This window comes from Devosia sp. MC521 (assembly GCF_014127105.1).
Classification (GTDB): domain Bacteria; phylum Pseudomonadota; class Alphaproteobacteria; order Rhizobiales; family Devosiaceae; genus Devosia.
Window position 1 is genome coordinate 517,961 of sequence record NZ_CP059902.1, and the last position, 461,373, is coordinate 979,333.

Sequence of the window (461,373 nt, forward strand, 5' to 3'; positions counted from 1 at the left end):
GCTCAAGTTCACCAACCTCCCGCCGATTGCGCTGAAGATGGGTACCTCGTTGGAAATCCGAGACAACACCATCAATCAGTTCTTTATCGCTGATGAAGCGCTGTCTGCGACAGTTTTGGAGCACATGAAAGAGCGCAACGCGCTCATCCTCTCGGTGCCGGTCGTCGGCCAGATACGCCCGGTCGAAACGCGCCTTTCGACACAAGGCGTCCTAGCTTCGCTGGACTTTATGTCTACGCACGCGCGCAAGGTCGCCCAATACTAAGTCCAGAGATGACGCCTCTGTTGCCATGTGCTAACCGAGCCTCGCAATTGAAGGCTTGGATATGACCCTTAATCTCGGCGCTGGCTTACTGTTTGATATTGATGGCACTTTGATGGAGAGCGATCCGATCCATCTCGCGGCTTTTAATCAGGTGTTTGGCCCTTATGGGCATGTCATTGACCACGAGATCTACGCCAAACATATTCAAGGCTTCGCCAATGAAGCCATCGCTGCCCATTTCATTCCCGGCGAAAGCCTCGAGCGCCGTAAGCAAATTCTCGACGGCAAGGAAGCGCTGTTCCGCGAATTGGTCGCGACTTCGATTGAGCCGCTCGCGGGCTTGATGGATCTACTCGAATGGGCACGCAGTCACGCCATTCCCATGGCCGCTGTTACCAATGCCCCAATGGCCAATGCCGACCTCATCATCGATGGCATCAAGGCGCGGTCGTATTTTTCGCACATCATCTCAGCCGATGATCTGGCGCAGGGTAAGCCGCACCCACTGCCTTACCTGACAGGCCTTAGCCACCTCAACGCGGTGGCGGCCAACAGCGTCGCATTCGAGGACTCTCGCACCGGCATAGCCTCGGCCACAGGTGCAGGCATTACCACAATTGGCCTCGCCACCGGCATTTCCGAAAGCGAACTGCGCAAAGCAGGCGCGACCCTTGCCACGCCGGACTACACCAATCCCGCCGTACTCGATCTGATCAAATCAAAAGTGCTAGCCGCTTAGAAAAGGCTCAGCTGATTGGTTTCGAGCTTGGGCGCCACGAAAAGATCATTGCGCAGTGGTGGCAGCTTGGCGTCGAGCCCATAGCGCTCCCGGGCCTTTTCAAAGCGCTGGCTCAGCAGCGTGGCATATGGGCCTTCGCCGGTCATGCGCGTACCAAAGCGCGAGTCATAATCTTTCCCCGCGTGCGTATCGCGCACCAGCGAAAGCACATGCCGTACGCGGTCAGGGAAGTGGCGCAACAGCCATTCGCGGAACACATCGCGCACCTCGCCGGGCAGGCGCAGCAAGATCATCTGCGCGCTGATCGCTCCTTGCGCCTTGCCCGCATCGAGAATGCGCTCCAATTCCATATCATTGATCGCCGGGATCATGGGCGACGCAAAAATTGCGGTCGGTATCCCGGCCTCACTCAACCCCTTTATGGCCTCAAGCCGACGGGCAGGCGATGAGGCGCGCGGCTCCATCTTGCGGCTCAGCTTGTGATCCATCGACGTCACCGAAATCGCAACTTTGGCCAGTCCAAGCTTTGCCAATTTCTCCAGTAGATCGAGATCGCGCAGAATAAGGGCCGATTTTGTGGTGATCATCACCGGATGCTTGGTCTCCAGCATCACCTCCAAAATCCCACGGGTCAGCTGGTGCTTGCGCTCGGCTGGCTGGTAGGGGTCGGTATTGGTGCCCATGGCAATTGGCTTTGGACGATAATTCTTGGCGGCGAACTCGGCCTTGAGCGTCTCAACCGCATTGGTCTTCACATAAATATCGCGCTCAAAATCAATCCCGGCCGAATGCCCGAGATAGGCGTGGCTTGGCCGCGCAAAGCAATAAGAGCATCCATGCTCGCAACCGCGATAAGCATTGATGGACCGCTCAAAGGCGATATCGGGACTGTCGTTGCTGGTAATGATCGATTTGGCGCGTTCGGTGTGTTCCACCGTTTCGAACACCGGCATGGGCTCTACATTGTCCCAACCATCGTCAAAACTTTCGCGCTGGAACGCTTCAAATCGGCCACTGGCATTGGACTGCGCACCGCGCCCGCGAATACGATCCGGGTTGACCAGTTCGCGGCGCGTCAGGTCTGCATCCCTGCTGCGGCTAAGACGTTCCAATGCTTCGAAAGAGGGGGCCTGATAAAGCGCCATCTGGTGTCTCCAGCTCAAACCCGACGGAAGAATCGCGCTCTTCAGCCGACATCTTCTCATTAGGTTAATTAGGAGAACGTAACAAGAACAAATAAGTTCCGCGAGGTGTCTTTGTGCGTCATATGGTCAAGGCTGCCATGCACTTCAAGACTTTACGAAGGGAGGCAAGGGGCATAGAGAACTTGGCTCTGTCTTGCTCACTCGCAGTTCTCCAAGACGCCCAAGGCGCGTTGGATGCCCTAGTGTCATCCTACTGACATGACCTGACACCGAAATTAGACACTGCATCGCAACTGAACCAGAGCGGCCTCCCGTCGTCGGTTCTGTTTGCGCTTATTTTTTGAGGTAATACGATGTCGCAAGCGACGATGGACGGAGCCGTTAAGGCTGCGCCACACCAGCCGGAAGATGCGGCGCGCAATAATCTGGTCATAGCCCTTTTGCTGGTGTCGGCCTTTGTCATGTTCTTGAACGAGACCATCATGAGCGTTGCCATTCCGCAGCTCATGATTGATCTCAACATCACGGCTGGTTCTGCCCAGTGGCTGACGACAGCATTTTTGCTGACTATGGCCATCGTGATCCCGATCACCGGCTATTTGCTCCAGCGCTTCCACACGCGTCCGATTTTCACGGCGTCGATCTCGATTTTCTCGGTCGGCACTTTGATTTGTGCGATTGCGCCAGGCATTGAGTTGCTGATTGTCGGTCGTGTCGTGCAGGCCGTTGGCACCGCGATCATGATGCCGCTGCTGATGACCACCGTTATGTCGCTGGTTCCTGCAAATGGTCGTGGCAAGGTGATGGGCAATATCTCCATCGTTATGTCGGTGGCGCCTGCCATTGGCCCGACCATTGGTGGTTTCATCCTCGCCCACTTCGCGTGGCGCTATATGTTCTACTTCACCCTGCCGATTGCGATTGTTACGCTGGTCGTCGGCTACCTCAAGGTTCAGAACGTTTCCGAACCACGCAAGACCCCGCTCGACGTCATCTCGGTGATCCTGTCGGCTCTCGGTTTTGGTGGTCTGGTCTTCGGTCTCTCCAGTTTGGGCGGTGGCGGTCATGGCGGTAGTGTTGAACACGCCGCCGAGCAGGGCGCGTCGATGCCGGCTTGGGTTCCAGTGGTCGTCGGCGTTGTCGCTATGGCCATTTTCGTCTGGCGCCAGATCCAGCTCCAGAAGTCCGACAAGGCTCTGCTTGATCTGCGCGTTCTGACCCACGGCAATTACTCTGTCTCGCTGGTCACCGCCTCTTTGGCGATGGTGGCGCTGCTCGGTTCCTCGATCATGCTGCCGCTCTACACCCAGCAGGTTCTCGGTCTTGATACGCTGCAGACCGGCATGCTGATGCTGCCCGGTGGTCTGATCATGGGCGTTCTCGCGCCGCTCGTTGGTCGCCTCTATGACCAATACGGTCCGCGTCCGCTGATGGTGCCGGGTGTCTTCGCCGTTTCCGCTGTCATGTGGTTCTTCAGCTTCGTCGGTACCGATACCCCGGTCTGGCTGGTTGTCGCCGCCCACATCATCATGAGCATTGGTCTGGCGTTTGTCTTCACCCCAATGTTCACCGCCGCAATGGGTTCTGTTCCTAAGCCGCTCTACTCGCACGCCAGTGCGACCCTGAGCTCGGTGCAGCAGGTTGCTGGTGCCGCCGGTATCGCGCTCTTCGTGGCGCTGATGAGCCTGACCTCTGCCGCACAAATGGCTGAGGGCATTGCCCCGGTAGAAGCTATGGCCGCAGGCGTTCGAGCCAGCTTCATCTGCGGTGGCATTGCCACCGTGCTGATGCTGATTGCCGCTTGGTTTGTCAAAAAGCCGGAAGGCGAAGGTCCGGGCGAAGGTTTCGCTGGCCACTAATGAAAAAGAAACGGCGCCCTCAGGCGCCGTTTTTTTATGCTGTTATCGTTCCGAGAGCCGGGGCATCAGCTCGACGAAGTTGCACGGCTTGTGCCGGTAATCGAGCTGGTGAGTGAGAATACCCTCCCACGCATCGCGGCAGGCGCCGCGCGAACCCGGTAGGCAGAACACAAAGGTCTCGCCAATCAACCCCGCAGTCGCCCGCGATTGGATCGAGCTCGTGCCCACCGTGGTGGCCGAATATTGGTGAAAGAGCACGGAGAACCCCTCCATGCGCTTATCGAACAAAGGCTCGATTGCCTCTGGGGTCACATCGCGCCCCGAAAACCCGGTGCCGCCGGTGGTCAGGACCACGTCAACATCGGGGTTGGCGACAAAGCCCTGTACCACGGCGCGGATCTTTTGAATGTCGTCGCGCACTACCACGCGCTCAAAGCAGATGTGGCCATCCGCTTCGAGCAGTGACTTTAACAGCGCGCCGCCAGTGTCAGTTTCCAGAGTACGTGTATCGGAAACCGCCACGACTGCTATGGTAAGGGGACGAAACGCCCGATCGTCAAACCTTGCTGCCTTGAACATAGCCGTCTCCATTCGTGTTCCGCAGTTCCTCTGGCACAGCTTCTTCGCTCGCAACAGAAAAATCCTGCGACGCTTCGATGTCACTGCGCGGATCAAGGTTCACCGTTTCTGGCGTCTCAGTCCCCATTGGTTTGAACGGCGCGCGTTCCGACGCATCTTTCGATTTGCGGGCGCGCATACGCAGCAGTGCAAAAGTGGCGACCAGCGCGTGGAAGGTTGCCGTCACCATAAACAGCGCCATCGGCGCAATTTGCCCCATCAGGATCGACGCGGCCGTCGGGCCAATGGCAAGGCCGATCCCGTGGATCAGCAACATGCCACCTGCCACCTTGGCGAATTGCCCATCGACAGCAAAGTCGTTCGCATGGGCCACCGAGATCGGATAAAGCGGGTTCGCCGCCAGCCCATAAAGGCCAAATAGCGCGAACATCAGGAAGCCTGGCCCAGGGTTAAAGAGGACAACCAGCAGCCCCACGGCCGCTGCGCCAAAACCGAGGCCTGCCATAACCTTGCGGCGGTCGATCTTATCGGACAAGCGTCCAAAGGGGATCTGTCCGATAGCGCCAGCAATAGCGGCAATGGCAAACAGCAGCGCAATGCCGCTGGCGTCCATCCCCTGCTCAAAGCCGTACACCGGCGCGAGCGTGCCGAACGCACCATTGGCCATGCCACAGCAGAGCGCGGCAACAGCCGCCACCGGCGATGTCTTGATCAACAGGGGCAGGTCGAGCTTGGCCGAGGTCAGAGGACGCGGCTGTGGGCTCGACGTCATGGCGGTTGGCAAAACCGCGCAGATAAAGCTGATCGCGCCGATAATGAAGGGGATATAGCCCGCAGTGCCCGTCACCGACATGGCCAATTGGCCCATGGTCGAGGCGGTCATATTGATGGTGGTGTAAATCGAGAAGATGGTGCCGCGGCTGCGATTGTCAGCCACTTCATTGAGCCAGCTCTCGACGATCATTGCCGCGCCGGCAAAACAGAAGCCAGAGAGCGCGCGCAACACGATCCAGCTGACATCGTTGATCATCAAGAGATTGAGCAGTATCGTGATCGTGCCGATCGCCGCCATCACCGAAAAGGCGCGAATATGCCCGACCTTGCGCACCACAAAGGGCACAAAGATAGAGCCTGCCACAAAGCCGATCGACCAGCCCGTGCCGATCAGACCCAGCGAAAACAGTGAGAAGCCTTCTTCTGCGCCACGGACGGAAAGCAAAAGCCCCTGCAGGCCGCCGCCGAACATCAGGAGTGCCGAGCCGAGGAACAGGGCGTAAATTTTAATGACGGAAGCCATGCCGCAAAACGTACCCGCTAAATTATTCTGGTCTTCAACCAGTCCAATATGACCGTAACGCGACACACCGCGAACAGTCCGGGGATTATCTTTGAGCAAGTACGAACACAGACTTAAGGCAGAGACAATTCTGCCATTCTTGATCTGAAACTTAAGAGGTCGCGCCAAGCCTGCTGCTTGGCAGCCGGGTTGCGCAACAGATAACCGGGCGGCAACGTCGCAATCGCTGGCACCGTATGGTTGCCAATGCTCACATCCTGCCACTTGCCGCGCATCTTGATGATGCTGCTGGTGGACTGGAATACAGTCTGCGTCGCCATCTGGCCCATCGTCATCACGAGGCGCGGCCCGATCAGCTCAACATGGCGGTGCAGGAAGGGCAGGCACAAAGAAAGCTCTTCTGGCGTCGGCGCGCGATTACCGGGCGGACGCCACGGAATGGTGTTGAGCGCATAAACGCTGTCCCAATCGAGCCCGATGGAGGCGAGCATCCGCGTCAGCAAATCCGCAGTTCGCCCCGCGAAAGGACGCCCTTCACGGTCTTCATCTGCCCCAGGAGGATCGCCGATAATAACGATCTTGGCCTCAGGATTGCCTTCGCCGAACACCAATTGTGTGGCGCGAAATTTGAGGCCACACCCGTCATAGCTTTCGAGGGTTGCCTTAAGCGCCTCTAAGGTTGGGGCTTCTGCGGCCAATCTTTGGGCTTCACCCGGGTCGCCACCGATTGGTCCCGCGAGCGGCGGCGGGGCTGCAGGCTGGGACGCCTGTTGCATCGACTGTACGGCGGCGCGTGGCGCGGCAGCCTGTTGTGTCTTCTGCGCAAACCGATCAATTGCGTCCTCACCCACGGCGAGGTCGACCCCGGCTGCTCGATACCATTCGAGAACCGAGAGCAATTCGTCGTTGTTGAGTTGCTGATCTTGAGACATTGCCCCTGTTATGTCACACCCCAACGGGTGCGAACAGTCGCGCGCGGGCCCCAAAGGTAGAATCCACATGGCTGAAGCCGGCAATAGAGAGATACTGTCCACAGATGTGCTGATTGTCGGGGCCGGTCCTTCCGGGCTTGCCGCTGCAATTCGCCTCAAACAGCGTTTCCCTGACATTGCCGTGACCGTGGTGGAAAAAGCCGCCGAAATCGGTGGACACATTATTTCCGGAGCCGTCATGGATCCGGTCGGCCTCGACGCGCTGATCCCCGACTGGCGGCTCAAAGGCGCGCCCGTCGGCCCCGATGTGACCAGCGATTCCTACCATTTCCTGACAAAAACCGGTGATTTCCCGCTCCCGCACGCACTCGTGCCGCCGCAACTCAAAACCAAGGATGGCGTGATCATCAGCCTTGGCCGCTTGGTGCAGTGGCTGGGGGAACAAGCTACTGAATTGGGCGTCGATATCTTCCCGATGACTGCTGCGGTCGACGTGTTGCAATCAGAGAACGGCCCGGTGCGTGGCATCATCACCGGCGATCTTGGGCGCGACCGCGACGGCAATCCCAAGGATGGTTTTGCCGAAGGCATTGCGCTCGAGGCCAAATATACGCTGATCGCCGAAGGCGCGCGCGGCTCGCTCGCCAAACACGTGATCGCCGATTTTGACCTCGCGAAAATCCCACAGCACTATGGCCTCGGCATCAAGGAAGTTTGGCAGGTGTCGCCAGACAAACACCAGCCGGGCAGGGTGGATCATTACCTCGGCTTCCCGCTCGGCAATGACACCAATGGCGGTGGCTTCGTTTATCACGCCGAAGACAACAAGCTCTATGTCGGCCACGTCACCTATCTCGACTATGCCGAACCCAGCCTTTCGCCCTTTGACGAGTTCCAGGCTTTTAAAACCCACCCCTCCATCGCCAGCCTCCTAGAGGGCGGCGAGCGTCTATCCTACGGCGCGCGCACCATTGCGGCGGGTGGCTGGCAATCCATACCGAGCCTCGCTTTCCCCGGCGGTGGCCTCATCGGCTGCGCGGCCGGTTTTATGAATGCCCCGCGCTTGAAAGCCATTCACAACGCCATTCTGTCCGGTATTGGTGCCGCCGACGCGGTCGGCGCTGCGCTCGCCTCTGGGCGCGCCCATGATCGGATCGAGGATTTCGGCAAGTCGATCATGCGCACCGGTATCGCCAAAGAACTGCAAGGCGTCGCCAACGCCAAACCCCTTTGGAGCAAGCTCGGCACCATCTTTGGTTCGCTGGCGATCGGCACCGATCTTTGGTTTTCAACCATTTTCAAGGCCTCCCCGCTCAAGCTGGCGGGCGTGCCAACGCGCGACGCCGAAAAGCTCAAGCGCAAATCGGGCCCCGGCAAAACCTATCCGCGCCCCGATGGCAAAATCACCTTTGACCGCAGTTCATCGGTGTTTCTGGCCAATCTCGCCCACGACGAAGACCAGCCTGTCCACCTCAGGCTGGCCGACCCAACCATTCCCGTCCGCGAAAACCTGCCAAAATTTGGCGAGCCTGCGCCGCTCTATTGCCCTGCTGGCGTTTATGAGATGAGCGAAGACGGTGGCGCGCCGGTGTTCCGCATTCATGCCGCTAACTGCGTGCATTGCAAAACCTGCGATATCAAAGATCCGGCCCAGAACATCACATGGGTCCCACCTGAGGGTGGCAGCGGTCCAAACTATAGCGGTATGTAATTTTTCTTGGGGTACAGCTGCCCTTGCGGCGCAGTCCTAAAACGGACAATCTTTGCCGCCAAAGCTGCCATTGTGGCCAACGGAGAGTTCAGAACAGTGAATTTCCTATCGCATCGTTGGGCGAAACGCCTGATTGTCACTGCATCCGTCGCGCTCTTGGCATCGCCGATTGCAGCGCAAACAAGCTTTGATCTGTCAAACGTCGCGCGCAATATCATCAATCTCGTACGCCCTTCGGTGTCCGGCGCCTATCTGGCTGGCAATCAGTCGCTCGCCGAACTGAGCACCGAAGACGCCGCTCGCTTTTATCAGGACGCGGCTGAGGCTGATTGGGACAACAACATGCTCGTGGAGCGCGCCTTTATCGCGCTCGCTGCAGATGGTCAGATCGGCAAAGCTGCCTCAACGGCGCGCCGCTCGCTTGAGCTCGATCGCAACAATGATTTGGCCAAGCTGATTGTTGCCACCGAAGCCCTCAAAGAGCGTCGGTATAGCTCGGTTGAACGTCAGCTTGAGAACGTTACCCCCGGCAGTTTTTCGGGCATCACCGCTTATATCCTGCGCGCTTGGGCCCTGGTTGGCGACAACAAGGGCGCTGAAGCCGACACGCTGATGAAGGATCTCGGCGAAAGCGGGCTGGAAGACTTTCTCGTTTTCCATCGCGCATTGATGGCCGAAACCTCCGGCAATCAAAAGCTTGCTCTCCAGCTGGCTGAGCGCGCCTATGATGTTGAGCCCTATGTTGCGCGCATCGCCGAAGTTTACGCGCGCCTGCTGGCGAACAATGGTCGCTTTGACGAAGCCACAGACGTGCTCGATGAATATGAAGCGCAAGGCATTTCGCATCCGCTCATCACCAGCGTCCGCGAAGCCGTCGATCAACAGCGCAAGCCAGGGGCCTTTGCCACCAATGTGCAAATCGGCGCTGCTGAAATGTTTCACGGCATTGGCATAGCGCTGACCCGTGATCGCAGCTTTGATCTCGCCCTTCTGTTCATGCGCTTGGGCACATATCTCGACCCATCTGCTGATGTGATTTCACTGGCGGTGGGGCAGATTCTCGACGTCGCCGGTCAGCATGAAGATGCCAACGGTATTTACGACGCCATCCCTGCGACCTCAGCGATGAAGGCGACGGCCGTCGTGCGCATTGCTCAGAATCTCGACAATATGGGCGACCGCGAGGAAGCCATTCGTCGTCTCACCAATATCGTCGCAATCAATCCTGAGGACATCGAAGCGGTCGCGGCGCTGGGTGATCTCCTGCGAACCGACGAGCAATACCTCGAAGCGGCAGACGCTTACACTAAGGCGCTCGACATCACCGGTGGCGAGCAGGCCTCCGATTGGCGCTATTATTATGTTCGCGGCATTGCCTATGAACGCGCCAAGGAATGGCCAAAGGCCGAAGCTGATTTCCTCCGCGCCCTCGAGCTTAATCCCGACCAGCCTCAGGTCCTCAACTACCTCGGCTATTCCTGGATCGACATGGATATGCATCTTGATCGCGCTCTGGGCATGATCGAGAAGGCCGTCGAACAGCAACCGCAGGATGGCTACATCATCGATTCCTTGGGCTGGGCCTTCTACAAGCTCGGACGTCTCGATGAGGCGGTGGAAACACTCGAACGCTCGGTTATGCTCCTGCCCAACGATCCAGAAATCAATGATCACCTCGGTGACGCTTACTGGAAAATTGGCCGCAAGAACGAAGCGCGCTTCCAGTGGACGATTGCCAAATCGGTGGACGACATTGGCGTTGTCACAAAACGCGTGGACCCGAAACTGGCTGATGGCCTGACCCCAGCGAACGAAACCAAGTAAGCGCGCGTTGATGGTCGTTTATCAGCAGGATGCCCCAGCCAAGATCAATCTTGCGCTGCACATCACCCGTCGGCGCGAAGACGGCTATCATGAGCTGGAAAGCCTGATCGTCTTCGCGGGTGTGGGTGACGACCTCGATGGTGAAGCTGCGGAAGCGGATAGTCTGACCATCAGCGGCCCCTTCGCCGCGGGGCTTGATGCAGGGCCATCCAATCTCGTGCTCAAGGCGGTTGCGGCTTTCCGCAATCGCTGGCCCCGCCTCGCCCCGCAGGGGCTAAAGCTTCACCTCACCAAAAACCTGCCGGTCGCTTCTGGCATCGGCGGTGGCTCGGCCGACGCTGCCGCCGCGCTGCGCATTCTGCTTGATATCGCGCCTGAGCACCCGCCCATGGGCGAGTTAATGGACCTCGCGACAACATTGGGCGCTGATGTCCCGTGTTGCCTTGTGTCACGCCCACTCGTTGCGCGTGGCATTGGCGAAATCCTCTCGCCCTTGCCAGATTTCCCCAAGCTCTACATCGTGCTGGTCAATCCACTGATCGGCGTTGTTACCGCAGACGTATTCCGTCGCCTGCGCAGCCACGACAATTATCCTTTGCCTCAATTTCCCGAACTGCTCACGCGCCCGGCGCAATTGGGCCTTTGGCTGGCAGAAACGCGCAACGATCTTGAGCCGCCCGCGGTCAAGCTCGTGCCCGAAATTGGTATTTTGGTGGATGAGCTAGCGGAAACGCACGGCTGTATTCTCGCCCGCATGTCAGGCTCAGGCGCCACCTGCTTTGCGCTCTTTGGCGCCGAGGGGCAGGCGCATGAAGCCGCGGCCCAAATGGGCCGCCTGCACCCCGATTATTGGGTTGCTGCAGCGCCGCTTCTGCAGCCAAGCAGCTAATCGCCGCTTGGCTCAAATCTTTGCGGAAAACTTGATCTGCGCTTAGGCCGCGCGGCCAATCGAATGCACGACAACGTCGGCCAGAATGGTCTTCATCTCGCTGTCGGGCAGGGCGTCGAGAGCCGCGATAGCCGCCTGCGCATGCGCTTGAGCTTTTTCGAGAGTCTTGGTCAGCGTGTCATAGCGATTGAAGATCGCCACAACCTGCGCCACTTCCAAATCACTCGCATCCATATTGCCCAGCGCCGACGCAATGAGCGCGCGTTCGCTTTCGGTCGCCGATTGCAGCGCCAGAATAACCGGCAGCGTCATCTTGCCTTCGCGCAGATCGTCGCCGACATTCTTTCCGAGCGAAGCGGCCTGGCCACCATAGTCCAGCGCATCGTCAACGAGCTGGAAAGCGTTGCCCAACTCAAGCCCATAATGCTTGAGCGCATCACGCCCAGCCTGATCGGCACCACCAGACAATGCACCCACTTCACACGCTGCTTCAAACAGCACAGCTGTCTTGGCGCGGATCACGGCCGCATAGTCTTCCGGCGTGGTCGTCAGGTCGCCAGTCTTGGAGAGCTGGAACACTTCGCCTTCCGCCATAATCGCAGAAGCCGAGGACAGCACGCCAAGCGCTTCAATATTGTTGGTTTCCACCATCATCATGAAAGCCTGCCCAAGCAGGAAGTCACCGACAAGAATGGAAGCCTTATTGCCCCACACCATGCGGGCCGCAGGCTTGCCGCGACGCATGTCGCTCTCGTCCACCACGTCGTCATGCAACAGAGTTGCATTGTGCATGAACTCAACTGCCGCAGCGAAATTCACCGCATAAGGCGTTTTCCGCCCAAACAGAATTGAGGCTGCGACCGTCAGCATGGGGCGCAAGCGTTTGCCGCCACTGTCGATGAGGTAGCGGGCCAGCTCGGGCACCATGTCCACATGGGAGTGTGCGCGAGACAAAATCATCTCGTTAACGAGGGCCATATCGTCAGCGGTCGCGGCCATAAGCCGTTCAACCGGGTTCATCGCTGGCGCTTCTTTGGTCTGGGGCAGAACCGACACCGTCGTAAAGTCCTTGTCGCCTTGGTGGCAAATCGGGTTGAGACTGTCGCGCACTCCCATATAGGATAACGCGAAGTAAGCCATCCGGATGCGATGTCCCTAGACCAGCCCACCGACTTTGTAAAACATCAAACACTAACGCGCGACGCCTTTTTGGGTGGACGCCTCACTCTGTCTCAACCTCAAAAAGGCTTTAGGGCCGGGCTAGACAGCGTTTTGCTTGGCGCCTCCGTCCCTAAGCACACCGCGCATCTGCTCGATTTGGGGGCTGGTGTCGGCACTGCCGGGCTCGTTGCCATGAGCCTCGATCGCACCCATCAACTCACTCTAGGCGAACGCGATTCGGAAATTGCCCTGATTGCGGAGGCCAATATTCGCGAAAACGGCTTTGCCGAGCGCGCTCGGGTCATCACAGCCGATATCACCTCACCCACAGCGCGCCGCGAAGCAGGATTCCCCGAAAACGCCTTTGATTGTGTTATCGCGAACCCGCCCTATTTTGACGCAGGGCGTGGCACGGCCGCATCGGGTGCCTACCGGCAAGGCGCACGACACATGGCCCATTCAGAGCTTGAACTCTGGGGCAAGGCCGCAGCCGGTGCCGCGCGGGCCTCGGGCCTCGCGATCTTTGTGTATCCAGCAACCGGTCTTGCGGCTCTCATTGCCGCCTTCGATCAGCGCTTTGGTGCTATCGAAATTCTGCCCCTTGCGCCGCGGCCCGGCCAGCCTGCCTCACGTGTTCTTATTCGCGGGCGCAAAGGCTCGCGCGCGCCACTCACGCTCCACGCCACGCATTATCTTCACGGCGATCAAGGCAATGAGTTTAGCCAAGAATTTTCCGCAATCCTTATGGGGCAGGGGCCCTTCGACTGGTAATCGGGCCTTGCGCACCATAAATAAGGTCGAACAGTAGGGGCACACGCATGACAAAAGCAGATGATCGTAAGCGAAATTGGTTTGCGAAGTTTCTCAAGCGCAACCCAGTCGTGCCTGTCGTTCGTCTGCACGGCACCATTGCCGCCGAGTCCCGTCCCGGTCGTTTGAACATCGCCGGCGTCGAGCCGCTCCTGCAGCGCGCCTTTACGATGAAGTCCGCGCCTGCCGTGGCCATCATCATCAATTCCCCCGGCGGATCACCGGTCCAAAGTCGCCTGATTTCCAAGCGCATCCGCGAACTGGCCGATCAGCACAAAAAGCCGGTTTTGGTTTTCGTTGAAGATATTGCCGCCTCCGGTGGCTACTTTATCGCCGTCGCTGGCGACGAAATCTTCGTCGATCCGTCCTCCATTGTTGGCTCAATCGGGGTCATCATGTCGGGCTTTGGCTTCGTTGAAGCCATCAACAAGCTGGGCATTGAACGCCGCGTCCACACCGCTGGCCGCAACAAATCCACCCTCGATCCCTTCATGCCGCAAAAGGCAGAAGACGTTGAGCGCATCAAATGGGTGGAATTGGAAATTCATCAGGTCTTTATCGATCACGTAAAAGCCTATCGCGGCGCCAAGCTTAAGGCCGACGACGATACGCTCTTCACCGGTGAATGGTGGACCGGCTTGCGTGGTGTCGAACTGGGCCTTGTCGATGGTATTGGCGACATTTACGCAACCTTGCGCGAGCGCTTCGGCCCCAAGGTTGAGCTAAAAATCATCGCACCCAAAAAACCGATGTTCGCCATGCCGCGCCTCGGTCTCTCCGCCGGCACGCTTGTCGACGAACTCTCCACTTCCCTAGATGACCGCGCCCACTGGTCGCGCTTTGGACTTTAAGCCATGCTCCTACGCATTCTGCTGTTCACCTTTCTGGCCGTGGTCATTTATCTCGGTGTGCGCCGCATCTGGAAGGATTGGTCGGGCAAGATCAATGGCGACGCCGAACGCGCCAAGCAGCTTCGTCGCGAGCGCGACAAGGCCGAGCGCAGCCGTCCCGATGTGATCGAACTCGAACAAGACCGCGACGGCACCTACCGCCCCAAAGGCAAAGACGATCAGCGGTAATTATCACTAGTGGAGCACTGCACAGTGCGCAGGCCATTGTGAGCGCTTGACCGGCTCCCTTGCCATCAATAGTTTCCGCCGCACTAGCAGACGGACCCAGACATGACCTCTCGCCCCGCCCATTTGGACCCTAAGAACTCTTTCCAGGGACTTATCCTGACCCTCCAGAACTTCTGGGCGTCGCATGGCTGCGTGATTTTGCAGCCATATGACATGCAGATGGGCGCTGGTACTTTCCACACGGCGACCACCTTGCGCGCGCTCGGCCCTAAGCCGTGGAAGGCCGCTTACGTTCAGCCTTCGCGTCGTCCAACCGATGGTCGTTATGGCGAGAACCCGAACCGTCTGCAGCACTATTACCAGTTCCAGGTGATTTTGAAGCCGTCGCCGGAAAACATCCAGCAGCTCTACCTCGACTCGCTGGCTGCCATCGGCCTTGACGCTTCGGTCCACGACATTCGCTTCGTTGAAGACGATTGGGAAAGCCCAACGCTCGGCGCATGGGGCCTTGGTTGGGAATGCTGGTGCGACGGCATGGAAGTTTCCCAGTTCACCTATTTCCAGCAGGTCGCAGGCTTTGAGTGCTCCCCGGTTCCGGGCGAAATCACCTATGGTCTTGAGCGCCTCGCGATGTATGTGCAGGGCGTTGAGAACGTTTACGACCTCAACTTCAACGGCCGCGAAGGCGACGAAAAAGTCACCTATGGCGACGTTTTCCTGCAGAACGAGCAGGAGGCCTCGAAGTACAACTTTGAAGCTGCTGACACCGACATGCTCTTCCGTCACTTTGAAGACGCAGAGCGTGAGTGCAAGGAGATCCTTGCTAAGGGCGTTGAAGGCAATCGCCAGACCATGGCGATCCCAGCCTACGAACAGGTCGTCAAAGCCTCGCACAATTTCAACATGCTCGACGCCCGCGGCGTGATCTCGGTCACCGAGCGCCAGAGCTACATCCTGCGCATTCGCGAATTGGCCAAGGCCTGCGGCGAAGCCTGGCTCCAAACCGCCGGCGGCGGCGCAGAGTAAGCGGTCGACATCGCAAGAGTTTTGAGAAGCCGGTGCGTCTGCATCGGCTTTTTCTTTGCATTGCCTTTATGCATTTCAAGGTATATTCTGGCGCTCTGGAAGGTTAGGCCGCACACGCTGCAGGGGCTGACATGGATGGCTATAGTGTCGTCTTTCATCCTGACTATGTTCCTGAATTTCGCGTTCTGCCCCTCGCCGTCAAGGAAGCTATCGGGGAGGCTTTCGATCTTTTGCGCGACAAGGGACCGACCTTGGGGCGCCCGCAGGTCGACACTTTGAACGGATCAAAATTTCGGAACATGAAAGAGCTCCGCGTGTTTACGCCAAAGGGAGCATGGCGCGTTGCTTTTGCGTTCGACCCAGACCAAAACGCGATCGTTCTATGCGGCGGAGATAAAGCTGGAGTGGCTTCTGCGCGTTTTTACAAGCAGCTGATCGCCAAGGCTGATCAGCGTTACGAGTGGTGGTTATCGGCTTGAGGCCGTTGTGGAGAGGCGAGATGAGCATGAAGCCCGGCGCAGTTCACTGGAGCGATATGCGAGCCGAACTTCCTGCGGATGTGCAGGGACGTTTGAACGAGAAACGTGCGCGTCGGCTAGCCGGTGAAGCGATGGCCGAATTGCGCCGCGCGGCAGGCGTCACCCAGGCAGAAGTCGCAATCGGTGCCGCCATTCCCCAAAGCAATGTGTCGCGAACTGAAAAAGGCGACGACATGCTGCTCTCCACGATAGGCCGCTATATGCATGCAATTGGTGGCAGTGCAGAGCTTGTTTTGCGTAACGCAGAAGGCACTGAAATCCACATTGTTCTCGATGCAGTGAGTGCCGATCTGCCCAAGCAATCCGGGTAAAAAGAAAGCCGGTGCTCATCACACCGGCCTTTTCGTTTTACTCAGCCGCGACAGGCGCTTCGACAGAAACCACCGTCAACAACTGCCGCTTGCCGCTGCGGTCGTGCCAGGTGATCGCCTGGCCGGTTTTAAGCCCGATCAGAGCCGCGCCCACTGGCGTCATCACCGAAATCTTGCCCTGTTCAATGTCCGCATCAGCCGGGTAGGCCAGCGTCACAGTCTGCTCTTGCCCCGAATTGGTCTGATAGGTCACGCGGCTGCCCATCTGGGCCACCTCCGCCGAAATCTTCTTATCCTCGACTACGCGGGCGCGGTCGAGTTCGGTGAGCAAGCGCTCTGCCACGTCCGGCATGCGGTCAAGCCCAGCCAGCGCGAGTTCATAAAGCTTGGTGTGGTCAGCCTTGCTGATCACGATTGCAGGCGACAAGTCGCGACGGATTTCGGTCATTATGGCGACCTCCCCGAGAGCATAGTCCGGCCGCGCAAAATCCTGCGCAGCATCGGGCCGTTGAAAAAACTGAAAATGAGATGTGCCGGGAGACGAAGTGCCTAGAGCCCTAAGCAGGCTCCGGCGCGGGCATGCCTAGGGCATCTATCCTTCGACAAGGATGGTGCAGCGATGGATCGGGCTCATACTCATAGTGTTTAAGCTAGGTGTTGGGCAGAATAAGTCAAGTCCAACCGCGCCGTAGCATGTTGCAAACAGACCTGTGACCTGCCAGTCTCCGGCCAATTTTCTTGAGGAGTTCGCCCATGGAATGGGTCTTTTTAGGCATTGTCGCGATTGCTGCGGTCTATGCGATCACCATTTACAACAGCCTCGTTTCCAAGCGGCAAATGGTGCGCGAAGGCTGGTCGGGCATTGATGTCCAACTCAAGCGCCGCACCGACCTCATCCCCAATCTCATGGAAACCGTAAAGGGCTATATGGCCCATGAGAAGGAAACGCTCGACGCGGTGATCAACGCCCGCGCTAAGGCCACTTCTGCCGCCGCCTCAGGCCCAGAAGCCCGCGCTCAGGCGGAAGGCGAGCTGAGCTCTGCCCTTGGTCGCCTGCTGGCCATTGCCGAGGCCTATCCGGACCTGAAAGCCAATACGACCTTCCTCGAATTCCAGTCCGCGCTGCAAAAGACCGAGGACGAAATCCAGATGGCGCGTCGCTATTACAACGGCGCTGTGCGCGATTATAACATTCAGGTCGAAAGCTTCCCGTCCAACGTCGTGGCCAACACTTTTAAGTTTGAAATGGCGGAATATTTCGAACTCGAAAACGAAGCCGAGCGCGCTGTCCCTACTGTGAAGTTCTAAGATCGATGTCGGCCCTTCTGCGCTTTTTCTCCGCTGTCATTCTGACTGCTCTGCTGGTCATGTCCGCCTCGGCACGCGAAGAAATTCGCTCGCTTATTGCCGATGTTACCTTAGCCACCGACGGCTCCGTGCATGTCACGGAAACGCTTGTGGTCAATGCAGAAGGGCTCGACATTCGCCGCGGTATTTACCGCGATGTCCCCGTCACCATGCGCAGTGACGATGGCAGCAAAATCCGCATTGGGCTGGAGGTTGAGGCCGTCACCCGCAATGGCGCCGACGAACCATTCCGCGTTGAGCGCATGGGTGATTTCCGCCGCATCTGGATCGGCGATTCCGAGTCCTTCGTGCCGCGTGGCCTGCACACCTACACCATCACCTACACCATGCCGCGCATGGCCCGCCCCAGCGCCGATGGTGATGAGCTTTATTGGAACGCGACGGGCAATTACTGGATTTTCCCGATCCTCTCCGCTGAAGCGCGCGTCCGTCTGCCCGATGGCGCCATCATCCAGAATGCCGTTGGCTACACTGGCGACGCGGGCTCCAGCGAGCAAAACGTCACCATTTCCCGTCGGGGTGATAATGCCGCGACCATTAAGTCCAATCGCGTGCTTGGGCCGGGTGAGGGGCTAACCTTTGCCATCTCGTTCCAAAAGGGTATTGTCAGCTATCCGCAAGGCACTGATGCTCTGTGGCAAAACATCTCCGACAATCGCGACGTTCTCCTCAGCATCGGCGGCGTCGTCCTGCTGCTGCTCTACAATTTCACCGCATGGCTGCGGGTTGGGCGGGATCCGGCCAAGGGCACGATCATTCCGCTGTTCTACCCGCCCGAAGGCTTTTCGCCGGCCTTGACCCACTATGTGAACCACTGGGGTTTTGCCGGTCAGGGTTGGAAAGCCATGACCGCTGGCATTTTTAGCCTTGGGGTCAAGGGGCTCGTGAAAATCGACAACACCAGCAAAAAGCTGGTTGTCACCAATACGGGCCGCAAGCCCGACGAAGCCCTGCCTTCAGGCGAGCAGATCCTTTTTGATTATTTCACCAAAAAGGGCACAGTGACTTTTGATCAGGCAAACGGCTCTGAAATCGGCGAGACCAAGGGTGCTTTCGTCAACGCCATCACCCTCGAAAATCGCGATAAGTGGTTCAAGGCCAATTTCGGCTTTGCGCTCGTAAGCTATGCGCTCACCGCGCTCATGCTCGGCGCCATGGTCTTGTTCGACATTATCGAAATCGAATGGCTGGTGTTGGCTGGGGTAATCGGCATCTTCGCCACCTTCATCAGCGCCATGCTGTTCAATGTTCTGATCAAGGGCAATTGGATCGGCCGCATCATTCTGGTGGTCTGGGGCGGAATCTTCATTGCCAATGCTGGCACTGGCTTTGCCGACATGTTCACAGATTTCCCCTTGGACAGCGCTTTTATTGCCGCAGCATCCATGGTGCTGATTTCGATCATTTTCACCATTCTCATGCGCGCGCCCACAGTTCAGGGCCGCAAGGTCATGGATCAGATCGACGGCTTCAAACTCTATCTCGAAACCGCCGAAAAGAACCGACTCAATATTGATGCTGAGCCGCCAATGAGCGTCGAACGCTTTGAGCGCATTCTGCCCTTTGCCATTGCTTTAGGCGTAGAAAAGCCGTGGTCCGAGCATTTTGAAGCGGAAATGGCGCGGATTTCGCCCAATCCAGAGCGCGGCTCCACCTATGCTCCAGGCTGGTATTCTGGCGGCAAAAACTTCTCGTCCAGCTCCGTTTCTAACGCGATTTCCGCAGCTTCTGCGGGCATGGCTGCAGCCATGGTCGCCTCCCAACCGGTGCAGGCCAGCTCTTCCGGCTCCTCTGGCGGGGGCTTTTCTGGTGGGGGCGGTGGCGGTGGCGGTGGCGGAGGCTGGTAGACAGCCCCGCTTTGCCACGATAATCAGTCCCCCTGCCTGCCTTACCAATCCCGGTTTCCGACCATGCCCGAACTTCTGCTTGAAATCTTCTCCGAGGAAATTCCCGCCCGCTTCCAGCGTCGCGCGGCTGAGGACCTGAAGAAGTCTGTCACCAATGCCTTGGTTGATGCAGGACTGGTCTATGAGGGCGCGCAAGCCTTCGTAACCCCGCGTCGTCTGGCGCTCACCATTGCTGGCCTTCCGGCCCGCTCGCCCGATACGCGCGAAGAAAAGAAGGGCCCCAAGGTCGGCGCCCCACAGCCCGCTATTGATGGTTTCCTGCGCGCAGCAGGCCTGTCGTCCATCGACGAGGCCACTGTTCAGTCGGATCCGAAAAAGGGCGATTTCTACATCGCCACTATCGAAAAGCCCGGTGCCGATTCCGTCGAGCTGCTGTCGCAGGTCCTGCCAAAGGTGATTGCTGATTTCGGTTGGGCCAAGTCCATGCGCTGGGGCTCGGGCACCTTCCAGTGGGTGCGTCCACTGCGCGCCATCACTGCCACATTCGGCACCGAAAACGACGAACCCGTCGTTATTCCATTCTCCATCGCTGGCATTGAATCGGGCCAGACCACATTTGGTCACCGCTTCCTCGCGCCTGAAGCGATCCGCGTGCGCCGTTTTGAAGATTACGTCATGTCTCTGGAGCGCGCCAAGGTTGTGCTCGACATCGACCGCCGCAAGGACATCATCAAGACCGACGCCGATAACCTTGCATTTGCGCAGGGCCTGTCCGTCATTCACGACGAAGGCCTGCTTGAGGAAGTCGCCGGTCTTGTCGAATGGCCAAATGTCATGATGGGCTCGTTCGATCCTGCCTTCTTGAAGGTGCCGGAAGAGGTGATCATCGCCACCATCCGCGCCAATCAAAAATGCTTCTGCATTCGTGATGCATCGGGCAAGCTGGCTCCGAACTTCATCATCACCTCCAACCAGATCCCAACCGACGGTGGCGCCACTATCGTTGCGGGCAATGAGCGCGTGATCCGCGCCCGTCTCTCCGACGCTGCCTTCTTCTACGAAAACGATCTGGCCAATCCGCTCGAAAATGGCCTGCCGAAGCTGGAAGACATGGTCTTCCACGCCAAGCTCGGCACGCAGAAGGAAATGGTTGATCGCCTCGTTGCGCTCGCTGCCGAAATCGCGCCGCAAGTTGGTGCTGATGTCGAAGCGACCAAGCGTGCTGCGCTTCTCGCCAAGGCCGATCTCGTCACCGCCATGGTCGGCGAATTCCCTGAACTTCAGGGCCTGATGGGCCGCTACTATGCCGCCGCTCAGGGCGAAAAGGCAGAAATCGCAACCGCGGTCGAAATGCACTACAAGCCGGTTGGTCCATCCGACCGCGTGCCATCCGAACCGGTTTCGATTGCTGTCGCTCTGGCCGACAAGCTCAACGTGCTCTCTGGCTTCTGGTCGATTGATGAAAAGCCAACCGGCTCGCGCGACCCGTTCGCACTGCGCCGTGCCGCCCTCGGCGTCATCCGCATCATCACCGAAAACAACCTAAAATTCCCGCTCAAGGTCGACGCCGATCTCCTCGGCTTCTTCCATGATCGCCTCAAAGTCTCGCTCCGCGATGCTGGCGCGCGCCACGATCTCGTCGACGCCGTCATCTCTGCTGACAGCAACGACATTCTGCAGATCACCCAGCGCGCTGAAGCGCTCACCGAACTGCTCTCGTCCGACGACGGCAAGAACCTGCTGGCAGGCTACAAGCGTGCCGCCAACATTCTCGCCGCCGAAGAGAAGAAGGACGGCAAGTCCTATGCTGGTGCGGTCAACGCTTCAGCCTTGAAGGGCGCCGAAGAAACAGCTCTCGCCTCGGCGGTCGAAACCGTCAGCGCCGCTGTTTCTGCCAAGGTTGCTCAGGACGATTACAAGGGCGCAATGGCTGAACTCGCCACCCTGCGCGCTCCGGTTGATGCCTTCTTTGAAGCAGTGCTCGTCAACGACGCCGATGCCTCGGTCCGCGAAAACCGCCTCAACCTTCTGGCCCGTCTGCGCGACACCATGCGTCTCGTCGCCGACTTCGGCAAAGTTGCTGGCTAATTCTTAGTCGGGTTGACGGTTCCTGCCGTCAGCCCGCCATTCCCCCGGTCGTCACCCTCGGGCTTGACCCGAGGGCTCTGCACTTTCTCACGCTACCTTCCAACAAAAATCCTTTCCCCCGTGGCACGATGCCGTGCGGTGCGCGTTATCCCTGCGATAAAGTTCTCGGAGAATTTCAATGAGTGTTGGCCTACTTGCTCTGCTCGATGACGTGGCAGCACTAGCGAAAGTTGCGGCTGCATCTCTGGATGACGTTGCCAGTCAGGCCATGAAGGCCAGCGTTAAAGCTGCTGGCGCGGTCATCGACGACGCAGCCGTCACCCCTAGCTACGTGAAGGGCTTTGAAGCCAAGCGCGAACTGCCCATCGTTGGCCGCATCGCTTGGGGCTCGCTCAAGAACAAGATGCTGTTCTTGCTGCCAGCGGCGCTCATCTTGTCTTATTTCCTGCCGTGGATGATCACCCCGCTCCTTATGATCGGCGGCGCTTACCTGTGCTATGAAGGCGCTGAAAAGGTCTTCCACATGTTCGCGCCGCATGAGGCCGAAAAGCACGAAGCTGCCATCGAGCACACGGCGGTTGACCCGACCTCGCTCGAAGAACAGCGCGTTGCAGGTGCGATCAAGACCGATTTCATCCTCTCGGCTGAAATCATGACCATTGTTCTGTCGGCTATTGATGTTGACAATTTCTGGTACCGAGCAGGCATTCTCGCCATCGCCGGTGCGGGCATCACGGTCGCGATCTATGGCACCGTTGCTCTGATCGTGAAGGCCGATGATTTTGGCCTGTTCCTGTCGCAGAAGGCCAAAACCCACACCGGTCGCGCCTTTGGTCGCGGTATCGTTGTGGCCATGCCCCACTTCATGCACATCCTGAGCATCGTCGGCACTGCAGCCATGACCTGGGTTGGCGGTAGCATCATCGTCCACGGCCTTGCTGGCTTTGGCGTTTCTGGCATTGAACACATGGTCAAGGACGCTGCTGCCTGGGGCGCTGCGCTCCTGCCATCCATCGCCGGTGTCGCCAGCTGGTTCGTGACCGCCTTCATCGACTTCTTCATCGGCCTCGCCGTCGGCGCACTGATGATCCCAGTCGTCAGCTACGTCATTAGCCCGGCCCTCAAGGCTATCAAGGGCCTCCTCCCCAACCGCACCAAAACCGCCTAATCTTTACCTCTCCCTCATGGGGAGAGGTCGACGCCTCGCGTCGGCTGAAGGGCCAAAAATCCCCCGGGGCACTGCCCTTTCTTACCTCTCCCTGAGGGGGAGAGGTCGACCAAAGGTCGGGTGAGGGGGCCTTGCCCCTACCTGCAGCGCACCCAATTCCCCCCCAATACCGGCCCCACTCCCTCCCCTTGCGGGGAGGGTAGCAAAGCTAGGCCGCAGGCGTGGGGGAACAATCCCCCAAAAAACCTAACGCTTAAACGGCGCCATGCCTTCGCGGGCCAGCTCATCGGCGCGTTCGTTGAGCGCGTGCCCTGCGTGGCCCTTCACCCAAAACCATTCGATGTCGTGGCGCTTGGTCGCCTCATCGAGTGCCTGCCAGAGTTCGACGTTCTTGACCGGCTTTTTGTCGGCGGTCTTCCAGCCGTTGCGCTTCCAGCCATGCATCCAGCTCTGCACGCCATTTTTGACGTATTGGCTGTCTGTGTGCAGTTCCACGTTGCACGGACGCTTGAGCGCATTGAGCGCTTCAATGGCGGCCGTGAGCTCCATCTTGTTGTTGGTGGTCAGCTGCTCGCCGCCCTTGAGCTCCTTGCGGTGCTCCCCGAGCTGCAAAATAGCGCCCCAGCCGCCGGGGCCGGGATTTCCCGAGCACGCACCGTCGGTATGAATAATAACTGCGTCAGACATGGGCTATGGGCGCTTCAATATATGGAATTGGCAGGGCAGGCCGTAAACGTCGACGGCTTGATGGGTCTTCTGCATGCCAATCTTTTCCAAGACGGCACGGGAAGGGGCATTGTCGACATGGGCCATGCCGATGAAATGCTCACCCTTGTCGTTAGCAAAAAACCAGTCGCGCAGGCCAGCGGCAGCTTCCTTGGCAAACCCCTGTCCCCAGAACTCTTCGTAAAGCGTGTAGCCGATCTCGGCTTCCCCGGTGGTTGGGTAAATGCCAAAGCCTGCCCGACCCACCATCACGCCGTCTGATTTCCGCCGTACCCGCAGCTTGCCGAGCTGGCGCGTGTCAAAAAGCTCGATCCAGCTCGCGACTGCTTCTTCGCACTGGGCGCGCGTATAGGGCACGCCTCGCGTCGTCAGATAGCGTGTAGCGCGTTCCGAACCATGCAATCGAACAAGGTCATCGACCTGATCGAACCTCCAGCCTGAAAGGATCAGCCTATCGGTTTCGAACAGATCGAGGTCACTCATTTTCCAGCTGCCGTTTCCAAGTTACGAAGCACTTTGGGAATGTTGAAGGCGATGTTCTCTTCCGCCGTCGTGGTGGTCTTCACCTTGACGTCGTAGCGCGCGGCGAAAGCGTCGATCACTTCTTCCACAAGGCTCTCCGGTGCCGAAGCGCCCGCGCTCACACCCAGCGATTTAATATTGCCATAGATCGACCAGTCAATCTCGCTGGCGCGATCCACCAGAACGGCATGCTTGCAGCCTGCGCGCTTGGCGACTTCCACCAGACGCTGCGAGTTCGACGAATGGGGCGAGCCCACCACGATCATCGCTTCCACCGTTGGGGCCACAGCCTTGATCGACTCCTGCCGATTGGTGGTGGCGTAGCAAATGTCTTCCTTGTGCGGACCGTTGATCAGCGGGAAGCGGGCGCGCAGCGCCTCAACGATTTCGCGCGTATCATCGACCGACAGCGTTGTCTGCGTCACAAAGGCCAGCGTCGAAGGATCTTTCGGTTCAAAACCGCCGACATCACTGACTGTCTCGATCAGCGTCACGCTGCCCGGCGGAAGCTGGCCCATGGTGCCAACCACTTCGGGATGGCCAGCATGGCCGATGAGCACGATCTCGTGACCTTCTTCAAAGTGTCGCGTCGCTTCCACATGAACCTTCGAGACCAGCGGACAGGTCGCATCGAGGTAAAACATGTTGCGCGCTTTAGCGTCAGCCGGAACCGATTTCGGAACGCCATGCGCAGAGAATACGACCGGCGCGTCGGTTTCTGGAATCTCATCGAGTTCTTCGACGAAAATCGCGCCCTTTTCCTCAAGTCCTGCCACCACATACTTATTGTGTACGATGGCATGGCGAACATAGACCGGCGCGCCGTATTTCTGCAGCGCCAGCTCTACAATCTGAATTGCGCGATCCACGCCCGCGCAGAAACCACGCGGAGCACAGAGGGTGATATCGAGGTGCGGCCTTTTATCCATACCCGATGAGATGCTTTCAGCGCGTTGGCAAGTCAAGTGCTGTTGCAGCCGCGGCAGGCATGCGCCATATGTGTTAGACGCGTGGCGAGGAGCCTTCTCTTGAGTTTGGCGCAGGAAATGTTTGCGATTGCCCCGGCGCTGGGGAAGGCGAACCTTGGAGCTGCTCAGCTAAAATTGCTGACAGGCAAGGCGCGCTGGATTTTCCGCGTCGGTGAAGCAGGTTTTCCAACCGTCCCCACGATTGCCATCACCCGCGCCGCTTGGGATGAGCTGCAGGCCGAACGCTCCCGCCGGGATAGCCGCCTGCGGACCCATTGGGTCGCCTGCTTGTTCAAGCTGGTGGAAAAGGACGGCAAGCCCCCCGTCTTGGTCGTCCGCACCTCGGCTGTCCTCCACAATGGCGGTCTCATGCCCGCCAAAACCGGCATTGCCGCACCCTCCGCGCCCGAAGATTCGGTAGACCCAAACCGTCCATTGGCCCGAGCCATCAAGGAAGCGTTTGAAAGCTACGGCCCGACCGGACGCGGCTGGACTGGCGCACGCTCTGATGTCGACCGCAGCCGACAGATCGTTCTTGTGCAGGCCTATGCCGAAGGCGAGATCGAACAGTTCCTCACCCGCAATGCCGCAACCGGCGTCATCGGGCCTGCCCCGGTCAACGGCCATCCCCTGCCGCGCTTGCCCGAAAGTGTCGCCGCGCTGGTTTCCCTGCTCGACGCGAAGGCGGGTCGTCACATGACCTGCGCTGTCGCCGTGCATAAGGGCCAGGTGCGCTTCTTGTCCGCCCGCCCCATTGAGGCGTCGCCAGCGGCCGAACTCACCGCGGCCGTGGATCGCGTCGAGCGCAAAGTCTGGACGCCACAAAACGCCGTCTCGCGTGTCGATCCGAGCCGCCTCGGGCTCGTGCTCCATCCGCGCATCAAACTCACCCATGATGTTGCCCCCATCGCCACCGGCTTGGGCGTAGCGCCGGGCGCTGCTAGCGGCATCATCACCTTTAATGCCGAAGACGCTGCGCGCCTGCGCGCCCGCGGCAAACATTGCATTCTCGTCGTCAACGAAACCGGCCCCGCCGACATCGAAGGCATGAAGGCTGCAACCGGCATTCTCACCGCTCGTGGGGGCATGTCGAGCCATGCTGGCGTTATCGCCCGCATCACTGGCAAGCCATGCGTTGCGGGCCTCCGCACGCTGTCGGTCAATGTTGCCGAAATGGTCTGCCACATTGGCGACCGCGAATTCCGCGCAGGTGATCGCCTGACTATCGATGGCACCGATGGCAAGGTCTATGTCGGCACGCTCCCGCTGGCCCAGCCACAAATTGGCGGCGCGATTGGGCGTCTCCTCGGGTGGTCCGATGCCTCCCGCACCATCGCCGTCCGCACCAATGTTGAAACTGTCGAATCCGCGCAAACGGCGTTGAGCTTTGGCGCCGAAGGCATTGGTCTGGCCCGCTCCGAACACATGTTCTTCTCGCCCGAGCGTATGGTCGCGCTGCGTCGCGTCATTCTCTCTGAAGACGAAGACGCGCGCTCCAAGGCCATTGCCGGGCTGATCGATTACCAGACAGGCGATTATTCGGCGCTGTTTTCGGCTATGCATGGCCTGCCGGTCACGGTGCGTCTGTTTGATCCGCCGCTGCACGAATTCCTGCCGCGCACCGATGAAGAGATCGAAGAAACCGCCGCCTCACTTGGCTTCTCTGTTCGCGCCTTGCGCATGCGTCTCGAGCGCATCGCCGAGATCAACCCCATGCTGGGCCACCGTGGCGTCCGCTTGGCCATCACCTATCCTGATCTTTTGCAAATGCAGGTCCAGGCTGTTCTCGCGGGCGCACGCGCTGCCAGCGAAACTCAGGCCGAGCCAGTGCAGGTCGAGCTGATGGTGCCCTTCGTCTCGACGGCGACTGAAGTGGCCTGGGTTCGCGAACGCACCATGGCCATTCTCGAAAACTCCGGCCTCTCGCGTTCAGATCGCGTGCGCTTTTCTTTCGGGACAATGCTTGAGCTGCCACGCGCTTGCCTGCGCGCCGGGGACATCGCCTCAATGGTCGATTTCATTTCCTTTGGCACCAATGATCTGACCCAGACCACTTTCGGCATCTCCCGCGACGACGCGCCTGCCTTCTTGGCCGCTTACCAGCGCAAGGGCGTTTATGCGCGCGATCCCTTCGTCAATATCGACGAAAAGGGCGTTGGCGAAATGATCCAGATTGCCATCGAGCGGGGCAGGGCGGTCAATCCGCGCCTCAAGATCGGTATTTGCGGCGAACACGCGGGCGATCCCATCTCGCTGCAGTTCTTTGCCGGGCTCGGTGTCAATTATGTGTCCTGCTCGCCCTACCGCGTCCCAATCGCCCGTTTGGCTTTAGCGCAGACCAGCGCTTAACAAACACGGGTCGCCACCCCATATTGTTATCTGTTACCTCTTACTGCGTAACAGATGCTGACTATGGAAGTGGACGTGACCTCGTGCGACGACTGTTTGGATTTCTAGCACTTTCGTTTGGCCTTGCCTTCGCCGCACCTGCTTATGCCCAGTCTGGCGCCTCTTGCGCTGCCATCCCGGCCAATGACCAACGCCTCGCTTGCTATGATGGCCTGTTTCGCGCCGATACCGATGCAGCAGCCGTCTCCAGCTTCACTCTACAATCCGAGCAAATGATCCCCGCGCGCCCTTCTGGCCGCGCTCATGCCGAGATCATAGTCAGCTGCGAAGCTGGCAATTTGGGTGTGGCCTTCCGCTTTGCGGGCAACACCATGTCCTCCCTCGGCCGCGATGTCGGCATGACCTTCCAGCCCGATCTGGAACGCGCTCGCTCGCAAACTTTGCAGGTTGATCCGACCAATACACAGGTGCTGATTAGCAATAGTGCTGACGTGCGCGCCTTTATCGATGGTTTGCGCGGCGCCCAGAACTTAACTGTTCGTGTGACCCCGGCCAGCAGTCGTTCTCTCAATGTGCGATTCAAGGTTGCAAATTTTGCTCAAGATGTTGCGCCGGTAATCGCTGGTTGCACTCAGTAACTTACGTTACCTAAACTCATCTAATCGCATGTCGGCGTTTATTTTGTCGCAGCCTACAATCGCGTGAACCATAACTTGGTCACACAATGGCCACGTCATCGTCTCTCTGCGTATTTACTCCGCGCTAACCTTAATAAGACATCATCTGGACGTCGGCAGTTTGAGTTTGGCTGCCCGTTCCAGTTTGTTGCGTAGCGTTGAGTATCATTTATGGCCCTTTCCCACCGGCCTGAGGCGTCTGCACGCCCGGTCAGCGCGGTTAGCCGTGGACGTCCATTTGCCAAAGGCTTGGCCCTGAGCGCTTTTGCGTCACTGGCCTATGTCGGCTTGATTGGCGGCGCGCTTGCTCCAACCGCCGATGCGCCCAAACTGCCAAACACCGCCCCCACGATTGATGAAGAGCTCGCCAGCCTGACCTATAATGGCGTCGATCCGATCATCACCGGCTCCGTTGACCACCTCTTCCAGACCGATTTCTTCACCGGCCCCAATCGCGCGGAGAAAGTCACGCGCGTCCGTCAAGAAATCGACATGACCGCCATCAACGAAATGTTCGAAAAGGCGCGCACCGAGATTGCCTCTCTGCGCGGTACCTCCATCGATCACTCGCCCGTCAATGTCGTCGCTGAAGTCACCATGCCCGAGCCGCCCCGCGTTGCCGTCGCAGGGCTACACCCCAGCGCTGCCGCAGCACTCGATGCGATTGCTGGCATAGCGCCAAGTGTTGAAGGTGCGACCGTTCAGGGCAGCATTCCGATGCCCGAGGCCATGCCCACGCAGTTGGCCTATGCCCGCGCAACAGCGCCAGCCACGGTCACCCAGCTTCAGGGCACGCCAATGGCCGATGTGTCTGACAAGGAAATGTGGTGCCTAGCAACGGCTGTCTATTTCGAAGCCCGTGGCGAAGTCTATCGTGGTCAGGTCGCGGTCGCGCAGGTCGTGCTCAACCGCGTTAAAGACCATCGCTACCCCAATACGATTTGCGGCGTCGTCTTCCAGAACCAGCACAAGCGCAATGCCTGCCAGTTCTCTTTTGCCTGCGATGGTATCCCCGATACCGTCACCGAACGCCAACCTTGGGCAACGGCCGAAGAGGTCGCCCAGAAGGTTGTTTCCGGTGAACTCTATCTCACCGAAGTTGGCTCGGCGACCCACTATCACGCCAGCTATGTGCGTCCCGCTTGGGCACCGCGCATGGAAAAGCTAACGCAGATCGGCCTCCACCACTTCTATAAGTTCAAGAAGGGTTGGCTGTTCGGCTAACACAGTCTGAGGGTCGCGCTCGTGATACACGTGCGCGTCCCGTCCGTCCGCACCTTGAGATCGCCATTGCGCACGGTCAGGATTGATCTCGCATTGAGCGAGTTCAGCCCAATCCAATAGCCGCTCTTCCAGCCTGCTATCGCATTGCCATCCTCCGTCACCTCGCGCACGGCAATGCCCGGATACTGGATGTGCTTTGAGGTCAGGGCGTCGCTCGAATAGGTGCCTGTGCTCGTGGTGCCAATGCTCACATAGCTTACACGTCCGCCCTCGATCTTCCGGATCGTGGTCGATTTCAGCACATCGGTGCTGACGCTCGCGTCGTAATCGATCTCGTAGTGCCGGTCGTCAAATTTCACCAGCCGGCTGGTGTCGAAGCCGGTCGGCGCGCCTTCGGGCAAAACATCAAGCACAGGACCGGGACCGGCGACGGCAAAGCCGACCGATAGAGCAATCCCAACGGCCACCCCAATCGCCACATGGCGTACCTGACTATCCATCTCCGTTCCCTCGCCTGTCTCACTTCGAAACGCATTGTTAACGAAGTAGTAACCATATAGGCGCGGTCGAGCGAATACTCTCTTAAAACTTAGTTAATTTTTAGAGGTCGGAAAACTAGCCGGAAATCTGGGCGCTAATAGTTTCAAACACTTGCATGAGCTGCTTGTGCGCCTGCTGTGTCGGCCAGGGCCGGATGAGCCGTTCGAAATCATCGACTTCGAATGCCGCAAGTGTGGGTGAGCCAAAAAGTTTTTCGGCCTCGGCGGAATCAAAACCGGCGAGATAGGTCGCCTCAAAATAGGCCGCTTCCACGTCCGCCTTTTTGACCTGCTTCTTAAGCGTGGCATTCATGGTCGCCGGCAGAGAAAAGCGTAGAAAGATCGCTGACATCAGCCGATCTTCGACCGCCTTATAGTTGCCGCCCATCGCCGCTTTGAACGGCGAGATAATATCGCCCATCACATATTCGGGTGCATCATGCAGCAGGCATTGCAACTGCTGCTGCGGGCTCGCCTCCGGGTTGGCGGTCCGGAACAGCTCCAGGACCAACACCGAATGCTGGGCGACCGAAAACGGGTAATCACCGACAGTCTGTCCATTCCAGCGCGCTACCCGCGCGAGGCCATGGGCAATGTCGGAGAGTTCTACATCAAGCGGCGAAGGGTCCAAAAGATCGAGCCTGCGCCCCGACAACATCCGCTGCCAAGCGCGAACTTCCGTGCGTGCCATCTCTCGCCCCCGCCCTGTGATCCGAACCGTTTCCTAGCAGAACCACTCGATTCGATCACAATCTCTCTCACCGTGTCCCTGACGGGAGGAGATCGATGCGCAGCGTCGGATGAGGGGGCCTTCAACTTAAGGCCGTACAAAAAGCTATATTCCCACCGTCATTGCTCGGCTTGACCGGGCAATCCAGAGCAATGCCAGCTCCTACTGGATACTCCGGTCAAGCCGGAGGATGACGGTTAGGCATTTCCTGCGCAACAAGCCCGACGCACCAGCCCAATCCCTCCCTCGCTTGCGGGGCAGGCTAGGTGGGGGTTCTTTCCGATGCCAAAAGCCTCCTCACTCCTCCGACGCCACATCCCCAAAACCATAACTCGCCCAGCCGGGCAGGCTCACCGTGACCGGCGCACCATTGACCGTCACTGCACCGACATCACTCACCCGATCGAGCCGAACAATCGCCACAGCGCGTCCATAGACCACCTGCCCAAGCGTTCCTGCGTCACGCCCCGACGCCACCACAGCGTCGCCCGCAACTCCAGTCACACCAGACACAATCACCGGACGCCGCCGCGCCGTTCCGCGATGCTTCATGCGCGAGACAACTTCCTGCCCCACATAGCACCCTTTGACGAAGTCGATCCCGTCGAGCATGTCCATGCCGAGATCGTGAGCAAAAGCGTCATTGGCGGCAAAATCATTGCCATGCAGCAACACGCCATTGGCAATCCGCGCCGCGTGGTACGGCGTGTCGTTCTGATCCCACTCCGCAGCAGCCTCAGCTGTGTCGATCACCCGGAACCCAATCTGGATCGTTCCAAACCGGTCGCCGTGGCACACCGCACCATCCACAGCATCGGCCGAAAACCCAACGCTATGTGAGGCGCGCAAATCCGAAATCTCCAAATTCGCCCGCAGCTTATACATGCGCATGCGCTTGAAAAAATCGTCGCCGACGCTCTCATGCACGTCCACCCAGATGCCATCTTCGGCCCAGCCTGCCAGCCCCTCCGCCAAAATCTTGCCCTGCGGCGAGAGTAGGGCGAACCAAGCCGCCGAACCCGCCTCGCTTGGAATATGCCCCGTCAGCACATCATTGAGGAGGCGATGCGCGTCCGGGCCTGAAAAACGAAAAACGGCACGATCTGCGCGGTGATGAATTGTCATGATCCCTTGCCTCCGGGAGCGGGGGTCGCATATGTCAGCTAACGGCTGACCACATAAATATGGGACTTGAGACATGGCGCAGTACGACACGATTTTCAAGAACGCGACTGTGGTCAATCACGATGGTGAGGGACAGGCAGACATCGCCGTCAAAAACGGTCGCATTGTCGCCATCGGCACCATCTCGGGCGACGCGGCAGAAACCGTCGACTGCAAGGGCCTCCATATTCTCCCCGGCGTTATCGACACGCAGGTTCACTTCCGTGAGCCAGGCCTTACCCATAAGGAAGATCTGGAAACCGGCTCGCGCGCCGCGGTCATGGGTGGCGTCACCGGCGTGTTCGAAATGCCGAACACCAATCCGCTGACCATCTCCAAGGAAACCTTTGACGCCAAGATCGCGGCGGGCACCAATCGCATGCACTGCGATTTCGCCTTCTACATTGGTGGCACCCACGAGAACGTCGGCGAACTCGCCACTCTCGAAAAGCTCCCCGGCTGCGCCGGCATCAAGGTCTTCATGGGCTCCTCCACCGGCTCCCTACTCGTACAGGACGATGATGGCGTTGAAGCCATTTTGCGCGCGATTTCCCGCCGCGCCGCCTTCCACTCGGAAGACGAATATATGCTCGAAGAGCGCAAGCATCTTCGCGTGGAAGGCGATCCGTCCTCCCACCCCGTCTGGCGCTCGCCAGAAGTGGCGATGAGCTGCACCACGCGCCTCGTCAATATTGCCCGCAAGGTGGGCAAGCGCATCCACGTGCTGCACATCTCGACCAAGGAAGAAATGGTCTACCTAGCCGACCACAAGGATGTGGCCAGCGTCGAAGCAACCCCGCACCATCTCACCTTGGACGAAACCGCTTACACTAAGCTCGGCACCTATGTGCAGATGAACCCGCCAATCCGTGACGCGGAACACCGCGCGGGCATTTGGGCAGGCGTTGAAAACGGGGTTGTCGACGTGCTCGGCTCCGACCACGCCCCGCACACGCGCGAAGAAAAAGATCACGCTTACCCGGCCAGCCACTCCGGCATGACCGGCGTTCAGACCCTGGTCCCAACCATGCTCGACCACGTCAACAACGGTAAGCTGAGCCTCCAGCGTTTTGTCGACCTCACCAGCCACGGCCCGAACCGCCTGTTCGGCATTGCTAACAAGGGCCGCATTGCGGTGGGTTATGATGCTGACTTCACCATCGTCGACATGAAGCGCCGCGAGACCATCACTAACGAATGGATCGCCTCCCGCGTTGGCTGGACACCCTATGATGGCGTCTCCGTCACCGGCTGGCCGGTCGGCACCATCGTGCGCGGTCACAAGGTGATGTGGCAGGGTGAACTCACCACCCCCTCAATCGGCCAACCCATGCGCTTCCTCGAAGCGCTTCCACAGCGCTAAGCACCTCTCTTCTCCGTGCGCAGGCACCTCCTACCTCGGCCCTACGGGGAGAGGTCGACGCACAGCGTCGGGTGAGGGGGCCTTCTCCTCCCCCTTGCGGCGTAGACCTCACTACTCCTCCCCCGCTCGCGGGGGAGGCTGGGTGGGGGCTCGTCCCTACTCGCTCCCACTTGCAGAGTACCCCTTCTTCTCCCTCCCCCTCGAGGGGAGGGCCGGGGTGGGGGCTTTTCTTACCGCGCTCCGACCGAAAAAATCAGCCGCCCCCAACCATAAATTCCACGAGGTTGCCGTCCTCGTCGATCACCACGCGCCATCCCGTCCAGCCCCCAAAATCGACAGCGCTCTCGTATTCCTGCGGTGACAGCACGCGATAAGCGTCAACCGTCACGCGCGGCGTTGCCTGCGAAAAGTCGACATGCTGGAGATAGGGCCAGACATAGAGATTGGTCGTCACGCTGCTGGGGATAATGGCAAAGGGTAGGTCGAGCAGATCGCGCATCATACCCAAAATTTGCCGTCCGCCGTCGTCCTTAGAATTCTCGCGAAGGGCAACCTCCACATCCTTGGACAGCGAAGGAAACTGAGCAGGCGTTTTCTGCGCCGCCACGACTCCCGCAATCTGCTTTGGGTCGCCGCTGACGGCGGCGCGGATCAGCGAATCCCGCTTATGCTGCACCGCATCAGGGAGCCAGGAAACATCCTCACTCACATGCATCTCGGGAATAAACGCGACATATGTACTTTGCGCTGGCGAGGGCGTTACCATCGCTATCGAACTCGCTAGGGCAACAACGAGTATACGCATGATTTTCTCGTCCGTTCGAGGTTAGATGAGATGATCATTACATACTGATTTAAACAAACAGTCCGTGCAGTGTGTACAAGTTTCGATATTAATTTATCAGAAGTATTTCGGAATACTGATTCAGTATTCTTGCGCAATCGACTTTATGGATTGCTGCAATATTGACTAGCGTTACTTTCGCCGCTGCGGCGAATGAGCGACTTCTCCTCCCCCGCTCGCGGGGGAGGCCGGGTGGGGGCTCTTCCCTACTCGCTCTCCCCTGCAGGGAGCCTCTCTTCTCCCTCCCCTTGAGGGGAGGGCCGGGGTGGGGGTGCTCTCATACAGTCCCACCTCCGAGCTCTAGGCTGGGCAGCAGCCTCGCCTAGGCCACCCTATCCCCCAAGCCCCACATTCGTCTCGCCCCGCACATAAGTCCCCACACCAGCGTCACCACTCTGCACGAACCGCGCCAGCAGTAGCCCCGATGGCGTTTGCTTCTGCTCCACCAGCTCAAATCCGCGCGGCGCGCTGGTGTCGCCAAAGAGCTTACGCCCCTGCCCAACGATCACCGGCGCAATAGTCAGTCGCATCTCATCAACGAGGTTCGCCGCCACCAGCGAGCGCCCAAGGCGTCCACTGCCGTGGATCTGTAGTTCGCCCTCGCCACTTTGCTTCAGCTCCGCCACAGCCGCCTCAACATTGCCCGCCAAAACGGTCGCTGGCCCCCAGTTAGTCTCGATCCCCGGAGACGACGCCACATACTTCGGCAGCGTGTTGAGCCGCTTGGCGTTGAGATCATTGGTGTCGGTTATCGTTGGCCACACCGCGCCGAACTCCTGATAGGTCCGTCGCCCGAAGAGAAACCCTGTGGCCGATGCGGCCCAAGTCTCAATCGCCCGCTCAAATGCGGCGTCGACAAAGGGAACGAGCCAACCGCCGCGCTCGAACTCGTCCGTGCGATCTTCGTCTGGCGAGCCCGGCCCCTGATAGACACCATCGAGCGAAAGAAAGTTCAAAAGCACAATGCGCATGCTCGGCTCCCATAGTGACAACAAGAGCAACGCTAATGCGCAGTTTTCCTGAGGAATAGAGAGGATTGTCTCTGGCTCGGGAAGCTGCCCTCTAAACTGCCATCACACCGCGAAATATTGTTGCCCCTAAGCGGCCACGCACGCCCTTTACCTCGCCCCTAGGGGGAGAGGTCGACGCGCAGCGTCGGGTGAGGGGGCCTTCTCCGCCCCCTTGCGGCGTAGACCTCTCTACTCCTCCCCCGCTCGCGGGGGAGGTCGGGTGGGGGCTTTTCTGCCTTTTTATTGCGCGTGCGCCGGGGGAACCTCTCTTCTCCCGCCCCCCTTGCACACTGGCCCCTTATTCTCCCTCCCCCTTGAGGGGAGGGCCGGGGTGGGGGGTACCTACCTCCGCCATGGGGTATCGCCGCATCGGGCGAAGTCGCCCTCCGCTCTTCCCCCCACGCCCCAAAACACGCTATACTCCGCCCCATCCCCCAAACAGCAAAACGCCGCGCCGGTTCTCACCCGCGCGACGGTCCTACACGTCTGAAATCACTGAATCTTTGCGCCCAAAAGCGCCACAATATGCCTACGCCGCGCCCCTCAGGACGCCCATAAGTGCCAGCCAAAAGCCACAAATAGGCCTATTGCAGCACGCGCTCGAGATTGTATTCGCCATTGCGCAAGCGGTTCGGCAATTGCTCGACCAAAACCGCAGCAGCATCGTCGCCATGCAGTTTCACAAATGTCGCGAGAGCGGCGAAAAGCGAGGCATGTGCCAGAGCGATGGTTTCAACACCATCTTCTTCAGCGCTGTTCCAAGCCTCGGCCAGATACTCCAAAGCGATCTGACTTTCCGCTTGGTTGCGGTCGAAAGTGTTGGTGTCGGCCGATGGGGCGAAAATTGACTTCGGAGTGCTCATGCTCGCGCTATAACACGAGTTTTCGCCCATGGCGCGTAAGATGTGACCCAAGGGTTAACACGATATAAGGAATTGTAAATTTCCTCACTCAGCGTAACGGGTATGGATGTCCCGTGCAATTCGTTCAGCCTCAACGGTTAAGCGCGAATGCGCTTCGCGCGACGAGGCCGTGCACTGCTTGTGGGTGCGCGAATATGCCGTAACCCCGTTATTAAATGCACCTGCCAGGCGCTGCCGCCGATCATCATCGGGCTCATCCAGCTCGATCAGCTCCGACATTTGCAGTCGCCAGTCTTCGCTGCCAATTTTGCAAAGCGGGGCAAGGTAATAGAGTGATCCCATCACCTCGGACAGGCGCTCCATTTGCCGCTGATAGGGTGGATCAATGGCCAGAACCGGTGTGGCAAAGCCGAACACTGCCAAGGCGGCCAAGGCGAAAGTCCTTGGGCTTTTCGGAACAAAAACAGGTCTGGTACGGGGCAAACTGCGCATGCCCTACCTTACCAAACCTGGCCCAAATTTCTAAAACATTCTTGTATGATTCCATTGAGCCCAGCCGTTGTGCGCAGCGCCAGCATCATTCCGGGATCGGCCCATTTGTAGTCCGTCACCTCGTCCGAGGGCGTGATGGTTCCGGAGAAGTCGACCGTGGTGAAAATCGCCAGGCGATAGGCTTCATTCTGCCCCAAGTGCTGCGTCATCACATGGCGCGGAAATCGTATGGTCACGCCAAGTTCTTCTTGCAGCTCGCGAATTGCACATTGCTCAATAGTTTCATTGGGGTCGAGGCGCCCCCCGGGAAAAGTCCACAGGTGCTGAGAGGGCGCATGGGCGCGCTTGATCAGCAGGACTTTGCCGCCGCGCACGAGGGCTACGCTGGCTGCGTTTGGACGATCGTTCATGTGAGAAAAGACCAGATTTGCGATTTCTTGCGAGAGACACTAACTCAAGCAGGTAAAGGAGACCCTCATGTGCGGACGATACGCCTCTACCCTGCCGCCTGAAATGATGGCTGAACTGTTCAAACTACTGAACAGTATCGAGACTGTACCGCGCTACAACATCGCACCAACACAGCCCGTTGTTTCTATTTGGGAAGCGGGTGGTCGTCGTGAGGGACATTTTGCCCGCTGGGGGCTGGTACCCGGCTGGGTCAAAGACCCGCGTGAGTTTTCTTTGTTGGTGAATGCGCGGGCTGAAGGCATTGCCGATAAGCCCGCTTTTCGCGATCCGCTCAAGCATGGCCGCTGTATCGTTCCGGCCTCTGGCTATTACGAGTGGCACACCGGTCCGGATAAGAAAAAGCAGCCCTACTACATTACGCGCACAGATGGCCAACCGCTTGCTCTTGCGGGGCTTTTTGCCACTTGGTCAGGACCCAATGGCGAAGAGATTGATAGTGTCGCGACCATCACCGTCCCGGCAAATCCGCAGCTCGCAGAGATCCACCATCGCATGCCCGCGATCCTTTTGGATGAAGCCCAGCAGGACCTTTGGTTGAACACGCGCGAAGTGCGGGCGGGTGAAGCCACACAAATGTTATCCCCGCTCGCAGATGGTCTGCTAAAATTCCATCCGGTGTCGACCCGCGTAAATTCGGCGCGCGATGATGATCCGGGGCTAATTGAACCGATCACGCTGACCGAGCCTGAGCCTCCAGCGCCGCGCTCCCGCAAAAAAGCTGCGGGCGGCGGCGGTGGTTCGGGGCAGATGGACTTGTTCTAGTTACAAGATCCCATAATAGCCCAGTGCATCGATGATGCTGTCCTCTTCATATTTGAAGTGGCTCAGCAGCAGTTTTTCAAAGGCGCGGAACACTTCAACCGCGTCATCGAAATGAGCGCGTGTTGGCTCATCCGAGAGGCTCATGATCTTGGTGATCATCAGCTCAAGCAGATGGTGCACGGTCACATGCTCGGCTTCCAAGCGCTCCACCACAGCCTTCAAAGCTGGGCTGCGGGTCGCCAGCGCCGGAAAAAGCGCTTGATCTTCAATGGTGTGGTGCTTGTGAATGAGGTGGCAATACTGCCCACAAACATTCCCAAAGCGCCTATAGTTTGCCGTGATGGGCAAGCTATCGACTGCATCACGCACTTCAGAAGCCGCGACCTCGCCCGCGGAAGCACGCTCGATCAATTGCCCCAGCGTGCTCAGGTGCTGGCGCAAATAATCATGAATATCGCGCAAGTGGTTCCCCGCTTCCCGCTGGTCAGGCGTCACGCCTTCAATAACGGGAACAGGAGGACGCGTTGCGTCGTCGAGGAATTGGATATCTTTGAGTAACATTGCTCAGATGTGCAGTCCGCTAAGACCATATTCAAGAACAAACATTTCCCATACCAAGGCACATCAAAGTCACTGGTGCCTCACAAGCGACGGATGAGCTTGGCGGGAACGCCGCCAACCAGCGTATCTTCTGCCACTGCCTCTGTCACCACCGACCCGGCGGCCACCACAGCCCCGGCACCAATGCTAACCCCCGGTAAGATCGTTACATTTGCTCCGATCCACACGCCGTCGCCAACGCTTATGGGGAGCGGCGTAACCACGCCGCAGCGCTTTTCGGCCGAGCCTATGGCGTGCTGTGCTGTGATAAAACTCGTGCCATGCCCAACCGTCACCCGTTCGCCAATGCTCACCTGTCCGGTAAGATCAAAATAACACCGTCGCGTCACATAGCTATCGGCGCCGATGGACAGCTTAGTCCCCAAGATGGCGACCTGTGTCTCAAGCCGAACATTGCGCCCGAGCTTGACCCCGACGGCACGCCAAAGCCACCGGCGAAACGGATAACCCATGGCTCCATCAGGGAAAAAATTGGCAATGCAGTTCAGCGCCCAAATCCCGGCACGCCGCAAATGTCGCCCAACCACACCTGCCAATCGAGCCCCCTCAACCGCCTCATCAATTGCTCCCGCAATATCTGGCGCAGCGCAAGCGGATTGTGGGCAAGGTCTAACCCAGCATCTTGCCCGGGTTCAAAATTCCATTGGGGTCCAAGGCAGTCTTAATCGCCCGCATCATCTCCAGCGCCACCGGGTCTTTCACCTGCTTGAGCAGATCAACCTTGAGCTGACCAATCCCATGCTCTGCCGAAACAGAGCCCCCGTGGCGCAACACCACCTCATAGATGATCCCATGCATGGCCTCATCATATTGGGCCATAAAGGCTTTCGGATCTGCGCCGACAGGCATTGAGAAGTTGAAGTGAATATTGCCATCGCCAAGATGGCCAAACGGTACAGGGCGAATGCCGGGCGCAAATTTCTCAGCAGCAGCAATGCCTTCGCGGATCAGCGCTGGAACGGCAGCAATCGGCACCGAAACGTCATGCTTGATCGAAGCGCCTTCCTTGGATTGGCACTCGCTCATCTGCTCGCGGAAATCCCACATGCGATTGCGATCTGCCAGCGAGGTGGCGAGCGCCGCGTCGGAAATCATCTCGCGCTCAAACGCGGCCTCCAGCGCCGACTGCAGCGCCCCCGGTTCCGTTCCGGCCATGCGGGTGACTTCCACCAGCGCATACCAAGGCGAATGGCTCGCTGTTGGGTCTGCATCCAACATCCCGTGACGCATTTGGATCTCAAGCCCGATATGGGGGATCAGCTCAAAGGCATTGAGGCGACTACCCAGCCGCTCGCGCATCAGTTGGAACAGCACCAAGGCCGCTTCCGGATCGGCGACATTGACCAGCGCCGTTTCGTGGTCTTCCGGCTTTGGGAAAATCTTGAGGCTGGCGGCCGTGATAATGCCCAGCGTCCCTTCAGCACCAACCACCAAATCCTTTAAGTCATAGCCGGTATTGTCTTTTTTGAGCGCATTCAGGCCCTGATAGAGTCGCCCATCCGCCAGCACCGCTTCAACGCCCATCGTCAATTCGCGCGCATTGCCATAAGCCAAAACATTGACACCGCCCGCATTGGACGAGAGCACGCCACCGATCCGCGCCGAGCCTTGTGAGGCCAGCCAGAGCGGAAACATGGAGCTCACCGCGTCGGCGGCCTCATGGGCATTTTCGAGAATGACACCGCTTTCAGCCACCATCACGCCCGCAGCAGTATCCACCGACCGGATGCGATTGAGCTTGGCAGTAGAGAGGATAACCTCGTGCCCATAAAGCGGCACCTGCGCCCCCACGAGGCCGGTGTTTCCCCCCTGCGGGATAATCGCCACGCGGTTCTCATTGGCCCAGCGCAAAATGGCTTGCACAGCCGCCACGTCCGGCGGAATGACCACAGCTGCCGCGCTCTGGTGGAAACGCTTGCGCGGCTCCTTGAGATAGGCCCCCATGTCGTTCGTGTCAGTGATAACGGCATCACTCGAAACAAGGGCAGACAATTGGGCGGAAATTTCACGAGCGCTGAGGGTCAATTGGGCCTCTTTTGTGGACCGTTCTGGGGTTCGGTGAACTTGCCCCTTACAGCAAGCATGTGCCACAACCTTGCATACGACTCCAGATAAGGACACGCATCTAAAGCGTGATTTGCCATGACCGCCCCGAATTGGCCGGATTTCTACTTCGCCCGCCATGGTGAAACTTCGTGGAACCGCGAGCGCCGCTATCAGGGCAGCCGCGACATTCCACTCAACGAAACCGGCAAGTTGCAGGCTAATGCCAATGGCATTCTGCTGCGCGACATGTTGGAGCGCGATGGGGTCGATCCGACCCAGGTTCAGTGGTTCGCCTCCCCCTTAGGCCGTGCCTCGGAAACCATGGATCGCATGCGCGCCGCTTTTGATGTCGCCCTGCCGCCAGTCATCCATGATAAGCGTTTGATTGAAATATCCTTTGGCGCTTTCGAAGGCTTGCTGCATGACGACGTCGCGCAGAAGTTTGCCGCCTATGCGCCGGGTGAGCGCGACGCCAGCTATTGGGAGTTCCGCCCTGAAAACGGCGAGAACTACGACGATGTTGCAGCCCGCCTGCTCGACTTCGCCAATGACGTCACACCGCATGCTATCGTCGTCGCCCATGGTGGCGTGCTGCGGGTTCTGCGTCATCTCATCGCCGGAGCCGACCGCAAGGAAGTGCTCAATTGGCCCCCTCCGCAGGGCGTAATCGCCCACTTCGCGGGCGGCAAAATGGAGCTGTTCTCGGCTGAGGACACTTGGTCCGCCGTCGACATCTAAGCCTATTTGACTGTTCAAACGCGCGGCGGGCCGAACGCCTGGCGCGCGCTTTGCCCTTGCCCTCTGGCCTAGCCCTGCCTAGAACAGCCCTGACCACGGGGACTACGCATGTCGTTCAACACTTTCGGCCACCTTTTCCGTTTCACCACTTGGGGCGAAAGCCACGGACCCGCTTTGGGCGTGGTGGTCGATGGTTGTCCGCCCGGCATCACCCTGACACCGGAAATCATCCAGCGCGATCTGGACCGCCGTAAGCCCGGCCAATCCAAGTTCACCACCCAGCGCCGCGAGGCCGATGAGGTGAAAATCCTTTCGGGCGTTTTCGAAGACGAACGCACCGACGGGCCGCGCACCACTGGCACGTCGATCTCGCTGATGATCGAAAACACCGATCAGCGCTCGAAAGACTATGGCGACATCCGCGACAAATATCGTCCGGGCCATGCTGACTATACCTACGACCAGAAATACGGCATTCGCGATTACCGCGGTGGTGGCCGCACGTCCGCGCGCGAAACCGCAGCGCGTGTTGCCGCTGGCGCTGTCGCCCGTCAGGTCCTGCAGGGCATTACCATCCGCGCCAGCCTCGTCCAGATCGGCCCGCACAAGATCGACTACAACAATTTCGATTGGGCACAGGTCGACCAGAACCCCTTCTTCTGCGCCGACGCTAAGGCTGCCACCTTCTGGGCTGAATATCTTGATGGTCTGCGCAAGGACGGCAATTCCGTCGGCGCCGTCATTGAAGTTGTCGCCGAAGGCGTTCCCGCCGGCTGGGGGGCCCCAATCTACGGCAAGCTCTCCGCCGACCTCGCCTCGGCCATGATGAGCATCAATGCTGTAAAAGCCGTCGAAATCGGCGATGGTTTTGATGCTGCATCCCTCACCGGCGTTGAAAACGCTGATCAAATGCGCGCTGGAGAGGGTAAGCCTTACTTCCTCTCCAACCACGCTGGCGGCATTTTGGGCGGCATTTCCAACGGCGACCCGATCGTTTGCCGCTTTGCCGTGAAACCGACGTCCTCGATCCTGACCCCACGCCAGACGGTCAACACGCAGAACGAAAACACCGACATCATCACCAAGGGCCGGCATGACCCTTGCGTTGGCATTCGTGCTGTCCCAGTGGGCGAAGCGATGATGGCTCTAGTTCTCGCTGACCACATGCTCCGCCACCGTGGCCAGACCGGCCGCGAAGGCGCTGTCGGTTTTGACCGCAATTAAGCGGGCGACAGCCTCGTTCCAAAGAGAGTGTGGCGCGCTTTAATCGCGCCGCGCTCCGCCAAATATTCGACATGGGCAGCAATGGTCATACGTGCCGCCATCCGCACTTTCGGCGGCTGCGTGGGATAGATTTGGGCCACCACTTGCCTGATTGTCCGAGCCCCACCTCCAACGGCCGCAACCACTTGGCTATTGCGCATTTCACGATGCGCTTTGAGGGCACGAGCATAGTCCGGCCCGTTTTCAATCTCGCCGCCATGCGCTGGCAAATAGCGGCGATAGGGCAGGGCGATCATCTTATCGAGCGAGCTAAAATAATCCGTCATCGACCCGTCGGGCGTCGACACCAAGGTTGAATTCCAACCCATGACATGATCGCCCGTGAGAACAGTATCTGTGCCCGCAATGCCAAAGGCCAAATGATTGGCGCAGTGGCCCGGCGTGGTGTGCACCACGATCTCGACATCACCGGCCATGACCCGCTCACCATCATGCAGAACGCGGTCTGGGACGAGAGTGAAATGGCCAGACTGTGCAATTGGGTTCACTTCAAATCGCCGGAGCGGACGCGAAAGCCGATGGGGTCCATTCGACCATAGCGGTGCGCCCAAACGCTGACGCCAATAGGGAGCGGCAGCGCTGTGATCGCGGTGGGTGTGGGTCAGTATAATTGCGTCTACGGAACGTCCTGCGATCGCGCGCTCCAGCGCTTGATAATGCGCCGCGTCCTCTGGTCCTGGATCGACCAAAGCCAGTCTTTCTTTGCCAATCAAGAAACTATTAGTGCCGGTAAATGTGTATGCGGAAGCGTTCGGTGCAGTAACTCTGGTAACGCTTGGGTGTACAACTATCGAACGACCGGTATCGGCGCTAAATTGGGTGTTAAAAGCTAAGGCTTGCATCGGATCACACTAGGCCGTTTATATCGATTTCTCTGTTTTTGCAGATATTCTGTGCACGCGAATGCCACCGTGAAGTGGAAGTTACGGCATGACAGCTCTAATGCCTACCGTGAAAAATGGCGTGGTTTTCAATACCTTGCTCGGGGCTGTGCTGCCGCCTGGCCAAGGCGCGCGATGGGCCTTTTCGCTAGCCGCGATTTTGGTCGGCGCTGTTCTGATCGCGCTATCAGCCAGAATGAGTGTTTTCGCGTGGCCCGTTCCGGTGACGTTACAGAGTTTCGCCGTCGCTCTTCTGGCCGCTGTGGGGGGCGCCAGAATTGGCGTTGCGACCGTCGCGGTCTATCTGCTCGCAGGCGCATTGGGCGTGCCTGTTTTCGCCGGGGGAGGATCGCTCAACTATATGAACGGGCCAACGAGCGGCTTTCTCATCGGCTTTCTGGCGCAGGCTGCCATCGTCGGTTATGTCGCTGATCGTGGTGCCACCCAGCGTCCATTTCTGCTCTTCACCGGAATGATGCTGGGCAATTTGCTGATGTTTGTCTTTGGCTTTGCATGGCTCGTCATTATGTCTGGCGCGCAATGGGTCGATCAGACCAATGTATTCGCGTCCGCTTTCAGCAAAGCCGTGCAGCCGTTCATCATTTGGGACGTGCTCAAGATGGCGCTGGCGGCCCTCTGCGCAAGCGGCGTCTGGGCGCTGTTCATTGCACCAAGCGGCGAACCAAGCCTCTAAACGATGTCGAGACTGCGTGACTTGCGCAGCACCGAAGCCGAACGCAAGACCTCGCCCAGTTGCTTAAAGTGTATCGCACTCAAGAGGCTCAGCAAGGCTACCGCACTCATCAGTGTCAGGCCAATCTCTCCGCCAGCACTACTCGCCAGCGGCACGAGAGCCGCGAGTAAGGCGATCAAAGTGGCAGCGACTAGACGCCGGCGCACGAAATTGGTGAGCCGACCAGTGCTGAGCTGACCTTCGGTTTCAATGGCGTAGACGACCCAACCGTCGATCAATTTCTTGACGACATAGATGGCATTGGGATCGACTACAGAGCGCCGAAAGAGCGGGTCGATGGCGCTGTCCACTCTCACATTACGGAGCACTGCATTATCTTCGAGGGTGACACTTTCGTAGACCACAAAGCCTTCGTGCTGCACGGGTTCGTTATGCGCCTGAATGCCGGAATATATGAACTCGACGCCTGTGCGCTCATCAATATTCGGAAAATAGTACATGACAATACCTCATCCCAATGGCGCCACCTTAGCGAGCGAAGGTTGATCAAAGTATTTTTCGGCTGACCGCATTTGCGCGCGGCACGTAAGAGAAAATTCACCATCACTATGCGCGTGCGCAGCGTCATTCTCCGTTGGCAATTCTGCGTGCGGCGACGCTGAATAAACATGTACCGATCTCATCCGCTCATGCTGCCCGTAGGCCGCCAGGCATGCCCGTGACCTACTCCGCTCGCCCAAAGTTATTGGGTCTCGCAACAGGACCCGCAAATCGAAGCGATTGATTTCCCAAGGGTTCTAGGGGAGTGAAGCCCAAGAAGCAGCTCTAACAAGTCCGCTCTTGGCGCCGAACACCCGTGTAGCTGGTCGTGGCGATAGCGGGTGGCTAAGGCTTCCGCTGCAGGCGAAACGCTACGACCCGAACTTTGCGCGTTAGAGACTTAGTATCTGGGCGCGATCAAGTCGTTGAGAACTTTTCATCACCGATTTCATGATGTTGCGAAGCACAAATAACTCGTGTAGACACCACCTCACGTTGGGGTGTCGCCAAGTGGTAAGGCACCGGTTTTTGGTACCGGCATTCCTAGGTTCGAATCCTAGCACCCCAGCCACTCTCCATGCATCAGTAAATTCAATGACTTAGCTGCCCGTCGTGGCACGTCATCGTAGCACCCGGTCGTAGCAAGGCGATCTGTAGAAAACTTGCCGTCCATCCTCCTGGGAACCATTTCCTTGGCAAAGGAATCACCAAGGCAGCGATGTGCACCGGACATCGGAAGTTGGGCCATGTCTCCGCTTCGAGACATGCCCGGCAAAATAGCCAGCTGACTGGAAAGGTCGGGGTGGGGGTGAGTGCAGCAATCGTGACGGTCCAAAACTGGCTCGACCCAGCTAGGAATTCTCCGAGTCATGCCCCCGATCGCATCTTGGCAAGCCATTCTTTCAGTTTAGGGCGATCAGCTGCTTCAATCGGATATGCCCGTGCCGTGCGGATTCTATCCGCGCCGGGCGAAAACGTCGATGTTGTGACAATCAGACCGGACTCTGCTTTTTCCCATTCGACATCGGTGTAGACCGACTTCACCAGCACCATGTCGATTTTTGCTTTTTGCCGCTTGCATTGCACGATGATCAGCGGCGGATCACTGGCAGCAGCATCCTTCGGGAATACCCGAAGGTCCACACCCTCGTCCCCGCGGCCAGGACCCATTTCAACCTTGTAGCCTTCGCGCTCGAAGAATTCGCCCGCCAAGCCCTCGAATTTCCGCCAGTGCATCTGATCTATTTCGTCGAAATTGCGATCGAGAAAATCGATGAAACGCTGATCGAGAAATTTGCCGTGTTGTGTTTCGAGCTTTTCGCTCGCAAACAAGTCCTTGAGTGTGACTTCGTCTTTCCATTCCACGTTCCGCACGCGTCCCAACGCGGAGCGATGCATGTCGTTGTTGACGCCAGAGATGATCTCCATAGCCATATCGAGGCCGTCACTGCCGTAGTTGTGGGCAACCGCAGTCAGTAAAGGGCCGGGATCAAGGGAGGCGCCATAGGGCACTTCGAGCACTTTCGCCTCGGCGATCTGCTTGCTGACCACTTCTACATAGAGCCGTTCGACCCCATGCAGGATTTCCAACTGTGCAGGATCGCTCTTATAGCGATGGAACAGCTGGATCGTGGTCGGGATGATGCTCGGAGACTCGATGTTGCCCAGCCGATACAGAAGCTGCGCTGCGGCCTCTTCTATTTCCACTGAATCGGTACGCCCCCCGGCCTTGCCTGCCGCGAGAAAGTCATCGCCAATCTGGCTGCCTGCTAGGAATTCGATGACCTCTTCCTCGGTAAGCACGACACCGGCTTTGAACGCAGCGATTTCGAGAAACGTATCGATCATCGACTGCCGAGAAAGCCAGATGCCCATAGAAAATCATCTCCTCAAGATGTCGGTACGAGGTCGATGTCAACTACGCCCTTTGGTCAGCATATTAACTCGTCCGCAATTACCTTGTCACTCGAAGAGGAAGCGCTTGTTTCGCATTTTGTACAGCGAGAAACGGCTAGAACCCGACGTAAGCGCCCCAGCAACAAGGGAGTTCGCGCTAACACAGCGCTCAGCCGCCGCCGTCTTATTCACCTCCGCCATCCAACTGGGTGTACTAGTATCTTAAGTCCTCAGGACTTTAATGGCCGTGAAGCCCAAGAGTTATTATACGGCTTCGACCGGGTCGATCCGACGCTTGTGGGCTGGGATCCGAGGAGCTGCATCAGCAGCCTATAGGATCTGCCCCGCGAGCTCGCGCTCTATGCGGGGGCCTGGGAGTCGCGCTATGTTCGAAGTGCAAGCTACTGTGCTTCGGCGGCTATTCCTCGTAGGCGATCATGAACAACCACACTGCTTTCCCCCGCCCAGTCGATATGTGTGAAGTACAGCAGTGTTGAAAATGGGTGGCAGTCGTAGCGCGTATCGCCTCCCATGAAGCCAGATGGACAGAACCCGGGGTTTCTGTCGATGTATGGCAGTTGCCGGAAATGACTTCCGAGATGGGACAACGCAGGATCCAAAGAGAATTCGATAACGACGCCCGCATGAGGAAGCCATGGACGCGAAGGAGACGGACAGTAAGCCAAGAAGCTCAGCCGAAGAGGTCCGGCATACGGCCTTTGACCAAATCCGGATTACCCATCAAAATCAAACCATCTCGACCAATGCTGCGATCAGATCGCCGGTTGGGGTCTGAAACTTCATTGGCCTCAAACGGTGGATCACGGAGTGTCAGCAGAAACTCAATCGCCCCATTCTCGTCTTTGATACTCTGCAACTTTCGATAGATGGCCTTATGAATTCCGAACTTCCAACCCGGCATGAACTCGATGCCGAGGTAATCGACGTCAATTTCAGTGACAAATCGCTGGAATAGCGGATCTAACACCACTGCGTAGGACTGGTGAATGAGACGTAGTACACTGATCTGATAGTCATACGTTTCGCTGCTTGGCGGGTCTGTCACCTGTCCAAACGTGCCACTCTGGTCAAAAGCAAACACGCACGCCGTGCGTGTCTCCGGCGCAACTCCATTGACAGTGGCAATCTGGCAAACTTGGCGCAGCGCCTTGTTGCGCGCGCTATTGACCACATTTTGGGTGACGCCATTGGTACCAAAGTTCGCGCGCCCCTTGCTTTCAATAACGTGATACAGACCATCACTCGTTATGGCGATGAAGTCTGGCTCTGACTTTTTTCCCACCTTCACGGAATGTCGGAAATGCTTAGGCATCGCTTTAGGTGGATATGTGAATTTAGGATCAGGGGCACCCAGCGTTCCCGTCCAATTTTCGAGCGGCGCAAAAACCACTGAGTTAAGATGATTAAGAGCGAACCAACGGGTCAGGGTCTCACCTAGTTTGAAGGCGTCGGATGCACGGTGCGAGGCCGTCAACCGCATAAATCCCACCGTTGGCCTAAGGTCTGCGGTTAGAAGGCTGAAGATTGTAACAACACCGCGAAGCGACCACCAAAAGGCTCCCGTCAGCGGCGACATCCTGTGGTGGCTTGGTCCTAGAGCGATGAGGGAGCGGGCCAGTGATAGCCGCGTTGCGCCAATCGACTTTATCCCGTTCGTACTCGAGTAAATGCCAGTGAAGCCGGCGCAGGTGATCTTCTTGTGTGCGATGGAAACCTCCAAAGCCATACTAAAGTAAGGCCGCAGCTAGTTTAGCTTAACGTCAGATGCTTAGAATATGGTCCCATGCACTTTCCACAAGTCGTCGACAATAGATACGCCGGCGACTACGCTGCCCAATCCTGGAAATTGCACAAATTCGCCTTCACCAGTCTGTCCAACATTCTCTAAATAGTAGACCGATGAACTTCCTGGCATCTGTTTCCCGAGCCGTTTGAGATATGCGAAGTGTTCCGACGCGTGAACGTCTTGTCGCGTTACGACAGCCAGAATTCGTCCCTCCAACTGGGAGATTTCAGGCGGCCGTCCAAGCAGCACATGTCCGTTGTGCGGAGCTACCGGGAAGGCGCTATCGCCTGCGACGACCGCCGCAGCCGTGACCTGGGAGAGGATGGCAGACGTCGTCGCGGGGATCGCTTCGTCTTGGGATTTTACAGGTATGGTCTCGTCGAACAATACACCGACGATCTTGTTCAGCGTTGCGCTGCTTGCCTGAACAAAGTGTGTATGTGGCACTCGCGAATTGGTCGATGGCATGCTTTCCAAGGCAATCCGCGAAGGATCTGCCTTGTCCATGCCCACTCGTCGCGCATAGGTCTTTCCAGGAGTTTGAACAACCGCGAAGTCGCCGTTGCGGACCTCAGCGGTCAGCGAAACGATCAACGTCTGTCCGGGAAACGCCACCAGTCCCAACGTTGGGGCTCGAAGCGTGAAAAGCGAAACGTTACCCATGCCCGCAAGATCGAACTTATCCTTTGCGTCCTCGACGCTTGTGAGCGGTGCCCCGCCCTCGTGAGCGGCAAGACGTCCAATAACAGATAAAGGCGCTATGGAAAAAGTGACGACGTCCGGTGGGGCAGGACCTCTGGTAACTTCCGCCACGGCTTGATCTGGCGGCAAGCGGCCCATGAACCTGGCATAGGCAAGCCAGCAAGCGTCAATCGCGGCAAAGACAGCCTCGTAGCCTTGGCGTACGACCTCCGCATCGAACGGTGTGAGTTGATCTGCCTTACCGTGGTGAGCTTTATTGATCGCATCTCGAAAAGGTGCTCCGGCCTTCAGTTGAGGTAGATCAATCAGCTTCCGGAAAGGCTCTTCATTGAAAGGCCGTTCGCCTCGGTTACGCGCATTGGCGATCTTGCTAAGGAGATCATTCAACGTCGGATCTTTCAGGGTCGCAGGATCGGACGCAAGGAGATCCCAAAGCTTGATCTCAATGCGAACACGGACCGGGTGAACGAATGCCCGTGCAAGGGTAACATCGTTCACGTTGGTCGTCTGCCAGTGCTCGCAGCGCTGGCGGGCTTCATCCGCGACCGGCGCAAGACTTACGGTACATTTCGATGTCGAGATCGCAGAGAACTCCCACACCTCAGTACGTTGGGCTTGCCCGGCGATAGCATTCGCAGAGACAAACGCTTCAATGGCGGGGATGAAACCAAAATCATTGCTCAAGACGAGCGGGTTCATTTCCGCCGCAATAAGGTGCGGGACGGTCGCTGCAAGATTAGCGACGTTGCCCGGATCGAGCAAATCCTGCGGGTCATCCATCAAAATAGTAGAAATCCCCCCGGATCTCGCCCACACCTGCTGCCATAGCGCCATCACAAAGGCCGTTAGGTAAGCTCGCAGAGCCGAGGCATTCATCACATGATGCGCCTCTACCAAATGCTTGCCATGAGCCGCTAACAATGTGAGGCCATCGCTCTTAGCGGGATCCAAACCAGCGTAGGCTGGCGCCTGCAGAAACTGCGCCTTGTACATCCGCTGCGACCAAGCGGTCGCCTGTGAATCGAGACTGAGAATAAGTCCGGAGACTTGATCATGAACAAGGGCTGGAAAACGTTTGAACGGCTCAACCGCCTTCGCAGCTCGATTGAGCTTTTCGAGACGATCACAAGCCGACTTCCACTTCATGCACGTTAGCTTGATCTGGGCTAGTTGACGGCGTACGCTGGCGAAAACAGTCGCCGCGTCAAGATAAGCCTTGAGAACGCTCAGCTGACCCGCCACCGAACGCTGGTTGGCTTGGATACCTGTCTCTGGCACCTCTGAGCGTATAACGCCCGTGACGGCCGACTTTGCAAAATCAGCATAGGCGGCGCGATACTTCGACAGGTTGATAGCGCGGCGGACCTTCTTGATGGCGTTTCGTAGGCCTTCGTTGTCGGGAATCTCTGTCGGTATCGCTGCATCCGGCAGCGGCGCTCGCGTAGGTGCGTTCGCCCAGGCGAGGCGACACAGTTGGGCAATGCCCGGAGCCATGCTGCGAAGGGCATAAGGGAAATCTGGTTGATCGAATATCTCTTCTGATAGTGCAGTTATATAAATGGTCGAAAGATCATCCGGCACGTTGTCAGACACAAAAGGTTGCAAACCTGCAGGCAGTAGCCCACGGAGCGCACGCATGGCGTCTCGCTCCCATTCTGATGCAGTCTTGATGAGCGCGGCATCCGCTTTTCGTGCCTGTTCTAAGGCGTCCGCTACAGGCTGGTTGAGCAACGCGTCCGTGGCAATCGCCCCGGGTTGGGTGAGGTCTCGATCGCAGACCGGACACACGGAAAAGGCGTGTCCGGGATGCACCGTTTCATGCCATTTAGCCACGAGACCGTACAAACGCAGCCGATCCGAGCGATCGGCGTCAGACAGACGGACGACCAGTTTTTTAGCCTCACTCTCGACGCCTTCCAACACGGTTTCAGCGGCGCTAAGATCTGCTTCCTGAAGTTCACCAAGCTTCGCGACCAGCTGAATCGATGGTAATGCCCTCAAGGCGGCACCGCTGAAGCAATTTTGAGCCGCTGTCAGTGCGTCACTAAACCTCTTAATCTCCGCATCCGTTGTCAGCGGCGGCAATGTCCCTAGGATCAGCGCTGCCTCTTCGGTAGCTTTGTCCTCTACTGCTTTCAGACGCTTTTCAGCTTCTTGGAGACCGGTCTCCCAAGCCTTAGGGTTGCTTTCGTTAGGGAGGACGACGCAATCAAGATCCGGCAAATCTTCGTATTCCTTCAGAAGATCGTCGAGGGTCTGCTTTTGCGCCTCAGCCGCGGCCTCGGTGGCATTTTTTTCCTGCTTTGCCAACTTTGGATACTTGTCTGTTAGGCGGTCGTGCAGACGCTGGCTACGCTTTCCGAAGTGCGCTAGAGGACGCAAACCGGTCAGCGTCGAGACAGCCTGTGACAGTGTGGTCTTGTCGTCGAAACGGGTTGCAGCGGCAATCCCGGGCATTAGTGTACCGACCTGAAGCGCTAAGTCTGGCAAACCCAACTTCTCCAAACCTGTGGTAATCGTCTTGAACGCTTTTTTTCCGTCCCGCTCTAGGCGGCGCTCAACCGCGACTTCCCGCCCATCGATCAGGGATCGGAAAGAAAGCCGGACCCATGTATCGACTTTTGGCACGCCATCGACTGCCACCAGTTCTTGTTCTGTCGGAACCGGAACGATTGGCGGGATTTCGAAGCTGATCTTCTCTGCTTCGTCGTCGTCACTCGCGACTTGCACCGCGATGGATTCGTGCAACGGAGCCGGCAGCCCCTGCGAACGGTGTCCCAATCCCGTCAGGCACCAACAAACCGCACTCGCTAGAGAGGTCTTGCCTGCTCCATTAAACCCTCGAAACAGGGTCGTGGGCGCTGAAAGCTCGAGCTGGAAAGGCTTTGGATCTGCGCCTTCTTCGGCACAATGCCGGTGCAAGCCGCGAAAGCGGTGTGCCTCAATCTTCACGAGCTTCCATTTCTGCGGAATTTGCGCAGTGTCATCTGAAGCGACTACGACCTTGGGCACGATATCCAGTGATGAGAGTACTCGATCGACCTCGCCGTCTTGAATCGAAGTGTCCTTATCGGGATTCCAATAGGCTTTGCGGTCTTGGTTGTAGAAAGCGAGTATGGCGCGGCTGTCATTCAATGGTAGGGAGAATTCTTCTCCACCAGCAATTTGTAAGGCCGTTCCCCCGATTAGATCTCGAACTACTTCATCGAGAGTCAATTCTGCAATATTGCGCGGCAATGTCGCCCCCAGATTTGCTGCAGGGCAATCTGAACATTGTATGCTGACGATAACAAGTGTTCTTGGCAAGATCGTCTAGAACCGCGCCTGGCCTGAATATGACCTGATCTCACAATGTCGTGGCCTTTTGGTTCGTGTTGCGCAAAACCGCAAATGTCGCCTTTGCGAGGATAAGCTAGTTAGGCTCCAAATCCGCCGATCTCAAATTGACAGCCAAACTTTCGCTTGTGAGCGGGCACCGCCAAAAGCTGCAGGAGCCTTTCGGCCCCTCACTTGCCGGGCGTGGTTCGCTGCTGAATAGAACCCACGACGCCGTTGGTGATTTAGTTTGTCGTCGATATCCACGGTTGGTCATGGTCAGATTTTGGGAAAGGGCCCTCGCGCCGGCTCGTGGTATGGAGATTTGAAGCGCGAACTGGTGTTGAACCTTCAGTCAAGTCGATGTTCTATGCGCCGATGTGCAATCTCTACAGCCATACGAGCAATCGATCCGCTATCACCGCGATGGTGCCGGACTTGAAGCGTGCTTCTCCGAGCGTAGGTAACCTCGAACCACAGGCGGGCATATTCCCTGATTATTTGGCACCTATAGTGCGCTGCGGGGCTCAGGGGCGGGAGTTGGCTATGGCTCGCTGGGGTATGCCTACTAGCCAGTATGCGTTGCTGCAGGCCGCTAAGAAGCGCGCTGAGAAGTTGGCTGCCAAAGGCGCAGAAGTCGATTTCTCTGAACTGTTGAAGGCGGAGCCTGATGGAGGCACGACCAACGTCAGGAACATCTACGATCCCCTTAAGAATACGTGGAACCGCCATTGGGCGCGGTGGATGGGGGAGGCAAATCGGTGTGTCGTTCCGTTCACGAGTTTCTCGGAGTTCGATAGCCGAGTTGGGAGCGATGGCCGGAAAATTGGCGATACCTGGTTCGCGTTAAATCCGAGCCGTTCGCTGGCTTTCTTCGCTGGTATCTGGACCGGCGGTTGGTCTGGGGTTCGGAAATTGAAAACTGGTGTTGAAGTGGACTTGGATCTGTTCGCCTTTCTCACGTGCGAGCCCAATGACATCGTTGGTGCGGTTCACCCGAAAGCCATGCCGGTTATCCTCACCGAAGTAGAGGAGATCGAAATGTGGCTAACGGCTCCCAAAGAGGTTGCGATCCAGCTCCAGCGCCCATTGCCTAACGGTGTGTTGGAAGTTGTATCGGTCGGCCAGAAAGCTGATCCGTAGGCTAATCAGCCATGCCAGGTCCGAACATTTCCCATTTCCAGAGCTGACGTCTGCCCGCAGGCCTGCGAAGACGCAAAGTGCCGTAGTCAAACTTCGTCGGGATGTGGAAGCGGACGGTCATGCGACCAGACGCTTTACAAAACCCGCAACGGGTAGGGGGATCGTAAACTTTGAGATCGGGGTCCCAGACATTGAGCATATCAGCAGCGAGCAGTGCAGTTTCGCGTTTGCAGCAGCCGCACCGGTAGATAATTACCCGTCCTTCTTCAGCCGCATGCTTGAGGCGATAAGCTTCAAGCTGGCGGCGGCTTGGCGTCATCGTCATTGTTTTTTGGGACGCATTGCTTCTAGGGCCTCTTTGACCTTAATGGCGGGGTAGCCGGTAAGGTGGGCGATGTCGTCGGCGTCGAGGCCCGTCGCGAAAAGTCGCCGGATCTGCGCGGCTGGGGAAACTTTGATAGCGATGCCCATTTTGAACTCCATATTGAGAACAAAATAAGAACATTGCTATTCTAAAGTCAATCAGACTTGGGAGTTGAATGCCCAAGGAAGTTCATTCCGAAAAAATTCCGCGCGTTGGGGTGTGGAAGGAGGATAGGGGAGGGTTTCGGTGTGGGCCCATAATGCATGCCACTGGTCGGTCTCCATATTTTCTAGGACTTCGCCGGCTTTTGTCGCCGCTTAAGCAGGAGGCTACAGAAAAAATCTGACTGCAAACACGATGGCACGTGCGTTCGTCGACTATATGTGGCGAGGTTAGGTGGTTTGCTTTTTACGCCGTATCGAAACTTGTCTCTGCTCCAAGATCAACAAAGATGAAAATGTCGAGATTTCTCGGCTGGAATCCGTGGAGGGTCACCCATTCCTAGGTTTCGGCTTAGAGAGCCCGGCGCCGCCTTAGAACGAGCAACTGCCTCAAAACAATTAATATGAATATATCTGTCAACTTAATGTCAACTTAGCGTAAACTTTTCGCAACCAAGGGGTGATGCCAACGTACCGCTAAGTTGCGCAAAGTTGGCTTAGGATGGCGGTAGGTTGACGTAAAGTTGGTGGGATACCCGCACCAGCGTGACCGATGCCGTTCGCCTCTGCCGTGGCGTCGAAGATTACCGCCCGCTCTTCATTGAAGATCCCCTTCGCATTGAAAATCCGGAATCTTATCGACGCCTGCGCCAGCAGACGGCAGTGCCGATCGCTGCAGGCGAGCAGTTGGGGACCAAGTGGCAGTTCCGTTCTCTTATCGAGGAAGAACTCATCGATTACGCACGTATCGATATGTGCATTGCAGCGGGCTTCACTGAATCCCGTAAGATCGCTGGTTGGGCAGAAACCCACTACATCGACATTGCGGTTCACAACCCAATCGGCCCAATCTCGACCGCGGCGTGTCTACATCTAAACGTGGCGACGCCAAATATGCTGGTGCAGGAGCTTCCTCGCCGTCCTGGCGAGTGTCTGGGTGACGTCATTGTCAGCAAGCATCGCTGGGAAGACGGTTGGCTCTACGTTTCGGATGAGCCTGGGCTAGGGCTGGACGTGGATTGGGAAGGGCTCGCTCGATATCCATTCAAGCACGAGAGCCTGCCGATCTTTTACCGCGAAGATGGTGCTCTCACGAACTGGTAAGTTCAAAATGGGGCAGGAAACTGCCCCATTTTTTCAGCGAAATGGACGTTAGTGAGATAGGGCCACTACCTGAGTGGAGACCTAGAACGAGCGGCGCCACTGACACAATCGGACCTACAGCTCGTCCGATAGCTTGAATGCCGGTCGTTAGTTTCATCGATGCTCCTTACACCGTGTTGACCACCAGCCATTGTCACGGCGGAGGCTACCGGGGGCGCCACAGATCTCGCAGATATGTGCAGAAAGATGTTCTGCTGCGCAGATGATTTGGTCGCCAACTTCGGGAAGGTCTCCATGCCAGTAGATGCGCAAAGAACCATACTTTTCCTTGATTGTTCGGCATCAGCACCTGTGTCTCAGAAATGGGTTTGCGATTTAAGGAGAGTTCTGGTCTCGTCTGAGTGACGAAAGACCCAGAATGACGACGAAAACAACGAAGACGAAATCATCCGCAGAGCAGGTTGTGAAGGACATTCGCCGCGCGACACGACGACACTTTTCGGCCGAGGACAAGATCCGGATCGTGCTCGACGGATTGCGTGGCGAGGACAGCATTGCTGAGCTGTGCCGACGTGAAGGCATCGCCCAGAGCGTCTATTACTCTTGGTCAAAGGAGTTCATGGAAGCTGGCAAGCGACGTTTGGCTGGTGACACAACTCGTGCCGCCACCAATGATGAGGTTCGGGATTTACGCAGGGAAGCAAGCGCGCTCAAGGAATGCGTTGCGGATCTGACGCTCGAGAACCGCCTGCTTAAAAAAAGCATGATCGGGGATGGGGAGGATATCGAATGAGATATCCCGCATCTGAAAAGCTCGAGATTATCCGGCTGGTTGAGCAATCGCATCTCCCCACCAAACAGACGCTGGACCGGTTGGGTATTCCGCGGCGAACCTTTTATCGTTGGTACGATCGCTACTTGAACGGTGGCCCTGAGGCGCTGGAGGATCAATCCTCGGCACCAAGCCGGGTCTGGAACCGTATCCCGACCGGTATCCAAGACCAAGTCATCGAGATGGCTCTGGAGCACTCCGAGCTGAGCCCGCGCGAACTGGCGGTTCGCTTCACCGATGAGAGGGGCTATTTTATCTCAGAAGCCAGCGTTTACAGGCTTCTCAAGGCCCATGATCTCATCACCAGCCCCGCTTACGTAGTGATCAAGGCGGCCAATGAGTTCCACACCAAGACCAGCCGTCCCAACCAGATGTGGCAGACCGATTTTACCTATTTCAAGATCATCGGCTGGGGCTGGATGTATCTCTCCACGGTGCTGGACGACTATTCCCGCTACATCATTGCCTGGAAACTGTGCACGACCATGCGGGCTCAGGATGTCACCGACACTCTGGACTTGGCATTAGCAGCTTCAGGCTGCGATCAGGCGCGTGTGCAGCATCGGCCGCGCTTGCTGAGTGACAATGGACCCAGTTACATCGCCCAGGAGCTTGCCGACTATATCGCAGCCAATGACATGGATCATGTCCGAGGCGCTCCGCTTCATCCCCAGACACAGGGCAAGATCGAGCGCTGGCACCAGACGCTGAAAAACCGGATCCTTCTAGAGAACTACTTCCTGCCCGGTGACCTCGAAAGCCAGATCGAGGCCTTCATTGAGCACTACAATCATAAGCGCTATCACGAGAGCCTCGACAATGTGACACCCGCAGATGCCTACTTCGGCAGAGCACCTGCCATCATCAAAAGGCGTGAAAACATCAAGCGCAAAACAATCCAGCATCGACGCTTGATGCACCATAGGCTTGCAGCATAACATCAACCGAACGACGAGCAGTGCTCTCCGCTAATCAAGGCGCAGATCTGAGCCAAAGCATCTGACGACGGACAAACTCCAGACGCAGAGCAAGATTAAAGCCTTCCCCATCTTGTGCTGTGGCAGGCGTACGCCAATCTGCCTTTTCGCCCGTCCGGTTCGACAAATGCCGTTATCGGACATCCGCCCAGAATTCCGGGCAGGGGCATCTCGCCACTTATCCAGGCGCGCTATGCCCCTGTTAACCATAAAAAATTTGCCGCTGAAAAAATTGCGCCGCCACCCTTGCGGAACAAAAGACGAACCCCTAGCTTGACAATCGCAAGGCCCAATCCCGGGTCTTTCACGCTCGGTTGGTCGCCTCGGATAAGAGAGCGGCTACCGGTTCCGTTGGCGCGGTTCCGGCAGCCTGACCACCCGTAGCCTGTCTGAGAGGTTACAAATGGCTGAGACCAATGTCGGCGCTTCGGCGTCCGCGGGCAAGCATGCCCGCACATCCTTCCACACTCTTGATCACACCCAGAAAGGCCTCGATATCGAGGGCCTCGCCCGGCACTGGGCCGTCGACTATGACGTCCAGATCCGCATCATGGGCTCGGTCTTCGATACCGGTTCGGCCGCGATCGGCGATATCATCGCCGAATTGCCCGGTCACCCGGCCCCGGCCGCCGCTGTCATGGCGCTGGTCGATGCGGGCTTTTTGAAGCGCGAACCGGGCCCGATCACGCCTCATACCCGGATCAGCCTGCCGCTGGTCGACCGCCCGGAGCCGCTGGTGCTGGAGGCGCCCGCGGGCGGTGGTGCGCCACCGGCGGGCAAGAAGGGCAAAAAGGTTGCGCCCCTTCCCGAAACCGTCGCTGAGATCGAAAGCCGCCGCGTCGCGCCCATTGTGAGCGTGGTCAAACTCGAAGATCTGCTCGATCTGCCGCGTTTCGAGGGCCCGGCGGTCTATCTCGGTCTCAAGGGCAAAATCCTTTATCCGGGCCGGACGGACAAAGGCTGGCCGCGCATCGCCGCACCCCATCTCAAGGGCTATGACAAGGTTGCGGTCCTGCGCGATGCATCGGGGCAGCTGACCCCGCGCCTCGCGGCCGTCGCCGAGCGCATTCTGGGCCTCCACGCCCAGGCCCTGCGCGGCTATCGCCTGGCCGGGTCTTTGCCCATCGGCTCGCCGGTCGGGCGCGAGGAATATATCGCGGCCCGGCTCTTTGTGGCCGAAGGTTTGATCCTGGCCCAGCGTCTGGGCTTTGGCCTTGCCGGGGTCAGCGACCAGGATTTCATGACCGGCGCCCGGGGCCCGCTCGACCAGTGCCTGGATGTCGATGCCATCCCGGAGGGGGATGAATACCACCTCTATGCCTGTGGCGTTGAGGCGCGCGCTGTGGTCAGTGACGGCGACTGGATCGTGTTGCCCGGCAGCGAAGTGCGCAAGAAACTCACGCCCACGGTTGGCGCCGTGGTCAACAGTCTGCGTCAGGAATGGCTGTTCTCCGGGGTCCTCAAGGACGAGGGCGCACGCTATCGCCTGACCGAGCCGGTGGTGTTCAACACCGGTACGGCAGCGGCCAATTTCGTGCTCGGCAGCAAGGGCCCGAACCTGGCGGCCTGGAGCGGTGACGGCTCTTCGCCCCTCGAGCGCATGCCGCAGACGCCCTGAGGCGCCCGCTTCGCCCTTTCCTTTTCCCCTTTGCACGCGGACCTCCCCAGGCGGGAGGTCCGAAGGAGCACTCATGACCCTTTCCCGCATCTCCATGCCCAAGTCGGATGACGAGCCCACGCCCAACAGTACCGAAATCCTCTCCCGGCTGGCCCTCGACCAGTTGATCACCAAGACCCTCGACGCGCGCCTTAAGGAAGAGAACCCACTCCTCGTGCTGATCGCGGTCAAGAGCCCCAGCTGGGCGCGGGCGCTTCGCGAACAGTTGACCCGCCGCTATCCCCAGACCTGCGTCCGCAGTTACAAAGGCGACAAACGCTCGGCGTCCAGCCAGGAAGAGGACCATTTGCTCCTCGCGCTCAATGACGGTCAGTCCGGGATCGGGGTCAGCACCGATATCGTGGCCCAGGTCCCCGAGGCGCTGCGCAACAGCGCCGATTTTACCCTGTATTTTGCCGGCCTCAGCCCGGTGAGCCTGCGCAAGGCCATTGGTCTTGTGACCGGCCAGCCGGTCCGGCGCCTGCCCAAGCTCCGTCTCGATGGGCTGGACCTGGCCGATCTTGCCGCAGCCATTCGTCCTGGCTCGACGCCGGCGCAGTGCATCAAGCGCCTCCAGCTCACGCTTGAGCGCAAGGCCAGTGATCTGGGCGTGCCCGATGATGCGGTGCCGGTGAGCGCATTGCCCTTGAGCCCGGAGGTGCGCGCCTGGTCCGAAGAGGTGCTGACCAGCCTGCGCCTGCTGGAAGAGGGCAAGATCTCCATGCGCCGCTCGCCCTTTTCGGTGCTGGCCGGTCCCACCGGTAGTGGCAAATCAAAACTCGCCGAAGCCATTGCCAAGGCGGCCGGCTGGCAGTTGATTCAAACCAGTGCCCAGGACTGGTTTGATCGCAGCGACGGCTTTTTGGGCGGCGTGGCTCGCCAGACCAACAGCTTCTTTCAGAGCCTCGAAAACAACCCAAAAACGATCGGATTCGTGGACGAAATTGAAGCCATCCCAGATCGGGCGACCATGGATGAGCGCAATCGGGAATGGTGGACCACGATCGTGACCGGCATTTTGGTGCAGGTCGACCGGCTGCGTCGTTCGCCCACGCCGGCTTTACTGATTGGCGCGACCAATTACCCTGAGCGAGTGGACTCCGCTTTACTGCGTCATGGGCGTCTCGGCCGCCTCGTTCGCGTTGAACCGCCCCGGGATCTGGCGGCTATCACCGACATCTTCCGCTATTATCTCAAAGAGGACTTGCGCGACGACGAGCTCCTTCGTCTCGTCCATATGAGCATGGCTTTTGGCCACCCGACCCCGGCTTCGGTCGAGAACTGGGTGGGCGCTGCACGCGTCGCGGCCATGGCGGCGGGGCGGTCCCTGACCCTGCTCGATCTCGAAACCGCGATCGGCGGCACGGATGATCGTCCCCACGCGGAACGCTATCGTGTTGCCATCCATGAGGCAGGTCACGCGGTGATTGCGGCGCATCTTGATGTGCCGATTTCTTCGGTGTCGATCATTGGCCAGCCCGGCTCTGCCGGCAGCATGCTCGCAGAGATCCGCACCACCGATCTCGACCGTCACAGCCTCGAGCATCTGGTGACAGTTGCACTGGCCGGGCGCGCCGCCGACCAGATCCTGCTTGGCTTGAGCGACGCGGCGGCAACCAGTGATCTCAAACTGGCGACGCGCCTTCTCTTCAATGCGCATTTCGTGTGGGGTCTCTACGATCACCTCACGGCGATCGAGGGCGACACCAAGGGTCCGCTTGTGCTCGACCCTGAGGCGCGGGGCGTCATCGACGCTAAGCTGCAGGAACTGCTGGTCCGGGCGCAGTCGCTGGTGGGTGAGCATCGGGAGTCCATCGAGCGGCTGGCGGATGCGCTTTTGCGGGCCCGGGTTATTTCGGGGACCGCGGTGCGCGATCTGGTGCTGAAGTCGCGGGTCTGGGGCCCCGCGCCGCGCGAAAGGGCAAAGCCGTGATCGATCTCCAGCAGATCATGGAAAAGCTCGAAGGGGCGTATTCCGACTACACGCTGCGCGGCTATCGCACGGACATGCAGCAATTTTTACGATGGTGCGAAGCGGCTGGTCACGAACCTCTGCCGGCAGCACCGGCCACGATCGTGGCCTATGTCAAAGGGGAGGGGGAGCGCTTGCTCCCCTCTACCATCAGGCGGCGCCTGTGCGGCATTGGCCGGATCCATCGCCTCATGCGCTACGATGATCCGACGCGCGATGAGGAGGTACAACTTGCGCTGCGTCGGGTTCGCCGCCAGAAGCCCGGGCGCCCGAGACAGGCACTGGGCGTTACCGCGAAATTGCGGGATCAATTGATCGCGGTCTGTTCCGACGACCTGATCGGGTTCCGCGATGAGATCCTTGTGCGCGTGGGTTTTGATACTCTCTGTCGTCGGGGAGAGCTGGTCGCTCTTCGTGCGCAGGATCTGTTTGAGAATGAGCGCGGCAATCTCTCAATTCTGGTGCGGCGGGCCAAGAATGATCAGACCGGGCAGGGGCGCATTGCGCCGCTTTCGTCAGCAACCTCCGATCGCGTTCGCGCCTGGTTGGCTCAAACTGGAATTGAGACCGGTCCTCTCCTTCGACCTGTATATGGAGAGCATCTGAAACGGCTCTACCTGGAGCCGGTGACAATTTCGCGCGTGCTCAAAAAGCTGGCGGGACGAGCACATGCCGCGGCGTCAACAAGACAGGGCGTGTCGGGACATTCACTGCGGGTGGGGGCTGCCCAGCAGCTGACGCTGGATGGACACAGCCCCTTGCAGATCATGCGGGCGGGTGGGTGGCGCTCCATGGCCGTTGTCGCGCGCTACATTGAGAACGTCGATCTCGATTTGTGGAGTTAAAACAAAAGGTCTCGTGTAAAATGTGCGCCAATTGCCTTTTCCGCACCTGTTTGTAGATAGGCCGGGGGCCCGCTGGGGTATTGTGCGCAAGATTCCATGAGCACCGATGGACCGGCAGAGCTACCGTTACCTCTTGCGCCCGCCCAGATGAACGGTCAACCACCTGGAGTGATTGCAAGCTGCGCAGCCGGTCCACTGTCCGAAAAGGGCGCACTCGCGGTTCAGAAAGCACTCGAGTCAAGCAATAGGGAGGCGGCGACGCCCTCAACTGAGGCAGCGGTGGTCGAGTGGCTGCCTCAGAATAATCGGAATGGTATCGCAGTGGCGGTAAGCAAGTCTCAAGATAGTCTCCTGGCGTCACTGGCGGGTACCGCCCAGGCAGATGGTTATACAAACGTCGACAGCTCTGAAGTGTTTGAAGCCAGCCCAGGGCAGACGTGGAAGTTTGTCGCCAGGGTTCAGGCGGATCTAACAACTGGAGGCACCGCTACAGCAAACGTGGCGGTGCTCGGTCCTAATGATAGGTAACTAGGCGAACTTGGTAGTGGGGCGAAGATTCAGCAGGGGGAGAGCGCCTCCGACTACGTTGTCACAGGCAAAGTGCCCAGTGGAGCCGTTCGGCTTCGTCCGTACCTGCAAGTCCGTTATCCTGAAGGTGCCCGGGTAGACGATACTTTGTCCTTCAGCGGTACTTTCGGCCAAACTGAGTAGCGTCGCCCGGAGCTCTCGCAATCAAACGGAACACTGGTATCTCTGCTCCACGGGCGAAGAGTGCCTGATGCTCCGTGCGTGATCCGGGTCAGCCATGTTAGACCGGTGGCCTTCTGAAATGAGCTATGGATCTTGCCTCAGTGCCCCATCAGGCGCGGGTGCTCAGTTGCGGATACTATTGAGTTGAAAGCTCGTACAAAGTTTGGCAGATAGATGTAGACAGTTTGGGTAAAAACCGCGCCTTCGGTCTAAGTACTGCTGCCGAGCGTCCGCAGCAACGGAGCCGGTACATTGTAAGAACTAAGTTAACTAGCGCTGTGAAGTTAAGTTAAATTTGGAGTTCGTAATGGGTCAAAAATCGGCAATCGTCCTTGGCGGTGGTGGTTTCATCGGTAGTCACTTGGTCAAGCGCCTAAAGCGGGAAGGCTTTTGGGTTCGTGCCGTGGACCTTAAATATCCCGAGTTCAGCGACAGCGAAGCCGACGACATGGTAATCGGCGACCTAAGAGACGCAGAATTCTGTTCGTCAATTATCGACCGCAAATTCGATGAAGTATACCAGCTCGCTGCGGATATGGGTGGTGCGGGCTACATCTTCACTGGCGAGCACGACGCCGACATTATGCACAATTCCGCCACCATTAATCTAAACATCGCGGACAAAGCACACAAGCGAAACATAAAAAAAGTCTTCTATTCGTCTTCCGCTTGTATGTATCCCGCATACAACCAAGAGGATCCTGACAATCCGAACTGCGCTGAATCATCCGCTTATCCGGCGGCGCCTGACAGCGAGTACGGGTGGGAAAAGCTTTTCTCGGAGCGGTTATTTCTAGCATACAATCGCAATCACGGAATGAGCAATCGCGTAGCACGTTACCACAATATATTCGGCCCCGAAGGCACGTGGCGCGGCGGTAAAGAGAAAGCACCGGCCGCTGTGTGTCGCAAAGTCGCTATGGCAGCCAACAACGGCGAGATCGAGATCTGGGGAGATGGTAATCAAACACGCTCCTTCTTGTACATCGACGAGTGCCTGGAAGGCACGCTTCGCTTGACACGGTCCGAATTTGAAGGGCCGGTAAATGTCGGTTCTGACGAGATGGTGACGATTAACCAGCTCGTTGACTATGTCGCTGACATTGCTGGTAAGACCCTGCACAAAAACCACATTGCCGGTCCGACGGGCGTGCGTGGGCGCAATTCCGATAATCGCTTGATTCAGGAAAGGCTAGGCTGGCAGCCGTCGCAGTCGCTGCGCGATGGGCTTGAGCGTACCTACGAGTGGATCGAGCAACAGGTTCGCCGCAACACTGCCTGACGACGGCTCAACCGGAAACTGGCTCGCCAGGTTCCGCCTCACTGTAGAAGGAGCGATCAGGCATTATGAAGATTATCGTACACGACTTTTCTGGACACGCCTTTACGTCACAACTTGCGCGCGCTTTGGCCGGAAGGGGGCACGACGTACTATATGCTTCATTTGGTGGTTTTCAGACACCAAAAGGGAAGACTACTCGGCGCGATGGCGATCCAGAAACCTTCCGGGCTAGAGAACTGGTCCTGCCAGAGGCATTCGACAAAGATAATTTGCTCCGCCGCCGACGTCAGCAGATCGCGTACGCTAGAGCTATTTCGGGTTTGGTGCAGGAAGAAAAGCCGGACGTGGTACTTTCGGCCAACGCTCCGTTGGAAGTTGCTCAGGCGATCTACCGCGCTTCCCGCAGCGTCGGATCAGCTTACGTGTTTTGGGTTCAAGACATATATTCGGAGGCGATCGAGAGAATACTATCAAAGAGGAGCCGAATTGTTGGCTATGTAGCAGGAATATATTACCGCTTTATGGAAAGGGCTCTGTTGGCCAACAGTGACGCCGCGGTGGTTATTGCCGAGGAGTTCCGCTCCGTATTTCAGAATGCGCCATGGAGCCTCGATGTATCCCGCGTCAACGTTATTGAGAACTGGGGTATAATAGCCGATGTGCCTTTACTACCCAGGGACAACGACTGGGCTAAGATCAACATGCCCGGGGACCGGCCGCGCATCGTTTACTCTGGCACGCTGGCCCGGAAGCACAATCCGAATCTACTCCTAGAGTTGGCGCGAAAGCTTGATGCTGACATATACGTGTTTTCAGAGGGGTCTGCTCCTACTGCATTAGCCGCCCAAGCCGCCCAGGAAGGACTAGCTAACCTGCACGTGCGACCCTGGGTGCCGGTCGAAGAGCTGCCAAGCATGCTGGCGGGTGCCGATGTGCTCTTTGCGCTTATTGAGCCTGATGCCGGCATATTCTCAGTCCCGTCGAAGGTGCTTAGCTATCTATCAGCAGGCCGCGCGATTCTTGCCGCTATCCCCGGGCACAACTTGGCCGCTCGCAATGTATTGCGTGAGAAAGCCGGACTGGTCAGCGAGCCAGGTGACTTAGAAGCGCTTGTAACCAACGCGAGTCGACTACTTGAGGACGTTGCGCTTCGCAAACGCATGGGGGAAAATGGCCGCCGCTTCGCCGAGCGCGCCTTCGACATAGACAACATTGCGGATCGCTTCGAAGGCCTTCTAGGCAGCTCCTGCGGCGTACGACCAGTGCAGGAGCAACGATCAAGGGTGAAGGTAGTGGCGCCATGAAGGCGCTCCTCATTGGACACTACGGCGGACGGAATTTTGGAGACGAACTCATGCTTGCGGGGTTAGTGCGGCTTCTGAAGCGCCGAGGACCCCTAGAAATTCGTATTCAGACCCCGGACGGCGCCGTATCGGCCGGGTTGCGGCAGCTGGGCGTCGAAATGGGCTACAGCAAGTCACCTATGCAGGTGCTGAATGGTATAATGTGGGCAGATACGGTCGTGCTGGGTGGCGGTACGATTTTTCATGATGCGTATCCGGACCGGCGCTATCGCCGCTACTGGGTAAATTTGGTGCTGTTTTCAGGTATTTTCGTGCTCGCCCGACTGATGAGAAGGCGTGTGTCGCTGGTTGGCATTGGTGTCGGCCCTCTGCGCCGCCGCCGAACCAAAGTGCTGACGGCTCTGCTTAAGTGGTCGGCGCATGATATCAGTGTGCGGGATAGACAATCGTTTGACGACCTGGAGTCTCTTCCCGGTTCTAGTGACAAGATAGAAATAACTGATGATCTTTCAGCGTTCGCCGACTTCGAATTGCACCACTTTTCTGGTCAAGACTCGCGCACCGTTGGGGTGAGTTTGGTGCCGCCAGATGCTGTGACGGCGAATAACGCAGCTGACGTCGAGGTGCTGTATGAGGCGATCGCCGACAGTCTCGGGAAGTCTTTGGCATCGGGCACTTTTAGTCGTGTTGTATTCTTCAGTGCAAATGTCGGAAGTGAAAGTGACACGCAAGTGGCTGACCGACTGATATCCCGGATCGCAGGTTATGCGCGTCAGGTCCGGCATGTCTCCTTTGACGGAGATCCTGCTAATTTTCTACGTGAGTTGAGCTGCTGCAGTCTGGTGATCGCTGCTCGCTATCATGTCGCAATCGCCAGCACCACACTACGGATACCTACCTTGTGGCTGGCCTATCAGCGAAAGGTAATGGATGCGGCGCCAACTTACGGCGTTGCGACTCAGGATATCTTCGAACTAGGAAAACTCAGGCTAGGTAGCCCGCAGTGCACAGCGTTTCTAGCCAGAATAACAGGCGCGGCAGAAGAGCGGATCGGGTCGTACGATCAAGACCGCCCCCTCAGAGATCCCACCAGCGCAATGGTTGGTTTGAGCTGAGTCGGCAGAGCGCCTGCAGATCTGCTCGGACGTCCCGCATGATCGTGTCCCTCGGCGTGGTGTAACTGAGGCAGGGCCTCCACGCATATCCGGCTTGGCCGGGTTGGTCAGCGTGCGGGGACTGCCGGCAGGCTGACGAGGGGATCATCGCTCAAAGGGGCGACGGATTCCAGCGTCATGTAACGGGCGCGCTGTACCGCCCACTCATCGTTCTGGTCGAGCAGGATGGCGCCGACGAGCCGGACGATGGCATCCTCGTTGGGGAAGATGCCCACCACCTCTGTCCGCCGCTTCCCCGTAAGCATTCGGTGAGGGCCGCAGAAGTCAGGGTCGCCTATGCTCACGGATGAGGTCGCGCAAGCACTCGATGCCGTATGGGGTGAAGGCCATTACGCCGTCTTTGTCGTCCAGGCTGAAGACCCAGATGACGCCATCCTCGGGCTCCATCTCGATGGCGATTTCCAAAAGCCAGTCAACGTCCTCACCGAGTTCAACGGCAACACGGTCGATGGTTTTGACGGAGCTTTCTTTGTTGAGCTGCGTAGTCATGGGTGACCCGGGTCAGTTGATGCGGTTCCTGGACTTCTCGAATCCCGCCTTGCCCTGGGCCCGGCGCCTGGCCAGTTTGGCGAGGCGCGCGGTGATTGCATCCAGATCGATATCGGTCGGATCGAAGGGGTGGCCATACCAGGTCATGACACTGGCGTGCTCAGGGTGTTTTGGGTCGGCCGTTGCGCCGAGGAACTCTTCGAAGCCCGGAAGGCCGCCAACATCTTCTGGTGGGCCCCGCCGGGCGCCCTCGATGAAGCGTGGATAATCAACGACCGGGTCTGCAACGACAACGTCCTCGACGACGACGCTATGGCGCCAGTCGTCGCCAAAGTCATAGGTGTAGGTGAAGCGGGTCTCGCCGCGGGCGAGGATGGCACCGAGCCGGGCGTTACGAGCACTGCGCATCTCGTCACCCCATTCTGGGTCGGGATAGCCATAGCGGCGGTCGCCGATCTCGAACTGGAAGAGATGATAGTCTTCAAACAGCATGACGGCCTGGATGACGTCGTGAATGGTCTTGAGGCTGCTGGTGAGCGGCACCTCGACACGCCGCCAGATGGCGGGCTGCACATCGTCGAGCTGGATGTGGAGCCGGGCAATGCGGTCGCTGTTCACGCGATCTTCCTGATCTGATGCTGGGCCGCCCAGTTCCAGGGCAACAGGTCGTCCAGCTGATGACTGGGATGGTCGGCAATACGGGCCAGAACATCGGCCAGCCAAGCTTGCGGATCAATATCATTGAGCTTGGCGGTGACGATGAGGCTGTACATGAAGGCGGCACGCTGCCCGCCACGGTCGGAGCCGGCGAATAGCCAGGCTTTCCTTCCAAGTGCGATGCCTCTCAGAGCCCGCTCGGCGGCATTGTTGGTCAGACAGACCCTGCCATCCTGAAGGAACTGGGTGAATGCGGGCCAGCGCTTGAGCATGTAGTCCATGGCCTTAGCCAAATCGTCGTGCCGCGACAGTCCAGAGCGGTGCTGGAGCATCAGGGCTTCGAGTTCGTCCTCCAATGGCGCGCTCAGCTCGCGCCTGATCGTCAACCGCTCGGGTGATGACTGGCCATTAATGGACCGCTCGACCTCAAACAGGCGATCCATGCGCTGCACGATCTCAAGGGCAAGCGGCGAGATCGGCGCCGGCTTCTTGCCGTCAGCCCTGCGCCGGGCGCTTGCCTCAATATCGGCCAGCACGAAGAAGGCGCGGCGCGCATGGCTCCAGCATCCCGCCTCGGTGATCAGCCCGGGTTGTCGGCCAGCTTCATAGAGCCGAGCATAACCGCCATAGGCGTCGGCCTGCAGAATCCCGGACCAGTCAGCCAGGTGCTGTCGTGGATGTTCGCCGGCGCGGTTGGGCGAATAGTAGAACAGCGCCGCCGGCGGGGCTGGACCACCATAGGGTCGATCGTCACGGACATAGGTCCAGATCCTGCCTGTTGCCGTCTTGCCTTTAGCCAGGACCGGCACGGTCGTATCGTCCCCGTGCAGCCGTTCGGCACCCATGACATGGACGGAAAGCCGATGGTGCAAGGGCTCGAGCACGGCCGCGGCTGCACCCACCTGGTCGGCCAGGGTCGACAGGCTCAGCGGTACGCCTTCGCGGCCATAGCGCTCGACCTGCCGGTTGAGCGGCTGATGTTGCCCGTACTTCTCGAACACCATCATCGCCAGCAAGCTTGGACCGGCCCAGCCGCGGGCCACTACATGGAACGGCGCCGGTGGCTGGCTGATCTTCTCGCAGTCCCGGCAGGCGACCTTCTCACGTACCGTCTGAATGACCTTCCACTGGCGCGGGATCACCTCGAGCGTCTCGGTGACGTCTTCGCCGACCCGGCTCAACCGGGTTCCTCCGCAGGCTGGACAGGCGCAGGGCGCAGCAATGACACGACGCTCGCGCGGCAGATGCTCGGGGAAGGGCTGGCGTGATGGCCGGCGGCGTTCAAAGCCAGGGGCGTCAGCGACTTTGCGGGCTGCAACCTGGGCCACTGCCTCATCCTGGCTGGCCGTGGCTTCCAGTTCCTCGAGCTGCAGCTCGAGCTGGTCCAGCAAACGCTGGCTGCGCTCGGACTTGCTGCCGAAAAGCTGATGCTTGAGCTTCTCGATCTGCAGCTTGAGATGGGCGATCAGGGCTTGGTCATCGGACTGTCGCGCTTGAGCGCCCAGCAGCGCGACCTCGGCTTGGTCGGCTCGCAAGGTGGCAGCCGCAAGGGCTGCCTTGAGGGCTTCCACGTCATTGGGAATGGGCGAAACGCTGGCTTGCATGACCATGATGGAATCATAGCCATCGCCAGGCGTGAAGCCAAAAATGCTCCCATTGCCGAAGAAAATACGAACTATCCCGCCCGCGTCGGGCGCCAGCTCTGTTGCGGATTGCGCCAGTCGATCCCTTCGAGCAAATAGCCCATCTGGCCGCCCGTCAAATGGACGACGCCGCCAACCGTGGAGGGCCAGATGAAGCGGCCCCGCTCCAGGCGCTTTGCATAGAGCGACAGACCCACACCGTCGTGCCAGAGCGCCTTGATCAGCGACCCGTTGCGTCCTCGAAACACGAATACGTCCCCGGCAAACGGGTCCCGCCCCAGCCCTTCCTGGATCAGGCGCGCCAATCCGCCCATCCCCTTGCGCATATCGGTATGGCCGCTGGCCAGCCATACGCGGACATCGGAGCGAACCGGGATCATCGCAGTGCCCGCAGCACCGTCAGGACCAACCGCGCGGGCGCCGTGGCGGCAATGCTCGCGGGCACGAACTTGGCATCGGACTGCTGCACGTCGCGGCGCCACTTGTAGATCAGGCTCGTCGACACATCGAACTGCCGTGCAACTTCGGCAATCACCGCACCTGGCACGAACGACGCCAGCACGATCTCTTCACGCTCCGCCTGGCTCCAGCGGCGTCGACGCTCCGAGCCCGAAATAACCGTCATGTGCATTATGCTGCGCTCTTATGTGCGTACTTATGAGCGCAGCATCAGCGCCAAGAACCATCATCGCAAGGCGGCCCCCGCCGGAGGCTTACGCTAAAAAAGGGGATGCGGACCAAAGTCTTGGCCGCTCTCGTGGTGGTTTCTCGACCAAGATCCACCTCCGCAGCAACGCTCTCGGCCTCCCTGTCGCGGTCACGCTGAGCGGCGGACAGGTCTCCGACGTGAAAGGCTACGTGCCGATCATGGACCAGCCCGGTCCGAGACTCCGCGTGCTGCTCGCCGACAAGGGATACGACGCCGACTTCATCCTGGCTGACCTGGAGGCCCGCGGCGTGGCCGCTGTCATCCCGGCCAAACGAAACCGCAAGGTTCAGCCCGTTATCGACGGCCATATCTATGCCTTGAGAAACCTCGTCGAGCGATGCTTCTCAAAGCTCAAGCACAGCCGCCGCTTAGCCACGCGATACGACAAAACCGCCGATAGCTTCCTCGGCTTCGTTCTCGTCGCGTCGATCCGGTTGTGGGTCAGACACTTTGTCCACACGACCTAGTAAGCTCAATTATTCTTGAGCGTCTCGATTGCGGCCCAAACGATTATACCATTATAGATAAACACAGCGCTCGCTGCTGTGATGGCGACCGCAAACGGCCCAAAGAGAAGTCCTGCAAAGTAAGCCGCAATGGTGGCCGGCAGAACTGTAAGCCATATGATCTTCGCTAATTGCCAATTGCGCGGACCCAGGCTAACAACAAGTCCAAAATTGGAGCCCACGGCCGTACTGGTTTGCCCGAGAGTCAGTATTAGCAACAGCGGCGCCGCGGCAATATAATGTGAGCCATACAGCCCAAGTAGCAGCTGGTTTCCGAACGAGAATATTGAAAGTACCACAACTGCGAAAATAAGCCCAGTAACGACGCCGATTCGCAACTCGCCCAGAGCGGAATGCCAATCCCGCCGCGCCATGGCCAGTGAGATCTTTGCCGCTTGAACAGGAATGATAAAGCGTTGGCTGAGGGAAGCCAAAGGTGCCAGACGACTCGCCACTGAATACAGGCCAGCAATCTCGAGCGAGAAAAGCAGGCCGACGACGAAGATGTCGAAGCGATCCAGTAACTGACCGCCCGTGTTGTTAGCCATCATCGCGAAAGAGCGATTACGCCAGCGCCTGAACGGCCGCAACGGCGCCGGTCGCATGGGCCAGCACCGCAATCTGCGGACAAGCATGGTGATGGAGATGAACTCCACTACTGTTAACAGCAATGCACAGCTGACAATAAGCCGATCTACGAATGCCGGCATAATGATCACGGCAACCACGCAAGCTACTGTCCAGACAACGTCGCGCGGCAGCAGTGACAACCGAATCTGCCCCGACGAGCGAGCGATGAATTCGCGCAGCGTGCCTATTGCCATACCGGGAAGCAGCCACAAGGCTCCAATGGCCATCGCTCCCAAGTTAGCTGAGACGCCAAGTATTTCATTGAGCTTTGCGGCGCCAAAAAGAGTTAACCCCACGATCAGGGTGGCGAACGTAGTCGCGGTGACACTGTAACGGACAAAAATATCTCTCAGCCGAGAGCTAGTCCTATCCATTGCGCCAGGTAGGATGGCTTGTGCTGCCGGGGCCGTCCCCAATGTACATGGGATTGCTAGGATTTGGGCCAGCGCCAAACTTGTTGCAAATTCGCCAAATTCAGCCGCGCTGGAGAAGCGGGCCGCAACTAGGAAGAAGGTCAAAAAAGCAACGCGACCAAGTATGACAAGTAGGGCAGAGCTGCCAAACATTTTGACAACTTTAGTAGAAACACTGCCACCCTGCGCCAGTGCGGCCTTCATCAGCATAGTGCTGCCAAATAGGCGTCTATACGCACCTTGGTGGATTTAAAATACTCGCTGGCTAAGAACCTCAACCGACCGGGTGAAATGTCGGAATGCAACTGCCAGACAGGCCGCGACCGCGTGTGCCGCCCTGTAAGTAGGCCGCAAGAGTGGTGAGCGCTCACGGCCTGTATGACTGAGATACCTTCATCCCAGTACAGCTGTGCTATCTGAAAAACCTCGCGAAGTATGCGGGAGATCGTTCCAAAGGATGCAGGGATATACTTCCGGAGCCTACCCATTTTAGTCCTGACAACGCGCAAACTAGCGTGCTCCAGCCGCTCCGAAGTGGCTAACGCATCGTTAGGTAACACCAGCACTTGCGCCCGGCCGCAAGCTTTGTGGGGCGGCGCAATATTCAGACAGAAGGAGTGCGGCCCGCCCCAAGTCGTTGATGGGAGTGGGACAAGCACAAACCTCATTGCTCCAGAACCGTGCGGATATTTTTTCGGACGACCTTCGGCACGGCAAGTGATGAAAGAGCTTAGTGCCGTCGCCGCCGCACACAAAATTGCGGAGTAAACTACTCCCTTTATGGTGCTAGGAGACCTCGGAAGTCTCAACTCAATCACTTGGATGCTGTCACGAGGTGGAGGCAAGGGTGGTGATACTCGGTGATTAAGAGGCGCGGGCATTTGCCGATAGTTGGTTTAACATTCGATATCTGAAAGGAACAAGTCGGCGGCGCGAATCCCAATCCAGTCCGTGGGCGAGTCGAGCTTAGCCAAGCGTAGGGCCGACGGCGTTCAGCTTGCAGATTTCAATCAGCGAGGTGATGAGTGCCCCATTGTTAGTGGTCCTCTCCCACTCCGCTGTAGGGGGCGCCAATTGCGGATTAGTTAGGCTTCCATTATATGCTTCTACAGGTTAATGCAACTACGCGGGGCCGGACCTGCAGTCATGTTGCAACAAGTATCGCCTCGGGCGACGAGAAGATAATAGTCCAACCCCAGTCTGGGATACCGCTCCTCTTGAAACGGGGGAAGCCAGTAGTGAGACATCCACTCAGGACCAGAAGGATTTCCTTAGGGGTAAAGCGGCTATTTGACATTGTTGTTAGCACGACTCTGCTCGTCTTGCTTTTGCCTGTGTTGATTGCTGCGTCGGTCGCTGTGCGTGCAACATCCCCGGGACCGATATTCTTTAGTCAGACCCGCCATGGCCTGCTGAGTAAACCCATTACTGTTTTGAAATTCCGTACCCTTTATTATGACCGATCTGATGCCGCCGGTGTAGTTCAAGCCCTTCCTGGGGATAGCCGGATTACTCCCGTGGGGCGCTTCCTTCGAAGGACGTCTATCGATGAGCTGCCGCAGCTTATCAACGTTCTGCGAGGTGACATGAGCTTGGTCGGACCTCGTCCGCACCCGTTCGACATGATCGCCGCCGGCGTCCCCTATGAGCGACTTGTTCCGTACTACCGGCTTCGTCATCTTGCTAGGCCGGGGTTGACGGGTTGGGCACAGGCGAACGGGTTACGCGGGCCTACTGTGGACCCCGCATTAGCCAAGGCTCGGATAGACCATGACATCGCCTACGTGCAGAACTACTCGGTGTGGCTGGACATGAGGGCGCTGTGGCTAACTGCTACCCGTGAAATCTGGCGGATGGCCGGTGGCTAACCACAGATAGTCAACCACATAGGTGGCTCGGGAAATCTGTACAGGACGAAGTGCATTTTGCCAAGATGGCTGCGAACAGGAGCAACCATTACGAGGCACTCCGACGCAACCATTCTCTGCCGTTCTAAGCGGAAGGTGGCGCTTGCTGCGGTTAGGGTGAAGGTGGCCTTTAAGGAATTGGTGCAGCAGTTTGATGTGCGTACCAACCAGATCGCGTAGTGGCGCAAACAGCTTCTGGATGGCGCGCCGCGGATGTATTTGGTGGTGAGGCGCGGCCGCAAACTTCGCCCTTGGCGGTGGATGTCAAGACCGTGCGTGCCAGGTCAGCCATCTAAACGCTTTTGCGCGGGTTCGCGAACCTGGGATCAGCCGGGGCAGCGTCTATTTCCTGCCAAGCTCCATGCTGCCCCGATGACTCTGGCCCTAATGCGCCAGATCGATGAGCTGCATCTGGATTATCCGCATGCAGGCGACCGTATGTTACCTGAACTGCTGGCAGAGAAGGCTTTCATGTGGCAGGTTGCACTTCTCGACGCGGATTGGCGTCGGGGCAATTTACCGCATGCCCGGTACCTCCAGCCCCGCACAAGATCACAAGCATACCCCTACCTGCTTTGCAGGTAGGGGGGGGACGCGTCCCAACCATGGTCTGGCACAACAATAGACACCACAATATCCCATGCGGCTCAGGTTCGTTATCTGGCACGGCTGTTGACTGGTTCAGCCGTTGGGTTCTGTGATCTGCTGCCATGGACCCGACGTGATCGGAACGGCGCTGTCGTTTAATGGCACGTCTTACCCGATCAACATCAGCTTTTTCCGGCTTTGAAAATGCTTACGACGACAATGCAGTCCTCGTTGGCACTGTAGGGCACAACGGCTTGAAACTGGGTCCGTACTGTCGGCTTATCTGAGCGGGCGTCAGTGCGCGAGGAGAGAAGTAATGTTGGATCAGGCAGGGCACAAGACGCTACTGCTGGATGCGCGGTGGTGACCATTCTGCACCAAATCGGCCGCCGAGATGATTGACTGTGATCCTCGCGGCCGAGGGCTTGGTTGTTTCTTGTTGAGGACTGGGAGCGGCCAGAAACAATAGTACCGCTACAGATAACTGTGTGCCGATATTGATATAGACCGGCTCGATCGCAAAAAGGACGAACGATGCGCCAATAAAGGCCGGGCCGATTTTTGGTCGCCATGCGACGAAGTCATTGGTGCTTGCAGAACTTAGATTGGGTGTGCGCAAACCTTTGTAGACGCAAATAAGGAGTGCGGGGAGGAGCAAGGCGCTGCCAATGATCCCTACGTCAAGCAGCATGTTGATAAACCCTGAATGCGCATTCAATGCCACTTCGTTGGTCGTGAAGGTTGTTTCCCTGGTGCGCAGCCCATACCCTACCACTGGGTTGCGCCAGAATAGGTCGATGGCTCGTTCCCAGTACTCTGTTCTTCCGGTTAGCCCTGACTCGGTACCTCGCGTAAGGTCGTCAAGAAGGAGCACCCGCTGTTCGATCCATGCCCACAAAGGCCCTCGGAGCATGTGGTCAATCAAGAAAATGAACGATGCGGCGAACGCCATCGCGCTCAACAAGCCGACCTTGAGCACAAGATTTCGGGTTGAGAACAATAGGAGGGCGAAGAAAAGGGCGGACGCGACAAGTGTCCCTCGCGATTGGCAAAACAAAATTACACCGACCCCTAGCAGGGTAGTGGCAATTCGGGTCCGGCGCCTCCCAAACATGCCAAATGCCATAGCGACAAAGGCTAACTTGGCTAGGTCATTGGGAGGGATGAACCCCAAGCTTCGCAAGCGGACGCCAAGAACAACGTACAGAACGGCAATAAACGCGAAAATGCCTACAGAGAAAAGCGCGAGGTGGCGCTCCATATCCCTGCCGGACCTCCAAAGCCTAACCATTGCGCTGAATACGGCAAGGTGAATGCAGCTAAAAAGAGCGGAATCTACAGGTGAAACGGAGAGAGGTGCCGACAGAAGTGTGTAACCGCAGAACAGCAGAAACAATCGGTGATGCGCTTGAATGGATGAAAAGCGCAGGGAGTTCAGGTAGCTACCACGCCAGAACAAAAATGCTGTTCCACAGAAAGCAAGGACCCCCGCCGCCTGATAAACCACAGGCGAACTAGAGTTTAGCGATACAAGTTGCTCCCAACTTCTGATACCTGTGTACGGCATGAACATTAGGCAATTCCATGCAAGAAGGGCAAGCATCACAACCGGCGTGGCACTGACTTTCATGCGAACTTTCCACCTTCGAGGGCTACACTTTTTGCCCTTTTCAGGCTGCTAAAATCCAACTACCAGCTAATCCCCCGCCATGCATCAGCATGGCGCACCGTGCCCCCGCTATTTTTCCAAGTCTGCTCCATGTCTTCAACCTTGCGTCGTACCCCAACGTTGACTTGGAGGGCTCATTGTCGGGGTTGGAGAGACGCGATCTCAAGTGGCGCAGGAGATCTTCCAAGTCGTCGTAAACGTCGGCTGGCGCGGCTCGGCCGGTGACGGTAATAAAGGCGAGGGCGGATTGGCTCATCTTGATCGCGCTCGCGAGTCAAGGGCGTACCGGTAGGCATGCAGATGGGCATCTACAGGGTCCTCTTTCCGAGCTAGCACAAATTCGCGGGCGGCGCGGCCGAATGCGTGCCGGTTCACGAGCACTTGACGGATGGCTAAGGAAAGGGCGCCCGCGTTCGGATTTGCTAGGCAACCTGTGTGCCCAGGACGTACTAAGTCGGGTAAGCTGCCAACATCTACCGACACCACAGGAAGGCCCATAGCCATCGCTTCCGCCGTGACAAGCGAGGCGCCTTCGGCAACTGAAGTGAGAGCAAAAACATCAAAGACGCTCATTATTGCGGAGACTGGTGCATTCTGGGTACATAGCAAAACCCGACCGGGGAACCTGTCGTTGAGAGCTTTCGCGCGAGTGACAACCTCTCGGCGGTAATATGGAACGTTTGAAGGAACATCGTTGCCAACCACCAAGAATTTAAGGTGTGGGTTCTGCGGCAGCAGCAACGCAGCAGCGTCGAGTAGCAGTTCGTGACGTTTCTGCCATGCGCGGTTCCCTAACGTGCCGACAACAACTTCGTTTTCGTCCACACCGAACTGAGCCCGCATCGCCTCTCGGACCTTCAAATCCGGGTGGAATGCTTCTGTGTTTACGGAGGCTGAAAATGGAATTATCTCGTCGGCTATGTCGTCTAGGCCACCGTGCCGGGGGATCATGCTCTTACCGGAGGTCATAACGGCGTCAGCAGTCTTGGCTACGATCCGGCCCATCAGATTGCGAACTCGCTGCGGCCCCATGGTCGAGTGCAGTTGCCACACCAATGGCACCCGTGCTTTGGTGGCGGCGATAGCCGGCTGCAAAGCAAAAAGACCAGCTACTTCCACCACATCTGCACCATGCTCCTGAATAAGCTCGGTGACTCGTCTAACATCCCGGCGGAGACCGAGTAAGTATTTGGCTTGTGTAGCCGGATTCAGGGATCTTCTAAGCCGAACGAAGTCAACGGGAGCGACCAGCGCCCCGCTCGCTTCGAGGCGGCGCACTATTTCAGGATCACTTGCGGGCAGTGCTACTATTCTTTGAACTCCTGCCGCCTTCAGGCCTGGGGTCGTCTGTTCAATCATGCCATGTAGTCCGCCCCATTGGGGGGCGAGCAAAACGGAAAGGACACGGATGGGGAGTCTCATCAATCAAAGACCTTCGGAGTCGTCGTGTTGCAATCTTATGTTCCATCACGTCGCTCTAAGCTAGCTCCGTCTACGGACGATCGCCGCCAAGGGTCTCTAGGCCAAGGTCATTGCACTGAGTATAGCGCGGCAATCTGGATGAGACGCTGGCGACAATCAGGATGAGATTCTACGTCGCGGCGTTTGTGATGTTATCAGGTTGATTGTCGCGGGCAACCTCGCCGTCTTCCTGTGATTGACGCGGAGCGTCAGTCACAGGTGTGTTCTTGATTGTCGCAAAAGATGCCGGTCTTCCCCGTTGCCGTTTAGCCTCGAGGGCCGATCGCCGCCGGTAGCTTTCGACGTTCATTTCGAAGATGGTCGCGTGATGGACCAGCCTATCGACAGCGGCCAGCGTCATGGCTGGATCGGGGAAGACCCTGTTCCATTCTCCAAAGGGCTGGTTGGCGGTAATCATGACCGAGCGTCGCTCGTATCTCGCCGAGATGAGCTCGAACAGAACGCTGGTTTCGGCCTGGTCCTTGGTGACGTAGGCGAGATCATCCAGGATCAGCAGATCGAACTTGTCGAGCTTGGCAATGGCCGCCTCGAGCTGCAGTTCGCGCCGGGCGACCTGTAGCTTCTGGACGAGATCGGTGGTCCTGGTGAAGTGCACGCGCCAGCCATTTTCGATCAACGCCAGGCCGATGGCTGCGGCGAGATGGCTTTTGCCGCCGCCCGGCGGGCCGAACATCAACACATTGGCGCCCTTGGCGAGCCAGCTGTCACCGGCCACCATGGCGACGATCTGAGCCTTCGAGATCATGGGCACGGCTTCAAAGTCGAAGCTGTCCAGCGTTTTTCCCGGCGGCAAGTGGGCTTCGGCCAGATGCCGCTCGATCCGCCGGTGGGCTCGCTCGGCAAGCTCATGCTCTGCAATGGCCGCCAGGAATCGTGCCGCGGGCCAGCCTTCGCGATCGGATTGCTCGGCGAACCTGGGCCAGAGGGTCTTGATAGTGGGCAATCTCAGCTCGTTGAGCATGATGCCCAGGCGAGCTTCATCGACTGGATGGGTATTGGCTTTCATGCGCTTTCTCCCGCCATGCCCTGGGTTCCGACCAGGACCTGGTAGCTGTCCAGACAGACGGGCTGCACCCAGACCTGGGGCAAGTCGGCGGGATCTGGAGAGAACTTTGTCCGCAATGTCGCCAGATCCGGCAGGCTACCGGAACGGAGCACCTGACCCAACTCATTGGCCAGCTCTCCTTCACAGTTGCGCTCATGGGCAAGCGCCAGGAGTTCGACTGTGATCTTGCAGGCTGGCCGTTCCGGCATCGCGGCACACAGCGCCTCAAACGCACGACGATATTCCGGTCGGGGGAAGAGCTTGTCGCGATAAACCAGGTGCAGCAGCGCCATGGGCTTCTTGCGCAAGGAGTGGATGACGTGATGGTAGTTCACCACCTGGTCATGCTTGCCGTTGGCCTGAGCGCGCCCTCTGGGCAGGGTCAGCAAATGCGTTCCGCCCATGAACACTTCCAGCCTGTCATCGAACAGACGTACCCTCAACCGGTGGCCGATCAGACGGGAAGGCACGGTGTAGAACACCTTACGCAAGGTGAACCCGCCCGTGCTGGAAACGGTGACGATCACCTCCTCGAAGTCCGTGGTGCGGCGCTCAGGCAGGACCTGCAGATGCGCTCGCTCCGCCTCGATGCCTTTACCGCGGTTCGCATTGCGGCGGCCGATGATCTCGTCGACAAAGGCGCGGTAGGAGCCCAGATCCTCGAAGTCGGGGCTGCCACGCATCAGCAAACCATCCCGGATCGCGCCTTTGAGATGGCCATGAGCACTCTCGATCGAACCGTTCTCATGGGCCACACCCTTGTTATTCCGCGTCGGGGTCATCCCATAGTGCGAGCAAAGGGCCTCGTATCGCGTCGTGAGATCTGTTCGAGCCTCGGCGTCGACATTGCGGAAGGCGGCCGAGAGGCTGTCGCTGCGGTGATAATGAGGAGCACCACCGGCCGACCACAAGGCATTCTGCAACCCCTCGGCCAGGGCAACAAAGCTTTCCCCGCCCAGAATGACATGGGCGGGTTCGAAGCCAGACCAGGGTAGGCGGAAGTGGTACAGCAGGTGATCCAGCCGCTGCCCGGCAATGGTCACACCAAGCCCACCCATATCGGTAAAATCCGAAAGCCCCAGCCGTCCCGGTTCGTGAACCTGCCGGATAATAACATCTCGCTCGGCGCCATGGATGGCGCGCCAGGCGCGAATACGACGCTCCAGCGTGCGACGGATACCAGGCTGCAGGTCGGGATGGCGGCGCAACAGTTCCTCATAAATGGCCACAGCTCGCAGCCCCGGCGCTGCCTGCAGCAACGGCACAACTTCAGCCTCGAAGATGTGCTCCAGGGGATCGGGACGTCGGCGTCCTCGGGGTTCTCGCCTCTGGGAAGGCAATACCGGGTTATGGAGCAGCCGGTAGCCTGTCGCGCGGCTTAGCCCGGCCTTGGCTGACGCCGTCTCGGTGGTGTGGTTTTGTCTGAGCTTCATGAAAAGCCTCATCTGATGATCGGTTACATGGCGCCCCGGCACAAAGGTGGTTCCCCTCCTGAAAACCACCACTGTACTGGGACGACCGCGATCACAGACCCCGAAATCGGGCAAAGCTGTTGGTACGTGCCTCCGGTCGGGCTACGCCCTGCCTGCGACACGCACCAACAGCTCCGTCTCATCCTGATTGACGCTGAGTCTCACCCTGTTTGACGCGCAGCACACTGAGCTAGCGTTTCTCCGGGCAGGGGTGAAGCACCATCCCGAGCGACAGAATTGGGCGCTCATTGCTATTGGTACTTGGCAGAAGGTCAGCCCCAAGTGTCCCTGCCTCGGCCTGATATTCCCCACTTCTACGAGCCTCCTCCCATCAACGGGTCCACCATGAGCAAGAAAGCCACGGTCGCGAACATTATTCGCGGCGCCGTTCGGAGGTTTCAGGCAGTGCCGTGCCGCAAACTCGGCGGCCACTGCGGTCAAAGAGGCCGCCGCCGTCGTGACCAACCAGACAAACAAGGGGCCCTAGTTCAGGTCCTGTGTCTGAATAGCCACTGGAGTAGCAGACGCCTTCCAATAAAGAGTTCAAACGCGATGCGGCGTGTCAGATCACCGAGCAGGGCTTTAGGGTTTCCGAGGTTTCGCAGCTCCTAGACGTGAATGCGCATTCACTGTGCGAGTGGCGCAAGAAACATGCATCGAACGTTTCAAGATTGGGGTCAGGCAGAAGAGACCCCGCAGTTAAGGCGGGACCTGGCGCAGGTCACTGAGGAGGGCGACGTCCTAAAAAGCAGGCAGTTAGCGTTTTCGTTGCTGACACGTTGCCAGAGACTTTGAGGATCGCAGAAGTACACGGCAACGTCGGCTGGAATGGTGAGCCGCCTGTGGTGCTCGAACTCCATGCCACGATCCTATCAGGGAGGTCATCAAACCCTGAGGGCTGGCGCTACGCAATCAAAGGCATCAGTCAGAAGACGATGGCGAAGTGGTTCCGGCACCCTGATCCCACTCGATGATTGCCTCCATACCTTGCAGCCGAGGATCCCGCACCTTATGCCCGGTCATCACATCGCTACTGCAAGGTGACGGCGTTTTTAGGCTCCCCGATGTGCCAGCGATAAGGTGCGGAAAGGGAAGTTGGCGTACGTAGCAAATGTGCGGTGAATGTGCCGAGGTAAGTGCGAATCACCCCATGCCTCAGCATTACGGTCAGAATGGGTACGACCAAGGCGGACTAGGTGTTCGTGGCGAGCGGACTGGAACTTGGTCCTGCAGAGGCGGCGTCTGTCCGATAACGCCCCTTGCCCGACATGCAGCTGACGTGCCGAAGTCCGACGAGCACGGGATTGCCAGGCGGGACGCGCATCCAGGCCCGCGCCGGGTCAGAATGCAATTTGGCTGTCAGCTAGGCTGTGTAGAACGAGAAGCTGGCGCACATGGCTGGTCGGGATGAGGCGGAGCGCGTTGGTCGTGTCCCGGGACGTGGTGTAACTGAGGTGGTCAAGCCGCTCGCGAGCGCGCCATTAGGAGCGCCGTAGCGAGCGAGCGGCTGGGTGGTCATCGACGGATTTCCGGTAAGGTCTGGTTGCTTACCCCAACCCTGCACCTGAAGGACCACCGATGACCGACACGATGATGAACCTGCGCACGCTGGTAGAGAAGACCCCCGACGCCGATATTCTGCGTGAGATGATTGGCTTCGCTGCCGAACGGCTGATGGAGATGGAAGTGGGTGCCGCCACTGGGGCCGGCTATGGCGAAAAGAGCGCCGAGCGGCGGGTCCAGCGCAATGGCTACCGCGAGCGGGACTGGGAGACGCGGGCCGGCACGGTCGAGCTGCGCATCCCCAAGCTGCGCAAGGGCAGCTACTTCCCGGGCTTTCTGGAACCTCGGCGGCTGGCCGAGAAGGCTCTTACCGCGGTGATCCAGGAGGCGTACATCCAGGGCATCTCAACCCGTTCGGTGGACGACCTGGTCAAAGCCATGGGCATGAGTGGCATCTCCAAGAGCCAGGTCAGCCGGCTCTGCGAGGAGATCGATGGGCGGGTGAAGGCCTTCCTCGAGCGGCCGATCGAGGGCGATTGGCCCTACCTGTGGATCGACGCCACTTACCTCAAGGTACGCAGGGGCGGCCGCATCGTCTCGGTGGCAGCCATCATGGCGGTGGGCGTCAATGCGGATGGCCGGCGCGAGGTGCTGGGCATGGAGATCGGCACCTCGGAGGCCGAGGCGATCTGGACCGAGTTCCTGCGCAAGCTGACCCGCCGCGGCCTGCGAGGCGTGAAGCTGGTGATCTCCGATGCCCATGAGGGCATCAAGGCGGCCGTCACCAAGGTGCTTTGTGCCACATGGCAACGCTGCCGAGTCCACTTCATGCGCAACGTCCTTGCCCATGCCGGCAAGAGCGGTCGCCGCGTGGCCAGTGCCTTTATCGCCACGGCCTTCGCTCAGGAGACGCCGGAGGCCGCCAGCACCCAATGGCGCGCCGTTGCCGACCAGATCCGTCCGCGGGTGCCCAAGCTCGCCACCATCATGGACGAGGCCGAGCACGACGTCCTTGCCTACATGAGCTTCCCCAGGGAGCATCGGGCCAAGCTGCATAGCAACAACCCGATAGAACGGGTGAATGGCGAGGTGAAGCGGCGGACCGAGGTGGTGGGCATCTTCCCCAACGAGGATGCCATCGTCCGGCTCGTTGGCGCCATCCTGCTTGAGCAGAACGATGAGTGGGCTGTGCAGCGCGCCAGATACATGACGCTGGAATCCGTCGCCCCGTTGAGCGATGATCCCCTCGTCAGCCTGCCGGCAGTCCCCGCACGCTGACCAACCCGGCCAAGCCGGATATGCGTGGAGGCCCTGCCTCAGTTACACCACGCCGAGGGACACGATCAGCGCGTTTCCAAAATCATTGGGTTAACTGGAGCGTCACCGTGCCCCCGGACCATTCTGGGTCTGTGTACCCGCAAGCTGCCGGCAACTTTTCCGCAACTTGCCCGGAAAGACACAAGTGCTGATTGAACACAGGACCGGAATGAAATTTCTCCTACTCAGGCGCCCGCCGCCTCTGCTTCGGTAGTCTGTTCGACCCGCTCCAGGCGGGCAGAGCACGCAGCGATGGTGATGAAACGAGATGGCAGGAACCCGTTCACCGGTTCGATTTTTCCTGTGCCCGGACGGAAGCCCGGCTGAACTTGCTTACTGGAAGGGCACCGATCGGTCATGACCTGCTGGGCTCGAAGGGGCAGAGTTCACCTGGCCGCGGACAGTTCAAGGCCCGTCTCCTGAACTCGATCGCAGGCAAGTTCGGCGGTCGTGGAAGGGAGCTCCCGAAGCGTTGGCATGACTGCGGCAGGAGGCCCCGGGGGCTTGTCTTTTTGCGGGGATGGTGGCGCCGGACCTGGTGAATTCAGGTCATGCTCCATGCCGCCGAACTCCCCGACGACATTTCCATCTCAACAGGCCGAACCGTCAGTACGGCCGGCTTGTTCACGATAGCGCACCCCATTTGCACCAAATCGCTTTAAGATGGGAAGAGGAGGGGTAGGGGGAAAACGACTTGTAGGTTTGTGCGCGAGGCATCGCTACTAAAATCGATTATGAACTGATCGTTTTCGGCGAAAGATGGTACGAGATGGCCAGTGACATTCTGACCGCTACGCACCGCAAAGTCATATGCTCACTTATTGGTTCACAGTCCCATATAGGGCATTGCAAAGTGACGCTCGTCGACCGGTGTTCTCGCGCGCATATGCAAGGTTGCTCAGTCAAAATGGCCGCTAAGCTGTTTTGGATACCTCCGTGAATTGATGTCTCGAGAACGGGCAATTCGCATGCTTAAGCTCGAGCCCCTGCCCGGCAACATTGTTCGCCGATATTCTCGATCTGGCTAGAGTGCATTGTGCGCATCGTGGGATGTTCAGTTCCGAAGCGACTTTATCCGTTGCACCTCTGCAATGTTACTGTCACAGCCTGGCTCATCGGGGTATCGGCCAGAGCTGTCTGGCCAGCAAATCTGAAGGATAGGTGTCTGTGCCAGAGCGTTGCGCTTGTTATAGACATTCGTGAGAAACATCGCCCTGTCTAATAAGAGAAATCCCACCATTTGACTTTATAGCTCAGCTACAAAGTGATGGATGCACTCAGCCACCAGTTCTGGCGATTGCACGCACATGAAGTGGCCTGCTGAAATTTCGCGAACTTCCCGGTTTGGAATTTTGGCCGTGGCGTCGTCCAGGAATGCTCTTGGAGCATGAGGGTCATACTCGCCAGCGAGTACCAACACTGGCATAGTCAAACCGCCCAAGTGTTCCCTTAGGTCTAGCTCAAGTAGCATGCGATGCGTTGCAGCATAACCGCGATGGTCTGCTCCCAGCCACCGCGAAATCACGTGTTCTTTCTGTGCGTTACTGCTCCAAAGGTGTTCTGGGAAAGACCGACCAACGACGATTTCGGCAATCTCCCGCATGCCATTAGCTTCGAGGCGATTAGCCATTTCATGCCCTGCAGCCCGACGCTCTTCCGATATGAAAAGCGCAGGCGCGGCGAGCACTAATGCTTTGACGCGATCAGGGGCGCTGAGGGCAACTTGTGTAGCGATAGACGCGCCCACCGCTGCACCCAACAAGACAATTGGCTCGGCGATTTGGTGGTGATCGAGCAGGCCAATAAAGTCGTCTGCTAGTGTGCGAACGTTGAAAGGACCAGCGACCTTCTCGGACAGTCCCATACCCCGCTGGTCTGCGCGTAACACCGAATAATGCGGGGCCAAGAGAGGGACCAAATCGTCAAAACTGTTCAGGCTGCCCCCCAACTCATGGATGAGCCCCAAAGTCACCGATCCTCCTTCAGTGAAGGTAGAGCGGAGCGCTATTCCATTGATTTGACTGAACTGTGTCGTTTCGATCATCGCGCAGTTCACCCCTTGAATGCTTCGTAGCTGTAGCCGGAAGGGGTCTTGTGGACATAACCGCAGTGCGAGTTGCCGAAGTGCGCGGGTAGCAAGAGCGTATTGTAGTCAGCAGCTTCTGCGAGAACCTTGGCGCGGGTTGTACGGGCGGTTTCTTGGTCTTCGCAATAGCGCGAGTTCCAGCTCGGGTGATAGACCTGAATAGGCTGGTGTAGGACGTCAGCGATACACATCGCCGACTGGCCCTGGCTTTGAACACGCACGCCCATTTGACCGGGGCTATGACCGGGCAGGGGGATAAGGCTCAGGCCTTCACCTAAATCCTCTGTGCCTTCAACAGTTTCGAGTAAGCCGGCATCGACCAGTGGTCTAACGCTATCGTTGTAGACTTGCCATGTGGCTGGTGGGCGGGCCGCAGCGCCTCGCTCCGGGTCGCGATGCGCCAACTCGATCGCTGATACAATGTGCCGTGTGTTGGGGAAGGTTGGCACCCATTTGTCGTTATCCAGCAGTGTATTCCAACCCACATGGTCCAAATGAAGATGGGTTAGGATCACGAGATCAAGCCGGTCACGGGTGATGCCCTTTTGTGCAAGACCTTCGAGGAACGGCGTATGTAGGCCGCCAAATCGTGGTGAAGTCGGACGGACTTTGTCGTTGCCTGCACCAGTATCGACAAGGATCGTGCGCGTAGGTGTTCGAATGATCCAGCTTAAGACGCCGACATAAAACCCATTTTCTTCAGTAAAATAGTCCGGTGTAAGCCAAGAACTGTGTCCGGCGAGGTCATCGCTAGTCATCTCGCCAAACAGTTCAGGTGGGTCGTAAACCACCAGTTCCTCTACCCAATCTATGATGATGTCGCCGACTCTAATCATCGTTTTTCCCCTTTGTTTGGGCGCCAATCTACGCAAAGGCACTCAGCTGTAACTTTGCAAGAATTGGCAACAACGTTTGCAGATTGTGCCGCTTGTTGAAGTTTCTCTACCTGCCAAGATCGCTGGCTATGACAAAAGGCCGCACCCAAGCGCCTGTCAGGGGGAATTCTATTGCAGCAGTCGACCTTTTTACGCGTCGAAGGTGTCAGTGTTCGCTTTGGTGGCATCAATGCGCTCACTGATGTTTCGCTGAACGTGCCTAAGAACCGTGTCACCTCGGTGATCGGTCCGAATGGCGCCGGTAAGACGACACTTTTTAACGCGATCTCCGGCTTTTATCCGGTGGCAAGCGGCACCATTGAGTTCATGAACAATGATCTCGTGAGTAAGCCAGCCAGCGCTCGCGCCCATTTGGGTATTTCTCGGACATTTCAGAACCTTGCGCTGTTTCCCGGCATGAGCGTTTTGGAGAATATCAAGCTAGGCGTACACCCCCACCTCAAGGCGGGATTGTTCGCGGGCTTGGTCTATTTCGGGAAGGCGCGTCGCGAGGAAATTGAAGCGACCCGCCAGATCGATGAGAGCGTGTTGGACATGCTCGATATTCGCGAATACCGCGATAAAGCCGTGTCGGGGCTTCCCTATGGCGTGCTCAAGCGCATTGAGCTGGCACGCGCACTGGTGATGAAACCAAGCCTATTGCTGCTCGATGAGCCTTTTGCCGGGATGAACCATACCGACAAGAGCCAGATGGCAGTCCATATCCGCCGTATCATCGACAATACCGATGTCACCGCTTTGCTGATCGACCACCACATGGATTCGGTCATGGCCATGTCGGACCAGATCACCGTGCTCAATTTCGGCAAGGTGATTGCCGCTGGCACGCCAGACGAGGTTCGTCGCGACAAGGCTGTTATCGACGCCTATTTGGGACAGGACTAAGCCCTGCCATGCTAGAACTTCTCGAAATCTCTATTCTCGGCTTGGCGTCAGGTTCGGTTTACATACTGATCGCGCTGGCCTTTGTGCTGGTCTATAAGGCTACCAATGTCTTCAATTTCGCCACAGGCGAAATGATGATGGCGGGCACGTATTACTTCTATTTCTTCGACGTGCAGCTTGGCTTTGGCTGGCTTGCTGCCCTGCCGATGGCGCTGCTTGGCGCGGCGATTACGGCGGTGATTATTGAGCGTTTGGCGACGCGCCCCTTGCTCGGTCGCCCGCCCGTCGTTTTGATCATGGTGACTTTCGGCGTGTCGAGCATTATGCGCGGCCTCGCCCAGCTCACCTGGGGGCCAGACGCCCGCGAGATGACTGAACTGCTGCCGCGTCAGCCTCTGTTTCTGGGCGATCTGCTTATTCCCGGTCGCCTGGTTTGGACGGCAGGGATCGTCGCTGTCATCTCCATCGGCTTTATTCTCTACTACCGCTATTCGCGCGCCGGCACCGCTATCCGGGCCGCTTCGGCCGATCAGGTAACAGCGGAAAGCGTGGGTATCGATATTCGCGGTGTTTTCCGTCTGGCATGGATCTTTGCCGGTGTGTTCGCGGCAACTGCGGGCATTGTCACCGCCTCGGTGAACGGGGTGACCCCACAAATGGGTTCGATCGCCATGAACGTTCTGGCGGTGGTGATGCTGGCTGGCATGACCAGTGTTGGTGGCGTGGTTATCGCTGGCCTTATCGTGGGTTGGCTTGAGTTTGTCGTGGGTTGGTATCTCGGCTCGTCCTGGCAGAGCTTTGTGCCCTACCTGCTCGTGCTCGTTGTGATGATGGTCAAGCCCAATGGTCTTTTTGGTGAACAGCGGGTGGAAAGAATATGAGCTCGGTTACAAGTTCTGCGGGCGCTGGCGCTACCACGCAATCTGTTTGGCGCGCCAATGCCGGTGAAATCATAAGCTGGATTGCCTTTGCTGCTATTCTGCTGCTTCTTCCGACGCTGGGCTCGGTTTATCTGACCTATATGGCGTGTCTGGTGGCCATAAATGTGCTGGCAACCGTTGGCCTGAACATCACTGTTGGTTACGGCGGACTGATGTCCATCGGCCACTCGGCCTTCCTGGGCGTTGGCGCTTATGCCAGCGCGCTGGCAACCATTCACTTGGGCACGCCGCTGTGGCTCTCGGTGATCATTGGCGCTGTGTCCGGCTTTGCCGTGGGTGTGGTTTTTGCGATACCGGCGCTGCGCATCAAGGGCGTTTACCTCGCTGTGGCGACGCTGGCGGCACAGTTTACGCTGAGCTTTATCTTCCAGCAGTGGACGGCTGTGACCGGGGGCGACCGCGGGTTGAGCCTGCCCGCGACCGATATCTTCGGTATGGGCGATCTGGGCATGTATCTCTTCGTCGCTTTTGTGACCTTCTTTGGTTGCTTGGGCGCACGGAACCTATTCCGCACCCGCCTTGGGCGCACCATTATTGCCGTGCGTGAACGCGATTATGCTGCGCAGGTTTTGGGCATCAATGTCGTCTATACTAAGCTTTTGGCTTTTGGCCTGGGCGCGGCTTATGCCGGGGCGGCAGGGGCGCTGCTCGCTGCCTTCCTGCGTCTCGTGAACCCAGAGCAGTTCACCCTTTTGGTCTCGGTCTTCTTCCTTGCGGCTGTGATTGTGGGTGGTCGTGCCTCGATCATTGGTTCGATCTTGGGCGCGATCTTTATGACGCTGGCCCCAGAGCTACTGCAGCACGCCATTGAGGTCATCGGCCCTGAAGGGCTCGACATGGCGCGCTATTCCTCGCCACTGCGCGAAATTCTGTTCGGTCTGATGATCGTGCTCTTCCTCGTCTTCGAACCACGCGGGCTCGTGGGGATCGTGGAGCGGTTGATGGGCAAGACCCAGGCTGTTGAGGCCACGACAGGCCACTAAGCATCGGCTTCGGCAACAGCCGTGGCCTAGCCTACCCAGAGCGCACATCTGCATCAGAACTTTTGGCGCTCTGGCTCACGCAAGACGATCTCTGGAGGAGAAGTTTACAATGAAAACCATGTCCCGCCGTTTGATGATGGGTCTGTCGGTTTCGGCCATTGCACTGGGTTCGGTGCTACCAAGCATGGCGGCTGAGCCGTTGAAATTCTGGATCCCGCTGGCGCTGAGCGGCCCGATCGCTGTGACCGGTCAGGCCCAGCAAGTGGGTTGGCAGCACGCTGTTGATTGGATCAACAAGGAAGGCGGCATTGGTGGCCGTCCGGTGGAAGTGTCGTTCTATGACGACGAATATAAGGTCGAGCTGGGCGTTGCTGGCTTTAAGAAGGCCGTTGCCGATGGCGACGTTGTTTTCACTGGCGGCAATGGCACCTCGTTCATCCGTGCGATTTCCCCGGAGAACAACGAGACCTATAAGGTGCTCATGGCTGGCACCTCGGGCGTTTCCGAGCTCGTGAACACCGAAGACTTCAAATACCACTTCCTAGCAGGCACCAATTATTCTGACCAAGTCGGGCAGCTGCTGAACTACATCAAGGCCACCCATAAGGGTGACGCTCCAGCCCGCATCGCTTTCATCTATTCGGGCACTGAATTTGGTCGCGATCCGCTCGAATATATGCGCACCAAGGCCGCCGAGTTGGGCATTGAAGTTGCCATGGAGTTCGAGACCAAGCTGGTAGAGGTCGACGTGACCGGGGCAGCTGTGAAGCTGCGCAATGCCAAGCCGGAATACACCATTTTCCACGGCTATGCAGAAAACGTCTGGCCAGAAATCGTCCGCCTTTCCAAGGACTACGGCATCGACACCCAGTTCATGGGAACGCTCTTTGGTTCGCACCCAGAAGTAGTGGCAACTGTTGGTGATGCGGCCAATAACTATCTCGGCGCGATCTCGGTGAACCTCTTGGTTGAGGACACCGACACCCCGATGATGAACACCATCGCGGACTATCTCAAGACCTGGGATGCCAAGCCATACACCGGCTACGCCAACGTTGGTTACATGCAGAGCTGGGCAGCAGCACTCGTGCTGCGCGAAGCCATTGGCAATGCGATGGAGAAGGATCTCGAGCTGAACGGCGAGAATCTGATTGCTGAAATCAACGCCATTCAAGACCTCGACACCGGTGGTGTGTTCGGCACTCCGATCCACTTCGAGGGCCAGCGCGTCCCCTATGGCGTGATTTACCGCTACAATGTCGAAGACGGCAAGCTGGTGGTGCGCGAGGAAACCGCTTGGTCTGAAGTCGAATAAATCGACACCAAAGCCTCGGATCGACCCTTAATCAGGGTCGGTCCTCACATTACTCCAAAAGACGGAATTTGCGATGACGGCTGCTCTTGAAGTGAGCAATCTGACCGTAACCTACGGCGCGGCGATCATCGGGCTTGAAGATGTATCGATGAGCGTGCCTGAGGGCGGCATTGTGGCTCTGCTTGGCGCCAATGGCGCGGGCAAATCCACCATGCTCAAGGCGATCTCAGGCCTGCTGCAGTTCGAAAACGGGCGCGCGACGCCTGGTGCGATACGCTACCGTGGCAAGGATATGACGTCTGCGCCCTCTTATAAGCGCGCACGGGACGGCATTTTGCATGTTCGAGAAGGTCGTTATGTCTTCACCAATCTGACCGTGGAGGAAAATCTCGACGCGGCGGCATTTGCGCGCGACACAAATCAGCCGGGCGCAAAGCGCAATCACGACGAGATTTACCACTATTTTCCGCAATTGGCGGCGCGCAAATCTGGGTTTGCAGGCTTCCTCTCGGGTGGTGAGCAGCAGATGCTGGCCATTGGTCGTGCGCTTTATGCGCGTCCAAAGCTGTTGATGGTGGACGAGGCCTCGATGGGGCTAGCGCCAAAGATTGCAGCGGAAATCTTCCAGATTTTGGCCAAGATCAATCAAGAGCAGAAGCTCTCCATTTTGGTGGTGGAGCAGAATGTTGGCCTGGCGCTGCAATATGCCTCTTACGGCTATGTGCTTGAAAGCGGGCGCATTGTGCAGCATGGGTCATCAGACCAGCTGCTGGATCGTGATGAGCTGTCCAAGCGCTATCTTGGGGGATAGTTTGTTGCCACGCTATGTGGCGACAGTGACTTAGCGAGCATCGAATAGAGAACTCCCGGCCCATAGATTTATGGGCCGGGAATTTGTATGTGCGTCTTGTCGTTCGGGCTTCTCAGCGGCTCTTGAATTCGGGTGCGCGCTTTTCAACAAAGGCGCGTTGGGCTTCCTTGGCGTCTTCGGTTTTGGAGAGGGCGACGGTGAGTGTTTGCTCGTAGCGGTAGGCGTCGCGGACGGGCATTTCTTTGACGTTGATGAAGCCCTGCTTGGCCGCCTGAATGGCGAGGGGGCTCTTGGCGGCGATTTCGCGGGCGTAGACCATGGCTTCTTCAAGCAAGCGCTCGCTAGGCACAACGGCTTCAGCAACGCCGAGGCGATACAGCTCGGATGCTGGATAGGTGCGGCCGGTGAGGTACATGGCGCGGGCGCGGGAGCGGCCGAAGTGCTCGGAGATGAAGGCAGTGCCGCCCGCTAGGCCAACGTTGACCTCTGGCATCTGGAAGCTGGCGGTTTCGGCAGCGATCATAATATCGCAGCAGAGGGCGAGGACGAACCCCGCGCCGATCATCGGGCCGTTGACAGCGGCGATGACAGGCTTGGGGCAATCGGCAACGACGTCGAAGAAATTACGAACGATGCGGTTGTTGCGCGCGTAGTCGCCAGCTCCGGCGGCGATGCCAACGCGCTCCTTGATATCCGCACCGGCGGAGAAGACGCGGCCATTGGCGGTGAGGATGATGGCGCGGACTTCGTCAAGCTCGCCGAGGGTTTCAAAGATGGTGATCAGCTCTTCGCGCATAGGCCCGTTTTGAGCGTTCACAGGCGGACGGTTGATAGTGACAGTTGCGATAAATTCCGCAATCTCAACGGTGTAGAACTGGTAGCTCATGTTTTATATCTCGCTTTGCGATCAGGACTGTTTGCTGCGTTGGGAGCGGAATGCGGAGGCAATGCTCCAAAACAAAAGGATGGCGCAGAGGATGACCACGACCTTCGTGATGCCGCTGTCGAAGAAGGTGGTGAAGCTGCCCTTGGAGAAGAGCATGGCGCGACGGAAGTGTTCTTCCATCAAGGGACCAAGCACGAAACCGAGCAGCAGCGGCGCGGCGGGGAGGTGCAGCACGCGCAACAGCCAACCAAGCGCGCCGAAGAACAGCACGATGCCAATGTCGAAGATCGAGTTGCTGACGGTGTAGGTGCCGATGGCGACGAAGACGAGAATTGATGGGTAGAGCAGGTGGTAGGGGATCATCAGCATCCGTACCCAAACCCCAATGAGCGGGATGTTGAGGAAGACGAGGATGACGTTGCCGATCCAGAAGCTCATGATGAGGCCCCAGAAGACCTGCGGCTGATCATTGATCAGGCCGGGGCCGGGCTGGATGCCGTGGATCATCAATACGCCGAGCATGAGCGCCATGGAGGCGCTGCCGGGGACGCCGAGGGCGAGTGTCGGGATGAAGGAGGTCATCTCGGCGGAGTTGTCGGCGGATTCTGGCGCCATAATGCCTTCCACAGCACCCTTGCCGAAACGCACAGGCGTTTTGGAAACGCGCTTTTCGAGCGCGTAGGAGAGGAAGGAGGCAACCGACGGGCCGGTGCCGGGGAGGGTTCCGAAGAAGGCGCCGACTGAAGAGCCGCGCAGCATGGGGAACCAAGAGCGACGCAGGTCGTCTCGGGTCGGCTTCATGGCCTTAAAGCTGGCAGATTTGCGGTCGATGTCGCCCGCTTTGATTTTGCCAATGCTGGAGATGACCTCGGCGATGCCGAAAAGGCCCATGGCGAGGGGGACGAGCCCAATGCCCTCGTATAGCTCAAGCATGTCGAAGGTATAGAGCGGGGTGCCTGTATAGACGTCGGCGCCAACGGTGCCAAAGATCATGCCCACGATAACCATCGCCAGGCCTTTTAGGGCTGAGCCATCCGAAATAGCGGAGGCGGCGATCAGGCCCAGTGCCATGAGGGTGAAATACTCTGCGGGACCAAAAGCGAGAGCCCATTTGGCGATGATGGGAGTAAAGCCCATCAAGAGGACAATGCCGACTGTGCCGCCGACAAAGGATGCCAAGGTCGTGAGGAGAAGCGCGACGCCAGCGCGGCCTTGGCGGGCCATCGGATAGCCGTCGAGGCAGGTAACGGCGTTGGCCGGGGTGCCGGGAATGTTGAGCAGGATGGAGGCAGTTCGCCCGCCGTAGCCGGTGCCGTACCAAATGCCCGCGAGCATGATGAGGGCGGTTTCTGGCGCCATGTAGAACGAGAGCGGGAAAAGCATGGCCATGGATGCCATGGTGCCGACGCCGGGGATGACGCCGACGATCATGCCGATGACGACACCAAGAGTGCAATAAAGCAGGTTGGTGGTGGTGAGGGCTGTCGCCAGACCCAAGCTGATGTTGGAAATGAGGTCCATTAGAGGGGCCACTTCAGCATGATAAGGGGGAGGCTCAGCGCCTGTTTGAACAGCAGCCAGACAAAAGCGGAGAGGACTGCGGCGATGATCGCTGGCGTGAGTTTCCAGTCGCGGCCCGGTTCGGCCAACACCGCGGTGTAGGTCAGAGCAAAGAGCGCGGGGATGGTGCCGAAGAGCGGCAGGACGAGCGCAAAGGCCACAAGGCTCAGCAGCACAAAAAGACCAGCACGGAGCGAGCTGGGTTCGTCGGATGCGTCGTCCGAAGTGTACGCGGGTGCGGGTTGGGCGGTGCGCAATTGCTTAATGGCGGGCAGGAGCAGCACGGCGCCGATGACCGCGAGTATGGTTCCCAGACCAAGCGGGAAGGCACCAGGACCGATGCGGCGCATAGTGCCCATGTCGTAGTTGAAAAGGGCCCAGCCTCCAAAGGCGAGCCCCGTGCCTATGAACAGCATGGCTGTCACAAGCTCGCGGTTAACGTCGCGCAAAGTGTCCTCCTTCGGCGCGGAATAGACGGCGCCGTTTTTGGGAACACTTGTCCGACTTGCAGTCTTGGCAGAGCAATCACCAGCTCTGCGTAGATGCTTTGCAGATTATGAAAACTTGAGTGTCGAAAACATGGGTTAGTCCTAATCACGTCCGGGCGAAAAGACCCGAGAGGAGGACATCCCTTAATGTTGAAGACCCTTACAGCTCTCAGCTTGGCTGCCGTTTTTGCGCTTCCGACAGCGGCATTTGCCCAGTTTCCAGATCGTCCGATCAAGCTGATTGTACCGTTTGCAGCTGGCGGCGGTTCGGACACGGTTGCCCGTATTTATGCGCCAGAATTGGCCAAGGCTCTGGGGCAAAACGTTGTCGTTGAGAACATCGCGGGTGCTGGTGGTTCGGTTGGCGCAGCTGCTGGCGCCGCAGCGACGCCAGACGGATACACCCTTCTGATGGCAACGCCATCGACCCAGATTACTGGCCCGCTACTGCAGTCGAACCTGCCATATGATCCAGACACGGCCTTCGAGGTTCTGGGCACGATCTTTGACTCGCCGAACCTACTGGTAGTTCCGGCGGACTCGCCGTTCCAGAGCATTGAGGACTTGGTCGCAGCCGCTAAGGATGCTCCGGGCGATATGACCTACGCCAGCCCCGGCGTTGGTTCGAGCGCGCATATGGCGTCCGAGCTGTTTAAGCTGATGACCGACGTTGAAGTTGAGCACATCCCCTATAAAGGGACGGGTGAATCCCTGCCTGACGTAATTGCAGGCCGTGTGGATTGGTCGATCGACTCAATGACCTCGATGCTGGCTTATGTTCGCACCGGGGAACTGCGCGCATTGGGCGTTTCGAGCCTTGCGAGTGATCCGCTGGTTCCTGAAATCGCCCCCATTGCAGACGTGGTCGAAGGCTTCTCAGCCACTGCTGTGAACTACTTTGTTGCCCCAGCGGCTACCCCACAAGACGTCGTCGCGCGTCTGCGTGAAGCGCACAATGAGGCAGTCAATTCGCCTGAGCTAGAAAAACGCCTCAACGATCTCGGCATTACGCTGGTGCGGATGACCCCAGATGAGCTCGACGCTAAGATCACCAATGATCGCGCCAAGTGGGGCGAGGTGATCGAGAAGGCTGGTATCCCTGTGCAATAAGCGCAGCCTGGGCGTCCGGTGTGCACAAGCCGGAGGCTCAAATTTTCCATCGAACCGCCAATTTAGGTCCGACTTTGCAAATTCCATGAAGATGTTTGCCGGTTTTTGTGCGTTGAGGCTTTCCTGAATGCCAATAGGTTCAGGGAAATAATAAAAATCCTGAGGAGGAATTATGTCTTTCCGTCTTTCTGCGGCTGTGGTCGCCGCTGCAGCTCTGTTCTCCAGCAGTGCTCTTGCGCAGGATGCTGCCGCTTATCCTGAACGTCCGGTCACTTTGGTTGTCCCCTATAACCCAGGTGGTTCGTCAGACGCGGCTGCGCGTTTAGTCGGTCAGTCTCTGAGCGAGCAGTTTGGTCAGCCATTTGTGGTTGAGAACAAGCCTGGCGCATCAGGCGTAATCGGTACCGAATTTGTCGCGAAGTCTGACGCTGATGGCCAAACTGTGCTGTTCCACACATCGGCGATAGGCATCCATGCGGCCTTCAATAAGAACCTGCCGTACGACACGACCGAAGACCTGCGCGCAGTGTCGATCGTTGCCGGTGGTCCGTTTGTTCTGGTTGCTCACCCATCTCTGCCCGCCAACACTGTTGCTGAGCTGGTTGATTACGCAAAGGCCAATCCAGGTGCGCTGAACATGGGCTCTGCCGGCGTTGGTGGTTCTGGTCACCTCATCGGTGAACGTTTCCAAGAGGCGACCGGCATTGAGATGGTCCACATTCCATACGCAGGCGGCGGTCCATCGCAGGTTGGCCTGATGGCCAATGAAGTGCAGGTCGTGTTCGACACGCTCACCGCAACTTCGCTGATCAAGGAAGGTAAGCTGAAGGCGCTCGCCGTTACTTCGCCTGAGCGTTGGATGGAGTTGCCAGATGTTCCTACTATGGCCGAAGCTGGTTTTCCTGACTCCACCGTGACCATTTGGGTTGGTGCTTTCGTTCCGAAGGCAACGCCAGACGCGATCGTTGAAAAGCTCAGCGCGGGTATCGCCAAGGCAGTTGAGGACCAAACCATTACAGAACGTCTGGTCGCTGTCGGCATGACCCCGACCGGCTCGAACCCATATGAAGCTGACGTTACCCTTGGCTCCGACATCGCGGGTTGGCAGGCACTGGCTGCGACCGGCCTGACCATCGACTAATACAGTCTCCTCCCTGGCGAGGGCTTCGGCCCTCGCCGCTCCCCGGCAGAGTATCATGTCCCCGAAATTGCGAATTGCTATTAGTGCGGCCCAGTCGGGTCCGTGGTTGATGGTTGCTGGCCTGTTTGCGGCTGCTGGTGCGGATGTTTTTATCGCGGCAGAAGGCGTCGAGGCTTTGGCCTTGCCCGAAAACTGGGTGCCGGACGCAGTGGTGACACTGCCACAGGTCTATGAGCAAGCGCGTTTTGATGCGCTAAACTTAGATATTTGGAATTCTACTCAAGCTATCGAAATCACTACACGGTTCACCCTTTCGCAGCTCGCCTCTAAGGCTATGAGCGCAGGCAATGGTGGCCTGATCATTCACGTTGTCGATCGGCAGGCGCTGATCTACGGCGGCGTGGCTGGCGTAAGTGCCCTGGCGAGTGCCGGGCTTTCGCGTGGAACAGCTCTGGATATGCGCGGTTCGGTGCGCTCCAATGTGGTGGCGACAAGTCCAGAGCAGGCTGATGTTGAGGCGTTTGTGCAGCTTGTTCTGCATCTCCTGAGCGAGAACGGAAAAGCCGTCTCCGGGCAGATAGTTTCCATCACCGCTAACCGCGTGCAGCTATTTAATCAGCCCCGGCCGGTTCGCGTTGCACATAGCGATGGGCCATGGAGCGAAGAGAGCCTCACCCAACAAATTTCGGAATGGGCAGATGATCTGCCGCGGCTTGCTCAAGGAGCAAAGCTATGAGCGTTTCGCACTCGACACTCGAAGGTAAGGTTGTTGTTGTCACCGGCGGTGGCGGCGGCATTGGGCGCGCCGTGTGTGAGCATATGGCAGGACTGGGTGCGCGGGTCATCGTTAATGATCTCGGCGTCAGCCTTGCTGGCGATCAAGCAGGCACGAAGGCGGCTGACATTGTCGTCGACGCCATCCGCGCTAAGGGCGGCGTTGCGGTCGCCAACACAATGAGCGTCACGGCGCGCGAAACAGGGCCTGCAATCGTTGAACAGGCCATGGATGAATTCGGTCAGCTCGACATTATTATCAACAACGCTGGCATCATCCGTATGTCGCCGTTTAAAGAGATGACGCTGGCGGCTTGGGAAGCGGTTTACGCCACCAATCTTCTGGGCGCGGTCTATCTCAGCCACGCGGCGGCTAAGCAGTTTGTGGCGCAGGGCAGTGGTTCTTTCGTTCACATGACCTCGGCCAGTGGCCTGGTTGGCAGCACGCAGCAGGTCAACTACGCCGCGGCAAAGTTGGGCATTGTTGGTCTCTCCACTACGATCGCGCGCGATCTTGGGCATTTGGGCATTCGCTCCAATTGCATCGCGCCATCGAGCACCAGCCGCATGACCGAGCTGACCGACAATGCCCGCAAGCATTTATTGACCCCAGAAGCCGCCGAACAGCTGCGTCTGGCTCGTCTTGCCTCGATGCCGGAAAACATGGCGCCAGTGGTTGCGTTTGTTGCCAGTGACGCTGCGCGTCAACTCAATGGGCAGATCGTCGGCGCGCGCGGCAATGAGCTTTATCTCTATAGCCAGCCCCGACTGGTGCGCGATGTGCGCAGCACTGCGGGGTGGAGCCAAGAGTGGTTCGAGGAGAACCTCGCTCAGGCGTGGGCCGCGTACCAGACCAAACTTGAAGTCATCACTGATGTCTTCTCATGGGCGCCTGCACAGGGCGCCACTTCCCGTCATTAATAACCACAAGCGAGAGTCTCTTATGGCTACCGGTAGATATGTTACCGACTTGGACGTGGGCGATGTGCTCGGTCCCGTCGAGTATACGCTGAGCTCATTCGTAATTCGCGAATATTCGCACATCGTGGAAATGCACCATGAGTGCTTCCAGGGCGCTGATGGGCTGATCATGCCACCAACGCTCATCCACCTCGATAAGCTGCGCCTTTACAATGCGGCTTGCCCAGAAGGCACAGGTCCAACTGCACGCATTCATTACGAATATGACGCCGAAGTCTTCGCGCCTGCGCGCGTTGGCGACAAGCTTAGTGTGATCGGCCGTATCAAGGACCGCTATCTCAAGAAGGGCCGAGAATATGTGCTGCTCGAGATGGAACTGACCAATGTCGAAACAGGTGAACTGCTGGTTCGATATCGCGACCAGGTGATCCTGGCCTACGCCCAAAAACCCGAAGCGTCTGCGTAAGGAGAAACTACAGTGACCCTTTCTCTCGAAGCTGGCACCGAATTCCGTACGCGTCCACGCGCGATGACCCGTGAGCGTATGCGTTGGTATGTGGATGGTCAGCCGACTATTGGCGCTGACGATGGCCGCGTGCACACCCAGCCACCAACCATCCATGATGACGACGAATATGCGATCAAGCAGGGTCTGCCCGGCATTATCGCTGATGGCATGATCTCGACAAATTGGATCCAGGGCTTGCTGATCGACGTCTTCGGCCCGCAGTTCGCTTGCCGCAGCCGTCTCTCGACCAAGTACATCGCTCCCATCTACGAAAACATGACCGTCATCGCCTGCGCGAAGGTCTCGACCGTTGTCGTCAACGAAGAAGGCAAGACCGTCTACCATCTCGACGTCTGGTGCGAAGACGAGAAGGCCAAGAAGCTGACCGTTGGTGCGGCCATGGTCGTGACCGCGTAATGTTCACGCGCTTTCACGCGGGGCAGGGATGTCCCGAGTAAGCATTTCAGAAAAGCAACTGGGGCTGGTCGGCGGGATTATGGTCGCGCTCGGCCCGCTCTCAGTTGCTATCTATACCCCCGCATTGCCCACTATCGTTGCCGACTTCGGCACGAGTGATGCGGTCGGCAAACTCACGATTTCCGTTTTCTATATCGGCCTTGCCTTGGGGCAGTTGGTCTGTGGGCTGCTGGCCGATGGGCTTGGTCGGCGCAATGTCGCCTTGGGCTTTTTCACGCTCTATGTGATTGGCGCTGTCGGCTGCCTGTTTGCACCGAGCATTGAAGCGCTGATTGTGGCGCGCGCTGTGCAGGGCACAGGAGCGGCGGCGGGATTGGTGATCTCGCGGGCGCTGGTGCGAGATCTGTTTTCCGGGCAAGCCTCCTCACGCATTCTCAATATGATGGCGATTATTATCGCCTCGGGGCCTGCCTTTGCGCCCGCTTTTGGCAGCGTGATGCTGTTGTTCGGCGATCACCAATTGCCCTTTGCCACCATGGTTGCGCATGGGGTGCTCACTCTGGCGCTGGTGCTGATTTTCATTCCGGAAGCGGTGGCCGTTGATCTCTCCCGCATTCGCCCGCTGGCGATGACGCGCTCGATGCTGATCCTGCTGCGTAGCCGGGATTTTATGTGGCCGGCCTTATGCACCGCGGGGTGCGCTGGCGCGATCTATGGGCAGGCGAGCATCTTGCCGTTTTTGCTGATCACGCAGGTAGGTGTTTCTCCGCAGATATTCGGGGCAGGGATGTTCCTGCAGTCGGGCGTCTACATGTTGGCCTCGATGTGGACGCGGTTTTTGATGCGCTCGATACCAGCCGAAAAGCTCGTGCCCTGGGGCGCTGGCATGGTCCTTATGGCAGCGGTGGCCTTGCTTTATGGGACGCTGATCGCCGAGCCGAGCTTTTGGTCGGTGATGTTGCCGGTGGCGTTTTATGCCTTTGGTTATGCCCACGCTGCGCCGGCCGTAATGACCGCAGCATTCGCCTCCCATCCCGACCGCGCCGGGGCGGCGTCGGCCCTTCATGGCTTCATGCAGATCGGGATTGGGTTCTCGATTGGCCTTTTGGCGTCGGTATTTTCGACGCCGTCAACAGCAATGGGCGTGTTGATTGGTTTGAGTATTGTTGCCGGCGCAGGCTTCGCGCTGGCTTGGTCAAGGGTGAATAATCACAAGGCAGCATAAAAAGTCGTTTGTATTCAGAAGTCTAGCGGTTTGTCTTCGTGTCTGATGGCTTTGCAGTTTTTGTATAGATCATGTGAGTGAAACGGCTGTTCCAACTGCTTTCTGAACATGGTGCAACGCGAAAGCCTTTAAGGAGGACATGTGTCGCTCGCGGCACATCGAATATGGGAGGTGCTCTATGAGCGCACAAACAGTGTCACCTTGGTCTGAAAGGATCGGGGGGCTGGTTCTTCTCATCATCGGATTGCTGGCGGTTGCGCAAGCGCAGGCCTACCCGTTCGGCACTGTGAGTAAGATGGGGCCGGGTTTTTTCCCGGTTGTCACAGGCACGGTATTGGCCGGTTTCGGCGCGTTGATCGCGTGGAAAACGCCTGATGCTGGCCAGGAAAAGGAAGGGGCGCTGATGAATTTGCGTCCGGCCTTTTTCATCTTCGCAGGCTTGTTGGCGTGGGCGCTGCTGCTCAAGCCGGCGGGGCTGGTTATTGCCACTGTCGCCATGGCCTTGCTCGCGGCCTTCGCTTACCCCAAGCCAAACCTAGTGCGCATAGCCATCACCGTGGTGCTGCTGCCGATCGTCGGCGTTGCGCTGTTCATTTTCGGCCTTGGCATGCCGCTGCGCGCTTTCCCTTGGTAGCCTGAGAGACATCGGACAATGGATTATTTTTCAGCCATCCAAATGGGTTTTGCGACGGCGTTTGAGTGGAACAATTTGGTGTTCTGCTTTGTCGGCGTGGCGTTGGGTACAATCGTTGGCCTGTTGCCGGGCATTGGTGCGCTTTCGACAATTTCGATGCTGCTGCCACTGACCTTTTACATGGAACCAACCACGGCGATCATCATGCTCGCTGGTGTGTTCTATGGGGCGCAATACGGCGGTTCCATCGCCTCGATCTTGCTGAACATCCCGGGCACTGCCACCAATGCCATTACTTGTCTCGACGGTTATCCGCTGGCGCGTGATGGGCGTGCGGGTGTGGCGCTGGCAGTCACGACCCTGTCGTCTTTCGTAGGCGGCACTTTCGCAATTCTCGTCCTGATGTTCATGGGCCCAATGCTGGCAGATGTGGCGCTCGCATTTGGCGCGCCCGAATACACCTCCATCATGGTGTTCGGCCTGATCGCCGCTTCGACGTTATCGGGTGGTTCGATGCTTAAGGGCCTCGCGATGGTGATCGCAGGAGTGGTCCTTGGCACCGTGGGCATGGACATGAACACCGGCGTCCAGCGCTTCCAGTTTGGCCGCAATGAGCTGTCGGACGGTTTGAGCATCGTCGCAATCGCGATGGGCCTGTTTGGTGTGGCGGAAATTCTCGTCAATCTGATGCGTAGTGACGGTAGCCCGTTCAAGGTTCATTCCGTGACGCTACGCTCGCTGATCCCAACCAAGAAGGACGTCAAAGAAAGCACCATGCCGACTGTGCGTGGCACGCTGATTGGCACGGTCTTGGGCATTCTGCCGGGGACGGGCGCGACCATCGCTTCGTTCATCAGCTACGCCACCGAAAAGCGCGTTTCTAAGACGCCGCAGATCTTTGGTAAGGGCGCTATGGCTGGTATTTCCGCGCCGGAAGCGGCCAACAATGCTGCGGTGCAGTCGGCCTTCATTCCGACCCTGAGCCTTGGCATTCCTGGCGACGCTATTATGGCGGTTATGCTCGGCGCGCTGATGATCCACGGCATTTCGCCGGGTCCTGGCTTGGTCAATCAGCATCCAGAATTGTTCTGGGGCCTGATCGCCAGCTTCTGGATCGGTAACGTTATGCTGCTGATCCTCAACCTGCCGTTCATTGGCGTGTTCGTGCGTATCCTCAAGATCCCCTACGACGCGCTTTATGTGGCCATGCTGTTCTTCATCTGCGTGGGCGTGTTTTCGATCCGTAACAATGTCTTCGACATTTTCCTCGTGATCGGTTTCGGCATCGTCGGCGTGTTCATGATCTTGGGCCGCTATCCGGCTGCTCCCCTGCTCTTGGGCTTCATCCTTGGGCCGATGATCGAAGAAAACATGCGTCGAGCTCTGCTGCTCTCGCGCGGCTCGTTCGACATCTTCGTCTCGACGCCAGTGTCGGCCAGCTTTGTAGTGTTGAGCGTTGTGGTGCTGGTGGCGACCGCCGGTCTGCCCATGCTGCGCAAGGGCATTCGCACGGCTTCTAACGACGTGGCCGTCGACGCTAAGGACTGATCGGACACCACTCAATTCTGGGGTGGGCATGTTGGCGATTGTGCGACGTGCCCACCCTTTTTGTTTGCACCATGATGGGGAAGAGCATGGATACGACCGCTCGCCAACAACTCAAAGACGACGTCATTCGCCTGCGCGGCTATTGGCACAAATTCCACGATGGCCTCCTGGAAGGCGCGCCGAACTATCTTTCGGCTTATTTGCAGTTTCAGAATGCGCCAGCGGCGGCTGGGCGTATCGAGCCGAAGGTTTGTGAGTTTATCTACATCGCTGCCGACGGGGCTGTGAGCCATCTCTATGGCACTGGCGCGGCACGGCATATTGAGATGGCGCTGGATAAGGGGGCAACTGAAGCTGAGGTGTTGGAAGTCATACAGCTGACGACGCTCTCCTCGCATATGACTATGGAAGCGGGCATGGGCGCTCTGGTGCGCCAGCTAAGCCTCGCTGGATATGCGCAAACGCCAGCGCTGAGCGAAGAGCAGGAAAACCGCAAGACAAGTTTTATCGCGCTGACCGGCTATTGGCCCGAAGGAGGCGACGCGCTGTTTGTCTATGCGCCGGACTTTATGGACGCTTATCTGCGCTATGCGGAGATCCCCTATGCTGAGGGGCCGCTGTCGCGCAAGGTAAAGGAATTCGTGCGCATTGCCATTTGCGCTTCGCCAGTCTGTCCGGAACCGAAGGGGCTGGAACGTCACATCGGCTTGGCGCTTAAGCATGGCGCAACGCCGGAGGAGATTGCTGACGTGCTGCAGCTGACGGCGGCGATTGCCATCCACACCTGCACCACCACCATTCCCCCGCTGATGGATGCGCTGGCCGCCCGGCGCGCATAAAAAAGACGGGGCGTGCCCCGGCAATCGCATTGTGATGGAGGCCCCGGTTTTGCCGGGGCCTTTGCTTTTAGGCCTGACGCAGCGGGGCGAGGAGGGCGGCAGTATCGCCGCGCACAAAACCACAGCCTGCATTAGCCTGGGCCTTATCGACCAGCGATTCAACCTCGGCAGGGGACATGCGCGCCGCCTGGAAGAGCGGGCCGCCCTTGTTCTTGGCAAAGCCATAGCCATTGGTCAGAACGACGTCGATATCGGAGGCCGTGCGCGCGATGCCTTCGGCCACGATGAGCGCGGCCTCATTGACGATGGCGCCGAGGATGGCTTGGCCGATGGCCGTCCCATCGGGGGTTGCGGTGCCGCGCTGGGCCGCGTTCTGCATGACGAGATCGGTGACGACCGGCGATGGCTGTGCCTTGCCTTTTTCGTCATAGTCATACCAGCCCGCATTGGTCTTGCGACCGAGACGACCGAGTTCACACACGGCGTCCGGCAGAGAAACGTAGCGGGTGCGCGAATCGCGCGTTGCCGCTTTGCTCTGGCGCAGACGCCAAGCGATATCGAGGCCAGAGATGTCGGATACGGCAAAGAGGCCCATGGCAAACCCGAGCTTGGTTGCGGCTGCGTCGACGTCTTGGGGTAGAGCGCCGTCATCGAGCGCGTATTCGCACTGCGCGCGATACTTGGCGTAGATGCGATTGCCGATAAAGCCTTCGCAAGGCTTGGCCAGCACGGGGAGCTTAGAAATGGTTTTGGCTAGGGCAAAGCCCGTCGCCAGAGTGCTCGCAGAAGTGGTGGCGCACTGAACCACCTCAAGCAGCTTCATGCGCGGCACGGGCGCGAAGAAGTGGAGGCCGATGAACAGCTTTGGGCGGCCAGAGGCCGCCGCAAGAACGTCGATATCGAGATAGGAAGTGTTGGTCGCGAGAACCGCGTCAGCTCGCATGACGGCTCCGAGCTTACCCAGAACCTCGGTCTTAACGGCTATGTCTTCAAAGACAGCCTCGATGACCAAATCGACGTCGCTGAGCGCCGATACGTCGTCTGCGGTTTGAAGCAAGGCGAGGCGATCAGCAGCGGTTGCCTTACCGAGCTTGCCCAGCTTTTCGACGTCCGAAAGCGTCTTGGCAATGGTGTCCTTGGCGCGGGCGATAACGGCCTCATTGCTGTCAACGAGGATGACGTTGAGGCCAGCGGTTAGGAGCACACTGGCAATGCCTGCGCCCATGGTGCCTGCGCCGACAACGCCTGTGGTTTTGACCGAGATCGGAGTGGCATCTGGATCGGCTGGAGGTTTGGCTGCGGCGCGTTCGCCAAAGAAATTGTAACGAAGCGCTGACGCTTCTTCGCCGGTGCGCAGACGCTGGAAGATCTCGCGTTCGAGCTTCAGGGCCTCAGCGACTGGTGTGGTTTTAACGAGGCGGACAGCGCGAACGGCTTCACTGACGCATTCACGACCCTTGCCCTTGGCGAGAGCAGTTTGGGCGGCGGCTTCGATGTCCTCTGCGCTTGCCGTTGGCGGGGTGAGCTGAGCGCTGAGGCGCTTGGACTTGCCGGCCACGAAGGCAATCGCGTCCGCAAGGAGATCGGTTTCGGCGACGGCGTCGATCATGCCGAGACGTGCGGCTTCAGCGGCTGCAACGCGGCGCGAGGAGGTGACGATCTCAATGCCATGTGGAATGCCAACTAGACGCGGCAGGCGCTGGGTGCCTCCGGCGCCGGGGATCATGCCGAGGCTCACCTCGGGCAGGCCGACGACGCCACTTGGAACAGCAATACGCCAGTCACAAGCCAGTGCGAGCTCATAGCCGCCGCCCAGCGCCGAGCCATGGATGGCGGCGATGACGGGGGCGTGGCACTGCTCGATGGCTGTGAGAACTTCTGGCAGTTCTGGTGGGGGCAGAGCCTTGCCGAATTCCTTGATGTCCGAGCCTGCGATAAAGCTCTTGCCGCCGCCAATGATAATGACACTTGTGACCGATGGCGTGCTGGCGATGTCGTTCAGTGCTGCCATCAGGCCCTGACGCACAGCGACCGAGCTGGCGTTTACAGGCGGGTTGTCGATGTAGATGACAGCAACATCGTCTTGGCGGTTGAGTTTTACGGCGCTGGACATGGCCACAGCACTGGCGGGGATCTGGATTTCGGTCATCATGGTTCCGGCTGATGCACTTGCTTGCATCAGCTTTAGCGCGTTTAGATGCCGCGCAAATTTGCATAATCTGCGAAGTTCTTTTGCCTTAGGCCGAAGGTTCGTGCGTTTGCCGAGAGGATGGCTCTGGTATGCCAGCTAGGGGAAAACCACTCCGATTTTTGCAAAACTATTGATAATACAAACGAAAGTGGGCGATTATGTCGCATTAGCGCTCAGCCAGTTCGGTATTGTCCCTATACCCAGAGGAGCTGCAGAGCGCGGGGAGACTATATTGCTATGAGCATCCGGCCATCTGCGCCGACGGCAGCTGTTGAGCGCCGTCGAATTGAAGACCTGCCTAGCCTGCGTGACATGGAGCTATTCGTCACCGTGGTTCAGTGCGGAAATTTCTCGGCCGCAGGTCGGCGGTTTGGTCTCTCACCGGCATCGGTGTCGCGCTATATCAATGCGCTGGAAGACCGGCTCGGGGTTCGGCTGTTAAACCGCACCAGTCGCAAGCTATCGCTGAGCGATATGGGGACGTTGTTTTACCAGCGCGCGGAGCGCATTCTCAACGATGTGCGTGACACCCAGATTGAGGTGACGCAGGAGCATGTGCGTCCGCAAGGCGTGTTGCATGTGCATTCGCGTTTGCTGGTCGGGCTGCAATATATCGCGCCCGCGCTGCCCGCATTTCTGGAGCAGTATCCCGAGATCAGCGTCGACCTGACCCTCTCGAATGAGGACGTCGACATTATTGAGAACAATATCGACGTCGATATTCGCATTGGGACGCTGGCGGATTCATCGCTGATCGCCCGTAAGCTGGTGAATAGCGAGCGCATACTCTGTGCCAGCCCAGCGTATTTGGAGGGGCGTCCGCCGATCAACACGCCGCAAGACCTGCTCGAGCACAATTGCCTGACCTATAAGATCAACCTTGGTGGGGTGAATTGGCGGTTTCTGGCGGAAGACGGCACGTTGACGGAAATTCCGGTCAAAGGCAGCTTTAGAACCAATAACGGCCCGGCTTTGCATATCGCTATGTTGCAGGGGTTGGGCTTGTCGCTGATGCCGGATTGGGCGGTTGCCAATGAGCTGGCTTCGGGCGAATTGGTGCGCGTTCTGCCGGACTACCGCATCAGCTTCACCTCGTTTGAGAACGCTGTTTACGCGGTCTACTCGCCGACCAAGCATCTGCCGGTTAAGGCCCGCGTATTTATCGACTTTTTGGCCAAGCATTTCCAATCGGTGAGCGTCTAGGCTTTACAGTTTTTGCAACTAAACTAGTCAGCTTTCGCTCATTATCTGCTGGATTTATCAATGCTAGCTCTACCCCAAACTAAGGTGGGCGTAGTGTGTCGCGCCCGGATTTTTGGGAGTGCGTCGTGGCTGGCAATGTTCTTGACGGTATTCGGGTTCTAGATTTCTCGCGTGTATTTGCAGGGCCCGCAGCCACTCAGGTCCTAGGGGACATGGGTGCTGATATTCTCAAGATCGAGCCACCCGGCGGTGACGAAGCGCGCTATTATGGCGTGACCAGGGAACGTCTCGAAAAGTTCGGTGGCGTCAGCCCGTCGTTCCTGGCGCTTAACCGCAATAAGCGCAGCCTGGAAATCGATCTGCGCACAGAGGCAGGCAAGGAGATCGCGCTTAAGCTCGCTAAGGATTGCGATGTTGTCGTGCACAACTACCGTCCGGGCGTGATGGAGCGTTTGGGCCTCGGTTACGAAGACCTCAAGGCGATCAACCCGCGCCTGATCTTTGCTGAGTTCTCTGCCTTCGGCACGACCGGCCCGCTGGCGAAGGCTGGTGCCAACGATCTGGCGCTGCAGGCGCATAGTGGCTTGATTAGCATTACCGGTGAGGAAGATCGTTCGCCTGTACGCTGCGGTTCGGCGATTGTTGACCTCCACGGTTCGCTGGCGATCGTTTCGGGCATTCTCGGTGCGCTGTTCCATCGCGTGACCACCGGCCTCGGTCAGCGCGTTGAATCCTCGCTCCTGCTCAGCTCGGCTCACCTGATGAGCTATTTCTACACTGAGTATTGGATGGATGGCGCCATGCATAAGCCTATGGGTACGGCGAACCACCTCTCGGTGCCGAACCAGGCCTTCCCGGCAAGCGACGGGGAAGTGGTGATCATCGCCTCGACCAATGACATGTGGCAGCGCCTTGTGGCGGCGCTCGGTCCGGATGAACTGGGCGGGCCAGAATTTGCTGGCGTGTTTGATCGTCGCTCCAACCGCGTGCAACTGGTCGAGGCAGTGTCGGCCATTACGCGCACCAAGACCTGCGCGCAGCTGCTCGACATTCTCGCGGAAGCCAAGGTTGTTGCGACCAAGGTCAACACCATTGGTGAAGCGGCGGATCACCCGCAGTTGGCGGCAGTTGGTGGGCGCTTGGAACTGCCGGTCGGTCAGCATCTCATCGGCTCGGTTGCTTCCCCGTTCTCCTTCTCTGACGTTGATATGTCCGAAGTCACCCCGCCACCGGCATTGGGTGGGCACATCGATGAAGTGCTGCAGGAGTATGGCTACAGCCAAGAGCAGATTGATGCCTTCCGCGCGTCTGGCGCTTTCGGTAAAATCACAGCAGCTCAATAGGTGCTTACATGACTTCTGCTCGACTCGGGTGCGTTGTTCTCGATGACTATCAATCGGCTGCGAAAGGCGCGGCGGATTGGTCCCAGCTTGAGCATGCAGTTGATGTTGAATTCGAGCAGAGGTTTATTGGCGAGCCGGAGGCGCTGATTGAGCGCCTCCAGAACGCAGATATCGTCGTTGCCAATCGTGAGCGCACGCGGTTCGACGCGGCCACTCTCGCGGCTTTGCCAAAACTGAAATTGCTTGTCACCACGGGCATGGGTAATGCCGCCATCGACATGTTGGCCGCAAAAAGCCGCAACATTGTTGTTTCAGGTACAGGCAGCGATGGTGCGCCAACGGCTGAATTGACCTGGGCGCTAATACTGGCCATGGCGCGCTCCATCGTGCCTGAAGCCAATGGCATAAGGGCAGGGGCTTGGCAGAGTTCTCTCGGCTTTGCGCTATCGGGGCGTACGCTTGGGCTGGTTGGCTTAGGGCGTGTCGGCTCGGCGGTGGCAAAGGTCGGTACGGCTTTTGGCATGCGCGTTGCCGCATGGTCGCCACGGCTTGATGACGAGCGGGCTGCTGCTGCGGGCGTTGAGCGCGCAAGCTCGCTTGAAGCGCTGTTTCAATCCGCCGACGTGATCTCCCTCCACGCGACTTTGACGCCGGAGAGCCGGGGGCTGGTTGATGCCAAGCTGCTCGGACTGATGAAGCCAAGCGCTTATCTCGTCAACACATCACGCGCCGGTCTCATTGATGAGGCGGCGCTGATCGCCGTGCTGAAGCGCGATGGTATTGCCGGGGTTGCGCTGGACGTTTTTGCGACGGAGCCCACACAGGCCGACAATCCACTCTTTGCTTTCGAGCGCGTCTTGGCGACCCCGCATTTGGGCTATGTGACCGACGTCACCTATGCGGCATTCTTTAGCCAAGCGTTGGAAGACATTTTGGCCTTTTTGGCTGGCACGCCAATCCGCGTGCTCAATTAAGCGCGCTCAAACAGCATCACGCCATCATCGCTAAAGCGGCGCGTGAGCTTGCCGCGATGCCAAAGATAATTGGCAAGGCTTAGGGTCATGCCGGGCACGAGGTCTGAGAAGCGCGACGCGGCGCGTGGCGAAAAGATCGTCTCCGACATGGTCTGAATAGTCGCCGCTTGGCTGAGGTGTTCCAGCAATGCCTGCAACCGCCGCTCATGCGCCATGCGGAGTTTTTGAGCCTGTTGCGCCAGCCCGGTGAAGGCTGAGCCGTGTCCGGGCAGCACAAGGCAGCTCTCAGGAACGGGCATGAGACGGTCGAGATAATCGAAATAGGCGCCAAGAGGATCAGCGTCGGGTGTTTCGCTCCAGACGGTGATATGCGGGCCGGCACCAGCCAGCATTTGATCGCCGCTGAGAAAGATCAAATTGTCCTCTGCGAGCAGCGAGACCCCCGCGCTTGAATGCCCGCCACCTATGATCACCGACCAGCTTCGGCCCGCAAGCTCAAGCGTTTGGCGGTCCGTAAGCACGTTGAAATTCTGGGGGAAGGGGGAAAGCATCGCATAATCGATTGGTTTCGATTTTATCCGCGTTGGCTCGTCCATTCCCATCATATGGAGGAAGTTTTGTGCGGAAGCGTTGCGGCGCTCGAGCGAGGTGCTACTGGCCCAAGTGATGTGCTGATGCTCGAGAGCGCTCATATTCAGCGCAGCGCCATATTGCAACATAAGCGGGGATGCTTGGCCGGTGTGATCGCGGTGCATATGGGTGCAGACGATGTCGGTGACATTGCCGATGTGGCCAAGCTCTGCCGCTTGCACCCACACTTGCCGCGTTGGTTCGCCCGGCATGCCGGTATCGAGGATAATCTGATCACTCTTGTCGCCGATGAGCCAAGCGTTGACCGAGGCAAAGCGCGGCATGGGGCATTCAAGCCGGGTGACGCCGGGGCGCAGAGTTTCGATATTGGTCACGGCTGGTCCGGAATGCTCAGGGGATGGTGTCAGGATAGCGCGTTGGATCGTTGGCGCAATTGATGATCTAGCGCAGCACCTTTGCAGCCGCTGACAAAGGGAAGGGCGTGGTTTGGCAAAGGCTGCGCACGAAGTCCGCCAGAGCGCGGACGCGCGGCACGCGCAGGGCCTCTGGCGTCACATTCATCCAATAGGAACGGAGAATGTTGACCTCATCAGGCAGGACTGGCGCGAGTGCTGGATAACGCGAGGCTATGAAGTGGGGCAGGACGCAAATTCCGGCATTGCCCAGGGTGGCTTCCACCTGTCCGAGAAGGCTCGAGAATTGCAATTGCGCTCTTAAGCCGGGGGAGACCTCATCGAGATAATCCAGCTCGCGCGAGAACAGCAGGTCTTCGATATAGCCGATGAACCGGTGCTTGGAGAGCGCCGCGCGCGCCTCTGGCGTGCCGTGCTCATGGAGATAGGATTTGCTGGCGTATAGGCCCAAGCCATAATCGGCCAATCGCTCAGCGACAAACCGCGGGCCGCCGGGGGTCAGCGTAACGCCAATGTCGCCGTCTCTTTGGTTTTGTGACTGGATCTGCTGGATTGGCACAAGTTGCACCGAAAGGCGCGGATTGGTCTGCGCGAAGCTGGCGAGACGCTCGGCGAGATAGAAATTGCCAAAGCCATCAGCGGTGACGATGCGCACCACCCCGCCGATGGCGCTACCGACATCGCTGCCCGCGCTTGATCGCAGCGCGAGTACTTCCATCTGTTCGGCGTGTAGCAGTAGGTCTTCCCCTGCCGCGGTGAGCGCATAGCCGTTCGTTCCGCGCTGGAAGAGCGAGCGTCCCAGTGCCTGCTCGAGCGCGGTGATCCGACGGCTGACCGTGGCGTGGTCTGCTAACAGTATACGCGCGGCCCCGCTCAGCGTGCCGACACGGGCCACTTCTAGGAAGAATTTCAGGTCGTTCCAGTCAAATCCCGCCACTCTTCGCCTCGTGCATTTCCGCACAGCATATGTTCAAAACCTCCGCTTGTGAGCAAGCATTTTCGCACAGTAACTTGCGCCTCAGTGAGGGAGTGACTGATGAGCTCTATGGAATTCGATTACATTGTCTGCGGTGGCGGCTCGGCGGGCTGCGTTTTGGCGAACCGCTTGTCGGAGAACGGCAAATACAAGGTGGCGCTGCTCGAGGCTGGCAGCAAGGACAATTGGATCTGGTTCCATATCCCGGTCGGCTATCTGTTCGCGATTGGCAATCCGCGCGCGGATTGGATGTTCCGCACCCAGCCGTCCGAGGGCTTGAATGGTCGCGACCTTGCCTATCCGCGCGGCAAGGTGTTGGGCGGCTCGTCGGCCATCAATGCTATGATCTATATGCGCGGGCAGGCGGCGGATTATAACCGCTGGCGCGAAGCTGGCTTGGAAGGCTGGGGTTGGGACGATGTTCTGCCAGTTTTTAAAAAGCACGAAGACAATTGGCGCGGTGCTTCGGACCTTCACGGGGCAGGCGGCGAATGGCGTGTAGAGCAGCCGCGTTTGAAGTGGGAAGTGCTCGACACCTTCATTGATGCCGCCGAGAGCGCCGGCATTCCGCGCAGTACCGATTTCAATACCGGCACGAATGAAGGCTGTGGGTATTTCGACGTCAACCAGAAGACGGGCCGTCGCTGGAGCTCCGCGCGTGGTTTCCTCAAGCCCGCATTGAAGCGTCCGAACCTGGAAGTTCTCACCAATACGCTCGTTGACCAAGTCATCGTTGAGAACGGCAAGGCGACCGGCGTGAGCGTACTACGCAATGGTGTGCGCGAAACCATCCGTGCCCGTCGTGAGGTTGTGCTTTCTGCAGGCGCGGTGGCGAGCCCGGCGATCCTTGAACGCTCCGGCATTGGTCATGGCGAGCATCTTAAGGCAGCAGGTATTGATGTTGTGCATCACCTGCCGGGCGTTGGCTCGAACCTCCAGGACCATTTGCAATTGCGTCCGATCTATAAGGTCCAAGACGTGCCAACCATGAACATGCTCTACCAGTCGCTGGTGCGCCGTGGGTTCATGGGGCTGGATTATCTCTTCCGCCGTCGCGGTGCGCTGACCATGGCGCCATCGCAGCTGGGTGCGTTCACGCGTTCGTCGGATCGCTATGAAACGCCGAACATCCAGTTCCACGTCCAGCCGCTCTCGCTCGATAAGTTCGGCGACGAGATGCATAAATTCCCGGCGATTACCGTGAGCGTGTGCAATCTGCGTCCGGCAAGCCGTGGCGAGGTGCACGTCAGCAGCATGGATGTCACTGCTGCGCCAGTTATTACGCCGAACTATCTTTCGACAGAGGAAGACCGTCAGGTCGCAGCAGACAGCATTCGTTGGGCACGCAAGGTCATGTCGCAGCCAGCTATGGCAAAGTACCGCCCCGAGGAATTCCGTCCCGGCGCGCATCTCACCAGCGACGGGGACCTCGCCAAGGTTGCAGGCGATATCGGCACGACGATTTTCCACCCAGTCGGCACGGCGCGCATGGGCGTCAAGTCCGATGAAATGGCGGTGCTGGACAACAAGCTGCGTGTCTATGGGGTTGAGGGCCTGCGCGTCGCTGATGCGTCCGCTATGCCATTCATCACATCCGGTAACACAAATTCTCCGACCATTATGATTGCGGAGAAGGCGTCAGAGGCAATCTTGGAAGACGCCGTCGCTTAATCAAAAAAGCGTTTGTGCTCCTAAGGCGTGCGCGAAGCTTAGAGTGGCAGAATGCTACTGTGATTTGACCGGAATGTGCCTGTATCGTCGGAGATGGTCGGGCCATTCCGTGGCTTTCAGAAGCAGTTTTAAGCTTAGAAGCGGACTGCAGGCGTTGGTCAAGTGGCCCGGCGCGTAGTCGCTAGATGCACACCGACCAAAGTTTCTCACGCACAACATGGGTGTGTGAGGTGGTTAAATAGGCCCAAGTGCTGCTACCAGTCAGTGGTGATGATGCGGTGTTATGAGGCCGAACATGCAAGCGCAGGACAAATCGTCTGCGCCGTAGCCGCAGAACAACTGCATCGTTGGTTCAAGGATGTAGTTGACGAATTCCGGTGAGAAGCGACGGAATAATCGCAGGCGTCTTCGGTGTCGAACTTTGAAACCGAGGTCAGGCCGCGCACGTTAATGCGGGCAGTCTGGGAGCTCATTTCTCGCTGCATAGTTTCAACTATGCAGCCTAAAAGAGCACGTTATGACCGCGAATTTGTTGAAACAAGAATTGGTGTAACTCGAGACGTCCCGGCCTGCCCAACCGGCGTGGCTTTACCGAGATGGGCCACAGGCTCATTGCCTGCTGCACCGCCGAGGGTAAGCCGATCGGCGTGGCGGTTATCGATCTGGACAGCTTCAAATCCGTCAACGACCGCTTTTGTCATGCCATGGGCGACGCGGTCCTCAAACGATTTGCCCGCGTTGCACAGGCTAGCCTGCGCACCAATGACGTTATTGGACGCATTGGTGGAGAAGAGTTTGCCATACTGCTGCACGGGAGCGACCCGGTAGCATCGTTCGCCATCATCGAGCGGATCAGGCGCGCATTCCAGGCAGAAGCGGAGTTCATCGAGGGCGTGCCCGTGCGGGCGACGCTCTGCGCCGGAGTGGCTGGCGCCAGTACCATGGTTTCCATGGAGTCTCTGCTGAAAGATGCCGACATCGCGCTTTACCGCGCCAAGAACGGCGGACGAAATCGAGTGCAGACCTTCACGCCGCTTGCGGCAAGCGATGGCACTATCACGCAAATAGCCTGAAAACACTTCCTCCCGACTTAGAGGGAGCAGCCAACATGGCGCTGGAATGCAATGCTCGATGTTGAGCAGCGCTCAGCTTTCGTAGGCGATCCGCTGATGCCCGCAGTCGGAACAGGCTTCGACGTGGCTATCCGGGACTGCGGTGCGGCAGGTCTCGATCGCCGACATCGAGCGGCTAAGGCTCGGATGCCCGGCATGGGCCGCGCGATAGGCTGGACCGGCAGCCCGGAAGATATCGGCGACCTGGATGGTGTGGCGCACCGGGTCAGGCGGGTGGGGGCTTGTCCTCCACAGCGCCATCAACCGGTCGAGGGGCTGGCGACCGCTTGGATCGCGCGGGTCGAGACCTTGGTGTAGAGCGCGGTGGTCTCGAGCCTGGAGGGCCCGAGCAGCACATGGATGAGCCGGATATTGACATCCTGCTCCAAGAGGTGCGTGGCAAAGCTGTGCCGCAAGGTGTGCGGGCTGACCTTCTTGCGGATGCCGGCGACCTCGGCCGCCTCCTGCACCGCGCGATGCAATTGCCGTGACGAGATCGGTTCGGTGCGCCACCTCGGAGGCGCCCAGCCCGGCGCCAAAGGCGACCCCGAGCGCGAACTTGTATTTTACGCCCGGTGCCGCCTCGAGCAGCCGGGCCGCCTCCTCGATGCCTCGAACAGGAAGCGCTAGGCCGAGACTGCACCATTGATCGTCGAGGCGCTGACGCCGTTCTCATTCTGAAAAAGCTGGTAGCGACGGAGATCGTCTGCCGTGGCCACATCAGAGCTCTGGCCCAAGAAGGCGGCAAAGGGCCGGACGTGACGGACATAATCATGGTCGCCGAAAACCGATGACCATTTCGGAGCGCAGGATGGTGGTGACGATTGCGAGGTCGGCCCGCAGCGGGGGCTTAACATGTGGAATAGCAACTGGTCTCCCGGTTCCGCGAATGGCGAACAGGCAAGGCATCAAATCTCGAGATCTGAATCTGCGTCATCATCTGGAAGATGAGGTCGAACCTGGTCCTCCTGAGGATCTGGCGCGTCGGGATCTTGATGATCGGAGGCGATCGAAGGGGAGTACTCGTTTGCTACCGGTCTTTTCGAGCTGCCGCTGCGCTGGGCATCGAGGGCGTCCAGTGTCGCATTCAGTTTTGCCCGGTGCGTCGCCCAAAGTTCTTCGGCGGTTGCGTTTCCACTCCTGGACGGTGACTTCGTTTCCCTATCCGCCGCGATTCTTCGGGTCGACATGGTTTTGGTCGAAGCGGTCTTGGCAGGCGTCTCATCGCCCTTGATCGCGTCCGCATAGACATCTGCTTGGCCGACCGCGCGCGCCACGACCTTGACCTTCCAGCCATGTCGGGCCCGGGCATAGTGGATGCGAGCCGTTTCAAGGCCAAGATGACCGGCCATGGCCGCAATCTCTTCCTTGGTCAGCCCGGCCGCCTCCCAACTGGCAATGGCGACATGGCGAAACGAGTAAAGGCTGAGCCTGCGGGTGCTTGCCTTGGCACAAGCGCGCGCCAGCGTTTCAGCCATGGCGTTGCGCCAGCGCTCGAAGCCCATTTCAGCGACCTGTCGAGCCACGAGGGCAAGCAAGGTGACCACGGCTTCCACGAAAACGGGGCCGAATTCGGACATGTCCAGGGCCCTGGTGTCGGGGTGTCTGACGGTCGCCTTCGCGTTCGGGAAGATAAGCAGATTGCCTCGGACCTCGGCGTCCAGCAACTCTTTCGGGCGGGGGCCCATCCGCGGCGCCACAACACAATAAAGGGCTGCTGCCGCCGCCATCATACTTCCAGTCTTGAGTGCGGTGCGCTTGAGCTCGGCGAAAACCCGAGCCACTTCCTTCTGGGTCGCATCCTTCACCTTTTTGGAGGCAGTGCGCTCCGGCTCCGGGCGTCCCTTGAGGCGATCAAGTTCGGTTCTGCAGAGGTCCTGCGCTTCTTCGATCTCCCGTTCGAAAAGACCGGCCGCGGTCCCGGTAAGCTTCAGGGCCAGCCCCATTTCTGCGCGATAGAGACGCACCGTCCGTGGCCGCAGCAGGTCCATGCGCCCACTTACCTCCTCCTTGAGCGCGGCGAATGGCGGCAGCGTCGGATATATCCTCGTGGCTCTGCGGATGTGACGAAGCGCTTGCCGCTCGTAAGCGTGCAAGGTTTCCCGGCTGGGCGTTTCAGCAGTCTTGCCGAGCTGTTTTCTCATGGCCCACATTTGCGTTAGTCCACGGAAAAAATACATACATATCAATGCACTAGTCAATAAGAAAAACTAACGCGGCACGGTGTTAATCGGATCTGCAAATCCGGTTAAAAATCCTCTCAAATAGGAACATCGCAGAATATAATTCCCTGAAATGAGGGGAAATCACGATAGTATGTCTTAATGGGGTGTGTTGAGGCGGAAAACCGTCGGCAGGTAACGCTTTTCTCGAACCAGGTAACGGCATTATTCGATCTGGTGGCAGAATTCTTGATATTGGTAACACCTGGTCACGAGTTACGGGCAGGTTGCCGGTAACCTGCCTGTACCCGAACGGTCTGCAGTCGCTCGCAAAACCCCGGAATATAGGGGTTTCAGGACTTTGCGCATGGGCAAGCTCAACAAAAGGGGATCTCGCATGGAAGCGGCGTCGGTGCGGAAGTTCGCGAGCATGGCCCCGGCCCGCCCGCTGTGATGATGCTGGCCGATCACGGCCGCAAAGGCGCAGAACTGTCACACGGGTCAAGGCGGGGCATTGCTGATGCTCATGCTTGGGACGCGCCGTCACCACCAGCACGCAGCTCAGTTTGTGGGGCAGGGGCGACAAGCCGGGTCGGCAAATGTCGCACAAGAAGCGTTATCGGACGTTGCCTCGGCTAAAGGGCCGTTGAATAAAGTGCGGAATTGGAAGTTGGCCCACCTTGCAGCAACAGAAGATAAGAATTCTTCACCCACGTCTTGCTCATCTGAAGACCCGCAAGAACTGGCTCGCTGAGCCTGCGGCTGCGATTGTGGTCGTCTGATTTCCGTGTTTGAGCAGATTTGGCGCGGCGTTTGGCGATCGGCGGTGCCCATTGACGGCGTTTCCCGGTCATCCGGGCAGACTCATGGCGCGGTTGCGCGCTTTTCGTGGAAGACGAGGCGGTCGAAGTTGTAGGCCAGATTGGCCAAGGTGAGTTTGGCCTCGGCCCTTGCAATGCCGATGGTGCGGATGAACAGACCGAACCGGTTCTTCTGATGAGCGAAGACATGCTCGACCCTGGCACGTATCGCGGACTTGGCCGCATTGGCCCGTGCGGTCGCGATCGGCATCGGCTTGCCCTTGGGCTTGCGTCGATGAATGCGGCTGGTCAGCATACGATCAGCCAGCCAGGCCTCATTGCTCTGTGATCTGTAGGCGCTGTCGGCCCAGACCTCGCTGCCGGTGTTTTCCCGATCGATCACATGGCGCAGCATCCGGCCGTCAGGATGGGAGGCGGAGGTCACCGCTGCAGCCCGGATGAAGCCATAGCGCCGGTCGATGCTGATGTGACTTTTATAGCCGAACACCGGAGTGGCGATCATGGGCAGGGGCGAGCCGTCTGGCCGGTAGCGCACCTTGCCGCCGATCTTGAGCGTCCAGCGGGCGTCGGTATCCTTCTGTGCGGCTTTAGCCGGCTCGTTCGGCCAGATCTCGTCAGCCGACTGGCCTGCCTTGATGGCCTCCCGCTCGCCATCGGTATTGCGCTGTTTGGGTGCGGCACCAGCGAAGCATCCACGATCTGCCCCGACATCGGGATGTAACCCTTCTTGTGCAGTTGCCAGTCGAACGCCTTCATCACCCGCTTGAGCGTGCCGGTCTGGGTCATGCGGTTGCGGAAATGGCGGATCGTGTTCTCATCGGGCGTGCGATCGCCGAGCGAGAACCCCAGGAAGCGCATCCAACTCAGGCGGTCCCGGATCATGAACTCTGTGCGGGCATCGGACAGGTTGTGCTGTGCCTGCAGGATCAGGATCTTGAACATGGCCACCGGATCGAACGGCGGCCGACCGCCTTTGCTGCCGTCACTGTAGCCAAGCCCCTCCACCAGCCAGGACCGGAAATACTCGAAATCCACCGTCCGCTCCAAAACCTCGAGCGGATCGCCGTGTTGGCTCAAGGCTTCGAGGTGATCGTTCAGGCTGAAAAGCGAATGCGGGTCCATGATGACGCTCCATGATCGGGCGACATCAATGAATCATGACTGCATCAAAGCCGCCAAGGGTTTTTGCGGACGTCCAGCTCCAGTCAGGACCGAGTATAATGAATGGAGGGCGATACTTGGCGTGAGCGTAATCACTTTTCCTCAATGAAGGCGCTGTGTCAGGCGATGAGCGCAAAGTCGTTAAGCGGTTAGCGCCGTTGCTGACGCATGGCCTGGGCCTCTCATTATCTGCTCGGCCGTAGCTTTCGACTTTGCCGTTATCGTCACTCAGACGCGGACAGCAATATCTCTAAATCTCGAACCCATATTTGAGCCACCGGTGCTGATGCAGCACTTCGGCGCTGTTAAGTCAGTCCAGTGACTTCACTGATGATTTTACTGAACGATCGGTTGGCAGGCTTTGGGAGTGCCAACCTGTTCGGAAACGCCGTCGACATGAAGTGAGCCATGTCGAATACAAGCTGGTCTCGGCGGCGCAGCAGCCGGACATGCCGTGATGACATGAAGTCTCGGTACCCTTCGGCGGTCATTATGCAGCCCAGCTGGAAGTGATCGGGAATAGGGACATGCTCAGGAAGCTTCCTGAGCCCGACCACGCGCACCGATAGCGTAGGGTAGGTGCGGCTTTGTAGAATAGCGAGGCAAGCGGGCTGCCAAGGCGCTTGCTTTATTGGGCAAATGAGCTCGTAGCCAATTCCAGATAACGCTACAACGATGGCACGGAGAGCCGCGTGCTTTACGGCCAGCTCGATACTTTCCATGTGAGTATGGTCGGTGGCTGCCAACTTCAAACGGTGATGGGTTTCCCCGATAGGAACGAGTGAAAATCTCGAGATGCTCGGGTTCGACGTTAACCGTGTCAACTCAGCGTTAGCGACATGCGCACGGAGGTTGGCTTGCCGGGTAATATTGGCAATCACGCCACTATGCGCACTCCTGGCCGCCATATCGGGAAAACGTCGGGCGGCGAGTGCGAGGAGCTTGTGCTCGTTAAAGACGATCTTTTCGGCATCAAAGCGATCAAGCCAAAGATCGAAGCAGGCGCGTGCGGTCACATCGTCACGATGCAGTGCCGCTTTATAATACGTTTGATCAGCCAGAAGCACGTTAGGATGGAGGTATGCCCTCATTGCTTCAACAGCTTCTTGCGCATGAGCGCTCGAATTGCGGTCCGTAGATAGTCGCTGTCGCGACCGATGCCACCACAGAAAGACAGGCTATTTTCGTGAATGCGCCGCATAGCGATGCTTTCCGCAGGGAGATGGAAGCGAATTCCGTGTTCTCGCGCACGGCTAAACCAATCCACCATTTCTCCATAGCCGTTTGGCATTTGTTCGACAGCGCCGACGAGGCGGAACTTTTCCGTCCAAATGGTAAGCGTTGATCGGTGCCAACCGGAGCTCTCCTGGTCGCTGTCCTTGAGATGAGTTGCGCCAAAGGAAGTCATTTTTCCAACGACGGCGTCGGTGTTTAGCGACTGGTCCACCAAGCGCGCCAATTGGCGTTCCATTTTATCCAAGGCCCAGACATCATCAGCATCAAGAAAGGCCACGACGGGCGTTTCGACGTGCTCTACCCCCATGGTTGTGGCTGGTCCGGCTCCGCGATTTTCAGTCCGGATGAGCTGTATCTTTGGGCCAAGGTTTCGCGCAATTTCTGAGGTATTATCGGTCGAACCATCATCGACGATTATGACGTGTAATGGCGGCATTGTCTGGCCAAGCACAGACTGGACAGCTTCTGGTAGAAACGCGCCGGCATTAAATGCCGGGATCACCACAGAGTAATTAGTGTCCATCGTTGACAGCCATAACCAATTGCATCGTTTCTGGGTCCACGGTGGGCAAAATGCTCGTCACATCACATATGTTAGGATTGGTCGCCTTACGCTTTGCATGGAGCAACATAGCTCGCATTGCTCCTCGGCGTACCTTAACCATGTCGCTGGTTACATTGGTCTTGTGGCGCCTATAGTAGAAAACGATGTCGTTATGGATAGCCCGATGCGGAGTGGCTTCGGCCATTCTCAGAAGGAAATCGAAATCTTCGCCATAATCTAACGTCTTGTCGAAAAGACCTATTTGGGCGAGGAAATCGGCTCGGATCACGCTGGATGAGAGTGTGATCGCATAGAGGACTGGTGAGGCGGCACTGATCGAGCCACCTGGCTCCAACATAGAGCTGGCGACAACTTGGGTTCGACCTCGCGTGAAACGGGTCTCTGGCAAGATGTCGAATTGGCTCAATGAACTATCCAGGGCTCCATCGAGATAAACGTCGTCGGCATCGAAAAAAGCAACGAATTCTGTGGCCGCGTTCAAGTGCGCCATAAGGGTGTTGCGGGCAGCGCTAACACCTTTGTTCCCGCCATGCTCGAGGATCCTGAGGTTTGGTAACTCGGTTTGCAAAACCGTCAGTTTCTCAAGCGTCGTGTCGGTTGAGCCATCGTCGCACACTACGATCTCAACAGGCATCCTTTTCGTTTGTCGCGACGCCGACAACACTGCTGCGCGGATGAATGTTTCTGCGTTATACGCGGGGATTAGAATGCTCAACATTAAAGGCTCTCCAGCGTACGCTTGAGCGTTTCGGCTATTTCTACAGGATCTGCGGAGAGGTGGATTGCATAGCACGGGAGTGCGCGCACGAGTGGCCCGCAGGCCGCAAATAAGAGTTTGTAGCCGCTATCCAGCTGCTTCAGCGTCGAAAATGTCAGGATTTTGAAGGGTTCTGCCGCTGGTATGGGCGTAACCACTGTTCTGTCCGCTCCAATCTTAGGCATGAAAATAGCATTGATAGGTACCTGGCGCGTTATCGCGGTGGCACCAACCTCTTCTGGTCTGAATACGTATTTGTTTTGCCAGTTTGGAGCGCCGACAGGTTTAATGCCCAGGCGGTCAAGCCCACCGAGGCCCTGCTTTACCGTTCGATAGGTCGCCGCTGCACTGTTCGGGGCGACAAACGTATAGTCGTCCCCTGCGGAGTTTAGTCCGTTGAGCAGGCAAGCGAGGGTGGTTCCAGATTTTCCTGCGCCACCATTTCCGACCAGAAGCGCACCCTTGTCGCCATAAGCAACGGAAGCAGCATGGACCATGGTTAGGCCTTGAGCTTCACCGATCCAATTACAGAAGCTGGAAAGCGGTGCAGTGGGCTCCCACGCCGTTTGTGCGCTGCAGCTGGGAAGAAACCGGACACCGAAACGATTGCGGATGTCAAAAATATCACATCGGCCGTTCTCGAAATCAAATTTCGCGCGCCAACCTCTCAATTGCAGGTGGTCGATGAGCGCAGGCGGAGCTAGCCCGGCCAGGTCACGGGAGATATCTAGGAAACCCGAGCCGATATGCCAGTCGCTATATTCCGCAAAAACTTGGGCAAACGGGTGTTCTTCCGTTTCGGCTTCATCAAGGCAATAGCGGGCTGCATCAGCCAGTAGTGGCCTAGATTCGCTGAAGCGGGAGGTTTTGTGCGCAACACATAGATTATGCCCCCCCTTACTCGAGCGTTGCATCTGGTTAAAACCGAAGTCGAGTGCACGCTCGATGAAGAGCTCCAAGCGCGCATAGTCGTGAGACGATGTACTCGTCATCCTTATTTTGACTTTTTGCCGGTTTGGGCGTCGAGACCGTGAATAGGGTCCGCGGCGATGAACACGGCCAAGTCGCTGTGTGCTTCGAGATGAAATTGTTTGCCGCCATCTAAAATACGCTGGCAGACGTCATCGCTTATCTCGAACACTGTTGCTGGAACTGGGCGCAATATGCCGAAACCTACAAGCTGATCGATCGTGTCGTGCATTTCCTGGCCGACGCCGGGTTCGCGGAGGTCCAAAGCTTGGCTCAAAGACTTGCTACATGCGCCCGCCTCTAGAATGTCGAGCAGCGGCGCAGTTCGTCCACCGATGTCGTAGTAGTCGCCGCTTTCAAGGTTCAGGACGACCACACCCTCTTGGAACTTCTCAGCAACCACCCCGGGGGATGCAAGCTCGTAACTCGTCATTGATTAGTACTTTCAGGCATAATGCGGGCTTGATGGAAACGCTGGCTGCCGAAAATAAGCACGGGGCAAAGTCGGCGCTGGCCGCACGTAACGCACTGATGGGTCGCAAATCAATAGCCAAATGCTTGCTGTAATTGATCGATTGGTCAGAGATAAGCTGGACGTCGCCGTTCCCAGAAGAAGGTTCGGTGGTGGAACTTGGCGTTGCCAATCAGGTGGTGGAATTGAGGTATTCCTGCCTACTTCGAGTGCAGGAGCTTTTGGACAAAACGGCTCCAGAATGCGGAGTTCAAAACTTTTCTGGTGAAGTACTTTGTTCTACCGCTCTCTAGGAAATCACGCGAAGCAAAATTGCAGGCGAGGTGCGTGATAGACGCCAGAAGCGCACCTTTTCGGCTGCGCGAGCGCAATTTGTATTCATAGATGAGTAAGCGGGCCGCGATGCTCCGATGGACTGCCGCATCGTCGTTGCGGAAGCACCAATCGGCTAATCCACGCCACGCGGTCCACAGTCGTTCAGCGCCGCGAGCATGCATGAGATCTCGCGCTTCACTCTGTTCACTCGGAGACAGTGCCGCGTATAACAGCTCGCATTCGACCAGTGATCGCATGAATAGTCCGCCGTGCATCGAGTTGCGATCATGCCTCAACGCGTGAACGACCGCTAAGATAAGCTGGTCTACCGGGTGGGGCAGGTAGGTAGACTGGAGCCCTGGCGCAAGTTCTGCTCGTGCCCAAAGATCACCAACAAGACGGGCATTTTCAACGGTAGCAGGTAGGATGTGCGGCTCAATAGCGACAAGATCTTTTGGCCGCTTGATGGGAGGAAGATGGTGCTCTCCGGGCTCAAGCTCCAAACGCGTCGGCATTGCGATTGTGGGTGCGGCCGGCTGATATCCTAAGTCAGTGAAGCATGTCAGAGCCTCTGCATCCTTAATAAGAATGTCTAGATCTGACATTGTCCGCATGCCTGCGCGGGCATAAGCCGAGCGAAAAAGCTGTATGCCGCCCTTGAGCACCAACACCGTACATTGCCGAGTGCGCAATGCCTCGTTCAATTCTATCAGTTGATTGCGCAGTAGCAGATTTTGAGACACCCAAAACGAGGGTGGCGGCAGGTTAGCTGATCCGAGCGCGCCGGCTTGTTGGAGGGCCGCGACGGCCAGCGGTAGGACTTTATTGTTTTGCGAAGCAAGGATGAGGCCGCTGAATGCCGGATCAGTGGTGCGCCATGTGGCGAGTAGGGCAGAAACATCTTCGCCTTTCGCAACACCCAAACAGAGCTCGCCGAACCTACGTGCGTCAACATCGGGCATAATCGCGAGACGTTTCCTGTTTATGGTTGTTTGGCAAGAACTTGCTATGAAAGCTGCATAGCTAATGCGTCGGCCATCTCGCAACTCGTATCATTGATTTTCGCCCAGCAAGATGACTCTTTTTGATGCCTTTTAAGAGTTTGATGGGCGCTAGCGGCTTATGAACTGTAAGGCCAACAGCCGCGATCAATTTACCGCACAGTCTGGAAGCGTTTAGTGCACCTGTTGAGAGGGCGTCGTTGGTGTCTAATCTGACAGTGGATGCGGTCGTCCAATGCTGGTGTAATCGAGACCAGCCGCCTCGACCTCCTTGCGGCGATAGACGTTTCTTAAATCGACAAATACTCGATCGCTCATGGCATTTCTCAAGCGCTGCAAGTCGAGGCCGCGGAAGGCATTCCACTCGGTGACGAGAACCAAAGCGTCAACACCGTCGGCCGTGTCATATGCGTCTGCGGCGTAATCGATATCTGCGAGCAAGGTTTTAGCCATTGCGGTGCCTTCAGGATCATAGGCTCTGATCTTGGCACCGGCATCCTGTAGTGTTTGGATGATTGCAATGGATGGTGCATCCCGCATGTCATCAGTGTTGGGTTTGAAAGTCAGCCCCAAGATGCCGATGGTTTTGCCCCGGACACTCCCACCTGCTGCAGCGATGATCTTGCGCCCCATGGCGCGCTTGCGGCGGTCATTTACCTCCACAGTGGCTTCAACGAGGCGAAGAGGGGCATCGTAGTCCTGACCGGTTTTGACGAGGGCCAGCGTATCCTTGGGGAAGCATGAGCCGCCATAGCCAGGGCCAGCATTGAGGAATTTGCTGCCGATACGATTGTCGAGACCAATGCCGCGCGCCACGTCCTGGACATTTGCACCGGTCCGCTCACACAGGTCAGCAATTTCATTGATGAAGGTAATCTTCATCGCAAGAAATGCATTTCCTGCATACTTAATCAGCTCGGCCGTACGGCGACCTGTGAACATGAGGGGTGCCTGGTTGAGATAAAGCGGGCGATAGATTTCCATCATGACCTCGCGTGCGCGTTCATCATCAAGGCCAACTACAATACGGTCGGGCCGCTTGAAGTCCTCAATGGCGGCACCCTCACGTAAGAATTCTGGATTGGAGACGACCACAACGTCGGCGTCGGGGTTGGCCTCCTGGATGATGCGCTCGACTTCATCCCCGGTGCCCACGGGAACCGTCGACTTTGTCACCACGACGGTGAAGTCCTTTAGTGCACGCGCGATATCGGCAGCAGCTGCATATACATAAGAGAGATCGGCGTGACCATCGCCACGGCGGGACGGGGTTCCGACCGCGAGAAAAACGACGTCAGCTTTCGCGACGGCTGGAGCCAGATTGGTCGTGAAGGTTAGCCGTCCAGATTTGGCATTCTGGTCAACTAAGTCTTCGAGGCCAGGCTCGAAGATTGGTATTTGACCTTTTTTGAGGGCCTCGATTTTCTTCTCATCGAGGTCGACGCAACTCACGTCGTGACCGAAATCTGCGAAACAAGCGCCGCTGACCAAGCCTACATAGCCACTACCGATAATCGCTATTTGCATTCTCGTGTGTCCACGCGAGTTTGAGTTGTAACAGCACAGACAGGCAAAATGGGGCGGCCTGCTTATTGTTTACGCCAGGTTGCACCCTTGGCTCTTCAGATGACCAGAGAATGGATGAAACACTATGGAGAGCGATGAGACTTCCACTTGCGCGTTGTTTCATATGTCGGACGTCGGTTTGTAACGCTGCAAGTTGATCACTATTGCCCTCGTCGGGGATGGCATTCATGAAATCCATCTGAGAGCTTCGGATGTGTCCACCGCTGGGATTAGGCTTCATCGACCACTCACTACAAGCTGGACGTCCGCAAAAACCCTTGGCGGCTTTGATGCAGTCATGATTCATTGATGTCGCCCGATCATGGAGCGTCATCATGGACCCGCATTCGCTTTTCAGCCTGAACGATCACCTCGAAGCCTTGAGCCAACACGGCGATCCGCTCGAGGTTTTGGAGCGGACGGTGGATTTCGAGTATTTCCGGTCCTGGCTGGTGGAGGGGCTTGGCTACAGTGACGGCAGCAAAGGCGGTCGGCCGCCGTTCGATCCGGTGGCCATGTTCAAGATCCTGATCCTGCAGGCACAGCACAACCTGTCCGATGCCCGCACAGAGTTCATGATCCGGGACCGCCTGAGTTGGATGCGCTTCCTGGGGTTCTCGCTCGGCGATCGCACGCCCGATGAGAACACGATCCGCCATTTCCGCAACCGCATGACCCAGACCGGCACGCTCAAGCGGGTGATGAAGGCGTTCGACTGGCAACTGCACAAGAAGGGTTACATCCCGATGTCGGGGCAGATCGTGGATGCTTCGCTGGTGCCGGCACCCAAACAGCGCAATACCGATGGCGAGCGGGAGGCCATCAAGGCAGGCCAGTCGGCTGACGAGATCTGGCCGAACGAGCCGGCTAAAGCCGCACAGAAGGATACCGACGCCCGCTGGACGCTCAAGATCGGCGGCAAGGTGCGCTACCGGCCAGACGGCTCGCCCCTGCCCATGATCGCCACTCCGGTGTTCGGCTATAAAAGTCACATCAGCATCGACCGGCGCTATGGCTTCATCCGGGCTGCAGCGGTGACCTCCGCCTCCCATCCTGACGGCCGGATGCTGCGCCATGTGATCGATCGGGAAAACACCGGCAGCGAGGTCTGGGCCGACAGCGCCTACAGATCACAGAGCAATGAGGCCTGGCTGGCTGATCGTATGCTGACCAGCCGCATTCATCGACGCAAGCCCAAGGGCAAGCCGATGCCGATCGCGACCGCACGGGCCAATGCGGCCAAGTCCGCGATACGTGCCAGGGTCGAGCATGTCTTCGCTCATCAGAAGAACCGGTTCGGTCTGTTCATCCGCACCATCGGCATTGCACGGGCCGAGGCCAAACTCACCTTGGCCAATCTGGCCTACAACTTCGACCGCCTCGTCTTCCACGAAAAGCGCGCAACCGCGCCATGAGTCTGCCCGGATGACCGGGAAACGCCGTCAATGGGCACCGCCGATCGCCAAACGCCGCGCCAAATCTGCTCAAACACGGAAATCAGACGACCACAATCGCAGCCGCAGGCTCAGCGAGCCAGTTCTTGCGGGTCTTCAGCTGTCTCCCATGACGATGTAAGTCCCAATTGATGTGCCAGTCTTGTGGCGCAAAAATGTACTACATGTGTGTACTACATGTGTGTACTACATTCGAAGTATTTCGGAAATTGAACTTTAAAGATTTCAATGATATAAGTCACTTAAGTATTCTAAGTGCGAATCCTAGCGCCTGACTGGGAGATGTTTTTACGTTCCTCGACCTAGTTTGATTAACTCTTGCCAGAGCGTCCAGACTAGGATTTTGACGTCGAGGGTGAGCGAGAAGTTAGAGATGTAGGCGAGGTCGTGGTCTACACGTGCTGCGGCGGATTGAGGCGTTTCTACAGGCCCCCTTAATCCATTCGCTTGGGCCCAGCCGGTCAGGCCGGGCTTCATCTTGTGACGTAAGTGGTAGTAGGGGACGATCTCATCATATCGACGCTCGTTGACCAGCATGCCAGGTACTTGTGGACGTGGGCCGATAAGGCTCATGTCACCCCGGATGATGTTGAAAAGCTGCGGTAGCTCGTCAAAGGATGTCCGGCGCAAGAAGGCGCCAAATTTCGTCAGGCGCGGGTCGCCATTTTTTACAGCCTGGAGTCCGCTATGATCGGATGCAGCCCATTCCAGGCTCCGAAACTTGTACATACGGAAGACCCTCCCGTTCAGCCCTTCTCGGTTCTGCGTGAAAAGGAGAGGGCCGGCAGACGTCGCTTTGATCAGACAGGCAATGGCAACAAGCAGAGGGCTAAGTGCAATGAGCGCCACTAAACTGATTGCGATGTCGGCACTGCGCTTGATGGCGAGCACCAGGAAATTCTGAGGGCCGACGGTGCTAACGATTGGATATCCGTCCTGGAAATCAAGGGGGAGTCCAGACTGATTCAGGCGAGATTTAAGGTCTTTTTTGATGTGGCTAGCATCGACAGAGAATGACCCTGATGAAGACTCACCGCGGAACTCGTCCGCTAGCTCTATGCTCCCAATCTCATCCCCCATGCTCTATTCCGCCCCGTTCGATACTGCGCCTAAAAAACTAGTGTTTTTATTAACCTGTGATAACAGTAGTGCTCTAATTATAGAGAGTTCAAAAAGTATATGTTTCTGCGTATTGATTCAATCTTTTTTTGGTCGTGAATTTTGGGTTACGCAATATGTGTAGAGCACTAGCGAGCAGTTCTGTGTGTGTTCTTGAGCTGGTCTTGTTGGTCGTGTCCCGGGACGTGGTGTAACTGAGGTGGTCAAGCCGCTCGCGAGCGCGCCATTAGGAGCGCCGTAGCGAGCGAGCGGCTGGGTGGTCATCGACGGATTTCCGGTAAGGTCTGGTTGCTTACCCCAACCCTGCACCTGAAGGACCACCGATGACCGACACGATGATGAACCTGCGCACGCTGGTAGAGAAGACCCCCGACGCCGATATTCTGCGTGAGATGATTGGCTTCGCTGCCGAACGGCTGATGGAGATGGAAGTGGGTGCCGCCACTGGGGCCGGCTATGGCGAAAAGAGCGCCGAGCGGCGGGTCCAGCGCAATGGCTACCGCGAGCGGGACTGGGAGACGCGGGCCGGCACGGTCGAGCTGCGCATCCCCAAGCTGCGCAAGGGCAGCTACTTCCCGGGCTTTCTGGAACCTCGGCGGCTGGCCGAGAAGGCTCTTACCGCGGTGATCCAGGAGGCGTACATCCAGGGCATCTCAACCCGTTCGGTGGACGACCTGGTCAAAGCCATGGGCATGAGTGGCATCTCCAAGAGCCAGGTCAGCCGGCTCTGCGAGGAGATCGATGGGCGGGTGAAGGCCTTCCTCGAGCGGCCGATCGAGGGCGATTGGCCCTACCTGTGGATCGACGCCACTTACCTCAAGGTACGCAGGGGCGGCCGCATCGTCTCGGTGGCAGCCATCATGGCGGTGGCCGTCAATGCGGATGGCCGGCGCGAGGTGCTGGGCATGGAGATCGGCACCTCGGAGGCCGAGGCGATCTGGACCGAGTTCCTGCGCAAGCTGACCCGCCGCGGCCTGCGAGGCGTGAAGCTGGTGATCTCCGATGCCCATGAGGGCATCAAGGCGGCCGTCACCAAGGTGCTTTGTGCCACATGGCAACGCTGCCGAGTCCACTTCATGCGCAACGTCCTTGCCCATGCCGGCAAGAGCGGTCGCCGCGTGGCCAGTGCCTTTATCGCCACGGCCTTCGCTCAGGAGACGCCGGAGGCCGCCAGCACCCAATGGCGCGCTGTTGCCGACCAGATCCGTCCGCGGGTGCCCAAGCTCGCCACCATCATGGACGAGGCCGAGCACGACGTCCTTGCCTACATGAGCTTCCCCAGGGAGCATCGGGCCAAGCTGCATAGCAACAACCCGATAGAACGGGTGAATGGCGAGGTGAAGCGGCGGACCGAGGTGGTGGGCATCTTCCCCAACGAGGATGCCATCGTCCGGCTCGTTGGCGCCATCCTGCTTGAGCAGAACGATGAGTGGGCTGTGCAGCGCGCCAGATACATGACGCTGGAATCCGTCGCCCCGTTGAGCGATGATCCCCTCGTCAGCCTGCCGGCAGTCCCCGCACGCTGACCAACCCGGCCAAGCCGGATATGCGTGGAGGCCCTGCCTCAGTTACACCACGCCGAGGGACACGATCGTCTTGTTTGGCGTTTTCACACTTCGACAGCCCAGTCAACAGTGGAGGCTGGCGTCATAATCAGTGTGTCGGGGGGTAAGAGCGCGGCGAAGTCGCTAGCGAAGTGCGAACACTTGGCTTCATACTGCGCTCTGGCCTGCGATATCAGGATTGGGGGGCAAAATGCCGGAAGACTAGCGGTGTCTACCGGCGTTCATGCGGGATTTTTGCAACGTTATGCCGTGTAGTAACCGCCGTAGCGCTTGTTATAGTAGCGCGAGCTGAACCCTTCTTGCTGGTTCAAAATTGACAGAATGACCGGCGGATAATCGCAAGCTTCCACCAAGCGTGACACAGCGCGCTTTGCTTCAGATTGATTTGTTGCTGACCAGCGCGTGACGAACAGGATAGCGTCCGCATACGGCGCGACATGCGTTCCGTCCACAACCGGGCCGATAGGCGGCGTATCTATGATGGTCACGTCAAATGACGAACGGCAAGCATCAACCAAGCGACTAAAGTCATCTGACATAACCAACTGGTCAGTCGGTATATCTGAACTGCGCGATCCGAGGAGAAGCATGGCCGTCGTCTTTGGATCGCGTACCGCCATTTGCTTTTCCGGAGAGGTGCCGAGAAGCGTTTCCGCCAAGCCGGTCCCGGGCTGCAAACCAATGTGTCGATGCAGCGATGGTTTTCTCATGTCGGCGTCGATGAGGATTGTTCGCTTCCCGCTCAATGCGTATGCGCGCGTGAGGGAGAGGGAAATGGTCGACTTGCCTTCACCCGGCGAAGTCGAGGAGATCATGATGACGATGCCCTTGCCTTCTTGTGCGGTTCCACGACGACGCACGGCATTGTCTATGCCAGAGCGAATGCGGCGCACGGCTTCTGAATAGATCGACAACGGCGCATCGACGAGCATGTCAGCCACTGAATGGCCGTCCGTTTGGTCAAGGCCTTTTTGGCGCGGGATTTCTGCCAGGACAGGAACTTTGAGTACGGACCCGACTTGATCCTCGGAAGTAAAGCCCCCCAGGTAATGCTCATAAACGAACGCCAGACCAACACCCAGGCCCAGACCGGCAAGGCCCGCCAGAAGCAGAATAAGGCGAGGATTTGGGAAGCTGGGCGCCATAGGTGCGAGCGCTGGGGCGACGATGCGACTGTCTGCAACCTGCAAATCTGCCTGCACCTGCAGATCGGAATTGCGAGCCAACAATGTTTGATATTGGGCCCGAACCAGTTCGCTCGACTGTTGAAGGGCATAAAGTTGGGTGAGGATATCCACCGGCAGGTTAGAGTCCATCAGGCCAGACCGCAGCTCGCGCCGCAAGCTATCGGCCTGCGTTTGCAGCGTCGGCAATTCTGCACGCAAAGCAGCGAGTTCAGAGCCGGCTTGCAGGCTCATGCTGGCTTCGAGCTGTTCGAGCTGTTCGCGCAGATCGATTGCGGCGATTGACCCCGAATCCGTATCCGCCAATTGGCGTGCCAGCGCTGCGCGCTGCTCATTGAGGCTGTTGATGGCATCAGACTGTAAGGTTGCGACAAGGTCGCTCCAATTACGGGTCTGTAGCGAGGCTTCCACTGCGCCAGCGAGAGTGGTTACTTGCTGATTGCGAGCGATTGTCTGAGTGAGCTGATTGCGCAGCTCTCGAACGCTCTCAAAACCTTCTTGCCCGGCCATTCGGTCAATATTGGCATTGATGAAGTCGTCAAACGCGGTTTCGCTCGCCACCAGCAACTGCTGTGTCTGTTCAAGTCTTGCCGAGATAATTTCCTGCGATGAGCTAATCGTGGAAATCTTAGAACGCAACTGCTCTTCGATATAGGCGGCTGAAAGGGCATTCGCGAGATCAGCCGCGCGCTGAGGGTCTTCGGAGGTTACACTTGCCGAGATCAGGTATGTCAGTCCGCGCCGCTGAACACGAACTGCGTTCGAGAATTTGGTCAACACCTGTTGTAGGGGATCATCAACACGCTGGGTATTATTCCCAGGCAGAAGCGAGCGAAGGAAAGCGCCTATGCCCGCCCCACTGCCGACGGTCACGCCAAACTCAGGGTCATCGATCAGGTTCTCATTCACGATTACGCTGAGCAGCACCGCGTTGGATCGGAGAATTTCCACTTCACTGTCAACACGCGCGTTGTCTGCCGATGAACTCGTGGCAGCAAAGTCCGCTTCAAGAAGATTTTTGCGGGAGGTGTCCACCATGACGAGACCGGTCGCGGTGTAGACAGGGGTCATGGCAACCAGAGCCAAAATTGCCATGCCCAGAGTTGCAACCACTGTAAGGGCGATTAGGCGAATACGGCGCCGGAGCAGATTGGCGATACCCCGCAAATCGATTTCGGCTTCGTCCACAGATACCATCCCCCATTGGTGCGCCAGTTGCGCAATATTATACGTCGGTAGAAGTGTTTAGGACGCGCGGCGGCGCGTCACTTGCCAAGCGCACAGCGCTCAGAATGCCAGTCCGGTAAGCGCCCGTATCAACGTTGATGCGGCCGCTATAAATCTCGGGTTCTGGAACAATTTCATGGCCATGCACGACCAAGGCGCCATCGCTTCGCGTGTCGTCGCGCTCGCCGGTGTACCAGAGAATATCCTTCTCTTCCTGCGCGTCTGGCGACACGCCGGGACGTCCCCCTGCATGCATAAATACGGCATGGCCGACTGAAATCGAGAGCGGTAGAGCGAAGAGGAACTTTATGTGCTCTGGTGGGAAGGACGCCTGCACCAAATCCGCAATGCGACGGGGATTGCCAATAGCGCTCTGAATTTCTCTTTGGCCGATCCCATAGCTTCCTAATGTTTCCATGCCACCAAAGCCGAGCCAACGTTCGAAAATCGTGCTATTCGACATTGCGTCGCAAAGCGTTGTTTCATGGTTGCCTGCTAGTGCGAGGCGGCTCCATCCTTCTGGCGTTCGCGAAAGCATGTGATCGATCACCTGCGCGGAATGTGGACCGCGGTCGATCATGTCCCCGAGTTGTACTATCAGCTTGGGGCCGCCAGTATTGGCCTCGTGCGCAACGATTTTCGCTTCAAGCTGCCGGAGGAGGTCGAGGCGTCCGTGAACGTCGCCGATCGCATAGATAACGCTATATTTCTGCTTAAGGACATCGCGTGAGCGAGCTGAGATTTCGCGGTCGCTGTGCTCGTTGGCAAATAGCGTGCGGATGCGCTCGAAAATCATTTCGAGATCTCACCTTGAGCTTGGCTAGTCGTAGATTTTGTTCTGAAATCGAGACCCAAGCCGACAACAAATAGCAGCATGAATACTACGCCTTGTATCTCCATCGAGAAATCGACCAGCGAATGCACACCAACGACAATGATGGAGGCGAGCGACAACGTGGGAAGCCACCAGTCATCGCGGCGCTGTGTGATGAGAATGATCAGGCGTGTGCCAAGTGCTGCAAATATTAGAAGCGGCACGCTTCCGAATATTATGCCAAGCTCGCTCCACATCGTCAGATAGGAATTGTGTGCCTTGTCCCAGATAAGGTCCGGGCTAACCGGCCAACGATGATACAGCGGGTAGACGAGCTCAAATGTGCCAGCCCCAGTACCCCAAAGCCAATGATTTTCGATCATTTGGAGTACTTGGATATAGAGCAGTTGGCGCACGTCTGCATCGACCTCGGTGCTGCCGAGGCGGTCAAGAGTGCCCCCGCCATATACAAACAGTGCGACGCCAGCGATTGCGGCAAAGGCCAGCAGGCCCAGCAACCCATTTTGTCTTTGCGCGAGCTTGGTCTTTAAGGATGCAATCAACACCACCACGGTTGCGCCAGCGATAGCAGCGCCTAGCCCCATACGTGACTGGCTTGCCAAAAGTGCCGCGAAAATAAGGATCGTACCGACGACCTGCAGCCCAACCCAGACGAATTTCTCATCGGCTCGCGGTAGACGCTGGCCGCGCTCATTTCTCCGGCTCAGTGCAGCACGCAGCGTTAATCCCACACCCAGAACAAACCCGATGGCTAGAAACGTGCCGTATGTATTGCGGTTCACGAATGTGCCGACAGCTACCCCGTGGTAGGCCCACTTTTCAAAGAACAGCAGGCTGTCGTTCCACAACGTGAGTGCAATTAAGCCGAAGACGGCGTGTGCGATGATTGCTGCAAATGCCAACTCGGCCATGACTAGGGCGCGATTGCGGTTGGCTGAGATCTGCAGCACCAGGAAGAAGAATACTACGTATGCCGCGTAATTGAGTGCGGAAAGCACAGTCACTCCGGCGGCGGCACTTAACTGAGCAACGGGGTAGGAGTTGCCGTCCACGTCGGTTAGAGCTGCAGTTCCGCCCCACATGGTGGCGGGTACGGTCTGGAAGAGAATGAAGCCACCGAGAAGCACGGCGAGAATGGTCTCTGCACCAAGCGATGAGATACCAACGCGCAATGCCTGCTTGTTTAGCAGTAAAGTGAGCGCATAGGCGAAACCTATCACACTCACCAAACCAGCATTGAGACACCAAGCGACAGGCCCGTTAGCGCCCAGTGGAATAGGGGCGGCCGCTGTGAGTAACACCAAGCAAAATGCCAGAATTGAGTTTGGTCGCGATGAGCGGATCTGAGCTGCTGTGGAAGATCGGCTGGGTGCTAGTGGGGTCGGGATGTCGGTCATGGCGCCACCATCCCAAACTCCAGCGTAGCGCGGCGGACATTGTTGAGAAACCGCGTTTGATCTTCAGGTGGAAGCTTCTCGACGATTGATGTGATCCGTTCACGGAAATCCGGCTGGGTCACATAGCGATGCGCGACTGAGGCAACCCCTCTGCGAGATTGCGCTAAGAGTTCGAGATCTTGTTCGTGTCCGGCCTGCGCTTGGGGTGAGAGCGAAGAGAAATGATCCTCCGCCAATTGCACGCGCCCCTCGGCGATCCACTGCTCATGGCGGCCGATTTGCTGCGCGCTAATTAGCGCGGCATCACCATTTTCCGTTAGAGCAAGCTGGTATGAGAAAAGCGATTTTGCGTACCACCCCAAGGCGTAACTTGGCATGGCTTCCACAGTCTGGTTAGCAATGTCTAGGCAAATGGCGCGTGCGCGCGCTGTGCGCTCTTCCGGCTGGAGCGCGCCGTAAAGCCCGCCAACAATGTTGACACAGCGGCGCAGTAGGTCGTCGGATGCACGATATGACAGGCTAGGTGAAACTTCGTCAGCGAGCACTGCTTCAAAGAAGTCTGGGTCGGGGATGCCGGCTTGTACTAAGCTCGAAAGCTCACGTTGACCGACCACAACGCTCGTAGCCAACAGCGAGCCAGTGACGAAAACAAGCATGACTCGACTAAGCATACGGCGTTTCCGAGTAGGTACCAAGTACACCCGGTACGGCAAGAAGGTAGTAAGGCAATGCTTTAGGCGTGACCGAGGCAGGCTCGATCACGCAAAGCGGGTTAAGCGTCAGATCAGTTTGGGCTGGCTGCCGACGCAACTTGAAGGACGTTCTGAGGAACGGTACCGCCAGAGCTTACAACGGTAGCGATCTGGGTGAAAGCTGCAGCCTGAGCTGGGCTAGAAGCATACTGCACCGCATTGTTAGCCGCTGCCGCTATAATGGCCGGTGGTACGGATGGCGAGCTGACAAGGGCCGAAACTAGCGTACCAACAGCAGCACTAACCTGCGCTGGAGATAGACCTTGTGCGCGAAGTGCTGCAACATAGCCGTTCTGTGCTGCAATACATGCATTGGCGCTAACCGAGCAGGCTGCAACAACAGATGCTTGGGTAACGGCCTGAGCGTGTGCTGGTACAGAAAAGGCTACGGTCAGAGCAAGGGCGGCGAGCCCGTGCTTCAAAACAGTTTTCATAAGAAACTCCTGCCATAATTTATTTCAAGCATAGCAGGCTCGAATAGATTGTCGCAACTCAAAATTCTTCGGGATCGCGCTGAGAAGCGTTAGCTGTGCTGTCAAAACGGGAGTGGCGAGTCTTAGTGGTCGGTTTTTATTGGAGTTTTCGATATTGTAACACAGTGTGAGGTGAGTGTTCTTGCTTAGGACACCCTGCATTTTATTCTTATTGGCGCACTAGCGCGATGCTTGATTGGCTCTTCTCGCGCGCGTACCCAGCGCTGAATCATTCGAATTAAATCGTGAGCGTCCTCATTGTCGGGGCCCGCATTGAGGAACTTGCTGTCGATACGATCGTCGAGCCCTATGCCGCGCGCCATGTCCTGAACATTTGCGCCTGTCTGCGCAGATGTCGGCAATCTTCGAGATCGAAGTGATTTATTCGCTATATACGCGTTGGGCTAAGAAATAGTCGCGCGTGTTGCGATATTCGGCATGAGGGCAGGGTGCGAGGATGCCGATGGTGTTGTTTGGGGCGTTGCATCCCGTAGCAGCGATACCCTCTACGCTCATCGCACGATGTCGGCGGTCGGTGCCTTCGGCTCTGCCTCAACAGGCGACGCAGGGCTTCTCAGTCCTGCGCGGTGTTGAACGGACCAGCTCTTCCGAACGACGATCAGTAGCCGTGGGTAATAAGATAGGTCAGTCCACGGCGTTGCACCCGAACCGCATCGGTGAACTTTCTGAGGACCTGTTGAAGTGGGTCATCAATGCGTTGCGTGGAGTTGTTTGGCAGAAGGGCGCGGAAGAAATCCCCGATGCTGCGGCCCCCTTCTGAAACGCCGAATTCAGCGTCATCAATAAGGTTTTCATTGACGATCACAGACAGCAGGACGGCATTGGAACGCAGGATTTCGACTTCGCTATCCACGCGAGCATTATCCGCCGACGGAGCTGTCGCAGCGTATTCAGCCTCGAGCAGGTTTTTGCGGGACGTGTCGACCATCACTAGGCTTGAAGCGGTGTAAACAGGCTTCATAGCGACTAAAGCAAGAATTGCCACGCCGAGTACGACTGCAAGTGTAAGGGCAATCAGCCGAATACGGCGTCGCAGTAGATTGGCGATACCGCGCAAATCGATTTCGACTTCGTCCACAGATTATTCCCCCAGTCACACGCCAATGGCGTTTTTTATTCTCTATGTAGCAGTAGCTTGAATCGTGCGTGGCGGCACATTCTTTTCTAGTCGAACGGCGCTCAAGATCCCTGTCTTGTAGGCGCCCGTATCGACATTGATGCGGCCAGGAAAGATTTCGGGTAGTGCCACGATTTCATGCCCATGGACGATCGTTTTCCCATCGGTTCGGATGTCGTCGCGCGATCCGGTGTACCAGAGGTAGTCGCGTTCCTCCTGAGCGCCGAGGGCAATTCTTGGGCGGCCGCCTGCGTGCGCAAACACGAAGTTTTCGACAGTCGGTGTTAGCGGCAGGGCCAGAAGGAACTGAATGTGCTCAGGGGGCACGACAGTTTGGAGGAGTTCGCTGACGCGTCGCGAGTTTCCTAGCGCACTTTGAATTTCGCGCTGTCCAATGCCGTAGCTGCCAAGGGTCTCGACGCCGCCAAACCCAAGCCAGCGTTCAAACACACGGCTGTTGTGTAGGGCTTCACACAGCGTAATTTCATGGTTGCCGACAATGGCGCGGCGATGCCAGCCTCGGGCAGGGCGCGAGAGCATATGATCTATTGTTTGAGCTGAGTGAGGGCCGCGGTCTATCAGATCACCGAGCTGCACAATGAGCTTTTGGCCCCCGATATGGTCTCCATCCGCCAATATCTTGGCTTCAAGTTGCTTTAGAAGATCGAGGCGACCATGCACGTCGCCGATGGCGTAAATGACGCTATAGGTGTCGTTAAGTGTTTCCCGGGCTCTTGGGGCTTTCGTTCCCTCAGTTTTTGGGCGGCCGAACAAAGCTTTTATTCGGTCCAACATCAATTTTTTGCCTCGCGCAAGGGGGCGGGTTCCGAACTCTTGGCACGAAAGTCTAGCCCGATCCCAACGACGAAGAGTAACATCAAGACCACGCCCTGAATCTCCATCGAGAAGTCGACGAGTGAGTGCGTCGCAACCACCACAAGTGCAGACAACGACATGGCGGGAAGCCACCAGTCCTCGCGGCGCTGTTTGATGAGAACAATCAGGCGCGCGGCGATGGTTGCGAAGATCACCAGCGGTATTGTGCCAAAAACGAGGCCCAGCTCACTCCAAAGAGTAAGGTATGTATTGTGCGCCTTGTCCCAAATGAGATCGGGACTGACTGGCCAGCGGTGAAATAGGGGGTAGACGAGCTCGAACGTTCCGGCGCCGGTTCCCCACAGCCAGTGCGCCTCGATCAGTTGCACGACCTGCGCATAGAGTTGCTGGCGCACGTCAGCGTCAGCTTCTGTACTGCCAAGGCGGTCTAAAGTTCCGTCGCCAAAAACGAAAAACGCTAGGCCCGCAACAACGATGAAAGCGAGCATCACCAAAAGTCCTATGCGCTTTCGGGCTAGGCTGGTTTTCGTCAACGTAATTATGAGGAGGACGGCGCCGCCGGCCAGTGCGGCTGCTAGTCCCATTCGTGACTGACTTGCGAGCAGCGCTGCAAGAATAAGAACCGTGCCGACCAGTTGCAGCCCGACCCATACGAATTTCTCGTCGGCTCGCGGCAGGCGCTGGCCTAGAGTGCTCCGCTTGTTCAGCGCCGCTCGAAGCGTGAGGCCAACCCCAAGCACAAACCCGATCGCGAGGAAGGTGCCGTACGAATTGCGGTTGACGAACGTCCCGGTTGCAACGCCGTGATACGCCCACCTGTCGAAAAACAATAGGCTGTCATTCCAAAGCGTTAGCGCGATTAGGCCCAGAACCGCATGCGCAATTATGGCCGCAAAAGCGAGTTCTGCGAGGAACATGGCGCGCTGACGATTAGCGGACACCTGGATGACCAGGAAGAAAAACAGCACGTAGGTGAAGAAGCAGACAGCGGAGAATATTGTCATGCCGACCGACGCGCTGATTTGGTTCAGAGCGTAATTGTTGCCGTCGATATCGACCAGCCCCACACTCCCGCCCCACAGAGAGGAGGGCAGGATTTGGAAAATGATGAAACCGCCCAAAATGGTCGACAGCAGGGTTTCGGGTAGAAAGCGTGATAGCCCGACGCGCAAGCCGTCGCCTGTGAACATCAGGGCAAGGCAGTAGATAAGGCCGATCAGGGCGACAATGGTCCCGTTGATCGACCATGCCACAGCGTTGTTGGCACCAAGCGGGATAGGGGCAAAAGTGGCAAGTGTGATCAGGCCAAATGCCAGTGCACCATTGACCGCCGAAGCGCGCGGTTGGGTCGATGACCTTGAGCGATTTCTCAGGAGTATAGTGTCAGCAAGTGTCATGGCATGACCATGCCAAATGTTTGAGTTGCGCGACGAACGTTGGTGAGGAAACGCACCTGGTCTTCCGGCGGTAATTGTTCAACGATAAGGGTTATGCGCTCGCGGAAATCAGGCTGTGTCGCGTATCGACGCGCAACTGAAGCCACGCCCCGTGCGGATTTTGCGAGCAGTTCAAGGTCTTGCTGGTGCCCCGAAAGCGCTGCGGGAGAGAGCGTCGTAAAATGGTCTTCGGCGAGTTGGACCCGGCCTTCGGCGATCCATTGTTCATGACGACCGACATGCTGCGCTTGCACCAGTGCGGCCTCGGCTGCTTGTGGTTGCCCGAGCTGGTAGGAGAAGAGTGACTTGGCATACCAGCCCAAAGCGTAGCTCGGCATTTGGGCAACAGCGTTGTCCGCGGTTTCTAAGCAATTGAACCGTGCCAATTCCTGCCATTGCTCAGGCTGGAGAGCTCCATAGAGCCCGCCTGCGACGTTGATGCAGCGTCGCAAAATGTCATCTGTAGATCTGTAGGAAATGGCTTGAGATTTATCGTGACCAAGGAGTGTTTCGAAAAAGCTCTCGTCGGTCGTACCCACCTGCATTAGCCCTGACAGCTCTCGTTGTCCCACAATCATGCTTGTCGCAAAAAGCGAAAAGGAGAGAAAGGCAAGAGTAACGCGGCTAAACATTGGGCGTTTCCGAGTAGGTACCAAGTACACCCGGTACGGCAAGAAAATAGTGATTTAGCTTGCATTTGTGACCGAGTGATTCTCGGTCACAAATTTCATGGCGCAATCAAATCAGTTTGGGCTGGAAGACGATGCGACCTGAATAACGTCTTGGGTCACAGTGCCACCCGAGCTTACAACTTCCGCGATCTGTGTAAACGCGCTTGCCTGTGCAGTGCTTGCTGCATATTGAACCGAGTTCTGCGCTGCTGCGGCAATGATGGCAGGTGCGACAGTGCCCGAGTTAACCAGAGCAGCAACCACTGTGCCGACAGCTGCGCCAATTTGCGCCGGTGTCAGGCCCTGTGCACGCAAAGATGCAACAAACGCGTTCTGCGCAGCTATGCATGCGTTTGCGCTAACTGAGCACGCTGCCACAACGGAAGCTTGAGTGACAGCCTGAGCATGGGCGGGAATTGCAAAGGCTACGGTGAGAGCAAGTGCGCTTAAGCTGCGCTTGAATACTGTATTCATCGGATACTCCTGCCAGGATTTTGGGTGCATCATATCAGCAGTGAATACGTTCTAGAACTCAGATTTATCCATTTCATTGCCGGTTGGAGCGCACCCCATTTTGACCGGACAGGCGGCATAGCCGATAAGGCATAGGCATGCGCCTATGAGTACGACTATGTCCAAGAGTTCAGATGAGCCGTTTCGACGGGTCGAAGTCATCACCTCCGTGCAGCGCCGGCGTCGCTGGTCCGTTTCCGAGAAGGTGCGGCTGGTTGAAGAAGCCATGCAGCCCGGCATGAGCGTTTCCTACGTGGCACGCCGCGCTGGCATTTCCCCCTCTCAGCTCTTCGCCTGGAAGCGCCGCATGCTCGAGGGCGGCCATGCGGCTGTCCAGGCCGACGAAGATGTTGTGGGCGCCTCTCAGGTCCGCGAGTTGGAGAAGCGCGTGCGCGACCTCGAGCGCATGCTGGGCAAGAAGACCATGGAAGCCGAGATCCTGAAGGAGGCTCTGGATATCGCGCGCCCAAAAAAACGGACGTCGCCCTTGCTGTCGTGGAGCAATCCCGAGGACGATACCCCATGAGCGCCATTGCCAGAACGTTGGGCGTGTCTCGGTCTAACCTGATCGAGCGCGCCAGCAAGCCTTCAAAGCCTCGCGGACCCTATCGCAAGGCCGATGATGTGGCCCTTCTTGCCGAACTTCGCCCGATCATCGATCAACGCCCCACCTATGGCTATCGCCGCGTGTCGGCATTGCTCAACCGGCAGCGGCGTAAAGAGGCCAAACCCACCGTCAACACCAAGCGGGTTCTAAGGGTCATGCAACAGCACGGGCTCACCCTTCAAAAGCATACTGCCCTGCGGCCCACACGCACCCATGACGGGGTCGTCGTTGCCCTGCGCTCCAATATCCGCTGGTGTTCAGATCATCTAGAGATCCACTCCCGCAATGGCGAGGTGGTGCGTATCGTCTTCGTTATCGACGCCTGCGATCGGGAGATCATTGCCTGGTCGGCCGTCGCCAATGCCGGCATCTCCGGCGAGATGGTCTGCGATCTGATGATCGCGGCCGTCGAACGCCGCTTCAAGACCCTCAAGGTCCCGCAGCGACTGGAGTGGCTGTCGGACAATGGCAGCGCCTATATCGCCAGGCAGACCGCACAGGTGGCCGCAGCATTGGGCATCGACTTGCTCTTCACCCCGGTTCGAAGCCCGCAGAGCAACGGCATGTCTGAGGCGTTCGTCAAAACCCTGAAAAGGGACTATGCCTCAACCGTCATCCTCCCAGACGCCGGCACATTCCTGGCCTTGCTGCCAGGATGGATCGACGATTACTGTGAGGTTCACCCGCACTCCGGGCTCAAGTTCCGCTCACCACGCGAGTTCCTGCGCCTCAGTGCCTAAACCCAACCGCCGCCTGTCCGGTGAAACAGGGTCCACTCCACCGGTTGAATGAGTTGATCGGAATTTTCTCGTCTGATTGTATTTGTGAATATCACCTAATACGTTTCAGTTTTAGACTTGATCGTCCTTAAATTTATTTATGCAAGGATTTTTGCTGGTACATCTATATGTTTGTTTTTGCTTGATTTTTAATATTGGAGAGTGCGACTCTAGTGCCTTATGTGTCGCTATGTTTCGTGCGGGCACGCGCTATATCTTTGAGTAAGCACGTTCTTGGCTTCCGCGGGAACGCAGAGCTGCGTGGGTGGTGGAGGATGAGATGTTAAAATTGCGCCGGCCTGTGCAGTCCGTTGCGCATGCAGTTTTGGTGCGCAGATATCCATTTTGATTCCGCGATACTCTTCGCTGCGTAACCATCTGGATTGGTCGGTGGGGCGTTCCGCTCCTGCGCTTGGGCGTGTCGCGGCCATCGCTTCTTCACGGGATTGTCAGGGGTTGCGAGTGTGTTTGCGCTCTCGCAGCGCCGCCGCGGCTGTGTAAAATGCTGTCAAGCTTAGCTGATTGAGAGCGATATTTGCCTAACGAATAGTCGGAAAGCGTGGTGGGTGAATTTTTTCGCATCCCCCCCCATGGGAGCCTCTTGCTGTGCTCAGCAAATGTATGCAAGTATCCCAGCGTACACGTTGTATACAGGTATCCGTGTGTGCACAAATGGAGGGAACCCCTGAGTCTCGTCACGGAATTTGTTCGATCAACAGCAGTAGCAGCGACGGTTTGTCGTCAGCGTCTATTGCCAGTTGGTCAGGGCTGGATTTTTGACCGGTGATACTTGTGGAGGTGTGTTTGGGTCAGAGGTGGAGGGAAACACTGACGACCTGCTGGACGATGCTGGGTTGCATCGCCCGGTCATGGCTAGGCAACGGGCCACGCACTCTGCGAGTTGAACCACTCGTCTCGATCCGATTTTTACATCGTATCTGTTCTGCTGCTTCCGGGCAGGGTGCTGAGCGGTGTGTTTCAATATAGAGAATGTGAGACTATCGTGAATATCAAGACCCTTCTTCTCTCTTCTGCTTTCGTTTTGGCTGCTGCGCCTGCCTTCGCCCAAGACAAAGAAATCACCATCCAGATCTGGGGCTCGACCTGGGAAAATGGCCTCAAGGCCATTTCGCAGCAGTTCGAAGCGGAAACCGGCATTAAGGTCAATGCGGTCACCCAGTCCTCGTCGGGTGAGGGTCTCGTCAAGCTGCAGGCAGAGCGCGCTAACCCGTCGGTTGACGTGTGGTTTGCAACCAACACCATCGCCAGCGAAGCGGGCCAGGACCAGGAACTCTTCGTCAAGATCCCGAAGGACAAGCTGACCAACAGTGGTGAACTGATCCAGGGTGCGATCTCTGATGATTGGGTTGGTATTTATTACTACCCAATGGGCATCGTTTATGACGCTGACGTCGTGACCGTGCCGCCGACCTCTTGGGAAGATCTCTGGAAGCCAGAATATAAGAGCCAGATCATCGCGCCAGCGATGTCGATCTATTCGGGCTCGTTGCTGATGGTTGCAAACCAGATCAACGGCGGCACCATCGACAATTTCGATGCTGGCTTTGAAGCTCTCAAGAACCTGAACGAGAACGTTTCGCTCTATTATTCTTCGGACTCGCAGGCTCGTCAGTCGATCGTTCAGGGTGAAGGCTCGATCCTTATCGGCCAGAGCTCGCACATGAACGCGATCGCCAAGGAAGGCCTCAACATGAAGATGGTCGCGCCAAAGCCGGCGCCGATGTACTTCGACGTTATGATGATGACCAAGGGCGACAGCCAGGACGAAGCTGCGCAGTTCGTCAACTACATCATCTCTAAGGGTGCGCAGGAAGAAATGCTGGCTCGCGTCAACATGGCGCCTGTAAACAAGAATGTTGCCCTTCCTGAAGAGCTCGCAGCAGCCCTCCCAGCTGATGGCGACGGCTTTGTTATGGACGGCCGCCTCGTCAACGAAAACGTCAGCGACTGGACTGTGCGCTTTGACGAAATCGCCCGCTAACCCCTAAAGACATTTAGGTGTTGCGATAGATCAGGTGGTTCGCCACCTGATCTTTTTTATATCCCCCGTTTAGCTGCTGCCTCATGCAAAACGCTTCTCTGCTCGCCGACCTTCTTGCTCGCCCCCTTCCGGAAATCGCTGTGGCCCTCGCCAAGGGCAAGGTGTCATCTGTTGATCTCACGCGGGCCTATTTAGAGCGCATTGAGGTGCTCGATACCCAATATGCGGCCTATATCTGTGTAACGGGAGACGTGGCGCTCAAACAGGCAGCCGCATGCGATGCAGCCTATCGGGAAGGACGCATTCTCGGCGCGCTGCACGGCGTGCCAATCGCGGTCAAGGATCTGTGTGAGACGGACTTCGCTCCGACTTCAAATGGCATGGCCATTCACCGCAATCGGCAAACGCACCGCAATGCGGCAGTTGTCTCCCAGCTTTTGCAAGCAGGCGCAGTGCTTCTGGGTAAGCTCGCTATGGCCGAGGGTGCGTGCTCGACGCATCACCCGCTTATGCCTGTGCCGAAGAACCCTTGGGGTGAACAGTTTCGAGTCGGCTCATCCTCCTCTGGTTCCGGCGTGGCCGTTGCCGCAGCGCTTGCGGCGGGTGCAGTCGGCAGTGATACCGGTGGTTCCATCCGCTTCCCATCGGCCTATTGCGGCCTCACCGGTTTAAAGCCGAGCCGGGGTTTGGTTAGCGTTGAAGGCGTTTGCGCCATGGCGCCGAGCCTTGACCATGTCGGTCCCATGGCGACGACCGCCCAAGGCTGCGCTTTGATGCTCAAGGCAATGATTGGGGGCAGGGGCGAGGTTCCGGCGGTCAGCCTCGAAGGTTTGCGTTTGGGCTATAGCGAAGAGCTTCTTGAAGGCGGACTGGATGCTGAGGTTAGCTCTGCCTATCGCCGCATGCTGGATGCTGCGTCGACGGCCGGTATGGTGCTGGTTTCATGCAAATTACTGGACACGCCTGACATTTATGAAGTGTGGTCGCGCCTTTGCGCTAGGGAAGTGGCGCTAGGTCATGCCGACACTTACCCGTCCAAACGAAATGAGTATGGCTCCGCTCTCGCCGCTTTGGCCGGGCAGGGTGCCACTATCACCGTCGAACAACATAAGCGCGATAAGACGCGTCAGACGGAAATTGCGGCGACTTGGCAAGCATTCATGGGCGAGATGGATTGTCTGGCTTTGCCCATCCATGCGGCCGTCGCGCCTGTGCTGGACAATCCCCTAGGCGCGCCAAACGCGGGTGTTGATAATCCGCTTCGGTTCACGGCTCCAGCCAATGTGTCGGGCCTGCCTGCACTCGCTTTGCCGGTGCAGGTCGATCGACGTGGGTGCCCGATCGGCGTCCAGTTGATGGGGCCAATGCATAGCGATTTCGCGCTTTTGAACATCGGTGCCGAGCTTCAGCGCGGCGTGCTGCCGGCGCTTTTGAGCTGATCGCTTCAATGCTTGATTCTTGGGTCAAATTCCCGCCGATCACGATGTTCCGCCAGTCTGAGCATAATTTTCCACGCTGCATCCGGCTTGGCGGAACGCATGCGGGGCCAGCACAGCGCGCGTCTGTGCGCCAAAGTCCTTGGAATTTCGGTGAAATTTGAACGTCTGCTTGAACATATGGCGCGGGTATAGCGGCTTTAGGGGCAGTACCCGGGCGTGTCGAAGCCCTTCTGTCCACTCTTGCAACGCGCTGTTTTGTATGCTTGTATCCATGTATACAGGAAGGGAATGACGATGGGTGTCGCTACTGAATTCCGCGAAATTTTTGCGGCTAGACTCGATACGATGCTGGCGGACATCGCCGAGCTCGTTGGTGTTGAAGCTGGGTCCTACGACGTAGAAGGCGTAACGCGCACGTCGCAGTGGATCGGCGAACGCCTGAAGAGTCAGGGTTTTGAACTGAACTATGAGCAGGTCCCGGAACGCGGTGACCGCTTGTGGGCGGTTCGCAAGGGCACTGGTCAGGGTCGCTTGATGATCCTTGGTCACGCCGACACAGTTTGGCCGCGTGGCACGCTTGAATCTTGGCCATTTGCCATCAAGGGCGATCTGGCTGAGGGGCCAGGCGTTGGTGACATGCGTGGTGGCCTCGTGCTGGCGCTCAACGCTATCGATGTGGCGACCACTGCTGGTTTCGCGGATTTTGCTGAGATCAAGTTCCTCGTCGTCAGCGATGAAGAACTGGGTAGCCCGCTTTCGCGTGGCTGGATCGAAGAGCATGCACAGCAGGCTGATTGGGTTCTTACCCTTGAGCCAGGCCGTCCGGGTGGTGGTTACTTCACCTCGCGCGGTGCCGTTGGTGCGTTCTATGTTGAAGCCAAGGGGCAGACCGCTCACGCTGCAGCGAACTACCTCAAGGGTGCATCGGCAATCCGTCCGCTGGCTCAGCTGGTGCCGCAGATTGAAGCGCTGACCAATCTCGAAAATGGCACCATCGTCAACGTTGGTATCTTCCAGGGTGGAGATGCGCGTCAGGTTATTCCGGGCCACGCTAAGCTGCACGTTGATATGCGTGCGCGCACTCCAGAAGCTGCACAGGCGCTTCAGGCAGAAGTTGAGCGTCTCGTTGCCTCTGTGGCAACCGATCGTGTTTCGGTTGAACTCAAGGGTGGTTGGACACGTCCTGCATGGGCGCGTTCGGCAGAGTCCGCTGCGCTTTACCAAATCGTTGAAGCCGCGTCCCGCGAGATCGATGCGCCTTGCTTTGAGCTGACCAATATCTCGGGCGGTTCGGATGCGAGCTTCTGTGGTGCACTTGGCGTGCCAACCATCGATGGCATGGGTCCAATCTGCAACGATATCTGCTCGCGTGACGAAACAATCGTGGTGAGTGCAATTGCTGGCCGCGGTGCCGTCTTTGCTACGCTCATCTCTGAGTTGTGGAAGAACGGGCAGGGAGCAGTTAAAGGGTAAGTTCGAGCCACAAGCTCGAATGCCCCCTGTCGCGTGATGGTGGTGGCGGTTAGACAGCATCATAGCGAAGATACGGGGGTATATTGCATGACTGTGGATGCACTTGACGAGCTGGTGGGACGCCGGCTGTCGGCGGTGAGTTCAGCCGATGTGGTCTATGAACTCTTGCGGTCGCTGATCCTGGACGGGCGTTTGGAGCCCGGCCAGCGTCTCCGCGAGGTGGAAATGGCGCAGCGGCTCGGTGTGAGCCGTACCCCGCTGCGCGAAGCCTTCACGCGACTTCTCGGTAATCGTCTGCTGGAGCGGACATCATCCGGGGTGGTCGTGGCCAATGTCAAAACGGCACTTGAAGGTATTCGGGCAATCCGCATTGCCTTGGAGGGATACGCAACGCGACTTGCAGTCCCTCTGTTGGGTGAAAGCGATTTTGCGTTTCTTGAGGCGTCTATCGAACTGGCAGTGGCCTTGCCTGAAGAAGCGAGAACCGAACGCGTGCGTAACAACACTGCGTTCCATCGGAGGATTTACGATGCGTGCGGCGTTGCTGAATTGCAGAACGCCATTGAAAATTACGCCGGGTTTTTCATGAGCGAAACCAATATCGCGGCTTTGAGCCGTGAGAACACACTTGGGGCAATCGACGAGCACAGGCAATTGCTCGCGGCCATCCGAGTGCGGGACGCTGATGAAGCTGAGAAAGTGATGCGCGCGCATTTGATGCGCGGTTTCGTCATGCCTCTCGGACCTCAATAAACGACGACTGATTTATCCCGACAGCATATCTGGTGCTGTCGTCGGCGGTGAAAACTGCCGGATAAGATAAGGGTCGTGTCTGGGGCCTCGCCCGGCAAGTACTCACAGCAGGCGGCTTTGCCGCCGCCGCCGCATCGCTGAATAGGAATTGACCAAAGCGGTCTCACCCATAGTGAGACCGGTCAATTCTGGATCTTCCGACAAAATCGCATCCGCTCTGCCTCTCGTGAGGCGAAATGAACTCTGTGCTCGGGCGCCGCAATCGCCCGGACGCACCCCCCTACACTTCTGACGGAACCGGCGGCTATGGAAACTCTAAAAAGCAGTACCTTGCAACTGAGGCAGTTGACCAAGCGGTACAGCAACTTTGAAGCGGTGCGTAACCTCGATCTCAACGTGCCCAGTGGCTCGCTGCTTACCCTTCTGGGCCCTTCGGGCTGCGGCAAGAGCACCGTGCTGCGCATGGTTGCAGGCTTCTTAAATGTAACGTCGGGCGAAATTCTCGTCGACGGTCAGGACATCAGTCGCGTTGAGCCGAACTTCCGCGACATCGGCATGGTCTTCCAGAACTATGCCCTGTTCCCGCATATGACCGTCGAGTCCAATATCGCCTTTGGTCTCAAGATGCGTGGCGTATCCAAGGAAGAGCAGGCCGTTCGCGTCCGTGACGTGCTCGAAATGGTTCAGCTCACCCATCTCGCCGACCGCTATCCGAGCCAGCTTTCTGGTGGCCAGCAGCAGCGCGTCGCGCTGGCGCGCGCCGTCGTCATCAAGCCAAAGCTGCTGTTGCTCGATGAGCCGTTGGGTGCGCTCGACCGCCACCTGCGTGAAGGCCTGCAGGCCGAATTGCGCGATCTGCAGCGCAAGCTGGGCATCACCTCGATCCTCGTGACCCACGATCAGGACGAAGCGCTCTATCTGTCCGATTACATCGCTGTCATGAACGGCGGCTGCATCGAACAGCTCGATACCCCAATCGCGCTCTATGACCGTCCGCAGACCGAATTTGTTGCGCGCTTCCTCGGCGTGCCAAACATCTTCCCAAGCAAGGTCGTCTCGAAGTCAGAGGGTGAAGTGGTCATCGAGCTTGGCGGCCAGAAGGTTGTCGTTCCAACCACTGAAGCCAAGCCAGTCGGCTCTGATTGCAAGATCTCGATCCGTCCATCGCACATCGAGCTGGTGGCAGAGGACGATGCGCGTATGGGCCTCGTGTCCGTCATCAACTCGGCTCATGAGCTTGGCGAACGCATCGTTTATCACTGCGAAGTCGGTGGTCATAAGATCGAAGCCAACGCGCCTCGCACAAGCAATTCTGCACGCTTTGCTGTCGGCCAGGCCGTAAAGCTCCTGCTCGACCCAGCCCACACCATTTTGCTGAGGGACTGATGGAAAGCAAAAACGACCGCAGCAAATACCTGATTTCCCCTGCGCTGGTGATTGGTCTCTTCATCGTCGCAGCTTACGGCTATTTCGCTCTGAGCAGCCTTTTCCTCAAGGGGCCTCCAGGCACCCAGTTCGCTGGTGCCATTACGCTTGAAAATTACTGGCGCGTGCTGTCGTCTGGGTCGAACCAGGCTGTCTTGCTCACCACGCTCTGGGCGTCTTTCGTTATTTCGCTCATCACAGTCGCTGTGGCCGTTCCTATGGCTATGGTCATCGTGCGGGCGAAGCGAGAGTGGGTCGGTACTTTGATTATGCTGGCCATCGCCGTGACCTTCCTGTCCGGCGGTGTCACTCGCGCCTATTCATGGCTCATTCTCCTTGGCAACAAGGGGCTGATCAATCTTGGTCTGACGAGCCTCGGCATAATCGATGCACCGATCCGCTTCCTTTATAATTGGACCGGCGTTGGCATCTCGATTGCCCACTATCTGCTGCCGTTTGCGGTATTCACCCTGATCGGTGCCGTGCGCAATCTCAACACTTCGGTCGAAGAAGCAGCGCGTAGCCTCGGGGCCAACCGCATCGTTACCTTCTGGCGCATCACCATGCCAATGCTGTTGCCGGGCCTGATGGTGACACTGGTTCTGGCCTATTCGATCGCACTCGCTTCCTTCCTGTTCCCGATGGTTCTCGGTGGCGGCAAAGTTCGCATGATCGCTAACCAGATCTACGATCGCATGTTTGTCGAATACGACATTCCCTACGCAGCTGCGACCGCAGTGATCTTCCTTGTTGGTGCTTTTGCATCGATCTGGCTGATGACCTTTGTGTCCAAGAAAATTGAGAAGGCGGTATCCTAATGTTTAGGCGTGATCTCGAAGGCAAGTACGGCATCGTCGTCACCTTGCTGGCGATTGTTTCGACCGCTTTCCTGCTGCTGCCCGTAGTGTTTGTTGTGCTGCATTCGTTCAGCGCTACCCGCTATTTCCAGTGGCCGCCTCAGGGCTTCTCTCTGGAATGGCACTATAATTTCTACAACTCGCCCATGTTCATGGGCGCTGCGAAGAACTCGTTCTTGATGGCGCTCATCGTCACCCCGTTGAGCCTGGTCATCGGTATCCCGGCCAGCTATGCGCTGGTCCGCACCGAGTTTAAGGGCAAGGCTTTGATCCAGCAGATCATCCTCTCCCCGCTGATCATTCCGGGCGTGGTGACGGGTGTGTCCTTGCTGTCGCTGCTTTCGGCAGCTGGCTACAAAATCGGCCTGTTCGGTCTTTGCCTGGGCATGCTTGTGCTGGCTCTGCCATTCTCCATCCGCGCCCTGTCGGCAAACTTGCTCGGCCTTGATCCGCGTATCGAAGAAGCTGCGCGTAACCTGGGCGCCGGCCCGATCCGCACCTTCTTCTCGATCGTGCTGCCCCAGCTCAAGTCCGGCATTCTGGCAGCCTCGGTTTTCGTTTTCGTGGAAGCGCTCGATAACTTCTCGATCGCCGTGTTCCTCTCAAACGACAACACCAAGGTCCTCCCGGTCGCAGCCTACCAGTACATCAAGGACTTCGATGATCCGACAGTCGCGGCAATGGCAACTGCCTTGGTCGTCATGTCGGTTGTCATTGTGGCCATCCTCGAAAAAGCCATGGGCTTCCAGAAGAGCCTGCGCCTCTAACGGCGCAGCACTCTCCTCGAAATGAAATCTAATTTGCGGCCCTCAGGGCCAGTATACGGTGAATTGAAATGACTGAAATCGTCCGCATCGAGCGCCTAAAGCGCACCTCCATGGTCTCCATCCACAACGGCATCGCCTATGTCGCTGGCATGTGCGGCAACAAGGGTGACAGCATCGAAGACCAGACCCGCCTCTGCCTGCAGAAGGTCGACAAGTGGCTGGCCGAAGCTGGCACAGACAAGTCCAAGATCCTGCGCGCTGAAGTCTGGATCTCCGATCAGAAGCATTTCGATGCGATGAATGTCGCTTGGGAAGAATGGGTCGACCCAGAGAACCAGCCTTCGCGCGCTGCAGGTGTCTGCCCGCCAGCTGCTGAAGGCTACGATGTTGAAGTCATCGTAACCGCTGCGATCTAAGGGGTCTTTCCCAAATGCAAGTAAACGACAGCAGCAAGCTGACGGTTGCGGTTATTGGCGGCGGCGTGGTGGGTCTCTCCACCGCGCTGTGGCTCCTGCGCAAAGGCTGTGACGTCACTGTTATCGACCCAACGCCACCGCTTCCGGGTGTGTCTTTCCGCAACGCAGCCTCGTTCGGCAATGCGTCGACCGTGGCACCATCGGGCATTTTTCCATCGGCTTCGCCGGGCATTCTGCGTGATGTCCCAGGCATGCTGCTGCGTCATGATGGTCCGCTGACCCTATATTGGCGCGACCTTCTCGATCTTGCGCCTTGGCTGACAGCCTTCCTCTCGGCCTCGCTGCGGAGCCGTCAGGATGGCATCATCAGCGCTCTGAGCTCGCTGATGCGCGTGCTTGAAGATGGCAATGCCCCGCTCATGGACGAAGTGGGCAACGTCCGCTTCGTTAAGGGCAAGGGTTCAATCCACCTCTACCGCTCTGAAGCGGAAGCGGCGCGTGCCAAGAAGTCGAACGAACGCCGTCGTGCTGAAGGTGTTGAAGCGACCTATCTGACCCGCGACGACATCGCAGGCATGGAGCCAAACCTGGCGCCGGGCTATGTCGGTGGCACCATTTTCCCGGGCTGCTACATTATCGACAGCCCAGAAGAATATTGCCGCGGGCTAGCGCAGAACATCATCAAGCGTGGTGGTCGTTTCGTTCAGGCCAAGGCTGGCAACATCACCAGCACCGCTGATGGAGTCCGCGTCGAGGCCGGCTCTGAAACCGTCGTGGCGCAGCGCCTCGTGGTTTCCGCTGGCGCATGGTCCCGTGCCATCTCCAAGACTGTCGGCGATCGTCTCAATATGAATACCGAACGCGGTTATCATGTTGCCTTCAACAACACCGAAGGGCTGATCAACCATCCGCTGATGTATCTCTCGGATGCCTTCTTCCTCACGCCTCTGTCTCATCAGATCCGCGCAGCCGGTACTGTGGACCTGGGCGGTCTGGATAAGAAGCCAAACCCATCGCGCCTGAAGGTGCTGGAAGACAAAGCGCGTAAAATGGTGCCCGCCCTCGGCGAGCGTCAGGACACGTGGATGGGCTTCCGCCCGTCGACCCCAGACAGCATGCCCTTCATTGGTCCATCCAAGAAGGACCCGCGCATTGTCTACGCCTGCGGCCACGGCCACCTCGGTCTGACGCTCGGCGGCATCACCGGCAAGCTCGTTTCCGAAGTCCTGATGGGCGAAAAGACCAGCGTGGATATCACGCCCTTCTCCCCATCGCGTGCATTGTTCAGGCTCAGCTAATGACCTTCTCTATCGCACTTCGTTGCCCACAAACCGGTCACTTCGGCATTGCTGGCACCACTTCGTCGATGGCCATGGGCGCGCGCTGCCTGTTCGTCAATCACGACGCAGGCGCTGTGATCACCCAGCACCGCACCGATCCGCGTTTGGGCATCATGGCCCTCCGCTATCTGCGTGCAGGCCTCTCCGCTCAGGAAGCTCTCGACGCTGTCGCCACAGCACCAGGCATTGAGTGGCGTGAGCTGGCGATTGTTGATCGCAATGGCAATACCGCAGCGCGTCAAGGCAGCCATCAGGAACCAATCCATGCCAAGGCTTTCGGTCCGGGCATGGTCGCGGTTGGCAATATCCTGCGCAACGACACCGTTCCTGCAGCCATGATCGCGGCGGCGGAAGCTGCCAGCGATAAGCCTATTGCTGAGCGTCTGCTCGCCGCTCTCGACGCTGGCCTTGCCGCTGGCGGCGAAGTCTTCCCACTCGGTTCGGCGGCGCTCCGCGTCTCCGAACATGATGACTTCTGCGTGGTTGATCTGCGCGTTGATAAATCGGCCGAACCTTTGACCGATCTGCGCCGCCTCTGGGACGCTTATGCGCCCCAACAGGCTAATTTCGTCGAACGTGTGCTCAACCCCGATATCGGTGGTCGCGCCACAAACTCATTGGACATTCTGGCTAAGGAAGGGGCGCAGGCATGAAAGTAGCTGCAATCCAAACAGTCATGGGCCTGTCTCCTGAGGAGACAGTTCCGGCAGCAGAAGCAGCGATGGAAGCGGCAATGCAGGCAGCTGAAAAGCCTGATTTCCTCATCCTGCCTGAGTATTTTAGCTACTACGGCCTCGATCAAAAGAGTGCTGTGGCGCTTGCTCAGCCGCTCGCCGAAACGCCTGCTTATCGCATGGCTCAGGCCTTTGCGAAGCGTCACAAAGTGTCGGTTCAGGCTGGCACCATTCTGGCCAAGGTCGAAGGCGAAGCGCGCGTCGAAAACGTCACCGTGGTCTTTGGCCGCGAGGGTGAAGTGCTGGCGGAATACCGCAAGATTCACCTCTTTGACATCGACGATCTCGGCAATGGTCCTTTCCGCGAGTCCGACTACATCAAGCCCGGCAATGACATTGTCACTTGGGAATTTGATGGCGTCACCTTCGGTACGGCCATCTGCTTTGACGGCCGCTTCCCCGAGCTGTTCCGTGCTCTGCGCCTCAAGGGCGCTCAGATCATCACGCTTCCAGCCGCTTACACCATGATCACCGGCGAAGCGCATTGGGAACTCTTCGCCCGCGCCCGTGCGGTTGAGACCCAGTGCCATCTTATCGCATGCGGTCTCGGTGGTTCGGTTGTCGTCGATGGCGAAACCAAGAGCTCTTACGGCCACTCGGTCATCGTTGACGCTTGGGGCACTGTGCTCAAGCGTGCGGGTCACGGCCCGGAAACGCTGACTGCCACCCTCGACATGGCACAGGTGGAAAAGCTGCGAAAAGGCATCCCGGTGATCCGTCAGCGTCGTCTCGTCGGCGAAACGGTTACCCCCGCCAACTAAGCGGTCGACAGCCACTCACAATCATTGCGCCACCGAGCCCCACGGCTCGGTGCATGGGAGAGCTTTTGCATCTGCTTCTCCCGAAGCCTGAAACAATTGGGGCTAGTGCCCAGCAAAAAAGGTCTTGAGATACAATGGAAAAGGTAAACACGATCGTCGTCGGCGGCGGCCAGGCTGGCATTTCGATGAGCGAGCACCTGACCAATCTTGGCATTAGCCACGTGGTTCTGGAAAAGGGCCGCGTCGCTGAAAGCTGGCGCACCGCTCGTTGGGACTCGCTGCGCGCAAACGGCCCGGCTTGGCATGACCGTCTTCCGAGCAGCAAGATCGAGAGCGTTCCACAGGACGTCTTCACCCCCAAGGACAAGCTCGTTGAATACCTCGTCGAGCATGCGGAGCGGAACAACGCGCCGATCCGCACTGGCGTTTCGGTGATCTCGGTCACCAAGCTCCACAAGAAGCAGGGCTACCACGTCGTCACCTCCGATGGTGAATACGAAGCCATCAACGTTGTTGCCGCAACTGGCGCTTTCCAGACCCCAGTCTATCCAAAGATGGTGCCAGAAGACGCGCCAGTCATGCAGATCCACTCGGTCAACTACCGCAACCCAGACCAGCTGCCAGAAGGCGCAGTGCTGGTGGTTGGCGCGGGCGCGTCGGGTGGTCAGATCGCTGAAGAACTCGTTGCCGCGGGCCGCAAGGTTTACCACTCCATCGGTCGCCACATCCGTCCGCCACGCTTCTACCGTGATCGTGAAGGCGCATACTGGACTGGCGTTCTTGGCCGTTGGGACACCGTCAATCGCGATGTGAAGCGCAACATTGCGCTCGCCATCTCGGGCGTCCACACCAAGATGCCAATCGACTACCGCCTGCTCGCCTCCAAGGGCGCAGTGCTCGTCGGTCGTACCGCCAGCTACGAAAACGGTAAGCTGACCTTCTCCAACGATCTCGCTGACAATATCGAGTTCGGCAACAACAGCTACCTCGATACCCTGAACGTCATCGACGCCTACATCGAGAACAATGGTCTCGATCTTCCAGAATATCCGGAAGCCCGTAACCTGCTGCCGACCACGGAATATGAAACCAACCCAATCCTTGAGCTCGATCTGGCAGAAGCCGGCATCACCTCGATCATCTGGGCGTCGGGCTTCAAGCGTGACTACAGCTGGCTCCAGGTTGATACCTTTGAAGAAGACGGCACGCCAATCCACGACATGGGTGTTGGCAAGCAGCCAGGCATCTACTTCCTCGGCCTGCCGTTCCAGACCCGTCGCCGTTCGAGCTTCCTCTTCGGCGTTTGGTACGATGCCAAGTATGTCGGTGACTACATCGCCATGATGCAGAAGTACCACGACAAGTATAACGTCTAAGACTTCGGAACATTCTCATCCCGGCGCCACGTGGTGCCGGGATGTTTTTTTGTGGGGGGGCGCGTCGGCAGCGGGTCGCGCGTTTAGTTACCAATAACCTCAGCATAAGTGCCTTGGCGGACGATCTGCCCTTTCTCCAATCGCACGATGACGTCGCAGTTCTTCAGCGTTGTCAGGCGGTGCGCGATAATGAGAACGGTGATGTCGCCATCGATGGCAGCAATTGCATTCATCACCAGCGTTTCGGTCGCATCGTCAAGCGCGCTGGTCGCCTCATCCAAAACCAGTACGTCAGCATTTTTGTAGAACGCACGCGCCAGACCAATGCGTTGACGCTGGCCTCCAGAAAGCCGGACCCCGCGTTCGCCCACGTGCGTGTCATAGCCTTCGGGCAATTGCTGCACATAACTATCGATCTGCGCGCGTTGTGCTGCTGCGCTGACACGGGCCATGTCGATCTGATGGCGCTCACTGCCAAAGGCGATGTTTTCCGCAATGGAAGCGTCCGTGAGGTAAATGGACTGCGGCACATGCGCGATGCGTGACTGCCACGCGCGACGATTGCTGTCACTCAGCACCTGGCCTCCAACGCGGATTTCGCCGCTCGTCGGGTGCAAGAGGCCCATGATCACGTCGATCAGCGTACTCTTGCCACTGCCAGTTTTGCCGATAAAGCCAATGCGCGACCCCTGCGGAACGACAAGCTCAATATCACGCAGAATAGCCGCGCCATCTGACTTATAGGCGAACCCAACTTTGTCGAGGACAACCACCGGCTGTGAAGGCGAAGCAGAAATCGCGCGTTCCGCCGCGTTCGGATCGATCTCGGTTGGCATGGGCAAGTTGAGAAACGCAACGACGTCCGAGACAATGGCCTTGCTGGCGCTCAGCGACGACCAGGCGAGATAGGCCACTTGCAGCTGCGGAAGCATGCGCTGTGCGCCCAACGCCAGTGCTCCCAATGTAGGGAGAGCCACTTCGAGCCCCTGCGTGCTCTGGATCCACCACGCAAGCACGACCATAACCAACATGCCCGCACCTTCGATGAGGTAACGGGGGGTGCTGCGGATGAAAAGGTTCGTCGCCAGAGCGGTGCGTTGCCGGAACGTCGCGGTGCGGAAACGCTTGGTATACATCCCCTGTGTGCCATCGAGCAGAATGTCGCGAATGCCGCCCAGTCCTTCTTGCAGGATTTTGACGCGTTGCGTTTCCGCTTCCGCTTCTATCCGACTATTGGCCTCCAGCAGTTTTCGCGTGGTCTTCGTCACCACCACATAAAAAAGCCCAATCGACACCGCCGCGATAAGCGCCGTCGTGACGTCAACCGTGATCAGGGCAGCAATGATCCCAATGCAGATGATCAAGGCCACCATGCCTTGCATGATCGGGGATAGAACACTGGTGATCAGCAGATTGACGCGGCCGATCGCGGCAATGATTTCACTGGAATTGCGCTCGACGTGAAACCGATAAGGCTGATGCAGGGCGCGGTTATAGACCTCGTAGCCGAGGTCAGCACCGGCAGCATAAGCAAAGCGCGTGCTGACCCAAGCCAAGAGCAATCGCAACAGTGTGGCGGTTGCGATGATCGCAGCAAAACCGAAGGATATTTGGGTTGGGCTGAGACCACACACCACGCTGAGAGCGCTACACTGTTCGCTGCCGCCTGTCAGAATGGCGAGAAAGGGAATAATGGCCCCAAGCGTCGCCATTTCCGCAAAAGCGCCCACGAGCGAGAGAAGAAAGACCAGAACGAGCTGAACACGGCGGCGTGGGCTCAAAAAGCTCAGGACGCTGAACAACTCCTGGCTGATACTAGAGCGGCTAGTGGCTTTTGGGGGCATTGGCTTCCAAGTGCGACGGCACGACTGTGGCCCGCAAAGAGTATGTGGGGCCACTTGGAGTCGTGCGACAATCTTCAAGCACCAATAGCACTTGAGCGTCAAACGCCGCAACAAAGTGGAAAAGCCGCACTGCAAAGCAATGCGGCTTCATATTTTTAGCGGCGGGCGCCCGGTGCTGCGGCCTTGCTGCCTGCGACGGCGAAGGTGAAGGCAAGGTATGCCGCCAGCGTCGATGTCATGTCCTTGACGTCCATCATCGGGTTGACCTCGGTGATCGCCATTGCCGAGCAATAAGGCGCGAGGCGTTCAACAAACTCAAGGCCCCAAGCCGACATGATGCCGCCCGGTTCATGCGCCCCTGCGCCCGGCGCGAAGGCTGGGTCGATCGCATCAATGTCAAACGACAGATACAGGTGATCAGCGCCTTCAACCTGCTTGAACACCTGCTCAAGCGTGGCGTCGACGCCCTGCTTGAGGACTTGGCGGGCAGAGATGTGAGCCAGCCCGTGGTCAAACTTGAACTGCCCTGAGGATGGGAAGTTGAAGTGGCGCTCGCACACCTGAATGCAGTCAGCGGCCTGAATGCGGTCGAGCTCAAGCGAACGGCGCATGCCGCTCGACTGGCTCAAACGTCCCTGCGCATCACTTTCGTCCATAAGGTCGAGGTGCGCGTCAAAATGGATGATACCGATACGACCGGGTAGGGCGTCGTGGACGCCTCTGACGACCGGGAACAGCAAGCTGTCATCGCCGCCGATAACAATCGGCACACGCCTGTTGCGGATAGAGCCCGCGACAGCCTCGCTCACGCGGTTGAATGTTGTTTCCGTATCCGCATGAGCGATCTGAATGTCGCCACGGTCGACGAGCAGATTATCACCAACGGTTTCAATCTGATTGGTTTCGAGCCGGAAGATGCGACCATCCTGAATGCGCATATTGATCCAGCGCGCCGCCTCGCGAACCTTCGCTGGGGCATAGCGCGAACCCGGCCAACCGAGGGATGCCTCGCCATCAAACGGTGCGCCCCAGAGATCGAAGCCGCGCAAATTCTGATCACTCATTCTGATACTCTTGTGTATACACTCAGGCGCAGGACCAGATGGCCGTGCCTGCTTGGTTCGCGGTTCGCAGGGTGAACGAAGCTCGCACAGGATCACTCAGCGGCAATTTGCGGCTGAGAGGTTTCGTATTACGAAACTTTTTTGCGCTGAAAGCTTGACAAGATCAAGGCTTTTGCGGCCTTACTTGGCTGAATATGCGGCTGGTTTGTGCGTTTGCACGCTTTTCATGCACATTGTTCGAATTCAGGGTGAACCTATAAGGTTCGTCAGGGTAAACCTTTTTGGTGCGTGATGAGCGACGAAAACACAGAAAATGACGTCCCTCCATCGACGGATGCCGCTGATGTTCGCGTCGGCAGCCGCCTTCGTGCGTTCCGCAAGTCCAAGGGACTGACCATTGATGACGTCGCCCAGCGCGCTGGCGTCACCAAATCCTTCATTTCCCGGTTTGAGCGCGACGAAGTGCAAGCCTCGGTCGCCACACTGCTACGTGTTTGCGACGTGATCGGCGTCAAGCCCGGCGAAATCTTCGAGCCCCCCGCGACGAGCTATGTGCCCAAGGGCGCTGGCGTGCCGATCAGCCTTGGCGGCGAGAAAATGCGCGAATACCTCGTCAGCGGCGCGAGCAATGAGCATTTGATGGCGCTCTATTCGGTGATTGAGCCGGGCGGCGGCTCTGGCCACGAGCCTTATGCGCTCAAGGCCGCTGCGGATCTGGTGCATGTCCAAACCGGCCAATTGCGCATCGTCATCGGCAGCGAGGAATATCTCCTCCTCCCCGGCGATACGCTGACCTTCCCGCCCACCATCCCGCACACTTGGGAAAACCCGTCCAAGACTGAAACCTGCACGGCCCTTTGGGTTATTGTGCCGCCGCCAGCGTAATCTTCGGGACACCACGGATACTCTCTATGACCAAGCTGGCTGTCGCCAACATTCATAAACGCTACGGCGATGTTGACGTTCTCAATGGTGTGAGCTTTTCCGCTGCGGCCGGAGAAGTGGTCTCCATCATTGGCTCGAGCGGCTCGGGCAAGAGCACGCTGCTGCGCTGCGTCAATTTTCTCGAGCAACCCACGCGCGGCGAAATCGCGCTCGACGGCGAAGTGCTCAAGACTGTCGCGGACCGCAAGACCGGCAATTTGAAGGCCGCTGATAGCGCCCAGCTGCAACGCATTCGCGCGCGCCTTGCCATGGTGTTCCAGAATTTCTGCCTCTGGCAACATATGACGGTCATGCACAATTGCATCGCCGCGCCCATGCATGTCTTTGGCCTCAGCAAAGCGGAAGCGGTTGAGCGCGCCCGGCTCAACTTGGCCAAGGTCGGCCTTGGCGATCAGTTCCATGATCGTCACCCGGTCCAGCTTTCTGGCGGACAGCAGCAGCGCGTCGCGATCGCGCGGGCGCTCTGCATGAACCCCGAAGTGATGCTGTTTGATGAGCCGACATCGGCGCTTGATCCCGAATTGGTCGGGGAAGTGCTGCGGGTCATGCAGGACCTGGCCGAAGAGGGGCGCACCATGGTTGTGGTCACCCACGAAATGGCCTTCGCCCGCAAAGTCTCAAGCCAAGTGCTCTTCCTCCATCAGGGCGTGATCGAAGAACAGGGGCATCCAGAAAAGGTTTTTGGTGACCCTGAAAGCGAGCGGCTCAAGCAGTTTGTGGCCGGACGGTTTTAGGAACACGGCGCGTTACCGGTCAACGCGCCTCCGCTGTGCGGACAGATACGCCGGACAAATACAAGGACATCCAGAATGAAGAAGTCCCTCTTTACCGTTGTCGCTGCAAGCGCGTTCGCCTTTGCCAGCGGTGCTATGGCCCAGCAGATCACCATTGCCACCGATGCGACCTTCCCACCCTTTGAATCGATCGACTCGACCGGTGCGCTGGTCGGTTTCGACATCGATCTGATGGAAGCGATTTGTGAAGCTGCAGCGCTTGATTGCAACATCATCAATGCCGCTTGGGATGGCATGTTCCCAGGTCTTCTGGCTGGCAAGTATGACGCGCTGATCTCCTCGCTCACCGTCACCGACGAACGCCGCAAGACCTTCGCTTTCTCCGATATTTATTCCCGCCCAACCTTCCGCTTTGTCGCGAAAGAGGGTGCAGGCCTCGACATTTCCGATGCAGGCCTTGCAGGCAAGACCGTTGCGGTTCAGACCGGCACTCCAATGGATGCCTTCGTCTCCAAGACTTTCCCGTCGGCGAACATCGTTCGCTATGACGGCGGCTCGGCCCCTTACCTCGAACTCACCGCTGGTCGTGCAGACCTGCATATGAGCTACGAAGCCCAGATCATCGCCTCCTTCCTCAAGGACGAAAGCGGCGCAGGTTTTGAGCTGGTCGGCCCATCCTACACCGGTGCCGATGCCCCTGAGTTCGGCGAAGGCGTTGCTATTGCGCTGGCACCAGACAACACCGAGCTTCTCGCCAAGATCAATGAAGGTCTGGCCAAGGTCGTTGCCGATGGCACGCTCGCTGCCATCGAAACCAAGTACCTCACGGTAGAGTAAGCCTAAGTGATCCAGGACTACATTGTCACTGTACTGGCAGCAGGCCTCGTCACCATTCAGGTGGCGTTGGTTGCGCTTGTCATCTCTGTAGTCCTGGGCATGAGCTTTGCGCTGTGCAAGCTCTCCTCCAACGCGGCTCTGCGAGGCGCGGCGGAAGTTTACACCACCATCGTGCGCGGCATCCCAGACCTCGTTCTGATGCTGCTCATCTACTACAGCCTGCCCGCGCTCCTGATGATGATCGCCAAGAGCCTTGGCATTCGCACCTATATTGAGTTCGACTCTTTTGTGGCCGGTGCCGTCACGCTCGGCGTGGTCTCCGGTGCTTACATGACCGAAACCTTCCGCGGGGCCATTCTGAACATCCCAGAAGGCCAGATCGAGGCCGGGCGTGCCTTTGGCATGGGGCCGTTCAAAATCTGGCGTTCAATTGTTCTGCCGCAGATGGTGCGCCTCGCCATTCCGGGCTTCACCAATAATTGGCTCGTCCTTTTCAAGGCAACGGCTCTGATCTCGCTGATCGGCCTGCAGGACATCATGTTCCGCGTCAAAGGCGCGGCTGAAGCGACCCGCCAGCCCTTCACCTTCTATCTTGTCGCCTGCGTTTTCTATCTCACGGTCGCAGCGCTATCCCTTCTGGTGCTCCGCTACGTTGCCAAGCGTGCCGACATTGGTCAGAAGCGAGCATAAGCCATGAATTTTCAGCTCATCTGGGACAATCTCGGCTTCTTCGCGCAGGGTGCGCAGCTCACGATTTTCCTCACCATTGCGTCACTGGCTTTGGCATTCGTCGCCTCAGTGCCGCTCGCCTTAGCGCGCAATTCCGCCAATCGATATGTTTCGGGCGCCGTTGCGGGCTACACGCTGCTTTTCCGTGGCACCCCGCTCTTGGTGCAGCTGTTCCTGATTTATTATGGGCTGGCCCAGTTCGATCTGGTGCGCGAGAGCGTCCTCTGGCCGTGGCTGTCCAGCCCGCTGATCTGCGTGATCCTCGCCTTCGTGCTGAACACGACCGCGTATACCACCGAGATTTTCGCAGGCAGCCTGCGCCACATTCCGGTTGGTGAAATTGAAGCCGCAAAATCTTTCGGCATGCGCCCGCTCGCCATGACGCGACACATTTTGCTGCCGGCCATGCTGACACGTTCGCTGCAGCTCTATGGCAATGAAACCATTTTGATGATGCATGCGACCTCGCTCGCATCCACGGTTACTCTGCTCGAGTTGACCGGTGTAGCGCGCAATATCTCGCTCAACCGCTACGTTATGCTTGAGCCCTATGTCGCCATCGGCGTCATTTACCTCGTCCTGTCCCTCGTGCTCGTTGGCATCTTCCGCTTCGCCGAACGACGTTGGGCCAGCTATCTCCGTCGCGATCAACAGTCGGCGCGCTAAGAGCGCCTCAAAGGTTGCGCAACAGTCAGGTTCGAAGTGGGTGCTTTCCGGAGCAGTCTCGAACCCTTAGAGCAGGAGGCTGCCCCTTGCCTCCTGCTCCATTCTTTTTAGCCTGAGCGATTGCTCAAGCAGTGGTGGGGCGGGCCACGGTCAAATAGCGCATGGGGATCCGCTTGCTGGTCGCCTGCGGGCCTTCGAACTCAAACGGGTCGTAGAAAACAGCATTTTCGGCATCATAGAGCATGAAGTGATCGTCATGGACGTGGACGATTGCAATGCCCCGAACCTCATCCCAGCTCGTACATTCGACTGGCGTGCCGAACTGCCAACCGTCTTCGCCCAAGATGCGGATGAGATCGTCCCAGGTCGAGCGGCGCAGATCATTCTCGCCCCAGCCGATGCGAGCCATAATCTCGTCAAAGGGTCGTTCTGTCAGCATTTGCAACACCACCCCGCCGCAGCCATCTTCCCGCGGACGTTGGGTGATAAAACGCAAGGCGAAGGCGGCGGTTGGAGCGGTCATACTAGTCTCGTGTAAACGACGATATTTCCTTCGCTTTTCGACGCTCGCCGGGACGAGGTCAAGCGCCCCGCGCAGTGCTAGGCTGCTGAGGCCACGGCCTGTTTGTCGCTTTTATCCTCCAACGATCCGGCCGTGAGCCAGCCAAGGGCAAGCGGGATCAGCAAGGCCGCAAATGCCATGCGTACGCCCAGATATTCAGCCAATAGCCCTGTGAGCATTGGGGCCACCAACATGACCACTTGGATGATGACACTCAGCGTCGCCACGTTTTGCGACGCAGGGGCATTGCCCAATCGCGCTGCAGCCGAAATGGATAGCGGGTAGATGACACAAATCCCCGCGCCCAAAATCGCAAAGCCCGCAAGCACCAATCCCGGGTGCGGCGCAAGACTGACCACTGTGAGCCCAATAATGGCGACGGTGAGCAAGGTGCGAGCGACCGGAACTGGTCCAAACTTATCGATATATCGGTCAGCGATGAGCCGGCCCAAGGCCATCGTTCCAACCATGGCCGGGAGCGCGGCTGATTCAAAAATGGCAGCGATCTCGAAGGTGTCGCGCATCAAAATGGTCGACCATACCCGGGCAGACCCCTCGATCAGTTCTGCTCCAAGGCCGACAGCAACCAATGCCAACAGCACTAAGCTCGGCATGGCAAACCGCTTTTTCTGTGCGGTCGGCGCATAGGCGCGCGGCGGCGCGGGTTCAGACTTTGCTTCGAGAACAAATATTGCAATCAGCGCTAAGGGAATAATGCTGCCCAAATGCACAAGGGCACTGATGTCCGCGCCCCGGATCACGCCACCCACGGCTGAGGCCCCGACATAGGCGATGCTCCACGCACCGTGGCAGCTGTTCATGATGCGGCGGCCCATCTGCGCCTCAACACGGTCCGCTTCGACATTCATGGCCATTGCTGACATTGCCGAACCAAAGCCATGCACCGCCATCAGGATAAAGAGCGGGATCACACCGGGGATCACCGCCATAGGCGGAATCGCGGCTAGGCACAGGAAGAACCCAAGCAGGGTCACAGCTTTGGTGCCGAAGCGCTCAATGGAGCGGCTGAGTATTGGAAAGGCCAGCATCGAGCCCAACGGCGCGCCCATCAAAACCAGCCCGAGTGCCGCGTCGCCCATGCCATTGGCCAGCTGTATGTCGGGGATGCGCGTATGGAGCGTGGCATTGCCAAGGGCATGTAGGGCGAAAACCGCCGTAATCTGGGCTCGTAGGCTTATCATCGCGTCACTGTTCAAATAGCAGTCATTTGAAAACTTACAGTAACCGGTTACTGTAATTGCTTCAACTCGCTATCTCTGATGTTCTGGCGACCATGGAACTGCGCAAAAAAATCGGTATTCGAGACGTGGCAAAAGCCGCGGGTGTCTCTGTGGCAACGGTTTCCCGCGTCTTGGCCAAGGCCGATTACCCCGTCACGGAAGAAACCCGAAAACGGGTTACCGACGTCGCGACAGCCATGGGTTATGTTCCAAACCTTCTCGCCAAGACCTTTGCGACCTCGCGCACCGATACCATTGGCGTCGCCATGCCTGTGCTCAATGCCTATTACGCCAAAATGCTGGCGGGCATCGAAGGCGCGGCCACCGAGGCGGGCCTCTCCATTCTCCTGACCATTGTCGGAGCCAGCGATGAGCGGCGCGAGTCCGCGATCGATCAGTTCGTGGCGCGCCAGTTGGATGGCGTGATCATCTGCTCCGGTGCCAAGGACGGCCCCCTCCGTCGCGCCCCCGAACAAATGGGCGTGCCCGCCGTGATCATCGGCCAGCAACCCTCCGAGGGTTATGTCACCGTCACGGTCGACAATCGCCGCGCCAGCTATGAGGCGACCGATCACCTCGTCTCGCGGGGCAATCGCACCATTGTTTTCCTCACCAGCAATAGCGATTGGCCAGACTTCCGCGACCGCCTTTATGGGTTTCAACAGCGCCTAGCTGAGGAAGACCGTGTCACAGGGCAGGTTATTGAGGGCGTCTATGATGAGGCCCAAGCCTATCGCGCTGTGACCAAGCTTGTGGCCGAGAAAACCACAGCAACGGCCATTCTCGCCGCCACCGATCGCCAAGCGCTGGGGGCTATGGCCGCTTTGGCCGACGCGGGCTTGCGCGTGCCCAGCGACATGGCGGTGGTTGGCTTTGACAATTACCACACCTCCGAATTCGTCCGCCCTTCCTTGACCTCCGTCGACATGCCTGCCGATGCTATGGGCGCAAAGGCGGTAGAACTTGTATGCATGGCAAAAACGTCGGGCGCTGAAAAAATGGCGAGTGTAGTGCTGGAGCCCCGGCTTTTTATCCGTCAATCCTCGGGCAGCTTTGATAACGCAGCCCTGTTGGCGCAGTCTGTTAAAAGCCTCCCCTCGGCTTGATTACTGCACACCATCCCGCCTATTCCTATGGCCGCGCACTGAAGGCGCGGTTAGTCGAGGAACGAGATTGATCGAATTGCGCTCGGTCTCACACCGCTTTGGCGACGTCGCCGTGCTGTCGGATGTGAACCTTACTCTATCGGAAAAGCGCATCGCCATCGTTGGCAGCAACGGGTCGGGCAAAAGCACCTTCTCGCGTCTGCTCAATGGCCTCGTTATCCCCACTGGCGGCACTGTCTCACTCGATGGTCTATCGACGGCCAAAGACAGCAAAGCCATTCGCCGCCGCGTCGGCTTCGTCTTCCAAAATCCCGACAATCAGATTGTCTTCCCCATGGTGGAGGAAGATCTCGCCTTCGGCTTGAAAAACCTCAAGCTGCCCAAGAATGAGGTCACAGCGCGCGTCGATGCTGCGCTCGATCGATACGGCTTGGGCGAACTGCGCAATCGCTCAGCGCATTTGCTCAGTGGCGGACAAAAGCAAATGCTGGCCATTGCCTCCGTGCTGATCATGGAGCCCGAGATCATCGTCTTTGACGAGCCGACAACCGCGCTCGATCTGCGCAACAAACGCCTCATCTCGCGTTTCATCGCCGAGCTGCCCCAGCAAACCATCGTCGTCTCGCATGACCTCGATCTCCTCGCCGATTTTGATCGCATGATCGCCTTTGAAGCGGGCAGGGTGGTACTTGACGGTCCCCCGCGTGAGATCATCCCGCGCTATGAGGAGATGATGGCGTGAGCGTTGGCGTCTACGTCCATCAGCAATCCCCACTTCATGCGCTCCCGCCCGGCGTAAAGCTCCTCGCGCTGGCCCTTGTCAGCACCGCTTTGGTGCTCACGCCCAACATCTGGCTACAGCTCGCGGCTGTGGTCACAGCGCTGCTTCTGTTCCGCCTCGCCAAGCTTGATTTGAACCTGGCGTGGCAGCAAATCCGTCCTGTCCTGCCGATCATTCTTATACTGCTCGCCGTCCAATGGTTCACCGTCGAGCCGGTGTCGGCGCTCTCGGTCGCCTTGCGCTTGTCGGCGCTTGTTTTGCTCGCCGCTTTGGTGTCCATCACCACCAAGGTCAGCGCCATGATCGAGGCCATCAGCTGGGCCGTGCGCCCGCTCGCCTATCTGGGCATTAGCCCCACCAAAATTGGCCTCACCATTTCGCTGGCCCTGCGATTCATTCCCCTGATTGCCGAACAACTCGAAGAGGTGCGCGAAGCCCAACGCGCCCGTGGCCTAGAGCGCAATGTGCTTGCACTTGTGGTGCCGCTTCTGGTTCGGACCCTAAAAATGGCAACCGAGATCGGTGACGCCATTGAAGCCCGGTCATTTGATCCGGACGATGCCAAGAGCCCGAAAGATCTGTTTTCGCGCCTGCGGCCCCCTCCCAAGCCATAGGAAGACCATGAACACTCGAGATCTCGCCTATATTGCCCTCTTTGCCGCAATCGTTGCTGCCCTTGGCATCATTCCGCCCATTGCTTTGCCCATCGGCGTGCCGATCACGGCGCAGGCCATGGGTGCGATGCTGGCGGGCTCTATTCTGGGCGCCAAGCGGGGCGCGCTGTCGCTGGTGCTGTTCACAGTTCTGGTCTGTATCGGCCTGCCACTGCTTTCGGGCGGTCGCGGTGGCTTGGGCGTCTTGGCCAGCCCAACGGGTGGGTTCTTCCTCAGCTGGATCCCGGTCGCCTTCCTCATTGGCTTCCTCACCGAACGCGCTTGGGGCAAGCTCAATTTCCTCAACTTATTCGTGTTCTGCGTGCTCGGCGGCGTTGTCCTTAGCTATGCCATTGGCACCCCGTGGATGGCCGCAGTGGCTGGCATTGGCCTCGATAAGGCGCTGATGGCGATGGCAATTTACGTGCCCGGCGATTTGCTCAAAGCCGGTGTTGCCGCCGCCGTTGCGCTCACCGCCAAGCAGTCCTACCCGCTTATTACCGCTCGCTAATCTTGTCCTCGGTGACGACTACGGGCTAAACCCCGTTCAAAGACAAAGGCTTTGCCAGAGCGATCCGGCAAAGCCACCTGCGCTCTGGCGCATATTCTGAAAGACACTCCCTTGACCACCATGACCGATCCCCACGCCATTTTCGCCGCTGCCATGGCGGAGCCTGAAAACCAGCCGGAAGTGGCCTATGCTGCGCTCCATGCGCTTGCCAACACTTTGGTCGGCACCACCATCTTCACCATTCTGGCCTTGGACCACGAAGAAGGGCTGATGTACCGCGCCTATTCCGACACGCAGGACCTCTATCCAGCGCCAGGTGTCGATGAGATCGGCGATAGCATCTGGGAGCAGACTCTGATCGAAAAGCGCGAAGCGCTGGTGCTCAATTCTGCTGACGAAGTGGCGTCTTTGCTCCCTGAGCACGAGGCCCTGTTCGCGCGCGGCGCCAAGTCCATGCTGAACCTGCCGATCGTTGTCGCTGGCACCACTATCGGCACGCTCAACATGCTCAACGTCGAAGGCCACTTCACGCCAGACGTGGTGGCCAAGGCCTATGCGCTCAGCGCCGCAGCAGCCGTCGTCCTCGTGCTCTCCTAAGAGCGTTTCGAGATCAAATAAAAAGGGCGGGTGTCGCAACACCCGCCCTTTTTGTTTACTTGAGATAGATCCCAGGATCGTCGGTGATCACCCCGGTAAGGCCCGCGCGCCAGAAACTGGCAAGCTCCACCGTGTCATTGCTCGTCCAGGCACGAACCTTGATGCCCTTGGCCGAGGTCTGTTCCAAGAGCCCAATGCTGAGCCCCTTGAAATGGGCATGAATGGTGGTCGCCGGAATAGCGGCGAGCAGCGCTTCCCAATCATCCGGAATGCGGCCCCAGAGCATGGCCAGTTCCAGTTCTGGCATCAGCTTATGCATGCCCTTGAGGCAATCAGGATCAAAGCTCGAGATCATGATCTGCATGTGTGCCGGACGCTTAGCGAGCGCTGCGGCAACAGCGGAGGTGAGCTGCTGCACCGATTGGTGATGCGGGTGCTGCTTGATCTCGACATTGATGTTGAGACCAAACTCACCCAGCGCCACGATCACCTCATCCAGCGTCGGGATCTTTTCGCCCGCGAACTCGGCCCCAAACCAGCTGCCACCACCGAGGGTTTGGATGTCTGCAGTGCTCAGGGCACCGAGATTTCCGGTGCCATTGGTCGTGCGATCGACAGTATCGTCGTGGATGACGATCAGCGTGCCGTCGGCATTGAGGGCGACGTCGAGTTCAACCCACTTCGCCCCATCTTCTGCGGCACGGCGAAAGGCCGCGATGGTGTTTTCCGGCGCGAGCGCCGAGGAGCCGCGGTGGGCCTGAACTTCTTCGCGAATGGGGCCGGTTGGAAGCGTATTGGTCATTAGGCAATCTCAACTTGAGCAGAATGGGACGACTGCGTCTGCGTGGCTGGTGCGTCGTCCGTACGGCGACCTGTGGCAGAGCTATAGGGGTGAATATCGGCGGTGCGGGCGAACACGGTCATGCTCGTACCCTCGGCGATAGCCGGACGGCCTGCAATTGTGAGAATGATCGATTGCTCAGAGTGCTTGAGTTTGAGGTGCAAATGGCTTTCGCCGCCAATCGGCTCCATCAGCTCAGCGACCACGTCAAAACTCAAATGCGCCTCAGTCGGGCGTTCGAGCGTGAAGACATCGGGGCGAATGCCCAAAATGTCCGTCCCCTCAGGGAAGGCACGCAGCGCCGAGAACGAGTTCAGCGCGCTCGTCGAGATCAAATTCATCGGCGGAGAGCCGATAAAGCTGGCAACAAACAGCGAGGCAGGGCGGTCGTAGATCGCAGTCGGCGTGCCCACCTGTTCGATCCGGCCACCGTTCATCACTACGAGCTGGTCTGCGAGGGTCATCGCTTCGAGCTGATCGTGGGTGACATAGACGCTGGTGGTTTTGAGCGAACGCTGCAGACGACGGATTTCGATGCGCATTTGACCGCGCAGCTTGGCGTCAAGGTTCGACAGTGGTTCGTCAAACAGAAACGCCTTAGGCTGACGCACGATGGCGCGGCCCATTGCGACGCGCTGGCGCTGACCGCCCGAAAGCTGACGCGGCTTGCGATCGAGGAACGGCGTGATTTCCAGAATTCGCGCTGCCTCGGCCACGCGACGGTCGATTTCGTCACGCGGGGTTTTGCGGTTCTTGAGGCCGTATTCGAGGTTCTGACGCACACTCATATGAGGGTAGAGCGCGTAATTCTGGAACACCATAGCGATGTCGCGCTCGGCGGGCTCTTTCTGGTTCACCACCTGATTATCAATCGAGATGGAGCCTGAGGTGATGCCTTCAAGACCTGCGATCATGCGCAAGAGAGTGGACTTTCCGCACCCTGATGGGCCGACGAGAACAACCATCTCGCCGTCTTTGATCGAGAGATCGACGCCGTGGATTGCGGCGACATTGCCCGGATAGACCTTACGAACTTCTTTGAGCTCAATACCAGCCATTTCGATTATTTCTCCGTGTCCACGAGGCCCTTAACGAACAGGCGCTGCATGAAGATAACAATGAGGACGGGGGGAAGCATGGCCAGCACGGCCGCGGTGATGATGAGGTTCCACTGTGGGTCGACTTCCTGCGCCCCAGCCATTTGTTTAACGCCCATCATCAGGGTGAAATGCTCTTCGCGTGTGGTGACGAGCAGGGGCCAGAGATACTGCACCCAGCCGTAGATGAAGAGGATGATGCAGAGCGCCGCGATATTGGTGCGCGAGAGCGGCAGCAGAATATCGATGAAGAACTTGATCGGCCCTGCGCCATCGACGCGTGCAGCTTCCATCAATTCGTCCGGCACCGTCATGAAGAACTGACGGAACAGGAAGGTCGCGGTTGCCGACGCGATCAGGGGAATGGTCAGGCCAGCGTAGCTGTTGAGCAAGCCAAGGTTTGCCACCACTTCATAGGTCGGAATGATGCGCACTTCGACCGGCAACATCAGCGTGACGAAGATCAGCCAGAAGGCCAGAACGCGGAAGGGGAACTTGAAGTAGACGATGGCATAGGCGGAGATGATCGAGATCACCACCTTGCCCACCATGATGATGAAAGCCATCATCGTGGAGTTCCAGACCATGGTCCAGAATGGCGGCAGGCCCGGCGGATCATAGGTCCAGACAGTGACCAGATTATCCCACAAATGCCCGCCCGGCAGCAAAGGCGCTGCCATGTTCAGCGTGGCCTCGTCGTGGGTCGACGCGATGAGCGCGACATAGACAGGAAAGGCGATGATCAGCACCCCCAGCACCAAAACGAGGTGCGTGAGGATGGTGAGAAATGGACGGTTTTCGACCATGAGTGGGCCTTAGTACTGCACGCGGCGTTCCACGTAGCGGAACTGCACGAAGGTGAGGACAATAACGAAGAGCATCAGGACCACGGACTGCGCAGAAGAGGAGCCCAGGTTGAGACCGATGAAGCCGTCGGCGTATACTTTGTAGACCAGCGTGTTGGTGGCCTGGTTTGGCCCGCCTTCAGTGGTCGACGCGATGATCGCGAAAGTGTCGAACATCACGTAGTTGATGTTGACGATGAAGAGGAAGAACGTGGTCGGCGAGAGCAGCGGGAAGATAATGGTCCAGAACCGCTTCCATGGGCTCGCACCATCAATCGCCGCAGCTTCGGTAAGCGCGTGTGGAACCGACTGCATGCCAGCCACGAAGAACAGGAAATTGTAGGAAATCTGCTTCCAGCTGGCAGCGATGATCACCAAGGTCATGGCGTGATCGCCATTGAGTGCAGAATCCCAATCAATCCCCACATAGCGCATGAAATAGGGAAGAATGCCGGTGGCGTTGTTGAACAGGAACCACCACAGAATGCCCGCAACCACGGGGGCCACAGCATAGGGCCAGACCAGCAGCGTGGTGTAGGTCTGTGCCGAACGGATAACGCGGCTGACGGCAACGGCCAGGATCAGCGCAAAGCCCATCGAAATGGCTGTAACCGATGCTGCAAACAGCGCCGTGCGGCCGATAGAGGCCAGATAGAGCGGGTCGCTAAAGAGGCGCGCATAATGCGCTAAACCGACGAACTTGGTCGAAAGCCCAAATGGGTCAGCGCGTTCGAAAGAAGATTTGACGGCCTGTGCCGCCGGCCAGATGAAGAACACTAGCGTGATGATCAACTGTGGGGCGACCAGTAAGAATGGCAGGCCCTTATTCGGGAATGTCGTACGTTTTGTTTCCATCGTCCGCCGTATCCGCAAAACAAAGAAAGGGCCGGTTTTCGCCGGCCCTTCCGGATTAAGACTGCTTACTGATTGGCAGATTCAAATTCGCGAAGGATGTCGTTGCCGCGGGCAACGGCGCTATCAAGCGCTTCCTTGGCAGACTTCGAACCATTGAGAACGGCCTGGAACTCTTCGTCGATCACGGTACGGATCTGCGGCATGTTGCCGAAGCGAACGCCCTTCGAGTTTTCAGTCGGTGGGTTGAGGTTGATCTGCTGGATAGCGATGTCCGAACCTGGGTTTGCGTCGTAATAGCCCTGGCTCTTGGTCAGCTCATAAGCGGCCTGAGTGACAGGCAGGTAACCCGTTTCCTGGTGGAACTTGGCCTGAACTTCAGCCGAAGAGAGGTAGTTCAGGAACTGCGCTACGCCCTTGTATTCAGCGTCTTCGTGACCAGCTAGGGTCCACAGAGTTGCGCCACCAATGATGGAGTTCTGCGGTGCGCCGTCGACGTCGTCAAAGTATGGCAGCATGCCGAAGCCAACTTCAAAGTCCTTGGCATTGGCGAGAACGCCAGCGCGGGAGGCCGAGGAACCCATGAAGATCGCACATTCGCCAGCGTAGAAGCGTGGCGCATTGTCCGAACCGCCGCTGGTACCACCGTACTGGTAGATGCCGGTCTTCTGCCATTCAGCCAGCTTTTCCCAGAGGCGAACGGAGAGGTCGTGGTTAAAGGTCAGTTCGGTGCCGAGACCACCAAAGCCGTTTTCCAGCGAGCCGTATGGCACGTTGTGCAGCGACGAGAGGTTTTCGGTGCCGATCCAGGTGGCCGAATAGCTGATGGCCGTACCGCACGTGGCAGCGCCCGATTCAACGATCTTCTTGCCGAAGTTTTCGATATCGGCCCAGGTCTTTGGCGCGACGTTTGGATCAAGCCCTGCCTTCTCGAAAGCGGTCTTGTTGTAATAGAGAATTGGGGTGGAGGAGTTGAACGGCATCGAAAGCATATTGCCTTCGGTGTCGGTGTAATAGCCGGTCACGACTGGCAAGAATGCCGATGGATCGAAGTTCGAGCCATGTGCTGCCATCAGTTCGTAAACGGGCAGAACAGCGCCCTTGGCAGCCATCATGGTGCCAGTGCCAACTTCGTAAACCTGCACCAGATGCGGCTGCTCGCCAGCGCGGAAGGCGGCGATGGTGCTGATCATGGATTCTTCGTATTCGCCACGATAGGACGGAACGACCTTAAATTCGCTCTGGCTGGCGTTGAAGTCTGCAGCAAGCGCTTCCACGCGTTCGCCCAGTTCGCCACCCATGGAGTGCCACCAGTTGAGTTCGGTCTGCGCAAAGGCAACCGAGGTGCTCAGGGCAAGGGTGATAGCGGCAAGTGCCGCGCGGTTCATCGTCTTCATCTTCTGTCTCCCATAGGACAGGTCAGCATCGACCCAAGTCCCGCCAGACTGGATTTCGTGAACGACATTTGAGCTGCGGATTTTTCCGTTTCAGCTCACCGAATTTGGTGTCGTACCCGCCGACGTTTTCTGCGGGCATGGCTCCTCTAACGATGCTGCTTGACGCTTCCTTGAAGCTTTGGTGACGTTACCATGACAGTGCACAACCATCCGTCGCAGCTGTGTTTGTGATCGAATATGGGGTGCCGGACGCCGCGGTGGTCTGGATTACGCTGCGGACTCTTGCGGCGCAGGCAAACCCATGTCACACGCCGTAAGCATCGGCCGTGCCTTATAGGGAAGTCGCCAGCCTCTCATGATCACCTGTTTCGATATTGGCGGCACCACGATTAAGGCCGCAGTTGCCCACAGTGCGACAGACATTGTCTCGCTCGGTCGCGTCGCCACACCAGCGCACGACTTTGACGCCTTTGCCGATGCCATCGCGGCACTCATCGCCCAAGGCGGCGCACCTGCAGGGGCGGCCATCGCCATTTCCATTGCTGGCGTCGTTGACCCGGCAACCAATGTCGCCACGGTTGCCAATATCCCGTGCATCAACGGTCGTGCCCTCGGGCCAGATCTCAGTGCCAAGCTCTCTCGCCCCGTCATCGTCGGCAATGATGCAGATTGTTTCGCCTTGGCCGAAGCCCATGCGGGCGCGGGCAAGGGGTTTAACGTCGTCTTCGGCGTCATTCTCGGCACCGGCGTCGGTGGCGGCATTATTGCCGATGGACGTCTCATTCGCGGTGCTGGCGGGTTCTCTGGCGAATGGGGCCACGCCACCATTGTCCAAACTGAAACCCAGGCCTGGCCGCACAAAATTGCGCATATGGCGTGCGGTTGTGGCCAGCTTGGCTGCACCGACACTATCGGCGGCGCCCGCGGTTTGGAGCGCCTTCATGCCCAAATCCATGGCCAAACGCTCTCGAGCCTCGACATTGTCTTCGCATGGGGGCAGGGCGATACTCAATCAACCCGGACCATGACGCTTTACACCGAGCTCCTTGCGGCCCCGCTCGCCTTGCTGGTGAACGTGCTTGGCCCCGACATTATCCCCGTCGGCGGTGGCCTAGGGAATAGTCCCGAGCTAGTGGCAGCGCTTGACGCCGCCGTTCGCCCGCGCATTCTGCGCAAGCTTGACCGACCACTCATCGTTCCAGCCCAACTGACTGTCGATGCAGGCCTCATCGGCGCTGCAAGCTTGGCCTATTCGGAGGGCGTGGTATGACCTTGCTAGAAGTTTGCGTTGATAGCCTCTCGGGCATTCAAGCGGCAGTCGAAGGCGGCGCTGACCGCATCGAGCTCTGCTCGTCGCTCGAATATGGCGGGCTCACGCCTTTTGCTGGCTTGGCGAAACTGGCATCGAGCACGCCGATCCCCGTCCGCATGATGGTGCGTCCCCGCGCCGGAGACTTCGTCTTCGACGATTACGAGCTGGCCATTATGATCAGCGATATCGAAACCGCCCGGACCAATCATCTCGGCGTTGTCTTGGGCGCCAGCCTGCCCAGTGGCGCGCTCGATATGCGCCGCCTCGAAATCCTCTGCCAGATGGCGGGCGACACGCCTCGCACACTGCATCGCTGCGTCGATCTCGTGCCTGATGTTGAAGAAGCCGTCGAACAGGCCATTGCGCTCGGCTTCGATACGATTTTGACGTCAGGGCGTCAGCTTTCCGCTGAGGCTGGCATTGAAGACATCGCCAAGATGCACGAAGCCGCCAAGGGGCGGATCACCATTATGCCGGGTTCAGGCGTGTCCTCGGTCAATGCCCGTCGCATTCTCAATCGTGTGCCGGTGTCGGTTGTCCACGCCTCGTGCTCGGAGCGCGCTCCGGCAGAGGACACGGAAGGCGCGAAGCGCTTGGGCTTTGTCAGCCCCAACCGCCGCGTCACCTCCCGCGATAAAGTGCTCGAACTTCGAGCCGTCCTCTCAGCGCACTAAAGAGCGCGCTGAGACCACTTCATTTCTGGCGTATAGTCGAAATTCTTGTCGAACGGATAGGTCGGGCGCGGCGTATGATTGCGCTCGGTGCGTTCCACAAACTGGTCGACCACGCCGGGCGACAGCGCCATAATCCCCGGATTGGCGACGGGGCCCAGCTCCGGCGACAGATAGCCCGACTTCACCACCACAATCTTGGCCGACTTCGGATCAAGCCCAAGCTTGGTGAAGTCGATGATGTTGTGGAACGGGCGACGGCGAATGCTGAGTACCAGATCGATCCCACCGATGGTCACCACAGCTTCGCGCAGTTTGGCGTCGTCGGTTTCCAGCAAGAATTTCACAACCGCTTCCGCATCGACTGGCGTACTCGCCGGATCAAGGCTCGCGCCGATGTGCAGCTGGACCTTGGCCCCGACACCTGCCGCATAAGCTGCCTCGGTCGCGGCCTTGTCGGTAATCCCCGCAAACACCACGCCCTGAGCATTCTGCTTGATCAACTCAGCCAAAACCTCGGCACGATCCGATACGCCACCCCCGGTTGGGTTGTCGCCCGATTCTGCCAGAACAACTGGCGCGGTGGGGCTCGCAATGGCCTTGGCGACGCACTCTTCGATCGAGCCCACCTCCATGCCAAACACAAACTCCTCGCGCAGGTCCCAGTATTTCTGCGCCAGCGATTTCGCTGCGACTTCCAGCACCGCCTTATCCGTGCCCGTCACAATCGCACAAGCGGTCGAACGCGGCTCGTCCGCCCACACATAGCCCACTTGGAACGACGCATCCCAAATGCCCATCGGCTCTTCGGTCTCGTGGATAGTGGTGTAGAAGGTGCGCGCAGGCTCATCCTGCGTTGAGGTGCGTTCGCCTGGCAGGAGCACCGGAACCTTCACCCAACCCAGCACAGGCTTTACGCCCGTCCGCAGCGCCCGCACCAGCATGGTCACAGCCCGGCGCATCGTGTCCTGTACGTCGATATGTGGGGCGGTGCGATAGGTCGAAAACATGTCGAGATTGTCGATGATTTTCTGGCTGACATTGCCATGCAAATCATAGCTTGCGGAAATCAGCACATCCGGCCCGACCACCTCACGCACTGCGGCGATGAAATCGCCTTCGGCGTCGAACATGCCCTCAACGAACATCGCTCCATGCATTGGCAGGTAAACGCCGTCGACGGGCAGCGCAGCCTTAATCCCCTCAAGGATTTCGGTCTTCCATGTTTCATAGGTGTCGCGGGCGACAGGGCCGCCAGCAATGGCGCGGGCGTGGAAAATGGTGACGAACTCAGCCGGGAAATGCGTCAGGAAATCAAAATAGATGTCCTTGAGCATGGCCGGGCCCTGCAGCGTGCGGAAGTCGGCCTGCCGGTTCAGAACCGGATTATAAGTGCTGCATTCGATGTGCAGGCCCGCAACAGCAATACGCATGGCTTTTCCTCCCTTAGGTAGAATGCACTGTCGAGCGCTTCTCAAAGCGCCTCGTCAGAATGAGGCTGATGATGAAGAACGGCAGGGCAAAAGACGATGCCGAACAATTGTGTGTGGTTTACTTTCAGTGGCTCGGCGTCCCGCGCTCATGCCGTGAGCGCCGAGCGGAACGATTGGAGTGCGCTGATTAAACCGGCTTGCCCATTGGATAGGGCAGGTAGCCAACAAAACCTGTGAGCTTCCACTGGCCTTCGACTTTGCGGCAGAAATAGACGGTCTGCCAATTAAGGCGATCAACCTCACCATCGGCGCGCTTGATCTCGCCATCAAACTTCTTGTGTGCGATCGCCCGCTCGCCGCTGATTTCAATTTCAGTCAGGCTGGTGGCGCGGTGAATACCGGTTTCTTGGTCTTCGGCATAAACAACCGACTGACCTTCGCGCGCCTGCCGAAGCCATTCATCACGATAAAGCTCAAGGGTCGGATAGCTGATCGTCCAGCCGTCTGGATTGTCCTTGCCATTCCCGTTGACGCCGATGAAATCAGTGGTGACGAAGTCGTCTTCCACCATCGACCAATCGGCCTTAACATAGGCCTCGATATCGCGCGGAACCAGCATGGTCCAGATTGCACTGCGATCAGGATCGTTGGGAAATGGGTTCTGCGACAGGGACATTATACTCTTGCCATAGCGGTTGAGGGACGTGCGTCTTCTCTGTTAAAAATTTTCAGTCATCGACAGGATACCTATTCCCTCTGAAAGGGTTAGGATGATGCCAATCGCATGACTGTGCCTCCGCATTTGTTTCTTGTCTACAAGGATTGTGTGAGCAACGCGCCTAATTCTTAGGCTAAGTTGCAGTTATACAAGCACAACTGGCGGAATACCGGGCGGTTCAGATTGGTATTATTTTCAACCGTAAACCCAGTTGACAATCCTTACCCTCGCTGACTAGTCTTGAAAATCGTTTACACAAATCTGGTGGGCTGAGGGGCTGACCGGAGAACGATCAGGGTAGGGAATTCAAAGTATGCGCGTAGGTATCGTCGGCCTCGGTTATCGGCTGGGTTATCTCTCCAGAGTATTCACTCTGGCTTCGTCCGAATTTGAGATCGTCGGATATGTGGACCCTGCTCCTGCGGGCCTTCCCTATACACAAGAACATGGCGTCAACGTCGGCCAGGCCTACGACAGCATCGAAGACCTGATCGATCAGGGCAATCTGGACCTGCTGATGATTGGTTCGCCCAATCACACCCATCTCGACTACATCCGCATCGGTCTCGAGCGCGGAATGAAAATTTTCTCTGAAAAGCCAGTGGTGACCTCGGTCGAAGACACGATGGCGCTGGCCGAGCTGATTGCTCAGTACGGCTCAGACAATGTCATGGTTGGTCTGGTGCTGCGCTATGCGCCCCTTTATGTCGACCTCCGCCGTGCGCAGGCCGAAGGCCAGCTGGGCAATATTGCGTCCATCGAAGCGTCCGAACATATTCCGCCCTATCACGGTGGCTTCTTCATGCGCGATTGGCGTCGTCACGGCAAATATGCTGGCGGCTTCATGCTCGAAAAATGCTGCCATGACATTGATCTCTATAATGGCGTCATGGGGTGCCGTGCGCGCTACGTCTCCAGCTTTGGTGGCCGTCGCAGCTTCACCCCGGAAAACGCTCCGCAGAACGCTGGTATCAACGATCTTGAGGTCTACTACCGCAAGCCTTCCGGCTGGGAAGCTGGCGACAGTGTTTTCGATACTGATGGTGATCTCATCGACTATCAGACCGCCATGGTTCAGTATGAAAATGGCGCGGCCCTGAGCTTCCACACCAACCTCAACGTGCCCCATGACTTCCGTCATTTCGCCGTCATCGGCGCTAAGGGCATGGCTGAAGGTGATTTCGTCCGCAATTACTTCCAGGTCACCGATGCGCGCACCTCTGAGCGCCTCATCGACAAGGAATACATCGTCTCTGACCTCTCCTCGCACTACGGTGCCGATGAGCAGATGGCAGTAGACATTCTCAAGCATTGCTTGGAAGGCGCGCCGCTCCCGGTTTCGGTAACTGACGCTCTTGAAGCAGGCTTGGTCGCTTTGTGCATGGACGAAGCGATGAATACTAAAACCGTGGTCGATATGGCCCCGATCTGGCGTCGTTTCGACGCCGCTCTCGGCAACGACGCGTAAGGAGAACGCCATATGACCAGTACCCGTAGCGCAACCCTCTTCGCTCTGGCACTGCTGGCCCCGGCGTTGATCTACATTTTAACGATCGTGGCTTACCCGCTGGTAGACACGATCGTCCTTTCCTTCACGAACGCATCGTTGAAGGCGAGTTATGATTGGGTCGGCTGGGCCAACTACCAGCGCATCTTTGGTGCGGGCAATTTCACTGAAGTCATCATTCGTACCTTCATCTGGACCTTCTTCTCGGTGTCCATCAAGATGATCGTCGGCATGTTTGGCGCGGTACTTTTGAACGCCGCCATCCCGGGCCAGACCTTATTCCGTATCCTCACCATGCCGCCTTGGGTTGTGCCCATGTCGATCGGCATCTTTATGTGGGGTTGGATGTATAACGGCCAGTTCGGCATGATCTCCGGTCTGCTGCAGAACTTCGGCCTGACCAATGGTCCGATTGCCTTCCTCGCTTACGGCGACACAGCATTCTGGGCAACAATCGTCACCGACGTTTGGATCGGTGTGCCGATGGTCACCATCTATTTCCTCGCGGCAATGCAGTCGATCCCGAAGGACCTCTATGAGGCCGCGTGGTCCGACGGGGCAGGGCGCTTCTACCGCTTCCGCCGCATCACCGTTCCAATGATGATCCCTGCGATCATCACCATGAGCTTGCTGTCGCTGATCGCAACCTTCAATTCGTTCGACATCATCTGGATCTTGACGCAGGGCGGTCCGTCCAACTCGACGACCACAATGATCATCGACACCTACAAGACTGCAATTGGTAGCCGCAAATACGGCGAAGGCGCAGCGCGTGCTGTGGTGATCTCTATCTTCGTGATTGCCTTCTGCCTCGTCTACTTCCGTGCCGTTCGTAAGCTCCAGCAGGGAGAAGCCAAATGAGTGACGTCGCTCGCACCACCGAAGTCGCGGCTGTCGACAGCCCTGCAACCGTCAAGCCAAAGCGTGTAAAACTTCGCTCTTCAAAGCCGATGATCGACCGCTACAAATGGTACGAGATCGCGTCGCTCTACGCTGGTATTGCCGTGTTCTTGTTCTTCGTCCTGGCGCCCTTCATTGAAGGGTTCCTTGTCTCGCTCAAGCCGCTCTCGCAGCTGTTCTCGACGCCGTATAGCTTCATCCCGAAGAACGGCTCGTTCGACGCCTACTTCACCATGTGGAAGTCTGTGCCGGCCCTAGGCATGCACATCTTCAATTCGTTCTTCATCTCCACAGTCGTCACCATTGTGGTGATCGCGGTGGTGGTGCCTGCGGCCTATGCCTTCGCCCGCTTCCCGTTCACCGGGTCGGCAATGCTGCTGGGTGCGTTCTTGGCCGTGAACATGTTCTCGGGTGCAGTTCTGCTCATCCCGCTGTTCCGTCTGATGCGCGGCCTGGGCCTGCTGAACACTTACTGGGCGATGATTGTGCCGGGTGCGGCCTTCCTCATCCCGTCCTCCATCTGGCTGCTGCGTACCTATATGATGCGCATTCCCAAGGAGCTGGACGAAGCCGCATGGGTCGATGGCGCAAGCCGTCTCTACACCCTGCGCCGTGTCATCCTGCCATTGGCTATGCCGGGCATTGTTGTGGTCGCCATCATGACCTTCATCGGTGCTTATGCGCAGCAGTTCATCTTCGCGCTGACCTTCAACTCCAAGACCGAATTCATGCCGCTGCCAGTTGGCCTCTTCGCCTTCTTCGGCAAGCAGGAAGTCATCTGGAACGAGTTGATGGCTGCGTCCTTCATCGGAATTCTGCCGGTCATGATCGTCATCGTGTTCCTGCAGCGATATCTCGTCGCCGGCCTCACAGCTGGTGCCGTGAAACAGTAACTATGGGCGAAGGGGCCCATTTTTAAGGGAGACTAATATGCTGAAGACATCTGGTTTGCTTGCTGCATCCCTGCTGGCTGTGGCCGTTGCCACACCCGCTGCCTATGCGCAGGACAAAGAAATCACTTTCATCAACTGCGGTGACGAACTCACTGAAGGCTATGCTGAAAGCTTTGCTGAGTGGGAAGCTGCCAACCCAGGCTTCAAAATCGTTCCGGAAATCGTTGGCTGGGGCCAGTGCCAGGACAAGGTAACCACGCTTGCTGCTGCTGGTACCCCAGTTGCTATGGCTTACGTCGGTTCGCGCGCTCTCAAGCAGTTTGCTGACAACGACCTCATCGTCGAAGTCCCAATGACTGAAGAAGAAAAGGCGTCCTACTACAACTACGTACCGGACACCGTAACCTTCGACGGCACCCAGTGGGGCGTTCCAGTCGCGTTCTCGACCAAGGCTTTCTACTGGAACAAGGACCTGTTCACCGCAGCTGGCCTCGATCCAGAAACCCCACCGAAGACTTGGGAAGAAAAGATCGCTTTCGCTAAGCAGATCACCGAAAAGACCGACGCTGCTGGCTATGGTCTGGTCGCCAAGACCTTCGACAACACCATGCACCAGTTCTTGCACTGGGTTTACACCAACAATGGTTCGGTGATCGATGCTGAAGGCAACATCACCCTGAACTCGCCACAGGTTCTGGCCGCTCTCGAAGCGATCAAGGCAATCGTTCCTTACTCGGAAGAAGGCCCAACCGCTTACGAACAGAACGAAGTTCGCGCGATCTGGCTCGATGGTGGCGTTGCCATGATCGAAGCGTCCCCAGGTGCTGCAAACCTGGCGACCGAAGCTGGCATGAACTGGGGTGTTGCTGACCTTCCACGTGGTCCAGACGCACAGGGTCCAGGCACGCTCCTGATCACCGACGCTCTTGCAATCTTCAAGGGCACCGGTGTTGAAGAACAGGCTATCAGCCTTGCCAAGTTCCTCACCGACGGTGAACGCCAGTTCGCAGCTGAAATGGCTCAGGGTCTGACCCCACTGCGTCCACTCCAGCCACAGACCGAAGAAATGGTTGCTGCCAAGCCATACTGGAAGCCATTCCTCGACGGTATCGAGTTTGGTGGTCCAGAGCCTCTGTTTGCTGACTACATCGGCCTGCAGAACGTCATGATCGAATTGGTTCAGTCGGTTGTCACCGGCGCTGCTGAGCCAGCTGCGGCCCTCGAAAAGGCTGCCGGCGAACTCGAGCAGTACAAGTAAGGTCTGTCCGACCTAGTCGCCGCCCTGCCAACCGGGGCGGCGGCACCCAAGAGAGAATAATGCCGTCGGGAGCCGACAACCATGTCGCAGTTGAGCCTCAAAAACCTCGAAAAGTCCTTTAATGAAGCACGCATCATTAAAGGCATTGATCTGGACGTCGCCGAAGGCGAATTCGTGGTCTTCGTCGGCCCATCTGGTTGCGGCAAGTCCACGCTCCTCCGCATGATTGCGGGCCTAGAGGACGTCACCTCGGGCTCCATCGAAATTGGCGGTAAGCCCGTCAACGATCTTCCCCCGGTTCAGCGTGGCATTGCCATGGTGTTCCAGTCCTATGCGCTCTACCCGCATATGTCGGTGTATGAAAACATCGCCTTCCCGCTGCGCGTTGAAAAACTGCCGCAGGCCGAAGTCGACAAGCGCATCGCCGCCGCCGCCAAGGTGCTCCAGCTGGAAAGCCGTTTGCAGCACCGTCCGGGCCAGTTGTCTGGTGGTCAGCGCCAGCGCGTTGCGATCGGTCGCGCGATCGTCCGCCAGCCTAAGATTTTCCTCTTCGACGAACCGCTCTCCAACCTTGACGCAGCGCTTCGTTCGGAAATGCGTATCGAGCTTATGGAGCTGCACAAGCGCCTCGGCTCGACCATGATCTACGTGACCCACGATCAGGTTGAAGCCATGACCATGGCCGACAAGATCGTCGTCCTTGATCACGGCAATATTGCTCAGGTCGGCTCCCCTCTCGAGCTGTACCACAAGCCTGACAATCTCTTCGTGGCTGGCTTCATTGGCTCGCCCAAGATGAACTTCATCACCGGCAAGGTGACCTCGGCCGATGGCACGACCGCTCAGGTCGATCTGGGTGCTCTGGGCACCATCGGTCTGCCGCGCACCAGCACCGCGATTGTTGGCCAGCAGGTGACCCTGGGCATTCGTCCTGAACACCTCAAGCTCAATGGCGGCGATTTCAAAATCGAAGTCACCCCGAGCATTGTCGAACAGCTCGGTATCCACTCGATTACCTATTCGACCCTGCCAGCCGGTGAAAACTTCATCGGCCTCTTCGAAGGCAATCCGAACCTGGCCGATGGGCAGAAGGTTACACAGGGCTTCGATTTGGCACAGGCTCACCTGTTCGACGCCAACGGTCTGGCTGTGTACTAAGCCGCTACGACATTAGCGGGGTAAGTTCATGCTGGACCTAGTGGGAATGCTACAGACCGAGAAGGATAGTTTCACACGCTCAGAGCGCGTGTTGACAGATATCGTTCTTGCAGACGTCGATGGCGCTCTCAAAATGTCCATCGTGGACTTGGCCGCCCAAGCTGACGTGTCGCCGCCAACGGTGACACGTTTCTGCCGCCGCCTCGGCTGCGACAGCTACGCCGATTTTAAAGTCCGTCTGGCACAGTCCCGCTTCGTCGGTCAGCGCTATTTCGCGCCCTCATCTGGTCCGTCCAGCGTGCGCGAAATCGCCCAGGGCGTCATCAACGGCATTCAATCGACGGTTTATGACACCTTCGAGACCTGCGATTTCGACGCCATCGATAGCGCTGCCGAAGCCATTGTACGGGCCAGTTTCGTCATGACCTTTGGCTCCGGAGGCGCGTCCTCCATGCTGGCCACGGAAACCGAAGCCCGCTTCTTCCGGCTGGGTCTTAAGGTGGCATCCTCGGTTGACCATCAAATGCAGATGATGCGGGCTGCCTCCGCTCCAGCGGAAAGCGTGGTCGTCGCCTTTTCGCTCTCGGGCAATAACATGCCGCTGGTCAATGCGATCTCGGTGGCCAAGGAATACGGCGCGACCTGCGTAGTGCTCACCCGTGCCAATTCCCCCATGGCCGCGCAGGCCGACATTTTCGTGCCTGTAACCTGGCGTGAAAATCAGGACATTCTCCGCCCCACGCCGAGCCGCTACTCCTTCCTGGCCGTGCTCGACATTCTCTCCCAGACCGTCGCCGCCCGCCTCGGCCCGCAAGCCGTCGTCAGCATGCGCCGCATTAAGCACCAGTTGGTCATCCACCGCGACGGCGACGACGCCCAACCGCTAGGCGACTAACGCTCCTTACCCGTCTCTTTCTCACCTCTCCCTTTCTTACCTCTCCCTCTGGGGGAGAGGTCGGCCGCAGGCCGGGTGAGGGGGCCTTCAGCCCCTACACAACTCCTCGTACCCTCCACTCCGTCATCACCCGACTTGATCGGGTGATCCAGACCGTCATCGCAACGAACCAGATCGCCCTCCAAGTCACCCAGCGACGGCGCCACGCGAGCACACCTCTTACCTCTCCCTCTGGGGGAGAGGTCGGCCGCAGGCCGGGTGAGGGGGCCTTTAGCCCCTACACATACTCCCACGCCCCTCCACCCCGTCATCACCCGATTTGATCGGGTGATCCAGACCGTGCCCGCGACGAACCAGATCGTCCGCCAAGCCAGCCCATGCCGGCGCCACGCGAGCACACCTCTTCACCTCTCCCTCTGGGGGAGAGGTCGGCCCAGAGGGCCGGGTGAGGGGGCCTTCCCATCCCCGCGAACTCCCCCCAAAACAAAAAAAGCGGGGCCAAAACCCCGCTTCTCAATTCAATAAAACCGCTGCTTACGCCCAAGGATTGGCCACCATTGGCCAAATGTCCTTACGCGCCTTGCGGTAGTTGGTTTCAGCTGGCTTGTTCGGATAGGGTTTCCCCGCCGAGCAATAGATGATCTGCGACGCTATTCTCGAAAAACTGTCGTAGAAATGGTTGGTCGACTTGATCAGCAGATATTTCTGCTTGGTTGGGTCAATTCCCATCACCGAATAGAGGCTCGGGTCAAAGCTCTGCGCGCGGGTCGAGTTGAGGATCACATCGATCCCGTCGAAGTGGATCCAAACGCTATCGCCAAACGGCGCGAAACTATCGCCGAACTTCATCTCGGCATTGCGCACGAGCTTCTTCACCGTCACCGTGCGGTCAATAGGACTGCCTGTAAACGGCGCCGATTTTGCCCCAAAGCGCAGGGGGATTTCTGCCCCTTCGCCCGCTGCAAAACAAATCTGCACCGCAATCGGGTCCCAGATTGTGCCCACAGCAAGGCCGGTTGCGCCCTGCGCCATGAACTCTTCCAAGAGCAGGGTCGCATCGCCCGAAGTGCCGCCGCCCGGATTGTCCCATACGTCGGCGATCACCACTGGAAACTGCGTTGCAGCAAGCGCCTGCGCCACGGCAGTCTTTTCGTCCACCTGGCTGACCATGAAGGTGCCGCGCAGATCGAACAGTTCGCGGCCGATCTTTTCGGTCAGTTCCGCGCCGAGGGCGGGATTATTGTCAGTGATGGCGACAACCTTGGTGCCCATTTCCGGCACGTCGCCTGCCATGAAGCCATGCACGACCGAGAGCGAGAGCAGACCGGGAATGGTCTTTTCCATCTCCATCATGCGGTCAACAATGCCGCGCATCGGCTGCTTTGAGGTTGGGAACACATCGATCATGCGGCAATCGAAAATGCTCATATGGGGCGTGACTTCGCCCTTGAGCGCCTTCACCGCGATGTCCCAAAGGTCTCGCGCGCGATCAACGAAATCAGTGTGCGGGAATTCTTTGAAGTAGACGAAGAAATTGGCCTGCGCCGCACGCTTGGCGGTGAGGTGGCTATGCGGATCAAGCTCGGCGCAGATCAGCACGTCTGGCCCAACGATTTTGCGCACACGGAAGAGGAAATCGCCTTCCGGGTCGTCATAGCCCTGCGCCACCATCGCGCCGTGCAGGCCAAGCACCAGACCGTCGAGCGGCAGAGCGGCTTTAATCTGCTCCAGAATTTCGTCGCGCAATTCTTCATAGGTGGCGCGTGCCACCATGCCAGCCGGGTCTGCCCAACTGGCCGAGCCCTCAATCAGCGTCCAGCCTTCGCGCGCGCACACTTCACGGCCAACAGTGATCGGTGCGCTGCACAGTGTAGGCGTCGCCGGATGCTCACCCGGTTTTGCATAAAGTGATGCTTCGAAAGCGCGCTTATCGACGGCGATGGGAGAAAAAGTGTTTGTTTCGGTCGCTAGGGCCGCAGTGAAGAGGCGCAATTTTCTATCCAAACTTTGGTCGCGCTGAGGTCTTCAAACGCTACACCATGTTTTTGCGCTGATCACGTAAGAAATTTACATTCTGAGTTCGATTTTATCGCCGCAGATGCGCAATTGCCGTTATGCTGCCTTCAATAACGAAATTCCGTTACATAAAACCCGTGTTTTGGAGGTGCAGAATGCCGATCAAGCGTTATGGAGCCGAGAAAGCAGGCGCTGGTGGCCAGAACTTGCCATTTGCCCGCGCTGTTGAAGCCAATGGCTTCCTCTTTGTGTCTGGCCAAGTGTCGATGAAAGATGGCGAAATTGTTGGGCATGGGATTGTCGAACAGACCCATCTGACCATCAAGAACCTCATCGCGATCCTCGAAGAGGCTGGCTACGGCCTTGAGCATGTCGTCAAGTGTGGCGTCTGGCTCGATGACCCGCGCGACTTCTGGAGCTTTAACGCGGTTTACAAGAGCTATTTTGGCGAACATCCGCCAGCCCGCTCCGCCGTTCAGAGCCACATGATGGTCGACTGCAAAGTCGAAATCGACTGCATCGCCTATAAAGGCCCATAAGTTAAACCGAGACGTCTCCCATGCCCCAATCGCCGTTTCGCCTTGATGGCAAAACCGTTCTGATTTCTGGCGCTGGCGGCGGCATTGGCCGCACGCTGGTGCAGATTTTTGCCGATGCTGGTGCCAAGGTCATCGGTGCAGACCGCACCGCCGCAGATCTGGAGGGCCTGCCGATTGCAGGTTCGGTCCTGTTCGATCAGGCCGATGCCAAAGCCACGCGCGCCGCCATCTCCGCCTATCTGGAAGCCAACGGCCCACTCGATGGTGTGGTCGCCAATGCTGGCTTCACCCGCGCTGAACACTTTGGTCATCTCAATGATGATGTTTGGTCCAGCGAAATGGCGATCAATCTCAACGGCGCTTATGCGCTGGTTGACCCGATCACCGAAGCCATGGCCTCGGCCAACAAGGGCAGCATTGTCTTTGTCACCTCGGTCAACGCACTAGGCCATTACGGCAACCCGGCTTACTCGGCGGCCAAGGCTGGCCTTGTCGCCTATGCCAAGGGCATTGCTGTTGAATATGGCGAGAAGAATGTGCGCGCCAATACCGTAGCGCCCGGTTCGGTTCGCACCCCGGCCTGGGATCATCGCCTCGCGGCCGATGGTACGCTTTTGGACAATGTGCTGCCGCACTATCCGTTGGGCCGCATGGTCAGCCCAACAGAAGTGGCTAATGCTGCGCTGTTCTTGATTTCCGATGCTGCATCGGGCGTCACCGGCGTCACCATTCCTGTCGACGCCGGTCTAACCGCAGGCAATCTGCGCTTTGTGGATGAGGTCCTGCGCGGTCGCTGACGCTTAGCGCGTCAGCCCTCGTGCATCCACCTTCCACTCACCAATCACTTGGCCGCCTTGCACAATCGTGAGGCGGTCATGCAGGTTCACAACCGGACAGACGTGGTTCGGTACAATTTCCAGCACTTCCCCAACCACAGGTTTTGTCGCGCAAGCTGAAACGTCGAGCATGCCGTGCTCTTCGCTGATGCGCTCGATGATGGCATCTGGATATCCAAGCACTAGGCCGTGGCCCTTGGCACTGCCACCCGCCATGTCGCTGGTAAACGTCTTGCTGCCAGCATCGATAATGGCGCGGTCTTCCGTCGGGCGGCTGACGACTGTCGCGTAGAGATGCAAAGCGGTCTCTTCAAGCGTTGCCGCGCCTGCTTCCATAATCATGCGGTCGTTGAAAATATACGTACCGACGCGCAATTCGGTTACGCCCGCGCTCTTGTGGGTCCGGAAAGCGCTCGGCGTGCCGCCGCTCGAGACCGTGCGAATTTCAAGGCCCTTGTCCGCGAACTGCTTCTTAGCCTCTGCCACGAAGGGCGCGGTCTGCTCCGTAGTCGGGTAGGTCATGAGACCTTCGAGAACAAGGTTCTTCTCCGCCGCGACCGCGACCGCCAAAGCCGTGGCCTGTTCCACGGTCTGCACGCCCGTGCGCTTCATGCCGCTATCGAACTCAACGAGAATCTTGATCGGCTTTCCCGCGACCTCGGCAGCAGCAGCAGCGGTCTCAATGCCCTCGACACTATCAACGGCGACGGTCATGTCCGCGCGCTTTGCCAGTTCAGCCAGGCGCGCTGCTTTAAACGACCCGATCTGCGGATAGGAGATCAGAATATCGGTGATCCCCGCATCCGCCATCACTTCGGCTTCCTGCAATTTTTGGCAGGTGATGCCAACAGCGCCGAGCTCCAATTGGCGTTTCGCCAACTGCACGATCTTATGCGTCTTAATATGCGGGCGCAGTTTCAACCCATGCGCATCGGCATAAGCCTGCATCTTGGTCAGATTGGCATCAACGCGGTCGAGATCGACAACGGGGGTCGGCGTTTCAATAGTGAGCACGATACACTCTCAGCATGAACTTGGGTTGGCCAAAACTAACCTGCCTTGGGTGTGCCGTCAGCCTCAAACAACACAATAGTGCGGGTTGTGCCGATTTTCATTCCGACTTGGATTCTTGAAAATGGGCCGTTCATTTTCCACGCTCAGCGGCGATCAGTTACACCAAAACGGCGGAACGATGTGAATGCGACGCCACGGCCCCGAAAATGCACCAAAGTGCCCAGTGAAGGCCTACCCGCAGGCCCTTAAGTGCCAGCCAAATGCCACTCAAACGCCCAAGAGTTACAAGACTAGAGACACAAAACCTGAACCGTGGAATATGGCTATAAGTCAAAATGGGAGGGCGTCATGACCAAGGTTGCAATCGTCACTGGTGGCGGAACGGGGATCGGCAAGGCAATCGTTAAGTCCTTGCTTGCAGATGGTTTTTCCGTCGCCCTCTTCGGTCGTCGCTTAACCGTCCTAGACGAAGCCGCGCACGAACTCGACCCGAGTGGCCAGCAGACTCTCACCGTACCAGTCGACATCGGCGACCGTGACGCCGTCGAAGCAGCCTTCCAAACCGTCATCACCCATTGGGGCCGGCTCGATCTTCTGGTCAACAATGCCGGCATGGGCGCGCCACCTATCCCATTGGAAAATCTGACAAAAGAACAGTGGCGCAATGTCGTGTCTGCTAACCTAGACGGGGCATTTTTCTGCACGCAGTTCGCCTTTAAGCAGTTTAAAGCGCAGTCCCCACAGGGCGGCCGGATCATCAACAATGGCTCCATCTCAGCCACAACGCCCCGCCCGAACTCCTCGCCCTATACCGCTACAAAACATGCGATTTCCGGCCTGACCAAGGCTTCCTCGCTAGACGGTCGCGCCTTCAACATTGCGGTTGGACAAATCGACATTGGCAACGCCCAGACCGACATGACCAAAGCCATGACCACCGGCATTTTACAGCCGAATGGCCAGACCATGGTTGAGCCAACAATGGACGTCGAACACGTCGCTAAGGCCGTGAGCTACATGGCAAATTTGCCCCTAGACGCAAATGTACTCACCATGACCGTAATGGCCACTACAATGCCATTCGTAGGGCGTGGCTGAGGGCTGTAACTTTGACCGATCCGTATTTTGTTGACGGCGATCCTCGCCGACCAAGCAACGCGCGAGGCTTCCCCCGCGCGTTCCTAAATTTTATTCGGCCATTGGGCGGATGAAGTGGTTCTCGGCAATCTGGTGAATATTAGATTGGGGCAGGGCGGAGCGACGGCGAATGTCTTCGATCTGTTCTAGCTCACCCGGTTGCGCCGCATCGAAGCGTCGATCCGGGTCCGGCACCGCCGCCAACAAGAGGCGGGTATAGGGGTGCTGCGGATTGGTCAGAACGCTGTCGGTTGCGCCCCATTCGACGATCTGCCCCGCATACATCACCATGATGTCCTCGGCGACAAAACGGGCAGTGGCGATGTCGTGTGTGATATAGAGAAGAGCGAGATTATCGTTCTTTTTCATATCGTTAAGCAAGTTTAACACGCCAAGGCGCACCGATACGTCGAGCATTGACGTTGGCTCGTCGGCAACGATGACCTTGGGGTTCACCGCCAAAGCGCGGGCAATCGAAATACGCTGACGCTGACCGCCCGAAAGCTCGTGCGGATATTTCTTCATCACCAGCTCGGGGTCGAGGCGGACGCGACGCAGCAGCTCTTCGACCTTCTCGTGGCGCTGCGCCTTATTGAGCTGCTTCTGATGCAGTTTGAGCGGGCGCTCGAGATGGTAGAAAATTGTATGCGTTGGGTTCAGCGACGAGAATGGGTCCTGAAACACCATCTGCACCGAAGCTCTGTAGTCCTTGAGCGCCTTGGTATTGGCCTTGCCGAGCGGCTGACCATTGAACATCAACTGGCCCTCCTCTGGCGTATACTCTCGCATGATGAGGCGTGCAGCCGTGGTCTTGCCGGAGCCGCTTTCGCCCACCAGGGCGAGGGTGCGACCGGCATGAAGGCCAAAGCTGACCGAGCGTGCGGCATAGACCGGATTGGTGGCCCGACCGAAGACTTTTGAGACATTGTCGAGGGCGAGAACTGGTGACTGGCTCATGCCGATGCCTCCGGGCGGATTTGCTCGCCATGGAGCTTGGGCATCGAGGCCCAGAGTTTCTTGGTGTAGTCGTGCTGGGGCGAATTATAGATCGTCTGGCTGTCGTTGCATTCGACCATCTCGCCACTGAGCATAATGCCAATGCGATCGCTGACCTGCACCATCAGCCCCAGATCATGGGTGATGAACAGCACGGAAAAGCCCAAGCGCTTGCGTAGTACGTCGATGCGCTGAAGGATTTCGCGCTGCACCACCACGTCGAGCGCTGTCGTTGGCTCATCCATGATCAGCAGCTTTGGATTGAGCGACAAACAGATAGCAATAACAATACGTTGGCGCATGCCGCCCGAACATTGGTGCGGGTAAACGTCGAGGCGATCCGGCGAAATGTCGACCAGCTTGAGCAGTTCTGCTGCCCGCTCACGGGCTTCGGCGCGGGTGACCTTGGTGTGAGTTTTCAGCACATCGTAGAACTGGTCTGCGATGGTCAAAACCGGATTGAGCGAGTTCATCGCGCTCTGGAACACCATGGCCACTTCGCGCCAACGGAAGCTTTTCAGCTCCTTGTCGTTGAGCTGCAGCACATCGCGGCCGCCAACGATAATCTCACTGCCCTTACGGATCAGGGCCGGGGGGCGATGCAGGCGGCTAATCGCAAAAGCGATCGTGCTCTTGCCGCAGCCGGACTCTCCAGCGAGGCCAAAAAACTCGCCCGGTGCGATGTCGAAGCTGACGTCTTTAACGGCGCTGAAATTCTTGTCCGCGCCAATATAGTCGATGTTGAGGTTACGAACTGAGAGAACGGGATAGGTCATAGCTTGCCCTCTCCAAGACGGACCATTCTGGTCCAACGTGTCAGCATGCCCCCGGTGCGCAGACGCGGATTGGCGATCTCGTCGATGGCGAAGTTGATGAGCGCCAAGCTGAGGCCCAGCACGGCCAGAGCAAAGCAAGGCGAGAGCAGGTCCCACCACGCGCCAACTGACAGCGCCGAAGCGTTCTGCGCGTTGAACAACATGATGCCCCAAGAGACGGTATTCGGATCGCCAAGGCCGAGGAACTCAAGGGTAGCTTCGGTGATGACGGCGTAAATAACCGAGCCGATGAAGTTGATGCCAACAATGGAGATCAGGTTCGGGAAAATCTCGAGCGCCATGATGCGCCATGCCGGTTCACCGAGCATTTCGGCGGATTTGACATAGTCGCGCTGGCGAATGGAAAGGGTTTCCGAACGGGTGACCCGCACGCCCCAGGCCCATGAGGTAACCCCCAAAATAAGGGCGATTACCAAGGGGCTAGCCTGACCAATGAATGCGGCCAGAACCAGCAACAACGGCAGGTTGGGAACAACGAGGACCATGTTGGTGAAGAAGTTGATCACTTCATCGACCACACCGCCCTTATAGCCCGCAATAATGCCCAGCACGGTGCCAATCACGGTGATGAGCAGACCTGCGCCAAAGCCCACGGCGAGAGAAACGCGGGCGCCATAGATCAGGCGGGTGAACACGTCATGCCCAAGGCGGGTTGTGCCCAGCCAGTGGTCCGCAGAAGGCGGCTGGTGCGGACGGCCAACGCGCTGGGTTGGGCTGTATTCCGTTAGGAACGGCGCGAAGATCGCGACGAGGATGATAAGGAACAACAGCGAAAGCCCAATCACGGCTTTCTTGTTATGTTTGAGTTGGTTGAGCAGGTCCATGACTTACGCCTTCTTCAAGCGCGGATCGAGCAGGACATAGCTCAGATCGACGACAAAATTGGAGACCAGCATTGCGGCGGTCATGATCAGCAACTGCCCTTGGATGACGGGATAGTCGCGAGCCAGAATGGCTTGGTAGAGCGTGTTGCCGAGGCCGGGGTAGTTGAACACCACTTCCACCACCAGCGCGCCACCGAGGACTGTGCCCAATGCAATGGCAAGGCTCGATACGGTCGGCAGCAGCGCGTTACGCGCCGCGTACCAGATCATGACGCGATTGTCGGAGAGGCCCTTGGCGCGACCCATGACGATGTAATCTTCGCCCAACAGGTTGATCATATTGTTGCGCATGGTCACGGCGAAGCCGCCGGTCATGACGAATAGCATGGTCAGCAGCGGCAGAGTGCCGTGACGAATGACGCTCCAGATATACTCGCCGCTAAAGGCGGGATCGAGCATGGGGTCTGCAGCATAGCCATTGGGGAACCATTTCAGCGTGTAGCCAAAGATGAACAGCATCACCAGCGACACCACAACGGCCGGAACCGAGCTGGCAAAAATCGCCAGTAGGGACACGAAGGAGTCGAATATCGTGCCACGACGCCAAGCGGCCATAACACCGAGCAAGGTACCCAAGACGAACGACAGAACGGTGGCGAGGCCCATTAGCCCCAGCGTCCAGACCAGAGCGCGCATCAGCAGCTCTGTCACGGGCAGCGGGAAAAACTTGATCGAGCGGCCGAGATCGCCGGTAAATACGCTCTTGAGATAGGCCAGATATTGCTCGCCAATCGGCGCATCGATGAAGCCAAATGTCAGCTTCAGAGCGTTCAGATTTTCGAGGCTGAGTTCAGAACCCGCGCTCGCAAACATGATCTGGATAGGATCGCCGGGCATAAGGCGCGGCAGGAAGAAATTGATTGTCGCAGCAACGATAAAGGCGGCGAAATAGAATGCGAGCCGCCGAAGCAGGAAAGCCATCAGCTGTCATCCCTTCTGTGTCCCGCGCGTTCCGCCGCGGGGGTCGGGAGAGCGTCGTTCAACGCCCTCCCTTTTAGTGGTGATTACTGAGCGACCGGGTCGAGGTCGAGCAGCTGCAGAACACGCGCCGGGTTAGCGTTCGAGACAACAGGCGAGTACTTCGGATTTTCGGCATCAGCCCAACCCGTGAAGCGCTTGGTGTTGTACTCGTAGAACGATGGGCTGTTGTAGAGCGGCACGATTGGCAGCGCTTCAGCAATGATCAGCTGAATCTTGTCCATCGCGGTCTTACGAGTGGCCGGGTCCTTGCTCTGCTTGTATTCAGACAGGAGCTTGGAAACCTCTTCACTCGACCAGTGTGGTGCGGTGAAGCGCGACTTGCCGAAATCATCCGGGTTGTAGGAACGGATGTACGGGAAGTACGGGTCGGCAGCCGATGCCAGTGCGTTCAGCGTCATGGAGTATTCGCCCGAGATCAGCGCTGCGGTCCACACGGCGGCTTCTGGCGTGCTCATCTTCACGTTGAGGCCAGCCTGCTGCATGGTTTCCATGGAGATCTGAACCGCGTCGATCCAGTCGGTCCAACCGTTTGGCACCATGAAGTCGATTTCGAGCTTGGAGCCATCCGGATTGTCACGGAAGCCATCATTGTCGGCGTCAACATAACCAGCTTCGTCCAGAAGAGCGACGCCAGCGTCATAGTTGAATTCGCCGTATTGGCCGAACTGTGCCTTCACTTCCGGATTGCCGAAGGACGCATAGAGTTCGCCTAGGCCCGATGGATCGCCATTGACCAGCGGATAGCCATAGCCAGCGATGTCGACGATGGTCTGACGGTCAATGATCATGCTCAGCGCACGACGGAAGTTGACGTCGGTGTAAGCCTTACGAGCGTTCTCGTCTGGCGAAACCTGGCTCATCTGCAGCGAGACGAGGCTCGATGGGGTGAACCAATATTTGTGGTGTTCCGGGTCCTTGGCAACAAAGGTGTTGTCGATGTCCGGGATGAAGCTGGTTGCCCAGTCGAGCGAGCCTTCAGCGAGAGCCGCGAGAACCTGCGGGTTGTCGGCCAGCTGCGGCATGCGCAGGCAGTCAACGGCAAGGTTGTCATTGTCCCAATAGTGCGGGTTACGGCACTGTTCGTAGACGTTCGGGGTGAAACGGGTGATTTCGGTCATTGGACCGGAAGCCACAGGGGTTTCATTGGCGAAGGTCACCGGATCTTCAATCGACGCCCAGATGTGCTCGGGCACGATCGGCATGTCGACGATGGTGTTAGCGATCAGCGAGTTGGCTTCCTTGAGGTTGAAGCGAACGGTGCGATCATCGACCTTTTCAACCGAGTTCAGCTGCTGGGTGACCGAGATGAAATCGAGAGCCGGGAACTTGGCGATATAGTCATAGGTGAAGATGATGTCGTCAGCAGTGAGGGCTTCACCGTCCGACCACTTGAGGCCTTCACGCAAGGTGAAGGTTATCGACATCAGATCGTCAGCCAGCTCAAAGCTTTCGGCAAGACGGAAGTGCGGCTCGTTGCCGTTCAGGCGATTAAATACCACCAATGGCTCATAGATGAAGTGGAGCGTGGTGAAGCGGGCAGATGTCTGACCGAATGGATTGAAGTTGCGAACAAAGGTTGTCGTCTGTTCCGACGAGATGGTCAGCACGTTCTGCGCAAAAGCAGGCGCAGCCATGGTCAACACTGCTGCGGACGTTGCCGCGAGAAGCATGAGCTTCTTCATTTTCAGTCTCCTTGTTTGGCGGCTCGCTTTAGGCGATGCCACTCTCCCTGAAAATTTCTTCAACCTCGGCATGGAGCGCTTGTACGTCCACGCGAGTAGTCCCCAGTCTGGCTTCGGCGCGAGCAATGCGCTTCAGACTTACCTCGCTCAACGGACGAGCAGCTTTGCATGCAGCTTCGCTTTGAGAAAGGTCGCCCTGACTGTGAAGGGCGATATCGTAACCGGCATCGAGCGCGGCAGTGACGCGACTGTCCCATGTGCCTGAGAGGGCGTCCATGGTGAGGCAGTCGGTGGTCAGAACGCCGTCATAGCCGAGAGTATTGCGGATGAGATCACAGACTTTCGGCGAGATTGACGCCGGCAGGTCTGGGTCAATCCTGGTGAAAATCAGATGCGCGACCATGGCCCAAGGCGTGTCCTTGAGTCGCATAAAGGGCAGGAAGTCTGTACCCATGAGATCGGCCACATCGGCATGCACCACGGGCAGATCGTGGTGCGGGTCGACCTCAACGCGGCCATAGCCGGGGACATGTTTCATGATCGGCATAGAGCCAGTCTCGAGCAGCGCATCGATAGCGACGCGCCCGAGAACGGCGACGATTTCCGGATCAGAGCTGAACGTGCGCGAGGAAATGATGGCGTGCGTCCCGGCGCGAGCGAGGTCGACCACGGGGGCCGTTCCGGAGCCGATATGCATTTCGCTCATCATCGAGCCCATCGCTAGATGGGATTGACGCAGCGCATGCTTGGCTAGGTCCAAATCTATTTTTGCCAATTGGCCGAAGTGACCTAGCGGACGGAATAGGGGCCAGTTGCCATTGTCGAGGCGCTGCACGCGCCCGCCTTCCTGATCAATATAGACCGGAGCATTGTCGCGCCCAACAGCTTCTCGGAACTGGGCGACGAGACGGCGAACCTGGTCATTATTCTGCACATTGCGCTTGAACAGAAACAGGCCAAACGGATTGGCTTCTTTGAAAAACGCGACCTCATTTTCCGACAACTCAGGGCTGGGCATGCCAACGAAAAGTGCGAGTGGAGTTGAGGTCGACATAGATACTAGTCCTCGACGAGCGGCTTCTTAATCCGAAGCAGCCCTTGGTAAATGTCTTCGTTGTCAGAGGGGATGGGTAGGGCGCCTACCGCATTTTTATAGAAATCGATCGGTCCAGCCGAGCCAATCACCGCATAGGCGTAGCCTTGGGCTTTCATGGCGACGAGTGTGCGATGGAATAGCGCGAGGCCAATGCCTTTGCCGCGCTGGCTTTCGTCAACGCCCGTTGGCCCAAAAAAGCCCTTGGCGGTCGCATCGTAGCAAGCAAAGCCGACGAGCTTGCCGTCAACAATAGCTACGAGGCACCCCGGCGGCTGATGCGCCATGGCCACTGTCAGTTCACTGACCCAGTATTCAGAAAAATGCTCACGCACCCAATTCTGAATAATATGCATTTCCGGGGGCAGGGCGACCCGAATGGTCGCCTCCACACCCGTAGTGCGCTCGCCAAGCTCTTCTAGTTTGCGACTATAGAGGTTGACCAGAAGGTCCATTTCAGTCCGCCTTGTTCTCGCTGACAGCGCGACGGAGGAAGCCATCTGCACTTGTCAGAGCAGTTGTCGCTGCATCCTTATCGAGGCCAGTAAGGGCCATCAGAATAGCGAGCTTAACGTTATTGCCTGAACGGTCGAGATAAATTTCAGCTTCGGCAGTATCGAGGCCGGTCACTTCGCCGATGATACGCACCGCACGGGCAGCCAGCTTTTCATTGCTCACTGACACGTCGACCATGAGGTTTTCATAGGACTTGCCGATACGGATCATGCTGGCGGTTGTCAGCATGTTGAGCACGAGCTTCTGCGCGGTGCCCGACTTGAGACGGGTCGAACCGGTCAATGATTCTGGGCCAACCAGCGGCGAGATCGCGATGTCAGCCATGTTGGCGATTGGCGAATTCGGATTGCAGGTGAGCGAAACGGTAACGGCACCGAGCGACTTGGCATAATCCAGCGCGCCGATAACATAAGGGGTACGGCCGCTGACGGCGATGCCGACGACAACATCATTGGCAGTGGCGTTCACACGAACGAGATCGCGCTGACCTTCGCTGCGATCGTCTTCCGCGCCTTCGATGGGATAACGCAGGGCAGTGTCACCACCCGCGATAATGCCAACCACCATAGTGTCCGGCACGCCGAAGGTTGGTGGACATTCAGAGGCGTCGAGAACACCAAGACGGCCCGAAGTGCCTGCGCCCATATAGATCAGGCGCCCGCCCTTGCGGAACGCATCAACAATGCGATCAACGGCTTGGGCGATCTGTGGGAGTTCGTGTCGTACAGCTTCCGCAACCTTTGCGTCCTGCGCGTTCATCGCGGCAAGAATCTGCTCGGTCGACATCAAGTCGATCTGCATGGTTTCCGGATTGCGAGCTTCCGACACGAGGTGCTCAAGTTCTGCAATTAGGGTGCTTTTGGACATCGTGCCTTCACTCATGGATTGATTTGATGCTAGGAGCGAATATTCCGGCTGTCAATCAAACTTGGAATTATGTATTCCATATGTGGAAACGATGATCGTGGGGAGCGAGCATGTCAGTTCTCAGGTTGTTAAGTGCCCATTTGGACACGTTAACGCAGGCTGATCGGCAGATCGCACAATTCATTATAGACCAGCCTGAACAGATGTTGGCGCTATCCTCTTCAGGCCTAGCGGAGGCAACGGGGCGTAGCCAATCCGCGGTCGTTAAGTTCAGCCAGAAACTCGGCTATTCCGGTTATCAGCAGCTCAAGTTGGCGGTGAACAAAGCCAAGGCGATGGAATGGCAGGCGCCCGGTGGCGTCATCCACGGTTCGATCGATTCTGCCGATAACTACATGACTATTTTGCAGAAGCTGATCGGTTCTAAGCTTCTGTCCATGCGCGAAACCACGGCCGCAAACTCCGAGCAAACCATTGATCTGGCGCTTGAGGCTTTGCATGGCGCCAACCGCATCCAACTCAGCGGTGTTGGCGCATCTTCCCTTGTGGCGCGGGACTTTTCTTACAAGCTGATGAAGCTTGGACGTGTCGTTATGCTCGACAACGACACCCATATTCAGCTGGTGAACGCGGCAAATCTCACAAAGGACGATGTCTTTGTGGCGCTGTCCCATTCCGGCCGTAGCTTGGAAACCCTGCGCACGGCGGAAGTTGCCAAGAAACGCGGTGCAACGGTCATTTCGGTGACCGGCCTGCAGCCAAACCCACTGATCGATCTGGCCGATATTCACCTCTTTACGGTGGGTGATGAAGAACGCGTGCGCTCGTCAGCAATAACCTCGCGCGACGCCCAATTCATTCTCACAGATATGCTTTTCATCCTGCTGTTACGCCGCCAGCCAGGATCGACCGATTACATTCAGGGCAGCGAGTCAGCCGTGACGATCCTTAAAGTCTGAACTGTCGGAATTCGTCGTCTGGGTTGTAATTTTATATTCTTGACACATGTGGGTTTGTGGAATTTACTATTCCAAGATCACATGTCCTAAGTAGGACGTTGAAAGACCCGGGAAGTCTTTCTGAGGTGTAGGGGAGATTTAACGTGGCTCAACTTTCGCTACGTGGCATCAAGAAAAGCTTCCGAAGCGTTGACGTCTTGCATGGCGTTGATCTTGAGATTGGCGATAAGGAATTCGTCGTCTTTGTCGGTCCCTCGGGCTGCGGCAAGTCAACACTCCTCCGTTTGATCGCTGGTCTCGATCCGCTCACCGGCGGTGACTTCTATCTCAACGGCCAGTTGATGAATGACGTGCCTCCGTCCAAGCGCGGCATCGCCATGGTGTTCCAGTCCTATGCGCTCTACCCGCATATGGATGTTTACGAGAACATGGCCTTTGGCGCGCGCCTCATGGGGCTAAGCAAGGAAGAAGTCGAAAGCCGCATTGCAGAAGCAGCCCGCATGCTGCGCCTAGAGCCGCTGCTGAAGCGCAAGCCGCGCGAACTCTCTGGTGGTCAGCGCCAGCGCGTCGCTATTGGTCGCGCCTTGGTGCGTAAGCCAAGCGTCTTCCTGCTCGATGAGCCACTTTCTAACCTTGACGCGGCGCTGCGCTCGGAAGTTCGCCTCGAGATCGCTCGTCTACATCGCCAGATTGGCGGTACGATGATTTACGTGACCCACGATCAGGTTGAAGCGATGACGCTCGCCGATAAGATCGTGGTCATGAACGCGGGTCGTATTGAACAAGTCGGCTCCCCGCGCGAGCTGTATGAAACGCCGGCTAATACGTTCGTCGCGAGTTTTATTGGGTCGCCGCGCATGACGCTCGTTGACGTGGTGCGCGCCGGGGATAGGCTTGAGCTCGCCGGGAATGGCGGCTCCGTCTCTGTTGGTGAGCTGCCCGCGGGCGATGAGTTTAAGCTGGGCCTGCGTTCTGACGCTGTTGGTCTCAGCCGCGATATCACAGCTGCGGGCTTTGCCGCGCACGTGGTTTACACCGAATACCTAGGCGACAACGCCTATGTGTATGTCCGCCTAGTCGATGGCACCCTGCTGGCTGCTCGCACCGGGCCGGACGATCTCTATCAGCCCGACACCGCAGTAACCGTGACGGTGCTGCCTGGTAGCGCGCATCTGTTTTCCGCAACGGATGGTCGGCGCATTTAGCTCCGGCCAAGTACCATTTTAGTAGGTCGATTTCATTGGGAGGGAACTCATGAAGACCAATATGCTCCGCATCGGTTCGGCACTTGCCGCCATGCTGATTGCTGCCCCGTCTTTCGCTCAGGACCTGACATTCTGGTCCTGGCGCCAGGAAGACAAGGCCGCTTACGAAGGCTTTATCAAGACCTTCGAAGCCGCCAACCCGGGCATCACCGTCAAGTTCGAAACTTTCGAAGCGACGAACTACAACACCATTCTCGCCACCGCACTGGCTGGCGGCACCGGTCCTGATATTGCTCAGGTTCGTGCCTATGGTGGCCTCGAAAACCTCGCAGTGGGTGGCTATCTTGAGCCGCTGACCGTTGAGAACGTTCCTGCGATTGCCAACTTCAATCCAGCCGCTCTCAAGGCTGAATCGATGCGCGCTGACGGCACTCTGTATGCGATCCCATTCGCATCGCAGACCCAGCTCGTCATCTACAATAAGGCGATCTTCGACCAGCATGGCATTGCTGAACCGACCACTTGGGAAGAGCTGATTGCTGCTTCGCAGAAGCTCAAGGACGCTGGCGTTATTCCATTCGCCAACGGCACCGCAACGGCTTGGCAGAACGAAACCGTCACCTTCGGTCTTGGTTCGACCCTGTTCGGTCGCGCTTTCTATGATGAGCTGGTCGCTGGCACCACCGACTTCAACGATCCGCGCTTCACCGGCGCGCTCGGCGATATCGCAGCACTCGCCAAGGACTATTTCCCAGAAGGCTTCATCGGTCTCGACTATCCGTCGATGCAGCAGCTCTTCGCTTCGGGCATGGCGGCAATGTTCGTCGGTGGTTCGTATGAACTCTCGACCTTCAAGACCATGAACCCAGACATCCAGACCGGCATGTTCGCCGCTCCGGGCAAAGCCGCTGACGACGAAAAGCTCGTCGCCATTTACTTCGACGGTGGCTATGCCATCAACGAAGCTGGCAAGAACAAGGAAGCATCCTTCAAGTTCCTCAACTACCTCGCTTCGACCGAATTCGGTCAGGCTATGGCTGATGAGCTGAAGACCCTTTCGGCTGTTCCAGGCGTGAAGTTCGAAACCGAAGATCTGGCTGAAATCAACGAGCTTAACCAGAACTCGATTCCTTACCTGATGCTGGCACACTTCCGCTTTGGCGAACCTTCGGGTTCGGTCCTGATCCAGGCCGAAATGCAGAAGCTGTTCTCGGGCGAAACCACTCCGGAAGCTATTGGTGAAGCGCTCACCACCGGTCTGGCTGCTTGGTATGAACCGTTCAAGAAGTAACTCTTGATCCCTCGCACCGAGGCTGTGCCTCGGTGCATCGGCATGCACCTGCCCTTCCTCTCCCGCTGGTCGGGGGAGGCAGGGCCAGCGCATAGAGCCTGACTATTAAGCCCAAGCGAGCACCAAAATGCCTCAACTCCGTATGACCGGTCGCGGTCTCTGGATCACCATGCTGATTGTGCCGCCGCTGGCTTTCGTGGCGCTCTTTATCGTCTATCCAATTCTGTCCGCCTTCGCCTATTCCTTCTTTGATTGGCAGGGGCTGAAGCGCGGCGACTTCGTTGGTCTTGAAAACTTCCACACGGTGCTCTTCGTCGAGCCTTACCGCAGCTGGACAATGAATGCCTTCAAGAACAACGTCATAGTATTCTTCGCGCTGATGGTGCTGCAGAACGGCTTGGGCTTCATCCTCGCCTATGCGCTATGGCGTGAACTGCCCGGCGCCCGCTTCCACCGGATCGCCGTCTTCCTGCCCGTGGTGCTCTCGACCATTATCGTGGCTTACCTCTTCAAGCTCTTCTACCATCCAATGTTCGGCGTGGTGAATTTGACGCTGAAGTCGGTAGGATTGGGCTGGTTGGCACAACCCTGGCTCGGCCAGTCGGGCACGGCCCTGTGGTCGATCATTGTCGCGCAGGCATGGCATATGGTTGGTTTCCCAACGCTCGTCTTCCTTGCGGGCATGCAGCGCATTCCGGGCGAAATCCTTGACGCCGTCCGCATGGAAACCGAGAGCGAATGGGTGAAGATCACCAAGGTCGTGTGGCCGCTGGTCGCGCCATCCGCGACAATCGTTTTCACCTTGCTCTTCGTGGGCGCATTCAACTGGTTCGAGCTGCCCTACATCATGGCAGGCCTTGATGGGTCGCCGTTCGGTTCCTCGGACGTGCTCGGCCTCTACTTCTACCGAACCGCCTTCGGCAACGTCTCTGCCGGTCAACAGGACTTTGGCCTTGGCAGTGCGCTGGCTGTGCTCATCTTCGTCTTTATTGCGGTCGTGGCTGCTGTCATCACCACCCGCCTGCGCGCTCGTGAGATCCAGATATGACCTCTGCTTCCGCTGCTGCCGATAACAAATTCTATCAGCGTAAGGGCCTGCTCGGCACCTTGGGGCGTGATGGTCTGTTGCAGGTCATTCTGATCGCCAACACCATCATCATGCTCGGACCGATCGTCATCATGGTCTTCTCGGCGTTCAAGACGACGCCGGAAATCTTCAAGTCGCCTTATGCTCTGCCGGACTTTGGGCAGATCGCCAATTTCATGAAGATTTGGACGCAGACCAATTTCCTGCGCTATCTGATGAACTCGTTCATCGTCACCGGCTCGTCCATGGTGCTGATCCTGACGCTCGGGACTATGGCCGCCTATGCGCTGGGGCGCTATCAGTTCAAAGGCTCGACCTTTATTCTGATGTTCTTCCTCGCGGGCCTGACCCTGCCGCTGAAGCTAGCGATCATTCCGCTTTTCATGTTGTTGCGTGATCTGCAGATCCTCAACAATCAGCTCTCACTGATCTTCGTCTATACGGCGATGGGTCTGCCAACGACCATCTTCATTATGACCGGCTTCATCCGCACGCTGCCCAATGAGCTCGAAGATGCCGCCCGTATGGATGGCGCTTCGGAAGCGCGGATCATGTGGTCGATCATGCTGCCTCTGGTGCGTCCGGCAATGGTGATCGCTGCCATTCAGAACGTCGTGCCAATCTGGAATGACTTCTTCTTCCCGCTGGTCTTTATCCAGAATGACGATCTGAAAACCCTGCCGCAGGGTCTCACCACCTTTATGGGCGAATACACGACCGATTGGGGTGTGCTCTTCGCGGGGCTGACCCTCTCCGCTGCGCCGATCATTCTGATCTACATCATTCTTTCTAAGCAGTTCATCGCTGGCATGACTTCAGGCGCGGTTAAATAAGTGCACCTTCCAAAAGGCCTCGTCGTTTCTTGCCAGGCGCGTGCGGATAATCCTCTGCACGGGGCTGTCTTTATGGGCGCTATGGCGCTTGCGGCTCGCGACGGTGGTGCTGTCGCGGTGCGAGCCAATGGCCCGGCCGATATTGCGGCTGTCAAAGCTGCGGGTCTGCCGGTGATCGGCATTCACAAGGTGTTTGCAGACGACCGCCCGGTCTACATCACTCCTAACTTCGAGGCCGCTGCGGCTATCGTTGAGGCGGGGGCGGAGGTTGTGGCGCTCGATTGTACCGAGCGCCCGCGTCATGGCGAACATCCTAGTGTTCTCATCCGTCGAATTCGGGACGAGTTAGGTGCCGAGGTCTTTGCCGATATTTCGACGCTGGATGAGGGACTGAAGGCGGCAGATTGGGGGGCGACTTATCTCGCCACCACGCTTTCTGGGTACACCGAATACACCCAGCCTAAGCCAACTGAGCCAGACTATCGGCTGCTCGAAACATTGGCGGCCCAGCAAACGCTTCCGGTGATTGCCGAGGGGCGCTACAACACACCTGACCTCGTTCAGCGCGCCTTCAGCGCTGGCGCTCACGCAGTTGTTGTCGGCACCATGATTACCAATCCGCGCGAAATTACCCGAGCCTTTGTTTCCCAAGGCGTCCCCACATGAGCACTGCGGTGCACCTGGGGCTGGACATTGGCGGCACGGCCAGCCGCTGGGTCGCCGTGAATGAAACCGGTGTTGAAGTAGCGCAGGGCAAAACTTCCGGCGCGACGGCGCATCTGTTCAACCCAGCCGAAAAGCTACGGATCACTGCTGCCTTCGAAGCTATAACTGCCGAGGTGACAGCTGCTGGATATGCGGTTCAGTCGCTGACGGTCGGTATGACCGGTTTTGGCTCGGCAGTGCGCGACGATATGCTGGTGCTGGTCTCTGGCATTTTTGCGCTACCCAGCGACGCTATTGTGCTGATCGACGATATTGTGCTGGCCTATATGGGGGCGTTTGCGCCGGGTGAGGGGCACCTCATCTCTGCCGGTACCGGCTCGATTGGGGTGCATATTGCGGCAGGTGACGCACCCAATATTCGCGTTGGTGGTCGAGGCATCCTCATCGATGATGGCGGGTCGGGCAGCTGGATTGCACTGCGTGCGCTTGATGCGCTCTATCGCCAGATCGACCGGCTCGGTCCTGCGGCTGAAGCGAGCCCGCTCGGCAAACGCATGTTCGAGCTTGTCGGCGGGCAGGGCTGGGACTTTGTTCGCAGCTTTGTCTATGCCGGGGACCGTGGCCGGATTGGCCAATTGGCCGTCGGCGTGGCGCGGGCGGCCGATGACGGCGATGAGATTGCGCGGGGCATTCTCGTTCGTGCGGGGCAAGAGCTTGCCGCTTTGGGCGAGGCGCTCATTGCGCGGGTAGGTCGTAGGCCTGTGGGCTATGTTGGCGGCGTGCTCAATTTGCACCCGATAATTTTCGACACCATCCGCGCCTCGCTGCCCGGTTCCGATGTCACGCGTCTTGAGACCAATGCGGCTTTGACGGCGGCGCGGCTGCAGTCAAGTGGTGATGCTGCGTGGAAAGCGACGCTAACGCATAAGCCGACGCTCGGTTAGCCCCAAGGCCCCGGCGTGGTGTTGCTTGTTGGTGCGCCTTGCGGCACGGCGACAACGCTGACGGCGCAGATGGCATTTCGACCGACATCAGCGAGCATAAAGAACTCGGCCATTTGCGAGCGCAATTGCTCGTCGCCCTGGCCGAGGTTTTCAATAAGCGTGAGGATCGAACGACCAAAGCCATTGGCGGTGAGAAGTGATGCGAGCTTTTGGCTGTCGCTGCCCTCGCCAAGGGCGAGGATCAGGCGCGCGCCCGGTTCGACCGCGCTGAGGGCTGTTTCTACAGCTTGTGCGCGGAGATCGAAGGTTTTCACCTCATCCAGGTCCCACACGAGCTTTGCGGCAGCGAGTTCAAACAAGCCCCAACTCCCGGGCAGATGCAATAAGAGCATCACTGGCGTTGTCGATCATTAGCACAGAATGAGGCGCGAGACGGAGAGCAGGGATAGAGTCCGCGCTGGCCGCTTGGGCGAGATTTTGTAGGGCGGATACCGGCACACCGTCTTTGGGCAGGCGCAGCGCAAAGCTCATATCGCCACTGCGGAGTCCAATGCGACCGAGGCGTGGGGCCTCTGTGGATGTTGTTCTGGCGGAATAGGGCACGAAGAGATCGCTGGCGCGGGCCTCGGGGCCGAGAGCGGCGAGGGCGCTGAGCAGAGCCAGAGTTGTCGACACCGCAGTATCGAAATCCACGGTTTGCGGTTTGCCGCCGCCAATGGTGACGGCCCAGAGATCATCGTTCTGCGCTGTAACTCCTACATCGGCGTCGAGGCCATCAAGCGAGATAGCGCCCTTGCCGTCAACGATGAGGTGAACCGTATTGCCGAGGCGGGCGGCGAGAGGCGCAGTGCGCTCTTTTAAAACAGCGACAAGGCGTGCCGTAGCAGGCGCTTCGCTCGCGTCAAGGCCGAGCAGGGGGCTGTGATCGGCGAAAAAGGCGGGTTCGGCGTCGACGGTCGCAAGAATGGCGTTGCGAATGTCTGGGGTGAACATCTCGGGCGAGAGGCCGGAGATTTCCAATGTGCCGCGCGAACAAATGCCAATGCGGGCGTCGCCTAGGGGGAGCAAAATCTCGCTGAGCTTTGAGACCTGTACTGGCGTGAGTACGTGGCCAGAAATGGGCAGGCGAAACAGCAGCCCGTCGGCTGTGAGCAAGGGTTTGAAAATGCTCGGATAGTCGCCACGTTGGCGTGCATCTTCTGGGCTGGTGATAAGTTCGCTAATGGCCATGGGCGCGTCATAGCAAGCTTATTCGGCCAACACTACTGCGACAGTACACTCACTCCGCGTCGTCTTTGACCGCTTCCATCGAGACATGGGTGGAGGTTTGCGCGACATGCGGAAGCGCCGAGAGCTTTTCGCCCAGAACTTCGCGGTAGGCGGCTATGTCCTTGGTACGGACTTTGAGCAGATAATCAAAGCTTGAGGCGATCATATGGGCCTGTTCGACCTCGGGGAGGGCGCGGACCGCTTTGTTGAAGGCTTCGAGCGCCGCCTTGCGCGTATCGCTAAGTTTGACTTCGACAAAGGCAACGTGTGGCAGACCGAGGCGTTTAGGATCGATCACCGCGCGATAGCCTAGGATATAGCCTTGTTCTTCGAGCCGTTTAATTCGGGCCTGACACGGAGTCTTCGAAAGGTTCACCCGGCGGCTCAGCTCGGCCACGCTGATACGGCCGTCTTTGCTCAATTCGTCCAAGATCTTACGATCAGTCTGGTTGATTGGACTATTGATGGCATCTTTCATGGGTGATTGTCCTGCAGTGTGGCTCAACAATCGCACGTATGTCGCGAAAAATCCATATCATCAGTGAAATCGCCTAATCGCCTTCTGGCAATATCATCCGGATTTCTTATTAGGGTCTCGCCCCATGGTTTCCGCTTCTGACGCCCGTCGCGCTCTGCACGAACGCATTTACGCTGACGAGTCTAGCCTCGTCCGCTCGCTGATCACTGCCACCGAATTTACTACCGAAGATCGCAAGGCGATTTCGGCCCGCGCGGTAGAACTGGTGGAAGCGGTGCGCAGCGGCGCAAAGCTCGGCCTGATGGAGAGCTTCCTCTCCGAATACGGTCTCGACACCGAAGAAGGCCTAGCGCTCATGTCCATGGCCGAAGCGCTATTGCGCGTGCCGGACAATGAAACCGTTGACGCGCTGATCCAAGACAAGATCGGCGGCGCGAACTGGGCGAGCCACTTTGGGGCGTCGGAAAGCAACCTCGTCAATTTCTCCTCTTGGGCGCTAAATCTCACCTCGCAGGTTCTCGGTCAGCCAGAAGTTGGCCCAACCAATGTCATCCACCGTGTTGTAGCACGTCTGGGCGAACCGGTGATCCGTACCGCTGTTCAGCAGGCGATGCGTATTCTTGGAGGTCAGTTCGTCTTCGCCCGTTCGATTGACGAAGCGATTTCCAATGCTAAGAAGCCAGAAGCTCTGGGCTATCGCTATAGCTACGACATGCTGGGCGAGGCGGCCCGCACCGCGGAGGACGCCAAGCGCTATTTCGATGCTTATATGCATGCGATCACCTCGCTGGCCCCTCACTGTGTCCACGGTTCAGTTCGCGACAATCCGGGTATTTCGGTCAAGCTTTCAGCGCTGCATGCGCGTTACGAAGTGGCGCAGCGCGACCGCGTAATGACCGAACTCGTCGATGCGACCCGTAAGCTCGCCATTGTCGCTGCGAAGGCTAACATGAGCTTCAACATCGACGCGGAGGAAGCGGATCGTCTCGATCTGTCGCTCGACGTCATCGAAGCTGTTCTGGAAACTCCAGAACTGGCGGGCTGGGATGGTTTCGGCATTGTCGTGCAGGCCTATGGCAAGCGCGTACTGCCTGCCATTGACTGGCTCGATGCGCTCGCCGAACGCCTTGGTCGCCGTATCATGGTCCGCCTCGTTAAGGGCGCCTATTGGGACGCCGAAATCAAGCGCGCGCAGGTGATGGGCCTTGAAGGCTATCCCGTGTTCACGCGCAAGGCCGCTACGGACGTCAGCTATATGGCTGCAGCGCGGAAGCTGTTTGCCTCCAAGAACATCTATCCGCAGTTTGCGGGCCATAACGCACACACCGTTGCCGCTATTCTACACCTAGCGCAGGCAGCTGGTCGCAGCACCGACACTTGGGAATTGCAGCGTCTGCATGGCATGGGTGATCAGCTCCATGAAGTCGTGCGCCAGCAGCACCAGACGACCTCGCGTATTTACGCACCAGTCGGCCCACACAAAGACCTGCTCGCCTATCTCGTTCGCCGTCTGCTCGAGAACGGCGCGAATGGCTCGTTCGTCTATCAGATCGCCGACAAGGACATTCCAGCGACGACCGTTGCCGAAGACCCGATTGCTAAGCTCGAAGCGCTCGGCGACCAACTGCACAATGCAGCGATCCCAATGCCGGGAGATATCTTCCCCAACCGCGCTAATTCCCGTGGCTATGACCTGACCGACCCAATAGCTTTCGGTCAGCTCGATGCAGCACGCGAAGCATTCCGCACCCATCAGTGGGTGGCGGCCCCTTATGGCGCGATGAGCCGCGCGGACACCGCTGCAAAGCCAGTGATTAACCCTGCAGACCACAGCGATGTGGTTGGCACAGTGATTGACGCGACACCGGAGCAAGTGGCGGAAGCGGCGACCTATGCCGCTAAGTCCAACTGGGCACAGGTGCCGGTCGCAGATCGCGCTGCGGCGCTGACCCGTGCGGCAGAACTGTTTGAGGCCAATACGGCAGAATTCTTTGCCCTGCTCACCCGTGAAGCCGGCAAGAGCTGGAATGACGCGATCGCGGAAGTGCGTGAAGCAGTCGATTTCCTCCACTATTACGCAGCGGAAGCGAAAAACCTGAGCGGCGAAGCCCGTGGTCCGTTCGTGGCGATTTCGCCCTGGAACTTCCCGCTGGCCATTTTCACCGGCCAGATCGCGGCAGCTCTCGTCGCCGGTAATCCGGTTCTAGCAAAGCCTGCGCCGCAAACCCCGCTGGTGGCTTACCGTGCGGTTGAGCTGATGCGTCTCGCGGGTATTCCGGTTGATGCTCTGCAATTGCTGCCGGGTGGTCCGGACGTGGGTGCGGCTCTGACCTCGAACCCAGATGTGAAGGGTGTTGCGTTCACTGGCTCGCTGCCAACAGCCAAGCGCATCGAAAGCTCGATGGCGGAGTACCTCGACCCATCCGCGCCGCTTATCGCGGAAACCGGTGGTCTCAACGCTATGGTTGTGGACACCACGGCGCTGACCGAACAGGCGGTGCGCGACATCCTCGCTTCGGCCTTCCAGTCGGCTGGTCAGCGGTGCTCGGCCCTGCGCATTCTCTACGTTCAGGAAGACTGTGCGGACAAGACCATCACCATGATCAAGGGGGCGATGGATGAGCTGCGTCTGGGCAATACCTGGGACATTGCCAATGACGTTGGCCCGGTGATCGATGCTGCAGCAAAGGCCAAAATCGATGCTTATGTGACCGAGCGCACGGCCAATATCATCCACCAGATGAAGGCTCCTGGAGGCGGGACTTTCGTGGCTCCGACCATTTTGAAGGTCGGCGGTATTGAAGACATGCCTGAAGAAATCTTCGGTCCTGTGCTGCATGTCGCGACCTTCAAGGCCGAGGGTCTGCCCAAGGTGATCGAAGCGATCAATGCATCGGGCTATGGCCTGACCTTTGGTCTGCACACTCGTATTTCGACCCGTGTGAAGTCGATTGCGGAGCAGGTTCATTGCGGCAATATCTACGTCAATCGCAACCAGATTGGTGCGGTCGTAGGCAGCCAGCCGTTCGGCGGCGAAGGCTTCTCGGGCACAGGCCCCAAGGCTGGTGGCCCGAACTATCTGCCACGCTTCACCAAGGGTGCGGGTGCATTGCAGACGGCAGCGATCGAGTTGCCTGGTCCGACGGGTGAAACCAATACGCTGCATGCCTTCCCGCGTGGTGTCTTCCTCGGTCTTGGACCAACGGACGCCGATATTGCGGCGCAAAAGGCCATGGCAGAAGCAACTGGCTGCGTGTTCTTTGCCGACAAGACCGAAAAAGACTGGCGTGCTTGCGGCGAGCATTTCGACGCAATCGCTTGGTTCGGTGACGCCGACACGTTGCGTACGATCCGTCAGGATCTCGCCAAGCGCCAAGGCGTGATTACTCCGCTGCTCACAGGCCCGCAGGATATCGTGCGCTTGCAGCATGAGCGTCATGTCTGCATCGACACCACTGCTGCTGGTGGCAATGCGACCTTGATGGCTTCCGCGGCCGTCTAAACGAGCTTCAGGTTTCGACCTGCGAGGCCCTCCTGTGCTGACCCACGGGAGGGCCTTTTGGTGTGTGGAGCAGGCGTGACGACGCAATTATGGATGGCAGGCACAAAAAAAGCGCCCCCAAGGGAGCGCTTCAAATTTCGTGTGCGTAAGGCCTTAGAGCGTCGTGGCGACCAGTACAGCGAGCTTGGCTGGGGTGCCGAGTACGTTGCGGATGGTTTCAACCTTCTCGGGTGTGAAGTGCCCCTCAACGTCCAGCATGTTCATGGTGCCGATGAGCTTGTCCTTGACGATAACCGGATAGTTCACCACCGAATGGCAGCCCAGCGCGTTGATGGTTTCGTGGTCGAACAGAACCTTGGCGATGTCTTCAATGGTGTTGGCGACATAGCATTCACGCTTGCCATGGACGATGTCGAACCACGGACCATAGTTCAGCGGCTTGGTGCCAGAAGTTGGATAGGTTTCCGGGTGGCTGGTGTAGGCGCGGCGGGAGACCTCGAGGTCCCAGTCGACCAGCATGACGGTGAAGAGCTTTGCGCCAACAACGTCACGCACCAACGTCTGCAGAGCCGAGAAGGCGTCGTCGGCAGTGGTTGCCTTGGCAATAGCGGCGTCGAAGGCCACAAGAGCTTTAGTATGGTCAGTCATGTCTCAAAATAGTCCTGAGATGCGCCCTGGAGCAGGGCAGGGAAAGGCCAATGGTCGCGCCTAGTGGTTAGCGGCCATCAATTCGCGCGAGTAGGGTTCTTTCAGCTCGCCGCGCTTAAGATCTGCGACGTCAGCAATCTCGACAATCCGACCCTTCTGCATGACCGCAAGGCGGTCGCAGAGGAAGCTCACCACCGGCAGATTGTGCGTCACCATGAGATAGGTGAGGCCCTGTTCCTTACGGAGGCGCTTGAGCAAATTCAGAATTTCAGCCTGAACGGAAACGTCCAGCGCCGAGGTCGGCTCATCGAGCAGCATGACTTTGGGTTCGAGCATCAAAGCGCGCGCAATAGCAACACGCTGGCGCTGACCACCCGAAAGCTGGTGCGGGAAGCGGAAACGGAAACGCTTGTCGAGACCGACATTGCGCAAGGTTTCTTCAACGCGCTCATCGCGATTGCCAATACCGTGAATGGCCAGAGGCTCAGTGAGCACATCGTCAATGGTCTTGCGCGGATGCAGCGACCCATATGGGTCCTGAAACACCATCTGGACCTGACGCGACACGCTGCGGTCAATGCTGTGGCTGCGCGGCTTGCCGAGCACCGAAATCTCGCCGGTCCATTCTGGTGCAAGACCAGCAATGGCGCGCAAAATCGTCGATTTGCCCGAGCCACTTTCACCGACGAGGGCAAAGCTTTCGCCCTCAGGAATGGAGAGGTTCACCCCATGCACGACCTTGCTGTCGCCATAGGAAATGTCGAGGTTTTTGAGTTCAATCGCGGTCATGTGCCAGCCCATAGTGTGCGGTCGAGCACAGGAAGTTCGTCACGGGTTTCGTTGAGCACCGGCATGGCGGCCAGAAGGCCACGCGTATACGGATGCTTGGCATTGTGCAGCTCGCTGGCGACGCATTCTTCAACAACCTGGCCCGAGTTCATCACAAGGATGCGGTCGCAATAGCGGCTAACGAGGTTGAGGTCGTGGCTGATTAGGATCAAGCCCATGCCCTTGCTGGTGACAAGGTCATCGATGATATCGAGCACCTGAGCCTGCACTGAAACGTCGAGCGCCGAGGTTGGTTCGTCCGCAATCAGCAGTTCAGGTTTGGGGATCAGCATCATGGCGATCATGATGCGCTGGCCCATGCCGCCCGAGACTTCGTGCGGGTAAAGCTTAGCGACGTGTTCTGGATCGTTGATACGGACAGCATGCAGCATTTCGATAATGCGTGCGTGAACATCCTTACGCGGTAGCTTCTGGTGTGTGACCAAAGCTTCGGCGATCTGATCGCCCACGGTCATGACCGGGTTGAGCGAGAACTTTGGGTCCTGCATGACCATGGAAATGCGGGCGCCACGAATGGCGCGCATCTGCTTGTCGGACTGGGCCATGAGGTCGATGCCATCAAACTCAAGCTTGTCGGCAGTGACCTGACCGGGCTTGCGGATCAGCTTGAGGATGGAGCGGCCCGTCATCGACTTGCCCGAACCACTTTCGCCCACGATGCCCAGCCGTTCGCGGCCAAGGTTGAAGGACAGGCCCTTCACCACTTCGACGCGACCGGTATTGGTGGGGAAGCTGACGCGCAGGTTTTCAACTTTGAGAAGAGTATCCATTAGCTCTTACCCTCGCTCTTGGGGTCAAGCACGTCGCGCAGACCATCGCCGAGGAAGCAGAAGCCCAAGGAGACGATGATGATGGCGAAGCCTGGCATGGTGGCAACCCACCACTGATCGAGAATGAAGGTACGGCCACGCGAAATCATGGCGCCCCATTCTGGAAGCGGCGGCTGTGCACCAAGGCCGATAAAGCCAAGACCGGCAGCGGTAAGGATGACGCCTGCCATGTCGAGGGTGACGCGAACGATCATCGACGAGGTGCAAAGCGGCAGGATGTGCTTGACGATCACACGGACTGGACCACCACCGGATAGGCGCACTGCCGAAATGTATTCGGCATTGCGAATGGTGAGAGTTTCAGCGCGCGCGATACGGGCATAGGCCGGCCAAGCAGTGATGGCGATGGCAATAATGGCATTGTTGATGCCAGGGCCAAGCGCCGCCACGAAGGCCAAAGCCAAGATGAGCTTAGGGAGCGACAGGAAAATGTCGGTGAAGCCCATGAGGATTTTGTCGACCCAGCCGCCGAAGTAGCCAGCAATGGCGCCGACCAAGAGACCGAGTGGAGCCGAGATCAGCGCCACCAGCATGACGATGGTGAGGGTAATCTGCGAGCCATAGACGACGCGCGAGAAGATATCGCGCCCAAGCTCATCGGTGCCCATCCAGTGGTCACCCGAAGGCGGCAGAAGACGATTGCCAAGGTTTTGGCCGGTTGGCGAATAGGGGGCAATCCATGGCGCAAAAGCTGCGGTAAACAGCAGCACCAGAATGATCACACCACCCAGAACCGAGAGGGGATTGCGCAGCAGAGCGGTGAAGACGCGATAGGCGCGACCCACATTGGCCTGAAGCTTCGAAGTCGGGGAATCGGCAAGTAGCCAATCACGAGTGGTCATGAACGGGCCCTCGGATCGAGGACGCGATAAAGCACGTCCGAAACTTTGTTGATGACGATGAACACGGCGCCGATGACAAGGGTAGACCCCAGCACAGCATTCATGTCGGCGTTGAGCAGTGCAGAGGTCAGATAGTTACCAATGCCGGGCCAGGAGAACACGGTTTCGATCATCACCGAGCCTTCAAGCAGACCCGCATAGGACAGACCAATAACAGTAATCAGCGGCACGAGAATGGGCTTGAACGCATGGCGCCAGATGACGACGCGCTCCGGCACACCTTTGACGCGAGCCGTGGTGACAAACTCCTGGCTTAGCTGATCGAGCATGAAGGAACGCGTCATGCGGGCGATGTAGGCGAGCGAGAAGAAGCCAAGGACAGACGCCGGGAGAATGAGGTGAGAAACCGCATTCCAGAAGATGTCGAAATCGCCGGAGATGACGCTATCGATGAGGATCATGCCAGTGATCGGGGGCACTAGACCATCATAGAAAATGTCCAATCGGCCCGGACCGCCAACCCACTTCAGGTGAGCGTAGAACAAGGCAAGGCCGACGAGACCGAGCCAGAAGGCCGGAACGGAATAGCCCAGTAGGCCAATGACGCGGATGATCTGATCAATCCAGCTGCCCTGCTTGGCGGCAGCTGTGACGCCAAGCGGCACACCCATAGCAACGCCAATGAGAATGCCCAAGGTGGCCATTTCAAAGGTCGCGGGGAAGAAGCGGCTGATGTCGTCAGCAACGTCACGACCAGTGGACACCGATTTGCCCAGATCGCCTGAGAAGACATTACCGACATAGGTGATGAACTGCTGCCAGAGCGGCTGATCTAGCCCCATCGCAATCTTGGCGGCGTCGTATTGAGCCTGCGTTGCACGGTCACCGACGACTGCCAGAACCGGGTCAATCGGGATCACACGGCCGATAAAGAAGGTTATCGCCAAAAGGCCAAGAAAAGTGAGGAAAAGAGTTATGACAAAGCCGGCAACCGCCGAAATCTGACGCTTGAGGCGCCGATTCCGGTTTTTGTTCGGGCTTGCCGATGGTGTCGATGTTTGGTCGAGCGCCACGTAATTTCCTTTATTAGAAACAGCAATTTAGCACCGCAAAAAAGTTCATTTTGCGGTTTCAATGGCTGCAGATTTCGCTTTCACCATACTAGCAATTTTGCTTATATCAAAAAAATTTTGGTGGGATGGGTATGGCAGAAGCGGTCGCGAAAGTGAACCAAGCGGATCACCCGAAGGTTGGTGCACTCATTCGCGCACGCCGTCGTCAGCAGCATTTGACCCTTGTGGAACTAGGGCAGGCCGCTGAGGTTTCGGTGGGCTATTTGAGCCAAGTCGAACGCGACCATGCGACGCCATCTTTGGGAACCTTGGCGCAGATCGCGCGCGCCCTTGAGGTGCCAATCGACTACTTCATCTCCGCTCCCACGACCGCCAACGCTTTGACGCGGGCAGGGGAACGCAATCGTTTTTCGGTCGACGGATCCTCGGTCGTCTACGAACGGATCGGCGCAGACTTTCCGGGCAATCAATTGTCTAGCTTTTTGCTGACTGTGCCGCCGGGCTATCGCTCCGAAACCGTTGCCCATGAGGGCGAAGAACTTATTTTTGTACTGGAAGGGTCAATCACTCAACGCCTCGATGGCGAAGACATGGTGATGAGCGCGGGCGATAGCCTGCATTATCGCGGCAACCTTCCGCACTCGTGGTTCAATTTGTCCGATCAGCCGGCGCGTCTGCTGTGGACGGGAACCCTTACACTCTTTCGCTCAAACGCCGGCCCGCGCGCTGGACAGAGCACAACCAAAACCGGCGCAAACAAGCCGGCTCGTAAAATAAACCCTAAGGAGAAACGCTCATGAAGCTCTTCCGCGCTGCCTTGCTGGCGACTGCGCTCACCCTGCCTGCGGCAGTTGGTGCAAACGCAGCAACCCCTGCAAACGCACTGGTCATTGCCCAGAACATCGACGATATCGTCGCGCTGGACCCGGCACAGGCCTATGAATTCTCGGCTGGCGAAATCAACGCCAACCTCTATGACCACCTGGTGCAGTACGCAGCAGAAGACACCACGGTTCTCGCACCGGGTCTGGCGTCCTCTTGGGTTGCAGACGAAGCGGCAAAGTCGCTGACCTTCACCATGCGCGAAGGCGCAACCTTCGCATCGGGCAACCCTGTCCGTGCAGAAGACGTGCACTACACCTTCAAGCGTGTTGTGACCCTCAACAAGACCCCGGCGTTCATTCTGACCCAGCTCGGCTGGACCCCAGAAAACATCGACGAAATGGTCACTGTTGACGGCAACACCGTTACCGTTCGTTGGTCGGGCGACTTCGCTTCGGCATTCGTTCTCAACGTGCTTGCAGCACGTCCGGGCTCGATTGTTGACCAGGTTCTCGTCAGCGCCAACGAAGTTGACGGCGACTGGGGCAATGCTTGGCTGAACTCCAATTCGGCTGGTTCGGGTCCATTCGTTCTGACCGACTACCGTGCGGCAGAAATGGTCCGTATGCAGGCCAATGCCAATTACTGGGGCGGCGCTCCGGCCATGGAACAGGTCATCATCCGCCACGTGGCTGAAGCCGCAACTCAGCAGCTGCTGCTGACCTCGGGCGACGTTGACATGGCCAAGAACCTGACCCCTGATCAGATCGGTGGTCTGGGCGATGCGGTTAAGGTTGAGACCTATCCGCAGTCGGCTGTTCACTTCCTTTCGTTCAACCAGAAGACCGAAGAGCTGACCAACCCAGCTATTTGGGAAGCTGCGCGTTACCTCGTCGATTATGACGGCATGACCCAGACTTTCCTCAAGGGTCAGATGGAAAAGCACCAGGCCTTCTGGCCAAAGGGCTTCCCAGGCGCTCTGGAAGACACCCCGTTCACCTACGACGTTGAAAAGGCTAAGCAGATTCTGGCTGACGCTGGTGTTGCAACGCCGCTCAACGTGACGCTCGACGTCATCAACTCGGCGCCATTCACCGACATCGCGCAGTCGCTGCAGGCTGGTTTCTCTGAAGTTGGTATCAACTTCGAAATCCTGCCAGGCACCGGCGCTCAGGTCATCACCAAGTACCGTGAACGTACCCACCAGGCGATGCTGCTGTATTGGGGCCCAGACTTCATGGATCCGCACTCGAACGCTAAGGCGTTTGCGTACAATTCCAACAATGCCGACGACGCATACGCAGCGACCACCACTTGGCGCAATGCTTGGGCCGTTCCGCAGGAAATGAACGACAAGGTCACTGCAGCTCTTGCTGAAGCTGACATGGACAAGCGTAACGAGATCTACCTCGACCTGCAGAAGCAGGTTCAGGCAGATGGCCCGATTGTCATCATGTTCCAGGCAGCCCTGAACATCGGCATGGCGAACAATGTCAACGGTTACGTCAACGGTTCGAACTCGGACTTCGTTTACTACCGTCTCGTCACCAAGAACTAAGTTATTGTGATGTTTGTCTGATTGCTTCCGCCTCTCCCCAGCAATGGGAGGAAGGGGCGGGAGCAGCTAGGCCCAAAAGACAAAAAACCGAAGCCGGCCGCGTGCCGGCTTCGGACCTCTTAAACCTGCAGGATTTGCATCATGAACCCCATTCTCGCCGCCCGCCTCGAAAAGCTGCGCGAGCGCATGGCCGCCACTGCCACGGATCTCGTGGTAATTGGCCCATCCAGCCATATGGTCTATCTGGCCGATCTCTCGCCGCATGGCGATGAGCGCCCGGTGATGTTGATGGTGAGCCAGAGTTATGCCGGGTTCCTCATGCCTGCGCTGAACGCCGATGCGGCGCGTCAGCACACAGATTTACCGTTCTTCCCCTGGTCAGACGCTGAAGGCCCGAACGCGGCATTGGAGCAGCTGCTGGACGCCACCGGCATTGACCGCAGCGCACCATCGGTTGTGCTTGACGAAACCATGCGCGCGGACTTCGCGCTGCTGGTTCTCGACGCGCTGCCGGGTGCAAGCCGTCGCTTCACTGCGGATACTGTCGGCTATCTGCGTTCGCGCAAGGATGCAGCCGAAGAGGCCGCAATCAAGGCCTCGCATCTGCTCAATGACCGTGCCGTTGAAGCTGCCTTTGCTCAGCTCAAGGAAGGCATGACCGAGATCGAAGTCGCAGACTTCATCAAGGGCTACTATAAGGCCAGTGGTGCTGAAACCGTGTTCTGCTCGGTCTGCTTCGGCCCAAACGGCGCCTTCCCGCACCACCATACCGGCGACACCAAGCTCAAGGCTGGGGACGCGGTATTGATCGACACAGGCGGTCGTATTGGCGGCTATCCTTCCGACATGACCCGCATGGGCTTCTTTAAGTCCAAGCCTGAAGGTTATGACGAGATCCACAATCTGGTCGATACGGCTGTGCAGGCGGCGCTCGCGGCCGCCGTACCAGGCGTTCCAGCCAGCGCCGTTGATAAGGCAGCACGTGATGTTATCACTGCCGCCGGGTACGGGGATAAGTTCCTGCACCGCACTGGCCACGGCTTGGGCATCGACGTGCACGAAGCGCCTTACATCACCGGCGCGTCGGAGACTATTTTGGACAACGGCATGGTGTTCTCGATCGAGCCGGGCATCTATCTGCAGGGCCGCTTCGGCCTGCGTCTTGAGGAGATTGTCATCATCCGCGATGGCAAGGCCAAGATCTTCTCGGAAATGGCGCGCACCGCCGTTGCTGCGGGTTAAATCTGCCACACAAACCGGGTGTCTACGACTTTGGTCGGGGACACCCTTGCTTACATCAGAGCGAAGTTATTGACACCGCTGCGAGCGTGACCCATTCAATGGCGGTCTTCAGAGACATCTGATGACCCGTTTCTGCTCAAGCCACACGCCTTCTGCGACTTGGGCTCGTCCGTGTTGCAGCGCGTTCATTGCGCGCCCGAATAGAGATTTGTGTTTGCTATGACCAAGCCAGAATTCCGCGTTTTTAACTCGCGTGAAGAAGTTGCCGCTGCTGTCGCCCGCCACCTCGCAGAAACCCTGTCGGCAAAACCCGCAGCAACCTTGGGCCTAGCAACTGGCAAGACCTTTATCTCGATTTATGCCGAGGTTGTTGAGCGCTTTAAAAAGGGCGAGATGGCCTTTGCTCAGGCCGCGAGCTTCAATCTCGACGAATATGTTGGCCTGCCTGCAGGTCACCCAGCCTCGTTCCGCAGCTACATGGAAGAGCATCTCTTCCGTCACGTCGACCTGCCTGCTGCGGACGCGCATCTGCCGAGCGTTGAAGGGGAAGTCGAAGCCTCCTGCGCCGCCTACGAAGCCGCTATCACTGCCCGTGGCGGCATTGATTTGCAGCTCCTCGGGATTGGCCAGAACGGTCACATCGGTTTCAACGAACCCGGTTCCGCTTTCGATAGCCGCACCCGTCAGGTTGAGCTGACCCAATCGACCATTGAAGCCAATACTTCGGACTTCCCTGCTGGCGAACTGCCGCCGCCAAGCGCTGTGACTATGGGCGTGGGTACCATAGTCGATGCCAAGGAAATCGTGCTGGTGGCGCTGGGCGCCAATAAGACCGAGGCCCTCAAGGCCGCGTTTGCATCGGCACCGAGCACTGACTGCCCTGCCTCGGCTCTTCAGGCCCACGGCAAGGTCGTGGTCTATTGCGACGCCGCTGCCAAGGGCGACATCGAAGGCTAAGTTTGCCTGACGACTATGATTTTGAAGGGGCAGGGGGAAACCTCTGCCCTTTTCTTTGGGTGAAACTACCTCGCCTCGAAGCGGGTGGCGCGATGGGCGAGCGGAGCGGTGTTGCGAACGCGGCGGAAAACCTTGGAGAAGTAGTTTCCGTCGGCAAAACCAGTCATGGCAGCGATGTCGACGACGCTCATTTCGGTAGCGAGCAGCAGGCGTTCGGCGCGGGCGATGCGGCGTTTCAAAACGTAGTGAGAAGGCGGACTGCCGACTGTCTCGGTAAAGCGGCGTACGAAATGGGCACGGCTCATGCTGGCAATGGCGGCGAGGCGCTCGACGTGAAGCGGCGCTGAGATATTGTGCTCGATGTAGCTAAGCACCCGCTCGATGGCAGCGGGATGAGCAGCGGCGGCGGCGGGTAGGGCGCTAAACGCGGCGTCGTAGAGCGTGGTCAGGGCGGCGTAGCCGAGGCTAGAGGCTTTACCCGCGCTCATGGTGCTGTCGGTGAGACAGGTACGTGTAGCGGCGGCAAGCGTATCGACCTCAGCTTCACTCAGACTGAGCACGGGGCCGGCCGTAGCCAAAATATCGAGGCTGAGGCGCATGGCCTCGCGCCCACTGATCAGCATCCAAAAATACTCCCAATGCCCGCCTCGCTCCAAAAAATAGCGATGCTCATGGGGCATGGTCACCAGCATGGTTTTGCCCGGCGTCAGCTTGTGGCGCACGCCAGCATAATCGAGCTGACCTTCGCCTTGTGTGGTGTGTTGCAACACAAGGAATGGCGCGCTGCCACGCTTCATTCCATCCCACGAATAGTGCTCATTTCGGCGCTGCTCAAAGCCTGCGCTGACGGTCATGCAATGCAGATGCGCTGCCCCTCGCGGAGGCTGGATATGCTTGAGATCGAACCCATGAGCAACGAGACGGGAGAGCACAAAATTACCCCTATTCGCACAAGCTTTCTCTACACCAGATAGTGGGAACTCGCTAGCTCTAGTGGCAAGGCGCAGGTTTTGGCGCTTGGGAGGAAGTTATGTCGTTTAAGGTCACCGTCATTGGAGCGGGCTCGGTCGGGTTTACCAAAACCCTGATCTCCGACCTGCTGAAAGTTCCAGAGTTTGTCGATTGCGAGTTCGCTCTGACCGATGTTAATCCGCACAATCTCGATATGGTCCGGCAGATTATCGAGACGATTGTCTCGGTCAATAAGCTCCCGGCCAAGGTGACGGCGACGACCAACCGCCGTGAGGCAATTGCCGGTGCGCGCTATGTGATGAGCTGCGTCCGTGTCGGTGGGCTTGAGGCTTTTACGCACGATATCAACGTGCCGCTCAAGTATGGCGTCGACCAATGCGTGGGCGACACCATCTGCGCCGGTGGTATTCTCTACGGCCAGCGCAATATTCCGGTCATTCTCGATTTCTGTAAGGATATCCGCGAAGTAGCGGAGCCGGGCGCGCTGTTCCTGAACTATGCCAACCCTATGGTGATGAACACTTGGGCGGCAGACCTCTATGGCGGCGTCAATGTCGTGGGGCTGTGTCACGGCGTGCAGCATGGGGCGCATCAGATCGCCAATGTTCTGGGCGTGACGGACGACGAACTGGACTATGTCTGCGCCGGGATCAATCACCAGACTTGGTACATCGATGTTCGCGCCAAAGGGCGGAAAATCGAGGCGGATGAGCTGATTGCTGGCTTTGAAAAACACCCTGTGTATTCAAAGCAGGAAAAGGTCCGCATCGACGTCCTCAAGCGGTTTGGTGTCTACTCAACAGAGAGCAATGGCCACCTTTCGGAATACCTGCCCTGGTATCGCAAGCGCCCGGAAGAGATCAGCCGCTGGATCGATATGAGCGATTGGATCCACGGGGAAACCGGGGGCTATCTGCGCTATTCAACTGAGCGCCGGAATTGGTTTGAAACCGATTTTCCGATGTTCAAGGAGCAGGCCAACAAACCGCTCTCGGAGCACAAACGCACCTCCGAACACGCCAGTTATATCATTGAAGCAATGGAAACTGGCCGCACCTATCGCGGGCATTTTAACCGCCGCAACAATGGGATTATTACCAATCTCCCCGCTGACGCGATTATTGAAAGCCCGGGTTTCGTAGACCGCTTCGGCATCAATATGGTGGAGGGGATAACTTTGCCAACTGCTTGTGCGGCCACATGTTCTGTCTCCGTGTCGGTGCAGCGCATGTCGGTAGAAGCAGCGATGACGGGCGATCTCAACCTTCTGAAATTGGCAGTGTTGCACGACCCACTCGTTGGCGCGATTTGTACGCCGGACGAGGTCTGGGCCATGGTCGACGAAATGGTCGTCGCTCAGGCTCAGTGGTTGCCGCAATACGCCGATGCTATCCCAGCGGCGGCTGAACGCGTGGCGAAATCCACGGTCAAGACACGTGACTGGGAAGGGGCGGCGCGCAAGCGTGTCCGCTCCGTGGACGAACTGCGCGAAATGCGTGGTGCGCACCACTAAGACGACGACTTCCTCTGTTCCTCAAGACGCCCCGTCCTCCCGGCGGGGCGTCGCCTTTTTGACTAAGCCGCGATTTCAAACGCCGCACGCACAAGGCGCTTGGTGTAATCGGTCTGCGGGTTCAACAGCACTTCATTGACCGGGCCTTGCTCCACGATTTTTCCGTTTTGCATCACCATAACCCGGTGGCAGAGAGCGCGGACAACTTTTAGGTCGTGGGAGATGAAAAGGTAGGAAAGGCCGCGTTCGTTCTGCAATTTGCGAAGCAGTTCAATGATTTGCGCCTGCACCGAAAGATCGAGTGCGGAAGTGGGCTCGTCGAGGAGAATGAACTCCGGCTCGAGCGCGATGGCCCGAGCAATGGCAATACGTTGGCGCTGACCTCCAGAGAACTCATGCGGGAAACGCTGGAGGATGGTGTCGGGCATGCCAGCGTCGCGTAGGGCCTGCCGCACGCGGTCGAGCCGCTCCGTGCGATTGGCGCCTATGCCATTGACGATCAGGCCTTCTTCGATGATCTGGCCGATCGACATGCGCGGGTTGAGCGATGAGAACGGGTCTTGGAAGACGATCTGCATACGCGAGCGCAGCGGTCGCATGCCGTTTCGGTCTAGCCCGTCGATCCGCTGGCCGTCGAAGGTAATCTGGCCGCCTTGATTGCCGATGAGTCGCACAAGAGCCTGACCAAATGTGGTCTTTCCCGAACCGCTTTCGCCAACGATACCAAGGGTTTCATGGCGCATAAGTTTGATGTCGAGATTGTCCACGGCCTTGAGCTCGTAGAACTCGGCATTGAAGAGCCCGCCGCGCTTAAGCGTGAAGCTGACCTTCACATTTTGACCTTCGAGCACGGTGTCATGCGCGCCGTCTGGGAGCGGCTCAGCGGTGCCCTTGGGTTCGGAGGCCAGCAAGTGCTGGGTGTATGGGTGTTGCGGGTTTTGGAACAGCGCTTCAGTGGCGTTGTGCTCCTGCACACGACCGTTCTGCATCACATAGACATAGTCTGAGAATTGCCGGACGATGGTCAGGTCATGGGTGATGAGGATCACTGCCATGCCGTACTTGTCCTTGAGGTCCTTGAGAAGATTGAGGATTTGGGCCTGAACGGTGACGTCGAGCGCGGTGGTTGGCTCGTCGGCGATAAGAATGTCCGGGCGATTGGCGAGAGCCATGGCGATCATGACGCGCTGGCGCTGACCGCCCGACAGCTGGTGCGGATATTGTTGGAGGCGAGCCTTGGGATCAGGAATTTGGACCTCGGCCAGCAAGGCCTCAGCCCGGGTCATTGCCTCTTTGCGGGAGACGCGATTGTGCAAATGGATCACTTCGCACAGCTGCTGCCCGATGGTGTAAACGGGGTTCAGGGAGCTCATAGGCTCTTGAAAGATCATGGCAATATCATTGCCGCGAAGTTTTCGCATCGCCTTATCGCTCATGGCGACAATGTCTTTCCCCGCCAATGTGATGCGCGTTTGGGGGAGAATGCTGGCGCGCTTGGTGAGGAGCCGCATGATGGTGCGGGCGGTTACGGATTTGCCCGATCCGCTCTCGCCCACAATGGCGATGGTTTCACCCTTGTGGAGCTGGAAGGACACGTCGCGGACAGCGTTGACGATGCCATTTTCGACTTTGAAATCAACGCCAACGTTGCGAGCGTCGAGGATGAGCTCACGTCCATGTTGGCCGAGGTCGAGGCGTTCGGCGGGAGCGAGATTTTCTTGTGTCATGGCGCGCTCCTCAATAGGGGTCTATGGCGTCGCGCAGGCCGTCACCCAACGCGTTGAAGGCAAAAACGGTAACAAGAACAAAGCCTACCGGCGCAAGGATCCACGGGTAGGAGCCGATGACTGAGAAGGCACCGGTGTCTTGCAGCATCAGCCCCCATGAGATGAGGGGCGGCTTCACGGCAAAGCCGAGGAAACCCAAGAAGCTCTCCAAAAGCACCACGGTCGGAATAGCCAGCGTCACCGAAACAATGATGTGGCTCAAGACGTTAGGGAGGATATGGCGCAGAATGATGCGCCGATCCGTAGCCCCAATTGCGATTGCCGCGCGGACGTATTCGATGCGGGCCAGCGACAGGGTTTTGGAGCGGACTTCACGCGCCAACTGAGCCCATCCTAACACCGACATTACAAAAATAACGAATGATAAGAATAGGTTAGATGGCGCTGTGACCGGTATTAGCGAGGTCAGCGCCAGATAAAGTGGCAGCTGGGGGAAGGCAAGAACGAACTCAACAAAACGCTGCAACCACGCATCCAGCCGTCCACCGATATAGCCGGAGGTAATGCCCACCAGCGTGCCCACTGTTGTCGTGAGTGCGACCACTGCAAGGGCGATCATAAGCGATATTCGGGAGCCGAGGATACCGCGGGACAAAATATCTCGGCCCATGCGGTCTGTGCCCAAAAGGTGGAGCGGGCGACCGTCGGTTGAGCCAAAGAAATGGATGTTGGCAGGGATGAACCAGAGCATTTGGTATTCATACCCCCGGACGAAAAAGCCGGTGGGCGTTGGGTCGTCCTTCACCGCGCCGGTGAGTGGCTGATAGGTGACTGGATCAAATTCGCCAGTGTCGCCAATGGGATAGACCCAAGGGATTAGACTGAAATTGCCGTTTGGATCTTCAAAGGCGATGAGGTCTGGCGGCGCAAAGGGGAGGTTGGCAGCCTTGGGGTCCATGGGTGCGAAGAAGTCGGCAAAGACCGACATGATCAGCAGCATGCAGACCAAAATCAGCCCGATCATCCCCATGGTGGAGCGACGAAAACGCCGCCAAACTAGGCTTGCATAGGTCTCGTTGTCCGAGCCGTGACGGCTCGCGACGATGGGCGTTTCATTGGCATTTTCGGGGCCAGATTGGTGCATCTGGCTGGCATTTTTGGGCGCGTCGTGGGGCGTGCCGTTGGCATTGGTGGTGTCGGTCATTCTGCACGCCCTCCCAGACGAACACGCGGGTCGAGCGCAACCAGAAGAAGGTCTGAAATGATGTTGCCGATGATCAGGGTCGTGGCGAGGACGAGCATGAAGCTAGCGGTGACGAAAACGTCGCCAACGCCCATGGAGCCGACAATGGCCGGGCCGACCGTTGCGAGGCCAAAGACGATGGCGACCTCGATTTCACCGGTGAGCATGTAGGGCAGGGCGACGCCCTGATACGCGATGAGCGGGTGGAGCGCGTTAGGGACCGCGTGCTTCATGATCACTGCGCCCTCGGAGAGACCCTTGGCGCGAGCCGTCTCGACATATTGGGCGTTGAGAACGTCCAGCAAATTACCGCGCATGACACGCATGTTGTAGGCGAGGCCGCCGAAGGTGGCGACGAAGATCACCGGCCAGACATGCTGCACCAGGTTGACGAACTTGTCCCAGCTCCATGGCGCGCCGCCATAACGGGCAGAGAAGAACATGCCGACTTCTGAGACGTTGAGCTTAAAGACCAGCACATAAAGAATGATGATGGCCATGAGGAAGCGCGGCACGGTCATGCCGAGGAAGGAGATGATGCCGAGGAAGGTGTCGGTCCACGAATACTGGCGGGTCGCGGCGATGATGCCGAGGCCGATGCCGAGGAGCGAAGCGAGGATATGGCAGACCAGCGCTATGGCAATGGTCGGGGGGAGGCGCTCGGCGATCACATTGCCGACGGGCTTATTGTAGTAGAGCGAGTGGCCGAAATCGAACCGGGTGATAATGCCGGTGATCCAGCGGAAATACTGAACGATGATCGGATCGTTGAGGCCGTTGGCCTCTCGATAAATCTCTGCCTGCGCCTCGGCGAGGTCGGGCCGAACCCCGCCCTGATTGATGAGCATGGACTTGATGTAGTCGGCATAGTCGCCGGGTGGAGCTTGGATGATGGCGAATGTGACGATGCTCAAGAGGAGGAGGAGCGGGATGGCTCCCAAGATGCGCATCATAAGGAAACGGAGCATGCATGGCCTCGCTGGGCTGAGGGGCTAGGCCCCTGTCCTGACCCTTGGGTCAGACACCGGTCTCGTGGGGTAGAGCGGCGCGCGTTTAATGGGATAAAGGCGGTGAAGGGTGGCGGTGGGCCACCCTTCGATGTTGCAATCAGACGGGACCGGCAGAGCCTGGTTCGCCCGGTAGCGTTTCTGGATGCAGCTCGTGGTCAGCCTGCTTGTCCGCTGGGACATAGAGGCGTTCACGGATGACGCTATCTTCAGCCCAGTTGAACATGAAGATTGGCGCACCAGCGGGGATATTGGCGAAGCGCTTGTTGATGATCAGCGCACCCGGATATTGGGTGAGGCCGATAGAGTAGACGTTCTCTGTGTAGAGCCTCTGATACTGCTTCATCAGCTCGGCGCGTTCAGCATTGTCATTGGTGGCAATGAACTTGTTGACCACTGAGACGAGCTCTTCTTCGAATGGCAGCAGATCGAGCGTGCCATCGGTTCCGCCACGGTGGAATGGATGTACGCGTGGGCCTGTAGGAGCAAGTTCGGCCGTATTCTGGACGATCGAGACCATCGAAGCGCCCTGACGATTGACCGCCCAATCAAATTGACCTGCGGCGGCGGCATCGTCACGGGCATTGCCCTGCTGGAAATTGGCGATGACGCGCAGACCGAGCGGTTCCATCATCGCGATGACGCCTTCGGCAAGATTGGTGTCGGTGCCATAGTCGGAGTTGGCGAGGAGGGTGATTTCCACGTCTGCGCCGTTTGCAGTGTCGGCTGGGAAGTTACGGACGCCGTTGCCGTCGGTGTCGACGAGGCCGAGACCATCGAGCAGCGACTTAGCAACCTCGAGGTCATGCGGATAGTAGACGGTGGAGGCTGCGTCGTAGAAGGACGTGCCGGCATAAAGCCCACCGGGATAGATGGCGGTGAACGGACCGCGGACGAGCGATTCACCAAGACGTTGACGGTCGAGGCCGATCGAAATTGCCTTGCGGAAGTTGAGGTCGCGGTTGAGTTCGCGGACGGCCTGTGCGCGGGTATCAGGCTCACCCCATCCATTGCCGGAGAGGTTTGGCTGGAGCGCATAGCCGATTGTGCGCGCGCCGAACTGGAGACGCGCTGGTGCGGTGTCTTCAGCCGAACGACGCAGCGATTCAACGTAGTTTTCGGCCTGTTCAAGGTTGGAGAAGTCGCCCGAGCCAGCAACAGCCTGCACGTCACGATCCGACCAAGTCGAGAGGCGGTAGTGCATTTCGTTGAGGTAAGGGAGCTGGTTCCCTTGATCGTCGACCTTCCAATAATAGGGGTTACGACGCATGACGACGATATCGTCTGGGCGATATTCAACCACAGCCCATGCGCCCATCGAAGGCATGTTCATGAACTCTGGCGGGAAGGCGTTTTTATACTGCTCGTAGGTGTTCGAGGAGTATTTTGGATGCTGCGGCTTCTGGATATGCGCAGGGCCGGGGCAGAAGGTGCCATAGGCCATGGCCCAGAGGTACTGCTTGGGGAAGGCTTCCTTGAAGGTCCATTTGACGGTGTAAGCGTCAATGGCTTCTAGCGTCGTGCCGACACCAAAGGTTTCGGGCGTTGCACCATTGAGCGGGGAGACGTTTGCATCGAGAACGTGATCTTCCCAATAGAACATCAGGTCTTCGCTATCGAAGGGGTCGCCATCAGACCATTTCGCGCCTTCGATGAGGTGCATGGTGAGGGTGTGACCGTCCTCTGACCATTCCCAGCTCTTTGCCAGGTTCGGCATGGGTTCAAGCTCTTCGGCCTTAACCGTGAAGAGTGGGCCTGTGCGGGTCAGACATTCGGAAAGACCGATGTCGATGCCGCCCCAGCCCTGAGCTTGGCCACCGATGTAGTTCCAGCCTTCTGGGCGGCCGCCGATGACGTGGCGCATGACGTCGCCGTAAACGCCAACGCCATCCGGCATGTTGGCCGTTTTGTAAACCAGCGGTTCCTTGGGGAGACGCTCGGCGACAGGCGGCAGCGTGCCAGCTTCGACGAATTTCTTGGTGACCCAATCGGGCTCGTTATATTTATCGAGCGCACGGAACTCCTGAATGTCAGACAGGCTGACAAAGTTGGGTTCACTTTGCGCTGCAAAGTCTGGTGGTGCTGGCAGAGCGCCAGAATGTTCTTGAGCAGTTAATGCAGTTAGCGATACGGACAGCAGTAGTCCTGCCCCGCTAAGGGCATAGATATGCTTTCTCATGATTTCCTCCCGCGATGCGAAGACAGCGTGACGCTCTCGGGTCGGTTCTCCTCTTCGACCCTGAACTTCGCTCGGACAGAAAGCCTAACTCTTGCGTATGTTGACGCAATCCGGAATAGTAATGGATAGTTTCGGGTTTCTAAGAAGTCTGAATAATCTATGACGCCACAACAGATTACGCCATCACCGGGTCGAGCAGCAGGTCTTGCGCCGCGCCCAACGCCACGATCCGATCGCAGCTTTTATGCTTCGGGCAAAGCTTTCGGGCGCTTTGGTATTCGCTCTTTCAAGCCGCAGATTATGGCCGAACCCCACACTCATGGCCATATCGAGTTTAATTGGCTAACGGGCGGTTCAATGGACTATGTTTTCGACGGAGGGCCGCTGACCGTCGGGCAAAATAGGCTGGTAGCGTTCTGGGCGGGGATACCGCATCAGACGGTCGGGTTGACCGGAACGGACCTAGAAAAGCAACTCAATATCTACCTGCCGATGGATGCGTTTTTGGAGATGCCGCAATTGGGGCGGCTGACCGAAACGCTCATGGGCGGTGGAGTGATCCAGCTTTCGCCCGACTGTATCGGGCTTGAAACACTGGAGCGCTGGCATGGCGATTATCGCTCGGGCAACGCCTTGCGCTCCGATCTTGTGCGCTCTGAGATCGGTACCATGTTTCGTCGTGCCGCAATTGTGGGCTGGGACACGCTGCTGCCCGCTTGGGTGGAAAAGAGCTCGGCCCGCAGCCGGACGGCGAGCCCGGTGCGCTATGTGGTGCGCATGGTGCGGCACATTGTTGAGAATATTACCGATCCGCTCAGCGTCGACGACATTGCCAAGACCGTGGGCCTGCATCCGAACTACGCCACCAACCTCTTCACCAAGGTGATGCATATTTCGATCCAGAAATTCGTTATTCGAATGCGGCTGATCCGGGCGCGCAGCTTGTTGTTCGATACCGACATGGCGGTTGCCAATATTGCATTTCAGGCCGGGTTTTCGAGCCAGACGCAGTTTTATGAGCATTTCCGCAAGGCGTATGGGATGACCCCGAGCCACATGCGCGAGAACCGAATTTTTTAGTGTTTCGGCCGGGTGACGGAGTTGCGGACGATGAGCTCGGCGCGCAGGAGGATTTCCTTTTGCTTAGGCCGCGCCTCGCTCAGTGTTTCCAGAAGTAGACCCATGGCGGCTTCGCCAATGGTGGAGCGCGGCTGCTTCATCGTCGTGAGCGAGGGGGCCATGAAGCTGGCAAAGGAAATATCGTCGAACCCCATGACCGAATAATCCTGCGGCAGGCTATAGCGGCGGGTATTGAGGCAGATGGTGACACCCAAGGCAGTCGCGTCGTTGACGCAGAAAAAGGCGGTGGGGAGGATGTCGCGCACGAACATGAGTTCGGCCGCAGCGCGACCGCTCTCGGTGGTGCCGTCGCCATCCATGATGAGTTTGGGCTCGATCGGAAGGCCCGCAGCAGTGAGCGCGGCGCGATAGCCTTCTTCGCGAAGGCGACTGGTTTCACGGCCCGATTTCCCGACGAAAGCGATGCGCTTGTGGCCCTGGGCGATGAGGTATTCAACTGCGACACGCGCGCCCTGAAAATTATCGACCCCGACGAAGGGAACATGTGCGCCAACCACCGGCTCGCTGACGGCGACCATGGGCGGGAGGCGCGAGACTTCTTCGGTCTGGGCGTAGCCATAGGGCAGGTGCCCGGTGAAGAGGATCAGCCCGTCCGCCTGGTTTGAACTGATGAAGCGCAGATAGTTGGCTTCACGCGCCGGGTCGTTCTGGGTATTGCCGATGAGCAGGCCATAGCCGCGCTTGCTGGCCTCGGTTTCCAGACCAACAAGAATGTTGGAGAAATTCGGGTCGCCAACGTCGGGGGCGAGAATGAGGATCATATTGGAGCGGCGCATGCGAAGGGAGCGGGCCATCGCATTGGTCGTGTAGCCTGTCTTGGCGACAGCTTCAGTGACCTTCAGGCGAGTCTTTTCTGCGACCTTGGTGGGTTCATTGAGAGCGCGGCTGACAGTGGCAATAGACACGCCTGCCATGGCGGCGACGTCTTCAATAGTTGCCAGCTTGGTCTGCTGCACGTTCTCTAAACCCTTGCACAACGGACTGGATTCAAATCCAGCACAAAGCTCAACAGCGGTATAGGCGCCTTGCTAAGTTGCATAGTCATTTGTGCAGACTGTAAACCTTTACATACCTCATGAAAAGGTTTACATCACTATTCAGTCAATGAGTGCCAAAGATGCACCGTGGCGGGATGGAGGAGACAACGATGCAGGGTGAAGCCCAGTCATCGCGGCCGGTCTTGGCGGCTCATCGCGTTTCGAAATCATTCGGCGATGTGCCGGTGCTGTTCAGCATCGACTTTGATATTCGTCCCGGTGAAGTGCACGCTATTATTGGCGAGAACGGCGCGGGAAAATCCACGCTGATTAAGATCCTGTCGGGCATCGAGCAACCAACCTCCGGCACGATCGAATATCTCGGCGAAACTGTGGTGCTGCCTCCCAATGGAGAAGCCGCAGCTCTGGGCATTGTGGTCATCCACCAAGAGCTCTTGCTGGCTGAGCATCTGACGGTGGCCGATAGTGTCTTCCTCGGGCGCGAGCTGAAGAGTGGTCTGTTTCTCAACGCCAAGGCGATGCGCGAGCAGACCCAAGCCATTCTCAATACACTGCATGTGAACATTGATCCGGACACGCGGATCAGCGCGCTCTCGGTTGCCGACAAGCAAATGGTGGAGATCGCCAAAGCGATTAGTCGTGAAGCGCGCGTGCTGATTATGGACGAGCCGACGGCTGTCCTGTCCGTGGGCGAAACGGCAACGCTGTTCGAGCAGATCCGCCGTCTCACGGCCAAGGGCGTGGCAGTGATCTTTATCTCCCACAAGCTCGACGAAATCATGGAGCTGGCACAGCGGGTGACGGTGTTGCGGGATGGGCAATTGATCTCCACCGTTGGCACCGAAAACCTCACGCCAGATGCGATTGCGCAAATGATGGTGGGGCGTGAGCTCTCCAATCTTTATCCGCCCAAGCACGAGCCTGATGTCGATGCGGAAGTCGTGCTGTCCGTCCGTAATCTGGCGGGACCGGGCATTGGCAGTACTTCCTTTGACCTCAAACGCGGCGAAGTTCTTGGCTTTGCCGGGCTAATCGGGTCGGGACGCACAGCGATGGCCGAGGCCCTGGTGGGATTGACCAACAAGACCAGTGGCGTGGTGCGGTTCGACGGTGAGCTGCGGGACTTCGCCGATGTCTCAAAATCGGTCGATGCCGGACTGGCCTATATGACCAAGGATCGTAAGGGGAAGGGGTTGCTGCTCAACGCGGGATTGCAGCCCAACCTGACCTTGCTGACGCTGAAAAAGCACCTCAAAAACTGGTTCCTCAATAATAAGAGCGAAGAAGAGGCGCTGGCGCGCGCGACGCGCCGTTTCGACATTCGCGCCCGTGATCCCTCAGTACAGGTTGGCAAGCTTTCCGGCGGCAATCAGCAAAAGCTGATGCTGGGCAAAACCATGGAGAGTGACCCGCAGATCGTCATTATGGACGAGCCAACGCGTGGGATTGACGTCGGTACCAAGCAGCAAATCTATCACATCATCGCCGCGCTGGCGGCCGAGGGGAAATCCATCATCCTGATCTCATCGGAGTTGCAGGAGGTGATCGGCCTTAGCCATCGGGTGGTGGTGATGCGCCAGGGGCGGATCGCTGGGGTTTTGGAAGGCGCAGAAATCACCGAGGGCGAAATTATGCGTTACGCCGCGGGCATTAAACAGGGTGGAGAGCATGACCGTATCAGTGCCTGAAGTGGCGACCAAACCCGCAAAAGGGTTCAGGCTGGATCTCAAGACGCTCGGGCCGCTATTGGCGCTGATCTTGCTGGTCATCCTTGGTTACGTGCTCAACCCGCTGTTTCTGGCGGAAGGCAATATCACCAATATCCTGACCCGCTCGGCGTTCATCGGCATTATCGCGGTGGGAGCGACCTTCGTCATTACGGCAGGCGGCATCGACCTGTCGGTTGGCTCGATGGCGGCTTTTATCGCTGGTGTGATGATCATCATCATGAACTGGACCGTGGCCAGCATGGGCGCTTCGGTATGGACCGTGCTCATCGGCATTGGCTGCTCGATTATTCTCGGTGTTGGTGCGGGGTTCATCAACGGCTTCCTGACGACCAAGGCCAAAATTGAAGCCTTTATCGTGACGCTCGGGACGATGGGGATTTACCGCTCGCTGGTGACCTATTTCGCCGATGGTGGCACGCTCTCGCTCAACTCCGGGGCGCGCGAGATTTACCGCCCGGTCTATTACGATAGCTTCCTGCGCGTGCCCTATCCGGTCTGGGTGTTTATCGCCGTGGCCATTGTTGGCTGGGTGCTGATGAACCGCACCGCTTTTGGGCGCTATTGCATGGCGATCGGCTCGAACGAACACGTGGCGCGCTATTCGGCTATTAAGGTCGATCGGGTGCGGACCTGGACCTATATTTTGCAGGGCCTCTGCGTGTCGCTCGCCACCATCATCTATGTGCCGCGTCTGGGCTCGGCTTCGGCGGCGACGGGTGTGCTGTGGGAATTGGAAGCGATTGCCGCGGTGATCATTGGTGGGACCATGCTCAAGGGCGGGTTTGGCCGGGTCGGCGGCACGGTGATCGGCGCGCTGATCCTGACCTCAATCGGCAACATTCTCAATCTGACCGAGATCATCTCCAACTACCTCAACGGGGCCGTTCAAGGGGTGATCATCGTTGCCGCAGTTTATCTGCAGCGCGGGTCGTTGAACACGCGTCGCAAAAAGGCGGCGGAATGAATTCCGCGCTCAAAAAAGCGCGGTAGCAAGGCGTGAGGAGCGCCTTTAACAAGGGAGAGTAGAATATGACTATTAAGGCATTGGCACTGGGCCTGTTGGCCACCAGCATGCTGACTGGCGCGTCTATCGCTCAGGAGAAAATCAAAATCGGTGTCTCCATCCCAGCCGCCACCCACGGCTTTATGGGTGGTTTGAACTGGCATGCCGCTGAAGCGGAAAAGCGTCTGGAGGCAGCGCACTCCAACATCGACATTATCATCGTCACGGCTGACGGCCCGGAAGATCAGGCGAGCGATCTTGAAGATCTGGTTTCGGTGCAGCAAATCCAGGCGCTTGTGGTTCTGCCGTTTGAATCCGAACCCCTGACCGAGCCTGTTCGTGCGGTAAAGTCGACGGGTGCATTCATCACCGTGGTCGACCGTGGTTTGACCGATCCGTCCATTCAGGACGTCTATGTTTCGGGCAATAACACCGAAATGGGTGTGAACTCTGCTGAGTACATGAAGACCCGTCTCGGGGAAGGCGACAATATCGTCATCCTGCGCGGTATTCCGACCGTGCTAGACACAGAACGTTTTGACGCTTTCATGGGCGCCATTGAAGGTACGGGCATCAACGTGCTCGACAACAAGTTCGCCAACTGGAACCGCGACGATGGCTTTGAAGTGATGCAGGACTTCCTGAGCCGCTTCCCAGACATTGATGGGGTTTGGGCGCAGGACGACGACATTACCCTAGGCGTGGTCGAAGCCATCAAGCAGGCTGGCCGCGAAAAGGAAATGTTCGTTGTCGGCGGCGCTGGCATGAAGGAAATCATCAAGGGCGTGATGGACGGCGACGAACTCGTTCCTGTCGACGTGCTCTATCCGCCAGCACAGATCGCGACCGCTATGGACGTGACTGTGGCGCACTTCACCTCCAATGGTCCAGTAACGGGCAGCTATATTCTGGGCTCGCCTCTGATCACCAAGGAGAATGCTGCGCAGTTCTACTTCCCAGACAGCCCATTCTGATCGGTTATCCTCCCGGGATGAGAGAAGGGGCGCTTGCGGGCGCCCCTTTTTGTTTGCGAGTTAGGCCGCTTCGGGCGTGTAGCCGGCCTCGCGAATGGCCTCTTCGCCTTTGGCCTTGTCACCAGAGAAGCTGACTTTGTGGGTCGGAACGTCTATCTCAATGGCGCTGCCGGGAAGCGCCTCTTCGAGCGCTTTGCGGATGGTGCCAGCGCAGTGACCACAGGTCATGTCGTTGACTGTGAAGGTGGTGGTGTCGCTCATCTTCAGTTTCCTTTGTGGGCCGGAACGCCAGCCAAATCATCCAGAATGGGGCAGTCGGGGCGGTCGTCGCCGTGGCAGCAGTGGGTCAAATTGGTCAAGGTTTTGACCATGCTTTGCAGCTCGGTAATCTTGGTTTGCAGCGCATCAATATGGCTGGTGGCAATGGTTTTGACCTCAGCGCTGGCGCGGGATTTGTCGCGCCAGAGCGACAGCAGTGTTCCAGTTTCTTCGACCGAAAACCCGAGAGTGCGGCAGCGTTTGATGAAGCGCAGGACGTGGATCTCATCTGGGCTATAGACGCGATAGTTACTGCCGGTGCGCTTGGGCGCCTGCACCAGTCCGATTTGCTCATAATAGCGGATCATTTTGGCGGTAACGCCGGAATGCTCGGCGGCTTGTCCGATGTTCATAGGCTTACTCCGGAAAGTGTTCTCAGGCGCTGGGCATTGGCGATGACGAAGACCGAGGACAGCGCCATCGCGCCCGCGCCGATCATGGGTGAGAGCAAAATGCCAAAGCTGGGGTAGAGCGCGCCCATTGCGACGGGGATGAGCACGGCATTGTAGCCGAAGGCCCAGAAGAGGTTCTCCCAAATGTTCTTGAGCGTGGCTTTGCTGACTGTGATGGCGTCGACGACGCCTTTGAGGTCGCCGCCCAAGAGGACGACATCGGCGCTTTCAATAGCGGCGTCCGTGCCCGAGCCAACAGCCACGCCAATGTCGGCTTCAGCAAGGGCGGGGGCGTCGTTAATGCCATCGCCGACATAGGCGACGATTGTCCCGGAGGCCTTCATGGCCTTGATGGTGGCAACCTTGTCGGCGGGCAAAACCTCCGCGTGAACCTCATCAATGCCTAGCTGGGTGGCAATGGCTTGCGCGGTGACGCGATTGTCGCCCGAAATCATCGCGGTTTTGAGGCCCTGCTGGTGTAAGGCGGAGATGACCGCTTTGCTCGACGGCTTGATCGGGTCGGCCACGACAATGGCGGCGGCGAGCGTTCCGTCGACGGCGAGGAAGACCGGTGTTTTGCCCTGTTGGGCGAGATCGTCAACCAAGGCTTTGGCCGATGAGAGAGCTATGCCGGTGAGGAGTTTGGACGAGCCGACGCGCACCGCGCGCCCGTCGATGGTGGCCGTGATGCCGCGCCCCGGATCGCTGTCGAAAGCCTGGATCGTGGGCAGGGTCAGGCCCTCGGCATTGGCAGCCGAAACGATGGCGGTGGCGATAGGGTGTTCGGAGCGGGCTTCAGCGGCAGCGGCCAAGGAGAGGGCGGTGGCGCGATCGAAGCCATTGAAGGGGATGAGGTCAGTGAGGACCGGTTTGCCGAGGGTGAGCGTGCCGGTTTTGTCAAAAGCGACAATGCGCGCGTCGCGCAATTGCTGGAGGGCTTCGCTCTTGCGGAACAGCACGCCGAGTTGGGCGGCGCGGCCCGTGCCCACCATGATCGACATTGGGGTGGATAGCCCCATAGCGCAGGGGCAGGCGATGATGAGCACGGCGACGGCATTGACCAAAGCGAAGCTGAGGCGCTGCTCGCCGCCAACGATCATCCAGAGCGCAAAAGTGATGAGCGCGAGACCGATGACGACAGGCACGAACCAAGCGGTGATTTTATCGACCACGGCTTGAATGGGGAGTTTTCCGGCCTGAGCGTCTTCGACCATTCGAATGATATGGGCGAGCATGGTATCGGCGCCGATTTTGGTGGCGCGAAAGCGGAAACTGCCGGAGGTGTTGAGCGTGCCGCCGACGACAGCGGAGCCAATGCGTTTGGCGACGGGCAGGGGTTCACCCGAGAGCATGCTTTCATCGACATGGCTTTGCCCGTCCACAACCTCACCATCGACGGCGATTTTCTCGCCGGGACGGACTTCGATAATGTCGCCCACGCGCACATCGGCAATGTCGATTTCATGCAGCGCGCCGAAGCGTTCGACGCGAGCGGTTTTGGCCTGCTGCTGGACGAGGGAGCGAATGGCGGCACCCGTGCGCCCTTTGGCTTTGGCTTCGAGCCAGCGGCCCACAAGGATGAGCGTGACGATGACGGCGGCGGCTTCAAAATACACAAAGCGCGTTTCGGCGGGCACAAGTCCGGGCGCGAAGGTGACGACGCTGGAATAGAGCCAAGCTGCGCCTGCGCCGAGAGCGACCAGCGAGTTCATTTCCGGCGCGCCACGGAAGAGGGCGGGCAGTCCGTGGCGGAAGAACCTTAGGCCCGGCACGAAGAGCACGAAGGTTGCGAGGGCAAAGTAGACATACCAAAGCGTCTGCATGGGAACGATGCCCATCAGCCAGTGGTGAAAGGGCATGTGAAAATGCCCAAGCATTTCAAGAGCAAAGAGCGGTGCTGTGGCGATCGCTGCGATTGTGACATCGCGCTTGAGCACGGCTGCGTCTTCGTCGTGGTGGGAGTGGGCGCTGGTGGGGGCTTGCTCGGGGCGCAGGGCCGCCTCGTAGCCGATCTTTTTGACAGCCGCGATCAGCGCTTCGGTGTCGCCACCGGAAATGCGGGCGCGTTCGGTTGCGAGGTTGACAGTGGCGGCGTCAACACCGGGAACTTTAAGCAGAGCTTTTTCAACGCGAGACACACATGAAGCACAGCTCATGCCGGTGATGTCGAGCGTTACAGGCTTTTCGGGATGTAAATTCTGGACGTTTGTCTGCATGTCAATGAACCTCGCCCTGAAGCATATAAAGGTTCCAATGATGGTAAGGTCAAGTGGCCTGAATGTATTAGTTTGCCCAATGTTGGTCTGCGACCGGTTGGCACAGCGTCATTTATCGTTCTTATAGTTGTGTGGGGGCGGAGCTATAAAAGACTCTGTAGAGGGGGCGTGGACATGCAAACGGTTCGGAAAGATATCCATAACTCGGAGATGCCGGTGCTTTGCCAAAGCTGCGAAGCGCGTCACCAAGGCATTTGCGGGGCGCTCAACGCCGAACAACTCTCTACACTCTCCCGCAGCACACGTCGCGTTCGCAAGGACCCGGGCGACCCCCTGATGGCCGACGCCGAGCCGATTGAGGCGTTCGGCAATGTGCTGCGCGGGGTGATCAAGCTGACCAAGGTTTTGGAAGATGGACGCCAGCAAGTGGTGGGGCTGCAGTTTGCGCCTGATCTGTTGGGCCGCCCCTTTGCTACCGAAAGCCGGGTGAGCGCGGAAGCTGCCTCCGAAGTTGATCTGTGCATGATCCCGAAGTCGGCGCTGGAAAATCTCATCCAACAGAGTGCGCCACTTGAGCATCGCATCATGATGCAGGCGCTGCGTGAGCTGGATGAAGCACGCGACTGGATGGTGACGCTGGGCCGGAAAAGCGCGGCAGAAAAGGTCGCGAGCTTTTTGTACTTGATCGCGACCCATATTGACCCGACCGATGATCAGGATGGGGCGCAGTTTGATCTGCCACTCAGCCGCGCCGATATTGCCGACTTTTTGGGGCTGACGATCGAAACCGTCAGCCGCCAAATGACCAAGCTGAAAACCGAAGGCGTTATTGCCGTCGAGCACTATCGTACGATCCATGTGCCCGATCTGGCTTTGCTCCGTCTGCGCTGCGGCTAAACCAACTCACCATGATTGAGCGTGAGCACCCGATCCACCGTCCCCTCGGGAATGGTGGCGTGGGTGACGAGCACGACTGTGCGGTCGCGCGTTGCCTGCGCAAGCACGGCGAAGAAGGCTTCCTCGGTTTCACGGTCAAGCGCATTGGTTGGTTCGTCGAGAAGGAGCACCGGTGCGTTGGACAACAGAACACGCGCGAGGGTAAGGCGACGCGCCTGACCCATGGAGAGCGTGCGGCCCGCTTCCCCGATGATGGTATCCAAGCCCTTGGGTAAGCTGCGGACATGATCATCGAGCTGCGCCTTGGCGAGGGCCGCCCATAGATCGTCCTCGGACGCCGTATCGCGACCAATGAGAAGATTGTTGCGAATGGTGTCGATGAACACGGGGCTGTCTTGGCTCAAAAGCGCGAAATGGGCGTGAACGTCCCGCGTGGCGAATTGATCGAGCGCGATCCCGCCGACCGAAATACTGCCTGAGGTCGGTTCGACCAAGCGCAGGAGTAGGCGCAAAAGCGTGGACTTGCCGCCGCCACTGGGGCCAATGACAGCGATGCGTTCGCCGGGCGCGATGGTGAGATCGATGTCGTTGAGAACCGGCTGGTTTGCTCCATAGCTGAAGGAGAGGCCCGTCAGAGTAATCGGGGCGTCGTTCGGCCATGCTTTGGGCACTGCCGGTTCGGCAATGGGCATATCGATATTGGCGAGGGCCTGTAGGCGCTCGGCAGCAGCCATGGCGGCCGTGGCCTTGGAGGTGCTGCGAATGATGACATTGGTGGCCTCAAAGCTGCCGATGACGGCAAGCAGGAGGGCAGCCATCAGCGGGGCGTCGATCGTGCCGGCTTGTAGTGCGACGAGACCGAACCAAAGCGTGCCGACAAGCGCGAGACCTGCCGCGATCTGGACGGCGAAGCTGCCGGAGGTGGTGTAGAGGCTGAGGCGCCGCTTCAGCGCGCTGGCTGTGGCGGCCGCTTCGGCGAAGCGATCCTGTGTCGTGCCAAGCGCGCCGAGCACCACAATATCAGCATGGCCGGACACAGCGTCGAGCACATTCATGCGCATGGCGGCGCTGGCTTCAACACTGGCACGACCGGCGCGGCGCGAGAGAGTGATCATGGCAAGGGGCACGAGTAGGGCTGCTGCGGCAATGCAGAGCCCATAGATGAGCGCAGCACCGGGCAGGAACAGCGCCAATATGACGGTCATCACCGTGCCTACGAAGAGCGCTGCGACCAGCGGGCCGATGCCGACGAGAAAGGCGGTGTCCAGCGCATCCACATCGGTGGTGAGGCGGCTGACGAGATCGCCATGACGCAAGGAGCGGTCGGGCAGGGGCAGGCGGGGGAAGAGGCTGGAAAAGAGCCAGCCGCGTAAATCCGACAGCAGCTTGAGGGTGGCATTGTGACCAACGAGGCGCTCAAAATAGCGCGCTAGAATACGCACGAAGGACAGTGCGCGAATACCGGCCGATGGCACGAACAAATTGAATGCCAGACCAAGCGTGGTCAGTGATGTGGCGGTGATAAACCAGCCGGACACGCCGAGCAGAGACACGCCCGCGATAAGGGTGACGAGCGCCAAGAGTAAGGCTGCCGAAAACGACTTCCATCGCTTCAGGAAGAGCGGGGCGAAGGTGAGGATGGCTTTCATGCGACGCCTTTCGCGCGGGCGGAGAGCGGCGCTTCAACAAGACCCGTGGGCGTGACGCGCCACGCTCTATCGAGATTTTTAGCAACGGCAGGCGAGTGCGTCGCGACGATGAGGGTGCGGCCGCGCGCATAGCGGGTAATGGACTGAATGATCTCTTGCTCGAGCGCCGCATCAAGGTGAGCGGTGGGCTCGTCGAGGATGATCAAGCCAGCATCGCGCAGGAAGAGGCGCGCCAGCGCGACGCGCTGTGCCTGACCACCCGAAATGCCTGCGCCGTCTTCGCCGATGATGGTGTCGAGACCAAGGGGCAGACCCGCCGTGAAGCCGAGGACACCAGAGAGTTCGGCGGCCTTTTCAATGTCGGCGCGGCTGGCGGCAGGGCGGCCTAAGGCCATGTTGTCCGCAAGCGAGGCGTGGATGATGCGTGGCTTCTGCGTGAGGATAAATGTGCGGCCGCGCAGGGATGGCTCGGACCACTCGCTCAACGGGCGGCCATCGAGCAGAATGTCGCCTTCGGCGTCGCGCAGGCCAACAAGGGCTTCGAGCAGGGTCGACTTGCCCGAGCCACTGGGGCCGAGGAGGGCAATGTGCTGGCCCGGCTCGACGCGGAGCGTGACGTGTTCGATGACGGCGCGCATGTGATCGGGTGTGCGCAGGGTGACGTTGTTCGCCTCAAGGGCGATGGGCTTGCCGGGGAGGGGCGCGTTGTCCGTGTGGTCGACGCGCTCGTCTGACAAAGTACCGAGATTGGCTTCGATCTCATTGAGCGCAGCCTTGGCCGAGGCACGATCATGATATTGCGCCGCCATCACACGCAGCGGGTTGTAGACCTCTGGCGCCATCAGCAAGAGGAACATGCCCAGCTGCAAGGTGAGGGGGCTCGTGCGCAGGTGGAGATAATCAATGAAGGTGAGGCCGACATAAAGCGCAACGCCCGCGACGCCGAGAGCGGCGAAGAATTCGAGGACGGCCGACGACAGGAAGGCAATGCGCAGGACCTTGAGCGTGCGCTGGCGCAGCGCTTCGCTGGCGGAGACGATGCCTTCGGTTTCAGCCTCTTCGCGGCCCAAGAGCTTGAGGGTGAGAAGACCACGCAGGCGATCGCTGAAACGGCCTGAGAGGTGGCTGAGGGCTTTGGCCTGACGGTCGGTCGCGACCTGCGCGCCCCAGCCGACAAGGGCCATAAAGATAGGAATAAGCGGCGCGCTGACGAGGAAGAGCACGCCCGCCACCCAATCGATGGGTAGAATAATCGCGCCAAACACCAGTGGCAGCACGATGCCCTGTGCCGAGGCGGAGATGTAGCGCGCAAAATAGCTTTCTAGCGCTTCGACCTGATCGACAATGGAGGCGGCGGCAAGGCCAGAGGCGGCAGAATTGGCCGCGCGAGGCGGTTTTGCCAGAAGCTGGCTGAAGAGCGTCTGACGGAGGTGAAGCTTGATCCGTTCAGCCGCGATGATTCCGGTGTGATCGGCGATTGCCGAAAGCCCTGCACGGGCCAGAACTATCCCCAGAAGAATGAAAATTCCTGGTAACAATGTGCTGATCGGTGCGACATTTTCGATGGCCTGACCCAGGGTTGAGGCCAAAATCCATGCCTGCCAGACCAGTAACACCCCTGCCAATATGGGTGCGGCGATAGACAGCCAAAGCGCTGCTCCCCCCTGTGTTTGCAGGAGTTTTAACGTGTGCGAGACCGAGTTTTCTGGCCGGCGTGCGCTGGGAGGGGAGCTGCGGGTCATGCGTTTGAACATACACGGCACTTTTCGGGGAGCATTGATCTGAATCAAGGTGTCAGATTTTAGATGCGTTACAGGACAGGCATTGGCGACCTTGCTTCCGGCCGCCCTAACGAAAGGCAACAATGCCATGATCGACATGTTGGTCGTTGACTTATCGCGATGGCAGTTCGCTGCCACCGCCATGTATCACTTCATATTTGTTCCCCTGACGCTCGGGCTCTCTTTCATGATGGCGATCATGGAGAGCGTGTATGTCATGACTGGCCGACAGGTCTGGCGCAAGGCTACCCTGTTCTGGGGCACGCTTTTTGGCGTGAATTTCGCCATGGGCGTGGCCACCGGTGTGGTTATGGAGTTCCAGTTCGGCATGAACTGGAGCTATTACAGCCATTATGTCGGTGACGTGTTTGGGGCGCCACTCGCCATTGAAGGCCTGATGGCCTTCTTCTTGGAAGCGACCTTCATCGGCCTGTTCTTCTTCGGCTGGGATCGTCTGAGCAAGGTGGGTCACTTGGTTGTGACCTGGCTGACCGCAATTGGCGCCAATTTCTCGGCGCTCTGGATCCTGGTTGCCAACGGGTGGATGCAGAACCCGGTTGGGGCCAAGTTCAATCCTGACACCATGCGTATGGAAGTCACCGACTTTATGGCGGTGATTTTCAACCCAGTGGCGCAGGCAAAATTCGTGCACACGGTAAGCGCAGGCTATCTCTGCGGCGCCATGTTCATTCTCGCCATTTCGGCGCTGTTCCTTGTGCGGGGCAAGCATGTCGAATTGGCCAAGCGTTCCGCTGTTGTGGCGGCAAGCTTTGGTTTGGCCTCGGCGCTGTCGGTGGTCGTGCTCGGTGACGAAAGCGGCTATGTCGCGACGGAACACCAGCACATGAAGATCGCTGCACTCGAAGCCATGTATGAAACCGAGCCGGCTCCGGCTCCGTGGTCGATCATCGCCTTCCCCGGCTCGAACGGCGAAGACGTTGGCTTCCACATCTCGGTTCCGTGGGTTGGTGGTCTGATCACGACGCGTTCGTTCGATCAGCAACTGCCGGGCATTCACGAACTGGTTGAGCGCGCCGAAGATCGTATCCGCATGGGTCTGATCGCTTATAACGCGCTGGCTGAAATTCGCGCCGACGGCGCGAACACCGATGCCCGTGCGGTCTTTGAAGAGACCTGGCCGGACCTTGGCTATGCTCTGCTGCTCAAGAAGTATCGCGTTGATGTCGAGAACGCGACTGCGGAAGAAATCGCGCTGGCTGCTGCCGACACCGTGCCAAGCGTATGGCCGCTGTTCTGGACCTTCCGCATTATGATGGGTCTCGGGTTCTTCTACATCGCCTTCTTCGCGTTGTGGTTCTACCGCGCGTCGCGGGGTTGGATCGACACCAACAAGCCGCTGCTGTGGTTCACGGTGTTCATGCTGCCAACGCCTTGGATCGCGATTGAAGCAGGCTGGTTCATCGCCGAGTTCGGCCGACAGCCTTGGGTCGTGGAAGGGGTTCTGCCCACATTCTACGCCGCCTCGGGTCTGAACGTGCTCGACCTAGTCCTGTCGCTGAGCTTCTTCGTGCTGCTCTACAGCGTGCTCTTGGTCATCATGATCATTCTGATGGTCAAAATCATCAAGGCAGGTCCGAAGGATCAGCTCTTCACTCCGGAAGAAGATGAGGACTACGTCATGGCTGCCCTTCCGGCGACCAAGGAAAACAAGGAGATCGTCGCATGAGCTCGATCCCTCTCGACTACGAAACACTCCGCCTGATCTGGTGGGTACTGCTCGGTGTGCTGCTGATCGGCTTTGCCGTGATGGGTGGCCGCGACATGGGGGTGGGCACTCTGCTCCCCTTCGCTGCCAAGAGCGATGAAGAACGCCGTATTTTGCTCAACCTGATCGGCCCGACTTGGGAAGGTAATCAGGTGTGGTTGGTTCTCGGTGGTGGCGCGATCTTTGCCGCGTTTCCTCCACTCTATGCGGTGAGCTTTTCGGGCTTCTACCTTGCCATGCTCGTTATCCTTCTGGCGCTGATCCTGCGTCCAGTGGGGTTCAAGTTCCGTGGCAAGATCGATAACCCGACTTGGCGCGCTGTGTGGGATTGGTGCCTGTTCATCGGTGGCTTTGTGCCAGCGCTGATCATGGGCGTGGCGGTGGGCAATGTGCTCTTGGGCGCGCCATTCCACTTTGACGACACCATGCGCATCTTCTACACGGGCAACTTCTTCCAGCTGTTGATGCCGTTTGCACTGCTGTGCGGCCTAGTCAGCGTTGGCATGATCAGTGCGCAGGGCGCGGCTGTTATTGCCGGACGCACCCAAGGGGCAATGGCAGAACGGGCGCGCATGTTCGGGCTCTATGCTGCTGTTGGAACACTGGTGCTGTTCGCGCTGGGCGGCTTCTGGGTTGCGTTCATGAGCGGCCATGTGGTGACCAGCGTGATTGACCCGGCAGCGCCGATCAACCCGCTCGCCAAGTCGGTTGAGCTGGTGCAGGGCGGCTGGATGCTGAATTACAGCAAATATCCTTGGATGGTGACTGCGCCGATTCTGGCCTTCGTGGGTCTGGTCGTGGCGGTGCTCGGTTTTATCGGCCGCAAGCATTTGATCACGCTCTTGGCAACGAGCGCGGCGATCTTCGGGATCATCTCGACAGCTGGTGTCTCGCTGTTTCCGTTCCTGCTGCCGTCCTCGACGGTTCCAGGCTCGGGCCTGACGCTGTGGGATGCATCGTCGAGCCATCTGACGCTCTTCATTATGCTGGTTGCGACCGTTATCTTCCTGCCCATCATCGTTGCCTACACCGCTTGGGTGTTCCGCGTGATGCGTGGTCCGGTTACGGCCGACAATCTCACCAAAAACCCCAACGCCTACTAGGAGCAGTCGTATGTGGTATTTTGCATGGATCCTCGGCCTCGGCCTGGCCTGCGCCTTCGGCATCATCAATGCCATGTGGTTCGAGATGAAGGACGACATTCGCGTGGCCCGCGCTGCGCGCATGGCTGAGACGAAAAGCGAGTAGGCAGGTCTAACTATCTGCCTGTAAATTAAGCAGGGCCGCACATCATGCAGATGATGTGCGGCCCTTTGCTATGGCGATTAAGGCGGGCTGCCTCATTTTTGCCGAGTTTCGCTGGGTTTTTCGAATTTACCCTTGCTTAACCAAGATTGCCCCATCACTTGCATCTAGTGCATAACGGATGTGCAGATTGGCCATCTTCTAATCACTACGACTTAGGTCTACATAGGGGTCATCAACCGAAGGGGAACCGAAATGAACATCGCAAAGAAGCTTTCTGACTACGCCCGCTACCAGCGCACTCTGCGTGAACTGAACAGCCTTGACAGCCGTCAGCTGAACGACCTGGGCATCACCAAGGGTGACATCAAGTCGATCGCACGCGGCACCTACGTAGCCTAATAAGCGAACGTCTCGGTCGCCCAAGGCGGCAGAGAAAAGACTATCCGATGAAGGCGTCCTGCAGGGCGCCTTTTGTCGTTTCTGGGGGTGGTCTAACGTGTCAGATCGGCGGTGACACAGTTGAGCGCTGAGACGAGATCATCGGGCTTGATGCGGATCTGCAATCCGCGCTGACCGCCATTGAGATAGATCTCGTCGTAGAGCGTTGCCATTTCATCAAGCGCCGTCGGCACCAGCTTGCGCTGGCCCAAAGGGCTAATGCCGCCGACCGTGTAGCCGGTGAGGCGCTCGGCATCGACGGGTTTCATCATATGCGCCGACTTGCCACCCAAAGCCGCAGCCAGCTTTTTCATATTCACTTCTTCATCCGAGGGGACGATGGCGCAGATTGGCTTGCCATCGAGCTCGGCCATGAGCGTTTTGAACACTTCAGCCGGTGACACGCCCATGGCTTCGGCCGCCTGCAAGCCCACGCGTTCCGCATTTGGGTCGTAGTCGTAGGTCGCGAGTTCAAAGGAAATGCCGGCTTTGGTGAGAGCGGCAGTGGCGGGCGTGGTCTTTGACATGGCCGTCGGCTGAGATGAGAAAGCGAAACAGTGGCCTCACTTTATGCGATCGGGGGGAATTGGCGAGGGGTTTTCGGCACGCTCATCCCGGATGGCGTCGAGCCCGATATCGCGGCGCAAATGCGGTGATAGAGGTTCAGAGGACATGTAGAGCGGGCCGGTGCCGCGCTTGCCCCAAGTATTGATGAACAGCAGTGCGGGAAGTTCGAGCAGTGCAAATGGAAGCATCAGAACATATCCTTGCCTTATGTCTTTGATTTGGTCATGCTCTGCTTTAGCGCGAGTATATCGCGATTTTCCAATTGAATGCCGGTGGGAAGGTATAAGGTGAGATTATGTCTGATATTCCGCCTCTGACCTCCGTACGGGCTTTCGAGGCTGTCGCGAGACAGCTCAGTTTTACGCGCGCCGCTGCAGAACTGGGCATGTCACAGGCGGCGGTGAGCTATCAGATCAAGCTCTTGGAGGAGCGGATTGGCGCAGCACTATTTGTGCGAAAAGCGCGGCAGGTGGAGCTGAGCGAAGTAGGGCAGCGCCTCGCGCCGGATGTGCTGCAGGCCTTCGATATCCTGCGCAATAGTTTTGTGCAGACGCATCAGCATGTCAGCGGGACATTGGCCATATTGTCTCTGCCGACTTTTGCCACGCGCTGGTTCGCCGCCAATATCGGGCTGTTTCAGGTGGCTCACCCCGACATTGCTGTGCGGTTCAACAGTCGGGTGGAGAACGTCGATTTCCAAAAAGACATGTTCGACGTCGGCATAATTGCGTCTTGGGGTGAGTTACCGGAGGGCGTGGTTGGGCACGAGCTGTTGCGGGCGGAGTTCACGCCGATTATGAGCGGTGACTTCATCGAAAGGCATCGCATTCGGGAGCCGAGAGACCTGCTCCGCGCGCCAGCGATTTCTCCAAGTGACCAATGGATTGGTCAGTGGTTCGCGATGATGGGCATTGACGACTATCCCGCAATGGCCCGGGGCGTGGTGACACTCGACACGCAAGTGTTGGAGGCGGCAGCGGCGGGGGCAGGGAGAGGCTTTGCCATGATTACGCCGGCGCTATTTCGCGATGACTTGGCGAGCGGGCGACTGGTACAACCCTTCCCCGAACTGGGCTGGGACGGGTGCACCTATCAGCTGGTCTATCCGCAGTCGCGACGAAATTGGACCAAGGTGAAGGTGTTTCGAGAGTGGATATTGGAGGCAACGTCGGTTTTGAGAGCTTAGGATGCTGCTGGCAGGCGAGGGCGTCGTTGTGCAGCACCAAGCTCGTCAGCCTCGGCGCAGAAACGCCAAGTTCGGGCCCGCTCGATCTTAGGTGGAATGCTGACGTAGGCTGTCTCTGACGCGCATAATCTATGCGTGAGGGAGGGCAGGGGTATGGACAGCGAAGAGCTTAATAGCATCATCGTTCGGGCCAAGGCTGCAAGCTATGTCGGTGGCGGGGCAAAGGTGACGCCATCTCGGCAGGGCGCAAACGAGATCGCATGAGAGGAGGGCGATTGGCGCTATCTTGATAGCTATTTCGGCGAACAGATTTTCTGGGGCAAGAAGTGCTCTGGCACCGCAATGAGCCGGTCTGGGCCATGAACTACTAAGGCTATATAAAGCGGCCGGATTTGATCGACGCAGGGCAGGCAGGCGCCATCATCCAAGACTCCTTATCGGCGCTCTACCGCAAAGGGCGGTTCCTCGGTGGCTTTGTCTGGCTCAGTGGCGGCTGCACCTATCAAGATCGAAACGACGGTGGGCCGGAGCAGTTTCGCGGGCGCGAGGCTATTCTAGTCGGTGGGGTGGAAGCCTATGCGCTGGAGTATTTTGGCGGGCTGGTGAAGGCCTAGGAGTGCCCCCTCCCCTTGGGCAGGGGGAGGGGAAGACCAAGTCCGGTCAGACGATGCCGCTTGAGCCGGCGGCGATTTCCGGGCGGATTTCGGCGACACGCTGGCGATAGCCGGAGGCACGGTAGGTGGCGAGGAGATCAATCGCGCCGCCTTGTTCGTAGCGCGCCATGGCGAGGATCGGCTCGACATCGGTGCGATAGGCCAGGCGCAGGGCTTGGGTCGCGCCGAGGGCGTCATTGCCGTGCTGGGCTTCGGTCAGGGCCTTGCGATCCACAAGCAGTGCTTGCGCATAGGCGCGCTGCACATCCGCGGCGGAGAGCATCAGGCTTTCGATCGGATCAGTGACATTGTGCGACTGGTCGAGCATGTGGGCCGGACGGAAATCGGAATATTTCTCTTCGGCGTCCACAAGCTCGTTGAAGACGAGGAACAGGCGGTATGGGTCGATGGAGCCCGCATCGAGATCGTCGTCGCCATATTTGCTATCGTTAAAGTGGAAGCCGCCGAGCTTGCCGAACTGGGCAAGGCGCGAGACGATCATTTCAATATTCACGTTGGGCGCATGGTGGCCGAGGTCGACGAGGCAATAGGCCTTGTCGCCCAACTCCTTGGCGATGAGGTAATTGGTGCCCCAATCCTGCACGACGGTCGAATAGAACGCCGGTTCGTACATTTTGTGTTCGGTATAAACGCGCCAATCCTCGGGGAGGGCCGCGTAAATCGCCTTCATTGAATTGAGGTAATGCTCGAACTGATTGGCGAAATTGACTTGGCCAGGGAAGTTGGAGCCGTCGCCAATCCAGACGGTGAGGGCCTTTGAGCCAATGGTTTTGCCGATCTCAATGCATTCGAGATTGTGCTCAATGGCCTGATTGCGGGTGGCGGCATCGGCGGCAGAGAGAGAGCCGAACTTATAGCTCTGCAACTGCCCGGCGGCATCGGCAAAGGTGTTGGAGTTCATGGCGTCAAAGCCGAGGCCAAAGCGGGAAGCGGCTTGCTTGAGACGGTTTGGATCGGCCTTGTCCCATGGAATGTGGAGCGAGACGGTGCGAGTTGCCTGGGTGAGCTGGGCGATAACCGAGCAATCTTCGATCTTGTCAAAGATATCGCGTGGTTCGCCCTTGCCGGGGAAGCGGGCAAAGCGGGTGCCACCAGTGCCAACGCCCCATGAGGGGACGGCAACGGAAAAAGCGGCGACTTTGGATTTAATCGCGTCGATGGAAATGCCGCGACGGTCAAGGCGTTCGCCAAGGCTGTCGTAGTCATTGCGCAGATCAGTAGAGCGCTTGGCGTTTTCGGCTTCGACGGTCGAAGCGGCGATGAGTTGTTCGGTCATGTGTTTCCTCCCTTGCGGCCTCTCTCCAGCCGCGGGGGTTTACCCCCACCCAACCTCCCCCTGTGAGGGGGAGGGGTTGTATCGAGTTTTGTTGCTGACTCTTGGAGCCAAGCTTAGCGCGGGAACGATTGGGCGTTGCCCGCGTCGACGTTGAGAATATTGCCAGTGGATTTGGCTGAAGCGTCTGAGGCGAAGAAATAGATCGCTTCGGCAATGTCTTCGGGGAAGACGGAGCGTTTCAGCATTGAGCGCTGGCGGTACATTTCCTCAAGACCGTCCTTGTCGGTCTTATAGGTCGAGGCGCGCTGTTCGAGCCATTCGCCAGCCCAAATCTTCGAGCCACGCAGAACGGCGTCTGGATTGACGACGTTGACACGGATCTGCGCTTCAGCGCCTTCGAGCGCGAGGCAGCGGGCAAGGTGGATTTCGGCGGCCTTGGCGGTGCAATAGGCGGCTGCGTTTGGCGAAGCGGCGAGACCATTTTTGGAGGCCACGAAGATGACGTTGCCGCCGATTTTCTGCTGACGGAACAGCCGGAACGCTTCACGCGAGACGAGGAAATAGCCAGTGGACAGGATGTCCATGTTCTTATTCCAGAGCTCGAGGGACGTGTCCTCAATCGGGGCGGAAGAGGCAAGGCCGGCGTTCGAGACGAGAATGTCGAGGCCGCCAAATTCGACCACGGCATGGGCAAAGCCTGCAGTGACCTGTTCTTCGCGTGTGACGTTGATATTGACCGGGCGGACCACATCGGCGCCGAAGACGGACGAGAGTTCGGCAATGGCGCTGTCGAGTGCGGTCTGGTCAATGTCAGCGAGGACGACGCAAGCGCCTTCGCGCAAGAGGCGAATGGCGGTCGCCTTGCCAATGCCGCCTGCGCCACCGGTGACGAGAGCGATCTTGCCAGCCAGCGACTTTGGCTTTGGCATACGAGCGAGCTTGGCTTCTTCAAGCAGCCAATATTCGATGTCGAAGGCTTCCTGTTCCGGCAGGCCCTGATAGGTCGAGATGGTGGACGCGCCGCGCATCACATTGATGGCGTTAACGTAAAACTCGCCGGAGATGCGGGCTGTCGCCTTGTCCTTGGCGAAGGTGAACATGCCAACGCCCGGCATGAGATAGACGACCGCGTTCGGGTCACGGATGGCGGGCGAGTTGTCGTGCTTGCAGCGCTCGTAATAGGCCGCGTAATCGGCGCGATAGGCCGCGATCTGATCGGCAAGACCGGTGATGACCGCATCAACGTCCGGATTGGCCGGGTCGAAATCGATGACCAGCGGACGGATTTTGGTGCGCAGAAAATGGTCAGGGCATGAGGTGCCGAGCGCCGCCAGAGGCCGCAAATTCTTGGAATTGACGAATTCCAGCACGGCGTCGCTGTCGTCGAAATGGCCGAGCTTAAAACTGTCCTCAGAGATAAAGCCGCGAATTTTCGGCATCAGCTTGGCGGCGATGGCGCGGCGCTCTGCGGCGGGAAGGGAGCTAGTGACAGCGCCACCAAAGATCACCTTGCCGGCAGTCTGGTTTTCAAACCACTCGATTGCCTGATTGATAATGGCAATGGTGGTTTCGTAGCAGCTTTTTGGATCGTCGCCCCAAGTGAAGAGGCCGTGGCTTTCAAGGATGACGCCCTTAGCGAAGGGGTTTTCATGGCAGAACTTTTCAAGCCATAGGCCAAGCTCGAAGCCCGGCTTTTTCCAAGGGAGCCAGCCGATGGTGTCGCCAAAGATCTGCTGGGTGAGTTCTTTGGAATTGCTGGAAGCGGCAATGGCGATGATCGCATCGGGGTGCATGTGATCGACATAGGGGCGCGGCACATAAGCGTGGAGCGGCGTGTCGATGGACGCGGCGCGCGGGTTGAGATTGAAGGTGGCGTGGGGAAGATAGCCGACCATCTCGTCTTCATGCTCAAGGCCGCGATAGAGCCCCTTCAGAGCGCGCAGCTTTTCCATATAGAGGGTCGAAAAACCATCGAGCTTAATGGAAGCATTGTCGCCACCGGAGCCCTTGACCCAAAGCACTTCAACGGTCTCGCCTGTGAGCGGATCTTTCTGCCAGATTTTGGAGGACGTATTGCCACCACCGAAATTGGTGACGCGCTTGTCGGAGCCCAAGAGATTGGAGCGGTAGACCAGACGTTCTGGCTCGCTCAGCGATGCGGCTTTGGCATCGTCCCATAGGTTTTCGAGGCGCTTCGGCACAGTGGACATGGCAATTTCCTCCCCAGAAGCGGCCCTTTCCTATGAGCCGCAATTCTCTTCAACTCGCTTCCGTGGGCATAACCCGTAGATGGACGCATTGTTCGCCGCAGAGCGCGGTCAGTCAGGGGTGAAAATAGTTCACCAATCCTGCAAGGTGTCAATCAGCTTCGATCAGAATCTTTCACGTGTGAATGGAAATGATCGAAACCTTGCGAATGATGATTGACTCTGCTTGGAAGAGGTGGAAGCACTAAGGGCAGGGAGAAACAACTTGCACGAAACCGAACGCCATCGCGTTATTCTGGCTGCTGCGCAATCGCGCCCCGTCGTGACGGTGGCGGAGTTGTGTGACATTACCGGTTCGTCGGAAGCGACGATCCGCCGAGATATTGCGGCGCTGGACGAGCAAGGCAAGTTGCGCCGGGTGCGAGGGGGCGCGGAAGCGCTGACCCCGCCAGCACAGGGTGGGCTGATGGGCCGCCCATTCTCGGTCAATGAAACGATCAATATCGCGCAAAAGCGCGCTATTGCGCGAGCAGCGGCAGAGCTGTGCGCCGATGGCGAGCCGGTGATTATCAACGGTGGCACGACGACCTATCAGATGGTGCATTATCTGATGGAAAAGCGGCTGAGTGTGTTCACCAACAGCTTCGCCATTGCCGAGTTTCTCATCCACAATTCGCGCAACTCGGTCGTCATTCCGGGCGGCACGATCTATCGCGAGCAAAACGTCATCCTGTCGCCCTTTGGTGGCGTGGTGGCGAGCCATTTTTACGCCAAGCGCATGTTCATCGGCTGTCAGGGGATCGGGTCACATGGCCTGATGGAGGCTGACCCCATGGTGGTGCAGTCGGAACTGGCGCTGATCGGGCAGGCCGACGAAGTGATCGTTTTGGCCGATAGTTCGAAATTTTCGGGTCGCTCGAGCCTCATTCTTTGTGGGCTCGACCGAATTTCTACCGTCATTACCGACGGTGGGATCCGCGACGCAGATCGCCTGATGCTTGAGGAAGCAGGGGTGAAGCTGGTGATCGCGGATGCGATGGGACAGGCGGAACCGCAGGGGGACGCGGCCTAAGCCCAAACACAGACTAGGTTTTCGTTTCTGGGAGGAAATAATGAAGCTCTGGACTCTTCTTGCAGCAACAGCTGCAACCGCTGTGATGCTGGCCGCGCCAGCCATGGCACAGGATAAGACCCGCATCGCGCTGGTCGTGAAATCGCTCGGCAATGGCTTCTTCGATGCCGCTAATAAGGGCGCGCAGGAAGCTGCCGCTGAATTGGGCGATGTGGAAGTGATCTACACCGGCCCAACGGCTGCAACTGCTGAAGCACAGATCGAAGTGGTCAACTCGCTGATCGCTCAGCAGGTTGATGCCATTGCGATCTCGGCCAACGATCCGGACGCCCTCGTTCCAGCGCTCAAGCGCGCTATGGAACGCGGCATCAAGGTCATTTCGTGGGACTCTGGCGTTGCTGCAGAAGGCCGCCAGATCCACCTCAACCCATCCGACGTTGGTCTGATCGGGGAAACCATCATCAAGCTGGCGGCAGACTTCCTGCCTGAAGGCGGCGATGTTGCGATCCTTTCGGCGGCTTCGACCGCGACCAACCAGAACGCATGGATTGAAGCGGCGAAGGCAGCCATTCCAGCCAAGTTCTCCAACATCAACCTCGTGGCCACCGTTTACGGCGACGACGACAGCGTGAAGTCGACCGAAGAAGCGCGTGGTCTGATTGCAGCCCATCCGAACCTTAAGGCGATCATTGCACCAACTACCGTTGGCGTTGTCGCGGCGGCTCAGGTGGTGACCGACCAGAATTTGATCGGCAAGATCAACGTTACTGGGCTGGCGCTGCCAAGCGAGTTCAAGCAGTTCATCGACAATGGCGCGAGCCAGGCGGTGGCGCTGTGGAACCCAATTGATCTGGGCTATTCGGCAGTGATGCTGGCGGATGCCTTGGTTGATGGTGCTGAAGCCAAGCCGGGCGCGACCTTCTCCATCGGCAAGGTGGGTGAAGTCACGCTCGACGACACCAACTCCGCTGCAATGGCCGCGCCGTTCCAGTTCGATAAGAGCAATATCGAAGAGTTTTCGAAGATCTACTGACCCCTTCCTAGCCTCCCCCTGAAACAGGGGGAGGGACTGGACTGGTGTTGGGAACGCGATCTTTTCAAGACTACAGAACGTGCTCCTCCCCCGCTTGCGGGGGAGGCAGGGTGGGGGCGTCAGCTTTACTGGCAAGGCCCCCTCACCCCACCCTCTCCCCGTAGGGGTGGGGGAGTTGCATCGAGCATCTGGAAGCTATTGGGATACGCCGGTCGATCACCCCACCCTCATTCCCTCCCCCTCAAGGGGAGGGAGGCATATCGAGCTTGTGATGAGAGCGGCGCGGGACAGTGGCGCCAAGGATCAAGAATATGAAAACGCCCATTCTCACTCTTGAAAACATCTCGAAAAGCTTTCCCGGTGTGCGGGCGTTGCATGAGGTTTCGTTGGAGCTTTATGCCGGTGAAGTGACGGCGCTGATTGGCGAGAATGGCGCTGGAAAATCGACGCTGGTGAAAACCATGACCGGGATTTACCAGCCGGATGGCGGCACTATTTCAGTCAATGGCAAGGCGGTGACCTTGCCGACGGCAGTGTCGGCCTCGGCGGCGGGCATTACCGCAATCCACCAAGAAACCGTGCTGTTTGATGAGCTGACGGTGGCGGAAAACATCTATCTCGGCCATGCGCCCAAGACGCGCTTTGGGCTGATCGATTGGGCGACGATGAAGCGCGAGGCGCAGCTGACGCTGGACTCTATGGCGGCAGGGATTGATGCGACGACGCCGCTGAAGGAACTCGGCATTGCCAAGAAGCATCTGGTAGCGGTGGCGCGGGCGCTGAGCGTCGAGGCGCAAGTGGTCATTATGGACGAGCCGACCGCGGCGCTAAGCCAGAAGGAAATTGAAGATCTTTATGTGCTGATCGAGCTTCTCAAAGCCGACGGCAAAGCGATCCTCTTCATCTCGCATAAGTTCGACGAAATTTACCGCATTGCGGACCGCTACACCGTGTTCCGCGATGGGGAAATGGTGGGCAAGGGGTTTATCAAAGACACCCCGCAAACGGACATCGTGAAGATGATGGTGGGCCGCTCGGTTGACCACATTTTCCCGGCTCGGACCGCGCAGTTTGGCGAAGCGGTGCTGGCTGTGTCGGGGCTCTGCCACCCGACCGAATTTCATGACGTCAGCTTTGAGGTGAAAAAGGGCGAGATCCTCGGCTTTTACGGGCTCGTCGGGGCTGGGCGCTCTGAGGTGATGCAGGCGGTGTTCGGACTGACCAAAACCAGCGCCGGGAGCATCAGCCTAGAGGGCAAAACACTCACGCCAAAATCCCCCGCCGACGCGGTGGAGGCCGGGATTGTTTACGTGCCTGAGGAGCGCGGCAAGCAGGGCGTTATTACCGGCGAACCGATCTTTAAGAATGTCTCGCTGCCAAGTTTGGACAAGACCAGCCGCAGCGGATTTCTGCGCATGGCGGAAGAGTTTGCGCTGTCGCGCACTTATACAGAGCGGCTTGACCTGCGCGCCTCATCGCTGAGCCAGAATGTATCGACCCTATCGGGTGGAAATCAGCAAAAAGTGGTGATCGCCAAATGGCTGGCGACGCTGCCGAAGGTGATCATTTTGGACGAGCCGACCAAGGGCATCGACATTGGTTCAAAGGCGGCGGTGCATGAATTCATGGGCGAGCTGGTGGCGCAGGGATTGAGCGTCATCATGGTCTCGTCCGAGCTGCCCGAAGTGTTGGGCATGAGTGACCGGATCGTCGTCATGCGCGAGGGGCTGGTGGTCGACACGCTGGTCAATGTTGGGTTGCAACCGGAAACGCTGGTGCGCCTGGCCGCCGGTATTGCTGAGGAGCAGGCGGCATGAAGAGCCTTTTCAAACACCGCGAAATCTGGCTGGGGCTGGCAATTGTCGCCGTGATCTTAGCCGTGACACTGCGCTTTCCGCGCTTTGCTGAGCCGAGCTTCTTGCTGACCGTCTTCAACGATACGTCCATTTTGATGATGTTGGCGCTGGGGCAAATGGCGGTCATTCTGACCCGCTGTATCGACTTGTCGATGGCCTCCAATCTGGCGCTGAGCGGCATGATTGTGGCTATGGCTAATGCGGCTTTCCCTTTTATTCCAGTGCCACTGCTTATTCTAGGCTGCGTGGTTGTTGGCGCTGCGATGGGAGCGTTCAATGGGTTGCTCGTCTGGAAGCTGAACATTCCGGCCATTGTTGTGACGCTGGGAACGCTGACGATTTTCCGCGGGATGGTCTTCGTCATTTCGGGCGGTGCTTGGGTGAACGCAGCGCAGATGAGCCCAGACTTTATCCAGCTGCAGCGCAGCGTGTTTCTGGGCCTGCCGGTGTTGAGCTGGTTTGCGATTGTGGTGGCGGCGCTGGTCTATGTGTTGATGACAAGGACCCCGCTGGGCCGGGCGTTCTACGCCATTGGCGTAAATCCGACGGCGGCGGTTTACACCGGCATCGATGTCGGCAAGACGAAGTTTTATGCCTTTGTGCTGGCCGGGGCGATTTCGGGGCTGGCGGGCTATCTCTGGATTTCCCGCTATGTGATCGCTTCGGTGGAAGTGGCGAGCGGCTATGAACTCAACATCATCGCAGCTTGTGTGATCGGCGGGGTGTCGATTGCTGGGGGAATTGGCACGGTTGGTGGGGCGTTGTTGGGGGCGCTGTTCCTCGGCGTCGTCAACAATGCGCTGCCAGTGATCGGCGTGTCGCCCTTCTGGCAAATGGCGATTTCCGGTGCGGCGATCTTGCTGGCGGTGGTGCTCAATGCGCGTGGCGAGCGGAGCAAGGGCCGGGTGATTTTGCGGGGGGCGTAGTTACCCCCACCCCGGCCCTCCCCTCAAGGGGGAGGGAGGTTTGGCTGGTGGGTGCTGGGAGATTGAGTTTCGGGAGGAAGAGATGACAGACATAACAACAAGACGCCTCCCAGACCGCTTAGGGAGTTCTTGGAAGGCGGGGGTGTTGAGTTGGGAGAGCTTGCTGGTTCTCGTGGCAATTGGGATTTTCATCGCGAATAGCTTTGCCTCTCCCTATTTCCTCAACGCCTGGAGCCTCTCGGACCTCACGTTCAATTTCACCGAAAAGGCGCTGATTGCGCTGGCGATGGCGCTGCTGATTATCGCTGGCGAGATTGATCTCTCGGTCGCCTCCATCATTGCCTTGTGTTCGACGCTGATGGGGCTGGCACTGCAATTTGGGGCGGATACGCCCGTGTTGGTGGCGGTGGGTGTTGCCGTTGGGCTGGTCTGCGGCTCCTTCAATGGCGTGTTGGTCACTCGGCTGAAACTGCCTTCCATCGTTGTCACCATCGGCACGATGAGCCTGTTTCGCGGGATCGCTTTCATCGTTCTTGGGGACCAGAGCTATAAGGGTTATCCGGCCAGTTTTTCGTGGTTCGGGCAGGGATATGTCTGGTGGGTGATCTCGTTTGAGCTGGTGTTGTTCGGCGTTTGCGCGGTGATTTTCTATGTGCTGCTGCACAAAACCAATTTTGGTCGGCGCGTCTTTGCCATTGGCAATAATGCGACGGCGGCGCAGTTTTCCGGCGTGCGCGTCGATCGGGTGCGGTTCATCCTCTTTTGCCTCACAGGCCTGATGAGCGGCATTGCGGCAGTGTTGTTGACCGCGCGTCTGGGCTCAACGCGGCCTTCCATCGCGCAGGGCTGGGAGCTGGAAGCGATCACCATGGTGGTGCTGGGAGGGGTGTCGATCCTCGGCGGGGCCGGATCTATCCTTGGTGTGGTGATTGCAGCGCTGATTATCGGGCTGGTGACATTTGGGCTCGGGCTGCTCAATGTGCCCGGCATTGTCATGAGCATTTTTACTGGTGGGCTGCTGATCGTCGTGATCGCCCTGCCAATTCTCTATCGGATGATGAAGGAGCGACGGGCGTGATTACGGACGCGGGATATGAAAAACACGCTTTCAAGATGAAGCTCAATCCGGGCATGGAAGCGGAATATAAGAAACGTCACGACGAGATTTTTCCCGAGCTGGTGGACCTACTGCACGAGGCGGGGGTGAAGGATTATTCCATCCATCTCGACGAGGAGACCAATACGCTCTTTGGCGTGCTGTGGCGTCGCGTCGATCACACCATGGACGATCTGCCGAATACGGCCGTGATGCAGCGCTGGTGGGCGCATATGGCCGATATCATGGCCACCAATGAAAAGAATGAGCCGATCTCGGTGGATTTAAAGCCAATGTTTTGGCTGCGGTAAGAACAAGGCCCCGGAGATGATCCGCGGCCTTTGCATTTGGGTCAGTGGCCTTCGTGCTTCTTGCGGACGGAGCGAACGGAGAGCCAGACCAGCAGCACAACGAAAGGCGCGAAGATCGAGAGCGCCATCGTTTTGTCGATGTTCCAATGATAGAGCGGACCGCCCAAGAGATAACCGACAATGCCGAGCGCGTAGTAGCTGATGGCGATGGTCGAGAGACCTTCAACGGTGCGCTGGAGGAGGAACTGGCTGCGCGCGGTGCGGGCGATATTGTCGAGCAGCGAGGCATTTTGCACCTGCATATCAACGCCGATGCGCACGTTCAGCAGGCCAATGGCGCGTTCGATCTTTCGCGATAAGACGCGCAGGCGTTGCTCGATGGCGGCACAAGTGGCCAGACCTGGCTCGACGCGGTTGGCGATATAGCGCGACAGGGTAGAACCCTTGTCGGTGCCACTTTCGCGCAGACCTTTGAGGCGCGAATTGAGGACTTCGCCATAGGCGCGACCAGCGGCAAAGCGATAGCCAAGGCGTTCCGCCATTTGGCCCGAGCGCACCGACAATTCATGCAGACCGTGGAGCACGCCCTTGGCACTGGCGGGATCGACCACTTCAGACAGCGAATTGATGACGCTCGAGAGTTCGCTCTCCATGCCGCGCAGATCAGGCGATGCGGCGCGCGCGAGTGGCAGGCCGAGCAGCGCTATGGCGCGATAGGTTTCGACTTCGAGCAAGCGGCGGGTGAGAATGGAGCGGCGCAAGGGCGTCAGCGCTCCCGCCGCAAACTCGATGCGAGTGAACTTTTCGGCATCGGGAATAAAGTCGGTCACGACTTGCGCTTTACCGTCTTCAACGTTCGACAGGCAGAGGCTGGCAAGCGAGAAGCCCGGGATCAGGCGATCGGGAATGGTGTGATCGGCAATGACGTCGATACGAACCGCGCCAAGCAACTGGCCTTCGCCAATAGCCTCAAGGCCAATGTCGTTCGGGAAATTATCCGCGCCGGTCAGACTATCGCGCCATGTGATGGTGACGAACTCTGTATGAAACTCCCAGGTGACAGAGCGGGTGGGCGTTTCAAAGCTGTATTGACGGCTTCCTGCCAGTTCGAGTTCGACGCCCGACGCGAGGCGGAAATCGGCAAATCGCAGGAACGCGCGCTGCATAGCGCCCGGCTCGCCCGGCATGACCAGAACCAAGCGGCGCAAGCGGCATTCGGATGGCAGGATTTCGACTGGACGGGCGTGAACCTCGTCCATAATGGCGTGACGATCCGGGTGGTCGAGCGGAATAAAAGTCATAACTACAAACTCGTCTCGGCGAATTGCCAAGGCGCAAGAAGGCGCGAGTTATGCCTTTGGCACAATGAGGCGAATGCGCACAAGAGGTATGCAAGTTGGGGCTGCGTTCCCTCACCCTCAATCCCTTCCAACGAGGGGAGGGAGGTCGGCTGATGCTGGGGGAGAGGCCGAAAAAACATGAACCCAATCTGAATGAGGGGATCAGGCTGAGTTCAATTGGGAGAAGCTAGTGTCATCTCAACGCTAGAGATCACCGAGAGGAGACGGCGATGAACAAGGCACAGGAAAAGGTTTTGATGGCATCGCTCTGTGGCCTCGTATTGGTCGCAGCAGGAGCCTTCGCGGTCCAGCCAGCAATGGCTGCCGGCTATCATGTTCAATCGACCGCTCAGGTGAGTGGTGTGGCCAGCTGGGATAATCTCAATATCCGCAAGTGGCCGGCGTCCTACTCGCAAAAGATTAGCGCAGTTCCAAACGGTACGGATGTTTGGGTCGAGCGTTGCATCGACAATTCTGCCAAGAATTCCGCCGATTGGTGCCTTGTGGAAGTTTATCATATGCGCGGCTGGGTGAACGCCTCTTACCTCACCCCCACGGATCAGTGGTTCTGATCACAAGCTTTCTGCCTCCAACCCATGCATGTTGACTTTTCCGGTTCGGCGCTGTTCCTCCAAGACAGCACGAACCGGAGTTTTTTGTTATGGACGCAAACCCCATTCTCGCCGAAGTCCTACGCGGCAACTGGGTTGAGAACCGTCATCGCGGCGCGTTCATCATTGTGGATGCAACAGGCAATGTTATCGCCTCTGGTGGCGATGTTGAGCGTCCAATCTTCCCGCGTTCGGCTGTAAAATCCATGCAGGCGCTGGCGATATTTGACCAGCATGCCATCGAAAAATTCCATCACCGTACGGAAGAACTGGCGCTGGCCTGTGCTTCTCATCACGGTGAAGACGACCACACCTCCAATGTCAGCGCCTTCCTCGGGCGCATGGGCCTGAGCGTTGCTGACCTTGAATGTGGCGCGCACATGCCGACCAATGACGCGGCGCGTGACGCGCTACGTAAGGCGGGCGAAAACCCCAGTGCGCTACACAATAATTGCTCGGGCAAGCATTCGGGCATGCTCAGCGTGGCGCTGGCCATGGGCGTTGATCCGCACGGCTATGTCGAACGCGAACACGCTGTACAGAAGGCCGTGCGCAAAGCGGTTGAAACAGTGATCGGCGAGAGCCTCACCGAAGATCGCTGCGGCACGGATGGCTGCTCGATCCCGACCTGGGCGGCGCCGCTGCGGGCTTGGGCGACAGGCTTTGCTAAGATGGCGACGGGCGAGGGCCTGCCGAGCCATTACGCTGAAGGTGCGCAAGCGCTCTTCAATGCAGCGACCAAGCATCCGCACCTCGTGGCGGGCACAGGGCATCTCGATACGCTGATCATGAACGCCTATGCGGGTGAGCTGATGCAAAAAGGTGGCGCGGAAGGCGTGCAGTGTGGCGCGATCCGCTCCAAGGGCTGGGGCTATGCGCTCAAGTGTGACGACGGGAATATGGCTGCGAGCCACGCGATGATTTCGGGACTGCTGCTGAAGTATGCTGATCCGAACGACGCCCAGCGCGCGGTGCTGGAGCAGTTTGCACGCCAGCCGATCAGGAATGTACGCGGTACGGTCGTGGGCGAGATGAGGGCGGTCGACGCGTTCTAAGGCGTCGGCGCTGGTTCTGGCGTTATCGCAATATAGACTACGTCCAATGGCAGTGGGGTGCCGATTGCATCGGCACCGAGCCATATGGAGCCACTGATATCTTCGACCTCAAGATATTGGCCACTATATTGATTGATTGCGCCAGCATCCTCGATGATCACTGTGCGGGCGCGCGTGGTGAAACCGTCGCCTTCGATCACGTAAACGCCTGGAGGGCAGGGCGCGCGCACGCACATCACAGGCCGGTAATCGACCAGCATTGGGCCCGAGTAGTCGGGTGCGCGTTGGTCTTGCAGCGCATCTCCAAGGGCTGGCGAAACCAGCAAGGCGGCGATGAGTGGTGTCATGATGTGGCGCATTCGTCCCTCCATGTAAAAGCTCTATTGGTAGGTCGCTGAACTGGAGCTGAATGCGACGGCCGTCATGCGGTCTCGTGGCGATACAAAGCCTGAGACCTGACGGTTCGTGCTTGTGAGCGCGCTGCGAGCGCGGCTATATGGATGTATTGAAGATTAGGAGGTTGGCTCATGCTCGTTGACGGCAAAATCTTTCTTGGTGTGAGCGATAGGCCCGAATATCTCAATCTCAAATATGGCAATCGCCACGGGTTGGTGACCGGCGCGACGGGCACGGGCAAGACCGTCACCCTGCAGGTGCTTGCCGAAGGGTTTTCTGCCGCGGGCGTGCCGGTTTTTGCGGCCGACATTAAGGGCGACCTCTCGGGCATTGCCAAGCTTGGCGTGGCGCAGGGCTGGCAGACAGCGCGGGCGACCGACATCGGCTTTGATGACTATGTCGACGATGTCTACCCGACCATGTTCTGGGACCTCTATGGCAAGCAGGGCCACCCGGTCCGCGCGACGATTTCGGAAATTGGACCCGTGCTGCTGGCGCGGATGCTCGACCTCAACGACACCCAGGAAGGCGTGTTGAACGTCGCTTTCCGCGTGGCCGACGAAGAAGGTCTGCTGCTGCTTGATCTAAAGGATTTGCGGTCTCTGCTGGTCGAAATTCAGGGCCGCGCCAAAGAAATTTCGGCGCGTTACGGCAATGTGACGACGGCTTCGATTGGCGCTATTCAGCGTTCGCTGCTGGTGCTGGAGCAGCAGGGCGCGGACGATTTCTTCGGCGAGCGAGCGCTTGAAATCGCCGACCTGATGCGTCGTGATACCGATGGGAAGGGCTTTATTTCAGTGTTGGCGTCGGACCAGCTGATGAAGGCCCCCAAGCTTTACGCAACCTTCCTGCTGTGGCTGCTCTCGGAACTCTTTGAAGAGCTGCCGGAAGTGGGCGACATGGACAAGCCAAAGCTCGTGTTCTTCTTTGACGAAGCGCACTTGCTGTTTGACGGCGCTAACAAGGCACTGATCGACAAGGTCGAGCAGGTTGTCAAACTCATCCGCTCCAAGGGTGTGGGCGTGTATTTTGTAACGCAGAACCCGGCCGATATTCCGGAAAGTGTGCTTGCGCAGCTGGGCAATCGCATCCAGCACGCGCTGCGCGCCTATACCCCGCGTGAGCAGAAGGCCGTGCGCGTGGCCGCCGAGAGCTTCCGCCCCAACCCAGCGTTTTCGACCGAAGCGGTCATCACCGAAATGGGGATTGGTGAGGCTCTGGTTTCGGTGCTGGAAGACAAGGGTATTCCATCGATTGTTGGGCGCACGTTGATCCGTCCGCCGAGCGCGCAGGTGGGCCCGCTAACCCCGGCAGAACGCGACGCAACCATCGCCAATTCGCCCGTGGGCGGGATCTATGATTCCGTGATCGACCGCGAGAGCGCTTATGAAATCCTCAACAAGCGCGCGAGAGAGATTGAACTGCAGGAAGAGCGTGCGGCCTACGAGGCAGAGCGCGAACAGGAACTGGCCCGCCAGGCCAAGGAAGAACGCGACGCCGCGCCGCGCCGGTCGACCCGTCAAAGCCCCACCGAAGCTGCTGCGACGAGCTTTGCCCGCACCGTCGCCAATACACTTGGCCGCGAAATCGTGCGCGGTATTTTCGGTTCGTTGAAGCGCCGTCGATGAGCTCAAATATGACGCCTACACTTGCCGTTTTTGCTTCCGATCGTGGTCCGGGCGATCCGCAGCGCGCCTCCATCATGAGTGAGTTTGGTCTCGTCTTTGCGCGGAAGGGCGCCAAGCTGATTTGTCTGGCCGAAGATGGCATTGTGCCCGTTCCGCTGATCACCGCCGCACGCGCTGCGGGGGGCGTGGTGGAAGTGTTGGCCGATGCTAGCGTCACACTGCCACCAGCCTTGGCTGACGTGCCGATTAGCGTCATTCCCGATCAGCGTGAGCGCCATGCCGCTTTGGCGGAGCGGACGCAAGCGCTGGTCGCGTTGCCGGGCTCGCTCAGTTCAGGCCTTGCTCTGTTTGGGGCTTGGTCGAGCCAGCACAATCGCCCGGTTATTATGCTCAATCACCATCGGGCCTTTGAGGTGATCCGCGGCTTTGCCAACGACGTTCTGTCTCATTCGGTCAAGAATTTCGACCGCAATATTCAGTTTGCCGAAACGGTTGAAGACCTGTGGGGGAAGACCGTTTGGGCGCTGGAACAGCGCCGCTAACGCTCTTTCTCTAGTCGTTAAAAAGCCCCGCATAGGAAAGCTATGCGGGGCTTTTTGGTATGTTAGCGCGTAAGAGGCTTAGAAGCTGGCGCTGGCCTTGAGCGAGAGGCTCAGGGAACGGTCGGACGTGCCGATGCCCGAATAGCTGGCGCTAGCGCCGAGACCGAAGCCGTTGGCGAATTCGAACTTGGTCGCAGCTTCAATGGCGCCCGACAGCTGAGACTTGTCGCCAAGGGTCGACTTGAGGTCGGCATTCAAGCTTGCCGAGCTGGTGATGCCATCAGCCGTGTGGGCGAGGGTCACGCCGGGACCGGCGAAGACGACAGTCTTGGAATAGGTTTCGCCCGCGACGTAGCCACCGTCGGTGTAACCATTGGTCCATTCAGCGGCGTGGGTCAGGCCCGCGCGCGGCGTAAAGCGAATGCTGTCCTCGCCGAAAACGCCGTTGAGCGTGGCATTGAAGTAAGCACGTGTTGCATCGGTGGTCGCGTCGAGACCGCCAAAGGGCACTTGGCTGGTGTACTTGGCAGCGCCAACCGCCGCAGTCACATCGAGCGAGAGCTGCTCAGTCAGGCGGGCGGTCATGTATGGGCCGACCATCACGCCATAGCCGTCGACAGTGCCATACTCGGTCTTGAACTCGTTCAGCTTGTCGATCGACACGAATGCACCCACGAGAAGGGATGAATTCACGCGGTAATCGACACCGGCAGCGCCCAGAACGGCACGACCGGAGCCCTTGTTGCTTTCGAGATAGCTGAACGATCCATCGACCCAAGCAGCGAATGGGTTGTAGCTCGGTGCCGCGGCCTGCACGGCAGCAGCAGTTGCGGCAGCGCTTGGGGAGGTGGATGCGATGTAGCTGAGCATCTCACCCTGGGTGAGGCCGGTGTCGGTGGAGCCGCCGACGAGGCGCGCGAGGCGCTGCTGCGACGAGATCAGGCTTGCACCCAGAATGTCCGCGTGGCCCGCTGCAAAGGTCTCTACCGAAGAGCCGAAATCTTCGTGGCTATAGGCGGCTGCATAGGCAGAGGTTGTGACGGTTGCCGTGAGTGAGAAAGCGAGAAAGGCGAGGCGGGTAAAGGACATAGGGCGCTCAGAATAACACTGCGAGATGCAGCTTGGACGTGGTGTCAGCGCTAACAGAGCCGTGTTTGCCGAGCAATCTCATGGTTAAGAATCAGCAAAGATATCCCCGCCGAAGCGGGGATACTTGAGCTTAGAAACCGGCGCTGGCTTTGAGCGAGAGGCTCAGCGTTTTGGCGCTGGTACCAATGCCTGCCCAATTGGCGCGGGCGGACAGATCAACGCCATTGGCAAAGCCGAGTTGAACAGCAGCTTCCAGAGCTGCTGTGAGCTGTGCCCCATCCCCGAGCGTGGTGTTGGCATCGGCGCGTAAGGTTAGGGAGCGAGTGATATCGCTATCATGGGCGGTGAAGGTGACGCCGGGGCCAGCAAAGACGCTGCCTGAAGTGCTTGAGGTAGCATCGGTCCAAGCGCCGTTATGGTCGGTGTAGCCAGCAGCCCATTCACCGGCATAGTTGAGGCCTAGGCGTGGCGTGAAGCGAATGGCTTCCTCGCCGAACTGGCCTTCCAAGGTAGCGTTGAGATAGGCGCGGGTGGAATTGAAATTGTCCTCGCCGGAAGAATTGCTCTTCTTGTTGGCGGCCGTGCCAGCGCCTGCGGTGAGATCGAGATATAGCTGATCGGTCAAACGGGTGGTGAGGTAAGGACCTGCCATCCAACCGGTGCCTGAGAAGGTGTCGGTGGCGGTTTCAAAATTGTCCAAGCGGTCGATGCTGACAAAACCACCGACGAGAAGATCAGGGGTGAGGAGGTAATCCGCGCCAATGGCTGCGGAGGTCGCGCGACCGTTCTGGCCACCAGCTTCGAGTAGCGAGAACGTGCCCTCCAGCCAGACGTCATATGGGCTTGTGCGCATCTCGCCGGATTGATCGACATCGGCAATGGCAGAGAGCGAGGCAGAGACCGGCAGGCTGCCGGTGGCGGCGAAGGAAGAGACGTAATTGAGCACGTCGCCGCCGTTCATGTCCGAGCCAGTGCGCTGACCATTGAGGCGCGAAATGCGCTGACCTGTCGGACGGATGGAGTTGCCGAGCAGGTTGATGCGATCGGTGAGATAGCTTTGCTTGGCCTGTTGTCGCGCGCCAAAACCCGCCTCTTCAACAGCACAGGTGCTGTCGAGCGCACTGAGCGTGAACGTGTTGAGCGTTTCCATGGTGCTTAGCGAGGTGGGCAGGGTCTGGCCCATGGAATAGCGGGTTTTTTCAGTTGTTCGATCCTGCAAGTATAGGGTGAGGGGCGCGGTCGAGAATGGGGCCTGCAGATAGAAAGCGACCCATTTGGTGGACTGATATTGGGCGGTATCATCTATGGAGCGCAGGATCTTATTGCTGCTGTCGACCAAATAGATGCTGTAGTCGCTGTTAAGCGCTCCCAGCTCGGCCGAGACGGCTAGGCTGATTTGACCTGTGGCGCAGGAGCCTGAATTGAGCGTGACGGTTGCTGATGTCGGGATAACTGCATGCGCTGTGCCGATGATAGCGCTAGAGGCGAGCAGTGTGGCAAAGGCAAGGCGGGTAAAATGCATCTAATATCTCAGAACGTGACGGCAGCAATGCCGCCAGAAATAGTGTTCTAAGTATTGTTAATCAACGAAAAAACGAACGTTGGTGCAGTTAGGAATGAGCGCGGCCGAGTTGGTGACTGGAAGATGTGGGATGTCACCAATCTTCGCGGTAATAGCCCAGCTTTATACTGTCGGCTGCGGGGCTTCGAGGCTCACACGGGGCACGAAGGGCACAATATTGTCGCTGAAACGACGGGTCGGGTGCACGTCTGGCTCGGGTAGAATGCCGCGGCGGTCGGGGCCAAAATAGCCGAAGTCAACCGTGCCAACGACGTCGTGCTTGAGAAGGCGCTGCTGAACGCGTTGTAGCAGGTGCCGGGGCGACATGGGCTTAACGACGACCTCATCAATGCCAGCAGAGACCGACTGCTCGCGCGTGTCGGGGGTAATGCGGCGGGTGAGGGCGATGACCGGCAGATCGCGGTTGACGAAGCTTGGGTCTAGGCGAATGGCCTCTACCATTTCATAGGCAGGGCGACCATCACGGTCGAAATCCACCACCAGCAGATCAAGCGGGGCAATGCGCATATAGGCGAACAGCTCAATGTCGCTTTCGAATGTGCGGACGCGCAGGCGCGAGTCACCGGCCAACACCATCGCCAAAACAGCGGTAAGTGCGGGGGTGGCGGCCAATATAGCGACTGTCTTGCCTCGAGCGACCAAGAACGATTCCTTCTTGCGTTAATGCATTGTTAACACGCAAGGATGAGGCAAAGAAGCAGCGCGGGCATACGTTAAAGGATTGGCTGTAGATAAAGAAAAACCCGCCGATCCGAAGATCGACGGGTGCGCGCAAAAACTCTTTTCAGAGTAATGGCTTAGGCAGTGGCTTCTTCGAACATCTTTTCTACGTGTTCCCAGTTCACCAGGTTGTCGAACCAAGCTTCGAGGTACTTTGGACGCGCGTTGCGGTAGTCGATGTAATAGGAGTGTTCCCAAACGTCGACACCGAGCAGTGGCTTGCCGCCGTGTACGAGTGGCGATTCACCATTGGCAGTCTTGGTCACTTCCAGCTTGCCGTCCTTGAAGGACAGCCATGCCCAGCCCGAACCAAACTGGGTGGTGCCAGCAGCGATGAAGTCTGCGCGGAACTTGTCGAAGCCACCGAGGTCGCTGTCGATTGCTGCCTGCAGCTTGCCTGGGAGCTTGTTGCCGCCGCCGTTTGGCTTCATCCAGTTCCAGAAGTGAACGTGGTTGTAGTGCTGACCAGCGTTGTTGAACAGACCAGCGTTCTTGCCGAAGCTTTCACGAACGATGTCTTCAAGTGGCAGGATTTCCAGACCCGAACCTTCCAGCAGCTTTTCGCCGTTGGTGACATAAGCTTGGTGATGCTTGTCGTGGTGGAACTCAAGCGTCTCTGCCGACATGTACGGGCCCAAAGCGTCGTATGCGTAAGGCAGTGGCGGCAGGGTGAACTTGGTGGTCATAAAAGCCTCCGTTGAGTGTAATCGTAATCCGATGGCGACGCCGAATTTCGACTGACCTTATATCAGCCTGAAGCGGCACAACAATGTTGTGAAATAGACTATTCGTCCATTCCGACCGACTTAATCGCAAAGGCATAGCACTCGGCGGTCTCTTTGAAGCGTTCGAAACGCCCAGAGGCGCCACCATGTCCTGCCCCCATATTGGTCTTGAGATACAATGGTGCATCGCCCAGCTTGGTTGCGCGCAATTTGGCGACCCATTTGGCTGGTTCCCAATAGGTCACGCGTGGGTCGGTGAGACCGGCGAGCGCAAAGAGCGGAGGGTATTCCTGCGCGGCGACGTTCTCATAGGGCGCGTAGGACGCAATGCGCGTGTAGTCTTCTTCGGACTCGATTGGGTTACCCCACTCTGGCCATTCCGGCGGGGTGAGGGGCAGGGTGTAATCGAGCATGGTATTGAGGACGTCGACGAAGGGCACGTTGGCGATGACGCCTGCCCAAAGGTCCGGGCGCATGTTGGCGATGGCACCCATCAACATACCGCCAGCGGAGCCACCTTCGGTGACGATCTTGCCAGCTGAGGTATAGCCCTCAGCGATCAGCATTTCTGCGGAGGCGATGAAGTCGCCAAAGGTGTTGGTCTTGTGTGCGGTCTTGCCGAGGCGATACCAGCGATAGCCCTTTTCCATGCCGCCACGGATGTGGGCAATGGCATAGACAAAACCGCGATCGACCAGCGAAAGTTTTGAAACCGAGAAGGCCGCAGGCATGGACATGCCATAGGCGCCATAGCCGTAGAGCAGCACTGGGTTGGAGCCGTCGAGCTTGAGGCCCTTGCGGTAGAGCAGGGTAACAGGAACCTCTTCGCCGTCGGCAGCCTTGGCGAAAAGACGCTTGGTTTCATAGCCTTCTGGGTTATGGCCAGAGGGGACTTCCTGCGTCTTGAGGAGCGCGCGCTCGCCCGTTTCGAGGTTTACGTCGAAGAGCTGCTGCGGTGTCGTTGGGGAAGAATAGGAGAGGCGGAAGACGGCGGTGTCGAACTCGTAGCCCGTCGCCATGCCGAGCGAATATGCGTCTTCATCAAAGCCGACGATCTCTTCCTTGCCGGTACGTAAATCGCGGGAGACGATGCGCGGCAGACCATCTTCGCGCTCAAGTCGGAGCATGTAGTTTTTGAGAAGGGCGACGTCGAGGACGAGAACACCTTCCTTATGGGGGACGAGATCGGTCCAGTTTTCTGGCGCCGGGGCGTCTGCAGAAACGGTAACGATTTTATAGTCTTCGGCCCCGTCCGCATTGGTGCGGATGTAGAGCAGACCATCGCGTTCATCGACTTCATATTCACGACCAACCACGCGCGGCGCGACGAGGATTGGGTCCCCGCCGTTTTCCGCGTCGATCAGATAGACCTCGCTGGTCTGGTGATCATGGGCGTCGATAATGAGGAATTTTTCCGAGAGGGTCTTGTCGATGCCGACGAAAAAGCCCGGATCTTCTTCTTCATAGATAACGGCGTCGCTGTCCTGCGCCGTGCCGATGATGTGCTGGCGGACGCGGAAGGGGCGGTGGTTATCGTCGTATTCGACGTAGTAAATCGAGGAGCTGTCATTGCTCCAAACAAAGCCGCCAGCAGTGTCTTTGATGACCTCGTCGCGGTCCACGCCGGTGGCGATGTCGCGCAGGACGATGTCGTAATATTCCGAGCCCGCGCGGTCCGCCGCCCAAGCGAGAACGCTATGGGTATTGTCGTGAGATGCTCCGGCAAAACCGAAGTACCCTTCACCAGCTTCAGCATTGCAATCGAGCAGGATTGTTTCTTCGCCACCCTCACGTGGGGTGCGGACGATCAGCGGGTATTGCTTACCCTCAAGCATGCGGGTGTTGTAGGCGTAAGGACCATCTGGAGACGGCACGCCGCTGTCGTCTTCCTTGATGCGGCCTCTGATTTCCTTGAAGATTTTATCGCGCAGCGCCTCGGTGGGCTTGCCGAAATGGGCTTCGTAGTAAGCGTTTTCGGCGTCAAGATAGGTGCGGATTTCACCGTCGAGTGCCGATGGGTCCTGCATCACCGCCTGCCAGTTTTGAGCGCGAAGCCACGCGTAATGGTCTTCAACGGTGACACCGTGATGCGTGTGGCTATGGAAAACGCGCTTGGCGACGGGCGGTGTGAGCTCAGTCATGATCTCTCCAATGGGCCTGCGATGACATGCAGGTGAAGTGACATGGAGATAGGACGCCCCGTCGGGTTTTGCCAGCCCGGAATACGTTGAAAAGCGAAACTGGCGTACCGGCGGGGACGGATTTTGCTTGTGACAGTCCAGTCATTCTTTAAGGTCCGAATCTCGCGCGCAATAAGAATCGAACTGTTGATAAGAGGCGGTCCGCTTGGAGCTCGATACTCAAGACTATGTTGGTATGGCCGCGATCGCGCCTTTTGTTGCAGCGGTATTCGCGCCACTGCTCGGGCGGTTGTTCGGTCATATTAGTGGTTTGGCTCTGGCACTCGTCCCAGCTGCGATCTTTTACTATTTGACCGGCTTCGCGCCAGCGGTGGTTAATGGCGAAACAATTGCCACCTCGCTGGACTGGATTCCGGCCTATGGGATTGGTTTGAGCTTTTTTGTCGATGGTCTGGCGCTGGTCTTTGCACTGACCATTTCGGGCATTGGAACGCTCATCATTCTCTATGCCAGCGCTTACCTCAAGGGGCATGAACATCAGGGGCGTTTTATTGGCTTTATGCTGGCTTTTATGGGCGCCATGCTGGGCCTCGTCTTGGCCGATAGCCTGCTTGGGCTATTCGTGTTCTGGGAGCTGACCTCGATCACCTCCTTCTTGCTGATTGGGTTTGATCATAAGCGCCAGGCGGCGCGACGGGCGGCAATTCAGGCCCTGGTGATCACCAATATCGGCGGCATGTGCCTGCTCGCCGGGGCGATCCTCGTCTATGTGCTCACCGGCACTTGGGAGATGAGTGCTGTGCGCGGCATGGGCGATGTCCTGCGCGAGCATTCGCTCTATCTTGTCGTTCTGCTGTGCTTCCTCGGGGCGGCCTTTACCAAGAGTGCTCAGTTTCCGCTGCACTTCTGGTTGCCCAACGCTATGGAAGCGCCAACGCCGGTGTCGGCTTTCCTCCATTCTGCCACCATGGTGCAGGCGGGGGTATATCTTCTCGCCCGCATGACCCCAAGTCTTGGCGGAACAGCGGAGTGGATGAGCATTCTCACCATTTTTGGTGGTATCACCCTGTTGTGGGGTGCGCTGGGCGCGATCAAGCAGACCGATCTCAAACAAATCTTGGCACAAACCACCATCGCATCGCTGGGTGTGCTGGTCCTGCTGCTGGGCCTTGGCTCAAGCTATGCCGTGGCCGGTGTCGCCGTCTATTTCGTGGCGCATGCCTGCTATAAGGCGGGCCTGTTTATGGTCGCGGGCGCGGTGGATCATGAAACAGGTACGCGCGAGATCACCGCCCTCGGCGGCTTGCGCAACGCAATGCCTGTGACTTTTGCGGGCGCTGTGCTCGGCGCTCTCTCGATGATCGGCTTGCCGCTCACCCTTGGCTATTTCGCCAAGGAAGAAATGTATGCGGGGCTCCTCTCTGGCGAGTGGACAGTTTTGCTGACGCTGGCGGTGCTGCTGCTTGGCAATGGTCTCTTGGCGGGTGTGGCAATGATCGTGATGATCAAGCCGTTCATGGGGCCACAGATCGATACGCCCAAGCATGCGCACGAGGCTCCGATTGCTATGCTGGTCGGGCCGGTTTTGCTCGGCGTGATCGGTGTGCTGCTTGGTGCGATGCCGGGCTTTGTTGGTGCCAATATTCTGGAGCCCGCTGCGAGCGCCATTCGCGGAAGCGGTGTTGAAAGCCATTTGTCTTTGGCGATCGATGTCACCTCGCCGTTGGTCTGGCTCTCGATTGCCACTTGGGCCGTTGGTGTGGTCGCCTATCTGCAAGCCAATCGTTTGCGCAGCATGCTTCGCAAGTTTGACGCGGCAATTGGCTGGACGGCAGACACTGTGTTCGATCGTGTCATGTTCGGCCTCATTCGCTTTTCGGCGCGGGTGACGCAAACCCTGCATCACGGCAAGCTGGAGATCTATCTCGTCGTCGTCTTCTGCGCCTTGGGGCTGGCCTTGTTTGGGCCGATGCTGGCTTGGGGCGGGTTCGACTGGCTGGTGCCGACCCGTGACTTGGGTGACTGGAGCCAGCGGCTTGTGCTGCCGAGCCTCCATTTTTACGAGTGGGCGATTTTCATTACGGCGATCATCGGGCTGGTGGCAGTGCTGTGCGCTCCGACGCGCCTCGTCGCCATTCTGGCGCTGGGCGTGCAGGGCACGTCGGTTGCGCTGATCTTCCTGATCTTTGGTGCGCCGGATTTGGCCTTCACCCAGCTGATGGTGGAAGTGCTTTCGGTGGTAGTGCTGACCTTTGTCATGAGCCGTCTACGGCTTGATGTGAAGGATCATCGGCCGTTTGAAGACTGGGCGCGCGACGGCACGATTGCCATCATTTGCGGGGCCGGGGTGAGTCTTCTCTTGATGCTGGTGCTCAACGGCGAGTTGAACACCCGTCTTTCGGACTTCTTCATCCAGACCAGCGTGCCGATTGCCCATGGCCATAACATCGTTAACGTCATTCTCGTCGACTATCGCGGCTTTGATACCCTGGGTGAGATCGCTGTGGTGATGGGCGCAGGCATGGCCATTCTGGCGCTGCTGCGTCGCCCCAAGAAAGAGCCTGTGGCGAAGAAGACTCCAGTGCCGCGCAAGGCCAAGAAGGTGACGCCATGAACACCGTCATTTTCCGCACGCTTGCGCCGCTGATCGTGGCGACCATGTTGGTCTTCTCCTGGTACATTTGCCTGCGTGGTCACAATGAGCCGGGCGGGGGCTTTATCGGTGGGTTGATCGCTGCGTCCGCCATTGCCGTTTACGGCATGGCTGTGGGCGTGCCGACGGTACGCAAAGCGCTGCGGCTTGATCCGCTGGCCTTCGCCGGGATTGGCGTGCTGCTGGCGGGGGCCTCGGGCCTATTGAGCGTCTTTATCGATGCGCCGTTCATGACCTCGATCTGGTGGTTCATGAGCGTGGGCGGCAATGAGGTGGCGCTATCGACGCCAATGTTCTTCGATATTGGCGTTTATCTCGTCGTCTTCGGCACGATCTCGGCCATTTCGCTTTCCCTTGAAAGCGACCGTGAGGAGGACCTGTAAAATGGACTATATTCTTGCGGGCCTCGTCGGGCTTTTCATTGCGCTGGGGGTCTATCTGCTGTTGTCGCGTTCGGTGATCCGGATGCTGATCGGCATGACCATTTTCGGCAATGGCGTCAATTTGCTGATTTTCACCAGTGGTCGTGTGACCCGCGAAGTCGCGCCGATTGTGCCTTGGGGACAGAGCGTGCCGGAGGGCGTGATCGCCAATCCATTGCCGCAAGCGCTGATCCTGACGGCCATTGTTATCGGCTTTTCGATGTTCGCCTTTTTGCTGGTGCTGGCGTTCCGCGCCTATCAGAGCCTTGATGCCGACAATACTGACACCATGCGCCTCGCCGAGCCGAAAGACGCTCCGCAGCCGCCGCTGAGCTATTGATCCGATGGCAAGTCCTTCTACCTCTCCAGTCGATACCACGGGCGCAATGATCGAAATGGCGACGCCACTTGCCGATTGGGTGCTGGTGCTGCCCGTCGCTCTGGCACTGATGGGTGCTGCTGCGCTGTTGGCGCTGCGTCAGATCAATAAGGCGCCGCTGATTGGCGCGCTGATCATCGTCGGCGTGATCATCGCCTGCGAAGTGCAACTTCTGCTCGACGTTGTGGCCAACGGGCCGGCGAGCATGACCATGGGCAAGTGGTTCCCGCCTTTCGGGATTGCTCTGACGGCAGATCTGTTTGGCGCGACTTTCGCGCTGGTCGCTTCCATCGTCACCTTCGTGGTGTTGATTTATGCTGAGGCCGACCGAGCGGAAGCGGACAGTAAGGACGCATTCCATTCGCAGGTGCTGCTGTTGCTCGCGGGTGTGACGGGGGCGTTCCTGACCGGCGACCTCTTCAATCTCTATGTCTGGTTTGAAGTGATGCTGATCGCGTCCTTTGGCCTTTTGGTACAGGGATCGCGTCCGCTTCAGCTCGATGGGGCGATTAAATACGGCTTTCTGAACTTCCTCGCGACGACGCTGTTTCTGCTCTCGCTCGGCCTGACCTATGGTTCGGTCGGGACGCTCAATATGGCTGATATTTTGCTGCTGGCGCCCAGCGCGAATCCGGCCGCTATGGCGGGTATCGCTGCGCTGCTGCTCTTGGCCTTCGGCATGAAGGCGGCGGCGTTTCCGGTCAATGCGTGGCTTCCGGCGTCTTATCACACGCCAGCGCCAGCCGTGTCGGCGCTGTTTGCTGGGCTCCTCACCAAGATTGGCGTCTATGCGCTCATTCGCTCGTTGGTGGCCGTGTTGCCGGGGAGCCGCGAGCTGCTCGAGCCGGTCATTGCCGCGCTGGTCATTGGAACGCTGCTGGTGGCTCCGCTCGGGGCGATTGCCGAAACCAATTTGCGGCGGGCTATTGGATTTTTCGTTATCGGCGGGATTGGCGCGGCCATGGTCGGCCTGGCTATTCCAAGCGAGACGGGTCTGGCCGGATCAGGCCTCTATATCGTCCACGCCATTTTGACCATGACCGCACTCTACATGGTGGTTGGCGTGATCGAGAAAGTGACGGGGCAGACCAATACGCGCAAAATGGGCGGGCTTTATGCCAAGCATGCGCCGCTGTCGGTGTTGTTTCTTGTTCTGGTGCTGGCCGCAGCGGGCGTGCCGCCGTTTCTTGGGTTCTGGCCAAAACTTCTGCTTCTGGAAGCCAGCTTTGCAGATGGCGTCGCGGGCGAGGGGAGCTGGGTGGGCAATTGGTTGCTGTGGTCGCTGCTGATCAATGCTGTGCTGACTTTGATTGCGGGTACGCGCCTCTGGGCCCATGTGTTCTGGCGCAATGGACCGGAGGGGGAGACATCCGAGCATGTGAGCAGCACGGTGCTGCCGCTTGGGAAGCGCGGGCAGATTGGCCTTGGCGCGGTGGGCGGTCTTACCGTGGCGATCATCTTGCTGGGCCTGTGGCCGGGCCCCCTGATGGCCAATATTAAGCAGGGCGCGGCCGACATCGTTGACCCAAGCCGCTATATTGCAGCCACCAATCTGGCAGAGGACGGGAAATGAGTACTGTCGCCACAATTATTGTCATGGCCCTGCTCTGGGCCGGGATAAACGGCAATTTCACTCTCGCCAATCTGCTGTTCGGCGCGGTGATCGGGCTGGTGGCGGTGCTGTTGCTGCGACAGAACTTGTTTAGCCCCGGGGTGAGCAAGCGGGCGATGCGCATCGCTCGGCTGGCCGGGAGCTTTGCCTATGAGCTTATGGCGAGCGCTGTGAAGGTGGCTGTACTGGTGGCGCGGCCTGACATGCACAAAGTCATTCGTCCGGCCTTTGTAAAAGTGCCGCTGACTGTGACATCTGAGGCTGAGATTACAATCCTAGCCAATCTCGTGACGCTGACGCCCGGAACACTGAGTGTTGATGTTTCAGAGGACAAGAAGTTTCTCTATGTCCACACGATTAGCCTCGAGAGCCGGGACGCGCTCATCGCTGAAATTGCCAATGGCTTTGAGAAGCAGGTCAAGGAGGTGTTTCAGTGACACCCGAAATCGCACTTGATTGGGCAAGTCTGATCGCGCTGACGTTACTGTCTATGGCGTTGCTCTTGTCTGTTATCCGTATCATTATTGGGCCAACACTAGGCGATCGCGTGTTGGCGCTCGATTTACTAACAGTTATTGCGATGGGCTTGATTGCCGCAGTGGCTGTTCGGACGGGGCTGATGCTGTATTTGGATATAGCTATCGCGGTCGCGCTTTTAGGCTTTCTCGCCACTATTGCTCTGGCGCGATACATCCTGATTAAAGCGGGGCAGAAATCACGTATTGGACAGGAAGTTGAATGATGCTGTCTCAGCTTCTAATATATTTTGGATGTATTGTTCTTGTTTGTGGTGCGGCATTTTCCTTTTTAGCCGCTGTTGGCGTCTTGCGTCTTCCCGATCTTTATACAAGAATGCACGCGGCGTCTAAAGCAGGTGCGGTCGGTGGCGGTTTGGTGTTGCTGGCCGTTGCTTTTTTAAGTCAAGACGTCGCAGTCTCATTGCGGGCCTTTATTGGAATTAGTTTCTTACTGCTGACCACTCCGGTGTCAGCGCATTTATTGGCGCGTGCCAGCTACTTTGCCGGTCACAGTCCAAATAAAAACACGATACTCGATGAATTTGGCTCAGCGCGCGAAAAATCTCAGGATCGATAAAACGCGACAATACGTTCATCTTCCTGCTGCTTGCGGGGGTTGCGCTAGCTAGTAAACGGTTTTAACAGGTGAAGTATGACGGGTCTGCCCCTGACACCGTCCAAATAGAATAATAATCGAAAGGTTGAAAAATGAACGACGATACCGGCTCGTTCGTCAGTGCTGAATCTGACTTGGTTGAACTCAGCACCGAAATCGTCTCTGCATACGTGAGCCACAATGCTGTTAGCCCCGGTGATCTGCCGCGTCTAATTTCTGATGTTCACAATGCTCTGCGTACACTGCGCACCAACGAACCTGCTGTTCAGGTTGAAGAGCTCAAGCCAGCTGTTCCTGTTCGCAAGTCTGTTAACAACGACTACATCATCTGCCTCGAAGACGGTAAGAAGTTTAAGTCGCTGAAGCGCCACCTGCGCACCCACTACAACTTGTCGCCAGAAGAATACCGCGAAAAGTGGGGCCTGCCTGCAGACTACCCAATGGTCGCTCCAAGCTATTCGGCAACACGCTCGAAGCTGGCGAAGGACAACGGTCTGGGCCGCAAGGCTTAAGTTACTGTCCTGAAATAAGAATTCTGTAAGTGGCCGCTCCTTTGGAGTGGCCATTTCCTTTTGTAATTTACTCTCTTTTGCCGAACTTATCCCCGCTCGCTAGCTTTGCTAGATTATTAGGACTATCGTCCTAGTAGTTATCGGAAGCTAATCATGCACTCATTGAGCGTATCTGCTTCGGATTGGGCAAATAACTTAGTTCACATCGCGCCACGCGATCTTTCTGTAAGGCGCATCGTTGAACTGGTCGCTCGCGAGAAGCGCACACCTATTCGACTGCTAATAAACAAATCCCGTTGTCGAGCTGAAACTGCATTTGCGCGGCAACTGGCGATGTATCTGTGCCATGTGTGGCTCGGGCTGGCCTTGACCGCTGTGGGGGCGGCATTTGGGCGGGATAGGACCACTGTCTCGTATGCCTGCGCTTTGATCGAAGATATGCGCGATGATCCGGCTTTCGAAACGGAAGTCTTTCGGCTGGAAAGCTTGATTGAAGGGGCCGGGGCATGAGCGGGGCTCTGCCGGACCCGATCCTTCGGCTTGCCAAGGGCAGCGGCGCGCAATTGTTTTTACTCGACCATCATGTGGAGGCGGCGCGGCGGTTGACTGCGCTGTTTTGGAGAGCGCGTCTCAACCAGCGGGTGACCATGTCTTATGACCCGACGCGCATTGGCAATAAAGCAGGCGGTGCGCCGCAAGGAGATATGGCGCTGAGTGCGGCCGAAGCGCGGGCACAGTTAAACCGGCTGGCGCAAACACTCCCGCGGGACTGCTGGGCGGTGCTCAGTGACGTGTGTTTCTATCAGCTCGGACTGCAAGATATTGAAACGCAGAGGCAATGGCCACGTCGGGGCGCGAAGCTGGTGCTGCGGATCGCGCTTGAGCACCTAGCGGAGCGCTGGGGGATCAATGCGCGGGCTGTCGGTGAGGGGCAGGGGGTGAAGGGCTGGTTGCTTGAGCGGCCCGCGATGTTCCCGGACTGAGGTGTTGCGGGGCAATTCAACCTAGTACGCGACGCGCAGATGCGGCGATGGCGTGTGAGTTTGCCGAAAAGCCGCTGATGCAGCGGCTTCGGCGGTTTGGCGACTTAGGCAGCTTGCGCTTGAGCGCGGATGCGATTGACCATCGATATCAGGCCATTGCTGCGCTGGGTGGTGAGATGCTCACGCAGGCCCATCTCGTCAAAGATAGCCATCGCGTCAGTGGCCGCGATTTCCGAAGCCGGGCGATCCGAATAAAGAGCGAGCAGCACAGCGACGAGGCCCTGAACGATCATAGCGTCGCTTTCGCCCTTGATGTGGAACACCGGGCCAGCATCGGACGGGGTCTGCTCGACGGCGAGCCAGACTTGGGCCACGCAACCGCTGACCTTGTTCTCGGGCACACGCTGGGCGTCGGAGAGTTTGGGGAGGGCCTTGCCGAGCTCGATGATATATTCGAACTGGTCTTCCCAATCGTCTAGGAAAGACAGGTTCTCGGCGATTTCCTGGAATTTTTGAGGCTGGGTCATAAAGCACTATCTAAGAGATGGTGTGCGCGAGCGCCAGAGCCTCTTGTAGAGATTAGATGAGATCGGCAGGGCGCGGAACGGGCATGGTGACGGTGACGAGCTTGCCGGCCGCCGGCAGCTCTTCGGGCAGGGGCGGCACTACCGAGTTTAGAGCGACAGTGGCGACGGCTTTGCCCGTGACGCATTCCCAAGAATCGCAGGGAATTGATTCTACGCCCTTGGCGACTTGGGCGGTGCCGACAGCGACAGCCTGTGTTGCAGTCGCGGTGGCGCGATCCCTCAATTCAGCGCTTGGGGCGATGATGATGAAGGCCAATGTGAGCCAAAATGCGCAGCGCAAAAGGAACATGATCGCCAATCCCCCTAGGGAATCCGTAGGTTAGGCGCACCCTAGCGCGGATTAGCTACAATCTGTTGGACCTTTTGTAGAAAGGTTGAATCAATTGCGACCACGGGGGGTGCCTTGGCAATAACCTGTTTACGCTGTTTTTTGAAACACGGTCGAAACTCCCCATAAAGCGTTAGACGCCCCCCGAGTTTAAACCTGCATTAGAGGTTGGCGGACGAGGTTGCTCACATACGAGACCCGATCAGTCGGGCGAGGGCGGCAGAGCCCACATCTGAACCCAACAGTTCAGACAGGCGTCGGTAGTGTGAGTAGTGTGTTGATGCGTAACTTCAGTCTCTTCGGAGCCAAATGGGGCAATACCCTTGCCTCGCTGGACACGGGTAGTTTCCCAGAAGTCATGCGCTTGCAGGCCATCGGAAATACCGCACGCATTTTCATCGTCGTTGCCCTGGTCGGCATGTTCCCCGCTGTTTACGGCCTTGTGTCGGGCTCGGGCGTTGCCTTTATTCTGGCGGCAAGCGTGCTGGCAGGTGGTTTGATCGCGCTCTCTATGGTGCGCGCGGGCCGCTATGACGCCGCTGCTGCTGCCAATGTTACAGTTCTTATGGCCTCTGGCCTGGTGCTCTCCGTTGCCGATCGCGCCTTGGTCGACGCTGGCCTTGCGGTCGCGCTGCTCGGTCCGATTCTGGCCGTACTGACCACCAAGACGCGTCTGCGCGTTGTCAGCTGGATCATGCTGGCGCCAATTCTGATGATCAGCATCAGCGCTTCGCTGCTTGGCCTGCCGCGCGTTATGGACAGTGCACTGGCGTTGCAGATCGCGGGCATGTTGGCCTTCGTTGTGAGCTGCGGGATCGTCACCTATTCGGCGCACTGCGTCAGCCAGCGGGCTGACAGCCAGGAAAAGGCGCAGATGAACGCATACCGCCATTTGGTGGAGCATGTTCAGGACGCCGTGCTGCGCTTTGGCACTGACGGCATCGTGCTGCTTGCGTCGCGCGCTTCGGAAAGCCTGTTTGGTTGCCCACGCTATCAGATCAGCGGTCGTGGCCTCGGCGAGCGTCTGCATGTGCTGGATCGCCCTGTATTCCTGACCGCATTCGCCGATGCTTCTGAAGGCAGACGTAGCCGCACGATTGAAGCGCGTGTGCGCCAGGAAGACCCACGGTCGAACTCCAATGTGCCGCGCTTCGTGTGGTGCGAAATTCAGCTTTCGCCCATTCTGGAAGAAGAAGCTAAGGCTGGTCGTCACGATGTTATTGGCTTGCTGCGCGATATTACGGCGCGCAAGGATGCCGAAGTGACGATGAGCGAAGCCCGTCGCGCTGCTGAAGATGCCTCGCAAGCCAAGTCGCGTTTCCTCGCCACCATCGGGCATGAACTGCGCACGCCGCTCAATGCTGTGGTCGGTTTTTCGGAAATGATGACCTCGGGGATCGGTGGCGAGCTTTCGCCTTCGCATATGGAATATGCGACACTGATCAAGCAGAGCGGTCGTCACCTTCTCGACGTGGTGGGCATGTTGCTCGACATGTCGCGTATCGAAGCGGGCAAGTTTGAAATTCATGCCGAGCCGCTGGTTCCGGCAGAGATTGTTCCGGCTTGCGTGTCCATGGTCGACACAATGGCTCAGGAGCGCCGCGTCTCGCTGCGTACGGATGTGGAGCAGGGCCTGCCGACGCTGCACGCTGATGAGCGTGTCTGCCGCCAGATTCTGATCAACCTCCTCTCTAACGCCATAAAGTTCAGCCATGAAGGCGGCGATGTGGCGGTGTCCGTCAAGCGTCAGGGCCAGTCGATCAATATCTCGGTTCGAGACAATGGTATCGGCATGGCACCAGCGGCACTCGCCCGCATTGGCGAGCCTTTCTTCCAGGTGCAAGATGGCCTGAACCGCACATACGAAGGCACGGGGCTTGGCCTCTCCATCGTTAAGGGAATGGTCGAACTGCACGGGGGCACATTACGTGCCATGTCAGAGATCGGGGCGGGGACGACGATTACCGTTCTCCTGCCGATCGCAGGACCAAATGGTGGCCTTGAAACCGCCGAAGTCCTTCCTCTTCATCGTGAGCCACAGGCTGCATCCACACTCTCATGGCCAAGCGAAAAAAGAAAAGCACAATGACAACGAACACCCTTTCCCAGCTTCCGCTGATGGCGGGGAGCGTTGTGGTTACGACCTTGACCAAAGCTGGTTATTGGTCGTTTGACCGCTATATGCGCGCGCCATTGGCATCCACGGCTGTTCTTGCCATGGTGACCCTGTCGGCAATGGCGGGCAGCAATGCGCTGTTCATGCAAACGACCGAACATCCGTCGCCATTTTTCGTGCAGACCAGCCAGGTCAATGCCGTCATGCCGACGCCTGTTGTCGATCGACCTGCATTGGAAGAGGTCGCGCTCGCGCCAGCACAGCAGACTGTTCTGACCCAGCCGACGCAGACCCCAACCTATGCCAGTGCGCCTGTGCAGAACGCGGTGCCGGACGAGCCAGTGGGCAATGCGCAGATGTTCGCCGTGCAGAAGAAGCTGGTCGAACTGCAGCTGTTCGCTGGCAAGGTCGACGGCTATTACGGCCCACAGACCGCCGCCGCTATCCGCCAGTTCCAGAATCGCAATGGGATGAACCCAACGGGTTCTGCTGACAAATCTGTTGTCGATGCTATTCTGAATTCTGATGCAGCAGGCCGTGTGTCTGGTGCTCGCTCGCAGCCCGTGCAGGAACAGGCGATTACGACGCCAATCCGCACGCCAGAGCCAGTGCAGCAGGTCTATTATGCGCCAGCGCCAGCACCTGTGCCGGTGGTGCAGCCTGCGCCGCAGCCAGAAATGATCGCGCCGCCTGTTCAGCCGCAGGCTGTCGTTTTGCCACCAATTGCGCCGCCGACGCCGGAAGTCGCGCCTGTGGTTCAACCGCAGCCGCAAGTTGCGCATGCCGCAGCGACGACAATCGATGGCATTTTGGCCAATATGAGTTCGCCCGAAGCTGCGCCAACAACGCCGACTCCATCGGTTGCGCTGATGGCTCAGCCAGTGGTCGCATCAGCGCCGCAGCCCGCACCGACGCTTGTCGCGTCGCTAGAGCCTGCTCAGCCGCCAACTCCAGTTGCGGCTCCAGCACCTGCTGCGACCGCGACGCCGGTTGCTGAAACCGTGAAGGTTTTGCCTGCGAACGACGCAGAACTGGTGATGCAGATCCAGCGTGGCTTGGCCAGCCTCGGGTTCTTCCGAGCGCCAATCGACGGCAAGCCGGGGCCGGAAACGGCGCGCGCGATCCGCGAGTTCGAGAACTTCCATCGCTACAAGATGACCGGCCAGGTTCAGCCTGATCTGGTGGATCTGTTGGTGACTGCGGGCGCGACGATCTAAGTGGGACGCCTCAGAAGCGATCTGTGGTGCATGGCGTTTGTGCGCCGCCACAATGATCTGGGCAATATGTGTGTGCTTGCGCGGCGAGGGGACCCCATCGCCGGGCAGGTTTTCATCGAGATCGATCATCTCGATGGAACACGGAGCCTGTTTACGCCCGCGCCCATGCTGAGCGCTGGAGATGGGGCGGGGCTGGTGTTTCAGCGCCGCTTTTCCCATGTGGACCTGCTCAAAGTGCGTGATCGCATCAACCAAGAGACTGAGTTTGACCCCGATCTCTGGGTAATTAGCCTTGATATGCGCGGGGATGACCCGGGTATTGATATCGTCGAGCCGCGTTAAACGGCGCGACGAATACCAATCTTGGCCAAAGCGTCGATTGCCTGATCGACAATGGCATTGTGCGCAGTGGCCAGCTTGGCGGTCCGCTTGCTGTCCTGATTGAGTGGCACGTATTCTGGCTTGGTCAGCTCCAGCAGGTTCACTTCACCACGCCAAGCGCTCATCAGATAGGCCATGGAGGCCGGAGCGATGTCGTTGAACAGGATGGCAAACTCGGCCAGCGACTTGGAACGATCACCGTCCTGGCTGGTGGCGTGGATCAGCACTTTCAAGCCATCGTAAGACGTCGCACCAAAAGCGCGCAGGATGACGAAAAGCGATGCGCCGGTCACGTCGTGGGCGATCTGGCCGCACCGCACTTCATCCAGACCCGTGATCTGCGACAAGAGCTTGGTGACTTCGGGGCGACGGTTCTCGGTGAAGAGTTTCATCAGCGCCTTGGTTAGATCAGCCGTAGCGACGGAGAGCTGCTCAATGGTGCGGGCGATTGGAGCCACTGGGGTAGAGCGGTGGGCAAAAGAGCGAATGACCTTGATGCGGTTTTCATCGGAAAGGTCAAAGAAGGCCGGTGCGAGCAGGCCAGCGTCAAAATCTTCGCGATTGCCGAGAGCTTCTGCAACCAAGTGATCCATGGTCGCCGAACGGGCCAAGGCGCTGACAAAAGCGCCCTTTGGCACAATGTGCAAGTTCGCTGCGAGCGCGCGATAAACTTTGCGCGAATTCATCTGGAAGAGCTTGGACAAGACAGCGTCGGTCATGTCGCCACGCGTGGCGATGGCTGCGGCTGCCGGTGCACCGAAACGCTCGAGCAGGGTGAACATGGTCTGTTCGGACAGCTCTGGCGCGCTGCGCAGGAAATCAATCAGATCGTCGCCAATGTTCTCGATGACGAGGTTTTCGAGCATGGGAGACAGATGTTCGGCGCGCCCGAGAAGGGCTGCGGCCTTAGAACGAGCCTGATCTGTCGCGGCCGGGAAGAGGCGCGCTGCCAGAGTTTCAAACTGTTCCATTTCGGGAATGGTTGGCTTGCCGCGGCGGGCGTATGCATCACACGCGGCGATGAGCAGCGTGTTGGTGCGATCGACACCACCCGTTTCAATCAGAAGCTGAAATGTCTCGTACGGCTGAAAACCAAGCATTTGCGGCGGAACCACTGAATCACAATTTACATCAAAACCGATGCTGACCCACCATTGCTGGCAATTCGTTAATAGGCTGTTAACCTTGACGATCTCTTAATGGCATTTGCGCGAGGGGCGTCGCGCAGGACGATCAACTTCCAACTCGCTGCCCTCACTGGAAAGGGGGAGTGGCGCACAATGGAGGCCATTTTGGCTGATGTGTTGCATATAGACGGGCGCAGAAGGCGCCAGACTAAGCCACAACTGAAAAGCGTTGACGCCCAGATATTACTGTTTACTGGGGTGCGCTACGAACGCGGCTCTTTAACACCTGAAACGAACCTAGATGCCAAAAGGCGCAAGCGAAAGCGCGGATAGAATTTTTAGAATCGGCCAGCGGTTAGTCCTTGGCGCGATTGTGGCTGCGGCTCTCGCCGGTTGCGTTGCGCGACCAGTGAGCGACTTCGGCCGGGCGCGGCCAAGTTTTACACAGGATACGGCAATGCCTGCTGTTGGTGGTGTGATTGCTAAGATCCGCAAGGAGCCGGTGTCCAACTTCAACATGACCGACCAAGAGCGGGAAATGCATAACCGCACTTGGCGCTTCGTCACGGCTGCGCACAGCAAGGATTGGCTGTTCGATGGCGCGGTGGAGTTGCAACGGACACGGTTGAGTTCGGCCACCGACTTCCGGTTCACCGAAGAACGCTATTACAATTGGCTGCGCAACGAACAATACAACTCGTCGCGGACCCGCTATTCCACCGTTGGTCGGCATATTCTGGCCGATCTCGATACGGTGAGCAGCACTTTCGCATCGATTTGTGCCGTGGTGGAAGTCGATCGCCAGCGCCAGATTGCGGCGTCTAGCCTGCCAGCGGTTGGGACCGATGTGCGCACCAATATGCAGGCGCGCAAAACCGAAAACGATTGGCATATCGACTGGTTCGTGCGGGCACTGAATTATCGCTATCTCAGCTATTCCTATGCGCTTGATCATTTGCTGGTGGAAACGCCGCATGAGCAATCCATGGGCGTCGATGAGAACCTGCGCAAGCTCCGGCCTTGGGTTGACCGGGCCAACCGTCATGACTTCTGCGGTGATGGTGGCAATGGCGCCAATCGTGGGCCAAGCTTCACAATACCGTCGCGTTATCAGACTATGGCGATTGATCGAGAGAACATCGTTCCGAAATGATGTGAGCACGGGGTGGGCGTGACGACGGAGAATAAGCGCGGAACGCCTGCCGAAGTCTTTTTCACATTTCTCAAGCTCGGTGTGACCAGCTTTGGTGGGCCTATCGCCCACCTTGGCTATTTTCGCGATGAGCTGGTGACCAAGCGAAACTGGGTGAGCGAGAGCGCTTACGCCGATCTGGTCGCGCTGTGTCAGTTTCTGCCCGGACCAGCATCGAGCCAACTTGGCTTTGCCCTAGGCTTGCAACGCGCGGGGCCTCTCGGCGCATTGGCGGCCTGGGTCGCTTTCACCCTCCCATCCGCAATTCTTCTTGTGCTCTTTGCGCTCGGTGCTGCCGCGTTTGAGGGGCCGCTGGCGCAGGGGATTGTGCATGGGCTCAAACTCGTTGCTGTCGCTGTGGTGGTGCAGGCGATTTACGGCATGGCCAAAAGCCTGACGCCGGACCTGCCGCGCATCGCCATCGCAATGGGTTCGATTGTACTGGTAGTGCTGATTGGCGGCAGTTTTGGGCAGATGGCGGCCATCGGGATGGGCGGGCTGCTTGGGCTGGTGATCTGTCGTCATGTTGCGGGCAAGGGGGGCGACGCACTACCGCTGGTGTCAAAGGGCGTTGGTATTGGGGCGCTGATCGCCTTCGTCGTGCTGTTGGTTGGCTTGCCGCTTTTGGCTGGGGCAGGGGGCGGCGTAGCGCTGTTCGACGCGTTCTATCGCGCGGGGGCGCTGGTGTTCGGCGGCGGGCATGTGGTTTTGCCGTTGCTTGAGGCAGAGGTGGTGGGCTCTGGCTGGGTCAGCAAGGATGCGTTTCTCGCTGGTTATGGCGCGACGCAAGCCGTGCCCGGACCGCTCTTCACCTTCGCGGCTTATCTGGGCGCCCTAAGCCATGGCGTGTCGGGTGCGGCCATTGCGCTTGTGGCGATATTTTTGCCCGGCATGCTCTTGCTGATTGGAGTTTTGCCTTTTTGGGCGGCGCTGGCAACAAAGGCACAAGCGCGAGCGGCTATGGCAGGAGCAAATGCTGCCGTGGTCGGTTTGCTCGCCGCAGCCCTGTACGACCCGGTGTTTATCAGCGGCGTCGGGAGCTGGCTGGATTTCGCGCTGGCGCTGATCGGCTTTGCGCTATTGGTTTTTGCCAAAGTGCCGAGTTGGCTGGTCGTGCTTGGACTGGCTACGGTGTCGGGCGGGCTGGCGCTGCTTTAAAGCGCGAGAATGCGTTTGGCGGCGCGGGTGGAAATTGCGGCAAGGGCAGAAAAATCTTGCCATTGGGCCGCATGAACTTCGTCCAGCTGGGCCGTCAGAGGCTGGTCAGCACTGGCGACAAACACATATTGCAAATCATGGTGGACGTGGGGCGGTTCATTGCGCGCGGGCTTTCCGGGCACATCGTGACTGTCGATAACGAGCGGGAGATCGCCTTTGTGCCATGGGTGAAGCACTGCGCCGATAACGCCGGTCTCTTCAACAGCCTCACGCAGAGCCGAAGCCCAGAAACTGTCGCTGGGTTCATAATGCCCGCCGGGCTGCAGCCAACGGCCGATGGTGACGTGATCTATGAGTAAGATCTTGTCCTTGGCCGGCGAGATCACCAGCGCGCTGGTGGTGATATGGCCGGGGAAAGTATCACGCAGATCAAGGCGGTGGTTATTGTCCATCTGCCAGCGGAGCAGGGCGAGATGTTCACCGGGCTCGGCAACATCGGCACGATACCGCGTAACTACGGCCGACAAGTGTGCGTGGAAAGTCTCTGAGCTCATCATGGGCGAGGGCCACAGCTGACGGCGGCGAGGGCAGCCTCAAAGCGGGGGCGCATAACGTCATGCGGCGGCGCGGCGCGGACGACGACAACCGCTTCGTTATGCGCCATCTCTACAACCAAGAGATTGGGTGACACTTCAATCTGCTGCTGGGCGAGGAGTTGGGTTTGGGCTGAGTTGAACATTCCGAGCTCAATGGTCTGCCCGATGCCATCGCGATTGGTCGTCGAATAGGTGATGATGCCATCCGAATTATAGACGGCGACCGACCAGAATGCGTCGGGCAGCGTGCCTTGCACGAAGGCGGGCGCCTCATTGATGTCGATTTTGCAAATGCCGTAGACGAGCTCGGGATCGAGCTGCAATGGGTTGTCACCACCAGCCGTAATGGCAGGTAGGACGAGCATTGTGTGATCGGCATCGAGGGCTGAAATACGGGTCCAAGAGGTGTTTTCGGCCAGGCTTGGCAAGGACAGGATCACCACAATATGGATGATGCCGCCCAGAATTGCGCCGCCTAAGAGCCAGAGAAAACTGCGGATCACGGGCAATGCTCCTCGGTGATGGAGGGCATGACCGTGTCATTGGTGAAGCCGGAAAAGGCCGTGGTGTCATAGAGCGTGAGCACCAGCTCGTATTGGCCGCTGCCGGCGAGTTCAAGCCAGTTCATCGGCATGACATGTGGGCCGACATAAATCCGGAAGCTGCGATCGTTGTCGCGGACGAGCTCGCTGGAGCGCAAGGCAAGGTCTTCGCCTGGTGCGGCCAGATTGCGCCAGTCGCTGTCGACGGCAGACAAAGTCCAAAAGCTCGAAATCGGAACGCGGCCAGAGATGCGGTAGGTGCAGCTGAGATCAAGAGCCTTGCCAGCGCTGTCCGTTGCGGCGGTGAAACGCAGGCCCTCGCTGCGGCCGAGTTGCAACGCGCCTTCGCGCGCAATCTGGCTGCGCGTATAGGGATGGGGGTTCGGCACGCCGACATCTTGCCAGGTGATCCAAGGGCCGAGCATGTTTGCAGCGATGAACCGGCCATCGGTGAGGGCGTAGTAGCTCAGGCCAAAGCCAATGCTCAGCGCGACGGCGATAGCAACGAGGAGGCGGAGGACAAAGGCCACGGCGCTCAGCTCATTCGCAAATAGGGCATGGGCGACAGGAACCGAAGCTGTTGCAGACTAGGAAGTTGTAGCAACCGCGCGGCTGCTTCGGAAGGGGCGAGGGGATGGAACCGTTGAAAAGATTAGGGCAGCCGAAGCTGCCCTAATCACCCCATGCACGGGAGGAGGAACTCAGAAGTGGAAGTTCACACCAGCTTTGATCGCGTGGGTGTGGTGAGTGAACTCGACATTGCCGCCGTTGGAGTAGGTGCCGGCCCATTTGCCAAAGTCTGAATAAGCGTATTCTGCTTTCACAGTGACGTTGTCAGTGACAGCCATTTCGACGCCAGCGCCGACAGTCCAGCCCGTACGACTGGTACGATAGTCAACTTGCCAAACGCCACTTAAGTCGTGAATTGGGCTGTAGAAGTCCGTAAAGGCGAGGCCGCCGTGTGCATAGACAAGAACTTGGTTGAACGCCACACCAGCGCGGGCTTTTATGGCGCCCTGCCAATCAGATCTGATGGTGACGATGTCAGTGCCTAAAGGAACCGTTGCGGTCCCTGAGAGGCCAGGCCAGAGGATTTCTCCTTCCAGTCCCAATACAAACTGATCAAACTGGCCGTTCACGCCAGCGGTTATGCCGAGTAGGCCGCCCGATGGGTTAGTAGTTGTAGTGGTGACAAAGCCGGTCGGATCTATAATTTCACTACGCCCCCACACATAGCCTCCCACCGCGCCGGCATAGCTGCCGGTCCAGTCAAAGCCAGATGACGTGAAAGCTGGTGGGGTGGTGGCCGGGGTGTGTAAGTCTGAAGCAAAGGATGTGTGAGTCATTGCGGTAATAGCTATTGCTACAATAACAAGTCTATTTGACATTTTGGCCTCGCTTGTTTCTTGTAGTACTGAAGTAACCGGATTCTATATAGTTTTTCAATAGGTGTTATCTCTGATTAATTGGGTCTTGATGTTTGTGATTTATTGCGTCGATCTTGTTTTGAAATAAACCGCTCCTCTGTGAGGCGTGATGATTTGGGTTAGAGAAATGCTCTGCGCGACGGTGGGGCGGAAGGCTGTAGCGCTCAGGTCAGTGCAAATAGGGCTGGGTCACCGAAGCGCCGAAAAGGTTAGGGCAGCCGAAGCTGCCCCAACTACCCCATGCACGGGAGTGGAAACTCAGAAGTGGAAGTTCACACCTGCTTTGACTGCGTGGGTGTGATATTGGAAGTCGGTGCTACCGAGGCCGTTGGAGACCGTTCCGGTCCATTTTCCGAAGTCCGAATAAGCATATTCAGCTTTAACGCTGACGTTTTCATTGATCGCCATTTCGACACCCGCGCCGACTGTCCAGCCGGTGCGGCCTGTACGATTGTCTCCGCGGAAAACTCCCCCGCCAGTGTTCACAGAAGCGCTATAATCGGCGAAGGCAAAGCCGCCGTGCGCGTAGACGAGGACCTGATCGAATGTCACGCCGGCGCGGGCTTTGATAGCACCTTGCCACTCTGATTTGATGGTGGCGACGTCTGTGCGATTTGTAATTGTACCGGTGCCTTTTACGCCAGACCAAAGGACTTCGCCTTCGAGCCCGAGGACGAACTGGTCAAACTGAGCATTCACACCTGCGGTGACGCCGATCTGACTGCCAGACGGGTCAATAGTCGTGGTGACGGCGCTGCCGGTAGTGCCGGCGACGCTACGTCCCCACACATAGCCGCCGACGGCGCCGGCGTACATGCCGGTCCAGTCAAAGCCAGATGCGGTGTAAGCTGGACGTCCGCAAAAACCCTTGGCGGCTTTGATGCAGTCATGATTCATTGATGTCGCCCGATCATGGAGCGTCATCATGGACCCGCATTCGCTTTTCAGCCTGAACGATCACCTCGAAGCCTTGAGCCAACACGGCGATCCGCTCGAGGTTTTGGAGCGGACGGTGGATTTCGAGTATTTCCGGTCCTGGCTGGTGGAGGGGCTTGGCTACAGTGACGGCAGCAAAGGCGGTCGGCCGCCGTTCGATCCGGTGGCCATGTTCAAGATCCTGATCCTGCAGGCACAGCACAACCTGTCCGATGCCCGCACAGAGTTCATGATCCGGGACCGCCTGAGTTGGATGCGCTTCCTGGGGTTCTCGCTCGGCGATCGCACGCCCGATGAGAACACGATCCGCCATTTCCGCAACCGCATGACCCAGACCGGCACGCTCAAGCGGGTGATGAAGGCGTTCGACTGGCAACTGCACAAGAAGGGTTACATCCCGATGTCGGGGCAGATCGTGGATGCTTCGCTGGTGCCGGCACCCAAACAGCGCAATACCGATGGCGAGCGGGAGGCCATCAAGGCAGGCCAGTCGGCTGACGAGATCTGGCCGAACGAGCCGGCTAAAGCCGCACAGAAGGATACCGACGCCCGCTGGACGCTCAAGATCGGCGGCAAGGTGCGCTACCGGCCAGACGGCTCGCCCCTGCCCATGATCGCCACTCCGGTGTTCGGCTATAAAAGTCACATCAGCATCGACCGGCGCTATGGCTTCATCCGGGCTGCAGCGGTGACCTCCGCCTCCCATCCTGACGGCCGGATGCTGCGCCATGTGATCGATCGGGAAAACACCGGCAGCGAGGTCTGGGCCGACAGCGCCTACAGATCACAGAGCAATGAGGCCTGGCTGGCTGATCGTATGCTGACCAGCCGCATTCATCGACGCAAGCCCAAGGGCAAGCCGATGCCGATCGCGACCGCACGGGCCAATGCGGCCAAGTCCGCGATACGTGCCAGGGTCGAGCATGTCTTCGCTCATCAGAAGAACCGGTTCGGTCTGTTCATCCGCACCATCGGCATTGCACGGGCCGAGGCCAAACTCACCTTGGCCAATCTGGCCTACAACTTCGACCGCCTCGTCTTCCACGAAAAGCGCGCAACCGCGCCATGAGTCTGCCCGGATGACCGGGAAACGCCGTCAATGGGCACCGCCGATCGCCAAACGCCGCGCCAAATCTGCTCAAACACGGAAATCAGACGACCACAATCGCAGCCGCAGGCTCAGCGAGCCAGTTCTTGCGGGTCTTCAGCTGGTGGATTTGCAACTGGAGCATACAAATCTGCAGCAAACACTGCAGGAGGAAGTGCAGTAAGTACTGCTGTAACGATAACAAGTCTCTTGATCATTTGCTTCTCGCGCAGTTATTTATCTGTGTATACTCGCAGTTTTATTTGGTTTATTCAATAACTTGCCGAAGCATCTAGATTTGGTTCATTTTGAAATTAGGCGGTGTTTACTTGCTGGTGGCAAATAAAAAACTGGAACTATGTGTTTGTATTGTTACTTTCCCGTAGTGGCTGGGCTGCAACATTCGTTTGGCGATTGGGTATGCTGCGAAGAGGGGGCCAGGCGTGACTTGCAATATTGAAATAAAAACTCCGCAGAATCCGAATTCTGCGGAGTTTCGTGAGAGTGACTTTTGAGGATTAGAAGTGGAAGTTCACGCCAGCTTTGATCGCGTGGGTGTGGTATGTGAAGTCTGTATCAAAAGGAGTTCCGGCTGGGGTTGTGTACACCCCTGTCCACTTGCCGAAGTCCGTGTAGGCATACTCAGCCTTGATAGTCACGTTGTCAGTGACTGCCATTTCAACGCCTGCGCCAACAGTCCACCCTGTACGGCTAGTGCGGTAGTCAACGAGCAATGCACCACCGGCAGTGTGTACTGAGCTGTAGTAATCCGCAAATGCTAAGCCGCCGTGCGCATATATAAGGACCTTGTCAAGGGCGACGCCTGCTCGGGCTTTGATTGCGCCCTGCCAATTTGATTTGACGGTCGTAATATCAGTGAATGTAGGTATTGGCGCTGTTCCGGTGACACCTGACCAGAGAATTTCGCCTTCCAGGCCCAAAACAAACTGATCGAACTGCCCATTCACGCCGGCAGTGATGCCGACTTGCCCACCTGACGGGTTAACGATTGTCGTGGGAAGACCCCCTGTTGGGTCTATCACTTCGCTACGCCCCCACACATAGCCGCCGACGGCGCCGGCGTAGATGCCGGTCCAGTCAAAGCCAGATGCGGTGTAAACTGGTGGGTCTGCAACTGGAGTATACAAGTCTGCAGCAAAGACTGCAGGAGTAACTGCTGTGCTAGCAGCGGCTGCAATAACAAGTTTCTTGAACATTTAGCCCTCGCCCATTGGTTGAGGCCCATATGGTTCCATGATTGTGTTTAGACTTCAAGAATGTGAGGTGTATCTGGTATTCTGGTTTTGTGAATTTTTGTCCTGGTGCTTATCGTGATTTAGTTATTGTCAGTAAAGAATAAAACTAGACTCTGGGCCTTGTTCTGGTGATTTACCCGTAGTTGCGGTTATGCAACAAAGTCCGGTGTGATTTGTTTGTTTCTGGGGTGTTGATGAGTATGTGTTCGGCTGTCTGGAGATAGATTCGGCCAAATACTGAAGATATTGTTCGGTGTCTTCTGTATATTGAATGTTGCGAAAATTTAGCGCCGAAGGCCGGGAGGCGTGACCTGATTAGAGCGTCGGCTGGCTGTCGGCCGATGGCGCTGTAGCAAGCTGGTCCGATGACTGGCTGGACGAGAGGCGCGCGGCGAGGTCGAGGAGCTTGCTGGCGGCAGCGGGTTTGAGATTGGGCGGTCGTTGCGCGATCTCTTCTTCGGTTTCTTCCGGTGCGGCGGCGATCAGGGTTTCTGGCAGATCAAACTCAATGCCGAAGACAGGCTTTATCGCGATATTGGTATGGGCATAGGCCATGAACTTCTGCCAGGCGACTGTCGGCAGAAGGCCGCCGGTGAGATCATTGGTGGTGCGATAATCGTCGTTACCGAACCACACAGCAGCAACATAATTGCCGGTGAATCCTGCAAACCACGCGTCGCGATACGAAGTGGTGGTGCCGGTTTTGCCCAAGGTGGGCACGCCATCAATATGCGCGCGACGGCCCGTGCCGGAGGTGACAACGGCGCGCATCATTTCATTCATATAGGCAACCGTCTGCTCGGAGAGAACGCGCTCGCGCGGGACGGTTTCGTCATATTCCCAAACGGTTTCGCCACGGGAGTCGATAAGGCGCGTCAGGCCATATGCGGGCGTTTTGTAGCCATGATTGGCAAAGACCGCGTAGGAGCTGGTCATATCGAGCACGGATACCGACGCCACGCCGAGGGCGAGGGAGCGCGTGACTGGATATTCCTGCCTCAGGCCCATGCGATACGACAACTCGGCGATTTTATCGCGGCCGGTTTTGATCGAAAGCGTGACCGGGACGGTGTTGATCGACGAGGCAAAAGCCGAGATGAGCGTGGTTTGTCCGCGATAGCTACGGCCATAGTTCTGCGGACACCAATCGCCGATGCACACGGGCGCGTCTGAAATGCGATCGCTCGGCTTGAGACCAAGTTGCTCCATCGCTTCGGCATAGACGAAGGGCTTGTAGGCGGAGCCGGGTTGGCGATTAGAGACGATCGAGCGATTGAACTGGCTCTTGGCGTAATCGGTTCCGCCAACCATGGCGCGGATTGCGCCCTCAGTATCGGTGACCACCATCGCACCCTGCTCAACGCGATACTGTTCGCCAGAGTCGCGGATAACCGAGGTGATGGCTTCCTCGGCATAGGATTGCAGCGTTGTGTCGATTGTCGTGCGGACGACGAAATTATTGCCGTTGGCCGCGCGTTCTTCGATCTTCTTCTTTGTTTCCTCAAAAGCGTAGTCGAGGAAATAGTTCGGGGAGTCGATGTCTTTACGGCGATCTATGGCGGCTGCGGGATTGCGACGCGCGGCGGTCACCTGACCTTCAGTGAGGAAGCCGGCTGCCACCATATTGGTGAGCACCAGATTGGCGCGGCCACGCGCAGCGGCAAGGTCGATATGGGGCGCATAATTGCCCGGAGCCTTAAACATGCCCGCCAGCATGGCGGCTTCGGACAGGTTGATGTCCTGAACGCGCTTGCCAAAGTAAAACTCAGAGGCGGCGGTCACGCCATAATTGCCGCCGCCCATATAGGCGCGGTCGAAATAGAGTTTGAGAATCTGGTCTTTGGAGTAGTGCCACTCGAGCCAGACCGACAAAAACGCCTCAACAATCTTACGCTCGAGCGTGCGCTCTGAGGAGAGGAAAAGGTTTTTGGCCAGCTGTTGGGTGATGGACGAGCCGCCCTGCGTGCCACGATCACCTTGCGCATTGCTCATGAGGGCGCGCAGCGTGCCGACGACGTCAATGCCGAAGTGTTCGTAAAAGCGTCGGTCTTCGGTGGCCAGCGTTGCCTTGACCAGATAGTCGGGCATTTGGTCCAGCGCGACGCTATCGTCGGAGCGGATGCCGCGGCGGCCGATCTCGGCGCCATAACGATCCTGGAAGATCACCGAATAATCCTCGGCCTTATTGAAGGCTCCGCGATCGGTGATGTCGAAGGCGGGGAGGGCGAGGGCGGTCATGAGCACCGCGCCGATGGCCCCAAAAGAAAAGGCGTCGGACAGGATTTCGACGACGAAGCGCTTTACACCAGTGACATGAAAACGGGACATAAAGTCCTGAAATCGCGTATAGCCTCGACCAAGCGCGTTCCAAAACTCATAAAGGGAAGAATCGAGCCAAGCGTCGGCGGCCAGCATGCCGCTTTGGGGCTTTCGCTTCTTTTCCTTGATGTAGAATGGATCTTGCAAGATTTGGTCCCGCGCCGCGTCGTCCCAGTATTTGTCTGGGACACAGGCATTATGCAATGGTGTGACTGGAAAATGACCGTGGACGGTTTCGTCCCAAGTATTTCTCCCAGCCCCACGATAACACAGTTTGAGTAAACATGGCCTTTTGGGAAGAGAAGACACTCGAAGAAATGTCCACGGCCGAGTGGGAAGCGCTCTGCGATGGGTGTGGCCGGTGCTGTCTGATCAAGCTGGAAGACGAGGACACGGGAACCCTCATCACTTCCGACGTGCGTTGCCAATTGCTGGATGGGGACAGCTGCAAATGCACCGACTATCCGAACCGCAAAGCTATTGTTCCGGACTGCATTAAGCTCACTCCCGAAAACGTGAGAGAGATCGCGTGGATTCCCACTACCTGCGCTTATCGCCGTATTGCGGAAGGAAAAGGGCTGGCCTGGTGGCACCCACTTGTTTCGGGCGACCCGCAAACAGTTATTGATGTGGGAGTTTCGGTAACGGGGCGGACTTATCTCGAAAGTGAAGTCGACCCGGAAGAATGGGAAGAACATGCTGTGGATTGGCCAGAATGGGAGCCGCCTGAGCACATCTAACTAGGTATTGTTACCTTGTGTTAACTGAAACCTGTGTTGACTGTGGGCAACTGACTTCTGCCTAGGAACGGGCTATATGAATCGGGTGACATTGAGTGGTGATAACGGCTTTTGGGCGCGCGTTCGCGCAGCGCTGAGCCGTGCTCCTGGTGGTTCTGAACCTGCTTATGGCAAGGCCGAGATCGCCAAACGTCCCGGAAAGAAGCTTCGCCCAGCGCAACGGATCGACGCAAGCTTGCGTCGGGCCTGGGAAAGCGCAGCTGAGCGCAAGGTCTCGCTCTGCGTTCTCGCCCTCGAAATGGACGTCTACGCCAGTTATTTTTCGTCTTACGGACGCAACGGCGTGGAAGATTGCCTGGAGCAATTGGAGCATTTGATCCGCTCACACGTGCCCAATGAGCAGGCTTGCCTGCGCAATGGTCGCGCCGGTTTTGTCCTTGTCCTGCCAGACATGCCCAATTTGATGGCCCGCGATATCGCGGCAAAGATTGCAGCGGGCGTGCGCACACTGGCGATCGCCAACAAGGAAAGCCACGCCGGTCAGGTCACGCTGAGCATGGGTCTCGCCGTGGTCAATCCGCAAGGGGCGTTCGATCGGGAAGTGCTAGACGCAGCCAACATGGCCGTGCGCCGGGCGCAGCGCCGTGGCTTGGCGCGCCTTGAAGTGGTGGATTTCCGTCCATCGCAGGAGCGAAAAACCGCAGCGTGACAATTGGGCGATTGTCTGGCCTGCCATCCCTCGCTATGAGAGCCGTCCTCTAAACGCGCTGAAGCGCGCTTTCTCCGGACAGCTTGACTATGACACTTTCCTGCGGCCTCGACTTTGGCACGTCCAACTCTACGCTTGGACGGATTGGCGCTGACGACCAGCCCCATCTGGTGCCGCTGGAAAATGGAAGCGCGACCATTCCGAGCGTTCTGTTCTTTAGCTTTGAAGACAACCAAATCCACTTTGGCCGTGATGCCGTGGCGGAATATGTGACCGGCGCCGAAGGGCGTTTGATGCGCTCAATCAAGAGCGTTTTGGGCACGAGCCTTTTTAACGACACGACCCGCATTAAAGCCAAGCGCTATGGCTATGGCGATATCATCGGCACCTATGTCGCTGAGTTGAAAAAGCGCGCTGAGGCGCATCTGGGCGATGAGCTGACACAGGTTGTGCTCGGCCGTCCGGTGCAGTTTGTGGATGATGATCCGGCAGCGGATCGGCAGGCGCAAGACCAGTTGGAAGCCGCCGTACGCGCGCAGGGGTTTAAGGATATCGCTTTCCAGTTTGAGCCGATCGCGGCCGCTCTGGATTACGAGCGTCACGTCAATGGCGAGCGTCTGGCGCTGATCATCGACTTGGGTGGCGGTACCTCGGACTTTTCGCTGGTGAAGGTTGCGCCGGGCAATGCCGACAAGGCTGACCGTTCCGACGATATTCTGGGCACGGGCGGCGTTCATATCGGGGGGACGGATTTTGACCGCCTGTTGGCGATGAGCCGGGTAATGCCCGAGCTCGGCCTGGGGAGCATGACCAAGGACGGGAAGCGTCACCTTCCGGTTGCGCCCTATTATGACCTCTCGACCTGGCACCGCATCAACCGGCTCTATGATGCACAGGCTATTCGGGACCTGCGCTCGACTATGCGGGAAGCTGTGGAAGCGGAGCGGGTCGAGACGATGATAACGCTCGTTGAGGAGCGTCTCGGACATCGGCTGATTGGCGCGGTGGAAGGCTCCAAAATTGAGCTTTCGGATAAGCCCGTGTCGGCGTTCGACTTCGACGTAAACGGTAGCCGCATCCGCACCGATATTAGCGTCGAGCAGCTGGCCGAGGCGCTTGATGACTCGATTGGCAAGCTCGAAACCACCATTGGCGCAACACTGGCGCAGGCCGGGGTGAAGGCGTCTGACATTGACAGCTTGATCTTGACCGGCGGTTCGACGCTGGTTCCGGCGGTAGCGAACCGATTGCAGGCCCGTTTCCCCGAGGCTGAGGTGATCCGTACCGACGTGTTGGGGAGTGTTGGGCTTGGGCTGTCGCTGGAAGCCAAGCGCATATTTGGGGCCTGACATAAACGCGAGATCGCTTCGGCGGGACGAGTCGTCTACCAAGTCGGGCGAATAGAACTCGGGTCAGATAACCCGCACGGAATAATGGAGGCGGGAATGCTTGTGCTCAGGATCAGCAAGGTGATCACTGTTGCTGCGGTGGCGCTTTATGCGAGCCTCGTGGCCTTCGGCAATATCACCGACTATGGCTCAAACTTCGCGTTCGTGCAGCATGTGTTGGCGATGGATACGGTGTTTCCTGACGCAGGGACCACCTATCGCGCCATCGACAATGAGATTGCGCACCACATCGCCTATATCCTTATTATTGCTGCTGAACTGGCGACTGCCGTCGCTTGTTGGGTCGGCGCAGCAAGGCTCTATAGGGCACGCAACGCAAGCGCAGGAAGTTTTAACCGCCAAAAATCCTGGGCCATCGCTGGGCTAACATTCGGATTTCTCGTCTGGCAGGTGGGCTTCATGTCCATTGGCGGCGAGTGGTTTGGCATGTGGATGTCCGAAACGTGGAACGGGCTGGAATCGGCCTTTCGCGTATTCATCCTCATCATGAGCGTGCTGATCTATGTGGCGCTGCCGGACGGCGAGATCGACTAAAACTTATCCCTCTTATCCTCGCGTCACGCAGAGATGGTAGCTTTCAGGCATGATTAAGAAAGTGGGTCTGGGGCGAGGGGATGTTTCGGAACGCAACGCCGAACTGGGACATCGTTCGCGCGGAATATGAGAGCCATTCGTTCTCACCGCGCGTGATCTGCCAGCGCCACGGAATTTCGCTCAAACAGCTGCGCTACAAACGCGAGAACCAACTCTGGACCACCTCGCGAAAAGACACGCCAACGGCAGCGCTCTTGATCGCTCGAATTATGCGCCTTTTGGGAAACCAGATCAGTGCATTGGAGAAAGCGACGGATATGCCAATCGACCAGAAATCCAAACTGCTCGCCGCTGAGGTGAAGACGCTCGATGCCGTGCTGAAGATGGGCGCGAGCGAGCGCAATGTGGAGCCGCCCAGTCGTCGCGATATGACGGATATTCGCAATAAACTGATCAAGCGTCTTGACCAGTCCGAGCGAAAATAACGCGCGACGGGTCGACGGCCTCACCGATGAGCAGGCCTATAAAATGTATTTCTGCTGGCCCAAATGGGCCAGACGCGCGCAAAAGCCGCCGCCGGGAGACTGGACGACGTGGTTGCTGCTCGGCGGTCGTGGTTCGGGCAAAACCAGAGCCGGGTCGGAATGGGTGCGGCGGCTGGCTCGACGCGGCATCGGGCCCATTGCGCTGGTCGGCGAAACCATGACCGAGGCGGTGGACATCATGGTGCGCGGCGAGAGCGGCTTGCTGGCGGTGCATCCGGATGAGGAACGTCCTGTTTTACGCGGAAAGTCGCGGCTGATCTGGCCCAATGGGGGGGAGGCCGCGATTATGACGGGTTCGGACCCGGAGCGGTTTCGCGGGCCGCAATTTGCAGCCGCATGGTGCGATGAGATTGGCAAATGGCCCAATGCCGAGGAGGCTTGGGACATGTTGCAGTTTGGCCTGCGATTGGGGGATCGTCCACGGCAGTTGGCGACAACAACGCCCCGACCGACGTGGCTGATTAAAAGACTTTTGGCGGACGAGCACACAAAGACTGTGAGAATGCGGACCTCGGACAATGCGCGAAATCTGGCGCCGAGTTTTCTCGATGCGGTGGTGGCGCGCTACGAGGGGAGCGTGCTGGGGCGGCAGGAACTCGACGGGGAAATGATCGAGGACTTGCCTAATGCGCTATGGCAGAGGGCAATGTTTAAGCGCGGTGTGGCCGAGAGTTTAGGCCGCGTGGTGGTGGCAGTGGATCCGCCGGTGACGGGGACGGCCAAGTCAGACGCTTGCGGGATTATCGTTGTTGGGCGCGTCGGCGAGCACGCTGTGGTGCTGGAAGACGCAACGCTCAAACCCTCGCCGCCTTTGGCTTGGGCGCGGCGGGCGGTGGCGGCCTATCACGCGCATCAGGCGGATTGTCTCGTGGTGGAGGTGAACCAGGGCGGCGATCTGGTGCGGACGATGATCGAGCAGGTTGATCCGTCAGTGCCGATGAAGGCTGTGCGGGCGAGCCGAGGCAAGTGGCTACGAGCGGAGCCGGTGGCGGCGCTTTATGGGCGTGGATTGGTGTTTCATGTTGAGGGGCTGGTGGCGCTTGAAGATGAGCTCTGCGCCTTTGGGCCGGATGGCAAGGCCGATGGGCATTCGCCGGATCGGGTGGATGCGCTCGTCTGGGGGATTACGGAGCTGCTTCTTAATGATGCGCGGCCGCGGTTGCGGGGACTTTGAGCCCCAACCCGACCTCCCCCGAAGTCGGGTGAGGGGCGATGAACTGTGGTGTCGGCGCCTCTGACCTCTGATGACAGAAGTCGCCTTGAGCATTGTGCCAGACCCTGCGCCGGTTTTGCCTTTGGCACCCGGACATCTCGTGGCAGAGCGAAAGCCCAATGACGACATCATCTTCACTTGGAAACGACGCAGTCGTGCGGTTGGGGATGGATGGAGCGGGGCGAACCCGCCGCTGGAATACATCCCGGAAGCCTATGAGCTGAGCGTGGTGTCGAGTGGCATTGAGGTGCGTCGCTTTGCGGTGAGCACAGCCTCAGCTGTCTATTCAGAGGCACAGCAGATCGCTGATTTTGGGGTCCTCGCCAGCAGTTTTACTTGGCGTGTCGAACCGGTGAGCCCGCTGCTTGGCGCCGGGCACAAGGCGGAGGCAGTGTTCGATGAGTGAAGGCTTTGAGCGCTGCCTGGCGCATGTTCTGGCCCACGAGGGAGGCTATGTTGATCATCCGCTCGATCGGGGCGGCGCGACCAACATGGGCATAACGCGAAAAGCGCTCGCGCATTGGCGGGGCGTGGTGCCGTTCACGCAACTGCCAAAAGCGGCGGTGCGGGCGCTGACACGCGCTGAGGCCGCGGCGATTTATGAGGCGAACTATTGGCGCGTCTGTCGTGCTGGCGAAATGCCCGCCGGTGTTGATCTGGCCGTGTTTGACTATGCGGTCGATTCCGGTCCGAGCCGCGCAATCAAGGCGCTGCAGGTCTGCCTCGCTGTTCCGGCTGACGGCATGATTGGCCCGGTGACGCTGGGCGCTTTGGCGCGTGCCCGGCCAAGGCTGCTCATCAATGCCTTGTGTGATCAGCGCATGGGCTTTCTCGGAAAACTCGGAACGTTTGTCACTTTCGGAAAAGGGTGGACGCGCCGGGTGAGTTTGGTCCGCACGGCCGCTCTTGGCATGGCGGGCGAAAATCAGACGTCAACGCAACTGGAGGGACTTCCAATGTTGGACGGCTACAAAACCTATATTGTGTCTACGATCATGTTGCTGGTGGGACTGGCGCAGCTTTTGGGCATTGATCTGCCCGCCTTTGACCAAGCGTCAGTGGGGAATTTGATCATCGTGGCTTTGGCCTTTGTGTTCCTACGCAAAAGCGTGAAGGGGGTGTTGGCACAGAGCTAGCGCCTTGTCATTGCATCCGCGCTGAATGATACTTGTCGCGTCGCCCGTGAAGGGTGGCGCGCTTTTTCCTTATGCCCATACAGTTTGTTTCGTTTGATTGCCTCATTCAGGTCCCATTCAGCAAACTGCTTGTATTGATGGTTTCATGAAACCGAACCTGAACATTTTCGCTGTCGCCGCGGCCCTCGTTATGGCTCTGTTCGTCACATTTGGGACGACAGAGGATGCTGTGGCCCAGAGCTGCCTCGATAAGCGCCAGATCCAAGAGGCGGTCTCCTCGGGGCAGATCAAGTCTCTCGATGCCGTCTTGGCTTCGGGTGGCGTCGACGCGAGCGCGGACATTTTGAATGTGCAGGTGTGTGATGAAGGTGGGCGCATGGTCTATGTGATCGCTGTTCTCACCTCAGACGGTCAGGCCAAAAATTTGGTATTGAGCGCGCAGTAAGTCATTTCTATCGGGGTCAATGGATGCGCATTCTGGTTGTCGAAGACGACGTCAATCTCAACCGCCAACTCAAAGAATCCTTGCTGGAAGCTGGCTACGCGGTGGATGTCGCGTTTGACGGCGAAGAGGGGCACTTTCTCGGTGACACCGAACCTTATGATGCTGTGATCCTCGACATTGGTCTGCCGCAAATGGACGGGCTTTCGGTGCTCGAAGCATGGCGTCGCGCCGGCAGGGTAATGCCGGTGTTGTTGCTCACGGCGCGGGACCGCTGGAGCGACAAGGTTCAAGGCATTGATGCGGGCGCTGACGACTACGTCGCCAAACCCTTCCACATGGAAGAAGTGCTGGCGCGCGTGCGCGCCCTCGTGCGGCGCGCGGCGGGTCACGCGAGCAATGAAATTTCCTGCGGTCCGGTACGCCTGGATGTGAAATCGGGCAAGGTTACAGTTGATGGTAGCGCCATCAAACTCACCAGCCATGAGCTGCGTGTTCTGAGCTATTTGATGCACCATAAGGACAAGGTCATCTCGCGCACTGAACTGACCGAACACCTTTATGATCAAGACTTTGATCGCGACAGCAACACTATCGAAGTGTTCGTTGGCCGGTTGCGCAAGAAGCTGCCGGAAGATTGCATTCAGACCGTGCGCGGGTTGGGTTATAAGATCGTCGGCGATGGCGCCGCGTGAGGTCGGCTCGTGCTGCGTAAAGGCTCCATAGCGGCCTCGCTGTTCATTTTCTCGGCTATCTGGCTCGTGGTGGCGCTCGTCGCCACAGGCTTTCTGCTGGGCGAACTCTATTCGCGCTCACAAGACCGTACACTTGCAGAGCAGGTCGACTTCAACGTCGAAGGTCTTACAGCAGCTCTCCTCGAAGCCGGTGATCCAAGTGACCTTGGCATTGCGCTCGCCGATCCGCGTTTCGGCCGACCACGGTCTGGCTGGTATTGGATTATCCGGAATGATCTGGGGGAACTGGTCAACCTCTCGGACTCCGTTGTCGGTATCGACTTGCCGGAACTTTCAAACCCGCTCGACATCATGGGACGCCGCAGCGCCGTGGTGGAAGATGCCTTTGGCACCAAGCTGAGGGTGATTGAGCGCGCCGTCTACCTCAATCAAGAGCGGTACTTTATTGCGGTCTCAGGCAATCTGACTCAGATTCTCGAACAGGTGGGAATCTTCCGCTACCAAGCGTTTATCGTGCTAGGGGCGGTCGGGGCCATGCTGGCGATTATGAGTGCGGTGATCGCGCGTTTTGCCCTGCGACCAATCTCTCGACTGAGCGATGCGGTGGAGGCTGTGCGCGAGGGGGATAGTCCAGAAATTTCAGGGACCTATCCGGTTGAGATTGCGCCTTTGGCAGAAGAGGTCAACGCGCTGCTCCGGTCGAATACGCAGATTATTGAGCGGGCGCGCAGCCAAGTGGGCAATCTTGCCCATGGACTAAAAACGCCCATTGCCGTGCTGCGCAATGAGGCCGGGAGCGACAAAAGTCCCCTGGCGCAAGTTGTGACCGCTGAACTCGAGAAGATGGGCACGATGGTCTCGACCTATCTCGATCGCGCACGCCTGGCCGCGCGCACCTCCGTCGTTGGCAAAAAGTCCGATGCGAAGTTGGCTTTGGAGCGGCTGTGTCGCGTGATGGATAAGATTCATCGTGACACGACGGTGACGCTCGATCCCATTGACCCCAAACTCCCCTGGTTCCGCGGCGACGAGCAGGACTTTGAGGAGATGGCGGGCAACCTCATCGACAACGCTTGCAAGTGGTCGAACGGCGAAGTGCAGGTGAAATTTCTCACCGAGCGAAAAGACCGGACAATTCAGTTGCTCCTGACCATTGATGACAACGGTCCAGGATTGTCTGCCGAGGAGGCAGAGAAAGTTTTGCGTCGTGGCGTGCGTTTAGACGAAAAGACTCCCGGGAGTGGTCTCGGGCTGGATATCGTCAAAGAGCTTGTCGACGTGTATGGTGGCAGCTTGGACTTGAAGCGATCAACATTAGGCGGGCTCTTGGTGGAACTCCGGCTGCCCTCCGCGCGTCTAGGAAGTGTGACACGGCAAAATGCCGGGTGACGCACTTTCGCCGCAATAGGCCAACAAGTACCGACAGATTGACCGTGAGGGCTAGTTTGAATATGAATCGCACCGCTTTAATTGCCGCTCCGCTGTTGGCCTTGGCCCTTGCGGGCTGTTCGAGCACTGGCAATGCGCCCCAGCAGATTTATCAAGCGCCGGTCGCACAGGCGCCGGTCGTGATGCAGCCGATGGTGCCTGCTGCCGCACAGGTCGTGCAGACAGCACGCCTGACAACCTCCATCGCCAACGGCTTCGTTGACCCGGCAGCAGTCAGCCTGATGACCGCCAAGGATTCGAGTGAAGCCAATAGCGCACAATTCTATGCGCTGCAGTTTGGCCGTCCAGGCGCACCGCGTCAGTGGGCTGGTGATCGTGGCACAACTGGCTCGGTAGCCGTTGGCCCTTACGTACGTGTCAACAATCTCGATTGCCGCGATTTCACGCATACCGTGAAGATCAATGGCGCTGAATATGTGAAAAAAGGCACGGCCTGCCGCGAGGGTACTGGCAACTGGAACGTGGTCCAGAGCGCAGCTTGATCCATATTTGGGTCAAGAAAGAAAAAGTTTATTTACCATCGCCATTTAGGTTTGGGGTTAGGACTACCCCAAACCTGAAGTGTCAATGAGCCAGACCGCCCCAAAAACTGACGTACCAGCGTCTGTGCCGAGCCGTTCCTCTAGCCGCGCATCTGCCCGCTCGAAGCCTTTTTGCGGGCTTATTGATCCGATCCTTGTTGAAGAGCCGGTGCTCTACTCATTCTCAGGTTCGATTAGTCGCGATGCTGCCGACGCAGCTTGGACTTGGGTCCTGCGTGACCTGTCCAGTGACATTGTTTCAGCTGCCGCGGTCGAAAAGGGTACTTTACGGTCTGGTGACCTAGCCCCCGCAATTCCCGAAATTCTCCAACGTATGCGCGCAGCGCTTGACGAGGTTGATGGCGATATCGAGCGCCTCCATCGTTTCCGCGCGCAATACGGTCGCGACAAAGCACGCGAAGAAATCGAAGTCGTCATGTCGGCGCTGCGCGCGCGCTCGCTTTTGCCAAAGGCGCAGGCGTTCGGGAAGGCGATCAACGCGATCAACGACGACGCTGCAATGGCGACTGCCATTCAATCCATGCCTCTCAAGGATGCCCATCTGGCGGCCCTGATGTTCCAGGCAGCACTGGGACATGTGTCGAACCCCTCGCGCATGATTACGGCCATGCTCAAGATCTGTGGCAAGAACACGGATGACGCTGTAGCGCGCTATGGGTTTAATCCGGTTGTGGAAGCCTTCTTGGCGCATGCGCAGAACCAGCTTCAGTATCTGCGGATGAGCGGTCCCTTTGCGGACGTCGATATGGTTTGTCGTGGGCTGGATCGCTACCATCGCTTGGTACGTGCGCTGACCGGCAATATTGAGTTCACCCGCGGTAGCTCGGCCACGAAGGTTCTGGCGGCACTAACCAAATCTGTCTCTGATCGGGTTGAGCCTCGCCTCAAGGAAGTTGTGCCAGATCTCAATCAGGCGCTGCGCAAGCCCCGCGAGGGCGTTGACCGTTTGGACAACGACAAGATTTTGAGCGCAATTAGCGGCATGTATCTGCTGGCTGCCGTGCGCGATAGCCGCGAGTCACTGGCGCTCAATGCGGTCTATGACCAAGCGTGGACCCAATCTGCGCAGGCATTAGAAATTCACATTCAGCGTTGCCTCGACGCCGCTCGCCAGAATCCAAGTGATACTGTGAACGGCGCTCGACTGGATGCGGCAATCCAGATGGCGGAAATTCGTTTCAACGCTGAATATGCCGAAACCCTGCGCCGTGCTCGCGCTGCTGCCGAGCGTCGTGGCTAATCGGTAATGCTTTCGATCCGGGCAGCGATCGTGCTGCCCTGATCTCGAATAGAAACGGGGAGCGCCGCTTGGAACGCCTCCGCCGTTAAAAGCGCAATTGGTCCTTCAGGATTGTGCCGCAGCACCACGCCAATCGCTTTGTCCGCCTCCCGGCTGTCTGAGTTACGGAAGATCAACGATCCGCTCGAAACCATCCGCTGATCGGCGATGAAGAGTTTTACCACCTTCGTTTGCTCCCCGTAACGCCCCGACAGAAAGGTCGGTACATCCGTTTTTGGTGCCACGTGTACTGTCGGTTCGAGGTCCGTCTTCAGGCCTAAGGGCGGCGATGGAGTGCGTTCCGCCGCGACCGTGCTGGCCATGGTGACTGGTATCCAGCCAAGACAAGTCGCTGCCGTAATATCGTTGAGGGACAGCGCTACGGCCATTTCGGATATTGCGGGCAGCGGGTCGGCTGCATTCTGGACCGATTGTGGTCGAGCGAGATAGGACGTGCTGGCATCCAAATAGCTTGGCACGGACGCTTCCGTTCGTGCGATGGCCAGTGGCGCATCGGGTGTTTCATAGAGCGGGTCTATCAAGACCTCTTCAATTTGCTTTCTGGGGCTTCCGAAGAGAAGATCAATCGCATCAGCCCCGCTCTGGATACAGGCGGTCCGCGTTTGATATCCGGCGACGCTTCCGGCGAGGGCAATGCCCTCTAGCGCACCGATAACCTCAAGGCAGTGATTTTTGCTGTTCCAATGGCTCTTCCCTCCCGCCATATGCCAAAGGTCCAGATTGGCCTGCCACCCACCATTGACGATCAATCGTGACGTCGTGACGGGTTCTTGGTTCGCACTATCAAAGTGCACATGCAAAGTTGAGCCGGTGAAGCGCGCATGTTCGACGTAACTCGACGGCACCTGAACCAAGCCGTAAGCACGGCTGAACTCGATATAGCGTGAAGCCGGATTGGGGCGAGTATCTAAAACTCGATTGACGGCAATGCCCGCTTCTCTTGCCTTCACGGCAAGGCGGTAGGACGTGTTTGTGCTGGTCGCAAACAGCGCTGAGCGACCCGGCCATATGCCGAAGCGGGTCGCGAGCTCATAAGCTTCCAGTGAGCCAATGACGCCGGGTAAGCGGTTGCCTGAAAAGAGCGGGAGCCGCTCGACGGAGCCTGTGGCAATGACCAAGTGCGGGGCCGCGATGTCGAGTAGTGTGCTGGTGACACCATCCCCATGCGTCTCAATGCTATGCACCCGCACCATGCCTTGCCGGATAGCAATTGCCTGGCTGTTGAGCAGGACCCGAATATTGTGGTTGGTGGTGACAGTCTGGCTGAGACGCAGCATGGCGGCTTCAGCGCAGTCTTCGCCCTCTTGAGCGCCGAACAGCCCGGAATGTCCTCTTAGAGCTTGATCCGCCTCAATCAAAATAACGGACAAGTTCCGGCGCGACGCTGCTAGAGCTGCGGCCATCCCCGCAACACCGCCTCCGACAATCACCACATCAGCGCCTAGGTGCTCTGCCGCAGTCGCGTTGCGCCACGGCTGAATTTGGCGAACGCCATCGAGCGCGAGGCCGAGCGTATGTCCTCCTTGAAAAAGTTTCCTGAGGCCGCCAATAGGGGGCTTGGGAGCCGTGACATAATTGGCTCCAGGCGTGATCGGCGTGCGCGCCATGGGAAATGCTGCGGCCACATCGCTGAGCGCCTCGACAGGATAAATGTGAGGCAACGATCGCGCTGCAAGACCGATAGGAAAGCGAGAATGGAGACCCAAGCTGATAATGCCCGACGCGGCGAGCGCTGAGTAAACAGTGTCGCCAGCGTAGCCCGAGTACATGCGTCCGTTGAGCCGGAAACTTACGGGTCGTGACCGATCAATCCACTGACCTGAAAAGCCGCTTGCGCTGTCGGCGGGGAGCCGGGCGGGAGTTCGGTTCATGACGAGCTCGCTATGCGTGTCGGAACAGCTTCTGACAGCGATTTGTTTGAGCGTGTGACCAAGCGTTCCGCAAAATATGCAGCTTCAGTCTCCGTTGGGACGCCCCCGATCCAACGCGCCAGTGCGGGCACCAAAAAGCTCGCATATGGTTCCGCCGACAACACAACGTCTGCGCCCGAACCGATCCCCACGCGCCCAAATGCCGGCAGGCCGTCTGTCGTGAGGAGCCGCGTGAAGTGGCGTTGCCCGACGATTTCACCGCCGCCAATGGTCTCTAGCAGCCGCTCAGCATCAGCATAGGCGAGGGTAGTATCGCCGACAGCGATCAGGTTCACACCGCCCCCGGACAGGCTCACGAGGGACGACCCGCTGTCGATGTCAAAGACCATGGGCGCTACCAGTGGCCGATTGGGTGCAATGAGAAGGCTAGAATAGATTTGTCGACGGACAACGCGCGGCCACTGAGGCAGAGGTAGGTGATCGACTAACGCTTGGTCATCCAAGAAAATTGTCTGCCGAAACGCGAGTGTTTCGTCTCCGATGCTTAATGTCGAAGACCCGTCCTTGAGCAGTTTTAGGCCCTGGCTTGTCGCACGAAGAACGCCGAGGTCATCCAGCCAGCGGTTCAAATGAGGCTCAACCCCAATGAGATCGAGGTGGACTTGGTCAGCGAACGAAAAACCGATGCTATCGCTCGGCAATAGGTGAGGGCCGGTCACCTGCGCTGTGTGGCCGTGTATGGCCACCATTGTGCGGATGTGAGAGAGGGTCTCTCGGGACAATTGGTTTTGAGCTAAACACAAGGCGTTGCCGCGTCGAATAGCGGCTTTTGCGCCTATTCGACCCAAGAGTTTGAGTGTTTCTAGAATGGTCTGTTCGAGCAGGCTCCAATGCTCGGGCCGCGTCAGTGGGGCAAACGAGCTGCAGCTGAACTGTGGCAGCCTGAAGCGCACCTGATTATCACCGAGTAAAACACAACGTCGTTTGTGATCACGGGTCAGGAGCGCCGCGAGGAGCTTAGTCGCTGGACTATTTCCAATGATGGCAAAGTCATAAAGCTTACTGGTCATTTTGGATTGCTGCCATGGCCTGACCATCCTGTGGCAAAGCGTCCCCATTTTTGAGCAGGCAACGGGTGGCATTTCGCCATATTCGGACTATACATGCAAACCCATTGCCGACCGTGGCAGACGAGCGTTTAGGCCCCATGATTTTCTGGTTTATTGCCATCGCCATTACAGCCGCAGCCTGCGTTGCTTTAGTCTATGCGGGCGCTGGGAGAATGGTCAATTCATCAACAGCGCAAATGCCAGAGCAGACGGATCAATTCCGCGCATTGCTAGAGGGCATTGATGCTGACCTCGCGAGCGGCAAGCTCGACGAAGAGCAGGCGCGCGCAGCGAAGGGCGAACTGGCTCGGGAAATGCTCAGGGCACGCAAAGATGCTCGCCCTAAGTCGAGTGTCGAACTGGGTCGTGCACCAGTTATCGCCGGCTCTGTTGCGGTTGCTGCGATCGCATTTGGTATCTATGGCTTCCTGGGTAGTCCCGACTTGCCAGCAAACCCACTTGCTGAGCGGCAGGACGTTGCTGCGCAGTCGATCGATCTCGATGCTGCAATCGCGAGCATCGAAGAACGCCTGAAGCAAACACCGGACGATGTGCGCGGTTGGGCCGTCATTGGCCCTGCGTATATGCAGTTGGGTCGGTTTGATGATGCCGCCAATGCTTTCCGTACGCTGATGGATCTGAGCGGCGAAACGCCTGAGCTCCTGACCGCCTTCGCCGAAGCGCGCTTGTCTGAACCGACGGGAGCAGGCGCGGAAGACGCAATTGCTGCTCTGCAAAAGGCCGCTGAAGATCCAACACATGCGCGCTCGCGTCTTTATCTGGCGGCTGAAGCGATGCGTGTTGAAGATTACCGCGAAGCTGAGCGCTTGTGGAGCGCCGCGATTGCTTTGGCTGAAGGCACGGAGCCGTGGCTCGCCGCCGCTCGTCAGGGCCTAGTCGTCGCGCAGAATGACGGCGTCGATAATACGCTCGAGCAGCAAAATGAAATGATCGCCGCAATGGTCGGTGGCCTGTCTGAACGCCTCTATGCGTCCGGCGGCACGATCGAAGAATGGCAACAACTGGTTCAGTCCTACATTGTGCTAGACGATTTGGATAATGCGCAGCGCGCTTTTGATGCTGCCGTTGTTGCCTATCCGCTGACCTTTGATCGCGGTGAACTTGACTCTCTGGCGCTCGGCGCCGGTCTTAAATTGAATGGAGGCACGCGATGACCATGCAGGCTCCCGCCCGTCGCAAGGGCATGACCCGTAAGCAGAAGCGTATTGCTGTTATTGCTGGCCTGGCTGTTGTCTTGGCTTTGGCGACCACTTTGGTTTTGACCGCGCTGCGCGACCAGATCGTGTTCTTCTATACGCCTGCTGACATCTCAACCAAGGAAGTGGCTGTTGGCCAGCCAATCCGCCTTGGCGGAATGGTGCAGGACAAGAGCTGGGTTCGCTCCGGTCAGGACAATATTTTTATTATCGAAGATGGTGCCGATCAGATCACGGCTAAGTTCGTTGGCATTCTGCCCGACCTCTTCCGCGATGGTCAGGGTGTTGTCGCAGAAGGCAGCATCCAGCCGGACGGCAGCTTCCTTGCGACCAACGTCCTCGCCAAGCATGATGAGAATTATGTTCCGCGTGAAGTCGTTGAAGCCCTCAAAGAAAAGGGCGAGTGGTACCCAGAGGCGGCCGAATGAACATCGAATTAGGTCACTTCGCGCTTATTCTTGCCTTTGCTCTGGCCTGCGTTAGTGCCGTTGGTGGCCTGACCCTGTGGCGACGCGGCGATCGCCTCGCCGCCGTTCTGAGCCAAGCGGCGATTTTCCAGCTGGTGCTGGTCGCTGTAGCATTTGCCACAATCGTTCAGGCGTTCATGGAGTCGGACTTTAGTCTGGCGCTCGCGGCGAACAACTCGCATTCCCTCAAACCGCTGATTTACAAAATCTCTGGCGTTTGGGGCAATCACGAAGGCTCCATGGTTCTCTGGGTCCTGATCCTTGTGCTCTTTGGTGCGATGATCGCCGCGTTTGGCCGCAATTTACCGAGCGATTTGAAGAACTTGGTGCTCGGCTCCCAGAGCCTGATGACCGCTGCCTTCGCCGGTTTTACGATTTTCACCTCAAACCCATTTGAGCGCCTGAACCCGGCTCCTCTCGAAGGGGCAGGGCTCAACCCTGTGCTGCAAGACATCGGTTTGGCTATTCACCCGCCGCTGCTGTATCTGGGCTATGTGGGCTTTTCGATCTGCTTCAGCTTCGCCATCGCGGCCCTGATTTCGGGTCGTATTGACCAGGCTTGGGCGCGCTGGGTGCGTCCGTGGACCATGCTGAGCTGGACCTTCCTGACCCTCGGCATCGCCATGGGCTCATACTGGGCCTATTACGAGTTGGGTTGGGGTGGCTGGTGGTTCTGGGACCCGGTTGAAAACACAAGCTTTATGCCATGGCTCTCGGGTACAGCATTGCTGCACTCGGCGCTGGTTATGGAGAAGCGTAACGCGCTCAAGATATGGACAATTCTTCTGTCCATCATCACCTTCTCGCTGTCGCTCCTCGGTACATTCCTCGTCCGCTCCGGTATTCTAACCTCGGTTCATACCTTCGCGTCCGACCCGACCCGCGGCATGGTCATCCTTGCCATTCTGGCGGTGCTTATTGGCGCGGCATTTGTCTTGTTCGCAGTGCGCGCGCCAGCGTTGCGTCAGGGTGGCCTGTTCCACCCCATCAGCCGCGAAGGAGCGTTGATCCTCAACAATCTCTTCCTCGCGACCGCGACCGGCGCAATCCTGGTCGGTACACTCTACCCAATGCTGCTCGACGCTTTGGTCGGCACGACGATCTCCGTTGGTGCGCCGTTCTTTAACGTCAGCTTCGGCGCTCTGATGGTTCCGCTGCTTATCCTGCTGCCTTTCGGTCCTTTGTTGGCGTGGAAGCGTGCGGATATCGTGGCCGTGGCGCAGCGTTTGGCCGCTCTCGGTGGCTTGGCCCTATTCCTGACCATTCTCCTCTCAGCGCTGGGTGGTGTTTCGATTTCGCTGGTGCCGATTGGCTTGCTCTTGGGCTTCTGGGTCGTTTTCGGGTCCGTTGCTGAACTCATCGAGCGCAGCAAACTTGGCCGCATCCGTTTCTCGGATAGCCTACGCCGTCTGGCTGGGCTGCCGCGCAGCATTTGGTCGACCGCCATTGGCCACTTGGGCTTGGGCATCACCGTTCTCGGGATTGTCAGTGTTACCGCTTGGGAAAGCGAGTTGGTGACGACGCTTAATCCGGGCGAGCAGGCTCAGCTTGCTGGCTACACGATTACCTTCGATCAATTTGCCGAAGTGCCGGGGCCAAACTACATGGCCGATACTGGCTTCTTCACGGTGACCTCCACAAGCGGTGACGTTTCAAAGCTTGCTGCTGAGCGCCGGTATTACGTCGGTCAGGGCTCGCCAACCACCGAGGCTGCGATCAACTCCTATGGTTTCTCCCAGCTCTATGTGCAGCTCGGCGAGCCGCTGGATGATACCCATGTCATTCGCGTTTGGCACAAGCCTTACATCCTTCTGATCTGGATCGGATGTTTGGTCATGTCCTTCGCTGGCTTCCTCTCGTTGACTGATCGTCGTTTGCGCGTTGGCGCGCCTCAGACAGCGAAGAAGCCTGTCGCGGAGGCCGCAGCATGAAGCGGTTCATCTTACTCGTCACTATTCTCCTGTCGCTGACCAACACGGCCTATGCCGTGCGTCCGGACGAGATTTTGCCTGATCCTGTTCTCGAACAAAGGGCCCGCGATATTTCCGCGGGTCTGCGTTGCATGGTCTGTCAGAACCAATCTATCGACGACAGTGACGCGGATCTGGCGCGATCCTTGCGGGTTTTGGTGCGCGAGCGCCTTGTCGCAGGCGATAGCAACGAACAGGTCGAACAATTTTTGGTCGATCGCTACGGCGAATTTGTGCTGCTCAACCCGCGTTTGAACATCAATACGATCCTGTTGTGGATCGCTGCGCCAGCGCTCTTAATCGTCGGCTTGATCAGCTTAATGTTTGCCCGCCGTAAACATTCTGGCACCAGCATCACCGAGCTGACCGCAGAGGAGCAGGCTGCCCTCGACGAACTCCGTAACGGGAAGTAGGACGCTTCCCGCCACATTCGCGCCGCCAACATTGCTAAAGCTTAATGTGCACGCAACTTCAAAGAAAGGCGTGCCGTTCCATATGTATCCCCATAAGCGAGTTTGAGCTTAACCCTAGGAGATACATTCTCATGCGTTCGACTGTTCTTTCGCGCACCCGTCGCTGGCTCGGCGCATCCGCACTAGCGATCATTGCTGGTGTGAGTGGCGTTACTGGCGCTTACGTTTTGACTGGCTCTGCGGCTAACGCGCAGTATCAGAATGCCGCTCAGATCGTGGTCCCTCAGGCTAACGTTCAGCAAGGTTTTGCTGATCTGGTTGAAGCCGTCCAACCTGCGGTTGTTTCCATTCTCGTTGAAGCCGAAGCGCCTGGCCGCCAAGTTGAGCGCCGTGGCCGCGACTTCAACTTCGAGTTCAATTTCCCTGACTTGCCAGAAAATCACCCCTTCCGTGATTTCTTTGATCAATTCGGTGGCCCACGTGGCGGCCAAGCACCAGACCGGGCGCCGCGCCCACGCCAGTTCATGGCTGCCGGCTCTGGCTTCATCATCTCCGCTGACGGCTATGTCGTCACCAACAATCACGTTGTGAGCGACGCGACCAAGGTCACCGTTATCACCGAAGACGGCACCGAAAAGGTAGCAACCGTTGTCGGTACTGACGAACGCACTGACCTGGCTGTTCTCAAGATCGAAGGCGAAGACCTGCCGTTCGTGACCTTTGAAGACACGGCAAGCCGTGTTGGTGATTGGGTCGTTGCCGTCGGCAATCCTTTTGGCCTCGGTGGCACCGTGACTGTTGGTGTTATCTCGGGCAAGGGTCGTGACATCGGCGGTTCGAGCTATGGCGATTTCCTGCAGATTGACGCTGCCGTGAACACCGGTAACTCGGGTGGTCCTGCGTTCAACGTCAATGGTGAAGTGGTTGGCGTGAACACTGCCATCTATTCGCCAAACGGCGGCAACGTCGGTATCGCATTTGCCATCCCGGCAAGCACCGTTAAGCAGATCGTCAATCAGCTGATTGATACTGGCTCGGTCACGCGCGGCTATCTCGGCGTTGCGATCCAGGACGTCACCAAGGACATCGCTGAGGGCGTAGGTCTCTCGACCGCGACCGGTGCGATCATTTCCAAGCCAAGCGCTGACGGTCCTGCTGCGGCAGCCGGTATCAAAGCTGGTGACATTGTCCTCATGGTCGATGACGAAAAGATCGATGATGCCCTCGATCTGAGCCGTACCATTGCCAGCCACGCTCCAGACTCTACCGTGGAGCTGACACTGTGGCGCGATGGCGCTGAGACCAAGCTTTCAGTTAAGCTGGGCACTTTGACTGAAGAAGTCGCGAATGCGACGACCGACGAAGAAGCGCCAGCGCCGGAAGTGATTGAGCCAGAAGTCACCAAGACCCTCGGCATGGCTCTGGTGCCAAACGGCGACGGTTCGGGCGGTATGCTGGTGCAGAGCGTTGAAGACGGCTCGCAAGCTGCCGAACGCGGTCTGGCAACAGGCGACATCATTCTCCAGGTCGACAACCAAAGCGTTGCCAGCGCTGCGGACTTCGACAAGGCCATTGAAGGTGTTAAAGGCAAGGGCTTGAATACGGCTCTGATCATGGTCGACCGTAATGGCGCGACCCGTTTCATCGGCCTGCCGCTCGCCGAATAATTGATCCTGAGCCCCGGAGTACGCTCCGGGGCTTCTTCTGTCCGATGGGGTACTGGGCATGAAAATCCTGCTGATCGAAGATGACCGCGAGGCGGCCAGCTATCTCATCCAAGGCTTGGATGAAGCAGGGCATGTCACCCACCATGCTGCCGATGGCGAAACCGGCTATGCGATGGCCTCGGGCATGGACTACGACGTCCTGATTGTTGATCGTATGCTGCCGCGCCGCGATGGTCTGTCCATCATTGAAAGCCTGCGTGCCGAAGGCGATCAGACCCCCGTTCTTATTCTTTCCGCCCTTGGCGAAGTCGACGACCGCGTCACCGGCCTGAGGGCAGGGGGCGACGATTACCTGACCAAGCCTTATGCCTTCACCGAGTTGCTTGCGCGTGTCGAAGTGCTGGCGCGCCGCTCCAGCCCCTCCGAAGCTGCCACCAGCTATTCTGTGGGTGGGTTGTCGCTTGATCGTCTATCGCGAAAAGTCGAGCGCGATGGCGAAACCATCCTTCTTCAGCCCCGTGAGTTCCGCCTCCTCGAATATCTCATGAAGCATGCGGGCAAGGTTGTGACCCGCACGATGTTGCTCGAGAACGTCTGGGACTATCACTTTGATCCCCAGACCAATGTCATCGACGTCCATATGTCCCGGCTGCGCTCAAAGATCGACAAGGGCCATGCGTCCCCGCTGCTACATACCGTGCGCGGTGCTGGCTATATGATCCGGGACTAGAGCATTGCTGCGCAATTTCGCTCAGGTTTGGCGCACATCCACAGTTCGTCTGACGGCAACTTTCATTGCCATCTTCGGCGTTTTCGCCATTCTGCTCATTGGCTTCATCTCGTGGCAGTCGGCGCTCCAAATCCAGCGCGAACAAGCCAAACAGATTGACAGTGAAATCCGGCAGTTGCTCCAGATTGAAGCGTCTGACGGGTTGCGGACCTTGGCGCTGGCCGTCAACCAAATCTCCGCTCGACCGGGACCGGGGCTCTATTTCCTTGGTGATGTGAATGGCCAGTACATGCTGGGCAATGTCACCGAAATGCCGCCTGAGGTTTTGCAGGAGCCCGGAGTCTATAATTTTGATTATGAACGTGAAAACCCGCTCGATGAGATGAATGGTTCGCCGCAACGGCCCAAGTTCACGGGCGTAGCGATTGCGCGTTCTATTACGCTGCAGAGTGGCCTGCGCCTTGTGGTGGGCCGAGATGTTGGGCAGCAGCGCGGCTTTTCCGCCATCATCCTGCAGAGCTTCTTTGTTGGCGTGGTCGGCATTATTTTGTTCTCGATCATCGCTGGCGGTCTGACCGCGCGGCGCGTGCTGCGACGCATCGATACGATCCGCGACACCTCCACCAAAATCATGTCCGGCAATTTGTCGGAGCGCGTGCCGGTCACGAGCCGCAATGATGAGTTTGACGGTCTGGCGACAAACCTCAACGCCATGATGGATCGTATCGAGCAATTGCTGCAGGGCCTCAAAGAGGTCACAGACAATGTCGCCCATGATCTCAAAACGCCGCTGACCCGCCTTCGCAGTCAGGCCGAGGCGGCGCTGCGCGACAACGCCAGCGAAGAGACGCGCGAACAGGCACTGGAGACGGTCATCGCGGAAAGCGATCGCCTCATCCGCACCTTCAATGCGCTATTGATGATCGCCCGCGCCGAGGCCGGCGCGCCATCCGGCACTCTCGTCGAGACCGATATCTCTGCCATCGTCGAAGATATGACCGAACTTTATGCCCCCGTCGCCGAGGACAGCGGCATTGAGGTCGTGGCCAATATTGAGCCCGGCATTACCATCAATGCCAGCCGCGAATTGATCGGGCAGGTGATGGTCAATCTTCTCGAAAATGCCGTCAAATATGCCAAGCCGGAAGATGGCAGTAATGGGCGTATTGACGTGTCTCTGGCCCGCCAGAATGGTTTTGTCCGCATTGCCGTGGGCGACAATGGCTCTGGTATTCCCGAGCAGGACCGCGAGCGCGTTCTTGAGCGTTTCGTGCGGCTCGAAACTAGCCGGTCTGAACCCGGCTCTGGTCTTGGCCTTGCGCTCGTTAATGCGGTCGCCCGATTGCATAACGGCCGGTTTAGCATTGAAGACAATGTGCCCGGCGTAAGGGCCGTTCTGGAGCTGCCGACAAACAGCTAACCGTCTGCGGCAAAACAATTCGCCGCTTGGCGCTATCAGTGTGACTTGTCGGCCATTTTTCGGCGCGCTATGCCTTAAGCATGTCAAATATGCTCTCTCCTCTTCCTGCCGTCGCTCACCCACAGTTCGATGCATTTCTTGCGGAGCTGGAGCATGGTGACGCCTCTGTTTTTTCCGCCAATGCCGTGGCTATTGGCCCCTTGCTCGAGCAAGCGCCCTATCTTCTCGATCTAGCGCGGAAAAACGCGTCGTGGTTGGCGACCGCTTTGTCGGGAGACGCTGACGCCAGTTTCGCCGCCTTGCTGGCAGATGTGGCAACTGCCGGCCAAACCTCTGACGAGAACGAGCTGATGGTTTCGCTGCGGCGCGCCAAGGGGCAAACCGCTCTGCTCGCCGCTGTTGCCGAGGTGGGCAAACTCTGGACGACGGCACGCTCCACCGAGGCGCTGTCCGACCTTGCTGACGCGGCGCTTGAGGCCGGTCTCGATTTTCTCATGCGACAGGCAGCGGAAAAGGGGCGGCTGACCATCCCCCTCGACGAGGCCTGCGCCGCCAATTCCGGTCTCGCTCTCTTCGCTCTGGGCAAGCATGGCGGTCGCGAGCTCAATTACTCCTCTGACATTGATATCGTTGCGTTTTTTGATCCGCACAAAGCCGTTTTGGCCGATCCGAGCGAAGCGACGAAACTCTATTCCCGCATGGTCCAAAAACTGGTCAGCATCATGCAAGATCAGCAGTTGGGCGGCTATGTCTTCCGCACAGACCTGCGCCTACGACCCGACCCCGGCTCGACCCCGGTCGCGCTTTCGGTCGATTCCGCCATGGCCTATTACGAAGTGCGTGGTCAGAATTGGGAGCGCGCCGCGTGGATCAAAGCGCGGCCTTGCGCTGGCGACAAACAGGTCGGCGACGCCTTTATCAAAGACCTCGCACCCTATATTTGGCGCAAGCACCTCGACTTCGCCACCATTGCCGACATTCAGGCGATGAAGCGCCAGATCAACGTTTCCAAAAAGGTCGGCGACATTCGTGTCGAAGGCCATAACGTCAAGCTCGGCCGCGGCGGCATTCGCGAGATCGAGTTTTTCGCTCAAACTCAGCAGCTCATCGCTGGTGGTCGCGACAAGTCGCTACGCGTGCGTCCGACCTCCTATGCTCTGGCCGCTTTGGCTGAGGCGAACTGGATCAGTCCGCGCACCGCCAAAGAGCTGACCGACACCTATTGGTATCTCCGTGCGATCGAAAATCGTCTGCAAATGCTGCGCGACGAGCAGACCCATATTATGCCGGACACACCAGAGGACGTCGCTGTCATCGGCCGCTTGATGGGCGAGCCCGATCTCAAGACGTTTGAAGCCAGCTATCGCGCTGCCCTAGAGCGTGTTGCCCGGTATTATGCTGAGCTGTTCACCGAGGGTGAAACCTTGGGTTCGGGCGAGGGCAATCTCGTCTTCACCGGCTCTGACGATGATCCGGGCACCCTCGAAACGCTCACCAATATGGGCTTTGCTGACGCCCACAAGGCCATCGAGACCGTCCGGAAGTGGCATTACGGGTCCTACGCTGCAACGCGCTCGTCCGTCTCCCGCGCCCATCTCACAGAGCTCCTTCCTTCTCTCCTTGTCACGCTCGGGCGTGCGGGCAATGCCGACGAAGCGTTGGCGCGGATGGATAACTTCCTGTCGCGCCTACCCGGCGGTGTGCAGCTCTTCGCCCTGCTGCGTAACCACGAGCAATTGCGCACACTGCTGGTTCAGTTCATGGCCTCTGCGCCCCGCATGGCGGAAGCGGTTATCCATCGTGCCCATGTCGTGGACGGATTGATCGATCCCGCTTTCGCCAATGACGTGACCCATCGCGACGTTTTGGTCGGCAAGGTTGACGCGTTTCTGGCTGACGCGCGTTCCTATGAGGAGCTCATCGACCGCGCCCGCATTATCGGTCAGGAGCAGAAATTCCTCATTGCCGCTGGGCTCCTGTCCGGCACGGTCAGCGCCGCAGGGGCAGGGGAGCAGTTCACGGCCCTTGCTGAAACGCTCCTCCATCGCCTGTTTGAAAAGGTGCAGGACGAGTTCGCCGTGCGCCATGGCCGCATTCCGGGGGCAGATGTCGCCATCCTGGCCTTTGGCAAAATGGCCAGCCGCGAAATGACCTACGCATCAGATCTCGATTTCTTCCTGCTCTATGACGCGCCAGAAATCGAGAGTGATGGCGAGCGCCCCCTGTCGGCATCCCATTACTTTGCTCGCCTCACCCAGCGCTTGGTTTCGGCTGTGTCCGCGCCCACAAGCGAAGGCGTGCTTTACGAAGCCGATATGCGCCTGCGTCCTTCCGGCAATGCCGGGCCGCTTGCCTCGTCGCTGGCGGGCTTTAAGGCTTATCACAAGGACAATGCTTGGACTTGGGAACATCTGGCGCTAAGCCGGGCGCGCGTCGTTTCCGCGTCAGGCGAACTCAAGAAGCGTCTCCACGCTGAAATGGATGAGATCATGGCGCGGCCGCGCGATGTTCAAAAAACCATCGACGATGTGGTGACCATGCGCGAGCTGATGGCCCGCGAGCGCAAGCCGCGTCACGCCTTCGACCTGAAACTCGCCAATGGCGGCCTGGTGGACCTCGAATTCATCGCGCAGTCGGCCCAGCTTGTCGCGTTCAACCAGATCGCCTTGCCGGGCGCACAAACAGGTCGAGTTCTCGCTCGTCTCGGCGAGATTGGCCTTGTCCCGGAGGGGGCACGTCTGGCTGAAATTTTGTCGGTCTATGCAACGATCCTGCAGGTGATGAGCTCTGCGCTCATGTCGCCCTTTCAAGAGGAAGCGTGGTCGCCAGCGTTTAAAGACCTCTTGGCGCAGCTCGTGCATTACCCAAGCTTTGCCATGCTGGCGACAGATATTGCTGACATGCAAGGAGAAGTCGCTGCCGCTGCCGCCGCTTGGTACGAGCGCGCTAACGCGCTCTAGCTAAGCGGCGAGTTGTGCCGCTGCCGCGTCGAGCGGCAGCGAGATCGCGACGGTCGTACCCAGCGATGGGCTCGAGTCGATCGCGATATGGCCGCCAGAGAGTTCGGCAATGGCGCGGGCGATTGAAATGCCCAAGCCTGGCCCGCTGGTGCGGGTGAAGGTGGCGTCGCCCATTGCAAAAGGCTGGCTGAGCGTTGAAAGCCGCTCTTCGCTCATGCCAATGCCGGTGTCGCTGATCTCGATGACAACGCCATCGTCGGCAGCAAACGTCGCCAATGTGATCTGCCCACCGGTCTTGGTGAAGCGAACAGCATTGTCCATGATATTGCCGAGCATACGGGTAAGACCCAGACGGTCGCCGCGCAGAACAGCGCCCGTATGCGGGCCAACGATAAAATGGATGCCCGCGCGCTGCGTCTGCGGCTTGAACCGCGCCACAACGGACTGCACAACTTCGTCGAGCAGCACCGGATCATGTCGCAGCGCCTTTTGCCCGCCCTCAAGCTCGGCCAGATCAAGAATAGCGGCGAAGGAGTTCAGCAGGATCTCGCCGGAATTCTTGATGGTGCGGGAATATTCGACGTAACGCTCGTCCCCGAGCGGTCCGGAAATCTGCATCTGCATCAAATCGGCAAAACCGATGATGTGATTGAGCGGAGTGCGAATGTCGTGGCTAAGATGGGCGAGGAAATTGGTCTTCGCCCGGCTCGCCGCTTCCGCCTTGAGCTTTTCCTCGTGATACTTGCGCGCCAGCAGGCGTTGCTCATGTCGGATGGTTTCCAACATGGCTTCGGTGCGCTTGCGTTCGGTAATGTCGCTGACAAGCGTCATAAACCCACCATCGTCGAGCGGACGTTCGTCAATCAGCAAGCAGGTACCATCGCCTCGGTAGAGTTCCAGCAGGCGGCCGTTGTCATCGTCACTGACGGTGTTCATATGCCCGCCATCAATCAACGCGTTGACGGCCTCTTTGTAGCGCAGCTGGCCCGAAGTGTGGTCGAGGTGGGCGCGATATTCGGCGTTGCAAACGATCATCTCGCCAGTGCCAGTCCAGCAGGCAAGTCCCATTGGAATTGCCGAGCATAGGCTCTCGTAGCTGCCCACGGGCGCTTCGATCTCAGAAACATCTTCGTCGCGGCGTCGGCGCGTTGCGAAAAAGCTCGCAAGCCCGGCAAGGCCAAGCGCAATCGCGCCGTGTCCGACAATCTCGGTAAGCACCGCGGTGTCCGGAGTTGCGGTCAGCGCATCGGGCGGCGGCGATGCTGTCATCATGCTTGCATTGGCGACGCTGGCGATAACATCGGGCGCTGGAGCAGCAAGCTCAGCGGCAACCAATGCGCCGATGGCATCAATGCCGTCAGCACCGTTGGTGAGGAGCGTATTTGCGTCATAGACGATGAAAAGAGCTGCAGCAGCAAAAGCGGTCAATGCAACCGAGCGATTGCCAAAGCGGGCAGTACGCTTATCCTTCGCTTTGAGTTGGCCAGCGCGGAATCCAAGCGCGCCGGCGCCGGATACCTCCGACGACCGCATAAAATTCTCCATCTACTGAAACGGGTTAAGCCCCAACAAGGTCAGCCCTTAACAAGGTATGAATCATGTACCCTTTGATTGTCCAGCCTCGTTTGAATGCAATTTTTGCGGCAGCGGAAAAACGAGAGTCGATTGAATCACTTAGCGGTGAAGAAAAATTGTTCTCCACAGATCGCCCCGCGGAACGTCTCGCGAACGCACGCTGCCAGTGTTGTACTAATTCAGGAATAATGAAGCGGCGCACCCGTGGGTGCGCCGCCAAATTCGGTGTTTTGTAAATATATTAGCCTGCGAGAATACGGTCGAGGATCTCGCTAACGTTTCGGCTGAGGTTCGGCTGAGCGCGCAGGCTTTCCAACGCAGAACGACCAAGGGCCTGTCGGCGGGCTTCCAAGTTTGGCAAAATCCGGAACCCGGTGAGAATGCGGCTGGCCACCTGCGGGTTGATCTTGTCCATTTCCGCAACGGTGTCCGTCACAACGCGGAATCCGCTGCCGTCGAGGCGCGTAAACTGCACTAGATTGCTCATTGCAAAGCTGGCGACCAGAGACCGCACACGGTTCGGATTGGTTTTTGGGAACTCTGGATCGGTCATAATGGCCTTGATCCGTTCCACCACACCATCGTCGCTCGACATCGCCGTGGCCATCAACCACTTGTCGAGAACCAGCGGGTCTGCCGTAAAGCGGGTCCGGAAATCCCCAAGGATCGCCTGTGCATCGGCAGTGTTATAGGCCGAAGCATAGCTCAACGCCGCATAGCGATCGGTCATATTGGCGGCGCTATCATATTGCGCCTTGGCCAAAGCTGCGCCGCGATCCGAACCACCCACCAGCAACACCAGCAGCTGATTGCGCAGCGACCGTCGACCAGCAGGTTTTGCATCGGGCGAATAGGGGGCATCAGACGCCAGCGCGTGATAGTGCTTTTCGAGCGTATCAGCGATTGGCGCGATGAGTTCGCGGAGCAGCGAGTTGCGCACGTCACGGACAACTTCGGGGTTCACCCCCTTACCGATGGCGCGGAGAATGCCACCCGTGCCCGGAATTTCCAGCGCTTGCGCCTTAAACGCATCGTCAAGATTGCCGTTTTCCAGCGTATCAACCAGCGCTGCACCAAGCTTGCTGATGGCGCTTTCTGTCCAAGCCTTGCCCGCGACCGCGTCGACCATCAGTTTCGTGGTGGCCGTTTGCACCGCATCCCAGCGGTTAAATGGGTCACGGTCGTGCTGCGCCAAGAACAACAAATCGTTCTGGCTGAGATTGCTCTCAACCTTCACTGGCGCCGAGAAGCCACGGAACAGCGACGGCACTGGCTTATTGGCAACGCCCGTAAACGTCAGTGTCATCTCACCCTTGTCGAGAACGATGAGATCGTCCTCAACCACCCCGCCAGAAACCGCGGTCCAAGTCATCTCGCTGCCATTCGGACCCAAAAGCCCGAAACGCACCGGAATAACGCGGTCCTGTTTGGTCGGCTGACCGGGCGTTGGCTCGATAGTCTGGCTCAGCGTCAGCGTATAAGTCTGGCTCGCGGCATCATAGCTATCGGAGACAGAAACCTTCGGCGTCCCTGCTTCATGATACCAGATGGCAAATTGGCTAAGGTCGCGCCCCGAGGCATCCTCAAACACCTTGAGGAAAGCTTCGATGGTCGTGGCTTCCCCATCATGCCGGTCGAAGTAAAGGTCCGAGGCCTTGCGGAAACCCTCTTCACCGAGCAGCGTCGCTAGCATCCGCACCACTTCCGCGCCCTTTTCGTAGACGGTGGTGGTGTAGAAGTTGTTGATCTCGCGGAAGCTATCCGGAAGCGGCGGATGCGCCAAAGGACCAGCATCTTCCGGGAATTGCGAGGCGCGTAAATTCTGCACATCATGGATGCGCTGCACCGGTCGGCTCCGCTCGTCGCTGGTGAATTCCTGATCGCGATAGACGGTAAAACCTTCCTTCAGACACAGCTGGAACCAGTCGCGGCAGGTGATGCGATTGCCGGTCCAATTGTGGAAGTATTCATGCGCAATCACCCGTTCAATGCCGTGGTAATTGCCATCTGTCGCGGTTTCCGGCTTCGCGAAAACGAGGCGATCGTTGAAGATATTGAGACCCTTGTTCTCCATCGCGCCGAAGTTGAAATCGGAAACGGCAACGATATTGAAAATGTCGAGGTCATACTCGCGACCAAAGCGCTTCTCATCCCAAACCATGGAGCGCTTGAGGCTGTCCATCGCGTAGTCGCATTCGCTTTCCTTGCCGTGCGCGCAGTAAATGCCGAGCTCGACCTTGCGACCGCTCATGGTGGTAAAGCTGTCGTGGATCGAACCAAGATCACCCGCGACAAGCGCGAACAAATACGCCGGCTTCGGGAACGGGTCCTGCCAGACGGCAAAATGCATATTGTCGCCCGCAATCCCCTTATCGATGAGGTTGCCGTTCGACAGCAAGACCGGCGCGACCGAGAGCGGCGCCGTGATCCGTACCTTGAACGGCGCGAGAATATCGGGGCGGTCGTAGTAATAGGTGATGCGGCGGAAGCCTTCGGGCTCGCATTGGGTGCACCAAGTGCCGCTGGAGCGATACAGACCCATTAGCTTTGTGTTCTCAGCGGGCTTGAGGCTCGTCTCAACTTCCAGCACGAAGCGGCGGTTTGGCGGCTCGACGACCGTCAGCTTATTCGGTTCCGCCAGATAGGCTGAAAGCGCCAAAGGCGCGCCATCGATAGCGATGGATTTCAGCACCAGCTCGTCGCCATCCAACACCAGCGAAGTGCCCGGTTCGGTGCCGTCGCGCGGTTCAATGGTGAGCTGCGAGCGGACGCGCGTATTCTCCTCGGTGATATAGAAATCGAGGTCTACTGACACGATCCGGTACGGGGTCGCTGCATAGTCCTTGAGATAAATCGTGTGATCACTATCGGTGCGCATGCAATGTCCAAAGACTTGAAGTTTCGGGTGACGTAGGGCGCGCAATCTGCGCTGCCGACTCCGCCTTAGAGTGTATCTTAAGCGGCACTCTAGCGTGTCGCCCAGTCGTCGGCGTCAAATAAGTCGGGAATAGGGTAAAGCATCACATCTTATCCTGACGTGCTAATCTGGAAGACACACGTCTGTTCTTGCTGTAATCCGCAGCCAAGAATTCGGCTCCATGCGCTCCAGAAGTTTTGAAAACTCTACGGCGCGACATGCGCCAGCCATTATACGAGAGTGAAGATGTTCCGTTGGTTTGAAAGCCGCATCGACGCCTATCCGCACAACGATCCCGTCGAACCGCCAAAAACCCTGTTGGGCTTTTGCCTGCATTACAGTCACGGTGCCAAAAAGTGGCTTGCTGCCATGACAGTGATGGGAGCCGGGGTGGCGATCCTTGAGATTTCCCTCTTCGGCTTCATGGGCTCCATCGTTGATTGGCTCGGCACTGCCGACCGCGCAACCTTCCTTGCAAACGAGGGCTGGAAGCTGGCCGGCATGGCCGTGCTTCTGCTCATCGTCATTCCTGTTTTGCAGTTCGCCGATACGCTGGTGATCCACCAGACCCTGCTCGGCAACTTCCCTCAGCGTATCCGCTGGATGGCGCACCGCTATCTCATTCGCCAGTCGATGAGCTATTTCCAGGACGAGTTCGCGGGTCGCATCGGCGCAAAGCTGATGCAGACCTCGCTGGCCGTGCGCGAAGTGGTGATGAAGGTCCTCGACGTCACTGTTTATGTGGCCGTCTACTTCACCGGCGCAATCGTCTTGGCGTTTATGAGCGACCCTTGGCTCGCGGTGCCCTTCATCGTTTGGCTGGTGCTCTACATTCTGCTGTTGCGCCACTTCATTCCGCGCCTCGGTAAGGTGTCCGAGCTACAGGCAGACGCGCGCTCGGTCATGACCGGTCGTATCGTCGATAGCTACACCAACATCGCTACCGTAAAACTCTTCTCGCACTCCAAGCGCGAAGAGAGCTATGCCCGCGAAAGCATGGATGGTTTTCTCGATACCGTCCATTCTCAGATGCGCCTCGTCACTCTGCTCACCACCACCATTACGGTGATGAACTGCGTGTTGTTGTTCTCGGTCTTTGCCGTCGGCATTGGCCAGTGGCTCAACGGCAATATGACCCCCGGTGCCATTGCCGTTGCCGCTGCGTTGGTTCTGCGTTTCCAGGGCATGAGCCAGTGGATCATGTGGGAAATGTCAGCACTGTTCGAAAACATCGGCGTGGTGCGCGATGGCATTTCCTCCATTTCGCTACCACGTGTGGTTGCTGACAAGCCGAGCGCAAAGCCTATTGGCCGCGTCACCGGCGACATCAAATTTGAAAACGTTTCCTTCCACTACGGCAAGGATAAGGGCGTTATCGAAGGTCTCGATCTGCATATTCAGCCGGGTGAAAAAATCGGCCTCGTCGGCCGCTCCGGCGCGGGCAAATCGACCATCGTCAACCTGCTCTTGCGCTTCTATGACCGTCAATCGGGCCGCATCCTTATCGACGGGCAGGATATTGCTGAAATCACGCAGGATAGCCTACGCGCCAATATCGGCGTTGTGACCCAAGACACTTCGCTGCTGCATCGCTCCGTACGCGATAACATTCTCTATGGTCGCCCCGATGCGTCCGAAGAGATGATGCGCGCCGCAGCCGAAAAGGCGGAGGCCATCGGCTTCATTCCCGGCCTGACCGACGCGAAGGGGCGCACGGGTTTTGACGCTCATGTGGGCGAGCGTGGGGTAAAGCTCTCTGGTGGGCAACGTCAGCGCATCGCCATAGCCCGCGTGCTCCTCAAGAATGCGCCGATCCTCGTTCTCGATGAAGCCACCTCCGCTCTCGACAGCGAAGTGGAAGCAGCAATTCAGGAACAGTTGGTCTCGCTGATGGACGGCAAAACCGTCATCGCCATCGCTCATCGTCTCTCGACCATCGCCATGATGGATCGTTTGATCGTGCTCGATAAAGGCCAGATCGTCGAGCAGGGCCCTCACAGCCAGCTCCTCTCCTCCGGCGGCATTTACTCCCAACTCTGGTCCCGCCAATCCGGCGGATTTTTGGACCCAGACGTCTAAATCTCTCTACACCTCTCCCCCACGGGGAGAGGTCGATCGCAGGTCGGGTGAGCGGGCCTTGCCAGCGCAAAGCCCACGCGCCTTTTTGCCCGGTGTCGTCACCGACCTTTCTTCTCCCTCCCCCTTGCGGGGAGGGCCGGGGTGGGGGAATTCTTGCCTCCCATTCTCCCTTGCGTTGGTTTCCCAACACCCACCAGCCGTCATCCTCGGGCTTGACCCGAGGAGGTTGCACTCACCGCCTACGCCAACTCTTGACTGTATCTCGTTTGAGATACACACTCTGTGAATGGCCGCAAAAACCAGCATGCTCCACGTTCGTATCGATGACGATCTCAAAGCTAAGGCATCTGAGGCTTTGGCCAATGTTGGTCTCACCGTATCCGATGCAGTTCGCATACTGCTCACCCGTGTTGCGCACGAAGGCACACTGCCACCGGGTTTGATTGCGGATCCCGTCGCTTACGATGAGTGGTTTCGGGCGAAAGTCCAACAAGCGCTTGAAAGCGACGCCCCAACGCAGTCGCATGAAAAGGCGATGTCTACGCTGCGCTCTCACCTCAAGTCTTAGGCCATTGCTGCATTGCGTGGAGCACACGCAGCACCGTCACCCAATCACAGCGCCAACCATTCGGCATCTTCCATACAAATATTCCCCATCCCCCTAGACGCCACCATTCCCTCCGCTACAAATAAGGCGATCGAAATCGATTGCACTGGCCCTTTTGCCAGTTGAGGAGGACTTGTCATGGCCGTTCCGGCGTATAACGCCGCCCTGTCTTTGGGCGGTGACTTTTCGTTGCGCGCTATCTCGCGCGACATTGCGACCACCATCGCTCTGCCGGGCGACGTGCATACCGCGCTCTTGAATGCCGATTTGATCCCCGATCCCTATTGGGGCGAGAACGAAAAGCAGGTGCTTTGGGTCGGTGAAACCGCTTGGACCATGGATCGCGTCTTCTCCGCGAAAGAGGCCGATATTGATGGCTATCTGACCCTGACGCTTTCAGAGGTCGATTGTATCGCCACGATCTTCCTCAACGGCGAAGAGATTGCCCGCACGGACAACACCTTCATCCGCTACGACATCGACGTGACCGGCAAAGTACGCCTTGGCGACAACACTCTGCGCCTTGAGTTCGCCGTTGCCGAAGACATTGCCAACGCCCGCGCCGCAGCGCACCCATTCCCCATTCCCTTCACCAAAAACTACCAGACCAATGGGCTGAAGGGCATTCCGATGAACTTCATTCGCAAGCCCGCATGCCACGCGGGTTGGGATTGGGGCATCTGCACCATGCCGGTTGGCGTCTATGGCACCATGAGCCTGCGCAAATCGCGCCTCGCTCGTCAGGAAAGCGTGCAGGTCGATCAGGTGCACGGCAAAACCACCGTTGAGCTTTCGATCAAAACCATCGTTCACGCTTTCGCTCATGGCGAGGTTGAAGTCGCCCACACCATCGGTGGACATCAGATCCTTGATCGTGTTGCGGTCCAAAAGGGCGAGAACGTCCTCACCCACAATGTCACGATCCACGATCCAAAACTGTGGTGGCCAGCAGGGCAGGGCGAACAGCATCTTTATGACCTCGTCACCGACCTTGAAGGCGAAGTCACCACCCGCAAGATTGGCCTACGCGACCTCCAATGGGTGATCGAGAAGGACGAGATCGACCACACCTTCAAGTGCCGGATCAATGGTCGCGACATCACCATGATGGGCGCCAATTGGATCCCAGCTGATGCGATCCCTTCGCGCATCACGCCAGAAGTTGTTGGCGATCTCCTCGCCAGCGCCAAAGCGGCCAATATGAACATGCTGCGCATTTGGGGCGGTGGGCAGTTCGAGCCCGATTGGTTCTACGACAAATGCGATGAGCTCGGCATTCTCATCTGGCACGACTTCATGTTCGCCTGCATGAGCTATCCGTCCAACCGTGAGTTCCTGGCGTCCATCGAAACGGAAGTCACCCAGCAGGTCCGCCGTCTGTCGCACCACGCTTGCATCGCCCTCTGGTGCGGCGATAACGAGGTCATTGGCTCGCTCGATTGGTATCCCGAAACCAAGAAGGACAAAGAGCGCTACATAGCCAATTATGACCGCGTAAATTCGCTTCTCCATCGCATCGTCGAAGACGAAGACCCAATCCGTCGGTTCTGGCCGTCCTCGCCTTCGCTGGGCTATATGGACTTCTCCGATGGCTGGCATTCCGACACGCGCGGTGACCTCCACTATTGGGACGTCTGGCACTCCGCCAAAAGCTTTGAAGCCTACCGCACGGTCAATCCGCGCTTTGCCTCCGAATTCGGCTTCCAGAGCTTCACCTCAATGAATGTCATCGAGACCTTCTCTGAGGAAAAGGATCGCAATCCATCGTCGCCCGTCATGGAAAACCACCAGCGCAATGCGGGCGGCAATGCGCGCATTCTCGAAACCATGACGCGCTACTTCCGCTTCCCGCGCGATTTCACCCAGATGGTGTTCCTGTCGCAAATCCAGCAGGGTCTCGCGATCAAGACGGCCATTGAATATTGGCGTTCCACCAAGCCGCGCTGCATGGGCACACTCTATTGGCAGATCAACGATCTCTGGCCGGTCGCGTCTTGGTCTTCGCTCGATTACGGCGGTCAGTGGAAGCTGATGCACTATATGGCGCGCCGCTTCTTCTTGCCTATCAATGTTGTCGCCGTGCCTCAGCACACCGAATTGCGCACCAATACGCGTGGCATTCCCGTTGAAGGCCAGCTGCCGAGTGAAATCGTCCTCAAGGCAATCAATGACACAGGCCACGCCGCAACGATCGCGCTCGAAGTCCTCGCGGTTCGCGTTTCCGGCGGGCAACGGCAGCTGTGGTCGGGCAATGCCGCTGTCGGTCCCGATGCGGCCATTGCTGTAACCGAAATTGCCACGAGCACCCTTGCTGAGGACGAATTCCTCTACTTCATCTGGAAAGACGCCAACGGAACTATTCTGGGCGAGAACGACTTCTTCCTCAAACCCTACAAGGCTTTTGAACTGCCGCAAGCGAATGTCTCGTCCAAGTGGAGCGAGGCGAATGGTCAGCCGGTCCTTACCCTTGAGGCGGACGCCCCCGCATTCTTTGTCACGGCGACGACCAATGTTCCGGGCTATTTCTCCGACAATGCGGTCACACTTCTGCCGGGTCGTCCTGTGTCGCTCACCTTCACATCACGCCGCGGCGCGGAGGTTAGCGTTGCAACGCTGTCAGAGGGTTTGACGGTTCAGCACCTCGCTGAAACCTTCTAAACCGGGAAAGCTCCAAACTTCCATACAAGATTGTGAGCCGCACCTATTGACTTGGGTGCGGCTTTCTTCAACCCTACCGATGCGGCGCATAAGACTCCCGCCGCGGAGTACCACCCTTGTTCATAGAATTTTCGTCCACGCCCACACCGGGCGGGCCGTCGTTTGAGTTTCGCTAATGGCTTTTCCTGTTTTGCCGGTCGAGAACCGCGTCAACACCGCCATTGGCTTCCTGATGCTGTCCCAAGTCGTGCTGCTGGTGCTCGATATTTCGGCCAAATGGCTGGCGCTCTCGGGCATGCCGACCACCGAAATCGTCTTCGTGCGCTATGGCATGCACTTCATTTTGCTCATGCTGCTCTTCCTCCCGGTGCAGGGCAAAAACCTGTTCCGCTCGGGCAATATCAAGCTTGAGCTTGTGCGCGGCTTTTGCCTGTTTAGCACCACCTCGCTCAACTTCTGGGCGATGAGCTATCTGGCCCTCACCGTCACCAGCGCCATTGCCTTCACGGCGCCTCTCATGGTCTGCGCTCTGTCCGGTCCCATGCTGGGCGAAAAGGTGGGCTGGCGTCGCTGGATGGCCATCGGCATTGGCTTTATCGGCACGCTGATCATCGTCCGCCCCGGCTCTGAGGCCTTCCACCCCGCGGCATTCATCAGCCTTGGCTGCGCGGTCTTCCTCGCACTCTTCACCATTTTCACCCGCAAACTTGCGGGGGTAGATGCCGCGCTGACGCAACAATTTTACGCCAGCATTGTGCCGATCACGCTTTTGGCTCCCGTGGCCCTCACGGGCTGGGTCTGGCCACAAAGCTCGATCTCTTGGGCTGCGTTCTTTGTTATGGGTGCCGCCGGGCTCTTCGGGCACATCTTAAACTCCACAGCGCTCCGATACGCGGGCGCATCCATCCTTGCGCCCTTCACCTATGTCAGCCTCGTCTATCTCTCGATTGCCAGCTGGTTGATTTTCAACGAGCCGCCGGATGCTTGGTTTATCCTGGGCGCCTCGATCATCATCGGCTCGGGTATTTATATCTGGCTGCGCGAGCGCAAAGTGGCGCGACAAGCCGCTGCCGTTCCCCTCGTCGATTAAAACAAAAGGGCCAGCGAAAGCTGGCCCTAATTTTATTTCTCGGTGACTTCTTCGAGCGGCTTTTTGGTTTCTGCCGCGCCGTGAACAATAAGCCGGTTTGAGCGCTGCCCGGTGAAATGGGTCCACAGCCAGCTGATGGTCACGAAGATGCGCGTCTTGATTTCGACGAGGAAATAGACGTGCGCAATGCACCATAGCCACCACGCCACCCAGCCGGTGAAGACCACCTTGCCGAAGTCGGTCACTGCCGAGCGCTTGCCGATCGTCGCCAGATCGCCCGCGTGCTTATAATTGAACGGCACATGCCGCCTATCGCCCACGAGGCGACGGTTGATAACGCCTGCCACATAGGCGCCCATCTGCTTGGCAGCAGGGGCCACGCCCGGCACAGGCTTGCCGTTGAACGTCGTGCTCGCCACGTCGCCGATGACAAAAACATTGTCCATGCCCGGCACGCGCAGATCATCGCCAACCTGCACGCGGCCTGCGCGGTCGCCTTCAATGCCCAGCCACTTGGCAGCCGGCGACGCCGACACACCCGCGGCCCAGATAACAGTGCGTGTCGGCAGGTACTTTACGCCATAGCGCACGCCTTCATCGTCGATATGAACCACAGCAGAGCCAAGTTCCACTTCCACGCCCAGCTTATTGAGCGCGCTCAGCGTGTAATCCGACAATGCCGGACGGAAGTTGCCCAACACCTTGCCCGCGGCTTCGATCAACACCACGCGCAGCTCTTCGGGCTTGATGTGTGTGAACTGGTTCTTGAGCGAAATCCGGCCCAGCTCGATAATCGCGCCTGCCAGTTCCACACCCGTCGGACCCGCGCCGATCACGGCAAAGGTCAGCAGCGCCTTGCGCTTTTCCGGGTCGTTCTCGCGCTCTGCGGCTTCAAAAGCCAGCAGCAGCTTGCGGCGAATAGCGGTCGCGTCTTCGAGCGTCTTCAGGCCCGGCGCGTATTTTTCCCACTCGTCATGGCCGAAATAGGCGTGCTGCGCACCCGTCGCCAAAATCAGGCTGTCATAGGCTTCGCGCGTACCGTCCTCGAGCACAACTTCGCGCGCCCCGGTATCGACGCCGGTCACGGTTGCCATCAACACATGCGCATTCTCTTGGCTGCGCAAAATGTGGCGGATCGGCCAGGCGATTTCCGAAGGGCTCAGCGCGGCGGTCGCGACTTGATAGAGCAGGGGCTGAAACAAGTGGTGGTTGCGACGGTCGATCACCACCACTTCAGCGTCAGCGGACTTCAAGGCCTTCGCCGCAGCCATTCCGCCGAACCCGGCGCCCACAATTACGACGCGGTGTTTACGGCTCGTCATGGCTAGTCCTTGTATAGTGCGTCTTAGACGCTAGAGATTCTTGGTCTTTTTCTCCCAACCTTCGCTGTAATTTTTGAACCCTTGTACGACAAGCGGCGGAAATGCCGCAGGCAGGGGGGCTTGAGGGAGATCTTCACAACATAATACCGCGGCCCCGAAACTGGTTCCTGTACTGTCCTGCGAGGCGTGGACCGGCCTTTCGGTCAGCGCCGCCAAAGCCCGGCAATACAAGGCGTTCCGCGCCAGCGGCCCCTCCACAATAATCGCCTCGCCGACCCCGCAAAGTCCCAAGGCCGCGCGGGTCAAATGCGCGAGGTACAGTGTCGCAGCAGCCGTGCGCTGCCCCTCTGTCAGCACCGACTTGTCCACAGACCATTCGCCTCGCCTCTGCCCATAGGGGCCCACACCGGCGACAAAACTCGGATAGGCCTGCACCTGCTGCTCGATCACGAAAGCAATGTCCGCCGCGCTCGGCTCGGCATAGTTCGGCACCAAGAGATCGAACTCGCGCCCACCCATAAACCGCGCCGTCGGCACAGGACGCCCCAGCGCGTCGACATTGGCCAGACTGTCGCGTTCCTTGTCGAGCGCTGCAGTGCTGCCCCCAAGGGTCATGCAAATGGTCCAGGTGCCGCTGGATATGACAGTAACCGGATTCTGAAACCGGGTGAGATAGGGCACCAGCGACGCGTTTGAATCGTGAATGCCCGAGCAAACCGGCGTGTCTGCGGGCAGCCCGGTCTCAACCGCCACCCGCGCCGTAATATGCCCCAAGACCGCCGCAGCCGGTTTGACGGGCGGAAACAGCGCGCGCCACCCTTGCTGCGCCACCATCTGCGAAAAATCCCCCGTATTGGGGTTCCACAGATCGGTATGGCATCCCAATGAGGTCGCTTCGCTGGCGCGCTTTCCGGTCAGCCGCCACGCCCAATATTGCGGATAGGTCAGGATCGTCGTCACCCGCGCAAAATCGTCCGGGAAACTCTGCGCCTGCCAGAAAATCTGCGCGCCTAGATTGAGCCCATTGGGCAAGCGCGGCGACAGTGTTTCTTCAAACGTCCCCCGCGCCAGTCCATAGGCTTCGGCGCAAGTCTCGGGCAGGGGGCTTTCATAGTCGAGCACCGGCAGGGCCAATTCATCCCCCGCCACCAGCGCCGCCGTTGCGCCATGCGTGGTGATGGAAATCGCCCCCACCCCATACTCCGCCTCAAACGCCCGCAACCCGTCGAGAATAAACGCCCAGAGCCGCTCTGTGTCATGAGCCAGAATAGCGGTCCCGCCTACGTCCAATTCGATGGACCGATTGGGTGTTGAGCGCGTGTCGATATGGTGTCCATCGCCCCCCAGCAAAACCAGTTTCGCATTGGTTTTTCCAATATCGATGACAGCAATATTGCGATTAGACGAAGCGGTCATCGGCCCTCCCCAGCACAACGAACCACTCGAAACTAAATGATTTTTTGGGCGGGGGCTACGCTGGAATGGTAGGGGTTTTGGGCTGTTCTATTCGTGCCGAGGGATCGCCCCATGCGGCAACCACCACCAGTCCTCACCCTCGGGCCTGACCGGAGGGCTCTTCACTTTCCAATTCTCACACGGACGCAGGCCTGCGAAACCTACCCCGCCCCTGCAGAGGTATTTCTGAAACAGCCCATGCTCACGTGCAGTTTTGGTGCGACCAGCCTCAATACGGCCTAGTCCTCGTCATCGCCAGCTGGTGTTTTAACGTACCGAATAAACGCGAAGACAAATGTTGCAAGCAGGATCGACGCATCGCCGTGCGACGGGAAAATTATGATCCCTTTGAATTCCACAAAGCCGAACGCCACTCGAATGACTGCGGCGGTTAGTGCCCAAGTGATCATGAGATTTCTGAATCGCTTGGGTGGTGGGTCAAGCATATAAGACATGGAAAACTAAACTGGGCGATTCATTGCATTATTGGCAAGCTATGGAGTGGAAATCGTCTCGTCTATTGTGGTTCTGATTTCTGCTTAATGCAGTCAGTTTTAATAAAGTCTACAAAAGAGCCGTCATTAGTTTTAGGTTATAGTGTTCAGTATTGGTAATGAAATTTGCTATCGAGCTGTCGAGGAATCTTGGTTCCGATTTATTAGTGCAACTCTATTTCTATTGTGGAAGGTAGTGAATTGTCGCGACTTGGACATGGTCGATCATCGTACGGGCTTTATCAACTAATCGGCACTGTGTTCGTGTTAGCCGTCTTTTCCTTCGCTCGGCCGGGAACATATCCGAATAAAGGGCCGTCTCTATACGAGCGGTTTCGGAGTGGTGCCGCCAACGATGTGGATATCCTCATCAGTCTTGGGATGATCATCGCCATCGCCTATTCAGTCGCCGTTCTGATTAGCGATGTCAGGAGCACTGGGCATTGGTGGTAACCTGACCTCGCCTTCAAACCAGCCCTCGTCGTCCCCCTCGGGCCTGACCTGATGGCGCTACACTTCAATTCGGCACTCTCCACCCCGCCACCCCCGCGAACGCGGTGGCCTCCGTTACTGACGCTCCGAACTCTCCACCCCGTCATTGCCGGCCCTGTCCCGGCAATCCAGTCGGAACCACGATCGCACTGGATCCCCGGGACAAGCCCGAGGATGACGCCGAGTGGAGCCCACCACTCACCAAACTCTCGTATCAGCAAGCACAGCCCCCTCGGCTCAAGGCCGAGGGTGACGCAGAAAGTGTGTGGCCAGTGTCGCGGTCAACAAAGGCGTCCGCAGCCCTTGCCCATCAAACTTCACCCTTCCGAGCGCTTGGCTCCAGCCACCAGCTGTCACCCTCGGGCCTGACCTGATGGCGCTACACTTCAAGCCAACACTATCCACCTCGTACCCCCGCGAAAGCGGGGGCCTCCGTTACTGACGCTCCGAACTCTCCACCCCGTCATTGCCGGCCCTGTCCCGGCAATCCAGTCGGAACCACGATCGCACTGGATCCCCGGGACAAGCCCGAGGATGACGCCGAGAGTGTGTGGCCAATGTCGCGGTCAACAAAGGCGTCCGCAGCCCTTGCCCATCAAACTTCACCCTTCCGAGCGCTTCGCTCCAGCCACCAGCATCCCCCGCGACCAGCCGTCACCCTCGGGCTTGACCCGAGGGCTCTGCACTTGGCGCGACCGTCGCAAGACCATTGAAGGCACCAAACCTTCCCCTCCCACATTGCGTTCATTTGCGCCGCGTCATCACTCCTCCCAAAGCAGACACCTAAGCATGTGCTCACATCTTTAGCATCGCCTGCGATACATTTCGCTTCGGTCGGGTGGCGGCGGCTCATCAAGCAATATGTCCATGCACTCCTTTGCTTGTGACGCCGGTGCGTAGCCATCGCGCATAAAGGTGCCGACGTAGTCCCAATGGTCCGACGGTTTGGTCCGCTCCAGCCGGAGTGGTGCCTGTAAAACTTTCCATGCACCTGCGAAGTCGATGATTCCCAGCTTTCTATCTTCTGTTCGGTATAGATTGGTCCGCAAATCTGGTCCCCACTCAGTGAGTAGGCTTACTTCGACAAGCGCTCCTTGCCGATCGACCAGCTTAAGGGTTCGGGAGCCTCCACTTCGACCAACCGTGACGGTCAATCCATCGGGCTCATATTCTGCGCTGCTTTCCCAATAACCAAAATCAAGCGTGCAGAAGGAGACGACGCCGAGCACAACTAGGGCAAGCAAGATTAACCGAACGACATTGTGCCAATTCAATCTACCGCCCTTATGCATGCGTCAACTTAGCCATCATTGTGCATATAAGCTGCCTGTCCGCAGCCCACACCCGTTTCCGTCGATCCCACACGGCGCATACGGCGGCGATCGTTTCCGAAGCTTTGGGGAGCGGATGAGGACATTACGACCGATACCGAGCCCACTGCTGACGTTCAAAAGGTTGATGTGACCGCTTCAAAGCGGACACAACAAGCACGTGCGCTATTTTAGTGTAATGCCATTTTTCGGCGGATGAAGATGTCGGCAACTGCCGCCAGCACTGAAATAACTGCCATAACTGCGAGCACTGACACATTGAAAATGCCCTCGCCCATGGCACTCATTCCTGCGGCAAACAGAAGTATAAAACACGCTGTAGCCGTGATCAAAGCATGCCGAAACTCTGCCATCACCCACCCCTTGCTACTCGCCACGCTAACAGGTCAGAACCAACGAGCAAGCACGACGGCCCCTGCTGGTTAATGGCTTACACTTCCGTAGCCGCTTCGCGCTTATCTGGTTCCAAAGCTGCCAGTCCCCTTCCCACCCCGTTTCCGTCGATCCCAAACGGCGCATTCGGGGGCGATACCCGTCCGCTGTGAAGTTGCGGACAGCCCTATCGCCCCCACATCCCTTTGAGTGGCCCTATCGCCCTCTCCATGGTACAGACGGCAAAAGTTTAGTGCCGGGCCACGATCCCTCGACGTGGTGCAGATAGAATACGCATGGACATTCAGACCCTAAAACGCTCCCGACGGTTCTCCGTCGCCCCTATGCTCGATTGGACCGACCGGCACTGCCGCGTGCTCCATCGGCTGCTGACGCACCATTCCCTGCTGTTCACCGAAATGGTGACAACGGGTGCTGTGGTGCATGGCGATGCGGAGCGGCACCTGCGGTTTGATCCGGTTGAACAGCCCGTCGCCTTGCAATTGGGTGGGTCCGATCCCGTCGATCTCGCCACGGCGTGCAAAATCGCCGAAACTTTTGGCTATAACGAGATCAATCTCAATGTCGGTTGCCCGTCAGATCGCGTCCAGTCCGGCCGCTTTGGCGCCTGCCTCATGGCCGAGCCTGATCTCGTGGCTGACTGTGTGAAGGCCATGCGCGACGCAACTTCGCTCCCCGTTACCGTCAAATGCCGCATCGGCATTGATGATCAGGACATTGAAGAGAGCTTGGATCGCTTCGCCGACAAAATGGTCGAAGCCGAAGTGGACGCGCTTTATGTCCACGCCCGCAAGGCCTGGCTAAAAGGCCTGTCGCCGAAAGAAAACCGCACCATTCCGCCGCTCGAATATGCCCGCGTTTATCGCCTGAAGCAGCGCCTGCCGCATGTGCAGATGCTGATCAATGGCGGCATCGAAACGTTTGAGCAGATCGACGAGCATATGCAGCATATGGATGGGGTGATGGTGGGCCGCGCCGCCTATCACAATCCCATGCTGATGGCCGAGGTGGAGGCGCGTCTCTTCGACGACACCCGCGCCGTGCCCGATTTCACGCAAATCATGGCTTCTATGGCCGATTATGCCGAAGGCGAATTGGCCAAGGGCACGCGGCTGAACAATATCGCCCGCCACATGCTGGGCCTCGCCAATGGCCGTCCGGGCGCGCGTCAGTTCCGGCAAATCATGAGTGTCGATGCCTGCAAGGCAGGCGCGGGACCGGAAGTATTTGCGCGCGCAGTGGCCGTGGTCGAAGACCGCGCTGTTGAAGAAATCGCCTAATCGGCGATTTCGAGCGAATTCTGCGTCACCGAATAGCGGCTGAGCGTTTCAAGGAAGGTCATGCCCAAAAGGCTGGTTTCCAAAACGCCTTCGCGCGTCACCAGCGCCGTAATATTGCGCCGCTCAATGCCGCCAACGCTGATCGAGCTTAGCCGCACCCGTGCGGCGAGGCCTTGCCCATTGGCGGTGGAGACCGGCACGATATAGCGCAAATCCTCGGTTCTAATCCCCGCTGCTTCCGCATCCGGTACGGTCAGCACCACAGTCGATGCGCCCGTGTCGAACACCATTGGCGTTTCGTGGCCGTTCACGTTCGTGCGCACTTCAAAGTGCCCGTTCATGCCACGGCGGAACGTTGCCGTGCCGCCTTGCGCATCGACAAGCGCCACGCCGGGCTGGAGTTCGCCCGCGACTCGCTGGGCGACATTAAAAATCTCATCGCGATAGGTGTAGGTGACGATGACGATGGCGAAAATGCCGACCCACCCAATCACACCGCCGACCAGTTCAGCCGCACGGAACCGGCGGGCAGACATGCCACCCGCCACTATGATCAAAATAATCACCAGCGGCACCAGCTGGGCCGTCTGCATTTGGCTCAGGCCGATCAGCGTGCCCGCATCGGCGCTGATCAACAGCGCAATGCCAACCGCGATCACCAGGGCTAGGCCAATAAACAGCATTCTCGTTTCGCTCCGCACCGTCGCACGCAGTCCATTTAGGCGCGCACTGCCGACATTTTAAAGGCGTTAAATGAAGAGAAGTAAAAGAGTGATCCCGACGATCTCACCCAGCGCGCCAGCTGCGCCCAAAAGGTCGCCCGTTTGCCCCTTCACGAGCCGCATGCACCATTTGGTCCAGCCAAAGCTCAGGAGCCCGATGCCTGCCATTGCGACCAGAGTGCCAATCGGGCCCACGTAAAATCCGCAGCCGATGCAGAACAAAACTGTCGTCAGCGCGATGCCAATCCAGAAGTCGCGCGCCGAGAGAATACCGGCTGTGGCCGCGACGCCGTCAGAACGCGCTGGAGGCAGGGCATGTGCCATCCAAAGCCCCGCCACGCGCCCATAAGTGCTGGCACAAAGCCACAAAATGGCCCCCATAATCGCGCTCTGTTCAGCCATTGCGGTGAGGGCGGTGACACGCAAAACGAGAAACAGACACAGCGCCGCCACCCCATAAGTGCCGTGCCGACTGTCCTTGAAAATCTCCAAGCGCCGCTCGGGCGTATAGCCGCCAAACAGCCCATCAGCCGCATCGGCGATAGCGTCTTCCATCATCCCGCCGCCGACAATGATCATCGCCGCAACCGCCAATGTCGCCGCAAAAGCTGTCGGAAGACCCGCGCTAACTCCAAGCACTAAAACAGCAATTGGGAAAATGCCGATGATGATAGAGGCAAAGGGCAGGGCCCGTGCGATCCGCCCCAAGTCGGGAACTTCATGCGGCGAAGACCCGGTCGGTAGCCGCGAAAAGAATCGCAGCGTCATCACAATATCCGCCCAAAACCGGGTGAGGGCATTGCTCTTAGCGTGCGTTTCGCCCGGTTCTTTCGGCAAATCGGTCAATTGCATTCAGCTCCGATATGGGCAACAAGACCCGCGCTTCTCTAACATATTGCGCCGGACCTACCATGCCCGCTCTCAATCCCGCATTTGCCGACATCATTGAACTGTTGATTGCAGTACCCGATGGCGATGATGCCGCGGTCGCGGCAGTGCGCCAGCGCGACGCAGCGCTCACAAAGCCCGTCGGCTCGCTCGGGCGTCTGGAAGAATTGGTCGAGTTTCTCGCGCGTTGGCAGCACCGTTCCAAGCCGCGCCTCGACAACCCAATGGTCACGATCTTCGCGGGAAATCATGGGGTTACGGATCAGGGCGTGTCGCCTTATCCGCGTGAAGTGACCGCCCAAATGGTCCAGAATTTCACCAATGGTGGTGCTGCGATTTCGCAGATTTGCGGCCTGCACGAGATCAATCTGCGCGTCTTTGAACTCGCCCTTGAGCTGCCGACAGGCGATATCACCAAGGAGCCCGCCCTCGACGATCAGATGTGCGCCGCAACCATCGCCTATGGCATGGAAGCCGTCGCCGGTAAGCCGGATCTGATCTGCTTGGGTGAAATGGGCATCGGAAATACCACAATCGCCGCAGCCATTTACGCAGCGCTTTATGGTGGTAAAGGTGCAGACTGGGTTGGTCGGGGCACTGGCGTTGACGATGCGGGCCTCGCCCGCAAGGCCGATGCAGTCGATCGTGCTTTGGCCTTCCATGCCGGAAATCTGGAGCACCCGCTTGAGATTCTCGCACGCCTCGGGGGGCGTGAGATCGCAGCCATGCTCGGCGCCTTGCTCGCGGCCCGCCACCAGAAAGTTCCTGTTGTTATTGATGGGTATGTGGCCACGGCCGCCGCTGCTATCGCCCACGCGATCAACCCAGCCGCGATCAATCACTGCCTCTTTGCGCATGTTTCGGCCGAAACCGCCCACGCGCGCGTCTTGGAAAACCTGGGGCAGGTTGGCTTGCTCGATCTTGGTATGCGTCTTGGTGAAGGCACGGGTGCCGCACTCGCAGCCGTCATGGCCAAGACCGCGCTGCACCTTCACAACAATATGGCAACCTTTGAATCGGCCTCGGTCTCGAACAAGCAGGCCTAGTTCTCTGCCGAGGTTTCATCTGGCAGCGGCCTAAAATCAAAACCTTTTGGCCCCGGTTCAAGGGCCAAAAGGTCAACGCTCATATCATTGCGGAAGCGCATAACTGAAGCTGCAGCAAGCATTTCGAGCGCGGTGATGTCCTTTGCCTTCACGGCGGCATTGAGGGCCGCGTGTTCCACCAGAAAGTGCCGGATGTAAGTTTCGGCCATGATCTGCTTTTGCTGGTCGCTCAGCTGGGCGAAGGCAGGATCGATCGAAAACGCAGCGCGGAGCTGCGTCTGAACGGCGGAATTGTCGACCTTGGTCGAGTAAGCGCCGTTCGCCGTGATCCAGTTGAGAATCCAATACGACGTCAGCGCATCCGCGACATTTCCCAGCTCCAGCCCATCCTTGGCCACGAGCTCCTGCCAAGTGTCCAGAGCCGAGTTTTTCTCAAAAGCCTCTCGCAGATTGTCGCGCGCTTCCACGCCTGCCGACCAGCGGATTTCTTCAAGGAACTCGCGCTCAATGCGCGCCGAGGTTGTGGGAGAAAAATGGTACGAGGTGTCGAACGTCTCGTCTTCAACCTCTTCGGTTGGCGCCATCGGTGCAGTGGCAGGGGCTTCTTGCGCAATGCCAACAGTCAGGCTGAAACCGAAAAACAGTAGAGACGCTAAAATTCGCATAAAATCCTCCGACGCGGACATAGTCGCTATCCGCGTCGAAAATGTCGATCCTATGTCAGGCGATGTGAAAGCTTATCCCGCTGCGGAATAAATCTCGAGGCGGTCGTGGCGTTCAACAACTGGCGCAACGGCATCCATCACGCGCTGGCGCGGGAAAGTCGCAATGACCTCTGTGCCAAAGCGTAGCTTGGAGAAGAGATCAAAACGACCTTGGTGCAGGTCCATGATCTTCTGAACGATCGGCAGGCCCAGCCCAGCGCCTTGTTCGGCCGTCTTCTGTGCCAGAGAGCCCTGACCGAATGACGACAGAACGGTCTCGATTTCGTTTTCTGGGATGCCCGGACCATTGTCCTTAACCGAGATCATTTGTCCGCCGTCTGCGCTGCGCTGCACGACCAAAACCACCTTGCCATTTTGGGGAGTGAACTTGATGGCGTTGGACAAAAGGTTGAGCACAACTTGGCGGATGGCGCGTTCGTCACCCCAGAGTTTTGGCAAGTTGTCGCCAAAATTATAGGCCAATTCGATCCCGCGTGAGCGCGCGCGCAGTTCCATCATGCGGCGGCAATCTTCCGAAATGTCGATCAGCGATACGGCTTCTTCGTTGAGCTCGTATTTGCCCGCCTCAATGCGGCTGAGGTCAAGCAGCTCATTGATAAGGTTCAGCAAATGCTGGCCACTGGCGTGAATATCGGTCGCATACTCGCGATACTGCGCAACTTGGTGTGCGCCCAATAGCTCGGATTTGAGTACTTCGGAGAAGCCGATGATCGCGTTCAGTGGCGTGCGCAACTCATGGCTCATTGTTGCCAGAAACTGGCTCTTGGCAATGTTGGCCTGCTCAGCGTGGCGGCGCGCTTCGTCCGACATGTTGCGCGCTTCTTCCAACTCAGCGATCAGCGCATCCTTTTCGGCCTGGTGCGCGATCGTCTCAAGTTCGGAAGCGTGAAGCTGACGAGCGAGGTAGAGGAAAAACACTTCGCCACAGATGGCCACGGCCGACAGGGTGAAGTTCAATGTGCCGCCAGCCAGCATCATCACAGCTGATGCGGAGATTGTTACGGGCAGGGTGCTTGCGAGCGTTGCAATGGGCAGTGTGTGCGTGGCTATGGCATTGCTGGCGATGGTCACCAGCACCATGGCAAACAGAACCGGCGTCAAGCCTGCTTGTGCTTCCAGCATCGGGAAGACTGCAAGCAAGGCGAGGGCCATGCCGCCGATGGTTTCAGCGATAGCGAAGTTAGTGGTCCAGCGGGCAGCGTTGAAACGGTTTGGGGGCACCGACAAGAAGCGGCGCGCCATCAGCACGACCACGAGCAAGCTGGCAATAACGACCCCGGCCCATAGGCCCGTAATGGTCAACGGGACCCAGAAGCTGGCAACGACGGCGAGAATGATAATGATTGCTGCCATGGGCAGCGCTGCGCCGAGGCGGGCGTTGGCGTAGTCCCGCATCAATTCATAATCGAAATCAGCGCGCGTGCCAGAACTGGACGTCAATCGTTGACGTGCTTCCAACACCGTTTTTTGGGCGATGCGCTTGCCGTCGCGCGCCGAACGCAAACGGTCATCGGCAATATAAGCCGGCATGGACGCCATGGACTCTTACTCGTTACACAACAGCGAGCAATTACGCGCTCGCACCATCTTTGTGGGACATTAGGCGTCTCGTGGTTAACGAGGCGTTTATCTATCCCACCGCATTGGGCATATCCGACCGGCGGTGCGCGGCTAGAAACTGGTTAATATTCTCCTGAGACGTTCGAACACGTTGTCGTGCGCAATTTTATTGCGCAAAATTCGCCGATGTGGCACTCAGAGGGGCCAGTTGGCCGGTTGGTTCGGCCCTGTAGTGGAATCTGATTTCTGGGGGAGCAGAATGGCGCTCGACAAGATTGACCGTAAAATACTCACCATTCTACAAAAAGACGCGACGATGCCGGTCGCCGAGATTGGGCGTAAAGTCGGGTTGTCGACCACTCCATGCTGGCGCCGCATTCAAAAAATGGAAGAAGACGGCGTTATTCAGCGTCGTGTTGCTGTCCTCGATCCGGGCAAGGTCAATGTTGGCGTTACCGTATTTGTCTCGGTCAAAACAAACGAGCACAACGATGCTTGGATGCGCAAATTCGCTGGTGTGATTGATGAATTTCCAGAAGTCGTAGAATTCTATCGCATGAGCGGCGAGGTCGATTATTTGATGCGCGTGGTGGTGCCAGACATTGGTGCCTATGACACATTCTATAAGCGCCTCATTAGCAAAATTAACCTGACCGACGTCAGCTCGGCCTTCGCGATGGGGCAGATCAAATACACGACGGCTTTGCCGCTCGATTTCGCCATCGTTGTTGACGACGACAAATAGGCTTTGCGGGTAGCGATTGGGGGCGACTAGCCCCCGGTCACGCTCATATGACGCCCCAGCGCTGGCTTTGGTCGCGCACGATCAATCACGAAATCATGGCCCTTGGGCTTTATGAGCATCGCTTGGTCCATGGCGGTTTCAAGCCCTTCGAGGCCGCCATCACGCAACGCATCACGTAGATTGACTTGGTCCTCTTGACCAAGGCACAAGAACAGCTGGCCTGTAGCCGTTAGACGGACCCGATTGCAGCTCTCGCAAAAATTATGGCTCATCGGTGTGATGAAACCCATAATGCCGTCGGTCTCGGCCACATGCACATAGCGGGCAGGGCCGCCTGTGCGCTTATCCAGACGCGTGAGCGTATACCGCTGCTTTAGCTGATCGTGGAGCTCGCGCAGGGGCAGGTAGCTATCTACGCGATCAAGCCCCACCTCGCCGAGCGGCATGCCTTCGATCAGTGTGAGGCCCATGCCCTTACCATGGGCCCAAGCCATCATGGCGCCAATCTCATCGTCATTGACACCACGCATGGCAACCATGTTGATTTTGAGTTTGAGGCCAGAAGCTAATGCAGCGTCAATGCCTTGGAAGACGTCACCGATCCGTCCGCGCCGAGTGATCTCCCGGAATCGCTGTTCGTCCAGCGTGTCGAGAGACACATTGATCCGCTCAACACCGGCGGCCTTCAGGTCTTCGGCATATTTCGCCAGCTGGCTACCATTCGTCGTCAGTGTGAGTTCTTCGAGCCCCTCGCCGATATGGCTTCCGAGGCTGCGCACCAAATCCATGATATCACGCCGGACCAAAGGCTCCCCGCCGGTCAGGCGAATTTTGGTCGTACCGCGTGCGATAAACGCCCCTGCAATCGCTTCGATTTCTTCAAAGCTGAGCACTTCCTTTTTGGGCAGGAAGGTCATCTCTTCGGCCATGCAATAGACGCAGCGGAAATCACAGCGATCTGTCACCGAAATGCGCAGATAGCTGATCTGTCGACCATAGCGGTCAATGAGCGGTCGTGATGGTGCGATAGATGCATTCATGTCGCCCAATCTAATTGCCGAATGATGCGACGGAAAGCGTAGAAAACAAAAAGGGCCGCCGAAGCGACCCTTCAAAATCTATTTGGCGTCAATCAGTGATTGACGACGATGCGTGCGCCAACCTGAACACGATCATAAAGGTCGATAACGTCGTCATTGGTCAGACGAATACAACCGGATGAAACGGCTTGTCCAATCGACCAAGGCTCAGACGTGCCGTGGACGCGGTAGAGCGTCGAGCCGATGTAGAGCGCGCGTGCGCCCATCGGGTTATCAGGGCCGCCTGGCATGAATGCTGGCAGGTCTGGGACGCGCTTGCGCATTGCTGGCGGCGGCGTCCAAGTGGGCCATTCTGCCTTGCGGGTTACTCGGTGCGCGCCACTCCAAGTGAAACCGTCGCGGCCAACGCCGATACCATACTTCATCGCCTTACCGTCTTCTAAGACGAGATACAGGCGGCGTTCACCGGTTTCGATCACGATCGTGCCGGGCTTCTGGTTGGTTTCGTAATCAACCACTTGCTTCTTAATTGGGCTGCCGCCGCGGCCACCCGGTGTCGCGACACGTTCTTCAAACTGATTTGTATCTGGGTTGTACCAGCGTGCGGCGGAGCTCGGTAGGACCGTGCTGATCGCCAGCAGGATCGACAGACCGAACGCCAGTGCTATTTTTGTAATGCTCATGCGTCCACTTGGCCTTATTGACTGTGCGACTCAGTACCTATGTCGCGACAACTTGTGTACTTACTGCGACCAAGGGCACTAGAAAAGATAATGCAGGCCATTGGCGGCTTTCCGCGACGCATCATACGGTTATTGTGTTGCTAGTCGGTTACAATTGCTCCTGGTCGGCGCGCATACGCGACGAAGGTTTGGTTGACGCGAACACTGGGTCCTGCCACATCGCGGGCCATCGGATAGAAGGATTTTGGCATGAGCGAAGACCTCAAGCGTAAAGCGGCGGAAATGGCTGTTGCGGACGTAAAGTCCGGCATGCGGCTGGGATTGGGCACCGGCTCGACCGCCAAGCACTTCGTTGATCTGTTGGGCCAGCGTGTTGCAGACGGTCTGGACGTGATCTGTGTGCCGACTTCTGAAGTCACTGCCGCACAAGCCAAAAGCCTGAATATCCCTTTGTCAGATCTCGATACTTTGGATCGCCTTGATCTGACTGTTGACGGTGCCGATGAACTCGATGAACACCTCAATCTCATCAAGGGTGGTGGCGGCGCGCTGCTGCGTGAAAAGATTGTGGCCGCTGCCTCAGACGCGATGATTGTTATCGCCGATGGCACCAAGCGCGTCGAAATGCTCGGCCGTTTTCCTTTGCCTATTGAGGTCAACCGCTTTGGCTTGGGCGCGACGCGCCACTCTGTCGAAGAGGTTCTTAAAGCTCACGGAGCGGAGGGCGGCCTCAAGTTGCGTGGCGAAGATAAAGGACAAGTCTTTGTCACTGACGGTGGACACTTGATCCTTGACGCTTTTTTTGGCCGTATTTCGCAGCCAGAAGTGCTTTCGAACGACCTGCTGAACATTCCGGGTGTTGTCCAACACGGACTTTTCCTGAATATGTGCCGCAAGGCTTATGTCGCGACGCCAGATGGCGTAGTGGTGATTGAAACAGGTAATTGATTGAGGGTGGACCGGGCCTGATGACCTTTGTGAACCGTAATTGGATGCGTGGCGCACGAGTCGCCGCATTTGCGGCAGTGGCAGCAGGCGCGCTTGCGTTTAGCGCCCTGACCTTTGCGCAGGAAGTTGCTCCAGAGCAGCTGGCGCTGGCTCGTAAGTATGTTGATCTGACGGACCGTGCTGCGGTTTTCGAAACCACCGTTGTTACGGTTGGTATCGACAGCATGGCTCAGCTGTTGACGCAGAACCCTGAAATTGAAGCGCAGCTCGATGAAGTCATCGGCGACGTTATCAAGGAATACAACGGCCGTAAGGGTGATCTGCTCGATCAGTTCGCACGTGTTTACGCTCTGCGTTTCACCACCGATGAGTTGCAGCAAATCGTGAACTTCTACGATTCCGCGGTTGGCCAGAAGCTGGCAGCGGCGAATTCGGAAGTGAACATGGACCTCCAGCGCATTCTTCAGGTTTACGAAAACAACCTGCGCGTCGAATTCTTTGCCAAGGTTCGCGCGGGTCTGCGTGACAAGGGCATCACGCTCTAAGGCGTGATCAAAAATAATCTGATTGACCCCGCCCAGTGCGGGGTCTTTTTTTGCCTAAGCTTTTGCCCCATATACAGCGCGTATTGGCGATGAAACTTAGGTGCCGCGATGAGCTTTGATTACGACCTGATTGTTATTGGTGCAGGTTCTGGCGGAGTTCGCGCGGCGCGTATGGCGGCGACCTACGGTGCCAAAGTCGCGGTCGTTGAGGAATTCCGGGTCGGCGGCACATGCGTGATCCGTGGCTGCGTTCCCAAAAAGCTCTATGTTTATGCCTCGCGCTTCCGCGACGAGTTTGAGCTCGCCGAGAGTTTTGGCTGGCAAGTGGATGCAAGCTTTGATTGGCCGACCCTTGTCGCTGCCAAGGAAAAAGAGATCACCCGTCTTGAAATCGCCTACGCAACCAATTTGGCCAAGCCGGGTGCCGAAATCATTCGCGACCGCGCCGTTGTTACCGGTCCAAACAGCGTAAAGCTGCTCAAGGGCGACCGCGAGCTGACGACTAAGTACATTCTCGTCGCTACAGGCGCGACCCCGTTCATTCCCGACGTTCCCGGCAGGGAACTGGGCATTTCTTCCAACGAAGCCTTTGATCTGCCTGAACTGCCTAAGTCGATCCTCATCGAGGGCGGCGGTTACATCGCCGTTGAGTTCGCCACCATCTTCGCGGGCCTAGGTGTGGACACGACACTCGTCTATCGCCGCGATAGGCTGCTGCGCACTTTCGACAAGGACATGAGCGACGGGCTCGAGTTTGGCCTTAAGGCGCGTGGCATCGCGCTGCGCTATAATGACGGTGTTGCAGGTCTGGCCAAAAGTGCAGACGGCGTCACTGTCACCTTCAAGTCTGGCGACAGCGCCAGCTATAGCCAAGTTATGTTCGCCACAGGTCGAACACCCAATACTGATGGCCTTGGGCTTGAAACCGCAGGCGTCGTTCTTGACGGCCAGAAGAACATTGTCGTCGATGCGTTTTCGAAGACGAACGTCCCTTCCGTATATGCAGTTGGCGATGTCACCGGTCGCGCGCAATTGACCCCAGTGGCTATTCGCGAAGGGTGGTACTTCGCTGAAACACTGTTCAACAACAATCCGCTGACGGTCGATCATTCCCTGATCCCGACCGCTGTGTTCTCGGAGCCGGAGATCGGGACTGTTGGCCTGACTGAAGACGAAGCCGTCGCTCAATCAGGCGATGTCGACGTTTACCTCGCTCGCTTCCGCCCCATGGCGAATACGCTCTCTGATCGGCAGGAGCGCGTGGTGATCAAGCTGATCACCGAAAAAGACGAAGGCAAGGTCTTGGGTGTGCATCTGCTCGGCCCAAGTTCGGGCGAAATGATCCAGATGGTCGCCATTGCCGTTGGCATGGGCGCGACCAAGAAGGACCTAGATCGGACAATTGCTCTGCATCCAAGCGCAGCCGAAGAACTCGTGACGTTCAAGTCACCGAGCTATTCCTATCGAAATGGCACCAAGGTCTAACGCGTTTAAACTTGGCACCAGCCCTCGGTCTTGCTAGAGCCGAGCGCAACACTTCCGCCTGCCTGCCTCAAGCGAGACGAATAATGACCGACTGGACCCCGAGCTCTTGGCGCCAGAAGCCTGTTAAGCAGGTGCCTGCTTACCCTGATATGGCTGCCTTGGCAGATGCGGAGCGTCAGCTCGCCAGCTTCCCTCCATTAGTCTTTGCTGGTGAAGCCCGCGAGCTTAAGTCCCGTCTTGCGGCTGTTGCGCGCGGTGAGGCCTTCTTGCTTCAGGGCGGCGACTGCGCCGAAAGCTTTGCAGAACACGGTGCGGATCACATTCGTGACTTCTTCCGCGTCTTCCTGCAGATGGCGGTGGTGCTCACTCATGGTGGCTCTAAGCCGGTCGTCAAAATTGGCCGCGTGGCAGGGCAGTTTGCCAAGCCTCGTTCTGCCGATACCGAGGTGATCGATGGCGTCGAGCTGCCGAGCTATCGCGGCGACATCATCAATGACATCGCCTTCAACGAAGGCTCGCGCGTTCCAGATCCGGCTCGTATGCTGATGGCCTACCGCCAGTCTGCCGCAACGCTCAACCTGCTGCGCGCCTTCTCGAGCGGCGGTTATGCCGAACTGACCCGCATCCATGAGTGGACCATGGACTTCATGAAGGGCTCGAATTCGAACGCCCGCTTTGAAGAAGTTGCCAAGAAGATCGACGACGCGATCACTTTCATGGGTGCACTCGGGCTCAACCCAGAAAACACCCCTGCGCTGAAGCAGACGTCTTTCTACACCAGCCACGAAGCGCTGCTCTTGGGCTATGAAGAAGCGCTGACCCGTCGCGATAGTATCTCCAAAAACTTCTACGCCACTTCGGGCCATATGCTCTGGATCGGCGATCGCACGCGTAATCCAGACGATGCGCACGTTGAGTACTTTGCCGGTATTCACAACCCAATCGGCGTCAAGTGTGGCCCGAGCCTTTCGAACGACGATCTCCTGCGTCTTCTCGATCGTCTCAACCCAACTGACGAAGCGGGTCGTATCACCCTCATTTCGCGCTTCGGTGCAGACAAGGTTCGTGATCACCTGCCGCGCTTGATCGAGACCGTCCAGAAGGCCGGTCGCACCGTTGTCTGGTGCTGCGATCCGATGCATGGCAACACCATCAAGGCCTCCACTGGCTACAAGACCCGTCCATTCGATAGCGTCCTTACAGAAGTGAAGGAGTTCTTCTCCGTTCACCGCGAGATGGGCACTTACGCAGGCGGTGTGCACATCGAAATGACCGGCGACGATGTCACTGAATGCGTCGGCGGTATGTCGGCGGTCACTGAGCAGTCTCTGTCGGATCGTTATCACACCTATTGCGACCCACGCCTCAACGGTGCTCAGGCACTTGAGCTGGCATTCTTGGTGGCTGAAGAAATTCACGCTCAGAAGCCAGTGCGTGAAGTCGCTCCGGCGGCCGAATAAGGCCATACATTCGCAACCAGCGCGGAATGTTATCCGTTTCGCGCTGGCTTGCCCTTCAATCAGTGAGGGGCTAAGTCTCGCCACCTAGCCCGGCGGACTCCGGGTTTCTGCCCTTCGAACAGGCTCAACCACGTGACCGATCAGCTTCGCATCGCCCTCGCACAGCTCAATCCCAAGGTCGGTGACCTCGTCGGCAACCTCGCGCTCGGTCGTCAGGCTCTCGCCGATGCTGTCAGCGCTCAGGCGGACATTCTCATGTTCCCCGAGCTGTTCCTGACCGGCTATTTCCCCGACGACCTCCTGTTCAAACCCAAATTTATCGCTGACGCGGTAGCCACGGCAAAAGAGCTCGTCAAAGCGACGGATAGGACAGACGTAGTCATTATCTTGCCGACGATCTGGCAGGATAGCTTGGGTCTCCATAACGCTGTCATCGTTGCCGAGAATGGCGAGATCACCGCCATCCGCACCAAGCATGAACTGCCCAATTCAGATGTGTTCTTTGAGAAGCGCTACTTCACAGCGGGCGCTCTTCCAGAACCGGTGACGATCAAGGGTGTCACTGTTGGCATTCCGATCTGTGAGGACATCTGGCACGAAGCCGTCTGCGCGCAGCTCACTGAAATGGGCGCGGAAATCCTGCTCTGCCCGAATGGTTCGCCCTATTGGCGCAACAAGCAGCACGTGCGCAAAAACCTCGTTCGCGCCCGCACCGAGGAAGATCAAATCCCGTTGCTCTATCTCAATCAGATCGGCGGGCAGGATGAGCTGGTTTATGACGGTGCCTCCTTTGGCATGGAGCCGGGCAATAAGCTCGTCTTCCAGGGCAAGTCTTTTGAAACCGACTTTATCGTTTCGGACTGGGCTCGTAGTGAGGCAGGTTGGACCTGCACCAATGGCAAGATTGAAGAGCTGACATCGACTGATGAAGCCCCTTGGCGCGCCTGCGTCCTGGGCTTGCGCGACTACGTCAAAAAGAACGGCTTTAAAAATGTCGTTCTCGGCCTTTCCGGCGGCATAGACAGTGCTGTTGTTGCGGCCATGGCGGTTGATGCTCTGGGCCCTGAGAACGTTCACTGCATCATGCTGCCATACCGATATACCTCCGAAGCCAGCATCAAAGATGCGCGCGAATGCGCAGAGCTTTTGGGCGTACGCTACGACGTTGTTTCCATCGGCAATCCCGTTGATCAGGCCCTGGTCGAACTCCAGCCCGTCTTCGGGACGCGTCCTGCAGACCTCACCGAAGAAAACATCCAGTCGCGTATGCGCGGCGTGGTGCTCATGGCGGTCAGCAATAAGCTGGGCAGCATGCTGCTCACCACAGGCAATAAAAGCGAGATGGCTGTTGGCTACGCCACCATCTATGGCGACATGAACGGCGGCTATAATCCGCTCAAGGACATGTTCAAGATGGAAGTTTATCGCCTCGCGGCATGGCGCAATGCCAATGTGCCGGGCGATTGCCTTGGACCATCCGGCATGGTCATTCCGCAGAACATCATCGACAAGGCCCCGAGCGCCGAGCTGCGCCCGGACCAGAAGGACCAAGACTCTCTCCCGCCTTACCCAGTTCTCGACGCCGTGCTCACTGCACTTGTGGATGATGAGAAATCGGTTGCGGAGATCGTCTCTGACGGTTTCGATAGCGAAATGGTGCTGCGGATGCAGCGCCTCGTAAATATTGCAGAATACAAGCGGCGACAGGCCCCTCCGGGCCCTAAACTGAGCGCTAAGGCATTTGGCCTTGGCAGAAAGTACCCAATCACCAATGGCTATAAGGATTTGATCGTCGGATGAGCGTAACTGTTCGCTGGGCGCCGTCCCCCACAGGTCGTATCCACCTCGGCAATGCGCGTCCTGCACTGCTGAACTGGTTCTTTGCACGTCGTCATGGTGGCAAATATGTGCTGCGCATGGACGACACAGATTTGGCCCGCTCGACGCGTGAGTTCGCCGACGGCATCGAGGTTGACCTCGACTGGCTCGGCGTTAAGCCAGATTTGCTGGTCCGCCAATCAGAGCGCACTGCGCTTTACGATGCAGCGCGTGACAAGCTCATCGCTGCCGGGCGTCTCTACCCATGCTACGAAACGGAAGAAGAGCTTGATCGTAAGCGTGCACGCGCTCGCCTTCTGGGCAAGCCTCCGATCTATGATCGTGCCGCGCTCGACCTCTCGGACGAAGACAAGGCCCGTCTCGAAGCCGAAGGCCGTAAGCCACATTGGCGCTTCAAACTCGATGGCAAGCCCGTCATTTTCGAAGACCTGATCAAGGGCAAGCAGACGGTCAATACCGCCTCTATGTCCGATCCCGTCCTCATCCGCGCTGACGGCAGCTATCTTTATACTTTGCCATCTGTTGTCGACGATATCGACCTCGCCATTACCCATGTGATCCGTGGCGAAGACCACGTATCCAACACCGGAACGCAGATCGAAATCTTTGAAGCTCTGGGTGGTCCGACGCCGATTTTCGGTCACCACAATCTGCTCACCGATGCTCAGGGGCAGGGCTTCTCCAAGCGCCTTGGCTCGCAGTCGATTGCCGATTACCGCGAAGAAGGTTTTGAGCCTCTGGCTGTTGCGATCATGGCAACGCTCACCGGAACGAGCGTTTCGGTCGAAGCCTTCGATAGCCTCGACGCTATCGCCGAAAAGCTCGAACTCTCGATGATCTCACACGGTTCGGCTCGGTTTGATCCGGCAGAATTCGCCGCGGTCAACGCGCGCCTCTTGCACGCCATGCCCTACGACAAGGCCGCTGATCGCCTGTCAGCGCTTGGTGTTGAGGGTGAGGCAGGTTGGAACCTGCTGCGTGAAAACCTCAACAAATTCGGCGATATCGTCGAGTGGAATAAGCTCCTCACCGGCCCGATCACGCCCGTCGTTGCCGACGAAGATCGCGAATTCCTCGTGCTTGCAAAGGCGGCATTGCCACCAGAGCCTTGGGATCTGACCACTTGGGGGACTTGGACCGACGCGCTCAAGGCATCGACCGGTCGCAAGGGCAAAGGACTGTTCTTGCCCCTGCGCATGGCGCTAACTGGCCGTCATGACGGCCCAGAACTTAAGAGCCTGATCGTCCTGCTTGGGCGTACGGAGTGTCTGGCCCGACTACCCTAACGGCCTTCCCATCAAAATTGACGATCCGGAGTTCCTGCGGTGCAGGGGCTTCGGGTCGACGGGCAATCTCTCCCGGGCCAGATGGTCGTGGGCGGGGCAGGGGGACGTCGACCATAGCGACAGCCTGAACTGCAAGCATTTCGGGCTGAACTGCTGCCTGAACGGGCGCAACGCCACGCGGGTCCCGGCGTGGCATCGGGAAAGTCATCCCGTTGATTTCCATCATTTCAACCTGCTGACCAGCGTCTGTGCTGGCGACCTTAACCGCACCTGCAATGGACGGAGCGGCTTTGCAGCTCGAGGCATTATCGAACTTTTCGCGATAGGCGAAGGCATAGGGCATTGCGATGTATGCGACGCCGCCAGTGTTACGCATCTGCTCGGGTTCTTCGCCGGGGTTGTTGTAATAGAACAAATCAACCGGCGTATTGGGACACATCTGCTGACACGCCTGCGCGTCATTGGTCAGATAGTCCGGCAAGGTCGAATAGCTGATTGGCCAGAAGTAGCCATCCGTCAGACGCACGCAGAGCGTACGAACGGTGTTGTAGCCAGAATTGCCCCAGCCGCCTTCGACAAAATCGCCATTGGTAAAGTCCTGCTCTGAGGAGGACCCGAAAATACGATCAAAAATGCTTTGACGGTCGCCGGACATGCCGGTGTTCGCTGCACAGCCAAAGCGGGCCATTTCCTGCAAGATCGCTTCACGCTGTTGGGCTACTGCGGTGGCATTCTGCATGCCTTGGGAGGCATTGGCCAAGTCTTCGCGGGCCTTAAGCACATCGCGGGCGATGCCTTGGCATTCCTGGTTCAGCTGCCGACCCGCACGCGCGTCGTCATTGCAACCGCGACGGATATAGCGGCTTTCCGCATCCTGCACCTGACGCTGCAATTGGCGCAGAACATTGGGATTATTGCCAAATCTCTGGAAGTCGCCATTGCTGTTGAACTGCGCCAGCGCGTTCTGCAGCTGCGCACATTGGGCGGCTTGCGCGTAGGCGGTATTCACGTCCAGCACGAGCATGATCGCGGCCAGAGCGAAAAGAAAGACGGAACGAAGACCGGTCGAGATTTTGGTCACGTAATATCCCTTGACGAGTCGCAACCTAAGCGACCTTGGAGTCCTTAAGACATCGCTAGGGCTCCTCGCAACATTATACGCCCGGCGCGAGGGATTGTTACCTCTATGCTGTGACGCAAAGCTTTGGAGTTATACCTAGGATGAAACTGGCAACGCTGCGCACCGGCCGCCCTGATGGACAATTGGTCGTCGTATCGAATGACCTGTCGCGATATGTTTCGGCGGGACGCATCGCAGCAACGCTGCAATCTGCGCTAGATGACTGGGACAGTGCCAAGCCTTCTCTTGCGGCCCTTTCGGCCCAGCTCGAAGCCAACCAGATCGCGGGCCAGCCCTTGGCCTCCGCACAGGTTTTAGCGCCCCTGCCGCGCGCCTATCAGTGGATTGATGGGTCAGGCTATATGAGCCATCTCGAACGCGTCCGGTCGCTGAAGGGAAGCAAGGACGAAGAGCTGCAGTCGGTCCGTCCGCTGCTCTATCAGGGCGGTTCTGATTCGCTTTCTGCCCCGACGGATCCGATTTTGGTCCCCTCTGATGACCTCGCGACCGATTTCGAAGCGGAAGTTGCGGTAATCATCGGCGCAGTGCCGATGGGCGCTGACAAAGAAACGGCCACTGCCGCCATTCGGCTCATCACCGTTTGCAACGACGTTTCACTGCGCAAACTGGTCGTTGATGACCTCCAAAATGGCTTCGGTTTCTTCCATGCCAAACCGTCCACGAGCTTTGCTCCAGTGGTGGCGACACCCGATGCATTAGGGGCTCTCTGGCGTGAAAACCGCCTGCACTTGCCGGTAAAAATCGAGGTCAACGACACGCTCTACGGGCAGCCCAATGCAGGGGTTGGCGTCCACTTTGATTTTGCCGATCTTATTGTCGAGGCTGCAAGAACGCGCTCTCTCGCTGCTGGCACAATCATCGGGAGTGGCACCGTTTCCAATGCCCATGACGAGACTTTGCCGATCAAGCAAAACGGCATTGGCTTTGCCTGCATCGCCGAAGCTCGGACCGCCGAAAAGGCCAAATTCGGAGGCGCGCGCACGCCCTTCCTGAAGAGCGGTGATAGGGTTCGCATCGCTGCCATCAACGAAGCGGGGCAGTCCGTTTTTGGTGATATCAATCAAACGGTTCGTGTCGCCGGGGCGTGATCACATTCCCGTGTACGCCTTGGTGCAATGTGGCGTCGGTGTAGAGTGTCTGTAAAGGCAGCGGCGCTGCCAGATTATTCGCCTCCAAAGCGATAGGGCGGCCCCGTGGGGTCGCCCATTTTTTGTTTTCACTTGCTTTTCTGCAAGGGCGCGGCCAATGTCCCGCCATGAAGACTCTGTGCACGACTATCACCTGCATTATTAGCTGCTAACCAAGCGTTGGCGGAGCAGTCTTCTTCATCCTGATAGTGCGCAATGGATAGAGGCTCCCGCCAGGGCATCAAAACGTCTGGCCTACAGGACCCATCCATGAGCACGGCAAAGCCGAAGTTGAATTTCTACAATACGCTCACGCGCTCGAAAGCGCCGTTTGAGCCTATGGATGCCAACAACGTCCGCATGTATGCGTGCGGGCCGACGGTTTATGACTTTGCCCATATCGGTAATGGTCGTGCGGCTATCGTCTTCGATCTGCTGTTCCGCGTGCTGCGCTATACCTATGGCGCTGAACACGTGACCTACGTTCGTAACCTCACCGACGTTGACGACAAGATCAACGCTCGCGCGCTGCGTGATCACCCCGATCTGCCGCTCAACGAGGCGATCCGAAAAGTCACCGAAACGACGGCTGCACAGTACCAGAAGGACGTCGCCGCTCTCGGCTGCATGGAGCCGACCGTTCAGCCGCGCGCCACCGATAATATTGAAGAAATGCAGCGCTTGATTGCGACGCTGATCGAACGCGACCATGCCTACGAAACCAATGGCGAAGTGCTTTTTGCTGTCGATAGCATGGACGATTATGGCCAGCTTTCGGGCCGCAGCCTTGAGGATAATCTCGCCGGCGCGCGCATTGCCGTCGAAAGCCACAAGCGCAATCCGGCTGACTTCGTGCTCTGGAAGCAATCGTCGGCTGAAGAACCGGGCTGGGATAGCCCATGGGGCCGTGGTCGTCCGGGTTGGCATATTGAGTGCTCGGCCATGTCCGAGCGGTATCTCGGCAAGACCTTTGACATTCACGGCGGTGGGCTCGACTTGATCTTCCCTCACCACGAAAACGAAATCGCTCAGTCCCGTTGCGCTCATGGTTCGCACGCCATGGCCAACGTCTGGATGCACAATGGCTTCCTTCAAGTGGAAGGCCAGAAGATGTCCAAATCCTTGGGCAACTTCTTCACCATCCAGCAGCTTCTCGAAACCACGGATTTCGGCGGCCGCACATGGCCGGGCGAAGTCCTGCGCCTCGCGATGCTTATGACCCATTATCGTGAGCCAATCGACTTTACGCTAAAGCGCCTTGAAGAAGCAGAGGGCCTGCTCGTCAAGTGGGCCATAGCCGCCGAACAGGGAACGGACCATTCGCACCCAGATGAACAGGTGATGGAAGCGTTGCGAGACGACCTGAACTTCTCTAAAGCGCGAGTTGCACTCGAAAGTTTGGCTGGTAAAGCCAAAAAAAATGAACCCGGCGCCGCAGGTAGCCTGATCTCCACACTGTCCTATCTTGGTTTTCATGACCTGCGCCAGTTTATCGATACTGGCGTAACAGAGGACGTTTACGAAGTTTATGTGAACTCGAAAGGGTACAGTGTTGATGAGAAGGTCGCCGCCCGTCTCGCTGCTCTCAACGCCAAAAACTTCGCTGAGGCCGATGCAATCCGCAATGAACTCGCGGCACAGGGGATCGCGCTTCTTGATGGTAAGGATGAAAATGGTCAGCGCACCACCAAGTGGGAGCTTAAACGCTAATCCATTGGAGCTACTGACATAACTTGTCACGGTAAACGCCTAAAGCCTTGGTACATCATTCTAGGAGAGAAAAATGATCGACCACATCGGCATACTCGTTTCGGATTGGGCCCGTTCAAAGGCCTTCTACGATGCTGCCTTTGCGCCTTTAGGCATCACCATGCTGGCTGAGGTGCCGCTGGAATACACCGGCGGCGTCAAGGTCGGTGGTTATGGCAAGACTAAGCCTGATTTTTGGCTGACCGAACACCCAAATCCCGGAACCGGTCGTCATTATGCGATCACGGCGGAAAATCGCGCCGCTGTGGACGCGTTTTACGCTGCGGCAATGGCGGTTGGTGCACAGGACAATGGTGCGCCCGGCCCACGCCCCCAGTACCACCAGCACTACTACGGCGCTTTCGTCATCGATCCGGATGGAAACAACATAGAGGCGGTCATTCATGCCCCAGAGTGAGACGTTCAGTGGCGGCTGCCAGTGCGGCGCTGTCCGGTATCGCTTCAATGTGCGCCCTCGTGGCGCACATATCTGCCATTGTCGAATGTGCCAGAAGGCGTTCGGCGGCTTCTATGCGCCGCTTGTTGGCGAACATGTTCGCAACTTCGAAGTCACGCGCGGAACGATTACCCTGTTCCGGTCGTCCGATCTGGTCGAGCGCGGCTTCTGCAATGCCTGCGGTACGCCGCTCAGCTTCAAATACAGTGACGGCGAATGGATGAGTGTTTCCATCGGCTCGCTCGATACGCCGGAAGCCTTTCCACCCAAAGATCAACACGGCACGGAATCCCGACTGTCCTGGGCCAATCAGCTCGGCCATTTGCCTGATATAGGGCCATACTCTGCCGAGGAGTTGGAGACCGTCGAAGAGATCCGGCTCAGCAACCACCAACACCCTGACCACGACACGGCCGTCTGGCCGCAAGAACAATAAAACTCAGTTAGGCTCAATCATGTCTCGCGAACGCCTCTATCTCTTTGACACCACGCTGCGCGACGGCGCGCAAACGGCTGGCATTGAATTCTCGCTGGAAGACAAGATTGCTATTACCAAGCTGCTCGAACAGCTTGGCGTCGACTACATCGAGGGCGGCTATCCCGGTGCCAACCCCATCGACACCGAGTTCTTTGAGAAACGTCGCACGAAGAGCGCCAAATTCACCGCCTTCGGTATGACCAAGCGGGCAGGGCGCTCTGCCTCCAACGATCCCGGCGTCACCGCGATTGTGCAGTCCGCTGCCGACGCAACGTGTTTTGTCGCCAAGGCATGGGACTATCAGGTCGAACTCGCCCTCAGCTCGACCACTGACGAGCATTTGGAAGGCATCACCGATACGGTCCGCACCGCTGCAGCAGCGGGCAAGGAAGTGCTCGTCGATCTCGAACACTTCTTCGACGGCTTTAAAGCCAATCCAACCTATGCCCTCGACTGCGTCAAGACTGCCCTAGCCGCTGGCGCGCGTTGGGTCGTGCTGTGCGACACCAATGGTGGCACCATGCCTTCCGAAATCCGCCAGATCATTGGCAAGGTGCTGGAAATCGCTCCCGGCGACCGTCTCGGCATTCACCCGCACGATGACACGGGCCAAGCGGTGGCGAACGCTCTTGCCGCGATTGAAACCGGCGTGCGTCAGGTTCAGGGCACACTCAACGGTCTTGGTGAGCGCTGTGGCAACACCAATCTCATCACGCTCATTCCGACGCTGGTTCTGAAGCCATTCTATGCTGAGCGTTTTGAAACCGGCGTCACGGCCGACCAGCTTGAGCGTCTCACCCATATTTCCCGCGCCTTTGATGATCGCCTCAATCGCGCCCCTGCGCCTCAAGCGCCTTATGTAGGCAAGGCTGCATTCGCCACGAAGGCCGGTATCCACGCCTCGGCACTGCTCAAAGATTTTTCGACCTATGAGCACGTGCCGCCCGAAAGCATTGGCAATGAGCGCGCCATCATGGTGTCGCAACAGGCCGGTAAATCGAACCTGCTCACCGCCCTCGCGCGCCATAACATCGTCCTCGAAAAGGACGATCCACGCCTCGAAAAGCTCCTGGCTGAAGTTAAAGAGCGAGAAGCGCGCGGTTATTCTTACGACGGGGCCGATGCGTCCTTTGCTATTCTTGCGCGCCGCATCCTCGGCACGCTGCCCGAATACTTCCAAGTTGAGCATTACCGCGCCATGGTCGAACGCCGTCCCAATGCTCAGGGGGATGAAGTGGTCACCGAGGCGGTGGTGAAGATTGTCGTTGGTGGCGAGCGCTTGATGTCCGTGGCCGAGGGCAACGGCCCTGTTAATGCGCTGGACGTGGCTCTGCGTAAGGACCTCGGCATTTATTCTTCGCGGATCGAAGACCTCGAACTCGCTGATTTTAAGGTGCGTATCCTCGACGGCGGCACGAGCGCGGTCACTCGTGTACTGGTCGAAAGCCGCGACGGCACTGGCGAGCGCTGGTCTACAATCGGTGTCTCCGCCAATATCATTGATGCAAGCTTTGAAGCTCTGTATGAATCGATCACATTCAAGCTGCTGAAAACTGAAGCGCATCAGTCGCAAACAGTCTAAAGCCTCATAATGACTATCGGGCTTAACTATTCTCCGGGAGGGCAAACTGGCCGACACTGCTCCGAAAAGACCACTTGCTCTGACGATCGGAGCGGCGGCGGTCACACTTCTTGTCATCCTCGGCGTGCTCGTTGGCCCGTCGTTTGTTAGCTGCTTCAATAGCCCTGCAGGCTTGGGCCAGTGCCTGCACGGCAAAATGGCCGATGCCGGGCTTGTGCCCGCTCAGCCTGCGCCTGTTGTCGCTGAAGTTCCTGCTGAAGCGCCTGCTGAGCAGGTTGCGCCAGTTGTGGCTGAAGCAACACCGGAAGCGGTTTCGAGCGAGCCAGTGCTCGACGTTACCCCGCCTGCCGAAGCCGCACCGGCAATCGACGTTGACGGCGTTGTAGCTGCCACCTTCTCCCTGCTGCGTGCAGAGCCCGATGGTTCTGTTGTTATCGCGGGTAGCGGTCAGCCGGGCGCTGACATTCAGCTCTTTGCTAATGGCGACCTTCTGGGTGAAACCGAAGTTGAGCCGAGCGGCGACTGGGTCTTCGTTCCTGAGCAGCCGCTCGCGACAGGCGGCCTTGAAATCACGCTGGGCCAGAACGGCGAGCCAAGCTCGACAGATCAGGCCTTCATCGTTGTCATCAACGAAGACAAGACCACGCAGCCACTCGTCGTTGCCAGCGCGCCTGGAAAAATCAGCGAAGTGTTGCAGGGCTTGGTCGCGTCCAACGCCGCTGCCGGCGCAGCCGACGCTGACGCAACCGATGATACAGCCGTCGAGGTGGCTATGGCCCCCACAGCGGCCGTTGCTGCACCCGAAGCGCCTGCTGCGCCAAGCGAAGCAGCACCTTCAGCCACCGAAACGGCAGAACCGTCTGTTGACGTTGCAGACGCACCGGTAGCCGTTTCTGATGCCGAACCTGCGCCAACTGAACCTTCTGCAACAACTTCAGAGCCTGTCGTTGCGCAAGAGCCAGTTGCAACGCCGGAACCGGCTGCTGTGCCCGTAGAGCCCGCAACGCCATCGACCGAGAATGTTGTTGCAGAACCTGCCGCACCGGTCGCGCCAGAAACTGTTGAGGCTCCCGCGCCAACGGAGGCCGTTCCTGCTCCTGCCGTCGTCGCTGCTGTCATTCCGCCAACAATTGACGCAATCGAACTCGAAGGCACGCGCAGCTTCTTTGCTGGTGCGGGCACCAACGATGCCACCATCCGCCTCTATGTCGACGATGGCTTCATCGCTGACACCACCATCGCAGATGGGCGCTGGCTGATTGAAGGCGAGTCGGTGCTAAAACCTGGCAACCAGCGCGTCCGCATTGATATGCTCAAGGCTGGAACCTCCGAGGTCATCAGCCGCGCTGAAGTGGACTTCGTCCTCGACGTGCCAGTCGAACCGGAAACCGTCGTGGCGGAAGCGCCTGCTGCCGCAACAGCTCCAGAGCCAACACCTGCGCCTGCTCAAGCACCTGCGGCCACGGCCGAACCAGCAACGCCAGCGACACCAGCACAGCCAGTTGAATCCTCAGCTGTTGAACAGCCAGTTGCGGTCGCTGAGGCGCCTGCAGCGGCTCCAGAAGCTGCAGTACCAACCATGGTCGCAGTTTCTCTGGGTGATCCGAACGCGCAGCGTTTTGCCTCGGGCAAGGCGATCATTCGCCGTGGTGATAATCTCTGGACCATCGCACGTCGCGTTTATGGTGAAGGCTTGAAGTACACCACGATCTACGAGGCTAATACTGGCCAGATCCGCGATCCGGACCGCATTTATCCCGGTCAGGTCTTCAGCCTGCCTGAAGCGGCCAACTAATCTTATAGGAAAACGAAACGGCGCCTGCGGGCGCCGTTTTTACGCCTATTGCAATTACGGACACAAAGGGCCATGTTCCATCGCAATTCACCGATCAAGCAAAGCCCCATGCGCGACGACGATATTGCCAACATGATGCGAGCCCTAGGCCACCCTGTGCGCCTAGAGATTTTGCGTATTATGGCCTCCCAACAACAAGGCGAGTGTTGCTGCGGCGACGTAACCGACAGCCTCACTCTGGCCCAGTCCACGGTGTCCCAGCACATTAAAGTGCTGCTGGATGTTGGACTGATCGAGCGTCGACCACACGGCACGCGCAATCGCTATTGCATCCGCCATGACACTTTGGCTGAGCTAAACTCAGCTTTTGGCGGACTTCTGCAGGGGCTCTTGCCTCTAACCGCAACCAAGGAAGCGGAACCAGCCTAATGGTGCCTCCCACTGCCGAAAAGAAGCCGTCCGTTAACGCGGACGAAGGTTCCGTATTTTCTACGGTCAAGAACCTGTGGCCCTACATGTGGCCTGCAGATCGCCCTGATCTGAAAACACGGGTTATGCTCGCTATTGGCGCACTTTTGCTCAGCAAGGTCGCCACCACACTCATCCCATTCGCCTACAAGGGTGTCATCGACAGTCTCGATGGCGCGCAGCCCGACAAGCAGCTGATCTTGGGTCTGGCCGTGCCGATCGCCCTGGTGATCGCCTATGTGCTCGGCAACGTCATTGATGCTGGTTTCCAGCAGTTGCGTGACGTTCTGTTTGCCAGCGTCGGCCAGAATGCTGTGCGCAAGCTGGCGCTACAGACCTTCCACCACATGCACAAGCTGTCGCTGCGGTTCCATCTGCAGCGCCGTACCGGTGGTCTTTCCCGTGTTATCGAGCGTGGCACCAAGGGAATCGAAGCCGTTGTGCGTTTCGCCATGCTCAACATCGCCCCGACGATTGTTGAGTTCATCATTGTTGGCGTGATTTTCGTCTGGCTCTTCGGCATCAGCTACCTTGGCGTGCTGGTGGTGATGATCTGGGCCTATCTCTATTTCACCATCAAGGCGTCGAACTGGCGTATCGCGATCCGTCGCGACATGAACGACAGCGACACCGATGCCAATGGCAAGGCGATCGACAGCCTTCTCAATTTTGAAACGGTGAAGTACTTCGCCAATGAGAAGATGGAAGCGGCGCGCTTCGATAAAGCCATGGCGCGCTATGAGCGCTCTGCGGTTCGCATCTGGACCTCGCTGGGCTTCCTGAACTTCGGTCAGGCGCTGATCTTCTATAGCGGCTTCCTGATCATCTCGATCATGTCGATCCGTGGCGTCATGGACGGCACGCTCACCCTCGGCGATTTCGTTTTGCTCAACACCTTCCTGATGCAGATCTACCGTCCGTTGAACTTCATTGGCTTTGTTTATCGCGAGCTCCGTCAGGGCCTCACCGATATCGAAGAAATGTTCAAGCTCTTGGATCAGGACCCTGAAATTCAGGACAAGCCGACGGCCAAGCCGCTGACCGTCACAGGGCCGGTTATTCGCTTTGAAGACGTTACCTTCCACTACGATCCTGACCGCGCCATCCTAAAGGGCGTAAGCTTCGAAGTACCGGCAGGTAAAACGGTCGCTATCGTTGGGCCAACTGGCGCGGGCAAGTCGACCATCTCGCGTCTTCTGTTCCGCTTCTATGATGTCACCGGCGGCCGCATCACCATTGACGGTCAAGACCTCCGTGATGTCACGCAGGAGAGCCTGCGCTCGGCCATCGGCATGGTTCCGCAGGATACCGTGCTGTTCAACGACACCATCGGCTACAACATTCAATATGGTCGTCCGGGAGCCTCCACTGAGGAGGTCAAGGAAGCGGCGCGCATGGCGCAAGTCGGCGATTTCATCACCCGTCTTCCCAAGGGGTATGAAACCCCCGTTGGCGAGCGTGGCCTAAAGCTGTCGGGTGGTGAAAAGCAACGTGTTGCGATCGCGCGCACGATCCTCAAATCGCCCTCGATCCTGATCCTTGACGAGGCCACATCTGCCCTCGACACCAAAACCGAACGCGACATTCAGCAGGCGCTGGACGAAGTTTCGCGCAACCGGACCACTGTCGTCATCGCCCACCGTCTTTCGACGGTCGTCAACGCTGACGAGATTCTGGTGTTGCGTGATGGTCTCGTGGCTGAACGCGGCAACCACACGTCGCTTCTGGCTCAGGATGGCCTCTACGCACAGATGTGGAGCCGCCAGCGCGAAGCGACCGAAGCTGAAGAAAAGCTGGCGCAGACCAAGGACGATCCCGACGGTTTCGTCACCCGCGGTACACCTGCCTGGCAGTAGTCATCGTCTAACGCCAATGTACCCAACGGGGCCGTAAGCTTGCTTATGGCCCCGTTTCTTTTGTGCTGAGCCGACTAACTCGGCTCGAGCTCCTTCAACGTAGTGACCATTTTCAGTGCCGCGCGCTGTGCCAGCTCTTCGCTATTGGCCGCGACAAAGAACGGATTGAGGTAATTGCTCTCTGCCTTTTTATAGGCGAGGGGGAGTCCGTCGAGGGTCAGAACGACGCCGCCAGCGGCTTCCAGAACCGCTTGGCCTGCCGCTGTATCCCACTCATTGGTCGGCGTGAAACGCGGATAAAGTTGCGCATCGCCGCGAGCCAAAAGACAGAACTTGAGCGACGAGCCCACCGACACATCTTCTTCGATAGCGAAGTGTTCGCAAAGCTTTTCCAAGGCCACATGCCCATGCGAGCGACTGGCCACCACACGCATGATGTCGGAGGACTGCACTTGCAACGGCACGATATTGGTGACTTCGTCATCGACAACCACAGCGCTCCAAGCGCCATTTCTGTCGCCAACGAACAGCTCTCCGCTGACGGGCGCGAGGACGACGCCCATGACGGGTCTCACGCCCTCTACCAGCGCAATATTGACCGTGAACTCGCCATTGCGCTTGATGAATTCCTTCGTCCCGTCGAGCGGGTCCACGACGAAGAACTTCTCACCCAGCTCGGGAATGTAGCCTGCCGCTGCGCTTTCCTCAGCGAGAACGGGAATGCCCGTTGTGTTGAGGTGCTCCAAAATGACCGCTTCAGCTGCACCATCCGCCTCTGTCACGGGCGATCCATCGCTCTTGCTGACCACAGCGATAGGCCGATGGTAAACTTCGCAGATCACCTTAGCGGCGTCGATGGACGCGCGGATAGCAAGCGCGGTGATGGGATCAGTCGAGAGGGGAAGCATGGCAGACCAGCATATTGCGATCTGTCACGCTTACTCCGTGCCTTGCGCGCTGACAATTCGCGCCAAGGGTATGGTTTTGTTTCGTTCGCTGCTAACGCAGCAAACTCTGCCCCCCGTCGATCCAGATCGGCGACCCGGTAATGTGCTTTGACGCATCCGAGGCGAGGAAAACCACAAGCTCAGCGACCTCTCCAGCCTTGCCTGGCTTGCCGTCGGTCATAGGGATGTCTCCATCTGGAAACATGGCGCGCACGCCAGCGATATCGGCCTCGCGCTGATCGGTATTGTCGTCAATCTCGCTTTCAATTGCCCCCGGACATATCGCGTTGACGCGGATTTTGTCTTTGCCCAGTTCCAAAGCCAATTGCTGGGCAAGAGCAAGTTGCCCAGCCTTTGTCACCGAATAGGCAGACGCGCCTGCGGAGGTAAATGTCCGCGTGCCATTGATCGACGATATGATGACGATCGAGCCGCCCGTTTTGCGCATGTGAGGCACAGCGTAGTGGAGGGTGAGATAAGTGCCCTTGAGGTTCACCGAAATGGTCTCGTCCCACTCGTCAGGCTTGAGATCATCAATGGGTGCCCACACGCCATTGATCCCGGCATTGGCCACAACGATGTCGATCCCACCGAAGGCTTTCACGGTTTGTGCAACAGCAGCCTTCATAGCTCCATCATCAGTGGTATCGGCCGCGATGCTCAGCGCTTTGCCGCCCTGTGCTTCTATTTCGGCGGCCGTCGCGTCGATTTCCTTTGCAGTACGACTGAGCACCACAACGCGCGCGCCCGCTGCGGCAAGCGCCAACGCAGCGGCTTTCCCGATCCCCGAACCAGCGCCTGTCACAAGCGCTGTTTTCCCCGTTAGCTGACCCATAAAAAAATCTCCTGCATTAGTCGCCCAACGCAGGAGAAAGCTATTTGGTTGTCAGACTTAGCCCGTTTTGCCCTTAGTGGCCGTGATCGGCCTCGATAATGGCCTGGCTTAGGCTGCCAGTTGCCGGATAAAGCGGGATCAGGCAGGCTTGCAGCGCGTGATAAATATCGGGCTTGCCCACGAACAGGCGCGAGGTTGGCGTCAGGTCTTCCTTAAGCTCGCTCAACCAGCCGCCGCGCGCATGATCGATCAGATGGGCGTCGGCAAAGTCCCAGAGCTGGCGATACCAGTGCTGGAAATAGTCGTCGCTGTCATGAGCGCCAATGAACGCCGCTGCCCCAATGGCCTCCGCCACCGGCCACCACAGCTTTTCGCGCATGATGGGCTGGTTGTCCCAGTCCAGCGTATAGAAGAACCCGCCGTGGGCCTTGTCCCAGCCCAGTGTGACGGCCTGCTGGAACAGTCCGCGTGCCGCATCCGTCATCCACGCGTGTTTCTTCTCGCCGAGAGTGTAGAGCTGATAGAGCAAGCGCGACCACTCAAGCGCATGGCCCGGCGTCGTGCCCGAAGGGCGGAACATCTCCGAGCCTTTGAATTCCTTGTCGAGCGACCAATCGGCGTGGAAATGTTCGGCAACGCGATGATCAAGCGCGGTTGCGTTCTTGCGGATAATCAACTCGGCAATGCGCTGCGCCTTATTGAGATACTCCGCATCACCTGTCGCCTCAAACGCTGCCATGAGCGCTTCTGTCAGGTGCATGTTTGAGTTCTGCCCGCGATAGGCGGTGATTTCAGACCAATCATTGCCGAACTCTTCGCGCACGGCACCAATGCTCTCGTCCCAGAACTTGGTGTTGATCACCTCGGTGACATCCGCGATCACCTGATCGGCGAGTGGGTGTCCAACGAGCTTCGCGCTTGCCCCGGCCAACAGCACAAACGCATGGCCATAGGCCTGCTTGGTGTCGTCTTGATAGCCGTCGTCATTGAGCGACCAGACATAGCCCCCATTCTTGGTGTCGCGATGCTTGTTCCAGAGATAGTTCATGCCGTGGTCAACGATCGCGGCGGACCCAGGGCGGCCCAGCAGGCTTCCAATCACCGCGCAGTGGATCATGCGGCAGGTGACATGGATTTGACGGGTAGCATTGTCGGGCTGAACGGGCGTGCCGTCATCGTTGAGCTCAAAGAACCCACCCTTGGGATTGACCGATGTCGCCTCAAAGAAATCAAAAAGCTGATTGGCCTGAGCCGTCAGATACTGACGATGAAACGGGCGGTCCTGCCAAGCGCCAGCATTGGTTTTGGGCAGGTGAATAGGTGCGTCTGTCAATGCAATCTCCTCCGGGGCTTGCATGGTTCTATCCAAGCCCCAGAGTCGATGCAATTTGCTTGATGTATGGAAGCGCGATTAGCTTTTAGCGTACCAAGCCTCAACGCGGCGCACTTCCTCGGCGGAGCCCAGAATAACCGGAATACGCTGGTGAATGCTTGTCGGCTGGACGCTCAAAAGCGATTGGGTGCCGGTCGAGGCGCGTCCGCCAGCGCCTTCCGCCAGCCATGCCATGGGGTTTGCTTCATAGAGCAGCCGCAAACGGCCGCCCTTGCTCACTGTTTCACTGTCGAGTGGGTAAAGGAAAATGCCGCCACGCATGAGAATGCGATGCATGTCCGCCACCATCGAACCGACCCAACGCATATTGTAGCGCTTGCCGGCGGGGCCAGTTTCCCCAGCAATGCTCTCGCGCACATAGCCGGCGGTTGCCGCATCCCAAAAGCGCTCTCGCGCCGTATTGATGGCAAATTCACCTGTGGCGTCGGGGATCTTTGCCTCGGCAATAATCTCGATCCATTCGCCCGAAGTGTCGAGCGCAAAGCCAGAGGTTCTGCCCTTGATGCGCAATACCATCGTGGTAGCGTGGCCATAGGCAATATAGCCTGCAGCGACCTGCGCTGTGCCCTTCTGGAGTGGACCGCCGAGCGTCGGAAGGACGGAAAAGATCGTCCCAACGGTAACGTTCACGTCGAGGTTAGATGAACCATCAAGGGGGTCTGTCGCGACGATAAACGGTGCATCAACAGACAGCTCCACGGCATCATCCATTTCCTCAGAAACGAGCAGCGACACCTTGGGATTGTCCCGAAGATGCGCCAGCACGATGTCATTGGAGATAATGTCGAGCGCCTTCTGCGCTTCGCCCTGCACATTGGTCGCCCCTGCCAGTCCGGTATCTCCGGTAATCGGCGCCATCCGCAAAGTCGCGGCGATGTCCGCTCCGGCTGAAGCCATGGAGGCGATTACGCTCGCCAATGCTGTGTCAGGTGTTTCTAGGGCGAGCCATTGCGCGAGAGTCGTCATAGGGTGTCCTCGATTTGCTGAAACCGACATTGGGGAATGCGGCCTGGCATACAAGCGCGACTTTGGGATGAGGCCCTAGTCGACCCCATCCCGTTTGTCAGCTTGCCGTTACGCTTCTTGAGCGAGGTCAGCGAGTAGCCCCGCAGCGACGCTGAGCTTTGAAACACTCAGCGCGCTCTCGCGGAGGCGAGAAATTGCTTGGCTCGCCTTCGATATACTGTCACCGCGCAGCGCGAGCAGCGTTTCAAACGAACCAGCAGCGAGTGCATCTGTGGTCAGATCGCGCAGCGCCCGCATCAGATTTGCCTGCGCCCGATCCAGAGCTATGCGCTCAAACGGATCGCTCAACTCAATCGCCTTGCCCTCGGCCATAAGGCCAAAAAGCTCAAACTGCCCAGCGACACTGAAATAGGCCTTCGCCGCCTTCGTGATGCTTGTGTTTGAGCGGTTCGCCACCAGCGCAATATCGGTTGCGTGGGCCATAATCGGCAGCTCCGCTATCCGCTGGGCCAGCTCTGAGGGCACCCCATTCTGCGTCAATGCCGATACTCGCGCGTTGAGGTCGTCGCGCTGGCTGCTGGTCAAAAGGTGCCCCTCAGCAAGAAGCGTTTCGACGCCTTGGCGATAGGTTTCGACGATTGACGCAAAATCACCCGACAGCTCCGTGTTACGGATGAACCAGAGTGTTTCGCGCCGCAACAAATCGCGGATCTGATCATAAAGGGTGAGCTGCACCGCGCTCGACACACGACCATCAAGCCCGTCGATTGCCGCGATCAAAGCCTCCAAGCCAAAACTGTCGCGGACGGCAATATAGGCCAATGCGGCGTCAGCTGCAGTGGCACTGGTCGCAGCACTCAAGTCTGAAACAAAACTTGGGCCGCCGAAGTTGATCATCTCATTGGCGAGAACCGTCGCCACAACTTCACGCTTCAGCTGATGATTTTCCACCGCTTCGCCAAACCGCTCATTGAGCGCGGTCGGGAAATAACGGTTTAGTTCTTTGGCGAGGTAAGCATGGTCTGGGGCAGGGCCGTCAATCAAATGATCGAACAGCGACAGCTTGGCATAGGCCAAAAGCACCGCCAGTTCTGGCCGCGTCAGCCCTTTGCCGTCGCGCGCCCGCGCATCGAGCGCTTCGTCGCTGGGCAAGAACTCAACAGGGCGGTTGAGCCGCCCCTCCGCTTCAAGAAACGCAATGAGACCGCGGTGGGCCGCAAGTTCGCCAATCCCTGCTTGCTCCGATTGGGTCAGCGCCAGCGTCTGCCGATAATTATTGTCGAGACACAGCTGCGCGACCTCATCGGTCATGCTGGCGAGAAATTGCACCCGACTTTCCGCGTCCAACGCGCCTTGTGCAACAACGGGCGACAACGCGATCTTGATATTCACCTCAAGGTCAGACGAGTTCACGCCAGCGGAATTGTCGATAGCGTCGGTGTTGATCCGCCCGCCACCCATCGCAAAAGCAATGCGGCCCAATTGCGTCACGCCTAGGTTCGCCCCTTCGCCAACCACCTTGGCTCGGACCGTTTCGGCCGCAACGCGAATACCATCATTGGCGCGGTCCCCGACCTGCGCGTCATCTTCACTGGCCGCCTTGATGTAGGTGCCAATGCCGCCGAACCAAAGCAGGTCCACCGGCGCCCGCAGGATCGCGCGCATAACTTCGGCAGGCGTCGCTTCGGTCTTGAGCAGTCCAAGCCGCTCCTGCATCGCCGGGCTCAGAGGGATCGTTTTAGCCGCGCGTGAATAAACGCCACCGCCATCCGAAATGAGGCCCTTGTCGTAGTCCTGCCAACTGGAGCGGGGCAGGGCAAAGAGCCGCTTGCGCTCGGCAAAGCTCGTGACTTCGTTTGGGTTTGGGTCGAGGAAAATGTCACGGTGGTCAAAAGCGGCGACCAAGCGAATGTGCTCGCTCAGCAGCATGCCATTGCCAAAAACGTCCCCACTCATGTCGCCAACACCAGCCACGATGAAGGGCTCAGACTGCGTGTCATGCCCCATTTCGCGGAAGTGACGTTTCACCGCTTCCCAACCGCCGCGCGCTGTAATCGCCATCTTCTTGTGGTCGTAGCCGGCCGAGCCGCCAGAGGCGAAAGCATCGCCGAGCCAGAAGCCACGCGATATCGCGATAGAGTTGGCCAAGTCCGAAAAGCTGGCTGTCCCCTTATCCGCTGCAACCACGAGATAGGGATCATCACCATCGCGCCGCACTAGGCTTTGCGGTGGCACCACTTCGCCCTCGATTAGATTGTCGGTCACATCCAGCAGCGAGCCGATGAAGATCTTGTAGCTCTCGGTTCCCTCTTTCAGGAAATCTTCGCGCGCCATCCCCGCCGTCAGATGTTTAGGCACAAAGCCGCCCTTGGCCCCGACGGGTACAATCACCGCATTCTTGACCTGCTGGGCTTTGACTAGACCTAGCACTTCAGTCCGATAGTCCTCAGGACGATCCGACCAGCGGAGGCCGCCGCGCGCAATCGCGCCAAACCGCATGTGAATGCCCTCAACGCGCGGCGAATACACTGAGATTTCGCGATAGGGTTTCGGTTCAGCCAGTCCCTCAATCTTGGCGCTCTCAAACTTGATCGCCAGCGCCGGGCGGTCCACCTGATAGGCATTGGTGCGCAGCGACGCTTCCATAAGGTTTTGGAACCGCGCGAGGATCGTGTCTTCGTCGAGCGAACTTGTCTGGCCGCGCAGGATCGACAAACGGCTTCGTGCATCCTCAGCAGCGCGCGTCGGATCGTTCTGCGATGGATCGTGAAGCGCCGCAAACAGGTCGATCAAGGCACAGGCGGCTTCTTTCTGGGTCACCAGTACCTGCGCGATGTAGCGCTGTGAGAACGGCGTTCCGACTTGTCGCAAATAGCGCGAAAAGGCGCGCAGCAGCGCCACTTGCGACCAGGTGAGGGGAGTGGTGGTGATCAGCGTATTGAGTTGGTCGCTTTCAGCATCCTTGTGCCAGACAGCTAAAATCCCCGCTTCGATGTCCCGCGCCACCTGCGCAATGTCCGAGCGCGCATCGTCTCCCACTTCCAGCAGCATATCGTGCAAGTATCGCACTTCGCCGTCGCGGGGGGTGATGGTGTAGCTGCGCTCATCAATCACGCGGAAGCCAAAGTGCTCCAGCATCGGCACACGGTCGCTCAGCGGGATAGGCTGACCCTTTTTGTAGAACTTCAACCCCAGCGAACCATCGCTCTCGGCCCGTGTCCGCAGCCGGACCGCTATGTCCTCGCCAAGCTGGTTAAACACGCCGATATCCTCAAGCGCATCCTCCACGCTCGTGCGGCTCTGATAGGCGGTAGTGAACGCATTACGCCAATCGCTGATATGCGCCGGGTCACTCGCAGCGTCGGCCAGACGATCGCCGAAATTATGCGTCAGCGCCTCGATAGCGTGTTCCAAACGCTGTCTCTCGGGGCGCGGCGTCGGGCCACCATTGCGCCCGATAATCACATGCAGCCTGACGAGCTCGTTTTCGAGGAAATGCGGATAAAATGCAGAGACGCGTCCGTCGTATTCCTGCGCTAGGAATTGCGTGATCTGTGATCGCAAATCGCCGTCATAGAGATCGCGGGGCACATAGACCAAGATCGACACGAAATTATCAAACCGATCCACCCGTGGTAACACGCGCACCCTTGGCCGATCGTAGAGCGCGGCAATAGCTTCCGCGAACTCGGTGAGTTGCTCGGTTGAAACCTGAAACAATTCATCGCGTGGATAGCTATTGAGCGCGCTGAGCAGCATGCGCCCCGCGTGAGCCAGCGGATCAATCGCTGAGCGCTGCATAACCTCGGCGATTTTTTGCCGGATAATAGGGACGTCCGTATGCGCCGCCGATTGCGCTTGCGCAGTATAGAGCCCGACGACGCGCAGCTCCCCGATTGGCTCGCCGCTCGGCCCATAGCGCTTGATGCCGATGTAATCGAGATGCGCACGCCGATGGATGCGGCTGCGCAAATTGGCTTTCGTCACAAGGATAGGCTCGTCGCTTTTTGCAAAGCCAACCAGCTCCGGCGTCGAGTGGACATAGTCTGCCCCGCTGCGCACCACCTTAAAATTAGGCTCGTGGAAAAGGCCAAGACCAGGGCCATCGGCCTCGATCAACTCATCGCCCACAAGGCGGAAGTCCTTCACGCCCACAAAAATGAAATTGTAATGCGTCAGCCACTCGACAAACGCCTTTGCCTCAGCGGCCCCTGCCATTGTCTCAGGTATGGCCTGCGTTGCAGCACGCACCGCAGACAACATCGGCGATAGGTCGGTCACTGCGCTATGCACATCGCGCAGGGTTTGCGCGATCTCTTCGATCAATGCAGATTGATCGGCCACCGGATCAGCCTGGATATGTAAAACGCTCACTTGCCGCTCGGCCGCGCTTTGCGGGCGGACAATAGGATGGGCAAACAGGCGGACATTCCCGCCGCCGCTGCGCACTGCCGCCAACACGCTGTCGACGATATAGGGCATGTCTGGGGAGATAATATCGAGCACCAGGGGCGCACCCGCGCCTGCTGGTGGGGTGACCCACAATTTCAGCTTGGTGGTGTCGATCTCTTGGAGACGCTGGTAAGTGTTCCGCAGGTCTGCCAGCAATACAGCGCTGTCGGCGCGCTCAAGATCGCTAGCGTCTATCGTCTTAAGTGCTGATTTGAGGAAGTCATTTTCACCGCTGTCGTCTGAATTAAACTGCTGAGATGTTTCTAAAATCCGTGAAATGACTTCGTCATTCATGCCGCTTGCTCCCTGACTCGCGTGCCAAGAGTAGGCCGGAAACGGGCGATATGTCTCCATCGTCTGTTTCAAACGCCCATTATGCTACGGCACTTGTTTCATCAGAATGTCACATTGGGGCAAACTGTTTCTCAATTCGGCCTGAGAACGAATTGTTAAACGCTTGTTAATGCCGACCAGAGTGGTAGTGTTAGGGGGTAAAGTGCGGAGGCCCTCATGCGCCAACTCCAACGCTATGTCTCTTACGCAGCCCTCGCGGGCGCGCTGATCCTAGGCATCGTCGTCACCACCCACGCTGGCCCATTCTTTTAGGCTAATGCAGGGTCTGCTGCGGTAGCGCCGCAAAATCTCGCGTATCGATTTCCGGCCCTTGCCAGAAGACGATGTAGAGCAGATCGCGCCCATCCTCGTCGGTGATTTCGATACAGCGCGGCACGCCGAGCTGTTCATGATCGCCTGCAATTCTCTCGATGATAGCTCGCCCCATCTCAGCAGCATTCTGCTCTGCGGCGTCGAGATTACTGTGTTCGCTGCCCACGTCATCGCGGAACAACTCGTCGTCTATGCGAAGGTTGAAATAAAAACGCGGCACGCTCGATCTCCAATCACCCAAAGATAACGCGACAGAGGGCAAAACCGTTGCCACTCCTGTGTTACCCGCTGTTTTTGGGCAGGGCATAGTTACGATTATGCCAAAGCAATGGTGTCGCTTTTGTGTTGGTTTCTGCCTCGATCAACGCTCCGGCAAACAGCACATGCGTTCCCGTTTCCATTGAACCGATCACTTCGCAGTCCACCGTCATAGCTGCGCCAAGTAGTTTGGGGTGGCCCGAGTGCCAGCGTGTCCAACGCCCCACATCGAAGCGCCGCTCTGGTGCAAGCTTGCCGGCGAAAGCGTCTGCAATATCCCTTTGATCATCTCTGAGCAGGGCCAGAGAAAAACCGCCTGTTTTGGCAATCACATCCGCCAACCGGCTGACAATATCTATGGAAATCAGGATGGCCGGGGGCTGCGCCGAAAGCGACATAACCGAGGTGACCGTACGCCCAACCATTTCATCGCCCCGTCTCGCCGTCACAACATGCACACTGGAGGCGAGAGTCGCCATAGCCTGCCGAAACTCTGCTTCGCCAACCGTAGAATTGCGTAACGGACGCATCCGCATGGTGTCGGGCAAATCAAATTCAGCAATCATCGGCAGGGTCGGTCGTTTCGTGGTCAAGATGTCTACGCGGCTCGCGTTCGGTAAAGCGTTTGGCAGGTGATGCTCTGGTGCCCATCGGAGTTCCGTTAGGCAGCAGATCAACGCTGCTCCGAGGTTTTCAGATGTTACTCGCTTGCATGCGAAGCTCAGAAACGGTATTTCCAAGTCATGCCTTTGAAAACCGTGCAGCAAGATAAGTCAAGCTCTGATCGTCAAGACGCTCAGTGGTCGCCCCGCAGCCCGTCGGAGCGTCTGTTGATGGTCCTGAAAATGCACGGCGAGCTGTCGTCTGCCGATGTTGGCGATAAGCTCGGAATCACCGGAGAGGCTGCTCGCCAGCAGCTTTTGCGCCTGGCGGCGGACGGTCTGGTTGAAGCCTGCCCGGTCCCCTCCAAAGCGGGCCGCCCGACCCAGATTTGGTCACTCACACCGGCAGCACAGTCCCATTTCCCGGATACGCACGCCGCACTGACCGTTCAAATCCTCGACATCGTGCGTTCCACTCTCGGTGAAGCCGCCTTGGACCAGATCGTCGCGCAACGCGAGGCCGATACGCTCAAGCTCTATTCTGCCGCCACCGCAGACCTCACAGCGCTCACCGATCGTGTCGACGCCTTGGCGCAGGCCCGCAGCACCGAAGGCTATATGAGTTCTTGGTCGCAGGCCGAAGACGGATCGATCCTGCTCATCGAAAACCATTGCCCAATTTGCGCCGCCGCGACGTCCTGCCAAGGCTTTTGCCGATCAGAACTTTCGGTGTTCCAATCTGTATTGGGCGACGATGTTGCCGTTGAGCGGCTCGAGCACGTCGTCTCGGGCGGGCGTCGTTGCTCTTACTCCATTAGGCCCATTTCATCATGACCCAATCAGATCGCCCCGTTGGCACGCGCCTGCACCGCATAGGCTGGGATACGCCTGAGGGCCTCAGCGAAGAACTGATCCGCGCTGTCGTGGATGAGTTCTATGCCCGGGCGCGCAGGGATGATGTCGTTGGCCCGGTGTTCAATTCCAAAATTGCCGCTGACGAATGGCCTCACCATCTCAGCAAGATCGCCGATTTCTGGAGCTCCATGCTGCTCGGCTCCGGGCGCTACGATGGTCGCCCCATGCCCAAACATATGGGCATCCCCGAACTGTCAGACGCCCATTTCATGCGTTGGCTCCGTCTGTTCCGCGAAACCGTAACCGAGCTGTGTCCGCCCGATATTGCCGCCGTGTTCATTGAGCGCTCTGAGCGTATTGGCAATTCCTTCCGCATGAATATCTTCATGCGTCGCGGCGATGACATCACGCGTCTCGCCCCACTGCCACGAGAAGCCTCGCCTGTCTGGCGGCCAGAAGACTAAGGCACAAAACCCTCTTTCGGATCGCCCCCATATGCGCCACACATAGCTGGGTGGACGCAAGGGAGAGCGAGCATGAGTTTTCGAGCACTGCTGACGAGCAAGACTGAAGAGGCTGGCCTCGTCTCCCAACTTGTCACCCTCGACGACGCGCAACTGCCGCCCGGTGATGTCGTCGTTGACATTGATTTTGCCGGTTTCAATTACAAAGATGGCCTTTGCCTGCTCGGTAAAGGCGGTCTGGTTCGCAGCTTCCCGCACATCGCTGGCATAGATTTCTCAGGCATTGTTCGCGACAGCAAGGACGAGCGCTATGCTCCCGGAGACGCCGTTGTGCTCACCGGCTGGAGGGTGGGCGAGCTCCATTGGGGCGGCTTCTCCCAACGAGCGCGCGTCAACGCCGATTGGCTCGTGCCCCTTCATACCAAGCTCGATACCCGTGCCGCCATGGTGCTCGGTACTGCCGGGCTTACGGCCATGCTGGCCATCAATCGTCTTGAGGGACATGGCCTAACCCGAACTTCTGGCGATGTTTTGGTGACAGGCGCTGCCGGGGGCGTCGGCTCTATCGCGGTCGGCCTTCTGTCCAATTTGGGTTATGCCGTCACCGCACTCTCAGGTCGCGCTGAACATACGCCAATGCTGAAAGCGCTTGGCGCGAAGCACATCATCAGCCGAGACGATTTTCTGGCAGAGCCCGACAAACCACTCGAAACCGCCCGCTGGGCAGGCGTTGTCGACTGTGTGGGTGGCAATATCTTGGGCAAGGTTTTGCGTCAGCTTGCTTATGATGGCTCTGTCGCAAGCCTGGGCAATGCTGCGGGCCTTGAGCTGAACACCAATGTGCTGCCCTTCCTGCTGCGCGGCGCAAACATCCTCGGCATCGATAGTGTCATGCAGCCCCATGAGGCGCGGATGGGCGCTTGGGGGCGCTTGGGGGATATCTTTGATCAAGCCCAATACGCCAGCAATGTCGAAGAGATAGGCCTCGCGGTCTTGCCGGAAAAGGCGCGGCAAATCCTTGCCGGAAAAACGCACGGCAAGCTGGTCGTTAACCCAGCGCTCTAGGAGCCATTCTCGCGCGCAAAAGTGCCGGGTCTTGCAATTGCATCCGATTTGTCGCCACAACTATCTGGATCGAAGAGATCGCCCCGTTTGCGGATTACGGCCGGGGAGGGAGGATGACAGGACGCTGACAGACTCTGCGCCGTAAGCTGAGGGACGGACGAAAAACGTTCGCTATTGTTCTAGGGAGGAACCATGAACAAGCTATTTTTAGCAGCGCTGGTCACCAGCGCTATGGCCGTACCTGCATTCGCAGCTGACTATTCTATCATCGCTCCGGCCGCGCCGGGCGGTGGTTGGGACCAGACGGCCCGTACCATGCAAGAAGCACTCGTTGCTGATGGTATCTCGGCTAACGTGCAGGTTACCAACGTACCGGGCGCAGGCGGCACCATTGGTCTTGCCCAGTTCGCCACGCAGGAATCTGGCAATGCCAATGCCCTGATCGTCGGTGGCTATGTGATGGTTGGCGCCATCCTCACCAACGCATCGCCCGTTACGCTTGCTGATGTGACCCCAATTGCGCGCCTCACTGGTGAAGCCGTTGGTATCGTCGTTCCCGGCGCGTCCGACATTCAGGACATGGCTGGCCTCGTCGCTAAGCTCAAGGAAAACCCAGGCGGCGTGTCTTGGGCTGGTGGTTCTGCTGGTGGCGCTGACCACATCACAGCAGGTCTCATCGCCAAGGCCGTTGGCGTTGATCCGACCCAGGTAAACTACATTGCCTATTCCGGCGGTGGCGAAGCGCTCGCTGCTATCCTCGGCAATCAGGTGACTGTTGGCGTTTCCGGTATCAGCGAATTTGCGTCGCAAATCGCAACTGGCGATCTCCGCCTCCTGGCTGTTTCGACCGACACCCGCGTTCCAGGCTTTGATGCGCCAACCCTTCAGGAAGCTGGCGTTGATACCGCTGTTCAGAACTGGCGCATGGTTGCAGCTGCACCCGGCATCACCGATGAGCAGAAGGCTACTATCACTGCCGACATCAAGAAGATGGCCGAATCCGCAACATGGAAGGCCGCTCTTGAAAGCCGCGGTTGGGTCGACACCTATCTCGATGGCGATGCTTTCACCGCTCAGCTCGAAGCAGATATTTCTGCCACCGAAGCCATTCTGAAAGACATTGGCCTCGTCCAATGATCAACGGCTCACCACAGCCGACGCGTCGCCCCGATGGGGCGGCGCTTATTATCGGCGTCATCCTCGCCATCATTTCTGCTGTGATCTTCTGGCAAACCAGCCAGATGCGCATACCGCCCATTCAGCAAAAAATGGGTCCGCACGTCTTCCCCTATGTCATCGCGACCGGGTTGGCGCTGCTCTCCGTGGGGACATTTATCTCCGCTGCACGAAATGGTTTCCCAGAACGCAGTAAAGACGACATCGGTCCGATCCTTTGGGTGGTTGGCGGTCTCGTCGCACAGATACTCCTGCTCTCAACGGCTGGTTTCTCGATCGCTACAGGTCTTCTTTTTGCCTTCACGGCAAAAGCCTTTGGCCGCGGTCCGCTTTGGCAAACCATCCCTATCGGCATCGTTTTTGCCTTTGTCGTCTGGTTCATCTTCGCCAAGGGGCTGCAACTCTCGCTCCCCATGGGCGTGCTTGAGCGGTTTCTAACCACGGGGAGTTTCGTCTGATGAATACATTCGAACTTCTCGCCCAAGGCCTTATGGCCGCGATGCAGGTGCAAAACTTGATCTACGCGCTCATCGGCGTAACCCTCGGCACTGCCGTTGGTGTTCTGCCCGGCATCGGCCCCGCGCTCACTGTCGCGCTGCTTTTGCCGGTCACCTACAAGCTGGATCCAGCAGGTTCGCTGATCATGTTTGCGGGCATTTACTATGGCGGCATGTATGGCGGCTCCACCACCTCCATCCTGCTCAATACCCCGGGCGAGAGTGCGTCCATCGTCACCGCGCTGGAGGGGAATAAAATGGCCCGCAAGGGCAGGGGTGGTCCTGCTCTCGCCACGGCCGCGATTGGCTCGTTCGTCGCCGGTCTCTTGGCAACCCTTGGCTTAGCCTTCATCGCCCCATTCGTCGTAAAATTCGCGCTCGCCTTTGGCCCTGCCGACTATTTCGCACTGATGGTTCTGGCCTTCGTCACCGTCTCGGCCGCCTTTGGCGATAGTGCGCTGCGTGGGCTAACCGCGCTGTTCATTGGTCTCGGCTTAGGCTTGATCGGTATCGATCTTCAATCGGGTCAGACCCGTCTCGCCTTCGGTGTCATGGACTTGCTCGACGGCATTGAGGTCACCACCCTTGCAGTTGCGCTTTTCGCTATCGGGGAAACACTCAAAACCGCATCGGATCGCGATCAGGTCAACGCTCAGGTGATGGCCGTCAAAGGCTCTGTGTGGATGACCATTGAGGATTGGAAACGCTCGTGGATGCCGTGGTTGCGCGGTACGGCCATCGGTTTTCCAATCGGGGCCATGCCTGCGGGTGGCGCGGACGTCGCGAGCTTCCTCTCCTACAGCACCGAAAAGTCTTTTGCTAAAAAGCCGGAAGAGTTCGGCCATGGCGCAATTGAGGGTGTTGCCGGCCCGGAAGCTGCCAATAATGCGTCCGCCGCGGGCACGCTTGTACCGCTGCTGACGCTCGGCCTGCCGACAACAGCAACCGCTGCGATTATGTTGGCGGGCTTCCAGCAGTTCGGTCTGCAGCCGGGCCCATTGCTCTTCACCAACAACTCCAGCCTCGTCTGGGCGCTGATTGCTTCGCTTCTGGTCGCCAACTTCATGCTTCTGGTTCTCAACCTGCCGCTGATTGGCCTCTGGGTGAAACTCCTCACCGTGCCAAAGCCGTGGCTCTATGGCGGCATTCTGGTGTTCGCGACACTGGGTACACTCGGCGCCAATGGGGCGATGTCTATGGGTATTGGCCCAGTTCGCATCTCGTTCGAGCTGGTGCTGCTGCTGGTCTTTGGCGTCTTGGGTTACATCCTGCGCCGCTTTGGCTATCCAATCGCGCCGGTGGTGGTCGGGCTTATTCTCGGCCCTATGGCCGAGCAGCAATTGCGCCGGGCGCTGGCGATCAGCCAGGGCGACATTGGCTATCTCTTCGCCTCGCCGATCGCCATCGTGCTCTATGTGGCAGCCTTTATCGCGGTGGCTGTGCCCATGTACTTCCGCCTCAAAGGCAAGGGGCAAGTGCTCGGCAGCCTCGCCAGCGACGAAGACTAAAAACAAAAGCCCGGCCGAGTGATCAGCCGGGCTTAATTTTTCTGCGAGGAAAGGCTCTCTAGCCTTAGCGGCGGATGCTCTCGAACTGCGCTGGGTCAATGCCCAGTGCGTTGAGGTGCTTAGCCTTCGGTGCGCGTCCGCCTTCAACAGCTGCCGAAACTGCAGCAGCGCTGCCGAATACGGTCACAAAGGTGTCGAGGGTCGCAAAGAACTTGTTCTTGCGGGCGGTGCTCATCGGTCTATCCTTTCTGGGCCCGTGACATTCACGGGACGTTGCATGCCCTTAAGATAGGTTGCTTTCCGCCCAAGAGTACCGGGCCTTTGCTCAAAACAGCCATGCACTGAGCGCTTGGCCTTGCTTAGTTCTTTGGCGACACGATCTCCTGCCAGGTTTCCAAAAACCTTTGGCGCCGCAGCGTATCAAGCGAAACGAGCAGTCCCGGTCCCAGCGGAATAGGCTGGATCACGCCGCGCCCGAGCGCGGCAATCGTCTCGCTCGACCATTCGCCGTCAGTATTGGGAATAACCGAGCCAAGCGCGGTGGGCCCCGCTGCCACAGCTTGCCCGTCGGGCGACAGCGCGAAGTCGACAAACGCCTTGGCGAGATCGGTGTGGTCCGCCGTCTGCGGGATGAACATCGAGCGTGTCAGGACCAACACGTAATCGTCCGGCACCACGATTTCGATATTGGCTCCCTCCGCTTTGCGAGCAAAGGCATAGGACCCCAGGACATTGAACCCCAGCGCCAGGCGTCCCTCAGCAACGCCGTTCAAGATGGCCGGGCTCGATCCCGAAAACTCCGCGTCAACCCGTCCAAAAGCGGTAGCTAATCGCCAGAAGGTCGATGATATCATCTGGTCCTGCGCAGCCAACAAATAACCCACACCTGATAGGGCGATGTCATAGGTCGAGATGCGCCCGGAAAATCTCTCCGCCTGCGCTTCGAGCAGTTCTGCCAGAGTGAGATGGGTGCGTGGCACTTCCTCTGCAGCGACCAAATCGGGATTATAGATCGTCACCGCGGGCTCAAACGTGAACCCGAAAACCTCGTTGCGCCAATGCGCCCAATCCGGCAGCGCGCCGAGATAGGGGCTGTCATAGGCCAGCGCATAGCCATCATTAGCCAGCTTGACCTGCAAGTCCGATGCCGAGCTGATGATGAGGTCGGTGCCTTCTATGATCGTACCATCGAGGAAGGCCTCATAAAGGGGCAGGGATGCCATTTCCTCATAGTGCACCTCGACCTGCGGATGCAGCTGCTGGAACCGTTCTATAAAATGCGCAAAGAGCGGGGTATCGGTTACCCCTACAATGGTCAGAACCGTAGGGCTGGTTTCATCGAGTGCAGGATACCGGGTCGACGCCGCCAATGGCGACACCATGGGGATGAGGCTGACTGCTAAAGCGACGCCGACAACCCAAGACCATTGCGTCAAATGGTTCTTTGGCATGGGAAACTTCATCTCGACGTTCAATCCACCTTCCGAGCGGTCTTTCAGTGTCAGCTGCCCCTTATGCGCTTCGACCACGCGCGCGACGATGGACAATCCGAGTCCCGATCCGACCTTGCCCGCACTGGCCTTACCCCGCTTAAAGCGGCCCATGACTTCGTTTTTCTCATGCGCTTCCAGCCCCGGTCCGCGATCAAGCACGCGCAGCACGACATCGCTCTCTGAGTTGGTTACGGCGATGTCGATGGGACCGTCGGAATAGGTCAGTGCATTGTCGACCACATTGCGCAGCATCTCGCGCAATGCCACGCGGTCGCCCGGTATCGTCGCCAGCGCAGCGGCAGGGGAAATGCTCACGCCCACACGCGCGCTCTGCTTTTCATCCAATCGGGTCACCACTTCGTCGACCAGAGCAGCAATCGACGTTGTGCTGCCCTCATGATTATCCAGCCGATGGGAAACGGTCGCTTCCATCAGCAGCTGATTGACCAATTGGCTGGCCTGCACCGCACTACCGTGAATACGTGCGACGCGCTGTCGAAGCTTTTTCGGGTCTTGTTCTTCCAGCGCCACCTCTGCTTGGGCGCGGATGGAGGCGAGAGGCGTGCGCACTTCATGTGCCGCTTCCGCAACAAGGCCCGACACACGTTCCATGGCATTGCGCAGACGGGCCATAAACCCGTTCAGCGCCACCACCAGATGATCGACTTCCACCGGCACAGGCACATCCACCGGATCCAAATCCTCCGGACGACGCGCGCGCAAATTGTGTTCCAGCTGGGTCAGTGGCGCAAACATGCGCGAAATGCCGAACCAAACGAGACCGATTGCGAGGAGCGTTAGCGCCACCACCGGCAGCACGGCATTGGAGAGAATTTCCGCCGCCAAGGCCTCTCGCTGTCGCTGGGTCTCTGCCACATGGATTGTCACCCAACCCGTGTCCGTTGGGGTGGAAATCAACCGCCCCACACTGGCGACACGCACCAACTCGCCGCGATAGGAAACGTCATGGAATAGCGGCACTGCCTCTGTCGTCTCGCGCATGGACTGGGCGAGATCGTCATAGCCCGTCACGGTGCGCCCATCGGGGTCCTCTACAGCGTAGAATACCCGGTCTTGACCGGAGAACATGGCAAAAGCCGCGAACGGCAGTTCGACGATAACATCGTCATTTTCCACCTGAACAGCGCCCGCGATTGTCAGGGCAGAGGCCGCCAGAAGCCGATCAAAGGCGCGGTCCGCTGCGCGTTCGGAATAGTCCCGAATGAAGACGATCAGGCTCAGCGACGAAACCAATAAGAGGCATATCGCCAGAATGAAGATGCGCTTGCGGATGGAAAACCGTCGTGCAGGCAAGTCTGTGCTCAAGATACAACTCGCGCGATATAGCCAACGCCGCGGACAGTGCCGATTTCGATACACGCTTCCGCCAGCTTCTTGCGCAGGCGCGAAATGTGCAATTCCAGCGCATTGATGGACACGCCCTCATCGAAGCTAAACAGCTGGTTCATCAGCCGTTCTTTCGCCACCACCTTACCGATGTTGATGATCAGAATTTCCAGCAAGCGAAATTCGCGGCGCCCGAGTTCAACTGGCGTGCCGCCGATCAGGGCATGCATGCCCGCGACATCTAGAGTGAGATTGCCCACTTCCACCAGGCTTGAGGTTTGCCCGCCGGAGCGACGCAGCAAGGCCCTCAGGCGCGCTTCCAGCTCTCGCAAATCGAAGGGTTTGACGATGTAATCATCCGCGCCAAGGTCAAGGATCGAGACCTTGTCGTCGATCTCAGACCGCGCGGTCATGACCAAAACTGGCGCGCTAAACCGCCGTTTCCGCAACTCAGCGATCACGGTAATGCCGTCCTTATTGGGCAGCATCAAATCGAGCGCGACCACATCAAAGGCATCGCTTTCGGCCGTGGCCACCACGTCCGCTCCGTCCTTGACCCATTCCACCGAATGGCCCGCATTGCGGAGGCGCTGTTCGATAGCTTCCCCAAGATCCTCATTATCTTCGACCAGCAGTATGCGCATTCGCCAGAGTCTCCCTGCATGTATACTAGCGCATTTCGTGTGATTTGGATCGGGTTAGCGGGTTGTTTTTGATAGCCATATGCCGTCCTTATGGCCTTGTGAGAACTTTGCCTTAACGGCGAAAAGAATGCCGATCCGTCTGGATAAAAATCGCTCGCAAAGCCTGAAAGTGCCATCTTTGCTTCGTCATCTGCGGCTCCAGTGGATAGTTGCGTAGCTGCAGGCGAACGGTAATCCGGCGCGAATTCGACTGTAGTTTCTTCTCTCTGTGTTTGTTGCAACTATTTCTGCAAGTGGACTTTTCGTCGCTGGTAGGTATTCATCCTGATATACTCTGAGATATATTGAATAGGGTTCTGGTGTGGCGGGAAAAATAGATGTAAATCGTTAGTGTGACCACGCTCGTCGCAATGCGTCGCCACCGATGTCTACTCACCGAAGTGTTGAGATATTGCGGCCCGAATATAGTTTTAAGAGTTTTGAGGCGCATAGTCTGCGCCTCCTCAGTGGAGGACGAGTTGTCGATGAAAAACGGCAATGGAGCCGTTTCGGATTGTCATCACAACACAGTCATTCCGGCGACGGTCTCAGAAGCGGAGGTAATGGAATCGGAAGAGGCCGAGCGTCTGCTGGCCGATCTGTCGGCTGGCCGTTTGACGCTTGTGCAGCAGGGCATCCATCAGCGTGATAACCCGCAACACACGCTGTACCATGAATGCCTTTTGCGCCGATGTTCCGGTGAATTAAACGGCCCATCTCTGTTCATAGGCATCGCTGCCGCGGAGCGACTTGGTCGTATCCGCCCGATAGACCATTTCGTGGCACTCACAGTGGCGCAGTGGCTGATTGACCAGCCGGAGGCGCGCCTTGGCGTCAATATCTCGGCAAACAGCGCTGTGCTCGACGATCAATGGGGCGAGTTTTTTACGCTCGTTGACGCGCATGCCGGAGTTGCCCCGCGCCTTGTGGTCGAAGTTACAGAGACGGCGGCTCTACCGGTAGGCTATGGAAGTTTCATAGAAGCTCTGCGCTCGCGCGGCATCAAGATCGCGCTGGATGACTATGGCGTCGGCCACAGCACGCAAGAGCGCTTGACGCAAATCCGGCCTGACATTGTTAAGATCAACGGGCACTACACGCGGAATGCGCGACAGGGAGAACCCGCGGCCATCGAATTGCGCGGCGTCGCGCAAGATCTGCGCGCCTTTGGCGGTGTACTCGTCCTCGAGGGCATAGAAACCGAGTTCGATCGAAACACAGCATACATGGCAGGAATTTCGTGGATTCAAGGGTTTGGCGTGAGCCAGTAGCCGGACTAAGCTCCTGTCCGCATCTCGCGTGAATTTCGGGCTGTCGTCGGTGTAACCAAAACGGGCCCTAGGTACGATCACCGCGCCGCGCGATATGGTGAGTGTGGGGGGCTCCAATGGGCAAAGCTCTGGCAACAACCGCGCCAAATTTGGCTAATCTGGCTGCCAATTCGACAAACACTTTCCACTCTTTAAGGGGTGCAACATCCCCCGCTTGTCGCTACAATGCGCGCGCAAACGCGTTGCAAGTGGACGAGGCGGCGAATGACTGACTTGCACAGTGAAGCGGTTGAGATATTGCTCTCCTCGGAGCTTGGCCATATGGCCAGAGCAGTGAACGCAAAGAGTCCCGGAGTTGATGGTGACAAGTAAGCTTGAACAGTTGAAGTCAATGTCGGTGGTTGTCGCCGATACAGGCGATCTGGAAGCGGTGCGCAAATTTGTACCTCAGGATTGCACCACCAATCCCTCTATCGTGCTGAAGGCGCTGCAGAGCCCAGCTTTTGCTTCGCATTTCGACGAAGCAGTTGGCGCACTCGCTGGCGAAGCCAATGCCGTCACCAAGATTGCTGACCGCCTGACCATCGACGTCGGCGCAGCTCTTGCCGAACTCGTTCCCGGTCGCGTTTCCACCGAAGTTGACGCGGACCTGTCCTTTGATGCTGTCGCATCTGAAGCCAAGGCCAAGGCGATCATCGACGCCTATGCTGCCCGTGGCATTTCCAAGGACCGCATTCTCATCAAGCTCGCTGCGACCTGGGAAGGCATCACTGCCGCCCGCGCTCTGCAGAAGGCTGGCATTGATTGTAACCTGACCCTCGTCTTCTCGCAGGCTCAGGCTATTGCTTGCGCGGACGCTGGCTCGTTCCTGATCTCGCCATTCGTTGGCCGTATCACCGACTGGTTCTCCAAGTCGACGGGCCAGACCTACACCCCAGATCAGGATCCGGGCGTCATTTCGGTTCGCGGCATCTACGAATATTTCAAGGCGCACAACATCCCGACCATCGTGATGGGTGCTTCCTTCCGCCATACCGGCCAGATCGAAGCCCTCGCTGGTTGCGATCGTCTCACCATCGCGCCAGCGCTGCTCGAACAGCTTGCTGCCGACACCGGTGAACTGCCACGTGCGCTCGACGGCGCTAAGGGTTCGCCTGCCAAGATCGACCTGACGGAAGCCAAGTTCCGCTGGGCGCTCAATGAAGATGCAATGGCCACGGAAAAGCTTTCGGAAGGCATCCGCAACTTCAACGCCGACACCAAGAAGCTCTACGCGCTGATCAGCGAAAAGATCGCAGCGCGCTAAGTCGCTTCTGCTGTAAATATTAAACGGCGGCTCGGGAAACCCGGCCGCCGTTTTCTTTTGTCTCGCTAAGCCTTAGCGCGTTGCAGCGTAAAGACTGCCCGCACGGCCACCAGAGCGGCAATAGCCGAGCACTGGGCCATCAATGGCCTCAAGGGCCTGGGTGAACTTGATCAACTGACCTTCGCCGAGTGGGCCCGACACGGGAACATGAAAGGCCTGTAGGCCCGCTGCGCTCGCTGCCGCCGCGATGTCGTCAAAGCTTGGCTGGTTTGGGTCTTCATCGTCCGGACGCGCGCACACAATACCCTTATAGCCTGCAGCGACGATTTCGGGGATCTCGGAAGTCTGGATCTGCCCGGTCTGGCCAAAGCGTTCGTCAACAATCTTGATTTTCATCAAACTTAATCCTTCTTCTTATTGAGCCCGTTGAGGGGCACTTTCAAATAGCTCGTGCCATTGTCTTCAGCTTTGGGCAGATGACCGGCGCGCATATTGATTTGCAGCGAGGGGATAATCAGGCGCGGCATCGAGAGTGTGGCATCGCGCGCTTCACGCATCGCCACAAACTCATCTTCCGTTGTTCCCTTACCGACGTGGATATTGAATTCCCGCTGTTCGCCAATAGTGGTTTCCCAACGGATGTCGCGCCCATTCGGTCCATAGTCGTGGCACATAAACAGACGTAACTCGTCCGGAAGCTGCAATAGCCGCTGGATTGAGCGATAGAGTGTGCGCGCGTCTCCGCCCGGAAAATCCGCACGCGCCGAGCCACCATCCGGCATGAACAGCGTGTCGCCGACAAAGGCAGAATTGCCAATTACATGCACCATATCCGCAGGCGTATGGCCGGGTGTGAATAGGGTGTAAGCCGTCAGAGTCCCGATCTGATAGCTGTCGCCGTCCGTGAACAGGCGGTCAAACTGCGAGCCATCACGTTGGAACTCCGTCCCTTCGTTGAAGATCTTCCCAAACGTGTCCTGCACCACCGAAATTCGGTCGCCAATACCAAGCTGGCCGCCGAGCTTGCCCTGAATATAGGGTGCGGCGGACAAATGGTCGGCGTGGACATGGGTTTCGATCAGCCACTCAACGGTCCAGCCCTTTTCCGTGATGAATGCAATGATCTCATCTGCGCTTTCATAGGAAATGGCACCCGACGCGTAGTCAAAGTCCATCACACTGTCGATCACAGCGCAGGCGTTCGAATTGGGGTCTTTGACCACGTAACTGATGGTGTTGGAGTCATCATCGAAGAAGGCGACGACGTCTGGTTTCACCCTGAGGTCCGGCGTGAACGGGATCGGGGCAGCAGTCATTTTAGTCTCTCAATCTAACTTTACGCCGCCTTGGTGGCGCGTGTGCGTAAGACGGTGGTCGCGGCGATACCTGCGATCATGGCCATAACGAACATAAACGGTTGGATGTTGCCTGAGCCGAGCGCCGGAATGACTCCGCCCGGACAAAATCCCGCGATCCCCCAACCAATGCCGAACATCGCCGAGCCAATCACCAGCGGCTTATCGATGGTGGTTTTCGTCGGCAGGTGAAACACTTTGTCAAACACGGGCATCGGGCGCTTGAGCACAAAGCGATAGCCAATGAATGTGACGGCGAGGGCAGATCCCATCACCAGCATCAAACTCGGGTCCCATGTGCCAAAGATGTCGAAGAAATTGAGCACCTTTGCTGGATTGCCCATGCCCGAAATCACAATTCCAGCACCGAAAACGAGGCCGATAAGACCAGCAGACAGAATGCGGATCATATTAGAAGCCTCCGAGCACGTGCCGAATAACAAAAACGGTGATCAGCGTTGTCGCCATAAACGTCACCGTTGCAACGATCGAACGGGTCGACAACCGCGCTATGCCGCAAACGCCATGTCCCGAGGTGCAGCCGCCGCCAAAGGTCACGCCTACGCCAACGAGCAAACCGCTCAGGACAATCGCCCAGGCCGGGAAGTCGGCCGCGAACGGCAAGGGGCTGCCTTTAACGAGCGTCAACAGCACAGGGGCAGCGATGGCGCCGAGTAGGAAGGCAACACGCCAACCGGCGTCTCCTTTTGGCATGATCGCTCCTGCCAAAATGCCGGTCATGCCAGCGATACGGCCATGAAATGCCATGAGAAGCACAGCGCTAAGGCCAATCAGGCTGCCGCCCAATAGAGCCTCAATAGGGGTGAACTGGGTGATCATCGGCCATCCAAAGTTGCAAAAGCGCGGCGTCTATGCGAAACCGCTAATGTTCAGTGGATCAATATATTCGAATGTCCTAATATGTCAACTCAGGAAAGCGCTATCCCTAACGCATCCGAAAAGCCAATGGACATGGCGGCTCTTGAGCCACGCGCTGAAGAAGCCGCGCAACTGCTCACCGCCATGGCAAATCCAAAGCGCCTACTGGTCCTGTGTAACCTCTTGCATCAAGAGCGCAGCGTCAGCGATCTGGCCAAGCTCGTGGGCCTGGAGCAGTCGCCGCTGTCCCAACATCTCTCAAAGCTGCGCGCCTTAGGCCTCGTGAAAACCCGGCGCGATGGCCAGACGATCTACTATCGGCTCTCTTCCGAGAACGTCACGCGTCTTCTCACCACCCTCTATGAGATTTACTGCGCTTAATTGGGTGTGGATCATCTGCGCAAATGCCTTCACGGACCCGAAAGCATTCTCAGTTAGACTTTTGACGCTGCGCCAACTGTGCTAGCGGCTTGCGCATTGAGCAAGCGATTGGTCCGTTTGTGGTCTTTAGGGCATGGAGGTCGCATGTCGTCGCCTACACAGCGTTGGCAGGATGTCAGCGATGACAATAGTCGCCTCGCGGCGTTACAGGCCCTGGATATTTTAGACAGTCCGCGCGAACCGGCCTTCGACCGAATTTCAGACCTGATCCGCTTGGTGTTTGACGTCGACATCGGGCTTGTGACCCTGATCGACGCGCATCGTCAGTGGTACAAAGCCTCTGTCGGCATGACCAATACCGAGCAGGACTTGGATAGCGCCTTTTGCCGCTTCACGCTCGAAGCGGGCGATACTGTCATCGTCAATGACGCGACCGAAGACGCTCGTTTCGCTGACCACGAGAAAGTCGTCGGTGCGCCCTATATCCGCTTTTACGCCGGCACCCCCATCTTCACCTCAAAAGGGCTGATGGTCGGAACGATCTGCGCTGTCGACACTAAGAAACGGACCTTCGGCCCGCGTGAGATGGAAATCCTCCGTCACCTCGCAGCCTTGGTCATGCAGGGCCTGGAACTGCGGCAGGAAGCGATCACCGACGTTCTGACTGGCGCCAGCAGCCGCCGTTCCTTCAAGGAAGAAGCGAAAAAGCACATTTCGCTATCGAACCGTAACAACGCGCCGCTGAGCTGCATCTCGCTCGACATCGACCACTTTAAGCAGATCAACGACACCTACGGTCATGCCGCTGGCGATCAGGTTCTCACCGGCGTCGTGAAGGCGTTCAAAGAGACGCTGCGTCAGAGCGATATTGTGGGCCGCCTCGGTGGCGAAGAGTTTGCCGTGCTTCTGCCGCAGACTGAAGAAGCGACAGCTATGGATGTGGCGGAAAAGCTGCGCCAAGTTGTCAAACAGCTGCGGTTCCCGCATAGCCGTCCGCCCATCTCAGTAACCTCGTCTTTTGGTGTCGCATCGCTGGTTCCTGGCGACGACATTGAGGCGCTCATCGCGCGCAGCGATGCGGCGCTCTACAATGCCAAGCGCTCAGGACGAGATCGTGTCCACCTTGCGCCAAAGCCCGATGAAGAACCCAAGGTTAATCGGCGTCGCGTGCTCAAGGCCGGCCAGATCATCTTTAATGATGGTCGCTCGACCTATGATTGCACGATCCGCAGCCTATGGGATGACGGCGCTGAAGCGACACTGGCCCTGACCACAGTGCTACCCGATCACTTTGATCTGCGCATTAAAGGCTCGACAGAGCAGTATCATTGCAAACTGCTCAAGCGCAGTGTCGGTGCCGTAGAAATGGTCTACCTGGACACGCCAGAAAACTAAACAATTGGCTTCCAGCGGTCCTCGCTCGTCTTCTCAAACAGAGGAGACTTGAGCGGGGCGACGATGCGGTCTTGATACCGCGCCAGACCGTCTTTCCATCGGTTTGATTGCAGCATCGCTGCTGCAATCACCACGGGCTCAATACCCGCTTTTTCCAAGAGGCGCAGAACCGCCACCATCGAAGAGCCGGAGCTGATCACATCGTCGATCAGACACACGCGCTTGCCTTCAACCAGCGGCAACATGCGCGGATCTATAAAGATGGTCTTGGCATGGGTCGGGCTGGTGATCGAGCTCAGCGGCTCCGACAGCTCATCGACATACCAAAATTTTCGCGACGTCCCCAGTGGCACCATTCTGGCGTGCCCCAGCCGCCGCGCCACGTTATTGGCCAACGGCAAGCCCAGCGTCGGCACACCAATCACCGCATCGACATTATACGGCCCGATCAGGTCCTCCATGCCTTGTGCGAGCGCATCCTCCACCACAAAACTCGCCTGATTGACGATCAGCGACGACACCGCCCGCGTCCCGTCGCCGGGCAGCACGCGCAAGGGCAGGGCGAGCTGACGCCCATCGGCAAACTCCGCCGGATAAAAGCCCGTATAGCTCTCACCCGTAGCGTGCGTGCCTGCTGGGAAAACCTCCTGCCAGAAGTGATGCGGTTCTAGGGGCAAAGCGCGTCTCTTTTCTTGTCGCTGCGTTCCGAATAACGCAATGTGCCAGCACCTTTACCCAGACTCTTGAGCCAATGGAACACCTCGATAACGCCCCGTTCGAACTTGATGACATGATCGCCCTGCGGCGCGATCTGCACACCCACCCCGAACTTGGCTTTGAGGAAGTGCGCACCAGCGGCATCGTCGCCGAAAAACTCGCGGAGGTCGGCATAACCGTTCATCGCGGCCTAGGCAAAACAGGTGTCGTTGGCACCCTTAAAGTCGGCAGTGGTACCCGCTCCATCGGCCTACGTGCCGATATGGATGCGCTCGCTATGCCCGAGCTTGCCGACCGCGAATACAAATCCACCACGCCCAACACCATGCACGCCTGCGGCCATGACGGGCATACCGTCATGCTGCTCGCTGCCGCGCGCTACCTTGCCCGCACCAAGAATTTCGACGGCACTGTTCACTTCATCTTCCAGCCTGCTGAAGAAGGCCGCGGTGGCGCTAAGGCGATGATTGAAGAGGGGTTCTTCGATCTCTTCCCCTGTGACGCCGTCTATGGCCTCCACAACATGCCCGGTCTTGCCACCGATGAAATGGCTGTCGTGACCGGCCCGCAACTGGCCTCATCCGACAGCTGGGAAGTCGCCTTCACTGGTGTTGGTACCCACGGCGCCAAGCCGCATCTGGGCAAGGATGCCGTTACCGCTGCTGCCCATTTCCTCACCATGCTCCACACCATTGTGGCGCGCGTTGTCGATCCGCTTCAGCCCGCCGTGGTCAGCGCCTGCGCCCTATCGGCGGGTGATTTCAAAGCGCTCAACGTCATTCCTGATGTCGTCCGCATCGGCGGCACTGCGCGTGCTTACACCCCTGCGGTGCGCGATCAGCTCGAAGCAGAAATCGGCCGTCTCGCCCATGGCGTCGCCGCGAGCTTCGACATTGAGGTGAGCTACACCTTCAATCGCCGCATTCCGCCTGTCGTCAACAGTGCCGAGGTCACCGCCCGCGCACACAAGGCGGCAACAGCCGCGACAGGCCGCGCCGTGGTGACGGATTTCCCGCCATCAACGGCTGGCGATGATTTTGCTGAATTCGGCAATCGCGTGCCTGGGTGCTATGTCTGGCTGGGCAATGGCCCTGCGCAAGACGGCGCGCTGCACCACAATTCCCGCTACGATTTTAACGACGACGCGATCCTGACCGGCGCGCGCTATTGGGCAACGCTCGTCGAGCAGGATCTGTCGGCTTAAGAAACGAAACCGGAGTGCAGGAGATCGAGCGTCTTCTGCACATCCACCGTCATCGCGACTTTTAACGGCACGCCTGCGTTCGAGACCACCAGCGCACCCGGATCGTCGGTCAGATCAAGAGCAATGGTCAGCTCTTCAATCCCGAAAATCTCCGGCTCAAGCGCGTAGAGCATGACGCAAGGGTCGTGCAGCGGGCGGCTCTGGCGGCCATCAAGGAAATAGGCTTCCAACAATTTCGCGGCGACGTCGCCATGCAGCGTGCCATTAAAGGATGCGACGTATCCCTCATCTGCCCGCACTTTTCGCGTCACATCGAGCGGGATCAGCGTCAGGTCAAACCCAAAGCCGAACACCATCTCCGCCGCTTCCGGATCAACGGCAAAGTTGAATTCCGAACGCGGGCCGACATTGCCCTTCTCAACGATAGCCCCGCCCATAGCGATCACACGGCCAATCCGACGCGCCGCTTCCGGATCGTGCTGAATGAGCAAAGCCAGATTGGTCAGGGGCCCAAGAGCCAGAATATCGATGGAGCCAGCGGGTGCTGCCCGCAGCTGTTCAGCCATCCACAGATGCGCCGGGGCAGTAACCGGATTCTGACCGGGCGCTAAAGTGACCCCGCCGAGCCCGTCATTGCCGTGGATCGCCACTTCATCAATAGCGTTTCGCACCAGCGGCGCGTTTGCGCCCCGGGCAATCGCCACATCCCCGCGACCCATCAGGGTCGCAAGGCTTGCAGCATTCGCTGTGGTCCGCTCAATCCCAATATTCCCGGCCACAGTAGCGAGGCCGAGAACATTGAAACGCTCACTGCCAAAGACAAAGAGCACAGCGATTGCGTCGTCGAGACCGGGATCGGTGTCGATAATAACCGAGCGATTAGTCATAGAGCGGCTGAATCACCATTTCAGGAACTTTTACCAGACCCTTGTCCGTGATGCGGATTTCCGGGATCACCGAGAGCGGGATGAGGTTGAAGCCCATATACGGAATGGCGCAGCCCATCTCGTCCCAGACCTTCTTGAGAACCTTGGTTTTTTCCGCCACCTCATGAACGCGCTTGTCGGAGATGAGACCAGCGACAGGCAGCGCTACAAAGGACAGCACCGCGCCGTCCTTGACCACAACGATACCGCCATTGGCGTCTTCAATGGTCTTGAGCGCCAGCTGCATGTCGGCTTCATTGGTGCCGGCGATGATGATGTTGTGGCTGTCGTGCCCAACCGAAGAGGCAACCGCGCCGCCCGTGAGGTTGAACTCATGCAAGAAGCCATGGGCGATACCGCCATTGGTCTTGCCGTGACGCTCAACTACGGTAACGAAGCAGAGGTCGTGGTTCTTGAGCGTCGTTGCCCAGTCGCCCGTTGGGGTGATTTCAACCTTGCGATGGGGCAGGGTAATACCTGGCATTTCAATGCCAATAGCATTGGCCGTCACCGGACCTGCGGGCAGCTCTGGGGTGAGCTTTAGGCCCTTTGGCAAATGGACCGTATTATAAGCCGCGCGCGGATAGACGTAGCGTTGCTCCAGCGTTTCATCGAGCAGCGATGTGATCTTGCCACCCTCGACCATCAGCTCACCACCGTACCAGGTGTTGACTGGCTTAAGATCGTCATTGAGCAGCACGAGGTCAGCGCGACGACCGCCGCCCAGACCACCGATTTCATCGCCCATGCCAAAGCGCGTTGCTCCATGCAGCGAACCCATCGCCCAAGCCTGTTCTGGCTTTACGCCGCAACGAATGGCTTCTCGCACCACCCAATCGAGCCCGAAGGTGAGAAGGTCGTCCGCATCACGGTCGTCGGTGCACACCGCGTAGCGCTTGTGGCTCGCACCCATTTCGGTGATCGGCCTGATCGCCTCAACAATCGAGTTCCAAGGCGTCGCTGGGTTGCCGCCGCGCAGGAACACCCAGATACCGGCTTCAAGGAAATCTTCCGAAATGTCCTTGTCGACCGCTTCATGCGTGTCGGTCACGCCTGCTGCCGCATAGGGCGCAACAAACTCACGGCCATAGACGTGGCCCGAAACCGGCCGGCCGCGCTTGAGGCTTTCCGCGATAATGGCGTGCGAGCGCGGGTCGCCCATAGCAACCGGCACAAAGTCCATCTTCTCGCCGAGCGCCACGGCTTCTGGCCATTTGTCAAAGATCGCACCGATCTTCTCAGGCGTCAGATCGCCACCAGCGGTTTCGAGTTCTGGCGAGGTCGCCGGAACCGTGGACGGCACTGTGAGGAAGATCGAGAGCGGCGCCAAACGCGCATCTTCCAGCATGGCCTCAACGCCTGCAACGTCCATGACGTTACCGATTTCGTGGCTGTCGCAGAAAATGGTGGTCGTGCCGTTGAGCAGCGCGCCTTCCGCATATGCGCAGGCCGTGACCATCGAGCTTTCAATGTGAATATGCGGGTCCACCAGACCCGGCGCGATAATGCCGCCCTTGGCGTCGTAAACGTGCTTGGGTGCCGGTGCCGACTTATAAGCGCCCGCTGGCTTGATCGCAGCGATACGACCGCCTGAGAGCCAGATTTCCTTATTGTCGAGAATGCGCTCGGAATAGGTCGAGAGCACGCGTGCACCCGTAATGACCACATCGGCTGCAGCACGGCCCCCGGCAACAGCCGCGAGCTGGGTAATTTGCGTATAGAGCGGGCTTACAGAGAAGCGCGTGATCATCGCCATAGGTTATTGCTCCGAGAAAGCGTGGAGGATGCGCACCCAAGAGCGGATGCCCTTGTGGAAGCTGGAGAGGTCGTATTTTTCGTTCGGGCTATGGATGCGGTTATCAAAGCGCGCAAACCCGATGAGCAGGGATTCCATGCCGAGGCGGTTCTTGAATTCGCCCAAAATAGGGATGGAGCCGCCCGTGCCCGCCAGCGCGGTCTCGCGGTTCCACTCCGTCGTCAGCGCTGCCTGCGCCTTGCGGAGCAGCGCGCCATCCAGCGACATAGATTGCGCTTCAGCCGCCGCATAGCTCTTGAACTTCACCGAGCAATCGGCTGGGATCATGCTGCGCACGAAGTCGCGGAATAGCTCACGAATGCGATGCGGGTCTTGCCCTGCAACAAGCCGGAACGAAATCTTTGCGCCAGCCTTTGCCGGAATGACGGTTTTGAAACCCTCACCCGAATATCCGCCCCAAACGCCGTGGATTTCTGCGGTTGGTCGCGCCCAGACCTGCTCCAACACCGAGCGGCCTTGCTCGCCCGCCGGGATGGAAAGACCGATATCACCAAGGAACTTTTCCGGGTCGAACGGCAGTCGTTCCCATTCGCGTCTATTGGCTTCTGGAAGCTCTTCGACGCCGTCGTAAAATCCGGGAATGCCAACCACGCCATCATCCGTACGCAGCTTGCCGATGATCGTGCCCAAAAGCTGGGTCGCGTTCCGCGCCGCCGAGCCGAACATGCCAGAATGCAGATCGCGATCTGCCGTCGTGATCTCGAACTCTTCCGAAACAAAGCCTCGGAACATGGTGGTGATCGCCGGGGTTTCGTGATCCCACATATCGGTGTCACAGACGAGGATCGTATCCGCCCTGAGATCGTCCGCATTGGCTTCAAGGAATGGCCCAAGCGATGGCGAGCCTGCTTCTTCCTCGCCCTCAAACAGCATCGACACCTGAATGGGGAGGCTCCCCGTCACGGCCTTCCAGGCGCGGCAGGCTTCAACGAAGGTGAGCAACTGCCCCTTATCATCCGATGCGCCACGACCCAGAATATGGGTTTCGCCATCGGGCTGCGGGGAGAGCGAAGGCCCAAACGGATCAGTGTTCCAAAGCTCAATCGGGTCGACCGGCTGCACGTCATAGTGCCCGTAGAACAGCACATGCGGGCCGGGCGTTTTCGGCCCATGACCAACTACCATTGGGTGGCCAGTTGTGTCCCGCACGCTGGCGTCAAAATCGAGTTCTGCGAGTTGGTCCCGCAGCCACTCCGCCGCACGGCGCACGTCGTCCTTATATTCCGGCTCAGTCGAAACCGAGGGAATACGGATCAGCTCAAACAGCCGCTCGAGGCTGTTCTCAAGGTTTGCATCTGCATGGGCAAGAACAGCGTCGAGTTGGGTCATTGTGCGAGACTATCCAGCCGCGCCATTTCCGTTTTGAACTGGCGGGCGATTTGGTTGGCATCGGCCACGGTTTTCGCCGTGTCGAGGGTTAGAACTTTTCGATCCCGCATCAGCCAGCGGCCCGCGACCATGGTGTGGGTCACGTCGCTCGGCATAGCCGCAAAGACCAGCGCGGAGTAGGGGTCGTACATTGGGTGCATACGCGGCGCGGCCAGCGAAATGCGAATAAGATCCGCCTGCTTGCCCACTTCAAGCGAGCCTGTCTCGAGGTTGAGGCTCAACGCCCGCGCCCCCTCAATGGTCGCCATTCTGATGATTTCGAGCGCAGGGAGCGGTTTTCGCGAACCAGCGAGCAGCTTGGCAAACATCGAAACCGGCGCAAACTGTGAGAAGAGATCAAGCGTATTCCCGCTCATCGCTCCATCCGAGCCAATGCCGACCGGAATGCCCGCATTGCGCATCTTTTCGACCGGCGCGATTCCGCGCCCCGCCTTGCCGTTTGAGCGCGGATTGGTCACCGCACAAACCTGATGCTCCGCCATCATCGCGATGTCCGCATCATCAAGCTGCAAGCAATGCGCGGCGATCAAGCTCGGCTTCAAAAGCCCAGCGTCTGCCGTTACCGCGACGGTCGATTTGCCGTGGGTGTCACGCGCCCAATTCACTTCCAAAGTGCTTTCCGCCAAATGCATCTGCACCGGCACATCCGGATGCGCTGCCGACCACTCCGCAATGCGCTCCATGGTCTTCACACCCGTGGAATAGGGAGCGTGCGGCGCAATAGATGGGGTGACGAGCTTGTGGCCTGCAAAGCGCTCGACCAGCTCTTCAACCCGCGCAAAACCTTCATCAAAGGTCTTGTGGTCCGGCGGATCAAAGTCCGCCAGTGTCTGCCCGACAATGGCGCGCAAACCAGCTTGGTCGCAAACATCGCCCACTTCGGTCTCAAAATAATACATGTCGGCGACGGTGGTAACGCCGCCTGCAATCATCTCCAACGCCGACATGGCCGAACCAATCCGGACCATTTCGGGCGAAACGAATGTGCGCTCCAGCGGCAGAATATAGCGATAAAGCCGATCATCGACATCTTCGCCCAGACCACGAAACACGCTCATCCCCATGTGGCAATGCGTGTTGACCATGCCCGGCATGACGATATCGCCATTGCAATCGATCACCTCGGCGCCATCCACTTTTGGCGCTGGCCCCGAGCCAATCGCGGTAATGGTGTCGCCATCCACACGCACCCAGCCGCTCTCATGAACCGTAAGAGCATCGTCCATCGTGACGATCAAAGCATTGGTGAGCAGCGTGGTCATTCTTTTGGTCCTTTTTCACCGCCCCTCGTGAGGGGAAGGTATACTTCGGTGCCTTTCTTCACCTCTCCCTTTGGGGGAGAGGTCGATGCGCAGCATCGGGTGAGGGGGCCTATCCCAAGGTCGACGACAAAATCGGGTGCCCCTTCGTCCCTCCCTCGCTCGCGGGGGAGGTCAGGTGGGGGCCTTAACCGACTACTCGTGCGCCAAAATCGTGCACTGCTCTGGCACTGGAACCAGCTTAGCCTGCGAACCCGGCTCCAAGATATTGGTCAGCGAACCATTGGCCAGCAGCGAACCCGCAGTGGTTTCTGCCTGATACTGATACGCGCGGCCAAGATAGGTGCGCAGGCCCAAGTCAGCCGGGAAGCCAGTGGCTGCCGGATCATTGGTCACGTTCAGACCATCGGCGCGGCAAGCGAGAATGAACTCGTCTTGGATCGGGCCGAACAGGTTCTGGTTGAGATCAAGCCGCACGCCACCGAGCGCTTCTGCCGTCACCGTCTCGCCATTGCGCGCCACAACCTTCATCGAGATGAGGTTTTCAAAGCCCACAAAGCGCGCGACGAACGCATTGGCCGGACGCTGGTAGAGGTTTTCCGGCGTATCGAGCTGCATGATGCGACCGGCGTGCATAATTGCTACGCGGTCCGAGATCGAGAAGGCTTCTTCCTGATCGTGCGTCACGTAAACCGAAGTCGTGCCATTGGCGCGCTGCAGCTTGCGGATTTCGACACGCATGTCGATACGCAGCTTCGCATCAAGGTTGGAAAGCGGCTCATCGAACATCAGGAGCGGCGGCTCGATAACCAGCGCACGGGCCAGAGCCACACGCTGCTTCTGCCCGCCCGAAAGCGCTGCTGGCAGGCGTTCAGCGAGGTGCGCAAGGCCCACGCGCTCAAGCATATCCGCCACGCGCTTGTTCTTGGCCGCAGTGGCAACGCCACGCTGCTTCAGGCCAAAGCCCACGTTGTCGGCAACGCTCAAGTGCGGGAACAGCGCATAGTTCTGGAACACCAGACCAATGTCGCGCTCATGCGCTGGCAGTGTGGTCAGATCGCGACCGCCCAGAGAGATCGAACCCGATGTCGGCTGCAAGAAGCCAGCGACAAGGCGCAGCGTGGTGGTCTTGCCGCAGCCCGAAGCGCCGAGGAGCGAAACGAGTTCACCTTCCCCGATCTCGAGATTGAGGTCTTCCAAAACCTTGGTCTTGCCGTAGTGGGCGGTGATGTTGCGAATAGAAAGAGGTTTGGTCACAGCTGATCTCTATTTGGCAAGGAAGGTGAGGCCCAGGGTCCGTTCCACCACGGCCATAACGCCGACGGTGAGCAGCATGAGCAGCACCGAGACCGAGGCCACGGTGGGGTCAAAGAACTGCTCCATGTGAGCGAGCAGCTGGATGGGGAGGGTCGAGAGACCAGGACCCGTCATGAAAATCGAAATCGATACGTCATTGATCGAGGTGATGAAGGCCAGAATAAAGGCCGCGATCACGCCCGACTGCACGTTCGGAAGCAGCACGGTGAAGAAGGTCTTCAGCGGTGGCGAGCCAAGGCTGACCGCTGCTTCTTCGATCGAGAAGTCAAACGAGGCCAGCGATGCCGAAATCACGCGGATCACATAGGGCAGGATCAGGATCGTGTGCCCCACAATCAGCGACACCATCAGCGGCGCGTTGAACGTATAGGCGACATTCTTGAGCAGCGAGAAACCGAGCACCAGTTCTGGCACCAGCACCGGCAGCACGAAGAAGCTCGATAGCCAACCGGGCAGGTGAATGCGATGGCGGTTGAGCGCATACGCCGCCGGAATGCCAATGAGCAGCGCCACAAAGGTTGAAATCACCGCCACTTGCAGCGAGGTCATCATCGTCCGACGGAAAGCTTCCATCGCAAAGATGTTTTCAAACCAGCGCAGCGACAGTCCCTGTGGTGGGAAGGTGAGATAGGTGGTGTCGGAAATCGACGACCCCAGAATGATCACCAGCGGACCGACAAGGAAGATAAAGACGAGAACGGTAAAGCCGATAAGGGCCGGATGGAGCTTGGTGGGCATCAGACGGCCATTGGGTTCAGTTTGCGAGCAATTTTGGTCATTGCCAGCACGATTGCGATAGTGATCACCACCATAATGGCAGCGATGGTGGAGGCGCTTACCCAGTCAAATGTGACCATGGCCTGCTGGTGCATCAGCGTGCCCATCACCATCACCTGCTCGCCACCCAAAAGCTGGGGAGTTGCATAGGAGGTGAACGAGCCGGTGAACACGAGCACCGCGCCAACGATCAGGCCGGGTACGGCCAGCGGGAAAATAACCTGCATGAAGGTCGCGAATGGCTTTGCGCCGAGCGAAGACGAGGCTTGGATCAGATCGTCCGGAATGCCTTCCAGCACGCCAACAAGCGTCAGGATCATCAGCGGCACAAACAGATAGACCATCGCCACGATCACAGAGCCCTGCGTGTAGAGCATCTGGAAGGGCTCAGAGATAATGCCAAGGTTCATCAGCGTCGAATTGACGATGCCGTTCTTGCCCAAAATGATCAGCCAGGCGAACGAGCGGACCACCACACCGGTGAGCAGAGGGAACACAGCGGCGATAATCAGCACGGACTTCAACCAGCCGGGCGCGCGCGACACCACAAAGGCGGTGATGAAGCCTACCGCCAAAGCGATGACAGTCACAGCCAGCGAGATGGTGATGGTGCGCATCAGAACGGTGCGGCGGAAACCGCTGCTGAAAAAGGCCTGATAGGTGGCGAAGGGGCCACCGGGCGTTCCGAAGGTAGCGTAGATGGTCGCGGCCACAGGAGCGACGAGGCCGAGGAGGATCAGCAGTGTCGCAGGTGAGGCTAGGGTCCAGCCGGCAAAGCGTTTCATGAGCCTGGCATTTCGAGAGAAGAGTAAAAGGGTGCTGCGCGGGTAAAGGGAACCCGCGCAGCGCTATGCATTACATGCCGAAGTTTTCGTTCCAACGGTCAACCCAGCCACCCTTGGCTGCGTTCATCTTGCCGTAGTGGATGCGTTCGAGCGAACCGATAACGTCCGCGCCATAGGTCCAGATCGAAGCCTGTTCCGGGGTCAGCTTGACGTTGGTGTTGACTGGAGCGTCGACGCCTTCTTCAGCCAGCTTCTGCTGGATTTCATCGGAGAGGATGAAGTTGATGAATTCGTATGCGAGTTCTGGTTCAGCAGCGCCAACTGGGATGTTGACGGTGTTGAGGGTCGCAATGGAGCCTTCTTCAAGATCAGCCCAGACGACCGATGGCTTAGCAGCCTGGATCTGTGCGAGGGTGAAGTCCTGTGCGATCGACGCGGTGATTTCGCCGGTCGAGAACAGGTTAATCATTTCCGAGCCAGTGTTGTAGTTCTTGACTACGTTTGGCTTGAGTTCGCTCAGAGCTTCGAAAGCTGCGGTATCGTCGTCAAACGCGTCGGTGCCCTTGTAGAGACCGGCCTTGAGAACAACCATTGGGCCTGCAGTGGTGGTGATGCCTGGCAGCGAGAGCGAGGACTTGAAGTCTTCGCGCCACAGATCGTTCCACGAGGTCACCGGAGTGGTCACAGCTTCGCTGTCGTAAACGATGCCAACGCGACCGATGGTGTAAGCTGGGCCGAAGCCGTCCTGAGGGTCCTTAGCCATTTCATAGATATTGGCCAGGTTCGGGAGCTTGCTCTGGTCGATCTGCTGGAACAGGCCCAGCTCGATACCCTGCTGCGAGAAGCTATCTGAGAAATACGCAACGTCGACGCCGCCGCCGTTACGGATCTGGATCTTGTTCAGACGCTCACCGTTGTTGCCGGTTTCAAAAACGATTTCACAGCCGCACTGTTCGCGGAACGGCGCGAGCACGAGGCTTTCGAGCTTTTCACCGTTGAAGCCCCACCAGGAAATGGTGAGTGTCTTGGTCTGTGCCATAGCGGGCGCTGCGCTCGCGAGGGTGCCGACCGAAATTGCCAATGCCAGCGTGCGCGCTAGGTTCTTGTGCATACCGAAAATCCTTGTTCCCTTTAGATACTTGTCTCGCAGACGTGGGTATCTTGGGAATAAGCCTATTTTTTCGGCTATGCCGGTGCAAGTTACATAATTAGGCGCGTGGTACGGACCTCACAAGATTTACCACTTGTTTACAATTTGCCGCACCACACAATCGGGTGAATCTGGCCGTTCTGCACGTTTACAAAGCCTTCCGGTGCCAAGGGAGAGGGGGCAACGAGCACCCAGCGCCATGGCGCGCAGGTCAGAGTCGCAAAAGCCAGACGCTCTGGGAATCCGGCCCACCAGCGCGGCGAATAGGTTGGCTCATACATCCACTCGATGGTTTCGCCCTGCGCGTAGAGCTCAAGCATTTCCTTGTCGAGCTCTGGGGCAGGGCGGCAGGTCATCAGCCCGCCGATTTCATAGTTTACCCGGGCCAGCACTTTACCGTCGCGCACCAGCGCCCACCCGCCTTGCTGCTCTTGCAGCGCATTGACCGCCAGCGCCATAGCCTCGTCCGACGAGCCGACCGCCCAGATATTGTGCTTGTCGTGGCCCATCGAACAGGCCAGCGCCGTGTTCGGCGTCTTGGGGCCTGTCCCCAGCCAGAACATTTTTGAAACGCTCGCTGTACCCGAGAACCGGTCGACAATAGCGAACTTCGTGATGTTGCGGCTGTCGTCGCGCTGCACCAAGCCGTCGACAATCGACAGATCGGTGGTGATGAACTCGTCATGCCAATGGAAGGGACGTAGCAGCGCCGCCTTGCAGCTGTCTGTCGCTCCCTCTGGCGCAGCGATGGCAAAATCGGCGGCAGTCAGGTCGCGGCCGATATTGACCGTTTGGCGCGCCCATTGCGGCCAGTCGATCGTTGGGACATCAGCGATATATTCACGGCCCTTCGAAACCTGCATCCCGTCGGCCCAAACTTCCGAAATCGACAGTGTCGCTTCGTCGTCAAGGAACACGAGATCGGCATACCGTCCCGGGGAGATCGAACCGACCCAAGGGGTGAGGCGCATATGGCGCGCTGGGTTGATCGTCACCATCTGCACGGCCACTTCCATCGGTAGCCCGGCTTGAATGGCGAGGCGCACGTTATGATCCGTTGCCCCAAGCTTCATCGTGTCGGAGCACGAGCGGTCATCAGTGCAGAGGGCAAAATTCGACCAATCCTGCTGCCCGCGCTCGAGCAAGCCTTTGATCATGTCGGTCAGCGAATGCGGGCGCAGCTCCATAAAGAGCCCACGACGCAGCTTGTCGGCCACTTCCTCGGCGGTCCACGCTTCGTGGTCCGAAGCCATGCCCGCACCGGCAAAGGCGTTGATATCGTCAATCGCCCGCATCCCCGCTGCATGGCCTTCGACCACACCGCGCGCTTCAAACGTCGCTTCGATCATGCCCCAAAGGCGCTCGTGCGACGGGTTGTCTGGGTTCCACACCGCTGGCCAATCCATCACCTCATCAAGACCCGAAACAGCCAGATTGGTGGTCATGAACTTGAGCTGCTCGCCATAGCCGAAATGCCCGCCACCATGCTCATAGGCAGTCGGCGGCACAGCGGAACCGGGCAGGGGGAAGATTTTTGCTGGCGAACCTGCGGCGCGCGCGGTCATCCAGAATTCGAGATTGTGCGGCCCATCGACATTGGAAAATTCGTGGCTGGCTTCGCAAGTCCAGGTGCAGCCAAAGGGCAAAACCAGCGCCGCTTCCCATTCCGGGGTGAGGTGGCTCGATTCAATATGCTTATGCACTTCGCCAAAGCCCGGCACGACCGAGAGGTGACTGCGGTCGATCCGCTCGCCCACTTCGCCCGGATATGCGCCGGCTGGTCCAACCCAGGCGATGCGACGCCCCGAGATGACGATCTCTTGGTCCTCATACCAATTGCGTCCATAGACGTCCAAAAGTCGACCGACGCGAATAGCTGTGTCGGCAGGCTTCTTGCCCAGCGCCACCAGTGCCAAATGCTTGCGGATCGCCACTTCGTCGCGCGCATTGATGAGGAGGTCATTTGGGAAATCGGTCATCGTAGAATCCATCTGCCGGGCTGCCAGCGTTCAATTTTGACCTAACACGATGATCGCTCTACCGAAAGCGCGCGGCCCGAGCCTTCCCCACACCCAGCCCCAAAAACTCCCCTACTTCAATCCAAACCCCAAGCCCTTCAACAAACCACTCAGCGCCTCGCGCCCGCGCAAAGCCTTAACCGTGCCCACGCGCTTAGCGATCATTTTGGTCCAGTCGATCACAGTCATGCCCTGCTTCTCCTGAAAGCCGCGCATGGTTTGATCGTAACGCGCCAGCGTCTCAGCATCGGCAGCGTCGCCATAGGTCTCCTCATGCAACACGATGCTTTGTGGCAGTCGCGGCTTCACCTCCGAGGCGCGTTCCTCATCCGGATAGCCCAGCGTCAGCCCAAAAACGGCCACGCATTCTTTTGGCAGCCCGAGTTCTGCGGCCACTTCTGCTGGCTTGTTGCGCATGCCCCCAATGTAGCAACTGCCGAGCCCCAGCGAGCTCGCCGCCACAACTGTATTCTGTGCCGCTAGAGTGGAGTCGATAACGCCAATGAGAAAGCTCTCCATATAGTCGAGACCGTCTCCGGGCAGCTCTTCGCGTTGCGCCAGTGTCCGCAACCGCGCCAAATCCGCGATCCAGACGAGAAACACGGGTGCGGCGACAATATGGGGATTGCCCCCGCTCAATTCCGCCAGCCGCGCTTTGCGCGCCGCGTCGCGCACCACCACCACGCTCCAGGCCTGTACATTGGATGACGTCGGTGCCGATTGCGCTGCCGCAACCAAAGCCTCAATGACACCATGCTCAACAGGCTTCGGCAAATAGGCGCGCGCCGATCTATGGTCGAGCATCAGACCAATGGTGTCAGACCACACCGCTCCGGTCTGTGGGGCGTCGACGCCATAGCGCCGTGCCAGACGGGTTGCGGCGGTGGTGTTTTGCGACTTGGCGTCCGTGTTCACTTGCGCAGGTGACATAGGAATATCGAAACTCTCTTACGTGTCCGTACCAGGATTTGAGCGTTATCCGCTTCCTTCGGTAAGGGCGATTGGCCAGTGTCAAAACGTCCAGCATGCGTAATCTGTTCAGCGTGCTAGCTGGCGAACCGCACACCGCGCCTTAATTACGCCAAACGGTCGATGGTATTGGCGGTGGAACGCGGGCACAATTTCCTGCGTTACCCACTGTAATCCGCTGGTGTTTGGGATTAATTTGGCTGCGGCGATTTGCCATCCCAGTCACAATGGTTTCATCCTCTGGCGGACTGGGGGCGATGCGACTACATACACCCGCAGGGTGAAACCAGCGCGGGGAATACTCCGCGTTCAACTGCGTACTGGCGCCCCCTGCCGGATTACGCGCTTTTTTGGTGAGACAAATGAACCTTCTCCGCACGATCGCTTTCGCTGGTTTGGCAACTGCTATGACCATCGCAGCAGCTTCTGCCGCTAACTACGAAGTTAAGATGCTCAACAAGGGCACTGACGGCACTCCAATGGTTTTCGAGCCTGCTTTCCTGCAGATCGAAGTTGGTGACTCGGTAACCTTCATCCCAACCGACAAGTCGCACAACGCTGAATCGATCAAGGATCTGATTCCTGAAGGCGCTACCCCATTCAAGGGCAAGCTGAACGAAGAAATCACCGTAACCTTCGACGTAGAAGGCGCATATGCTTACAAGTGCCTTCCGCACCTGGGCATGGGCATGGTTGGTCTGATCGTCGTTGGCGACGCACCAGCAAACCTTGCTGACATCACTGCTGCAAAGATGCCGAAGAAGTCGGCAGACGCCTTCGCAGCAATGGCAGCAATGGTTAAGTAAACTGCTGTTGGGTTCGGGCGGCGTTTCGTCGCCCGCGCCCTCTTCGCTTGCTCGCAAGCGTTTTGATCGTTGAGCATGGCTCCGATCCTCTAACTCCCCATAAATCGGCTATTTCACGCGCGCTTCGCTTGTCGCTCGGCACTGACTTATGCGAACACCTATGGGTGGATATGGGCAGCGCTGATCTTATGGTTCGGCGGTAACATGGGAGTGCGGTCAATGGCCTTGTTACGCGAACTCAGTCTTGAAACTCTGCTCTCCCGAGTTACGGGCGTGTTGATTTTCGTCGCCCTACAAGGGTTCTTCCTCGCCCTCTTTGCGCGCCTTATGGGCGATCGCCGTCCGCAGAATGAAGGCCGTCTAACGCCCAATCCCTTTGCGCAGCTCTCTGTCTGGGGTGCCGTTATTGGCGCGCTCTTTGCGCTGACATGGCCGCGCCCTATGCGCATGCGCGCCTCCGCCAACCGCTTCGGCCTTGCTGGAGTGATCGCGGCGGTCGTGCTGAGCCTTGTGGCTGTTGCGCTCTTTATTCCGGTTGCCGATTGGCTGCGCAGCGTGGCGCTGATGCTGCCGCGCACGGGTGGCTACGCTGTAATTCTCATCCTGCAGCAATTCCAGCTGCTTGCCGCCGGTTCAATTCTCTTGAACCTGCTGCCCATCCCGGGTCTCGCGATGGGCTCTATCTGGACGGCACTCTGGCCGGAGCGCGAAAAGCGCCTCCTGCGTCATGAGCCGCTGGGCGTGGGCTTGGTGATCATCGCCTTGGTAGTTGGGATTGTGCCCAATCTTGCCAGCTACACCTTGCCCTTCCTGTCGCGGCTCTAGGAACTATTCCCCGGCGTGGCCGGTATATCCGAACTCGTCCATAATCGCGGCGATCGTGCCATCGGCAACTAGAGCGTCAATTGCCTGATCGACCTGATCCCGTAGGAACGTATTGCGGCTGCTGACCAGCGCGCCAATATGCACCACGCTTTCTGGCAAAGGCGTTGAGCCGATGATCCGCAGGGCCTTGGTGTCTTCGCGCTCACGCTGCATTTTGGCCAAAACGGGTTGCCACAGGATCATGCCACCAATGGTGTCATCGAGTACGCGTGTGGCCATCAAATTCGGGTCGGCATAGGGCAGGCGGCGCCAACGCTGATCTTCTGCCTGCTGCAAGTTCCAGTTGATCAGATTGAGCTCACCAAGGCTGGCCATAGCAGTGCCAAGGCGCACGTCCTTGGGAATGTCCGCAAGGCTCTGATAGTCGGTGTCTTTGACGGCGAGTACGAAGGGTACTGACGCGTAGGGACGGGTGATCGCAAAAGCTTCCGATATCGGCGAGTTCACCGAAACCGAAATGCCCATGAAGATATCGCAGTCATTGTTCATCGCCAGCGACAGCTCGTCGATGAAGCCTTCACCATTGAGTGGGAAGCCGCCAAAGCCTTCGAGAGCTTTGACCTCAAGGAACAGGGCGTCGCCAATGGCACGGGCAATGGCATCATCGAACTGACGGGCCTGGCTGGTCATGTCGAAACAAGCGGTCAGGCTATCGCCCGCAACGCGGCGGGTGTTGTCGAACAGCTCCTGCGGAATGCCTGTCTGAGCAAATGCTGTGCCTGCCAGCAAAGCGGTGGCGAGGGCTGCGGCGGTCATGCGGATCATTTGGCTCTCCTATAAACGAGAAAAGGGGCCGAAGCCCCTTTTCCAAATCGCACAGTCAGCAAATTAGTTCTTTGCCAGCTTGTAAACGAAGATCGAGTTGCCGGTACCGGTTGGAAGCGAAACTTCCGGGTGAGCCGACGAGATCGACGAAGCCGAGTTCGAGTAACCGGTTGGGATAACCAGGTACTGTTCGCCGTCGATTTCATAGGTTGCTGGGTAGCCGCCGATCGGAGCGTTCAGACGCTGCGACCAAACTTCTTCACCGGTTTCCTGATCCCATGCCTTGAGGTAACGACCAGCGTCACCACCGAACACGAGGCCACCTGCGGTCGAGAGAACCGACGAGGTGATGGATGGACGCGAACGGACCTTCCACTTGTCTTCACCAGCAGTTGGCGAAACGGTCAGAGCCTGAACCAGACCAGCTTCGGTGATGCCTTCTGGCAGAACGCGTGGGCCGAACTTAACTGCACCAACAGCGTTACCTGCGGTGAATTCAGTCTGGGTTGGAGCAACGGTGTTGCAAGCTTCGTTCAGCGGAATGAAGAACGATGCGTTGTCTGGGTTGTACGAAGCAGCCTGCCACAGCTTACCACCGGAAACCGAGGTACAGATCATGTGGGTTTCGCCAACGGACGAGAACACGAGGTCTTCGTTGATGTTGACCTTGCCGTCTGCGTCGATCGAGGAAACAACGTTCTGAACAACGGTTTCCTTGGACCAGAGGTACTTACCGGTGTCGCGGTCGAGACCCCATGCGATACCGATCTTGCCTGGTACGGAGACAACCATCTTGTGCGTTACGCCGTCGACTTCCTGGTCAACCAGGATACGTTCGAACGGAGCGTCAAGGTCCCAGTTATCGCGTGGCAGGTGCGAGTAGTACCACTTCAGTTCGCCGGTCGAAGCATCGATAGCGAGGGTCGAGTTGGTGTAGAGCACGTCGCCATCGCCCGAACCACGGATGAGTTCTGCGTATGGGCCAGGCATACCGACACCCCAGTAGGTGGTGTTGGTTTCAGCGTCGTATGCGCCAGTTGCCCAAGGCGTACCGCCCCAACGGTTTTCTGGTGGAACGTCGCCCCAAGAAGCCTGCTGCTCTGGGTTGTTTGGATCGTTGATGGTGTTGAAGCGCCACAGCTCATCACCGGTCTCAACGTCGTGAGCCATGATGTAGCAGCCGCCAGCGGTGCCGGCGATCGAGCAACCCGAGATAGCCGAGATGATCTTGCCGTCAGCGATGACTGGACCGATGGTGTAGGAATAGCCGAGGTTGTAATCGAGAACCTGCTTTTCCCATGCGACCTTACCGTCTGCTGCGTTCAGCACAACGATCTTCGCGTCTGGAGTGGTCAGGATAACCTTGTCGCCGTAGAGGGCGATCGAGTTCTTCTGACGACGTGCCTGGTTCGCCTGGTACGACCAAGTTGCTGGGATTTCCGCAGCAGCGTGGGTGTACTTCCAGATCAGTTCGCCGGTCTTCGCGTCGAGCGCTTCAACGATAGCGTTGTTGGTCTGGAGGAACATGATGCCGTCGTGGATCAACGGTGCAGTTTCCTGGATGCCAGCAACAGCCATTGGCCATGCCCAAGCGAGTTCCAGGTCACCAACGGTGTCCTTGTTGATCTTGTCGAGCTTGGAGTGACCGTGGTTTTCGTAGTTACCGCGCCACATCAGCCATTCTTCAGCTGGTGGGTTGAGCAGCATTTCAGCAGTGACCGGCTCGTAGCCTTCGATCACGTTCTGAGCAAAGCTCGGGCTAGCAACAGCAACGAAAGCCGTCGAGGCGATCAGCATGCTCTTGAGGACGTTCGATTTCATAAGATGCTCCTTCACGTGGCACATAGTCTGTGTGCCCGGAATTCTTAGATCAGTTAGCAACCGGCAGGGTTTTGCCGAAAGTGAATGCCTGCGGCACGGACGGCGCTGCTGGAGCGGCCGGTGCAGCTGGTTCAGCACCACCCGGGAGCTGCTTGCCCCAAGTGTAAGCCTGCGGAACGGCTGGACCCGTTGCCGGCGCGGCAACTTCGCTAGCTGCTGCTGCAGGGCGGTTAGCCAAGCCAGCTTCAACTTCTGCCTGAAGCGAGATCGCGTAGAGCAGATCTTCGTCGGCAACCATCGGTTCATCGCCCGGCTCAGCGCCGTTGAATTCCATGATGTATGCAACGATGTTCAGATACGCTTCGTCGCCGAGGGTGCCAGCGCCAGATGGCGGCATAGCAACAGCGATGAAGTCATAAAGACCGCCTGCAGAATCCCAGTTCTGCATAACGTCCATGCCGAAAAGGCCTGGAGCGTCCGGGCCTTCAAGCTGACGGCCATGACATGCAGCGCACTGCTGGTCATAAACGATCTTACCAGCGGCTGCTTGTTCTGCGGTGAAGCCAGCAGCATTCGCTACGCCTGCAAAGGCGGTGAATGCCACCATAGCGGCAGTGAGCCGCTTAGAGGTTCGAGTCACGATTACCCTCCCAACAAGGTGAGGTGGAGCAACCAAAGTTGCTTTGGTTATTTGATACGGTCGTGCGGCAGAGCGTCGTACAGCCGTGGGAGCGTGAAGCCAGCAAACATCCGGTCGTTTGAACGTTTAAAGGCCTAAGGAGGTATAGGTTTCTCCTATCGGTAAGATCAATAGAAACTTATGATCCAAGTCGACCGATTTCCCCATCAATCTGATATCTTTCCCTTAGGAGTTCGTAGGCTTTTGAGGCCTTAACTTCCGATAATGAGTGAATAATTTCGGACTTTAGGGTTTGGTCGCCTTTCCACATGCCAATGGCTGTCACGGTGAGTTGAACGGACTGTTCGGGAAGCCAGAACAGTGAGAAGTCAGCATCTTCGAGGTTTGCGGATGCGGCTATAAACCGCTCCGTGACACCAAAACTGACAGCACCTGAAAGGAGTTCCGCCTTAAACTGTTCACTATTTCGCGCGGGTTTTGCCTTAAATCCACTCTCACGCAGCCAACCCGAGACGGCGAGGCGATTTAGCCCAGATGTGCCCGGCAAAACCGCAACCGAGTCGCCTGCGACAGGTGTGGTTCCATCGCGCGCGACCAGCACCCAGCCCGTCACAGCGTCGGTTGGAATCGTCTGCAAATAGCCGCGGGTCTGTTCGCTATCGGCAACGCCTCCTGCGATCACGTCGCATTGCGCGCGGGTCAGCAGCCAATTGCGTGGGTTAAAATCCGCGCCGATCGAGGCGAGCGTATTCACCACCAGCCGCAATCCCATGCGGTCGGCGATCATCTGCATCAGCTCGATGTCATAGCCCGGCGCTTCCGGATTGCCCGTCACCAGCGGCGGGAAGGCTGGTGGCACGCACAGCTTGATAAAGCCCGCGTCGCGCCGCTCCTTGAGCGAGGTGTCCGCTGGCAGAAAGCTCACCGCCGTCAGCCCGACAACGATAATGCCAATATTGATGGCCGTGCTCAGCCAGCGGTTTCGGCCCTTGCGCCTCATTTGCGGCCAAAGTCCCAAAGCGCGAGCAGGAAGAAGCCCACGGCCATACATGCCGTCATCGTCGGCCCGATATAGGCGGGGAACTGATTGAAGTTGATCAACACGCCGCGCAACATATCAACCGCATAGGTCACGGGGTTGATCTGCACCAGAAACACCAGCCATTCCGGATACATCACCGCCGTCTGCGTGCGCGTCAGCGCCGGATCAAGCGGGAACACCGAGGATGAGGTGAAGTAGAGCGGCAGGATGATGGTGTTGGAGAACACCCCAAAGCCTTCAAAGCTGCGCACCTTGCCCGCAAGCACCACGCCAAAGCACGTCAGCCCGAACGATAGCGAGAACATCAAAAACAGCGCCAGCAGCACCTGATCGACGCCCAGCGTCACATCGGCAAATCGCGCCAGAATAAGCACGATCGCGCCATGCAGGGTGGCAATAGTCGCCCCACCCAAAACCTTGCCGAGAAGGATCAGCGGCCGGGGCAGGGGCGAGACCAGCACCTCGCGCAGAAACCCAAACTCTCGATCCCAGATCACCGACACCGCGAACTGGATCGAGGTGTACATGATGTTCAGCACGATCACGGCCGGGAACAGGAACTGCAGATAGGTATAGGGGATGACATAGCGCACCTCCCCATAGACCTCGCCGCGGAAATAGGGGTTCAGCCCCACGCCAAGAATAAGCAGCCAAATGAGGGGTCGGCTCACGCCCCCGATCATCTGCCCCCGGTCACGCGTTGCCCGCAAAATTTCGCGTAGCCACACGCCATGCACGCCGCGCAGCCAGATCATTGCCGTTGAACTCATCGTCTGCCCCCTCGGCGGCCAGCGGCCTTTTCTGCGTCACGCTTGCCCTCGGCTGTGTCGCGCAGCGCGCGCCCGGTCAGCGACAGGAACACGCTTTCCAGCGATGGGTCCTGGAAGTGGATGCTGGCGAGATCGCCCTGATACTGCGCCAGGAACGCGTCAACTGCGCCCTTGTCGTCGGCCGGCAGCATGATCCGCCCATCGGCCATGGTCTGCCCACCGGCATAGCTGCCCAAAATTGCTTGCCCAAGGGCCTCACTCTTGGGCATCACCTGCAACCAGCGCCGGCCATATTGGGCCTTCAATTCGCCCGGTGTGCCCTTGGCGATAATCTCGCCGTGGTCGATCACACACACGAGGTCTGCGCTTTCCACTTCCTCAATATAGTGGGTCGTGGTCAGCACGGTCAGCCCGCGCTCGGCACGCAGCTTGTCCAAATAGAGCCAAATTCGATTGCGCGTCTGCGCGTCGAGCCCAACCGTTGGCTCATCCAAAAACAGAATTTCCGGATTGTGCATCAGCGCCCGTGCGATCTCGAGCCGCCTGCGCATCCCGCCCGAGAAATTGCGCACAATGTCGTCTTCCCATTCGGTCAGTTCGACCAGTGCCAGCACTTCGGCGCTGCGTTGCTTGCGCTCCGTGGGCGAGAGCCCATAAACGCGTCCGTGGAAATCAAGGTTCTCCCAGGCGCTCAACCGGTCGTCGAGGCTCGAATCCTGAAACACCACGCCCAGCGAGCGTCTCGCCTTGGCCGATTGCTTGACCACATCGACCCCGGCAATGCTCGCCGAGCCCGCCTCGGGGCGGCGCAGCGTGCACAAAATGCTCACCAGCGTGGTCTTGCCCGCGCCATTGGGCCCGAGCAACGCATAGCTGGCGCCGCGCGGAATGGTCAGGCTGACGTCTTTGAGCACTGTGTGGTCGCCATAGCGGGCAACGACATGGTCCACAGTCACAGCATTGGCCGTCATGGAAATGGGCCTTATCTCTTTGTTACTTGTCCGGGCGTTGCCACGTTTCCGCAGCGAGGTCAAAGCCAAGCTGTAACGCGGCTGCGCAGTTTTTGGTGACAACTGCGCCTGCAACACCCAAGCTCAATGCTAAATCTGAGCATTGTGAATGGCTTGCGCAATCCGCGCTCAAACAAAAACGCCCCAAGCATAACTCGGGGCGTCCCTATTGCTTTTGCCGTTAAAACTCAGGCAGCAATCACATTGATTGTCAGCGCATCGCCCGAAGAGACTACGTCGATCAGGCGGTCGATATTGGGGTGCGCGCCCGGATTGTTGCAGGCGTCTTCGGTGTGTTCACCAAAAACCAGCAAGCCATGCTCGGCGGCAGCCACGTTCAGCGCGCCAAATTCCTGCTGCAGATACTGATAAACCTTGAGCGAACCTTGCTTGCCCGGCGCATTTTCTATTGTGGCCACAACTGCGCCCGCACCATCCACCAACTCAATCCGCGCCACCCCGTCGATAGCCGGGAGCAGGCCCAAATTCTCTTTAAAATCCGCGCCAGGTTCAATCATCAGTGCCTCGTAGGGGTAGGGGAGTTTTGCTTCGAGGCCGTTTAGCAGGGAACGGCGGACATGGGGAGAGGGGGCATTACCCCCCATCTCACCCCAGCGCCCGAGCCACCAGCCATTCCGGCGCGCCCACTGTCTCAGGTGCCTGATACCCCTTAGCCGCTTTCTCCAGCGCCCCGATTAGGCTCGCATAGGGTTCGGCGCGCAAATATTGCGTCGGCACCAGCGCTACGATGCGGCGGATCTGGTTGGGGAACCGATAGAACGTCACCCCGCTCCGATCCAATCCATGCGCCACCATCAGCGGTGTCAGACACACGCCATTGCCCGCGCTCACCAGCGCCATGGCGGTCTCAAAACTGCGGCAGCGCGCGGTGATGTAGTGGTCGGGCAAAACCCGATCATACCAATCAATGCTTTGGTTGGTGTGTTGGGTGCCGAAGGAAAACTGAATGGCCCGATTGAGCTGTGCCTGCTGCTCAGCGCTGAGGTCATCGATGGACCGCGTTGCCTCCAGCTTGAGGCTGCTCGGCACCGCCAGCACATAGGGGTCTTCCAGAAGCGGCACCTGCACAAAGCCCACCCCGGCTTCCGCCACCGAGTTCGCCGCCAACAGCCCGATTTTCACCCGACGCGCATAAAGATATTCGAGCACTTCATTGGGCGCGGCTTCCAAAATATCAAAATCCAGCGCATGGCCGCTGTCCAGCATGTCGGCCAAGGCTTGCGGCAGCAACACGCGCAACAGCGAGTTCACCCCGGCAATGCCGATGGTCATGCGCTTCCCGTCTTGAAACTGCTGCAGCCCGTCTTCCACCTCGCCAAGCGTGCGCAACAGATGCTCCACCTTAGGCAACAGATAGCCACCAGCCTCCGTCAGCGCCATTTCGCTAGCGCGCCGTTCAAACAGCAAAGTGCCTGTATTTGTTTCGAGCTTTGCCAGCTGCTGGGAGAGCGAGGGCTGGGTCAGGCCAAGCTGTTTTGCCGCCTTCGTCAGCGTCTTCGATTGCGCGACAGCCCAGAATATTTTTAGCTGGTGTAGCGTTAGATCGCGCGTGCTCAGGGTCACTCTCCTCGAATTGACTTCGGACAGCGCCGAAGCAGCGTGTAGCATCTTTGCTGGCTTTCCGTTAAAGCGCAAAGGGTCCCCGCGTCGATAGCTCTCATGCGACAGATGCGCAAACTTTCAGTCTGATCGGCACTAGTCGGATGAGCCTTAGGCCTACTACACCCTCCAAAACCACCCCGCGAAAGCCGGGCCAGCTCTCCGGTTCGGCCGTCTTCGGCCTCCAGATTCTGGTGGGTTTGGCGATTATTCTGGGCATGTTCGCCCTCAATGCTGTCGCTGGCAAATTGGTCATGCCCAAGCCCACCGATGTGCTCAATCAGAGCATTCGCCTGTGGTCCGATGGCACCATGATCAAGGCTCTGGGCGAGTCGGTCACGGTGATTGGTTTGGGCTTTCTGCTCTCTGCGGTCAGCGGCATTCTGCTCGGCGTGCTGCTGGGTGGTAACCGGATTCTGGCCCGCGTTTTCGATCCTTTCGTCAACGCGCTGAACTCCACGCCCGGCGCAGCTTTCATCCCGCTGATCATCGTCTGGTTCGGCCTCTACACCGAAGCCAAGATTGTGGTGGTGTGGAACGCTGCGCTCTTCCCCATTCTCATCAACACTGCCGCTGGCATTTCCAATGCCAATAAAGATTTGGTGGAAATGGGCCGCGCCTTCGGTGCCAAAAAGGCGACCCTGTTCTGGCGCGTCATGATCCCCGATGCGCTGCCCTCCATTCTGAGCGGCCTGCGCATTGGCGCGGCGATTTCCACTGTTGGCACGGTCATCGCCGAGCTGACCATGGCCCAGTCCGGCCTAGGCGGTCTTTTGGCGCAGGCCGGCAATCGCTTCCAGATGGATCGTTATTTCGCTGTCGTGCTGGTGCTCATGGTACTGGGCACAGCGCTGACTGCGCTCTTGCGCTATATCGAGCGCCGCCTTGGCCGCTGGCGCGTAGCGCAGGGAGAAGCCTCATGAGCCGTGCCCCCATTATTTCCGTCAAAAAAATCACCAAGACATTCAAAAACGGCGAAGTGACCGCGCTGCAGGACGTCTCCTTCGACGTTGCCGAGGGCGAGTTTCTGTCCCTTGTCGGCCCCTCCGGTTGCGGCAAGACCACGCTTCTGCGCGTCATCAATGGCCTGATTGATGTCGACCATGGCGAGGTCATCTCGCTTGGCCAGGCGCCAGAACCCGGTCCCGATCTGGCCATGGTCTTCCAGTCCGCGCGCCTCCTGCCGTGGCTCACTGTCAGCGGCAATATCGAGTTCGTGCTCGAGCTGCGGGGCATGGGCAAAACCGAACGTCGCCAGCGCGCCGATGCCTTGCTCGGGGCCGTCGGCCTCCGCGATTTCGCCCAGGCCTTTGCTCACGAACTCTCCGGCGGCATGCAGCAGCGCGTTGGTCTCGCCCGCGCTTTGGCGGTTGAGCCAAAAGTTCTTCTTATGGACGAACCCTTCGCCGCGCTCGATGCCATCACCCGTGAGGTGCTCCGCCGCGAGCTTTACGAAATGTGGGCCCGTCGCAAGACGACCATCGTCTTTGTCACCCACGACATCGAAGAAGCCATTCTGCTCTCCCAGCGCATTGTGCTGCTGAAGCCGCGCCCCGGTCGCGTCGATAGCGTGATCAATGTCGATCTGCCCGAGCCGCGCTTTGCGCAAGACCCGCGTACTTATCCCCAGTTCGCCACCTACCGCTCCAGTATTTGGCAGCGCATTCAGGACATGGCCAAAGAGGGCACAAAGCTTGAGGAATTGTCCGGCGCGTTTCCCAAGGAACTGCCATAGCTTAGCGGCATAAGCTTTTCCAATAGCACGCATAGAGTGAAGCGGGCGGCGATTGATGGTGAGTAATTTCCACGTCGGAGATTTCTTTGCGCGAAAGCGTGTTCCGGCGGCTTAGGAACTGCCATGACTACGCCTTGTACGGAACGCCTTGCCCCCATTAGTCCAGCGCATTGGACGCGGGAAACTGCAGCCCATCTGCTTGAACGCGCGGGTTTCGGTGGCACTCCGGCAGAAATCGATCGCCTCGCCGCCTTAGACCCTGTCTGTGCCGTCCGTAGTCTGGTGGGTTACCACTCCTATTCGGTGAATGTGGCTCTGCCCACTTTCGAAGCCTCCGACATCTGGGACGATAGTCTCGTCCAGTTCCCGGTCAGCCGTCCTGCCGCCACCGAAGGGGCTGAGCGCACCGGCGAGGCTATGGGCGTTAAGGTCAAGCCCGCAGGGTCCCGTCCGCTTCAACCCGTCACCAACCGGTTCTTCTATTGGCTCCGCGCCACGACGCTCGAAACGCGCCGTCTCTCCATGTGGTGGCTTGATCGCATGGTGCGCACTTCCGCGCCGCTCGAAGAAAAGCTCACCCTGTTCTGGCACGGCCATTTCGCCGTCTCCGAGGAAAAGCTCCGCGACGTCCGCAAAATCGCGCTCTATCTCGAAACCCTGCGCACCCATGCCGCTGGCAATTTCGGCGATCTGCTCAACGCCATCTCCAAAGATCCAGCCATGCTGGTGTTTCTCGATGCTGCGCAAAACGTCAAAGGCGCCCCCAATGAGAACTTTGGCCGTGAGGTCATGGAGCTCTTCACCATGGGCGTCGGCCATTACTCGGAAGACGATATCCGCGAAGCCGCCCGTGCCTTCACTGGCTGGGGCAATGACGATCTGAAATTCGTCTTCGATCGCGCCAAGCATGACGGTGGCGAAAAGAACTTCCTTGGCTACACCGGCGCTTTCAACGGCGACGATATCCTGCGCATCATTCTCACCCAGCGCCAAACCGGCATCTATATCGCCTCCAAGCTCTACCGCTTCTTCGTGCGCGAAGACCTCAGCCCCGCCTTTGCCGAAGAGCTTGGCGCACTGATGCAAGCGCTCAATTACGACATCTCGGCCTTCCTCGAAGAGCTGTTCCTCTCCGAAGATTTTTATAGCCAGCCTTCCGTTGGCACCCACATCAAATCGCCCGTCGAGCTTCTTGTCTCGACTTATCGCAAGCTCGGTCTGGCTGAACTGCCCACCATTCCCGATCCTGTGTCCGTCACCAAGTCCTTGGGCCAGGTGCCGCTCTATCCGCCCACCGTTGCGGGTTGGGGTTCCGGTCGCTCTTGGATGACCCCGGGCCTGCTCTTCGAGCGCGGTAATTTTGCCAAGGAAGTGATGTTCCCCAACATCATCGAATTCCGTGATCCGCTCTACAATCCCGGCGCTGAAGTGCGCCGCGTCAACGCCAATATCAATGCTGGCATGGAAATCACCAAAGCCACTTTGGAAGAGGGGGCATCCCCCAGCGCGACCGCTGGCATTCAGGAAGCCTTCAACACGCGTTACGCCAGCCTTCAGGGCTATAACGAAGCGCTCCGCCGCTTAAAACCAACGCCCCGCTTTGCCGCAAACTTCTCGCTGTCGCAGCTGGTTCTCGCAGCCGGCGCTGAAACCACCGAAGCGGCAGTCGATCATCTGCTTGTGCGCCTCCTGCGTATGCCGATCGCCCCGCCGGCCCGCCAAGCCCTTATCGACACGCTCGACGCCGAGCTTGGCACCACCTCTCTTCTCGAAGCCCAGACCTATATGGAATACGGCCTCCGCCTTGTCGCGCACATGATTATGAGCGCGCCCCAATATCAGCTGGCGTGAGGAATTTTTGACCATGGCCAAAACTCCAAAACTCTCCAATACCGAAAAGCTCAACCTGATCGAGCAGGGCTATTCCTCTATGGTCATGAACGGGGCAGGGGGCATCACCACCTCGCCCGTGTTCTCCAAAGTCGCCGACGCTCAGGCCAATGATCGTATTCTGGTGATCGTCGAACTCTCCGGCGGAAATGACGGTCTCAACACCGTCGTGCCCTATGCCGACGACGCCTATTATCGCGCGCGCCCCAATCTCGGCATTCGCAAAGAAAAGTTGCTCAAGATCGACGATCACATCGGCTTCCAGCGCACCATGACCGGCTTTGAGCGTCTCTACAAAGACGGCAATATGAGCATTGTGAACGGCGTTGGTTATGACCAGCCCTCGTTCTCGCACTTCTCGTCCATGGCCTTCTGGCAGACCGGCGCACCGAACTCTGGCGAAGCTTATGGCTGGCTTGGCCGCATGGCAGATGCCATCGACCCGCAGGGTCACTCGACCAATTTCCTCGTCAACATCGACGACAGCCAGTCGCTCGCCGTGCGCTCCATGCATCACGTGCCGCTGGTCTTCAACAATCCGGACAATTTCACTCGTCGCCTGCTCGACGAAGAACACGCTGCCATTGCCGCGCTCGACCGCAACTATGGCAATGGCTCGACCAATGCCTCCGAGCAATTCCTGCTCGACATTGCTGCCAGCGCCAACTCATCCGAGCAATTGGTCCGCGACGCTTGCTCGTCTTATGAGACCCCGGTGGATTACGGCCTCATCCCCTTCGGCCTAGAGCGCGTTGCCGCTCTCATCGCTGCCGATTTCCCGACCAAGGTCTACTACGTTCCCTATCGGAACAACGCCTTTGATACCCACGTCTATCAGTCCGATCTGCATGCGCGTCTGTGGTCCTACACCTCAGATCACATTGCCGGTTTCGTTGAAGACATGGAGCGCATTGGCCGCGGCGACGATGTTGTCGTCATGGTCTTTTCTGAATTCGGCCGTCGCGTCGGTGAAAACACCAGCCTCGGCACCGATCATGGCACCGCCGGTCCTGCCTTCGTCATCGGCAAGGGTGTTAAGGGCGGTCAATACGGCGCCATGCCGAGCCTGACCGATCTCGACGACGGCAACCTCAAATACACCACCGACTTCCGGCGCATCTACTCGACCCTGATCAATGGGTGGATGGGCTACGAAAACACCTCAGAAATCCTGAAATCCGACTTCGCCCCAATCGACTTGTTTGCCCGAAATCATTGAACCAACGAGAAGCAGAGAAAATCCGATGTCTCTTACCCGCCGTTCTATTCTAGCCGCTGCTGCCTTCACCCTCGCAAGTGCAACTGCCATGACTGGCGCCTTCGCCCAGCCAGCCGACATGCTTGAGCTCAAGCTGGCGCTCGGCACTGCCGACGTCAACTTCAACCCAACCACGGCATCGGTCTATCGTCTTGCCGACACTCTGGGCTTTTACGAAAAGCACGGCGTAAAGGTCGAGATCGTCGCGCTCGATGGCACGCCACAGGCTGTTGCAGCTTTGAACTCGGGCGCCGTGGACATCGCCGACATCTCCATCGACGCAGCGGTTCGCCTCCGCGCCGAAAACGATGTCGCCATTAAGGGCTTCACCTCGGTTGCCCTCGGCAACCCATTCCTCATCGCCACCAAGACCGACATCACCTCGGTTGAACAGCTCGTTGGCCGCAGCTACGCCGTCGCCGATAACGGCAGCTTGGACTACAACCTCTCGCGCGCTGTGATCGACAGCTTCGGCGTCGACATTGACGGTCCAGATTTCGTCGCCATTGGCGCGCCAGACATCCGCGTTCAGGCTCTGGCCGTCGGCCGTGTCGATGCGACCACCGTCTCCTTCGGCACCTATCAGTCCATCGCTGGCACTGAAGGCGTCCACATTCTGGTCGATGCCGACGAATTCGCCAAGCGCTCGCCCGGCCAGTCCAAATTCGTCGCCGCTTTGGAGCCAACTCTCGAAGGCAAGCGTGAAGCCCTTCAGCGCTTCACCAATGCTCTCGCCGATGCATCGCGCACCATGCAGCAGGATCCACAAATCTGGATCGATGCGATCACCGCAGCGCGTGAAGACCTCACGCCAGAAGCCATCAAGTCGACCGCCGAGATCAACGTCCGCCGTTGGTGCGTTAATGGCTGTATGAACCCAGAGAGCCTCGACAAGACCGTCGCCTATGCCTACTCGACCGCTGATTTTGCCGAAGTGAAGGAAATCCCGGCCAGCGACGTTTACGACGCCAGCTTTGCCGAAAAGATGATGGAAACCCTCGGCAAGGCCGAAGGCAATATTCTCGACGCGCGCTAAGAGGCACATTTCTGCCAAAAGCCCCTCGGCGCGGTGACCATGCCGCGCCGGGAGCCCATAAAGGCTGGCCAAAGGCCAAGACTTGGCCCATTGAGGCCACTCAAACGCCCCAGCAATTTCACGCCTGTAGTCTCCCGCATTTCCCCTCGAAATGCGCCAGCACAAACGCGCTAAGCCCTTACGTCACAGTCCCTTTTCCGTTGTTCATGCCCGCCCCAGGCGTCCATGGCAAAATCCCCATATCCATCACAGGCGACTAGCCGAACCAATTTCTTGGTCGCATAGTGCCCAAACCGTTGGAGGACGGTTTTGGAGGACTTATGAAGCTCGGCATTAACCTGCTCTGTCTAACCGATTTCGTGACAGAGGATCACCTGCCCATTCTGCGCCGCCTGAAGGCTCTGGGTTATGACGGCGTCGAAATCCCCATCCTCTCCGGCGAGCCCGACCATTACGCGTGGCTCGGTCGCCAGCTTGACGCCATTGGCTTAGAGCGTTGCGCCACAGCTATCGTGCCAACGCCCGATGTCAGCCCCATTGCGGCAGACCCAGAAACCCGCGCCAAAGGCCGCGCTCACCTCAATTGGGCGCTCGATTGCGCCATTGCTCTGGGCGCGCAAAGCCTAGGTGGGCCCATGCACGCGCCCATCGGTCACTTCACCGGCTCCGGTCCCACCGAAAGCGAACTCAACTACGGCGTTGAAGCGCATCGCGATCTCGCGCAACGCGCTGAAAATAATGGTCTTTTCATAAGTCTTGAGCCGCTTAATCGCTTCGAGACCTATTTCCTCAACACCACCACCCAGTGCCGCGATTACGCGCTTCGTGTGGACCATCCCGCCTTCAGGATCATGTACGACACCTTCCACGCCAATATCGAAGACGGCAACCAAGTTGCTGCCTTTCAAACCGTCGCGCCCCATGTCGGCATCGTCCATGTTTCAGAAAATGATCGTGGCATTCCCGGTCGCGGTCACATCGACTTTGCTCATATTTTCAACACGATACGCGCATCGGGCTATGACGGCTGGCTCACCCTTGAAGCCTTTGGTGCCGGTCTGCCTGGCATAGCCGCCGCCACCCGCGTCTGGCGCCCGCTCTTCCCTGATCACGAAACACTCTTTGCCGAAAGCGCCAGCTTCATTCGGCAGACTTGGGCTGACGCAAAATAGGGCAGGGGCGAGGACTTATCCCCGCCCCCAAAGAACGTGCCACACTGACGACTTTGGCCAGAGAGAATTTTCCCTCAAGGCCCTGATATAGGATTAGTCCTAGCTCGCGCGCTCATCCAAAATGTCGAGGATGGCTGCTGTCGCCACGGCGTAGCCCCGTGCTCCAAGTCCGGCGATCACCGCGTCGGCCCGCATGGAAACATAGGAGCGGTGGTAGATCGGTTCGCGCTTGTGAATGTTGGAGATATGGAGTTCGATCACCGGGCCTTCAAACATCTTGAGCGCATCAAGCAGCGCCAGTGAGGTGAAGGTGAAGGCGGCGGGATTGATAAGAATCCCGGCCCCTTCGTCGATGGCCTCATGCACCCAGTTGATCAGCTGTTCTTCACTATTGGTCTGGTGAAAGACAACATGGCGCTGACCTGCCGCCTGCCGACACATCTCCTCGACTTCGGCGAGCGTCGTCGTGCCATAAATATGCGGCTCGCGCTTCCCGAGGCGATTAAGGTTGGGACCGTTCAGAATATAGAGCGGCTTCATAGCGAGACCCCTTGGTATCCGAACATCTTCGGCAACCACAGCACCGTATCCGGCACGAATGTGAAGAGGATCAGCGCGCCAATCAAAACCCAAAGGAAGGGCATGACATCGCTGATCAAAGCCCGCATCGGGGTTTTGGCTATTCGCGTCATGATGAACAGTAAAAGGCCGTAGGGCGGGGTGATTAGTCCGAGCATGATATTGACCACGGCAACGACGCCAAAGTGGACCATGTCGATGCCCAGTGCCTGCGCTGCGGGGATCAGAACTGGAACGATCACCAGAAGAATGGTCGTGCCTTCAAGAACACAGCCCAACAGCAGCAGGAGGATGTTGACGACGATCAGGAAGGTGATCGGGTCCATATCCCAAGACAGCAAAATGGCGCTGATGGTGCGGGGGATATTCTCGATGGTGACAACATAATTGAATACCAGTGCGCCAGCGATCAGCATGCCGATGGAGGCTGTGGTTTTGGCGCTCGTCAGCAGCGATTGGTAAAGCTCCGGCATTTTGACAGCGCGATAAAAGACCACGGAGACAAGCAGCGCATAGGCCGCGGCCACTGCTGCAGCCTCGGTTGGCGTCGTTACGCCACCATAGATGCCGTACATCAGAACGACGGGCATCATCAGCACCGGCAGTGCTTCCCATGTCATCTTCGGCAGTTGGCGCAAGGGCACTGGCGGCTCAACAGGGAAGTTCTTCATCCGCGCGGTGATGGCGATAAGCACCATCATAAAGCCAGCCATGATCAGGCCCGGCACCACGCCGCCCAGGAACAGATAGCCAATGGAGGTATCTGCCACCAAGGCATAGAGAACCATAGGAATGGACGGGGGAATGATCGGCCCAATAACCGCGGTGACAGCGGTCAGCGCTGCAGCATAGGACGGGGTGTATTTATTGTCCTTGGTCATCATGTGCTGCATCATCTTGCCAGAGCCTGCAGCATCGGCCACGGCCGAGCCTGACATGCCCGCAAAGACAATCGATTGCAGCACGTTCACCTGCGCCAGACCGCCTCGGAAGCGACCGACGAGCGCGTCACACCACTTGAGCAAGCGGTCAGACAGCGTGCCTGAATTCATAATCTCGGCGGCAAGAATGAACAGCGGCACCGCCAACATGATGTAGTTGGAATACATGCCGTTGAGGAATTGCTCAGCGACAATGCCGGGATCCTGGCCGCGCATGAAAAGATAGACCAGTGAGCCGCAGATCATTGACACACCCATCGGCAGGCCGAGGAAGGCGAGGAGCGTTATCAGGCCCAGCGCAATGCCAAAGGCCAGAGAAATCGTGGTCATATGCCCGAGCTCACCTTGGTTGGATCAGCGTCACCCGCGAGGCGCCCAAAGGCAGCCTGCCACGCTACATAGAGCTGGCGTACGATCATCGCGACGGCAAAAATCCCGTAGATGGAATAGAGATAGTCAAAGCGGATCTTGAGATAGGCGGTCTTTTCCACCTTCATAAACAAGATGTAGTCGATCACAGCTGGCAGCGAGAAGGTAAAGAGCACCACCAACGTGAGCGAGGTGATCAACACCATCACACGCTTCACCCCGGGCCTAGCCGCGCCATAAAACAGATCAAAACGAATTTCTTCGTTGTCGCGCACGACAAAGGCCGTGCCGAACAGCACCATCCAGAGCCACATGATGACGCTAATTTCATGTGTCCAGCCAATCGGCAGGTTCAGCACATAGCGGAACACGATCTGCAGGATGAAAACGATGAACATGATTGCCAGCATAGCGGCAAGCAGGTTCTCTGCCCGGGCATGCAGCCAGCGGCCAATTGCGGAAATCTTGGGAGACATCCGTCCACTCTCCTCGGGAGCTAGCACGAGGCCAGCGGCAAGACGGAAGAGGCGACGCGATTGCGCCGCCTCAAATTTGGAGCAAATTAGAGGGCGTTGATGCGCTCAACCACGCCTTCTGGCCAATCCTTGGCAAGATCAGACTCAAGGTACTTCTGCTGCGCAAAGCTGCGGAAGGCAGCAAGATCAGGCTCATAGACATCAAGACCTGCGCTGCGGAAGCGCTCGGCCAGTTCGGCCTCGCGGGCAACGTGCTCATTCTGGCTGAAGTCGATGGCTGCCTTGGCTGCTTGTTCAAACTTGGCCTGCTGCTCGGGGCTCATCGCATCCCAAGACGACTTGGAGATGACGAGAAGGTCAAAGCCGACCAGATGCGAAGTGAGGGCGATCTGCTTCATCACTTCGTAGAACTTCATGTTCTCGACGTTCGGAAGCGGGTTGTCCTGCCCGTCAATCGCGCCGGTCTGAAGTCCGGTGTACACCTCGGCATAAGCCATTGGCGTTGGATTGGCACCGATGGACGAACCGAGGAACTGCCAAGCGTCACCACCCGGCATGCGCAGCTTGACGCCAGCGAGGTCGGCAGGAGTGTTGATCTTCTTTTCGCTGATCAGACCCACGTGACGTGCGCCGAAATAGGTTGGGCCGATGATGTGAATGCCCAGCTGGTCTTCAGCCATCTTCTTGAACTCAGCGCCTACGTCGCTGTCAAAGAAGGTGCGCAGATGATCGGCATCGCGGAAGAGATAGGCCGAGGTCAGAACCGACCATGCCGGGATCTGATTGGAGATATCTTGCGGAGCGATATTGCCCATTTCGAGGTTGCCGCGCTGCAGCGCGACGAGCTCAGTGCCCTGCTTAAAGAGGTTGCCGCCGAGATAGGTTTCGATGGTGTAGTCGTCTGCCACTTGCGCAGACAGCATGCTCATCATCTCAGCGCGAATATCGGCTTCAGAAAATACAGCCGAGAAACGCAGGACAGGCTTGTCCTGAGCCATTGTGGGCAACAGTGAAGCGAGCATAAGCCCGCCAACCATCAGCGCGCGGCGCGATAGCGTTAGCATCATGATTTTCCTCCCTCAGAAAACATTTGTCGGTTGTTCCGACGTCGCCGAAGGCCCTCTCCACCGGCTTTTGTCACTTTGTACGAACTAGTACGTTCATGTCAACATTGTTTCCGCCGCATCAATATGCGATCTTTCATTTCATCGGATATTCTTATAATCATCGGTTGAATGCAAGCGGCGAGGCGATGCGGTGATCAATCCGGAAGAGACGATAGGCGAGGCAATCTATCGTCGTCTGCGCGCCGATATTATTTCGTGCGACCTTGCCCCCGGTCAGAAGTTGAAGCTTGAGCCGCTAAAAGCGCGCTATGACACGGGCTTAGGCACCCTCCGTGAAGTCCTGAACCGCTTGGCGAGTGAAGACTTGGTGGTCGCTGAAGGGCAAAAGGGGTTTGCTGTGGCACCAGCCACAGTGGCCGATTTGCGCGAAACCGCAGACCTGCGCCTCCTGCTTGAAAGCCACGCGTTAAAGCTCTCCATCGCGCGTGGTGACCTTGATTGGGAAGGCGAAATCGTCTCGGCCCATCACAAGCTTGCGGCCATCGAAAAGCAACTTTTGGGCGGGCAGAACAAGCAGACGGTGGAGTGGGTGCGCTATGACTTCGCCTTCCACAATGCGCTGATTTCCGCCTGCGGATCGCGGTCTTTGCTCACGATGCACGCCACCATATTCGACCGCTTTTTGCGCTATCACATGCTGGCAGCAAGCTTTCGCGGATCAGGCGTCGTTTCCGATCACAGGGCGCTGCTCGAGCTGGCCTTGGCGCGCGATACGCAAGGCGCACTCGCCATGCTCAGCACCCATATTGAGAGCGGCCTCAACCATGTGCTGCAGACCAAGCTCCTCGCGGCTTAAGCAAAGCGTGCGAAGGTTTTGGCCATTTCCTGCGGGTCCGCTGCTTGCCCGGCAAACAGCGTGAATGCTCCAACGGCCTGATAGATCGCCATGCCGCCGCCGGACAGTACCCGGCATCCCTTTTCCCGAGCCGCTTTGATCAGCTCTGTCTCGCGCGGAAAATAGATAATATCGACAATGAATTGCTCGGCGCAAAGCAGGTCTGGCGCCAGAGGCATGCCGGGCAGCTTTTCCATGCCCACTGGCGTTGTATTGACCGCGCCGCAGGCCCCAACAATCGCTGACTGCAGCTGATCTGGTGCGATAGCCCTAACCCGCGCGCCATTCGCCTTTGCCATTTGCTCCGCCAAGGCACGGGCTTTCTCAACATCGACATCGACAATATCGAGCGCGCTAACGCCGAGCCCAATCAGCGCCTGCGCCACGGCAGAGCCAGCACCACCTGCGCCCAGTTGGATCACCCGACCCAAGTCTTGGGTGCCAAATGCGGCCGTAAAACTTTGCGCGAAGCCAGAGCAATCAGTGTTGTAACCGTGGGACCCACCCGCCTGGAACACGACGGTATTTACAGCGCCAATAGCGCGGGCCTCTGGGGTTAAACCATCAAGCAGCGGAACAATCGCTTGCTTGAATGGGAAGGTCACATTGCATCCGCGATACCCCTTTGCCTTCATCTCGCTGAGCACTTCGGCAAGCGCGCTGTCGGGCAGGCCCAGCGCATCAAAGTCAATCAGATCATAGCGATAGGCGAGGCCTAAACGTTCGCCCTCTTTCTCGTGCATGATCGGGGTCAACGACGCACCAATACCGCGTCCCAGCAGTCCGATTCGAAGTGTTGGCCCAGATTGATTGAGGTCGGATCGCATGGCGTCGACACGCGAAAGTGCCGCTTTTGCACGCTCAAACTGCATAGACACGACCAATGCTCCCCGTCGCTGGGCGTTGGTTCACCCGCGCACTTGTTTTATGCGCTGCTGCCCCGTTACAACGATAGCAGACGATTTGCGTCACAATGTACGAACTGGTTAGTTTAGTCAATTCTGGCGCGCGCGAGAGAGGTGCCTATAATGAGTGATGTTCAGGCTCCCAAGCCGTCCGGTCGCCGTACGCCAACACGGCAGCAGGACCCGGAAGGGACCAAGCAGAATATCATCGAAATTGCCTCGCAAGAGTTCGCGCTCAATGGCCTATCGGGCGCCCGCATAGATGAAATTGCCGCCAAGACCCGTGCCTCCAAGCGCATGATCTACTATTACTTCGGCGACAAGGAAGGGCTCTATCGCAGCGCCCTTGAGCATGCCTATGCGCAGGTTCGACAGGGTGAAGCAAAGCTCGACATCGCAGGGCTTTCGCCGATCGACGGTCTCAAAAAACTGGTCGAGTTCACTTTCGAACACCACCATCAGCATGAAGATTTCATTCGCATGGTGATGATCGAAAACATCCATCACGGCCAGTATCTTGAAACCTCACCGGGCGTGCGCGAACTCAATGTGACGGCCATCACCAATATTCGCGATCTCTATGAGCGGGGCGTTGCCGAAGGCAATTTCCGCCCCGGCATTGATCCGCTGGACATCCATTGGCAGATCAGTGCGCTCTGCTTCTTCAACGTCTCCAATCGCGCGACTTTCTCCAAACTGTTCGACCGCGATTTTGGTGCGCCGGATAGCCAGATCCGCTTGAAAGAGCACGCCGTGAACGCTGTTCTGCGTTTTGTCGCAAAACCAGAGGCGCTAGTTTAGCTCAAAGCCACCCGTGCGGCGACCATGCCCGTGCGTGCTCAATGAGAGCGGACCCACAAAGCGTGGCTCGACGGCCTTAGGTCCACGTCCAGATGGCCAGCTTGCCCCGCGAACATCGGCTATCCAGTTCCAAGCATAGGGGGCAGTTTGTCGTTCCGCCCCCTACGGCGCTCTGCCCACTCTGCTCCCCAGATATGGGTCCTCGGGCCTGCTACCCCGCGATTGGCCCTGCGAGATCGTGCCCACGGCCCCCAAAATACTGCCCCCGTTGACCTCCCAAGTCCCTCATGTCACTTTGTACGAACTAGTTAGTTAGTGGAGGGGTTATGAAAACGTCGATCGCTACTGTCTCGATCAGCGGCAATCTGCGCGAGAAGCTGGAGGCCATTGCTGCTGCTGGCTTTGACGGGGTCGAAATCTTCGAGAACGATTTCCTCGCTTACGACCAATCCCCCGCTGAAGTGCGCAAGATGTGCGCCGATCTAGGGCTTGAGATTACTCTCTTCCAACCATTTCGCGACTTTGAAGGCCTCCCAGAACCGCATCGCAGTGCCGCCTTCGAACGAGCCGAACGCAAGTTCGATCTGATGGGGCAATTGGGTGCGCCCTTGGTTTTGGTCTGTTCAAGCGTTGCCCCGGCAGCACTGGGCGGAATTGATCGCGCTGCCGCTGATTTTCGGGAATTGGGCGAGCGCGCCGCGAAGCGCGGTCTGAAGGTGGGTTTTGAAGCCCTGGCCTGGGGTCGTCATGTGTTCGATCACCGTGACGCCTGGGAAATTGTGCGGCGCGCCGATCATCCAAATGTCGGGCTTATTCTCGATAGCTTTCACACGCTGTCGCGCGGCATCAACCCAGACACCATTCGCTCTATTCCGGGTGATAAGATCTTCTTTGTCCAACTCGCAGACGCCCCCGCGCTCTCGATGGACCTTCTCTATTGGAGCCGCCACTATCGCAATATGCCGGGCGAGGGCGATCTCCCCGTGGTGGATTTCACCCGCGCCGTTCTTGCCACGGGCTACTCCGGTCCTCTGTCATTGGAGATTTTTAACGATCAGTTCCGTGCCGGATCGCCACGCACTATCGCCGCAGATGGGAAACGCTCGTTGATCTTTCTTGCCGACCAAGCCCGATTGGCCGAACCGGACGCCCCCATCATTACACCTGCATTACCGGCCCGCGCTAAGGTTGAAGGCGTGTCTTTCGTCGAGTTCACGGCCAATGAAGCCGAAGCGGAACAACTGGCTGGCCTCTTGGGCAAACTCGGTTTCAGCCAAACCGGTCATCACCGTTCAAAAGCGGTCAATCGCTATTCGCAGGGCGATATCAATATCGTCATCAATACGGAGCGAGAGGGGCTCGCGCACGCGGCATACATCACACACGGCACCAGTGCTTATGCCATGGGCCTACTGGTGGAGGATGCGGGCAGGGCGCTGGACCGTGCTCGCGCCCTTGATGCTCAGGTCTTCAATCAGCACGTCGCGCCCAACGAACTCAAAATACCCGCCGTCCGTGGCATAGGAGGCGGCGTCATCTATTTCCTCGATCGGCAGTCGGAACTGGCCGATGTGTGGGACAAAGAGTTCGTGTCCTTTCCTGCACAGTCCGCAGGCGCCCGTCTCACTCGCGTCGATCACCTCGCTCAGACGATGAACTACGAGGAAATGCTCACCTGGATTCTCTTTTATCGCTCCATTTTCGAGCTGGATAAAAGCCCTATGGTCGATGTGGTCGATCCTGCGGGCCTCATCCGCAGTCAGGTGATCGAAAGCCCCAAGGGTGAACTGCGGCTAACCCTCAACGGCGCAGAAAATCGCAAAACCCTAGCAGGGCGCTTTATCAGCGAAACCTTCGGCTCGAGCCTCCAACACATAGCGTTTGCATCAAGCGACATCTTCGAAACCGCCCGTATTCTGCGGGAGAACGGGTTGGCGGCTTTGCAGATTTCCCAGAACTATTACGACGATCTCGCCGCTCGGTTCATTTTGTCACCTGAGCTGCTGTCCAAGCTTCAGGCGGCCAATTTGCTGTATGACCGCGACGCGAATGGCGAGTATTTCCAGCTCTATACGCCGCGCTTCGGTGAAGGTTTTTTCTTTGAAGTCGTTCAGCGCACTGGAGGCTATTCTGGTTACGGCGCTTTCAATGCCCCGTTCCGCATCGCGGCCCAGAGGCGAGAAATCAACGTGTTGGACGGAATGTAGGTACTCTCTGCGCTACGAGGGGCTCAGAGGCTTCTCGTCGGCCAATTGGTCGCGTGCCAAATGTCCGGCAGGCCCTAAGCAGCTGTGAGTAGGCGCACGACCTGTTCGTTGTCGAGATTGATAATGACAGATGCTGCGTCCTGCGCGGCCTCTGGGTCGCTTTTCTCGACGGCAGCAATAAGCGCGTGATGAGATAACAGGCCATGGGTAAAATAGCCGTTCGTGTCTCCAGACGAGTTGGCCTTGATGGCGAGGGCAATTGTGAGTTCCACGACGCCGGTGACGGACCGTAACAAGCTGTTTCCGGATGCTTCGGCGATAGCGCGGTGAATTTCAAGGCAAGCCAGGCCGTGGCCCTCAGGATTGGTTTGATTGAGCTCGATTTGATGAAGCCAGTACTTCATCACACGAACGTTGTCGGCGGTGCGCCGTTGCGCTGCCAAGCTCGCGGAGCGCGTTCCAAGCGACCGCCGCACATCGAATAGGCTCTCATAAAACCGCGCATTCGGCTTTGCGTAATAGTGCCAACTCAACACTTGCGGGTCGAAGAAATTCCAGCGGCTTATCGGCGAGACACGAGTGCCCACTTTAGGCCGTGCTTCCACTAGGCCTTTGGCCTCCAGCGTCTTGAGCGCTTCGCGCAACACTGTGCGCGACACACCGTAAGTCTCCATCATCACCTGATCACTTGAGAGCGTCGATCCGACGGGAAACGCCCCAGTGACAATAGACAGGCCAATCTCATTGATAACGAAATTATGGAAATTCCGTGCAGCAGGTCGCCCCGAGAGAGAGCGAATAAGGCTGCCAGTTTCGATCATACTAAGCTTTCTCGAGCGAATCTTTTCCAGAGGCTGACGCCGCGAATATGATGCGCTGTAAAACGATGAATAAGAACAATAAAATGCCGATGACGATCTTGGTCCACCAGCTCGAAAGCGTCCCGTCGAAGATTATATAGGTTTGGACCAAACCGAGCAGCATTACGCCCACAAACGTGCCGAGCACGAAGCCGTACCCTCCGGTGAGAAGTGTACCGCCGATCACCACAGCGCTGATTGCATCCAACTCTACGCCGACCGCCGCCAGCGGATAACCCGCTGAGGTGTAGATGGAAAAGATGATGCCAGCCAAAGCCGCCAACATGCTGGAGAGCATGTAAATTTGCACTGTTGTTTGGGCAACCGGAACGCCCATCAGGGAGGCAGACACAGGGTTTCCGCCTAGCGCATATACATAGGAGCCAAACCTAGTCCTATGTGCCACGAGGGCGCCGATGAGAAATATCGCGACCATCAAAAGGCCGATAAAACTCAATCGCCCGCCACCGGGCAGCCTGATGATGAGGCTGGTAATCAGGGAATAGAATTCGTGGTTGATGGGAACGCTATCCTGCGTGATCACCGAAGCGCCGCCTCGTGCCAAGAACATCCCCGCCAATGTCACGATAAAACTTGGCACTTGGAGATAGTGGATCGTAGCGCCCATCGCCGCGCCAAACAGCCCCGCAATCCCGAGTGCAACGATGAACGCGACCAGCGGATGGAACCCCATCCAGCTGATCAGAACGGCAACCAAAACGCCGGTAAACCCAATCACCGCCCCAACCGACAGGTCGATGCCTCCGGAAATGATGACAAAGGTCATCCCCACCGCTGCGATGCCGAGGAAGGCATTGTCAGTGAGAAAATTGCCAAGGACGCGCGTTGAAAGCATGCCGGGAAACTGCATGACCGAAAGAGCATAGGCGATTATGAAAATTACGGCAGTGGCTGCCAGAGGTCGCAAGCTGCGCTTCATTTGAAAGTCACCCGATTGCGGTCACGCTTGAAAAGGCCCAATACCGAGCCGAGGAGGGGCGACTGCACCATCAAAATGAGAATGATCATCCCGGCTTTGACAATCAGGTTGAACTCGGGACGGAAGCCCGACACCAAAATCCCCGTATTCATCGCCTGAATAATGATTGCACCGACCACCGCGAGCGGGATGGAGAACCTACCGCCGAGCAGCGACGTGCCGCCGATCACCACAGCCAAGATGGCATCGAGCTCGAGCCACAGCCCTGAATTATTAGCATCCGCCCCGCGGATATCTGCCGCTACGATAACGCCCGCAATCGCCGCGCAAAAGCCGCTCAGGCTATAGACCAGCATCAGCAACACGCGCGAATGAATACCAGCCAGCGATGCTGCTGCGCGGTTAACGCCAATCGCTTGCACGAAAAGCCCGATCGCTGTCCGCCTTGCAATGAGCGTCACCACAACCATCAACACAACGGCGATTACGGCAGCCATCGGCAGCCCCAGGAATGAGCCGGTGCCAAGGAAAATCAACGCAGGGTCATTGAACGTGACAATCGATCCCGAGGTGATCAACTGTGCTATCCCTCGTCCTGCGACCATTAAAACCAGCGTTGCCACAATGGGCTGGATGTCGAGCACGGCAACGAGAAAGCCATTCCACAGGCCGCACGCGAGCCCAACAGCCAACGCTGCGAGAACGGCCATAGGTGTCGGATAACCTGCAACAACCATCGTCGCCGCGACTGCGCCACACACCGCCATAATCGCACCGACTGAAAGGTCTACCCCTTTCGTTGCGATGACACCGGTCATACCAATGGCCAAAATTGCGACGGGCGCGCCGCGATTGAGCACGTCGATCAAGCTTCCAAAGAAGCGTCCATCCTGCCAAGAGATGCGGAAGAAGTTCGGAAACAAGATCCAGTTGATCAGCAGAACGGCTGCCAGTGCCAGCATCTGCGTGTTGGCTAAATGATGGAGATGGAGCCGCTTCATGCTTCCGCCCCGGCGTTGTTATTTGCAATTGCGTGCACGATCACACCTGCATTGATGTTCTTGCCCGTGAGCTCGGCAACCATCTCGCGCTCACGCATCACCACAATGCGCGAGCTGTAAGCAACCACCTCGTCCAACTCTGATGAGATCACCAGCATGGCCATGCCTTCGTCGCGGAGGCGGTTGATGGTGCGCACTATTTCAGCATGCGCGCCCACATCAATGCCGCGGGTCGGTTCGTCGAGGATGAGAAAGGCAGGGTCAGTTGCTAACCAACGCGAGAGGATAACTTTTTGCTGATTGCCGCCGGAGAGGAGCTTGACCGGCATGTCGAGCGATGCGGCTCGAATATCCATCGCCTCGCCAAATTTTCCGGCGATTTCGAGCTGCTCGTCTCGGTCCAGCGCCTTGAACCAGCCCAACTTTCCCTGCAGCGCGATGACAATGTTCTCGCGCACCGACAGATCGCCCAAAATGCCCTCGGCCTTTCGGTCCTCGGGGCAGAAGCCGAAGCCTTTTTTTATGGCGTCAGTGGTGCGGTGGATGGTGGTTTCTACGCCGTTGACGCGCACTTTGCCCTGATCGGCAGCGTCGGCGCCAAACATGATGCGCGCCATTTCGGTCCGGCCTGATCCCAAAAGCCCTGCAACACCAATAACTTCGCCCTTGTGCACAACGAGGTTAAACGGCGCGACGCTGCGTTTGCGGCCAAAGCCTTCAAATTCCAGCAGCACCTCATCATGCGTACCAATCGGCTCGATGTCGGTCGCCCCGGAAAATGCAATGTCCTTGCCCAACATCAACCGCACCACATCTGTCCGATTGAGAGAGGTTAAGTCTCGCGTTTCGATGAGCTTGCCATTGCGCAACACCGTTACGCGGTCCGAAATGGCGAACACTTGATCAAGAAAATGGGTGATGAACAAAATGGCGAGGCCCTTGGCCTTCAGGCCCTTTATCACCTCAAACAGCCGGGCGACTTCATTGCGGTCGAGGCTGGCAGTAGGTTCATCAAGAATAAGCACTTTGCCTGAAAGCTGCACTGCGCGGGCAATCGCCACGATCTGCTGCACAGCCACGGAATGGCTTCCCAGCTCACTGCCAGGATTGATGTGCAAATCATAATTGGCAAGCAGGACCCGCGCGTCTGCTTCCATTTTGCGGACATCAACAAAGCCGAATTTGCGCGGCTGGTGTCCGAGAAAAAGGTTCTCCGCTACCGAGCGGTTGGGCAGCAGATTGACCTCTTGATAGACAGTGCCAATGCCATAAGCCTGCGCGTGAAGCGGGTTATCGAGTGTTATCTCGCTCCCCTCGAGATAGACGCCGCCGCTTGTTGGCCGATAGGCTCCGGTCAGGATTTTGATGAGGGTCGATTTGCCCGCACCATTTTCGCCAAGCAGCGCATGGACTTCGCCCGCGCGCAGGCCGAAATCGATATGGTCGAGCGCTGTGTGATTGCCGAAAATCTTGGACACACCGCGCGCTTCAAGCACGTAGCTATTCTCAGTCATACCTATTCCCCCCGCAATCACTCTACTCCTCGCCAACAAACTGTCATCCCGGCTGGTGCCGGGATGACGCTTCAGGAAGGAGTGAGGCTTGCGTCCTAGTAGCCGAGGCCCTTACGGCGATCGTATTCGCCCTGCGGATCATCGGCTGGGGTGTAGAGCTTGGATTCAGTAATGATGAACTTTTCAGGCTCTGTGCCATCGGCGAGATAGGCCGAAAGAGCTTCAAAGGCGGGACCTGCCATGTTCGGGGTCAGCTCAACCGTGGCATTGGCTTCGCCTGCCACCATGGCCGCAAAAATGTCAGGAACAGCATCAATGGAGACGACCTTGATGTCAGTCCCTGGCTTGAGACCTGCGTCCTTGATCGCCTGAATAGCGCCAACGGCCATGTCGTCATTATGCGCGTAAACCGCACAAATATCGGCGCCACCGTTTTCGGCCTTGATGAAGCCTTCCATCACTTCTTTACCCTTAGCGCGGGTAAAGTCGCCGGTCTGGCTGCGCGCCAGCGTGATATTGGCATTGCCAGCAATGGCTTCTTCAAAGCCCTGCTTGCGGTTAATGGCCGGGGTGGAACCCACCGTGCCCTGCAGTTCCACTACCTTGCAGTCTGCGCCATTGACGTCGGCCACTAGCCATTCCCCGGCGACACGACCTTCCTTCACCTGGTCAGAGGCGACGGAGGTTAAATAGAGATCTTCTGGCGCGTCTACACCGCGGTCGAGAAGCACCACCGGAATTTCGGCTTCCTTGGCTTCACTCAACACGTCTTCCCAACCTGTCGCCACCACGGGGGCGACAAGAATGGCGTCCACGCCTTGGGCGATAAAGCCGCGAATGGCCTTGATCTGATTTTCTTGCTTCTGCTGCGCATCCGCGAATTTCAGGTCAATTCCAAGTTCTTCGGCTAATTGTTTCGTCACTGAGGTTTCGGCAGCACGCCATCCGGACTCCGAGCCGATCTGGCTGAAGCCAACAACGATGCCTTTCAGATTATCCTGAGCGATGCTGACAGAAGTCAAAGCAGTAGCGAGGCTTGCCGCGAGGGCAAGCTTGGAAAAAATGGTCACGATGTCCTCCCAATGTGCCGTCGCGGTGTGTTCACCTTCGACGATGACCAAACGCTACATAAAGTACTATTATATGTAAAGAGGGTAAGGAGACGGTAACAGGTCAGGCCGGACGGACCGAAACTTTGTCCAAGTCGGAAAGGAGACAGGCAGCCTGAATATCCAATGGGAGTGGGCAATATACGGGTGCGCTGGCATTAGGGGGCAGCGATGCTCGGACCTGACAAGCCTAGCTAGACTTCAACGGAAGGAAGCCGTGCACCAAGCCTGCAAAGCCGCATAACCGTTATGTCGATGGAATTTTGAAGAGATTGGCTGGGGAACCTGGACTCGAACCAAGATTGACGGAGTCAGAGTCCGCTGTTCTACCATTGAACTATTCCCCAGCATTGCCCTGATGATCGGGCTGGTCAAAGGTTGTAGCTAACCTTTGCTGACACCAACGTTCTGAAGCACTTGTGCGTTCGTCGTTGATGGGTGCTACATAAAATTCTCTTTGCAGCGGGTCAAGGGCTGAACTGAGCTTTTCTAGTTGTCCACATCAAAACCTGTCTGCAGCACCTTTGGCACCAAGCGAGCGCTGAGTTGAAATCCTGTGTCGAAATAGTCATCGACCCGCTCACTGGAGCGGGCCGAAGCTTACTTTATTTATTGGCTGTCACTGTCGTCGTACTCAGACGCCGCTTCATTGACGCTGTCCTCAGCCAGAGATGTCAGCAGCGTGTCCGACGCCGTTTCTTGGTCATAGACGGACTGCAACTTAGCGTGCACCTCATCAAGCCCCAGAGCATCAGCAAAACCGATCATCGCATGATAGCGGCAGATTTCGTAATGCTCTACCGCGCGAGCCGAGAAAATAATCGCCGCATCGCCAGCCAGCGTGCCGCCGAAATCTTCAAGAATCCCGTCAGCTTCCTCTAGAATGCCATCAATGGCGTCGCATTTTTCGCCTTTCACGCGCAAATGCATCAATTCAAAGACCTCTTCGAGTATCTCGATGTGGCCCTGCGTTTCGTCGCGATGGTTGCTTAAGGCTTCCGTCAGTGCAGCGTCATCGGCCGCCTTGATCATCTTTGGCAGCGAGCGATAAATTTTCCGCTCGGCGTAATACATGTCGCGCAGCGCATGCTCGAAAAGATCCAGGAGGCCTTTCTCTTCTGTAGCTGCTGCTTTGCGGGCAGGGGCTTTTTGCGCTTTTGATTTTACCGTTTGGGCGCGCTGCTGCCTCTGCTCCGCAGCGGGCTTAGCGCGAGACACAGTGCGTGTCTTACCAGATTTGGTCGTTTTCGTACGAGAGGCTGGCTTCTTCTCTTCGTTCGCCGTCGAAGATTTCGTGGGAGTCTTTTCGCTAGTAGCCATTGTGTCGCTCCTAAGTTGAGGACGATCAATGGCCGGGCTCCGGTCTTGTTCCGGACGGCGGCGATCACATCTCCCGCGGAGCCAGTTTTGAATGGCGATAAATTTGGATTAAGAGCGGAATCACCCGCGCTGGGCAGTTATGACTGGTCATTGTCCCTGCCTAGATTTCGAATAACGGTGTCCAACGCAAACGCGAGACGTTCGACGTCATTTTCAGATAAGTCTTTGTAAACGCGGTCCAAAAAACGGTTTGAAGCTTCGGGGATAATCGTCAAAAGCTCAGGTGTATCCTTTTTAAGCCAAACGCGTCGCGCGCGACGGTCGTCCTCGTCCGTTTCTCGACGGATCCAGCCTTTTTCCTCGAGTTTATCTAAAAGTTTACCGGCGCCCGCGCGCCCCATTTGCATTTTGTCAGCAAGTTCAGTCTGCCGGCATCCGGGGTTCAGCGAAATATGCATGAAAGCCGCCCACTGCGCGCGGGTGATGCCATGCTCGGCGACGAGCTTGTCAAACTCGGTGCTCATCACGCGCGCCACCTCGTGGATGCGATACATGGTTGTGGCGCGACGTTCGGCTGCGCCTTGTTCATCAAGGGGTTCGTTCACGTTGCGCTCCAGTCAGGTGTGCGCCCCCTCTCTACGCCTGTTAACGTCCGGCGAAAAGAGTAGCGCGATGACAGATCGAAAACATAACTGTATCCTTGTGTACTATCTGTGCTTGAGCTAATTTGACGCGCGTCAAAAGAACTATGTGGGTCACGTATATGACTTCCGAAGAAAATAGCCGCGTCTCTCGTCGTGGTTTCATGAAAGCAGCGGGATTGGGTGCTGCTACTGCCGCTCTTGGCTCGGTAACTGTAACTGCCGCTAATGCGCAGGAGTTGCAGTGGGACGAAGAATTTGACGTCGTTGTTGCTGGTTCGGGCGGTGCAGGCCTGGCCGGTGCTATCGGCGCACTCCATGGCGGCGCAAGCGTCGTTATCTTGGAAAAGGCAGCCTTTATCGGCGGTACGACCGGCAAGTCCGGCGGTGGTTCGTGGGTCCCGAACAACAAGTGGATGAGCGAGTTCGAGCAGAAGGACGACAAGGACGCTTTCCTGCGTTATGTCGCTAAGGTTTCCTTCCCAGAACTCTACAATGACAAGAGCCCAACTCTTGGCATGACCGAACACCACTGGTCGCAGCTGAACGCCTTCTGGGAAAACGCAGCGCCTGTGTTCGAAAAGCTCGACGAAGTCGGCGCTCTTCCATCCAAGGTCTTCACCTCGTGGGACGGCAAGCCAGCTCCCGACTATCATGGTCAGATTGCTGAAAACGGCCAGATTCTCGGTCGCCAGCTCGCAGTCAACGTCGACGGCAAGAACGGCAGCGGCGCAGACATGGTTGACTTCATGTCCATCTATGCCGAAGACAATGGCGCAGAAATCCGCACCGAAAATCGCGTTGTGCAGATCGTGCGCAATGAAGAAGGTCGCGTCATCGGCGTGCATGTCGAGACCCCAGAAGGTCTCAACCGCATTGCTGCCAAGAAGGGCGTCATCTTCGGCACCGGTGGTTTCACCCACAACCCGCACATGCGCACGCAGTTCCTGCGTACCCCTGTTCTGGGCGGTTGCGCTGTTCCAACCAACGAAGGCGACTTGATCAACATGTCGGCCGAGTTGGGCGTAAAGCTTGGCAACCTCAACGAAGCGTGGAACCAGCAGGTTATCCTAGAACAGGTTCTGGATTTCTCCAGCGTTCCAAGCGGCGTGTTCTTCCTTGGTGGCGACAGCTCGATTGCGGTCAACAAGTTCGGCCAGCGCATGTATGACGAAAAATACGTCTACCCAGAGCGCACCCGTTCGCACCAAGTTTACGACCAGTGGACTGGCGAATACCCGAACCTGTATCAGATCTTCATCTTCGATGATGGCGCTCGTGAGTTCGGCGGCTACGAAATCCCTAAGGTTGGTGCAGACCTGCCAAAGCATGTGATCACCGGCAATACGCTGGAAGAGCTTGCGGCCAACATTCAGGCACGCTTCGACGGCCTGGCCGAACGCATCGGCACCTACAAGCTGGATACTGCTTTCCTCGACAACCTCAAGGAAACCATCACCCGTTACAACGGCTTCGCAGAAACCGGTGTCGACACCGACTTCCGCCGTGGTGAAGCGCCGATCGATGGCTACTTCCACTACATCACCGTCGATAAGGGTAATAAGAACCCTTACATCTCTGCAATCTCTGAGACAGGTCCTTACTACGCGATCCTGCTTGGCGCTGGCACACTCGACACCAAGGGCGGACCGATGTTTGACGTCAATGGTCAGGTTCTGAACGTCAAGGATGCACCAATTCCGGGCTTCTATGTCGCCGGTAACGCTTCGGCTTCCCCTTCGGGCAAGAGCTATCTCGGCGGTGGCGGCACCCTCGGCCTCGGGATCACCTTCGGCTACCTCGCTGGTCAGCACGCAGCGGCTCAGACCGTTTAATCATTGGGTGCGCAGCTTCGGCTGCGCACCTTCTCTACTAGAAAGACATGCTATGAATTTTCTCCGCACGGCCCTTACCGCAGGTCTCTTCATCGTTGGCAGCTCGGCGGCCTTCGCCAACACCTGCCTTGCCACTTACACTGAGACGGCAGAGCCGGTCCTCGCGCGCAAATGCGCTGCATGCCACAACGACGCATCGCCTGGTTCGGGCGTGTCGTTCCAGAAGGGCAGTGGCTATGATTTCTTGGTCAATGTTGCCAGCGAGCAGCTGCCGACCATGAACCGCGTTACCCCTGGCGATACCAGCCAGAGCTACCTCGCACACAAGATCAGCGGCACGCATGAAAGCGTTGGTGGCTCGGGCGGCAAGATGCCTCCAAGCGGCCGTCTGCGCGAAGCCGAAGTCGAAGCCATTATCGCGTGGATCGAAGGCTGCACGGTCGAGCAATGACGTCTGAAAGCTTTCTGCAGACACAGCGACACGGTCCGGAAACGGCGCCGCTCTGGTTTGTCTTCCACGACCGCTGGCAGATGCTCGAAGATGCTGTGACAGTGGCCGAACGGCTCGGGCCTGACGCCTTGGCCGTCAGCGTCCGTGCGCCTCGTGCGCAAAGCCGCGGCGGCACCGGGCAGGTCATGGGTTATTTCTGGGCCGTTGGGCCACAGGATTACCCAGAGCTGTCCACGCTCGGCGACGGGCTTTACCAGCTTGAGCTGCTGCTCGACGAAAATCTGCAGCGCTATGGTCGTACCAAGCTCAACCTACTGGGCTACGGCGAGGGCGGCATGGTCGCACTCACCTTGGCAGCAATTTTTCCAGACAAGGTGGAAGCGGTGATCGTCAAGGACGCCTATTTGCCGCTGAACATTGATGCGATGCCGATCACGGCGTCGCTGGCCGGCGTACAGGTGACACTAGAGTTGAGCGAAGCTGTCTCGCACGAGCGCTTTCAAACGCTGGTCGACCTCGGTGCAAATGTAACGACCCAGGTTGTGCAGAAAAGCTGATCCAATGCGGAAGCTGTGAATGCTTTTGAGCTCCCAGCTTCCGCCACCTCGGTCACCCTTTTGGCCGCGCAGGCTGGTCTAATGGGCGCCGTGCACGCGTGTTATGACAGTGTCATGAAACCGCCAACTCTTTGTCACTTGCCAAATCTATCTGCTTGTTCCAGCATTTGAAAAACAAGCAGCGGGCACGCTATGAGCACCATCCTTGGCATGGGTTTTGAAGTCACCTCCGTCAACGGCGAATTCGCCAGCATTGAGGAGGAATTGGGTATCCTTGCCGACATCGGCGCTGACTATGCGGAGATCAGCCTTACCAGTATCGACCTGATTGCTGGCGGCCGGATCATTCCGGACCGGCGTGCGCGGCTCAAAGCCTGTACCAAAGCCTTTGACCTGAAATACACAGTGCACGGGCTGGTTTCGTCCAATTTCATGGACCCAGATACCTGCGGTTATCAACTGGATGCTGCCAAGGCCCTCGTGCAGCTGTGCGACGATATCGGTTCTCGTATTCTGGTCCAACACGGCGGGTCGCTGCGCGCCAACCAATTGGCCGAGAGAGGCGATGCCGATCGTCGTGAACGCGAAGCGCTCGCTGAACTCGCGGACTTTGCCAAAGGCTATGGTGTGCGCATTGCTTTGGAGAACATTTTTACGGGCGAGGCGGGCCAGTATCGTCAGACCCCATCACAATTGGCCGACACTGTCCGGGCGGTTGATCATCCCAATCTGATGGCCCTCATTGATTTCAGCCACGCCTATATCGAAGCGACGTATCGTGGCCTCGACTTCTATGCCGAAATCGCGGCGATGGCGCCGGTGACAGGGCATCTTCACGTACATGACAGTTTCGGTCGCCCGCAGCGCTTTTTTAAGCCCTATTTCCCCGCTGAGAATACAGCACTCGGGATTGGCGATCTGCATATGCCCCTAGGCTGGGGCGACATCGATTGGCAGCGAATTTTTACCGAGTTCACCTTCCTGCCAGACACGGTTCTCTTGATGGAGATTGACCGACGCTATCGGGCGGAGCAGCCGCAATCTCTTGCCATCGCCCGCGATCTTAAAACTCTCTATGAAAGCAAAAACACCTCAGCTTAATTGATGTGTCTGAAGTGGGCTGGGAGCCTAGAGCTGCCAGCCCCTGCTGTTACGGTGACGAGATCGGGTCGTGTGACAGTGTATGTAGCGTCTGATCAAACCGAACGACGCTCTGAGATTTAGTTCGACTGGGATCACCGCAAAGGACCGCAGTGCCATGCCCGCTATGGTTTGGCTTACCGAGCGGCGAGGATGGCTTTGGCGAGGTCTACAAAGCCTAGCCCCGCGTCGCGACTTGTTATCCAGCGTGGTTTTTTCGGTAAATCGTCGAGAACGGGCAGTATGTTGGCGACGCCGAAGGTCTTGTCGAAGAATGTGAACATCGGGCCGTCATTGCGGGAGTCGCCAGAAAAGGCGACCTCTTGCTGCAAAGCTCCATCTGTAAGGCCCAGTCTGCGCAAGACACGTTCGCTCATAGTCTGCTTATTATAGTCGCCGACCCACGAGTTGATATGCACAGAGCTGATTGCCACACTGGCTCCCGTCGCACGAATTTGCTCCGCCAGTGCATCCACCTGATCGCGCGGGTAGCCGATAATATCGACCGCCACGTCGGCAAGGCGAAATTGTTGGTCATGGGCAAAGCAGAAACGCTCTCCCAACAGGGCCTCAACGTTTTCCAAATGGGCCTTACGCCGCGCTATCTGAAGAGCTTCGTCTTCCCAATATTCGACGCTGACCGTGTTGTGGTTCGCTGTCATAACGAAAGCGCCACTTTCGCCAATGGCAGCGGTCACGGGCCATGCACGCGCAATATGCTCACACCACCCCGCGGAACCACCGGTTACAGTGATGACCTCAATGCCCGCGTAATGGAGATCCCAGAGGGCCGCATAAGTCTCAGGTAGGAGGCGGCCTTTTGTTGTGAGTGTGTCATCGATATCGGTGAGAACGTAGCGAATATCCCGGAGGTCATCGACACTCGGGGCAGGGCCTAAGAATGTCACTCGATGTCACCGTCACAAATTACAACATGCGTGCCTGCGTCGGCAAAGATCTGGGCTGCCACACCGTCGTCCGGAAGTTTATCCGTAAAAAAATGCGTTACGCTGCCAAGTCTAGCGACGCGAACAGAGGCTTCGCGGCTCCATTTGCTGGAGTCGGCGGTCAGGAATGTCAGTCGGGCGTTGCTCATGAGCTTTTGAGTTAGTTGTGCTTCGCTGTAGCTGAAATCTAAAATTCCCTTTTCGGGGTCGAGTGCGCCAGCACCAACGATTGCGAATGAGGCGTAGAACTTTTCGAAATAGTCCAATGTATCTGGGCCCACCACGTCGCGGTCATTGTGGCGCAACAACCCGCCGGTAAGATGCACTTCGATTTGGGGAGCGTCGGATAAGGTCAAAGCAACGTCGATATTATTGGTCACGACTCGTAGCTTATCGTGGTCGCGTAACGCTTTTGCGACAAACTGAACCGTGCTACCGATGCCCATAAATACGGTTGAACCGGACGGAATGGCAGCGGCAACCTTGGCGGCAATGTTCTGCTTGGCAGGACTGTTAAGCGCCGCGCGCGCATTGACCGAGAGATTGCGTGGTTCAACCGGAAGATCCACTCCGCCGTGAAAACGACGTGCATCGCCTCGATCACACAAGTCGTTGATGTCGCGCCTAATAGTTTGGGTAGTCACGTCAAACCGCGTCGCTAACTGGTCGATAAACTGCGGTCCCTCAGTCTGGAGAAGACTAAGGATTTGCTGCTGTCGTATCGATAGGGCGACGCGGTCAGGCACAGTGATTATCCCAGATAAACGCGAGGGTCGTCTGTTATCACGCCGGTCAGACCTGCGTGCCAGAAGCTGGCCAGTTCAACAGGGTCATTGCTTGTCCATGCGCGCACTTTGATGTCTTTGGCGGAGGTCTGCTCCAGCAAGGCAATACAAAGGCCCTTATAATGGGCGTGAATAGAGGTCGCCGGAATTGCTGCGAGTTTCGCTTCCCAGTCGTCTGGTACGCGTCCCCACAGCATGGCAAGTTCGAGGTTCGGCTCACGCTTATGCATTGCTTTGAGGCATTCAGGGTCAAAGCTGGAAATCATGATTTCCATATGCGAAGGGCGCTTAGCGATCGCGTCTGCCACAGCATTGACCAATTGATCGAGCGACTTGTGGTGCGGGTGCTGTTTGATTTCGACGTTGATGTTGAGGCCAAATCCGCCGAGTGCCGTAATAACCTCATCAAGCGTAGGTATCTTCTCGCCGGTGAAATTGGTACCAAACCACGACCCGCCGTCCAGCGCTTTGATCTGCGCCGTTGTGAGCGCACCGAGGTTACCCGAGCCATCGGTTGTCCGGTCAACGCTATCGTCATGAATGACGATGAGGTCGCCATCAGCATTCAATGCGACGTCAAGCTCCACCCATTTGGCGCCATGTTCGGCGGCCTGCCGAAAGGCAGCAATGGTGTTCTCCGGAGCAATAGCGGATGAGCCTCGGTGGCCCTGCACTTCGTCGCGGATCGGCCCGGTTTTTTGTTCTGTTGTCATGGCTGTTTTCAATTCGAAAGGGTTAGTCTGTGCGCTTGCCGGTTGCAGCATTGAATGGATGCAAGTTGCTCACTGGTGCGTAGGCTGTGGTTGAGCTGCCTTCTTCAATGTCCGGGCGCCCAGGGATGCTCAGGACAATCGACTGCCCCGTTGAATTGAGGCGCACGTGCAGATGGCTTTCTCCGCCGATGGGCTCGAGCAGTTCCACGGTGGCAGCAAAGGCGACAGACGGCTCGACCGGCTGCTCCAACACCATGGTGTCTGGACGAATGCCCAAAATATCGGTGTTTTGAGGCAGCGCGCTAAGGTTATCGGTATTGCTGACCGAGGAAACCGGGATGAGGTTCATCGGCGGGGATCCAATGAAGCCTGCCACGAACAGCGTTGCAGGACGATCATATACCTCTGTGGGCGTCCCAATTTGCTCAACCAGCCCGCCATTCATCACCACGAGGCGATCCGCCAGCGTCATCGCTTCAAGCTGATCGTGAGTCACATAGAGGCTGGTGGTCTTGAGGCGACGTTGCAGCTTACGGATTTCAACGCGCATCTGTACGCGCAACTTGGCGTCGAGGTTCGACAGGGGCTCGTCGAAGAGAAATGCTGCCGGTTCCCGCACAATTGCACGGCCCATGGCAACGCGCTGGCGTTGGCCCCCCGAGAGTTGGCGCGGCTTGCGATCCAGCATTGGTCCGATCTCTAGGATAGCGGCAGCTTCCGCGACACGGCGGTCAATTTCGGCGCGCGGCGTGTTGCGGTTTTTCAAACCATACTCAAGGTTTCCACGCACAGTCATGTGCGGGTAGAGCGCGTAGTTCTGGAACACCATTGCGATGTCGCGTTCGGCCGGTTCGGCTTTCACCACGTCGCGGCCGCCAATCTCAATACGGCCTGATGTTACGCTTTCGAGGCCCGCGACCATGCGCAGTAGGGTGGACTTTCCGCAACCGGATGGGCCAACCAGCACAATCATCTCGCCATCAGCAACGGAGAGGTTGACGCCTTTGACGGCCGGTACATTGCCGTAGTCTTTTTTGAGGTCGACCAGATTGATCGTTGCCATGACTTATTTCTCCGTTTCCACGAGGCCTTTAACGAACAGGCGCTGCATGAAGATAACGACGAGGACGGGTGGCAGCATGGCGAGCATAACGCCGGCCATAACTAGGTTCCATTGGGGTTCAGAGTCTGCGGTAGCCGCGAGGCGCTTAATGCCCATAACGACAGTGTAATATTTGCTGTCGGTGGTCATGAGCATGGGCCACAGGTACTGCACCCATCCGAAGATGAAGAGGATGACGAAGAGCGCAGCGATATTGGTGCGGCTCAAGGGCAGCAGAATATCGCGGAAGAACTTCAGTGGTCCCGCGCCATCGACACGTGCCGCTTCCGCCAGCTCGTCGGGAACCGTCAGGAAGAACTGACGGAAGAGGAATGTGGCCGTCGCGGAGGCGATCAGCGGAATAATCAAACCATGATACGAGTTCAGCATTCCCAAGTCAGCGACGACTTTGAAAGTTGGAATAATGCGGACTTCGACCGGGAGCATCAGCGTAATGAAGATGATCCAGAAGGCGACCATGCGGAACGGGAACTTAAAATACACGATCGCATAGGCTGACAGGATTGAGATCGCGATCTTACCGACAGCAATGGACACCGCCATGATCAGCGAGTTCATCAACATGATGCCGAGCGGAGGTGCACCTGCTGAAGAAACCCCTTCATTGATCATGAAACTATAGTTTTCGATCAGATGTGGGCCAGGCAGCAGCGGCACCACGCCTCGCATGAAGTCGCCCGAGCCGTGGGTAGAGGCGATAAAGGCCAAGTACACGGGGAAGGCCACAACGACCACACCGACGATCAACGACAGATGGGTGATGAAGTTGAGGAACGGTCTATTTTCAACCATTTTGCATGCCCCTTAATACTGGATCCGCCGCTCAACAAAGCGGAACTGAATTGCGGTGAGGGCGATAACAATCAGCATCAACACGACCGACTGTGCCGAGGATGAGCCAATGTTCAATCCGAGGAAGCCGTCCGAATAGACCTTGTAGACGAGAATATTCGTCGCCTGAGCGGGTCCACCCTGAGTGGTGGCGTCGATCAGGCCAAAGGTGTCAAACATTGCGTAGTTGATGTTGACGATGAGAAGGAAGAACGTCGTCGGCGCCAGTAGCGGGAAGACAATTGTCCAGAAGCGTTTGAATGGACCTGCGCCGTCAATTGCTGCCGCCTCCACCAGCGAGTGCGGTACGGACTGCAGTCCTGCGACGAAGAAAAGAAAATTATAAGAAATCTGCTTCCAGCTGGCAGCGATAATCACAAGGATCATGGCTTGTGTGCCATCAACGCGATGGTTCCACGAGATGCCGAGGCCACGCAGTATATAGGGTGCTATGCCGATTGTGGGGTTGAACATGAACCACCACAGAATGCCGACCACCACTGGGGCCACCGCATAGGGCCACACCAGCATGGTGGTATAAACGCGGCTGGTTTTGATCGCTCGATTGACCGCGATCGCGAGTAGAAGCGAGATGCCCATCGAAAGCGCGGTGACGCAGACCGCGAACAAGCCCGTCTTCCATAGGGAATTGAGGTAGAGGGGATCACCAAATAGGCGCGTGTAGTTTTCGAACCAAATGAATGTAGTCCGGAAGCCGAAGGGGTCTTCCCGTTCAAACGATGACTTTACCGCTTGGGCCGCAGGCCAAATGAAAAATATGATGGTGATGACCAACTGCGGCAGAAGCAGCCAGTAGGGTAAAATTTTATTCGGGAATATTGTGCGTTTCGCCTGCATGCTCCGCCTCATGTTTTTTCGCGCAAGTGGCGCGAAACTTAAGGTGCCCCATCTCCTCCAAGACGGAGCACCCTTGCGCTGTCAGATTACTGATTGGCAGCTTCGAAGTCGCGCAGGATGACATTGCCGCGTGTGACGGCCGAGTCGAGCGCTTCTTGTGCGGTCTTATTGCCGGCAAGCATTGCCTCAAACTCTTCGTCGACAACGTTACGGACCTGGGTCAGGTTACCGAAACGAATGCCCTTCGAGTTGGCGGACGGAGTGCCTCGCGTAATCTGCTTGATGGCAATGTCCGAGCCGGGGTTGGCTTCGTAATATCCCGCCGCAACGCCCGCTTCATAGGTTGCCATCGTGATTGGCAGATAGCCTGTGTACTGGTGCCATGCGGCCTGAACGTCAGAGCTGTTCAGATAGGAGAAGAATTCCGCAACGCCCTTGTAGGTGTCGTCCGACTTCCCGGTCAGTGCCCAAAGAGTTGCGCCGCCGATGATCGAGTTTTTCGGTTCAGCGATCACATCGTCGTAGTAAGGCAGAGGAGCGAAACCGACCTCGAAGTCCTTGGAGTTATTGATAACGCCGACGCGACCAGCGGAGGAGTTCATGAAGATGGCGCATTCACCGGAATAGAACTTCGGACCGGAGTCTGGGCCACCAGCTGGGCCGCCATATTGGAAGAGGCCTTCATCAGACCACTTTTTCAAATTGCCCCAGTGACGCGCCTGAAGTTCACCATTGAACGTGAACTCGGTGTCAAAACCGCCGAAGCCGTTTTCCTTCGTGCCGAATGGAAGGTCGTGGAGAGCGGAGAGGTTTTCAGTCTGGATCCAGGTGATCCAAGCTGAGCTCAAACCACAGTTAGCAGCGCCTGATTCCTTGATCTGGCGCGCCATGGTTTCGAGTTCTGCCCAGGTTTTGGGTGGAGTGTTTGGGTCAAGGCCAGCTTTTTCAAAGGCGGTCTTGTTGTAGTACATGATTGGGGTTGATGAGTTGAATGGCAGCGAAAGAATGTTGCCATCGGTGTCCGAGTAATAGCCCGTTACTGGCGCGAGGAAGCCCGACGGGTCCCAAGCCTGACCATTCTCGGTCATCACTTCGTATACTGGCTTAACGGCGCCCTTGGCTGCCATCATAGTGCCGGTACCAACTTCAAAAACCTGCACAATTGCGGGCTGTTCATTGGCGCGGAATGCAGCAATCGCGGCAGTCAGCGTTTCGGCATACGTGCCTTTGTAGGTCGGTACGACTTTGTAGTTGCTCTGGCTAGCATTGAAGTTCGTCGCGATTTCTTCGAGCTTCTTGCCAAGCTCTGCGTCCATGGCGTGCCACCACGCGATTTCTGTCTGAGCAAAGGCAGGGCTCGCGGTCAGCATCGCTGCAACGCCAGCAGACAGCAAGGTTACGTTCTTAAACATACTCTCTCCCTTGATATTAGCCGGGGCCTCCTCGCCCCTAGCTTTGGATCAATATGATATTAGGAATTCATATTTTGCAAATCGAAATGTTCATGTGAACATCAGGGTGCCGATGGAGTTAACCAGGAACGGCGAGGTACTGCCGCGTCTGTGGGCCTTGTCAGCAGTTAGAGTGCCGGATTTTACCTGCTTTGGCCCGATGTGGTCTGTGCAACTTGCAAGGTTATGGTTCATGTGAACATGATGGTGAGCGAGCCCATCGCGTTACTAGGGAGAGGGTTTTGTATTTTGTAATCTTGCAGTTGTTGGCTTCTATCGTCCTGCTGCTTTGGGCAGTACGTATGGTCCGCACTGCGGTGGAGCGGGCCTATGCGGCAGAACTCAAACGCGCTCTCTCATTGGCAGAACGTAGCCGCTTCATCGCGGCCGGCATTGGGGCCGGTCTGGCGGTGGCGTTGCAGAGTTCGACGGCGGTAGCAGCACTCGCTTCCAATTTTGCCTCAACGGGACTTATGTCGACCGCGACAGGGCTTGTGTTGATGCTTGGTGCCTATCTAGGTTCCGCGCTCGTCGCGAGCATCCTGTCCTTTGATCTCTCATTCTTCCTTGCTCCTCTAATCATCCTCGGCGGGACATTGTTTCTTCGAGGCACGCAGCGCCGCTCCAAACAATTGGGACGTCTCGTACTTGGCATAGCCTTTGTGCTTCTGTCGCTGCAGATGGTGTCTGAGGCGACAGCGCCATGGCGCGAAAGTGAAGTGTTGGGCTGGGTGATCACCTATTTGAGTGGTGATCTTTGGACCTCATTCATTGTCGCTGCGTTGATTACTTGGGTGTCATATTCCTCTGTCGCCAGCGTTCTCGTCATCATTACGTTTGGGACTGCGGGCCTCATACCGTTCGAGGTCTCGGCTGCGTTTATTCTTGGTGCAAATCTCGGCGGCACCTTCATTGCCTACTCCATTACAAAAGGCGGTGACGTTCGTTCCCGACGCGTGGCTGCTGCTGCTTTGGCCATGCGGGGCGGGATGGCATTGCTCGTGCTCGTCCTGTTCCAGGTTTTCGGTGTGCACAGCCTCGGTTTGCCGGGAGATGTCGGGCAACAGAGCAGCCTTTTGCATATTGCCTTCAACTTTGGGGTTCTGCTGTTTGGATTGCTGCTATCGGGCCCTGTGTCCCGGCTCGCGGAACACTTCATCGGCGAGGTCACTGATGCGACGCACACAGACGTCGCCCGCTTGCGCGCTACGGCTCTTGTCGCTGACCCTGCCGGTAACGTTGATGCGGCACTCGCCAGCGCCACACGAGAACTGCTTCGCATGAGCGAGATGGTTGAAGTGATGTTGCAGCCGATAATGGACATCATCAAAACTGGCGACAGAGCAGCTGTTCGGCGCGTGAAGGAAATTGAGGCTGGCGTGGATCGGGCCAATCGCGCGATCAAACTCTACCTCAGTCGTTTGGACTGGAGCTCCATGGATTCTAGTCAAACGCACCGCGCATCGGATCTATCGTCCTTTGCCATATCTCTAGAGCAGGCCGGCGATATCGTCTCACGCGAGCTGTTGCGCATCGCGGATCAAAAAGTCGATCGTCGACTATCGTTTTCGACCCAAGGTTGGGACGAACTGGTTCAATTGCACGACCGCGTACTTTCCAACATGCAGCTCGCTCTCAATGTTCTTGTCTCTGAGGACACAGAGTCCGCGCGCCGTTTGGTCGTCGAGAAGGATGAAGTTGGCGCCCTTGAGCGCGCCAGCATGGAGAGCCATTTCGCGAGGCTCCGCTCAGGTAACACATCGAGTTTTGATACGAGCGAACTGCACTTGGAGCTGATCCATGCACTGCGCCGGATCAACTCGCTATTCAGCGGGATCGCCTACTCGATTCTCAGTGAGCAAGGTGAGTTGCTCGACACGCGACTGACCCACAAATCGGGTTGAGGGCCGGCGACTGGCTTAGCCCTCAAATCGAACTCGTTCGAAAGCTGGATTGCCGTCGTTCGATACGATGTGCTTGCCCGTGAGCCTTATGCCGTGGACGCTTAAGTGCGTTTCCGTGTCAGCCCGCTGTAAAGCGGAGGAGCGGAATGCGCCGTTATTCCCCAGATCAGCCCAACGACGAGGAAATAGTGACGCCAATGATCTGTGTCGATGATCGCAGACTGCAGGGCCAGTGGGATAAAGACAGCAAAAACAGGAATGAGCAGGCCGCGCCGCTCTCGGTCTCTTAGCCCAATAAGCCCCCGCCAGAATGTGAGGGCAACAAGGAAGTAATAGATGAGGCCGCCGCCCCATCCATAGCCGTGTAGAACCGTCACATAGGTATTATGCGGCTGCTCTGAGATTTCCAGGTAAGTAAACTCGGTAGGGCCGAGGCCCAGCGGGTGGTCGAGGGCAAGATCAAACGCGTATCCTTGTCGTCCAAAGCGGCCACTCTCACCTGTGTCATAATCTTGACTCATCGTTCGCAGTTCAAAGAACTCGCGGACCTCAGGCACTGACAGCAATCCTGCCAACATGACGACGACGAGTATGCTCCCGATGATGGCGATGGTCAGCATTCGGACCTGTATCCGCGCTTTCGCTTCGAGCAGGAAACACAGGACAAAGACGAGGAATGCGGACGCCGCAAAATGCCCCCAAGCCGCACGCGAAAAGCTGACAAACACACCAAGCATGATCAGCAAGACAATCGCGCCGCTCACCAGTTGGCCCTTGCGTTGGAAGAACAACTCGCGCAGTACCATCATGGCCGGTAGGACGAGGAAAGGCCCATAAACATTGGGGTCTTTGAACATCGCCTTAGCGCGATCGTATCGCAGGAACATGTCTGCGTTTGGCATCAATCGTAGGTAGGCGAGGATGCCAATTGCAGCGGAGACAATGGCGATAGCCACATAGGCATTGCGAATGACAGCTAATCGTTTCTCGGGCGCATCGGCGATAAAATTGGCGACAAAAAAGCTCGTCAAGAACAGGTAAATCGTGACGGCATTAAAAATAAGCGCGTCCGTTAATGGAGCGTGACGCACTTGGAACGCGGCAATTGTCGCGAACATCGAAAACGGGATGATCAGTCCCAGCAATGGCAAGGTGGAAGGAAATAGGGGCATGCGGACTGCCACCATCATGCCAAGCGTCAGTAAGAACAAAACTTCGTACAGGGATGGTTCAAAAAAGACCAAGCCACCGGAGAATACCCAGATCCAAACGACCGCAACAAAGACTTTTGATGCCACTGCGCTCATATAGGCGCGGCCACGAATTTGCGCCGAGGTTAGGTTTTCCGCCGAACTTGCGGATAGTACATCGGTCATAGCGTTCTTTACTTAAACAGTGCGCGTTATAGTATTGGCGCTTGCTGAAGAAAATGCTAACCGCGCACGTCGTAATTTGGCGTTCGACATGAAATCGTCTGCGCGAAACCGCGCTGAGAGGAGGCCAAGTTGACAGTCTCACGCCGGAACCTTCTCCGTGGCAGTATTGGCGTCGGGGCCAGTCTAGCACTCGCAAACAATGCCGCCGCTCAACGCTTTGTTGATGCAAATGATTTTGGACTGTCGCCATCAGACGGTGACCAGACCAACTCACTTCAGGCCGCGGTTGACGCCGCCATAACCCTGCAACAACCACTTTTGATCGGCTCAGGGGAATTTGCGACCAATGTAGTCTCCATCGGTGGACCACTCACCGTCCGGGGCTCAGGGCAGACCGTTCTTCGCCTCGACGTCGCAGACACTATCTTGGCGGTACAAGACTGCAGCCATGTCGTGCTTGAAGGGCTGGTCCTCGCAGGCAATCCGCTGTCTCGCGGGGGGCGAGCTTTGCTGGAATTTGTGAGTGCCAGCAATTTCACAGTGCGAGATTGTCGCTTCGTGTCCTCGTCAGGGATGGGGGTCTGGTTACAAGATGCCGAAGGTCGCATCGAGGATTGCGACTTCTCTGACATCGCTGACACCGCTGTGTTTTCGACCGATAGCCGGGGCCTGGACTTGAGCGGCAATGTCATAACGCGGTGCGGGAATGGCGGTATCCGCATCTGGCGTTCGGAGAGTGGCGCTGACCGCTCGCGCATCTTTGGAAACCGTATAAGCACGATCGATTGGAAAGATGGCGGCAACGGGCAGAACGGCAATGGCATCAACGTATTTCGCGCTGATGGCGTGAGCATAACCGACAATCACATCGTCGATTGCACATTTTCTGCCATACGGCTCAACGCCACCAACGACACCCGCGTCATCGGAAATCACTGCGAGAAGAGCGGCGAAGTCGCCATCTACTCCGAGTTTGGTTTCTCTGGCTCCATCATCAGCGACAATGTGATCGACGGCGCAGCGGCCGGGATTTCAATGACGAATTTCGACCACAATGGACGCTTGTCCGTCTGCAAGGGCAATATTGTCCGCAATATTGCGAGCGCCTCACTGACAAATCCCGATGTAGTTCCCTATGGGATCGCAGCAGAGGCCGACGCAGCTATCGTGGGGAATATAGTCGAAGCGGTGCCGGGGACGGGGATCGTTGTTGGTTGGGGCACTTATCTTAGGGATGTGCTGGTCAGCGATAATGTCGTTAGACACTGCGATATTGGCATTTCGGTCAGTGTTGTCGACGGGGCCGGGCCGTCCCGAATTAGCGACAACCTGCTGTCTGGCATTCGCTTACACGCGATTGTCGGCACGCATTGGAGGGATATCACTGTCACCGACCTCATCGGTGACGCTGGGAGCCATCCCAAGATCGCGATTGATGGAAACAGCGTGCACTAAGCGGTATGATTGATCTCGTACGCTGGATGCCCCGCGCATATCTCGGGTCCGCAATCGGTAGGGCACTAGGCTGTCGCCAAAAACCTATATTTCCTAGGGCTTATTGCGAAATCAGCAACTTATGGAGAGATTGGCTGGGGAACCTGGATTCGCAGCAAAACTAAATGTTGCCCGAAAGACGCCGAAAACCGGGGTTTTGGGGCGGCCAACAGGGGCAGTGGACCACGCTGGTGGCCAATGGTCAAGCTGACCACCAAGGGGGGAACGGCTGAGCTCATCTGAGAATAGTGCCGCATCCAGTTCGTTATGCATCCAAGCGCCCAGGACACGCAACACCAACTCGGCAGCAATCTAAGACATGGGGCGTTGATCAACCGTCCTGACCTTTCCTGTTTTGCAGAGGGCCTGACGAACAACACGTTTAAGGCAGCTGCATGGGTGGGTCGAGGCATGAGGCGCGAATGGAGCACCCGTACTCGCTATTCCTAAGTCGGGTCAAAATTCATGGCTGTCGTTGCATCCCTACATTGTTCAGGACAGCGAAAGTGCTCCTTTGAATGAATACAATTGGGGCAAATAATTTAAGCTTCGGGCGATCTTGGCGCCATAGGGTGAAATGGGGCTACGGAGATCAAGATGAAATACAGACAAATCCGCTCCCACCTCCAGGACGCCAAGTGCCTTTTGGATGACAGTGACGAGGTCGATCGACACCTTGCCCTTGTCTTGGATCATATCGCCGAAACGGTGCTGCGCATTGAGCACCTGTCCAACGAGTCCGGCAACGTATTCAGTTTCTCGGCGCGCGTTCGGAATCACCCGTCAAAAGTGAGGCTCAATATGAGATCTCAAAATACGGGTGACTCCAAAAAGTGACCGTGCCGCGGCGAGTAATTAAGGAATTTCGAGGTTACATTTCGTCGAACTCAAGTTCCCTTGGCAGCGATTACTCATGAGTGTCAGTCAGCTTTTTGAAACGCTCACCCTAGCAGTGCCGGGTCTAGTTTGGGTTTCCGATGCTCAGGGCCACGTGGAGTTCAACAACGCGCAGTGGTCTGAGTTCACCGGCTTACCGCAAGAGAAAGGCCTGGGCTTGGGTTGGCTCGACAGCATTCACCCGGCTGACGCTGCCGCCTTTCGGGCGCAGCTGCCCATGCATCCGGATGCCTTCGAGAATGTTCAAGCGGAAATGCGCGTTCGACGGTACGACGGCGTGTATCACCGTCACCTCTTGAACGTTCGTCATGTCGGCGATGGAAAGTGGGTGGGCTGCGCAATCGATGCGCATGAATGGCTGACCGCGGAATTAAGGGATGCGACCCAAGGCAGTATCCTCGAAATGGTCATTGGGGGTGTCGCGCTTCCGCACCTGCTTGCAGAGCTATGCAAAGCTGCTGAACGTCAGGTACCGGGTGCCACCTGCAGTATCCTGCTGGTTGACGCAGTCGGTGGACGCTTTACCGCAGGTTTTGCACCCAACTTGCCAGACGGATTGATGGCTGCGGTCCCGAATATCAAAATTGCGACAGGTGTGGGTTCCTGTGGCACCGCGGCCTTTGAAAAACGCGACGTGATTAGCACAGATATTGGCAGCGATCCGCTCTGGGACAGCTGGCGGCAGTTGGTCTTGCCTTTGGGTTTTCAAGCTTGTTGGTCTAAGCCGGTTTTCGCTGCCAATGGCGATGTCATTGCTTCTTTTGGGTTCTATTTTCGCGATAAGCGAGGCCCCAGCCCTGCAGAGCTTCAAGAGTTAACACGTCTTCGCGGACTGGCCTCTCTGGCAATCGAGCGCGCACGCATGTTTGAAGCTTTGCGAGAAAGCGAAGAACACTATCGCTATACCGTCGAGCAGAACCCGCAGATACCGTGGACCGCTGACCCGCGGGGACAAATCCTTAGCGTGTCATCACGTTGGGCAGAGATGACGGGCATTTCTCAGACTGATGCTTTAGGAAACGGATGGCTTCAGGCGCTCCACCCCGACGATGTCGCGCCAACTGTAGAGAGGTGGGCGGAAGTACAAGCGAGTGGCGAACCCGTGGACTTCACCTATCGAATCCGCCTCAGCACAGGCCAATATCGTTGGGCACGGGCTAGAGCAACCGCACGCCGAGATGGTCCTGGCGCGATCTTTAAGTGGTACGGCACCGTCGAGGATATCCATGAACACCATCTGGCCGCGGAGAAGCTCAGACGTCAGGTCTATGAGGATGAACTGTCGGGTCTGCCCAACCGGCGTCATTTTGTGGAGGAACTGATACGCCGCCTTGCCTCGACATACGATCCCATTGGCTTGATGGTCCTGGACATGGACGACTTCAAACTCGTCAATGATCGGTATGGGCACCTCACTGGCGATGCTGTACTGCGCTTGTTCGCGCGGTATCTTCAGCGCATCGTGGAGCCTAATGAGTTTGGGGCAAGGTTGAGTGGCGATGAGTTTGCCATCATCTGCCGTAATATCTCTGATGATGTCTGTCTGGTCGAGCGCGCGCAGTCCATCGAAGCCAAGCTCGAGGCATCCCTCAAGCGCAACAAGAAGACTCGGTCATTGCGGCCGAGCATAGGCTGCGCGCTAGGCCAGCATGGGGAGCACCCCGATGAAGTCTTCAAGCGCGCCGATCTCGCTCTTTACGCAGCCAAATCCGCGGGAAAAGGCAGTGTTCAGGTGTTCACCCCTGGTATCCGAAACGCGGCATCGAAACGCAGTAGAGCTTTGGAGCTCGCCAGAACCGCTTTGCGGGAAAACTGGATTGAATCCTACTATCAGCCGATACTTAGCCTCAACTATCATGGCCTGCGGGGCTTTGAGGCGCTGCTGCGCATCAATCACCCTGAAGAAGGCCTTCTATCCCCAAGCGTTATTGACGATGCCTTCGATGACCCCCGTTTGGCAGACAGCATAGGTCTCCGAATGGCTCAAATGGTCATTGAAAACTTAGGGCTCTGTGCTGCCGAAGGCCTTGCCTTCGGGCAAGTTTCTATAAATTTGGCGACAGAGAACATCGTCAATGCAGCGTTCGTGACCAGTGTTCTCGGCATGCTTGATCAAAAAGGCTTGCCCCACAGCGCTATCAAGCTTGAAATCACCGAGCGCGTTCTGATGGCTGAGGTTGGTGAATCAGTTGTCGAAAATCTCGCACGACTGCGGGAAAGCGGCGTGGGCATCTCCTTGGACGACTTCGGCACCGGGTATGCCTCTCTGATTCACCTCCAGTCTCTACCAGTGGATGAAATAAAGATCGACCGGTCGTTTGTGTACGGGCTTGGAACAAACAATAACAAAGGCGAAATTGTCAGGGCAATGCTTGGGCTGGCTAAGGCGCTCAATCTCACCACAGTTGCCGAAGGCATCGAGGCGGATGCGGAAGCACGCGTGCTGAGGGAGTGGGGCTGCGACTACGGGCAGGGCTATTTGTTCGGGAAGCCGATGAGCTTTGAAGCGGCCAGTGAGTACGCGCTAAAAAGAGCAACTAATATAGTTGTCGATAACTCCTATCGTAGATCGGGGCGCTGAAAGCTGCACGGAAAGTTGAGGGACGCTATGGTCGTTTTGGGGGAGTATAAGTGGTGGAGGCAATGACAAAAGTAGGAGCCACTGCGGAGGATGCTGGAACTTTTTTGTTCGGCCGAAGCTATAAAATGTTACGCAAGATCGTCGATCGCGCTGCCATAGGTATGGCCGTGACGGGTATGGACGGGGTCGTGGTCTATACTAACAGCGCATTCGAGCGCGAGTTCGCGCCCGACCGATCAACTTCAGCCTCCATACTTCATGGGTTCTTCGATCCTCGGGATCTAGACGTAATTTCGGCGCTCTCGAACGTCTTCGAGGGTCGGAATGAAGGTTACGACGGCGAACACCTGTGCCGGGGGCACGGTGGTAAGATGATTTGGGCACTGATAGCGGTGTCAGTGCTAAAATCTGACACCACGGGCGAGCCTATCTATGTAATAGTCCAGGTCGGCAGCATTGACCGTCGCAAGCAAGTGGAAAGTGCGCTTGCCGAAAGCGAGAGTCGCTGGCATTTCGCTCTTGAAGCTGCCAGGCAGGGGGTCTGGGATCACAACGCCCGAACCGGACGCATGTTCTACTCACCGATGTGGCGCACCATGCGCGGTATCCCACACGATGAGGCAGTCGATGATGATCAGGAAGCTTGGCTGGAGCGCGTTCATCCCGACGATCGTGACCGCATTAGGCCGAACGTTTCCCGTCAAAACAAGGGGGAGCAGGGGTACGACATTCTGGAATATCGTGAGCGTCATCGTGACGGGCACTACATTTGGATTCTCAGTCGCGGCAAACCGGTCGAGTGGGACGAAGACGGCAAAGTCTTGCGCACGGTCGGAACCGATACTGACATTACCCATCTCAAGAAGATCGAAGCTCGCCTGGCGCACGCTGCGTCTCATGACAGTTTGACCCAGCTCGTCAACAGACCAGCGTTCCAGACTTCCGTCGAGACGGCCCTCGCCGGTCTCGCGAGTAGCTATTTGGTCTTTCTTGATCTCGACCACTTCAAGCCGATCAACGATGCACTAGGTCACGCGGCAGGGGATAACGTGTTGGTCGAAGTTGGTCGTGTTCTGCGTCATTACATCCTGCCGACCGACGCGGCTGCCCGTATTGGTGGCGATGAATTCGCGGTTCTTCTCAACCACACTGATAAGACTAAGGTCTATGAGATCGCTAAGACCGTTTCCGACGCGATCCGCTCCATCACAGTCGGTCAGGTACCGGCCGGTGATTTGCCAACATTTGGTGTCAGCGTCGGTATCGTCGGCCTTTCGTCCGAAATGGATTTCGGCACCGCCCTAGCCCGCGCTGATGCCGCGTGTTATGCGGCCAAGAGAGCCGGACGCGGTCGCATTGTCATGCTAGATTGAATAGTAATAAATCTACCATATGCTGCGGTGGCTTTCAGTGACCTAACCTTGTCTGTGACCGGCCACTGCCAGCGCGCCGTCAAGAGGAATCAACCGCTTGCCGCAAACACTGCACGACCGGCTCGACGCAGCCCTGCTGATCATCGCCCTTACTGGGTTGGCCAGCGGATTGGCACTGATGCTGGCGGGGCAGGCTCAACTGGCCGCTCTGGCGTGGTCTGCCGGCGTACTCCCTATCCTCGCCGCACTACTGGCGGAAATTGTGCGGAGCCTTGCGAAGGGCGAGGTCGGTCTGGACATCGTGGCCGCTCTATCGATGTCCGCTGCCTTGCTCTTCGGCGAAACACTGGCAGCCGCCGTTGTTGCCTTGATGTATTCCGGCGGGACTTTCCTTGAGAGTTTCGCCGAAGGCCGCGCCCGCAGGGAGATGACCGATCTGCTCTCGCGGGTCCCGCGCACAGCGACCCGGCATCGTGCTGGCGCGCTCGAAGAGGTAGTGCTGGACGACATAACGACCAACGATCTGCTGCTGATCCGGCAGGGAGACGTGGCGCCGGTCGATGGAATAGTCGAGAGCCAGAGGGCCTTACTGGACCAGTCGGCACTGACGGGTGAATCCATGCCAGTGCGCCTGGGCGACGGTGGGGAGGTCATGAGCGGCTCAACGAACATTGGCGAAGCCTTTGACCTGCGCGTCACGCGGCGCGCTTCGGAAAGCACTTATGCAGGTATTATCCGGCTGGTCGAGGCAGCACAAACCTCAAAAGCGCCGATGGCGCGACTGGCGGACCGTTACTCGTTGCTTTTCCTCGCTGTCACGGTCGTCATTGCCACGGCTGCATGGTGGTCGAGCGGCGATCCGATCCGCGCTGTGGCCGTTCTGGTGGTGGCAACCCCCTGTCCGCTTATCCTGGCCGTCCCGGTGGCCTTGGCCGCGGGCATGTCTCGCGCCGCACATTATGGCGTGCTGATCAAGGGGGCAAAACCGCTCGAAGCCCTGGCTCTCATAAAGGTCCTGGTACTGGACAAGACGGGCACGCTGACCGACGGGCGTCCCCAGATCGTCTCCATTGAGCCGCTACAGGCGATGTCGGACGATGAGGTGCTCTGTCTGGCCGCCTCGCTCGAACAGGCTTCCAAGCATCCGATGGCGCGGGCGATTGTCAGCGCCGCCCGCGCACGCGGCGCTGCCCTGCAAGTTCCCCAGCAGGTCATGGAGGTCCCTGGTGAAGGTTGGGTCGGGATGGTTGGCTCCCGCCAGGTGATCGCGGGCAGCGCAGTATTTGTCGCATCGCATATCGGAACCCTCCCACCCAAGAGCCAGATCATTCAGACGGGTTCGGCGCTCGTGGCGGTGGCCATCGACGGCCAGCTAGCCGGGCATATCGTCATGGCCGATGCTTTGCGGGCTGGAACACCGGACCTGTTGGCGGGCTTGCGGAACGTGGGGATTGCTCGCCTTGTGCTGGCAACCGGCGATCGGCAGGCAGTGGCGGAAGCTGTTACCCAGGACCTGGCGCTCGATGCCATTCATTCCGATCTGACGCCTCAGCAGAAGGTGGCGCTTGTGTTGCTTGAGCGAGAGCGGGGCCCGGTCATGATGGTGGGCGACGGGGTCAATGACGCGCCGGCGCTCGCTGCCGCCGATGTGGGAGTGGCCATGGGTGCGCGTGGGGCCGCTGCATCAGCTGAAGCGGCCGATGTCGTGCTGTTGGTCGATCATCTTGATCGCCTATTGCCAGGCGTTGAAATCGCCCAAGGCGCGCGCCGGATTGCGCTGGAGAGCGTCGTGGCCGGCATTGGCCTGTCGGTGCTGGGGATGATTGCCGCCGCCTTTGGCTATCTGACGCCGGTGCAGGGGGCGCTGCTGCAGGAAGCGATCGACGTGGCGGTCATTTTGAATGCGTTGCGGGCGCTGCGTATCACGCCCCGGCCATCCGCCTTGTCAATAGGAGAACCCAGAACATGAGATTGTTGTTGCGCGCCATGCTGCCCATGCTGGTGGCCATGGACAGTTTCGCCGTCGCGGGCCCGGGCGCCGCCCAGCCATATGATCCCGTGGGAATGGGACAGGAGCTGGTGGGCATGTACTGCGCGGACTGCCATGCCATCGCGGCCACCGGCCAGAGCCCGTTCCCGCCCGCGCCGCCGTTTCGGGAGCTGCAGCTGCGCTATGATGTGGAATTGCTGAGCGAGGCGCTGGTCGAAGGCCTGACGGCCCATCCGGACATGCCTGAATTCGAATTCGAACCCGAGCAGGCCGCCGCAATCATCGCTTATATCAAGTCGTTCGAACCCTAAGGGGCAGTCTCCCCTTGTTTTCAGACCAGTAGCATGCAGCATGCCGTACCAGTTTTTTGCCAAGGAGAAGCGGATGTACACCCATATACTGATCGCCACCGATGGTTCTGAACTGGCCGCGAAGGGCCTTGAACAGGGCCTGGCCTTGGCCAAGCCGCTCAATGCCAAAGTCACGGTGCTGTCCGTTTCAGAACCGCTGCGCCAGGAAATGGCGAGTGCAGCGCGAATGGGCGGCATCGATGATCCCGTCACCCGCTATGACCAGCAGATTGAAGCGATCATGAAGGATCGGTTTGCCTCCATCGCGCAGCGCGGCTCCGACTATGGCATTGTAGCCGGGCTCGTCCATGAGATCGACATCTCTCCTGCCGAGGCCATTGTCAGATATGCCAAGCTCAATGGGTGTGACCTGATCGTGATGTCCTCGCATGGCCGTCGTGGCGTGCAAAAGGTGCTGCTCGACAGCCAGACATCGGAAGTGCTGGCCCATACCACCATCCCGGTTCTGGTCGTTCGCTAGGCCAGCACCACCCCTAACACTTCGCCGCTGCAGCGATGGCCAGCCTCGCTCCCAAGGAGCAACAGGAGACCCTTTTCGATGAGCAAACCGTCTGTGCCCCGGCAGATCACGCTGGCGACCGACCTGAGTGCGCGCAGCGATCGCGCCTATGATCGTGCAATGGCGCTTGCCCGGGACTGGCAGGCGCAGATCCAGATTGTTCATGCTGTCGAGGCATTTCAGTATGCCTATTGGAGCCAAGGACCCTCCTGGCGCCGCTATGATCCGGTGGCGGTAGCCCAGCGTAAACTGGCACGTGAATACCCCGATTGGCCTGCGGCCGGCGCGTCGCTGATCGTCAAGAATGGCGATGCTTATGACCTGGTGACTTCGGCGGCGCTGGACAGTGGGTCCGAACTGCTGGTCACCGGCATAGCCCATGATGAGACCTACGGCGCCGACAAGTTGGGTCGGATGGTGGTGGAACTGGTGAAAAATGGTCCGGCGCCAGTTCTCGTTGTGAAGGGGAGAGCGCACCGGCCGTATCAGCGAATCGTTCTGGCGAGCGATCTATCCGAAGTGTCGCGGCGGGCGATCGGTCTGGCCGTCGCTGCTTTTCCTGAAGCTCAGTTCACCTTGTTCCATGCGTTTGACTTTCCTTACAAAAATCAGATCGACGACATGGCCAGCGTTGAGAGGGAGTTGCGGGCGCGCGAAATGGATCGGGCTCGAGAATGGCTGCGGGAGAGTATCGGTTCCAAGGCCGACTCCGTTGGTATCGTTGCTGAGTTGGGCAAGATCGCTTCCAACCTAGCGAAATATGTAGCAGACAAGGAAGCTGACCTTGTTGTTGTGGGATCATCGGGGCGTTCTGGCCTCGCCGCAGTCTTGGTTGGCAGCGTCGCTATCGAGATTCTGGAGCAGCTCGATTGCGACGTGCTGGCTGTGCGACAACAGTGAGCCAACGGGGGACCATCAGCGCACTCGCACACCGTGCCTCGCGACGAGGAAGAGCTGACTTCGAGACTGCTGCCCCAATTCCTTAGCGAACCATTCCCGTGAGCTCTCGCTGCAGCGCGGCGGACAGATCCTCTGCGGAATCATAGAGCAGCTCGAGCGCATAATGGGGGTTGTGGACGTGGATCGCTGCATCCGCCCCCACGAATTTCCAGTTATAGGCTGCCTTGAGCAGACGGGGCGTCCAGCTGGCATAGGCGACGGGCGCTTCATCGCGCTGGTCCGCCAGGCCGTCGCCATTGTGGTCGGCGAAGAAATACGGATGACGCGCAGCGTCAAAGACGATGGGCGTGCCGACAACCTCGCGGGCATAGTCGGCTATCAGTGCAAACAGGCGCTTGCGATTGGCGGCAATGTCCACGGCGATACCCTGTTCGAGGTTGCCGCTGCCATCATGGCTTTGCCGCGAGATACGAATATCCTGAGAGGCGCCGGTCTCGTGGCAGGTCTGGCAGGTTTCCTGGCTGACCGTCAGGTTGTGCGGCTCGTGGCAGGATATGCAGGTCGAGACCGGCCTCGCATGCACGAAGCGCGGCTCGTAGGCCTTTCCCGGATAGTGATAGCCCAGCGCCCCCGTACCGCCCAGCAGGCTGGCTGCGGCCGTGGCATAGTGGGGATTGATGAAGCGCAACTCGGCATCCACGACGTCTTCGGGACGCTCGGCCACGGCCTTTTCAACGGTGACGCTGGCGGCGCGCCCCGAGTGGCAGGTCATGCAGGCCGCCTCGAACCCGGTAACCGGGTGCTGCTGGCCGGAGGGCAAGGTGACGTGGGTGACGGTTTGCAGTCCGGGGCTGTGGCAGGTATCGCAGTCGACGACGCCTCCGACCGGAATTGGCGATTGTGGCAGGCCCGGCTCGCTGCCGTCCAAGCCATGGAGCGAGCGGAATCCCGCGCCGGAATGGCAGGTGGAGCAGACAGGCGGAATCTCGCCCTCGTCATTCCAGTGCGCAAAAGATTCCGAGTGGGCATCGGCATGGCCCGAGCGCGCCCATTGCATGATTTCCTCGATATCGGGCGTGCGCGTCGGGCTCTGCGCGGAGGTGGCGACAACCGCGAAGATCAGTGGAATGGTGCCTGCCAGCAGGAAGTGTCGCATGCGCATCTGCCTTGCCCCCTCGCTTAACCCGTGAAAGACTGCGTTGGCAGACTGCAGATTGTCAAGCGCGCCCTTCGGGAAGATTCGTCCGGCTGGCGCCGCATGCGGGGAGATAGGGACATATTTGGACTAGGACGGGGGCTCTCAATCCCCCTTAGCACGCCAAATCCCCTGCCGAAGGAGCCCGAGACGCTCATAACGGACGAGGCCGGGCTAAGCGTCAATGCCCTTGCCGATTTGCGCGCCGAACCGCTGGTGTCGCAGGGGGATATCGTCAAGCAGGGCGCGCCGGTGCTGCGCGACCGCCGCCATCCTGAATATGTCATCACCGCGCCCATGGCCGGCCGCGTCACCGCGCTCGAGATCGGCGCCGGGCGGCGGCTGAGCAGCATGGTGTTTGCGGCCGAGACGCGCCAGCAACAGCATCGCTATGATGCGCGCGCCGCCGGTGAAGAGATTGCCGGCAAGACTGGCCGTGCTGCATTGCGTGCGCTCTTGCAGGAGACAGGCCTGTGGCGGCGGTTCAACGTCCGCCCCTTCGGTCGCATTCCCAAGGGTGACGCCAAGCCGGCGGCCATCTTCGTCATGGCGGTGGATACCCGGCCCCTCGCAGCCAGCCCCCGTATTGCGCTTGACGAGGGCAGCGCAGTAGCGCTTCAACGTGGGATTGCGGCCTTGGGCACACTTTGCGCGGGACCTGTCTTTTTCTGCCAGGATCGCGGGCCGGACATCGTCCAGGAGATGGACCGTCTGCACATCATTCGCGTCGGCGACCTGCACCCGGCGGGCCTGGCTGGCCACCGAGTTCTCGACCGGTTTCCCGCCCGGCTTGACCGCCAGGTATGGGACATCGGCGTCGACGATGTCGTCGCCATCGGGGAGTTGCTGGAAGAGGGCACTCTGCCGACTACCCGACTGGTGGCGGTTGTGGGGCCCGGGCTGCGCGCCAGCCGGCTGGTCCGCTGCCAGCCTGGCGCTGACCTGAGCGAGATCTGCTACCGATCGCTGAAGCCCGGACCAACGGTCATCTTTTCCGGTTCGGTGCTGGACGGTGCCCAGGCTCGCTGGCTGGGGGAGAAGGACCGTCAGGTGACGGTATTGCCGCGCTCGGACACGAAGCCGCAGAGGCACTGGCTGGATGCCGCGCTACGCCGCGCTTCTCGTCCCGAACCGATCATTGCTACCGCGGCGGTCGAAGAGGCCTTGGGTGGTTTCATGCCCGGCATGGCATTGCTGCGGGCCCTGTCGGTCGGGGATGATGAGGCTGCCGCTGAACTCGGCGCCCTATCGCTGGTCGAGGCGGATTTAGCCATGGTGGACTATGTCACCGCCGCCTCCCCGCGGTTTTCCGACCTGCTGCGTGCTGCACTTGACCGCATGGAGGCAAATACATGATGCGAGGCATCTGGAATCGCGAGACCGTGGCGGTGATCATTCTGGCAGCGGCGATCCCCGTGGCGGTCGCCTGGATCTGGCAGGAAGGCTCGGCCGGTGCCACACGACTGCTGTTCGCCATTGTCGTCGGCGGGGTATGGCAGGCCATATTCACAATGCTGCGGGCACAGCCGCCCAGCGCTTCGGGTATCGTCTCGGCGCTGCTCATCGCCATGCTGGCGCCCGAGGTCGGACCGTTCCAGTTCGTTCTGGGGGTCAGTTTCGGCTTCGTTTTCGGCGAACTGGTTTTCGGCGGCTGGGGTCGCAGCGTACTGAGCCCTGCCGTGGTCGCCGTCGTGTTTCTCGGCTTCGGCTTCCCGCTGGCCGCCTGGCCGCCACTTGCGGTTCCGCTGGGTTGGGCGACCATACCGGCGGCGCTGCTGCTGCTCGCATTGGGTATCCTGCCGTGGCGGGTGCTGGCCGGCGCCCTGGTCGTGCTGGTTGTCGGCGGCGGATTCAGCCTTGATCTGCTAACGAGCGCGGTGGCCGTTGTCCTAGTCCTACTGGTCTGCGATCCCGCGACCTGCGCGTCTACCGCATCGGGCCGCTGGCTCAATGGCGCCCTGTTCGGCGCGCTCATCGTGCTTTTTTCCGCGATCTGGGCGACCGCCCCAGTCCAGACCGCCGTCTCGGCGGCGCTGCTGACGGCGCTCACCACACCCCTACTGGACGAGATCACCATCGCCATATGGCGGGCGCTTCGGAGACATCGGCATGGCTGACCTGAACCCTTTTCGGCTTTGGCGCAGGCTTCTGGCACTGCCCAATGAGAGCCGCCCCAAGACCATTGCAATAGCCTTCCTAGTTTCGGCGATCTGTGCGGTGCTGGTCACGGGCGCAACCGTGATGCTGCGGCCGATACAGGCGCAGAACCGCGCCGTGGAACAGCAGGCCCGCCTCGAAGCCCTGCTGGCCGAAATACCCGGACTGACCCAGATTCTGGCCCAGTCCGATGACATGACGCTTTCGACCGTGGTGGTGGATCTGCTCCGGGCCGAAGCGGCGCAGGACATAACGCCCGAAACTCTGCCGGCCGCCCTGGCGGACACGGCGAGCTGGACACAACTTTCCCCCCAGCAAGACATCGCCAATCTGGGAAGCAGAGCCAATCTAAAGCAGATCTACCTGCTGCGCGGGCCCGACGAGCAGGTCAAAGTCGTCATCCTGCCGGTGAGCGGCACCGGTTATGGCGGCCCGATCGAAGCCATGGTTGCCGTGGCCGATAACATGAACACGGTGGCGGGTCTTACCGTCCTCTCGCATGGGGAGACGCCGGGCCTGGGCGCGCGGATCACCGAGCCGGCCTGGCGGCAGCAGTTTTCCGGCAAGCGCATAGCCGATGACACCGGGGCGGTGCGCCTGACCGTCGCGCGCGGTGGCGGCAGCAGCGAGTTCGAGGTCGATGCCATTACCGGGGCGACGCGTACCAGCACTGCCATGGCCAAGATGCTGCAATTCTGGCTGGGGCCGCAGGGCTACGGCCCCCTGCTCCAGGCGATCCGGCGGGGAGAGTTCTGATGGCCGGCTGGACGACAGTCACCGACCCCATCCTCCGCCAGAACCCCGTGACCTTGCAGATCCTGGGCATCTGCTCGGCTTTGGCGGTGACCACGACCCTGGCCGCCGCCCTGACCATGGGCGCGGCATTGACCCTGGTCGTCGTCACTGCGGGCGCGATCATCAGCATGATACGCGCGCACCTGCCTTCCTCGATCCGGCTGATCGTGCAAATCATCATCGTGGCTTCGCTGGTGATCGTGATCGATCAGTTCCTGCAGGCGTTCTTCTATGAGATGAGCCAGCGCCTGTCGGTCTTTGTCAGCCTGATCGCGACCAACTGCGTCGTGCTGGGCCGCACCGAATCCTTTGCCCTGCACAATCGGCCGCTTCCGGCGATGGCCGATGGCCTTGGCAATGGGCTGGGCTATTCGTTGGTGCTGGCGATTGTCGGCAGCGTGCGGGAACTGTTCGGCCAGGGCACGCTGCTGGGCTATGCGATCCTGCCGACTGTGGAACAGGGCGGCTGGTACGAACCGCTCAGCCTGATGCTGCTGGCGCCCAGCGCCTTTTTCCTCCTCGGCGGACTGGTCTGGGCCATCAGAAGCTGGCGCCGGGAGCAGATCGAGACGCCTGAATATAGCCTGGCACCGACACGGGATGCCGGCACATGACCGATCTCGCCGGCCTCTTCATCCGCTCAGCCTTCGTCGAGAACATGCCGCTGACGCTGTTCCTGGGGCTGTGCACCTTCCTCGCCCTGTCGCGGCGGCCGGGCACGGCGGCAGGCCTGGGCGTTGCGGTTATCGTTGTGATGGGCGTCACGGTGCCGGTCAATCACCTGCTCTACCAGTTCGTGCTGGCGCCGGGCGCCTGGACTTGGGCCGGCCTGCCCGATCTCGACCTGAGCTATCTGCGGCTGCTGACCTTTATCGGGGTGATCGCTGCGGCGGTGCAACTGGTGGAAATGGTGATGGATCGTTGTCTGCCCGCGCTCTTCAACACGTTCGGCGTGTTTCTCTCGCTGCTGGCGGTGCACTGCGCCATTCTCGGGGGGAGCCTGTTCATGGCGGATCGGCGTTATGACCTGGCCGAGAGCACGGTGTTCGGACTGGGTTCGGGCACCGGCTTTGCCTTGGCAGTCATCATGCTCTCGGCAATCCGGCGCCGGCTCGCCTATGCCGACCTGCCCGGCGGACTGCAGGGGCTGGGGATCGCCTTCATCATTACCGGCATGATGTCGCTGGGCTTTTCCACTTTCGCCCAGGTGGCATTGCCATGATCGAGATCGCCCTGGGCAGCGCCCTCATCATTGGCCTGATCCTGGCGCTGGCGCTCGGCCTGCTTGCCGCCCGCTCTCGACTGGTGCCCGACGTGGCGCTGTCGGTGACCGTCAATGGCGGACAGGTGATTGCTGCCAAGCGTGGCGCCAAACTGCTCGAAGTCCTGCAGGGCGCCGATATTCCCGTTCCCGCAGCCTGCGGCGGGAGTGGCACATGCGGCCAATGCCGGGTTACCGCCACCGGGCCTGGGGCGGGGGAATTGCGGGCGACCGAGCGCGGGTTGCTTTCGGCCAGCGAACGGCGCGCCGATGTGCGCCTCGCCTGCCAGCTCAACCTGCGTGGCTCGGTCGAGGTTACCGTGGCGCCGGAGATCCTTTCCGCGGGGGCCTTTACCTGCACCGTCGCGAGCAACCGCATGCTGGCGCCGCTGATCCGCGAACTGGTGCTCGACCTGCCGGCCGGGCAGAATATCAATTTCCGCGCCGGCGGCTTCATGATGCTGACGGCACCGCCTTACGAGCGAGACTTCGCCCATCTCGAAATCGACGCCGAGCATGAACTTACCTGGTCGGTCGCTGGCTGGGAGGCGCTGCGCTCGCAAGTGTCGGAACGCACCAGCCGGGCCTATTCGCTGGCCAGCCGACCCCAGGACCGCGGGCAGCTTGTCTTTAATATCCGGTTGGCCGTGCCTCCAGCGGGGCAGGAAACCGAGATCCCGCCGGGAATTGTTTCGTCCTATCTGTTCGGGCTGACGCGGGGCGACACGATTGAAGTCTCCGGGCCGTTCGGCGACTTCCATGTCCAGCCGAGCGAACGCCACATGATCTTTGTCGGGGGCGGCGTCGGCATGGCCCCATTGCGGGCCATGATCCACGAGCAACTCGGGCTGGGCACCAGCCGAGCCATGTCCTACTTCTACGGTGCCCGCGCCCGCAACGATCTATTCTATCTCGACGAATTCGAGCATCTGGCGACGCGGCACCCGAGCTTCGACTGGACCGTAGCGCTGTCCGATCCGGCCCCGGGGGACCGCTGGCACGGACCAACCGGCTTCATCCACCAGGTGTTGCGCGATGCGCTGCTCAAGCATCCGGCTCCCGAGGATTGCGAATACTACCTCTGCGGCCCGCCGGTCATGATTTCTGCGGTTCTGGCCACGCTCGACGAGCTCGGCGTTGAAGCGCATTCAATATTCAACGACGATTTCGGGAGCTAGGACATGCGGACGCGCAATCCCAACCGCCGCCTGGTTGTAACCATGGGACTTTCCGCGCTGGCCATGCCGGCACTTGCCCGCACACCGGCATCGACGCAGACTGTGACAGGGCCGGCATTCGGCACCCAGTGGCGGGTCGTGCTGCGCGCGGGGGCTGACCCGATCCGATTGCGAGAGATGATCGAAAGGCTGCTGGCCAGGATCGACATGCAGTTGTCGCCTTGGCAGGCCGAAAGCACTATCGGCCGCTTCAACCGGCTGCAGAGCACGGACTGGTACCGCGCCGACGAGGCGGTGGTGACAGTCGCTAAGGCGGCGCTTGCCGTGCGCAGCGCCAGCGGCGGCTGCTTTGATCCTGCGGTTGGCCCACTGGTCAATCAATGGGGCTTTGGGCCGATCACGGGCGAACTGAGCGCGGATCGGGGTTTCGAGTTGGGCGAGGCGGCCTTGCGCAAGCATGATGGCGAACTGACGCTTGACCTGTGCGGGATCGCCAAGGGCTATGCGCTCGATCGGCTGGTCAGCCTGCTGATGGACGAGGGAGAAGAGGATTTCGTGGCCGACCTGGGCGGCGAGATAGCCCTGCGCGGCAGTCATCCCAGCGGGCGAGGCTGGCAGGTGGCCATTGAAGACCCGCGCCCGGACGAGAGCGGCGCAGCCGAAATTGTCGCTCTCGGCAACCGGGCTATCGCCACTTCAGGCGACAAGATCAACGCCTTCAATCTCGGTGCACGTCGCTTCAGCCACATTATTGATCCCGCCACGGGCGAGCCGGTCGCGACAACCATTGCCTCGGTCTCCGTCATTGCCGACGAGGCGATGATCGCTGATGGTTGGGCCACCGCGCTGATGGCTGCCGGCGAGCGGGGCCCGGCCTTGGCTGAGCAAAACAGCCTCGATGCGCTGTTCGTATTCCGCGATGGGCTGGGTGGCCTTGAGCGCATTTCCACCCATTGCTTTGCCGCGCACATCGCCTGAGGGAGTAACGAATGGAGATGCTTTTCGCGCTCGTCATCGTGCTCCTGGTGGCGCTCTGCCTTGGTCTCGGCCTTTTGCTGCGCGGGCGTCCACTGCAATCATCCTGTGGCGGCATGAGTTGCCTGCCTGACTCGGCGCGCTGTGTGGGTTGCCCGAGCAAGGGCCGAGGAGCACCAACGGAATGAGTGAAGCCATTGCCGGGATCATGCGCACCCAATACCTCACCTTGGAGGCCGATACGCCGATACGACAGGCCGCGGGACTGCTGCATGCCAATGGCGAGGAGGCGGCGCCTGTTGTGGATGCCGCAGGCGCGTTACTGGGAATTCTGACCCAGAAGGACTGCTTTCGCCCGGCCATGATGGCCAGCTATTACCAACAGTGGCGCGGAACCGTGGGGGAGCAGATGAGCCACCCCGTTCGCACCATCGATGCAACGAGTGACATCGTTGCCGCAGCGGAAATGTTCGCTTCCGAGCCGTACCGGTCCTTCCCGGTGCTCCGGTTAGGACAGCTCGTTGGCATGCTCCGCCGCGACGATGTCTTGGGGCGGCTGCTGGAACTCGGTTAGGAACTTCGGCACGAACGCGTCGGAGACACAGTGGAATATCCAGCTACGCTGATGTCTTGCGTCGAAGTTGGCAGATGAGTTTTACGCCAGCAGGTCTGACGAACGACCGGCCGCGGCAAACATAGGTCTCGGCCATACCATCAAAGGCGTCCCAGTCTATGGCGGCGGCATTGCCATCGCTGGCGCGCCCCTTTGGTCGAGCTTTCCGTAAGGGAAGCATGTGCGCGCTAGGGGCCGATGAGAGGGAGGGGATCGTGGATATTCTCGGTGTCCTGGCTAGGGGAGATCGGCGATCAATTGGTCGCGTCCCCGAAATCGTCAGCTTCGTGCTTCGGAATCCGGAGCATCTCCCTGTATTAATTGAGGGTGTAGATATGTCGGTACTCGCGGGACATCTCCAATAAGCTGACATTTGTTGAGCTAAGGAGGTATTCATGAACCAGGAACAACGTGAGATTGCGCGCAAGCTTCGTGTTCTGAGGCACGCAGAAGATACGGGTCAGGTCGCCAAGACCTGTCGATACTTCGGCGTCAGCCGCAGCAGTTTTTACCGGTGGCGTGTTGCCTATCTGAAGCTCGGTGAGGCCGGTCTGGTGAACCGGCCGCCAATCCCCAAATGGCATGCTAATCGCATACCAATCGAGATCGAGGAGAAAGTTCTCCACCTTCGCAGCAAGTATCACCTCGGCCCAATGCGGATCGTCTGGTATATGGCCCGATACCATGGGATTAAAATCTCAGACGCCACGGTCTCGCGGATGCTTAAACGCAATGGCGTCAATCGGCTGCCGCGCGGTACCCGTCTGCGCAAGGTGCACACCAAGCGATACAACAAGCAGGTTCCCGGCCACCATATTCAGATGGACGTCAAGTTCCTGACATTTAAGGGGGAAAGTGGCGAGAAGGTCCGGCGCTTTCAGTTCACTGCCATCGATGATGCGACCCGGGTGCGAGCGCTCAAAATCTACCAGAAGCACACCCAGGCAAGCGCGATCGATTTTGTTGACCACATCATCAATACTTTCCCGTTTCGAATTCGCGAGATCCGAACCGACAATGGCCATGAGTTCCAGGCCAAGTTCCATTGGCATGTCGAAGACCAAGGCATCCGCCATGCCTATATCAAGCGCAGTACGCCGCAATTGAACGGCAAGGTCGAACGATCGCACCGGTCAGATCAACAGGAGTTCTACCAGCTGCTCAGC

General features: G+C 58.0%; 421 protein-coding genes, 2 tRNA genes and 6 pseudogenes (2 of these 429 only partly in view). 229 read left to right on the top strand and 200 right to left on the bottom strand.

Features of this window, described 5'->3' with window-relative positions; genetic code table 11:
* Window positions 1-265 carry the 3' portion of a hypothetical protein gene (locus tag H4N61_RS02500; RefSeq protein ID WP_182394837.1) on the top strand. It extends 317 nt beyond the left edge of the window, so the window shows 265 of its 582 coding nt (coding positions 318-582); its start codon lies off the left edge, out of view; its stop codon occupies window positions 263-265.
* A gap of 61 nt (window positions 266-326) precedes the next feature.
* Window positions 327-1,004 carry an HAD-IA family hydrolase gene (locus H4N61_RS02505; RefSeq protein WP_182394838.1) on the top strand — a complete coding sequence of 226 codons (678 nt, stop codon included), beginning with the start codon at window positions 327-329 and terminating at the stop codon, window positions 1,002-1,004.
* Here the strand turns inward: H4N61_RS02505 and H4N61_RS02510 are convergent.
* Entirely contained in the window at window positions 1,001-2,149 is a 1,149-nt protein-coding gene (locus H4N61_RS02510; protein ID WP_182394839.1) for a PA0069 family radical SAM protein, read from the bottom strand. The genes H4N61_RS02505 and H4N61_RS02510 overlap by 4 nt on opposite strands.
* 353 nt (window positions 2,150-2,502) lie before the next feature.
* On the opposite strand from H4N61_RS02510, the gene H4N61_RS02515 reads away from it, so the two are divergent.
* The gene (locus tag H4N61_RS02515) at window positions 2,503-4,008 is read left to right on the top strand and encodes an MDR family MFS transporter (protein WP_169195893.1); all 1,506 of its coding nucleotides are present in this window, start codon (window positions 2,503-2,505) and stop codon (window positions 4,006-4,008) included.
* Window positions 4,009-4,050: 42 nt separating this feature from the next.
* On the opposite strand, the gene moaB is transcribed toward H4N61_RS02515, so the two are convergent.
* From moaB to H4N61_RS02530, 3 genes are all read right to left on the bottom strand, one after another.
* Entirely contained in the window at window positions 4,051-4,587 is a 537-nt protein-coding gene (gene moaB / locus H4N61_RS02520; RefSeq protein ID WP_182394840.1) for a molybdenum cofactor biosynthesis protein B, read from the bottom strand.
* Window positions 4,565-5,884, bottom strand: a complete 1,320-nt coding sequence (locus H4N61_RS02525; protein WP_182394841.1) for an MFS transporter — start codon at window positions 5,882-5,884, stop codon at window positions 4,565-4,567. Before H4N61_RS02525 ends, moaB begins: the two co-directional genes overlap by 23 nt.
* A 113-nt stretch (window positions 5,885-5,997) precedes the next feature.
* A complete protein-coding gene (locus H4N61_RS02530; protein ID WP_182394842.1) occupies window positions 5,998-6,816 on the bottom strand; it encodes a uracil-DNA glycosylase in 819 nt (272 codons plus the stop codon).
* Between the two features lie 67 nt (window positions 6,817-6,883).
* Between H4N61_RS02530 and H4N61_RS02535 the strand changes: the two genes are divergently transcribed.
* From H4N61_RS02535 to H4N61_RS02545, 3 genes are all read left to right on the top strand, one after another.
* A complete protein-coding gene (locus tag H4N61_RS02535; protein ID WP_182394843.1) occupies window positions 6,884-8,527 on the top strand; it encodes an electron transfer flavoprotein-ubiquinone oxidoreductase in 1,644 nt (547 codons plus the stop codon).
* Between the two features lie 96 nt (window positions 8,528-8,623).
* Entirely contained in the window at window positions 8,624-10,351 is a 1,728-nt protein-coding gene (locus tag H4N61_RS02540; protein WP_182394844.1) for a tetratricopeptide repeat protein, read from the top strand.
* Window positions 10,352-10,361: 10 nt separating this feature from the next.
* Window positions 10,362-11,240 carry a 4-(cytidine 5'-diphospho)-2-C-methyl-D-erythritol kinase gene (locus tag H4N61_RS02545; RefSeq protein ID WP_182394845.1) on the top strand — a complete coding sequence of 293 codons (879 nt, stop codon included), beginning with the start codon at window positions 10,362-10,364 and terminating at the stop codon, window positions 11,238-11,240.
* A 42-nt stretch (window positions 11,241-11,282) separates the two neighbouring features.
* Here the strand turns inward: H4N61_RS02545 and H4N61_RS02550 are convergent, their stop codons facing one another.
* Window positions 11,283-12,260 (bottom strand): polyprenyl synthetase family protein, encoded by a 978-nt coding sequence (locus H4N61_RS02550; protein ID WP_182395902.1) that lies wholly within the window; start codon window positions 12,258-12,260, stop codon window positions 11,283-11,285.
* A gap of 252 nt (window positions 12,261-12,512) precedes the next feature.
* Here H4N61_RS02550 and H4N61_RS02555 point away from each other — a divergent pair, with 252 nt between their 5' ends.
* The 6 genes from H4N61_RS02555 (at window position 12,513) to H4N61_RS02580 (ending at window position 16,166) form a co-directional block, all read left to right on the top strand.
* The gene (locus H4N61_RS02555) at window positions 12,513-13,172 is read left to right on the top strand and encodes a methyltransferase (RefSeq protein ID WP_182394846.1); all 660 of its coding nucleotides are present in this window, start codon (window positions 12,513-12,515) and stop codon (window positions 13,170-13,172) included.
* A 47-nt stretch (window positions 13,173-13,219) separates the two neighbouring features.
* Entirely contained in the window at window positions 13,220-14,062 is an 843-nt protein-coding gene (locus H4N61_RS02560) for a S49 family peptidase (protein ID WP_182394847.1), read from the top strand.
* A gap of 3 nt (window positions 14,063-14,065) precedes the next feature.
* On the top strand, window positions 14,066-14,290 hold the full coding sequence (locus H4N61_RS02565; protein WP_169195901.1) for a hypothetical protein: 225 nt from the start codon (window positions 14,066-14,068) through the stop codon (window positions 14,288-14,290).
* Window positions 14,291-14,392: 102 nt separating this feature from the next.
* Window positions 14,393-15,316 carry a glycine--tRNA ligase subunit alpha gene (locus H4N61_RS02570; protein ID WP_182394848.1) on the top strand — a complete coding sequence of 308 codons (924 nt, stop codon included), beginning with the start codon at window positions 14,393-14,395 and terminating at the stop codon, window positions 15,314-15,316.
* A gap of 131 nt (window positions 15,317-15,447) precedes the next feature.
* Window positions 15,448-15,795 carry a type II toxin-antitoxin system RelE/ParE family toxin gene (locus H4N61_RS02575; RefSeq protein ID WP_182394849.1) on the top strand — a complete coding sequence of 116 codons (348 nt, stop codon included), beginning with the start codon at window positions 15,448-15,450 and terminating at the stop codon, window positions 15,793-15,795.
* A 20-nt stretch (window positions 15,796-15,815) separates the two neighbouring features.
* Window positions 15,816-16,166 carry a helix-turn-helix transcriptional regulator gene (locus tag H4N61_RS02580; RefSeq protein ID WP_248306554.1) on the top strand — a complete coding sequence of 117 codons (351 nt, stop codon included), beginning with the start codon at window positions 15,816-15,818 and terminating at the stop codon, window positions 16,164-16,166.
* A 37-nt stretch (window positions 16,167-16,203) separates the two neighbouring features.
* Here H4N61_RS02580 and rnk read toward each other — a convergent pair whose 3' ends face one another.
* Window positions 16,204-16,614, bottom strand: a complete 411-nt coding sequence (gene rnk / locus H4N61_RS02585; RefSeq protein WP_182394850.1) for a nucleoside diphosphate kinase regulator — start codon at window positions 16,612-16,614, stop codon at window positions 16,204-16,206.
* Between the two features lie 305 nt (window positions 16,615-16,919).
* Between rnk and H4N61_RS02590 the strand changes: the two genes are divergently transcribed.
* The 4 genes from H4N61_RS02590 (at window position 16,920) to H4N61_RS02605 (ending at window position 22,637) form a co-directional block, all read left to right on the top strand.
* Entirely contained in the window at window positions 16,920-17,474 is a 555-nt protein-coding gene (locus H4N61_RS02590; protein WP_169195906.1) for a LemA family protein, read from the top strand.
* A 5-nt stretch (window positions 17,475-17,479) separates the two neighbouring features.
* Entirely contained in the window at window positions 17,480-19,381 is a 1,902-nt protein-coding gene (locus H4N61_RS02595; protein WP_182394851.1) for a DUF2207 domain-containing protein, read from the top strand.
* 63 nt (window positions 19,382-19,444) lie between these two features.
* Window positions 19,445-21,469 (top strand): glycine--tRNA ligase subunit beta, encoded by a 2,025-nt coding sequence (gene glyS, locus H4N61_RS02600; protein WP_182394852.1) that lies wholly within the window; start codon window positions 19,445-19,447, stop codon window positions 21,467-21,469.
* Window positions 21,470-21,647: 178 nt separating this feature from the next.
* A complete protein-coding gene (locus H4N61_RS02605) occupies window positions 21,648-22,637 on the top strand; it encodes a DUF808 domain-containing protein (protein WP_182394853.1) in 990 nt (329 codons plus the stop codon).
* 246 nt (window positions 22,638-22,883) lie between these two features.
* On the opposite strand, the gene rnhA is transcribed toward H4N61_RS02605, so the two are convergent.
* Genes rnhA through ispH form a run of 3 tightly spaced genes read right to left on the bottom strand, consistent with a single transcriptional unit; the run spans window position 22,884 to window position 24,814 of the window.
* Window positions 22,884-23,324, bottom strand: coding sequence for a ribonuclease HI (gene rnhA, locus H4N61_RS02610; protein WP_182394854.1), 441 nt, complete (start codon window positions 23,322-23,324; stop codon window positions 22,884-22,886).
* 3 nt (window positions 23,325-23,327) lie between these two features.
* Complete coding sequence (locus H4N61_RS02615) at window positions 23,328-23,846, bottom strand: GNAT family N-acetyltransferase (protein ID WP_182394855.1); 519 nt, start codon at window positions 23,844-23,846, stop codon at window positions 23,328-23,330.
* The gene (gene ispH / locus H4N61_RS02620) at window positions 23,843-24,814 is read right to left on the bottom strand and encodes a 4-hydroxy-3-methylbut-2-enyl diphosphate reductase (RefSeq protein WP_182394856.1); all 972 of its coding nucleotides are present in this window, start codon (window positions 24,812-24,814) and stop codon (window positions 23,843-23,845) included. Before ispH ends, H4N61_RS02615 begins: the two co-directional genes overlap by 4 nt.
* A 99-nt stretch (window positions 24,815-24,913) precedes the next feature.
* On the opposite strand from ispH, the gene H4N61_RS02625 reads away from it, so the two are divergent.
* The 3 genes and pseudogenes from H4N61_RS02625 to H4N61_RS18315 all read left to right on the top strand — a co-directional run.
* A complete protein-coding gene (locus H4N61_RS02625) occupies window positions 24,914-27,202 on the top strand; it encodes a putative PEP-binding protein (RefSeq protein WP_182394857.1) in 2,289 nt (762 codons plus the stop codon).
* An 83-nt stretch (window positions 27,203-27,285) separates the two neighbouring features.
* Window positions 27,286-27,840 (top strand): hypothetical protein, encoded by a 555-nt coding sequence (locus H4N61_RS02630; protein WP_182394858.1) that lies wholly within the window; start codon window positions 27,286-27,288, stop codon window positions 27,838-27,840.
* A gap of 849 nt (window positions 27,841-28,689) precedes the next feature.
* A pseudogene (locus H4N61_RS18315) lies at window positions 28,690-29,103 on the top strand (cell wall hydrolase); the annotation flags it as partial.
* Here the strand turns inward: H4N61_RS18315 and H4N61_RS02640 are convergent.
* The 3 genes from H4N61_RS02640 to H4N61_RS02650 form a co-directional block, all read right to left on the bottom strand.
* Window positions 29,100-29,603 (bottom strand): hypothetical protein, encoded by a 504-nt coding sequence (locus H4N61_RS02640; protein ID WP_182394860.1) that lies wholly within the window; start codon window positions 29,601-29,603, stop codon window positions 29,100-29,102. The pseudogene H4N61_RS18315 and the gene H4N61_RS02640 overlap by 4 nt on opposite strands.
* Before the next feature lie 115 nt (window positions 29,604-29,718).
* The gene (locus tag H4N61_RS02645) at window positions 29,719-30,333 is read right to left on the bottom strand and encodes an HD family hydrolase (protein ID WP_169195917.1); all 615 of its coding nucleotides are present in this window, start codon (window positions 30,331-30,333) and stop codon (window positions 29,719-29,721) included.
* A gap of 336 nt (window positions 30,334-30,669) precedes the next feature.
* On the bottom strand, window positions 30,670-31,497 hold the full coding sequence (locus tag H4N61_RS02650) for a folate-binding protein YgfZ (RefSeq protein ID WP_182394861.1): 828 nt from the start codon (window positions 31,495-31,497) through the stop codon (window positions 30,670-30,672).
* Window positions 31,498-31,570: 73 nt separating this feature from the next.
* Here H4N61_RS02650 and H4N61_RS02655 point away from each other — a divergent pair, with 73 nt between their 5' ends.
* Entirely contained in the window at window positions 31,571-32,899 is a 1,329-nt protein-coding gene (locus tag H4N61_RS02655) for a dihydroorotase (RefSeq protein WP_182394862.1), read from the top strand.
* 253 nt (window positions 32,900-33,152) lie between these two features.
* Here H4N61_RS02655 and H4N61_RS02660 read toward each other — a convergent pair whose 3' ends face one another.
* From H4N61_RS02660 to H4N61_RS02680, 5 genes are all read right to left on the bottom strand, one after another.
* Window positions 33,153-33,704, bottom strand: coding sequence for a hypothetical protein (locus H4N61_RS02660; RefSeq protein ID WP_182394863.1), 552 nt, complete (start codon window positions 33,702-33,704; stop codon window positions 33,153-33,155).
* A 371-nt stretch (window positions 33,705-34,075) separates the two neighbouring features.
* Complete coding sequence (locus tag H4N61_RS02665; RefSeq protein ID WP_182394864.1) at window positions 34,076-34,714, bottom strand: dihydrofolate reductase family protein; 639 nt, start codon at window positions 34,712-34,714, stop codon at window positions 34,076-34,078.
* 623 nt (window positions 34,715-35,337) lie between these two features.
* Window positions 35,338-35,616, bottom strand: coding sequence for a hypothetical protein (locus H4N61_RS02670; RefSeq protein ID WP_169196917.1), 279 nt, complete (start codon window positions 35,614-35,616; stop codon window positions 35,338-35,340).
* An 84-nt stretch (window positions 35,617-35,700) separates the two neighbouring features.
* Window positions 35,701-36,048 carry a TIGR02301 family protein gene (locus H4N61_RS02675; protein ID WP_182394865.1) on the bottom strand — a complete coding sequence of 116 codons (348 nt, stop codon included), beginning with the start codon at window positions 36,046-36,048 and terminating at the stop codon, window positions 35,701-35,703.
* Window positions 36,049-36,116: 68 nt separating this feature from the next.
* Entirely contained in the window at window positions 36,117-36,518 is a 402-nt protein-coding gene (locus tag H4N61_RS02680; protein WP_182394866.1) for an NUDIX domain-containing protein, read from the bottom strand.
* Between the two features lie 67 nt (window positions 36,519-36,585).
* Here H4N61_RS02680 and H4N61_RS02685 point away from each other — a divergent pair, with 67 nt between their 5' ends.
* Window positions 36,586-37,341, top strand: coding sequence for an SOS response-associated peptidase (locus H4N61_RS02685; RefSeq protein WP_182394867.1), 756 nt, complete (start codon window positions 36,586-36,588; stop codon window positions 37,339-37,341).
* Here the strand turns inward: H4N61_RS02685 and H4N61_RS02690 are convergent, their stop codons facing one another.
* The 3 genes from H4N61_RS02690 to H4N61_RS02700 all read right to left on the bottom strand — a co-directional run bounded on the left by H4N61_RS02690 (window position 37,342) and on the right by H4N61_RS02700 (window position 39,987).
* A complete protein-coding gene (locus H4N61_RS02690) occupies window positions 37,342-37,902 on the bottom strand; it encodes a hemerythrin domain-containing protein (protein ID WP_182394868.1) in 561 nt (186 codons plus the stop codon).
* An 80-nt stretch (window positions 37,903-37,982) separates the two neighbouring features.
* Complete coding sequence (locus H4N61_RS02695) at window positions 37,983-38,414, bottom strand: DapH/DapD/GlmU-related protein (protein WP_182394869.1); 432 nt, start codon at window positions 38,412-38,414, stop codon at window positions 37,983-37,985.
* A 157-nt stretch (window positions 38,415-38,571) separates the two neighbouring features.
* Window positions 38,572-39,987 carry an FAD-binding oxidoreductase gene (locus H4N61_RS02700; RefSeq protein ID WP_248306555.1) on the bottom strand — a complete coding sequence of 472 codons (1,416 nt, stop codon included), beginning with the start codon at window positions 39,985-39,987 and terminating at the stop codon, window positions 38,572-38,574.
* Window positions 39,988-40,104: 117 nt separating this feature from the next.
* On the opposite strand from H4N61_RS02700, the gene H4N61_RS02705 reads away from it, so the two are divergent.
* Complete coding sequence (locus tag H4N61_RS02705) at window positions 40,105-40,746, top strand: histidine phosphatase family protein (RefSeq protein WP_182394870.1); 642 nt, start codon at window positions 40,105-40,107, stop codon at window positions 40,744-40,746.
* 108 nt (window positions 40,747-40,854) lie between these two features.
* The gene (aroC, locus tag H4N61_RS02710; protein WP_169196923.1) at window positions 40,855-41,970 is read left to right on the top strand and encodes a chorismate synthase; all 1,116 of its coding nucleotides are present in this window, start codon (window positions 40,855-40,857) and stop codon (window positions 41,968-41,970) included.
* Here the strand turns inward: aroC and H4N61_RS02715 are convergent.
* Window positions 41,967-42,872, bottom strand: coding sequence for an MBL fold metallo-hydrolase (locus H4N61_RS02715; protein WP_282567615.1), 906 nt, complete (start codon window positions 42,870-42,872; stop codon window positions 41,967-41,969). The two genes, aroC and H4N61_RS02715, sit on opposite strands and share 4 nt — an antisense overlap.
* Window positions 42,873-42,972: 100 nt before the next feature.
* Between H4N61_RS02715 and H4N61_RS02720 the strand changes: the two genes are divergently transcribed.
* The gene (locus H4N61_RS02720; protein ID WP_169196925.1) at window positions 42,973-43,605 is read left to right on the top strand and encodes a biotin transporter BioY; all 633 of its coding nucleotides are present in this window, start codon (window positions 42,973-42,975) and stop codon (window positions 43,603-43,605) included.
* Here the strand turns inward: H4N61_RS02720 and H4N61_RS02725 are convergent.
* On the bottom strand, window positions 43,602-44,105 hold the full coding sequence (locus tag H4N61_RS02725; RefSeq protein WP_169196926.1) for a hypothetical protein: 504 nt from the start codon (window positions 44,103-44,105) through the stop codon (window positions 43,602-43,604). The two genes, H4N61_RS02720 and H4N61_RS02725, sit on opposite strands and share 4 nt — an antisense overlap.
* A gap of 536 nt (window positions 44,106-44,641) precedes the next feature.
* Here H4N61_RS02725 and H4N61_RS02730 point away from each other — a divergent pair.
* A tRNA-Gln gene (locus H4N61_RS02730) sits at window positions 44,642-44,716 on the top strand.
* Between the two features lie 296 nt (window positions 44,717-45,012).
* Here the strand turns inward: H4N61_RS02730 and H4N61_RS02735 are convergent.
* The 3 genes from H4N61_RS02735 to H4N61_RS02745 all read right to left on the bottom strand — a co-directional run bounded on the left by H4N61_RS02735 (window position 45,013) and on the right by H4N61_RS02745 (window position 51,787).
* The gene (locus H4N61_RS02735; RefSeq protein WP_182394872.1) at window positions 45,013-46,020 is read right to left on the bottom strand and encodes a restriction endonuclease; all 1,008 of its coding nucleotides are present in this window, start codon (window positions 46,018-46,020) and stop codon (window positions 45,013-45,015) included.
* 712 nt (window positions 46,021-46,732) lie between these two features.
* On the bottom strand, window positions 46,733-47,788 hold the full coding sequence (locus H4N61_RS02740; RefSeq protein WP_182394873.1) for a hypothetical protein: 1,056 nt from the start codon (window positions 47,786-47,788) through the stop codon (window positions 46,733-46,735).
* 42 nt (window positions 47,789-47,830) lie between these two features.
* Window positions 47,831-51,787 (bottom strand): AAA family ATPase, encoded by a 3,957-nt coding sequence (locus H4N61_RS02745; RefSeq protein ID WP_182394874.1) that lies wholly within the window; start codon window positions 51,785-51,787, stop codon window positions 47,831-47,833.
* A 624-nt stretch (window positions 51,788-52,411) separates the two neighbouring features.
* Between H4N61_RS02745 and H4N61_RS02750 the strand changes: the two genes are divergently transcribed.
* Window positions 52,412-53,008, top strand: coding sequence for an SOS response-associated peptidase family protein (locus tag H4N61_RS02750; protein ID WP_349236473.1), 597 nt, complete (start codon window positions 52,412-52,414; stop codon window positions 53,006-53,008).
* Between the two features lies 1 nt (window position 53,009).
* Here the strand turns inward: H4N61_RS02750 and H4N61_RS02755 are convergent, their stop codons facing one another.
* Window positions 53,010-53,333: a hypothetical protein gene (locus H4N61_RS02755; protein WP_182394879.1), complete on the bottom strand. Its 324-nt coding sequence runs from the start codon at window positions 53,331-53,333 to the stop codon at window positions 53,010-53,012.
* The gene (locus H4N61_RS02760) at window positions 53,330-53,479 is read right to left on the bottom strand and encodes a hypothetical protein (protein ID WP_182394881.1); all 150 of its coding nucleotides are present in this window, start codon (window positions 53,477-53,479) and stop codon (window positions 53,330-53,332) included. Before H4N61_RS02760 ends, H4N61_RS02755 begins: the two co-directional genes overlap by 4 nt.
* Before the next feature lie 600 nt (window positions 53,480-54,079).
* Between H4N61_RS02760 and H4N61_RS02765 the strand changes: the two genes are divergently transcribed.
* The 8 genes from H4N61_RS02765 (at window position 54,080) to H4N61_RS02800 (ending at window position 65,371) form a co-directional block, all read left to right on the top strand.
* Entirely contained in the window at window positions 54,080-54,637 is a 558-nt protein-coding gene (locus H4N61_RS02765; RefSeq protein ID WP_182394882.1) for an enolase C-terminal domain-like protein, read from the top strand.
* A 418-nt stretch (window positions 54,638-55,055) separates the two neighbouring features.
* Window positions 55,056-56,407 (top strand): IS3 family transposase gene (locus H4N61_RS02770; RefSeq protein WP_182394884.1). Its coding sequence is split into 2 segments (ribosomal slippage): window positions 55,056-55,392 and window positions 55,392-56,407, totalling 1,353 coding nucleotides; the frame shifts between segments, so codons are not numbered across the junction.
* Between the two features lie 442 nt (window positions 56,408-56,849).
* On the top strand, window positions 56,850-58,064 hold the full coding sequence (locus H4N61_RS02775) for a DUF4357 domain-containing protein (protein ID WP_182394885.1): 1,215 nt from the start codon (window positions 56,850-56,852) through the stop codon (window positions 58,062-58,064).
* Window positions 58,065-58,137: 73 nt separating this feature from the next.
* A complete protein-coding gene (locus H4N61_RS02780) occupies window positions 58,138-60,036 on the top strand; it encodes an AAA family ATPase (RefSeq protein WP_182394887.1) in 1,899 nt (632 codons plus the stop codon).
* Window positions 60,033-60,920: a tyrosine-type recombinase/integrase gene (locus H4N61_RS02785; protein ID WP_182394889.1), complete on the top strand. Its 888-nt coding sequence runs from the start codon at window positions 60,033-60,035 to the stop codon at window positions 60,918-60,920. Before H4N61_RS02780 ends, H4N61_RS02785 begins: the two co-directional genes overlap by 4 nt.
* Window positions 60,921-61,977: 1,057 nt before the next feature.
* Window positions 61,978-62,952, top strand: a complete 975-nt coding sequence (locus tag H4N61_RS02790) for an NAD-dependent epimerase/dehydratase family protein (protein ID WP_182394891.1) — start codon at window positions 61,978-61,980, stop codon at window positions 62,950-62,952.
* A 65-nt stretch (window positions 62,953-63,017) separates the two neighbouring features.
* Entirely contained in the window at window positions 63,018-64,256 is a 1,239-nt protein-coding gene (locus tag H4N61_RS02795; RefSeq protein WP_182394892.1) for a glycosyltransferase family 4 protein, read from the top strand.
* Entirely contained in the window at window positions 64,253-65,371 is a 1,119-nt protein-coding gene (locus H4N61_RS02800; RefSeq protein ID WP_182394894.1) for a polysaccharide pyruvyl transferase family protein, read from the top strand. The genes H4N61_RS02795 and H4N61_RS02800 overlap by 4 nt, the downstream gene beginning before the upstream one ends.
* 107 nt (window positions 65,372-65,478) lie before the next feature.
* Here H4N61_RS02800 and H4N61_RS02805 read toward each other — a convergent pair.
* From H4N61_RS02805 to H4N61_RS02830, 6 genes and pseudogenes are all read right to left on the bottom strand, one after another.
* Window positions 65,479-65,664, bottom strand: a pseudogene (locus H4N61_RS02805) (transposase); the annotation flags it as partial.
* Window positions 65,665-65,695: 31 nt separating this feature from the next.
* The gene (locus tag H4N61_RS02810; protein WP_182394896.1) at window positions 65,696-65,920 is read right to left on the bottom strand and encodes a hypothetical protein; all 225 of its coding nucleotides are present in this window, start codon (window positions 65,918-65,920) and stop codon (window positions 65,696-65,698) included.
* A 12-nt stretch (window positions 65,921-65,932) separates the two neighbouring features.
* Complete coding sequence (locus tag H4N61_RS02815) at window positions 65,933-66,538, bottom strand: plasmid pRiA4b ORF-3 family protein (protein WP_182394898.1); 606 nt, start codon at window positions 66,536-66,538, stop codon at window positions 65,933-65,935.
* A complete protein-coding gene (locus H4N61_RS02820) occupies window positions 66,535-68,181 on the bottom strand; it encodes an IS66 family transposase (protein ID WP_182395909.1) in 1,647 nt (548 codons plus the stop codon). Before H4N61_RS02820 ends, H4N61_RS02815 begins: the two co-directional genes overlap by 4 nt.
* Window positions 68,182-68,252: 71 nt before the next feature.
* Window positions 68,253-68,600 carry an IS66 family insertion sequence element accessory protein TnpB gene (tnpB, locus tag H4N61_RS02825; protein WP_182394900.1) on the bottom strand — a complete coding sequence of 116 codons (348 nt, stop codon included), beginning with the start codon at window positions 68,598-68,600 and terminating at the stop codon, window positions 68,253-68,255.
* Window positions 68,597-68,845, bottom strand: a complete 249-nt coding sequence (locus H4N61_RS02830) for a transposase (protein ID WP_210271237.1) — start codon at window positions 68,843-68,845, stop codon at window positions 68,597-68,599. The genes tnpB and H4N61_RS02830 overlap by 4 nt, the downstream gene beginning before the upstream one ends.
* Window positions 68,846-68,877: 32 nt before the next feature.
* On the opposite strand from H4N61_RS02830, the gene H4N61_RS02835 reads away from it, so the two are divergent.
* The gene (locus tag H4N61_RS02835; protein WP_182394901.1) at window positions 68,878-69,396 is read left to right on the top strand and encodes an IS5 family transposase; all 519 of its coding nucleotides are present in this window, start codon (window positions 68,878-68,880) and stop codon (window positions 69,394-69,396) included.
* A gap of 5 nt (window positions 69,397-69,401) precedes the next feature.
* Here H4N61_RS02835 and H4N61_RS02840 read toward each other — a convergent pair whose 3' ends face one another.
* Complete coding sequence (locus H4N61_RS02840; RefSeq protein ID WP_182394903.1) at window positions 69,402-70,682, bottom strand: oligosaccharide flippase family protein; 1,281 nt, start codon at window positions 70,680-70,682, stop codon at window positions 69,402-69,404.
* An 896-nt stretch (window positions 70,683-71,578) separates the two neighbouring features.
* Between H4N61_RS02840 and H4N61_RS02845 the strand changes: the two genes are divergently transcribed.
* Window positions 71,579-72,346: a sugar transferase gene (locus H4N61_RS02845; protein WP_210337056.1), complete on the top strand. Its 768-nt coding sequence runs from the start codon at window positions 71,579-71,581 to the stop codon at window positions 72,344-72,346.
* 970 nt (window positions 72,347-73,316) lie between these two features.
* Here H4N61_RS02845 and H4N61_RS02850 read toward each other — a convergent pair.
* The 5 genes and pseudogenes from H4N61_RS02850 to H4N61_RS18320 all read right to left on the bottom strand — a co-directional run.
* Window positions 73,317-74,603, bottom strand: a complete 1,287-nt coding sequence (locus H4N61_RS02850; RefSeq protein WP_182394905.1) for an O-antigen ligase family protein — start codon at window positions 74,601-74,603, stop codon at window positions 73,317-73,319.
* Window positions 74,604-74,894: 291 nt separating this feature from the next.
* Window positions 74,895-76,064, bottom strand: coding sequence for a glycosyltransferase family 4 protein (locus H4N61_RS02855; RefSeq protein ID WP_282567616.1), 1,170 nt, complete (start codon window positions 76,062-76,064; stop codon window positions 74,895-74,897).
* A gap of 169 nt (window positions 76,065-76,233) precedes the next feature.
* Window positions 76,234-77,130: an IS21-like element helper ATPase IstB gene (gene istB / locus H4N61_RS02860; RefSeq protein WP_182394907.1), complete on the bottom strand. Its 897-nt coding sequence runs from the start codon at window positions 77,128-77,130 to the stop codon at window positions 76,234-76,236.
* On the bottom strand, window positions 77,127-78,614 hold the full coding sequence (istA, locus tag H4N61_RS02865; RefSeq protein WP_182394908.1) for an IS21 family transposase: 1,488 nt from the start codon (window positions 78,612-78,614) through the stop codon (window positions 77,127-77,129). Before istA ends, istB begins: the two co-directional genes overlap by 4 nt.
* A 773-nt stretch (window positions 78,615-79,387) precedes the next feature.
* Window positions 79,388-79,510: pseudogene (locus H4N61_RS18320) on the bottom strand (IS30 family transposase); the annotation flags it as partial.
* Window positions 79,511-80,219: 709 nt separating this feature from the next.
* On the opposite strand from H4N61_RS18320, the gene H4N61_RS02875 reads away from it, so the two are divergent.
* The gene (locus tag H4N61_RS02875; RefSeq protein WP_182394280.1) at window positions 80,220-81,422 is read left to right on the top strand and encodes an IS256 family transposase; all 1,203 of its coding nucleotides are present in this window, start codon (window positions 80,220-80,222) and stop codon (window positions 81,420-81,422) included.
* A gap of 1,285 nt (window positions 81,423-82,707) precedes the next feature.
* Here H4N61_RS02875 and H4N61_RS02880 read toward each other — a convergent pair.
* Window positions 82,708-83,505, bottom strand: a complete 798-nt coding sequence (locus H4N61_RS02880) for an alpha/beta hydrolase (protein WP_169196733.1) — start codon at window positions 83,503-83,505, stop codon at window positions 82,708-82,710.
* Window positions 83,506-83,513: 8 nt separating this feature from the next.
* Window positions 83,514-84,383 (bottom strand): MBL fold metallo-hydrolase, encoded by an 870-nt coding sequence (locus H4N61_RS02885; protein ID WP_182394909.1) that lies wholly within the window; start codon window positions 84,381-84,383, stop codon window positions 83,514-83,516.
* 171 nt (window positions 84,384-84,554) lie between these two features.
* Here H4N61_RS02885 and H4N61_RS02890 point away from each other — a divergent pair, with 171 nt between their 5' ends.
* The 5 genes from H4N61_RS02890 to H4N61_RS02910 all read left to right on the top strand — a co-directional run bounded on the left by H4N61_RS02890 (window position 84,555) and on the right by H4N61_RS02910 (window position 89,378).
* Window positions 84,555-85,328, top strand: a complete 774-nt coding sequence (locus tag H4N61_RS02890; RefSeq protein WP_182394911.1) for an ABC transporter ATP-binding protein — start codon at window positions 84,555-84,557, stop codon at window positions 85,326-85,328.
* Window positions 85,329-85,336: 8 nt separating this feature from the next.
* Window positions 85,337-86,209 carry a branched-chain amino acid ABC transporter permease gene (locus H4N61_RS02895; RefSeq protein ID WP_182394913.1) on the top strand — a complete coding sequence of 291 codons (873 nt, stop codon included), beginning with the start codon at window positions 85,337-85,339 and terminating at the stop codon, window positions 86,207-86,209.
* Entirely contained in the window at window positions 86,206-87,252 is a 1,047-nt protein-coding gene (locus H4N61_RS02900) for a branched-chain amino acid ABC transporter permease (RefSeq protein WP_169196737.1), read from the top strand. Before H4N61_RS02895 ends, H4N61_RS02900 begins: the two co-directional genes overlap by 4 nt.
* Window positions 87,253-87,361: 109 nt before the next feature.
* Window positions 87,362-88,567, top strand: coding sequence for an ABC transporter substrate-binding protein (locus H4N61_RS02905; RefSeq protein WP_182394914.1), 1,206 nt, complete (start codon window positions 87,362-87,364; stop codon window positions 88,565-88,567).
* 73 nt (window positions 88,568-88,640) lie between these two features.
* Window positions 88,641-89,378, top strand: a complete 738-nt coding sequence (locus tag H4N61_RS02910) for an ABC transporter ATP-binding protein (protein WP_169196739.1) — start codon at window positions 88,641-88,643, stop codon at window positions 89,376-89,378.
* Between the two features lie 112 nt (window positions 89,379-89,490).
* Here the strand turns inward: H4N61_RS02910 and H4N61_RS02915 are convergent, their stop codons facing one another.
* Genes H4N61_RS02915 through H4N61_RS02925 form a run of 3 tightly spaced genes read right to left on the bottom strand, consistent with a single transcriptional unit; the run spans window position 89,491 to window position 92,273 of the window.
* Window positions 89,491-90,264 carry an enoyl-CoA hydratase/isomerase family protein gene (locus tag H4N61_RS02915; protein WP_182394916.1) on the bottom strand — a complete coding sequence of 258 codons (774 nt, stop codon included), beginning with the start codon at window positions 90,262-90,264 and terminating at the stop codon, window positions 89,491-89,493.
* A 21-nt stretch (window positions 90,265-90,285) separates the two neighbouring features.
* Complete coding sequence (locus tag H4N61_RS02920) at window positions 90,286-91,785, bottom strand: tripartite tricarboxylate transporter permease (RefSeq protein ID WP_182394918.1); 1,500 nt, start codon at window positions 91,783-91,785, stop codon at window positions 90,286-90,288.
* Window positions 91,785-92,273, bottom strand: a complete 489-nt coding sequence (locus tag H4N61_RS02925; protein ID WP_169196742.1) for a tripartite tricarboxylate transporter TctB family protein — start codon at window positions 92,271-92,273, stop codon at window positions 91,785-91,787. Before H4N61_RS02925 ends, H4N61_RS02920 begins: the two co-directional genes overlap by 1 nt.
* A gap of 186 nt (window positions 92,274-92,459) precedes the next feature.
* Here H4N61_RS02925 and H4N61_RS02930 point away from each other — a divergent pair, with 186 nt between their 5' ends.
* The 10 genes from H4N61_RS02930 to H4N61_RS02975 all read left to right on the top strand — a co-directional run bounded on the left by H4N61_RS02930 (window position 92,460) and on the right by H4N61_RS02975 (window position 101,429).
* Window positions 92,460-93,422 carry a tripartite tricarboxylate transporter substrate-binding protein gene (locus H4N61_RS02930; RefSeq protein ID WP_182394919.1) on the top strand — a complete coding sequence of 321 codons (963 nt, stop codon included), beginning with the start codon at window positions 92,460-92,462 and terminating at the stop codon, window positions 93,420-93,422.
* A gap of 172 nt (window positions 93,423-93,594) precedes the next feature.
* The gene (locus H4N61_RS02935) at window positions 93,595-94,563 is read left to right on the top strand and encodes a tripartite tricarboxylate transporter substrate binding protein (protein WP_169196744.1); all 969 of its coding nucleotides are present in this window, start codon (window positions 93,595-93,597) and stop codon (window positions 94,561-94,563) included.
* Between the two features lie 55 nt (window positions 94,564-94,618).
* The gene (locus tag H4N61_RS02940; RefSeq protein WP_182394921.1) at window positions 94,619-95,299 is read left to right on the top strand and encodes a hypothetical protein; all 681 of its coding nucleotides are present in this window, start codon (window positions 94,619-94,621) and stop codon (window positions 95,297-95,299) included.
* Window positions 95,296-96,258 carry an SDR family NAD(P)-dependent oxidoreductase gene (locus tag H4N61_RS02945; protein WP_182394930.1) on the top strand — a complete coding sequence of 321 codons (963 nt, stop codon included), beginning with the start codon at window positions 95,296-95,298 and terminating at the stop codon, window positions 96,256-96,258. The genes H4N61_RS02940 and H4N61_RS02945 overlap by 4 nt, the downstream gene beginning before the upstream one ends.
* Window positions 96,259-96,280: 22 nt before the next feature.
* A complete protein-coding gene (locus H4N61_RS02950) occupies window positions 96,281-96,724 on the top strand; it encodes a hypothetical protein (RefSeq protein ID WP_182394931.1) in 444 nt (147 codons plus the stop codon).
* A gap of 12 nt (window positions 96,725-96,736) precedes the next feature.
* On the top strand, window positions 96,737-97,183 hold the full coding sequence (locus tag H4N61_RS02955; protein ID WP_248306557.1) for a MaoC/PaaZ C-terminal domain-containing protein: 447 nt from the start codon (window positions 96,737-96,739) through the stop codon (window positions 97,181-97,183).
* 28 nt (window positions 97,184-97,211) lie between these two features.
* A complete protein-coding gene (locus H4N61_RS02960) occupies window positions 97,212-98,408 on the top strand; it encodes a multidrug effflux MFS transporter (protein WP_182394933.1) in 1,197 nt (398 codons plus the stop codon).
* Window positions 98,409-98,586: 178 nt separating this feature from the next.
* Window positions 98,587-99,042 carry a tripartite tricarboxylate transporter TctB family protein gene (locus H4N61_RS02965; protein ID WP_169196749.1) on the top strand — a complete coding sequence of 152 codons (456 nt, stop codon included), beginning with the start codon at window positions 98,587-98,589 and terminating at the stop codon, window positions 99,040-99,042.
* Between the two features lie 18 nt (window positions 99,043-99,060).
* On the top strand, window positions 99,061-100,590 hold the full coding sequence (locus H4N61_RS02970) for a tripartite tricarboxylate transporter permease (RefSeq protein ID WP_169196750.1): 1,530 nt from the start codon (window positions 99,061-99,063) through the stop codon (window positions 100,588-100,590).
* A gap of 86 nt (window positions 100,591-100,676) precedes the next feature.
* Window positions 100,677-101,429 (top strand): carboxymuconolactone decarboxylase family protein, encoded by a 753-nt coding sequence (locus tag H4N61_RS02975; RefSeq protein WP_169196751.1) that lies wholly within the window; start codon window positions 100,677-100,679, stop codon window positions 101,427-101,429.
* A gap of 67 nt (window positions 101,430-101,496) precedes the next feature.
* On the opposite strand, the gene H4N61_RS02980 is transcribed toward H4N61_RS02975, so the two are convergent.
* Complete coding sequence (locus H4N61_RS02980) at window positions 101,497-103,581, bottom strand: 3-hydroxyacyl-CoA dehydrogenase NAD-binding domain-containing protein (protein ID WP_210271238.1); 2,085 nt, start codon at window positions 103,579-103,581, stop codon at window positions 101,497-101,499.
* Between the two features lie 276 nt (window positions 103,582-103,857).
* Here H4N61_RS02980 and H4N61_RS02985 point away from each other — a divergent pair, with 276 nt between their 5' ends.
* From H4N61_RS02985 to H4N61_RS02995, 3 genes are all read left to right on the top strand, one after another.
* Window positions 103,858-104,823 carry a LysR family transcriptional regulator gene (locus H4N61_RS02985; protein ID WP_182394935.1) on the top strand — a complete coding sequence of 322 codons (966 nt, stop codon included), beginning with the start codon at window positions 103,858-103,860 and terminating at the stop codon, window positions 104,821-104,823.
* Between the two features lie 125 nt (window positions 104,824-104,948).
* Window positions 104,949-106,166 carry a CoA transferase gene (locus tag H4N61_RS02990; RefSeq protein WP_182394937.1) on the top strand — a complete coding sequence of 406 codons (1,218 nt, stop codon included), beginning with the start codon at window positions 104,949-104,951 and terminating at the stop codon, window positions 106,164-106,166.
* A gap of 8 nt (window positions 106,167-106,174) precedes the next feature.
* Window positions 106,175-107,140, top strand: a complete 966-nt coding sequence (locus H4N61_RS02995) for a D-2-hydroxyacid dehydrogenase family protein (RefSeq protein WP_182394940.1) — start codon at window positions 106,175-106,177, stop codon at window positions 107,138-107,140.
* Here the strand turns inward: H4N61_RS02995 and H4N61_RS03000 are convergent.
* Window positions 107,137-108,105 carry an MBL fold metallo-hydrolase gene (locus tag H4N61_RS03000; protein ID WP_182394941.1) on the bottom strand — a complete coding sequence of 323 codons (969 nt, stop codon included), beginning with the start codon at window positions 108,103-108,105 and terminating at the stop codon, window positions 107,137-107,139. The genes H4N61_RS02995 and H4N61_RS03000 overlap by 4 nt on opposite strands.
* A 67-nt stretch (window positions 108,106-108,172) precedes the next feature.
* The gene (locus tag H4N61_RS03005) at window positions 108,173-109,081 is read right to left on the bottom strand and encodes a LysR family transcriptional regulator (RefSeq protein WP_169196756.1); all 909 of its coding nucleotides are present in this window, start codon (window positions 109,079-109,081) and stop codon (window positions 108,173-108,175) included.
* A 99-nt stretch (window positions 109,082-109,180) separates the two neighbouring features.
* Here H4N61_RS03005 and H4N61_RS03010 point away from each other — a divergent pair, with 99 nt between their 5' ends.
* Both H4N61_RS03010 and H4N61_RS03015 read left to right on the top strand, forming a co-directional pair.
* On the top strand, window positions 109,181-110,791 hold the full coding sequence (locus tag H4N61_RS03010; RefSeq protein WP_182394943.1) for a GMC family oxidoreductase N-terminal domain-containing protein: 1,611 nt from the start codon (window positions 109,181-109,183) through the stop codon (window positions 110,789-110,791).
* A gap of 569 nt (window positions 110,792-111,360) precedes the next feature.
* On the top strand, window positions 111,361-111,864 hold the full coding sequence (locus H4N61_RS03015) for a GGDEF domain-containing protein (protein WP_282567627.1): 504 nt from the start codon (window positions 111,361-111,363) through the stop codon (window positions 111,862-111,864).
* Between the two features lie 75 nt (window positions 111,865-111,939).
* Here H4N61_RS03015 and H4N61_RS18325 read toward each other — a convergent pair.
* From H4N61_RS18325 to H4N61_RS03065, 11 genes and pseudogenes are all read right to left on the bottom strand, one after another.
* Window positions 111,940-112,125 (bottom strand): annotated as a pseudogene (locus H4N61_RS18325) (transposase zinc-binding domain-containing protein); the annotation flags it as partial.
* Between the two features lie 38 nt (window positions 112,126-112,163).
* Window positions 112,164-112,442, bottom strand: a complete 279-nt coding sequence (locus H4N61_RS18330) for a tyrosine-type recombinase/integrase (protein ID WP_248306558.1) — start codon at window positions 112,440-112,442, stop codon at window positions 112,164-112,166.
* A 369-nt stretch (window positions 112,443-112,811) separates the two neighbouring features.
* Window positions 112,812-114,083, bottom strand: a complete 1,272-nt coding sequence (locus tag H4N61_RS03025; RefSeq protein WP_182394947.1) for a hypothetical protein — start codon at window positions 114,081-114,083, stop codon at window positions 112,812-112,814.
* An 846-nt stretch (window positions 114,084-114,929) separates the two neighbouring features.
* Window positions 114,930-116,008: pseudogene (locus H4N61_RS03030) on the bottom strand (IS5 family transposase).
* Between the two features lie 344 nt (window positions 116,009-116,352).
* Complete coding sequence (locus H4N61_RS03035; protein ID WP_182394949.1) at window positions 116,353-117,138, bottom strand: hypothetical protein; 786 nt, start codon at window positions 117,136-117,138, stop codon at window positions 116,353-116,355.
* Window positions 117,135-117,806: a glycosyltransferase family 2 protein gene (locus H4N61_RS03040; RefSeq protein WP_182394951.1), complete on the bottom strand. Its 672-nt coding sequence runs from the start codon at window positions 117,804-117,806 to the stop codon at window positions 117,135-117,137. Before H4N61_RS03040 ends, H4N61_RS03035 begins: the two co-directional genes overlap by 4 nt.
* Entirely contained in the window at window positions 117,796-118,566 is a 771-nt protein-coding gene (locus tag H4N61_RS03045) for a glycosyltransferase family A protein (RefSeq protein ID WP_182394953.1), read from the bottom strand. Before H4N61_RS03045 ends, H4N61_RS03040 begins: the two co-directional genes overlap by 11 nt.
* The gene (locus H4N61_RS03050) at window positions 118,566-119,564 is read right to left on the bottom strand and encodes a hypothetical protein (RefSeq protein ID WP_182394954.1); all 999 of its coding nucleotides are present in this window, start codon (window positions 119,562-119,564) and stop codon (window positions 118,566-118,568) included. The genes H4N61_RS03045 and H4N61_RS03050 overlap by 1 nt, the downstream gene beginning before the upstream one ends.
* 35 nt (window positions 119,565-119,599) lie before the next feature.
* Window positions 119,600-120,007: a hypothetical protein gene (locus H4N61_RS03055; protein ID WP_182394956.1), complete on the bottom strand. Its 408-nt coding sequence runs from the start codon at window positions 120,005-120,007 to the stop codon at window positions 119,600-119,602.
* Window positions 120,008-120,246: 239 nt separating this feature from the next.
* Window positions 120,247-121,323 carry a nucleotidyltransferase family protein gene (locus H4N61_RS03060; protein ID WP_182394958.1) on the bottom strand — a complete coding sequence of 359 codons (1,077 nt, stop codon included), beginning with the start codon at window positions 121,321-121,323 and terminating at the stop codon, window positions 120,247-120,249.
* 246 nt (window positions 121,324-121,569) lie between these two features.
* Window positions 121,570-122,889, bottom strand: coding sequence for a UDP-glucose/GDP-mannose dehydrogenase family protein (locus H4N61_RS03065; RefSeq protein WP_182394959.1), 1,320 nt, complete (start codon window positions 122,887-122,889; stop codon window positions 121,570-121,572).
* Window positions 122,890-123,263: 374 nt separating this feature from the next.
* On the opposite strand from H4N61_RS03065, the gene H4N61_RS03070 reads away from it, so the two are divergent.
* On the top strand, window positions 123,264-124,343 hold the full coding sequence (locus H4N61_RS03070) for a transposase (RefSeq protein ID WP_182394168.1): 1,080 nt from the start codon (window positions 123,264-123,266) through the stop codon (window positions 124,341-124,343).
* Between the two features lie 327 nt (window positions 124,344-124,670).
* Here the strand turns inward: H4N61_RS03070 and H4N61_RS03075 are convergent, their stop codons facing one another.
* Window positions 124,671-125,462: a sugar transferase gene (locus tag H4N61_RS03075; protein ID WP_169196778.1), complete on the bottom strand. Its 792-nt coding sequence runs from the start codon at window positions 125,460-125,462 to the stop codon at window positions 124,671-124,673.
* Between the two features lie 362 nt (window positions 125,463-125,824).
* On the opposite strand from H4N61_RS03075, the gene H4N61_RS03080 reads away from it, so the two are divergent.
* The gene (locus H4N61_RS03080; RefSeq protein WP_182394961.1) at window positions 125,825-127,027 is read left to right on the top strand and encodes an IS256 family transposase; all 1,203 of its coding nucleotides are present in this window, start codon (window positions 125,825-125,827) and stop codon (window positions 127,025-127,027) included.
* A gap of 281 nt (window positions 127,028-127,308) precedes the next feature.
* Here H4N61_RS03080 and H4N61_RS03085 read toward each other — a convergent pair whose 3' ends face one another.
* The 10 genes from H4N61_RS03085 to H4N61_RS03130 all read right to left on the bottom strand — a co-directional run bounded on the left by H4N61_RS03085 (window position 127,309) and on the right by H4N61_RS03130 (window position 137,490).
* Window positions 127,309-129,438, bottom strand: a complete 2,130-nt coding sequence (locus H4N61_RS03085; RefSeq protein ID WP_182394963.1) for a Wzz/FepE/Etk N-terminal domain-containing protein — start codon at window positions 129,436-129,438, stop codon at window positions 127,309-127,311.
* Between the two features lie 37 nt (window positions 129,439-129,475).
* On the bottom strand, window positions 129,476-130,273 hold the full coding sequence (locus H4N61_RS03090) for a metallophosphoesterase (protein ID WP_169194526.1): 798 nt from the start codon (window positions 130,271-130,273) through the stop codon (window positions 129,476-129,478).
* Window positions 130,270-131,709: an O-antigen ligase family protein gene (locus tag H4N61_RS03095; RefSeq protein ID WP_182394965.1), complete on the bottom strand. Its 1,440-nt coding sequence runs from the start codon at window positions 131,707-131,709 to the stop codon at window positions 130,270-130,272. Before H4N61_RS03095 ends, H4N61_RS03090 begins: the two co-directional genes overlap by 4 nt.
* Window positions 131,706-132,380, bottom strand: coding sequence for a hypothetical protein (locus tag H4N61_RS03100; protein ID WP_169194528.1), 675 nt, complete (start codon window positions 132,378-132,380; stop codon window positions 131,706-131,708). The genes H4N61_RS03095 and H4N61_RS03100 overlap by 4 nt, the downstream gene beginning before the upstream one ends.
* Window positions 132,381-132,493: 113 nt before the next feature.
* On the bottom strand, window positions 132,494-132,895 hold the full coding sequence (locus H4N61_RS03105; protein WP_169194529.1) for a hypothetical protein: 402 nt from the start codon (window positions 132,893-132,895) through the stop codon (window positions 132,494-132,496).
* 658 nt (window positions 132,896-133,553) lie between these two features.
* Complete coding sequence (locus tag H4N61_RS03110) at window positions 133,554-134,033, bottom strand: Wzz/FepE/Etk N-terminal domain-containing protein (RefSeq protein WP_169194530.1); 480 nt, start codon at window positions 134,031-134,033, stop codon at window positions 133,554-133,556.
* A gap of 42 nt (window positions 134,034-134,075) precedes the next feature.
* Complete coding sequence (locus H4N61_RS03115) at window positions 134,076-134,867, bottom strand: metallophosphoesterase (protein ID WP_182394967.1); 792 nt, start codon at window positions 134,865-134,867, stop codon at window positions 134,076-134,078.
* A complete protein-coding gene (locus H4N61_RS03120; protein WP_182394968.1) occupies window positions 134,867-136,306 on the bottom strand; it encodes an O-antigen ligase family protein in 1,440 nt (479 codons plus the stop codon). Before H4N61_RS03120 ends, H4N61_RS03115 begins: the two co-directional genes overlap by 1 nt.
* The gene (locus H4N61_RS03125) at window positions 136,303-136,890 is read right to left on the bottom strand and encodes a hypothetical protein (protein WP_182394970.1); all 588 of its coding nucleotides are present in this window, start codon (window positions 136,888-136,890) and stop codon (window positions 136,303-136,305) included. The genes H4N61_RS03120 and H4N61_RS03125 overlap by 4 nt, the downstream gene beginning before the upstream one ends.
* Before the next feature lie 198 nt (window positions 136,891-137,088).
* Window positions 137,089-137,490, bottom strand: a complete 402-nt coding sequence (locus H4N61_RS03130; RefSeq protein WP_169194534.1) for a hypothetical protein — start codon at window positions 137,488-137,490, stop codon at window positions 137,089-137,091.
* 157 nt (window positions 137,491-137,647) lie between these two features.
* Here H4N61_RS03130 and H4N61_RS03135 point away from each other — a divergent pair.
* From H4N61_RS03135 to H4N61_RS03195, 13 genes are all read left to right on the top strand, one after another.
* Window positions 137,648-138,876, top strand: a protein-coding gene (locus H4N61_RS03135; RefSeq protein WP_248306559.1) for an IS3 family transposase whose coding sequence is annotated in 2 segments (ribosomal slippage) — window positions 137,648-137,996 and window positions 137,996-138,876 — 1,230 coding nt in all. Because the reading frame shifts where the segments join, the coding sequence is not laid out codon by codon here.
* A 1,042-nt stretch (window positions 138,877-139,918) separates the two neighbouring features.
* Window positions 139,919-140,917, top strand: a complete 999-nt coding sequence (locus H4N61_RS03140; RefSeq protein WP_169194535.1) for an extracellular solute-binding protein — start codon at window positions 139,919-139,921, stop codon at window positions 140,915-140,917.
* A gap of 83 nt (window positions 140,918-141,000) precedes the next feature.
* Window positions 141,001-142,356 carry an amidase gene (locus H4N61_RS03145; RefSeq protein WP_182394972.1) on the top strand — a complete coding sequence of 452 codons (1,356 nt, stop codon included), beginning with the start codon at window positions 141,001-141,003 and terminating at the stop codon, window positions 142,354-142,356.
* A gap of 294 nt (window positions 142,357-142,650) precedes the next feature.
* Complete coding sequence (locus tag H4N61_RS03150; protein ID WP_169194537.1) at window positions 142,651-143,829, top strand: M20 family metallopeptidase; 1,179 nt, start codon at window positions 142,651-142,653, stop codon at window positions 143,827-143,829.
* A gap of 87 nt (window positions 143,830-143,916) precedes the next feature.
* The gene (locus H4N61_RS03155) at window positions 143,917-144,582 is read left to right on the top strand and encodes a GntR family transcriptional regulator (RefSeq protein WP_169194538.1); all 666 of its coding nucleotides are present in this window, start codon (window positions 143,917-143,919) and stop codon (window positions 144,580-144,582) included.
* Window positions 144,583-144,888: 306 nt separating this feature from the next.
* Window positions 144,889-145,968 carry an ABC transporter ATP-binding protein gene (locus H4N61_RS03160; protein WP_169194539.1) on the top strand — a complete coding sequence of 360 codons (1,080 nt, stop codon included), beginning with the start codon at window positions 144,889-144,891 and terminating at the stop codon, window positions 145,966-145,968.
* Window positions 145,968-146,825: an ABC transporter permease gene (locus H4N61_RS03165; protein WP_169194540.1), complete on the top strand. Its 858-nt coding sequence runs from the start codon at window positions 145,968-145,970 to the stop codon at window positions 146,823-146,825. The genes H4N61_RS03160 and H4N61_RS03165 overlap by 1 nt, the downstream gene beginning before the upstream one ends.
* A complete protein-coding gene (locus tag H4N61_RS03170) occupies window positions 146,825-147,631 on the top strand; it encodes an ABC transporter permease (RefSeq protein ID WP_169194541.1) in 807 nt (268 codons plus the stop codon). The genes H4N61_RS03165 and H4N61_RS03170 overlap by 1 nt, the downstream gene beginning before the upstream one ends.
* Window positions 147,632-147,699: 68 nt before the next feature.
* Window positions 147,700-148,047: a RidA family protein gene (locus tag H4N61_RS03175; RefSeq protein WP_169194542.1), complete on the top strand. Its 348-nt coding sequence runs from the start codon at window positions 147,700-147,702 to the stop codon at window positions 148,045-148,047.
* A gap of 14 nt (window positions 148,048-148,061) precedes the next feature.
* Window positions 148,062-149,345, top strand: a complete 1,284-nt coding sequence (locus H4N61_RS03180; RefSeq protein ID WP_169194543.1) for an FAD-dependent oxidoreductase — start codon at window positions 148,062-148,064, stop codon at window positions 149,343-149,345.
* Window positions 149,345-150,040 carry a DUF1028 domain-containing protein gene (locus H4N61_RS03185; protein WP_169194544.1) on the top strand — a complete coding sequence of 232 codons (696 nt, stop codon included), beginning with the start codon at window positions 149,345-149,347 and terminating at the stop codon, window positions 150,038-150,040. Before H4N61_RS03180 ends, H4N61_RS03185 begins: the two co-directional genes overlap by 1 nt.
* Window positions 150,037-150,882 carry a nitrilase-related carbon-nitrogen hydrolase gene (locus tag H4N61_RS03190; RefSeq protein ID WP_169194545.1) on the top strand — a complete coding sequence of 282 codons (846 nt, stop codon included), beginning with the start codon at window positions 150,037-150,039 and terminating at the stop codon, window positions 150,880-150,882. The genes H4N61_RS03185 and H4N61_RS03190 overlap by 4 nt, the downstream gene beginning before the upstream one ends.
* A gap of 134 nt (window positions 150,883-151,016) precedes the next feature.
* Window positions 151,017-152,258, top strand: a complete 1,242-nt coding sequence (locus H4N61_RS03195) for an NAD(P)/FAD-dependent oxidoreductase (protein WP_169194546.1) — start codon at window positions 151,017-151,019, stop codon at window positions 152,256-152,258.
* 83 nt (window positions 152,259-152,341) lie between these two features.
* Here H4N61_RS03195 and H4N61_RS03200 read toward each other — a convergent pair whose 3' ends face one another.
* On the bottom strand, window positions 152,342-154,060 hold the full coding sequence (locus H4N61_RS03200; RefSeq protein WP_210271239.1) for an ABC transporter ATP-binding protein: 1,719 nt from the start codon (window positions 154,058-154,060) through the stop codon (window positions 152,342-152,344).
* A 197-nt stretch (window positions 154,061-154,257) separates the two neighbouring features.
* Window positions 154,258-155,166, bottom strand: a complete 909-nt coding sequence (locus H4N61_RS03205; protein WP_169194548.1) for an arginase family protein — start codon at window positions 155,164-155,166, stop codon at window positions 154,258-154,260.
* A 291-nt stretch (window positions 155,167-155,457) separates the two neighbouring features.
* On the opposite strand from H4N61_RS03205, the gene H4N61_RS03210 reads away from it, so the two are divergent.
* The 5 genes from H4N61_RS03210 to H4N61_RS03230 all read left to right on the top strand — a co-directional run bounded on the left by H4N61_RS03210 (window position 155,458) and on the right by H4N61_RS03230 (window position 159,077).
* Window positions 155,458-156,051 carry an XRE family transcriptional regulator gene (locus H4N61_RS03210; RefSeq protein ID WP_169194549.1) on the top strand — a complete coding sequence of 198 codons (594 nt, stop codon included), beginning with the start codon at window positions 155,458-155,460 and terminating at the stop codon, window positions 156,049-156,051.
* Window positions 156,052-156,077: 26 nt separating this feature from the next.
* Entirely contained in the window at window positions 156,078-156,845 is a 768-nt protein-coding gene (locus H4N61_RS03215) for an ATP-binding cassette domain-containing protein (protein WP_169194550.1), read from the top strand.
* 75 nt (window positions 156,846-156,920) lie between these two features.
* Window positions 156,921-157,682 (top strand): transporter substrate-binding domain-containing protein, encoded by a 762-nt coding sequence (locus H4N61_RS03220; protein ID WP_169194551.1) that lies wholly within the window; start codon window positions 156,921-156,923, stop codon window positions 157,680-157,682.
* Between the two features lie 6 nt (window positions 157,683-157,688).
* Window positions 157,689-158,372, top strand: a complete 684-nt coding sequence (locus H4N61_RS03225) for an ABC transporter permease subunit (protein ID WP_169194552.1) — start codon at window positions 157,689-157,691, stop codon at window positions 158,370-158,372.
* Window positions 158,373-158,375: 3 nt separating this feature from the next.
* Window positions 158,376-159,077: an ABC transporter permease subunit gene (locus tag H4N61_RS03230; RefSeq protein ID WP_169194553.1), complete on the top strand. Its 702-nt coding sequence runs from the start codon at window positions 158,376-158,378 to the stop codon at window positions 159,075-159,077.
* Between the two features lie 124 nt (window positions 159,078-159,201).
* On the opposite strand, the gene H4N61_RS03235 is transcribed toward H4N61_RS03230, so the two are convergent.
* Complete coding sequence (locus H4N61_RS03235) at window positions 159,202-159,600, bottom strand: hypothetical protein (protein WP_182394976.1); 399 nt, start codon at window positions 159,598-159,600, stop codon at window positions 159,202-159,204.
* Between the two features lie 77 nt (window positions 159,601-159,677).
* Window positions 159,678-160,841 carry an MFS transporter gene (locus H4N61_RS03240; RefSeq protein WP_169194555.1) on the bottom strand — a complete coding sequence of 388 codons (1,164 nt, stop codon included), beginning with the start codon at window positions 160,839-160,841 and terminating at the stop codon, window positions 159,678-159,680.
* 56 nt (window positions 160,842-160,897) lie between these two features.
* Here H4N61_RS03240 and H4N61_RS03245 point away from each other — a divergent pair, with 56 nt between their 5' ends.
* The 5 genes from H4N61_RS03245 to H4N61_RS03265 all read left to right on the top strand — a co-directional run bounded on the left by H4N61_RS03245 (window position 160,898) and on the right by H4N61_RS03265 (window position 164,528).
* The gene (locus tag H4N61_RS03245) at window positions 160,898-161,986 is read left to right on the top strand and encodes a LacI family DNA-binding transcriptional regulator (RefSeq protein WP_182394978.1); all 1,089 of its coding nucleotides are present in this window, start codon (window positions 160,898-160,900) and stop codon (window positions 161,984-161,986) included.
* 67 nt (window positions 161,987-162,053) lie between these two features.
* On the top strand, window positions 162,054-162,728 hold the full coding sequence (locus H4N61_RS03250) for an energy-coupling factor ABC transporter ATP-binding protein (protein ID WP_182394980.1): 675 nt from the start codon (window positions 162,054-162,056) through the stop codon (window positions 162,726-162,728).
* Entirely contained in the window at window positions 162,725-163,381 is a 657-nt protein-coding gene (locus H4N61_RS03255) for an energy-coupling factor transporter transmembrane protein EcfT (RefSeq protein ID WP_182394982.1), read from the top strand. Before H4N61_RS03250 ends, H4N61_RS03255 begins: the two co-directional genes overlap by 4 nt.
* Before the next feature lie 7 nt (window positions 163,382-163,388).
* A complete protein-coding gene (locus tag H4N61_RS03260) occupies window positions 163,389-163,931 on the top strand; it encodes a biotin transporter BioY (protein ID WP_182394984.1) in 543 nt (180 codons plus the stop codon).
* A 120-nt stretch (window positions 163,932-164,051) separates the two neighbouring features.
* Window positions 164,052-164,528: a GAF domain-containing protein gene (locus H4N61_RS03265; protein WP_248306588.1), complete on the top strand. Its 477-nt coding sequence runs from the start codon at window positions 164,052-164,054 to the stop codon at window positions 164,526-164,528.
* Window positions 164,529-164,583: 55 nt separating this feature from the next.
* Here H4N61_RS03265 and H4N61_RS03270 read toward each other — a convergent pair whose 3' ends face one another.
* The 5 genes from H4N61_RS03270 to ugpB (H4N61_RS03290) form a co-directional block, all read right to left on the bottom strand.
* A complete protein-coding gene (locus H4N61_RS03270; protein ID WP_182394987.1) occupies window positions 164,584-165,330 on the bottom strand; it encodes a glycerophosphodiester phosphodiesterase family protein in 747 nt (248 codons plus the stop codon).
* Window positions 165,330-166,427, bottom strand: coding sequence for a sn-glycerol-3-phosphate import ATP-binding protein UgpC (locus H4N61_RS03275; RefSeq protein WP_182394989.1), 1,098 nt, complete (start codon window positions 166,425-166,427; stop codon window positions 165,330-165,332). Before H4N61_RS03275 ends, H4N61_RS03270 begins: the two co-directional genes overlap by 1 nt.
* A 5-nt stretch (window positions 166,428-166,432) precedes the next feature.
* Window positions 166,433-167,272, bottom strand: a complete 840-nt coding sequence (gene ugpE, locus H4N61_RS03280) for a sn-glycerol-3-phosphate ABC transporter permease UgpE (RefSeq protein ID WP_182394991.1) — start codon at window positions 167,270-167,272, stop codon at window positions 166,433-166,435.
* 9 nt (window positions 167,273-167,281) lie between these two features.
* Window positions 167,282-168,166 carry a sn-glycerol-3-phosphate ABC transporter permease UgpA gene (gene ugpA, locus H4N61_RS03285; protein ID WP_169194564.1) on the bottom strand — a complete coding sequence of 295 codons (885 nt, stop codon included), beginning with the start codon at window positions 168,164-168,166 and terminating at the stop codon, window positions 167,282-167,284.
* Between the two features lie 65 nt (window positions 168,167-168,231).
* A complete protein-coding gene (ugpB, locus tag H4N61_RS03290) occupies window positions 168,232-169,551 on the bottom strand; it encodes a sn-glycerol-3-phosphate ABC transporter substrate-binding protein UgpB (RefSeq protein ID WP_169194805.1) in 1,320 nt (439 codons plus the stop codon).
* A 364-nt stretch (window positions 169,552-169,915) separates the two neighbouring features.
* Between ugpB (H4N61_RS03290) and H4N61_RS03295 the strand changes: the two genes are divergently transcribed.
* Entirely contained in the window at window positions 169,916-170,830 is a 915-nt protein-coding gene (locus H4N61_RS03295; RefSeq protein ID WP_182394992.1) for an ROK family protein, read from the top strand.
* Window positions 170,827-171,546, top strand: a complete 720-nt coding sequence (locus tag H4N61_RS03300) for a copper homeostasis protein CutC (RefSeq protein WP_169194566.1) — start codon at window positions 170,827-170,829, stop codon at window positions 171,544-171,546. The genes H4N61_RS03295 and H4N61_RS03300 overlap by 4 nt, the downstream gene beginning before the upstream one ends.
* On the opposite strand, the gene H4N61_RS03305 is transcribed toward H4N61_RS03300, so the two are convergent.
* Both H4N61_RS03305 and H4N61_RS03310 read right to left on the bottom strand, forming a co-directional pair.
* Window positions 171,543-172,976 (bottom strand): M81 family metallopeptidase, encoded by a 1,434-nt coding sequence (locus tag H4N61_RS03305; RefSeq protein WP_182394994.1) that lies wholly within the window; start codon window positions 172,974-172,976, stop codon window positions 171,543-171,545. The two genes, H4N61_RS03300 and H4N61_RS03305, sit on opposite strands and share 4 nt — an antisense overlap.
* Before the next feature lie 187 nt (window positions 172,977-173,163).
* Window positions 173,164-173,652, bottom strand: a complete 489-nt coding sequence (locus H4N61_RS03310; protein ID WP_182394996.1) for a hypothetical protein — start codon at window positions 173,650-173,652, stop codon at window positions 173,164-173,166.
* Window positions 173,653-174,007: 355 nt separating this feature from the next.
* On the opposite strand from H4N61_RS03310, the gene H4N61_RS03315 reads away from it, so the two are divergent.
* The 6 genes from H4N61_RS03315 to H4N61_RS03340 all read left to right on the top strand — a co-directional run bounded on the left by H4N61_RS03315 (window position 174,008) and on the right by H4N61_RS03340 (window position 180,305).
* Window positions 174,008-175,162: a Gfo/Idh/MocA family oxidoreductase gene (locus H4N61_RS03315; RefSeq protein WP_169194569.1), complete on the top strand. Its 1,155-nt coding sequence runs from the start codon at window positions 174,008-174,010 to the stop codon at window positions 175,160-175,162.
* A 12-nt stretch (window positions 175,163-175,174) separates the two neighbouring features.
* Window positions 175,175-176,062 (top strand): sugar ABC transporter permease, encoded by an 888-nt coding sequence (locus H4N61_RS03320; protein WP_182394998.1) that lies wholly within the window; start codon window positions 175,175-175,177, stop codon window positions 176,060-176,062.
* A gap of 89 nt (window positions 176,063-176,151) precedes the next feature.
* The gene (locus H4N61_RS03325; RefSeq protein WP_182395917.1) at window positions 176,152-176,994 is read left to right on the top strand and encodes a carbohydrate ABC transporter permease; all 843 of its coding nucleotides are present in this window, start codon (window positions 176,152-176,154) and stop codon (window positions 176,992-176,994) included.
* 37 nt (window positions 176,995-177,031) lie between these two features.
* Window positions 177,032-178,252 carry an extracellular solute-binding protein gene (locus tag H4N61_RS03330; protein ID WP_182395000.1) on the top strand — a complete coding sequence of 407 codons (1,221 nt, stop codon included), beginning with the start codon at window positions 177,032-177,034 and terminating at the stop codon, window positions 178,250-178,252.
* A gap of 81 nt (window positions 178,253-178,333) precedes the next feature.
* Entirely contained in the window at window positions 178,334-179,410 is a 1,077-nt protein-coding gene (gene ugpC, locus H4N61_RS03335; protein ID WP_169194572.1) for a sn-glycerol-3-phosphate ABC transporter ATP-binding protein UgpC, read from the top strand.
* 46 nt (window positions 179,411-179,456) lie between these two features.
* A complete protein-coding gene (locus H4N61_RS03340; protein ID WP_169194573.1) occupies window positions 179,457-180,305 on the top strand; it encodes a MurR/RpiR family transcriptional regulator in 849 nt (282 codons plus the stop codon).
* A gap of 534 nt (window positions 180,306-180,839) precedes the next feature.
* Here H4N61_RS03340 and H4N61_RS03345 read toward each other — a convergent pair.
* Complete coding sequence (locus H4N61_RS03345; RefSeq protein ID WP_182395002.1) at window positions 180,840-182,297, bottom strand: M81 family metallopeptidase; 1,458 nt, start codon at window positions 182,295-182,297, stop codon at window positions 180,840-180,842.
* A 179-nt stretch (window positions 182,298-182,476) separates the two neighbouring features.
* On the opposite strand from H4N61_RS03345, the gene H4N61_RS03350 reads away from it, so the two are divergent.
* The gene (locus H4N61_RS03350; RefSeq protein WP_169194575.1) at window positions 182,477-182,860 is read left to right on the top strand and encodes a RidA family protein; all 384 of its coding nucleotides are present in this window, start codon (window positions 182,477-182,479) and stop codon (window positions 182,858-182,860) included.
* A 20-nt stretch (window positions 182,861-182,880) separates the two neighbouring features.
* Entirely contained in the window at window positions 182,881-183,657 is a 777-nt protein-coding gene (locus H4N61_RS03355; protein WP_182395003.1) for an SDR family oxidoreductase, read from the top strand.
* A gap of 3 nt (window positions 183,658-183,660) precedes the next feature.
* On the opposite strand, the gene H4N61_RS03360 is transcribed toward H4N61_RS03355, so the two are convergent.
* The gene (locus H4N61_RS03360) at window positions 183,661-184,710 is read right to left on the bottom strand and encodes an alanine racemase (protein WP_248306560.1); all 1,050 of its coding nucleotides are present in this window, start codon (window positions 184,708-184,710) and stop codon (window positions 183,661-183,663) included.
* Window positions 184,711-185,058: 348 nt separating this feature from the next.
* Between H4N61_RS03360 and H4N61_RS03365 the strand changes: the two genes are divergently transcribed.
* Window positions 185,059-185,808, top strand: a complete 750-nt coding sequence (locus H4N61_RS03365) for an SDR family oxidoreductase (RefSeq protein WP_169194577.1) — start codon at window positions 185,059-185,061, stop codon at window positions 185,806-185,808.
* Window positions 185,809-185,898: 90 nt separating this feature from the next.
* Here H4N61_RS03365 and H4N61_RS03370 read toward each other — a convergent pair whose 3' ends face one another.
* The 8 genes from H4N61_RS03370 to murQ form a co-directional block, all read right to left on the bottom strand.
* Window positions 185,899-186,804 carry an ATP-binding cassette domain-containing protein gene (locus H4N61_RS03370; RefSeq protein ID WP_169194578.1) on the bottom strand — a complete coding sequence of 302 codons (906 nt, stop codon included), beginning with the start codon at window positions 186,802-186,804 and terminating at the stop codon, window positions 185,899-185,901.
* Window positions 186,801-187,619, bottom strand: a complete 819-nt coding sequence (locus H4N61_RS03375) for an ABC transporter ATP-binding protein (protein WP_169194579.1) — start codon at window positions 187,617-187,619, stop codon at window positions 186,801-186,803. The genes H4N61_RS03370 and H4N61_RS03375 overlap by 4 nt, the downstream gene beginning before the upstream one ends.
* A complete protein-coding gene (locus H4N61_RS03380; RefSeq protein ID WP_182395005.1) occupies window positions 187,616-188,503 on the bottom strand; it encodes an ABC transporter permease in 888 nt (295 codons plus the stop codon). The genes H4N61_RS03375 and H4N61_RS03380 overlap by 4 nt, the downstream gene beginning before the upstream one ends.
* Before the next feature lie 3 nt (window positions 188,504-188,506).
* Window positions 188,507-189,484 carry an ABC transporter permease gene (locus tag H4N61_RS03385; RefSeq protein WP_169194581.1) on the bottom strand — a complete coding sequence of 326 codons (978 nt, stop codon included), beginning with the start codon at window positions 189,482-189,484 and terminating at the stop codon, window positions 188,507-188,509.
* 83 nt (window positions 189,485-189,567) lie between these two features.
* The gene (locus H4N61_RS03390; RefSeq protein ID WP_182395006.1) at window positions 189,568-191,226 is read right to left on the bottom strand and encodes an ABC transporter substrate-binding protein; all 1,659 of its coding nucleotides are present in this window, start codon (window positions 191,224-191,226) and stop codon (window positions 189,568-189,570) included.
* Between the two features lie 28 nt (window positions 191,227-191,254).
* Window positions 191,255-192,280, bottom strand: coding sequence for a glycoside hydrolase family 3 protein (locus H4N61_RS03395; RefSeq protein ID WP_182395007.1), 1,026 nt, complete (start codon window positions 192,278-192,280; stop codon window positions 191,255-191,257).
* A 5-nt stretch (window positions 192,281-192,285) separates the two neighbouring features.
* Window positions 192,286-192,774 (bottom strand): GNAT family N-acetyltransferase, encoded by a 489-nt coding sequence (locus H4N61_RS03400; RefSeq protein ID WP_169194584.1) that lies wholly within the window; start codon window positions 192,772-192,774, stop codon window positions 192,286-192,288.
* A gap of 1 nt (window position 192,775) precedes the next feature.
* Window positions 192,776-193,702 carry an N-acetylmuramic acid 6-phosphate etherase gene (gene murQ, locus H4N61_RS03405; protein WP_169194585.1) on the bottom strand — a complete coding sequence of 309 codons (927 nt, stop codon included), beginning with the start codon at window positions 193,700-193,702 and terminating at the stop codon, window positions 192,776-192,778.
* A 110-nt stretch (window positions 193,703-193,812) separates the two neighbouring features.
* On the opposite strand from murQ, the gene H4N61_RS03410 reads away from it, so the two are divergent.
* The 7 genes from H4N61_RS03410 (at window position 193,813) to H4N61_RS03440 (ending at window position 200,687) form a co-directional block, all read left to right on the top strand.
* Window positions 193,813-194,661, top strand: coding sequence for a MurR/RpiR family transcriptional regulator (locus H4N61_RS03410; protein WP_169194586.1), 849 nt, complete (start codon window positions 193,813-193,815; stop codon window positions 194,659-194,661).
* 143 nt (window positions 194,662-194,804) lie between these two features.
* Window positions 194,805-195,866 (top strand): sn-glycerol-3-phosphate ABC transporter ATP-binding protein UgpC, encoded by a 1,062-nt coding sequence (gene ugpC, locus H4N61_RS03415; protein WP_169194587.1) that lies wholly within the window; start codon window positions 194,805-194,807, stop codon window positions 195,864-195,866.
* Window positions 195,867-195,915: 49 nt separating this feature from the next.
* On the top strand, window positions 195,916-197,157 hold the full coding sequence (locus tag H4N61_RS03420) for an extracellular solute-binding protein (RefSeq protein WP_182395008.1): 1,242 nt from the start codon (window positions 195,916-195,918) through the stop codon (window positions 197,155-197,157).
* A 127-nt stretch (window positions 197,158-197,284) separates the two neighbouring features.
* Window positions 197,285-198,205 carry a sugar ABC transporter permease gene (locus H4N61_RS03425; protein ID WP_169194589.1) on the top strand — a complete coding sequence of 307 codons (921 nt, stop codon included), beginning with the start codon at window positions 197,285-197,287 and terminating at the stop codon, window positions 198,203-198,205.
* Window positions 198,202-199,077, top strand: a complete 876-nt coding sequence (locus H4N61_RS03430) for a carbohydrate ABC transporter permease (RefSeq protein WP_169194590.1) — start codon at window positions 198,202-198,204, stop codon at window positions 199,075-199,077. Before H4N61_RS03425 ends, H4N61_RS03430 begins: the two co-directional genes overlap by 4 nt.
* Window positions 199,078-199,743, top strand: a complete 666-nt coding sequence (locus tag H4N61_RS03435; protein ID WP_169194591.1) for an N-acetylmannosamine-6-phosphate 2-epimerase — start codon at window positions 199,078-199,080, stop codon at window positions 199,741-199,743. It begins immediately after the preceding gene.
* Entirely contained in the window at window positions 199,740-200,687 is a 948-nt protein-coding gene (locus tag H4N61_RS03440; RefSeq protein ID WP_182395009.1) for a BadF/BadG/BcrA/BcrD ATPase family protein, read from the top strand. The genes H4N61_RS03435 and H4N61_RS03440 overlap by 4 nt, the downstream gene beginning before the upstream one ends.
* Here H4N61_RS03440 and H4N61_RS03445 read toward each other — a convergent pair.
* The 3 genes from H4N61_RS03445 to H4N61_RS03455 are packed head-to-tail and all read right to left on the bottom strand — an operon-like array spanning window position 200,684 to window position 202,434.
* The gene (locus H4N61_RS03445; protein WP_182395010.1) at window positions 200,684-201,046 is read right to left on the bottom strand and encodes a hypothetical protein; all 363 of its coding nucleotides are present in this window, start codon (window positions 201,044-201,046) and stop codon (window positions 200,684-200,686) included. The genes H4N61_RS03440 and H4N61_RS03445 overlap by 4 nt on opposite strands.
* A complete protein-coding gene (locus H4N61_RS03450; RefSeq protein ID WP_182395011.1) occupies window positions 201,039-201,917 on the bottom strand; it encodes a hypothetical protein in 879 nt (292 codons plus the stop codon). Before H4N61_RS03450 ends, H4N61_RS03445 begins: the two co-directional genes overlap by 8 nt.
* A gap of 49 nt (window positions 201,918-201,966) precedes the next feature.
* Window positions 201,967-202,434, bottom strand: a complete 468-nt coding sequence (locus tag H4N61_RS03455; protein ID WP_182395012.1) for an Lrp/AsnC ligand binding domain-containing protein — start codon at window positions 202,432-202,434, stop codon at window positions 201,967-201,969.
* Between the two features lie 124 nt (window positions 202,435-202,558).
* On the opposite strand from H4N61_RS03455, the gene putA reads away from it, so the two are divergent.
* A complete protein-coding gene (gene putA, locus H4N61_RS03460; RefSeq protein WP_182395013.1) occupies window positions 202,559-205,936 on the top strand; it encodes a bifunctional proline dehydrogenase/L-glutamate gamma-semialdehyde dehydrogenase PutA in 3,378 nt (1,125 codons plus the stop codon).
* A gap of 153 nt (window positions 205,937-206,089) precedes the next feature.
* Here the strand turns inward: putA and H4N61_RS03465 are convergent, their stop codons facing one another.
* From H4N61_RS03465 to H4N61_RS03485, 5 genes are read right to left on the bottom strand one after another with little or no spacing between them, the layout of a single operon-like run.
* Entirely contained in the window at window positions 206,090-206,584 is a 495-nt protein-coding gene (locus tag H4N61_RS03465) for a GAF domain-containing protein (RefSeq protein ID WP_182395015.1), read from the bottom strand.
* 60 nt (window positions 206,585-206,644) lie between these two features.
* Window positions 206,645-207,373 (bottom strand): ABC transporter ATP-binding protein, encoded by a 729-nt coding sequence (locus H4N61_RS03470; RefSeq protein ID WP_169194598.1) that lies wholly within the window; start codon window positions 207,371-207,373, stop codon window positions 206,645-206,647.
* Complete coding sequence (locus H4N61_RS03475) at window positions 207,370-208,203, bottom strand: ABC transporter ATP-binding protein (RefSeq protein WP_182395017.1); 834 nt, start codon at window positions 208,201-208,203, stop codon at window positions 207,370-207,372. The genes H4N61_RS03470 and H4N61_RS03475 overlap by 4 nt, the downstream gene beginning before the upstream one ends.
* The gene (locus H4N61_RS03480) at window positions 208,203-209,105 is read right to left on the bottom strand and encodes an ABC transporter permease (RefSeq protein WP_169194600.1); all 903 of its coding nucleotides are present in this window, start codon (window positions 209,103-209,105) and stop codon (window positions 208,203-208,205) included. Before H4N61_RS03480 ends, H4N61_RS03475 begins: the two co-directional genes overlap by 1 nt.
* Window positions 209,102-210,106 carry an ABC transporter permease gene (locus H4N61_RS03485; RefSeq protein WP_248306590.1) on the bottom strand — a complete coding sequence of 335 codons (1,005 nt, stop codon included), beginning with the start codon at window positions 210,104-210,106 and terminating at the stop codon, window positions 209,102-209,104. Before H4N61_RS03485 ends, H4N61_RS03480 begins: the two co-directional genes overlap by 4 nt.
* A gap of 203 nt (window positions 210,107-210,309) precedes the next feature.
* On the opposite strand from H4N61_RS03485, the gene H4N61_RS03490 reads away from it, so the two are divergent.
* The 4 genes from H4N61_RS03490 (at window position 210,310) to H4N61_RS03505 (ending at window position 214,757) form a co-directional block, all read left to right on the top strand.
* The gene (locus H4N61_RS03490) at window positions 210,310-210,978 is read left to right on the top strand and encodes an XRE family transcriptional regulator (RefSeq protein ID WP_248305913.1); all 669 of its coding nucleotides are present in this window, start codon (window positions 210,310-210,312) and stop codon (window positions 210,976-210,978) included.
* On the top strand, window positions 210,975-212,558 hold the full coding sequence (locus tag H4N61_RS03495) for an ABC transporter substrate-binding protein (RefSeq protein WP_169194602.1): 1,584 nt from the start codon (window positions 210,975-210,977) through the stop codon (window positions 212,556-212,558). The genes H4N61_RS03490 and H4N61_RS03495 overlap by 4 nt, the downstream gene beginning before the upstream one ends.
* Before the next feature lie 141 nt (window positions 212,559-212,699).
* Window positions 212,700-213,800, top strand: a complete 1,101-nt coding sequence (locus H4N61_RS03500; RefSeq protein WP_169194603.1) for a Xaa-Pro peptidase family protein — start codon at window positions 212,700-212,702, stop codon at window positions 213,798-213,800.
* 219 nt (window positions 213,801-214,019) lie between these two features.
* On the top strand, window positions 214,020-214,757 hold the full coding sequence (locus H4N61_RS03505) for a glucosamine-6-phosphate deaminase (protein WP_169194604.1): 738 nt from the start codon (window positions 214,020-214,022) through the stop codon (window positions 214,755-214,757).
* A 65-nt stretch (window positions 214,758-214,822) separates the two neighbouring features.
* On the opposite strand, the gene H4N61_RS03510 is transcribed toward H4N61_RS03505, so the two are convergent.
* Window positions 214,823-215,689: an AraC family transcriptional regulator gene (locus H4N61_RS03510; RefSeq protein WP_182395021.1), complete on the bottom strand. Its 867-nt coding sequence runs from the start codon at window positions 215,687-215,689 to the stop codon at window positions 214,823-214,825.
* 98 nt (window positions 215,690-215,787) lie between these two features.
* Here H4N61_RS03510 and H4N61_RS03515 point away from each other — a divergent pair, with 98 nt between their 5' ends.
* A complete protein-coding gene (locus tag H4N61_RS03515; protein WP_169194606.1) occupies window positions 215,788-217,242 on the top strand; it encodes an alpha-glucosidase/alpha-galactosidase in 1,455 nt (484 codons plus the stop codon).
* Between the two features lie 62 nt (window positions 217,243-217,304).
* Here H4N61_RS03515 and H4N61_RS03520 read toward each other — a convergent pair whose 3' ends face one another.
* From H4N61_RS03520 to H4N61_RS03535, 4 genes are all read right to left on the bottom strand, one after another.
* On the bottom strand, window positions 217,305-218,969 hold the full coding sequence (locus H4N61_RS03520; protein ID WP_182395022.1) for an ABC transporter ATP-binding protein: 1,665 nt from the start codon (window positions 218,967-218,969) through the stop codon (window positions 217,305-217,307).
* Between the two features lie 10 nt (window positions 218,970-218,979).
* Window positions 218,980-220,113 carry an ABC transporter permease gene (locus H4N61_RS03525; protein ID WP_182395920.1) on the bottom strand — a complete coding sequence of 378 codons (1,134 nt, stop codon included), beginning with the start codon at window positions 220,111-220,113 and terminating at the stop codon, window positions 218,980-218,982.
* 56 nt (window positions 220,114-220,169) lie between these two features.
* The gene (locus H4N61_RS03530; protein WP_169194608.1) at window positions 220,170-221,180 is read right to left on the bottom strand and encodes an ABC transporter permease; all 1,011 of its coding nucleotides are present in this window, start codon (window positions 221,178-221,180) and stop codon (window positions 220,170-220,172) included.
* A gap of 139 nt (window positions 221,181-221,319) precedes the next feature.
* Window positions 221,320-223,398 carry an ABC transporter substrate-binding protein gene (locus tag H4N61_RS03535; RefSeq protein ID WP_169194609.1) on the bottom strand — a complete coding sequence of 693 codons (2,079 nt, stop codon included), beginning with the start codon at window positions 223,396-223,398 and terminating at the stop codon, window positions 221,320-221,322.
* A gap of 159 nt (window positions 223,399-223,557) precedes the next feature.
* Here H4N61_RS03535 and H4N61_RS03540 point away from each other — a divergent pair, with 159 nt between their 5' ends.
* Window positions 223,558-224,478 carry a helix-turn-helix domain-containing protein gene (locus H4N61_RS03540; RefSeq protein WP_182395024.1) on the top strand — a complete coding sequence of 307 codons (921 nt, stop codon included), beginning with the start codon at window positions 223,558-223,560 and terminating at the stop codon, window positions 224,476-224,478.
* On the opposite strand, the gene H4N61_RS03545 is transcribed toward H4N61_RS03540, so the two are convergent.
* Window positions 224,475-225,494, bottom strand: a complete 1,020-nt coding sequence (locus tag H4N61_RS03545) for a LacI family DNA-binding transcriptional regulator (protein WP_282567617.1) — start codon at window positions 225,492-225,494, stop codon at window positions 224,475-224,477. The two genes, H4N61_RS03540 and H4N61_RS03545, sit on opposite strands and share 4 nt — an antisense overlap.
* Window positions 225,495-225,685: 191 nt before the next feature.
* On the opposite strand from H4N61_RS03545, the gene H4N61_RS03550 reads away from it, so the two are divergent.
* The 3 genes from H4N61_RS03550 to H4N61_RS03560 all read left to right on the top strand — a co-directional run bounded on the left by H4N61_RS03550 (window position 225,686) and on the right by H4N61_RS03560 (window position 229,243).
* A complete protein-coding gene (locus H4N61_RS03550) occupies window positions 225,686-227,224 on the top strand; it encodes a sugar ABC transporter ATP-binding protein (protein WP_182395026.1) in 1,539 nt (512 codons plus the stop codon).
* Window positions 227,205-228,230: an ABC transporter permease gene (locus tag H4N61_RS03555; protein WP_169194612.1), complete on the top strand. Its 1,026-nt coding sequence runs from the start codon at window positions 227,205-227,207 to the stop codon at window positions 228,228-228,230. The genes H4N61_RS03550 and H4N61_RS03555 overlap by 20 nt, the downstream gene beginning before the upstream one ends.
* Window positions 228,231-228,295: 65 nt before the next feature.
* Entirely contained in the window at window positions 228,296-229,243 is a 948-nt protein-coding gene (locus H4N61_RS03560; RefSeq protein ID WP_169194613.1) for a substrate-binding domain-containing protein, read from the top strand.
* A 60-nt stretch (window positions 229,244-229,303) separates the two neighbouring features.
* Here H4N61_RS03560 and H4N61_RS03565 read toward each other — a convergent pair whose 3' ends face one another.
* The 3 genes from H4N61_RS03565 to H4N61_RS03575 are packed head-to-tail and all read right to left on the bottom strand — an operon-like array spanning window position 229,304 to window position 232,169.
* A complete protein-coding gene (locus H4N61_RS03565) occupies window positions 229,304-229,504 on the bottom strand; it encodes a heavy-metal-associated domain-containing protein (protein ID WP_182395028.1) in 201 nt (66 codons plus the stop codon).
* A gap of 2 nt (window positions 229,505-229,506) precedes the next feature.
* Entirely contained in the window at window positions 229,507-229,914 is a 408-nt protein-coding gene (gene cueR, locus H4N61_RS03570; RefSeq protein ID WP_169194615.1) for a Cu(I)-responsive transcriptional regulator, read from the bottom strand.
* Window positions 229,911-232,169, bottom strand: a complete 2,259-nt coding sequence (locus H4N61_RS03575; protein ID WP_182395030.1) for a heavy metal translocating P-type ATPase — start codon at window positions 232,167-232,169, stop codon at window positions 229,911-229,913. The genes cueR and H4N61_RS03575 overlap by 4 nt, the downstream gene beginning before the upstream one ends.
* A 174-nt stretch (window positions 232,170-232,343) precedes the next feature.
* Here H4N61_RS03575 and H4N61_RS03580 point away from each other — a divergent pair, with 174 nt between their 5' ends.
* Window positions 232,344-233,066 (top strand): Crp/Fnr family transcriptional regulator, encoded by a 723-nt coding sequence (locus H4N61_RS03580; RefSeq protein WP_169194617.1) that lies wholly within the window; start codon window positions 232,344-232,346, stop codon window positions 233,064-233,066.
* Here H4N61_RS03580 and cydC read toward each other — a convergent pair.
* Together cydC and cydD are read right to left on the bottom strand one after the other, a co-directional pair.
* Entirely contained in the window at window positions 233,063-234,715 is a 1,653-nt protein-coding gene (gene cydC / locus H4N61_RS03585; RefSeq protein WP_169194618.1) for a thiol reductant ABC exporter subunit CydC, read from the bottom strand. The two genes, H4N61_RS03580 and cydC, sit on opposite strands and share 4 nt — an antisense overlap.
* On the bottom strand, window positions 234,712-236,457 hold the full coding sequence (gene cydD / locus H4N61_RS03590) for a thiol reductant ABC exporter subunit CydD (protein WP_169194619.1): 1,746 nt from the start codon (window positions 236,455-236,457) through the stop codon (window positions 234,712-234,714). Before cydD ends, cydC begins: the two co-directional genes overlap by 4 nt.
* Before the next feature lie 130 nt (window positions 236,458-236,587).
* On the opposite strand from cydD, the gene H4N61_RS03595 reads away from it, so the two are divergent.
* The 4 genes from H4N61_RS03595 to H4N61_RS03610 all read left to right on the top strand — a co-directional run bounded on the left by H4N61_RS03595 (window position 236,588) and on the right by H4N61_RS03610 (window position 239,869).
* Window positions 236,588-238,183, top strand: coding sequence for a cytochrome ubiquinol oxidase subunit I (locus H4N61_RS03595; RefSeq protein WP_199368577.1), 1,596 nt, complete (start codon window positions 236,588-236,590; stop codon window positions 238,181-238,183).
* Window positions 238,180-239,325 (top strand): cytochrome d ubiquinol oxidase subunit II, encoded by a 1,146-nt coding sequence (gene cydB, locus H4N61_RS03600; protein WP_169194620.1) that lies wholly within the window; start codon window positions 238,180-238,182, stop codon window positions 239,323-239,325. Before H4N61_RS03595 ends, cydB begins: the two co-directional genes overlap by 4 nt.
* A gap of 10 nt (window positions 239,326-239,335) precedes the next feature.
* The gene (gene cydX, locus H4N61_RS03605; RefSeq protein ID WP_169194621.1) at window positions 239,336-239,470 is read left to right on the top strand and encodes a cytochrome bd-I oxidase subunit CydX; all 135 of its coding nucleotides are present in this window, start codon (window positions 239,336-239,338) and stop codon (window positions 239,468-239,470) included.
* A 252-nt stretch (window positions 239,471-239,722) separates the two neighbouring features.
* Window positions 239,723-239,869, top strand: coding sequence for a DUF1127 domain-containing protein (locus H4N61_RS03610; RefSeq protein ID WP_169194622.1), 147 nt, complete (start codon window positions 239,723-239,725; stop codon window positions 239,867-239,869).
* A gap of 92 nt (window positions 239,870-239,961) precedes the next feature.
* Here H4N61_RS03610 and ybaK read toward each other — a convergent pair whose 3' ends face one another.
* Window positions 239,962-240,435, bottom strand: a complete 474-nt coding sequence (gene ybaK / locus H4N61_RS03615; protein WP_182395032.1) for a Cys-tRNA(Pro) deacylase — start codon at window positions 240,433-240,435, stop codon at window positions 239,962-239,964.
* 36 nt (window positions 240,436-240,471) lie between these two features.
* Window positions 240,472-240,663: a hypothetical protein gene (locus tag H4N61_RS03620; protein WP_169194624.1), complete on the bottom strand. Its 192-nt coding sequence runs from the start codon at window positions 240,661-240,663 to the stop codon at window positions 240,472-240,474.
* A gap of 107 nt (window positions 240,664-240,770) precedes the next feature.
* Here H4N61_RS03620 and H4N61_RS03625 point away from each other — a divergent pair, with 107 nt between their 5' ends.
* Complete coding sequence (locus H4N61_RS03625) at window positions 240,771-241,661, top strand: LysR substrate-binding domain-containing protein (RefSeq protein WP_199368573.1); 891 nt, start codon at window positions 240,771-240,773, stop codon at window positions 241,659-241,661.
* Window positions 241,662-241,814: 153 nt separating this feature from the next.
* Window positions 241,815-242,275, top strand: a pseudogene (locus tag H4N61_RS03630) (DUF5680 domain-containing protein).
* A 46-nt stretch (window positions 242,276-242,321) separates the two neighbouring features.
* Here the strand turns inward: H4N61_RS03630 and rhaI are convergent.
* A complete protein-coding gene (gene rhaI, locus H4N61_RS03635) occupies window positions 242,322-243,611 on the bottom strand; it encodes an L-rhamnose catabolism isomerase (protein ID WP_169194626.1) in 1,290 nt (429 codons plus the stop codon).
* Between the two features lie 113 nt (window positions 243,612-243,724).
* Window positions 243,725-245,821 carry a bifunctional rhamnulose-1-phosphate aldolase/short-chain dehydrogenase gene (locus H4N61_RS03640; RefSeq protein WP_182395034.1) on the bottom strand — a complete coding sequence of 699 codons (2,097 nt, stop codon included), beginning with the start codon at window positions 245,819-245,821 and terminating at the stop codon, window positions 243,725-243,727.
* Window positions 245,822-246,083: 262 nt separating this feature from the next.
* Here H4N61_RS03640 and H4N61_RS03645 point away from each other — a divergent pair, with 262 nt between their 5' ends.
* The 6 genes from H4N61_RS03645 (at window position 246,084) to rhaM (ending at window position 252,112) form a co-directional block, all read left to right on the top strand.
* Window positions 246,084-246,890 (top strand): DeoR/GlpR family DNA-binding transcription regulator, encoded by an 807-nt coding sequence (locus H4N61_RS03645; protein ID WP_169194628.1) that lies wholly within the window; start codon window positions 246,084-246,086, stop codon window positions 246,888-246,890.
* Between the two features lie 40 nt (window positions 246,891-246,930).
* Window positions 246,931-247,923: a rhamnose ABC transporter substrate-binding protein gene (gene rhaS, locus H4N61_RS03650; protein WP_169194629.1), complete on the top strand. Its 993-nt coding sequence runs from the start codon at window positions 246,931-246,933 to the stop codon at window positions 247,921-247,923.
* 311 nt (window positions 247,924-248,234) lie between these two features.
* Window positions 248,235-249,740, top strand: coding sequence for a sugar ABC transporter ATP-binding protein (locus H4N61_RS03655; RefSeq protein ID WP_182395036.1), 1,506 nt, complete (start codon window positions 248,235-248,237; stop codon window positions 249,738-249,740).
* Window positions 249,737-250,705 carry an ABC transporter permease gene (locus tag H4N61_RS03660; RefSeq protein WP_182395037.1) on the top strand — a complete coding sequence of 323 codons (969 nt, stop codon included), beginning with the start codon at window positions 249,737-249,739 and terminating at the stop codon, window positions 250,703-250,705. Before H4N61_RS03655 ends, H4N61_RS03660 begins: the two co-directional genes overlap by 4 nt.
* Before the next feature lie 82 nt (window positions 250,706-250,787).
* Window positions 250,788-251,783 (top strand): ABC transporter permease, encoded by a 996-nt coding sequence (locus tag H4N61_RS03665; RefSeq protein WP_169194632.1) that lies wholly within the window; start codon window positions 250,788-250,790, stop codon window positions 251,781-251,783.
* Window positions 251,783-252,112, top strand: coding sequence for an L-rhamnose mutarotase (gene rhaM, locus H4N61_RS03670; protein WP_349236478.1), 330 nt, complete (start codon window positions 251,783-251,785; stop codon window positions 252,110-252,112). Before H4N61_RS03665 ends, rhaM begins: the two co-directional genes overlap by 1 nt.
* Window positions 252,113-252,153: 41 nt before the next feature.
* Here the strand turns inward: rhaM and H4N61_RS03675 are convergent, their stop codons facing one another.
* The gene (locus tag H4N61_RS03675; RefSeq protein ID WP_169194633.1) at window positions 252,154-253,413 is read right to left on the bottom strand and encodes a DUF3422 domain-containing protein; all 1,260 of its coding nucleotides are present in this window, start codon (window positions 253,411-253,413) and stop codon (window positions 252,154-252,156) included.
* A 269-nt stretch (window positions 253,414-253,682) separates the two neighbouring features.
* Here H4N61_RS03675 and H4N61_RS03680 point away from each other — a divergent pair, with 269 nt between their 5' ends.
* Both H4N61_RS03680 and H4N61_RS03685 read left to right on the top strand, forming a co-directional pair.
* Window positions 253,683-254,024, top strand: coding sequence for an SH3 domain-containing protein (locus tag H4N61_RS03680; RefSeq protein ID WP_169194634.1), 342 nt, complete (start codon window positions 253,683-253,685; stop codon window positions 254,022-254,024).
* 89 nt (window positions 254,025-254,113) lie between these two features.
* Complete coding sequence (locus H4N61_RS03685) at window positions 254,114-255,118, top strand: asparaginase (protein ID WP_169194635.1); 1,005 nt, start codon at window positions 254,114-254,116, stop codon at window positions 255,116-255,118.
* On the opposite strand, the gene H4N61_RS03690 is transcribed toward H4N61_RS03685, so the two are convergent.
* Window positions 255,115-255,477, bottom strand: a complete 363-nt coding sequence (locus H4N61_RS03690) for a hypothetical protein (protein WP_169194636.1) — start codon at window positions 255,475-255,477, stop codon at window positions 255,115-255,117. The genes H4N61_RS03685 and H4N61_RS03690 overlap by 4 nt on opposite strands.
* 168 nt (window positions 255,478-255,645) lie before the next feature.
* Here H4N61_RS03690 and H4N61_RS03695 point away from each other — a divergent pair, with 168 nt between their 5' ends.
* Together H4N61_RS03695 and H4N61_RS03700 are read left to right on the top strand one after the other, a co-directional pair.
* On the top strand, window positions 255,646-257,142 hold the full coding sequence (locus H4N61_RS03695) for a helicase HerA-like domain-containing protein (protein WP_169194637.1): 1,497 nt from the start codon (window positions 255,646-255,648) through the stop codon (window positions 257,140-257,142).
* A gap of 8 nt (window positions 257,143-257,150) precedes the next feature.
* Complete coding sequence (locus H4N61_RS03700) at window positions 257,151-257,684, top strand: hypothetical protein (RefSeq protein WP_169194638.1); 534 nt, start codon at window positions 257,151-257,153, stop codon at window positions 257,682-257,684.
* A gap of 78 nt (window positions 257,685-257,762) precedes the next feature.
* Here the strand turns inward: H4N61_RS03700 and H4N61_RS03705 are convergent, their stop codons facing one another.
* The 5 genes from H4N61_RS03705 to H4N61_RS03725 form a co-directional block, all read right to left on the bottom strand.
* Window positions 257,763-258,773, bottom strand: a complete 1,011-nt coding sequence (locus H4N61_RS03705) for a hypothetical protein (RefSeq protein WP_169194639.1) — start codon at window positions 258,771-258,773, stop codon at window positions 257,763-257,765.
* Between the two features lie 130 nt (window positions 258,774-258,903).
* Window positions 258,904-260,295, bottom strand: a complete 1,392-nt coding sequence (locus H4N61_RS03710) for an autotransporter outer membrane beta-barrel domain-containing protein (RefSeq protein WP_169194640.1) — start codon at window positions 260,293-260,295, stop codon at window positions 258,904-258,906.
* 162 nt (window positions 260,296-260,457) lie between these two features.
* On the bottom strand, window positions 260,458-260,997 hold the full coding sequence (locus H4N61_RS03715) for a response regulator (RefSeq protein ID WP_169194641.1): 540 nt from the start codon (window positions 260,995-260,997) through the stop codon (window positions 260,458-260,460).
* A gap of 155 nt (window positions 260,998-261,152) precedes the next feature.
* Window positions 261,153-261,761, bottom strand: coding sequence for a superoxide dismutase (locus tag H4N61_RS03720; protein ID WP_169194642.1), 609 nt, complete (start codon window positions 261,759-261,761; stop codon window positions 261,153-261,155).
* Window positions 261,762-261,859: 98 nt separating this feature from the next.
* Complete coding sequence (locus tag H4N61_RS03725; protein WP_169194643.1) at window positions 261,860-263,941, bottom strand: S9 family peptidase; 2,082 nt, start codon at window positions 263,939-263,941, stop codon at window positions 261,860-261,862.
* Window positions 263,942-264,146: 205 nt separating this feature from the next.
* On the opposite strand from H4N61_RS03725, the gene H4N61_RS03730 reads away from it, so the two are divergent.
* From H4N61_RS03730 to H4N61_RS03775, 10 genes are all read left to right on the top strand, one after another.
* The gene (locus H4N61_RS03730; protein WP_349236474.1) at window positions 264,147-266,555 is read left to right on the top strand and encodes a putative monovalent cation/H+ antiporter subunit A; all 2,409 of its coding nucleotides are present in this window, start codon (window positions 264,147-264,149) and stop codon (window positions 266,553-266,555) included.
* Window positions 266,552-266,977, top strand: a complete 426-nt coding sequence (locus tag H4N61_RS03735) for an MnhB domain-containing protein (protein WP_169194644.1) — start codon at window positions 266,552-266,554, stop codon at window positions 266,975-266,977. The genes H4N61_RS03730 and H4N61_RS03735 overlap by 4 nt, the downstream gene beginning before the upstream one ends.
* 1 nt (window position 266,978) lies before the next feature.
* Complete coding sequence (locus H4N61_RS03740; RefSeq protein ID WP_169194645.1) at window positions 266,979-267,356, top strand: Na+/H+ antiporter subunit C; 378 nt, start codon at window positions 266,979-266,981, stop codon at window positions 267,354-267,356.
* Window positions 267,357-267,360: 4 nt separating this feature from the next.
* Window positions 267,361-268,968 (top strand): proton-conducting transporter membrane subunit, encoded by a 1,608-nt coding sequence (locus H4N61_RS03745; RefSeq protein ID WP_169194646.1) that lies wholly within the window; start codon window positions 267,361-267,363, stop codon window positions 268,966-268,968.
* On the top strand, window positions 268,965-269,444 hold the full coding sequence (locus H4N61_RS03750; protein WP_169194647.1) for a Na+/H+ antiporter subunit E: 480 nt from the start codon (window positions 268,965-268,967) through the stop codon (window positions 269,442-269,444). Before H4N61_RS03745 ends, H4N61_RS03750 begins: the two co-directional genes overlap by 4 nt.
* Window positions 269,445-269,497: 53 nt before the next feature.
* Window positions 269,498-269,749: a monovalent cation/H+ antiporter complex subunit F gene (locus H4N61_RS03755; protein ID WP_349236479.1), complete on the top strand. Its 252-nt coding sequence runs from the start codon at window positions 269,498-269,500 to the stop codon at window positions 269,747-269,749.
* A complete protein-coding gene (gene mnhG, locus H4N61_RS03760; protein ID WP_182395926.1) occupies window positions 269,749-270,102 on the top strand; it encodes a monovalent cation/H(+) antiporter subunit G in 354 nt (117 codons plus the stop codon). The genes H4N61_RS03755 and mnhG overlap by 1 nt, the downstream gene beginning before the upstream one ends.
* A gap of 131 nt (window positions 270,103-270,233) precedes the next feature.
* Entirely contained in the window at window positions 270,234-270,653 is a 420-nt protein-coding gene (locus H4N61_RS03765; RefSeq protein ID WP_169194649.1) for a MucR family transcriptional regulator, read from the top strand.
* A gap of 153 nt (window positions 270,654-270,806) precedes the next feature.
* Window positions 270,807-271,163, top strand: coding sequence for a helix-turn-helix domain-containing protein (locus tag H4N61_RS03770; protein WP_182395039.1), 357 nt, complete (start codon window positions 270,807-270,809; stop codon window positions 271,161-271,163).
* On the top strand, window positions 271,160-271,636 hold the full coding sequence (locus H4N61_RS03775; RefSeq protein WP_169194651.1) for a DUF6456 domain-containing protein: 477 nt from the start codon (window positions 271,160-271,162) through the stop codon (window positions 271,634-271,636). Before H4N61_RS03770 ends, H4N61_RS03775 begins: the two co-directional genes overlap by 4 nt.
* A 104-nt stretch (window positions 271,637-271,740) precedes the next feature.
* Here H4N61_RS03775 and H4N61_RS03780 read toward each other — a convergent pair whose 3' ends face one another.
* Window positions 271,741-272,163: a SufE family protein gene (locus H4N61_RS03780; protein ID WP_169194652.1), complete on the bottom strand. Its 423-nt coding sequence runs from the start codon at window positions 272,161-272,163 to the stop codon at window positions 271,741-271,743.
* A 52-nt stretch (window positions 272,164-272,215) separates the two neighbouring features.
* Window positions 272,216-272,512: a hypothetical protein gene (locus H4N61_RS03785; protein ID WP_169194653.1), complete on the bottom strand. Its 297-nt coding sequence runs from the start codon at window positions 272,510-272,512 to the stop codon at window positions 272,216-272,218.
* A gap of 319 nt (window positions 272,513-272,831) precedes the next feature.
* Here H4N61_RS03785 and H4N61_RS03790 point away from each other — a divergent pair, with 319 nt between their 5' ends.
* From H4N61_RS03790 to H4N61_RS03800, 3 genes are read left to right on the top strand one after another with little or no spacing between them, the layout of a single operon-like run.
* The gene (locus tag H4N61_RS03790; RefSeq protein ID WP_182395041.1) at window positions 272,832-274,640 is read left to right on the top strand and encodes a PAS domain-containing sensor histidine kinase; all 1,809 of its coding nucleotides are present in this window, start codon (window positions 272,832-272,834) and stop codon (window positions 274,638-274,640) included.
* On the top strand, window positions 274,637-275,884 hold the full coding sequence (locus H4N61_RS03795; RefSeq protein WP_169194655.1) for a peptidoglycan-binding domain-containing protein: 1,248 nt from the start codon (window positions 274,637-274,639) through the stop codon (window positions 275,882-275,884). Before H4N61_RS03790 ends, H4N61_RS03795 begins: the two co-directional genes overlap by 4 nt.
* Window positions 275,885-276,226, top strand: a complete 342-nt coding sequence (locus tag H4N61_RS03800; RefSeq protein WP_282567618.1) for a DUF1491 family protein — start codon at window positions 275,885-275,887, stop codon at window positions 276,224-276,226. It begins immediately after the preceding gene.
* Here H4N61_RS03800 and H4N61_RS03805 read toward each other — a convergent pair.
* Window positions 276,223-277,365: a DUF2336 domain-containing protein gene (locus tag H4N61_RS03805; protein WP_169194657.1), complete on the bottom strand. Its 1,143-nt coding sequence runs from the start codon at window positions 277,363-277,365 to the stop codon at window positions 276,223-276,225. The genes H4N61_RS03800 and H4N61_RS03805 overlap by 4 nt on opposite strands.
* Window positions 277,366-277,849: 484 nt before the next feature.
* Here H4N61_RS03805 and H4N61_RS03810 point away from each other — a divergent pair, with 484 nt between their 5' ends.
* Complete coding sequence (locus H4N61_RS03810; RefSeq protein ID WP_169194658.1) at window positions 277,850-278,545, top strand: hypothetical protein; 696 nt, start codon at window positions 277,850-277,852, stop codon at window positions 278,543-278,545.
* A gap of 18 nt (window positions 278,546-278,563) precedes the next feature.
* Window positions 278,564-279,742: a chromate efflux transporter gene (chrA, locus tag H4N61_RS03815; protein ID WP_248306561.1), complete on the top strand. Its 1,179-nt coding sequence runs from the start codon at window positions 278,564-278,566 to the stop codon at window positions 279,740-279,742.
* Here the strand turns inward: chrA and H4N61_RS03820 are convergent.
* The 5 genes from H4N61_RS03820 to H4N61_RS03840 form a co-directional block, all read right to left on the bottom strand.
* On the bottom strand, window positions 279,739-280,299 hold the full coding sequence (locus H4N61_RS03820) for an NUDIX domain-containing protein (RefSeq protein ID WP_182395043.1): 561 nt from the start codon (window positions 280,297-280,299) through the stop codon (window positions 279,739-279,741). The genes chrA and H4N61_RS03820 overlap by 4 nt on opposite strands.
* Entirely contained in the window at window positions 280,296-280,841 is a 546-nt protein-coding gene (locus H4N61_RS03825; protein ID WP_169194661.1) for a hypothetical protein, read from the bottom strand. The genes H4N61_RS03820 and H4N61_RS03825 overlap by 4 nt, the downstream gene beginning before the upstream one ends.
* Entirely contained in the window at window positions 280,838-281,410 is a 573-nt protein-coding gene (locus H4N61_RS03830) for a DUF1214 domain-containing protein (protein WP_182395044.1), read from the bottom strand. Before H4N61_RS03830 ends, H4N61_RS03825 begins: the two co-directional genes overlap by 4 nt.
* Before the next feature lie 171 nt (window positions 281,411-281,581).
* The gene (locus tag H4N61_RS03835) at window positions 281,582-282,226 is read right to left on the bottom strand and encodes an outer membrane protein (RefSeq protein WP_182395045.1); all 645 of its coding nucleotides are present in this window, start codon (window positions 282,224-282,226) and stop codon (window positions 281,582-281,584) included.
* 339 nt (window positions 282,227-282,565) lie between these two features.
* Window positions 282,566-283,204, bottom strand: a complete 639-nt coding sequence (locus tag H4N61_RS03840) for an outer membrane protein (protein ID WP_182395046.1) — start codon at window positions 283,202-283,204, stop codon at window positions 282,566-282,568.
* Window positions 283,205-283,232: 28 nt separating this feature from the next.
* Here H4N61_RS03840 and H4N61_RS03845 point away from each other — a divergent pair, with 28 nt between their 5' ends.
* The gene (locus H4N61_RS03845; RefSeq protein ID WP_182394168.1) at window positions 283,233-284,312 is read left to right on the top strand and encodes a transposase; all 1,080 of its coding nucleotides are present in this window, start codon (window positions 283,233-283,235) and stop codon (window positions 284,310-284,312) included.
* A 10-nt stretch (window positions 284,313-284,322) separates the two neighbouring features.
* Complete coding sequence (locus H4N61_RS03850) at window positions 284,323-284,514, top strand: hypothetical protein (protein WP_182395047.1); 192 nt, start codon at window positions 284,323-284,325, stop codon at window positions 284,512-284,514.
* 334 nt (window positions 284,515-284,848) lie between these two features.
* Here H4N61_RS03850 and H4N61_RS03855 read toward each other — a convergent pair whose 3' ends face one another.
* Together H4N61_RS03855 and H4N61_RS03860 are read right to left on the bottom strand one after the other, a co-directional pair.
* A complete protein-coding gene (locus H4N61_RS03855) occupies window positions 284,849-285,547 on the bottom strand; it encodes an outer membrane protein (RefSeq protein WP_182395048.1) in 699 nt (232 codons plus the stop codon).
* Window positions 285,548-285,901: 354 nt separating this feature from the next.
* Window positions 285,902-288,052, bottom strand: coding sequence for a PBP1A family penicillin-binding protein (locus H4N61_RS03860; RefSeq protein WP_169194666.1), 2,151 nt, complete (start codon window positions 288,050-288,052; stop codon window positions 285,902-285,904).
* A 137-nt stretch (window positions 288,053-288,189) separates the two neighbouring features.
* Between H4N61_RS03860 and H4N61_RS03865 the strand changes: the two genes are divergently transcribed.
* The 13 genes from H4N61_RS03865 (at window position 288,190) to H4N61_RS03925 (ending at window position 298,559) form a co-directional block, all read left to right on the top strand.
* Window positions 288,190-288,645 (top strand): YcgN family cysteine cluster protein, encoded by a 456-nt coding sequence (locus H4N61_RS03865; protein WP_169194667.1) that lies wholly within the window; start codon window positions 288,190-288,192, stop codon window positions 288,643-288,645.
* Window positions 288,646-288,721: 76 nt separating this feature from the next.
* Entirely contained in the window at window positions 288,722-289,354 is a 633-nt protein-coding gene (locus H4N61_RS03870) for a diguanylate cyclase (protein ID WP_169194668.1), read from the top strand.
* A gap of 89 nt (window positions 289,355-289,443) precedes the next feature.
* A complete protein-coding gene (locus H4N61_RS03875; protein WP_182395049.1) occupies window positions 289,444-290,703 on the top strand; it encodes an Hsp70 family protein in 1,260 nt (419 codons plus the stop codon).
* Between the two features lie 96 nt (window positions 290,704-290,799).
* Window positions 290,800-291,297 carry a DUF2165 domain-containing protein gene (locus H4N61_RS03880; RefSeq protein ID WP_169194670.1) on the top strand — a complete coding sequence of 166 codons (498 nt, stop codon included), beginning with the start codon at window positions 290,800-290,802 and terminating at the stop codon, window positions 291,295-291,297.
* An 80-nt stretch (window positions 291,298-291,377) separates the two neighbouring features.
* Window positions 291,378-291,782, top strand: coding sequence for a hypothetical protein (locus H4N61_RS03885; RefSeq protein WP_169194671.1), 405 nt, complete (start codon window positions 291,378-291,380; stop codon window positions 291,780-291,782).
* Window positions 291,760-293,016 carry a terminase family protein gene (locus tag H4N61_RS03890; RefSeq protein WP_248305914.1) on the top strand — a complete coding sequence of 419 codons (1,257 nt, stop codon included), beginning with the start codon at window positions 291,760-291,762 and terminating at the stop codon, window positions 293,014-293,016. Before H4N61_RS03885 ends, H4N61_RS03890 begins: the two co-directional genes overlap by 23 nt.
* Before the next feature lie 70 nt (window positions 293,017-293,086).
* Window positions 293,087-293,461, top strand: a complete 375-nt coding sequence (locus H4N61_RS03895) for a hypothetical protein (protein ID WP_169194672.1) — start codon at window positions 293,087-293,089, stop codon at window positions 293,459-293,461.
* On the top strand, window positions 293,454-294,191 hold the full coding sequence (locus tag H4N61_RS03900; RefSeq protein WP_182395050.1) for a glycoside hydrolase family 108 protein: 738 nt from the start codon (window positions 293,454-293,456) through the stop codon (window positions 294,189-294,191). The genes H4N61_RS03895 and H4N61_RS03900 overlap by 8 nt, the downstream gene beginning before the upstream one ends.
* 145 nt (window positions 294,192-294,336) lie before the next feature.
* Window positions 294,337-294,636 carry a hypothetical protein gene (locus H4N61_RS03905; protein WP_169194674.1) on the top strand — a complete coding sequence of 100 codons (300 nt, stop codon included), beginning with the start codon at window positions 294,337-294,339 and terminating at the stop codon, window positions 294,634-294,636.
* Window positions 294,637-294,659: 23 nt separating this feature from the next.
* The gene (locus H4N61_RS03910; protein ID WP_169194675.1) at window positions 294,660-295,328 is read left to right on the top strand and encodes a response regulator transcription factor; all 669 of its coding nucleotides are present in this window, start codon (window positions 294,660-294,662) and stop codon (window positions 295,326-295,328) included.
* A 9-nt stretch (window positions 295,329-295,337) separates the two neighbouring features.
* Window positions 295,338-296,717, top strand: a complete 1,380-nt coding sequence (locus H4N61_RS03915; RefSeq protein WP_169194676.1) for a HAMP domain-containing sensor histidine kinase — start codon at window positions 295,338-295,340, stop codon at window positions 296,715-296,717.
* A 56-nt stretch (window positions 296,718-296,773) separates the two neighbouring features.
* Window positions 296,774-297,259 carry an RT0821/Lpp0805 family surface protein gene (locus H4N61_RS03920; RefSeq protein ID WP_182395051.1) on the top strand — a complete coding sequence of 162 codons (486 nt, stop codon included), beginning with the start codon at window positions 296,774-296,776 and terminating at the stop codon, window positions 297,257-297,259.
* Window positions 297,260-297,344: 85 nt separating this feature from the next.
* The gene (locus tag H4N61_RS03925; protein ID WP_169194678.1) at window positions 297,345-298,559 is read left to right on the top strand and encodes a hypothetical protein; all 1,215 of its coding nucleotides are present in this window, start codon (window positions 297,345-297,347) and stop codon (window positions 298,557-298,559) included.
* Here the strand turns inward: H4N61_RS03925 and H4N61_RS03930 are convergent.
* Both H4N61_RS03930 and H4N61_RS03935 read right to left on the bottom strand, forming a co-directional pair.
* A complete protein-coding gene (locus H4N61_RS03930) occupies window positions 298,556-300,490 on the bottom strand; it encodes an FAD-dependent oxidoreductase (protein ID WP_182395053.1) in 1,935 nt (644 codons plus the stop codon). The two genes, H4N61_RS03925 and H4N61_RS03930, sit on opposite strands and share 4 nt — an antisense overlap.
* Window positions 300,487-301,560 carry a hypothetical protein gene (locus H4N61_RS03935; RefSeq protein WP_182395054.1) on the bottom strand — a complete coding sequence of 358 codons (1,074 nt, stop codon included), beginning with the start codon at window positions 301,558-301,560 and terminating at the stop codon, window positions 300,487-300,489. Before H4N61_RS03935 ends, H4N61_RS03930 begins: the two co-directional genes overlap by 4 nt.
* 137 nt (window positions 301,561-301,697) lie before the next feature.
* On the opposite strand from H4N61_RS03935, the gene ccmI reads away from it, so the two are divergent.
* The 8 genes from ccmI (at window position 301,698) to H4N61_RS03975 (ending at window position 312,443) form a co-directional block, all read left to right on the top strand.
* Complete coding sequence (ccmI, locus tag H4N61_RS03940; RefSeq protein WP_169194681.1) at window positions 301,698-302,774, top strand: c-type cytochrome biogenesis protein CcmI; 1,077 nt, start codon at window positions 301,698-301,700, stop codon at window positions 302,772-302,774.
* Entirely contained in the window at window positions 302,771-303,244 is a 474-nt protein-coding gene (gene ccmE, locus H4N61_RS03945; RefSeq protein ID WP_248305915.1) for a cytochrome c maturation protein CcmE, read from the top strand. The genes ccmI and ccmE overlap by 4 nt, the downstream gene beginning before the upstream one ends.
* Entirely contained in the window at window positions 303,241-305,214 is a 1,974-nt protein-coding gene (locus H4N61_RS03950; RefSeq protein ID WP_169194682.1) for a heme lyase CcmF/NrfE family subunit, read from the top strand. Before ccmE ends, H4N61_RS03950 begins: the two co-directional genes overlap by 4 nt.
* Entirely contained in the window at window positions 305,211-305,666 is a 456-nt protein-coding gene (locus H4N61_RS03955) for a cytochrome c-type biogenesis protein (RefSeq protein ID WP_169194683.1), read from the top strand. Before H4N61_RS03950 ends, H4N61_RS03955 begins: the two co-directional genes overlap by 4 nt.
* Window positions 305,667-305,797: 131 nt before the next feature.
* A complete protein-coding gene (locus tag H4N61_RS03960) occupies window positions 305,798-307,333 on the top strand; it encodes a Do family serine endopeptidase (protein ID WP_182395056.1) in 1,536 nt (511 codons plus the stop codon).
* Window positions 307,334-307,391: 58 nt separating this feature from the next.
* A complete protein-coding gene (locus H4N61_RS03965; RefSeq protein ID WP_169194685.1) occupies window positions 307,392-308,063 on the top strand; it encodes a response regulator transcription factor in 672 nt (223 codons plus the stop codon).
* Between the two features lie 4 nt (window positions 308,064-308,067).
* Entirely contained in the window at window positions 308,068-309,483 is a 1,416-nt protein-coding gene (locus H4N61_RS03970; protein ID WP_182395057.1) for an ATP-binding protein, read from the top strand.
* Window positions 309,484-309,572: 89 nt separating this feature from the next.
* The gene (locus H4N61_RS03975; protein WP_182395058.1) at window positions 309,573-312,443 is read left to right on the top strand and encodes a bifunctional [glutamine synthetase] adenylyltransferase/[glutamine synthetase]-adenylyl-L-tyrosine phosphorylase; all 2,871 of its coding nucleotides are present in this window, start codon (window positions 309,573-309,575) and stop codon (window positions 312,441-312,443) included.
* Here the strand turns inward: H4N61_RS03975 and H4N61_RS03980 are convergent, their stop codons facing one another.
* The gene (locus H4N61_RS03980; RefSeq protein WP_169194688.1) at window positions 312,444-313,976 is read right to left on the bottom strand and encodes a PAS domain-containing sensor histidine kinase; all 1,533 of its coding nucleotides are present in this window, start codon (window positions 313,974-313,976) and stop codon (window positions 312,444-312,446) included. It abuts the gene before it with no gap.
* Between the two features lie 283 nt (window positions 313,977-314,259).
* Window positions 314,260-316,896, bottom strand: coding sequence for an aminopeptidase N (pepN, locus tag H4N61_RS03985; RefSeq protein WP_182395059.1), 2,637 nt, complete (start codon window positions 316,894-316,896; stop codon window positions 314,260-314,262).
* Window positions 316,897-317,181: 285 nt separating this feature from the next.
* Between pepN and H4N61_RS03990 the strand changes: the two genes are divergently transcribed.
* The 4 genes from H4N61_RS03990 to H4N61_RS04005 all read left to right on the top strand — a co-directional run bounded on the left by H4N61_RS03990 (window position 317,182) and on the right by H4N61_RS04005 (window position 323,369).
* Window positions 317,182-319,014 carry an ABC transporter ATP-binding protein gene (locus H4N61_RS03990; RefSeq protein ID WP_182395060.1) on the top strand — a complete coding sequence of 611 codons (1,833 nt, stop codon included), beginning with the start codon at window positions 317,182-317,184 and terminating at the stop codon, window positions 319,012-319,014.
* Window positions 319,015-319,300: 286 nt separating this feature from the next.
* Window positions 319,301-319,582: a type II toxin-antitoxin system RelB/DinJ family antitoxin gene (locus tag H4N61_RS03995; RefSeq protein WP_182395061.1), complete on the top strand. Its 282-nt coding sequence runs from the start codon at window positions 319,301-319,303 to the stop codon at window positions 319,580-319,582.
* A gap of 177 nt (window positions 319,583-319,759) precedes the next feature.
* On the top strand, window positions 319,760-322,279 hold the full coding sequence (locus H4N61_RS04000; RefSeq protein WP_169194692.1) for a glycoside hydrolase family 2 protein: 2,520 nt from the start codon (window positions 319,760-319,762) through the stop codon (window positions 322,277-322,279).
* A gap of 175 nt (window positions 322,280-322,454) precedes the next feature.
* Window positions 322,455-323,369 carry a DMT family transporter gene (locus H4N61_RS04005; RefSeq protein WP_182395062.1) on the top strand — a complete coding sequence of 305 codons (915 nt, stop codon included), beginning with the start codon at window positions 322,455-322,457 and terminating at the stop codon, window positions 323,367-323,369.
* Between the two features lie 32 nt (window positions 323,370-323,401).
* On the opposite strand, the gene H4N61_RS04010 is transcribed toward H4N61_RS04005, so the two are convergent.
* The 4 genes from H4N61_RS04010 to H4N61_RS04025 all read right to left on the bottom strand — a co-directional run bounded on the left by H4N61_RS04010 (window position 323,402) and on the right by H4N61_RS04025 (window position 328,816).
* Window positions 323,402-324,691 carry an NAD(P)/FAD-dependent oxidoreductase gene (locus tag H4N61_RS04010; protein WP_169194694.1) on the bottom strand — a complete coding sequence of 430 codons (1,290 nt, stop codon included), beginning with the start codon at window positions 324,689-324,691 and terminating at the stop codon, window positions 323,402-323,404.
* Between the two features lie 30 nt (window positions 324,692-324,721).
* A complete protein-coding gene (locus H4N61_RS04015; RefSeq protein WP_169194695.1) occupies window positions 324,722-326,107 on the bottom strand; it encodes an FGGY family carbohydrate kinase in 1,386 nt (461 codons plus the stop codon).
* A gap of 1,828 nt (window positions 326,108-327,935) precedes the next feature.
* Window positions 327,936-328,406, bottom strand: coding sequence for a hypothetical protein (locus H4N61_RS04020; RefSeq protein ID WP_182395063.1), 471 nt, complete (start codon window positions 328,404-328,406; stop codon window positions 327,936-327,938).
* A 227-nt stretch (window positions 328,407-328,633) separates the two neighbouring features.
* Complete coding sequence (locus tag H4N61_RS04025) at window positions 328,634-328,816, bottom strand: hypothetical protein (RefSeq protein ID WP_182395064.1); 183 nt, start codon at window positions 328,814-328,816, stop codon at window positions 328,634-328,636.
* 315 nt (window positions 328,817-329,131) lie between these two features.
* On the opposite strand from H4N61_RS04025, the gene dusA reads away from it, so the two are divergent.
* Window positions 329,132-330,136, top strand: a complete 1,005-nt coding sequence (gene dusA, locus H4N61_RS04030) for a tRNA dihydrouridine(20/20a) synthase DusA (RefSeq protein ID WP_182395065.1) — start codon at window positions 329,132-329,134, stop codon at window positions 330,134-330,136.
* Here the strand turns inward: dusA and H4N61_RS04035 are convergent.
* Window positions 330,133-330,819 carry a TIGR02281 family clan AA aspartic protease gene (locus tag H4N61_RS04035; protein ID WP_182395067.1) on the bottom strand — a complete coding sequence of 229 codons (687 nt, stop codon included), beginning with the start codon at window positions 330,817-330,819 and terminating at the stop codon, window positions 330,133-330,135. The genes dusA and H4N61_RS04035 overlap by 4 nt on opposite strands.
* 66 nt (window positions 330,820-330,885) lie before the next feature.
* On the bottom strand, window positions 330,886-331,704 hold the full coding sequence (locus H4N61_RS04040) for an adenosylcobinamide-GDP ribazoletransferase (protein WP_169194700.1): 819 nt from the start codon (window positions 331,702-331,704) through the stop codon (window positions 330,886-330,888).
* A gap of 65 nt (window positions 331,705-331,769) precedes the next feature.
* Between H4N61_RS04040 and cobT the strand changes: the two genes are divergently transcribed.
* The gene (cobT, locus tag H4N61_RS04045; protein ID WP_182395069.1) at window positions 331,770-332,792 is read left to right on the top strand and encodes a nicotinate-nucleotide--dimethylbenzimidazole phosphoribosyltransferase; all 1,023 of its coding nucleotides are present in this window, start codon (window positions 331,770-331,772) and stop codon (window positions 332,790-332,792) included.
* On the opposite strand, the gene H4N61_RS04050 is transcribed toward cobT, so the two are convergent.
* On the bottom strand, window positions 332,789-333,457 hold the full coding sequence (locus H4N61_RS04050; protein WP_182395070.1) for a DUF6683 family protein: 669 nt from the start codon (window positions 333,455-333,457) through the stop codon (window positions 332,789-332,791). The genes cobT and H4N61_RS04050 overlap by 4 nt on opposite strands.
* 72 nt (window positions 333,458-333,529) lie before the next feature.
* On the bottom strand, window positions 333,530-335,056 hold the full coding sequence (locus tag H4N61_RS04055) for a HAMP domain-containing sensor histidine kinase (protein WP_248305916.1): 1,527 nt from the start codon (window positions 335,054-335,056) through the stop codon (window positions 333,530-333,532).
* Between the two features lie 280 nt (window positions 335,057-335,336).
* Between H4N61_RS04055 and H4N61_RS04060 the strand changes: the two genes are divergently transcribed.
* The gene (locus H4N61_RS04060) at window positions 335,337-335,822 is read left to right on the top strand and encodes an Lrp/AsnC family transcriptional regulator (RefSeq protein WP_169194703.1); all 486 of its coding nucleotides are present in this window, start codon (window positions 335,337-335,339) and stop codon (window positions 335,820-335,822) included.
* Between the two features lie 26 nt (window positions 335,823-335,848).
* On the opposite strand, the gene moaA is transcribed toward H4N61_RS04060, so the two are convergent.
* Window positions 335,849-336,862 carry a GTP 3',8-cyclase MoaA gene (gene moaA, locus H4N61_RS04065; RefSeq protein WP_182395072.1) on the bottom strand — a complete coding sequence of 338 codons (1,014 nt, stop codon included), beginning with the start codon at window positions 336,860-336,862 and terminating at the stop codon, window positions 335,849-335,851.
* A gap of 92 nt (window positions 336,863-336,954) precedes the next feature.
* The gene (locus H4N61_RS04070) at window positions 336,955-337,545 is read right to left on the bottom strand and encodes a L,D-transpeptidase (protein ID WP_169194705.1); all 591 of its coding nucleotides are present in this window, start codon (window positions 337,543-337,545) and stop codon (window positions 336,955-336,957) included.
* A 249-nt stretch (window positions 337,546-337,794) separates the two neighbouring features.
* On the opposite strand from H4N61_RS04070, the gene rpiA reads away from it, so the two are divergent.
* From rpiA to gltX, 6 genes are all read left to right on the top strand, one after another.
* A complete protein-coding gene (gene rpiA, locus H4N61_RS04075) occupies window positions 337,795-338,493 on the top strand; it encodes a ribose-5-phosphate isomerase RpiA (RefSeq protein WP_182395074.1) in 699 nt (232 codons plus the stop codon).
* A 20-nt stretch (window positions 338,494-338,513) separates the two neighbouring features.
* On the top strand, window positions 338,514-339,038 hold the full coding sequence (locus tag H4N61_RS04080; protein ID WP_182395076.1) for a DUF2059 domain-containing protein: 525 nt from the start codon (window positions 338,514-338,516) through the stop codon (window positions 339,036-339,038).
* Between the two features lie 108 nt (window positions 339,039-339,146).
* Complete coding sequence (gene gor, locus H4N61_RS04085; RefSeq protein WP_182395078.1) at window positions 339,147-340,523, top strand: glutathione-disulfide reductase; 1,377 nt, start codon at window positions 339,147-339,149, stop codon at window positions 340,521-340,523.
* An 80-nt stretch (window positions 340,524-340,603) separates the two neighbouring features.
* Window positions 340,604-341,983: a 3-deoxy-7-phosphoheptulonate synthase class II gene (locus H4N61_RS04090; RefSeq protein ID WP_169194818.1), complete on the top strand. Its 1,380-nt coding sequence runs from the start codon at window positions 340,604-340,606 to the stop codon at window positions 341,981-341,983.
* Window positions 341,984-342,115: 132 nt separating this feature from the next.
* On the top strand, window positions 342,116-343,783 hold the full coding sequence (locus H4N61_RS04095; protein ID WP_182395079.1) for an NAD+ synthase: 1,668 nt from the start codon (window positions 342,116-342,118) through the stop codon (window positions 343,781-343,783).
* A complete protein-coding gene (gene gltX / locus H4N61_RS04100; protein WP_182395081.1) occupies window positions 343,780-345,108 on the top strand; it encodes a glutamate--tRNA ligase in 1,329 nt (442 codons plus the stop codon). The genes H4N61_RS04095 and gltX overlap by 4 nt, the downstream gene beginning before the upstream one ends.
* Here gltX and H4N61_RS04105 read toward each other — a convergent pair.
* A complete protein-coding gene (locus tag H4N61_RS04105) occupies window positions 345,053-346,189 on the bottom strand; it encodes a DUF2865 domain-containing protein (protein WP_182395082.1) in 1,137 nt (378 codons plus the stop codon). The two genes, gltX and H4N61_RS04105, sit on opposite strands and share 56 nt — an antisense overlap.
* A 140-nt stretch (window positions 346,190-346,329) precedes the next feature.
* On the opposite strand from H4N61_RS04105, the gene H4N61_RS04110 reads away from it, so the two are divergent.
* From H4N61_RS04110 to H4N61_RS04145, 8 genes are all read left to right on the top strand, one after another.
* Window positions 346,330-347,337, top strand: coding sequence for a fumarylacetoacetate hydrolase family protein (locus tag H4N61_RS04110; protein WP_182395089.1), 1,008 nt, complete (start codon window positions 346,330-346,332; stop codon window positions 347,335-347,337).
* Window positions 347,338-347,646: 309 nt separating this feature from the next.
* Entirely contained in the window at window positions 347,647-349,086 is a 1,440-nt protein-coding gene (gene cysS, locus H4N61_RS04115; RefSeq protein WP_182395091.1) for a cysteine--tRNA ligase, read from the top strand.
* Window positions 349,087-349,159: 73 nt separating this feature from the next.
* Window positions 349,160-349,543, top strand: coding sequence for a VOC family protein (locus tag H4N61_RS04120; protein WP_169194714.1), 384 nt, complete (start codon window positions 349,160-349,162; stop codon window positions 349,541-349,543).
* Entirely contained in the window at window positions 349,530-350,018 is a 489-nt protein-coding gene (locus tag H4N61_RS04125) for a GFA family protein (RefSeq protein WP_169194715.1), read from the top strand. Before H4N61_RS04120 ends, H4N61_RS04125 begins: the two co-directional genes overlap by 14 nt.
* A 19-nt stretch (window positions 350,019-350,037) precedes the next feature.
* Window positions 350,038-351,642: a citramalate synthase gene (cimA, locus tag H4N61_RS04130; RefSeq protein ID WP_169194716.1), complete on the top strand. Its 1,605-nt coding sequence runs from the start codon at window positions 350,038-350,040 to the stop codon at window positions 351,640-351,642.
* A 196-nt stretch (window positions 351,643-351,838) separates the two neighbouring features.
* Window positions 351,839-353,437: a LysM peptidoglycan-binding domain-containing protein gene (locus H4N61_RS18335; RefSeq protein WP_199368520.1), complete on the top strand. Its 1,599-nt coding sequence runs from the start codon at window positions 351,839-351,841 to the stop codon at window positions 353,435-353,437.
* Window positions 353,438-353,509: 72 nt separating this feature from the next.
* A complete protein-coding gene (locus H4N61_RS04140) occupies window positions 353,510-353,866 on the top strand; it encodes a metalloregulator ArsR/SmtB family transcription factor (RefSeq protein WP_169194717.1) in 357 nt (118 codons plus the stop codon).
* Window positions 353,866-355,761, top strand: coding sequence for an ABC transporter ATP-binding protein/permease (locus H4N61_RS04145; RefSeq protein WP_182395093.1), 1,896 nt, complete (start codon window positions 353,866-353,868; stop codon window positions 355,759-355,761). The genes H4N61_RS04140 and H4N61_RS04145 overlap by 1 nt, the downstream gene beginning before the upstream one ends.
* Before the next feature lie 74 nt (window positions 355,762-355,835).
* Here the strand turns inward: H4N61_RS04145 and cysQ are convergent, their stop codons facing one another.
* From cysQ to H4N61_RS04180, 7 genes are all read right to left on the bottom strand, one after another.
* The gene (gene cysQ / locus H4N61_RS04150; protein ID WP_182395095.1) at window positions 355,836-356,669 is read right to left on the bottom strand and encodes a 3'(2'),5'-bisphosphate nucleotidase CysQ; all 834 of its coding nucleotides are present in this window, start codon (window positions 356,667-356,669) and stop codon (window positions 355,836-355,838) included.
* A 91-nt stretch (window positions 356,670-356,760) separates the two neighbouring features.
* On the bottom strand, window positions 356,761-357,543 hold the full coding sequence (locus tag H4N61_RS04155) for an SDR family NAD(P)-dependent oxidoreductase (RefSeq protein ID WP_169194720.1): 783 nt from the start codon (window positions 357,541-357,543) through the stop codon (window positions 356,761-356,763).
* 73 nt (window positions 357,544-357,616) lie between these two features.
* Window positions 357,617-358,876: an AGE family epimerase/isomerase gene (locus H4N61_RS04160; protein ID WP_248305917.1), complete on the bottom strand. Its 1,260-nt coding sequence runs from the start codon at window positions 358,874-358,876 to the stop codon at window positions 357,617-357,619.
* A gap of 78 nt (window positions 358,877-358,954) precedes the next feature.
* A complete protein-coding gene (locus H4N61_RS04165; protein WP_169194722.1) occupies window positions 358,955-359,902 on the bottom strand; it encodes a class 1 fructose-bisphosphatase in 948 nt (315 codons plus the stop codon).
* A 108-nt stretch (window positions 359,903-360,010) separates the two neighbouring features.
* Window positions 360,011-364,648, bottom strand: a complete 4,638-nt coding sequence (locus H4N61_RS04170; RefSeq protein ID WP_182395097.1) for an NAD-glutamate dehydrogenase — start codon at window positions 364,646-364,648, stop codon at window positions 360,011-360,013.
* 313 nt (window positions 364,649-364,961) lie between these two features.
* Complete coding sequence (locus H4N61_RS04175) at window positions 364,962-365,240, bottom strand: hypothetical protein (RefSeq protein WP_169194724.1); 279 nt, start codon at window positions 365,238-365,240, stop codon at window positions 364,962-364,964.
* Between the two features lie 61 nt (window positions 365,241-365,301).
* A complete protein-coding gene (locus H4N61_RS04180) occupies window positions 365,302-365,844 on the bottom strand; it encodes a flavin reductase family protein (protein WP_169194725.1) in 543 nt (180 codons plus the stop codon).
* Window positions 365,845-366,111: 267 nt separating this feature from the next.
* On the opposite strand from H4N61_RS04180, the gene H4N61_RS04185 reads away from it, so the two are divergent.
* From H4N61_RS04185 to H4N61_RS04210, 6 genes are all read left to right on the top strand, one after another.
* Window positions 366,112-366,714: a metalloregulator ArsR/SmtB family transcription factor gene (locus tag H4N61_RS04185; RefSeq protein ID WP_199368521.1), complete on the top strand. Its 603-nt coding sequence runs from the start codon at window positions 366,112-366,114 to the stop codon at window positions 366,712-366,714.
* The gene (locus tag H4N61_RS04190) at window positions 366,711-367,199 is read left to right on the top strand and encodes a group III truncated hemoglobin (protein ID WP_169194727.1); all 489 of its coding nucleotides are present in this window, start codon (window positions 366,711-366,713) and stop codon (window positions 367,197-367,199) included. The genes H4N61_RS04185 and H4N61_RS04190 overlap by 4 nt, the downstream gene beginning before the upstream one ends.
* A 72-nt stretch (window positions 367,200-367,271) precedes the next feature.
* Window positions 367,272-368,264, top strand: coding sequence for an acryloyl-CoA reductase (locus H4N61_RS04195; RefSeq protein ID WP_169194728.1), 993 nt, complete (start codon window positions 367,272-367,274; stop codon window positions 368,262-368,264).
* 192 nt (window positions 368,265-368,456) lie between these two features.
* Complete coding sequence (locus H4N61_RS04200) at window positions 368,457-369,401, top strand: tripartite tricarboxylate transporter substrate binding protein (RefSeq protein WP_169194729.1); 945 nt, start codon at window positions 368,457-368,459, stop codon at window positions 369,399-369,401.
* A complete protein-coding gene (locus H4N61_RS04205) occupies window positions 369,398-369,898 on the top strand; it encodes a tripartite tricarboxylate transporter TctB family protein (protein WP_169194730.1) in 501 nt (166 codons plus the stop codon). The genes H4N61_RS04200 and H4N61_RS04205 overlap by 4 nt, the downstream gene beginning before the upstream one ends.
* Window positions 369,898-371,445: a tripartite tricarboxylate transporter permease gene (locus H4N61_RS04210; protein WP_182395099.1), complete on the top strand. Its 1,548-nt coding sequence runs from the start codon at window positions 369,898-369,900 to the stop codon at window positions 371,443-371,445. Before H4N61_RS04205 ends, H4N61_RS04210 begins: the two co-directional genes overlap by 1 nt.
* A gap of 64 nt (window positions 371,446-371,509) precedes the next feature.
* Here H4N61_RS04210 and H4N61_RS04215 read toward each other — a convergent pair whose 3' ends face one another.
* The 3 genes from H4N61_RS04215 to H4N61_RS04225 all read right to left on the bottom strand — a co-directional run bounded on the left by H4N61_RS04215 (window position 371,510) and on the right by H4N61_RS04225 (window position 374,929).
* A complete protein-coding gene (locus H4N61_RS04215; RefSeq protein ID WP_169194732.1) occupies window positions 371,510-371,680 on the bottom strand; it encodes a hypothetical protein in 171 nt (56 codons plus the stop codon).
* 124 nt (window positions 371,681-371,804) lie between these two features.
* A complete protein-coding gene (locus H4N61_RS04220) occupies window positions 371,805-374,264 on the bottom strand; it encodes an extracellular solute-binding protein (protein WP_210337020.1) in 2,460 nt (819 codons plus the stop codon).
* The gene (locus tag H4N61_RS04225) at window positions 374,261-374,929 is read right to left on the bottom strand and encodes a response regulator transcription factor (protein ID WP_169194733.1); all 669 of its coding nucleotides are present in this window, start codon (window positions 374,927-374,929) and stop codon (window positions 374,261-374,263) included. Before H4N61_RS04225 ends, H4N61_RS04220 begins: the two co-directional genes overlap by 4 nt.
* A 524-nt stretch (window positions 374,930-375,453) precedes the next feature.
* Here H4N61_RS04225 and H4N61_RS04230 point away from each other — a divergent pair.
* A complete protein-coding gene (locus tag H4N61_RS04230; RefSeq protein WP_248306591.1) occupies window positions 375,454-376,239 on the top strand; it encodes an EAL domain-containing protein in 786 nt (261 codons plus the stop codon).
* Between the two features lie 361 nt (window positions 376,240-376,600).
* Complete coding sequence (gene tal / locus H4N61_RS04235; RefSeq protein ID WP_182395929.1) at window positions 376,601-377,545, top strand: transaldolase; 945 nt, start codon at window positions 376,601-376,603, stop codon at window positions 377,543-377,545.
* 72 nt (window positions 377,546-377,617) lie between these two features.
* Here tal and H4N61_RS04240 read toward each other — a convergent pair whose 3' ends face one another.
* The 4 genes from H4N61_RS04240 to H4N61_RS04255 are packed head-to-tail and all read right to left on the bottom strand — an operon-like array spanning window position 377,618 to window position 379,740.
* Window positions 377,618-377,941, bottom strand: coding sequence for a TIGR01244 family sulfur transferase (locus H4N61_RS04240; RefSeq protein ID WP_182395103.1), 324 nt, complete (start codon window positions 377,939-377,941; stop codon window positions 377,618-377,620).
* Between the two features lie 5 nt (window positions 377,942-377,946).
* Window positions 377,947-378,861 carry an MBL fold metallo-hydrolase gene (locus tag H4N61_RS04245; protein WP_182395105.1) on the bottom strand — a complete coding sequence of 305 codons (915 nt, stop codon included), beginning with the start codon at window positions 378,859-378,861 and terminating at the stop codon, window positions 377,947-377,949.
* 20 nt (window positions 378,862-378,881) lie between these two features.
* A complete protein-coding gene (locus H4N61_RS04250; protein WP_199368522.1) occupies window positions 378,882-379,310 on the bottom strand; it encodes a YeeE/YedE family protein in 429 nt (142 codons plus the stop codon).
* A 1-nt stretch (window position 379,311) separates the two neighbouring features.
* A complete protein-coding gene (locus H4N61_RS04255) occupies window positions 379,312-379,740 on the bottom strand; it encodes a YeeE/YedE thiosulfate transporter family protein (protein WP_199368523.1) in 429 nt (142 codons plus the stop codon).
* Between the two features lie 81 nt (window positions 379,741-379,821).
* Here H4N61_RS04255 and H4N61_RS04260 point away from each other — a divergent pair, with 81 nt between their 5' ends.
* Window positions 379,822-380,160 (top strand): metalloregulator ArsR/SmtB family transcription factor, encoded by a 339-nt coding sequence (locus H4N61_RS04260; protein WP_248306562.1) that lies wholly within the window; start codon window positions 379,822-379,824, stop codon window positions 380,158-380,160.
* A gap of 144 nt (window positions 380,161-380,304) precedes the next feature.
* Window positions 380,305-381,555: a sensor domain-containing diguanylate cyclase gene (locus H4N61_RS04265; protein ID WP_182395107.1), complete on the top strand. Its 1,251-nt coding sequence runs from the start codon at window positions 380,305-380,307 to the stop codon at window positions 381,553-381,555.
* On the opposite strand, the gene H4N61_RS04270 is transcribed toward H4N61_RS04265, so the two are convergent.
* Window positions 381,552-382,232, bottom strand: a complete 681-nt coding sequence (locus tag H4N61_RS04270; protein ID WP_182395108.1) for a phosphoribosyltransferase — start codon at window positions 382,230-382,232, stop codon at window positions 381,552-381,554. The two genes, H4N61_RS04265 and H4N61_RS04270, sit on opposite strands and share 4 nt — an antisense overlap.
* A gap of 74 nt (window positions 382,233-382,306) precedes the next feature.
* Here H4N61_RS04270 and H4N61_RS04275 point away from each other — a divergent pair, with 74 nt between their 5' ends.
* Window positions 382,307-383,476, top strand: a complete 1,170-nt coding sequence (locus H4N61_RS04275) for a M20 aminoacylase family protein (protein ID WP_182395110.1) — start codon at window positions 382,307-382,309, stop codon at window positions 383,474-383,476.
* Here the strand turns inward: H4N61_RS04275 and H4N61_RS04280 are convergent.
* From H4N61_RS04280 to H4N61_RS04325, 10 genes are all read right to left on the bottom strand, one after another.
* On the bottom strand, window positions 383,473-384,363 hold the full coding sequence (locus H4N61_RS04280; RefSeq protein ID WP_182395112.1) for a nucleoside hydrolase: 891 nt from the start codon (window positions 384,361-384,363) through the stop codon (window positions 383,473-383,475). The genes H4N61_RS04275 and H4N61_RS04280 overlap by 4 nt on opposite strands.
* Window positions 384,356-386,158, bottom strand: a complete 1,803-nt coding sequence (locus H4N61_RS04285) for an adenine deaminase C-terminal domain-containing protein (protein WP_182395114.1) — start codon at window positions 386,156-386,158, stop codon at window positions 384,356-384,358. The genes H4N61_RS04280 and H4N61_RS04285 overlap by 8 nt, the downstream gene beginning before the upstream one ends.
* Before the next feature lie 3 nt (window positions 386,159-386,161).
* Window positions 386,162-387,547 (bottom strand): M20/M25/M40 family metallo-hydrolase, encoded by a 1,386-nt coding sequence (locus tag H4N61_RS04290; protein WP_182395115.1) that lies wholly within the window; start codon window positions 387,545-387,547, stop codon window positions 386,162-386,164.
* A complete protein-coding gene (locus H4N61_RS04295) occupies window positions 387,544-388,869 on the bottom strand; it encodes an amidohydrolase (RefSeq protein ID WP_182395117.1) in 1,326 nt (441 codons plus the stop codon). The genes H4N61_RS04290 and H4N61_RS04295 overlap by 4 nt, the downstream gene beginning before the upstream one ends.
* Before the next feature lie 192 nt (window positions 388,870-389,061).
* Entirely contained in the window at window positions 389,062-390,123 is a 1,062-nt protein-coding gene (locus H4N61_RS04300; RefSeq protein WP_169194744.1) for an ABC transporter ATP-binding protein, read from the bottom strand.
* A 9-nt stretch (window positions 390,124-390,132) separates the two neighbouring features.
* The gene (locus H4N61_RS04305; RefSeq protein WP_169194825.1) at window positions 390,133-390,924 is read right to left on the bottom strand and encodes an ABC transporter permease; all 792 of its coding nucleotides are present in this window, start codon (window positions 390,922-390,924) and stop codon (window positions 390,133-390,135) included.
* Window positions 390,921-391,745 carry an ABC transporter permease gene (locus tag H4N61_RS04310; RefSeq protein WP_169194745.1) on the bottom strand — a complete coding sequence of 275 codons (825 nt, stop codon included), beginning with the start codon at window positions 391,743-391,745 and terminating at the stop codon, window positions 390,921-390,923. Before H4N61_RS04310 ends, H4N61_RS04305 begins: the two co-directional genes overlap by 4 nt.
* 70 nt (window positions 391,746-391,815) lie before the next feature.
* Window positions 391,816-392,856, bottom strand: coding sequence for an ABC transporter substrate-binding protein (locus H4N61_RS04315; protein WP_182395121.1), 1,041 nt, complete (start codon window positions 392,854-392,856; stop codon window positions 391,816-391,818).
* A gap of 137 nt (window positions 392,857-392,993) precedes the next feature.
* Window positions 392,994-394,886, bottom strand: coding sequence for an adenine deaminase C-terminal domain-containing protein (locus H4N61_RS04320; RefSeq protein WP_199368525.1), 1,893 nt, complete (start codon window positions 394,884-394,886; stop codon window positions 392,994-392,996).
* Window positions 394,887-394,985: 99 nt separating this feature from the next.
* A complete protein-coding gene (locus tag H4N61_RS04325) occupies window positions 394,986-395,843 on the bottom strand; it encodes an NADPH-dependent oxidoreductase (protein ID WP_182395125.1) in 858 nt (285 codons plus the stop codon).
* 401 nt (window positions 395,844-396,244) lie between these two features.
* On the opposite strand from H4N61_RS04325, the gene H4N61_RS04330 reads away from it, so the two are divergent.
* Both H4N61_RS04330 and H4N61_RS04335 read left to right on the top strand, forming a co-directional pair.
* Window positions 396,245-396,688: a pseudoazurin gene (locus tag H4N61_RS04330; protein ID WP_169194749.1), complete on the top strand. Its 444-nt coding sequence runs from the start codon at window positions 396,245-396,247 to the stop codon at window positions 396,686-396,688.
* Between the two features lie 219 nt (window positions 396,689-396,907).
* A complete protein-coding gene (locus H4N61_RS04335) occupies window positions 396,908-397,513 on the top strand; it encodes a hypothetical protein (protein WP_182395127.1) in 606 nt (201 codons plus the stop codon).
* Between the two features lie 3 nt (window positions 397,514-397,516).
* On the opposite strand, the gene H4N61_RS04340 is transcribed toward H4N61_RS04335, so the two are convergent.
* The 8 genes from H4N61_RS04340 to H4N61_RS04375 form a co-directional block, all read right to left on the bottom strand.
* Entirely contained in the window at window positions 397,517-398,338 is an 822-nt protein-coding gene (locus tag H4N61_RS04340) for a transporter substrate-binding domain-containing protein (RefSeq protein ID WP_182395129.1), read from the bottom strand.
* Window positions 398,339-398,401: 63 nt separating this feature from the next.
* Window positions 398,402-400,159 (bottom strand): PQQ-binding-like beta-propeller repeat protein, encoded by a 1,758-nt coding sequence (locus tag H4N61_RS04345; protein WP_182395131.1) that lies wholly within the window; start codon window positions 400,157-400,159, stop codon window positions 398,402-398,404.
* A 49-nt stretch (window positions 400,160-400,208) separates the two neighbouring features.
* Window positions 400,209-400,799 (bottom strand): c-type cytochrome, encoded by a 591-nt coding sequence (locus H4N61_RS04350; RefSeq protein ID WP_169194753.1) that lies wholly within the window; start codon window positions 400,797-400,799, stop codon window positions 400,209-400,211.
* A gap of 178 nt (window positions 400,800-400,977) precedes the next feature.
* Entirely contained in the window at window positions 400,978-401,799 is an 822-nt protein-coding gene (locus H4N61_RS04355) for a transporter substrate-binding domain-containing protein (RefSeq protein WP_182395132.1), read from the bottom strand.
* On the bottom strand, window positions 401,796-402,611 hold the full coding sequence (locus H4N61_RS04360) for an ABC transporter permease (protein ID WP_248305919.1): 816 nt from the start codon (window positions 402,609-402,611) through the stop codon (window positions 401,796-401,798). The genes H4N61_RS04355 and H4N61_RS04360 overlap by 4 nt, the downstream gene beginning before the upstream one ends.
* Entirely contained in the window at window positions 402,608-403,582 is a 975-nt protein-coding gene (locus H4N61_RS04365) for an ATP-binding cassette domain-containing protein (RefSeq protein ID WP_182395134.1), read from the bottom strand. The genes H4N61_RS04360 and H4N61_RS04365 overlap by 4 nt, the downstream gene beginning before the upstream one ends.
* Window positions 403,583-403,809: 227 nt before the next feature.
* A complete protein-coding gene (locus tag H4N61_RS04370) occupies window positions 403,810-404,139 on the bottom strand; it encodes a DUF2322 family protein (RefSeq protein WP_182395135.1) in 330 nt (109 codons plus the stop codon).
* An 88-nt stretch (window positions 404,140-404,227) separates the two neighbouring features.
* Window positions 404,228-405,205: a LysR family transcriptional regulator gene (locus H4N61_RS04375; protein WP_182395136.1), complete on the bottom strand. Its 978-nt coding sequence runs from the start codon at window positions 405,203-405,205 to the stop codon at window positions 404,228-404,230.
* Window positions 405,206-405,345: 140 nt separating this feature from the next.
* Between H4N61_RS04375 and H4N61_RS04380 the strand changes: the two genes are divergently transcribed.
* From H4N61_RS04380 to H4N61_RS04405, 6 genes are all read left to right on the top strand, one after another.
* The gene (locus H4N61_RS04380) at window positions 405,346-406,164 is read left to right on the top strand and encodes an ABC transporter permease (RefSeq protein WP_182395137.1); all 819 of its coding nucleotides are present in this window, start codon (window positions 405,346-405,348) and stop codon (window positions 406,162-406,164) included.
* Window positions 406,161-406,976, top strand: a complete 816-nt coding sequence (locus tag H4N61_RS04385) for an ABC transporter ATP-binding protein (protein WP_182395138.1) — start codon at window positions 406,161-406,163, stop codon at window positions 406,974-406,976. The genes H4N61_RS04380 and H4N61_RS04385 overlap by 4 nt, the downstream gene beginning before the upstream one ends.
* 123 nt (window positions 406,977-407,099) lie before the next feature.
* Window positions 407,100-408,827 carry a DUF1800 domain-containing protein gene (locus tag H4N61_RS04390; protein WP_182395139.1) on the top strand — a complete coding sequence of 576 codons (1,728 nt, stop codon included), beginning with the start codon at window positions 407,100-407,102 and terminating at the stop codon, window positions 408,825-408,827.
* 13 nt (window positions 408,828-408,840) lie between these two features.
* Window positions 408,841-410,085 carry a DUF1501 domain-containing protein gene (locus H4N61_RS04395; RefSeq protein WP_169194761.1) on the top strand — a complete coding sequence of 415 codons (1,245 nt, stop codon included), beginning with the start codon at window positions 408,841-408,843 and terminating at the stop codon, window positions 410,083-410,085.
* A 25-nt stretch (window positions 410,086-410,110) separates the two neighbouring features.
* A complete protein-coding gene (locus H4N61_RS04400; RefSeq protein ID WP_182395140.1) occupies window positions 410,111-411,160 on the top strand; it encodes an ABC transporter substrate-binding protein in 1,050 nt (349 codons plus the stop codon).
* Window positions 411,161-411,480: 320 nt separating this feature from the next.
* Complete coding sequence (locus tag H4N61_RS04405) at window positions 411,481-412,332, top strand: sugar phosphate isomerase/epimerase family protein (RefSeq protein WP_169194763.1); 852 nt, start codon at window positions 411,481-411,483, stop codon at window positions 412,330-412,332.
* Window positions 412,333-412,431: 99 nt separating this feature from the next.
* Here H4N61_RS04405 and H4N61_RS04410 read toward each other — a convergent pair whose 3' ends face one another.
* From H4N61_RS04410 to dctP, 4 genes are all read right to left on the bottom strand, one after another.
* Window positions 412,432-412,872 (bottom strand): type II 3-dehydroquinate dehydratase, encoded by a 441-nt coding sequence (locus H4N61_RS04410; protein WP_182395141.1) that lies wholly within the window; start codon window positions 412,870-412,872, stop codon window positions 412,432-412,434.
* Window positions 412,869-414,182, bottom strand: coding sequence for a TRAP transporter large permease (locus H4N61_RS04415; protein WP_169194765.1), 1,314 nt, complete (start codon window positions 414,180-414,182; stop codon window positions 412,869-412,871). The genes H4N61_RS04410 and H4N61_RS04415 overlap by 4 nt, the downstream gene beginning before the upstream one ends.
* Window positions 414,179-414,697 (bottom strand): TRAP transporter small permease subunit, encoded by a 519-nt coding sequence (locus H4N61_RS04420; protein WP_169194766.1) that lies wholly within the window; start codon window positions 414,695-414,697, stop codon window positions 414,179-414,181. Before H4N61_RS04420 ends, H4N61_RS04415 begins: the two co-directional genes overlap by 4 nt.
* Before the next feature lie 86 nt (window positions 414,698-414,783).
* On the bottom strand, window positions 414,784-415,764 hold the full coding sequence (dctP, locus tag H4N61_RS04425) for a TRAP transporter substrate-binding protein DctP (RefSeq protein WP_169194767.1): 981 nt from the start codon (window positions 415,762-415,764) through the stop codon (window positions 414,784-414,786).
* Window positions 415,765-415,954: 190 nt separating this feature from the next.
* On the opposite strand from dctP, the gene H4N61_RS04430 reads away from it, so the two are divergent.
* Complete coding sequence (locus H4N61_RS04430) at window positions 415,955-416,620, top strand: FCD domain-containing protein (protein WP_169194768.1); 666 nt, start codon at window positions 415,955-415,957, stop codon at window positions 416,618-416,620.
* On the opposite strand, the gene H4N61_RS04435 is transcribed toward H4N61_RS04430, so the two are convergent.
* Entirely contained in the window at window positions 416,617-417,531 is a 915-nt protein-coding gene (locus H4N61_RS04435; protein WP_248306592.1) for a shikimate dehydrogenase, read from the bottom strand. The genes H4N61_RS04430 and H4N61_RS04435 overlap by 4 nt on opposite strands.
* A gap of 156 nt (window positions 417,532-417,687) precedes the next feature.
* On the opposite strand from H4N61_RS04435, the gene H4N61_RS04440 reads away from it, so the two are divergent.
* Both H4N61_RS04440 and H4N61_RS04445 read left to right on the top strand, forming a co-directional pair.
* Window positions 417,688-418,365, top strand: coding sequence for a TetR/AcrR family transcriptional regulator (locus H4N61_RS04440; RefSeq protein ID WP_169194769.1), 678 nt, complete (start codon window positions 417,688-417,690; stop codon window positions 418,363-418,365).
* A gap of 326 nt (window positions 418,366-418,691) precedes the next feature.
* Entirely contained in the window at window positions 418,692-420,572 is a 1,881-nt protein-coding gene (locus H4N61_RS04445; RefSeq protein ID WP_182395142.1) for a sugar phosphate isomerase/epimerase and 4-hydroxyphenylpyruvate domain-containing protein, read from the top strand.
* Between the two features lie 74 nt (window positions 420,573-420,646).
* On the opposite strand, the gene H4N61_RS04450 is transcribed toward H4N61_RS04445, so the two are convergent.
* From H4N61_RS04450 to H4N61_RS04485, 8 genes are all read right to left on the bottom strand, one after another.
* Entirely contained in the window at window positions 420,647-421,393 is a 747-nt protein-coding gene (locus H4N61_RS04450; RefSeq protein ID WP_182395143.1) for a FadR/GntR family transcriptional regulator, read from the bottom strand.
* Window position 421,394: 1 nt separating this feature from the next.
* Window positions 421,395-422,372, bottom strand: coding sequence for a galactofuranose ABC transporter, permease protein YjfF (gene yjfF, locus H4N61_RS04455; RefSeq protein ID WP_182395144.1), 978 nt, complete (start codon window positions 422,370-422,372; stop codon window positions 421,395-421,397).
* The gene (locus H4N61_RS04460) at window positions 422,369-423,373 is read right to left on the bottom strand and encodes an ABC transporter permease (protein ID WP_169194773.1); all 1,005 of its coding nucleotides are present in this window, start codon (window positions 423,371-423,373) and stop codon (window positions 422,369-422,371) included. The genes yjfF and H4N61_RS04460 overlap by 4 nt, the downstream gene beginning before the upstream one ends.
* Window positions 423,370-424,887, bottom strand: a complete 1,518-nt coding sequence (locus H4N61_RS04465; protein WP_169194774.1) for a sugar ABC transporter ATP-binding protein — start codon at window positions 424,885-424,887, stop codon at window positions 423,370-423,372. The genes H4N61_RS04460 and H4N61_RS04465 overlap by 4 nt, the downstream gene beginning before the upstream one ends.
* A gap of 95 nt (window positions 424,888-424,982) precedes the next feature.
* The gene (gene ytfQ, locus H4N61_RS04470; RefSeq protein ID WP_282567619.1) at window positions 424,983-425,957 is read right to left on the bottom strand and encodes a galactofuranose ABC transporter, galactofuranose-binding protein YtfQ; all 975 of its coding nucleotides are present in this window, start codon (window positions 425,955-425,957) and stop codon (window positions 424,983-424,985) included.
* Between the two features lie 312 nt (window positions 425,958-426,269).
* Window positions 426,270-426,343, bottom strand: a tRNA-Gln gene (locus H4N61_RS04475).
* 262 nt (window positions 426,344-426,605) lie between these two features.
* Window positions 426,606-427,316, bottom strand: a complete 711-nt coding sequence (locus tag H4N61_RS04480; RefSeq protein WP_169194775.1) for a DUF892 family protein — start codon at window positions 427,314-427,316, stop codon at window positions 426,606-426,608.
* Window positions 427,317-427,453: 137 nt separating this feature from the next.
* Window positions 427,454-427,921 (bottom strand): MarR family transcriptional regulator, encoded by a 468-nt coding sequence (locus H4N61_RS04485; RefSeq protein WP_169194776.1) that lies wholly within the window; start codon window positions 427,919-427,921, stop codon window positions 427,454-427,456.
* 158 nt (window positions 427,922-428,079) lie between these two features.
* On the opposite strand from H4N61_RS04485, the gene H4N61_RS04490 reads away from it, so the two are divergent.
* The 4 genes from H4N61_RS04490 (at window position 428,080) to H4N61_RS04505 (ending at window position 431,901) form a co-directional block, all read left to right on the top strand.
* Window positions 428,080-429,792: an FAD-dependent oxidoreductase gene (locus H4N61_RS04490; protein ID WP_182395146.1), complete on the top strand. Its 1,713-nt coding sequence runs from the start codon at window positions 428,080-428,082 to the stop codon at window positions 429,790-429,792.
* A 52-nt stretch (window positions 429,793-429,844) separates the two neighbouring features.
* A complete protein-coding gene (locus H4N61_RS04495; RefSeq protein WP_182395147.1) occupies window positions 429,845-430,243 on the top strand; it encodes a c-type cytochrome in 399 nt (132 codons plus the stop codon).
* Window positions 430,240-430,800, top strand: a complete 561-nt coding sequence (locus H4N61_RS04500) for an alpha/beta fold hydrolase (protein WP_169194779.1) — start codon at window positions 430,240-430,242, stop codon at window positions 430,798-430,800. Before H4N61_RS04495 ends, H4N61_RS04500 begins: the two co-directional genes overlap by 4 nt.
* Window positions 430,801-430,992: 192 nt before the next feature.
* A complete protein-coding gene (locus tag H4N61_RS04505; protein ID WP_182395148.1) occupies window positions 430,993-431,901 on the top strand; it encodes a TIM barrel protein in 909 nt (302 codons plus the stop codon).
* A 176-nt stretch (window positions 431,902-432,077) separates the two neighbouring features.
* Here H4N61_RS04505 and H4N61_RS04510 read toward each other — a convergent pair whose 3' ends face one another.
* From H4N61_RS04510 to ugpB (H4N61_RS04540), 7 genes are all read right to left on the bottom strand, one after another.
* A complete protein-coding gene (locus H4N61_RS04510; RefSeq protein WP_169194781.1) occupies window positions 432,078-432,848 on the bottom strand; it encodes an HAD-IIB family hydrolase in 771 nt (256 codons plus the stop codon).
* Window positions 432,845-433,633 carry a DeoR/GlpR family DNA-binding transcription regulator gene (locus H4N61_RS04515; protein WP_169194782.1) on the bottom strand — a complete coding sequence of 263 codons (789 nt, stop codon included), beginning with the start codon at window positions 433,631-433,633 and terminating at the stop codon, window positions 432,845-432,847. Before H4N61_RS04515 ends, H4N61_RS04510 begins: the two co-directional genes overlap by 4 nt.
* A gap of 5 nt (window positions 433,634-433,638) precedes the next feature.
* On the bottom strand, window positions 433,639-434,385 hold the full coding sequence (locus H4N61_RS04520; RefSeq protein WP_182395149.1) for a glycerophosphodiester phosphodiesterase family protein: 747 nt from the start codon (window positions 434,383-434,385) through the stop codon (window positions 433,639-433,641).
* 22 nt (window positions 434,386-434,407) lie between these two features.
* Window positions 434,408-435,448 (bottom strand): sn-glycerol-3-phosphate import ATP-binding protein UgpC, encoded by a 1,041-nt coding sequence (locus H4N61_RS04525; protein ID WP_169194784.1) that lies wholly within the window; start codon window positions 435,446-435,448, stop codon window positions 434,408-434,410.
* Window positions 435,449-435,451: 3 nt separating this feature from the next.
* Entirely contained in the window at window positions 435,452-436,300 is an 849-nt protein-coding gene (gene ugpE / locus H4N61_RS04530; protein ID WP_169194785.1) for a sn-glycerol-3-phosphate ABC transporter permease UgpE, read from the bottom strand.
* A gap of 12 nt (window positions 436,301-436,312) precedes the next feature.
* Window positions 436,313-437,197, bottom strand: a complete 885-nt coding sequence (ugpA, locus tag H4N61_RS04535; RefSeq protein WP_169194786.1) for a sn-glycerol-3-phosphate ABC transporter permease UgpA — start codon at window positions 437,195-437,197, stop codon at window positions 436,313-436,315.
* 86 nt (window positions 437,198-437,283) lie between these two features.
* Window positions 437,284-438,609, bottom strand: coding sequence for a sn-glycerol-3-phosphate ABC transporter substrate-binding protein UgpB (ugpB, locus tag H4N61_RS04540; protein WP_169194787.1), 1,326 nt, complete (start codon window positions 438,607-438,609; stop codon window positions 437,284-437,286).
* Between the two features lie 281 nt (window positions 438,610-438,890).
* On the opposite strand from ugpB (H4N61_RS04540), the gene H4N61_RS04545 reads away from it, so the two are divergent.
* Complete coding sequence (locus tag H4N61_RS04545) at window positions 438,891-440,552, top strand: Na/Pi cotransporter family protein (RefSeq protein ID WP_169194788.1); 1,662 nt, start codon at window positions 438,891-438,893, stop codon at window positions 440,550-440,552.
* A 101-nt stretch (window positions 440,553-440,653) separates the two neighbouring features.
* Here H4N61_RS04545 and H4N61_RS04550 read toward each other — a convergent pair whose 3' ends face one another.
* Window positions 440,654-441,928 (bottom strand): O-antigen ligase family protein, encoded by a 1,275-nt coding sequence (locus tag H4N61_RS04550; protein ID WP_182395150.1) that lies wholly within the window; start codon window positions 441,926-441,928, stop codon window positions 440,654-440,656.
* 129 nt (window positions 441,929-442,057) lie between these two features.
* Here H4N61_RS04550 and H4N61_RS04555 point away from each other — a divergent pair, with 129 nt between their 5' ends.
* The 7 genes from H4N61_RS04555 to H4N61_RS04585 all read left to right on the top strand — a co-directional run bounded on the left by H4N61_RS04555 (window position 442,058) and on the right by H4N61_RS04585 (window position 452,033).
* On the top strand, window positions 442,058-443,383 hold the full coding sequence (locus H4N61_RS04555; protein ID WP_182395151.1) for a TIGR03808 family TAT-translocated repetitive protein: 1,326 nt from the start codon (window positions 442,058-442,060) through the stop codon (window positions 443,381-443,383).
* Window positions 443,384-444,335: 952 nt separating this feature from the next.
* On the top strand, window positions 444,336-446,900 hold the full coding sequence (locus tag H4N61_RS04560; RefSeq protein ID WP_182395152.1) for an EAL domain-containing protein: 2,565 nt from the start codon (window positions 444,336-444,338) through the stop codon (window positions 446,898-446,900).
* 125 nt (window positions 446,901-447,025) lie between these two features.
* On the top strand, window positions 447,026-448,273 hold the full coding sequence (locus H4N61_RS04565) for a diguanylate cyclase (protein WP_182395155.1): 1,248 nt from the start codon (window positions 447,026-447,028) through the stop codon (window positions 448,271-448,273).
* Between the two features lie 97 nt (window positions 448,274-448,370).
* Entirely contained in the window at window positions 448,371-450,242 is a 1,872-nt protein-coding gene (locus H4N61_RS04570; protein WP_248306563.1) for a heavy metal translocating P-type ATPase, read from the top strand.
* Window positions 450,239-450,574 (top strand): cytochrome c, encoded by a 336-nt coding sequence (locus H4N61_RS04575; protein WP_182395157.1) that lies wholly within the window; start codon window positions 450,239-450,241, stop codon window positions 450,572-450,574. The genes H4N61_RS04570 and H4N61_RS04575 overlap by 4 nt, the downstream gene beginning before the upstream one ends.
* 73 nt (window positions 450,575-450,647) lie before the next feature.
* Window positions 450,648-451,094, top strand: a complete 447-nt coding sequence (locus tag H4N61_RS04580) for a universal stress protein (RefSeq protein WP_169194794.1) — start codon at window positions 450,648-450,650, stop codon at window positions 451,092-451,094.
* Between the two features lie 78 nt (window positions 451,095-451,172).
* Window positions 451,173-452,033, top strand: coding sequence for a universal stress protein (locus H4N61_RS04585; protein WP_182395159.1), 861 nt, complete (start codon window positions 451,173-451,175; stop codon window positions 452,031-452,033).
* 82 nt (window positions 452,034-452,115) lie between these two features.
* Here the strand turns inward: H4N61_RS04585 and H4N61_RS04590 are convergent, their stop codons facing one another.
* Window positions 452,116-453,195: a cytochrome C gene (locus tag H4N61_RS04590; protein ID WP_199368526.1), complete on the bottom strand. Its 1,080-nt coding sequence runs from the start codon at window positions 453,193-453,195 to the stop codon at window positions 452,116-452,118.
* 96 nt (window positions 453,196-453,291) lie between these two features.
* Between H4N61_RS04590 and H4N61_RS04595 the strand changes: the two genes are divergently transcribed.
* The 9 genes from H4N61_RS04595 to H4N61_RS04635 form a co-directional block, all read left to right on the top strand.
* Window positions 453,292-454,584, top strand: coding sequence for a Na(+)-translocating NADH-quinone reductase subunit A (locus H4N61_RS04595; RefSeq protein ID WP_248306593.1), 1,293 nt, complete (start codon window positions 453,292-453,294; stop codon window positions 454,582-454,584).
* Window positions 454,581-455,345 carry an RnfABCDGE type electron transport complex subunit D gene (locus H4N61_RS04600; protein WP_169194798.1) on the top strand — a complete coding sequence of 255 codons (765 nt, stop codon included), beginning with the start codon at window positions 454,581-454,583 and terminating at the stop codon, window positions 455,343-455,345. The genes H4N61_RS04595 and H4N61_RS04600 overlap by 4 nt, the downstream gene beginning before the upstream one ends.
* Window positions 455,338-456,141, top strand: a complete 804-nt coding sequence (gene nqrC, locus H4N61_RS04605; protein ID WP_169194799.1) for an NADH:ubiquinone reductase (Na(+)-transporting) subunit C — start codon at window positions 455,338-455,340, stop codon at window positions 456,139-456,141. The genes H4N61_RS04600 and nqrC overlap by 8 nt, the downstream gene beginning before the upstream one ends.
* Entirely contained in the window at window positions 456,141-456,794 is a 654-nt protein-coding gene (locus H4N61_RS04610; RefSeq protein WP_182395163.1) for an NADH:ubiquinone reductase (Na(+)-transporting) subunit D, read from the top strand. Before nqrC ends, H4N61_RS04610 begins: the two co-directional genes overlap by 1 nt.
* Window positions 456,791-457,402 (top strand): NADH:ubiquinone reductase (Na(+)-transporting) subunit E, encoded by a 612-nt coding sequence (nqrE, locus tag H4N61_RS04615; RefSeq protein WP_169194801.1) that lies wholly within the window; start codon window positions 456,791-456,793, stop codon window positions 457,400-457,402. Before H4N61_RS04610 ends, nqrE begins: the two co-directional genes overlap by 4 nt.
* Window positions 457,399-458,619 (top strand): NADH:ubiquinone reductase (Na(+)-transporting) subunit F, encoded by a 1,221-nt coding sequence (gene nqrF / locus H4N61_RS04620; RefSeq protein ID WP_169194802.1) that lies wholly within the window; start codon window positions 457,399-457,401, stop codon window positions 458,617-458,619. Before nqrE ends, nqrF begins: the two co-directional genes overlap by 4 nt.
* A 3-nt stretch (window positions 458,620-458,622) precedes the next feature.
* The gene (locus H4N61_RS04625) at window positions 458,623-459,597 is read left to right on the top strand and encodes an FAD:protein FMN transferase (RefSeq protein ID WP_169194803.1); all 975 of its coding nucleotides are present in this window, start codon (window positions 458,623-458,625) and stop codon (window positions 459,595-459,597) included.
* A gap of 181 nt (window positions 459,598-459,778) precedes the next feature.
* A complete protein-coding gene (locus tag H4N61_RS04630; protein ID WP_169194804.1) occupies window positions 459,779-460,168 on the top strand; it encodes a CBS domain-containing protein in 390 nt (129 codons plus the stop codon).
* Window positions 460,169-460,602: 434 nt separating this feature from the next.
* Window positions 460,603-461,373: the 5' portion of an IS481 family transposase gene (locus H4N61_RS04635; RefSeq protein WP_182394494.1), read on the top strand. It continues 123 nt past the right edge of the window; 771 of the gene's 894 nt are visible here — the first part of the coding sequence; the start codon lies at window positions 460,603-460,605; its stop codon lies off the right edge, out of view.

Coding starts and splice junctions, on each gene's coding strand:
- H4N61_RS02505 (WP_182394838.1), top strand. CDS start 327: ATGACCCTTAATCTCGGCGCTGGCTTACTGTTTGATATTGATGGCACT.
- H4N61_RS02510 (WP_182394839.1), bottom strand. CDS start 2,149: ATGGCGCTTTATCAGGCCCCCTCTTTCGAAGCATTGGAACGTCTTAGC.
- H4N61_RS02515 (WP_169195893.1), top strand. CDS start 2,503: ATGTCGCAAGCGACGATGGACGGAGCCGTTAAGGCTGCGCCACACCAG.
- moaB (WP_182394840.1), bottom strand. CDS start 4,587: ATGTTCAAGGCAGCAAGGTTTGACGATCGGGCGTTTCGTCCCCTTACC.
- H4N61_RS02525 (WP_182394841.1), bottom strand. CDS start 5,884: ATGGCTTCCGTCATTAAAATTTACGCCCTGTTCCTCGGCTCGGCACTC.
- H4N61_RS02530 (WP_182394842.1), bottom strand. CDS start 6,816: ATGTCTCAAGATCAGCAACTCAACAACGACGAATTGCTCTCGGTTCTC.
- H4N61_RS02535 (WP_182394843.1), top strand. CDS start 6,884: ATGGCTGAAGCCGGCAATAGAGAGATACTGTCCACAGATGTGCTGATT.
- H4N61_RS02545 (WP_182394845.1), top strand. CDS start 10,362: ATGGTCGTTTATCAGCAGGATGCCCCAGCCAAGATCAATCTTGCGCTG.
- H4N61_RS02550 (WP_182395902.1), bottom strand. CDS start 12,260: ATGAACCCGGTTGAACGGCTTATGGCCGCGACCGCTGACGATATGGCC.
- H4N61_RS02560 (WP_182394847.1), top strand. CDS start 13,220: ATGACAAAAGCAGATGATCGTAAGCGAAATTGGTTTGCGAAGTTTCTC.
- H4N61_RS02565 (WP_169195901.1), top strand. CDS start 14,066: ATGCTCCTACGCATTCTGCTGTTCACCTTTCTGGCCGTGGTCATTTAT.
- H4N61_RS02570 (WP_182394848.1), top strand. CDS start 14,393: ATGACCTCTCGCCCCGCCCATTTGGACCCTAAGAACTCTTTCCAGGGA.
- H4N61_RS02575 (WP_182394849.1), top strand. CDS start 15,448: ATGGATGGCTATAGTGTCGTCTTTCATCCTGACTATGTTCCTGAATTT.
- H4N61_RS02580 (WP_248306554.1), top strand. CDS start 15,816: ATGAGCATGAAGCCCGGCGCAGTTCACTGGAGCGATATGCGAGCCGAA.
- rnk (WP_182394850.1), bottom strand. CDS start 16,614: ATGACCGAAATCCGTCGCGACTTGTCGCCTGCAATCGTGATCAGCAAG.
- H4N61_RS02590 (WP_169195906.1), top strand. CDS start 16,920: ATGGAATGGGTCTTTTTAGGCATTGTCGCGATTGCTGCGGTCTATGCG.
- H4N61_RS02595 (WP_182394851.1), top strand. CDS start 17,480: ATGTCGGCCCTTCTGCGCTTTTTCTCCGCTGTCATTCTGACTGCTCTG.
- glyS (WP_182394852.1), top strand. CDS start 19,445: ATGCCCGAACTTCTGCTTGAAATCTTCTCCGAGGAAATTCCCGCCCGC.
- H4N61_RS02605 (WP_182394853.1), top strand. CDS start 21,648: ATGAGTGTTGGCCTACTTGCTCTGCTCGATGACGTGGCAGCACTAGCG.
- rnhA (WP_182394854.1), bottom strand. CDS start 23,324: ATGTCTGACGCAGTTATTATTCATACCGACGGTGCGTGCTCGGGAAAT.
- H4N61_RS02615 (WP_182394855.1), bottom strand. CDS start 23,846: ATGAGTGACCTCGATCTGTTCGAAACCGATAGGCTGATCCTTTCAGGC.
- ispH (WP_182394856.1), bottom strand. CDS start 24,814: ATGGATAAAAGGCCGCACCTCGATATCACCCTCTGTGCTCCGCGTGGT.
- H4N61_RS02640 (WP_182394860.1), bottom strand. CDS start 29,603: ATGGATAGTCAGGTACGCCATGTGGCGATTGGGGTGGCCGTTGGGATT.
- H4N61_RS02645 (WP_169195917.1), bottom strand. CDS start 30,333: ATGGCACGCACGGAAGTTCGCGCTTGGCAGCGGATGTTGTCGGGGCGC.
- H4N61_RS02650 (WP_182394861.1), bottom strand. CDS start 31,497: ATGACAATTCATCACCGCGCAGATCGTGCCGTTTTTCGTTTTTCAGGC.
- H4N61_RS02655 (WP_182394862.1), top strand. CDS start 31,571: ATGGCGCAGTACGACACGATTTTCAAGAACGCGACTGTGGTCAATCAC.
- H4N61_RS02660 (WP_182394863.1), bottom strand. CDS start 33,704: ATGCGTATACTCGTTGTTGCCCTAGCGAGTTCGATAGCGATGGTAACG.
- H4N61_RS02665 (WP_182394864.1), bottom strand. CDS start 34,714: ATGCGCATTGTGCTTTTGAACTTTCTTTCGCTCGATGGTGTCTATCAG.
- H4N61_RS02670 (WP_169196917.1), bottom strand. CDS start 35,616: ATGAGCACTCCGAAGTCAATTTTCGCCCCATCGGCCGACACCAACACT.
- H4N61_RS02680 (WP_182394866.1), bottom strand. CDS start 36,518: ATGAACGATCGTCCAAACGCAGCCAGCGTAGCCCTCGTGCGCGGCGGC.
- H4N61_RS02685 (WP_182394867.1), top strand. CDS start 36,586: ATGTGCGGACGATACGCCTCTACCCTGCCGCCTGAAATGATGGCTGAA.
- H4N61_RS02690 (WP_182394868.1), bottom strand. CDS start 37,902: ATGTTACTCAAAGATATCCAATTCCTCGACGACGCAACGCGTCCTCCT.
- H4N61_RS02695 (WP_182394869.1), bottom strand. CDS start 38,414: ATGGGTTATCCGTTTCGCCGGTGGCTTTGGCGTGCCGTCGGGGTCAAG.
- H4N61_RS02705 (WP_182394870.1), top strand. CDS start 40,105: ATGACCGCCCCGAATTGGCCGGATTTCTACTTCGCCCGCCATGGTGAA.
- aroC (WP_169196923.1), top strand. CDS start 40,855: ATGTCGTTCAACACTTTCGGCCACCTTTTCCGTTTCACCACTTGGGGC.
- H4N61_RS02715 (WP_282567615.1), bottom strand. CDS start 42,872: ATGCAAGCCTTAGCTTTTAACACCCAATTTAGCGCCGATACCGGTCGT.
- H4N61_RS02720 (WP_169196925.1), top strand. CDS start 42,973: ATGCCTACCGTGAAAAATGGCGTGGTTTTCAATACCTTGCTCGGGGCT.
- H4N61_RS02725 (WP_169196926.1), bottom strand. CDS start 44,105: ATGTACTATTTTCCGAATATTGATGAGCGCACAGGCGTCGAGTTCATA.
- H4N61_RS02735 (WP_182394872.1), bottom strand. CDS start 46,020: ATGGGCATCTGGCTTTCTCGGCAGTCGATGATCGATACGTTTCTCGAA.
- H4N61_RS02740 (WP_182394873.1), bottom strand. CDS start 47,788: ATGGCTTTGGAGGTTTCCATCGCACACAAGAAGATCACCTGCGCCGGC.
- H4N61_RS02750 (WP_349236473.1), top strand. CDS start 52,412: ATGGCTCGCTGGGGTATGCCTACTAGCCAGTATGCGTTGCTGCAGGCC.
- H4N61_RS02755 (WP_182394879.1), bottom strand. CDS start 53,333: ATGACGATGACGCCAAGCCGCCGCCAGCTTGAAGCTTATCGCCTCAAG.
- H4N61_RS02760 (WP_182394881.1), bottom strand. CDS start 53,479: ATGGGCATCGCTATCAAAGTTTCCCCAGCCGCGCAGATCCGGCGACTT.
- H4N61_RS02775 (WP_182394885.1), top strand. CDS start 56,850: ATGGCTGAGACCAATGTCGGCGCTTCGGCGTCCGCGGGCAAGCATGCC.
- H4N61_RS02780 (WP_182394887.1), top strand. CDS start 58,138: ATGACCCTTTCCCGCATCTCCATGCCCAAGTCGGATGACGAGCCCACG.
- H4N61_RS02790 (WP_182394891.1), top strand. CDS start 61,978: ATGGGTCAAAAATCGGCAATCGTCCTTGGCGGTGGTGGTTTCATCGGT.
- H4N61_RS02795 (WP_182394892.1), top strand. CDS start 63,018: ATGAAGATTATCGTACACGACTTTTCTGGACACGCCTTTACGTCACAA.
- H4N61_RS02800 (WP_182394894.1), top strand. CDS start 64,253: ATGAAGGCGCTCCTCATTGGACACTACGGCGGACGGAATTTTGGAGAC.
- H4N61_RS02810 (WP_182394896.1), bottom strand. CDS start 65,920: ATGACTACGCAGCTCAACAAAGAAAGCTCCGTCAAAACCATCGACCGT.
- H4N61_RS02820 (WP_182395909.1), bottom strand. CDS start 68,181: ATGCAAGCCAGCGTTTCGCCCATTCCCAATGACGTGGAAGCCCTCAAG.
- tnpB (WP_182394900.1), bottom strand. CDS start 68,600: ATGATCCCGGTTCGCTCCGATGTCCGCGTATGGCTGGCCAGCGGCCAT.
- H4N61_RS02830 (WP_210271237.1), bottom strand. CDS start 68,845: ATGACGGTTATTTCGGGCTCGGAGCGTCGACGCCGCTGGAGCCAGGCG.
- H4N61_RS02835 (WP_182394901.1), top strand. CDS start 68,878: ATGAGCGCAGCATCAGCGCCAAGAACCATCATCGCAAGGCGGCCCCCG.
- H4N61_RS02840 (WP_182394903.1), bottom strand. CDS start 70,682: ATGAAGGCCGCACTGGCGCAGGGTGGCAGTGTTTCTACTAAAGTTGTC.
- H4N61_RS02845 (WP_210337056.1), top strand. CDS start 71,579: ATGCTTCTACAGGTTAATGCAACTACGCGGGGCCGGACCTGCAGTCAT.
- H4N61_RS02850 (WP_182394905.1), bottom strand. CDS start 74,603: ATGAAAGTCAGTGCCACGCCGGTTGTGATGCTTGCCCTTCTTGCATGG.
- H4N61_RS02855 (WP_282567616.1), bottom strand. CDS start 76,064: ATGAGACTCCCCATCCGTGTCCTTTCCGTTTTGCTCGCCCCCCAATGG.
- istB (WP_182394907.1), bottom strand. CDS start 77,130: ATGAAAGCCAATACCCATCCAGTCGATGAAGCTCGCCTGGGCATCATG.
- istA (WP_182394908.1), bottom strand. CDS start 78,614: ATGAGGCTTTTCATGAAGCTCAGACAAAACCACACCACCGAGACGGCG.
- H4N61_RS02875 (WP_182394280.1), top strand. CDS start 80,220: ATGACCGACACGATGATGAACCTGCGCACGCTGGTAGAGAAGACCCCC.
- H4N61_RS02880 (WP_169196733.1), bottom strand. CDS start 83,505: ATGATCGAAACGACACAGTTCAGTCAAATCAATGGAATAGCGCTCCGC.
- H4N61_RS02885 (WP_182394909.1), bottom strand. CDS start 84,383: ATGATTAGAGTCGGCGACATCATCATAGATTGGGTAGAGGAACTGGTG.
- H4N61_RS02895 (WP_182394913.1), top strand. CDS start 85,337: ATGCTAGAACTTCTCGAAATCTCTATTCTCGGCTTGGCGTCAGGTTCG.
- H4N61_RS02900 (WP_169196737.1), top strand. CDS start 86,206: ATGAGCTCGGTTACAAGTTCTGCGGGCGCTGGCGCTACCACGCAATCT.
- H4N61_RS02905 (WP_182394914.1), top strand. CDS start 87,362: ATGAAAACCATGTCCCGCCGTTTGATGATGGGTCTGTCGGTTTCGGCC.
- H4N61_RS02910 (WP_169196739.1), top strand. CDS start 88,641: ATGACGGCTGCTCTTGAAGTGAGCAATCTGACCGTAACCTACGGCGCG.
- H4N61_RS02915 (WP_182394916.1), bottom strand. CDS start 90,264: ATGAGCTACCAGTTCTACACCGTTGAGATTGCGGAATTTATCGCAACT.
- H4N61_RS02920 (WP_182394918.1), bottom strand. CDS start 91,785: ATGGACCTCATTTCCAACATCAGCTTGGGTCTGGCGACAGCCCTCACC.
- H4N61_RS02930 (WP_182394919.1), top strand. CDS start 92,460: ATGTTGAAGACCCTTACAGCTCTCAGCTTGGCTGCCGTTTTTGCGCTT.
- H4N61_RS02935 (WP_169196744.1), top strand. CDS start 93,595: ATGTCTTTCCGTCTTTCTGCGGCTGTGGTCGCCGCTGCAGCTCTGTTC.
- H4N61_RS02940 (WP_182394921.1), top strand. CDS start 94,619: ATGTCCCCGAAATTGCGAATTGCTATTAGTGCGGCCCAGTCGGGTCCG.
- H4N61_RS02945 (WP_182394930.1), top strand. CDS start 95,296: ATGAGCGTTTCGCACTCGACACTCGAAGGTAAGGTTGTTGTTGTCACC.
- H4N61_RS02950 (WP_182394931.1), top strand. CDS start 96,281: ATGGCTACCGGTAGATATGTTACCGACTTGGACGTGGGCGATGTGCTC.
- H4N61_RS02960 (WP_182394933.1), top strand. CDS start 97,212: ATGTCCCGAGTAAGCATTTCAGAAAAGCAACTGGGGCTGGTCGGCGGG.
- H4N61_RS02965 (WP_169196749.1), top strand. CDS start 98,587: ATGAGCGCACAAACAGTGTCACCTTGGTCTGAAAGGATCGGGGGGCTG.
- H4N61_RS02970 (WP_169196750.1), top strand. CDS start 99,061: ATGGATTATTTTTCAGCCATCCAAATGGGTTTTGCGACGGCGTTTGAG.
- H4N61_RS02975 (WP_169196751.1), top strand. CDS start 100,677: ATGGATACGACCGCTCGCCAACAACTCAAAGACGACGTCATTCGCCTG.
- H4N61_RS02980 (WP_210271238.1), bottom strand. CDS start 103,581: ATGATGACCGAAATCCAGATCCCCGCCAGTGCTGTGGCCATGTCCAGC.
- H4N61_RS02985 (WP_182394935.1), top strand. CDS start 103,858: ATGAGCATCCGGCCATCTGCGCCGACGGCAGCTGTTGAGCGCCGTCGA.
- H4N61_RS02995 (WP_182394940.1), top strand. CDS start 106,175: ATGACTTCTGCTCGACTCGGGTGCGTTGTTCTCGATGACTATCAATCG.
- H4N61_RS03010 (WP_182394943.1), top strand. CDS start 109,181: ATGAGCTCTATGGAATTCGATTACATTGTCTGCGGTGGCGGCTCGGCG.
- H4N61_RS03025 (WP_182394947.1), bottom strand. CDS start 114,083: ATGTATTTTTTCCGTGGACTAACGCAAATGTGGGCCATGAGAAAACAG.
- H4N61_RS03035 (WP_182394949.1), bottom strand. CDS start 117,138: ATGAGGGCATACCTCCATCCTAACGTGCTTCTGGCTGATCAAACGTAT.
- H4N61_RS03040 (WP_182394951.1), bottom strand. CDS start 117,806: ATGGACACTAATTACTCTGTGGTGATCCCGGCATTTAATGCCGGCGCG.
- H4N61_RS03045 (WP_182394953.1), bottom strand. CDS start 118,566: ATGTTGAGCATTCTAATCCCCGCGTATAACGCAGAAACATTCATCCGC.
- H4N61_RS03055 (WP_182394956.1), bottom strand. CDS start 120,007: ATGACGAGTTACGAGCTTGCATCCCCCGGGGTGGTTGCTGAGAAGTTC.
- H4N61_RS03060 (WP_182394958.1), bottom strand. CDS start 121,323: ATGCCCGATGTTGACGCACGTAGGTTCGGCGAGCTCTGTTTGGGTGTT.
- H4N61_RS03065 (WP_182394959.1), bottom strand. CDS start 122,889: ATGCAAATAGCGATTATCGGTAGTGGCTATGTAGGCTTGGTCAGCGGC.
- H4N61_RS03070 (WP_182394168.1), top strand. CDS start 123,264: ATGGACCCGCATTCGCTTTTCAGCCTGAACGATCACCTCGAAGCCTTG.
- H4N61_RS03075 (WP_169196778.1), bottom strand. CDS start 125,462: ATGGGGGATGAGATTGGGAGCATAGAGCTAGCGGACGAGTTCCGCGGT.
- H4N61_RS03080 (WP_182394961.1), top strand. CDS start 125,825: ATGACCGACACGATGATGAACCTGCGCACGCTGGTAGAGAAGACCCCC.
- H4N61_RS03090 (WP_169194526.1), bottom strand. CDS start 130,273: ATGATTTTCGAGCGCATCCGCACGCTATTTGCCAACGAGCACAGCGAC.
- H4N61_RS03095 (WP_182394965.1), bottom strand. CDS start 131,709: ATGACCGACATCCCGACCCCACTAGCACCCAGCCGATCTTCCACAGCA.
- H4N61_RS03100 (WP_169194528.1), bottom strand. CDS start 132,380: ATGCTTAGTCGAGTCATGCTTGTTTTCGTCACTGGCTCGCTGTTGGCT.
- H4N61_RS03105 (WP_169194529.1), bottom strand. CDS start 132,895: ATGAAAACTGTTTTGAAGCACGGGCTCGCCGCCCTTGCTCTGACCGTA.
- H4N61_RS03115 (WP_182394967.1), bottom strand. CDS start 134,867: ATGTTGGACCGAATAAAAGCTTTGTTCGGCCGCCCAAAAACTGAGGGA.
- H4N61_RS03120 (WP_182394968.1), bottom strand. CDS start 136,306: ATGACACTTGCTGACACTATACTCCTGAGAAATCGCTCAAGGTCATCG.
- H4N61_RS03125 (WP_182394970.1), bottom strand. CDS start 136,890: ATGCAGGTGGGTACGACCGACGAGAGCTTTTTCGAAACACTCCTTGGT.
- H4N61_RS03130 (WP_169194534.1), bottom strand. CDS start 137,490: ATGAATACAGTATTCAAGCGCAGCTTAAGCGCACTTGCTCTCACCGTA.
- H4N61_RS03145 (WP_182394972.1), top strand. CDS start 141,001: ATGCAAAACGCTTCTCTGCTCGCCGACCTTCTTGCTCGCCCCCTTCCG.
- H4N61_RS03150 (WP_169194537.1), top strand. CDS start 142,651: ATGGGTGTCGCTACTGAATTCCGCGAAATTTTTGCGGCTAGACTCGAT.
- H4N61_RS03155 (WP_169194538.1), top strand. CDS start 143,917: ATGACTGTGGATGCACTTGACGAGCTGGTGGGACGCCGGCTGTCGGCG.
- H4N61_RS03160 (WP_169194539.1), top strand. CDS start 144,889: ATGGAAACTCTAAAAAGCAGTACCTTGCAACTGAGGCAGTTGACCAAG.
- H4N61_RS03165 (WP_169194540.1), top strand. CDS start 145,968: ATGGAAAGCAAAAACGACCGCAGCAAATACCTGATTTCCCCTGCGCTG.
- H4N61_RS03170 (WP_169194541.1), top strand. CDS start 146,825: ATGTTTAGGCGTGATCTCGAAGGCAAGTACGGCATCGTCGTCACCTTG.
- H4N61_RS03175 (WP_169194542.1), top strand. CDS start 147,700: ATGACTGAAATCGTCCGCATCGAGCGCCTAAAGCGCACCTCCATGGTC.
- H4N61_RS03180 (WP_169194543.1), top strand. CDS start 148,062: ATGCAAGTAAACGACAGCAGCAAGCTGACGGTTGCGGTTATTGGCGGC.
- H4N61_RS03185 (WP_169194544.1), top strand. CDS start 149,345: ATGACCTTCTCTATCGCACTTCGTTGCCCACAAACCGGTCACTTCGGC.
- H4N61_RS03190 (WP_169194545.1), top strand. CDS start 150,037: ATGAAAGTAGCTGCAATCCAAACAGTCATGGGCCTGTCTCCTGAGGAG.
- H4N61_RS03195 (WP_169194546.1), top strand. CDS start 151,017: ATGGAAAAGGTAAACACGATCGTCGTCGGCGGCGGCCAGGCTGGCATT.
- H4N61_RS03205 (WP_169194548.1), bottom strand. CDS start 155,166: ATGAGTGATCAGAATTTGCGCGGCTTCGATCTCTGGGGCGCACCGTTT.
- H4N61_RS03210 (WP_169194549.1), top strand. CDS start 155,458: ATGAGCGACGAAAACACAGAAAATGACGTCCCTCCATCGACGGATGCC.
- H4N61_RS03215 (WP_169194550.1), top strand. CDS start 156,078: ATGACCAAGCTGGCTGTCGCCAACATTCATAAACGCTACGGCGATGTT.
- H4N61_RS03220 (WP_169194551.1), top strand. CDS start 156,921: ATGAAGAAGTCCCTCTTTACCGTTGTCGCTGCAAGCGCGTTCGCCTTT.
- H4N61_RS03230 (WP_169194553.1), top strand. CDS start 158,376: ATGAATTTTCAGCTCATCTGGGACAATCTCGGCTTCTTCGCGCAGGGT.
- H4N61_RS03235 (WP_182394976.1), bottom strand. CDS start 159,600: ATGACCGCTCCAACCGCCGCCTTCGCCTTGCGTTTTATCACCCAACGT.
- H4N61_RS03240 (WP_169194555.1), bottom strand. CDS start 160,841: ATGATAAGCCTACGAGCCCAGATTACGGCGGTTTTCGCCCTACATGCC.
- H4N61_RS03260 (WP_182394984.1), top strand. CDS start 163,389: ATGAACACTCGAGATCTCGCCTATATTGCCCTCTTTGCCGCAATCGTT.
- H4N61_RS03265 (WP_248306588.1), top strand. CDS start 164,052: ATGACCGATCCCCACGCCATTTTCGCCGCTGCCATGGCGGAGCCTGAA.
- H4N61_RS03270 (WP_182394987.1), bottom strand. CDS start 165,330: ATGACCAATACGCTTCCAACCGGCCCCATTCGCGAAGAAGTTCAGGCC.
- H4N61_RS03275 (WP_182394989.1), bottom strand. CDS start 166,427: ATGGCTGGTATTGAGCTCAAAGAAGTTCGTAAGGTCTATCCGGGCAAT.
- ugpE (WP_182394991.1), bottom strand. CDS start 167,272: ATGGTCGAAAACCGTCCATTTCTCACCATCCTCACGCACCTCGTTTTG.
- ugpA (WP_169194564.1), bottom strand. CDS start 168,166: ATGGAAACAAAACGTACGACATTCCCGAATAAGGGCCTGCCATTCTTA.
- ugpB (WP_169194805.1), bottom strand. CDS start 169,551: ATGAACCGCGCGGCACTTGCCGCTATCACCCTTGCCCTGAGCACCTCG.
- H4N61_RS03295 (WP_182394992.1), top strand. CDS start 169,916: ATGATCACCTGTTTCGATATTGGCGGCACCACGATTAAGGCCGCAGTT.
- H4N61_RS03300 (WP_169194566.1), top strand. CDS start 170,827: ATGACCTTGCTAGAAGTTTGCGTTGATAGCCTCTCGGGCATTCAAGCG.
- H4N61_RS03305 (WP_182394994.1), bottom strand. CDS start 172,976: ATGCGTATTGCTGTTGCGGGCCTGCACATCGAATGCAGCACTTATAAT.
- H4N61_RS03310 (WP_182394996.1), bottom strand. CDS start 173,652: ATGTCCCTGTCGCAGAACCCATTTCCCAACGATCCTGATCGCAGTGCA.
- H4N61_RS03315 (WP_169194569.1), top strand. CDS start 174,008: ATGCGCGTAGGTATCGTCGGCCTCGGTTATCGGCTGGGTTATCTCTCC.
- H4N61_RS03320 (WP_182394998.1), top strand. CDS start 175,175: ATGACCAGTACCCGTAGCGCAACCCTCTTCGCTCTGGCACTGCTGGCC.
- H4N61_RS03325 (WP_182395917.1), top strand. CDS start 176,152: ATGATCGACCGCTACAAATGGTACGAGATCGCGTCGCTCTACGCTGGT.
- H4N61_RS03330 (WP_182395000.1), top strand. CDS start 177,032: ATGCTGAAGACATCTGGTTTGCTTGCTGCATCCCTGCTGGCTGTGGCC.
- ugpC (WP_169194572.1), top strand. CDS start 178,334: ATGTCGCAGTTGAGCCTCAAAAACCTCGAAAAGTCCTTTAATGAAGCA.
- H4N61_RS03340 (WP_169194573.1), top strand. CDS start 179,457: ATGCTACAGACCGAGAAGGATAGTTTCACACGCTCAGAGCGCGTGTTG.
- H4N61_RS03350 (WP_169194575.1), top strand. CDS start 182,477: ATGCCGATCAAGCGTTATGGAGCCGAGAAAGCAGGCGCTGGTGGCCAG.
- H4N61_RS03355 (WP_182395003.1), top strand. CDS start 182,881: ATGCCCCAATCGCCGTTTCGCCTTGATGGCAAAACCGTTCTGATTTCT.
- H4N61_RS03365 (WP_169194577.1), top strand. CDS start 185,059: ATGACCAAGGTTGCAATCGTCACTGGTGGCGGAACGGGGATCGGCAAG.
- H4N61_RS03370 (WP_169194578.1), bottom strand. CDS start 186,804: ATGAGCCAGTCACCAGTTCTCGCCCTCGACAATGTCTCAAAAGTCTTC.
- H4N61_RS03375 (WP_169194579.1), bottom strand. CDS start 187,619: ATGACCTATCCCGTTCTCTCAGTTCGTAACCTCAACATCGACTATATT.
- H4N61_RS03380 (WP_182395005.1), bottom strand. CDS start 188,503: ATGGACCTGCTCAACCAACTCAAACATAACAAGAAAGCCGTGATTGGG.
- H4N61_RS03385 (WP_169194581.1), bottom strand. CDS start 189,484: ATGGCTTTCCTGCTTCGGCGGCTCGCATTCTATTTCGCCGCCTTTATC.
- H4N61_RS03390 (WP_182395006.1), bottom strand. CDS start 191,226: ATGAAGAAGCTCATGCTTCTCGCGGCAACGTCCGCAGCAGTGTTGACC.
- H4N61_RS03395 (WP_182395007.1), bottom strand. CDS start 192,280: ATGTCGACCTCAACTCCACTCGCACTTTTCGTTGGCATGCCCAGCCCT.
- H4N61_RS03400 (WP_169194584.1), bottom strand. CDS start 192,774: ATGGACCTTCTGGTCAACCTCTATAGTCGCAAACTAGAAGAGCTTGGC.
- murQ (WP_169194585.1), bottom strand. CDS start 193,702: ATGTCCAAAAGCACCCTAATTGCAGAACTTGAGCACCTCGTGTCGGAA.
- H4N61_RS03410 (WP_169194586.1), top strand. CDS start 193,813: ATGTCAGTTCTCAGGTTGTTAAGTGCCCATTTGGACACGTTAACGCAG.
- H4N61_RS03420 (WP_182395008.1), top strand. CDS start 195,916: ATGAAGACCAATATGCTCCGCATCGGTTCGGCACTTGCCGCCATGCTG.
- H4N61_RS03425 (WP_169194589.1), top strand. CDS start 197,285: ATGCCTCAACTCCGTATGACCGGTCGCGGTCTCTGGATCACCATGCTG.
- H4N61_RS03430 (WP_169194590.1), top strand. CDS start 198,202: ATGACCTCTGCTTCCGCTGCTGCCGATAACAAATTCTATCAGCGTAAG.
- H4N61_RS03440 (WP_182395009.1), top strand. CDS start 199,740: ATGAGCACTGCGGTGCACCTGGGGCTGGACATTGGCGGCACGGCCAGC.
- H4N61_RS03450 (WP_182395011.1), bottom strand. CDS start 201,917: ATGGCCATTAGCGAACTTATCACCAGCCCAGAAGATGCACGCCAACGT.
- H4N61_RS03455 (WP_182395012.1), bottom strand. CDS start 202,434: ATGAAAGATGCCATCAATAGTCCAATCAACCAGACTGATCGTAAGATC.
- putA (WP_182395013.1), top strand. CDS start 202,559: ATGGTTTCCGCTTCTGACGCCCGTCGCGCTCTGCACGAACGCATTTAC.
- H4N61_RS03465 (WP_182395015.1), bottom strand. CDS start 206,584: ATGACTGACCATACTAAAGCTCTTGTGGCCTTCGACGCCGCTATTGCC.
- H4N61_RS03470 (WP_169194598.1), bottom strand. CDS start 207,373: ATGACCGCGATTGAACTCAAAAACCTCGACATTTCCTATGGCGACAGC.
- H4N61_RS03475 (WP_182395017.1), bottom strand. CDS start 208,203: ATGGATACTCTTCTCAAAGTTGAAAACCTGCGCGTCAGCTTCCCCACC.
- H4N61_RS03480 (WP_169194600.1), bottom strand. CDS start 209,105: ATGACCACTCGTGATTGGCTACTTGCCGATTCCCCGACTTCGAAGCTT.
- H4N61_RS03490 (WP_248305913.1), top strand. CDS start 210,310: ATGGCAGAAGCGGTCGCGAAAGTGAACCAAGCGGATCACCCGAAGGTT.
- H4N61_RS03495 (WP_169194602.1), top strand. CDS start 210,975: ATGAAGCTCTTCCGCGCTGCCTTGCTGGCGACTGCGCTCACCCTGCCT.
- H4N61_RS03500 (WP_169194603.1), top strand. CDS start 212,700: ATGAACCCCATTCTCGCCGCCCGCCTCGAAAAGCTGCGCGAGCGCATG.
- H4N61_RS03505 (WP_169194604.1), top strand. CDS start 214,020: ATGACCAAGCCAGAATTCCGCGTTTTTAACTCGCGTGAAGAAGTTGCC.
- H4N61_RS03515 (WP_169194606.1), top strand. CDS start 215,788: ATGTCGTTTAAGGTCACCGTCATTGGAGCGGGCTCGGTCGGGTTTACC.
- H4N61_RS03520 (WP_182395022.1), bottom strand. CDS start 218,969: ATGACACAAGAAAATCTCGCTCCCGCCGAACGCCTCGACCTCGGCCAA.
- H4N61_RS03525 (WP_182395920.1), bottom strand. CDS start 220,113: ATGCACCAATCTGGCCCCGAAAATGCCAATGAAACGCCCATCGTCGCG.
- H4N61_RS03530 (WP_169194608.1), bottom strand. CDS start 221,180: ATGCTCCGTTTCCTTATGATGCGCATCTTGGGAGCCATCCCGCTCCTC.
- H4N61_RS03535 (WP_169194609.1), bottom strand. CDS start 223,398: ATGAGAAAGCATATCTATGCCCTTAGCGGGGCAGGACTACTGCTGTCC.
- H4N61_RS03540 (WP_182395024.1), top strand. CDS start 223,558: ATGACGCCACAACAGATTACGCCATCACCGGGTCGAGCAGCAGGTCTT.
- H4N61_RS03550 (WP_182395026.1), top strand. CDS start 225,686: ATGCAGGGTGAAGCCCAGTCATCGCGGCCGGTCTTGGCGGCTCATCGC.
- H4N61_RS03555 (WP_169194612.1), top strand. CDS start 227,205: ATGACCGTATCAGTGCCTGAAGTGGCGACCAAACCCGCAAAAGGGTTC.
- H4N61_RS03560 (WP_169194613.1), top strand. CDS start 228,296: ATGACTATTAAGGCATTGGCACTGGGCCTGTTGGCCACCAGCATGCTG.
- H4N61_RS03565 (WP_182395028.1), bottom strand. CDS start 229,504: ATGAGCGACACCACCACCTTCACAGTCAACGACATGACCTGTGGTCAC.
- cueR (WP_169194615.1), bottom strand. CDS start 229,914: ATGAACATCGGACAAGCCGCCGAGCATTCCGGCGTTACCGCCAAAATG.
- H4N61_RS03575 (WP_182395030.1), bottom strand. CDS start 232,169: ATGCAGACAAACGTCCAGAATTTACATCCCGAAAAGCCTGTAACGCTC.
- H4N61_RS03580 (WP_169194617.1), top strand. CDS start 232,344: ATGCAAACGGTTCGGAAAGATATCCATAACTCGGAGATGCCGGTGCTT.
- cydC (WP_169194618.1), bottom strand. CDS start 234,715: ATGAAAGCCATCCTCACCTTCGCCCCGCTCTTCCTGAAGCGATGGAAG.
- cydD (WP_169194619.1), bottom strand. CDS start 236,457: ATGACCCGCAGCTCCCCTCCCAGCGCACGCCGGCCAGAAAACTCGGTC.
- cydB (WP_169194620.1), top strand. CDS start 238,180: ATGAGCTCGATCCCTCTCGACTACGAAACACTCCGCCTGATCTGGTGG.
- cydX (WP_169194621.1), top strand. CDS start 239,336: ATGTGGTATTTTGCATGGATCCTCGGCCTCGGCCTGGCCTGCGCCTTC.
- H4N61_RS03610 (WP_169194622.1), top strand. CDS start 239,723: ATGAACATCGCAAAGAAGCTTTCTGACTACGCCCGCTACCAGCGCACT.
- ybaK (WP_182395032.1), bottom strand. CDS start 240,435: ATGTCAAAGACCACGCCCGCCACTGCCGCTCTCACCAAAGCCGGCATT.
- H4N61_RS03620 (WP_169194624.1), bottom strand. CDS start 240,663: ATGCTTCCATTTGCACTGCTCGAACTTCCCGCACTGCTGTTCATCAAT.
- H4N61_RS03625 (WP_199368573.1), top strand. CDS start 240,771: ATGTCTGATATTCCGCCTCTGACCTCCGTACGGGCTTTCGAGGCTGTC.
- rhaI (WP_169194626.1), bottom strand. CDS start 243,611: ATGACCGAACAACTCATCGCCGCTTCGACCGTCGAAGCCGAAAACGCC.
- H4N61_RS03640 (WP_182395034.1), bottom strand. CDS start 245,821: ATGTCCACTGTGCCGAAGCGCCTCGAAAACCTATGGGACGATGCCAAA.
- rhaS (WP_169194629.1), top strand. CDS start 246,931: ATGAAGCTCTGGACTCTTCTTGCAGCAACAGCTGCAACCGCTGTGATG.
- H4N61_RS03655 (WP_182395036.1), top strand. CDS start 248,235: ATGAAAACGCCCATTCTCACTCTTGAAAACATCTCGAAAAGCTTTCCC.
- H4N61_RS03660 (WP_182395037.1), top strand. CDS start 249,737: ATGAAGAGCCTTTTCAAACACCGCGAAATCTGGCTGGGGCTGGCAATT.
- H4N61_RS03665 (WP_169194632.1), top strand. CDS start 250,788: ATGACAGACATAACAACAAGACGCCTCCCAGACCGCTTAGGGAGTTCT.
- H4N61_RS03675 (WP_169194633.1), bottom strand. CDS start 253,413: ATGACTTTTATTCCGCTCGACCACCCGGATCGTCACGCCATTATGGAC.
- H4N61_RS03680 (WP_169194634.1), top strand. CDS start 253,683: ATGAACAAGGCACAGGAAAAGGTTTTGATGGCATCGCTCTGTGGCCTC.
- H4N61_RS03685 (WP_169194635.1), top strand. CDS start 254,114: ATGGACGCAAACCCCATTCTCGCCGAAGTCCTACGCGGCAACTGGGTT.
- H4N61_RS03690 (WP_169194636.1), bottom strand. CDS start 255,477: ATGCGCCACATCATGACACCACTCATCGCCGCCTTGCTGGTTTCGCCA.
- H4N61_RS03695 (WP_169194637.1), top strand. CDS start 255,646: ATGCTCGTTGACGGCAAAATCTTTCTTGGTGTGAGCGATAGGCCCGAA.
- H4N61_RS03700 (WP_169194638.1), top strand. CDS start 257,151: ATGACGCCTACACTTGCCGTTTTTGCTTCCGATCGTGGTCCGGGCGAT.
- H4N61_RS03705 (WP_169194639.1), bottom strand. CDS start 258,773: ATGTCCTTTACCCGCCTCGCCTTTCTCGCTTTCTCACTCACGGCAACC.
- H4N61_RS03710 (WP_169194640.1), bottom strand. CDS start 260,295: ATGCATTTTACCCGCCTTGCCTTTGCCACACTGCTCGCCTCTAGCGCT.
- H4N61_RS03720 (WP_169194642.1), bottom strand. CDS start 261,761: ATGACCACCAAGTTCACCCTGCCGCCACTGCCTTACGCATACGACGCT.
- H4N61_RS03725 (WP_169194643.1), bottom strand. CDS start 263,941: ATGACTGAGCTCACACCGCCCGTCGCCAAGCGCGTTTTCCATAGCCAC.
- H4N61_RS03735 (WP_169194644.1), top strand. CDS start 266,552: ATGAACACCGTCATTTTCCGCACGCTTGCGCCGCTGATCGTGGCGACC.
- H4N61_RS03740 (WP_169194645.1), top strand. CDS start 266,979: ATGGACTATATTCTTGCGGGCCTCGTCGGGCTTTTCATTGCGCTGGGG.
- H4N61_RS03745 (WP_169194646.1), top strand. CDS start 267,361: ATGGCAAGTCCTTCTACCTCTCCAGTCGATACCACGGGCGCAATGATC.
- H4N61_RS03750 (WP_169194647.1), top strand. CDS start 268,965: ATGAGTACTGTCGCCACAATTATTGTCATGGCCCTGCTCTGGGCCGGG.
- H4N61_RS03755 (WP_349236479.1), top strand. CDS start 269,498: ATGGCGTTGCTCTTGTCTGTTATCCGTATCATTATTGGGCCAACACTA.
- mnhG (WP_182395926.1), top strand. CDS start 269,749: ATGCTGTCTCAGCTTCTAATATATTTTGGATGTATTGTTCTTGTTTGT.
- H4N61_RS03765 (WP_169194649.1), top strand. CDS start 270,234: ATGAACGACGATACCGGCTCGTTCGTCAGTGCTGAATCTGACTTGGTT.
- H4N61_RS03770 (WP_182395039.1), top strand. CDS start 270,807: ATGCACTCATTGAGCGTATCTGCTTCGGATTGGGCAAATAACTTAGTT.
- H4N61_RS03775 (WP_169194651.1), top strand. CDS start 271,160: ATGAGCGGGGCTCTGCCGGACCCGATCCTTCGGCTTGCCAAGGGCAGC.
- H4N61_RS03780 (WP_169194652.1), bottom strand. CDS start 272,163: ATGACCCAGCCTCAAAAATTCCAGGAAATCGCCGAGAACCTGTCTTTC.
- H4N61_RS03785 (WP_169194653.1), bottom strand. CDS start 272,512: ATGTTCCTTTTGCGCTGCGCATTTTGGCTCACATTGGCCTTCATCATC.
- H4N61_RS03790 (WP_182395041.1), top strand. CDS start 272,832: ATGCGTAACTTCAGTCTCTTCGGAGCCAAATGGGGCAATACCCTTGCC.
- H4N61_RS03795 (WP_169194655.1), top strand. CDS start 274,637: ATGACAACGAACACCCTTTCCCAGCTTCCGCTGATGGCGGGGAGCGTT.
- H4N61_RS03805 (WP_169194657.1), bottom strand. CDS start 277,365: ATGCTTGGTTTTCAGCCGTACGAGACATTTCAGCTTCTGATTGAAACG.
- H4N61_RS03810 (WP_169194658.1), top strand. CDS start 277,850: ATGCCTGCTGTTGGTGGTGTGATTGCTAAGATCCGCAAGGAGCCGGTG.
- H4N61_RS03820 (WP_182395043.1), bottom strand. CDS start 280,299: ATGATGAGCTCAGAGACTTTCCACGCACACTTGTCGGCCGTAGTTACG.
- H4N61_RS03835 (WP_182395045.1), bottom strand. CDS start 282,226: ATGACTCACACATCCTTTGCTTCAGACTTACACACCCCGGCCACCACC.
- H4N61_RS03840 (WP_182395046.1), bottom strand. CDS start 283,204: ATGAATCATGACTGCATCAAAGCCGCCAAGGGTTTTTGCGGACGTCCA.
- H4N61_RS03845 (WP_182394168.1), top strand. CDS start 283,233: ATGGACCCGCATTCGCTTTTCAGCCTGAACGATCACCTCGAAGCCTTG.
- H4N61_RS03850 (WP_182395047.1), top strand. CDS start 284,323: ATGACCGGGAAACGCCGTCAATGGGCACCGCCGATCGCCAAACGCCGC.
- H4N61_RS03855 (WP_182395048.1), bottom strand. CDS start 285,547: ATGTTCAAGAAACTTGTTATTGCAGCCGCTGCTAGCACAGCAGTTACT.
- H4N61_RS03865 (WP_169194667.1), top strand. CDS start 288,190: ATGGCCTTTTGGGAAGAGAAGACACTCGAAGAAATGTCCACGGCCGAG.
- H4N61_RS03870 (WP_169194668.1), top strand. CDS start 288,722: ATGAATCGGGTGACATTGAGTGGTGATAACGGCTTTTGGGCGCGCGTT.
- H4N61_RS03875 (WP_182395049.1), top strand. CDS start 289,444: ATGACACTTTCCTGCGGCCTCGACTTTGGCACGTCCAACTCTACGCTT.
- H4N61_RS03880 (WP_169194670.1), top strand. CDS start 290,800: ATGCTTGTGCTCAGGATCAGCAAGGTGATCACTGTTGCTGCGGTGGCG.
- H4N61_RS03885 (WP_169194671.1), top strand. CDS start 291,378: ATGTTTCGGAACGCAACGCCGAACTGGGACATCGTTCGCGCGGAATAT.
- H4N61_RS03895 (WP_169194672.1), top strand. CDS start 293,087: ATGACAGAAGTCGCCTTGAGCATTGTGCCAGACCCTGCGCCGGTTTTG.
- H4N61_RS03900 (WP_182395050.1), top strand. CDS start 293,454: ATGAGTGAAGGCTTTGAGCGCTGCCTGGCGCATGTTCTGGCCCACGAG.
- H4N61_RS03905 (WP_169194674.1), top strand. CDS start 294,337: ATGAAACCGAACCTGAACATTTTCGCTGTCGCCGCGGCCCTCGTTATG.
- H4N61_RS03910 (WP_169194675.1), top strand. CDS start 294,660: ATGCGCATTCTGGTTGTCGAAGACGACGTCAATCTCAACCGCCAACTC.
- H4N61_RS03925 (WP_169194678.1), top strand. CDS start 297,345: ATGAGCCAGACCGCCCCAAAAACTGACGTACCAGCGTCTGTGCCGAGC.
- H4N61_RS03930 (WP_182395053.1), bottom strand. CDS start 300,490: ATGAACCGAACTCCCGCCCGGCTCCCCGCCGACAGCGCAAGCGGCTTT.
- H4N61_RS03935 (WP_182395054.1), bottom strand. CDS start 301,560: ATGACCAGTAAGCTTTATGACTTTGCCATCATTGGAAATAGTCCAGCG.
- ccmI (WP_169194681.1), top strand. CDS start 301,698: ATGATTTTCTGGTTTATTGCCATCGCCATTACAGCCGCAGCCTGCGTT.
- ccmE (WP_248305915.1), top strand. CDS start 302,771: ATGACCATGCAGGCTCCCGCCCGTCGCAAGGGCATGACCCGTAAGCAG.
- H4N61_RS03950 (WP_169194682.1), top strand. CDS start 303,241: ATGAACATCGAATTAGGTCACTTCGCGCTTATTCTTGCCTTTGCTCTG.
- H4N61_RS03955 (WP_169194683.1), top strand. CDS start 305,211: ATGAAGCGGTTCATCTTACTCGTCACTATTCTCCTGTCGCTGACCAAC.
- H4N61_RS03960 (WP_182395056.1), top strand. CDS start 305,798: ATGCGTTCGACTGTTCTTTCGCGCACCCGTCGCTGGCTCGGCGCATCC.
- H4N61_RS03965 (WP_169194685.1), top strand. CDS start 307,392: ATGAAAATCCTGCTGATCGAAGATGACCGCGAGGCGGCCAGCTATCTC.
- H4N61_RS03975 (WP_182395058.1), top strand. CDS start 309,573: ATGCTCTCTCCTCTTCCTGCCGTCGCTCACCCACAGTTCGATGCATTT.
- H4N61_RS03980 (WP_169194688.1), bottom strand. CDS start 313,976: ATGCGGTCGTCGGAGGTATCCGGCGCCGGCGCGCTTGGATTCCGCGCT.
- pepN (WP_182395059.1), bottom strand. CDS start 316,896: ATGCGCACCGATAGTGATCACACGATTTATCTCAAGGACTATGCAGCG.
- H4N61_RS03990 (WP_182395060.1), top strand. CDS start 317,182: ATGTTCCGTTGGTTTGAAAGCCGCATCGACGCCTATCCGCACAACGAT.
- H4N61_RS03995 (WP_182395061.1), top strand. CDS start 319,301: ATGGCCGCAAAAACCAGCATGCTCCACGTTCGTATCGATGACGATCTC.
- H4N61_RS04000 (WP_169194692.1), top strand. CDS start 319,760: ATGGCCGTTCCGGCGTATAACGCCGCCCTGTCTTTGGGCGGTGACTTT.
- H4N61_RS04005 (WP_182395062.1), top strand. CDS start 322,455: ATGGCTTTTCCTGTTTTGCCGGTCGAGAACCGCGTCAACACCGCCATT.
- H4N61_RS04010 (WP_169194694.1), bottom strand. CDS start 324,691: ATGACGAGCCGTAAACACCGCGTCGTAATTGTGGGCGCCGGGTTCGGC.
- H4N61_RS04015 (WP_169194695.1), bottom strand. CDS start 326,107: ATGACCGCTTCGTCTAATCGCAATATTGCTGTCATCGATATTGGAAAA.
- H4N61_RS04025 (WP_182395064.1), bottom strand. CDS start 328,816: ATGGCAGAGTTTCGGCATGCTTTGATCACGGCTACAGCGTGTTTTATA.
- dusA (WP_182395065.1), top strand. CDS start 329,132: ATGGACATTCAGACCCTAAAACGCTCCCGACGGTTCTCCGTCGCCCCT.
- H4N61_RS04035 (WP_182395067.1), bottom strand. CDS start 330,819: ATGCTGTTTATTGGCCTAGCCCTGGTGATCGCGGTTGGCATTGCGCTG.
- cobT (WP_182395069.1), top strand. CDS start 331,770: ATGCCCGCTCTCAATCCCGCATTTGCCGACATCATTGAACTGTTGATT.
- H4N61_RS04050 (WP_182395070.1), bottom strand. CDS start 333,457: ATGCGAATTTTAGCGTCTCTACTGTTTTTCGGTTTCAGCCTGACTGTT.
- H4N61_RS04055 (WP_248305916.1), bottom strand. CDS start 335,056: ATGGCGTCCATGCCGGCTTATATTGCCGATGACCGTTTGCGTTCGGCG.
- H4N61_RS04060 (WP_169194703.1), top strand. CDS start 335,337: ATGGCGCTCGACAAGATTGACCGTAAAATACTCACCATTCTACAAAAA.
- moaA (WP_182395072.1), bottom strand. CDS start 336,862: ATGAATGCATCTATCGCACCATCACGACCGCTCATTGACCGCTATGGT.
- H4N61_RS04070 (WP_169194705.1), bottom strand. CDS start 337,545: ATGAGCATTACAAAAATAGCACTGGCGTTCGGTCTGTCGATCCTGCTG.
- rpiA (WP_182395074.1), top strand. CDS start 337,795: ATGAGCGAAGACCTCAAGCGTAAAGCGGCGGAAATGGCTGTTGCGGAC.
- H4N61_RS04080 (WP_182395076.1), top strand. CDS start 338,514: ATGACCTTTGTGAACCGTAATTGGATGCGTGGCGCACGAGTCGCCGCA.
- gor (WP_182395078.1), top strand. CDS start 339,147: ATGAGCTTTGATTACGACCTGATTGTTATTGGTGCAGGTTCTGGCGGA.
- gltX (WP_182395081.1), top strand. CDS start 343,780: ATGAGCGTAACTGTTCGCTGGGCGCCGTCCCCCACAGGTCGTATCCAC.
- H4N61_RS04110 (WP_182395089.1), top strand. CDS start 346,330: ATGAAACTGGCAACGCTGCGCACCGGCCGCCCTGATGGACAATTGGTC.
- cysS (WP_182395091.1), top strand. CDS start 347,647: ATGAGCACGGCAAAGCCGAAGTTGAATTTCTACAATACGCTCACGCGC.
- H4N61_RS04120 (WP_169194714.1), top strand. CDS start 349,160: ATGATCGACCACATCGGCATACTCGTTTCGGATTGGGCCCGTTCAAAG.
- H4N61_RS04125 (WP_169194715.1), top strand. CDS start 349,530: ATGCCCCAGAGTGAGACGTTCAGTGGCGGCTGCCAGTGCGGCGCTGTC.
- cimA (WP_169194716.1), top strand. CDS start 350,038: ATGTCTCGCGAACGCCTCTATCTCTTTGACACCACGCTGCGCGACGGC.
- H4N61_RS18335 (WP_199368520.1), top strand. CDS start 351,839: ATGGCCGATGCCGGGCTTGTGCCCGCTCAGCCTGCGCCTGTTGTCGCT.
- H4N61_RS04140 (WP_169194717.1), top strand. CDS start 353,510: ATGTTCCATCGCAATTCACCGATCAAGCAAAGCCCCATGCGCGACGAC.
- H4N61_RS04145 (WP_182395093.1), top strand. CDS start 353,866: ATGGTGCCTCCCACTGCCGAAAAGAAGCCGTCCGTTAACGCGGACGAA.
- cysQ (WP_182395095.1), bottom strand. CDS start 356,669: ATGCTTCCCCTCTCGACTGATCCCATCACCGCGCTTGCTATCCGCGCG.
- H4N61_RS04155 (WP_169194720.1), bottom strand. CDS start 357,543: ATGGGTCAGCTAACGGGGAAAACAGCGCTTGTGACAGGCGCTGGTTCG.
- H4N61_RS04165 (WP_169194722.1), bottom strand. CDS start 359,902: ATGACGACTCTCGCGCAATGGCTCGCCCTAGAAACACCTGACACAGCA.
- H4N61_RS04170 (WP_182395097.1), bottom strand. CDS start 364,648: ATGAATGACGAAGTCATTTCACGGATTTTAGAAACATCTCAGCAGTTT.
- H4N61_RS04180 (WP_169194725.1), bottom strand. CDS start 365,844: ATGATTGCTGAATTTGATTTGCCCGACACCATGCGGATGCGTCCGTTA.
- H4N61_RS04185 (WP_199368521.1), top strand. CDS start 366,112: ATGGTCCTGAAAATGCACGGCGAGCTGTCGTCTGCCGATGTTGGCGAT.
- H4N61_RS04190 (WP_169194727.1), top strand. CDS start 366,711: ATGACCCAATCAGATCGCCCCGTTGGCACGCGCCTGCACCGCATAGGC.
- H4N61_RS04195 (WP_169194728.1), top strand. CDS start 367,272: ATGAGTTTTCGAGCACTGCTGACGAGCAAGACTGAAGAGGCTGGCCTC.
- H4N61_RS04200 (WP_169194729.1), top strand. CDS start 368,457: ATGAACAAGCTATTTTTAGCAGCGCTGGTCACCAGCGCTATGGCCGTA.
- H4N61_RS04205 (WP_169194730.1), top strand. CDS start 369,398: ATGATCAACGGCTCACCACAGCCGACGCGTCGCCCCGATGGGGCGGCG.
- H4N61_RS04210 (WP_182395099.1), top strand. CDS start 369,898: ATGAATACATTCGAACTTCTCGCCCAAGGCCTTATGGCCGCGATGCAG.
- H4N61_RS04215 (WP_169194732.1), bottom strand. CDS start 371,680: ATGAGCACCGCCCGCAAGAACAAGTTCTTTGCGACCCTCGACACCTTT.
- H4N61_RS04225 (WP_169194733.1), bottom strand. CDS start 374,929: ATGCGCATACTGCTGGTCGAAGATAATGAGGATCTTGGGGAAGCTATC.
- H4N61_RS04230 (WP_248306591.1), top strand. CDS start 375,454: ATGAAAAACGGCAATGGAGCCGTTTCGGATTGTCATCACAACACAGTC.
- H4N61_RS04240 (WP_182395103.1), bottom strand. CDS start 377,941: ATGAAAATCAAGATTGTTGACGAACGCTTTGGCCAGACCGGGCAGATC.
- H4N61_RS04245 (WP_182395105.1), bottom strand. CDS start 378,861: ATGACTGCTGCCCCGATCCCGTTCACGCCGGACCTCAGGGTGAAACCA.
- H4N61_RS04250 (WP_199368522.1), bottom strand. CDS start 379,310: ATGATCCGCATTCTGTCTGCTGGTCTTATCGGCCTCGTTTTCGGTGCT.
- H4N61_RS04255 (WP_199368523.1), bottom strand. CDS start 379,740: ATGATCACCCAGTTCACCCCTATTGAGGCTCTATTGGGCGGCAGCCTG.
- H4N61_RS04260 (WP_248306562.1), top strand. CDS start 379,822: ATGTCAACTCAGGAAAGCGCTATCCCTAACGCATCCGAAAAGCCAATG.
- H4N61_RS04265 (WP_182395107.1), top strand. CDS start 380,305: ATGTCGTCGCCTACACAGCGTTGGCAGGATGTCAGCGATGACAATAGT.
- H4N61_RS04275 (WP_182395110.1), top strand. CDS start 382,307: ATGGAACACCTCGATAACGCCCCGTTCGAACTTGATGACATGATCGCC.
- H4N61_RS04280 (WP_182395112.1), bottom strand. CDS start 384,363: ATGACTAATCGCTCGGTTATTATCGACACCGATCCCGGTCTCGACGAC.
- H4N61_RS04285 (WP_182395114.1), bottom strand. CDS start 386,158: ATGGCGATGATCACGCGCTTCTCTGTAAGCCCGCTCTATACGCAAATT.
- H4N61_RS04290 (WP_182395115.1), bottom strand. CDS start 387,547: ATGACCCAACTCGACGCTGTTCTTGCCCATGCAGATGCAAACCTTGAG.
- H4N61_RS04295 (WP_182395117.1), bottom strand. CDS start 388,869: ATGACCACGCTGCTCACCAATGCTTTGATCGTCACGATGGACGATGCT.
- H4N61_RS04310 (WP_169194745.1), bottom strand. CDS start 391,745: ATGAAACGCTTTGCCGGCTGGACCCTAGCCTCACCTGCGACACTGCTG.
- H4N61_RS04315 (WP_182395121.1), bottom strand. CDS start 392,856: ATGCACAAGAACCTAGCGCGCACGCTGGCATTGGCAATTTCGGTCGGC.
- H4N61_RS04320 (WP_199368525.1), bottom strand. CDS start 394,886: ATGGATTCTACGATGACCGATTTCCCAAATGACCTCCTCATCAATGCG.
- H4N61_RS04325 (WP_182395125.1), bottom strand. CDS start 395,843: ATGTCACCTGCGCAAGTGAACACGGACGCCAAGTCGCAAAACACCACC.
- H4N61_RS04330 (WP_169194749.1), top strand. CDS start 396,245: ATGAACCTTCTCCGCACGATCGCTTTCGCTGGTTTGGCAACTGCTATG.
- H4N61_RS04335 (WP_182395127.1), top strand. CDS start 396,908: ATGGCCTTGTTACGCGAACTCAGTCTTGAAACTCTGCTCTCCCGAGTT.
- H4N61_RS04340 (WP_182395129.1), bottom strand. CDS start 398,338: ATGATCCGCATGACCGCCGCAGCCCTCGCCACCGCTTTGCTGGCAGGC.
- H4N61_RS04345 (WP_182395131.1), bottom strand. CDS start 400,159: ATGAAATCGAACGTCCTCAAGAGCATGCTGATCGCCTCGACGGCTTTC.
- H4N61_RS04355 (WP_182395132.1), bottom strand. CDS start 401,799: ATGAGGCGCAAGGGCCGAAACCGCTGGCTGAGCACGGCCATCAATATT.
- H4N61_RS04360 (WP_248305919.1), bottom strand. CDS start 402,611: ATGAGTTCAACGGCAATGATCTGGCTGCGCGGCGTGCATGGCGTGTGG.
- H4N61_RS04365 (WP_182395134.1), bottom strand. CDS start 403,582: ATGACGGCCAATGCTGTGACTGTGGACCATGTCGTTGCCCGCTATGGC.
- H4N61_RS04370 (WP_182395135.1), bottom strand. CDS start 404,139: ATGATTGAACCTGGCGCGGATTTTAAAGAGAATTTGGGCCTGCTCCCG.
- H4N61_RS04380 (WP_182395137.1), top strand. CDS start 405,346: ATGAGCCTTAGGCCTACTACACCCTCCAAAACCACCCCGCGAAAGCCG.
- H4N61_RS04385 (WP_182395138.1), top strand. CDS start 406,161: ATGAGCCGTGCCCCCATTATTTCCGTCAAAAAAATCACCAAGACATTC.
- H4N61_RS04390 (WP_182395139.1), top strand. CDS start 407,100: ATGACTACGCCTTGTACGGAACGCCTTGCCCCCATTAGTCCAGCGCAT.
- H4N61_RS04395 (WP_169194761.1), top strand. CDS start 408,841: ATGGCCAAAACTCCAAAACTCTCCAATACCGAAAAGCTCAACCTGATC.
- H4N61_RS04400 (WP_182395140.1), top strand. CDS start 410,111: ATGTCTCTTACCCGCCGTTCTATTCTAGCCGCTGCTGCCTTCACCCTC.
- H4N61_RS04405 (WP_169194763.1), top strand. CDS start 411,481: ATGAAGCTCGGCATTAACCTGCTCTGTCTAACCGATTTCGTGACAGAG.
- H4N61_RS04410 (WP_182395141.1), bottom strand. CDS start 412,872: ATGAAGCCGCTCTATATTCTGAACGGTCCCAACCTTAATCGCCTCGGG.
- H4N61_RS04415 (WP_169194765.1), bottom strand. CDS start 414,182: ATGACCACGATTTCTCTGGCCTTTGGCATTGCGCTGGGCCTGATAACG.
- H4N61_RS04420 (WP_169194766.1), bottom strand. CDS start 414,697: ATGTCTCCCAAGATTTCCGCAATTGGCCGCTGGCTGCATGCCCGGGCA.
- dctP (WP_169194767.1), bottom strand. CDS start 415,764: ATGATGCTAACGCTATCGCGCCGCGCGCTGATGGTTGGCGGGCTTATG.
- H4N61_RS04435 (WP_248306592.1), bottom strand. CDS start 417,531: ATGCAGTTTGAGCGTGCAAAAGCGGCACTTTCGCGTGTCGACGCCATG.
- H4N61_RS04440 (WP_169194769.1), top strand. CDS start 417,688: ATGAGTGATGTTCAGGCTCCCAAGCCGTCCGGTCGCCGTACGCCAACA.
- H4N61_RS04445 (WP_182395142.1), top strand. CDS start 418,692: ATGAAAACGTCGATCGCTACTGTCTCGATCAGCGGCAATCTGCGCGAG.
- H4N61_RS04450 (WP_182395143.1), bottom strand. CDS start 421,393: ATGATCGAAACTGGCAGCCTTATTCGCTCTCTCTCGGGGCGACCTGCT.
- yjfF (WP_182395144.1), bottom strand. CDS start 422,372: ATGAAGCGCAGCTTGCGACCTCTGGCAGCCACTGCCGTAATTTTCATA.
- H4N61_RS04460 (WP_169194773.1), bottom strand. CDS start 423,373: ATGAAGCGGCTCCATCTCCATCATTTAGCCAACACGCAGATGCTGGCA.
- H4N61_RS04465 (WP_169194774.1), bottom strand. CDS start 424,887: ATGACTGAGAATAGCTACGTGCTTGAAGCGCGCGGTGTGTCCAAGATT.
- H4N61_RS04480 (WP_169194775.1), bottom strand. CDS start 427,316: ATGGCTACTAGCGAAAAGACTCCCACGAAATCTTCGACGGCGAACGAA.
- H4N61_RS04490 (WP_182395146.1), top strand. CDS start 428,080: ATGACTTCCGAAGAAAATAGCCGCGTCTCTCGTCGTGGTTTCATGAAA.
- H4N61_RS04495 (WP_182395147.1), top strand. CDS start 429,845: ATGAATTTTCTCCGCACGGCCCTTACCGCAGGTCTCTTCATCGTTGGC.
- H4N61_RS04500 (WP_169194779.1), top strand. CDS start 430,240: ATGACGTCTGAAAGCTTTCTGCAGACACAGCGACACGGTCCGGAAACG.
- H4N61_RS04505 (WP_182395148.1), top strand. CDS start 430,993: ATGAGCACCATCCTTGGCATGGGTTTTGAAGTCACCTCCGTCAACGGC.
- H4N61_RS04520 (WP_182395149.1), bottom strand. CDS start 434,385: ATGACAACAGAACAAAAAACCGGGCCGATCCGCGACGAAGTGCAGGGC.
- H4N61_RS04525 (WP_169194784.1), bottom strand. CDS start 435,448: ATGGCAACGATCAATCTGGTCGACCTCAAAAAAGACTACGGCAATGTA.
- ugpE (WP_169194785.1), bottom strand. CDS start 436,300: ATGGTTGAAAATAGACCGTTCCTCAACTTCATCACCCATCTGTCGTTG.
- ugpA (WP_169194786.1), bottom strand. CDS start 437,197: ATGCAGGCGAAACGCACAATATTCCCGAATAAAATTTTACCCTACTGG.
- ugpB (WP_169194787.1), bottom strand. CDS start 438,609: ATGTTTAAGAACGTAACCTTGCTGTCTGCTGGCGTTGCAGCGATGCTG.
- H4N61_RS04550 (WP_182395150.1), bottom strand. CDS start 441,928: ATGACCGATGTACTATCCGCAAGTTCGGCGGAAAACCTAACCTCGGCG.
- H4N61_RS04560 (WP_182395152.1), top strand. CDS start 444,336: ATGAGTGTCAGTCAGCTTTTTGAAACGCTCACCCTAGCAGTGCCGGGT.
- H4N61_RS04565 (WP_182395155.1), top strand. CDS start 447,026: ATGTTACGCAAGATCGTCGATCGCGCTGCCATAGGTATGGCCGTGACG.
- H4N61_RS04575 (WP_182395157.1), top strand. CDS start 450,239: ATGAGATTGTTGTTGCGCGCCATGCTGCCCATGCTGGTGGCCATGGAC.
- H4N61_RS04580 (WP_169194794.1), top strand. CDS start 450,648: ATGTACACCCATATACTGATCGCCACCGATGGTTCTGAACTGGCCGCG.
- H4N61_RS04585 (WP_182395159.1), top strand. CDS start 451,173: ATGAGCAAACCGTCTGTGCCCCGGCAGATCACGCTGGCGACCGACCTG.
- H4N61_RS04590 (WP_199368526.1), bottom strand. CDS start 453,195: ATGCGCATGCGACACTTCCTGCTGGCAGGCACCATTCCACTGATCTTC.
- H4N61_RS04595 (WP_248306593.1), top strand. CDS start 453,292: ATGCGGGGAGATAGGGACATATTTGGACTAGGACGGGGGCTCTCAATC.
- H4N61_RS04600 (WP_169194798.1), top strand. CDS start 454,581: ATGATGCGAGGCATCTGGAATCGCGAGACCGTGGCGGTGATCATTCTG.
- nqrC (WP_169194799.1), top strand. CDS start 455,338: ATGGCTGACCTGAACCCTTTTCGGCTTTGGCGCAGGCTTCTGGCACTG.
- H4N61_RS04610 (WP_182395163.1), top strand. CDS start 456,141: ATGGCCGGCTGGACGACAGTCACCGACCCCATCCTCCGCCAGAACCCC.
- nqrE (WP_169194801.1), top strand. CDS start 456,791: ATGACCGATCTCGCCGGCCTCTTCATCCGCTCAGCCTTCGTCGAGAAC.
- nqrF (WP_169194802.1), top strand. CDS start 457,399: ATGATCGAGATCGCCCTGGGCAGCGCCCTCATCATTGGCCTGATCCTG.
- H4N61_RS04625 (WP_169194803.1), top strand. CDS start 458,623: ATGCGGACGCGCAATCCCAACCGCCGCCTGGTTGTAACCATGGGACTT.
- H4N61_RS04630 (WP_169194804.1), top strand. CDS start 459,779: ATGAGTGAAGCCATTGCCGGGATCATGCGCACCCAATACCTCACCTTG.